Origin of the sequence: Belnapia rosea (assembly GCF_900101615.1) — a bacterium.
Lineage (GTDB): Bacteria > Pseudomonadota > Alphaproteobacteria > Acetobacterales > Acetobacteraceae > Belnapia > Belnapia rosea.
This window is the reverse complement of sequence record NZ_FMZX01000001.1, coordinates 552,669-999,695: the sequence shown is the minus strand read 5'-3', so window position 1 is coordinate 999,695 and position 447,027 is coordinate 552,669. Positions and strand designations below refer to the sequence as shown.

Annotated in this window: 419 protein-coding genes, 7 tRNA genes, 1 pseudogene and 1 riboswitch (2 of these 428 running past the window's edge); of the genes and pseudogenes, 212 read left to right on the top strand and 215 right to left on the bottom strand. The window is 69.7% G+C overall.

Annotated features, from left to right (window positions below):
- A protein-coding gene (locus BLR02_RS04825) for a phasin family protein (protein WP_090660953.1) crosses the window boundary here: on the bottom strand, positions 1-295 show its 5' portion. The gene continues 95 nt to the left of window position 1, outside the view; 295 of the gene's 390 nt are visible here — the first part of the coding sequence; its start codon is at positions 293-295; the stop codon falls past the left edge of the window.
- Positions 296-458: 163 nt separating this feature from the next.
- Between BLR02_RS04825 and BLR02_RS04820 the strand changes: the two genes are divergently transcribed.
- The 3 genes from BLR02_RS04820 (at position 459) to BLR02_RS04810 (ending at position 1,718) form a co-directional block, all read left to right on the top strand.
- On the top strand, positions 459-860 hold the full coding sequence (locus tag BLR02_RS04820) for a four-helix bundle copper-binding protein (protein WP_218127376.1): 402 nt from the start codon (positions 459-461) through the stop codon (positions 858-860).
- Between the two features lie 11 nt (positions 861-871).
- Positions 872-1,189, top strand: coding sequence for a DUF6496 domain-containing protein (locus tag BLR02_RS04815; RefSeq protein ID WP_090562308.1), 318 nt, complete (start codon positions 872-874; stop codon positions 1,187-1,189).
- 67 nt (positions 1,190-1,256) lie between these two features.
- A complete protein-coding gene (locus BLR02_RS04810) occupies positions 1,257-1,718 on the top strand; it encodes a nitroreductase family deazaflavin-dependent oxidoreductase (protein ID WP_090660950.1) in 462 nt (153 codons plus the stop codon).
- Between the two features lie 120 nt (positions 1,719-1,838).
- On the opposite strand, the gene BLR02_RS04805 is transcribed toward BLR02_RS04810, so the two are convergent.
- Entirely contained in the window at positions 1,839-2,867 is a 1,029-nt protein-coding gene (locus BLR02_RS04805) for an aspartate-semialdehyde dehydrogenase (RefSeq protein WP_090562314.1), read from the bottom strand.
- A gap of 82 nt (positions 2,868-2,949) precedes the next feature.
- On the opposite strand from BLR02_RS04805, the gene pqqA reads away from it, so the two are divergent.
- The 8 genes from pqqA to BLR02_RS04765 all read left to right on the top strand — a co-directional run bounded on the left by pqqA (position 2,950) and on the right by BLR02_RS04765 (position 8,237).
- The gene (pqqA, locus tag BLR02_RS29985; RefSeq protein ID WP_090562316.1) at positions 2,950-3,087 is read left to right on the top strand and encodes a pyrroloquinoline quinone precursor peptide PqqA; all 138 of its coding nucleotides are present in this window, start codon (positions 2,950-2,952) and stop codon (positions 3,085-3,087) included.
- 153 nt (positions 3,088-3,240) lie between these two features.
- On the top strand, positions 3,241-4,608 hold the full coding sequence (locus tag BLR02_RS04795; protein WP_245704609.1) for a PQQ-dependent sugar dehydrogenase: 1,368 nt from the start codon (positions 3,241-3,243) through the stop codon (positions 4,606-4,608).
- Positions 4,608-4,934: a c-type cytochrome gene (locus BLR02_RS04790; protein WP_090660947.1), complete on the top strand. Its 327-nt coding sequence runs from the start codon at positions 4,608-4,610 to the stop codon at positions 4,932-4,934. Before BLR02_RS04795 ends, BLR02_RS04790 begins: the two co-directional genes overlap by 1 nt.
- 9 nt (positions 4,935-4,943) lie before the next feature.
- Positions 4,944-5,873, top strand: a complete 930-nt coding sequence (gene pqqB / locus BLR02_RS04785; RefSeq protein ID WP_090660944.1) for a pyrroloquinoline quinone biosynthesis protein PqqB — start codon at positions 4,944-4,946, stop codon at positions 5,871-5,873.
- Positions 5,870-6,601: a pyrroloquinoline-quinone synthase PqqC gene (gene pqqC / locus BLR02_RS04780; RefSeq protein WP_090660941.1), complete on the top strand. Its 732-nt coding sequence runs from the start codon at positions 5,870-5,872 to the stop codon at positions 6,599-6,601. The genes pqqB and pqqC overlap by 4 nt, the downstream gene beginning before the upstream one ends.
- Positions 6,598-6,867, top strand: coding sequence for a pyrroloquinoline quinone biosynthesis peptide chaperone PqqD (pqqD, locus tag BLR02_RS04775; protein ID WP_245704608.1), 270 nt, complete (start codon positions 6,598-6,600; stop codon positions 6,865-6,867). The genes pqqC and pqqD overlap by 4 nt, the downstream gene beginning before the upstream one ends.
- The gene (gene pqqE, locus BLR02_RS04770; RefSeq protein ID WP_090660935.1) at positions 6,864-7,976 is read left to right on the top strand and encodes a pyrroloquinoline quinone biosynthesis protein PqqE; all 1,113 of its coding nucleotides are present in this window, start codon (positions 6,864-6,866) and stop codon (positions 7,974-7,976) included. Before pqqD ends, pqqE begins: the two co-directional genes overlap by 4 nt.
- A gap of 24 nt (positions 7,977-8,000) precedes the next feature.
- Entirely contained in the window at positions 8,001-8,237 is a 237-nt protein-coding gene (locus BLR02_RS04765) for a hypothetical protein (protein WP_090660932.1), read from the top strand.
- 12 nt (positions 8,238-8,249) lie between these two features.
- Here BLR02_RS04765 and BLR02_RS04760 read toward each other — a convergent pair whose 3' ends face one another.
- Positions 8,250-8,897, bottom strand: a complete 648-nt coding sequence (locus BLR02_RS04760) for a cation transporter (RefSeq protein ID WP_090660928.1) — start codon at positions 8,895-8,897, stop codon at positions 8,250-8,252.
- 67 nt (positions 8,898-8,964) lie between these two features.
- Between BLR02_RS04760 and BLR02_RS04755 the strand changes: the two genes are divergently transcribed.
- Complete coding sequence (locus BLR02_RS04755) at positions 8,965-9,393, top strand: MerR family transcriptional regulator (RefSeq protein ID WP_090660924.1); 429 nt, start codon at positions 8,965-8,967, stop codon at positions 9,391-9,393.
- On the opposite strand, the gene BLR02_RS04750 is transcribed toward BLR02_RS04755, so the two are convergent.
- Genes BLR02_RS04750 through BLR02_RS04730 form a run of 5 tightly spaced genes read right to left on the bottom strand, consistent with a single transcriptional unit; the run spans position 9,380 to position 13,485 of the window.
- Positions 9,380-9,775, bottom strand: a complete 396-nt coding sequence (locus BLR02_RS04750; RefSeq protein ID WP_245704607.1) for a RidA family protein — start codon at positions 9,773-9,775, stop codon at positions 9,380-9,382. The genes BLR02_RS04755 and BLR02_RS04750 overlap by 14 nt on opposite strands.
- Positions 9,772-11,391, bottom strand: a complete 1,620-nt coding sequence (locus tag BLR02_RS04745) for an AMP-binding protein (RefSeq protein ID WP_218127860.1) — start codon at positions 11,389-11,391, stop codon at positions 9,772-9,774. The genes BLR02_RS04750 and BLR02_RS04745 overlap by 4 nt, the downstream gene beginning before the upstream one ends.
- Positions 11,392-11,438: 47 nt before the next feature.
- Entirely contained in the window at positions 11,439-12,251 is an 813-nt protein-coding gene (locus BLR02_RS04740) for an enoyl-CoA hydratase family protein (RefSeq protein ID WP_090660921.1), read from the bottom strand.
- Complete coding sequence (locus BLR02_RS04735) at positions 12,248-12,742, bottom strand: MarR family winged helix-turn-helix transcriptional regulator (RefSeq protein WP_090562346.1); 495 nt, start codon at positions 12,740-12,742, stop codon at positions 12,248-12,250. Before BLR02_RS04735 ends, BLR02_RS04740 begins: the two co-directional genes overlap by 4 nt.
- Complete coding sequence (locus tag BLR02_RS04730; protein WP_090660918.1) at positions 12,742-13,485, bottom strand: SDR family NAD(P)-dependent oxidoreductase; 744 nt, start codon at positions 13,483-13,485, stop codon at positions 12,742-12,744. The genes BLR02_RS04735 and BLR02_RS04730 overlap by 1 nt, the downstream gene beginning before the upstream one ends.
- 107 nt (positions 13,486-13,592) lie before the next feature.
- Between BLR02_RS04730 and BLR02_RS04725 the strand changes: the two genes are divergently transcribed.
- From BLR02_RS04725 to BLR02_RS04710, 4 genes are all read left to right on the top strand, one after another.
- On the top strand, positions 13,593-15,911 hold the full coding sequence (locus BLR02_RS04725; protein WP_090660915.1) for a bifunctional salicylyl-CoA 5-hydroxylase/oxidoreductase: 2,319 nt from the start codon (positions 13,593-13,595) through the stop codon (positions 15,909-15,911).
- A 35-nt stretch (positions 15,912-15,946) separates the two neighbouring features.
- Positions 15,947-17,167 carry a flavin-dependent oxidoreductase gene (locus BLR02_RS04720; protein ID WP_090660913.1) on the top strand — a complete coding sequence of 407 codons (1,221 nt, stop codon included), beginning with the start codon at positions 15,947-15,949 and terminating at the stop codon, positions 17,165-17,167.
- On the top strand, positions 17,167-17,943 hold the full coding sequence (locus BLR02_RS04715) for an enoyl-CoA hydratase (RefSeq protein WP_090660910.1): 777 nt from the start codon (positions 17,167-17,169) through the stop codon (positions 17,941-17,943). The genes BLR02_RS04720 and BLR02_RS04715 overlap by 1 nt, the downstream gene beginning before the upstream one ends.
- A 93-nt stretch (positions 17,944-18,036) precedes the next feature.
- Positions 18,037-18,537 (top strand): hypothetical protein, encoded by a 501-nt coding sequence (locus BLR02_RS04710; RefSeq protein WP_090562360.1) that lies wholly within the window; start codon positions 18,037-18,039, stop codon positions 18,535-18,537.
- A 24-nt stretch (positions 18,538-18,561) separates the two neighbouring features.
- Here BLR02_RS04710 and BLR02_RS04705 read toward each other — a convergent pair whose 3' ends face one another.
- Genes BLR02_RS04705 through BLR02_RS04680 form a run of 6 tightly spaced genes read right to left on the bottom strand, consistent with a single transcriptional unit; the run spans position 18,562 to position 23,524 of the window.
- Entirely contained in the window at positions 18,562-19,011 is a 450-nt protein-coding gene (locus tag BLR02_RS04705) for a cupin domain-containing protein (protein ID WP_245704606.1), read from the bottom strand.
- A gap of 16 nt (positions 19,012-19,027) precedes the next feature.
- Positions 19,028-19,741, bottom strand: coding sequence for an ABC transporter ATP-binding protein (locus tag BLR02_RS04700; protein WP_090660907.1), 714 nt, complete (start codon positions 19,739-19,741; stop codon positions 19,028-19,030).
- On the bottom strand, positions 19,741-20,496 hold the full coding sequence (locus BLR02_RS04695) for an ABC transporter ATP-binding protein (RefSeq protein ID WP_090660905.1): 756 nt from the start codon (positions 20,494-20,496) through the stop codon (positions 19,741-19,743). The genes BLR02_RS04700 and BLR02_RS04695 overlap by 1 nt, the downstream gene beginning before the upstream one ends.
- Positions 20,489-21,397 carry a branched-chain amino acid ABC transporter permease gene (locus BLR02_RS04690; protein WP_090660902.1) on the bottom strand — a complete coding sequence of 303 codons (909 nt, stop codon included), beginning with the start codon at positions 21,395-21,397 and terminating at the stop codon, positions 20,489-20,491. Before BLR02_RS04690 ends, BLR02_RS04695 begins: the two co-directional genes overlap by 8 nt.
- Positions 21,397-22,317 carry a branched-chain amino acid ABC transporter permease gene (locus tag BLR02_RS04685; RefSeq protein WP_090562369.1) on the bottom strand — a complete coding sequence of 307 codons (921 nt, stop codon included), beginning with the start codon at positions 22,315-22,317 and terminating at the stop codon, positions 21,397-21,399. Before BLR02_RS04685 ends, BLR02_RS04690 begins: the two co-directional genes overlap by 1 nt.
- 4 nt (positions 22,318-22,321) lie before the next feature.
- A complete protein-coding gene (locus BLR02_RS04680; RefSeq protein ID WP_245704605.1) occupies positions 22,322-23,524 on the bottom strand; it encodes an ABC transporter substrate-binding protein in 1,203 nt (400 codons plus the stop codon).
- Between the two features lie 246 nt (positions 23,525-23,770).
- On the opposite strand from BLR02_RS04680, the gene BLR02_RS04675 reads away from it, so the two are divergent.
- Positions 23,771-24,160, top strand: a complete 390-nt coding sequence (locus BLR02_RS04675; protein ID WP_218127380.1) for a YsnF/AvaK domain-containing protein — start codon at positions 23,771-23,773, stop codon at positions 24,158-24,160.
- Between the two features lie 32 nt (positions 24,161-24,192).
- The gene (locus BLR02_RS04670) at positions 24,193-25,110 is read left to right on the top strand and encodes a YsnF/AvaK domain-containing protein (RefSeq protein WP_090660899.1); all 918 of its coding nucleotides are present in this window, start codon (positions 24,193-24,195) and stop codon (positions 25,108-25,110) included.
- Here BLR02_RS04670 and BLR02_RS04665 read toward each other — a convergent pair.
- Together BLR02_RS04665 and BLR02_RS04660 are read right to left on the bottom strand one after the other, a co-directional pair.
- Entirely contained in the window at positions 25,070-25,909 is an 840-nt protein-coding gene (locus BLR02_RS04665; protein ID WP_090660896.1) for an alpha/beta hydrolase, read from the bottom strand. The two genes, BLR02_RS04670 and BLR02_RS04665, sit on opposite strands and share 41 nt — an antisense overlap.
- Before the next feature lie 180 nt (positions 25,910-26,089).
- Positions 26,090-26,830, bottom strand: a complete 741-nt coding sequence (locus BLR02_RS04660; protein WP_090660893.1) for an aspartate/glutamate racemase family protein — start codon at positions 26,828-26,830, stop codon at positions 26,090-26,092.
- 52 nt (positions 26,831-26,882) lie between these two features.
- Here BLR02_RS04660 and BLR02_RS04655 point away from each other — a divergent pair, with 52 nt between their 5' ends.
- The 3 genes from BLR02_RS04655 (at position 26,883) to BLR02_RS04645 (ending at position 30,750) form a co-directional block, all read left to right on the top strand.
- Entirely contained in the window at positions 26,883-27,869 is a 987-nt protein-coding gene (locus BLR02_RS04655; protein WP_090660890.1) for a Bug family tripartite tricarboxylate transporter substrate binding protein, read from the top strand.
- A gap of 96 nt (positions 27,870-27,965) precedes the next feature.
- The gene (locus tag BLR02_RS04650) at positions 27,966-28,661 is read left to right on the top strand and encodes a GntR family transcriptional regulator (protein ID WP_090660887.1); all 696 of its coding nucleotides are present in this window, start codon (positions 27,966-27,968) and stop codon (positions 28,659-28,661) included.
- 160 nt (positions 28,662-28,821) lie between these two features.
- Positions 28,822-30,750: an AsmA family protein gene (locus BLR02_RS04645; RefSeq protein WP_090562391.1), complete on the top strand. Its 1,929-nt coding sequence runs from the start codon at positions 28,822-28,824 to the stop codon at positions 30,748-30,750.
- Here the strand turns inward: BLR02_RS04645 and BLR02_RS04640 are convergent, their stop codons facing one another.
- A complete protein-coding gene (locus BLR02_RS04640) occupies positions 30,751-30,954 on the bottom strand; it encodes a PsiF family protein (protein WP_090562394.1) in 204 nt (67 codons plus the stop codon).
- A gap of 240 nt (positions 30,955-31,194) precedes the next feature.
- Here BLR02_RS04640 and BLR02_RS04635 point away from each other — a divergent pair, with 240 nt between their 5' ends.
- Together BLR02_RS04635 and BLR02_RS04630 are read left to right on the top strand one after the other, a co-directional pair.
- On the top strand, positions 31,195-31,392 hold the full coding sequence (locus BLR02_RS04635) for a hypothetical protein (protein ID WP_090660884.1): 198 nt from the start codon (positions 31,195-31,197) through the stop codon (positions 31,390-31,392).
- Positions 31,389-32,816, top strand: a complete 1,428-nt coding sequence (locus BLR02_RS04630; RefSeq protein ID WP_090660881.1) for an amidase — start codon at positions 31,389-31,391, stop codon at positions 32,814-32,816. Before BLR02_RS04635 ends, BLR02_RS04630 begins: the two co-directional genes overlap by 4 nt.
- Positions 32,817-32,860: 44 nt before the next feature.
- Here the strand turns inward: BLR02_RS04630 and BLR02_RS29285 are convergent, their stop codons facing one another.
- Positions 32,861-34,594: a carbohydrate-binding domain-containing protein gene (locus tag BLR02_RS29285; protein ID WP_176849372.1), complete on the bottom strand. Its 1,734-nt coding sequence runs from the start codon at positions 34,592-34,594 to the stop codon at positions 32,861-32,863.
- A 789-nt stretch (positions 34,595-35,383) separates the two neighbouring features.
- Between BLR02_RS29285 and BLR02_RS04620 the strand changes: the two genes are divergently transcribed.
- The 8 genes from BLR02_RS04620 to BLR02_RS04585 all read left to right on the top strand — a co-directional run bounded on the left by BLR02_RS04620 (position 35,384) and on the right by BLR02_RS04585 (position 43,882).
- Positions 35,384-36,850: a circularly permuted type 2 ATP-grasp protein gene (locus BLR02_RS04620; RefSeq protein WP_090562406.1), complete on the top strand. Its 1,467-nt coding sequence runs from the start codon at positions 35,384-35,386 to the stop codon at positions 36,848-36,850.
- The gene (locus BLR02_RS04615) at positions 36,850-37,788 is read left to right on the top strand and encodes an alpha-E domain-containing protein (RefSeq protein WP_090660878.1); all 939 of its coding nucleotides are present in this window, start codon (positions 36,850-36,852) and stop codon (positions 37,786-37,788) included. The genes BLR02_RS04620 and BLR02_RS04615 overlap by 1 nt, the downstream gene beginning before the upstream one ends.
- 5 nt (positions 37,789-37,793) lie before the next feature.
- Positions 37,794-38,531: a proteasome-type protease gene (locus BLR02_RS04610; protein WP_090660876.1), complete on the top strand. Its 738-nt coding sequence runs from the start codon at positions 37,794-37,796 to the stop codon at positions 38,529-38,531.
- 161 nt (positions 38,532-38,692) lie between these two features.
- Positions 38,693-39,331 (top strand): hypothetical protein, encoded by a 639-nt coding sequence (locus BLR02_RS04605; protein WP_090660872.1) that lies wholly within the window; start codon positions 38,693-38,695, stop codon positions 39,329-39,331.
- A gap of 72 nt (positions 39,332-39,403) precedes the next feature.
- Positions 39,404-40,372, top strand: a complete 969-nt coding sequence (locus BLR02_RS04600; RefSeq protein ID WP_090660869.1) for a Bug family tripartite tricarboxylate transporter substrate binding protein — start codon at positions 39,404-39,406, stop codon at positions 40,370-40,372.
- A gap of 5 nt (positions 40,373-40,377) precedes the next feature.
- A complete protein-coding gene (locus tag BLR02_RS04595; RefSeq protein ID WP_090660866.1) occupies positions 40,378-40,836 on the top strand; it encodes a (2Fe-2S)-binding protein in 459 nt (152 codons plus the stop codon).
- Entirely contained in the window at positions 40,836-42,938 is a 2,103-nt protein-coding gene (locus tag BLR02_RS04590; protein WP_090660863.1) for a xanthine dehydrogenase family protein molybdopterin-binding subunit, read from the top strand. The genes BLR02_RS04595 and BLR02_RS04590 overlap by 1 nt, the downstream gene beginning before the upstream one ends.
- Positions 42,935-43,882, top strand: a complete 948-nt coding sequence (locus tag BLR02_RS04585; protein WP_090660860.1) for a substrate-binding domain-containing protein — start codon at positions 42,935-42,937, stop codon at positions 43,880-43,882. Before BLR02_RS04590 ends, BLR02_RS04585 begins: the two co-directional genes overlap by 4 nt.
- Positions 43,883-43,889: 7 nt before the next feature.
- Here the strand turns inward: BLR02_RS04585 and BLR02_RS04580 are convergent, their stop codons facing one another.
- Positions 43,890-44,876, bottom strand: coding sequence for a Bug family tripartite tricarboxylate transporter substrate binding protein (locus BLR02_RS04580; RefSeq protein ID WP_090660857.1), 987 nt, complete (start codon positions 44,874-44,876; stop codon positions 43,890-43,892).
- Between the two features lie 101 nt (positions 44,877-44,977).
- On the opposite strand from BLR02_RS04580, the gene BLR02_RS04575 reads away from it, so the two are divergent.
- Positions 44,978-45,802: a GntR family transcriptional regulator gene (locus tag BLR02_RS04575; RefSeq protein ID WP_090562431.1), complete on the top strand. Its 825-nt coding sequence runs from the start codon at positions 44,978-44,980 to the stop codon at positions 45,800-45,802.
- 9 nt (positions 45,803-45,811) lie between these two features.
- On the opposite strand, the gene BLR02_RS04570 is transcribed toward BLR02_RS04575, so the two are convergent.
- On the bottom strand, positions 45,812-47,257 hold the full coding sequence (locus BLR02_RS04570) for an MmgE/PrpD family protein (RefSeq protein ID WP_090660854.1): 1,446 nt from the start codon (positions 47,255-47,257) through the stop codon (positions 45,812-45,814).
- Positions 47,258-47,357: 100 nt separating this feature from the next.
- Between BLR02_RS04570 and BLR02_RS04565 the strand changes: the two genes are divergently transcribed.
- The 3 genes from BLR02_RS04565 to BLR02_RS04555 are packed head-to-tail and all read left to right on the top strand — an operon-like array spanning position 47,358 to position 51,448.
- On the top strand, positions 47,358-48,149 hold the full coding sequence (locus tag BLR02_RS04565; RefSeq protein WP_090660852.1) for an enoyl-CoA hydratase/isomerase family protein: 792 nt from the start codon (positions 47,358-47,360) through the stop codon (positions 48,147-48,149).
- An 8-nt stretch (positions 48,150-48,157) separates the two neighbouring features.
- Complete coding sequence (locus tag BLR02_RS04560; RefSeq protein WP_090660849.1) at positions 48,158-50,236, top strand: acetate--CoA ligase family protein; 2,079 nt, start codon at positions 48,158-48,160, stop codon at positions 50,234-50,236.
- 18 nt (positions 50,237-50,254) lie between these two features.
- The gene (locus tag BLR02_RS04555; RefSeq protein ID WP_090660846.1) at positions 50,255-51,448 is read left to right on the top strand and encodes an acyl-CoA dehydrogenase family protein; all 1,194 of its coding nucleotides are present in this window, start codon (positions 50,255-50,257) and stop codon (positions 51,446-51,448) included.
- An 8-nt stretch (positions 51,449-51,456) separates the two neighbouring features.
- On the opposite strand, the gene BLR02_RS04550 is transcribed toward BLR02_RS04555, so the two are convergent.
- From BLR02_RS04550 to BLR02_RS04530, 5 genes are read right to left on the bottom strand one after another with little or no spacing between them, the layout of a single operon-like run.
- A complete protein-coding gene (locus tag BLR02_RS04550; RefSeq protein ID WP_090660843.1) occupies positions 51,457-52,425 on the bottom strand; it encodes an oligopeptide/dipeptide ABC transporter ATP-binding protein in 969 nt (322 codons plus the stop codon).
- Positions 52,422-53,396 (bottom strand): ABC transporter ATP-binding protein, encoded by a 975-nt coding sequence (locus BLR02_RS04545; protein WP_090660841.1) that lies wholly within the window; start codon positions 53,394-53,396, stop codon positions 52,422-52,424. Before BLR02_RS04545 ends, BLR02_RS04550 begins: the two co-directional genes overlap by 4 nt.
- On the bottom strand, positions 53,397-54,236 hold the full coding sequence (locus BLR02_RS04540; protein ID WP_090660838.1) for an ABC transporter permease: 840 nt from the start codon (positions 54,234-54,236) through the stop codon (positions 53,397-53,399).
- Positions 54,236-55,246: an ABC transporter permease gene (locus BLR02_RS04535; protein WP_090660836.1), complete on the bottom strand. Its 1,011-nt coding sequence runs from the start codon at positions 55,244-55,246 to the stop codon at positions 54,236-54,238. The genes BLR02_RS04540 and BLR02_RS04535 overlap by 1 nt, the downstream gene beginning before the upstream one ends.
- A gap of 1 nt (position 55,247) precedes the next feature.
- Positions 55,248-56,828, bottom strand: a complete 1,581-nt coding sequence (locus BLR02_RS04530; RefSeq protein WP_090660833.1) for an ABC transporter substrate-binding protein — start codon at positions 56,826-56,828, stop codon at positions 55,248-55,250.
- Between the two features lie 165 nt (positions 56,829-56,993).
- Here BLR02_RS04530 and BLR02_RS04525 point away from each other — a divergent pair, with 165 nt between their 5' ends.
- Genes BLR02_RS04525 through BLR02_RS04515 form a run of 3 tightly spaced genes read left to right on the top strand, consistent with a single transcriptional unit; the run spans position 56,994 to position 60,114 of the window.
- On the top strand, positions 56,994-57,452 hold the full coding sequence (locus BLR02_RS04525; protein ID WP_090562458.1) for a (2Fe-2S)-binding protein: 459 nt from the start codon (positions 56,994-56,996) through the stop codon (positions 57,450-57,452).
- Entirely contained in the window at positions 57,449-59,716 is a 2,268-nt protein-coding gene (locus BLR02_RS04520; protein ID WP_090660830.1) for a xanthine dehydrogenase family protein molybdopterin-binding subunit, read from the top strand. Before BLR02_RS04525 ends, BLR02_RS04520 begins: the two co-directional genes overlap by 4 nt.
- Positions 59,713-60,114 carry a hypothetical protein gene (locus BLR02_RS04515; RefSeq protein ID WP_090562462.1) on the top strand — a complete coding sequence of 134 codons (402 nt, stop codon included), beginning with the start codon at positions 59,713-59,715 and terminating at the stop codon, positions 60,112-60,114. The genes BLR02_RS04520 and BLR02_RS04515 overlap by 4 nt, the downstream gene beginning before the upstream one ends.
- Positions 60,115-60,126: 12 nt before the next feature.
- Here the strand turns inward: BLR02_RS04515 and BLR02_RS04510 are convergent, their stop codons facing one another.
- The gene (locus tag BLR02_RS04510) at positions 60,127-62,196 is read right to left on the bottom strand and encodes a sensor histidine kinase (RefSeq protein WP_090660827.1); all 2,070 of its coding nucleotides are present in this window, start codon (positions 62,194-62,196) and stop codon (positions 60,127-60,129) included.
- A 138-nt stretch (positions 62,197-62,334) separates the two neighbouring features.
- On the opposite strand from BLR02_RS04510, the gene BLR02_RS04505 reads away from it, so the two are divergent.
- The 3 genes from BLR02_RS04505 (at position 62,335) to BLR02_RS04495 (ending at position 64,650) form a co-directional block, all read left to right on the top strand.
- A complete protein-coding gene (locus BLR02_RS04505; protein ID WP_090562468.1) occupies positions 62,335-62,592 on the top strand; it encodes a hypothetical protein in 258 nt (85 codons plus the stop codon).
- A gap of 108 nt (positions 62,593-62,700) precedes the next feature.
- Positions 62,701-63,861 carry a serine hydrolase domain-containing protein gene (locus BLR02_RS04500; RefSeq protein WP_090660824.1) on the top strand — a complete coding sequence of 387 codons (1,161 nt, stop codon included), beginning with the start codon at positions 62,701-62,703 and terminating at the stop codon, positions 63,859-63,861.
- A gap of 57 nt (positions 63,862-63,918) precedes the next feature.
- Entirely contained in the window at positions 63,919-64,650 is a 732-nt protein-coding gene (locus tag BLR02_RS04495; protein WP_090562474.1) for a YoaK family protein, read from the top strand.
- A 7-nt stretch (positions 64,651-64,657) separates the two neighbouring features.
- Here BLR02_RS04495 and BLR02_RS04490 read toward each other — a convergent pair whose 3' ends face one another.
- From BLR02_RS04490 to BLR02_RS04435, 12 genes are all read right to left on the bottom strand, one after another.
- Positions 64,658-65,515 carry an ABC transporter permease gene (locus BLR02_RS04490; RefSeq protein WP_090660821.1) on the bottom strand — a complete coding sequence of 286 codons (858 nt, stop codon included), beginning with the start codon at positions 65,513-65,515 and terminating at the stop codon, positions 64,658-64,660.
- A complete protein-coding gene (locus BLR02_RS04485) occupies positions 65,512-66,459 on the bottom strand; it encodes an ABC transporter permease (protein WP_090660818.1) in 948 nt (315 codons plus the stop codon). Before BLR02_RS04485 ends, BLR02_RS04490 begins: the two co-directional genes overlap by 4 nt.
- A gap of 1 nt (position 66,460) precedes the next feature.
- A complete protein-coding gene (locus BLR02_RS04480; protein ID WP_176849371.1) occupies positions 66,461-67,966 on the bottom strand; it encodes an ABC transporter substrate-binding protein in 1,506 nt (501 codons plus the stop codon).
- Positions 67,963-69,006 (bottom strand): ABC transporter ATP-binding protein, encoded by a 1,044-nt coding sequence (locus BLR02_RS04475; RefSeq protein ID WP_090660815.1) that lies wholly within the window; start codon positions 69,004-69,006, stop codon positions 67,963-67,965. Before BLR02_RS04475 ends, BLR02_RS04480 begins: the two co-directional genes overlap by 4 nt.
- Positions 69,003-69,986 (bottom strand): ABC transporter ATP-binding protein, encoded by a 984-nt coding sequence (locus tag BLR02_RS04470; RefSeq protein WP_090660812.1) that lies wholly within the window; start codon positions 69,984-69,986, stop codon positions 69,003-69,005. The genes BLR02_RS04475 and BLR02_RS04470 overlap by 4 nt, the downstream gene beginning before the upstream one ends.
- A 131-nt stretch (positions 69,987-70,117) precedes the next feature.
- Positions 70,118-70,729 carry a CHAP domain-containing protein gene (locus tag BLR02_RS04465; protein ID WP_256336840.1) on the bottom strand — a complete coding sequence of 204 codons (612 nt, stop codon included), beginning with the start codon at positions 70,727-70,729 and terminating at the stop codon, positions 70,118-70,120.
- 476 nt (positions 70,730-71,205) lie between these two features.
- A complete protein-coding gene (locus BLR02_RS04460) occupies positions 71,206-71,556 on the bottom strand; it encodes a RidA family protein (protein WP_090562494.1) in 351 nt (116 codons plus the stop codon).
- Between the two features lie 69 nt (positions 71,557-71,625).
- Complete coding sequence (locus tag BLR02_RS04455) at positions 71,626-72,600, bottom strand: Gfo/Idh/MocA family protein (protein WP_176849370.1); 975 nt, start codon at positions 72,598-72,600, stop codon at positions 71,626-71,628.
- A gap of 50 nt (positions 72,601-72,650) precedes the next feature.
- Complete coding sequence (locus tag BLR02_RS04450) at positions 72,651-73,766, bottom strand: alpha/beta hydrolase (RefSeq protein WP_090660806.1); 1,116 nt, start codon at positions 73,764-73,766, stop codon at positions 72,651-72,653.
- A gap of 31 nt (positions 73,767-73,797) precedes the next feature.
- A complete protein-coding gene (locus BLR02_RS04445) occupies positions 73,798-75,048 on the bottom strand; it encodes an MFS transporter (RefSeq protein WP_090660803.1) in 1,251 nt (416 codons plus the stop codon).
- A gap of 9 nt (positions 75,049-75,057) precedes the next feature.
- The gene (locus BLR02_RS04440) at positions 75,058-75,456 is read right to left on the bottom strand and encodes a hypothetical protein (RefSeq protein ID WP_090562502.1); all 399 of its coding nucleotides are present in this window, start codon (positions 75,454-75,456) and stop codon (positions 75,058-75,060) included.
- An 11-nt stretch (positions 75,457-75,467) separates the two neighbouring features.
- The gene (locus BLR02_RS04435; protein WP_245704603.1) at positions 75,468-75,980 is read right to left on the bottom strand and encodes a hypothetical protein; all 513 of its coding nucleotides are present in this window, start codon (positions 75,978-75,980) and stop codon (positions 75,468-75,470) included.
- 123 nt (positions 75,981-76,103) lie between these two features.
- Between BLR02_RS04435 and BLR02_RS04430 the strand changes: the two genes are divergently transcribed.
- The gene (locus BLR02_RS04430) at positions 76,104-77,396 is read left to right on the top strand and encodes an amidase (RefSeq protein ID WP_090660801.1); all 1,293 of its coding nucleotides are present in this window, start codon (positions 76,104-76,106) and stop codon (positions 77,394-77,396) included.
- On the opposite strand, the gene BLR02_RS04425 is transcribed toward BLR02_RS04430, so the two are convergent.
- Genes BLR02_RS04425 through BLR02_RS04400 form a run of 6 tightly spaced genes read right to left on the bottom strand, consistent with a single transcriptional unit; the run spans position 77,397 to position 82,997 of the window.
- Positions 77,397-79,043, bottom strand: coding sequence for an NTP transferase domain-containing protein (locus tag BLR02_RS04425; RefSeq protein ID WP_090660798.1), 1,647 nt, complete (start codon positions 79,041-79,043; stop codon positions 77,397-77,399). It lies immediately after the preceding gene.
- Entirely contained in the window at positions 79,040-79,744 is a 705-nt protein-coding gene (locus tag BLR02_RS04420; protein ID WP_090660795.1) for an XdhC family protein, read from the bottom strand. Before BLR02_RS04420 ends, BLR02_RS04425 begins: the two co-directional genes overlap by 4 nt.
- Positions 79,741-80,061, bottom strand: coding sequence for an XdhC family protein (locus BLR02_RS04415; RefSeq protein ID WP_090562516.1), 321 nt, complete (start codon positions 80,059-80,061; stop codon positions 79,741-79,743). Before BLR02_RS04415 ends, BLR02_RS04420 begins: the two co-directional genes overlap by 4 nt.
- Positions 80,058-81,299: a vWA domain-containing protein gene (locus BLR02_RS04410; protein WP_342670555.1), complete on the bottom strand. Its 1,242-nt coding sequence runs from the start codon at positions 81,297-81,299 to the stop codon at positions 80,058-80,060. The genes BLR02_RS04415 and BLR02_RS04410 overlap by 4 nt, the downstream gene beginning before the upstream one ends.
- Before the next feature lie 7 nt (positions 81,300-81,306).
- Entirely contained in the window at positions 81,307-82,206 is a 900-nt protein-coding gene (locus tag BLR02_RS04405) for an AAA family ATPase (protein ID WP_176849369.1), read from the bottom strand.
- Positions 82,203-82,997, bottom strand: a complete 795-nt coding sequence (locus BLR02_RS04400; protein ID WP_090562519.1) for a CoxG family protein — start codon at positions 82,995-82,997, stop codon at positions 82,203-82,205. The genes BLR02_RS04405 and BLR02_RS04400 overlap by 4 nt, the downstream gene beginning before the upstream one ends.
- A gap of 191 nt (positions 82,998-83,188) precedes the next feature.
- On the opposite strand from BLR02_RS04400, the gene BLR02_RS04395 reads away from it, so the two are divergent.
- From BLR02_RS04395 to BLR02_RS04355, 9 genes are all read left to right on the top strand, one after another.
- Positions 83,189-84,538: a sodium:proton antiporter gene (locus BLR02_RS04395; protein WP_090660790.1), complete on the top strand. Its 1,350-nt coding sequence runs from the start codon at positions 83,189-83,191 to the stop codon at positions 84,536-84,538.
- A gap of 11 nt (positions 84,539-84,549) precedes the next feature.
- On the top strand, positions 84,550-85,485 hold the full coding sequence (gene prpB / locus BLR02_RS04390; protein ID WP_090660788.1) for a methylisocitrate lyase: 936 nt from the start codon (positions 84,550-84,552) through the stop codon (positions 85,483-85,485).
- A 71-nt stretch (positions 85,486-85,556) separates the two neighbouring features.
- Positions 85,557-86,393 carry an LLM class F420-dependent oxidoreductase gene (locus tag BLR02_RS04385; protein ID WP_090660785.1) on the top strand — a complete coding sequence of 279 codons (837 nt, stop codon included), beginning with the start codon at positions 85,557-85,559 and terminating at the stop codon, positions 86,391-86,393.
- Positions 86,394-86,432: 39 nt separating this feature from the next.
- Positions 86,433-86,678 carry a hypothetical protein gene (locus tag BLR02_RS04380; protein ID WP_090562529.1) on the top strand — a complete coding sequence of 82 codons (246 nt, stop codon included), beginning with the start codon at positions 86,433-86,435 and terminating at the stop codon, positions 86,676-86,678.
- Positions 86,679-86,740: 62 nt separating this feature from the next.
- Complete coding sequence (locus tag BLR02_RS04375; protein WP_090562532.1) at positions 86,741-87,421, top strand: NIPSNAP family protein; 681 nt, start codon at positions 86,741-86,743, stop codon at positions 87,419-87,421.
- Between the two features lie 8 nt (positions 87,422-87,429).
- A complete protein-coding gene (locus tag BLR02_RS04370) occupies positions 87,430-88,446 on the top strand; it encodes an amino acid ABC transporter substrate-binding protein (RefSeq protein WP_090660783.1) in 1,017 nt (338 codons plus the stop codon).
- 306 nt (positions 88,447-88,752) lie between these two features.
- A tRNA-Pro gene (locus BLR02_RS04365) sits at positions 88,753-88,826 on the top strand.
- A 21-nt stretch (positions 88,827-88,847) separates the two neighbouring features.
- The gene (locus BLR02_RS04360; RefSeq protein ID WP_090562538.1) at positions 88,848-89,168 is read left to right on the top strand and encodes an ETC complex I subunit; all 321 of its coding nucleotides are present in this window, start codon (positions 88,848-88,850) and stop codon (positions 89,166-89,168) included.
- A gap of 117 nt (positions 89,169-89,285) precedes the next feature.
- Positions 89,286-89,362: transfer RNA gene (locus tag BLR02_RS04355), tRNA-Arg, on the top strand.
- Positions 89,363-89,365: 3 nt separating this feature from the next.
- Here BLR02_RS04355 and BLR02_RS04350 read toward each other — a convergent pair.
- Entirely contained in the window at positions 89,366-90,232 is an 867-nt protein-coding gene (locus BLR02_RS04350) for an aldose 1-epimerase family protein (RefSeq protein WP_090660780.1), read from the bottom strand.
- Positions 90,229-90,681, bottom strand: coding sequence for an Lrp/AsnC family transcriptional regulator (locus BLR02_RS04345; protein ID WP_090661566.1), 453 nt, complete (start codon positions 90,679-90,681; stop codon positions 90,229-90,231). The genes BLR02_RS04350 and BLR02_RS04345 overlap by 4 nt, the downstream gene beginning before the upstream one ends.
- A 130-nt stretch (positions 90,682-90,811) precedes the next feature.
- Here BLR02_RS04345 and BLR02_RS04340 point away from each other — a divergent pair, with 130 nt between their 5' ends.
- Together BLR02_RS04340 and BLR02_RS04335 are read left to right on the top strand one after the other, a co-directional pair.
- Positions 90,812-92,071, top strand: coding sequence for a D-amino acid dehydrogenase (locus BLR02_RS04340; protein ID WP_090660776.1), 1,260 nt, complete (start codon positions 90,812-90,814; stop codon positions 92,069-92,071).
- Positions 92,072-92,118: 47 nt separating this feature from the next.
- Positions 92,119-93,129, top strand: a complete 1,011-nt coding sequence (locus tag BLR02_RS04335) for an aldo/keto reductase (RefSeq protein WP_090660773.1) — start codon at positions 92,119-92,121, stop codon at positions 93,127-93,129.
- Here BLR02_RS04335 and BLR02_RS04330 read toward each other — a convergent pair.
- Positions 93,126-93,857: a DsbA family oxidoreductase gene (locus tag BLR02_RS04330; protein WP_456303758.1), complete on the bottom strand. Its 732-nt coding sequence runs from the start codon at positions 93,855-93,857 to the stop codon at positions 93,126-93,128. The genes BLR02_RS04335 and BLR02_RS04330 overlap by 4 nt on opposite strands.
- A gap of 92 nt (positions 93,858-93,949) precedes the next feature.
- On the opposite strand from BLR02_RS04330, the gene BLR02_RS04325 reads away from it, so the two are divergent.
- Positions 93,950-95,401, top strand: coding sequence for an MATE family efflux transporter (locus tag BLR02_RS04325; protein ID WP_218127859.1), 1,452 nt, complete (start codon positions 93,950-93,952; stop codon positions 95,399-95,401).
- Here the strand turns inward: BLR02_RS04325 and BLR02_RS04320 are convergent, their stop codons facing one another.
- A complete protein-coding gene (locus BLR02_RS04320; RefSeq protein ID WP_176849367.1) occupies positions 95,402-95,941 on the bottom strand; it encodes a GGDEF domain-containing protein in 540 nt (179 codons plus the stop codon).
- A 162-nt stretch (positions 95,942-96,103) separates the two neighbouring features.
- Here BLR02_RS04320 and BLR02_RS04315 point away from each other — a divergent pair, with 162 nt between their 5' ends.
- Both BLR02_RS04315 and BLR02_RS04310 read left to right on the top strand, forming a co-directional pair.
- Complete coding sequence (locus tag BLR02_RS04315) at positions 96,104-97,273, top strand: M20 aminoacylase family protein (protein ID WP_090562932.1); 1,170 nt, start codon at positions 96,104-96,106, stop codon at positions 97,271-97,273.
- A gap of 5 nt (positions 97,274-97,278) precedes the next feature.
- Complete coding sequence (locus BLR02_RS04310) at positions 97,279-98,190, top strand: alpha/beta hydrolase (RefSeq protein WP_090562551.1); 912 nt, start codon at positions 97,279-97,281, stop codon at positions 98,188-98,190.
- A 154-nt stretch (positions 98,191-98,344) separates the two neighbouring features.
- Here BLR02_RS04310 and BLR02_RS04305 read toward each other — a convergent pair whose 3' ends face one another.
- Positions 98,345-100,435, bottom strand: a complete 2,091-nt coding sequence (locus BLR02_RS04305; RefSeq protein ID WP_090660770.1) for a molybdopterin-containing oxidoreductase family protein — start codon at positions 100,433-100,435, stop codon at positions 98,345-98,347.
- Between the two features lie 123 nt (positions 100,436-100,558).
- Between BLR02_RS04305 and BLR02_RS04300 the strand changes: the two genes are divergently transcribed.
- Entirely contained in the window at positions 100,559-101,941 is a 1,383-nt protein-coding gene (locus BLR02_RS04300; protein WP_090661559.1) for an L-serine ammonia-lyase, read from the top strand.
- Between the two features lie 20 nt (positions 101,942-101,961).
- On the opposite strand, the gene BLR02_RS04295 is transcribed toward BLR02_RS04300, so the two are convergent.
- Positions 101,962-102,048, bottom strand: a tRNA-Ser gene (locus BLR02_RS04295).
- Positions 102,049-102,102: 54 nt separating this feature from the next.
- On the opposite strand from BLR02_RS04295, the gene BLR02_RS04290 reads away from it, so the two are divergent.
- Positions 102,103-103,098 (top strand): lipid A deacylase LpxR family protein, encoded by a 996-nt coding sequence (locus BLR02_RS04290; RefSeq protein WP_090660767.1) that lies wholly within the window; start codon positions 102,103-102,105, stop codon positions 103,096-103,098.
- Positions 103,099-103,156: 58 nt separating this feature from the next.
- On the opposite strand, the gene BLR02_RS04285 is transcribed toward BLR02_RS04290, so the two are convergent.
- Genes BLR02_RS04285 through BLR02_RS28425 form a run of 3 tightly spaced genes read right to left on the bottom strand, consistent with a single transcriptional unit; the run spans position 103,157 to position 106,166 of the window.
- Positions 103,157-104,203, bottom strand: a complete 1,047-nt coding sequence (locus BLR02_RS04285) for a sensor histidine kinase (protein ID WP_090660764.1) — start codon at positions 104,201-104,203, stop codon at positions 103,157-103,159.
- A 23-nt stretch (positions 104,204-104,226) separates the two neighbouring features.
- The gene (locus BLR02_RS04280) at positions 104,227-104,661 is read right to left on the bottom strand and encodes a response regulator (RefSeq protein WP_090562640.1); all 435 of its coding nucleotides are present in this window, start codon (positions 104,659-104,661) and stop codon (positions 104,227-104,229) included.
- Positions 104,658-106,166 (bottom strand): sensor histidine kinase, encoded by a 1,509-nt coding sequence (locus BLR02_RS28425; RefSeq protein ID WP_176849366.1) that lies wholly within the window; start codon positions 106,164-106,166, stop codon positions 104,658-104,660. The genes BLR02_RS04280 and BLR02_RS28425 overlap by 4 nt, the downstream gene beginning before the upstream one ends.
- A gap of 153 nt (positions 106,167-106,319) precedes the next feature.
- Here BLR02_RS28425 and BLR02_RS04265 point away from each other — a divergent pair, with 153 nt between their 5' ends.
- A complete protein-coding gene (locus BLR02_RS04265) occupies positions 106,320-108,716 on the top strand; it encodes a 1-deoxy-D-xylulose-5-phosphate synthase N-terminal domain-containing protein (RefSeq protein WP_456303759.1) in 2,397 nt (798 codons plus the stop codon).
- Here the strand turns inward: BLR02_RS04265 and BLR02_RS04260 are convergent.
- The gene (locus BLR02_RS04260; RefSeq protein WP_090562646.1) at positions 108,713-109,672 is read right to left on the bottom strand and encodes a TIGR03557 family F420-dependent LLM class oxidoreductase; all 960 of its coding nucleotides are present in this window, start codon (positions 109,670-109,672) and stop codon (positions 108,713-108,715) included. The genes BLR02_RS04265 and BLR02_RS04260 overlap by 4 nt on opposite strands.
- Before the next feature lie 376 nt (positions 109,673-110,048).
- On the opposite strand from BLR02_RS04260, the gene BLR02_RS04255 reads away from it, so the two are divergent.
- Positions 110,049-111,404, top strand: a complete 1,356-nt coding sequence (locus tag BLR02_RS04255; protein WP_090660761.1) for a glycerophosphodiester phosphodiesterase family protein — start codon at positions 110,049-110,051, stop codon at positions 111,402-111,404.
- Positions 111,405-111,445: 41 nt separating this feature from the next.
- Here BLR02_RS04255 and BLR02_RS04250 read toward each other — a convergent pair whose 3' ends face one another.
- Entirely contained in the window at positions 111,446-112,957 is a 1,512-nt protein-coding gene (locus BLR02_RS04250) for an aldehyde dehydrogenase family protein (RefSeq protein WP_090660758.1), read from the bottom strand.
- A 142-nt stretch (positions 112,958-113,099) separates the two neighbouring features.
- Between BLR02_RS04250 and BLR02_RS04245 the strand changes: the two genes are divergently transcribed.
- Together BLR02_RS04245 and BLR02_RS04240 are read left to right on the top strand one after the other, a co-directional pair.
- Complete coding sequence (locus BLR02_RS04245; RefSeq protein WP_090660755.1) at positions 113,100-114,305, top strand: CaiB/BaiF CoA transferase family protein; 1,206 nt, start codon at positions 113,100-113,102, stop codon at positions 114,303-114,305.
- A gap of 55 nt (positions 114,306-114,360) precedes the next feature.
- A complete protein-coding gene (locus tag BLR02_RS04240) occupies positions 114,361-115,323 on the top strand; it encodes an alpha/beta fold hydrolase (protein WP_218127858.1) in 963 nt (320 codons plus the stop codon).
- Here the strand turns inward: BLR02_RS04240 and BLR02_RS04235 are convergent.
- The 3 genes from BLR02_RS04235 to BLR02_RS04225 are packed head-to-tail and all read right to left on the bottom strand — an operon-like array spanning position 115,301 to position 118,429.
- Complete coding sequence (locus BLR02_RS04235) at positions 115,301-116,092, bottom strand: SDR family NAD(P)-dependent oxidoreductase (protein ID WP_090660748.1); 792 nt, start codon at positions 116,090-116,092, stop codon at positions 115,301-115,303. The two genes, BLR02_RS04240 and BLR02_RS04235, sit on opposite strands and share 23 nt — an antisense overlap.
- A 28-nt stretch (positions 116,093-116,120) precedes the next feature.
- On the bottom strand, positions 116,121-117,140 hold the full coding sequence (gene hemB, locus BLR02_RS04230) for a porphobilinogen synthase (protein WP_090660745.1): 1,020 nt from the start codon (positions 117,138-117,140) through the stop codon (positions 116,121-116,123).
- Positions 117,137-118,429, bottom strand: coding sequence for an O-acetylhomoserine aminocarboxypropyltransferase/cysteine synthase family protein (locus tag BLR02_RS04225; RefSeq protein WP_090660742.1), 1,293 nt, complete (start codon positions 118,427-118,429; stop codon positions 117,137-117,139). The genes hemB and BLR02_RS04225 overlap by 4 nt, the downstream gene beginning before the upstream one ends.
- 181 nt (positions 118,430-118,610) lie before the next feature.
- Here BLR02_RS04225 and rpiB point away from each other — a divergent pair, with 181 nt between their 5' ends.
- From rpiB to nrdR, 3 genes are read left to right on the top strand one after another with little or no spacing between them, the layout of a single operon-like run.
- Complete coding sequence (gene rpiB, locus BLR02_RS04220; protein ID WP_090660739.1) at positions 118,611-119,054, top strand: ribose 5-phosphate isomerase B; 444 nt, start codon at positions 118,611-118,613, stop codon at positions 119,052-119,054.
- 4 nt (positions 119,055-119,058) lie between these two features.
- Positions 119,059-120,363, top strand: coding sequence for a serine hydroxymethyltransferase (glyA, locus tag BLR02_RS04215; protein ID WP_090660736.1), 1,305 nt, complete (start codon positions 119,059-119,061; stop codon positions 120,361-120,363).
- A 9-nt stretch (positions 120,364-120,372) separates the two neighbouring features.
- A complete protein-coding gene (gene nrdR, locus BLR02_RS04210; RefSeq protein ID WP_090562676.1) occupies positions 120,373-120,825 on the top strand; it encodes a transcriptional regulator NrdR in 453 nt (150 codons plus the stop codon).
- Between the two features lie 35 nt (positions 120,826-120,860).
- Here nrdR and BLR02_RS04205 read toward each other — a convergent pair whose 3' ends face one another.
- Positions 120,861-122,261, bottom strand: a complete 1,401-nt coding sequence (locus tag BLR02_RS04205; RefSeq protein WP_090562678.1) for an MmgE/PrpD family protein — start codon at positions 122,259-122,261, stop codon at positions 120,861-120,863.
- Positions 122,262-122,362: 101 nt separating this feature from the next.
- Here BLR02_RS04205 and BLR02_RS04200 point away from each other — a divergent pair, with 101 nt between their 5' ends.
- The 9 genes from BLR02_RS04200 (at position 122,363) to mazG (ending at position 131,399) form a co-directional block, all read left to right on the top strand.
- The gene (locus tag BLR02_RS04200; protein ID WP_090562681.1) at positions 122,363-123,328 is read left to right on the top strand and encodes a lytic murein transglycosylase; all 966 of its coding nucleotides are present in this window, start codon (positions 122,363-122,365) and stop codon (positions 123,326-123,328) included.
- An 83-nt stretch (positions 123,329-123,411) separates the two neighbouring features.
- Positions 123,412-124,221, top strand: a complete 810-nt coding sequence (locus BLR02_RS04195) for a septal ring lytic transglycosylase RlpA family protein (protein WP_245704602.1) — start codon at positions 123,412-123,414, stop codon at positions 124,219-124,221.
- A 145-nt stretch (positions 124,222-124,366) separates the two neighbouring features.
- Positions 124,367-125,626 carry a D-alanyl-D-alanine carboxypeptidase family protein gene (locus tag BLR02_RS04190; RefSeq protein ID WP_090660728.1) on the top strand — a complete coding sequence of 420 codons (1,260 nt, stop codon included), beginning with the start codon at positions 124,367-124,369 and terminating at the stop codon, positions 125,624-125,626.
- On the top strand, positions 125,626-126,249 hold the full coding sequence (tmk, locus tag BLR02_RS04185) for a dTMP kinase (protein ID WP_090660724.1): 624 nt from the start codon (positions 125,626-125,628) through the stop codon (positions 126,247-126,249). The genes BLR02_RS04190 and tmk overlap by 1 nt, the downstream gene beginning before the upstream one ends.
- On the top strand, positions 126,246-127,262 hold the full coding sequence (locus BLR02_RS04180; protein ID WP_090660721.1) for a DNA polymerase III subunit delta': 1,017 nt from the start codon (positions 126,246-126,248) through the stop codon (positions 127,260-127,262). The genes tmk and BLR02_RS04180 overlap by 4 nt, the downstream gene beginning before the upstream one ends.
- Before the next feature lie 11 nt (positions 127,263-127,273).
- Entirely contained in the window at positions 127,274-128,794 is a 1,521-nt protein-coding gene (gene metG / locus BLR02_RS04175) for a methionine--tRNA ligase (RefSeq protein WP_090660716.1), read from the top strand.
- A 3-nt stretch (positions 128,795-128,797) separates the two neighbouring features.
- Positions 128,798-129,574 (top strand): TatD family hydrolase, encoded by a 777-nt coding sequence (locus BLR02_RS04170; protein ID WP_090562696.1) that lies wholly within the window; start codon positions 128,798-128,800, stop codon positions 129,572-129,574.
- Between the two features lie 7 nt (positions 129,575-129,581).
- Positions 129,582-130,376, top strand: coding sequence for an MBL fold metallo-hydrolase (locus BLR02_RS04165; protein WP_090661553.1), 795 nt, complete (start codon positions 129,582-129,584; stop codon positions 130,374-130,376).
- Between the two features lie 219 nt (positions 130,377-130,595).
- A complete protein-coding gene (gene mazG, locus BLR02_RS04160) occupies positions 130,596-131,399 on the top strand; it encodes a nucleoside triphosphate pyrophosphohydrolase (RefSeq protein ID WP_090660713.1) in 804 nt (267 codons plus the stop codon).
- Between the two features lie 434 nt (positions 131,400-131,833).
- Here the strand turns inward: mazG and BLR02_RS04155 are convergent, their stop codons facing one another.
- The 10 genes from BLR02_RS04155 to dusB all read right to left on the bottom strand — a co-directional run bounded on the left by BLR02_RS04155 (position 131,834) and on the right by dusB (position 143,464).
- Positions 131,834-132,667, bottom strand: coding sequence for an inositol monophosphatase family protein (locus BLR02_RS04155; protein ID WP_090660711.1), 834 nt, complete (start codon positions 132,665-132,667; stop codon positions 131,834-131,836).
- Entirely contained in the window at positions 132,664-134,016 is a 1,353-nt protein-coding gene (hflX, locus tag BLR02_RS04150) for a GTPase HflX (RefSeq protein WP_090562952.1), read from the bottom strand. Before hflX ends, BLR02_RS04155 begins: the two co-directional genes overlap by 4 nt.
- A complete protein-coding gene (gene hfq, locus BLR02_RS04145) occupies positions 134,012-134,329 on the bottom strand; it encodes an RNA chaperone Hfq (RefSeq protein ID WP_090562955.1) in 318 nt (105 codons plus the stop codon). Before hfq ends, hflX begins: the two co-directional genes overlap by 5 nt.
- Before the next feature lie 160 nt (positions 134,330-134,489).
- The gene (locus tag BLR02_RS04140; RefSeq protein ID WP_090562706.1) at positions 134,490-135,155 is read right to left on the bottom strand and encodes an HAD family hydrolase; all 666 of its coding nucleotides are present in this window, start codon (positions 135,153-135,155) and stop codon (positions 134,490-134,492) included.
- Positions 135,152-136,024 (bottom strand): D-amino-acid transaminase, encoded by an 873-nt coding sequence (locus BLR02_RS04135; protein ID WP_090562709.1) that lies wholly within the window; start codon positions 136,022-136,024, stop codon positions 135,152-135,154. The genes BLR02_RS04140 and BLR02_RS04135 overlap by 4 nt, the downstream gene beginning before the upstream one ends.
- Positions 136,025-136,056: 32 nt before the next feature.
- Positions 136,057-137,466: a nitrogen assimilation response regulator NtrX gene (gene ntrX, locus BLR02_RS04130; RefSeq protein WP_090660708.1), complete on the bottom strand. Its 1,410-nt coding sequence runs from the start codon at positions 137,464-137,466 to the stop codon at positions 136,057-136,059.
- Positions 137,456-139,837 carry a sensor histidine kinase NtrY-like gene (locus tag BLR02_RS04125; protein WP_090660704.1) on the bottom strand — a complete coding sequence of 794 codons (2,382 nt, stop codon included), beginning with the start codon at positions 139,835-139,837 and terminating at the stop codon, positions 137,456-137,458. The genes ntrX and BLR02_RS04125 overlap by 11 nt, the downstream gene beginning before the upstream one ends.
- Positions 139,837-141,276, bottom strand: coding sequence for a nitrogen regulation protein NR(I) (gene ntrC / locus BLR02_RS04120; RefSeq protein WP_090562719.1), 1,440 nt, complete (start codon positions 141,274-141,276; stop codon positions 139,837-139,839). The genes BLR02_RS04125 and ntrC overlap by 1 nt, the downstream gene beginning before the upstream one ends.
- Complete coding sequence (locus BLR02_RS04115; RefSeq protein ID WP_090660701.1) at positions 141,273-142,439, bottom strand: two-component system sensor histidine kinase NtrB; 1,167 nt, start codon at positions 142,437-142,439, stop codon at positions 141,273-141,275. Before BLR02_RS04115 ends, ntrC begins: the two co-directional genes overlap by 4 nt.
- Positions 142,436-143,464, bottom strand: a complete 1,029-nt coding sequence (gene dusB / locus BLR02_RS04110) for a tRNA dihydrouridine synthase DusB (RefSeq protein WP_245704601.1) — start codon at positions 143,462-143,464, stop codon at positions 142,436-142,438. Before dusB ends, BLR02_RS04115 begins: the two co-directional genes overlap by 4 nt.
- A 216-nt stretch (positions 143,465-143,680) precedes the next feature.
- Here dusB and BLR02_RS04105 point away from each other — a divergent pair, with 216 nt between their 5' ends.
- Positions 143,681-144,832, top strand: a complete 1,152-nt coding sequence (locus BLR02_RS04105; protein WP_090562726.1) for a bifunctional 2-C-methyl-D-erythritol 4-phosphate cytidylyltransferase/2-C-methyl-D-erythritol 2,4-cyclodiphosphate synthase — start codon at positions 143,681-143,683, stop codon at positions 144,830-144,832.
- A gap of 825 nt (positions 144,833-145,657) precedes the next feature.
- Here the strand turns inward: BLR02_RS04105 and BLR02_RS04100 are convergent.
- Complete coding sequence (locus BLR02_RS04100) at positions 145,658-146,089, bottom strand: hypothetical protein (RefSeq protein ID WP_090660697.1); 432 nt, start codon at positions 146,087-146,089, stop codon at positions 145,658-145,660.
- A 117-nt stretch (positions 146,090-146,206) separates the two neighbouring features.
- Here BLR02_RS04100 and BLR02_RS30820 point away from each other — a divergent pair, with 117 nt between their 5' ends.
- Positions 146,207-146,965 (top strand): SHOCT domain-containing protein, encoded by a 759-nt coding sequence (locus BLR02_RS30820; protein WP_090660694.1) that lies wholly within the window; start codon positions 146,207-146,209, stop codon positions 146,963-146,965.
- Between the two features lie 91 nt (positions 146,966-147,056).
- Positions 147,057-148,265, top strand: a complete 1,209-nt coding sequence (locus BLR02_RS04090; protein ID WP_176849364.1) for a hypothetical protein — start codon at positions 147,057-147,059, stop codon at positions 148,263-148,265.
- A 35-nt stretch (positions 148,266-148,300) separates the two neighbouring features.
- Here the strand turns inward: BLR02_RS04090 and cutA are convergent, their stop codons facing one another.
- The 3 genes from cutA to metE all read right to left on the bottom strand — a co-directional run bounded on the left by cutA (position 148,301) and on the right by metE (position 152,096).
- Complete coding sequence (gene cutA, locus BLR02_RS04085) at positions 148,301-148,630, bottom strand: divalent-cation tolerance protein CutA (RefSeq protein WP_090660691.1); 330 nt, start codon at positions 148,628-148,630, stop codon at positions 148,301-148,303.
- Positions 148,630-149,808, bottom strand: coding sequence for an acetyl-CoA acetyltransferase (locus BLR02_RS04080; protein WP_090562737.1), 1,179 nt, complete (start codon positions 149,806-149,808; stop codon positions 148,630-148,632). The genes cutA and BLR02_RS04080 overlap by 1 nt, the downstream gene beginning before the upstream one ends.
- A 65-nt stretch (positions 149,809-149,873) precedes the next feature.
- On the bottom strand, positions 149,874-152,096 hold the full coding sequence (metE, locus tag BLR02_RS04075; protein ID WP_090660688.1) for a 5-methyltetrahydropteroyltriglutamate--homocysteine S-methyltransferase: 2,223 nt from the start codon (positions 152,094-152,096) through the stop codon (positions 149,874-149,876).
- 63 nt (positions 152,097-152,159) lie between these two features.
- A riboswitch (cobalamin riboswitch) is annotated at positions 152,160-152,366 on the bottom strand.
- 115 nt (positions 152,367-152,481) lie between these two features.
- On the opposite strand from metE, the gene BLR02_RS04070 reads away from it, so the two are divergent.
- The 3 genes from BLR02_RS04070 to BLR02_RS04060 all read left to right on the top strand — a co-directional run bounded on the left by BLR02_RS04070 (position 152,482) and on the right by BLR02_RS04060 (position 155,030).
- Positions 152,482-152,886 (top strand): DUF3597 domain-containing protein, encoded by a 405-nt coding sequence (locus tag BLR02_RS04070; protein ID WP_090562743.1) that lies wholly within the window; start codon positions 152,482-152,484, stop codon positions 152,884-152,886.
- Positions 152,887-152,952: 66 nt separating this feature from the next.
- Positions 152,953-154,065, top strand: a complete 1,113-nt coding sequence (locus BLR02_RS04065; RefSeq protein ID WP_090660685.1) for an S-(hydroxymethyl)glutathione dehydrogenase/class III alcohol dehydrogenase — start codon at positions 152,953-152,955, stop codon at positions 154,063-154,065.
- Positions 154,065-155,030: a Bug family tripartite tricarboxylate transporter substrate binding protein gene (locus tag BLR02_RS04060; RefSeq protein ID WP_090660684.1), complete on the top strand. Its 966-nt coding sequence runs from the start codon at positions 154,065-154,067 to the stop codon at positions 155,028-155,030. The genes BLR02_RS04065 and BLR02_RS04060 overlap by 1 nt, the downstream gene beginning before the upstream one ends.
- A gap of 79 nt (positions 155,031-155,109) precedes the next feature.
- On the opposite strand, the gene BLR02_RS04055 is transcribed toward BLR02_RS04060, so the two are convergent.
- Positions 155,110-156,024, bottom strand: coding sequence for a LysR family transcriptional regulator (locus tag BLR02_RS04055; RefSeq protein ID WP_090660682.1), 915 nt, complete (start codon positions 156,022-156,024; stop codon positions 155,110-155,112).
- Positions 156,025-156,168: 144 nt separating this feature from the next.
- On the opposite strand from BLR02_RS04055, the gene BLR02_RS04050 reads away from it, so the two are divergent.
- The 4 genes from BLR02_RS04050 (at position 156,169) to pepN (ending at position 163,294) form a co-directional block, all read left to right on the top strand.
- Positions 156,169-157,134, top strand: a complete 966-nt coding sequence (locus BLR02_RS04050) for an MBL fold metallo-hydrolase (RefSeq protein ID WP_090660679.1) — start codon at positions 156,169-156,171, stop codon at positions 157,132-157,134.
- Between the two features lie 258 nt (positions 157,135-157,392).
- Positions 157,393-158,370, top strand: coding sequence for a Bug family tripartite tricarboxylate transporter substrate binding protein (locus BLR02_RS04045; protein WP_176849363.1), 978 nt, complete (start codon positions 157,393-157,395; stop codon positions 158,368-158,370).
- 112 nt (positions 158,371-158,482) lie between these two features.
- Positions 158,483-160,585: a N,N-dimethylformamidase beta subunit family domain-containing protein gene (locus BLR02_RS04040; protein WP_090661549.1), complete on the top strand. Its 2,103-nt coding sequence runs from the start codon at positions 158,483-158,485 to the stop codon at positions 160,583-160,585.
- Positions 160,586-160,672: 87 nt separating this feature from the next.
- On the top strand, positions 160,673-163,294 hold the full coding sequence (pepN, locus tag BLR02_RS04035; protein WP_090660673.1) for an aminopeptidase N: 2,622 nt from the start codon (positions 160,673-160,675) through the stop codon (positions 163,292-163,294).
- On the opposite strand, the gene BLR02_RS04030 is transcribed toward pepN, so the two are convergent.
- Both BLR02_RS04030 and BLR02_RS04025 read right to left on the bottom strand, forming a co-directional pair.
- Entirely contained in the window at positions 163,291-163,884 is a 594-nt protein-coding gene (locus BLR02_RS04030; RefSeq protein ID WP_090660670.1) for a LysE family translocator, read from the bottom strand. The genes pepN and BLR02_RS04030 overlap by 4 nt on opposite strands.
- Positions 163,881-164,162: a hypothetical protein gene (locus tag BLR02_RS04025; RefSeq protein WP_090660667.1), complete on the bottom strand. Its 282-nt coding sequence runs from the start codon at positions 164,160-164,162 to the stop codon at positions 163,881-163,883. Before BLR02_RS04025 ends, BLR02_RS04030 begins: the two co-directional genes overlap by 4 nt.
- Positions 164,163-164,446: 284 nt before the next feature.
- Between BLR02_RS04025 and BLR02_RS04020 the strand changes: the two genes are divergently transcribed.
- On the top strand, positions 164,447-165,928 hold the full coding sequence (locus BLR02_RS04020; RefSeq protein ID WP_090660664.1) for a hypothetical protein: 1,482 nt from the start codon (positions 164,447-164,449) through the stop codon (positions 165,926-165,928).
- Between the two features lie 94 nt (positions 165,929-166,022).
- Entirely contained in the window at positions 166,023-167,663 is a 1,641-nt protein-coding gene (locus BLR02_RS04015) for a gamma-glutamyltransferase family protein (protein ID WP_245704600.1), read from the top strand.
- A gap of 99 nt (positions 167,664-167,762) precedes the next feature.
- Here the strand turns inward: BLR02_RS04015 and BLR02_RS04010 are convergent, their stop codons facing one another.
- The 5 genes from BLR02_RS04010 to BLR02_RS03990 all read right to left on the bottom strand — a co-directional run bounded on the left by BLR02_RS04010 (position 167,763) and on the right by BLR02_RS03990 (position 173,197).
- Positions 167,763-168,860: an alpha-hydroxy acid oxidase gene (locus BLR02_RS04010; protein WP_090562770.1), complete on the bottom strand. Its 1,098-nt coding sequence runs from the start codon at positions 168,858-168,860 to the stop codon at positions 167,763-167,765.
- 2 nt (positions 168,861-168,862) lie between these two features.
- The gene (locus BLR02_RS04005; RefSeq protein ID WP_218127857.1) at positions 168,863-169,735 is read right to left on the bottom strand and encodes an isocitrate lyase/PEP mutase family protein; all 873 of its coding nucleotides are present in this window, start codon (positions 169,733-169,735) and stop codon (positions 168,863-168,865) included.
- Positions 169,736-169,875: 140 nt separating this feature from the next.
- Positions 169,876-171,105 carry an amidohydrolase family protein gene (locus BLR02_RS04000; protein WP_090660656.1) on the bottom strand — a complete coding sequence of 410 codons (1,230 nt, stop codon included), beginning with the start codon at positions 171,103-171,105 and terminating at the stop codon, positions 169,876-169,878.
- Entirely contained in the window at positions 171,105-172,418 is a 1,314-nt protein-coding gene (hisD, locus tag BLR02_RS03995; protein WP_090660653.1) for a histidinol dehydrogenase, read from the bottom strand. Before hisD ends, BLR02_RS04000 begins: the two co-directional genes overlap by 1 nt.
- Before the next feature lie 11 nt (positions 172,419-172,429).
- Positions 172,430-173,197: an SDR family NAD(P)-dependent oxidoreductase gene (locus tag BLR02_RS03990; RefSeq protein ID WP_090562785.1), complete on the bottom strand. Its 768-nt coding sequence runs from the start codon at positions 173,195-173,197 to the stop codon at positions 172,430-172,432.
- Positions 173,198-173,310: 113 nt separating this feature from the next.
- Between BLR02_RS03990 and BLR02_RS03985 the strand changes: the two genes are divergently transcribed.
- A complete protein-coding gene (locus tag BLR02_RS03985) occupies positions 173,311-174,300 on the top strand; it encodes a TRAP transporter substrate-binding protein (protein ID WP_090660649.1) in 990 nt (329 codons plus the stop codon).
- A 44-nt stretch (positions 174,301-174,344) separates the two neighbouring features.
- The gene (locus BLR02_RS03980) at positions 174,345-175,082 is read left to right on the top strand and encodes an SDR family NAD(P)-dependent oxidoreductase (RefSeq protein WP_090661546.1); all 738 of its coding nucleotides are present in this window, start codon (positions 174,345-174,347) and stop codon (positions 175,080-175,082) included.
- On the opposite strand, the gene BLR02_RS03975 is transcribed toward BLR02_RS03980, so the two are convergent.
- On the bottom strand, positions 175,083-175,832 hold the full coding sequence (locus BLR02_RS03975) for a tyrosine-protein phosphatase (protein WP_090562791.1): 750 nt from the start codon (positions 175,830-175,832) through the stop codon (positions 175,083-175,085).
- A 153-nt stretch (positions 175,833-175,985) separates the two neighbouring features.
- Between BLR02_RS03975 and BLR02_RS03970 the strand changes: the two genes are divergently transcribed.
- The 5 genes from BLR02_RS03970 to BLR02_RS03950 all read left to right on the top strand — a co-directional run bounded on the left by BLR02_RS03970 (position 175,986) and on the right by BLR02_RS03950 (position 182,502).
- On the top strand, positions 175,986-176,777 hold the full coding sequence (locus BLR02_RS03970) for an SDR family NAD(P)-dependent oxidoreductase (protein ID WP_090562794.1): 792 nt from the start codon (positions 175,986-175,988) through the stop codon (positions 176,775-176,777).
- A 414-nt stretch (positions 176,778-177,191) separates the two neighbouring features.
- Entirely contained in the window at positions 177,192-179,138 is a 1,947-nt protein-coding gene (locus BLR02_RS03965; protein ID WP_090562796.1) for a PrkA family serine protein kinase, read from the top strand.
- A 31-nt stretch (positions 179,139-179,169) separates the two neighbouring features.
- On the top strand, positions 179,170-180,474 hold the full coding sequence (locus tag BLR02_RS03960) for a YeaH/YhbH family protein (protein ID WP_090562798.1): 1,305 nt from the start codon (positions 179,170-179,172) through the stop codon (positions 180,472-180,474).
- On the top strand, positions 180,471-182,006 hold the full coding sequence (locus BLR02_RS03955; RefSeq protein WP_090562801.1) for a SpoVR family protein: 1,536 nt from the start codon (positions 180,471-180,473) through the stop codon (positions 182,004-182,006). The genes BLR02_RS03960 and BLR02_RS03955 overlap by 4 nt, the downstream gene beginning before the upstream one ends.
- Before the next feature lie 64 nt (positions 182,007-182,070).
- Complete coding sequence (locus tag BLR02_RS03950) at positions 182,071-182,502, top strand: DoxX family protein (protein ID WP_090562804.1); 432 nt, start codon at positions 182,071-182,073, stop codon at positions 182,500-182,502.
- An 82-nt stretch (positions 182,503-182,584) separates the two neighbouring features.
- Here the strand turns inward: BLR02_RS03950 and BLR02_RS03945 are convergent, their stop codons facing one another.
- Positions 182,585-183,652 (bottom strand): serine hydrolase domain-containing protein, encoded by a 1,068-nt coding sequence (locus tag BLR02_RS03945; RefSeq protein ID WP_090660646.1) that lies wholly within the window; start codon positions 183,650-183,652, stop codon positions 182,585-182,587.
- A gap of 135 nt (positions 183,653-183,787) precedes the next feature.
- On the opposite strand from BLR02_RS03945, the gene BLR02_RS03940 reads away from it, so the two are divergent.
- The gene (locus BLR02_RS03940; RefSeq protein WP_143018034.1) at positions 183,788-184,717 is read left to right on the top strand and encodes an FkbM family methyltransferase; all 930 of its coding nucleotides are present in this window, start codon (positions 183,788-183,790) and stop codon (positions 184,715-184,717) included.
- Positions 184,718-184,808: 91 nt separating this feature from the next.
- Here BLR02_RS03940 and minE read toward each other — a convergent pair whose 3' ends face one another.
- From minE to minC, 3 genes are read right to left on the bottom strand one after another with little or no spacing between them, the layout of a single operon-like run.
- Positions 184,809-185,099, bottom strand: coding sequence for a cell division topological specificity factor MinE (gene minE, locus BLR02_RS03935; protein WP_090566633.1), 291 nt, complete (start codon positions 185,097-185,099; stop codon positions 184,809-184,811).
- Positions 185,099-185,920: a septum site-determining protein MinD gene (gene minD, locus BLR02_RS03930; protein WP_043364100.1), complete on the bottom strand. Its 822-nt coding sequence runs from the start codon at positions 185,918-185,920 to the stop codon at positions 185,099-185,101. Before minD ends, minE begins: the two co-directional genes overlap by 1 nt.
- 24 nt (positions 185,921-185,944) lie before the next feature.
- Positions 185,945-186,706, bottom strand: a complete 762-nt coding sequence (gene minC / locus BLR02_RS03925; protein WP_245704599.1) for a septum site-determining protein MinC — start codon at positions 186,704-186,706, stop codon at positions 185,945-185,947.
- Positions 186,707-186,888: 182 nt separating this feature from the next.
- On the opposite strand from minC, the gene BLR02_RS03920 reads away from it, so the two are divergent.
- The 9 genes from BLR02_RS03920 to hpxZ all read left to right on the top strand — a co-directional run bounded on the left by BLR02_RS03920 (position 186,889) and on the right by hpxZ (position 194,901).
- On the top strand, positions 186,889-187,791 hold the full coding sequence (locus BLR02_RS03920; RefSeq protein ID WP_176849362.1) for an ABC transporter substrate-binding protein: 903 nt from the start codon (positions 186,889-186,891) through the stop codon (positions 187,789-187,791).
- Positions 187,788-188,234: an acyl-CoA thioesterase gene (locus tag BLR02_RS03915; protein WP_090660637.1), complete on the top strand. Its 447-nt coding sequence runs from the start codon at positions 187,788-187,790 to the stop codon at positions 188,232-188,234. Before BLR02_RS03920 ends, BLR02_RS03915 begins: the two co-directional genes overlap by 4 nt.
- Before the next feature lie 35 nt (positions 188,235-188,269).
- Positions 188,270-189,247 (top strand): D-2-hydroxyacid dehydrogenase family protein, encoded by a 978-nt coding sequence (locus BLR02_RS03910; protein WP_090660634.1) that lies wholly within the window; start codon positions 188,270-188,272, stop codon positions 189,245-189,247.
- 117 nt (positions 189,248-189,364) lie between these two features.
- Positions 189,365-190,312, top strand: coding sequence for an ABC transporter substrate-binding protein (locus tag BLR02_RS03905; protein WP_090566645.1), 948 nt, complete (start codon positions 189,365-189,367; stop codon positions 190,310-190,312).
- The gene (locus BLR02_RS03900; protein ID WP_090660631.1) at positions 190,309-191,109 is read left to right on the top strand and encodes an ABC transporter permease; all 801 of its coding nucleotides are present in this window, start codon (positions 190,309-190,311) and stop codon (positions 191,107-191,109) included. Before BLR02_RS03905 ends, BLR02_RS03900 begins: the two co-directional genes overlap by 4 nt.
- Positions 191,102-191,896 carry an ABC transporter ATP-binding protein gene (locus BLR02_RS03895; protein ID WP_090566650.1) on the top strand — a complete coding sequence of 265 codons (795 nt, stop codon included), beginning with the start codon at positions 191,102-191,104 and terminating at the stop codon, positions 191,894-191,896. The genes BLR02_RS03900 and BLR02_RS03895 overlap by 8 nt, the downstream gene beginning before the upstream one ends.
- A gap of 10 nt (positions 191,897-191,906) precedes the next feature.
- Complete coding sequence (locus BLR02_RS03890; protein WP_090660628.1) at positions 191,907-192,749, top strand: alpha/beta hydrolase; 843 nt, start codon at positions 191,907-191,909, stop codon at positions 192,747-192,749.
- Positions 192,749-194,530, top strand: coding sequence for an allophanate hydrolase (gene atzF / locus BLR02_RS03885; protein ID WP_218127855.1), 1,782 nt, complete (start codon positions 192,749-192,751; stop codon positions 194,528-194,530). Before BLR02_RS03890 ends, atzF begins: the two co-directional genes overlap by 1 nt.
- The gene (hpxZ, locus tag BLR02_RS03880) at positions 194,530-194,901 is read left to right on the top strand and encodes an oxalurate catabolism protein HpxZ (RefSeq protein WP_090660621.1); all 372 of its coding nucleotides are present in this window, start codon (positions 194,530-194,532) and stop codon (positions 194,899-194,901) included. Before atzF ends, hpxZ begins: the two co-directional genes overlap by 1 nt.
- Here the strand turns inward: hpxZ and BLR02_RS03875 are convergent.
- Entirely contained in the window at positions 194,898-196,100 is a 1,203-nt protein-coding gene (locus BLR02_RS03875; RefSeq protein WP_090660618.1) for a Zn-dependent hydrolase, read from the bottom strand. The two genes, hpxZ and BLR02_RS03875, sit on opposite strands and share 4 nt — an antisense overlap.
- 237 nt (positions 196,101-196,337) lie before the next feature.
- Between BLR02_RS03875 and BLR02_RS03870 the strand changes: the two genes are divergently transcribed.
- Both BLR02_RS03870 and BLR02_RS03865 read left to right on the top strand, forming a co-directional pair.
- Complete coding sequence (locus tag BLR02_RS03870; protein ID WP_176849361.1) at positions 196,338-197,321, top strand: Bug family tripartite tricarboxylate transporter substrate binding protein; 984 nt, start codon at positions 196,338-196,340, stop codon at positions 197,319-197,321.
- A 5-nt stretch (positions 197,322-197,326) separates the two neighbouring features.
- Positions 197,327-197,713 carry a RidA family protein gene (locus tag BLR02_RS03865; RefSeq protein ID WP_090566670.1) on the top strand — a complete coding sequence of 129 codons (387 nt, stop codon included), beginning with the start codon at positions 197,327-197,329 and terminating at the stop codon, positions 197,711-197,713.
- On the opposite strand, the gene BLR02_RS03860 is transcribed toward BLR02_RS03865, so the two are convergent.
- Both BLR02_RS03860 and BLR02_RS03855 read right to left on the bottom strand, forming a co-directional pair.
- A complete protein-coding gene (locus BLR02_RS03860; RefSeq protein WP_090566673.1) occupies positions 197,714-198,502 on the bottom strand; it encodes a cyclase family protein in 789 nt (262 codons plus the stop codon). It lies immediately after the preceding gene.
- Positions 198,503-198,516: 14 nt separating this feature from the next.
- Positions 198,517-199,302 carry an SDR family NAD(P)-dependent oxidoreductase gene (locus tag BLR02_RS03855; RefSeq protein ID WP_090566676.1) on the bottom strand — a complete coding sequence of 262 codons (786 nt, stop codon included), beginning with the start codon at positions 199,300-199,302 and terminating at the stop codon, positions 198,517-198,519.
- Positions 199,303-199,382: 80 nt separating this feature from the next.
- Between BLR02_RS03855 and BLR02_RS03850 the strand changes: the two genes are divergently transcribed.
- Both BLR02_RS03850 and BLR02_RS03845 read left to right on the top strand, forming a co-directional pair.
- A complete protein-coding gene (locus BLR02_RS03850) occupies positions 199,383-199,706 on the top strand; it encodes a 2Fe-2S iron-sulfur cluster-binding protein (protein WP_090566679.1) in 324 nt (107 codons plus the stop codon).
- Between the two features lie 4 nt (positions 199,707-199,710).
- Positions 199,711-200,265, top strand: coding sequence for an NUDIX domain-containing protein (locus BLR02_RS03845; RefSeq protein ID WP_090660611.1), 555 nt, complete (start codon positions 199,711-199,713; stop codon positions 200,263-200,265).
- A 51-nt stretch (positions 200,266-200,316) separates the two neighbouring features.
- Here the strand turns inward: BLR02_RS03845 and BLR02_RS30815 are convergent, their stop codons facing one another.
- Together BLR02_RS30815 and BLR02_RS03835 are read right to left on the bottom strand one after the other, a co-directional pair.
- Complete coding sequence (locus BLR02_RS30815; protein WP_090660608.1) at positions 200,317-201,642, bottom strand: GDSL-type esterase/lipase family protein; 1,326 nt, start codon at positions 201,640-201,642, stop codon at positions 200,317-200,319.
- 55 nt (positions 201,643-201,697) lie between these two features.
- Positions 201,698-202,189 (bottom strand): cupin domain-containing protein, encoded by a 492-nt coding sequence (locus BLR02_RS03835; protein WP_090566688.1) that lies wholly within the window; start codon positions 202,187-202,189, stop codon positions 201,698-201,700.
- Positions 202,190-202,303: 114 nt separating this feature from the next.
- Here BLR02_RS03835 and BLR02_RS03830 point away from each other — a divergent pair, with 114 nt between their 5' ends.
- On the top strand, positions 202,304-203,275 hold the full coding sequence (locus BLR02_RS03830) for a TRAP transporter substrate-binding protein (protein WP_090566691.1): 972 nt from the start codon (positions 202,304-202,306) through the stop codon (positions 203,273-203,275).
- A gap of 21 nt (positions 203,276-203,296) precedes the next feature.
- Here BLR02_RS03830 and BLR02_RS03825 read toward each other — a convergent pair whose 3' ends face one another.
- The gene (locus BLR02_RS03825; RefSeq protein ID WP_090566693.1) at positions 203,297-203,527 is read right to left on the bottom strand and encodes a hypothetical protein; all 231 of its coding nucleotides are present in this window, start codon (positions 203,525-203,527) and stop codon (positions 203,297-203,299) included.
- Between the two features lie 196 nt (positions 203,528-203,723).
- On the opposite strand from BLR02_RS03825, the gene BLR02_RS03820 reads away from it, so the two are divergent.
- Positions 203,724-204,542 carry a helix-turn-helix domain-containing protein gene (locus BLR02_RS03820; protein ID WP_218127489.1) on the top strand — a complete coding sequence of 273 codons (819 nt, stop codon included), beginning with the start codon at positions 203,724-203,726 and terminating at the stop codon, positions 204,540-204,542.
- Here the strand turns inward: BLR02_RS03820 and BLR02_RS03815 are convergent.
- Positions 204,526-205,353, bottom strand: a complete 828-nt coding sequence (locus BLR02_RS03815; protein WP_090660605.1) for a squalene/phytoene synthase family protein — start codon at positions 205,351-205,353, stop codon at positions 204,526-204,528. The genes BLR02_RS03820 and BLR02_RS03815 overlap by 17 nt on opposite strands.
- Before the next feature lie 106 nt (positions 205,354-205,459).
- On the opposite strand from BLR02_RS03815, the gene BLR02_RS03810 reads away from it, so the two are divergent.
- Positions 205,460-206,098, top strand: a complete 639-nt coding sequence (locus BLR02_RS03810; RefSeq protein ID WP_090566699.1) for a superoxide dismutase — start codon at positions 205,460-205,462, stop codon at positions 206,096-206,098.
- A 106-nt stretch (positions 206,099-206,204) separates the two neighbouring features.
- Here BLR02_RS03810 and BLR02_RS03805 read toward each other — a convergent pair whose 3' ends face one another.
- The 3 genes from BLR02_RS03805 to yajC are packed head-to-tail and all read right to left on the bottom strand — an operon-like array spanning position 206,205 to position 207,603.
- Positions 206,205-206,801, bottom strand: a complete 597-nt coding sequence (locus BLR02_RS03805; RefSeq protein ID WP_090566702.1) for a cysteine hydrolase family protein — start codon at positions 206,799-206,801, stop codon at positions 206,205-206,207.
- Between the two features lie 35 nt (positions 206,802-206,836).
- A complete protein-coding gene (locus tag BLR02_RS03800; RefSeq protein ID WP_090660602.1) occupies positions 206,837-207,262 on the bottom strand; it encodes a hypothetical protein in 426 nt (141 codons plus the stop codon).
- On the bottom strand, positions 207,259-207,603 hold the full coding sequence (gene yajC / locus BLR02_RS03795; protein ID WP_090660598.1) for a preprotein translocase subunit YajC: 345 nt from the start codon (positions 207,601-207,603) through the stop codon (positions 207,259-207,261). The genes BLR02_RS03800 and yajC overlap by 4 nt, the downstream gene beginning before the upstream one ends.
- A gap of 99 nt (positions 207,604-207,702) precedes the next feature.
- Between yajC and BLR02_RS03790 the strand changes: the two genes are divergently transcribed.
- Positions 207,703-208,548: an ATP-binding protein gene (locus tag BLR02_RS03790; protein WP_090566713.1), complete on the top strand. Its 846-nt coding sequence runs from the start codon at positions 207,703-207,705 to the stop codon at positions 208,546-208,548.
- Between the two features lie 70 nt (positions 208,549-208,618).
- On the opposite strand, the gene serS is transcribed toward BLR02_RS03790, so the two are convergent.
- The 11 genes from serS to BLR02_RS03735 form a co-directional block, all read right to left on the bottom strand.
- Positions 208,619-209,875 (bottom strand): serine--tRNA ligase, encoded by a 1,257-nt coding sequence (gene serS, locus BLR02_RS03785; RefSeq protein ID WP_090566716.1) that lies wholly within the window; start codon positions 209,873-209,875, stop codon positions 208,619-208,621.
- 3 nt (positions 209,876-209,878) lie between these two features.
- Positions 209,879-210,670: a twin-arginine translocase subunit TatC gene (gene tatC / locus BLR02_RS03780; RefSeq protein ID WP_245704598.1), complete on the bottom strand. Its 792-nt coding sequence runs from the start codon at positions 210,668-210,670 to the stop codon at positions 209,879-209,881.
- Between the two features lie 12 nt (positions 210,671-210,682).
- Entirely contained in the window at positions 210,683-211,219 is a 537-nt protein-coding gene (gene tatB / locus BLR02_RS03775) for a Sec-independent protein translocase protein TatB (RefSeq protein WP_090566719.1), read from the bottom strand.
- A gap of 66 nt (positions 211,220-211,285) precedes the next feature.
- Positions 211,286-212,326: an ABC transporter ATP-binding protein gene (locus BLR02_RS03770; protein ID WP_090660594.1), complete on the bottom strand. Its 1,041-nt coding sequence runs from the start codon at positions 212,324-212,326 to the stop codon at positions 211,286-211,288.
- Positions 212,323-212,910 carry an SMC-Scp complex subunit ScpB gene (gene scpB / locus BLR02_RS03765; RefSeq protein ID WP_090660591.1) on the bottom strand — a complete coding sequence of 196 codons (588 nt, stop codon included), beginning with the start codon at positions 212,908-212,910 and terminating at the stop codon, positions 212,323-212,325. The genes BLR02_RS03770 and scpB overlap by 4 nt, the downstream gene beginning before the upstream one ends.
- Positions 212,894-213,658, bottom strand: a complete 765-nt coding sequence (locus tag BLR02_RS03760; protein ID WP_090566728.1) for a segregation and condensation protein A — start codon at positions 213,656-213,658, stop codon at positions 212,894-212,896. The genes scpB and BLR02_RS03760 overlap by 17 nt, the downstream gene beginning before the upstream one ends.
- Positions 213,658-214,374: a site-2 protease family protein gene (locus tag BLR02_RS03755; RefSeq protein WP_245704597.1), complete on the bottom strand. Its 717-nt coding sequence runs from the start codon at positions 214,372-214,374 to the stop codon at positions 213,658-213,660. The genes BLR02_RS03760 and BLR02_RS03755 overlap by 1 nt, the downstream gene beginning before the upstream one ends.
- Positions 214,371-215,372, bottom strand: coding sequence for a beta-N-acetylhexosaminidase (gene nagZ / locus BLR02_RS03750; protein ID WP_245704596.1), 1,002 nt, complete (start codon positions 215,370-215,372; stop codon positions 214,371-214,373). Before nagZ ends, BLR02_RS03755 begins: the two co-directional genes overlap by 4 nt.
- 4 nt (positions 215,373-215,376) lie before the next feature.
- Positions 215,377-216,207, bottom strand: coding sequence for an SPOR domain-containing protein (locus tag BLR02_RS03745; RefSeq protein WP_090660588.1), 831 nt, complete (start codon positions 216,205-216,207; stop codon positions 215,377-215,379).
- Positions 216,204-217,970, bottom strand: a complete 1,767-nt coding sequence (argS, locus tag BLR02_RS03740; protein ID WP_090660584.1) for an arginine--tRNA ligase — start codon at positions 217,968-217,970, stop codon at positions 216,204-216,206. The genes BLR02_RS03745 and argS overlap by 4 nt, the downstream gene beginning before the upstream one ends.
- A gap of 62 nt (positions 217,971-218,032) precedes the next feature.
- A complete protein-coding gene (locus tag BLR02_RS03735) occupies positions 218,033-219,229 on the bottom strand; it encodes a deoxyguanosinetriphosphate triphosphohydrolase (RefSeq protein ID WP_090566741.1) in 1,197 nt (398 codons plus the stop codon).
- 117 nt (positions 219,230-219,346) lie between these two features.
- On the opposite strand from BLR02_RS03735, the gene erpA reads away from it, so the two are divergent.
- Positions 219,347-219,697, top strand: a complete 351-nt coding sequence (gene erpA / locus BLR02_RS03730) for an iron-sulfur cluster insertion protein ErpA (RefSeq protein WP_090566747.1) — start codon at positions 219,347-219,349, stop codon at positions 219,695-219,697.
- Positions 219,698-219,741: 44 nt separating this feature from the next.
- Positions 219,742-220,512 (top strand): exodeoxyribonuclease III, encoded by a 771-nt coding sequence (gene xth / locus BLR02_RS03725; protein WP_090566750.1) that lies wholly within the window; start codon positions 219,742-219,744, stop codon positions 220,510-220,512.
- Between the two features lie 14 nt (positions 220,513-220,526).
- On the opposite strand, the gene BLR02_RS03720 is transcribed toward xth, so the two are convergent.
- From BLR02_RS03720 to BLR02_RS03685, 9 genes are all read right to left on the bottom strand, one after another.
- Positions 220,527-220,823, bottom strand: a complete 297-nt coding sequence (locus tag BLR02_RS03720) for a YXWGXW repeat-containing protein (protein ID WP_090660581.1) — start codon at positions 220,821-220,823, stop codon at positions 220,527-220,529.
- Between the two features lie 9 nt (positions 220,824-220,832).
- Positions 220,833-221,003 carry a hypothetical protein gene (locus BLR02_RS29280; RefSeq protein WP_176849360.1) on the bottom strand — a complete coding sequence of 57 codons (171 nt, stop codon included), beginning with the start codon at positions 221,001-221,003 and terminating at the stop codon, positions 220,833-220,835.
- Between the two features lie 108 nt (positions 221,004-221,111).
- Entirely contained in the window at positions 221,112-222,830 is a 1,719-nt protein-coding gene (ilvD, locus tag BLR02_RS03715; RefSeq protein ID WP_090660578.1) for a dihydroxy-acid dehydratase, read from the bottom strand.
- 94 nt (positions 222,831-222,924) lie between these two features.
- Positions 222,925-223,692 (bottom strand): DUF2243 domain-containing protein, encoded by a 768-nt coding sequence (locus BLR02_RS30810; protein WP_090660575.1) that lies wholly within the window; start codon positions 223,690-223,692, stop codon positions 222,925-222,927.
- A gap of 73 nt (positions 223,693-223,765) precedes the next feature.
- Positions 223,766-224,290: a hypothetical protein gene (locus BLR02_RS03705; protein ID WP_218127853.1), complete on the bottom strand. Its 525-nt coding sequence runs from the start codon at positions 224,288-224,290 to the stop codon at positions 223,766-223,768.
- A gap of 219 nt (positions 224,291-224,509) precedes the next feature.
- Complete coding sequence (locus BLR02_RS03700; RefSeq protein ID WP_090660569.1) at positions 224,510-227,194, bottom strand: valine--tRNA ligase; 2,685 nt, start codon at positions 227,192-227,194, stop codon at positions 224,510-224,512.
- Positions 227,195-227,253: 59 nt separating this feature from the next.
- Positions 227,254-227,820, bottom strand: a complete 567-nt coding sequence (locus BLR02_RS30805; RefSeq protein ID WP_281201025.1) for a DUF2497 domain-containing protein — start codon at positions 227,818-227,820, stop codon at positions 227,254-227,256.
- A complete protein-coding gene (locus tag BLR02_RS03690) occupies positions 227,820-229,253 on the bottom strand; it encodes a TolC family outer membrane protein (protein ID WP_090660567.1) in 1,434 nt (477 codons plus the stop codon). Before BLR02_RS03690 ends, BLR02_RS30805 begins: the two co-directional genes overlap by 1 nt.
- Before the next feature lie 99 nt (positions 229,254-229,352).
- Entirely contained in the window at positions 229,353-230,009 is a 657-nt protein-coding gene (locus tag BLR02_RS03685) for a protein-L-isoaspartate O-methyltransferase family protein (RefSeq protein WP_090660564.1), read from the bottom strand.
- A 158-nt stretch (positions 230,010-230,167) separates the two neighbouring features.
- Between BLR02_RS03685 and BLR02_RS03680 the strand changes: the two genes are divergently transcribed.
- The 5 genes from BLR02_RS03680 (at position 230,168) to BLR02_RS03660 (ending at position 232,728) form a co-directional block, all read left to right on the top strand.
- Positions 230,168-230,241 (top strand) — tRNA-Cys (locus tag BLR02_RS03680).
- An 82-nt stretch (positions 230,242-230,323) separates the two neighbouring features.
- Positions 230,324-230,398: transfer RNA gene (locus BLR02_RS03675), tRNA-Asn, on the top strand.
- 112 nt (positions 230,399-230,510) lie between these two features.
- On the top strand, positions 230,511-230,720 hold the full coding sequence (locus BLR02_RS03670) for a hypothetical protein (RefSeq protein ID WP_090566769.1): 210 nt from the start codon (positions 230,511-230,513) through the stop codon (positions 230,718-230,720).
- Positions 230,721-230,734: 14 nt separating this feature from the next.
- Complete coding sequence (locus BLR02_RS03665; RefSeq protein ID WP_245704595.1) at positions 230,735-231,097, top strand: DUF4345 domain-containing protein; 363 nt, start codon at positions 230,735-230,737, stop codon at positions 231,095-231,097.
- Positions 231,094-232,728: a hypothetical protein gene (locus tag BLR02_RS03660; RefSeq protein WP_143018033.1), complete on the top strand. Its 1,635-nt coding sequence runs from the start codon at positions 231,094-231,096 to the stop codon at positions 232,726-232,728. The genes BLR02_RS03665 and BLR02_RS03660 overlap by 4 nt, the downstream gene beginning before the upstream one ends.
- 154 nt (positions 232,729-232,882) lie before the next feature.
- Here BLR02_RS03660 and BLR02_RS03655 read toward each other — a convergent pair whose 3' ends face one another.
- Together BLR02_RS03655 and phnF are read right to left on the bottom strand one after the other, a co-directional pair.
- Entirely contained in the window at positions 232,883-234,022 is a 1,140-nt protein-coding gene (locus BLR02_RS03655; RefSeq protein ID WP_176849359.1) for an alpha-D-ribose 1-methylphosphonate 5-triphosphate diphosphatase, read from the bottom strand.
- Between the two features lies 1 nt (position 234,023).
- The gene (gene phnF / locus BLR02_RS03650; RefSeq protein ID WP_090660555.1) at positions 234,024-234,758 is read right to left on the bottom strand and encodes a phosphonate metabolism transcriptional regulator PhnF; all 735 of its coding nucleotides are present in this window, start codon (positions 234,756-234,758) and stop codon (positions 234,024-234,026) included.
- Positions 234,759-234,849: 91 nt separating this feature from the next.
- Between phnF and phnG the strand changes: the two genes are divergently transcribed.
- Genes phnG through BLR02_RS03610 form a run of 8 tightly spaced genes read left to right on the top strand, consistent with a single transcriptional unit; the run spans position 234,850 to position 241,097 of the window.
- Positions 234,850-235,308 (top strand): phosphonate C-P lyase system protein PhnG, encoded by a 459-nt coding sequence (gene phnG / locus BLR02_RS03645; protein WP_090660552.1) that lies wholly within the window; start codon positions 234,850-234,852, stop codon positions 235,306-235,308.
- Entirely contained in the window at positions 235,308-235,883 is a 576-nt protein-coding gene (gene phnH, locus BLR02_RS03640; RefSeq protein ID WP_245704594.1) for a phosphonate C-P lyase system protein PhnH, read from the top strand. Before phnG ends, phnH begins: the two co-directional genes overlap by 1 nt.
- Complete coding sequence (locus BLR02_RS03635) at positions 235,883-236,953, top strand: carbon-phosphorus lyase complex subunit PhnI (protein WP_090660546.1); 1,071 nt, start codon at positions 235,883-235,885, stop codon at positions 236,951-236,953. Before phnH ends, BLR02_RS03635 begins: the two co-directional genes overlap by 1 nt.
- Entirely contained in the window at positions 236,950-237,798 is an 849-nt protein-coding gene (locus BLR02_RS03630; protein ID WP_090660543.1) for an alpha-D-ribose 1-methylphosphonate 5-phosphate C-P-lyase PhnJ, read from the top strand. The genes BLR02_RS03635 and BLR02_RS03630 overlap by 4 nt, the downstream gene beginning before the upstream one ends.
- Positions 237,795-238,571 (top strand): phosphonate C-P lyase system protein PhnK, encoded by a 777-nt coding sequence (gene phnK / locus BLR02_RS03625; protein WP_090660540.1) that lies wholly within the window; start codon positions 237,795-237,797, stop codon positions 238,569-238,571. The genes BLR02_RS03630 and phnK overlap by 4 nt, the downstream gene beginning before the upstream one ends.
- Positions 238,568-239,266, top strand: coding sequence for a phosphonate C-P lyase system protein PhnL (phnL, locus tag BLR02_RS03620; RefSeq protein WP_090660537.1), 699 nt, complete (start codon positions 238,568-238,570; stop codon positions 239,264-239,266). Before phnK ends, phnL begins: the two co-directional genes overlap by 4 nt.
- Positions 239,266-240,405: an alpha-D-ribose 1-methylphosphonate 5-triphosphate diphosphatase gene (locus BLR02_RS03615; RefSeq protein ID WP_090660534.1), complete on the top strand. Its 1,140-nt coding sequence runs from the start codon at positions 239,266-239,268 to the stop codon at positions 240,403-240,405. The genes phnL and BLR02_RS03615 overlap by 1 nt, the downstream gene beginning before the upstream one ends.
- A complete protein-coding gene (locus BLR02_RS03610; RefSeq protein WP_090660532.1) occupies positions 240,402-241,097 on the top strand; it encodes a DUF1045 domain-containing protein in 696 nt (231 codons plus the stop codon). Before BLR02_RS03615 ends, BLR02_RS03610 begins: the two co-directional genes overlap by 4 nt.
- Here the strand turns inward: BLR02_RS03610 and phnN are convergent.
- The gene (gene phnN, locus BLR02_RS03605; RefSeq protein WP_245704593.1) at positions 241,087-241,620 is read right to left on the bottom strand and encodes a phosphonate metabolism protein/1,5-bisphosphokinase (PRPP-forming) PhnN; all 534 of its coding nucleotides are present in this window, start codon (positions 241,618-241,620) and stop codon (positions 241,087-241,089) included. The two genes, BLR02_RS03610 and phnN, sit on opposite strands and share 11 nt — an antisense overlap.
- A 132-nt stretch (positions 241,621-241,752) precedes the next feature.
- Between phnN and BLR02_RS03600 the strand changes: the two genes are divergently transcribed.
- From BLR02_RS03600 to BLR02_RS03585, 4 genes are all read left to right on the top strand, one after another.
- Positions 241,753-243,534 (top strand): gamma-glutamyltransferase family protein, encoded by a 1,782-nt coding sequence (locus BLR02_RS03600; RefSeq protein ID WP_090660526.1) that lies wholly within the window; start codon positions 241,753-241,755, stop codon positions 243,532-243,534.
- Between the two features lie 126 nt (positions 243,535-243,660).
- Entirely contained in the window at positions 243,661-244,014 is a 354-nt protein-coding gene (locus BLR02_RS03595; protein ID WP_090660523.1) for a hypothetical protein, read from the top strand.
- Between the two features lie 19 nt (positions 244,015-244,033).
- A complete protein-coding gene (locus tag BLR02_RS03590) occupies positions 244,034-246,859 on the top strand; it encodes a hybrid sensor histidine kinase/response regulator (RefSeq protein ID WP_090660520.1) in 2,826 nt (941 codons plus the stop codon).
- Positions 246,856-247,827: a diguanylate cyclase gene (locus tag BLR02_RS03585; protein ID WP_090661537.1), complete on the top strand. Its 972-nt coding sequence runs from the start codon at positions 246,856-246,858 to the stop codon at positions 247,825-247,827. Before BLR02_RS03590 ends, BLR02_RS03585 begins: the two co-directional genes overlap by 4 nt.
- 7 nt (positions 247,828-247,834) lie before the next feature.
- Here BLR02_RS03585 and BLR02_RS03580 read toward each other — a convergent pair whose 3' ends face one another.
- From BLR02_RS03580 to BLR02_RS03560, 5 genes are all read right to left on the bottom strand, one after another.
- Positions 247,835-249,589, bottom strand: coding sequence for a thiamine pyrophosphate-dependent enzyme (locus tag BLR02_RS03580; RefSeq protein WP_090660517.1), 1,755 nt, complete (start codon positions 249,587-249,589; stop codon positions 247,835-247,837).
- 64 nt (positions 249,590-249,653) lie between these two features.
- Entirely contained in the window at positions 249,654-251,246 is a 1,593-nt protein-coding gene (locus BLR02_RS03575; RefSeq protein ID WP_090660514.1) for a fatty acyl-CoA synthetase, read from the bottom strand.
- A gap of 42 nt (positions 251,247-251,288) precedes the next feature.
- The gene (locus BLR02_RS03570) at positions 251,289-251,723 is read right to left on the bottom strand and encodes an OsmC family protein (RefSeq protein WP_090660509.1); all 435 of its coding nucleotides are present in this window, start codon (positions 251,721-251,723) and stop codon (positions 251,289-251,291) included.
- Between the two features lie 61 nt (positions 251,724-251,784).
- Entirely contained in the window at positions 251,785-252,465 is a 681-nt protein-coding gene (gene cysE / locus BLR02_RS03565; RefSeq protein WP_090566830.1) for a serine O-acetyltransferase, read from the bottom strand.
- Positions 252,466-252,474: 9 nt separating this feature from the next.
- Complete coding sequence (locus BLR02_RS03560; protein ID WP_090566833.1) at positions 252,475-253,506, bottom strand: cysteine synthase A; 1,032 nt, start codon at positions 253,504-253,506, stop codon at positions 252,475-252,477.
- Positions 253,507-253,648: 142 nt separating this feature from the next.
- Between BLR02_RS03560 and BLR02_RS29275 the strand changes: the two genes are divergently transcribed.
- The gene (locus BLR02_RS29275; protein WP_176849357.1) at positions 253,649-254,383 is read left to right on the top strand and encodes an ImuA family protein; all 735 of its coding nucleotides are present in this window, start codon (positions 253,649-253,651) and stop codon (positions 254,381-254,383) included.
- A gap of 69 nt (positions 254,384-254,452) precedes the next feature.
- Positions 254,453-254,902 (top strand): hypothetical protein, encoded by a 450-nt coding sequence (locus BLR02_RS03550; RefSeq protein WP_090660505.1) that lies wholly within the window; start codon positions 254,453-254,455, stop codon positions 254,900-254,902.
- A 15-nt stretch (positions 254,903-254,917) separates the two neighbouring features.
- On the opposite strand, the gene BLR02_RS03545 is transcribed toward BLR02_RS03550, so the two are convergent.
- From BLR02_RS03545 to BLR02_RS03485, 13 genes are read right to left on the bottom strand one after another with little or no spacing between them, the layout of a single operon-like run.
- The gene (locus BLR02_RS03545; protein WP_090567077.1) at positions 254,918-256,456 is read right to left on the bottom strand and encodes a DHA2 family efflux MFS transporter permease subunit; all 1,539 of its coding nucleotides are present in this window, start codon (positions 256,454-256,456) and stop codon (positions 254,918-254,920) included.
- Positions 256,453-257,622 (bottom strand): HlyD family secretion protein, encoded by a 1,170-nt coding sequence (locus tag BLR02_RS03540; protein ID WP_090566842.1) that lies wholly within the window; start codon positions 257,620-257,622, stop codon positions 256,453-256,455. Before BLR02_RS03540 ends, BLR02_RS03545 begins: the two co-directional genes overlap by 4 nt.
- A gap of 51 nt (positions 257,623-257,673) precedes the next feature.
- Positions 257,674-259,623, bottom strand: coding sequence for an acetyl/propionyl/methylcrotonyl-CoA carboxylase subunit alpha (locus BLR02_RS03535; RefSeq protein WP_090660502.1), 1,950 nt, complete (start codon positions 259,621-259,623; stop codon positions 257,674-257,676).
- A complete protein-coding gene (locus BLR02_RS03530) occupies positions 259,620-261,227 on the bottom strand; it encodes a carboxyl transferase domain-containing protein (protein WP_090660499.1) in 1,608 nt (535 codons plus the stop codon). Before BLR02_RS03530 ends, BLR02_RS03535 begins: the two co-directional genes overlap by 4 nt.
- Entirely contained in the window at positions 261,224-262,399 is a 1,176-nt protein-coding gene (locus BLR02_RS03525) for an isovaleryl-CoA dehydrogenase (protein ID WP_090660496.1), read from the bottom strand. The genes BLR02_RS03530 and BLR02_RS03525 overlap by 4 nt, the downstream gene beginning before the upstream one ends.
- Positions 262,399-264,018 (bottom strand): acyl-CoA synthetase, encoded by a 1,620-nt coding sequence (locus BLR02_RS03520; protein WP_090660492.1) that lies wholly within the window; start codon positions 264,016-264,018, stop codon positions 262,399-262,401. The genes BLR02_RS03525 and BLR02_RS03520 overlap by 1 nt, the downstream gene beginning before the upstream one ends.
- Entirely contained in the window at positions 264,018-265,223 is a 1,206-nt protein-coding gene (locus BLR02_RS03515; protein WP_456303792.1) for a phenylacetate--CoA ligase family protein, read from the bottom strand. The genes BLR02_RS03520 and BLR02_RS03515 overlap by 1 nt, the downstream gene beginning before the upstream one ends.
- A complete protein-coding gene (locus BLR02_RS03510; RefSeq protein ID WP_090566863.1) occupies positions 265,214-266,011 on the bottom strand; it encodes an ABC transporter ATP-binding protein in 798 nt (265 codons plus the stop codon). The genes BLR02_RS03515 and BLR02_RS03510 overlap by 10 nt, the downstream gene beginning before the upstream one ends.
- Before the next feature lie 6 nt (positions 266,012-266,017).
- The gene (locus BLR02_RS03505) at positions 266,018-267,307 is read right to left on the bottom strand and encodes an ABC transporter substrate-binding protein (RefSeq protein WP_090660487.1); all 1,290 of its coding nucleotides are present in this window, start codon (positions 267,305-267,307) and stop codon (positions 266,018-266,020) included.
- A gap of 21 nt (positions 267,308-267,328) precedes the next feature.
- Positions 267,329-268,393, bottom strand: a complete 1,065-nt coding sequence (locus BLR02_RS03500) for a branched-chain amino acid ABC transporter permease (protein WP_090566869.1) — start codon at positions 268,391-268,393, stop codon at positions 267,329-267,331.
- On the bottom strand, positions 268,393-269,286 hold the full coding sequence (locus BLR02_RS03495; protein ID WP_090660484.1) for a branched-chain amino acid ABC transporter permease: 894 nt from the start codon (positions 269,284-269,286) through the stop codon (positions 268,393-268,395). Before BLR02_RS03495 ends, BLR02_RS03500 begins: the two co-directional genes overlap by 1 nt.
- A 5-nt stretch (positions 269,287-269,291) precedes the next feature.
- Positions 269,292-271,187, bottom strand: a complete 1,896-nt coding sequence (locus BLR02_RS03490; RefSeq protein WP_090660481.1) for an AMP-binding protein — start codon at positions 271,185-271,187, stop codon at positions 269,292-269,294.
- Complete coding sequence (locus BLR02_RS03485) at positions 271,184-272,002, bottom strand: ABC transporter ATP-binding protein (protein WP_090566878.1); 819 nt, start codon at positions 272,000-272,002, stop codon at positions 271,184-271,186. Before BLR02_RS03485 ends, BLR02_RS03490 begins: the two co-directional genes overlap by 4 nt.
- A 154-nt stretch (positions 272,003-272,156) precedes the next feature.
- On the opposite strand from BLR02_RS03485, the gene BLR02_RS03480 reads away from it, so the two are divergent.
- Complete coding sequence (locus tag BLR02_RS03480; RefSeq protein WP_090660479.1) at positions 272,157-272,756, top strand: TetR/AcrR family transcriptional regulator; 600 nt, start codon at positions 272,157-272,159, stop codon at positions 272,754-272,756.
- Here BLR02_RS03480 and BLR02_RS03475 read toward each other — a convergent pair.
- The 4 genes from BLR02_RS03475 to BLR02_RS03460 all read right to left on the bottom strand — a co-directional run bounded on the left by BLR02_RS03475 (position 272,753) and on the right by BLR02_RS03460 (position 276,740).
- A complete protein-coding gene (locus BLR02_RS03475) occupies positions 272,753-273,337 on the bottom strand; it encodes an amino acid synthesis family protein (protein WP_090660476.1) in 585 nt (194 codons plus the stop codon). The two genes, BLR02_RS03480 and BLR02_RS03475, sit on opposite strands and share 4 nt — an antisense overlap.
- Positions 273,338-273,341: 4 nt before the next feature.
- Positions 273,342-274,451 carry a radical SAM protein gene (locus BLR02_RS03470; protein ID WP_090660473.1) on the bottom strand — a complete coding sequence of 370 codons (1,110 nt, stop codon included), beginning with the start codon at positions 274,449-274,451 and terminating at the stop codon, positions 273,342-273,344.
- A 94-nt stretch (positions 274,452-274,545) separates the two neighbouring features.
- Positions 274,546-275,550, bottom strand: a complete 1,005-nt coding sequence (locus BLR02_RS03465; RefSeq protein WP_090660471.1) for a lysylphosphatidylglycerol synthase domain-containing protein — start codon at positions 275,548-275,550, stop codon at positions 274,546-274,548.
- Entirely contained in the window at positions 275,547-276,740 is a 1,194-nt protein-coding gene (locus BLR02_RS03460; protein ID WP_245704592.1) for an amidohydrolase family protein, read from the bottom strand. Before BLR02_RS03460 ends, BLR02_RS03465 begins: the two co-directional genes overlap by 4 nt.
- An 88-nt stretch (positions 276,741-276,828) precedes the next feature.
- Between BLR02_RS03460 and BLR02_RS03455 the strand changes: the two genes are divergently transcribed.
- The 5 genes from BLR02_RS03455 (at position 276,829) to BLR02_RS03435 (ending at position 283,235) form a co-directional block, all read left to right on the top strand.
- A complete protein-coding gene (locus BLR02_RS03455; protein WP_090660465.1) occupies positions 276,829-277,254 on the top strand; it encodes a MarR family winged helix-turn-helix transcriptional regulator in 426 nt (141 codons plus the stop codon).
- A 71-nt stretch (positions 277,255-277,325) separates the two neighbouring features.
- Positions 277,326-278,198 (top strand): FAD binding domain-containing protein, encoded by an 873-nt coding sequence (locus BLR02_RS03450; RefSeq protein WP_090660463.1) that lies wholly within the window; start codon positions 277,326-277,328, stop codon positions 278,196-278,198.
- Positions 278,195-280,903 (top strand): molybdopterin-dependent oxidoreductase, encoded by a 2,709-nt coding sequence (locus tag BLR02_RS03445; protein ID WP_090660460.1) that lies wholly within the window; start codon positions 278,195-278,197, stop codon positions 280,901-280,903. The genes BLR02_RS03450 and BLR02_RS03445 overlap by 4 nt, the downstream gene beginning before the upstream one ends.
- On the top strand, positions 280,900-282,384 hold the full coding sequence (locus BLR02_RS03440; RefSeq protein ID WP_090660457.1) for a 6-hydroxynicotinate reductase: 1,485 nt from the start codon (positions 280,900-280,902) through the stop codon (positions 282,382-282,384). The genes BLR02_RS03445 and BLR02_RS03440 overlap by 4 nt, the downstream gene beginning before the upstream one ends.
- Positions 282,369-283,235 carry a UPF0280 family protein gene (locus BLR02_RS03435; RefSeq protein WP_090566907.1) on the top strand — a complete coding sequence of 289 codons (867 nt, stop codon included), beginning with the start codon at positions 282,369-282,371 and terminating at the stop codon, positions 283,233-283,235. The genes BLR02_RS03440 and BLR02_RS03435 overlap by 16 nt, the downstream gene beginning before the upstream one ends.
- Here the strand turns inward: BLR02_RS03435 and BLR02_RS03430 are convergent.
- The 10 genes from BLR02_RS03430 to BLR02_RS03390 form a co-directional block, all read right to left on the bottom strand.
- Positions 283,210-283,911, bottom strand: a complete 702-nt coding sequence (locus tag BLR02_RS03430; protein WP_090661535.1) for an ABC transporter ATP-binding protein — start codon at positions 283,909-283,911, stop codon at positions 283,210-283,212. The genes BLR02_RS03435 and BLR02_RS03430 overlap by 26 nt on opposite strands.
- Positions 283,911-284,669, bottom strand: a complete 759-nt coding sequence (locus BLR02_RS03425) for an ABC transporter ATP-binding protein (RefSeq protein ID WP_090566914.1) — start codon at positions 284,667-284,669, stop codon at positions 283,911-283,913. Before BLR02_RS03425 ends, BLR02_RS03430 begins: the two co-directional genes overlap by 1 nt.
- Positions 284,656-286,443 carry an ABC transporter permease gene (locus BLR02_RS03420; RefSeq protein WP_456303791.1) on the bottom strand — a complete coding sequence of 596 codons (1,788 nt, stop codon included), beginning with the start codon at positions 286,441-286,443 and terminating at the stop codon, positions 284,656-284,658. Before BLR02_RS03420 ends, BLR02_RS03425 begins: the two co-directional genes overlap by 14 nt.
- A gap of 71 nt (positions 286,444-286,514) precedes the next feature.
- Entirely contained in the window at positions 286,515-287,684 is a 1,170-nt protein-coding gene (locus tag BLR02_RS03415) for an ABC transporter substrate-binding protein (protein ID WP_456303790.1), read from the bottom strand.
- A gap of 232 nt (positions 287,685-287,916) precedes the next feature.
- Complete coding sequence (locus BLR02_RS29270) at positions 287,917-288,090, bottom strand: hypothetical protein (protein ID WP_176849356.1); 174 nt, start codon at positions 288,088-288,090, stop codon at positions 287,917-287,919.
- A 102-nt stretch (positions 288,091-288,192) separates the two neighbouring features.
- Positions 288,193-289,338, bottom strand: a complete 1,146-nt coding sequence (locus BLR02_RS03410) for an acyl-CoA dehydrogenase family protein (protein WP_090566922.1) — start codon at positions 289,336-289,338, stop codon at positions 288,193-288,195.
- A gap of 6 nt (positions 289,339-289,344) precedes the next feature.
- Positions 289,345-290,547 carry an acyl-CoA dehydrogenase family protein gene (locus BLR02_RS03405; protein ID WP_090566925.1) on the bottom strand — a complete coding sequence of 401 codons (1,203 nt, stop codon included), beginning with the start codon at positions 290,545-290,547 and terminating at the stop codon, positions 289,345-289,347.
- Positions 290,548-290,571: 24 nt separating this feature from the next.
- Complete coding sequence (locus BLR02_RS03400) at positions 290,572-292,659, bottom strand: 3-hydroxyacyl-CoA dehydrogenase NAD-binding domain-containing protein (RefSeq protein WP_245704591.1); 2,088 nt, start codon at positions 292,657-292,659, stop codon at positions 290,572-290,574.
- 71 nt (positions 292,660-292,730) lie between these two features.
- Positions 292,731-293,243: a chromate transporter gene (locus tag BLR02_RS03395; protein ID WP_090660446.1), complete on the bottom strand. Its 513-nt coding sequence runs from the start codon at positions 293,241-293,243 to the stop codon at positions 292,731-292,733.
- Positions 293,244-293,262: 19 nt separating this feature from the next.
- On the bottom strand, positions 293,263-293,820 hold the full coding sequence (locus BLR02_RS03390; protein ID WP_090660443.1) for a chromate transporter: 558 nt from the start codon (positions 293,818-293,820) through the stop codon (positions 293,263-293,265).
- 170 nt (positions 293,821-293,990) lie between these two features.
- Here BLR02_RS03390 and BLR02_RS03385 point away from each other — a divergent pair, with 170 nt between their 5' ends.
- Positions 293,991-294,386 (top strand): hypothetical protein, encoded by a 396-nt coding sequence (locus tag BLR02_RS03385; protein ID WP_143018031.1) that lies wholly within the window; start codon positions 293,991-293,993, stop codon positions 294,384-294,386.
- A 68-nt stretch (positions 294,387-294,454) separates the two neighbouring features.
- Complete coding sequence (locus tag BLR02_RS03380) at positions 294,455-295,417, top strand: Bug family tripartite tricarboxylate transporter substrate binding protein (RefSeq protein ID WP_090660437.1); 963 nt, start codon at positions 294,455-294,457, stop codon at positions 295,415-295,417.
- A 74-nt stretch (positions 295,418-295,491) separates the two neighbouring features.
- Here the strand turns inward: BLR02_RS03380 and BLR02_RS03375 are convergent, their stop codons facing one another.
- The 7 genes from BLR02_RS03375 to gyrA all read right to left on the bottom strand — a co-directional run bounded on the left by BLR02_RS03375 (position 295,492) and on the right by gyrA (position 301,920).
- Positions 295,492-296,640, bottom strand: a complete 1,149-nt coding sequence (locus BLR02_RS03375; RefSeq protein WP_090660433.1) for a benzoate/H(+) symporter BenE family transporter — start codon at positions 296,638-296,640, stop codon at positions 295,492-295,494.
- A gap of 99 nt (positions 296,641-296,739) precedes the next feature.
- The gene (locus BLR02_RS03370) at positions 296,740-297,186 is read right to left on the bottom strand and encodes a hypothetical protein (RefSeq protein WP_090566942.1); all 447 of its coding nucleotides are present in this window, start codon (positions 297,184-297,186) and stop codon (positions 296,740-296,742) included.
- Positions 297,187-297,312: 126 nt separating this feature from the next.
- Positions 297,313-297,388, bottom strand: a tRNA-Lys gene (locus BLR02_RS03365).
- Positions 297,389-297,449: 61 nt separating this feature from the next.
- Positions 297,450-298,052 (bottom strand): peptidylprolyl isomerase, encoded by a 603-nt coding sequence (locus BLR02_RS03360; RefSeq protein WP_090660430.1) that lies wholly within the window; start codon positions 298,050-298,052, stop codon positions 297,450-297,452.
- A gap of 27 nt (positions 298,053-298,079) precedes the next feature.
- Entirely contained in the window at positions 298,080-298,625 is a 546-nt protein-coding gene (locus tag BLR02_RS03355) for a peptidylprolyl isomerase (protein ID WP_090566948.1), read from the bottom strand.
- A gap of 45 nt (positions 298,626-298,670) precedes the next feature.
- On the bottom strand, positions 298,671-299,183 hold the full coding sequence (gene coaD, locus BLR02_RS03350; RefSeq protein ID WP_090566951.1) for a pantetheine-phosphate adenylyltransferase: 513 nt from the start codon (positions 299,181-299,183) through the stop codon (positions 298,671-298,673).
- Positions 299,176-301,920, bottom strand: a complete 2,745-nt coding sequence (gene gyrA, locus BLR02_RS03345) for a DNA gyrase subunit A (protein ID WP_090567083.1) — start codon at positions 301,918-301,920, stop codon at positions 299,176-299,178. Before gyrA ends, coaD begins: the two co-directional genes overlap by 8 nt.
- Positions 301,921-302,181: 261 nt before the next feature.
- On the opposite strand from gyrA, the gene BLR02_RS03340 reads away from it, so the two are divergent.
- The gene (locus tag BLR02_RS03340; RefSeq protein ID WP_090660427.1) at positions 302,182-304,380 is read left to right on the top strand and encodes a N,N-dimethylformamidase beta subunit family domain-containing protein; all 2,199 of its coding nucleotides are present in this window, start codon (positions 302,182-302,184) and stop codon (positions 304,378-304,380) included.
- Between the two features lie 30 nt (positions 304,381-304,410).
- On the opposite strand, the gene ssb is transcribed toward BLR02_RS03340, so the two are convergent.
- The gene (gene ssb, locus BLR02_RS03335; protein WP_090566957.1) at positions 304,411-304,938 is read right to left on the bottom strand and encodes a single-stranded DNA-binding protein; all 528 of its coding nucleotides are present in this window, start codon (positions 304,936-304,938) and stop codon (positions 304,411-304,413) included.
- Between the two features lie 135 nt (positions 304,939-305,073).
- Between ssb and uvrA the strand changes: the two genes are divergently transcribed.
- Positions 305,074-307,956, top strand: a complete 2,883-nt coding sequence (gene uvrA, locus BLR02_RS03330) for an excinuclease ABC subunit UvrA (RefSeq protein WP_176849355.1) — start codon at positions 305,074-305,076, stop codon at positions 307,954-307,956.
- Here uvrA and BLR02_RS03325 read toward each other — a convergent pair.
- The 5 genes from BLR02_RS03325 to BLR02_RS30280 are packed head-to-tail and all read right to left on the bottom strand — an operon-like array spanning position 307,953 to position 313,603.
- Complete coding sequence (locus BLR02_RS03325) at positions 307,953-308,558, bottom strand: thiamine pyrophosphate-dependent enzyme (protein ID WP_090660424.1); 606 nt, start codon at positions 308,556-308,558, stop codon at positions 307,953-307,955. The two genes, uvrA and BLR02_RS03325, sit on opposite strands and share 4 nt — an antisense overlap.
- A complete protein-coding gene (locus BLR02_RS03320; RefSeq protein ID WP_090566963.1) occupies positions 308,555-309,085 on the bottom strand; it encodes a thiamine pyrophosphate-binding protein in 531 nt (176 codons plus the stop codon). Before BLR02_RS03320 ends, BLR02_RS03325 begins: the two co-directional genes overlap by 4 nt.
- A 4-nt stretch (positions 309,086-309,089) precedes the next feature.
- Complete coding sequence (locus tag BLR02_RS03315) at positions 309,090-309,551, bottom strand: VOC family protein (protein WP_143018030.1); 462 nt, start codon at positions 309,549-309,551, stop codon at positions 309,090-309,092.
- A 15-nt stretch (positions 309,552-309,566) separates the two neighbouring features.
- Entirely contained in the window at positions 309,567-313,067 is a 3,501-nt protein-coding gene (gene mfd / locus BLR02_RS03310; RefSeq protein ID WP_090660421.1) for a transcription-repair coupling factor, read from the bottom strand.
- Positions 313,064-313,603 carry an FAD assembly factor SdhE gene (locus BLR02_RS30280; protein WP_245704590.1) on the bottom strand — a complete coding sequence of 180 codons (540 nt, stop codon included), beginning with the start codon at positions 313,601-313,603 and terminating at the stop codon, positions 313,064-313,066. Before BLR02_RS30280 ends, mfd begins: the two co-directional genes overlap by 4 nt.
- Here BLR02_RS30280 and recG point away from each other — a divergent pair.
- The 7 genes from recG to BLR02_RS03270 all read left to right on the top strand — a co-directional run bounded on the left by recG (position 313,514) and on the right by BLR02_RS03270 (position 321,550).
- Positions 313,514-315,553, top strand: coding sequence for an ATP-dependent DNA helicase RecG (gene recG, locus BLR02_RS03300; protein ID WP_245704589.1), 2,040 nt, complete (start codon positions 313,514-313,516; stop codon positions 315,551-315,553). The genes BLR02_RS30280 and recG overlap by 90 nt on opposite strands.
- 83 nt (positions 315,554-315,636) lie before the next feature.
- Positions 315,637-316,365, top strand: coding sequence for an ABC transporter ATP-binding protein (locus BLR02_RS03295; protein ID WP_090660416.1), 729 nt, complete (start codon positions 315,637-315,639; stop codon positions 316,363-316,365).
- Positions 316,365-317,096 carry an ABC transporter permease subunit gene (locus tag BLR02_RS03290; RefSeq protein ID WP_090566977.1) on the top strand — a complete coding sequence of 244 codons (732 nt, stop codon included), beginning with the start codon at positions 316,365-316,367 and terminating at the stop codon, positions 317,094-317,096. The genes BLR02_RS03295 and BLR02_RS03290 overlap by 1 nt, the downstream gene beginning before the upstream one ends.
- 4 nt (positions 317,097-317,100) lie before the next feature.
- Positions 317,101-319,068, top strand: a complete 1,968-nt coding sequence (locus BLR02_RS03285; RefSeq protein ID WP_090660413.1) for a GldG family protein — start codon at positions 317,101-317,103, stop codon at positions 319,066-319,068.
- A 10-nt stretch (positions 319,069-319,078) separates the two neighbouring features.
- On the top strand, positions 319,079-320,107 hold the full coding sequence (locus tag BLR02_RS03280; protein ID WP_090566983.1) for a DUF4340 domain-containing protein: 1,029 nt from the start codon (positions 319,079-319,081) through the stop codon (positions 320,105-320,107).
- Entirely contained in the window at positions 320,104-320,532 is a 429-nt protein-coding gene (locus BLR02_RS03275) for an NUDIX hydrolase (RefSeq protein WP_090566986.1), read from the top strand. Before BLR02_RS03280 ends, BLR02_RS03275 begins: the two co-directional genes overlap by 4 nt.
- Before the next feature lie 25 nt (positions 320,533-320,557).
- Positions 320,558-321,550 carry a Bug family tripartite tricarboxylate transporter substrate binding protein gene (locus BLR02_RS03270; protein ID WP_090566989.1) on the top strand — a complete coding sequence of 331 codons (993 nt, stop codon included), beginning with the start codon at positions 320,558-320,560 and terminating at the stop codon, positions 321,548-321,550.
- Positions 321,551-321,556: 6 nt separating this feature from the next.
- On the opposite strand, the gene msrP is transcribed toward BLR02_RS03270, so the two are convergent.
- On the bottom strand, positions 321,557-322,498 hold the full coding sequence (gene msrP / locus BLR02_RS03265; RefSeq protein ID WP_090566991.1) for a protein-methionine-sulfoxide reductase catalytic subunit MsrP: 942 nt from the start codon (positions 322,496-322,498) through the stop codon (positions 321,557-321,559).
- Between the two features lie 188 nt (positions 322,499-322,686).
- On the opposite strand from msrP, the gene BLR02_RS03260 reads away from it, so the two are divergent.
- Together BLR02_RS03260 and BLR02_RS29265 are read left to right on the top strand one after the other, a co-directional pair.
- A complete protein-coding gene (locus tag BLR02_RS03260) occupies positions 322,687-323,466 on the top strand; it encodes a response regulator transcription factor (protein ID WP_090660410.1) in 780 nt (259 codons plus the stop codon).
- Between the two features lie 92 nt (positions 323,467-323,558).
- Positions 323,559-323,861, top strand: coding sequence for a hypothetical protein (locus tag BLR02_RS29265; RefSeq protein WP_176849354.1), 303 nt, complete (start codon positions 323,559-323,561; stop codon positions 323,859-323,861).
- A gap of 151 nt (positions 323,862-324,012) precedes the next feature.
- Here BLR02_RS29265 and BLR02_RS03250 read toward each other — a convergent pair whose 3' ends face one another.
- Together BLR02_RS03250 and BLR02_RS03245 are read right to left on the bottom strand one after the other, a co-directional pair.
- Positions 324,013-324,399 (bottom strand): Rid family hydrolase, encoded by a 387-nt coding sequence (locus BLR02_RS03250; protein WP_090660407.1) that lies wholly within the window; start codon positions 324,397-324,399, stop codon positions 324,013-324,015.
- A 140-nt stretch (positions 324,400-324,539) separates the two neighbouring features.
- Positions 324,540-324,836 (bottom strand): ABC transporter substrate-binding protein, encoded by a 297-nt coding sequence (locus BLR02_RS03245; protein WP_218127849.1) that lies wholly within the window; start codon positions 324,834-324,836, stop codon positions 324,540-324,542.
- Positions 324,837-325,051: 215 nt separating this feature from the next.
- Here BLR02_RS03245 and BLR02_RS03240 point away from each other — a divergent pair, with 215 nt between their 5' ends.
- A complete protein-coding gene (locus BLR02_RS03240; RefSeq protein ID WP_245704588.1) occupies positions 325,052-325,810 on the top strand; it encodes a lytic transglycosylase domain-containing protein in 759 nt (252 codons plus the stop codon).
- On the opposite strand, the gene BLR02_RS03235 is transcribed toward BLR02_RS03240, so the two are convergent.
- Complete coding sequence (locus BLR02_RS03235) at positions 325,807-326,274, bottom strand: DUF192 domain-containing protein (RefSeq protein ID WP_090567092.1); 468 nt, start codon at positions 326,272-326,274, stop codon at positions 325,807-325,809. The two genes, BLR02_RS03240 and BLR02_RS03235, sit on opposite strands and share 4 nt — an antisense overlap.
- Before the next feature lie 46 nt (positions 326,275-326,320).
- On the opposite strand from BLR02_RS03235, the gene BLR02_RS03230 reads away from it, so the two are divergent.
- Positions 326,321-327,211 (top strand): alpha/beta fold hydrolase, encoded by an 891-nt coding sequence (locus tag BLR02_RS03230; RefSeq protein WP_090661533.1) that lies wholly within the window; start codon positions 326,321-326,323, stop codon positions 327,209-327,211.
- A 115-nt stretch (positions 327,212-327,326) separates the two neighbouring features.
- Here the strand turns inward: BLR02_RS03230 and BLR02_RS03225 are convergent, their stop codons facing one another.
- Both BLR02_RS03225 and tpiA read right to left on the bottom strand, forming a co-directional pair.
- On the bottom strand, positions 327,327-328,448 hold the full coding sequence (locus tag BLR02_RS03225) for an acetoin utilization protein AcuC (protein ID WP_090567006.1): 1,122 nt from the start codon (positions 328,446-328,448) through the stop codon (positions 327,327-327,329).
- Entirely contained in the window at positions 328,445-329,191 is a 747-nt protein-coding gene (gene tpiA, locus BLR02_RS03220; RefSeq protein ID WP_218127496.1) for a triose-phosphate isomerase, read from the bottom strand. The genes BLR02_RS03225 and tpiA overlap by 4 nt, the downstream gene beginning before the upstream one ends.
- Positions 329,192-329,308: 117 nt before the next feature.
- On the opposite strand from tpiA, the gene BLR02_RS03215 reads away from it, so the two are divergent.
- The 9 genes from BLR02_RS03215 to lexA all read left to right on the top strand — a co-directional run bounded on the left by BLR02_RS03215 (position 329,309) and on the right by lexA (position 338,933).
- Positions 329,309-331,198, top strand: a complete 1,890-nt coding sequence (locus BLR02_RS03215; protein WP_090660401.1) for a SurA N-terminal domain-containing protein — start codon at positions 329,309-329,311, stop codon at positions 331,196-331,198.
- Between the two features lie 15 nt (positions 331,199-331,213).
- Positions 331,214-332,719: an anthranilate synthase component I gene (gene trpE, locus BLR02_RS03210; protein ID WP_090660398.1), complete on the top strand. Its 1,506-nt coding sequence runs from the start codon at positions 331,214-331,216 to the stop codon at positions 332,717-332,719.
- Complete coding sequence (locus BLR02_RS03205; RefSeq protein WP_090660395.1) at positions 332,716-333,582, top strand: amidohydrolase family protein; 867 nt, start codon at positions 332,716-332,718, stop codon at positions 333,580-333,582. The genes trpE and BLR02_RS03205 overlap by 4 nt, the downstream gene beginning before the upstream one ends.
- A 362-nt stretch (positions 333,583-333,944) precedes the next feature.
- Positions 333,945-334,532 carry an anthranilate synthase component II gene (locus BLR02_RS29260; RefSeq protein WP_090567020.1) on the top strand — a complete coding sequence of 196 codons (588 nt, stop codon included), beginning with the start codon at positions 333,945-333,947 and terminating at the stop codon, positions 334,530-334,532.
- Complete coding sequence (gene trpD / locus BLR02_RS29255) at positions 334,529-335,539, top strand: anthranilate phosphoribosyltransferase (protein ID WP_176849352.1); 1,011 nt, start codon at positions 334,529-334,531, stop codon at positions 335,537-335,539. Before BLR02_RS29260 ends, trpD begins: the two co-directional genes overlap by 4 nt.
- Entirely contained in the window at positions 335,536-336,369 is an 834-nt protein-coding gene (gene trpC / locus BLR02_RS03195; protein WP_090660392.1) for an indole-3-glycerol phosphate synthase TrpC, read from the top strand. Before trpD ends, trpC begins: the two co-directional genes overlap by 4 nt.
- Positions 336,370-336,855 (top strand): cyclic pyranopterin monophosphate synthase MoaC, encoded by a 486-nt coding sequence (gene moaC / locus BLR02_RS03190; protein WP_090660389.1) that lies wholly within the window; start codon positions 336,370-336,372, stop codon positions 336,853-336,855.
- The gene (locus BLR02_RS03185; RefSeq protein ID WP_090567033.1) at positions 336,855-338,060 is read left to right on the top strand and encodes a molybdopterin molybdotransferase MoeA; all 1,206 of its coding nucleotides are present in this window, start codon (positions 336,855-336,857) and stop codon (positions 338,058-338,060) included. Before moaC ends, BLR02_RS03185 begins: the two co-directional genes overlap by 1 nt.
- A gap of 141 nt (positions 338,061-338,201) precedes the next feature.
- Positions 338,202-338,933: a transcriptional repressor LexA gene (lexA, locus tag BLR02_RS03180; protein ID WP_090567098.1), complete on the top strand. Its 732-nt coding sequence runs from the start codon at positions 338,202-338,204 to the stop codon at positions 338,931-338,933.
- A gap of 1 nt (position 338,934) precedes the next feature.
- Here lexA and BLR02_RS03175 read toward each other — a convergent pair whose 3' ends face one another.
- Positions 338,935-341,061, bottom strand: a complete 2,127-nt coding sequence (locus BLR02_RS03175; protein WP_090660386.1) for a ComEC/Rec2 family competence protein — start codon at positions 341,059-341,061, stop codon at positions 338,935-338,937.
- Between the two features lie 328 nt (positions 341,062-341,389).
- Between BLR02_RS03175 and gltX the strand changes: the two genes are divergently transcribed.
- On the top strand, positions 341,390-342,784 hold the full coding sequence (gene gltX, locus BLR02_RS03170) for a glutamate--tRNA ligase (RefSeq protein ID WP_090660383.1): 1,395 nt from the start codon (positions 341,390-341,392) through the stop codon (positions 342,782-342,784).
- Positions 342,785-342,807: 23 nt separating this feature from the next.
- On the opposite strand, the gene BLR02_RS03165 is transcribed toward gltX, so the two are convergent.
- The gene (locus tag BLR02_RS03165) at positions 342,808-343,962 is read right to left on the bottom strand and encodes a zinc-binding dehydrogenase (RefSeq protein ID WP_090567042.1); all 1,155 of its coding nucleotides are present in this window, start codon (positions 343,960-343,962) and stop codon (positions 342,808-342,810) included.
- A 27-nt stretch (positions 343,963-343,989) separates the two neighbouring features.
- Positions 343,990-344,886, bottom strand: coding sequence for a diacylglycerol/lipid kinase family protein (locus BLR02_RS03160; RefSeq protein ID WP_090660381.1), 897 nt, complete (start codon positions 344,884-344,886; stop codon positions 343,990-343,992).
- A gap of 244 nt (positions 344,887-345,130) precedes the next feature.
- Between BLR02_RS03160 and BLR02_RS03155 the strand changes: the two genes are divergently transcribed.
- The 4 genes from BLR02_RS03155 (at position 345,131) to BLR02_RS03140 (ending at position 349,054) form a co-directional block, all read left to right on the top strand.
- Positions 345,131-345,946 (top strand): UDP-2,3-diacylglucosamine diphosphatase, encoded by an 816-nt coding sequence (locus BLR02_RS03155; RefSeq protein ID WP_090567048.1) that lies wholly within the window; start codon positions 345,131-345,133, stop codon positions 345,944-345,946.
- Positions 345,947-345,977: 31 nt separating this feature from the next.
- Entirely contained in the window at positions 345,978-346,994 is a 1,017-nt protein-coding gene (locus BLR02_RS03150; protein ID WP_090661531.1) for a glycosyltransferase family 4 protein, read from the top strand.
- Between the two features lie 89 nt (positions 346,995-347,083).
- Positions 347,084-347,632 (top strand): class I SAM-dependent methyltransferase, encoded by a 549-nt coding sequence (locus tag BLR02_RS03145; RefSeq protein WP_245704587.1) that lies wholly within the window; start codon positions 347,084-347,086, stop codon positions 347,630-347,632.
- Between the two features lie 72 nt (positions 347,633-347,704).
- Positions 347,705-349,054, top strand: a complete 1,350-nt coding sequence (locus BLR02_RS03140) for an esterase-like activity of phytase family protein (protein ID WP_090660375.1) — start codon at positions 347,705-347,707, stop codon at positions 349,052-349,054.
- Between the two features lie 41 nt (positions 349,055-349,095).
- Here the strand turns inward: BLR02_RS03140 and kdpC are convergent, their stop codons facing one another.
- The 5 genes from kdpC to BLR02_RS03115 all read right to left on the bottom strand — a co-directional run bounded on the left by kdpC (position 349,096) and on the right by BLR02_RS03115 (position 354,128).
- The gene (gene kdpC / locus BLR02_RS03135; RefSeq protein ID WP_090660372.1) at positions 349,096-349,683 is read right to left on the bottom strand and encodes a potassium-transporting ATPase subunit KdpC; all 588 of its coding nucleotides are present in this window, start codon (positions 349,681-349,683) and stop codon (positions 349,096-349,098) included.
- A gap of 1 nt (position 349,684) precedes the next feature.
- Positions 349,685-351,739 (bottom strand): potassium-transporting ATPase subunit KdpB, encoded by a 2,055-nt coding sequence (kdpB, locus tag BLR02_RS03130; RefSeq protein ID WP_245704634.1) that lies wholly within the window; start codon positions 351,737-351,739, stop codon positions 349,685-349,687.
- Between the two features lie 22 nt (positions 351,740-351,761).
- A complete protein-coding gene (kdpA, locus tag BLR02_RS03125) occupies positions 351,762-353,459 on the bottom strand; it encodes a potassium-transporting ATPase subunit KdpA (RefSeq protein ID WP_090660368.1) in 1,698 nt (565 codons plus the stop codon).
- Between the two features lie 4 nt (positions 353,460-353,463).
- Entirely contained in the window at positions 353,464-353,550 is an 87-nt protein-coding gene (gene kdpF / locus BLR02_RS31045; protein WP_090561006.1) for a K(+)-transporting ATPase subunit F, read from the bottom strand.
- Between the two features lie 218 nt (positions 353,551-353,768).
- On the bottom strand, positions 353,769-354,128 hold the full coding sequence (locus tag BLR02_RS03115; protein ID WP_090561005.1) for a hypothetical protein: 360 nt from the start codon (positions 354,126-354,128) through the stop codon (positions 353,769-353,771).
- 73 nt (positions 354,129-354,201) lie between these two features.
- Between BLR02_RS03115 and BLR02_RS29250 the strand changes: the two genes are divergently transcribed.
- The 6 genes from BLR02_RS29250 to BLR02_RS03090 all read left to right on the top strand — a co-directional run bounded on the left by BLR02_RS29250 (position 354,202) and on the right by BLR02_RS03090 (position 359,472).
- Positions 354,202-354,480, top strand: a complete 279-nt coding sequence (locus BLR02_RS29250; RefSeq protein WP_176849351.1) for a hypothetical protein — start codon at positions 354,202-354,204, stop codon at positions 354,478-354,480.
- A gap of 14 nt (positions 354,481-354,494) precedes the next feature.
- Positions 354,495-355,118, top strand: coding sequence for a TetR/AcrR family transcriptional regulator (locus BLR02_RS03110; protein ID WP_090561004.1), 624 nt, complete (start codon positions 354,495-354,497; stop codon positions 355,116-355,118).
- Positions 355,119-355,170: 52 nt separating this feature from the next.
- Positions 355,171-356,751: an ABC transporter substrate-binding protein gene (locus tag BLR02_RS03105; RefSeq protein WP_090660365.1), complete on the top strand. Its 1,581-nt coding sequence runs from the start codon at positions 355,171-355,173 to the stop codon at positions 356,749-356,751.
- Positions 356,752-356,809: 58 nt separating this feature from the next.
- On the top strand, positions 356,810-357,541 hold the full coding sequence (locus BLR02_RS03100) for an SDR family oxidoreductase (protein WP_090660362.1): 732 nt from the start codon (positions 356,810-356,812) through the stop codon (positions 357,539-357,541).
- Positions 357,538-358,500: a Bug family tripartite tricarboxylate transporter substrate binding protein gene (locus tag BLR02_RS03095; RefSeq protein WP_090660359.1), complete on the top strand. Its 963-nt coding sequence runs from the start codon at positions 357,538-357,540 to the stop codon at positions 358,498-358,500. Before BLR02_RS03100 ends, BLR02_RS03095 begins: the two co-directional genes overlap by 4 nt.
- 66 nt (positions 358,501-358,566) lie before the next feature.
- Positions 358,567-359,472 carry a PfkB family carbohydrate kinase gene (locus BLR02_RS03090; protein WP_090660356.1) on the top strand — a complete coding sequence of 302 codons (906 nt, stop codon included), beginning with the start codon at positions 358,567-358,569 and terminating at the stop codon, positions 359,470-359,472.
- A 76-nt stretch (positions 359,473-359,548) separates the two neighbouring features.
- Here BLR02_RS03090 and BLR02_RS03085 read toward each other — a convergent pair whose 3' ends face one another.
- The 9 genes from BLR02_RS03085 to BLR02_RS03040 all read right to left on the bottom strand — a co-directional run bounded on the left by BLR02_RS03085 (position 359,549) and on the right by BLR02_RS03040 (position 368,338).
- The gene (locus BLR02_RS03085) at positions 359,549-360,112 is read right to left on the bottom strand and encodes a peroxidase-related enzyme (protein WP_090660350.1); all 564 of its coding nucleotides are present in this window, start codon (positions 360,110-360,112) and stop codon (positions 359,549-359,551) included.
- Complete coding sequence (locus BLR02_RS03080) at positions 360,109-360,573, bottom strand: CMD domain-containing protein (protein WP_090660345.1); 465 nt, start codon at positions 360,571-360,573, stop codon at positions 360,109-360,111. Before BLR02_RS03080 ends, BLR02_RS03085 begins: the two co-directional genes overlap by 4 nt.
- A 422-nt stretch (positions 360,574-360,995) precedes the next feature.
- Entirely contained in the window at positions 360,996-361,745 is a 750-nt protein-coding gene (locus BLR02_RS03070) for an ABC transporter ATP-binding protein (protein ID WP_176849350.1), read from the bottom strand.
- Positions 361,726-363,468 carry a branched-chain amino acid ABC transporter ATP-binding protein/permease gene (locus BLR02_RS03065; RefSeq protein WP_090660337.1) on the bottom strand — a complete coding sequence of 581 codons (1,743 nt, stop codon included), beginning with the start codon at positions 363,466-363,468 and terminating at the stop codon, positions 361,726-361,728. The genes BLR02_RS03070 and BLR02_RS03065 overlap by 20 nt, the downstream gene beginning before the upstream one ends.
- Before the next feature lie 2 nt (positions 363,469-363,470).
- Positions 363,471-364,328, bottom strand: coding sequence for a branched-chain amino acid ABC transporter permease (locus BLR02_RS03060; protein WP_090560995.1), 858 nt, complete (start codon positions 364,326-364,328; stop codon positions 363,471-363,473).
- A 5-nt stretch (positions 364,329-364,333) separates the two neighbouring features.
- Complete coding sequence (locus BLR02_RS03055; RefSeq protein ID WP_090560994.1) at positions 364,334-365,509, bottom strand: ABC transporter substrate-binding protein; 1,176 nt, start codon at positions 365,507-365,509, stop codon at positions 364,334-364,336.
- 27 nt (positions 365,510-365,536) lie between these two features.
- On the bottom strand, positions 365,537-366,649 hold the full coding sequence (locus BLR02_RS03050; RefSeq protein ID WP_176849349.1) for a mandelate racemase/muconate lactonizing enzyme family protein: 1,113 nt from the start codon (positions 366,647-366,649) through the stop codon (positions 365,537-365,539).
- 91 nt (positions 366,650-366,740) lie between these two features.
- A complete protein-coding gene (locus BLR02_RS03045) occupies positions 366,741-367,523 on the bottom strand; it encodes an enoyl-CoA hydratase/isomerase family protein (protein WP_090560992.1) in 783 nt (260 codons plus the stop codon).
- Positions 367,520-368,338 (bottom strand): alpha/beta fold hydrolase, encoded by an 819-nt coding sequence (locus BLR02_RS03040; protein ID WP_090660331.1) that lies wholly within the window; start codon positions 368,336-368,338, stop codon positions 367,520-367,522. The genes BLR02_RS03045 and BLR02_RS03040 overlap by 4 nt, the downstream gene beginning before the upstream one ends.
- Before the next feature lie 33 nt (positions 368,339-368,371).
- On the opposite strand from BLR02_RS03040, the gene BLR02_RS03035 reads away from it, so the two are divergent.
- Genes BLR02_RS03035 through BLR02_RS03025 form a run of 3 tightly spaced genes read left to right on the top strand, consistent with a single transcriptional unit; the run spans position 368,372 to position 370,040 of the window.
- Positions 368,372-369,088: a dioxygenase family protein gene (locus tag BLR02_RS03035; protein ID WP_090660328.1), complete on the top strand. Its 717-nt coding sequence runs from the start codon at positions 368,372-368,374 to the stop codon at positions 369,086-369,088.
- 11 nt (positions 369,089-369,099) lie between these two features.
- The gene (gene pcaG, locus BLR02_RS03030) at positions 369,100-369,669 is read left to right on the top strand and encodes a protocatechuate 3,4-dioxygenase subunit alpha (RefSeq protein ID WP_176849348.1); all 570 of its coding nucleotides are present in this window, start codon (positions 369,100-369,102) and stop codon (positions 369,667-369,669) included.
- A gap of 59 nt (positions 369,670-369,728) precedes the next feature.
- Complete coding sequence (locus tag BLR02_RS03025; protein WP_090560988.1) at positions 369,729-370,040, top strand: hypothetical protein; 312 nt, start codon at positions 369,729-369,731, stop codon at positions 370,038-370,040.
- A 56-nt stretch (positions 370,041-370,096) separates the two neighbouring features.
- Here BLR02_RS03025 and BLR02_RS03020 read toward each other — a convergent pair whose 3' ends face one another.
- The gene (locus tag BLR02_RS03020) at positions 370,097-372,196 is read right to left on the bottom strand and encodes a PQQ-dependent dehydrogenase, methanol/ethanol family (protein WP_218127848.1); all 2,100 of its coding nucleotides are present in this window, start codon (positions 372,194-372,196) and stop codon (positions 370,097-370,099) included.
- 626 nt (positions 372,197-372,822) lie between these two features.
- Between BLR02_RS03020 and BLR02_RS03015 the strand changes: the two genes are divergently transcribed.
- A complete protein-coding gene (locus BLR02_RS03015) occupies positions 372,823-374,421 on the top strand; it encodes a Na+/H+ antiporter (RefSeq protein ID WP_342670554.1) in 1,599 nt (532 codons plus the stop codon).
- Between the two features lie 387 nt (positions 374,422-374,808).
- On the opposite strand, the gene paoC is transcribed toward BLR02_RS03015, so the two are convergent.
- The 4 genes and pseudogenes from paoC to BLR02_RS30975 form a co-directional block, all read right to left on the bottom strand.
- Positions 374,809-377,028 (bottom strand): aldehyde oxidoreductase molybdenum-binding subunit PaoC, encoded by a 2,220-nt coding sequence (paoC, locus tag BLR02_RS03010; RefSeq protein ID WP_090660320.1) that lies wholly within the window; start codon positions 377,026-377,028, stop codon positions 374,809-374,811.
- A 3-nt stretch (positions 377,029-377,031) separates the two neighbouring features.
- Entirely contained in the window at positions 377,032-377,982 is a 951-nt protein-coding gene (locus tag BLR02_RS03005; protein ID WP_090660317.1) for an FAD binding domain-containing protein, read from the bottom strand.
- Positions 377,979-378,632, bottom strand: a complete 654-nt coding sequence (paoA, locus tag BLR02_RS03000) for an aldehyde dehydrogenase iron-sulfur subunit PaoA (protein WP_090660314.1) — start codon at positions 378,630-378,632, stop codon at positions 377,979-377,981. Before paoA ends, BLR02_RS03005 begins: the two co-directional genes overlap by 4 nt.
- Positions 378,633-378,852: 220 nt before the next feature.
- A pseudogene (locus BLR02_RS30975) lies at positions 378,853-379,596 on the bottom strand (SDR family oxidoreductase).
- Between the two features lie 233 nt (positions 379,597-379,829).
- On the opposite strand from BLR02_RS30975, the gene BLR02_RS02990 reads away from it, so the two are divergent.
- The 3 genes from BLR02_RS02990 to BLR02_RS02980 are packed head-to-tail and all read left to right on the top strand — an operon-like array spanning position 379,830 to position 382,961.
- A complete protein-coding gene (locus tag BLR02_RS02990) occupies positions 379,830-380,252 on the top strand; it encodes a PadR family transcriptional regulator (RefSeq protein WP_090660311.1) in 423 nt (140 codons plus the stop codon).
- Between the two features lie 52 nt (positions 380,253-380,304).
- A complete protein-coding gene (locus tag BLR02_RS02985) occupies positions 380,305-381,732 on the top strand; it encodes an NAD(P)-binding domain-containing protein (RefSeq protein ID WP_090660308.1) in 1,428 nt (475 codons plus the stop codon).
- Entirely contained in the window at positions 381,729-382,961 is a 1,233-nt protein-coding gene (locus tag BLR02_RS02980; protein ID WP_218127844.1) for an MFS transporter, read from the top strand. Before BLR02_RS02985 ends, BLR02_RS02980 begins: the two co-directional genes overlap by 4 nt.
- Positions 382,962-383,137: 176 nt before the next feature.
- On the opposite strand, the gene BLR02_RS02975 is transcribed toward BLR02_RS02980, so the two are convergent.
- Together BLR02_RS02975 and BLR02_RS02970 are read right to left on the bottom strand one after the other, a co-directional pair.
- On the bottom strand, positions 383,138-383,872 hold the full coding sequence (locus BLR02_RS02975; protein WP_090660304.1) for a CHRD domain-containing protein: 735 nt from the start codon (positions 383,870-383,872) through the stop codon (positions 383,138-383,140).
- Positions 383,873-384,219: 347 nt separating this feature from the next.
- Positions 384,220-385,143 (bottom strand): hypothetical protein, encoded by a 924-nt coding sequence (locus BLR02_RS02970; RefSeq protein WP_218127843.1) that lies wholly within the window; start codon positions 385,141-385,143, stop codon positions 384,220-384,222.
- Between the two features lie 154 nt (positions 385,144-385,297).
- Between BLR02_RS02970 and BLR02_RS02965 the strand changes: the two genes are divergently transcribed.
- On the top strand, positions 385,298-385,486 hold the full coding sequence (locus tag BLR02_RS02965) for a hypothetical protein (protein WP_090660298.1): 189 nt from the start codon (positions 385,298-385,300) through the stop codon (positions 385,484-385,486).
- 95 nt (positions 385,487-385,581) lie between these two features.
- A complete protein-coding gene (locus BLR02_RS02960) occupies positions 385,582-386,052 on the top strand; it encodes a DUF411 domain-containing protein (RefSeq protein WP_090660295.1) in 471 nt (156 codons plus the stop codon).
- A 175-nt stretch (positions 386,053-386,227) separates the two neighbouring features.
- Here the strand turns inward: BLR02_RS02960 and BLR02_RS02955 are convergent.
- A tRNA-Ser gene (locus tag BLR02_RS02955) sits at positions 386,228-386,320 on the bottom strand.
- Positions 386,321-386,421: 101 nt separating this feature from the next.
- A complete protein-coding gene (locus BLR02_RS02950; RefSeq protein ID WP_090660292.1) occupies positions 386,422-387,648 on the bottom strand; it encodes an ABC transporter substrate-binding protein in 1,227 nt (408 codons plus the stop codon).
- A gap of 117 nt (positions 387,649-387,765) precedes the next feature.
- Between BLR02_RS02950 and BLR02_RS02945 the strand changes: the two genes are divergently transcribed.
- The 8 genes from BLR02_RS02945 (at position 387,766) to BLR02_RS02910 (ending at position 395,674) form a co-directional block, all read left to right on the top strand.
- Complete coding sequence (locus tag BLR02_RS02945) at positions 387,766-388,578, top strand: ABC transporter permease (protein ID WP_090560882.1); 813 nt, start codon at positions 387,766-387,768, stop codon at positions 388,576-388,578.
- Positions 388,579-388,580: 2 nt separating this feature from the next.
- Complete coding sequence (locus BLR02_RS02940; RefSeq protein WP_090660289.1) at positions 388,581-389,657, top strand: ABC transporter ATP-binding protein; 1,077 nt, start codon at positions 388,581-388,583, stop codon at positions 389,655-389,657.
- A gap of 20 nt (positions 389,658-389,677) precedes the next feature.
- The gene (locus BLR02_RS02935; protein ID WP_090660286.1) at positions 389,678-390,697 is read left to right on the top strand and encodes an ABC transporter substrate-binding protein; all 1,020 of its coding nucleotides are present in this window, start codon (positions 389,678-389,680) and stop codon (positions 390,695-390,697) included.
- 14 nt (positions 390,698-390,711) lie between these two features.
- Complete coding sequence (locus BLR02_RS02930) at positions 390,712-391,542, top strand: ABC transporter permease (RefSeq protein ID WP_090560879.1); 831 nt, start codon at positions 390,712-390,714, stop codon at positions 391,540-391,542.
- A 242-nt stretch (positions 391,543-391,784) separates the two neighbouring features.
- A complete protein-coding gene (locus tag BLR02_RS02925) occupies positions 391,785-392,225 on the top strand; it encodes a con-10 family general stress protein (protein ID WP_090660284.1) in 441 nt (146 codons plus the stop codon).
- 105 nt (positions 392,226-392,330) lie between these two features.
- A complete protein-coding gene (locus tag BLR02_RS02920; protein ID WP_090560877.1) occupies positions 392,331-393,446 on the top strand; it encodes a CaiB/BaiF CoA transferase family protein in 1,116 nt (371 codons plus the stop codon).
- 18 nt (positions 393,447-393,464) lie between these two features.
- Complete coding sequence (locus BLR02_RS02915) at positions 393,465-394,637, top strand: acyl-CoA dehydrogenase family protein (protein ID WP_090660281.1); 1,173 nt, start codon at positions 393,465-393,467, stop codon at positions 394,635-394,637.
- Positions 394,638-394,708: 71 nt separating this feature from the next.
- Positions 394,709-395,674, top strand: a complete 966-nt coding sequence (locus BLR02_RS02910; RefSeq protein WP_090660278.1) for a tripartite tricarboxylate transporter substrate binding protein — start codon at positions 394,709-394,711, stop codon at positions 395,672-395,674.
- Positions 395,675-395,703: 29 nt separating this feature from the next.
- On the opposite strand, the gene BLR02_RS02905 is transcribed toward BLR02_RS02910, so the two are convergent.
- Positions 395,704-397,230, bottom strand: a complete 1,527-nt coding sequence (locus tag BLR02_RS02905) for an AMP-binding protein (RefSeq protein WP_090560874.1) — start codon at positions 397,228-397,230, stop codon at positions 395,704-395,706.
- Positions 397,231-397,382: 152 nt separating this feature from the next.
- On the opposite strand from BLR02_RS02905, the gene BLR02_RS02900 reads away from it, so the two are divergent.
- The 6 genes from BLR02_RS02900 to BLR02_RS02875 all read left to right on the top strand — a co-directional run bounded on the left by BLR02_RS02900 (position 397,383) and on the right by BLR02_RS02875 (position 402,807).
- Positions 397,383-398,378, top strand: a complete 996-nt coding sequence (locus BLR02_RS02900) for an MBL fold metallo-hydrolase (protein WP_090560873.1) — start codon at positions 397,383-397,385, stop codon at positions 398,376-398,378.
- A gap of 14 nt (positions 398,379-398,392) precedes the next feature.
- Positions 398,393-399,205: a hypothetical protein gene (locus BLR02_RS02895; RefSeq protein ID WP_090660275.1), complete on the top strand. Its 813-nt coding sequence runs from the start codon at positions 398,393-398,395 to the stop codon at positions 399,203-399,205.
- Positions 399,206-399,249: 44 nt separating this feature from the next.
- The gene (locus BLR02_RS02890; RefSeq protein WP_090660272.1) at positions 399,250-400,194 is read left to right on the top strand and encodes a TAXI family TRAP transporter solute-binding subunit; all 945 of its coding nucleotides are present in this window, start codon (positions 399,250-399,252) and stop codon (positions 400,192-400,194) included.
- Between the two features lie 2 nt (positions 400,195-400,196).
- A complete protein-coding gene (greB, locus tag BLR02_RS02885) occupies positions 400,197-400,736 on the top strand; it encodes a transcription elongation factor GreB (RefSeq protein ID WP_090660270.1) in 540 nt (179 codons plus the stop codon).
- Positions 400,737-400,771: 35 nt separating this feature from the next.
- Positions 400,772-401,839 carry an ROK family protein gene (locus BLR02_RS02880; protein ID WP_090560869.1) on the top strand — a complete coding sequence of 356 codons (1,068 nt, stop codon included), beginning with the start codon at positions 400,772-400,774 and terminating at the stop codon, positions 401,837-401,839.
- Between the two features lie 92 nt (positions 401,840-401,931).
- Positions 401,932-402,807, top strand: coding sequence for an alpha/beta fold hydrolase (locus tag BLR02_RS02875; protein WP_090660267.1), 876 nt, complete (start codon positions 401,932-401,934; stop codon positions 402,805-402,807).
- A gap of 87 nt (positions 402,808-402,894) precedes the next feature.
- Here BLR02_RS02875 and BLR02_RS02870 read toward each other — a convergent pair whose 3' ends face one another.
- A complete protein-coding gene (locus tag BLR02_RS02870) occupies positions 402,895-403,380 on the bottom strand; it encodes a DUF421 domain-containing protein (protein WP_090660264.1) in 486 nt (161 codons plus the stop codon).
- A gap of 88 nt (positions 403,381-403,468) precedes the next feature.
- On the opposite strand from BLR02_RS02870, the gene BLR02_RS02865 reads away from it, so the two are divergent.
- The 3 genes from BLR02_RS02865 to BLR02_RS02855 all read left to right on the top strand — a co-directional run bounded on the left by BLR02_RS02865 (position 403,469) and on the right by BLR02_RS02855 (position 406,330).
- Positions 403,469-403,978 (top strand): hypothetical protein, encoded by a 510-nt coding sequence (locus BLR02_RS02865; protein WP_143018028.1) that lies wholly within the window; start codon positions 403,469-403,471, stop codon positions 403,976-403,978.
- Positions 403,975-405,249, top strand: a complete 1,275-nt coding sequence (locus tag BLR02_RS02860) for a DUF2254 domain-containing protein (RefSeq protein ID WP_090660258.1) — start codon at positions 403,975-403,977, stop codon at positions 405,247-405,249. Before BLR02_RS02865 ends, BLR02_RS02860 begins: the two co-directional genes overlap by 4 nt.
- A gap of 115 nt (positions 405,250-405,364) precedes the next feature.
- Positions 405,365-406,330 carry a tripartite tricarboxylate transporter substrate-binding protein gene (locus BLR02_RS02855; protein WP_090660256.1) on the top strand — a complete coding sequence of 322 codons (966 nt, stop codon included), beginning with the start codon at positions 405,365-405,367 and terminating at the stop codon, positions 406,328-406,330.
- Positions 406,331-406,494: 164 nt separating this feature from the next.
- On the opposite strand, the gene BLR02_RS02850 is transcribed toward BLR02_RS02855, so the two are convergent.
- Positions 406,495-407,445, bottom strand: a complete 951-nt coding sequence (locus BLR02_RS02850; protein ID WP_090660252.1) for a Bug family tripartite tricarboxylate transporter substrate binding protein — start codon at positions 407,443-407,445, stop codon at positions 406,495-406,497.
- Between the two features lie 48 nt (positions 407,446-407,493).
- Positions 407,494-408,891 (bottom strand): CoA transferase, encoded by a 1,398-nt coding sequence (locus BLR02_RS02845; protein WP_090560862.1) that lies wholly within the window; start codon positions 408,889-408,891, stop codon positions 407,494-407,496.
- Between the two features lie 127 nt (positions 408,892-409,018).
- Here BLR02_RS02845 and BLR02_RS02840 point away from each other — a divergent pair, with 127 nt between their 5' ends.
- Positions 409,019-409,243 carry a con-10 family general stress protein gene (locus BLR02_RS02840; protein ID WP_090560861.1) on the top strand — a complete coding sequence of 75 codons (225 nt, stop codon included), beginning with the start codon at positions 409,019-409,021 and terminating at the stop codon, positions 409,241-409,243.
- Between the two features lie 27 nt (positions 409,244-409,270).
- Here BLR02_RS02840 and BLR02_RS02835 read toward each other — a convergent pair whose 3' ends face one another.
- Entirely contained in the window at positions 409,271-410,335 is a 1,065-nt protein-coding gene (locus BLR02_RS02835) for an LLM class flavin-dependent oxidoreductase (protein ID WP_090660248.1), read from the bottom strand.
- Positions 410,336-410,486: 151 nt separating this feature from the next.
- Here BLR02_RS02835 and BLR02_RS02830 point away from each other — a divergent pair, with 151 nt between their 5' ends.
- Together BLR02_RS02830 and BLR02_RS29245 are read left to right on the top strand one after the other, a co-directional pair.
- Complete coding sequence (locus BLR02_RS02830; RefSeq protein ID WP_090560859.1) at positions 410,487-410,756, top strand: DUF6489 family protein; 270 nt, start codon at positions 410,487-410,489, stop codon at positions 410,754-410,756.
- Between the two features lie 9 nt (positions 410,757-410,765).
- Positions 410,766-411,788, top strand: coding sequence for a TonB family protein (locus tag BLR02_RS29245; RefSeq protein WP_090560858.1), 1,023 nt, complete (start codon positions 410,766-410,768; stop codon positions 411,786-411,788).
- Positions 411,789-411,796: 8 nt separating this feature from the next.
- Here BLR02_RS29245 and BLR02_RS29240 read toward each other — a convergent pair whose 3' ends face one another.
- Positions 411,797-412,093, bottom strand: coding sequence for a ribbon-helix-helix domain-containing protein (locus BLR02_RS29240; protein ID WP_218127842.1), 297 nt, complete (start codon positions 412,091-412,093; stop codon positions 411,797-411,799).
- A gap of 135 nt (positions 412,094-412,228) precedes the next feature.
- On the opposite strand from BLR02_RS29240, the gene BLR02_RS02815 reads away from it, so the two are divergent.
- The 4 genes from BLR02_RS02815 to BLR02_RS02800 all read left to right on the top strand — a co-directional run bounded on the left by BLR02_RS02815 (position 412,229) and on the right by BLR02_RS02800 (position 417,677).
- Positions 412,229-414,535, top strand: coding sequence for a DUF3141 domain-containing protein (locus BLR02_RS02815; RefSeq protein WP_090660245.1), 2,307 nt, complete (start codon positions 412,229-412,231; stop codon positions 414,533-414,535).
- Positions 414,536-414,599: 64 nt separating this feature from the next.
- Positions 414,600-416,300: an N-acyl-D-amino-acid deacylase family protein gene (locus BLR02_RS02810; RefSeq protein WP_090660242.1), complete on the top strand. Its 1,701-nt coding sequence runs from the start codon at positions 414,600-414,602 to the stop codon at positions 416,298-416,300.
- A gap of 1 nt (position 416,301) precedes the next feature.
- Positions 416,302-416,691: a RidA family protein gene (locus BLR02_RS02805; RefSeq protein ID WP_090560855.1), complete on the top strand. Its 390-nt coding sequence runs from the start codon at positions 416,302-416,304 to the stop codon at positions 416,689-416,691.
- A complete protein-coding gene (locus tag BLR02_RS02800) occupies positions 416,691-417,677 on the top strand; it encodes an NADPH:quinone reductase (RefSeq protein WP_090660239.1) in 987 nt (328 codons plus the stop codon). Before BLR02_RS02805 ends, BLR02_RS02800 begins: the two co-directional genes overlap by 1 nt.
- Here BLR02_RS02800 and BLR02_RS02795 read toward each other — a convergent pair.
- Together BLR02_RS02795 and BLR02_RS02790 are read right to left on the bottom strand one after the other, a co-directional pair.
- Positions 417,667-418,434, bottom strand: coding sequence for an SDR family NAD(P)-dependent oxidoreductase (locus BLR02_RS02795; protein ID WP_090660236.1), 768 nt, complete (start codon positions 418,432-418,434; stop codon positions 417,667-417,669). The genes BLR02_RS02800 and BLR02_RS02795 overlap by 11 nt on opposite strands.
- Entirely contained in the window at positions 418,431-419,390 is a 960-nt protein-coding gene (locus BLR02_RS02790) for a 3-hydroxyacyl-CoA dehydrogenase family protein (RefSeq protein WP_090660233.1), read from the bottom strand. Before BLR02_RS02790 ends, BLR02_RS02795 begins: the two co-directional genes overlap by 4 nt.
- A gap of 64 nt (positions 419,391-419,454) precedes the next feature.
- On the opposite strand from BLR02_RS02790, the gene BLR02_RS02785 reads away from it, so the two are divergent.
- Entirely contained in the window at positions 419,455-419,913 is a 459-nt protein-coding gene (locus BLR02_RS02785; RefSeq protein WP_090660229.1) for a hypothetical protein, read from the top strand.
- Here the strand turns inward: BLR02_RS02785 and BLR02_RS02780 are convergent.
- From BLR02_RS02780 to BLR02_RS02750, 7 genes are read right to left on the bottom strand one after another with little or no spacing between them, the layout of a single operon-like run.
- Positions 419,891-421,546 carry a hydantoinase B/oxoprolinase family protein gene (locus tag BLR02_RS02780; protein ID WP_090660226.1) on the bottom strand — a complete coding sequence of 552 codons (1,656 nt, stop codon included), beginning with the start codon at positions 421,544-421,546 and terminating at the stop codon, positions 419,891-419,893. The two genes, BLR02_RS02785 and BLR02_RS02780, sit on opposite strands and share 23 nt — an antisense overlap.
- Positions 421,546-423,585 carry a hydantoinase/oxoprolinase family protein gene (locus BLR02_RS02775; protein ID WP_090660223.1) on the bottom strand — a complete coding sequence of 680 codons (2,040 nt, stop codon included), beginning with the start codon at positions 423,583-423,585 and terminating at the stop codon, positions 421,546-421,548. Before BLR02_RS02775 ends, BLR02_RS02780 begins: the two co-directional genes overlap by 1 nt.
- Positions 423,582-424,946, bottom strand: a complete 1,365-nt coding sequence (locus BLR02_RS02770) for a TRAP transporter large permease (protein ID WP_090660220.1) — start codon at positions 424,944-424,946, stop codon at positions 423,582-423,584. The genes BLR02_RS02775 and BLR02_RS02770 overlap by 4 nt, the downstream gene beginning before the upstream one ends.
- On the bottom strand, positions 424,943-425,527 hold the full coding sequence (locus tag BLR02_RS02765) for a TRAP transporter small permease subunit (RefSeq protein WP_143018025.1): 585 nt from the start codon (positions 425,525-425,527) through the stop codon (positions 424,943-424,945). The genes BLR02_RS02770 and BLR02_RS02765 overlap by 4 nt, the downstream gene beginning before the upstream one ends.
- The gene (locus tag BLR02_RS02760) at positions 425,524-426,594 is read right to left on the bottom strand and encodes a TRAP transporter substrate-binding protein (RefSeq protein WP_090660214.1); all 1,071 of its coding nucleotides are present in this window, start codon (positions 426,592-426,594) and stop codon (positions 425,524-425,526) included. Before BLR02_RS02760 ends, BLR02_RS02765 begins: the two co-directional genes overlap by 4 nt.
- Entirely contained in the window at positions 426,591-428,672 is a 2,082-nt protein-coding gene (locus tag BLR02_RS02755; protein ID WP_090661522.1) for a hydantoinase/oxoprolinase family protein, read from the bottom strand. Before BLR02_RS02755 ends, BLR02_RS02760 begins: the two co-directional genes overlap by 4 nt.
- Positions 428,669-430,438, bottom strand: coding sequence for a hydantoinase B/oxoprolinase family protein (locus BLR02_RS02750; protein WP_090660211.1), 1,770 nt, complete (start codon positions 430,436-430,438; stop codon positions 428,669-428,671). The genes BLR02_RS02755 and BLR02_RS02750 overlap by 4 nt, the downstream gene beginning before the upstream one ends.
- A gap of 232 nt (positions 430,439-430,670) precedes the next feature.
- On the opposite strand from BLR02_RS02750, the gene BLR02_RS02745 reads away from it, so the two are divergent.
- Genes BLR02_RS02745 through BLR02_RS02735 form a run of 3 tightly spaced genes read left to right on the top strand, consistent with a single transcriptional unit; the run spans position 430,671 to position 435,251 of the window.
- Positions 430,671-431,606 (top strand): Bug family tripartite tricarboxylate transporter substrate binding protein, encoded by a 936-nt coding sequence (locus BLR02_RS02745; protein ID WP_176849346.1) that lies wholly within the window; start codon positions 430,671-430,673, stop codon positions 431,604-431,606.
- Position 431,607: 1 nt separating this feature from the next.
- Complete coding sequence (locus BLR02_RS02740; protein ID WP_245704585.1) at positions 431,608-433,635, top strand: hydantoinase/oxoprolinase family protein; 2,028 nt, start codon at positions 431,608-431,610, stop codon at positions 433,633-433,635.
- Entirely contained in the window at positions 433,632-435,251 is a 1,620-nt protein-coding gene (locus tag BLR02_RS02735) for a hydantoinase B/oxoprolinase family protein (RefSeq protein ID WP_218127841.1), read from the top strand. The genes BLR02_RS02740 and BLR02_RS02735 overlap by 4 nt, the downstream gene beginning before the upstream one ends.
- A 30-nt stretch (positions 435,252-435,281) precedes the next feature.
- On the opposite strand, the gene BLR02_RS02730 is transcribed toward BLR02_RS02735, so the two are convergent.
- The 4 genes from BLR02_RS02730 to BLR02_RS02705 all read right to left on the bottom strand — a co-directional run bounded on the left by BLR02_RS02730 (position 435,282) and on the right by BLR02_RS02705 (position 444,158).
- Positions 435,282-436,280 (bottom strand): nucleotidyltransferase family protein, encoded by a 999-nt coding sequence (locus BLR02_RS02730; protein ID WP_090660201.1) that lies wholly within the window; start codon positions 436,278-436,280, stop codon positions 435,282-435,284.
- A gap of 2 nt (positions 436,281-436,282) precedes the next feature.
- Positions 436,283-437,326: a GmrSD restriction endonuclease domain-containing protein gene (locus tag BLR02_RS02725; RefSeq protein WP_090660198.1), complete on the bottom strand. Its 1,044-nt coding sequence runs from the start codon at positions 437,324-437,326 to the stop codon at positions 436,283-436,285.
- Between the two features lie 262 nt (positions 437,327-437,588).
- The gene (locus BLR02_RS29965) at positions 437,589-442,715 is read right to left on the bottom strand and encodes a class I SAM-dependent methyltransferase (protein ID WP_218127840.1); all 5,127 of its coding nucleotides are present in this window, start codon (positions 442,713-442,715) and stop codon (positions 437,589-437,591) included.
- A 258-nt stretch (positions 442,716-442,973) separates the two neighbouring features.
- Positions 442,974-444,158, bottom strand: a complete 1,185-nt coding sequence (locus BLR02_RS02705; RefSeq protein WP_090661515.1) for an amidohydrolase — start codon at positions 444,156-444,158, stop codon at positions 442,974-442,976.
- Between the two features lie 391 nt (positions 444,159-444,549).
- Between BLR02_RS02705 and BLR02_RS02700 the strand changes: the two genes are divergently transcribed.
- Positions 444,550-446,511, top strand: a complete 1,962-nt coding sequence (locus tag BLR02_RS02700; protein ID WP_176849345.1) for a glycosyltransferase family 2 protein — start codon at positions 444,550-444,552, stop codon at positions 446,509-446,511.
- Positions 446,512-446,725: 214 nt separating this feature from the next.
- Positions 446,726-447,027, top strand: the 5' portion of a protein-coding gene (gmd, locus tag BLR02_RS02695) for a GDP-mannose 4,6-dehydratase (protein WP_090660193.1). 679 nt of this gene lie beyond the right edge of the window; 302 of the gene's 981 nt are visible here — the first part of the coding sequence; its start codon is at positions 446,726-446,728; its stop codon lies beyond the right edge, outside the window.

Genomic DNA, 447,027 nt, shown 5'->3' with positions numbered 1-447,027 from the left:
CGGCGATCTCCTCCGCCGTCTCGAGGCCGAGCCGCCGGGCCTGTTCCAGCATGGCGAGCATCGCCGCCGCCTGCTCCGGGGCCGCCTCCGCTGCCGCCAGCCGGCGCGCCGCCGCCGTCATCTGCTCCAGGGTCCGCTGGGCCGCCGCCGCCTGTTGCGCTGCGGCACTCTGCAGCCAGCCCAGCGCCAGCCGGTTCGCCGCCGTCATCACCTCCAGCGCATGCCGCTGCAGCGCGACCAGATCCGGCGGCTCGGCCGGGACCAGGGGCTGAAGGCCCCGCCGTGATGCATCCATGGACCACCCCCGCTGTCGTTCTACTCCCGTTCAGGTTGAGCTTGCCGGAACTCCCCCTGGCCCTTCCAGCGCGAAATCCTGGGGAGCCGATGCGGCCCTGCGGCGTTGCGCCCGCACGACCCCCATCCACCACCCGAACACAACAACGACGAGGCGAGCGACCATGGACCACCTCCAGGAGATGCTCCGCAACCAGCCCCACCAGCCATCGGCGATGGCGGCGATCCAGCGCTGCATCGAGGCCTGCAACGATTGCGCCCAGGCCTGCACCAGCTGCGCCGATGCCTGCCTGTCCGAGAAGGACCCGGGCAAGCTGATCTACTGCATCCGGCTCGACCTCGACTGCGCCGATCTCTGCGCCGCGACCGGGCGGATCATCTCCCGCCTCACCAAGCCGAACCGCGCGCTGACCGAGGGGGTGCTCGAGGCCTGCATCATCGCCTGCGGCGCCTGCGCCGATGAGTGCCGCGAGCATGCGGAGATGCATGCCCATTGCCGCATCTGCGCCGAGGCCTGCGACGCCTGCGCCGCCGCCTGCCAATCCCTGCTCGAAGCGATGCAGTAAGGAGATCCGGCATGGCCCGCCAGTCCAGGCCGCAGCGCGAGACGGTCGAGCGCGTGATGCGCGAGTTCAAGGAAGGCGAGCTGGAGACCAGCCGCGGCACCCCTGTCCGCTCGCAGCGCCAGGCCGTTGCCATCGCCCTGCACGAGGCCGGCGCCTCCCGTGACGAGAGCCCGGCCGGCAATCGCCGCAACCTTCGCCGCACCAAGGCCCGCGAGCAGGATGCCGGCCAGACCAAGGCCGAGCTCCTCGCCGAGGCCCGCCGCCGTGGCATCCCCGGCCGCTCGGGCATGGACAAGGCGGCGCTGGTGCGGGCCCTGAACGCCCATTAGGCATCGGGGGGAGGCGCATCGGCCCGGCCGGTGCTAGCCTCCCGCCGCCTCAAGCGGAGAGCCGACAATGTCCGACGCCAAGCTCGCCCCGAACCTCCCGCAATGGATGCTCGACCACGCCAACCGCTACATCGCCAGCGGCGGGACGGAGGGCCATCTCTACAAGATCTCGCCCCCCGGCTATGGCGACCTCACCGTGCCCGCGCTGCTGCTGACGACGGTCGGGCGGAAATCCGGAGAGAAGTACATCTTCCCGCTGTTCTACGGAAAGACCGGCGACAGCTACATCATCGTCGCCTCGAAGGGTGGCGCGCCGGAGCATCCGGGCTGGTACCGCAACCTCGTCGCCAATCCCGAGGTCGAGATCCAGGTCGGCACCCTGAAGACCAAGGCCCGCGCCCGCACCGTGACCGGCGAGGAACGTGCCCGGCTCTGGGAGAAGGCCGTGGAGTTCTGGCCGCCCTATGCCGATTACGCGAAGAAGACCGACCGGGAGATCCCGGTAGTCGTCCTCGATCCGGTGAACTAGAGCACACTCCGATCAGGTGGAATCGCCTGATCGGAGAAATCTGTCCGCTGAAACAACAGGCTGGAGCGGGTTCCGTGAGTCAGTGCGAACGGAAACCGCTCCAGCGACGGCGGCGCGGCCTCAGCGCCGCGCCTCCACCAGCCCTTGCTGCTGCACGAGTTCGGCGATCTGTACGGCGTTCAGCGCCGCGCCCTTCCGCAGGTTGTCCGCGACGCACCAGAACGCCAGGCCATGCGGCACCGTCTCGTCGCGGCGGATCCGGCTGACATAGACCGCATCCTCCCCCGCCGCATCGAGCGGCGTGATGTATCCGCCATCCTCGCGCTTGTCGACGAGCTGCAGGCCCGGTGCGTCGCGCAGCGCCTCGATCGCCTGCTCGACGCTGATCGGCGCCTCGAACTCCACATGCACCGCCTCGGCATGGCCGATGAAGACCGGCACCCGCACGCAGGTGGCGATGACGGCGATGTCGGGGTCGAGGATCTTCCGCGTCTCCACCGCCATCTTCCACTCCTCCTTGGTCGCGCCATCCTCCTGGAAGGCGTCGATATGGGGGATGACGTTGAAGGCGATGGGCTTGGTGAACTGCTCCGGCACCGTCGCGTCGTTCACGTAGATCGCGCGGGTCTGGTTGAACAGCTCGTCCATGCCCTCCTTGCCCGCGCCGCTGACCGACTGATAGGTCGAGACCACCACGCGCCTGACCCGCGCGATGTCGTGCAGCGGCTTCAGCGCCACGACCATCTGGATGGTTGAGCAATTCGGGTTGGCGATGATGCCCCGCTTGCCGAGCCGCTTCAGCGCCTGCGGGTTGACCTCCGGCACCACCAGCGGCACGTCGTGGTCCATGCGGAAGCGGCTGGTGTTGTCGATGACAAGGCAGCCCGCCGCCGCCGCCCGCGGCGCATGCACCGCCGAGATCGCCGCCCCCGGCGAGAACAGCGCGATATCCGTGCCCTTGAAGTCGAAGCTCTCGAGGCTCCGCACCTTCAGCACCGATTTCTCGCCGAAGGAGACCTCCGCCCCGACCGAGCGGGAGGAGGCGAGCGCCACGACCTCGCGCACCGGGAAATCCCGCTCCGCCAGGGTCTTCAGCATCTCGCGCCCCACCGCCCCGGTGGCGCCGACGACCGCGACCCTGTAGCTCATATCCCGCTCCTGCTCTGGTGCATGAGGCGGCTTCTCTAAGGATTGCGCCCCGCGCATTCAAGGAAGCGGGGACAAATGCTTGATGATCGCCCCCCACGGCCCCAGTATTCCCCTGCCACCACACCGTATGGAGGGACTGATGGCCTGGAAAAAGCCGCGCGTGACCGAAATCTCTCTCGCTCTCGAAATCAACAGCTACGCCTGCGCCGAGATCGGCTGACACCTCGATCGAAGCCCTTGAAGCGCCGCGCCGGTCCTCCGGCGCGGCGCTGCTGCGAGAGGCTGGTCACGCGTATGTCAACCCGCTCCCGTCTCCTGCCCGCGCATGCTTACCGCCAGCGAACCGCCGGCAAGGGCGGAAGCGGGGAGGGACATGATGAAGCATCTCGGCATCCTGCTTGGCGCCGCCATCGTCATGGCCGCGCCGGCGCTGGCGCAGAACCAGGCCCAGCCCGGCCGCACCACCACCAATAGCGGCGGCGCCACGCCCGGCGAGACCAGCCCGGGGGTGCGCCCGCCACCCCCTGGCCCGGTGCCGAGTGCCGGCCAGTCCAACCTTGACCGCCTGGGTCAATTCCGCACCACCGGCACCTCGATGCAGATCGAGACCGTGCCCCAGGAGGGCCGCCGCGCCGATGCGCTGCGCCGCAACCTGGAATCGATCCGCCTGCCGGAAGGCTTCCGGATCGAGCTCTTCGCCGTCGTGCCCGATGCGCGCCACATCGCGATCGGGCCCTCCTCCGGCGTCGTCTTCGTCGGCACCCGCAAGCAGCGCGTCTGGGCCGTGACCGACCGAGACCGCGACCGTGTGGCGGATGAGGTGAAGGTCTTCGCCCCCTCCCTGCAGTTCAGCGTGCCGAACGGCCTCTGCTTCTCGCCCGATGGCATCCTGCATATCGTGGAGCACAACCGCGTCATCGCCTTCCCCGCGGCCGAGTTCTTCTACGAGACGCCCGACGTCGCCGCCGAGATCGTGGTGCCGCAAGGCGGGCTGATCCCCGCCGCCGAGGAGAGCTTCAACCACGGCGCCCGCGTCTGCCGCATCGGCCCGGACAACAAGCTCTACATCTCGCTCGGCCAGCCCTTCAACGTGCCGAGCCCGGCGAAGATGGAGGTCTTCAACCAAGTCGGCATGGCCGGCATCATCCGCATGGACCGCAACGGCCAGAACCGCGAGGTCTATGCGCGCGGAATCCGCAACAGCGTCGGCATCGCCTTCCGTCCCAATACCGCCGAGCTCTGGTTCACCGACAACCAGGTTGACGGCATGGGCGACGACACCCCGCCCGGCGAGCTGAACCGCATCACCGCCGCCAACCAGAATTTCGGCTTCCCCTGGTATGGCGGCGGCACCGTCCGCACCAACGAGTACCGCAGCGCCCAGGCTCCGGCGGAGACCGTGCCGCCCGTGGTCGAGACCACGCCGCATGCCGCCGATCTCGGCCTGACCTTCTATGAGGGCCGGATGTTCCCGGAAGCCTATCGCGGCGCCATCTTCAGCGCCCAGCACGGCTCCTGGAACCGCACCACGCCGATCGGCGCCCGCGTGATGGTCACCTTCCTCAATGCGGACGGCACGGTGCGCGAGCACAAGCCCTTCGCCGAGGGCTGGCTCGATACCGAGACCAACGAGTATCTCGGCCGTCCCGTCGATGTGGCGATGCTGCGCGACGGCTCGCTCCTTGTCTCGGACGACATGGCCGGCGCCATCTACCGCATCTCCTACGACCGCCACCGCTGATGCGCCTTGCCTGCCTCGGGCTGGCCCTGCTCCTGGCCAGCCCGGCCCTGGCGCAGGAAGGCGACGCCCGCGCCGGCCGCCGCCTTGCAGGCGGCCGCTGCGCCGTCTGCCACGGCAATGACGGCATCGCGGTCCAGCCCGACGCGCCCAACCTCGCCGGCCAGAACCCGGCCTATCTTTCGGCCCAGCTCCGCGCCTTCCGCGACAAGGCGCGCCTCCATGAGCAGATGAACCTCATGGCCGCCGACCTCACCGAGGCCGATATCGCCAACCTCGCCGCCTGGTACGCCGCCATCGAGGTGACGGCGACGCCCCCCGCGCGCTAGGCTCCGCCCATGTTCCGCGCCATCGTCCTGGGCGCCGCCGCCGGCGGCGGCTTCCCGCAATGGAATTCCGCCGGCCCCGGCTGCCTTCGTGCCCGCGCCGGCGACCCGGCCGCACGTCCGCGCACCCAGACCTCGCTCGCCGTCACCGCCGATGGCGAGCGCTGGGTGCTGCTGAACGCTGCCCCGGACCTCCGCGCCCAGATCGAGGCCACGCCCGCCCTCCATCCCCGCCCGGCGGGCGGCGCCATCCGCCATTCCCCCATCGCCGCCGTCGTCCTGACCGGCGCCGAGGTCGATACCGTCGCCGGCCTGCTGACGATGCGCGAGCGCCAGGCCTTTGCCCTCTATGGCGCTCCGCAATCCCTCGATGTCCTGGCCGGGAACCCCATCTTCCTCGCCGTGAACCCGGAGATCGTCCCCCGCCGCCCGCTGCCGCTCGGCACGCCCCTGCCGCTCGCCGACGCGGCGGGCGTGCCGCTGGGCCTTGATCTCGAAGCCTATGCCGTCCCCGGCAAGATCCCGCTCTTCGCCGAGGCGGGTAGGGACCCCGGCCGCGCCGATACGGGCGAGACCATCGGCCTCCGCCTCTCGGCCCATGGCCGCAGCCTCCACTTCATTCCCGGCTGCGCCGCCATGACGCCGGCGCTCGCCGCCCGGCTCGACGGCGCCGACGCGCTGTTCCTCGACGGCACCCTCTGGCGCGACGACGAGATGATCCGGGCCGGCGCCGGCCCCAAGACCGGGGGGCGCATGGGGCATATGAGCATCGACGGGCCCGAGGGCGTCCTCGCCACCTGCCGGGATCTCGGCATCCGCCGCCGCATCCTCATCCACCTGAACAACACCAACCCCGTCCTGCTGGCCGACAGCCCCGAACGCGCAGCGGTGCTCGCCGCCGGCTGGGAGGTCGCGGAGGACGGCATGGAGGTCGCCCCATGACCGACGATGCGCTGCTCCCGCCCGAGGAGCTGCACGCGCGCCTGGAAGCCATCGGCGCCGAGCGCTACCACGTCCACCACCCCTTCCATCACCTGCTGCATGGCGGGAAGCTGAGCAAGGCGCAGGTCCAGGCCTGGGCGCTGAACCGCTACTACTACCAGGCCAGCATCCCGGCGAAGGACGCCTCGCTGCTTGCCCGCCTGCCGACGCCGGAGCTCCGCCGCGAATGGCGCCGCCGCATCGTCGACCATGACGGCGACGGCACCCATCCCGGCGGCATCGAGCGCTGGCTGAAGCTGACCGACGGCCTCGGTCTCGACCGCGACTACGTCGTCTCGCTGGAGGGGCTGCTGCCCGGCACCCGCTTCGCCGTCGATGCCTATGTGAACCTCGTGCGGAGCCGCTCCGTGCTGGAGGCTATCGCCTCCTCGCTGACCGAGATGTTCTCGCCCGCCATCATCTCGCAGCGCGTCTCCGGCATGCTCCGCAACTACGACTTCGTCTCCGAGGAGACGCTGGCCTATTTCACCCCGCGCCTGACCCAGGCGCCGCAGGATGTCGATTTCGCCCTGTCCTACGTCAAGCGCGAGGCCCGCACCCGCGCCGAGCAGGAACAGGTCCTGGCCGCCCTCCGCTTCAAATGCAGCCTGCTCTGGGCGCAGCTCGACGCGCTGCACTTCGCCTATGTGGAGCCCGCCCTGCCGCCCCCGGGCGCCTTCCGCCCGTGACGCCTGACAGCATCCCCCGCCTCGCCCGCGGCATGAAGCTGCGCGAGGACAAGGCCCGCGCCCAATGGGTCGTGCTCGGCCCGGAGCGCATGTTCGTCCCCGACGAGATCGCCCTCGAGATCCTCCGCCTGCTCGACGGCAGCCGCAGCCTCGGCGCCATCGCCGACACCCTCGCCACCCGCTACGCCGCCCCGCACGACGAAATCCTGGCCGATATTGCCGCCCTGCTGGACGATCTCGCCGCCAAGGGCGTTGTCACGGCATGATCCAGCCACCGCTCGCCCTGCTGGCCGAGCTCACCCATCGCTGCCCGCTGCGCTGCCCCTATTGCTCCAACCCGACGGCGCTCACCCGCCCGGGCGAGGAGGTGGACACCGCCACCTGGGCCCGCGCCTTCGCCGAGGCCGCGGATCTCGGCTGCCTGCAGGTCCATCTCTCCGGCGGCGAGCCCACGGCCCGGCGCGACATCGAGGCGCTGGTCCGCGCCGCGAGCGAGGCAGGCCTCTACACCAACCTCATCACCTCCGGCGTGCTGCTGAACGGCACGCGGCTGGAGGCGCTGGTGGCGGCCGGCCTCGACCATGTCCAGCTCTCCATCCAGGATGCCGAGCCCGTCTCGGCCGACCGCATCGGCGGCTATCGTGGCGGCCATGCGCGGAAGCTCGAGTTTGCCCGCCATGTCACGGCGGCGGGTCTGCCGCTGACGCTCAACGCCGTCGTCCACCGCCAGAATCTCGACCGCCTGCCGCAGATGATCGCGCTGGCGCTCGAACTCGGCGCCGGGCGGCTGGAGGTGGCCCATGTGCAGTATTACGGCTGGGCGCTGGCCAACCGCGACGCACTGATGCCGAGCCGCGCGCAGCTCGATGCCGCTACCGCTGCGGTCGAGGCCGCCCGCGCCGCGCATCGCAGCCGCCTCGTCATCGACTACGTGGTGCCGGACTACTACGCGACGCGCCCGAAATCCTGCATGGGCGGCTGGGGCCAGCGCTTCCTCGCCATCTCCCCCGCCGGCCATATCCTGCCCTGCCATGCGGCGGAGAGCCTCCCGGGCTTCGCCTTCCCCGATATCCGCACCACCACGCTGCGCGAGGCCTGGGAGGCGTCGGAAGCCTTCAACCGCTTCCGCGGCACCGGCTGGATGCCCGCCCCTTGCCAGGGCTGCAGCCGCGCCGAGGCCGATTGGGGTGGCTGCCGCTGCCAGGCCTTCGCCCTCACCGGCGACGCGGCGGCGGCCGACCCGGCCTGCGCCCTCTCGCCCCATCATGCTCTGCTCGCGCTGGCGCTTGAGGACGCCGATCGGGCGGGGGAGGCGTTCACCTATCGCGAGCCGGGGCGCTTGCCTGCCGCGCCCGCCTGCCCACCTGTAGACTGAAATCCTGAAGAGGGGAGTCCGCCCATGTTCATGCGCGCCGCCACCACCGCCGCCGCCGCGACCACGACCGGCATGATCTTCGCCAGCCTCGCCTTCCTCACCGGCGTCGGCGTCGGCGCGGCCGCGATCGGCGGCGCCTGCCTCGCCCGCCAGGCGATGAAGCGGCGCGACAGCTGGAAGGACGACACCAGCGTCTCCGCCACCGACACGATGGCGATGCCGGACGAGGGCGAGCCGATGGCGGGCGCCAACCCGATCTGACCGCGCCGGGGTTCAGCGCAGGGCGCCGGCCTCGACCAGCGCCGGCCCCTGCAGCTCGGACCGGGCCTGCCGCACGATCTGCCATCCGCCGCTGAGGCCGAGGGCTGCCATGATCGTGGCGACGATCAGGTCCGGCCAGGCGGTGCCGGTGCCGAAGACGCCGGCCGCTGCCGCCAGCACGGCCAGGTTGCCGATGGCGTCGTTGCGGGAGCAGATCCAGACCGAGCGCATATTCGCGTCGCCCGTGCGGAAGCGGTACAGCATCAGCGCCACCCCGGCATTGGCGATCAGCGCCAGGAGGCCGACGACACCCATCGTGCCGGCCCCCGGCAGCGTCCGCGCATAGGCGTGCCAGGCGGTCGAGGCGAGCACCCCGGCCCCGAGCAGCCCGAGCGACCAGCCCTTCAGCAGCGCCGCCCGGGCGCGCCAGGCCAGCGCCATGCCGGTCACGCCCAGGCTGATCGCGTAGTTGGCGGAGTCGCCGAGGAAGTCGATCGCATCCGCCTGCAACGAGGCGGAGCCGGCCGCGACGCCCGCCACGATCTCCGCCAGGAACATGCCGCCATTCACCGCCAGCGCGATCCAGAGCGCGCGGCGCCATTGCGGCGTGTCGAGGGCGTTGGGGGAAGAGCAGCTATCCTGCCCGCAGCAGCCGGCCATGGCATCACCTCGTTGCATCCGATGCGATGCCCCATATGGGGCCTGTAGCCGCTACAGGGTCAAGGCGATGGCACATCTCTCGATCGGTGATCTGGCGAAGGCCACGGGCACCCAGGTGGAAACCATCCGGTACTACGAGCGCATCGGCCTCATGCCGGAGCCTGAACGCAGCCCGGGCAATTACCGCGTCTATGACCTGGCGCAGCTTCGCCGGCTGAGCTTCATCCGCCGGGCCCGCGACCTCGGCTTCCCGCTCGACCAGGTGCGCGCCCTGCTCGGCCTCTCCGGCGACGGGGCGCGTTCCTGCGCGGGCATCGACACAATCGCCCGCCGGCATCTCGCCGAGGTGGAACGGAAGATCGACGACCTCACCGCCCTGCGCGATGAGCTGGCCGGGATGATCGGCCGTTGCGGCCAGGGCAGCGTCTCCGATTGCCGCATCATCGAGACGCTGGCACCCGTAGCGCCCGGCCCGGCGCCGCTCAGTCCGGGATGATCGCCGTCGCCTCGATCTCGACCCGCGCCTCGGGCTCCACCAGCGCCAGCACCTGCACCAGCGTCATGGCCGGGAAGTGCCGCCCCATCACCGCGCGATAGGCGGGGCCCAGGGCGCGCAGGCTGTCGCGGTATTCCGCCATGTCGGTGACGTACCAGGTCAGCCGGCCGATATGCTCCGGCCCGCCGCCCGCCTCGGCCAGCACGGCGAGGATGTTGCGCAGCGCCTGCTCCACCTGGCCGATGAAGCCCTCGGCGAAACGCCCCTCCGCATCCCAGCCGATCTGCCCACCGATGAGCACGGTCCGCCCGCGTCCGGCCATGCCATTCGCATAGCCCTTGGGTTGCGGCCAGCCGGGCGGCTGAAGGGTTGCGAGACTCACGTGATGGCTCCCTGACGCAAGGCGAAGCGTTGCAGCTTGCCGGTTTCCGTCCGCGGCAGCCGGGCCACGAACTCGATCCGGCGCGGATACTTGTAGGGCGCGATCTCGGCCTTCACATGCTCCTGCAGCGCCTTCACCAGCGCCGCATCGCCGATGGCGCCGGGCTCCAGCACCACATAGGCCGTCACCACCATCCCGCGCTCCGCATCCGGGGTGCCGACCACGCCGCATTCGCGGACCAGGGGATGGCTCAGCATCGCCGCCTCAACCTCGGGGCCGGCGATGTTGTAGCCGGCCGAGACGATCATGTCGTCGCTGCGGGCCTGGTACCAGAAGTACCCATCCTCGTCCTGGATATAGGTGTCGCCGGTGATGTTCCAGCCATTCTCGACATAGTTGGCCTGGCGCGGGTCGTCGAGGTAGCGGCACCCCGTCGGCCCGCGTACCGCGAGCCGCCCCGGCGCACCGCGCGGCAGCTCCGCCCCATCGGGCCCAACGACCTTCGCCTCGTAGCCCGGCACCGGCAGGCCGGTGGCGCCGGGGCGGATCTGCTCCTCCCGTGCGGCGATGAAGATGTGCAGCATCTCCGTCGCGCCGATGCCATCCATCAGCCTGAGGCCGGTCGCCTCCCGCCAGGCCTCGAAGATCGGCCGCGGCAGCGCCTCCCCGGCCGAGACGCATTTGCGCAGCGAGGAGAGGTCATGCTCGCCTGCCTTCGCCGCCATGGCCCGGTAGGCGGTCGGCGCGGTGAAGCAGATCGTCGCCCTGTGGCGGGCGATCGCCGGCAGCAGGTCATCCGGGGAGGCCCGGTCCAGCAGCACGCCCGTCGCCCCGACGCTGAAGGGGAACAGCACCAGCCCACCGAGCCCGAAGGTGAAGGCCAGCGGCGGCGAGCCGATGAAGACGTCGGCGGGCTCCGGCCGCAGCACCTCGCGCGCATAGGCGTCGCAGATGGCCAGCATGTCGCGGTGGAAGTGCAGCGTGCCCTTCGGCTCGCCCGTGGTGCCGGAGGTGAAGCCGATGAGGCAGATATCCTCCGCCGCCGTGTCGCAGGCGGTGAACCCGGCGCTTTCGGCGACGCAAAGCCCCTCCAGCTCGCCATCACCCCAGTGCAGCACATGCCGCAGGTCGGGCGCCTCCGCCTCGGCCAGGGCGCCAGACAGCCTCGCATCGCAGAGGGCGTGGCTGATGCGCGCCTTCCGCAGCATCTGCCCGAGCTCCTTCGCCCGCAGCAGCGGCATGGTGGCGACGACGATGCCGCCCGCCTTCAGCACGGCGAAATAGGCCGCGACCATCCAGGCCGTGTTCGCCCCGCGCAGCAGCACCCGGTTGCCGGGTACCAGCCCCGTGCGATTCACCAGCACATGGGCGATGCGGTTCACCCGCTCGGCGAGCTGCCCGTAGGTCAGCGTCTCCGCCGGCGTCACCAGCGCCGGGTGATCCGCCCGCGTGGCGAGATTCGCGTCCAGCAGCACGCTCGCGCAATTCAGCCGCGCCGGGTAGCGCAGCCGCGGCAGCGTGAACCGGAATTCCGGCCATTGGTCACGCGGCGGCAGGCGCTCCCGCGCGAAGCCGTCGATATGCGCCGAGGCGGTCTCCATCATCATGCCATCCATCGCCACCTCCCTCCGGAGTGCAGTCGGCCGGCACTGCGTCCTGGTCCCTAGTCGCCCTTGAAGACGGGGCGTTGCTTGGCCGCGAAAGCCTCATAGGCACGGCGGAAATCCTGGGTCGTCATGCAGAGCGCCTGGGCAACGGCCTCCGCCTCGATCGCCTGCTCGACGCTCATCGCCCATTCCATCTGCAGCATGCGCTTGGTCATCGCATGGCCGAAGCTCGGCCCGGCGGCGATCTCGCCGGCCAGCGCCGCGGCCTTCGCGTCCAGCTCCTCCGGCGCATGCAGCGCGTTGAAGAAGCCCCAGGCGAGCCCCTCATCCGCGCCCATGGAGCGCCCGAGATACAGCAGCTCGCTCGCCCGCCCCTGGCCGATGATCCGCGGCAGGATGGCGCAGGCGCCCATGTCGCAGCCCGCCAGCCCGACCCGGTTGAACAGGAAGGCCACCTTCGCCCGCGGCGTCGCCAGGCGCAGGTCGGCGCTCATGGCGAGGATCGCGCCCGCGCCCGCCGCCACGCCATCGACGGCCGCGATGATCGGCTGCGGGCAGGCGCGCATCGCCTTCACCAGCTCGCCGGTCATGGCGGTGAACTGCATCAGCCCTTTGGTGTCGCGCTCCAGCAGCGGCCCGATGATCTCGTGCACGTCGCCGCCCGAGCAGAAATTGCCGCCCGAGCCGGCGATGACGAAGACCTTCACCTGCTCCTCCCGCGCCGCGGCGCGGAACAGCGCGCCGAGCTCGGCATAGCTGTCGAAGGTGAGGGGGTTCTTCCGCTCCGGCCGGTTGAGGGTGATGGTCGCCACCGGCCCCTCGACCGCGAGGCGGACATGCTCGGCCCGGTACTCCGCCAGCGGGATCATGGACCGTTCTCCTGCAAGCCCGATTGCACGCTCGCCTTGGCCCGGCCGAGCAGTCGGTGCAGCGCCTCGCGCTCGGCCGCGCCGAGCCCGCCCAGCAGCTCCGCCACCCAGCCCTCATGCGCCGCCGATTGCCGGGCGAATTCCCGCCTGCCGCGCGGCGTCAGCCGGAGGCTCTGCGCCCGTCGGTCCGTCGCGCTCACCCGCCGCTCGACCAGCCCCTCCTCCTCGAGCCGCGCGGCGAGGCCGGTGACATTGCCGTTGCTCACCATCATCCGCCGCGAGATGTCGCCAAGCGTCAGCCCGGCCGCATGCCGCTCCAGCTGCGCCAGCAGGTCGAAGCGCGGCAGCGTCGTGTCGAATTCCACCCGCAGCCGCCGCCGGATCTCCGCCTCGATGAGGTTGGCGCAGGTGAGCAGCCGCAGCCAGAGCCGCAGCTCATCCTTGTGCCCCGGCGGCGTGTCGGCCAGCGCCGTCTCGGCATCGAGCGGCATCACGCCTCGCCTCCCGCCACCGGCAGCGCCACGCCATTCACCGCCGCCGCCTCCGGTCCGCAGAGATAGAGCACTGCCGCCGCCACTTCCTCCGGCTGCACCAGCCGCCCTTGCGGGTTGTGCCGCGTCAGCTCCGCCCGCGCCTCCGCCTCGCCGCGCCCGGTCTTCGCCATGATGCGGGCGATGCTCTCGGCGACGATGTCGGTCTCGGTAAAGCCCGGGCAGACGCAATTGACCGTTACCCCACGCCCGGCCACCTCCAGCGCCAGCGCCCGCGTCAGGCCGAGCAGCCCATGCTTCGCTGCCGCATAGGCCGCGACATAAGGATAGCCCTTCAGCGCCGCCGTCGAGGCGATGTTGACGATCCGCCCCTGCCGCGCCTCCAGCATCCCCGGCAGCACCGCCCGGATGACGGCGGCCGCCCCGGTGAGATTCACCGCCAGCATCCGCTCCCAGAGCGCAGCGTCGGTCTTGAGGAAGGGCGCGCTCTCGGCCGCGCCGGCCGCGTTCACCAGCAGGGCGCAGCGGGGCAGGGGAGGAAGCTCCCCCGCCACGTCGCCGACCAGGAAGGTGCGCGCCGCCCCGGCCTCGACCGCCGCGCGCAGCGGCGCCTCGCGCCGCCCGAGCACCGTCACCCCGGCCCCCGCCGCGCTCAGCGCCCGGGCGCAGGCAAGGCCGATGCCGCTGCCGCCGCCGGTGACGAGCGCGGAAAGACCCTCCAGTGCTGCGCTGCGTGAAGCCATGATGCTTGAAGCCTAAAACATCGCCGAACGCCGTCGCAACCGCCAATTCCGGTTGCCGGCAAAATAGTTGAAGCCTAAACTATCGGGGCTCAGCGGAGGCCCCGGCCATGCGCATCGCGATCATCGGCGGCGGCCCCGCCGGTCTCTACTTCGCCATCCTCATGCAGCGCGACTTCCCCGATGCGCGCATCACCGTGGTGGAACGCAACCGCGCCGACGACACCTTCGGCTTCGGCGTCGTGTTCAGCGATGCCACCCTCGACGCCTTCGCCGCCGCCGATGCGCCGAGCTACCGCGCCATCGCCGAGAGCTTCGCCTACTGGGACGACATCGCAATCCACGCGAAGGGAACCGTGCACCGCATCGGCGGCAACGGCTTCTGCGGCTGCTCCCGTCGCACCCTGCTGCTCCTGCTGCAACGGCGGGCCCGCCAGCTCGGCGTCGAGCTGCGCTTCGGCGAGGAGGCGACGCCGGAGAGCTTCCCGGATGCCGACCTGATCGTCGCCGCCGACGGCATCAACAGCCCCATCCGCACCCGCTTCGCGGACCACTTCCAGCCCGAGATCACCCTGCGCCCCAACCGCTTCGCCTGGATGGGATCGACGCGCCCCTTCGACGCCTTCACCTTCTTCTTCAAGGAGCGGCCGGAGGGCATCTTCATCGCCCATTGCTACCAGTATGAGGCCAATGCCAGCACCTGGGTGCTGGAGACGGACCCCGAGACCTTCGCCCGCGCCGGCCTCGACACCATGGACGAGGCGCAGAGCGCGCGCTTCATGGAAGAGGTCTTCGCCGAGGAATTGGCAGGCCACCGCCTCGTCACCAACCGCTCCGCCTGGCGCCGCTTTCCCGCGCTGAAATGCGCCCGCTGGACGCGCGGCAACCTGGTCCTCATCGGTGATGCCAAGGCCAGCGCGCATTTCTCCATCGGCTCCGGTACCAAGCTCGCCATGGAGGATGCCATCGCCCTCCACCGCGCCTTCCTCCAGGGCGGCAGCGTCGCCGACAGCCTCCTGCGTTTCGAGCATGGCCGCCGCGAGGATGTGGAGAAGACCCAGCACGCCGCCGATGTCTCCCTCGTCTGGTTCGAGCATGTCCGGCGCTTCTGGGACATGCACCCGACGCGCTTCGCCTTCGGCCTGATGACCCGCAGCAAGGCCATCACCTGGGACAACCTCGCCCTCCGCGCCCCGGAATTCACCGCCGAGACCCAGTCCGTCTTCGCCGCGGAGGAAGGCGGCGACCCCGCGAAGCCGCCGATGTTCCAGCCGCTGCGCCTGCGCGGCATGGAGCTGCCGAACCGCACCGTCGTCTCGCCCATGTGCATGTACAGCGCGGAGGATGGGCTCCCGGGCGACTTCCACCTGATGCATTACGGCGCCCGCGCCGTCGGCGGCGCCGGGCTGATCTTCACCGAGATGACCTGCCCCTCGGCCGAGGCCCGCATCACCCCGGGCTGCGCCGGCCTCTGGACCGACGAACAGGAGGCCGCCTGGACCCGCATCGTCCGCTTCGTCCATGCCAACGGCCCGGCCAGGATCGCCCTCCAGCTCGGCCATGCCGGCCGCAAGGGCGCGACCAGGCTGATGTGGGAGGGCATGGACCGCCCGCTCGAGGAGGGCGCCTGGCCCGTCATCTCGGCCAGCCCCATCCCCTACCGCCCCGACAACCAGACCCCGCGCGAGATGACCCGCGCCGACATGGACGCGGTGAAGGCGGATTTCCTCGCCGCCGCCGAGCGCGGCCTCCGCTGCGGCTTCGACATGCTGGAGCTGCACTGCGCCCATGGCTACCTGCTGGCGAGCTTCCTCTCGCCCCTGACCAATCGCCGCACCGATGCCTATGGCGGCCCGGTCGGGAACCGCCTCCGCTATCCCCTGGAGGTCTTCGCCGCGCTCCGCGCCTTCTGGCCCGCTGGCTTGCCCATGTCCGTCCGCCTCTCGGCGACGGACTGGGCCGATGGCGGCATCTCGGACGAGGACACGCTGGCCATCGCCCGCGCCTTCGCCGCCGCGGGCTGCGACCTGATCGATGTCTCCACCGGCCAGACGGTGCATGACGCGGCCCCGGTCTATGGTCGCATGTTCCAGGTCCCCTGGTCGGACATGATCCGCCAGGAGGCCGGCATCGCCACCATGTGCGTCGGCAACATCACCACCGCCGATCAGGTGAACACCATCCTCGCCGCCGGCCGCGCCGATCTCGTGGCGCTCGCCCGGCCGCATCTGACCGATCCGAGCTTCACCCTGCGCGCCGCGGCGAGCTACGGCGTGGCCGACATCGCCTGCCCGCCGCAATACCGCTGGGGCAAGGACGCACTGCTGCGCAACGCGGCCCGCGACCAGGCCGATCTGCGCGAGCTGAAGCTGAAGGCCCGCCCACGCAGCCACGCCCCCGGATTGCCGCCCGCGCGCGCCGCGGAGTAGGCTCCGGGACAGGGCAGGGGAGGAGGAAGGCGGGCATGATCCTCATCGCAGGCGGTGGCGTCGGCGGCCTCACCCTCGCGCTGATGCTCCATCAGCGCGGCATTCCCTGCACCGTCTTCGAGGCCGCGGAGGAGGTGCGCGAGCTCGGCGTCGGCATCAACACGCTGCCGCATGGCATCGCCGAGCTCGATGCGCTTGGCCTTCTTCCCGCCCTCGACGCGGTCGCCATCCGCACGCGGGAGCTGCGCTACCTCAACCATCTCGGCCAGACCCTGTGGTCGGAGCCACGCGGCCTCCATGCCGGCCATCCGATGCCGCAATTCTCCATCCATCGCGGGCGGCTGCACGGCGTGCTCTGGCGCGCGGCGGCCGAACGCCTGCCGCCCGGCGCACTCCGCACCGGCGAGCGGCTGCTCGGCTTCACCCAGGATGCGGAGGGTGTCACGGCGCAATTCACCTCCGGCCCGCAGCGCGGCACCGCCCTCATCGGCGCCGACGGCATCCACTCCGCCCTCCGCGCCATCCTGCACCCGGCGGATGGCGGCATCCGCTGGCAGGGCATCCAGATGTGGCGCGGCGCGGTGGACTGGCCGGTCTTCGAGACCGGCGACGTCATGCTCATCGCCGGCGACCTCAAGGCGAAGCTCGTCTTCTACCCGATCGGGCCCGGCAGCACGCCGGAGCATCGCCTGACCAATTGGGTAATCTATGCCCCTGTCGCCAGCGGCGATACCCCGCCGCCGCGCCGCGAGGACTGGTCCCGTCGCGGCCGGCTGGGGGATGTGCTGCCGCTCGCCCGCCGCCTGAAGCTGCCCTTCCTCAATGTCGAGGCGCTGATCCGCGCCTCGCCCGCCCGGCTCGAATACCCGATGTGCGACCGGGACCCGCTGCCGAGCTGGACGGCAGGCCGCGTCACGCTGCTCGGCGATGCCGCGCATCCGATGTACCCCGTGGGCTCCAACGGCGCCTCCCAGGCCATTCTCGATGCCCGCTGCCTCGCCGACCTGCTGGCCGCGCAGCCCGCCCCCGCCGCGCTCGCCGCCTATGAGGCGGACCGCCTGCCGAAGACCGCCGCCATCGTCGCCAGCAACCGCCGCGGCGGGCCGGAGCGCGTGGTGGACGTGGTCTGCGAACGCGCCCCCCGCGGCTTCACCCGCATCGAGGATGTGATCCCCATGGAAGACCTCGCCGCCATCGCCCGCGGCTATGCCCAGACCGCCGGCTTCGCCCTCGCTGGCGCCGCAGGCGCCCGCTGATGCCCGGCACCATCCGCATCACCCATGCCGAGGCGCCGGGCACCGGCCGCGTCGCCCATGTCACCATCGACCACCAGGCCAAGCTCAACACGCTGAACCCGGAGCTGATGGGCGATTTCGTCGCCGCCATGGCCAGCCTCTCCGGCGATGACAGCCTGCATGCCGTCACCGTCACCGGAGCGGGGCCAAAGGCCTTCATCGGCGGCGCCGATATCGGCACCATGGCCGCCATCTCCGACGAGGCCGGGGCCGAGGCCTTCATCACCCTGGTGCATGACTGCTGCCGCGCCGTCCGCGCCTGCCCCGCCCCGGTCATCGCCCGGATCAATGGCTGGACGCTCGGCGCCGGGCTCGAACTCGCCGCCGCCTGCGACCTCCGCCTGGCCGCCGAGGGCGCCCGCTTCGGCATGCCGGAGGTCCGCGTCGGCATCCCCTCCGTGGTCGAGGCGGCGCTCCTGCCCGGCCTCATCGGCTGGGGCCGCACCCGCCGCCTGCTGCTGCTCGGCGAGACCATCGGCGCGGCCGAGGCGCTGGACTGGGGCCTGGTCGAGCGCGTCGTGCCGGATGACGCCCTCGACACCTCGCTGGAGGAATGGCTGGGCCTGCTGGGCGAGGCCGGGCGCGGGGCGCTCCGCCTGCAGAAGGCGCTCATCCGCCGCTGGGAGGACCTGCCGATGGCCGAGGCCATCGCCGCCGGCATCCCCGCCTTCGCCAGCGCATGGCGGACGGATGAACCGCGCCGCATGCTCGGGGCCTTCGCCCAGCGGCGGCGGTAACCTCTCTCCGAGCTTTGATGGTGCGGTGCAGCGACAAACTCCGCTGCCGGGCCTTTATCCTCATGCGTGCTGAGGCATGACACGCAGGAGCCGATGCTGCCCGAACCCCAACCCGAACCCGATGCCGGCTGGCTCGCCCTGCCGCGTTGCCGGCTTGGCAGCCAGGTGCTGCCCATGGTGCTGCTGCATCCCCGCCACGGCATCGCCATCCAGGGCGGCCCGCCCGAGGCCGCGTCGCTGGTGCGCGAGCGGCTGGAACGCGCCCGCTTCTCGGCCATCTTCCCGGGCGTGTTGCCGATCCTCCGGCTGGCCGAAGGCCAGTCGCCGGAGGCTGCCTTCGCCGGCCAGGAGCCGGTGAACCTGCCGGGTGGCGATGCCTGGTCCCTCTGCGCCCGCCGCGCGCTGGAGCGCGACGCACCACAGGGCCAGCTCGTCCCGCTCGGCAGCAGCCGTCGCCACCGCAACCGGCGTGGCCGGCGGATGGCGGTGGCCGCCGGCCTGCTGGCCCTGCTGCTCGGCGGCATGGCCATGTCGATGATCGGGATGAAGCCCGCCCAGTCCTCGCTGGTGGCCGCGCCGGCCGGCGCCCCGTGAGCGCCGGCCGGTAGCCTGCCTCGCTCAGCCCGGCGGCGGCAGGAACTCCACCTCGTATTCGGCGGCGATCCGCACCACCTCGGCCGGATCGCCGACATTGTGGATGCGGCTGAAAAGTTCGTAGAGCCCAAGGCTCGGCGCCACCCAGAACAGCGCCGTCACCGGGCTGCCCGACTTGTTGAAGATGCCATGCGGCAGCCCCATCGGCAGGCGGATCAGGTCGCCCTTGCCGGCATGCTGCGTCTGCCCGTCCAGCATCAGCTCGAACTTGCCGTCGAGGATGTAGATGAACTCATCCTGCTTCGCATGGATATGCGGCGGCACGAAGGTGCCGTCCGGGAAGTAGGTATGGAAGGCGAAGGAGGAGGCCGAATGCTGCATCGGCTTGTAGGTCTGGCCGAGGATGTTCCAGGCCACGCCGCCCTCGCCCTCGCCCGCCGGGGTGATCCCCGCGCTCATCATCGGCATCGTCATTCGCCCTCCTCCTCTGTCAGACATGCAGGTAAGTCTCGCGCAGGGACGGCGCGGCCGCCAGCGCCTCGCTCGTCCCGGTCCAGACCGTGCGGCCCTTCTCGACCACCACATGGCGGTCGGCCAGCCGCATCACCGCGCCGAGGTTCTTGTCGATGAGCAGGATGGCCTGTCCCTCCGCCTTCAGCGCCGCCAGCACCTGCCAGATCTCGGCGCGGATCAGCGGCGCCAGCCCCTCCGTCGCCTCGTCCAGCAGCAGCAGGCGCGGATTGGTCATCAGCGCCCGGCCGATCGCCAGCATCTGCTGCTCGCCGCCCGAAAGCTGCGAGCCCATGTTCCGCCGCCGCTCCTCCAGCCGGGGGAAGAAGCGGTAGATCGCCGGCAGCGTCCAGCGCGCCGGCCCGTGCCGCGCCGCCGCCGTCGCGGTGAGGTTCTCCTCCACCGTCAGCCGCGGGAAGACCTGCCGCCCCTCCGGCACCAGCCCGAGGCCAAGCCGCCCGATGCGATGCGCCGGCAGCCCCGGCAGCGCCGCCCCGTCGAAGCGGACCTGCCCACCCAGCACCCGCCCGCCGAGCCCCGGCAGCAGCCCCATGATGGCCCGCACCGTCGTCGTCTTGCCCATGCCGTTGCGGCCGAGCAGGGTCACGACCTCGCCCGCGCCGACGGCGAGCGACAAGCCCTGCAGCACCTGGCTCTCGCCATAGCCAGCGGAGAGATCCTCGACCTCGAGCATCACGCCACCTCGTCCTCGCCGAGATAGGCCGCCCGCACCGCCGGGTCCGCGCGGATCGCCGCCGGCGCGTCGGTGGCGATGATGCGGCCATAGACCAGCACGGAGATGCGGTCGGCCAGGGCGAAGACCGCCTGCATGTCGTGCTCGACCAGCAGGATGGTATAGGCCCGCTTCAGCCCGAGCAGGATGCCGATCAGCCGCTCCGTCTCCTCCGGCCCGGCGCCGGCCAGCGGCTCGTCCAGCAGCAGCAGCCGCGGCCGCATGGCCAGCGCGATGGCCAGTTCCAGCTGCCGCTTCTCGCCATGCGACAGCACCCCCGCCATCATGCCCGCCCGCGCGCCGAGCCCGACCTGGTCGAGCGCCGCCATCGCCTGCTCGTTGAGCGCGCGCTCCCCCGCCGCCGGCCGCATGAAGCGGAAGGAGGAGCCGCTGCGCGCCTGCACCGCCAGCGCCGCATTCTCCAGCACGGAGAAGCCGGGCAGGACGGAGGTAATCTGGAAGCTCCGCGCCAGCCCGAGCCGCGCCCGCCGCGGCAGCCCCATCCCCGTGACCTCGCGCCCGGCGAAGCGGATGCTGCCGGCATCCGGCCGCAGCGTGCCGGAGAGCTGGTGGATCAGCGTCGTCTTGCCCGCGCCGTTCGGCCCGATCACCGCATGGATGCCGCCCTCGGCCACGCTGAAGGAGACATCATCCGTCACCGCAAGCCCGCCGAAGCGCTTGCGCAGACCGGCAACGGCGAGGATCGGCTCAGCCACGCCGCAGCACCCCGACCAGCCCGCCGCGCAGGAACAGCACCGAGAGCACCAGCAGCGGCCCGAAGATCAGCCGCCAATGCTCCGTCAGATGGCCGAGCCACTCCTCCAGCAGCACGAAGGCGAGAGCCCCGAGCACCGCCCCCTGCAGCGAGCCGAGCCCGCCGAGGATCACCATGAACAGCAGGTCGCCCGAGCGCTGCCAGGCGAGGTAGGAGGGGGCGACGAACTCCGCCGCATTCGCCATCAGCACGCCCGCCAGCCCGGCGATGGCGCCGGCGATGCCATAGGCGATCAGCCGGTAGGGATAGGGCGAGAAGCCCACGGCCTGCACGCGCAGCGGGTTCTCCCGCGCCGCCCGCAGCACCCGGCCGAAGCGCGAGGCCAGCAGCATCTGCCCGCCGGCCAGCGCCAGGGCCAGCAGCCCGAGGCACAGGAAATGAAAGACCAGCCGGTTCTCCAGCCAGCGCTGCCCGCCGATGGTCGTCCGCCCATAGAGGGTATAGCCGTCATCCCCGCCATAGGCGGCGAGCGAGGCGGTGGTGAAGAAGGCCATCTGCCCGAAGGCGAGGGTGATCATGATGAAATGCACGCCGCTGGTGCGGATGGCGACCGCCCCCGTCACCAGGGCGAAGAGCGCCGCCGCCCCCATTGCCACCGGCACCACCACCAGCGCGTCGGTGATCCGCGCATCGTCCAGCACCACCACCGCATAGGCACCGATGCCGAGCATCGCCGCATGGCCGAGGCTCACCATCCCGGCGCCGCCGACCAGCAGCCAGAGGCTGACCGCCGCCATGGCGAGGATCATCGCCCGCGCCAGCAGCGTCAGCACATAGCCCTCGCCGAAGCCGATGAAGGGCGCCGCGGCCAGCGCCGCCAGCACCACCAGCGCCGCCCGCATCAGCCGCGCACCGGGAACAGCCCGCGCGGCCTGACCGCGAGGATCAGCGCCATGGCGATATAGACCAGCATGGAGCCGATCGCCGCCCCCGCCTGTCGTGCCGGCGAGGCCGCCATCACCAGCCGCAGCAGGTCCGGCATGAGCGACCGCCCGATCGTCTCGATCAGCCCGACCAGCAGCGCGGCGATGAAGGCCCCGCGCACGCTGCCGATGCCGCCGATGACGATGACGACGAAAGCGAGGATGAGCACCGTGTCGCCCATTCCCGGATCGACCGAGAGGATCGGCGCCGCCATCACCCCGGCGAAGCCCGCCAGCATCGCCCCGAAGCCGAAGACGAGCATGAACAGCCGCCGGATATCGACGCCGAGCGCCGCCACCATCGGCGCATGGGTGGCGCCCGCCCGCACCAGCGCGCCCACCCGCGTCCGCTCCACCAGCAGCCAGAGCAGCCCGGCCGTCGCCAGCCCGGCGGCGAGGATGGCGATGCGGTAGACCGGGTATTGCAGCCCGGGCAGCAGGGTGATCCCGCCCTCCAGCAGCGGCGGCACCGGCATCTGCAGGGGCGCCGAGCCCCAGATCGCGCGCACCGCCTGGTTGAGGAAGAGGATCACCCCGAAGGTCGCCAGCACCTGGCTCAGATGGTCGCGGTCATACAGGTGGCGGAAGACCAGCCATTCCAGCAGCAGCCCGCAGAGCAGCGCCGCCGGCAGGGCCAGCACCAGCCCCAGCCAGAAGCTGCCGGTCAGCGCGGCGAGGCTGGCGCCGAGATAGGCGCCCAGCATGTACTGCACCCCATGGGCGAGGTTGATGAAATCCATCACCCCGAAGACGAGGGTCAGCCCCGCCGCGACGAGGAACAGCAGCACGCCGAATTGCAGGCCGTTCAGCCCCTGCACCAGCAACAGGCCGAGGCTCATGGCCTCAGCGCATCCGGCACTCGGCGGCGTAGGGATCGGTGTCGTTCTCCAGCACCTTGCGCACCGTCTCGGTCTGGTACTTGCCATCCGCCCGCTTCGCCACCTGGCAGAGCCAGAAATCCTGCACCGGGTAGTGGTTGGCGCCGAATTTGAAGGGGCCGCGGACGGAGCGGAAATCCGCCGCGCGCAGCGCCGCGCGGAAGGCGTCCTTGTCGGCCAGCCGGCCGCCGACCTTGCGGATGGCGCTGTCGAGCAGCATCGCGCTGTCATAGCTCTGCGCCGCATAGGTGGCCGGCACATAGCCATAGGCCGCCTCGAAATCGCGGACGAATTTCAGGTTGGCCGCATTCTCCATGTTCGGCGCCCAGGAGGCCGCCGAGTAGAAGCCGAGCGCCGCCTCGCCCTGCGCCGGCAGCGTCGCCTCGTCCACGGTGAAGGTCGAGAGGAAGGGGATGTTCGCCAGCCCCGCCTGCCGGTACTGCCGCACCAGGTTCACCCCGAGCCCGCCCGGCATGAAGGTGAACAGCGCATCCGGCTTCGCCGCCGCGATCTTCGCCAGCTCGGCGGAGAAGTCGAGCTGCGTCAGCGGCACATAGACCTCGTCCACCACCTCGCCCTTGAAGCGGGACTTGAAGCCGGCCGCGGCATCCCGCCCGGCCTGGTAGTTCGGCGTCATGACGAAGACGCGCCGGTAGCCGCTGTCCTGCGCCGCCTGGCCCATCACGCTGTGGACCTGGTCGTTGTTGTAGGAGGTGGTGAAGAAATTCGGGTTGCAGCCGCGCCCGGCCAGGGTCGAGGGCCCGGCATTGGTGGAGATCAGGAAGGTGCCGGATTCCGTCACCGGCCGGATGATGGCGGCGAGGATGTTCGAGAACACCACGCCGGCGACCACATCCACCTTGTCGCGCTCGATCGCGGCGCGGACCTTGGTCACCGCCACCTCGGGCCGCAGCTCGTCATCGATGACCACCACCTCGGCCGGCAGCCCGCCGAGCTTGCCGTCGAGATGCTTCAACCCCTGGAGGAAGCCGTCGCGCAACTGGGTGCCGAGCGCCGCCTGCGGCCCGGTCAGCACCGCCACCAGCCCGATCTTCACGCCCGGTGATCCGCCGCCCCCTTGGGCCCCCGCCCGCACCGCCGGCATCGCCAGCGCCGCCCCCGTGCCCAGAGTCGTGCCCAGGAGGGCCCGCCTGCCGATGGTCACCATCCCCCATACTCCCCAGCATGATTGTTTTAAGCTTCAACCATCTCGCTTCGCCACTCAAGCCGCTTTGCGGCCCGTCGCGGTCCGGCCTGCATATTTCGGACCGCGATCATCAGTCCGCGAGACTTCATAGTATCGCAATGAACGATCTGGCCATTCATCTGTTGTGTTGCCAGTCGAGGCTGGAGACATCCGCGGGGACATCCATAGGTGCATAATAAAAACGACAGTCCAGCCGTTGATGATACTGTGACAGTTCCTCTTCTGGAGGAGCGAGCAACCCTCGAACGGCATGAGGTCGAGACCGGGCGCGTGCGCGTCCGTCTTCGCACCGAGGCCGAGGAGCAGCGTCTTCACGCCGATCTCCGATCCGAGGCGGTTGAGATCGAACGTGTCGCCATTGGCCGCGAGTTGGCCGCCGGCGAGGCACCGCCCGTGCCGCGGGAGGAGGAAGAGGGCAGGGTGCTCATCATCCCCGTCCTCGAGGAGGTGCTGGTCGTCGAGAAGCGCCTGGTGGTGCGGGAGGAGCTGCGCCTCCGCCGCACCAGCACCAGCCAATCGGTCGAAGAGCCGGTCACGCTGCGGCGTCAGCATGCCGAGATCGAACGGCTGCCATCCGGCGGCCCAGATACGAACTGACGACACGAACCAACGAACAGAGAGGCGTTTCCATGAGCCATCAGACAATCACCGCCGTCTTCGACTCCGTCGCCGAGGCCAATGCCGCTTCCCGCGATCTCGCCACCAAGGTCGGCGGCGTCCGCGCCGCAGTCTTCACCTCGCCCGCCGAGGCCACCGAGCTGCAGCACCTCGGCGTGAGCGGCGTGGACCGCAGCGTGCTGGAGGAGGCGATGCGCCGCGGCGGCGTCGTGCTGTCCGCTACCGTGCCCGAGGCGCAATTCGCGACAGCGGCCGATGTGATCGAAGGCGCCGGCGCCGTCGACCTCGACAGCCGTGAGGCGCAGTGGCGCCAGGCCGGCTGGAGCGAAGGCGAGGTCGTCGAGCATGGCGGCGCCGATACCGCCAGCATGGCCCCCGCCACGCCGCAGACCGCGGTTGGCAGCACGGGCAGCATGGCGACTGGGACCATGTCCACCGGCACGATGGCCACTGGCACCACGTCCACTGGCACCACGTCCACGGGCACCACGGCCACTGGCAGCACGACCGCTGGCCTCGCCGCCGGCCGGGAGGAGAGCATCCCCATCGTCGAGGAGCGCCTCCGCGTCGGCAAGCGCGAGACCGCCCATGGCCGCGTGCGCATCCGCTCCTATGTCGTCGAGACCCCGGTGCAGGAGCAGGTGACGCTGCATCAGGAGCATGTGCATGTGGAGCGGCGCCCGGTTGACCGCCCGCTCGAGGCCGGTGCCGCCGCCTTCCAGGAGCGCACCATCGAGGCGACCGAGACCGCCGAGGAAGCCGTGATCGCCAAGGAGGCGCGGGTGACCGAGGAGGTCGTGCTCCGTAAGACTGCCGACGACGAGACGCGGACGGTCCAGGACACCGTGCGTCGTACCGAGGTTGAGGTCGAGGATGACCGCCAGGCTGCTACCCGCAGCACGGGCACGACGCCGAGCCGCGATCTCTGATCTGCCTGGCCATCCGGGCGGCGCGCGCCACCAGTGCGCTGCCCGGATCGGCGAGCGGATCGAGCACGGTGAAGTGGTTGAGGCCGGGCAATTCCTCGGCGCTGCCACCCCAATGGGCGGCGAAATCCCGCGTCTGACGCCGGAATTCGCCGCTCTCCGCACCCCCCACCAGCGCATGGAGGTGGGCCCCTGCGGGCGCCGGCAACAGGGCAGGGGAGAGTGCCGCCGCTTCCGCCGCGTCGAGCCCCAGGCCCCGCGCGATGCTTGTCGGGAGCAGCGGTGCCAATTCGAAGACACCCGAGATTGGCAGCCCCGCCGGCACCAGCCCCGGCGGCAGGCCCAGCGCTGCCCAGTCCGTCGCCATCAGCCATGCGGTGAGATGCCCGCCGGCCGAATGCCCCGTGGCGAGCAGCCGCTGCACGCCGCGCCGGTGCAGCAGCCCGACCGCCGCCCGCATCTGTTCGATGATCCGCCGCAGCGGCACGCCGGGGCAGAGATCGTAGGAGGGAATGGCCACTGCCACGCCCTGCGCCAGCAGCCCGCGCGCGCAATGGCTGACGAAGCTTCGGTCGAGCGCCTGCCAGTAGCCGCCATGGATGAAGAGGGCGACCGGCCAGTCCATGCCGGGGCCCGGCCGGAACAGGTCGAGCCGTTCCCGCTCGCCCGCGCCATAGGCAAGGCCGAGATCCTTCTCGCCCCAGGCCTCGCGGAATGCCGCGGCATCCCGTGCCCAGCCGGCGATGATCGTCCCGCTCTCCGGCACCAGCGCCCGGTTGTTGTACTCGGCCTCCGCATCCATCGCGCTTGCCTCCGGCCCTCGCCAGGGCTATAGGAAAATTGTCACCGGCACTCCGTGCCCAGAGCCTGCGCGGAGGGTGGCCTCAAACCCTAAAATCCTCAAATCCGCCTGACGGAATGCAGCAATCTCAGGCAGTTGCGGCGGCCAGGGTCCCCTCCGCCTCAAGCCGTTTGAAGCGCCTCACCAGCCGCTGAATTGCCGCGGCCGCAGCCCCGCCTGGAACCAGCAGGTCATCGAGTAGATGTCATAGACCGGGATGCCGAGCGCCGCCCGCAAGGCCGCCGCATAGGGCGGCATGTTCGTGCATTCGAGCACGATCGCCCCGACCTCCGGATGCGCCGTCACCAGCGCCCGTCCGGCCTCGAGGATATCCTGCTCGGCGAGGCCGGTATCCAGATCCTCCTTCTCGGCCCGGATGAGCACGCGGAAGAACTCCCGGCCCGTCTCGGTCCCGGCGACCGGCGTATCCAGCGGCACCCCTGCCGCCTCGAGATGCGCCGGCGTCAGCGAAGCCTTGCTCACCGTGACCACGCCGACCCGGCGGCCGGGCGGCAGCATCGCCTGCACCCAGGGCACCTGCATCAGCGCGGAGGTGGCGACCGGCACACCGGCCGCCTCCGCCAGCTCGCGCTGGAACAGCGAGAGGAAGCCGCAATTGGTGGTGATGCCCTCTGCGCCGAGCTGCACCAGCTCCTGCGCGGCGGCGATGAAGTCCGGCAGCAGCCCGCGCGCGCCCTGCAGCACCACGCGCTCCGGCGTCGCTCCGCGGACGACGCGGAACAGCACGGGGAAGGGCCAGGTCTCGCCATTGCCCATGTCACCGGGAATGCGCGGAAAACGGGCTTCCAGCATCAGGATGCCGAGTGGCGCGCCATAAATCGATTTTCCGCCGCGCGCGACGCGGCTGATGGGGCTGGTCATGCCACCAGCCTATCGCACAGCATGACGCACCGAAACCGAAAGGAGAGCCGGGATGCTCCGCCTGCTGATCGCCGCCCTGCTGGCCGCCACGCCAGCCTTCGCCCAGCCAGCCTTCGCCCAGGATGTCTGGCCAAGCCGCCCCATCACCATCCTGGGCGGCTTCCCGAACGGCGCCGGCACCGACATCTACGCCCGCAAGCTGGCGGAGCCGCTGAGCCGCGCCCTCGGCCAGCCCGTGGTCGTCGACAACCGCAGCGGCGCGGGCGGCAACATCGCCTCCGATGCCGTCGCCAAGGCGCGCCCTGACGGCTACCTCTTCCTGCTCGGCACGGCGGGGACGCATGCGATCAATCCCGGCCTCTACCGCCAGCTGCCCTTCGATGCGCTGAAGGACGTCACGCATGTCATCCTGCTCGGCGACGTCCCGAATGTGCTGCTGGTCAATCCCGAGAAGCGCCCGCAATACCGCAGCTGCCAGGACGTGCTCGCCGCCGCCCGCGCCCGGCCCGGCGCGCTGAATTTTTCCTCGACCGGCAACGGCGCCTCGACCCATCTCGCCGGCGCCCAATTCGCCACGGTGACGGGGGCCGAGCTCACCCACGTGCCCTATCGCGGCCAGCCCGGTGCGATGGGCGCGCTGCTCGCCGGGGATGTGGACCTTTTCTTCAATCAAACCGGGCCCTCCATCGGTCCGGTGCGGCAGGGCCAGGTGCTGGCCCTCGGCACCACCACGACTCAGCCGGTCCAGGCGCTGCCCGGCGTGCCGACCCTCGCCACGGCCTGCAACCTGCCGGGCTTCGAGGTCAGCACCTGGTACGGCCTCTTTGCCCCGCCGGGCCTGCCCGCTGCCATCCAGACGCGGATGAATGCCGAGATCGGCCGCATCATATCCGCCCCCGAATTCCGTCAATGGCTGGTGGAGAATCAAGGCATCACTCCGCCGGAGGACATGACGCCGGAAGGTTTCCGTCGGATCCACGAGCAGGACATCGCCCGCTGGGGCGAGATCATCCGCAAGTCCGGCGCCAGCGTCGACTGATGCCGCAATCGGAATAGCGATAACAAATAGTGATTAAATTTGCGGCCACATCACCTGGCGTGTAACCTCGGCGCGCCACAACCAGGGGCGCGCCGCATGTCCTTCCTCGCACCGATCGCCGTGCCGGCTCCGCTCACGGCGCGAGCGCTGCAGGCGCTGCGCGAGGATATCCTGGCGGCACGGCTGGCACCGGGCGAGACACTGTCCGAAGCCGCGACGGCCTCCCGGCTCGGCCTCGGCAAGGCGCCAGTCCGCGCCGCCTTGGCGAGGCTGGCGGAGGAGGGGCTGGTGCAGCCCGTGCCACGCCGCGGCTGGGTGGTCTCGCTCGTCACCGTGCGCGACATCCATGAGGTCTTCGACCTGCGCCTCCTGCTGGAGCCCGAGGCGGCGCGCCGCGCGGCGCGGCACCCACATGCGCGGATGGGGGCCGAGGCCCTGGCGCGGCTCGATGCCGTCTGTGCCGCCGGCTACCGGCCGGAGGAGGCGGAAACCGCGCTTGGCTTTCTCGAGGCCAACCGCGCGTTCCATGTCGCGGTCGCCGAACTCTCGGGCAATGCACGGCTCGCACGGCAGGTTGGCCGGCTGCTCGACGAGAGCACGCGCATGCTCGTCCTCGGCCTGCGCCGGCGCGACCGCAGCGGTGAGATGGCGCATGAGCACCGCGCGCTCATCGCCGCGCTGGTGGCCGGGGAAGCAGCGCAGGCGGCTGAGCTGATGCAGGCGCAGGTTGCCGCGAGCCGCGCCATGGTGCTGGAGGCCCTGACCGCCCCGGATGCCGGCCTCGCTGTCTGAGTTGCGCCGCGCGGGCCGTGGCAATCAAAGAGGATCGGTCGCAGCGGAAGGGACAGCTTCGCGCCAAGGTTGCAAGATTCTCAATCATCCCTGCTTTGTCTAAATCGATGAACTCCTGTCGCACTGCCGCGCTCTGAGGCGTGATGGCGGAGGCATGTGCATGGGCTGGCGCCGTTGGGCACTGGGGTTGGGTTTGCCGCTGCTGGCGATCGGCGTGTTCCTCGCGCTGTTCCGCTGGGACTGGCTGATTCCTATTGTCGAGGCCCGGGCCAGCGCCGCGCTGGGTCGCCCGGTGACGATCGAGCATCTGCATGTCTCGCTCGGGCTTATCACCACGATCAGCGCGGAGGGCCTACGTGTCGGCAACCCGCCGGGCTTCGAGGATGCGCCGCCCTTCGCCACGGTGCCGCGCGCCAGCCTCGATCTCGATGTCAGTGCGCTGATCCAGTCGCGGGAGATCGTCATCCCGCAGGTCACGCTTGACCGGCCTTCGGTCGAGGTGATCGGCCGGGCGGACGGGTCCAACAACTACAGCTTCAAGCTCGGCGGTAGCCCCCCCGCAGAGGGCGCAGAGCCGGGCGCGAGCCCGCGCATCGGTGCCCTTCGCCTGATCGATGGGCAGGCCCATGTCGCGATCAACAAGCTCCGCTCCGACTTCCGGATCAATGCCGCGACCGAGGACCCGGCCGGTGCCGAATCCCGCATCGTCGCCCAGGCCCGCGGCACCTATGCCGCGCAACCCATCACGGCTGACCTGCAGGGTGGCGCCATCCTCAACCTGCGGGACAAGGAAAGGCCCTGGCCGGTGCAGCTGGACCTCGCCAATGGGCCGACCAAGGTTGCCCTGCGCGGCACGGTGCAGGACCCGGTGGCCTTTGCCGGCGCCGATCTGCGCCTCGATATCAGCGGGCCAGACATGGCCCTGCTGGCTCCGCTCACCGGTGTCGCCATCCCAGCTACCACGCCCTTCCGCGTCACCGGGAAGCTCGACTACGCCGCCGGCGCCTTCCGCTTCTCCGATGTCGAGGGGCGGCTCGGGCGCAGCGACCTGAACGGCCGCTTCAGCATCACGCCAGGGGATGAGCGGCCGGTGCTGGATGCGGATGTCTTCTCCCGGCGCGTCGACCTGGCGGATCTCGGCGGCTTCGTCGGCACGACCCCCGGCCGGGTGGGGACGCCGGGCCAGACCGCGGCCCAGCGCCAGGCACTCTCACGTGCCGAGGCCAGCCCGCGCATGCTGCCGACGGCGCCCATCAGCATCCCCCGGCTGCGGGCGGCCGATATCCATCTGCGCTACCGCGCCGCCGCCATCGAAGGGAAGGGGATGCCCTTCGATAGCCTCGGCGTTACCGCCGATATCGAGGACGGCACGATCCGGCTGCACCCGGTGCAATTCGGCATCGGCCAGGGCCGCCTCGTTGGCGACTTCACCCTGACGCCGCTGGAGAATGGGGCGCTCCGCGCCAAGGGCGAGCTGGAATTGCGTCGGGTCGACATCTCCCGCCTGATGCAGGCGGCCGGCGCCGGTGGCTCCGGCACGCTCGGCGGCGTCGGACGGATCGAGGGCACGGGTCGCTCCGTGTCGGAGATCCTTGGCAGCGGCAACGGCGCGCTGACGCTGGTGACGGTCGGCGGCAACCTGTCCTCCCTGCTGGTGGACCTGTCCGGGTTGCAATTCGGCAACGCCCTGCTCTCGGCGCTCGGCGTTCCGGCGCGCACCGAGATCGAATGCCTCATCGCCGATTTCGGCCTTACCCGCGGCCGGCTCTCGACCAAGACCCTGCTGCTCGATACCCAGAGCCATGTGGTGAGCGGCGGGGGCACCGCCGATCTCGGCCGCGAAGCGCTGGATCTCTGGCTCAGGACCAACAGCAAGCGCTTCACCGTCGGCTCCTTGCCGACGCCCATCGGCATCGGCGGCACGTTCAAGAACCCCGCCATCCTGCCCGAGCTCGGGGAGTTGGCGGCACGTGGTGGCGCGGCGATCGGTCTTGGGATCCTCTTTCCGCCCCTCGCCTTGCTGCCGACGATCCAGTTCGGCGTCGGCGAGAACAACCAATGCGAGCGGCTGACACGTCGCGCCGGCTGATCAGCCGGTGGCACGGCCAGAGAGGCAGGTCTTCATGAATTCCCGCCGCGGCGCACCGCGCAGCTGCTGGCCGGAAGCCTGGCTGGCGCAGCTCCGCATCTTCGCCTGCTGGGCGCGCTGTGCCTCGCTTGGCGCGCGCCGCTCGGCGGCATCGGCCAGGCTCGGGGCCAGCAGGAGGGAGAGGACAAGGATCACCGGGCGCATCGCATCGTCTCCGTAACGAATAGGGCCTGGGTGCCATGGCGAGCGCTGGGGATCAAGCCGGAAGTCAGGCCAGTGAAGGGCTTCGAACAGGCCTGAGGCCACGGCGCAGGCATTGGGGAGCCAAGAGTCCGGTTCGGCAAGATCGTAACCGTTGCGGAAAGGACGGTGTCGTCGCCCTTCCGCGGAAGGGGGCGGGCACGGCGCTTGCTACCCTTGGCACATCCCAGGAGGAGAAGTGCCATGGACCCGGACCCCACAATCGCGGCGATCGCCCGCTGGAGCGGCATAGCCCCGCCCAATGAGGCGGCCAGGATCGGCCTTGCCGACAATGCGGCGCTGATCACCGAAATCGAGGCCATGCGTGGCACCATGGGCTTCGAGGAGGAGCCGAGCGACTTCAAGGCCGCATTGCGCGACTGCAGGGAGCCCACGCCATGAACGCGCCCGTCGCCGTGACCGACCTCGCCAGCCTCTCCATGACCGAGGCGGCGGATGCCTTCGCTACCGGGGAGGTCGCCGCCACCGCCCTCGTCGAGGCCTGCCTGGCCCGGATCGACGCCCATGATGCCGTGGTGAACAGCGTGATCCGGCTGGACCGAGAGGCCGCGCTGGAGGCTGCCGCCGCCGCCGATGCGGCACGCGCCGCGGGCCGGCCGCTCGGCAAGCTGGCCGGCGTGCCGATGATGCACAAGGATATGTACTATCGTGCCGGCCGCGTGAGCAGCTGTGGCTCGAAGATCCGGCGCGATTTCATCCCCGGTGTGACGGCGACGGTGCTGGAGCGGCTGGACGCCGCCGGCGCCATCGATATGGGCACGCTGAACATGGCCGAGTTCGCCCAGAACCCGACCGGGCATAACGCCCATTTCGGCCATTGCCACAATCCATGGGACCCGGCCTATTGCACCGGCGGCTCCTCCTCCGGCTCCGGCGCGGGCGTGGCGGCGCGCTTCTTCTATGCCGCGCTCGGCTCCGATACCGGCGGCTCGATCCGGCTGCCGGCGACGCTCTGCGGCGTGACGGGGCTGAAGGGCACGCAGACGCGGGTGTCACGCGCCGGCGTCATGCCGCTCTCCTTCTCCTGCGACAATGTCGGGCCCCTGGTGCGGACGGCGCGCGACGCGGCACGCTTCATGGCGGTGACCGCCGGGCACGACCCGCGCGACCCGACCAGCGCGCGGGAGCCGGTACCGGATTACGAGGCGGCGCTGACCGGCGACATCCGCGGTCTGCGGATCGCGGTGTGCGAGACCTTCTTCCTCGACGGCGCCGATGCGCCGGTCGTTGCGGCCTTCGAGGCGGCGCTGGATGCGCTGCGCGCCCGCGGTGCCGTGGTGACGCGGATCAGCGCCTCCTCCATGCGGGCGATCAACGCCTATACGGCGATGGTCAGCCGGGTCGAAGGCGCGGCGATCCATGCCAACTGGATGCGGGAGCATCCGGGCGACTACGCCATCCATCTGAGCGCGCGGCTTTTCGGCGGCTATGCCTTCCCGGCGCATCTCTACGTCGAGGCACTGTCGCGCCGTGGGCCCTTGCTGCGGCAATTCGTCGCCGAGGCGCTGACCGGCCATGACATAGTGGCGACGCCGACGCTGAAGACGCGGGTGCCGACCCTGGCCGAGACCGACATCGATGCCGATCCCGCCAATTGGTCACGCTTCATGGCGGTTTCGGCGAATACGCGGCCGTTCAACTATCTCGGCCTGCCGACCATCAGCATCCCCTGCGGCTTCGACGACCGCGGCCTGCCGATCGGGCTGCAGCTCGCCGGACGCCCTTTCGCCGAGGCGACGGTGCTGAAGGCGGCGGATGCGTTCCAGCGCGAGACGGGCTGGCACTGCAAGGCGCCCGCCCTCTGATCGGAAGAGCCCTGCCCGATCCGGGCAGGGCTGTCTCCGCCAGCTCAGGCGAAGATGATGTCGCTGGCCGCCAGCGCCGTGACATGCGGGAGGAAGACGTTCTCCGCAGTCGCGTCGAAGATGATCAGCGTGCCGGAGACGCCGCCCTCGCTGGCCGCGACCTTGTGCATCGCCGCCTGGTCGAAGCCCTCGAAGCGCAGCTTGTCGGCGCCAGGCGTGAAGTTGCCGATCACCACGTCGCCGTCGCCATGCTGGATGGCGAAGACATCCTTGGCCGTCGTGCCGTTGAAGGTCAGGCCCAGGCCGTCGGCTGATTTGGTGAAGTGGAAATCATCCGGCCCGTTGATTTTGAAGCTGCTCTCGTGCTTGCCGAGGGTGGAGCCGTTGAAGCTCGCATCCTCGACATAGAGGTTGCGGTCGCCGCCGGTGCCCGACGCGTCGTTGACGAAGCGCACGGTCATTTTGTGGGCACCCGTGCCCCAGTCGCCCTTGATGGTGAGCGTGTCCTCGCTGTCCGAGCCATGCAGCGCGCCCGCTGTCAGCGTGCCGCCGACCTGCTTGCCGTCGATGCTGACGGTGTACTGCGCGTTGCCGTTCCAGGCATCCTGGCTGATCTTCAGCACGAGCGTATCGGCACCTGCGCCGATGGTCTTGATGACGGCCGTGTCCCCAGGGGCCGGTGCCGGCGTGGGAGAGGGGCTGGCGACCAGCTTGCTGAAGCCGAAATCCACCGGGCCGCTGCGGGTGAGGTCGGCCGTGTCCTTGCTCAGCGCGGCGCCGTTGAAGGTGATGCCGTCGACATGCAGGTTGCGGTCGGTGGCCGCCGTGCCGCCCCAGGCGTCGTTGATGAAGTTCACGGTCACCTTGTGGCTGCCCGCGCCCCAGTCGCCCTTCACGGTGATGACGTCGTCCTGGCCCGCGGCATGCGAGGCGCTCGCGGTCAGGATCCCGCCGATCTGCTTGCCGTCGACGCTGATGGTGTATTGCGCGCTGCCGTTCCAGGCATCCTGGCTGATCTTCAGCACCAGGGAGTCGGCGCCTGCGCCGATGGTCTTGGCCACGCCGGTGACAGGCGTGATGGGTGTCGGTGCCGGAGGCGTCACAGGCGGTGTCGCGACCGGCGGCGTCGTGGCGTCGCCCTTCGCCAGACCGGAGACGATGCCCTTCATGGAATCGGACAGCCTGTCGGCAACCAGCATCGCGTCAGCCTGGCCCATATGGCTGCTATGCGCGTAGCCATCGCCATTCATGGTGAGGCCGGTCATCGCCGTGGTGTCGAAGCTGGCGTTGAACTTGGGGTCGGCGGAGAGCTGGCGCATGCCCTCCTGGATGTTCTTCGGGCTGGTCCCCTGCGCGTAGTTGTAGGGAACATAGGTGAAGACATAGGGCGTGGTCTCGGCAGACTGGCCGAGCGCGGCGCGGACCAGCGCCGCATCCGTCTTCACTTCCGACATCCAATTCGCGGTGGTGACGCCGTAGGTATTGCCGTCATATTCGTTGTGCATCCACAGCGTGACGGTCGGATTGTCCTTGATGCCTGCCGGCTCGGCCTTCACGTAGTTCAGCAGGCCCTGCTGCTGCCCGTCCGTATCCCATTTCAGGAAGGCGGTGCCGGAGTGGATGGTGGAATTCTTGTCGCCGTAATGCTGGATGATGTTGACGTTCACGCCCGGCAAGCTGGCCTCGAGCTGCTTCTCCAGCTCGCGCGCGCCGCCATTGGCGACGAAGAGCAGGGCGTTGCTCTGGCCACGGATGAGGATGTTCACGTCAGTCGTCATCGTTCCGTCCGGTCTGCCCCGCTCTCGGCGGGGCGGCCCACGGGGGGCCCAGTGGAGGGGCCCGATGGGCCCCGAGGGAATGGCTCGGGCGCCCAACCTCACGGCGCCGTGAGCACCGTATAGCGTATTCACGTATAATTGCACATTAAATCGCTCGTGGGTTGAGTGTGGGTCTTGGTGAGATCCTGGCAGGCGCGGGTTTCAACCCCGTAACGCCCTGCCTGCCCCGGATAACCCACCGGGCCGGCCGGAACGTCCACCAGCATTGGCCCAGGCGCTGGCAGCGCCCGGTCGGAGGGGCACCGTGCTCGGCCATTGTCCGGGCTCGAGGGCTGGTACCGCGGAAGGGCGGCAAAGCTGGTGGCGACATCGCCATGGGGCGGCCGAGTGCTGCATCCGGGATGGCCCGCCCATTCTTCTCGATGCCGCTCAGCGACAGCCTGGCATGCGGCCGGCTCGGTCAGTCAGCGCGGCGGCGCCTTTCGGCCATGCGAGCACGGACGCAATGCCGCGCACCGCCGCCAGCGCCGCGGCTACGGACTCCACCCCCACCATAATTCGCGCCCCAATCCTGGCTCCGTCAGCCTTGAATCTCTTGCGCTGATGCCAAATTCGCCGGCCCCGGCCGGGCGCTGGCCACCGGTTGGGCAAAGCGGTAGCGAAGCAGGCATTTCAGTACGGTACGGCGCTTGCGGCCGGGCTATGGTCCGTGCTGCTTTGCCGAACCGGGAACGCAGAATGGGGGCCGCATCGTCCGTGCCGCAGGCAAGAACCGCCGCTTTCGACGAAATGCGGGCAGAGGATGGCGTCCGCGCCGCCTATGCCGAGATAGATCGCTGGCTCCGCGCCACCCCGCGGGAGCAGCTTGATGCCAAGCGCCGCGAGGCGGAACTGCTGTTCCGCCGGATCGGCATCACCTTCGCCGTCTATGGCGAGGGAGGGGACCCGGAGCGGCTGATCCCCTTCGATATCATCCCCCGCATTATCGCCCGTTCGGAATGGGACCGCCTGGCGCTCGGGCTGCGGCAGCGGGTGCGGGCGCTGAACGCCTTCCTTACCGATGTCTATGGGAAGCAGGAGATCCTGCGCGCCGGCCGCATCCCGGCGGCGCTGGTGCTGGAGAATGAGGGCTATCGCTCGGAGATGGTGGGCATCGCCCCGCCGGGCGGCGTCTATACCCATGTCGCCGGCATCGACATGGTGCGCACCGGGCCGGACGAATTCTACGTGCTCGAGGATAATTGCCGCACGCCCTCCGGCGTCTCCTACATGCTGGAGAACCGCGAGGCGATGCTTCGGCTCTTCCCCAAGCTCTGCGCCCGGCACCGCGTCGCTCCGGTCGGCCGCTACCCCGAGGAATTGCTGGAGACGCTGAAGGCGGTGGCCCCGCCGCGGGCAGGGTCCGACCCCTGCGTCGTCCTGCTCACGCCCGGCCCCTACAACAGCGCCTATTACGAGCATTGCTTCCTCGCCGACGAGATGGGCATCGAGGTCGTGGAGGGCGCCGATCTCTGCGTCGACAACGATGTCGTCTACATGCGCACCACGGCCGGACCGCGGCGCGTCGATGTCATCTACCGGCGCATCGACGACGAGTTCCTCGACCCGAGCGTGTTCCGGCCGGACAGCCTGGTCGGCGTGCCGGGGCTGATGGGGGCCTACCGCGCCGGCAATGTGGCACTGGCCAATGCGCCGGGCGCCGGCATCGCCGACGACAAGGCGATCTACCCTTACGTGCCGGAGATGGTGCGCTTCTATCTCGGCGAGGAGCCGCTTCTCGCCAATGTGCCGACCTATCTCTGCGACCGGGAGGAGGACCGCAAATACGTCCTCTCCAACCTCGACCAGCTGGTGGTGAAGCTGGCCAAGGGCTCGGGCGGCTACGGCATGATGATCGGCCCGCATGCGACCCGCGACGTGCGGGAGGAATTCCGCGCCCGCATCCTGGCCAAGCCAGGCGACTACATCGCCCAGCCCACCTTGGCGCTCTCCACCTGTCCCACGGTGGTGGACCAGGGCATCGCGCCGCGCCATGTCGATCTCCGGCCCTTTATCCTCTCCGGCAAGGAGATCCGCATCGTGCCGGGCGGCCTGACGCGCGTGGCGATCCGCGAGGGCTCCCTCGTCGTGAATTCCTCGCAGGGCGGCGGCACCAAGGATACCTGGATCCTGGAGGATGAAGGGCCGGACGCGCCGGAGGCCGCGCTGCAGTCCCAGTCCCAATCCCAGTCCCAATCCCAGTCTGCGGGGGGCTGATGCTCAGCCGTACGGCCGACAGCCTGTTCTGGCTGGCCCGCTATACCGAACGCGCCGGCAATGTCGCCCGCGGCCTTGGCGTTGCCTCCCGCATGGCGGCGGTCAGCGCACGGCTCGGCGCCGAGGCGGATGAGTGGCGCTCGCTCGTCACCGCCACCGGCGGCGAGGGTGCCTTCTTCCGCAAGTATGAGGCGCCGACCGCGGAGTCGGTCGTCCACTGGCTGGTCTTCGACCCCGATAATTCCTCCGGCATCCTGCCCTGCATCGAGGCGGCGCGGCGCAATGCGCGGGCTGTCCGCACCGCGCTCACCGTCGATATGTGGGAGGCGCTGAACGACACCTGGAACCATCTCCGCGCCCTGCCGCCCGAGGCGATGGAAGGCGAGAAACTGGCCGACTTCCTCCGCTGGGTGCGGGAACGGGTGACGCTCTTCAACGGCGCGGCGCACGACACCATGCTGCGCAACGAGGCCTGGCGCTTCGTCCATCTCGGCACGATGCTGGAGCGGGCGGACAACACGGCGCGCCTGCTCGACGTGAAGCACCACCTGCTGACCGCGGAGGAGGAAGGCGCCGTCGACTACGTGCAGTGGCAGACCGTGCTGCGCTCGGTCTCCGCCCTGCGGTCCTACCAGTGGATCTACCGCGACCGGCTGAACCCGCGGCGCATCGCGGAGCTCATCATCCTGCGCCCGGAACTGCCGCGCAGCCTCATGGCCTGCTTCGCCGAAGTGGCGGAGACGCTGGAGGCGATCGCGCTCGGCCATGGCGGTCGGCGCGGCGAATGCCACCGCCTGGCGGGGACGCTGCAGGCGCAGCTTCGCTACGGCCGGATCGACGCCATCCTGGAGGAGGGGCTGCACGCCTTCCTCACCACGATGATCGAGCGGACAGCAGCGCTCGGAGGCGAGATCGACGCCTTCTACATCCGGCACTGAGCACGATGACCTATTGCGTCGGCCTCTACCTGCGCGAAGGCCTGGTCATGCTGTCCGACACCCGCACCAATGCGGGCGTCGACAACATCTCGACCTTCGGCAAGATGCAGGTGGAGGAGGTGCCGGGCGAGCGGGTGCTCGCCATGCTGTCCGCCGGCAACCTCGCCATTACCCAGACCGTCTGGAACCATCTGCAGGAAGGCGTCTGGGTCGGGGGCGAGAAGCTCACGCTCCGCACCGTGCCCAGCATGTTCCGCGCCGCGCAGCTGGTCGGCCAGGCGGTGCGCGAGGTCTTCGCCGCGGATGGACCCGCCCTCTCGGCCCAAGGCGTAAGCTTCGATATCTCCCTGATGCTCGGTGGGCAGATCGCCGGCGGGCCGTCGCGGCTCTTCCTGATCTATTCAGCGGGCAATTTCATCGAGGCGACGATCGACACGCCATTCCTGCAGATCGGCGAGCATAAATATGGCAAGCCGATCCTCGATCGCGCGCTGGAATACGGCACGCCGATCGCCGATGGCGTGAAGCTGGTGCTGGTCAGCATGGACAGCACCCTCCGCTCCAACCTCACGGTCGGGCTGCCCATCGACCTGCTGATCTACCGCACCGACTCCCTTGAGGTCGGGTTGCGGCGCCGCCTTACCGAGGATGACCCGTATTTCCGCATGGTGCGCGAGCGCTGGTCCGCGGCGCTGCGGGAAGCCTATCTCCGCCTGCCGCCGCCGGACTGGTTGCCCGCCTGACGCGCACGGGCGGCCATCGGTATGGCCCATGGCCAAGGCACGGGTGAAAACGGCTTCATCCGCAATCCAAAGTTGCGAAGGTTCTAGAACCGTCAAAACGTGGACATTAGGCTCCGGTCGTCGCCAGTGCCCACGAAGGTGCTGGCCAATGGAGTTTCGCGATGCCCGTGACCATCGATGAGTTGGTCGATACCCACTCGCCCGGCGTAGCCGTCAGCCTCGACATCTGTGCCCGCATCCTGCGGGATTCGGCCGGGGCCAGCGCCAATGGCAACCCGAATCCGGGCCATGCCGACATGCACCAGCTCGATGACGGCTTCGGCCATTTCGACTGGGAATACCGCGTCCGCGAGCAGCATTCGGTCTTCGCCTCGCCGCAGGACGCTGCCATCGCGCTCTATTCAGTGCTGATCTCCGCTGCCGCACGCTTCGTCCTGCTGAAGATGAAACTTGGCCGGAACGAGCGCATGACCATCTTCTCGGTCGCGGAGCCGGGCGCGACGATGCGTATCACCATGGCGGCCCTGCCGGGCATGCCGGTGGCCTTCGACTACACCATGGCCAATGTCCGGCTCGTCATGGATGTCGACAACGCCACGCGCCGCCTGCATGTGCAGACCTTCTTCCCGGTGAAGAACCTGGACCGGGAGTTGCGCCAGGCCTTCGGCGGGGGCGTGGTGACGCAGGCCGTCGCCTGGGGCGGGCGGGTGCGGTACTACAACGGCGACCGCGTGCTCGGCGAGAAGTCGCCCAACACCGCGAATGTCAACCTCAACCAGTACACCAACCTGCTGCGCTGAGCGGCACCCCGCGCTTGCATGGGGCGCGGCGAAGGCCGATCCTTCATGGCAAGAGCGGGGAAGGTGCCAGGGATGCGGATCGATCGCCGGACCGGGCTGATGGCCCTGGCGGGCCTGGCTGCGCCTGGCCGCCTCCGCGCCCAGCCCGGTTGGCCGAGCCGGCCCGTGCGCATCGTCGTCCCCTTCGGACTCGGCGGCTCCGCCGATATCGCTGCCCGTTTCCTCGCGGATCCGCTGAGCGTGGCGCTCGGCCAGCCGGTGGTGGTGGAGAACCGCCCGGGGGCAGGGGCCGTCATCGGCACCGATACCGTGGCGAAGTCGGCGCCGGACGGCCACACCCTGCTGCTGATGTCGAACACCCATACGGCGAACGAGACCCTGCTGCCGGCCCGGCCCTATGTGCTGATGCGGGACCTGGCGCCGGTGGCGGCCATCAACACCGCCGTGCATGTGCTGGCGGTGCATGGCTCGCTCGGCGTGCGGACCGTGGCGGAGCTGATCGCCAAGGCGCGGGCGGCACCCGGCACGCTCGACTACGCCTCCTCCGGCCCAGGCACGCCCTATCACATCGCCTCCGAGGTCTTCGCCGCCATGGCGGGGATCAGGCTGAACCACATCCCCTTCCGCGGCAGCAACGAGGCACGGACCGCACTCATCGCCGGCCAGGTGCCGATCATGTTCGACGCCATCCCGACCATGCGGGAGCAGATCACCAATGGCCGTGTCCTCGGCCTCGCCACCACGGGCACGGCGCGGAGCCCGCTGCTGGCGGACCTGCCCGCGGTGGCGGAGACCCTGCCGGGCTTCGAGGCCGCCATCTGGCTCGGCCTGATGGCGCCCGCCGGCCTGCCGGCGCCGATCGCCGAGCGGCTGCATGCCGAGATCGGCAAGCTCCTGGCTTCCGGCCCGGCGCGGGAAACCATGGCCCGCAATGGGGCGGAGCCCATGCCGATGAGCATCGCTGAATTCGACGCCTTCCTCCGCGGCGACATCGAGCGCCAGCAGGAATGGATCAGGATGGCGAAGATCCAGATGAGGTAGCAGCCATGGTATCCTTCAGCCTGAACGGCCATCCGGTCACCCTGGAGGTGCCCGAGGAGGCGACGCTGCTGCAGGCGCTGCGTGGCCCGGCCGGCCTCTCCGGCCCGCGTTTCGGCTGCGGCACGGAGCAGTGCGGCGCCTGCATGGTCCTGGTGGACGGCACCCCGCGCTGTGCCTGCACCCTCGCCGCCGGTGCCGTCACGGGCCGTGCGGTGGTCACCGTCGAAGGGCTCGGCACGCCGGAGGCGCCGCATCCGCTGCAATCCGCCTTCCTCGCCGAGCAGGCCGGGCAATGCGGCTATTGCCTGTCCGGCATCCTGGTCAGCGCCGCCGCCCTGCTGGCGCGCGACCCGGCGCCCGAGGAGGCAGCGATCCGCACGGCGCTGGAGCCGCATCTCTGCCGCTGCGGCAGCCACAACCGCATCCTTCGCGCCGTGTCGCGCGCCGCGGCGGAGATGGCCTGATGGGCGCGCACCGGCTGCCCGGCAATCTGCAAACCAATCGCCGCCTCTCGCAATGGCTGGCAATCCACGCCGAGGGGCGGGTGACCATCACCCCGGGCAAGGTGGAGCTGGGGCAGGGGATCCTGACCACCCTCAGCCAGATCGCGGCCGAGGAGCTCGAGGTCGATCTCACCCGCGTCGAGGCGCGGCCGGCATCGACGCCGGGCAGCCCGGATGAGGGCGTCACCTCCGGCAGCCTCTCCACCCAGGACAGCGGCGGGGCACTGCGTCATGCCTGCGCGGCGGCGCGGGCCATCTTCCTTGGCGTGGTCGCGCAGCGCGTCGGCGTGCCGCTGGAGACGATCCGGATCGAGGACGGCATCTTCCACGGCCCCGCTGGCCCGATCGGCAGCTATTGGGCGCTGGCCGACCAGGCGCTGCTGGACTGCGAGGCGCCGGCCGAGGCCAGGCCTCGCGCGCCGGGCGAGCGGCGGATCGCCGGCCATTCCATCCCGCGCCTCGACCTGCCGGACAAGGTCTTCGGCGCCGCCCGCTTCGTTCACGACCTGCGCCTGCCGGAGATGCTGCATGCGCGGGTGGTACGTCCGCCGGCGCGCGGGGCACGACTTGCGACTCTGCGCGACGGGACGCTGCCGGGCGATGCGCGGGTGGTGCGGGACGGCAGCTTCCTCGCCGTCCTCGCTGCGACGGAATGGGAGGCGGAAGCCGCCGCCGCACGCCTCGCCGCCCGTGCCGGCTGGGAGGCGGAGGACACGCTGCCCGAGCAGGCCCTGCTCATCGACTGGCTGCGCGAGGCCGCCGCCCGCGGCGAGCGCAGCCCCGTCGCCAGCCGCGCCGAACCTGCCCCGCCGGCCGCGCAGACTCTGCGGCGCAGCTTCCACCGGCCCTACCTGGCCCATGCCTCCGTCGCCCCCTCCTGCGCGGTCGCGCGCTGGGAGGGCGAGACGGTGGAGGTCTTCACCCACAGCCAGGGTCCCTACAACCTCCGCGCCGACCTGGCGAAGACCCTGCGCTGCGACCCGGAGCGAATCCTCATCCATCACCGCGAGGGCGCCGGCTGCTACGGCCATAACGGGGCCGATGATGTGGCGTTGGATGCGGTGCTCGCGGCACGCGCGGTGCCGGGGAGGCCGGTCAGGCTGCTCTGGTCCCGCGCTGAGGAGCTTGGCTGGTCGCCCTTCTCCCCGGCCATGCTGGTGGATGTGGAGGCCGATCTCGATGCGTCCGGCAATCTCGCCGGCTGGCGCAGCCATATCGTCAGCAACGGCCATTCCAGCCGGCCGGGACGCGCACCGGAGCCGACCCTGCTCTCCGCCGCGATGCTCGCCACGCCCTTCCCGGTGAAGCCGAGCATCAACCCGGCCATGGCAGCGGGTGGCGGGGCGCCGCGCAACGGCGTGCCGCTCTACCGCATCCCCGCCCTGTCCGTGGAGACGACGCGGCTGCTGGACATGCCGATCCGCAGCTCGGCGCTGCGCGGCCTCGGCGCCACGCTGAATGTCTGGTCCATCGAGAGCGTGATGGATGAGGCGGCGGCGCTGGCCGGTGCCGATCCGCTCGACTATCGCCTGCGCCATCTCGACGACCCGCGCGCCATCGCCGTGCTGCGGCGCGTGGCCGATCTCGCCGGCTGGGCCGGGCGCTCGCGACGCGAGGGGTTCGGCCTGGGCATCGGCTTCGCCCGCTACAAGAATACCGGCGGTTGGGCCGCCGTCATCGCCGAGGTCGAGGCGCTGGAGCGCGTCCTCTGCCGCCGCCTCTGGATCGCCGGCGATGTGGGGGAGGCGGTGAACCCCGATGGCGTGCTGAACCAGTATGAGGGCGGCGCCATCCACGGCGCCTCCGTCGCCCTGCTGGAGGAGGTGCGCTTCAGCCGCCGCACCGTCACCAGCGACCATTGGGACGGCTATCCGATCCTGCGCTTCTCCGAGGTGCCCAAGGTGGAACTCGCCCTGATCGACCGGCCGGACCAGCCCTTCCTCGGCGCGGGCGAGGCCAGCATGGCCCCGACCATCGCCGCCATCGCCGGCGCCATCACCGATGCGCTCGGCATCCGGCCACGCCAGCTTCCCTTCACCCCCGAGAACCTGGCCCGCGCATGAGCCGCCTGACCCTCAGCCTCGCCTGCCACGCATCGGACCGCACGCGGCCGCTGCTGGACGGGCGCGTCACCATCCCCGGCGTCGATCTCGTGCCGCTGGTGGGCGAGCCGGAGGATATCTTTCGGAGAGCTTTACGCGACCGGGCCTTCGACATCACCGAGCTGTCGATGGGCTCGCATATCGTCACCACGGCGCGGGGCGACAGTGCCTATATCGGCGTGCCGGTCTTCCCGAGCCGTGCCTTCCGTCATTCGGCGATCTATATCCGCACGGATCGCGGCATCGCCTCGGCCGCCGATCTCGCCGGACGGACCATCGGCCTCCCCGAATACCAGCAGACCGCGGCGCTCTGGGTGCGCGGCATCCTGCGCGAGCATTACGGCGTCGACACGCGCGGCATCGCCTGGCGCACCGGCGCCGAGCGCATCGCCATCACCCTGCCACCCGGCCTCGACGTGCAGCCCCTCGGGCGCGACCCTGCCCTGGCGCTCGCCGAGGGTGCCATCGACGCGCTCATCGCCCCGCGCCCTCCGAGCGTCCCCGGCATCGCCCGGCTCTACCCGGACTACAAGGCGGAGGAGATCGCCTGGCACCGCGCCACCGGCTTCTTCCCCATCATGCATTGCGTGGCGCTGCGGCGGGAGCTGGCGGAGCGCCATCCCTGGCTGCCGGTGGAGATCTTCCGCGCCTTCGCCCGCGTCCGGGACATCGCCCTGGGCGAGCTGCAGCTGGTGAACGTGCTGCGGGCCTCGCTGCCCTGGATCGCCGCCGCCTATGAGGAGCAGGCGGCGATCATGGGCGGCGACCCCTGGCCCTATGGCTTCGCCCGCAACCGCGAGGAGGTGGCGGCGATGATCCGCTTCGCGGTAGCGGATGGCCTCGCCACCGAGGCGATCCCGCCCGAGGCGCTGTTCCATCCAAGCACCCTGGCTGAGGTGGCGTGACGCCGGCTCAGCCGGTGCTGATGCCTGAGGCGGCGGCCACCTTCCGCCAGCGGCCGAGATCGGAGCGGACGGTCGCCGCCAGCGCCTCCGGCCGGCCCGGCCGCGCCACGGCGCCCTCCATATCGAGGAAGCGGCGATAGCCCGGATCGGCCAGGACCTCGTTCACCGCCGCGTTCAGCCGGGCGAGCACCGGGGCCGGCAGCCCGCGCGGCGCGAGCAGGCCCCAGAAGGCTTCCACCGAGTAGTCGAGGCCCGTCGCCTCGCGCACGGTTGGGACCTGGGGCGCGCTGGCCAGCCGCTCATCCCCGGTATAGGCGAGCACCGGCAGGCGCCCGGCCTCCACTTGGCCGCGCACCGAGGCGAGGGTGGTGATCATGAAGTCGAGCCGCCCGGCGACGAGGTCGATCTGCGCCGGGCCGATGCCGGCATAGGGCACCGCCTCGGTTTGCACGCCCGCCACCATGTCGAGATAGGCGCTGGCCATGTGGCCGATATTGCCCGGCCCGGCGGTGCCGTAGCGCAACTCGCCCGGATGGGCGCGGGCATGCGCCAGCAGCGCCCCGATGTCGCGGAACTCGCTGTTCGGCGCCGTCACCACCAGCATCGGCGCGGTGCAGATCGACGCCACCGCGTCGAAGCTGCCCACCGGGTCATAGGGCGTGCGCTGGATGGCCGCGCTGGTGGTGAAGGAGCTGGAGGCGATGAGCAGCGTGTAGCCATCGGCCGGCGCCTTGGCGACGAAGCCCGAGCCGACCGTGCTGCCCGCCCCGGCCCGGTTCTCGACGACCAGGGGCTGGCCCAGCCGCACCTGCAGCCCCTCGGCCAGCGGCCGGGCGATGGCGTCGTTGCTGCCACCCGGGGCGAAGGGGACGATGAGGCGGATCGGGCGGTCCGGCCAGCCGGCAGGCTTCGTCTCGCCCTGCGCGAGGGCCGGAGCGGCGAGGGCGGCGCCGGCTGCCGCCAGGGCCGCGCGCCGCGAGAGGAAATATGGCATGACCTTCCTTCCCCAAGGGACGCAGGCCTGCCCGCCCGCGCCCAACTTGTATTGTTGTACGATCAACAGTATTACTGCCGTCAGGAGGCCCGTCAACGCGCATGGACCGAGCCACGCCGAGGAAACGCCCCGCGACCGGGCCCGCGACCCGGAGCAGCGCCGCCGAGGCCGCCCAGCTGCTGGCCGAGGCCCAGCCGCGCTATGCCAGCCTGGCCGCGGCGCTGGCCGCCGAGATCCTCGACGGCCGCCGCGCCCTGGGCGAGTTGCTGCCGACCGAGCAGGAGCTCGGCCAGAGCTTCGGCGTCAGCCGCTCCACGGTGCGGGAGGCGCTGCGCCGCCTGCGCGACCTTGGGCTGGTGGCGGGCACCCAGGGCGTCGGCACCCGCGTCATCGCCAACCAGCCGCGCAGCAGCTACGAGCTGGCGGTGCGCTCGGCGACGGAGGTGATGGGTTATTCCGACCGCACGCTGCTGGAGATCCACGAATCAGCCATGGTCACCGCCGATGCGGCGCTGGCCGAGCGGATCGGCTGCGCGCCGGGCAGCCGCTGGCTGCACATCCAGGGGCTGCGCCAGCCGGTGCCGAAGGCCAAGGCACCGCCGATCTCCTGCGTCGACCTCTACATCGCCGAGCCCTTCGCCGACCTGGCCCAGGGGCCGGAAATCGTCACCACCCCGGCCTACCGCCTCATCGCCCGCGAGCGCGGGGTGAGGGTGGCGGAGCTCCAGCAGGAGGTCACCGCCATCGCGCTGACCCCGGCGCAGGCCGCGGCGCTGCGGGCCGAGCCGGGCTCACCCGGCCTGCACATCATCCGCCGCTTCCAGTCCGCCGATGGGCAGTTGCTGGAAGCGACGGTGAACATCCATCCGGCGGCCGACCGCTTCGTCTATGCGTTGCGGCTCGGCGCCCCGACGGAAGGCGGCTGACGGCGCCCGTCAGGCGGCCAGCAGCTCCGCCAGCGGGCGGATATCCGCGACTTCCTCGATCCGCCAGAGCTGTGCCAGCGCATCCCGCGCCCGTGCCGCGCCGAGCACCGGCTCCGCCAGGCCGAGGAATTTCTCCTCGAGCGCCGCATCGGTCAGCGGGTTGGAGGCAGCGCCATAGGGCTCGGGCACGTAGCGGTCGAAGCTGCGGCCATCGGCGAGGCGCAGCCGCACCTTCGCCGAGCGGCGGCGGGGATACTCGGCATCGCATTCGGCATCGGTCGTGACATGGATGCGGCGGGTGAGGCCAAGCACCGCCGGATCGGCCCGCTCCGCCGCGCCGAAATCGGCCAGCGTCACGCGGCGGCGCTGCAGGGCCGTGGCGATGACGAAGGGGAAGCTCATCTGCGCCGTCGTCATCTCCGACCAGCCGACCGCCGCATGCGATGCGGCAACGGCGTAGCTGCCGATCTCCACCGCCTCCACCGCCCCGGGCGCCACATCCTCCGCCGCGGCGATGTCGAGCACCGCATCGATCGCGGCATGGATGTGCCGGCAGCAGGCATGCGGCTTCATGTAGCAGTTGGCCACGGCGAAGCGCGATTGCGGATGGTTGTCGCCGGCCGCGAGGATGTCGATGCGGCGGTAATCCACCGCGCCGGTATCGCCGCCGGCATAGGCGTTGAAGTAGCCCTCCTTGAACTCCAGCACACCCCGGGGCCCGGGCAGCCCGGCCTCGGTCAGCAGCGCGGCGAGCAGGCCCTCGCGCGCCGCATGGCCGGGATGGACGCGCTTCACGTCGCCACCGGCGAGGAAGGTGAAGAGGCCGGAGGCGGAGGAGGCGGCGGCGCCGAAGGCATTCTCCACCCCATCGGCATCGAGGCCGATCAGCAGCCCCGCGGCGGCGGCGGCGGCGGCGAAGACGCCGGCCGTGCCGGTATTGTGGAAGCCGCGCCAGCGCGCCCGCGGATGGCTGGCAGCCGAGATCCGGCAGGCCACCTCATAGCCCGCCACCACGGAGCGCAGCAGCGCCTGGCCGCCTGCTCCGCGCGCCGCCGCGACCGACCAGGCCGCCGGCACCACCACCGTGCCGGGATGGACGGAGCCGGCGCGGAAGCCGTCATCCAGCTCCAGCCCATGCCCGGCCGTGCCGCCGATATAGGCCGCCGAGAGCGCGTCGTAGCGGCGGGCGAGGCCGGGCACCGGCACCGTGCCCGGGGCGATGCCCCCCGCGGCCAGGGCCCGCTCCACCATCCGCGTCGCCTCCTGCGGCCCGCCCGCGATCATGGCGCCGAGCGTGTCGATCAGGTGCCGCCGCGCCGCGCGCCGCGCCAGGCTATCGACCGCGCCGAGGTCGAGCCCGGCGCAGAATTCGGCCAGGACCCGGGTCGGGCCAAGGTCTTCGGCTGTGCCGCCTTCGGTGGTGCCGGTATCGGCACCCTGCATCGGCATGTCCATGGCGGCGGTCCCCTGTTGTCATCTTGTACGAACAACTGTAGGAGGGATGGCGGCACGGCGCAACGCCGTCGTGCCCGTGCAGGGGAGGGATGGACAGTCGATGCCGGAGGCAAGCGGAACCGAAGGGCTGCGGCTGGACCGGGAGGGGCCTGTCGCCCGCCTCACCCTCAGCCGCCCGCCCAATAACTTCCTCGACGTCACCCTGGTGGCCGGGGTCGCCGATGCGCTGCTGGCCCTGGACGAGGACCCGGCCTGCCGCGTCGTGCTGCTGGCGGCGGAGGGCAAGCATTTCTGCGCCGGTGCCGACTTCTCCCGCCGCACCGACGGCACGGGCGCGGCCCGCCACCCGGTGAGCGGACGCACCCTGTACCAGGAAGCCTGCCGCCTGCCGCTGTCACGCAAGCCCATCGTCGCGGTGGTGCAGGGGGCCGCGATCGGCGCCGGGCTCGGCCTCGCCGCCATCGCCGATTTCCGGGTGACCTGCCCGGAGGCGCGCTTCAGCGCCAATTTCACCCGGCTCGGCATCCATCCCGGCTTCGGCCTCACCGCCACCCTGCCGCGGCTGGTCGGCGCCCAGCGGGCCGCGCTGCTGTTCTATACCGGCCGCCGGATCGGCGGGGAGGAGGCGGTGGCGATCGGCCTCGCCGACCAGCTCGTCCCGCAGGAGGGGCTGCTGGCGGCCGCGATGGCCCTGGCGGGTGAGATCGCGGCCAGCGCCCCGCTCGCCATCGCCTCGACGCGCGTCACCCTGCGCCAGGGCCTGGCCGAGGCCTTCACCGCCGCCGCGGCGCGCGAGGAGGCGGAGCAGGACCGGCTGCGCCAGACCGCGGATTTCCGCGAGGGCGTCCGCGCGACGGCCGAGCGCCGCGCCCCCGACTTCACCGGCAGCTGAGGCCCGCCATGCCCGCCCCGCTCTCCCAGACGCTGTTCCATCCGCGCTCCATCGCCCTGATCGGCGCGACGCCGGACCAGGCGAAGACGAATTCCCGCGCCCAGCGCATCCTCACCAAGGCGGGCTATGCCGGCCGCATCATCCCGATCAACCCGACCCGCAGCGAGATCGGCGGCCTGCCGGCCTACCCCTCGGTGCGGGAGGCGCCGGGCCCGGTGGACCATGCGCTGATCATGGTGCCGGCCGCCGCCGTGCCGGGCGCGATCGAGGATTGCGTCGCCGCCGGCATCGGGGTCGCCACCATCTACAGTGCCGGCTTCGCCGAGATCGGCGAGGAGGGCCGCCGCCTGCAGGAGCGCATCGTCGCCACCGCGCGGGAGGGCGGGCTGCGCCTGGTCGGGCCCAACTGCCTCGGCCTGCTGAACGTGACCGACGGCATCCCCATCACCCTCAACGCGGCGGTGGAGGCGGAGCCGCTGGTGCCCGGCTGGCTCAGCATGGTGTCGCAGAGCGGCAGCATGATGGGGGCGCTGCTCTCGCGCTGCGCCGCCCGCGGCCTCGGCTTCGCCAAGCTCGCCTCGGTCGGCAATGAATGCGACCTCGGCGTCGGCGAGATCGCCGAGATCCTGGCCGAGGACGAGGCGACGCGGGCGATCCTGCTCTTCCTCGAGACCTTCCGCGATTCCGAGGCGCTGGCCCGCGCCGCCGCGCGTGCCCATGCGCTCGGCAAGCCGGTCATCGCCTACAAGCTCGGCCGGTCGGAGCTGGGCCGCCGCATCGCCGTCTCCCATACCGGCGCGATGGTGGGCGGCGATGAGCTGGCGGCCGCCTTCTTCCGCAGCCACGGCATCCTCCGCGTCGAGACGCTGGAGGGGCTGGTGGAGCTGCCGCGGCTGGTGGTTGGCCACCGCCCCGGCACGGGCGGGCGGCGCCGGGCCGCGGCGCTGACCGGCACCGGTGGCGGGGCGGGGATGATCGTCGACCGCCTCGGCCTGCTGGGCGACGAGGTGCCGCCGCCGCCCGAGGCGCTGCGCGCTGCGCTCGGCGCGCAGGGCATCCCGGTCTCCGACTCGCCGCTGATCGACCTGCCCATGGGCGGCACCAAGGGCCAGTACCCGGCGGTGCTACGGGCGCTGCTCGCCTCGGAGCATTGCGACGCGGTGCTGGCGGTGCTCGGCAGTACCGCACGGCTGAAGCCCGAGAGCCATGTGGATGAGTTCATCCTCGGCGCCGGCCAGGCCACGAAGCCGCTGGCCGTCTTCTGCGCGCCGCAGGCGGACGGGGCGCTGGCGCATCTGGATGCCGCGGGCATCGCCGGCTTCCGCACGCCGGAGACCTGCGCCGATGCGCTGCATGCCTACCTCACTTGGCAGGCGCCGCGCCCACGCCCGGCGGTGCCGGATGCGGCGCTCGCGGCGGCGCATGGCCTGCTCGCCGCCCGCGCGGCTGGCGTGCTGGACGAGGCGGAGTCCTGCGCCCTCTTCGCCGCGCTCGGCATCGAGGTGCCGGCGCTGCAATTGCTGCAATCGCCCGGCGACTTCCGTGGCGAGGGCAGCTTTGCGGTGAAGATCCTCTCCCCCGACATCGCCCACAAGACCGATGCCGGGCTGGTGCGCCTCGGGCTGCAGGGCGAGGCAGCGGTGCGCGCCGCCGCCGGCGAGCTGCTCGACCGCGCCCGCAGCCAGTTCCCGGCGGCGCGCATCCGCGGCGCGCTGGCCGCGCCGATGCAGCGAGGCCTCGCCGAGGTCATCCTCGGCTTCCGCCGCGACCCGGAGGTCGGGCCCGTCGTGGTGCTCGGCATGGGTGGCGTGCTGGCCGAGCTGCGCCGCAGCTTCACCCTCCGCCTCGCCCCCGTCTCGGCGGCCGAGGCCGGGGAGATGGTGGCGGAGCTGGCCGAGCTGAAGCCGCTGGCCGGCTGGCGCAACCTGCCGCGCGGCGACCTCGCCGCCCTGGCCCGGGCGGTGGAGGCACTCTCCCGCCTCGCCGCCCTGCCGGCGGTGCAGGAGGCGGAGATCAACCCGCTCATCATCCGCGCCGAGGCCGAGGGCGGTGCCGTGGCCGTCGATGGCCTGGTGCGCCTCGGCTGACCGAGAAGGAATCCGACCATGGACATCACCCCGCCCCGGACCCACACCCAGACCAGCACCGACGAGCTGCAGATGCTGCAGGAGCTGGTGGCGAAATTCGTCGACCGCGAGCTGATGCCGCTCGAGCCCGCCGTGCTGCGGCGCGAGAGCGAGGGTGGCCGCTACACCCTCACGGCGGAGGAGGAGGCGCCGCTTCTGGCCAGGTGCCGCGAGCTCGGCCTCTGGGGCCTCGACGTGCCAGAGGATCTCGGCGGCGCCAACCTCTCCGCCGTTGCCTTGATGGTGGCGGAGGAGGAGGTGGCGCGGACGGTCGTCCCCTTCGCCTTCCCGCCGGACAGCCCGAACCTGCACATGATGCTCCAGGTGGCGAATGAGGATCAGCGCGAGCGCTACCTCCGCCCCTATGCCGATGGGCGCCTCAAATCCGGCATCGCCATCTCCGAGCCCGGCGCCGGCGGCGACCCGGCAGGGATGACCACGCGGGCGGTGAAGGAGGATGGCGGCTGGGTCATCAACGGCCGCAAGATCTGGGTGAGCCGCATGGGCTCGGCCGACTTCACCATCGTCATGGCGCGCACCGGCGAGGGCAAGCGGCAGGAGGGCGTGACGGCCTTCCTCGTCGACAAGGGCACGCCCGGCTTCATCGTCGAGCGCGAGATCCCGATGATCGGCGGCAGGCGGACCTATGAGCTGGTCTTCGAGGATCTGCGGGTGCCCGACAGCCAGGTGCTCGGCGAGGTCGGCCGTGGCTATGCGCCCATGCAGCTCCGCCTCAATGTCCGCCGGCTGCAGATCGGCGCGCGCTGCGTCGGCATCGCGCGCCGGGCGCTGCGGATGATGGGCGAGCATGCGCTGCAGCGCACCACCTTCGGCCAGCGCCTGGCCGACCGCCAGGCCATCCAGTGGTGGATCGCCGATGCGGCGACGCGCATCCATGCCTGCCGCCTGATGGTGCGGGACGGCGCCGCACGCCTCGATGCCGGGCAGGATGTCCGCACCGAGGCCTCGATGATCAAGGTCTTCGCCACCGAGATGGCGCAGGAGGTGGTGGACCAGGCGATGCAGACGCTCGGCGCCATGGGCATGACCAAGGAGATGCCCCTGCAGCTCCTCGCCCAGCAGGTCCGCGTCTCCCGCGTCTATGAGGGCCCGACCGAGGTGCACCGCATGGCGATCGCCCGCCGCGTGCTCAAGACCATCGAGCAGGTCTGAGCAAGGCGTCAGGCCATCGCCCGCTCCAGCGGGTGGTGGCAGGCGACCTCGGCACCATCCCGCAGGGCGAGGGCGGGGTCCTCCGCCCGGCAGGCCGCGCTGCTCCGGGCGCAGCGCGGGGCGAAGGCGCAGCCGGGCGGCAGCCGGGCGGCGCTCGGCGGCTCCCCGGCTAGCGGGGCCGCCTCGGCGGCGCGGCGGCCGGTGAGGCGCGGGGCTGCCTCCAGCAGGCTGCGCGTATAGGGGTGGCGCGGCGCGGCGAAGACCTCGGCAGTGGGCGCCAGCTCCACCACGCGGCCGAGATACATGATGGCGACGCGGTCGCAGAAGCGGCGCACCACCGAGAGGTCGTGCGAGATGAAGAGATAGGTCAGCCCGTAGCGCACCCGCAGATCCCGCAGGAGCGTCAGCACCATCGCCTGCACCGACATGTCGAGGCCCGAGGTCGGCTCGTCGAGGATGACCACGCGCGGCCGCAATGCCAGGATGCGCGCCAGCGCCACCCGGCGCAGCTGCCCGCCCGAAAGCTCGTGCGGATAGCGCCGCGCGGCTCCGGCATCGAGGCCGACCGCGGCCAGCACCTCCGCCACCCGGGCCGGCCGGTCGCCGATCCCCTGGATAGCCAGCGCCTCCTCCAGCGTACGGCCGATGCTCCACCAGGGGTCGAGCGCCGCCCCGGCATCCTGGTGGACATAGTGGATGGAATTGCGGACGCGCCGTGCAGCCTGCGGGGCGAGGCCGCTGACGCGCTTGCCATCCAGCAGGATCTCCCCGCCGCTCTCACGCTGCAGGCCGAGGATGGTGCGGCCGAGGGTCGTCTTGCCGCAACCCGACTCGCCGACGATGCCGAGCACCTCGCCGGGCGCGACGGCGAGGCTGACGCCGCGCACCGCCTGCACCGGTGGGATGGAGCGCCCAAGCCAGCGCCGCCGGCCGCCGAGCGAGACGGAGAGATCCTGCACCTCGAGGATGGGCGTCATGCGGCGGCCTTGGCCTCGTACAGGATGCAATCGACGCTGCGGCCCGGCTCCGGCCATTGCGGTGCCGGGCTGCGGCCCGTGCAGGCCGGGCGGGCCCCGGCGCAGCGCGGGGCGAAGCGGCAGCCGGGCGGCGCCCGCAGCGGGGAGGGGACGGCGCCGGGGATGCCGGTGAAGCCCTCGCTGCGGTCGGGGTGGCAGGCGAGCAGGGCGCGCGTATAGGGGTGCAGCGGGCGGTCCAGCATCGCCGCGGTCGGCCCTGATTCGACCGTCTGCCCGGCATAGATGACCGACACCTCGTCGCAGAGCTCGGCCACCACGCCGAGGTCGTGGGTGACGAAGAGCATGGCGATGCCGAGCTCGTCCACCAGCTCGCGCAGCAGGCGCAGGATCTGCTGCTGCGTCGTGACGTCGAGCGCCGTGGTCGGCTCATCGGCGATGACGAGGCGCGGCGAGCAGGCGAGCGCCGCCGCGATCAGCAGCCGCTGCCGCTGGCCCCCGGAGAATTGGTGCGGGTAGCGCGCGAGCGCAGCCTCCGGGTCCGGCAGCTGCACCCGGCGCAGCAGCTCGACCAGCCGCGTGCTATGGCTGCGGCGCTCGCCCGGCGCATGCCAGCGCATCACCTCCAGCAGCTGCGCGCCGATGGTGAAGAGCGGATTGAGCGCCAGGTAGGGGTCCTGCGGGACGAAGCCGATGCGGCTGCCGCGCACCGCCCGGTTCAGCTCCGCCTCCGAGAAGGCGCGGAGGTCCTCGCCCTCGAACAGGATGCTGCCGGCGACGATCTCGGCCGCCGGCGGCAGGATGCCGAGGATGGTGCGGATCAGGGTCGACTTGCCGCAGCCGGACTCGCCGACCACGCCGAGGATGCAGCCGGGCGCGATGCTGAAGGCAATATGGTCGAGGATGCGGGCCATGCCCTCATCGCTGCGGATGCCGACGCGAAGGCCGGTGATGGCAAGGGCCGGGACCGTCATTTAGCGCGACCGCCGGAGGCGCGGGTCGACCAGGTCGCGCAAGCCATCGCCCAGCAGGTTGAAGCCGAGCACCGCGATGAGGATGGCGAGGCCGGGAAAGGTCGCGAACCACCAGGCATTCGGCAGGTAGGTCCGGCTCTGCGCCACGGCGAGGCCCCAATCCGGGTCGGGCGGTGTCGCCCCCATGCCGAGGAAGCCGAGCACCGCGGCGACGAGGATGGTGAAGCCGAGGCCGATCGTCGCCCGCACGATGATCGGCGAGAGGATATTCGGCAGGATATGCAGCAGCAGGATGCGCGGCGTGCCGGCGCCGATGCCCTGCAACGCATCGATGAAGAGGGCATTGCGCAGCCGCTGCGTCTCGGCATGGACGATGCGGGTGAAGAAGGGCCAGTAGGTGAGGGTAAGGGCCAGCATCGCGCTCTCGACCGAGGGCCCGAGCAGCTGTGCCAGCGCAAGCGCCAGGATGAGCTGCGGCAGGGCGAGGAAGACATCCGTCACCCGCATGATCGCCTCGGCAAGCACGCCTCGCTCATAGCCGGCGAGGAGGCCGAGCGGCACGCCGATCGCCATCGCCAGCCCGACCACCACCAGCGCCACCTTCAGCGCGCCACGCGCGCCGAGGATGACGCGGGAGAGGATGTCGCGGCCGAGATTATCGGTGCCGAAGGGATAGGCGGCGCTCGGCGGCTTCAGCCGGCGCAGCAGGTGGGAGGCGCTGGCATCCTCCGGATAGGGCGCGATCCAGGGGCCGAACAGGGCGAGGATGACGACGAACAGGATGATCACCGCGCCGATCACGGCCGGGATGTCACGGAGGAATTTGCGCAGCACCAGCATCAGCGGCCCTCCCGGATGCGCGGGTCGATCAGGGCGAGGGCGAGGTCGGTGAGGATGTTGACCGCCGCGTAGATGACGCCGACGAGGAGGGTGACGGCCAGCATCACCTTGGCATCGGCGGTGAGGATGGCCTGCACGGTATAGCTGCCGATGCCGGGCCAGTCATAGATCGCCTCCACCACCACCGCGCCGGCGATCAGGCTGCCGAAGAGCAGGCCGATCTGCGAGACCGTGGCCACCACCGAATTGCGCAGCACGTAGATCCAGACCATGCGCCGGCGCGGGAAGCCCACCGCCCGCTCATAGAGCACGAAATCCTTCTGCAGCGTGTCGAGCACGCCGGCGCGGGTGAAGCGCGCGATGGTTGCCAGCCCGCCGACCGAGAGCGTCACGGCCGGCAGCACGAGGTGGCGCAGCGCATCCCCGAGGATGTCGAGGCGGCCATGCAGCAGGCTGTCGAGCAGCAGGAAGCCTGTCGGCCCGCCGGGCGGCGTCAGCCCGACGCTGAGCTGGCCACGCAGCGGCAGCCAGCCAAGCTGCATGGCGAAGAGCAGTTGCAGCATGATCGCCAGCCAGAAGGCGGCGATGGCGATGCCGCCCACCGAGAGGATGCGCAGCAGGAAATCCGGCCAGCGATTGTGGTTCATCGCCGCCACCACGCCGAGCGGGATGCCGAGCCCGGCGCCGATCAGCAGGGCAGCGAAGGTCAGCTCCAGCGTCGCCGGGAGGCGCTGGGCGATATCCGCCGCGACGGGCCGGCCGGAGAACTGGCTCGCGCCGAAATCGAGGCGGGCAACGCCGGCGAGGTAGCGGCCGAATTGCACCAGCAGGGGCTGGTCCAGCCCATATTGCCGGCGGATCGCCTCGATCTGCTCCGGCGTCGCATTGTCGCCGGCCAGCGCCACGGCCGGGTCGGCCGGCACGGTGCGGATCAGCAGGAAGGTGACGACCAGCAGGCCGAGGAGCGAGGGCAGGACCAGCAGCACCCGCCGTGCGATGAAGCCCGCCATCTCAGCCCTTCATCTGGAGCCAGCGCATCTCGGCCCCGCCGCCCGCCGGGCAGAAGCGGTAGCCGGAGAGGCGGCGCGCGAGGCCGCGCAGCTCGACGGTGTTGTAGACCCAGATATCGGCGCAATCGGCCATGACCTGCCGCGTCGCCTCCTCGTAGAGCGGCGCGCGCTCGGCCTGGGCGACGAGGCCGCGCGCCCGCTGCAGCAGCGCATCCACCTTCTCGTTCCTGTAGAAGGAGGAGGCCTTCCAGGTGCCGTGGAAGCGGCTGTCATACATCTGGCCGACCCAGTTCTCCGGGTCGACGAAATAGGTGCTGACCCAGTGGATCCACATATCCGGCGAGGTCTCGGGCTTCGCCGTGGCGGAGACGATGTTCGCCCAGGTATCGGCGACGATGCGCAGGTTCACGCCGATGGATTGCAGGTCGCTCTGGAAGAGCTGCGCCGCCTGGTTGGTCTGCTCGAGCTGCGACTGGATATGGATGCGGATCTGCTGGCGCGGGTTGAAGCCCTCCGCCTGGGCCAGCTTCAGGAAGTGCCGCGCCTTGTCCAGGTCATAGGCATAGCCCGGCGCATCCTTGGGCGCACCCCAGAGCTGGTTGGGGATCGGGCCGGCATTGCGGTCCGCGTAGCCCTTCAGGATCTCCTGGATGAAGCCGTCATAGTTGAAGGCATGCGCCATGGCCTTGCGCAGGTTGAGGCTGGTGAAGGGCGCGCGGGCATTGTTCATGCGGATGATGAAGGTCCGCATGGAGACGTCCTTCGCCACCTGCGCCACGCGGCTGCCCTGGATCTGCTCCACCTGGTCGGTCGGCAGGTAGCTGTCGGTCCAGTCGATGGAGCCGTTCAGCAGGCCGAGCACGCCGGTCGAGGTCTCCTTCGCCGCGCGCACGGCGATGCGCGGCACCGGGCTCGGATTGTCGGACCAGCCGAGGAAATGCCCCTCGAAGCGGGCCATGTCGAGGCGCTCGAGCGTCGTCAGGGAGCCGGGGACGAAGGCATAGGCGCCCGAGCCCGCCTCGTTGCCCGCGAGCCAGGCGGCGCCGTGGTCGCCATCCTTCTCATTGGCCCGCACGAGCCTGCTGTTGACGATGGCGACGATCGGGATGGCGGCGAGGAAGGGGCCATAGGCCCGCTCCAGCCGGAAGCGCACCGTCCGCGCGTCGGGCGCGGTGACGTTCTCGGGCTTGAGGATGCCGAGGAAGGCGCTGGCCGGCGCCTTGCCGAGGGCGAGCACGCGGCGGAAGCTGTAGACGACATCCTCCGCGGTCAGCGGCGCGCCATCATGGAAGCGGACCTCCGGCCGCAGGCGAAACTCCCACTCCAGCCCGTCCGCCGAGGCGGTGTGCCCCTCGGCCAGCCAGGGCTGCAACTCGGGCGGGTTGTTCTCGTAGCGATAGAGCCCGTCATAGGCGTTCAGCGCATAGCCCATCATCGGCACGTCGAAGAGCTGGTGCGGATCGAGATTGGCCGGCGGGCTGTCGGAGCGGACAAGGACGCCCGGCGTCGCCGCCCGCACCCCACGCGCCGCCAGCAGGCTGGCCATGGCGAGCGCACCGCCCTGCCGTCTGGTGATCTGCATCCCACTCTGCTCCCGATCGAGGCAGGCGCGCGCGCCGGCACGCCGTTGACGGGATCGGCAGCAAGATCCAGGCCAGAGCACCGAATGGCTTCTCGCGAGATCGGCACCGCGACCAATTCAGCCGTCATGGTTTGATCCCTATGCCGGCCGCGAGAGGACCCAGCCATGACCACACTGATCGTGAACGGTACGGAGCGCCGTTTCGAGGGCGACCCCGACATGCCCCTGCTTTGGTTCCTGCGCGACGAGCTCGGGCTGACAGGCACGAAATTCGGCTGCGGCCAGGCGCTCTGCGGTGCCTGCACCGTGCATGTCGACGGCACTGCGGTGCGCGCCTGCCAGACACCGGTCTCCGCCATCGAGGGCGCCAAGGTCACCACCATCGAGGGCCTCTCGCCGGATGGCGAGCACCCGGTGCAGGTCGCCTGGAGGGCGCTGAATGTCGCGCAATGCGGCTATTGCCAGACCGGGCAGATCATGCAGGCCGCCTCGCTGCTGAAGGACATCCCCAACCCGAGCGACGACGACATCGACACCGCCATGAGCGGCAATCTCTGCCGCTGCGGGACCTACCCGCGCATCCGCGCCGCCATCAAGCAGGCCGCCAAGGGAGGCCAGCCATGATCGCCAATCTCAGCCGGCGCGGCCTCCTGGGCGGCATCGCCGCGGGCGGCCTGGTGCTCGGCCTCGGCCTGCCGCGCGCGCAGGCGCAGCCGAAGGCCTTCGGCGCCGACGGCATGCCGAATGGCTGGCGCGACGACCCGAAGCTCTTCGTCGCCATCGCCGAGGACGGCATCGTCACCGTCACCTGCCATCGGCAGGAGATGGGGCAGGGGGTGCGTACCTCGATCCCGATGGTCGTCGCCGAGGAGCTGGAGGCGGACTGGGCCAAGATCCGCGTGACCCAGGCACCCGGCGATGAGGGCCGCTTCGGCAACCAGGACACCGATGGCTCCCGCAGCCTGCGGCATTTCTTCACGCCCATGCGCCATGTCGGTGCCGCCGCCCGCACCATGCTGGAACAGGCGGCGGCGAAGCAGTGGGGCGTGCCGGTCGGCGAGGTGCAGGCGTCGAACCACGCCGTGCAGCACAAGCCAAGCGGCCGCTCGCTCGGCTTCGGCGAGCTGGCCAAGGCGGCGGCCGAGCTGCCGGTGCCGGACCGGGCGACGCTGCGGCTGAAGGATCCCGCCAATTTCCGCCTCATCGGCCGCGACACCGTTGGGCTGCTCGACAACCGCGACATCACCACCGGCCGCGCCATCTACGGCATCGATGCCCGGATCGAGGGCATGCTCCACGCCGTGGTCGCGCGTCCGCCGGTCTTCGGCGGCAAGGTCACCTCCTTCGACGCGGCCGAGGCGATGAAGGTGCCCGGCGTGGTGAAGGTCGTGGCGATCGACCCGCCGGCCATCCCGTCGGAATTCCAGCCGCTCGGCGGCATCGCGGTCATCGCCCGCAACAGCTGGGCGGCGATGCAGGGACGGGACCGGCTGAAGATCACCTGGGATGACGGTCCGCATGCCGCCTATTCCTCCGATACCTACCGTGCCGGGCTGGAGGCGGCGGTGCGGCAGCCGGCCAAGGTCGTGCGCAATGCCGGCGATGTCGACCAGGCGATGGGCAGCGCGGCGAAGCGCGTCGAGGCGGAGTACTACATCCCGCACCTCGCCCAGACACCGCTCGAGCCGCCGGCGGCGCTCGTCCGCATCGCCAATGGGCAGTGCGAGGCATGGGCCTGCACCCAGGCGCCACAGGCGACGCGCACCAGGCTGGCGGAGCGGTTGAAGATCCCCGAGGAGAAGGTCACCGTCCATGTGACCCTGCTCGGCGGGGGCTTCGGCCGGAAGTCGAAGCCGGACTACGTGCTGGAGGCGGGGCTCTGCAGCCAGGCCATGGACGGCGCCCCGGTCAAGCTGACCTGGACCCGCGAGGACGACCTGCATCACGGCTACTACCACACGGTGTCGGTCGAACGGATCGAGGCCGGGCTGGATGCGGGCGGCAAGCCGGTGGCCTGGCTGCATCGCAGCGCGGCGCCGACCATCGGCTCCATCTTCGCCCCCGACCCGAAGCATGAGCTGCCGCTCGAGCTCGGCATGGGCCTCGTCAACACGCCCTTCCCGATCCCGAACATCCGGATCGAGAATCCGGAAGCGGTGGCGCATGCGCGGATCGGCTGGTTCCGCTCCGTCTCCAACATTCCGCACGCCTTCGCCATCCAGTCCTTCGTCGCCGAGCTCGCCCATGCGGCGGGGCGCGATCCGAAGGACTACCTGCTGGAGCTCATCGGCCCGCCCCGCGTCGTCGACCCGACCAGCCTCGGCGATGCCTGGAACCATGGCGAGGACCCGCAGCGCTACCCGATCGATACCGGCCGGTTGCGGCGGGTGGTCGAGACGGCGGCGCAGGGCATCGGCTGGGGCAGGGCGATGCCCGCCGGCAGCGGCCTCGGCATCGCCGGGCATTACAGCTTCGTCTCCTATGTCGCCGTGGCGGTGGAGGTGAAGGTCGATGACCGCGGTGCCCTCAGCTTCCCGCGTGTCGACATCGCCATCGATTGCGGCCCGCAGGTGAATCCGGAGCGCATCCGCTCGCAGATGGAGGGCGCCGTGGTGATGGGCGTCGGCCTCGCCACCTCGGCCGAGGTGACCTTCAAGGACGGCCGGGTCCAGCAGAACAATTTCGACGCCTATGAGCTGACCCGCATCGACACGGCGCCAAGGGAGATCAGGGTGCATCTGCTGCCTTCGGCCGATTACGGCCAGCCGCTCGGCGGTGTCGGCGAGCCGGGCCTGCCGCCCGTCGCGCCCGCCATCGCCAATGCCGTCTTCGCCGCCTCCGGCAAGCGGATCCGGCAGCTGCCGATCCGGGACCAGCTGACCACATGAGGGCGCTCCTCCTCGGCCTGGCCCTGGCGGTCCCCATGGCGGGCCAGGCCCTCGCCTCGCCCTGCACCGATCAGGTGGAGGCGCTGGACCGCCAGGTCACCGGCACGGTCGGTGCTGCCGCCTCCGCCTCCTCCGGCGGCCAGGGCGTCGCCGCGGCGCGGGAAAGCCAGGCGGTGCAGCCACCGCCCGGCAACCAGCCCGCCCCGCCGAGCGGGCCCTTCCAGAGCCCCGGCCGCGAGGCGCGCGACACGCAGCGCGCCGCGGATGCAGGCGCGGGCGGAGACGGGGCGATCCAGGCCAAGGCCAAGCTCAGCCAGGCCCGAGAGCTGGGTGGGCGTGGCGAGGAGCAGGCTTGCCTGGCCGCTCTGGCGGAGGCGCGCGCCCAGATGGGGCGATGAGGCCGCCGGGCCTCAGCCCTGCGTCAGCCGGGACAGCGGGATCGAGATGCGGCAGACAAGTCCGGTCGGGTCCCAATCCTGGTGGACGGTTCCGCCGAGCTGGCTTTGGATCGTGCCCGTGAGCACGCGCGAGCCAAATCCCCGCCGCTGCGGCGGCGCGGTGATCGGTGGTCCGCCCGTTTCGGCCCAGCGCAGCCGGAGGTCGCCCTGCGCGACCTCCCAGGACAGGCGGACGAGGCCACCCGCCGCCGAGAGCGCGCCGTATTTGACGGCATTCGTCGCCAGTTCATGCAGCACCATGCAAACAGCCTGGGCCACCGCCGGTCCGACCTGAACCGCCGGCCCCTGCGCCTCCACCCGAGGTGCCGTCGCCTCGGAGTCGCCGGCCGCGAGGATGAAGGCGGATAACTCGCTTGCGGCCAGTTCGCGCAGGTCAGCCCCCGCCCAGCGCCCCTCCGCGAGCAGGTTATGGACGCGGGCCAGCGACATGACGCGGCCTTCGATGGCCCGCGTGAAGCCTGCCGCATCCTCTTTCGGCGCCAGCCGCACCGCGGCCTGAACCACCGCCAGCGCGTTCTTGGCCCGGTGATCGACCTCTCGCGCGAGAAGCCGCAGGCGCTCCTCCGAGCGGCGGCGTTCCGTCACGTCGAGGCAGACGCCGACGAGGCGCAGTGCCTCGCCGGTGAGGGGCGCGCGGAGGAACTCGCCCTGCTCCAGGATCCACCGCGACGAGCCGTCCGGCTGCGGCAGCCGGAATTCCTCCCGGTAGGTGTAGGCATCCGGGTTGGCGCGCGCTGCCTCGAGATTGGCCTGCACCTGCGCCCGGTCCTGCGGGTCGATCGCGGCGAGGAAGGATTCGTAGGACGGCCTGACATGGTTGGGATCGAGGCCCATCACGCGGAAATACCGGTCCGACCAGAAGACATGTCCGGTACGGATGTCCCAGTCCCAGAGGCCGACGCCGCCCGCCTCCTGTGCCAGGCGCAGCCGGGCCTCGCTCTCGGCCAGGGCCGCTGTGCGTTGCGCCACCCGCGCCTCCAGCTCCGCATGGCTCGTCGCCAGGTCCCGGTTGCGGCGCAGCACGAGAAAGCTGAGACCGAGCAGCGCCAGTGTCGCCGGCAGCCCCACCGCCAGCTGCCCCGCCACTGTCCGGCGCCACTGGGCGATGACCGCTTCCTCGTCACGGGCCGCGGTGGCGAAGACCGGATAGCCATCGACGCGGCGGAAGGCGCCAAGGCGCCTGGTGTCGTCTCCGCCGGAGCGAAGGTGACGCAAGGCGCGGATCTCGCCGCGCTGCATCGCCGCCAGCATCGTGTCGTCGTCACGGAGACGGAGGTCGGTGACAGGCGGGCCGGCCGAGCGGGCCAGGAACAGGCCATCCTCCCGGATCAGGGCGAGCAGATCGGAGGGCTGCGGCCCGGCCAGGCGGCGCAGACCGGCATTGGCCTCATTAACATTGACCGAGGCATTGATGACGCCGTCATAGGCCCCGGTCGGCAAGCCGTTGCCGGTTCGCACGCGGCGGCGGGTCACCGAGAAGAAGGGTTGCCCGTTCACGCTGCCGATATAGACGGGGCTGATGTGAAGGCCCGGCGCATCGTCCCCGCGCAGGGCCTGGTTGAACTCGCGATGGGTGAAGGCCCGGCCACGCGGCACCGGGTAGAGATTGCCCGAGACGAGCGGAAAGGCGTCCCGGTCGAAGACGAAGATATAGGGCGGGCGATGGCCCATACCGAGCGAGGTGGTCGAGGCGCGGCCCAGCGCCTCGTGCAATTCCGGCTCGCGCCGGCGGATCGTGTCGTCGTCGAGCCCGGCGAGGATGTCGTCTGCCCGGTCGATCCGCAGCATCATGCCGTCGAAGACCCGGCGTGCATACTCGGCTGCGGCCTCCGCGGTGCGGGTCATCTCCGCTGCGGCCTCGGCCCAGGTCTGGCGCCAGGAAAGGTAGGCGGCGGCCGCATTCATCGCCAGCGGCAGCAGGACCACCGCGGGCAGCAGCAGCCGAAGCGACCCGCCGGCCAGCTGCCGGCGCCTGGTCGCACGCGCCTGGCTGGGGATCGGCTCGGCTGAAGTGAAATCCACACCACGCAGTGGAGATATCCGTTCCGTGATGGCAACTCACATTGCCTTGATCGCGCTCGCGCATCCGTACGGAGGTGCTGACGGTCACGTGACGGGTGGCCGCTGGCCGCAGCCCCGCATGACCAGTAGGGTGCCCGCATGCAGGATGACCCTTCCGAAACTCCCGAGATCGTCCCTTCGGAGAAGGCGCGCTCGGCCGCCTCGCGCCGCGCCGAGCAGCAGCGGCAGCGTTTCCGTATCGCCGAGCAGCGGGCGCGCAGCGAGTTGGCGGGGGGCCGGCCCTCCGATGACGAGGCGGCCCGGATGGTCGCGGAATACTATGCCCGCGGCGGCCAGACCACGGTCTGCCCGACCTCCGAGGAGATGGAGCAGGCCGACCCGGAGCAGCCTCGCTGACTCCAGCTCGCCAGGCCTGACGGCCCGCCTCGCCAGGCGCCCCACATCTTCGGCCTGATATCATCGGTCCGGGATGTGCTTTAGGCTGCCGGCATCGGGGAGGGACGGATGCAAGGCATCGATGCGCTGCTGCGGGCCGCGGTGGGGAGTGGGGCTGTCGCCGGCGTTGCCGCGGTTGCCGGACAGGCCGGCGGCACCCTCTATGAGGGCGCGGCCGGACTGCGCGCCGCAGGCGGCAGCACGCCGATGACGCCCGATACGGTCGGCTGGATCGCCTCGATGACCAAGGCGCTGACCAGCGTGGCGGCGTTGCAGCTCGTCGAGGAGGGGCGCCTCGCGCTCGATGCCCCGATCGGCACCATCCTGCCGGAACTCGCCGCGCCGCAGGTCCTGGAGGGCTTCACCACCGCGGGCGAGCCGATCCTGCGTCCGGCGCGCGGGGCGATCACCCTGCGCCAGCTGCTGACCCATACGGGCGGCTTTGCCTATGAGACCTGGCATGCCGATCTTGGCCGCTATGCGAAGCTGGCCGGCCTGCCACGGGTCGGGACCTGCCAGCGCAAGGCCCTCGCATTGCCCCTGGTGGCCGATCCGGGCACCGCCTGGAATTACGGCATCGGCATCGACTGGGCGGGGCTGGTGGTCGAGGCCGTCACCGGCCAAAGCCTGGGCAGCGTGATCCGAGATCGCATCACCGGCCCGCTTGGCATGGAGGACACCCATTTCCGTCTCGGCGCGGCGCAGCGCTCCAGGCTCTCCGCCATGCATGTCCGCGGCGCCGATGGCCGCCTCTCGCCAATCACCTTCGAGGTCCCGCAGGAGCCGGAATTCGAGATGGGCGGCGGCGGGCTCTATGGCACGGCTCCCGACTACCTGCGCTTCTGCCGCATGGTCCTGAATGGCGGCACGCTGGACGGCGCGCGCATCCTGGCGCCGGAGACGGTGGAGGCGCTCGGCCGCAACCAGATGGGTGACCTGCTGGTCGGGCCGATGACGAGCGTCGTGCCGGGTGCCTCCCATCATGCCGAGTTCTTCCCTGGCCAGCCGAAGCGCTGGAGCCTCGCCTTCATGCTGAATGAGGAGGCGCATCCCGAAGGTGGCCGCGCGGCCGGGAGCATGGCCTGGGCCGGGCTGGCGAACAGCTATTACTGGATCGATCCGGTGCATGACCGGGCCGGGGTGCTGCTGACCCAGAGCCTGCCCTTCGCCGACCCGCAGGCGCTCGCGCTCTTCGCCGCCTTCGAACGGGCGGTCTATGCGGCAGGGTAGCGCGGGCATCGCATTCTTCTAGGATAGGCGCGACCGCAACATTCCCCTGGGGCGTGCATGCTTGTCCGGCAAGGCGATGCCAGGAACCTCCAGGCCGACCGCAACCTTGCCTGCACCCTCGCCCTGGTGGCGGGGGCGCTGAACACCGTAGGCTTCTACAAGATCGGTATCTATTCCTCCCATATGACCGGCGCGGTCTCGACCCTCGCCGACCGGTTGGCCCTCGGGGACTGGACCGGGGCGATGATCTGCCTCGGCCTCGTCGCCAGCTTCGTCGCCGGGGCAGCCGCCTCCACCCTGCTGGCGAATGAGGGCCAGCGCCGCGGCCTCGCCGGCATCCATGCGCTCAGCATCATGGCCGAGGCGGTCCTGCTCTGCGGCCTGGCCGCGGCCGATGCCTGGGCGCCGCAGCTCTGGGGCGGGCTGGGCTTCGTGCTCGGGATGAGCGCGTTGATGGGGCTGCAGAATGCGGTGGTCACCCGCATCTCGAATGCCCGCATCCGGACGACGCATGTGACCGGCATGGTCACCGATATCGGCATCGAGCTCGGCAACCTGCTCGACATCGCGCTGCGCCGGCGGCGGCGGGCGGAGGCGGCGGTCAACCTGGAGAAGCTTGGGCTGCACCTGCCGACGGTGCTCGCCTTCCTGCTCGGCGGCCTCCTCGGGGTGTTCGCCTACCGGGAGATCGGCGCCGGGATGCTGCTGGCGGTGGCGCTCGGCCTCGCCGGGCTGGCGCTGCCCGGGATCCTGGCGACGCGGCGTCCGGCCCCGCGGCGCGAGGCCTGACAGCCCGTCAGCGCCGCTCGCCCCGCGGGTCGAGCGCATCGCGCAGCCCGTCGCCCATCAGGTTGAAGGCCAGCACCACGAGGAAGATCGCCAGGCCCGGGAAGACCGCCAGCCAGGGCGCCTGGGTCAGGAAGCGCTGGGCGCTGTTCAGCATGCTGCCCCAGGAGGGCGCCGGCGGCTGCTGGCCGAGGCCGAGGAAGCTCAGCGAGGCCTCGGCGATGATGGCCTCGGCGATGGAGAGCGTCGCCTGCACCAGCAGCGGCGGGATGATGTTCGGCAGCACATGCACGAGGCCGAGCCGCCAGGGCGGGTTGCCCAGTGCCCGCGCGGCCTCCACCCAATCCGTGGCCCGCGCCTCCAGCGCCATGCCGCGCGCGAGGCGGACGAAGATGGGCGAGGCGGTGACGGCGATCGCCAGCATCGCATTCTCGAGCGCCGGGCCGAGAAAGGCGGCCAGCGCGATGGCGAGGATCAGGAAGGGCACCGAGAGCATGGCATCGGCGATGCGGGCGATGACCGCATCCACCCAGCCGCCGGCAAGCCCGGCGAGCACGCCGATCGGCACCCCGATCAGCAGCGCGACCGAGACCGAGATCACCCCCGCCGCCATCGAGGCCCGCGCGCCGTAGAGCACGCGGGAGAGCACGTCGCGGCCGTTCTCGTCCGTGCCGAACAGATGCTCCAGCGAGGGCGGCTTGCGGATCGCTGTCCAGGAGGTCTGCAGCGGGTCGGCCGGGGCGATCCAGGGCGCGAGGATCGCCGCCAGCAGGAAGAGCGCCACGACGACGAGGCCGAAGACCGCGAGGCGGTGGCGAAGGAAGCGGCGCAGCGCCCGGCGGCCCGGACTATCCGATGCGCCGCTCATGCGCTGCGCAGCCGCGGGTTGACGGCCATGTAGAGGATGTCGGCGATCAGCGAGAGGGTGACGAAGATCAGCGCCGTCGCCATCACCACGCCCTGCACCACCGGATAGTCGCGGTTGAAGACGGCATCGACGATCAGCTTGCCGAAGCCGGGAATGGTGAAGATCTGCTCGGTCAGCACCGCGCCGGCCAGCAGGCGCCCGAACTCGATGGTGCCGAGCGTCACCACCGGGATCAGCGCGTTGCGCAGCGCATGCCGCCCCACCACGACACGCTCGTCGAGCCCCTTGGCCCGCGCCGTGCGGACGTAATCCTGGGACAGGGCGCCAAGCATGGCGGCGCGGGTATGCCGCATCAGCACACCGGCGATGCCGGAGCCGAGCACGAAGGCCGGCATGATGGTGGTGGCGAGACTCTGCACCGGATCCTCGGTGAGCGGCACATAGCCGGAGGGCGGCAGCCAGCCGAGCTGCACGCTGAACAGCAGGATCATCATGATGCCGAGCCAGAAATTCGGCATCGAGATGCCGAAGAGCGCCAACCCGTTCGCCAGCCAGTCCACCGGCCGGTCGCGCCGCACCGCCGAGATGACCCCGGCCGGGATGCCGATGACCAACGCGATCAGGAAGGCCATGACCGCGAGCTGGAAGGTCACCGGCAGCTTCTCCAGGATGAGCTTCGCCACCGGCTCCCGGATGCGCCAGGAAAAGCCGAAATCGCCCTGCACCGCGCGGGCGACCCAGTGCAGGTACTGCTCCGGCAATGGGCGGTCGAGGCGCAGCTCGGCACGGATCTGCGCCAGCACCTGCGGGTCGCCACGCTCCTCCCCGGCGAGGGTCAGCGCCGGGTCGCCCGGCATCAGCTGCTGCAGGCCGAAGATCATCACCGAGAGGATCAGCAGGGTAGGGACGATCTGCCCCAGCCGGCGGAGGAACCAGGCCAGCATGCTAGTTCAGTCGCAGTCCCTGCGGGCGGATCAACCCGTCGGCGATGGGCAGGAAGCCCGAGAGCCGCGCGGTATGGGCGACGATGTTCTTGCGGTGCCAGAGATAGATGCGGCTGCGGTCCTGCCGCAGCGATATCTCGAAGACCTTGGCATAGAGCGCCCGCCGCGCGGCGGCATCGGTCTCGACCCGCGCCTCGTCGAGCAGCCGGTCCACCTCCGGGTTGGCATACTTGCCGTCATTCTGGCCGCCCTGGCTATGGATGAAGGTCCAGGTATTGCCATCCGGATCGACGCGGCCCGACCAGGCCACCAGATAGGTCTCGAAATCCCCCCGGTTGGCCGCCTGCAGGCTGCTGGCGAACTCCATCGCATTCAGCTTCAGCGCGAAGCCCGCCTCCTGCACCATGGCCTGGATCACCTCGCCCACCTGGCGGAGGTCGGGGTTGTTCGGCACCGTCATTTCGACCGGCACCGGCCCGGTGACGCCCGCCTCGCGCAGCAGGGCGCGGGCGCGCGCCACGTCGCGCCCCTCCGGCGCGAAGCCCGGCACATGGAAGGGGCTGGCGGGCGGGATGGGCTGGGCGGTCGGCGCATAGACGCCCTCATAGACCACCTGGCTGATCGCCTGCCGGTCGATAGCGAGCTCGAAGGCGGCGCGGATGCGCGGGTCGCGGGCGAAGGCCGTATTGGCGCGCGGCCCGTTGCCGATGTTGAGGACGATGCTCTGGTAGCCGAGCTCATCATAGGCGACGACCTTGAGGCGGCTGTTCCGCTGCACGGTCTTGATGTCGTCCGGCTCGATGGTCTGCACCATCTCCAGCGCGCCGGATTGCAGGTTGGCCAGCCGCACCGTGTTGTCGGGGATCGGCAGGAAGGTGATGCGGGGGATGTGGACGCGCCCGGCATCCCAGTAGTCAGGGAAGCGTTCCACGACGATGCGGTCCTGCGCCACCCGCTCGACCAGCCGGTAGGGACCGGCACAGACCGGCGCATTGCCGAAATTGCGCCCGGCCGCCTCGGCGGCCTTCGGGCTGACGATCATGCCGGCGCGGTCGGTGAGCTGCGACAGGAAAGGTGAGGAGGGCGCCTTCAGCCGGATGCGGATGGTCCTCGGATCGACCACCTCCGCCGCCTCCATCGTGCCGATCTCGCTGCGGCGGAAGCTGCCCTGCATCGTCAGGTGGCGGTTGAGCGAATAGCGCACCGCCTCGGCATCCATCGCCTCGCCGTCATGGAAGCGCACGCCCTCGCGCAGGGTGATGCGCAGCGTCTTCGGGTCCTCCCAGGCATAGCCGGTGGCGAGCTGCGGGACGATCTCCAGCCGCTCGTTGATGTCGAACAGCTTGTCGCAGAGCGAGGCGAAGACGATGCGGCCGACGAAGGTGCGGGCCAGCGTAGGGTCGAGGATGTCCGGATCCTCCCGCAGGCCGATGCGGAGCGTCTGCGCCTCCGCCGCGCCAGCGAGTCCGAGGGAGGCCAGGGCGGCGAGGAGGGTTCTGCGGATCATGCTTCGGTCCCGGCGGGTTGGAAGAAAGCCTGCAGCCGCCGCAGCCGGTCACCGCCCGGCTCGGCCTCCTGCAAGGGCGGCGCTGGCGGCAGGCGGTCCTGCAGGTGGCAGGCGGCGCGATGGTCGCCGCCCGCCAGGATCGGCGGCTGCTCGCGGCACAGGGCCTCGGCATGCGGGCAGCGGGTGTGGAAACGGCAGCCGGCCGGCGGTGCGATGGGGCTCGGCACATCGCCCTCGATCGGCGGGGCCTTAATGCCCCGTCCCGGCACGGCGGCGAGCAGCGCCCGGGTATAGGGGTGGCGCGGCGCGGCGAAGACCGTGGCCGCCGCGCCCTCCTCGACGATGCTGCCGAGATACATCACCGCCACGCGGTCGGCGATATGGCGCACCACGCCAAGGTCATGGCTGATGAGGACGAAGGTCAGGCCCAGGTCGCGGATCAGGTCGGCCAGCAGGTTCACCACCTGCGCCTGGACCGAGACGTCGAGCGCGCTGATCGGCTCATCGCCGATGACGAGCCGCGGCCCGCTGGCCAGCGCCCGGGCGATGGCGATGCGCTGCCGCTGCCCGCCGCTGAACTCATGCGGCCAGCGCTGCGCGCTTTCGGGACGCAGGCCGACCCGTTCCAGCAATTCGGCGACGCGGCTGGCCTCGCCACCGCGCGGCACGATGCGGTGCAGCCGCAGCGGCTCGGCGATGGCGGCGCCCACCGTCATGCGGGGGTCGAGGCTGGCGAAGGGGTCCTGGAAGATGAGCTGCATGTCCCGCCGCCGGGCGCGCAGCGCGGCGGGGGAGAGGGCGCGCAGATCCTCGCCGTCGAAGCGCACGCTGCCCGCATCCGGCTCGATCAGCCGCAGCGCCAGGCGACCGAGGGTCGACTTGCCGCAACCGCTCTCGCCGACGATGGCGAGCACCGTGCCGCGCGCGACGGCGAGGGAGACCCCATCCACCGCCCGCACCGCGCCGCGCGCCCGGCCGAGCGCATCGCGCAGCGGGAAATGCTTCCTGAGATCCCGCAGCTCGAGCAGGGGCTCGTTCATGCCGCCAGGACCTGGTCGAGCGGGGCGCGCCAGCAGGCCGTGGCATGGCCGGGCTCGATCTCGGCCAGCGGCGGCTGGCGGGTGCAGTCGGTGCCGTGGAAGGGGCAGCGCGGCGCGAAGCGGCAGCCCTCCGGCGGATGGAGCAGGTCGGGCACCGTGCCCTCGATGCTCGCCAGCCGCGACATCCGCCCCCCTGGCCCGCCCTCGATCCGCGGCGCGGCGCCGAGCAGCCCGACCGTATAGGGGTGCTCCGGCCGGGCGAAGAGCCGCGCGGCCGGGGCGCGCTCGGCTGCCCGCCCGGCATACATCACCACCACGTCGTCGGCATGGTCGGCGACGATGCCGAGGTCATGGGTGATCAGCACCACCGCCGTCCCGGTCTCCCGCTTCAGCTCGTCGAGCAGGGCGAGGATCTGCGCCTGCACGGTGACGTCGAGCGCCGTGGTCGGCTCGTCGGCGATCAGCAGGCGCGGCTTGCAGGCCAGCGCCATGGCGATCATCACCCGCTGCCGCATCCCGCCCGAGAGCTGATGCGGATATTGCCGGGCCCGCCGCGCGGCATCGGGGATGCGCACCCGGTCGAGCAGCGCGACGGCGCGGTCGAAGGCGGCGCGCTCGCCCAGCCGCTCATGCAGGCGGAGCACCTCCGCCACCTGCTCGCCCGCGGTGAAGGCGGGGTTGAGGCTGGTCATCGGCTCCTGGAAAACCATGGCCAGCTCCCGCCCGCGGCGGCGGCGCCATTCGGCCGGGTTCAGGGTCGACATCTCCCGCCCGTGCAGGCGGATGGAGCCGGAAAGCCGGGCATTGGGCGGCAGCAGCCCCATGATGGCCAGGGCCGTGACCGACTTGCCGCAGCCGCTCTCGCCCACCACCGCCAGCGTGCGGCCGGCCTCGACCGAGAAGGAGAGGTCATCGACAGCGCGGAGCGGCCCGCGATCGGTCCGGAAGGTGACTGCCAGGCCGCGGATGTCGAGCACCATCAGCGGCAGCAGGGCCGGCCCGGGGCCGGGCTAGAGCGGGGGGAATCCTGCGCCGGGATCGACGATCTCATGCCGTACTAGTGCCATGGCGGCGCCACGGCGCAAGATGCGATCGTGCGGCCGGACAGGGCTCAGCGCGCGCGGGAGGTCGCCGCCTGGGCGTTCCGCAGCGGGGCGAGGCCCTGCAACTGGTAGCCGCGTGCCGAGCCGGCCTCCGGCCCCTCGGCCAGCTGCTCGTAGCGGGTGCTGCGGCGCAGCTGCAGCCCGGCATAGGCGGTGCCGGTGTTCACGCTGTCATCGGGGCGGTTGTAGATGAAGCCGAAGGTCGGATAGACGCGCCCGAAGGCGCTGTCGTCCCGCCCCGACTGGACCCGGACTGCGGACCAGTCATTCGTGTCCGAGACGTCGATCACGCTGACATCCTGCATGACCGAGCCACGCGGGATGCCGGGCCCGCCCCAATTCGCATGGTCGATCCGCACCTCGCGTGGGCCGACCACGTCGCGCACCACGGCAACATGGCCGCGCGTCATGCCCGAGGTGGCGCGGAAGGCCATCACCGAGCCCGGCTCCGGCCGCTGGCCACGATCATAGATGCCGGCGGCATTCGACCACCAGTCGCCGCCATTGCCGCTGACCTGCATCCCGGTCACGGCACGGGCATAGGGAACGCAGGAGATCCCGGCCGCCGTCGCCACGACAGTACGCCCAGGGCTCCGCCGATGGGCGGCATGACCACGCATCTTGCCCGAAACCCGGTGAACCGCCGCCGGACGAACCGACATCCCGGCCTTGCGCACCGTGTCCCGGCCTGGCGCGCCCTGTTCGTGATCCCGCTGCGTGGCCATGGCGTCCCCCGACGCTGCCAGCGCACCGATCATCACGCACCACGCCATTGCCGTCCGATGCATCCGCATACCAATCCCCCTGTACGCGTGGACCGCTTGTCCTCGCGAGGCTGTAACCTCGTGACACAGAAGGGTTATGACGGGGTCAAAAGCTCGCGCAACCGCCAGCGGCGAAACATCACGAAATCCGCAGTGATTTGCCGGTAGTGCGCAGCGTTAATCGTCTATGAAGGGATGATCGTCCTAGAAGTGGTCTCAGAAATGAGCCATGCCACAGTGTGGTGGCAGATATGCAACAGACGCAGAAAGGGCGGCGCCCCGGCCGGAGCGCCGCCCTTTCCGATTCCCGTTTCCGTGATCCGGGTGGTGGATCAGCGGCAGGCGGTGATCATGATCTCCACCAGATGGCGCGGGTCCGCCATGTTCGCCTCGACGCAGGCGCGGGCCGGGCGGCCGGCATCGCCGAGCCATTCCACCCAGCACTTGTTCATCGCCTCGCGGTCGCGGATGTCCTTCAGCCAGATCTGGGCGCTGAGCAGCCGGGTCGTATCGGTGCCGTTGGACTCGAGCGCGGCGGTGATCTTCGCCAGGACCTGCTTGGTCTGCCCCGTGATGTCGAGGGAGAGGTCATCGGCGGTCATGCCGGCCAGGTAGACGAAATTGTGGTACTCCACCGAACCCGAAAGAATGGCGTTGCTGCCCTGGCGGGTGATCTTCGACATCGGCTGCCCCTCCGTTAAGGAATGGCGGTTCTACGGCGTGGTTACAGCAGCGACAAGCACTGGCGCCGCTCAGGCGACGGCATAGCTGCTGCCCGAGGCGGCGGCGCCGATCATCGTCTCGAAGACCGCGACGCCATGCACCGCCTCCTCGAGCGGCAGGGGATAGGCCGGGCCGCCCGCCACCGCCGCGGCGAAGGCCTCCAGCTCCGCCGCCTCGATATCGACCTTGGGGAAGTCCCGCACCCAGCCCTCGCCCTCGACCGGGGTGAAGGCGAGCCGGTCCTGCCCCTGCATCTCCAGCACGCCCTTGGTGCCGAAGAGCGCCACGCGCCAGTAGCGCGCGGTCAGCGACAACGTGGCGAAATTGCAGGTGGCGCCGGAGGCGAAGCGCGCCAGCATCGCGGTCGTGTCGTCGATATGCGTCGAGACGCGCGGGAAGGACTGCACGGTGACCTCGGCGACGGGGCCCATCAGGTTCACCAGCATGTCGATCATGTGGATGCCCATGGCGCCCATGCCGCCGAGCGGGCTCTCCGCGCGGTCGGCGCGCCACATGCCGGGCTTCCAGGCGAAGGCGCCCGGCCCGCTGATATGCCCCTCCGCATGCAGCACCGTGCCGAGCGCCCCCTCGGCCAGCATCCGCTTCATCTCGAGCGTCGTCGGCAGGAAGCGCCGGTTGTGGCCGAGCGCCAGCACCACCCCGGCCCGGCGGCAGGCGGCGACGCAGGCCTCGGCGGTCGCCTTGCTGAGGGTGAAGGGCTTCTCGACGAAGACATGCTTGCCGGCCGCCGCGGCGGCGATGACCTGCGCCGCATGCTGCTTGTGCGGGGTGGCGAGCACCACCGCCCGCACCTCCGGGTCGCCGAGCACCGCCTCGTAGGTCGGATGCAGGCGGATGCCCTGCTCGGCGGCCCAGTCGGTGGCCTTGGAGAGGGTGCCGGTGGTGCCGGCGACGAAGCGGAGCCCCGCCTCGTTCTTCCGCTGCACGCTCTCCACCAGGGTGCGGCCCCAGCGGCCCATGCCCACGATCGCGGTGTTCAGCATTATCGAATGTCCTGCGGGTTTGCGGCGCACCCTATCCGCGCCGCTGCCGCTCAGGAAGCCGCCAGGAATTCCCGCAGCAAGGCGACGGTCCGCTCCGGCTGCTCCTGCTGCACCCAGTGCCCGGCGCCGGGGACGAGGTGGCAGCCGAGCATCCGCGTGCAGGCCTGGCGCTGCATCCGCTCCAGGCTGCCAGGCACCTGATGGATGCCCCAGTCGCTGGCGCCGGCGATGAAGAGCGAGGGTTGCTCCAGCCGCCGCCCGGCCATCAGCTGCAGCTCCGCCTCGAAGCGCCCCTCCGTCCGGCAGCGGTACCATTGCAGCCCGCCCTGGAAGCCGGTGCGGGCATATTCGCCGGCATAGACGGCGAGCTCCGCCTCCGGCAGCCAGCCATTGGCGGCCACGGACTCGGGCGAAGGCATGTCCGGCGCGACCTGCTCCGCCATGCCCTTGCCGAGATCCATGATGTAGTAGCCGGGCATCGTTGCCAGCGCCTCGGCCGTCCAGCCGGCGAGCGGGGCGGGGCGGTTCTCCGCCCAGTCGGCGCTCTTCACGTGGTAATAAGCGCGGAGGAAGGCGGGCAGGCCCTGCGGCGCGTGCTGCATCTCCGCATTCGCGGGGCGCGTCGAATAGTACCACTGGTAGTGCTTGCGCGGCCGGGGCAGCGCGGCCAGGGCGGCATGGATGTCGGGCCCGGCGGCGCGGCCCGGCGCCGCCTCCGGCAGGCCGGGCGGGCCGCCGAAGGGCGCGCTCATCAGCACGACGCGGCGGAAGATGTCCGGACGCAGCAGCCCGCACCAGGCGGCGACCGGCGAGCCGAAATCATGCCCGATGACGGCCTCGACGCCGTCATGCCCGAGCGCGGCCAGCAGGCCCATCGCGTCGCGCACCAGGTTGAACATGCGGAAGGGGGCGAGGTCGCCATCATACTCGGCGCTCCAGCCCGTGGTGCGGCCATAGCCGCGCTGGTCCGGTGCGACGACATGGTAGCCGGCCTCGGCCAGCGGCCGCATCACCTTGCGCCAGGAATAGGCGAGTTCCGGGAAGCCGTGCAGCAGGAGGAGGCAGGGCCGGCCCGGCTCGCCCGCCTCGAGCAGGTGGACACGGAGGCCGTTCACCCCCTCGATGAAGCGCGCGCGGATGCCGGGCGGCAGGGGCAGGTCGTCCATGGTTTCCTCCGTGTCTTGGGTCCGGTCCTGGTTACCCGCGGCCCTCCAACTCCGCCACCATGACCGGCTTGCGGCTCCATCCCCAGGCGAAGACCAGCAGCGCCACCAGCATGGCGGCGATGGTCGGCCAGCGCAGGCCGAAGATCTCACCCGCCGCGCCGAGGGCCAGCGCCCCGCTCGCCGGGCAGGCGCGGACGATCATGCCCCAGAGGCTCAGCACCCGCCCGCGCATCGAGGGGTCGGCGGCATTCTGCACCAGGGTCTGGGTGGAGATGCCATGCACCGAGCCTGCCGCCCCCATCAGCGCCGCGCAGAGCAGGGCGAAGGGGAAGAAGCCCGTCGAGACGAAGCCGATGGTGAAGATCGCCTGGCAGGCGACCGCGCCGACCGAGAGCCCGACCGCCCCCTCCAGCTTGCCGCGGCTCGCCACCCAGAGGCCGGAGAACAGGGCGCCGATGCCGATGCAGGCGGTCAGCATGGCGAGGCCGTCGGCGCCACGCGCGAACAGCCGCTCGACGAAGGGTGGCAGGATCTCCTGCACGCCGCGCATCAGCACCGAGGCGATGGCGGCGAAGGCGAGCAGCGGCCCGATGCCCGGATGCCGGCCCGCATAGCGGAAGCCGGCGATCGTATCCGCCCAGACGCTGACCCCCGAGGGCGCGCCCCGGCGCTGCGCGGCATCGACCCGGAGGCTCGGCATGGTCAGCGTTGCGGCGAGATAGGCAAGGCTGTTGAGGAAGACCGCCGGGACGACGCCGGCCGTGGCGATCAGCGGCCCGGCGATGGCCGGCCCGACGAAGCGCGCGACATTGTAGCAAAGCGAATTGCAGGCCACCGCCGCCGGCAGGTCGGCCCGCGGCACCAGGCCCGGCATCAGGCTCTGCCGCGCCGGCTGGGAGAAGGAGGCGGCGGTGCCCTTGCACATCTCAAGCGCCAGCAGGAGGCCGATGCTCAGATGGCCGGTCAGCAGCAGCGCGCCGATCGCCGCCGCCTCCAGGGCGATCACCGCCTGGGACGCCATGGTGAGCTTCACCCGGTCCATCCGGTCGGCGACGGCGCCGGCGATCGGGCTGAAGATAACGGCCGGCGCCAGGTCGCAGAAGGCGACCATGCCGACCCAGACGGCGCTCTTGGTCATCTCCCAGGCCAGCCAGGCAACGGCGATCTGGTGGACCCAGAGCCCGGTCCAGGAGGTGAGGGAGGCACCGAAGAAGATGCGCGCATCCCGGTGCGACAGGGCCCGGCCCAGCGCACCGAAGGGGGCCAGGCCACGGAAGGCCATCGGTCCGGGCTAGCGCTGCTGCGGCGCGGTCCGCGTGTTCTCCTGCACGCAATCGGCGGCGATCCGGTCCCGCTCGTAGATGCGGCCCAGCCGGTCGGTCTCGGCACGGCGGGCATAGATGCTGGCATCGGTGCCGATGCGGGCATCCCGCTCATCCTCGCGCATGAGCTGGCCGCGGTCGCGGAAGGTGATGATGCGGTCGGCATCGCTGCGGCAGGCAGCGGCCAGGGCCGCCTGGTCGCGCAGCGCCTGGGGCGGCGGCGGCACGGCGGGGACGGCGCCCGGGCCGGGGGCGATGGCGGCGCGGCTCGGCACCGCATTGCCGGTCAGCGGCACCACGGCCGGGTCCGGCCCACCCGAGCAGGCGGCGAGGGATACGAGCAGGCCGGGGAGGAGCAGGCGTTTCATCAGGTCTTCCGTCATGCGATGCGGCCAGGGCTCGGATCGCCGCCCGCGGGCAGCGGCCGGGATAATAGCCGGCGCAGACCGGTTTCGTCGAACCGCGCCCCGCCGTCCAGCGGCATGGCGGCCGCGGCGGACAGAAGGGCGGGGTGCAGGTCGATCCCCGCAGGTGTTACCGCGAAAAGCGCCGTCATCCACGGCGCCCGGCCCAGCACCTCCACCAGCGCCAGCAGGCGGAGGCAGAGGCTCAACCCCCCGATCGTGTCGAGGCCGATCGCCGAGTCGATGGCCTCGGCCCAGGCGGCGGCATCGCGGTCGGCGATCGCCAGCTCCATGGGCTCTCCCCCGGTGCGGGCGAAGAGCAGGCGGCGGGGCTTGCCCCATTGCTGCCGGTCCGCCGCCTCCCGGGCGAGGTCCCAGGCGGCAAGAAGCTGTCGGGGCGCGACCGCGGGAAGGCGTTCGGGCGGCAGGGGGACGGCATAGGTCAGGGCGCCGTTGGGCGCCTCCGCCACGCGGATCGAAGGGGACATCGCTCCCAATTTGGGGGCGGGCGGGGGCCGGCGCCAGCAGCGTTGCGCTGCAGGCTCTTGTTTGTTCGCGCGATCAGGCTGCTGCCGCTTCGGCCGCCGGCGATCGCGTTCTAAGCTCGGCGCATGACCGATCCCGCCACCCTCTCCGCCGCCGAGGCCGCCCGCCGCATCCGCGACGGCCGCCTCTCCGCCACCGCGCTCACCGAGGCGCTGCTCGACCGGATCGCCACGCGCGAGCCCGGCATCCGGGCCTTCGTCCATCTCGACCCCGCCCTGGCGCTGCGCCAGGCGGAGGCGGTGGACCGGGCCGCGAAGGCCGGGCGGGTGGGGCCGCTGGCGGGCCTCGCCTTCGGGGTGAAGGACGTGCTGGATACCGCCGACCAGCCCTCGCAATACGGCTCGCCGATCTGGGCCGGGCACCGGCCGCGGACGGATGCCGCCTGCGTGGCGCTCGCCCGCCGCGCCGGGGCGGTGATCCTCGGCAAGACGGTCACCACGGAATTCGCCACGCGGCATCCCGGGCCGACCGCCAACCCGCACAACCCTGGCCATACGCCGGGCGGCTCCTCCTCCGGCTCGGCCGCCGGAGCCGCGGCGGGCTTCTTCCATGCCGGTTTCGGGACGCAGACGGCGGGCAGCATCATCCGCCCGGCCGCCTATTGCGGCGCAGTCGGCTTCAAGCCCTCCTTCGGCACGCTGCACCGGGCGGGGATGAAGGTAATGTCGGAATCGCTCGACACGATCGGCATCATCACCCGCAGCGTCGGCGACGCCGCCTTCGCCATGGCAGGACTCACCGGGGGCGATTACGGCGACCCGGAGGCGCGGCCCGGCCGGGCGCCGCGCCTCGGCCTCTGCTGGGGCCCGACGGCGGAGCAGGCGGCGCCCGAGACGCGGGAGGCAATCGAGCGCGTGGCCGCCGCCGCCGCAAGGGCCGGTGCCGAGATCGTCCCGATTGAGATGCCGGAGCCCGTAGCGGCGGGCCTCGCCGCCCATGCCCTGGTCATGAACGGCGAATCCGCCGATGCCCTGGCCTGGGAGCTGGACCATGCCCCGGCGCTGCTCTCGCCCGGACTGCGCGAGCGGATGGAATGGGGCCGCGACCAGCCCCGCGCGGCGAAGGAGGCCGGCCGGGCCGCCTTCGCCACGGCGCGTGCCGCTGTGGCCAGCGTCATGGCGGATGTCGATGCGATCCTGACGCCGAGCGCGCCCGGCGAGGCGCCGGAGGGGCTGGGCTGGACCGGCGACCCTGCCTTCAACTCGCTCTGGACCTTGCTGCACCTGCCCTGCGTCACCGTCCCGGTCGGCACCGGGGCCCGGGGCCTGCCGCTCGGCGCACAGATCGTCACGGCTTTCGGCCGGGACGGCGAGGCCCTGGCCTGGGCCGAATGGGTGCGGCAGGCGGCGGTGGCCTAGCTACCGCACCTTCTCGAAGCCCGGCGCCTTCTTCAGCGCGTCGGTGGTGTCGAAGTCGCGCAGCACCGCGTCATCGGCCATCTCCACCTCGGCGACCCGGTCGGCATGCTTGCCGACCAGGTGACGGGCGCCGACATCACCGCTGATCGTCATCATCTCCGGCAGGAATTCCATCGCCCAGAGCATCGGGTTGCCCTGCTTGCCACGGAAGGTCGGCATGACGATGGCGCGGCCCTCCTCCGGATCGAAGGCGGCCAGCAGCCGGTCGATCATCGGGCCGGCGACCAGCGGCATGTCGCCGAGGCAGACCACCACGCCGTCCAGATCCTTCGGCAGCGCCGCCAGCCCGGCCCTGAGGCTGGCCGAGAGGCCTTCGGCATAATCCTCGGCATGGGCGAAGATGACGGAGCGGCCGGGCAGCGCCGCCTCCACCCGCTCATGCTCGTAGCCCGTCACCACCACCACCGGCCGGGCGCGGGAGGCCAGCGCATTGTCCACCACGCGGGCGACCATCGGCACGCCCTGGTCGTCCTGCACCAGCAGCTTGTTGAGCGGCGCCATGCGGCGGCTGCGGCCGGCCGCCAGCACCAGCGCCGCGATCTTCCGGCCGCGCCGCGGCGCCGGCCCCGGCGCAGCGGTGCCCGGCAAATCGCGTGGCAGGGGCCGGGCCTCCATCTCCTTCAGCAGCCCGCCGACGCCCATGCCCATGACATCGGCCGGCGTCACCCGCAGCCCGGCGAAGAGACGCTGCAGGATCCAGTCGATGCCATTCAGCTTGGGCGACTTGGCGCAGCCGGGCAGCACCAGCGCCGGGATCTCGTCGATATGGCCGAGGCAGATCAGGTTGCCGGGGTCGACCGGCATGCCGAAATGGTCGATGGCGCCGCCGGAGCGGACGATGCCGGCCGGCCCCACATCCCGCCGGTCCACCACGGCCGAGGCCCCAGCGACGAGCAGCAGCTGGGCGCCGGCACGGCGCAGCCGGTTCAGCGCATCGGAGATCGCCTGGGTCTCGTGCCGGACGCGCTCATGCGGCAGCAGCGTGCCGCAGAGCGCCTCCACCCGGTCGCGCGTCACCTCGACCGCGCCCTCCATGACGCTCTCCTTCACGCCGGGCAGCTCGGTCAGCACGAGCCCGACCTTCAGCGGACGGAAGGGATGCAGCGAGAGGGCAGGCGGGCCGGTGCGGGCCAGCAGCTCCGCCACCTCGAGCACGGCGCCCGGCACGGCGAAGGGGATGACCTTGATGGTGGCCAGCATCTCCTTCGCCGATACCGGGATATGCGAGGTGAGGGTTGCGACCGTCAGCGATTCATCGAGCGCGTTCAGCCGGTTGATGGTGACCGGGTTGACCACCAGCAGCCCGGCCGCATCGGCGAAGAGATTGACCCGGCCGGTGGAGGCGCGGGAGCGGGCGAGCAATGGGCCCATCAGGGCATTGGCGAGGCGGTCCGCCGCCTCATCCTCCGGCACCTCGCCGGACTCGAGCCGCGCCGCGATGACGCTGCCCATGCCAGCGCCCTGCAGCGCGGCGATGGCCGCCTGGTCGAGCACCGTGCCCTTCTTCAGCACCCGGCCGGGCAGCCGCACGGTATGGGCGAGAATGGCGCCGCGCGCCTCGTCGAGCGGGGTGGGGCCGAAGATCATGCCGCGAGCGCCGGGCGGCGGGCGAGCGCCGCGCCCCGCCTCGTGGCGACCACCTCCGCCAGGATCGACAGCGCGATCTCGGGTGCCGTCACCGCCTCGATATTGAGCCCGACCGGGGCATGGATGCGGGCGATGGCCTCGGCCGAGTGCCCCATCTCCTGCAGCCGGGCGACGCGCTTGGCATGGGTCCGCCGGCTGCCGAGGGCGCCGATATAGAAGCAGTCGGATTTCAGCGCGGCATCGAGGCCGGGGTCGTCGAGCTTCGGGTCATGGGTGAGGGTGACCACCGCGCTCCGGCTGTCCGGCGCCAGCGCCGCCACGGCATCGTCGGTCCATTCGTGGATCAGCGTGATGCCGGGGAAGCGCTCGGCCGTCGCCCAGGCGCGGCGCGGGTCGACCACGGTGACGGCATAGCCGGCGGCCTGGGCCATCGGGACCAGCGCCTGGGCGATATGCACGGCGCCGATGATGATGATGCGCAGCGGCGGGTTGTGCGGGTGGACGAACCAGGCCTCGCCCTCAAGCGTGACATTTGCCGCCGCATCCTCGCGCAGCGCCCGCTCTGCGGCATCGGCGAGAGGCGCCGGCACCACCTCATCCGGCCAGAGATGCTGGGCGCCATCGGTGAGGCGGGTGAGCAGGGCGACCGGGCGCTTGGCTGCCTTCGCCCCCTCCAGCGCGGCGAGAAGCTCGGGTGTCACGAAAGCTTCTCCACGAAGACCTTCAGCTTGCCGCCGCAGGCAAGGCCGACTTCCCAGGCCCGCTCGTCGGAGATGCCGAAATCGAGCAGCTGCGGCGCGCCGCTCGCCATGGTCTGCTTCGCCGCATCCGCGACCGCGCCCTCGATGCAGCCGCCGGAGACGCTGCCGGCCAGCTTGCCCGAGGCGCTGACCGCGAGCCGCGATCCGGCCGGACGGGGCGAGCTGCCCCAGGTCTCCACCACGGTCGCCAGCGCCACCGTCTCGCCGGCCGCGCGCCAGTTGGCCGCGGTCGCCAGCACGTCTTCCGAATCGCTCATGCCACCAGTCTCCTCACGGGCTGCGGCCCGCTCAGCGTCGCCACCAGCGCACGCAGGCTCTGCAGGTTATGGACCGGGCGGAATTCGTCGACATGCGGCAGCATCGCCCGGATGCCCTGGGATCTGGGTTGGAAGCCCTCCCAGCGCAACAGGGGGTTCAGCCAGATCAATCGGCGACAGGAATGGCGGAGCCGGTCGGTGGCCTCGGCGAGCCCCTTGGCGCCCTCGCGGTCGAGCCCGTCGGTGATCAGCAGCACCACCGCGCCCTGGCCGAGCACCCGGCGGGCCCAGAGGCGGTTGAACAACTCGATGCTCTCGCCGATCCGGGTGCCGCCCGACCAGTCCGGCACCACATGGGAGATCATCTCGAAGGCCACTTCCGCGTCGCGGCTCTTCAGCTGGCGGGTGACATTGGTCAGCCGCGTGCCGAAGAGGAAGGAGCTGACGCGGTCCCGGTCATTCGTCACCGCATGCAGGAAGTGCAGCAGGATCTGCGCATAGCGGGACATGCTGCCCGAGATGTCGCAAAGGGCCACCAGCGGCGGCGGCCGCACCACGCGGCGGCGGCGCTCGAGGCTCAGCACCTCGCCGCCCATCCGGAGGCTCTCGCGCAGCGTGGCGCGCAGGTCCGTCACGGGCCCGCCCCGGTCGGGGCGGAAGCGCCGGGTCGGTCGCTCGTCGAGCGGCAGGACGAGGCGGCGGATCTCCTGCTTGGCGGCGGCGATCTCGGCGGCCGACATGGCCTCGAAATCCATGCCCTGCAGGCGTTCCCGCTCGCTCACCGTCATCGCCACCTCGACCGGCGGGCGCTCCTCGGGCGGCTGGGGCGGCGTCGGCTGCTGCGGCGGCGGCGTCATCGCCTCGGCCATGCGGCGGCTGGCGGGCGGCGGCTTGTCGCGTTCCTTGAAGCCATCGATCATCGCCATGGCCGCGGCGTTGCGGCCCGCCTCCGGGTCGCGCCAGAACAGCAGGAAGGCCTGGTCGAAGACCTCGAACTGGTCACGCCGATGGACCATGACGCCGCGGAGTGCCGCATGCACCTGGCGCCGGTCGCCGATCTCGACGAGCTGCAAGGCCTCAGCCGCCGCCAGCAGCTCGGCCGGGCCAACCGGCAGCCCGGCCCGCCGCAGCAGCCGGCCGAAGGCAAGCAGGTTGCCGGCCAGCGCACCGCGGCCGGCGCCGATGCCGGCGCTGGCCAGCTGCATCGCCTGGCCCAGATGGTCGGGCATGTCGCTCATGGCGCGGTCACGCCGCCTTCGACTCCGCGACCAGGCGCGCCACCTCGGCCCCGCGCAGCTTGGCGATGTCGTCCTGGTACTTCAGCAGCACGCCGAGCGTCTCCTCCACCGCCGCAGGCTCCAGCTCGGTGGCGTCGAGCGCGGCCAGGGCCGAGGCCCAGTCGATGGTCTCGGCCACGCCCGGCAGCTTGAAGTAGTCGCCGCCGCGCAGCCGCTGCACGAAGGCGACGACCTGAGCCGAGAGCGCCGCCGGCACATGCGGTGCGCGGATCTGCAGGATCGCCCGCTCCCGCACCGCATCGGGGTAGTCGACCCAATGATAGAGGCAGCGGCGGCGGATCGCGTCATGGACCTCGCGCGTGCGGTTGCTGGTGATGATGACGACCGGCGGGATCGCCGCCTTCACCGTGCCGAGTTCCGGGATCGAGAGCTGGAAATCCGCCAGGATCTCGAGGAGGAAGGCCTCGAAGGGCTCGTCCGCCCGGTCGAGCTCGTCGATCAGCAGCACGGCCGGGCCGCCCTCGGGGCTCAGCGCCTGGAGCAGCGGGCGCTCCTGGAGGAAGCGGCGGTCGTAGATGCCGCGCTCCAGCGTCTCCCGGTCAGCGGTCTCGCCGCTCGCCTCGGCCAGGCGGATGGCCATGAGCTGGCGCGCATGGTTCCACTCATAGGCCGCCGCCGAGAGGTCGAGCCCGTCATAGCATTGCAGCCGCACCAGGCGGCGCGGCAGGCCGGCCGCCAGGACCTTGGCGATCTCCGTCTTGCCGGTGCCCGGCTCGCCCTCGAGGAAGAGCGGCCGGCCCATGCGCAACGCCAGGTGCACCGTCGTCGCCAGCGCCCGGTCTGCGACATAGCCGCCGGCGGCGAGCAGCGCCTGGGTGGCCTCGACGCTCTCCGGGAGATCGCTCACAGGAAGAGCAGTATCAGGATGACCAGCATCACCGCGCAGCCGCCCCAGAATTGCAGCGGCAGGCCGAAGGGCTGGAAGGAGCCGAGCAGGCGCAGCGGCTGCACCGCGACGGGGTCGACCGGGCGCGGATTCGGGCGGTGCACCGGCTTGCCGGCGGCGCTCGGGCCGTCCGCGCCATGCTGGGTCAGCGGGCCAGGGCCGCCGGCGTCGCGGAGATACTCGGTATCCGTCCCGGCCATGGCCGGCGCCTTGATCTCGGCGCTGGCCTGGGAGGGGCTGGCCGAGGGCGCGCCAGGCTGACCGGTGCTGGCCGTCTCGGCGGCGACAGGCTCCGCCACGGGCTCCGGCGCCGGCGTCAGGTGGGCCGCGAAGCGGTTGAAGAACTGGTCCGCCATCTGCTTCGCGGTGCTGTCGATCAGCCGTCCGCCGAGCTGGGCCATCTTGCCGCCGACCTGCGCCTTCACGTTGTAGGTCAGCAGCGTCTCGGAAGGCCCGACCTCCTGCAGGGCCACGTCGGCGCCGCCCTTGGCGAAGCCCATGGCGCCGCCATTGCCCTCGCCGGTGATGGTGTAGCTCTCGGGCGGGTTGAGGTTCTCGAGCTTCACCTTGCCGCCGAATTTGGCGGACATCGGCCCGAGCTTCATCGTGACCTTGGCCTGGAACTGGTCGTCGCCGACCCGCTCGACCGATTCGCAGCCGGGGATCGAGGCCTGCAGCACCTCGGGGTCGTTCAGGGCTTCCCAGACTTGCTGGCGCGGCGCGGGGATCCGCCGCTCGCCGGTCATTTCCATGCGTGTCTCCTGGGTTTGCCGCGGACCTTAGTGGCCGGGCCGGGTGAGGGGAACCCCACCCCGTATCGGTCCGGGATGGTTGCTCGGGCCATGCGGGGCGCCAACGCGGAGCGATCGGGCCGGGTTCACCCCCCTTGGCGACCCGGCAGCGCTGGCCCAAGGAAGGGGCGGACAGGGCAGGGGGCAAGGGCATGGCAGAAGCGGTGGATGGCGCGGCATTGTCCCCCGCCTGGGGCCTGCCCTTCCTCGGGTTGCTGCTCTCCATCGCGCTGATGCCGCTGCTGGCCGGGCGGCTCTGGCACCGGCATGACGGCAAGATCGCGGCCGGCTGGACGCTGCTGCTCCTGCTGCCCTTCGCCGCCACCTTCGGGCCGGAGGTTGCCGCCGCCGAGGTCTGGCACGTGCTGGCGACGGACTACATCCCCTTCATCACCCTGCTGCTGGCCCTCTACACCACCGGCGGCGGGGTATTGCTGACGGGGCGGCTGGTCGGCACGCCGGCGGTGAACACCACGCTGCTCGGGGTCGGCACGCTGGCGGCCAGCCTGATGGGCACGACCGGCGCCTCCATGGTGCTGATCCGCCCGCTGCTGCGGGCCAATGCCCATCGGGCGCGGCGGACGCACAGCTTCGTCTTCTTCATCTTCCTGGTGAGCAATATCGGCGGGGCCCTGACCCCGCTCGGCGACCCGCCGCTCTATCTCGGCTTCCTCAAGGGGGTGGGGTTCTTCTGGACCACCACCCACCTGCTGGCCGAATTTCTCTTCTGCGCCGGGCTGCTGCTCGCGGTCTACTGGCTGATCGACAGCTGGATGTGGGCGCGGGAGCGGCCAGCGGCGGTCGCGGCGGAGGAGGCGGCCTACCAGCCGCTCCGCATCCAGGGCTGGGCCAATCTCGGCCTGCTGGCCGGCATCGTCGGCCTGGTGCTGCTGCAGGGGCTCTGGCAGCCGGGCAAGGTCACCGTCCTCGGCCTGCCGATCGGGCTGGAGCAGCTGGTTGCCGTCGCCGGCTTCCTCGGCATCACCGCGGCTTCCGTCCGGCTGACGCCGCGGGCGCTGCGCGAGGCCAATGGCTTCACCTGGGGGGCGATGGCGGAGGTGGCCCGGCTCTTCGCGGCCATCTTCCTCTGCATGGCGCCGGTACTGGCCATCCTGAAGGCGGGCGAGGCCGGGGCGGCCGGACCGCTGGTCGCCCTCGCCTCCGACGAGGCCGGCCGACCGATCCCCTGGGTCTATTTCTGGACCGCCGGCGGCCTGTCCAGCTTCCTCGACAACGCGCCCACCTATCTCGTCTTCTTCAACCTGGCAGGCGGCGACCCGCAGGCGCTGATGGGGCCCGGTGCGGCGACCCTCGCGGCGCTGTCCTGCGGCGCGGTCTTCATGGGGGCGAACAGCTATATCGGCAACGCACCGAATTTCATGGTGAAGGCCATCGTCGAGGAGCAGGGCGTGCGGATGCCGAGCTTCTTCGGCTATTGCGCCTGGGCGGTTGCCTTTCTCATCCCGACCTTCATCCTGGCCACCTTCGTCTTCTTCCGCTGAGGAACCGTCCCATGCCCTACGTCATCGGCGCCGACAATCCCGAGGAGCCCGCCGGTCACCGCTTCGCCCGGCTGCTGGAGCGGCCACAGATCCTCCAGCTTCCCGGCGCGCATAACGGCATGGCGGGGCTGCTCGCCAAGAAGGCGGGGTTCGAGGGCCTCTACCTCTCCGGCGCCGCCATGACGCTGTCCATGGGCATCCCCGATCTCGGCATGATCACGGTGGACGAGGTCGCCTTCCACATCCGCCAGATCGCCCGCGCCACGGCGCTGCCGCTGCTGGTCGATGGCGATACCGGCTATGGCGAGGCGCTGAACGTCATGCACATGGTCCGCACCTTCGAGGATGCGGGCGCCGCCGCGGTGCATCTCGAGGACCAGCTGCTGCCGAAGAAATGCGGCCACCTCAACGACAAGAAGATGGCCGACGCCCATGACATGGCGGCCAAGGTCGCCGCTGCCCGCAAGGCGCGCCGGCACCTCTACATCATCGCCCGCACCGACGCCGCCGCCAGCGAGGGCATGGATGGCGCGCTGGCGCGGGCCAAGCTCTACCTCGACAGCGGGGCCGACGCGATCTTCCCCGAGGCGCTGAACAGCCGGGAGATGTTCACCGAATTCTCCCGCCGCATCCGCGCCGAGGGCTACCCCGACGTGAAGCTGCTGGCCAACATGACGGAGTTCGGCCGCACGCCCTTCTTCACCGCCCAGGAATTCCAGGAGATGGGCTACCAGATGGTGATCTGGCCGGTCTCCGCCGCCCGCGTCGCCAACAAGGCGATGGAGGAGCTGTTCCAGTCGATCCGCGAGAATGGCGGCACCCACAAGCTGGTCGACCGCATGCAGACCCGCGCCGAGCTCTACGACGTCATCAACCTGCATGCCTATGAGGCGCTGGACAGCAGCCTGATCCAGACCATCATCCCCACGGCCATGCCGCAGCGGTAGAGCATGATCGCCGAAGGCTGGAACGGCCGGAGGCGTGAATCATGCGACCAGCAACAAGTTGGAGCCATTCCATGCGCACGGGCGTCTTCTATTTCCCGACCGATTACGGCATCGAGACCGGAGAGCTGGCCCGGGCGCTGGAGGAGCGGGGCTTCGACTCGCTCTTCCTCTGCGAGCACACGCATATCCCCGTCAGCCGCCGCTCGCCCTTCCCGGGCGGGGGCGAGCTGCCGCGGCGCTACAAGCACACGCATGATCCCTTCGTCGCCCTGTCCTTCGCGGCGGCGACGACGAAGACCCTGCTGCTCGGCACCGGCGTCTGCCTCATCCCGCAGCGCGACCCGATCATCACCGCGAAATCCGTCGCCAGCCTCGACCGTCTCTCGGGCGGCCGCTTCGTCTTCGGCGTCGGCGGCGGCTGGAATGTCGAGGAGATGGAGAATCACGGCGCCCGCTACCCGACGCGCTTCAAGCTGATGGAGGAGCGCATCCGCGCCATGCAGGCGCTCTGGACCGAGGAGGAGGCGAGCTTCCACGGCGAGTTCGTCGATTTCGACCCGGTCTGGTGCTACCCGAAGCCGGTGCAGCGCCCGCATCCGCCGGTCCTGCTGGGCGGCGAGACGGACTACACGCTGAAGCGCGTCGTCTCCTTCTGCCAAGGCTGGTTCCCCCGCGCCGGCGCCGGCTTCGACCCGGCCGAGGCCAGGGCCCGTCTGCACGCCATGGCGGAGCGCATGGGGCGTGACCCGGCGACTCTCTCCATGACCGTCTTCCGTGCGCCTCCCGAGGCCAGGGCGCTCGAGGCATACCATGCGGCAGGGATCGAGCGGGTGCTGCTCGAGGTGCCCGATCTCGACCGCGACGGCATCCTGCGCCGCCTGGACGAGCTCGCGCCGCTCGCCGCCTGAGGCGACGGAACCCGGGCGTCGCCCGGGCATTCCGCCGCCATGCCCCTGCTTGACCCCGAGGAGCGCGATGCGCTCCGCCAGGCGCTCGGCCTCGACCGCGCCGCGCGTCCCTACCGCAACCACCTCCCGGCGCCGGGCGACGACCCCTTGGCCGGGCGGCTGGTCGAGCGGGGCTTCCTGCAGCGCGGGCCGGCGACACCGGGCGGCCTCGTGATCTTCCAGGTAACCGAGGCCGGGGCGCGCCAGCTCGGCACCCGGCTGCCGGGGAGCGATCCGGGCCGCTGAGCCGCATTGACCGCGGCGCGGGAACATGCGGCACTCCGCCCATCGTGAAGGGGAGGGAACCCATGTTCCTCGAGCAACGCATCTACACCATGCATCCGGGCAAGCTGCCGGCCTGGCTGGCCTGCTACCGGGATATCGGCGGCCCTGCCTCCTCCCGCACGCTGACGCCGCTGATCGGCATGTTCACCGTCGAGTTCGGCCAGATCAACCGCGTGCTCTTCGTCCGCGGCTATGACGACATCGACGAGCGCGAGCGCGGCATGGGCCGCCGCGATGCCGATGCCGACTGGCAGCGCTTCATGAAGGAGAGCCGCGAGACCGGCGCGCTGGCCGCGCAGGAAGCCAAGCTGCTCAAGACCGTGCCCTTCTCGCCCCTGCAGAAGGTCGGCCAGCCCTTCGAGCGCAAGATCGAGGGCGAGCAGATGTGGGTCGACCACCGCACCTACGACTTCCACCCGGGCAAGGCGCAGGCCTGGATCGACGCCTATCGCGACATGGGCAAGCCGGTGCAGGACCGTCTCCTCGGCCAGCTCCTCTGGTTCGCCGTCACCGAATGCGGGCCGATCAACCAGGCCGTCTTCGCCTGGGCCTACAGCTCGCTCGGCGACAGGGACAAGCGCCGCGCGGCGATGGCGGCCGATCCGGGCTGGGCGGAATTCCAGAAGGCGACGGCCCCGCTCGGTGCCCTGAAGCAGCAGACGACGATGGTGCTGAAGCCCGTTCCCTTCTCGCCGATTCGCTGAGGACGCCCATGCTCCTGAAACGCTTGGTGGCCGGCGCGGCCATTGCACTCGGCCTCTCGGCCGCGGCCGAGGCGGGCCAGACCCTCGACGGGGTGAAGTCCCGTGGCATGCTGAATTGCGGCGTCAATGTCGGCGTCGCCGGCTTCTCGCTGCCGGACAGCCAGGGCGTCTGGCGCGGGATGGATGCCGATCTCTGCCGCGGCGTCGCCGCGGCCGTGCTCGGCGATCCGAACAAGGTCCGCTTCGTGCCGCTGACCGCGGTGCAACGCTTCACCGCGCTGCAATCGGGTGAGATCGACGTGCTCATCCGCCAGACCACGCTGACCATGTCGCGGGACACCTCGCTCGGCCTCCGCATGGTGGCGGTCAATCTCTATGACGGCCATGGCTTCATGGTGCGGAAGGATGCCGGCGTCACCGAGCCGAAGGGGATGGATGGGATGACCATCTGCCTCTCGCCCGGCACCACGAACGAGCTGGTGACGACCGACTGGTTCCGCGCCAACAACCTGCGCTTCACGCCCCTGCTGCAGGAGCGGATGCAGGACAACGCCACGGCGCTGCAGGCCGGGCGGTGCGACGCCATCGGCACGGATGCCACACAGCTCGCCGCCCTGCGCAGCCAGTTCACCACCCCGGCCAATTTCGTGATCCTGCCCGAGCGCTTCAGCAAGGAGCCCTATGGCCCGGTGGTGCGCCGCGACGACCAGGAATGGTTCGACGTGGTGCGCTGGACGCTCTCGGCCATCATCCAGGCGGAGGAGCTCGGCGTCAGCAGCGCCAATCTCGAGGCCATGAAGGGGAGCCCGAATCCCGAGATCCGCCGGTTGCTCGGGGTGGATCCGGTGCTCGGCAATGCGCTGAAGCTCGACCCGGCCTGGGCCCACAATACGATCAAGGCCATCGGGAATTACGGCGAACTCTTCGAGCGCCATCTCGGCCCGAAGACGCCGATCGGGCTGGAGCGGGGGCTGAACCGCCTCTGGACCGAAGGCGGGCTGATGTATTCCTGGCCCATGCGGTAACCTGTTGCCGGAGGGCCTGTGGCTTCACGGCCACAGGCCACCTGGCATCGGCCACGCCCGGGCCGGAGGCGAACGAATGCCGAACCCCGTAGCGGGGCGAGGCCTACCAAGGCGCCGTCACGAATGCCCCAAGCCTTATCCCAAGGCTTGCCCACAGGGCTGGGGATGAAGCTCCGCTTGACCGCCGGCGCCGGACCTCCCCACCGTCACGACGGGGAGGCCGCCTGAAAAGGCCCGGCACCGCTCCAAATCCCCGCGCCTCGGCTGTTGCCGCGGCGCGGGGGAGGGCCTAGTTTCCCCAACCGTCGGGGCGTGGCGCAGTCTGGTAGCGCATCTGCTTTGGGAGCAGAGGGTCGGAGGTTCGAATCCTCTCGCCCCGAGACCTTTCTCGAGGAAGCTCCATGTCCGGCCGCACCCAGCTTGCCCGCATCTTCGTCCTTCCGCGTTCCGCCATGCAATCCGGCCGGGGGCGTTCGCAGGGCTGGACGCTCGCCTTCGAGCCGGGTGAACGTCAGCGGCTGGACCCGTTGATGGGCTGGGCCGGCTCGGGCGATACCAATTCCCAGGTCACCCTCAACTTCGAGACCAAGGAGGATGCCATCGCCTATGCCGAAGCGAATGGCATCCCCTATGAGGTGGAGGAGCCGAAGCCGGTCCGCATCAAGGCCAAGGTCTATGCGGATAACTTCCGCTACGGCCGGGCGGAGAACTGGACCCACTAGAGCAAACTCCGGTCAGATGGAATCATCTGACCGGAGTAATTTGCTCGATCAGACAATAGCTTAGAGCGGATTTCGTGAGCCCCGGGCGAACGGAAGCCGCTCTAGTCCGAACGGATTGCGCCCGTAGCTCAGCTGGATAGAGCACGCGCCTTCTAAGCGTGTGGTCGTGGGTTCGAATCCCGCCGGGCGCGCCATCTTCACCCCTCGCCGGGCAGCACCTCCACCGTCCAGCCCGCGCGGAACTCGCCGCCGGGCGGGAGGGAGACGAGGCCGGGCTTGGACGCGAATTCGCCGTCCCAGCCAGCCGGGCTGGCGAAACCCTGCCAGGGCTCGATGCAGAGGAACCCCGCCCCCGGCTTCGACCAGAGGCCGAGATGCGGGAATCCATGGAAGGCGAAGCGAAGGGCAGGGCCGCCCTCGGCGCGGTAGTCGAGGCTCCGGCTCTCGACTTGGTCCAGGATCATCGCGTCCTCGGCGAACAGCGCCTCCGCCAGCGGCAGGCGGCGTCCCTCGATCGGGCTCGGCACCGGCCCGGGCCGCATCAGCCCGTCCACGAGGCGGCGAATCGGTGCCGGCTCCGCTCGGTCGAAGACCAGCTCATGCGGCCGGCCCGCGGCGCCCGGCAAGGGCCAGCGGAAGGCCGGATGGGCGCCGATCGAGGCGGGCAGGGGCGCTGTGCCCGGATTGCCCAGCCGGTACTCCACCACCAGGCGGGCGCCCTCCAGCGCGTAGCGGATCTCGAGCGCGAAGGCGAAGGGGTAGATGGCCTGGCTCGCGGCATCGTCGGCGAGGCGGAAGGCGCAGCGATCCGCCATCTGCTCGACGAGGGTGAAGTCGCGGTCACGGGCGAAGCCATGCTGGCGCATTGGGTAGCGCTGCCCGGCATGGGTCAGGGCATCACCGGCGAGCCGCCCGACGATCGGGAAGAGCACCGGCGCATGGCGCGGCCAGGCCGGCCCGCCATCCCAGAGGAAATCCTGGCCCGCCGCATCCCGCAGCCCATGGAGTTCGGCCCCGGCGGGCGACAGCTCGGCGGCGAGCGCGCTGCTGGCGATGCGGATCATGCGGTCCCCCGGATCACGGTGCGGATGGCGAAGCTCGACTGGATGCGGGCGACGCCCGGCATGCGCGACAGCGCCTCCTTGTGGATACGCTCATAATCCGCCGCATCACGGGCTTCCACCCGCAGCAGGTAATCGGCGATGCCGGTCATCAGGTAGCATTCCCGCACCTCGGCGCAGCGGCGCACCGCCTCCTCGAAACGCTTCAGGTGGTCGTCGGTCTGGCGGTCGAGGGTGATCTGCACGATCACCACCACCAGGTCGCGCGGTGCCGCCTCCTCGATCAGCGCGGTATAGCCGCGGATGATGCCGCGATGTTCCAGCAGCCGCACCCGGCGCAGGCAGGCCGAGGCGGAGAGGCCCACGGCCTCGGCCAGGTCGGCATTGCTCATCCGGCCATCGGCGCGGAGCAGGCGGAGGATGGCGCGGTCGGTGTCGTCCAGGGTCTGCATCGAATTTTCTGCGGATTCGCCGCAGATCATGCACCAAACCGCCCCTGTTTCGCAGCCTCTTCGATGCTCTGGCGTGAAATTCGGCAGGTCCGCGCCCTAGGCTGATGCAGCAGGGTGGCGGGAGGTGGCGATGCGCGTTGTGGTGCTCGGCAGCGGCGTGGTCGGGGTGACCAGCGCCTGGTACCTCTCCCGTGCGGGCCATGAGGTGACGGTCATCGACCGCCAGCCGGCCGCCGGCATGGAAACCAGCTTCGCCAATGCCGGCCAGGTCTCGCCCGGCTATTCCGCCCCCTGGGCTGGCCCCGGCATCCCGGTCAAGGCGCTGAAATGGCTGATGATGCGGCATCGCCCGCTGGTCTTCTGGCCGCAGGCGCGGGGCGGGCTCTATCCCTGGCTCGCGCGGATGCTGGCGAATTGCACGGAGGAGGCCTACGCCACCAACAAGGCGCGCATGGTGCGCCTTGCCGAGTACAGCCGCGACTGCCTGCGCGACCTGCGGGACGAGACCGGCATCGCCTATGACCAGCGCACCCAGGGCACCCTGCAGCTCTTCCGCACCCAGAAGCAGCTCGACGCCGTGGGCGGCGACACCGCGGTGCTCGACGCCTTCCAGGTTCCCTATGAGATGCTCGACCCGGCTGGCTGCGTCGCGGCTGAGCCGGCGCTTGGCCTGGTGCCGGGCAAATTCCTCGGCGGCCTCCGCCTGCCCGGCGACGAGACCGGGGATGCGCATGTCTTCACCCAGCGTCTCGCCGCCATGGCGGCCGAGGCCGGCGTCGCCTTCCGCCACGGCGTCACCATCCAGGCAATCGAAAGCGAGGGCGACCGCGTCACCGGCGTCGTCACCGACCAGGGGCGGGTAGCGGCCGATGCCTATGTGGTGGCACTCGGCAGCTACTCGACGGCACTGCTGCGGCCGCTCGGCGTCAATGTGCCGGTCTATCCGGTGAAGGGCTACTCGCTGACCCTGCCGGTCACCGACGAGGCAGCGGCCCCGGTTTCCACGGTCATGGACGAGACCTACAAGGTGGCGATCACCCGCCTCGGCGACCGCATCCGCGTTGGCGGCACGGCGGAGCTGGCCGGCTTCAACCTCAAGCTACGTGGGCCGCGGCGGGAGACGCTGGCCCATTCGGTGGGCGACCTCTTCCCGCGCGGCGGCGATATCGCGCAGGCCCAGTTCTGGACCGGCCTGCGCCCGATGACGCCGGATGGCACGCCGGTGGTCGGGCCGACGCGCTACCGCAACCTGCACCTCAATACCGGCCATGGCACGCTGGGCTGGACCATGGCCTGCGGCAGCGGCCGGCTGCTCGCCGACCTCGTCACCGGCCGCCAGCCGGAGATCGACTCCGCCGACCTGGCGCTCACCCGCTACGCGGCGGCTTGACGCCCGCCCGGGAGGTGGCCTGACTGGCCGCCTCTCGGGAGGCCTCCATGGAATACCGCACCCTCGGCCGCAGCGGCCTTTCGGTCAGCCGTCTCTGCCTCGGCACCATGATGTTCGGCGGCCCGACCGACGCCGCCACCAGCCACAGGCTGATCGCCCGCGCCGCGGAGGCAGGGATCAATTTCCTCGACACCGCCGATGCCTATAACGGCGGCCGGTCCGAGGAGGTGGTCGGGCAGGCCATCGCCGCCCGGCGGCATGACTGGGTGGTCGCCACCAAGATCGCCAACAGGGTGGGGCCAGGGCCCAATGAGGGCGGCCTCTCGCGCAAATGGGTCATCCAGGGCACCGAGGCCTGCCTCCGCCGCCTCGGCACCGACTTCATCGACATCCTCTACCTCCACAAGGAGGACCATGCGACGCCGCTCGAGACCACGGTGCGGGCGCTGGCCGACCTGGTGCGCGCCGGGAAGATCCGCCATATCGGCGTCTCCAACTACCGCTCCTGGCGCATCGCCGAGATCTGCCGGCTCTGCGACGAGTCGGGGATCGACCGGCCCGTCGTCTCCCAGCCCTACTACAACGCCATGAACCGCCAGCCGGAGGTGGAGCAGCTGCCCGCCGCCGCGCATTACGGCCTCGGCATCTTCCCCTACTCCCCGCTGGCGCGCGGCGTGCTGACGGCGAAATACCGGCCGGGCGCCGAGCCCGAGGCCGGCAGCCGCGCCGCCCGCCAGGACAAGCGCATGCTGGAGACGGAGCTGCGCGCCGAATCGCTCGAGATCGCCCAGACCATCCGCGAGCATGCGGAGCGGGTGGGGACCACGCCGGTGCATCTCGCCATCGGCTGGGTGCTGAACAACCGGCTCGTCACCGGCTCCATCCTCGGCCCGCGCACCGAGGCGCATCTGGACGACTACCTGGCCGCGCTCGACTATCGCTTCACCGCCGAGGACGAGGCGCTGGTGGACCGCCTGGTACCTCCCGGCCACCCCTCCACACCCGGCTACAACGACCCGCAATACCCGATCGAGGGCCGCGTGCCGGTGACCGGCTAGCCCTCAACCAGCGCCACATCGAGGAGGCGCTCCAGCACCTCCGGCTCCTGCGCCCCGGCGATGGCGCTGCGGCCGGCGACGACGAAGCAGGGCACGCCGTTGATGCCGAGGCGATGGGCGCGGAGGTTGTCGGCATGCACCGCTTCCACCTCGGCGACCGTCGCCAGGAAGCGGCGGGCGAGGGGGGCATCCAGCCCCTGCCGGCCGGCGATGGCGGCCAGCACATGGGCATCGCCGATATCGGCGCCCTCGGTGAAATAGGCCTCGAAGATCGCCTCCACCAGCTGGTCCGCCGCGCCGAAGCGGCCGGCCCAGCGCACCAGCCGGTGCGCATCCAGCGAATGCGGCACGCGGCGCACCCGGTCGAAGCGGAATTCGATGCCCTCGACGCGGCCAAGCTCGGTGATGGTGCCATGCAGCCGGCGGGCCCGGTCCTCGCCGCCGAATTTGCGCACGAGATAGTCCTGCCGGGCGACGCCCTGCGGCGCCAGGTCCGGGTTCAGCAGGAAGGGCCGCCAGAGCAGCTCCGCCGCCACATCCGGTCGCGCCCGCAAGGTGCGCCGCAGCCGCCGGATGCCGAGGAAGCACCAGGGACAAACGAGGTCGAAGACGACCTCGATAGGCAACCGGGCACGGGGCGGGGCGAGAAGGTTCACGCAGCCATCATAGGCCGAAGCATTGACCGGGGCGAAGGGCCAGCGCGGCTCCTGCCGATGCTTTGCGCTCACGTTGCCGATCCCAGAGGCTGGTGATTGACAGGTTTGGATAACGGTCCCAATCATAAGGCTATTAGTGGCGATCGTCATCTAAGGAAGCGCCGATGCAGGACCGAGCCCTCACCGCCCTCCTGCCCCCGGCGCCGCCCAGGCAGGCGGAGCCGAGCGAGCCCAACCCCACCCCCGCACACCGGTCCCCGGCCGCCGCGATGAATCCGCGGACGCAGATGCTGCTGCATGGGCGGATCGTGCCAACCCTGCTGCGGCTCGCCTGGCCGAATACGCTGGTGATGCTGGCGCAGGCCTCGGTCGGGCTGATCGAGACCTGGTGGGTCTCCCATCTCGGCACCGATGCGCTGGCCGGCATGGCGCTGGTCTTCCCGGGCTTCATGATGATGCAGATGCTCTCGGGCGGCGCTGTCGGCGGCGGCATCGCCTCCGCCATCGCCCGCGCGCTCGGCGGCGGCAGGCGGGAGGATGCGGATGCGCTGGTGCTGCATGCCCTGGTCATCAACGGGCTGCTGGGGCTCGCCTTCACCGGCCTGCTGCTGGCCTTCGGCCCTGCGCTCTATGGCGCGCTGGGCGGGGAGGGCGGGTCGCTGCGGGCCGCGCTGGAGTATTCCGACATCGTCTTCGGCGGAGCGGTGCTGATCTGGCTGAGCAATGCCTTCGCTAGCGTGCTGCGCGGCACCGGCAACATGCTGCTGCCCTCGGTCGCCATCGTCATCGGCGTGCTGGTGCTGGTGCCGCTCTCGCCGCTGCTGATCCATGGCTGGGGAGCGGTGCCGGCCCTCGGCGTCGCGGGTGCCGGCTGGGCCGTGGTGACCGGCATGGGGCTCTCGACCGCCATCCTGGCCTGGGCCGTGCTCTCGGGCCGCAGTATCGCCCGGCTCCGCTGGGCGCGGCTGCGCTGGCGCCTGTTCGCCGACATCCTCAGCGTCGGCGCCGTCGCCTCGGTCAGCACCCTGCAGACCACGCTGACCATCGCCCTCACCACGGCCGTCGTGGCCCGCGCCGGCGGGCCGGACGCGGTGGCCGGCTACGGCACCGGGACGCGGCTGGAATACCTGCTGATCCCCCTGGTCTTCGGCCTGGGCGCCCCGCTGGTGGCGCTGGTCGGCACCAATATCGGCGCCGGGCAGACGGCGCGGGCGCTGCGCATCGCCCTGACCGGCGGCGCCATGGCCTTCCTGGCGACCGAGGCGGTGGGGCTGGCGGCGGCCATCTGGCCGGAGGCCTGGCTCGGCCTCTTCGGGCATGACCCGCGCATGCTGGAGACGGGCGCGGCCTATCTGCGGGCCGTGGGCCCGGCCTATGGCTTCTTCGGCCTCGGCCTCGCCCTCTATTTCGCCTCCCAGGGTGCCGGCCGGCTCGGCTGGCCACTGCTGAGCGGCCTGCTGCGGCTGGTGATCGCGGTCGGCGGCGGCTGGGTGGCGCTGCACCTGACCGGCTCGCTGGCCTGGGTCTTCCTGGCACTGGCCGCGGCGATGGTGGTCTATGGCGTGGTGCTGACAGCCATCATCGCCTCGGGCAGCTGGTTCCGCCGGCCGGGCTGATCAGGGGCGGCCCGCCTGGAGGGAGGTCACCAGCCCATCGCCGCCAGCCCGCTGCGCGGCGTTGCGCAGGGCGCGGGCGCGGTCGAGCAGGGCGGGTGCCCCTTCCGCCCCACCCCGGCTCAGCACCAGGCCGATGCTGCAGGTCAGCCGCAAGGCACCGATCGGCGTCGGCACCGGGTGGCCGCGGATCGCCCGCAGCAGCCGCTCGGCCGCGCTGACCGCCTGGGCGGGGAAGATGTCGGCGAGGCAGATGCCGAAGCCGCCATCCACCCGTCCCACCAGATCCTGCACGCGGATGCGCTCATGCATGCGGTCGGCGATGCCGAGCAGGGTCGCATCCCGCACCGCCGTGCCATGGCGGGCCGTGATCTGGTCCAGGTCATCGATGCCGAGGCAGAGCATGCCGACCTGCGGCCCGACCGGCTCGGCCATGCCGAGCACCGCATCCAGGAAATGCAGCAACGCCTCCTCGGTGACGGCGCCGGTGACCGGGTCCCGGTGGCGGCCATTCGGGTCGTCGCTGAGCGGGGCGGGCGTCATGGGGTCCTCTGTCCTGCCTCTGCATGGCGGGAACATCATTTCGCTGATTGCCATTGCCGCCTGATTAACCCCTTGAATAACCGTCGCATGCCCCCTTGCCGGGGGCGGCGGGAGACTGTCTCCTCGCCGGCCGAGCCGCCGCCCAAGGACCGAGGAGCCCGTATGTCCGCCTTCGATGCCATCGCCCGCCGCCAGGCCGAACTCGCCGCCATCCGCCAGGACATCCACGCCCATCCCGAACTCGGCATGGAGGAGCACCGCACGGCGGAGCTGGTGGCCCGCAAGCTCGAGGAATGGGGCATCGAGGTGCATCGCGGGGTCGGCGGCACCGGCGTCGTCGGCGTGCTGCGCTCGGGCAATGGCGAGGCTGCCATCGGGCTCCGCGCCGACATGGACGCGCTGCCGATGGAGGAGGCGAACGACCTGCCCTACCGCAGCACCGCGCCCGGTCGGATGCATGCCTGCGGCCATGACGGCCACACCACCATGCTGCTGGGCGCCGCGCAGTACCTGGCCGAGACGCGCGCCTTCAACGGCACGGTCAATTTCATCTTCCAGCCGGGTGAGGAAGGCTGCGGCGGGGCGCTCGCCATGCTGAAGGACGGGCTGTTCGAGCGCTTCCCCTGCGGGCAGGTCTTTGCCATGCACAACCGGCCGGGCATGCCGATCGGCGAATACGCCATCCGCAGCGGCCCGACCGCGGCCGGCGGCGCCTTCTTCGACATCCTTGTCGAGGGCCGCGGCTCGCACGGCGCGCGGCCGGAAGCGGGCATCGACCCGGTGCTGGCCGCCTGCCACATCGCCACCGCGCTGCAATCCATCGTCTCGCGCAACATGCCGCCGATGGAGACGGCGGTGGTCAGCGTCACCAAGATCACCGGCGGCGACGCCTACAATGTCATCCCGCAGACGGCGAAGCTGTCCGGCACGGCACGCTTCTTCAGCGACCGCGCGCGTGGCCTGATCGAGGAGGGGCTGAAGCGCGTGGCCGAGGGCGTGGCCGCCGGGCTCGGCGCCACGGCGAGCCTCGACTTCCGCCTGATCTTCGCCCCCACCGTCAACGCGCCGGAGCAGACCGAGCGCTTCGCCGCCGCGGCCGCCGAGTTGGTGGGCGAGGCGAAGGTTGACCGCACCAAGCCGCCGGGCATGGGCTCGGAGGATTTCAGCTTCATGATGGAGCAGGTGCCGGGCGCCTATCTCCATGTCGGCAATGGCGACAGCGCGACCGTCCACAACCAGCACTACAATTTCAACGACGATGCCATTCCCTACGGCGCCGCGCTGCTGGCCCGGCTGATCGAGCGCGAATTGCCGAAGGGGGCGGTGGGCTAGCCGCCATGCCCGACCTGGCCCTGCCGCGGCGCCTGGCGCTCGGGCTGCTGGGCGCTGCCGGCTTCCACGAACAGGCCGCGGCGCAGAACGGTGCGCCGGTGACGCTGCCCGGCCTCCGCCAGTTCGAGCTGGCGTCGCGGTCCGGCGGCAGGCCGCCCTGGCGCATCTTCCTCCGCCGCCCGGACGGGCCGGCGCCGTCCTCGGGCTGGCCGGTGCTCTACCTGCTCGACGCCAACGCGGTGATCGGGATCGCCGCCGATGCGCTCCGCGTCCAAGCGGCCTTCCCCGGCGAGACCGGGCTGCGCGACGCGGTGCTGGTCGGCATCGGCTACCCGACCGAGGCGCCCTACGACGATTCGCGTCGCCCCTTCGACCTGACGCCGCCGCCCGAGAAGGGCCGGACCGGCGGGGCGGAGCGCTTCCTCCGCTTCATCGAGGAGGAGCTGAAGCCCTTCGTCGCGTCGCAGCTGCCCGTCGATGCCTCGCGCCAGGGCCTCTTCGGCCATTCGCTCGGCGGGCTCTGCGTCGTCTATGCGCTGCTGACCCGGCCACGCGCCTTCACCCATTGGGTGGCGATGAGCCCATCGCTGCAATTCGACGCGGAGCTGATCGCCCAGGCCCAGCAACGCTTCGCCGCCCTGCCGCCGGCCGAGCGGGGCCAGCCGCGCCTGCTGCTCGGCGCCGGCGAGTATGAGGAGCGGCTGGCACCCTTCCAGGCCAATGCCGGCGACGCGGCGATGCGGCGCGAGAGCCTCGGCCGCACGCGCATCCCCTCCCGCGCGCGGGAGATGGCGGACCGGCTGCGCGACCTCGGCGTGGCGGCGCGCTTCGAGCAGATCCAGGGCGAGACGCATTTCTCCGTCCTGCCCTCGGCGGTGGGCCGGGCGCTACGCTTCGCCCTCGGGCCGGACCAGTGAGCCCCGCCTTGCAGCCGAAGCTTGGGGCGTGATATAGGATTATCTGCCCAAGCCCCACTTGCGTGCGGATCGCGGGCCTCCCCCGCCTCAATCGCTCAAACCCTCAAATTCCGGACCAAAACCGAGAATCTTCAAGGGTTTGGCAGGTTTCGGTTTAAGCGAGTTGAAGCGGTTTGAAGTCGTCCGAGGGAATTTCGGGCCGCAGCCAGACGGCGGTGTCGTGGAAGACGGCACCGCCGGCAGGCAGGGCGGGCTCGTCGCTCGTCAGCACGTTGATGCCGCAGGCCGCCCCGGCATAGGCATCGGCGGGCCAGACTCCCTCCGCCACCAGGGTGCCCGGCTGCTGGCCCGGTGCCCGCTGGGCATGCAGCACGACCTCGCCCCGCGCATTGCCGATGCGCACCGCCTCGCCTTCCGTGATCCCGAGCCGCGCGCAATCCTCCGGCGCGATGCGGAGCGTCGGCCGCCCCTCCCGGCGGAGCGCCGTCGGCGTCTCGGTGAAGGTGGAATTGAGGAATTGCCGGGCCGGGGCGGCGACGAGGCGGAAGGGCCGCTCCGCCGTGGCCGCATCCTCCAGCGGCAGGTGGTCGGGCAGGGGCGGCAGCCGCCCCTCCGCATCCCCAAGCGCCGCCCAGTCCGCGCGGAAGCGGAAACGCCCATCCGCATGGCCGAAGCCATCGAGGAAATGCGCCCGCTCGAAGGGCACCTGGATATCGACCCAGCGCCGCTCGGTCAGCGCCTCGGCGCCGGGATAGCCGGAGGCCCGCAGCGTGGCATCGGCCAGCTCCAGGCCGCTCATGCGGAAGCTTGGGTGGTCGAGGCCGAAGCCGCGGGCGAGGGCGCAGACCAGGTCGTGGTTCGACATCGCCTCGCCCGGCGGCTCGATCAGCTTGCGGCCGATCTGGACATGGCTGTGGCCACCCGCCTGGTAGATGTCGTCATGCTCCAGGAACATCGTGGCCGGAAGCAGGATGTCGGCATGGCGTGCCGTCTCGGTCAGGAATTGCTCGTGGACGACGGTGAACAGGTCCTCCCGCAGCAGCCCGGCGCGGACGCGGTTGCTGTCGGGGCAGACGGCGGCCGGGTTGCCGCTCTGCACCAGCAGCGCATGCACCGGCGGGCCGCCCTCGAGCGCCGCCGGGTCACCGGTGAGGATGCTGGCGATGCGGCTCATATCCAGCTCCCGCACCGCGGGGTCGCGCAGCGCCGTGCCCTCGATGAGCGACTTGTCCCACTGGTAGAGGTTGCGGTTGTTCCAGAGCGCGCCGCCGCCCTCATGCCGCCAGGCGCCGGTCACGGCGGGCAGGCAGGTGACCGCATGCATCGCCGCGGCGCCGCCCCGGCCCCGGGTGAAACCGAAGCCAATGCGGAGATAGGCGCGAGCCGTTCTGTTGTAGAGCCCGGCGAAGGTCTCGATCTGTGCCACCGAAAGCCCGGTGATGGTGGCGGCCCAATCCGGACCGCGGCTGGCGAGATGCGCCTCCAGCGTCTCGGCATCCGCGGTGTAGCGCGCCATGTAGGCGCGATCGGCAAGGCCGTCGCGGAAGGCGCAATGCATGACCGCACAGGCCAGCGCCGCATCGGTGCCGGGTCTCGGCGCGAGATGCAGGTCGGCGATGGCGGCGGTGCCGGTGCGGTAGGGGTCGATGACGACGAGCTTCGCCCCGCGCTCCTTCCGCGCACGCGTCACATGCGCCATGACATTGACCTGGGTTGCCACCGGATTGCCGCCCCAGACGACGATGAGGTCGGAGGCCGCCATCTCGCGCGGATCGGTGCCGGAGATGCGGCCGCAGCCCGCCATCCAGCCCGCGGCGGCGATCGACGAGCAGATCGTGCCCTTGCGGCCGGACCAGCGCATCGCGTGGCGCAGCCGGAAGACGCCGTCGCGGTTGACGAGGCCCATGGTGCCGGCGGAGCTGTAGGCCCAGGCCGCCTCGCTGCCATGTTCCGCGGTGACTGCGGTGAAGCCCTCCACCACGCGGTCGAGCGCCTCGTCCCAGCCGATGCGGCGGAATTGTCCGCTGCCCTTCGGCCCCGTGCGCAGCAGGGGGTGCGTCAGCCGGTCCGGATGGTGGATGCGCTCGGCATAGCGCGTGACCTTGTTGCAGATGACGCCGGCCGTATAGGGGTTGTCCGCGCCACGGACCGCGCCGATGCGGGCCGGGCCGAGAACCTCCACCTCGAGCGCGCATGTGCTCGGGCAATCATGCGGGCAGACGGATGGCCGGGTCTGGACGGTCATGCTGGGCACCTCCCTGCGGGCGAGGCTTGCAAGCCTCGCGCCAGCCCGAGCGGAAGTGTCTTGTCTTCGCTTGCCGGGGCAGCCTCTTATGGCCTTTGCATCGCCGGGGCCGCAATGCATCGCATGAGCCAAGCGACACCTGCCTGGATTGGCCTTTTCGACCTGTTCCGCATCGGGATCGGGCCTTCCAGCTCCCACACGGTGGGGCCGATGCTCGCGGCCGGGCACTTTGCGGCAGGACTGGCTAAACGGCCGGTGGAGCGCATCACCGCCGAACTCTTTGGCTCCCTTGCCCTCACCGGGCGCGGCCATGCCACCGATACCGCGGTGCTGCTCGGCCTTGCCGGTGCCCGCCCGGAGGACGTCGATCCGGATGAGGCGGCGGTGCTGGTGGAGTCGGTGCGGCATGCACGGCGCCTGACCCTGCCCGACGGGCGCCGGATCGGCTTCGACCCGACCGTGGATATTCTCTTCCGTCCGCGCGAGACCCTGCCTCTCCATCCGAATGCGCTGCGCCTGCGCGCGACCGCAAGCGGCGAGGCGGAGAGCGAAGGCGCCTATTACTCGGTCGGTGGCGGCTTCGTGCTGGACGCGGCCGGGCAGCCGCTCGGCGGGGCGGCGGGCAATGCGGCGGCGGTGCCGTATCCCTTCGGCGATACCGCCGAGCTGCTGGAGAGGGCAGAGGCCGCCGGCCTCACCATCGCCGGGCTGATGCGGGCGAATGAGACCAGCCTCCGCAGCCCGGCCGAACTATCGGCCGGCATCCTCCGCATCCGCGCCGCGATGCGGGCCTGCATCGACCGCGGCCTGCGTGGCGAGGGGGAGCTGCCAGGCGGCCTGCGCGTGCGCCGCCGTGCCCCGGACCTTCACCGGAGGCTCGAGGCGCGGGCGGCACGCAATGAGGCCGACCCGCTCGGGGCCATGGACTGGGTCAATCTCTGGGCACTCGCCGTCAACGAGGAGAATGCCGCGGGCGGGCGGGTGGTGACGGCGCCAACCAATGGCGCGGCCGGCATCATCCCGGCGGTGCTGCAGTATTATGAGCGCTTCGTGCCCGAAGCCGATGCCGCCGGGGTGGAGACATTCTTCCTCGCCGCCGCTGCGATCGGCGCCATCATCAAGCGCAACGCCTCGATCTCGGGCGCCGAGGTCGGCTGCCAGGGCGAGGTCGGCTCGGCCTGCGCCATGGCCGCCGCCGGCCTTGCCGCGGCGCTCGGCGGCAGCGACGCCCAGGTTGAGAACGCGGCGGAGATCGGGCTCGAGCACAATCTCGGCCTGACCTGCGACCCCGTGGCGGGTCTCGTCCAGGTGCCCTGCATCGAGCGCAACGCCATCGCCGCGGTGAAGGCGATCAATGCTGCCCGCCTCGCCCTGCATGGCGACGGGCGTCATCTGGTGAGCCTCGATCAGGTGGTCGCCACCATGCGGCAGACCGGGCTCGACATGTCCCACAAATACAAGGAGACCTCACTGGGCGGGCTGGCCGTGAACGTCATCGAGTGCTGATCGAACAAGACCGGCGCCGGCGGATGGGGTGGGATTCGAACCCACGGTGGGCTTGCGCCCACGGCGGTTTTCAAGACCGCTGCCATAGACCACTCGGCCACCCATCCTTTGCGCCCGGCGTCCGAGCGTCTACATCTAGCCTGCCTCCTGGGAAGGGACAAATGACCCGATCGGTTGCCGCCTTAATCCCCGCCCTTCTGTTGCTTGCCGGCACCGCCGCGGCACAGGACCTTCCAGCCCCGGACCGGCGTGGCTCTGTCAGCTTCGTGTCCGAGAATGACAGTTATGCCCGAAACACCGACCGTTGGTACTCCAACGGCTTCCGCTTCAACTGGGCCTCCGCCGAGGACAACCTGCCGGGGCCGATGGCGGCGCTCGACGATGCGCTGGGCAAGCTGTTCGGGCCGGCCCGCAGCCGCTGGGGGCTTGGCTTCGGCCAGAACATGTACACGCCGGTGGAAAAGCGGCTGAGCAACCCGGATCCGCGCGACCGCCCCTATGCCGGCTATCTCTATGGCGAGATCTCGCTCGACCGGCGGACCCAGACGACGCTGGACCGCTTCGGGCTGCAGGTCGGCGTGGTCGGGCCCAGCTCGCTCGCCCGGCCGACCCAGGACGTGGTGCATTCCATCCTCGGCGACCGCCAGGCGCGGGGCTGGCACTACCAGCTCCGCGACGAGCCGGTCTTCAACCTGAATTATGACCGCATCTGGCGCCTGCCCGTGGCCTCCTTGCCGGGCGGACTCGACGTCGATGCCCTGCCGAGCGTCACCCTCGCCGCGGGCACGGTGCAGACCTATGCCGGCATCGGCGGCCGCGTCCGCATCGGGCAGGGGCTGGACCGGGATTTCGGCGCACCGCGCATCCGCCCGACCATCGCCGACACGCCGGCGGCGGTGGGTGAAGGCTTCGGCTGGTACCTCTTTGCCGGCGCTGGCGGGCGGGCCGTGGCGCGCGACATCTTCCTCGACGGCAATACCTATCGTGACAGCCGCTCGGTGGACCACCGGACCTTCGTGGGCGACCTCGAACTGGGCGGCGCGATTTTCTGGCGCAATGTCCGGCTCAGCTACACGCAGGATTTCCGCAGCAAGGAATTCGTCGGACAGAGGAAGGATTTCGTCTTCGGCGCGCTGTCGCTCTCCGTCTCCTTCTGACGGTCCGCCCCCGCTGCCGGAGTGGGCCGTATGGCTTCCACCCCGGGGCGAGGCGAGGTCAGGCGAGGGCGAAGCGGATCGAGACCTCGGTGCCACCTGGGCCGGCCGATTGCTCGACGGCCCCGCCCACGCTTTGCGTCAGGCTTTCCACGATGCGCCGGCCAAGCCCGGTTCCGGCCGCCGGGGAATGGGCCGTGGCGCCGACTCCCTCGTCCTGCACCACCAGCAACCCATGGTCCTCGCGCTTCTCGAGGCGCACGGTGATCGGCCCTTCTTGCCCTGCGGGATAGGCGTATTTGAGCGCATTGGTCACGAGCTCGGTGACGATGACGCCGAGCGAGACTGCGCGGTCGGTCGGCACCTCGACCGCCTCGGCCTCGAGGGTGATGACCCGTCCGCCGACCGAGCGCCCGATCTCCTCCACCAATCCGAACAGGTAGTCGTGCAGCGCGACGCTGCGCACATCATCGGAGGTGTAGAGGCGGCGATGCACCTGCGCGACCGCGGCGATGCGGTTGCGCATGGCGGCCAATGCATCCCGTGCCGCCGGATCCTGCACCGATCCTTCCTGCAACCGGGTGAGCGAGGCGATGAGCTGCAGGCTGTTCGAGACCCGGTGGTTCACCTCGCGCAGCAGCATGGCGCGCTGATTGGCGAGTTCCTCGGCGCGGTCGCGCGCCTCGCGCACCGCGGCCTCGGCAGCGTCGTGTGCGCGCCGCAGCGCCTCACGCTCGATCGCGCTCTCGATCGCGGAGCGGAGCAGCAGCAGGAAATCTCCGCCCACCTCCTTGATGACGTAATCCGCCGCGCCGGCCCGCAGCGCGGCCACCGCGATCCGCCCCTCATCCGAGCCGGTGACATAGATGATCGGCGGCTGGTCCGGCAGCCGACGGAGCTCGACAAGGGTGTCGAGCCCATCCTGCCCAGGCATGTAGTGGTCGAGGCAGATGGCGTCGAAGCCACCCTCGGCCGCGAGTGCGACGCCGGTGGGGCCATCCGCCGCGGTCACCACGCGATAGCCATGCCGCTCCAGGTCGCGCTGCACCAGCCGGCGCAGGCCGGGTTCGTCGTCGATATAGAGGATGCGGCGGGAGGACGCGCTCATGGTCCGTCAGCTGGCCTCGGGCATCACGGAGTGGGCGGCACCTGGATCACGGCCAGGAAGAGGCCAAGCTGGCGGACGGCCTGGGCGAAGGTCTCGTAATTCACTGGCTTGGTGATATAGACGCTGCAACCGAGTTCATAGCAACGCCGAATCTCCCGCTCGTCATCGGTCGTGGTCAGCACGATGACCGGCACGGGGCGCAGCTGCGGATCGCCCTTCAGCTTCGCCAGGATGTCGAAGCCGCTCATATCCGGCAAATTGAGGTCGAGCAGCACCAGCAAGGGGCGGTTCTCCGGCCGGCCGTCGCCGACCAGGAAGTCGAGCGCGGCCGTGCCGTTGAGGAAATGCTTTACCTCGTTGAAGACACCAGCGCGCTTGAGATTCTTCTCGATCAGCCGGGCATGACCTTCGTCATCCTCGACCATGACGATGGTGACGGCCTGGGCGGCGGCGTTCATGCGATGGAGTCCTCTGGGCTGGGCGGCTGTGTGTTGGCCGGGGCAACGAGCGCCAGGGTGACGCGGAAGGTGGAGCCGAGACCGGGCGCCGAGCGGCATTCGACATCGCCACCGAGACGACGCGCAAGGGCGCGGACATGGGCCAGGCCAATGCCCTCTCCCGGCCTGTCCTGCCGGCCGGAGCGGCGGAACAGCTCGAAGATACGGCTATGGTCCTTCGGGTCGATGCCACGGCCGTTATCCTCGACCTCGACCACCACATGCCCACGGGCCGTGCGGCTGCGGATTGTGATGCGGCCCGGGCGCGCCGGATTGAGATACTTCACCGCATTGTCCACGAGGTTGCCGAAGATCTGCTCGACCGCCAGGCGGTCCGACCGGATCACCGGCAGGCCGGGGGCCACCTGTATGGTCGCACCCGCCTCGTCGATCTGGTGCTGCAGCGTGGCGACGATGCCCTCGATCAGCGGCTGCAGGGCGACCGCCTCCGGCTGCAAGTTGCGCCTGCCCTCGCGCGAAAGGCGGAGGATGGCGTTGATCAACCGGTCCATGCGCTGGGTGGAGGAGCGGATGAAGCCAACGGCCTCGGGGATATCCTCCTGCAGCGCGGCGCGGGCCTCGGGCGTAACCAGCTCTGGCGCCTCGGCCTCGGCCCTGGTGAGGAGCATGGAGAGCGGCTCGACCGCGGCCTCGAGCTCGGTCGTGAATCCCATGACGTTCACCAGCGGTGCTCGCAAGTCATGTGAAACAATATAGGCGAAGCGCTGGACCTCGTCATTCGCCGCGGCGAGAGCCGCCGTTCGTTCTTCCACCCGCGATTCGAGGGAGGAGTTGGCCGCGGTGACCTCCGCCTGGGCGGCCTCGAGCGCCCTGGTATAACGACGCGCCAGGATGCCGGCGCCGATCGTGACCCCGAGCATCAGCAGGAACGCCGCGCCTGCCCCAGCAAGCAGCAGCCGCCCGGTCCGCACGAGGTCGGCGCTGCGGGCATCGCCACGGGCCAGGCTGCGGGCCTCGATGCGGGCAATGGCGGCGCGGATGGCATTCATGCCCAGCCTGCCCCGATCCGTCAGCACGAGCGCCATGGCGCCGGCCCGGTCGCCGGCCTGGAACAGGGCGATGGTTTGCGCCAGCTCGGCAATCTTGGCTTCCGCCTGCTGCTGGAGCTGACGGGCGGCAACGGCGTCGCCACCATCCTCCTCGATCTGCTTCACGAAGGCGGGCATCCGGCGAGGCAGCGCCTCGATCGCCTGTCGGTAGGGCTCGAGATAGCGGTCCTCGCCAGTCAGCAGGTAGCCGCGCTGGCCCGTTTCGGCATCCTGGATGATGGAAAGGATCTGGCTGGCGGCAACACGGACATCCCGGCTTGCGATCACGCCCGTGGCAAAATTGCGGGTGGCCTCGACCAGCCAGACCATCCCCAGGCCCGAGGCGAGCACGGCCGCGAAGCCCACGGCCATCATCGCCAGGGAGATACGGCCGATGGTCGTCCTGGTGAGCGGCATGATGCCGGGGCAGCCTTTTCGAATGGAGCCTTGCGGATTACCCAGCCGCCCCGCCGGCCGCAAGCCGTGACGCCGAACAGTGAGCCTCGCCCCTTGCCGAGCCCAGGCCATCAGGGCCAGATGGGATTGTCCAAGCATACGGGAGGGCCTGTCGTGAACATCCTGGCCAATGGCGGGCCTAACCTGGTGCGGGCCGACCGCGAATCGGAAAGCGAGCGGCTCCGTCTCCTGCATGCGATCGAGCGCAAGCTCCTCTGGCTCTCGGCCTGGATGATTCACCACGCCAACCATGTGCGGCCAAGCCGGGATGGGCTGAAGGTCGGTGGGCACCAGGCCTCCTGCGCCTCAGTCATCTCGATCATGACGGCACTCTATTTCGAGATACTGAAGCCCGAGGACCGGTTGGCGGTGAAGCCGCATGCCGGCCCGGTCTTTCATGCGGTGAACACCCTCTTTGGCCGGCAGGACCCGGCGAGGCTGGCGACGCTGCGGCAGTTCGGCGGCATCCAACCCTACCCGTCGCGGGTGAAGGACGGCCCGGAGGTCGATTTCTCGACCGGCTCCGTCGGCCTCGGCGTGGCGCTGACGAGCTTCGGCGCGCTGGTGCAGGATTACGTCCAGCTGCACGGACTCGGCCGTCCGGGCGTGCCGCCCGGGCGGCACATCGCCATTGTCGGCGATGCTGAGCTTGATGAGGGGAATATCTACGAGGCGTTGCTGGAAGGCTGGAAGCACGATGTCCGCAATGTCTGGTGGATCATCGACTACAACCGCCAAAGCCTCGATTCCGTGGTGCAGGACCGGCTCTTCGGCCGGATCGAGGGCCTGTTCCGCGACATGGGCTGGAATGTCGTCACGCTGAAATATGGGCGGAAGCTGGAATCAGCCTTCGCGCGCGAGGGTGGCGAGTCCCTGCGCCGCTGGATCGATGATTGCCCGAACAGCCTCTATTCCGCGCTTACCTTCCAGGGCGGTGCGGCGTGGAGAGCTGCCCTGTTGACCGATCTCGGCCGCGAGGAGGGCATCCGCGCCATCATCGACCCGCTCTCCGACGAGGAGCTGGGCGCGCTGATGACCAATCTCGGCGGGCATGACGTAGCGGCTCTGCTCGAGGCTTTTCGCGCTCAGGATGCCGCGGGCGACCAGCCGACCTGCTTCATTGCTTATACCATCAAGGGCATGGGCCTGCCTTTTGCCGGGCACAAGGACAACCATGCCGGGCTGATGAGCAAGGAGCAGATGGCCGGCTTCAAGCGCGAGATGGGCATCGCCGATGGCGAGGAATGGCAGCCATTCGCCGGCCTCGACGTGCCCGAGCCGGAGCTGCGCGCCTTCATCGAGAGCGTGCCCTTCGCCCGGCCGCTGGCCGAGGAGGGACGGCGGCTGGCCTCCCCCACCGTGCCGGTGCCGGAAGCCTTCCCGCTGCCGCGCGTACCTGCGGGGCGGAAGCTCTCGACCCAGGCCGCCTTTGGCGAGGTGCTGGCCGAACTTGGCCGCGGGCAGGGGGCCGCCGCGCCCATCGCCAGCCGCATTGTCACCACCAGCCCGGACGTCACCGTCTCGACCAATCTCGGCGCGTGGGTGAACCGGCGCGGCGTCTTCGACCGTCACTTGAAGAACGACGTCTTCCGCGACGCCAAGCTGGCCTCCGCCCAACGCTGGGGCATGTCGCCGGAAGGGCAGCATATCGAGCTCGGGATCGCCGAGCAGAACCTGTTTCTGGTAATGGCGGCACTCGGCCTGTCGCACTCGCTTTACGGCGCGCGGCTCCTTCCGGTCGGGACGGTCTACGACCCGTTCGTCAACCGGGGCCTCGATGCCCTGATCTATGCCTGCTACCAGGATGCGCGCTTCATGCTGGTGAGCACGCCCTCGGGCCTGACCCTCGCGCCCGAAGGCGGGCAGCACCAGTCGGTCAATACGCCGCTCATCGGGATCGCCCAGGACCGGCTGGCGAGCTATGAGCCGGCCTATGCGGATGAGCTGAGCATCCTCATGCGCTGGGGCTTCGAGCACATGCAGAAGCCGGACGGCAGCGCCGTCTGGCTGCGCCTCTCGACCCGTGGGTTGGAGCAGCCGCAGCGCAAGCTCGATCCAGCGGCGGTTATTGCCGGCGGCCATTGGATGGTGCCGCCTGCGCCGGGCGCGCGCATCGCCATCGCCTATCAGGGACCGGTCGCGCCGGAGGCCCTGGCAGCCTTCGAGGAATTGCGCGGCGAGGAGCCTGGGGCCGGGTTCCTGGCCATCACCAGTCCGGATCGGCTGCATGCGGAGTGGCTGGAGGCGCGGCGCAAGGCGCGGAGCGGCTTCGGCCAGCCGAGCTGGATCGAGCAACTGCTCGCGCCTTTGGCGCCGGATGCCGCCCTGGTCACCGTGCTGGACGGACACCCGGCCGCCCATGCCTGGCTTGGCAGCGTGCGGGGCCAGCGCGTGGTCCCGCTCGGCGTCGACCATTTCGGCCAAGCCGGGGACATCCCCGACCTGTACCGCGAATATGGGCTGGATACCGACAGTATCCTCGATGCCTGCGCCCAGGCCTTGCTGGGCTAGGCCCGGCGCAGCGCCGGGGCCAAGGCGCGCTGGAAGAAGTCGAGAAAACCTGCCTGATCCGGCCCGATCTGGCTGAGGATCAGGTGGTCGAAGCCGGCCTTGCGGAACTTCTCCAGCACCTCCAGGTGCCGTGAGGGGTCGGGGCCGGCCGCGACGTTCTGCGCCATCATCTCGGGGGCGACATGCTCGGTCGCTGCGGCGAAGGCCTCCGTGCTGGGCAGCTCCGCCATCACCTTCCAGCCCGTGAGCGCCCAGCGGGAGTAGTGGCGGGCAGTCTTCAGCCCTTCCTCCTCGCTGGCGGCAAAGCAGACGGATACCTCGGCATAGCAGGGGCCCTTGCCGCCTGCTCCCCGATAGGCTTCGACCAACTCCGGCTTTGGCTCGGTGGCGATCAGCCCATCGGCCTTGTGAGCGGCGAGGCGGGCCGCCTCGGGGCCACCAGCGGCAAGGATCACCGGAGGCTTGCGCTGCGGCCGGTCGAATAGCCTGGCATGGTCCAGCTTGAGGTAGCGGCCGCGGAAATTGCTCAGCTCACCGCTGAGCAGGCCCTGAATGATCTCAAGTGCCTCGCCCAGCCGCTCATGCCGCTCGCCGACACCGGGCCAGCCCTCACCGGTGACATGCTCATTCAGCCGCTCGCCGGCGCCGAGACCAAGGACGAAGCGGTCCCCGCTAAGGATGGCGAGGGTCGCGGCGGCCTGGGCGATGATGGCCGGGTGATAGCGCATGATCGGGCAGGTGACAGCAGTCATCAGCCCGATCCGGCTGGTGGCCTGGGCCATGGCACCGAGCACCGACCAGGCAAAGGAGGCATGGCCCTGCTCCTCCACCCAGGGGGAAAAGTGGTCCGAGATGGCCGAAAAATCGAAGCCGGCCTGCTCGGCGGCGATCAGGTTCTGCACGAGGGCGCGTGGGTCATGCTCCTCCGCCATCAACTTGTAGCCCAGGTTGACCATGTGCTGTCTGCCTTGTCGGGGGGGTGATTCGGATGGCCTGCCAACGTGGCGGGTGCCGCATGGTTCGGTCTGCGCCAAGGGGACTTCCTGAGAGAGGCTCAGGAATGGAGGGCCACCGTGACGCTCTGGGAGCCGGGTAGGGTTCAGCCCTCAGCGGTCGGCAGCTAGCTCAGCCCATGCGTCCTGAAGCTGCCGAGTTCCCGGTATCTTGGCGCGACGAGGGAGCTTCGGACCATCGGTAGGACGCTCGACCTCAGCCTGATAGAATTTGGATACAATATAATATCGCTGTCACCCGGCCTTCACGGAGGTGTTGCGTCAGCCGCCTAGCCTCGGAGCAAGCGCTGCCTGCCTGCAGCCGGGGAAGGGGAACAGCATGAGTTCGTTCAACACATTGGATGGTGGGGTGCCGGAGGTAGTGGGCCACCGCGGGGCAAGCGGCTACCGGCCGGAGCACACCCTCGAAGCCTACAAACTGGCCATCGAGCTTGGGGCGGATGTGGTCGAGCCCGACATCGTGGTGACCAAGGATGGTGCGCTGATCGCGCGTCACGAGAACGAGTTGGGCGGCACGACGGATGTCTCGGACCGTCCGGAATTTGCCGACCGCGAGACGACCAAGATCATCGATGGCCAGGAGATCACCGGCTGGTTTGCCGAGGATTTCACCCTCGCCGAGATCAAGACGCTCTATGCGCGGGAGCGCATCCCGGAGGTACGGCCTGACAACACCGCCTATGATGATCTCTATTGCATCCCGACCCTCGACGACGTCATCAACCTGGTGAAGCAGGTGGAGGCGGAGACCGGGCGGGAGATCGGCATCATACCGGAGACGAAGCACCCGACCTTCTTCGCCCAGGAAGGCCGCTTTCTCGACGGCACGCCAATCCACCAGGACACCAGCCAGATGGTGATCGACGCGCTGGTCCGCGCGGAATTCACCGACCCGGAGCGCGTCACCATCCAGTCCTTCGAGCTGGCCAACCTGATCGACCTGCAGAAGGAGATCATGCCGGAGGCGGGCATCGACCTGCCGCTGGTGCAGTTGCTCGGCGGCTCCTACGACCTGGCCTTCAACTTCGACCCGGCCAAGGCCGCTCTCGGCGCAGATCCCACCATATACGACGAACTCGGCCTCGACCTCACCATGGAGAGCGCCATCAATGAGGATCTGCTGAGTGCCGAGGCGTTGCAGGCCATGGCGCGCGTCTATGCCGAGGCGATCGGGCCCTATAAGGATTACATCCGCCCGGTGGTGGAGCTTGAGACGCCCGTCGATGGCGATGGTGACGGCGTTGCCGAGATTACCCGCCAGCTCACCGGCGAAACCTCCTCGCTGGTCGAGGATGCTCATGCTGCGGGGCTTGAGGTCGTGCCCTATACGCTTCGCGCCGAGGAATCCTTCCTCTCCCTCAGGCCGGACGGCACCGTGGAGACGCTGACCGAGGAGGCGCGAGCCCTCATCAAGGCGGGCGTGGACGGCCTCTTCACCGACAACCCGGATATCGGCCGCGGCGCAGTGAACCAGGAATTCGAGGCGCATGGCTGGGAGGGCGCCGACTGGAACGCCATCGCCGCCGAGGCCACCCGGAATTTCGAGCGGACCGGCACCTGGTACGTCTCCGGCATCGGCTTCGGCGACCCGGATCGTGAGGCGGTGACGGATTGGGATGCGGTGGCCACTGAGGTCGAGGCGAATTTCGCCGCGACCGGGCAGTGGTTCGTCTGATCCGGTATCGGCGCGCCCCTGATCGGGGCGCGCCAGCCGGCTCAGCCCATATTCACCATGATGGTCTTCTTGTGGGTGAAGTGCTCGAGCATCGCCTCGAGCGAGGCCTCCTTGCCGAGGCCGCTGCTCTTCACACCGCCATAGGACAGGTTCGCCTGGACGACGAGGTTCTGGTTGATCTGGACGAGGCCGGCCTCCAGCCGGTGGGCCAGGTCGAGCCCGACCTTCAGGTTGTTGGTCCAGAGCGAGGCGGCCAGACCGAACTCGCTGTCATTCGCCTCGGCCAGCACCGCCTCCGGATCGTCGAAGGGGGCGATGACGGTCACCGGGCCGAAGATCTCCTCGCGTACCAGGCGGCTGTCGCGGCCGAGCCCGGTGAAGATGACGGGCTGGATGAAGAGGCCCTTCTTCAGCGCCTGGTCCTGCGGCATGGCGGAGCAGACATGGGCGGTGGCGCCGGGCGTTGCCTTGCCCTCCTCGATGAAGCCACGGACCTTCTCCAGCTGGCCCTCGCTCACGATGGTGCCGATATCGGTCTTCTCGTCGAGTGGGTCGCCCATCACCATGGCGTCGACGGCGGTCTTCATCGCCTGGACGAAGCGATCGAAGATCGGGCGCTCGACATAGATGCGGCTCGCCGCCGTGCAGCTCTGGCCCTGGCGGGTGAAGCGCATGGAGGTCAGTGCGCCATTCACCGTCTTGTCGAAGTCGCAATCGGCGAAGACGATCATCGGCGACTTGCCGCCGAGCTCCAGCGTCACCGGGATCAGCTTCTCAGCGGCGGCGCGGGCGACGATCTTGCCGGTCTCGACGCTGCCGGTGAAGGTGAGCTTCCGCACCAGCGGGTGCTCGACCAGTGGCGCGCCGCAATCCGGGCCAAAGCCTGACAGCATGTTGAAGACGCCGGGCGGCAGGATGCGGTTCATCAGCTCGCAGATGCGCAGCACGGCGAGCGGCGCCTCCTCGGCGCTCTTCACCACCACCGCATTGCCCGCAACGAGCGCCGGCGCCACCTTCAGCGCCATCAGCAGCATCGGCACGTTCCAGGGGATGATCGCACCGACGACGCCGAGCGGCTCCCGCACGGTGACGCTCAGCACATTGGGTGCGAAGGGCACGCTCTCGCCCTTCAGCTCGGAGCCCAGGCCGCCGAAGAATTCGAAGATGTCGGCGACGACGCCGGCCTCGACGCGGCTCTCGGTACGGAGCGCCTTGCCGGTCTCGAGGGCGATGAGGCGAGCCAGCTCCTCCTGATGTTTCTTCAGCAGGGCGGCGCACTGATAGACCAGGGCGCCACGCTTCCGCGCCGGCATCTTCGCCCAGTCCTTTTGCGCCTTGGCGGCGTTCTGCACGGCGGCATCGACATCGGCCGCATCGCCCTCGGCGGCGCGTGCCACCTCGGTGCCGGTCGCCGGGTTCACCACGGCGAAGCTCTTGCCGTTCCGGCCCGGCACATAGCCTCCGCCGATGAAGTGATGGCCGGAGAGCGCCTTCGCCAGCGCGAAGGGGTCGAGGCTGGGGGCCGAGGGGGTGGGCATGGGCCGGTCGAGCATTGGTTCCTCCCGGGTCGGGTGAGATGGGCCAGACCATGGGCCGCCGCCCCCGCAAGGGCAAGACGGGGACGCAAAACCCGGCTTCCTGCCCGGCCCGGTCTGGTGCATGAGGGGCTGGTCGGTGATGGGACGGGAGTGGAGAATGCAGGAACCGAGTGGCCCGCTGAAGGGTCTCCGCGTGCTGGACCTGACCAGGGTCCTGGCCGGCCCTACCTGCACCCAGATGCTGGGCGATCTCGGCGCCGAGGTCTTCAAGATCGAGCGGCCCGAGGCGGGCGACGACACCCGCGGCTTCGCCCCGCCCTTCGTGCCGAAGACGAAGGAGTCCGCCTATTTCGTGGGCGTGAACCGCAACAAGAAGTCGGTCACCCTCGACATCGCCAAGCCCGAGGGGCAGGCGATCATCCACCGGATGCTTGAGCACTGCGACATCCTGGTCGAGAACTTCAAGGTCGGCGCTCTGGCGAAATACGGCCTGGGCTGGGAGCAACTGAAGGCGAAGCATCCCCGGCTGATCTATTGCTCGATTACCGGCTTCGGTCAGACCGGGCCCTATGCGCCGCGGCCGGGCTATGACGCGTTGATCCAGGCCATGGGCGGCGTCATGTCCCTTACGGGCGAGCCGAACGGGACGCCGCAGAAGGTGGGGGTGCCGGTCGCCGACCTCTTCGCCGGCCTTTATGGATGCATCGGCATCCTGGCCGCGGTGAACCACCGGAACGCGACGGGTGAGGGGCAGCAGATCGATATCGGCATGCTGGACACCCATGTCGCCTGGCTGGCGAATCAGGGCATGAACTACCTGGCCACCGGCGAGAACCCGCCGCGCCTCGGCAACCAGCACCCGAACATCGCCCCCTACCAGGAATACCCGACCAAGGACGGCTATATCATCCTGGCGGTCGGTAACGACCCGACCTTCGAGCGCTTCTGCAAGGCGAACGGGCTGGAGCACCTGCTGGCCGACGAGCGCTTCGCCACCAACCCGAAGCGGGTGCAGAACCGCCAGCTCGTGACCGACACGCTGACTCCGGTGATGAAATCGAAGACCACTGCCGAATGGATCGAGGCTCTGGAGGCGTTGAAAATCGGCTGCGGTCCGATCAACACGCTGGAACAGGTCTTCGCCGACCCGCATGTGCAGGCGCGGAACATGGTGCTCGAGCTGCCGCATGCCACGGGCGAGACGGTGACAGTGATCGCCAACCCGGTGAAGCTCTCGGCGACGCCACCCGATTATCGCAGCCCACCGCCAGTGCTCGGCCAGCATACCGAGGAGGTACTGGGCGGGTTGCTCGGCCTGCCGGCCACGGAGATCGCGGTGCTGCGGGAGAGGGGTATCCTTTAGGCAGCGGGAGCGCTGCCGCCTTGCGCGCGTTGCTGATGGCATGATGCCATCCTCCGTGCCCTTCCGACCGCGTCCTCCCTGGCTCGGCGGCACCCTGCAGACGATCCGGGCCCTGCGTTGGCCCTGGCCGGCGCGGCTGTCGCCTGGCCATCGGCTCTGGCTGCCGCTGGCGGATGGGGATGCGCTGGCTGCCATGCTGCATTTGCCGGAGCGGGCGTCAGCGCGGCCGTTGGCGGTACTGGTCCATGGGCTGAACGGCACGGAGGACGATCCCTATCTGCGGGAGGCCGCGGCTGGGCTGCTCCGCCGGGGATTTCCGGTGCTCCGGCTGAACCTCCGTGGCAGCGCCCGCAGCCTCGCCCGCAGTACCAGCCACTACCATTTAGGCCGAAGCGAAGACCTGGCCGAGGCCCTCACCCTCCTGCCCGAAGCGCTGACAGGGCAGGGGGTGTTGCTGGCTGGTTGGTCGCTCGGCGGATCGCTGGTCTTGAACCTGCTTGGCCGGGAAGCTGCCAGCTTGCCCCGCATCCTCGGCGCCGCCGCCATTGGACCGCCATTGGAGCCGGAGCAGGCCTATGCGGCGATCGATGCCAACCCCGTGCTCGGCCGGGCCCTGTTGGCGCTTTACAGGCGGGAGGTACTCGCCGTGCCAGCGACCGACCTGCCGGAGCCCTTGCGCCAGGCCGCCCGCCAGGCAGGCTCGCTGACCGAATTCGAGGCGACGGTGACGGCACCGCGCTTCGGCTACCCGTCCTTCGCTGTTTTCTGCGAGGTCAACCGTCCGGCGGCAGCTCTGCCGCGGCTCCGGGTGCCGACGCTGGTGATCATGGCGGAGGATGACCCGCTGGTGCCCATCGCTGCGATGCGGGCCATCGACTGGTCGGCTTGCCCAGCCGCGCTGCCGCTGGCGATCGCCGGCGGTGGACATTGCGGCTTCTACGACCGCGATGCGGAGAGCCTCGCGGTACGGGCCATCGGGGCGCTGTTCGAGGGCGTCAGTAGCCCGGCCGGGGCGTGAGCTCCATCACCGCCTGGTCGAGCCCACCATCCACCAGGATCTCACCGCCGGTAATATAGGCGGCCCGGGCGCTCGCGAGGTAGATCACCGCATCGGCGATGTCCTGCGGAGCGCCGATCCGGCGCAGCGGCAGGATGGCCTCGCGCCGCTCCTTGACGCCGGGAGCCTGGTAGAAGCTCTCCGACATCGGCGTGCGGATCAGACCGGGGCTTACCACATTGCTGCGGATGCCATCCGGTCCCCATTCCAGTGCCAATTGCCGGGAGAGCATGGCCACCGCTGCCTTGCTCGGGCTGTAGCCGCCGCTGCGCGGTTGCGGGTTGCTGGCTGCAATGGAGGCGATATGCACCAGCGCGCCACCTCGCCCCAGCATCTGTGGCCGGAAGGCCTGGGCGCAGAGCAGGTAGCCGGTGAGGTTCACCGCGAGCAGCGTGTTCCATTCCTCGAGGGGAAGCGAAGCGAGGGGGCCGGCACGCAGGATGCCGGCATTGTTCACCAGGATATCGGCCGGCCCGAGCTTGTCGGCCGAGGCGCGGGCAGCATCGGCGATGCTGGCCTCGGAGCCTGTGTCGCAGGCAATGGCGGCGACCCGGCCGCCGGCAAGGGTAAGTTGCTGCTCCAGGGCCAGCAACCCGTCCCGGTCCCGGTCCAGCAGCGCAACAGCGGCACCCGCCTCGACGAAGGAGGTGGCGATCGCCCGTCCCATGCCGCCTGCGGCGCCGGTGACGACCGCGATCCTGTCGGCGAGGCCAAGCCAATCGGTGTTCATCGCTCGATCCTCCTGACCAAGAAGTCGGTCAGCGGCCCTTCAGCAGCCGCGCCGCCTCCACTGCGAAATAGGTCAGCACGCCATTGGCACCCGCGCGCTTGAACCCAAGCAGGCTCTCCATCATCGCCCGCTCATGCTCCAGCCAGCCATTGCGAACGGCGGCCATGATCATCGCGTATTCGCCGCTCACCTGATAAGCGAAGGTGGGGACGCCGAAGCGATCCTTCACCCGGCGCACGATATCGAGATAAGGCATGCCTGGCTTGACCATGACCATGTCCGCGCCCTCGGCAAGGTCGAGCGCAACCTCGCGCAGGGCTTCATCGGAATTGGCCGGGTCCATCTGATAGGTCTTCTTGTCGCCTCGCAACGCCTTTCCGCTGCCGACCGCATCGCGGAAGGGGCCGTAGAAGGCGGAGGCGTATTTGGCGGCGTAGGACATGATCCGGGTGTCGATCAGCCCCGCCTCGTCCAGTGCGCCGCGGATGGCACCGATGCGGCCATCCATCATGTCGGAGGGAGCGATGACGTCGATGCCGGCCTCGGCCTGATTCACCGCCTGGGTGACGAGCACGGCGACGCTGTCATCGTTATGGACATAATCGCCGGTCCGCGTCTCGCGGATCAACCCGTCATGCCCGTGGTCCGTATAAGGGTCGAGCGCCACGTCGCCGACCAAGCCGATCTCGGGGAATTCCCGCTTGAGCAGGCGGGCGGCGCGGCAGATCAGGTTCTCCGGGTTGAGTGCCTCGGTCCCCTCGGCATTCTTCAGCTCCGGCGGAGTCATGGGGAAAAGGGCGATGGCCGGGATGCCGAGCGCGGCCGCCTGTTCCACATGGCCCGCCAGACGGTCGAGGGTGACGCGCACTACGCCCGGCATGGAGGCAACCTCGGTGGTCTGCCCGGCACCCTCGCGGATGAAGATGGGCCAGATGAGGTCATCGACGCTGAGCATGGTCTCGGCGTTCAGCCGGCGGGTCCAGGCATCCCGCCGGTTGCGCCGCATGCGGGTGGCGGGGAAGGCCCCGACCGGGTTGCCGATGGTCATGCTGCCTCCAGCGCCTGGGCGATATCCGCGATGATGTCCTCGACATGCTCGATGCCGATCGAGAGGCGGACATAGCCGGGGGTGACGCCGGTCGCCAATTGCTCCTCGACGGAAAGCTGGCTGTGGGTCGTGGTCGCCGGGTGGATCGCGAGCGACCGGGCATCGCCGATATTGGCGACATGGTAGAGCATCTTCAGGCTGTCGATGAAGCGCGCGCCTGCCTCGGCGCCGCCGGCCATCTCGAAGCCCATCAGGCTGCCATATCCGCCATGCAGCGCAGCATCGGCACGGCGTTTTGCCTCGCCGGCCTGCACGCTGGGGTGGATCACCTTCGTCACCTTCGGATGGGAGGCAAGGAAGGCGGCAACCTTCAAGGCGTTCGCGCAGTGCCGCTCCATGCGCAGCGGCAGCGTCTCCAGCCCCTGGAGGAACATGAAGGCGTTAAAGGGGGACATGGCGGCGCCCATGTCGCGCAACAGGCAGGTCCTCATGCGCAGGATGTAGGCGATGGGGCCGAGCGGCTTCGCCGCCTGGGTCCAGACGGCGCCATGGTAGCTGGGGTCTGGCTGGTTCAGGGTCGGGAAGCGGTTGCCGCCGGCCTCCCAGTCGAAATTGCCGCCATCCACCACGATACCGCCGATGCTGGTGCCATGGCCGCCGATGAACTTGGTCGTCGAATGCATGACGATGGCTGCGCCGAGTGCGAGCGGCTTGCAGATGATGGGAGCCGCGGTGTTGTCCATGATGAGCGGCACGCCGAGGCGGCGGCCGATCGCGGCGACCTCGGCGATCGGGAAGACCTGCAGCTTCGGGTTCGGCAGCGTCTCCGCGTAGTAGCAGCGGGTGCGGGAGTCGGTGGCGCGGGCAAAGCCCTCAGGGTCGGCCGGGTCGACGAAGCGGACCTCGACGCCGAACTGCTTGAGCGTGTTGGCGAAGAGGTTCCAGGTGCCGCCATAGAGGTCGGTCGAGGAGACGATGTTGTCTCCGGCCGAGCACAGGTTGAGCACACAGAAGCTGGTTGCCGCCTGCCCGGAGCCGACCGCGAGCGCCGCCACGCCGCCCTCGATCGCCGCGATGCGTGTCTCCAGCGCGTCGCAGGTCGGGTTCATGATGCGGGTATAGATATTGCCCAGTTCCGACAGGCCGAACAGCCGTGCGGCGTGGCCGGTATCCTGGAACTGGAAGCTGGTGGTCTGGTGGATCGGCACGGCGACCGAGCCGGTGCTCGGGTCCGCCCGGTGGCTGCCGCCATGCAGCGCCAGGGTCTCAGGATTGGTGCTGTTCACCATGGGGTGCTCCTCCGCGGGGCCTATCCGTGCCATGTCCGGCGCCGGGACGGAAGCGGCATGAGGGGCGGGCACCCGGGCACCACCGGAGGCCCCGGCCCTGGCCGGGCGCAGGCCAGGGTTGCACCCAAGTCCTTGTGGGCACCATATCGCGCCTACCCCATGACATGGTAGGGACCAGCCCATGACCCCGCTCACCATCGCTATCGGCGGCGACCATGCCGGGCTGCCGCTCAAGACCGTGCTGCAACAGGCGCTGGTGGATGCCGGCTACAGCCTGATCGATGTCGGTACCAATTCCGCCGACAGCGTCGATTACCCGGACTTCGCCCATCGGGTTGCCGAGACCGTGGAGGCCGGCCAGGCCCGCTTCGGCGTGCTGGTTTGCGGCACCGGGATCGGCGTGCAGATCGCTGCCAACCGCCATGCCGCCATCCGCGCGGCGGTGCTGCATTCGACCACCGAGGCGCGGCTGACACGGGCCCATAACGACGCCAATATTGCCTGCTTCGGGGCCCGCACGACCGGGCCGGAAGTGGCGCTCGATGCGCTACGGGCCTTCCTCGATACCGAATTCGAGGGCGGGCGGCATGCCCGGCGCCTCGCCAAGCTTGCACCGAACGGGTGACGCCATGAACGAGACCACCGCCTATCGCAGCCCTGACCGCTTCTTCAGCGCCTCGGTTGCCGAAGCTGATCCGGAACTTGCCGAGGCCATCGGCCTGGAGCTTGGCCGCCAGCAGGACGGCATCGAGCTGATCGCCTCAGAGAACATCGTCTCCCAGGCGGTCATGGAAGCCCAGGGCTCGGTCCTGACCAATAAATATGCCGAGGGCTACCCCGGCCGGCGCTATTACGGCGGCTGCGAGTTCGTTGACGTGGCGGAGACGCTGGCAATTGAGCGTGCAAAGCAGCTCTTCGGCTGCGGCTTCGCCAATGTGCAGCCGCATAGCGGCGCCCAGGCCAATCAGGCGGTGTTCCTCGCCCTGCTCCAGCCGGGCGATGCCTTCATGGGGCTTGACCTCGCCGCCGGCGGGCACCTGACCCATGGCTCGGCCGCCAACCTCTCGGGCAAGTGGTTCAAGCCTGTCCCCTATACGGTGCGCCGCGAGGATCAGCGGATCGACATGGCGGAGGTCCGCCGGATAGCGCTTGAGAATCGGCCGAAGCTCATCATCGCCGGCGGCAGCGCCTATGCCCGGATCTGGGATTTCAGGGCGTTCCGGGAGATCGCCGACGAAGTGGGCGCCATCTTCATGGTGGACATGGCGCATTTCGCTGGCCTCGTCGCCGGCGGGGCGCATCCCTCGCCATTCCCGCATGCGCATTTGGCAACCACCACCACTCATAAGACGCTGCGTGGGCCACGTGGCGGCATGATCCTCACCAATGACGAGGCGCTGGCGAAGAAGTTCAACTCCGCCGTGTTCCCGGGCCTGCAGGGCGGGCCCCTGATGCATGTCATCGCTGCCAAGGCGGTTGCCTTCGGCGAGGCGCTGAAGCCCGAGTTCCGAGCCTACTCCCGCGCCGTAGTCGCCAATGCGGCGGCGCTGGCGGAGGAGCTGAAGTCCCAGGGCCTAGACCTCGTGACCGGCGGGACGGACAATCACCTGCTGCTGGTTGACCTGCGGCCGAAGAAACTCACCGGCAAGGCGGCCGAGGGTGCGCTGAACCGGGCCCACCTGACCTGCAACAAGAACGCCATCCCCTTCGACCCGGAAAAGCCGATGGTCACCTCCGGCGTCCGCCTCGGCACGCCGGCCGGCACCACCCGTGGCTTCGGCGAGGCGGAGTTCCGCACGATCGGGAAGCTGATCGGTGAGGTTCTGGACGGGCTCGCGCGCGCCAACGACGCGGCGGCGAATTCAGCGGTGGAGGATGGCGTGAAGGCCCGCGTCCTGGAACTCTGCCAGCGCTTCCCGATCTACCGGGGGTGATGGCCTCCGATGCGGTGCCCCTATTGCGGCAGTGACGACACCCAGGTGAAGGATAGCCGCCCGGCAGAGGACGCGGCGGCCATCCGACGCCGCCGCTCCTGCCCGGCCTGCGGCAGCCGCTTCACTACCTTCGAGCGCGTCCAGCTCCGCGAGCTGACCGTCCTGAAGACGGATGGGCGTCGCGCCCCCTTCGACCGGGAGAAGCTCGCCCGCTCCATCCGTGTCGCCCTCCGCAAGCGCCCGGTCGATGAGGACCGGGTGGAACGTATCGTCAATGGGATCCAGCGCCGCCTGGAAACGGAGGCGGATTCCGAGGTCACATCCCGCCAGATCGGCGAGATCGTCATGGAGACGCTGAGGGAAGTGGACCAGGTGGCCTATGTCCGCTTTGCCAGCGTTTACCGCAATTTCGGCGAGGCGAAGGACTTCCGCGCCTTCCTCGGGCAACTCGAGGACAAGTAAGGGGGAGGGGGCATCCCGCTCCCCCCCGTCGCCGGTTACTCGCCTGCCAGCCGCGCCGCCATCATCGGCGCGCCGAGTCGCAGCATGCCGTTCACATCGGCCGCCCGGTCGAGGGTGATCACCGCATCGGCCAGTTGCATCGCCCGCTCGCGCCCGAGCACGGCATCGACCAGCCCGTGGAACTTCGCCCGCAGCTCGGCCTCGGTGAGGAAATTCTCCGGCTCGCCCTTGGCGATCTTCACCAGCCGCACATGCTCCTGCCCGCGGGCCCGAAGGGTCAGCTTGCCGGACATGTATTCCGGGAAGAGGGCCTGGACCTCCGGATCCTCGACGCAGGTCACCTTCGGCAGCACGCTCCGCACCGCCGGGTCCTGCAGCAGCGCATAGCTGTCCCAGCCCATATGGCCGTGCACCAGGCCGCAGGCGACAACGAAGGGCCCGCTGAACTGGCCATCGACAACGTTCTGCGGGTTCTGCTTGTAGGCAAGCGGCGCGCCGACCAGCAGCATGCCCTTGTTCGGCAGCCCCATGGTGACCGCCTCGATCTCCTCCGCCTTGAGGCCGAGCTCCTTGTGGAATTCGATGGCGGCGTCGATGCCGGCATGGCCGTAGCGGCAGGAGGGGTAGGGCTTCACCGCCGTGTTCATCAGCTCGAACTGCTGGCCAAGGCCCTGCAGCGCCCGCTCCGGCACGGGGTTCGGCGCATAGGCACGCAGGAAGCCAGCCTTGCCCTCGAAGGCCTCGGCGGCGCCGCGGAACCCTTCGCGCGCCAGCGTCGCGGCAGCGAGGCCGTTCATCGCGCTCCAGCCGACCTGGAACCGCTTGGTCCAGGCGCCATTGGCAAGGAACTGGAGGCTGCCCGCTGCCTGGGACAACGCGATACCGAAGGCGTCCTGCATCCCCTTGGCATCCAGGCCGAAGACCCGGGCGGCGGCAGCGGCGGCACCAAAGGCACCGCAGGTCGCAGTCGGATGATAGCCGCGGTCGTAATGGTCGCCGCCCGGCAAGGCGAGGGCGAGCCGGCAGGTCACCTCATAGCCGGCGACGATCGCCGAGAGCACGGTACGGCCATTGGCGCCCACCATCTCCGCTGCCGCCAGCGCCGCCGGGATCACCGGAGCGCCGGGGTGGAGCGTGCCGGCCGCATGGGTGTCATCGAAATCGAGGCTATGGGCGAGGGCGCCATTCAACAGAGCGGCGCCGGCCGGGGTGTAGCGCGCGGAGTCACCAAGCACGGCCGAGCCACCTGCGGCGAGACCGAGGGCACGGGCCATCGACAGCAGGGCGGGGGTGCTCTCCGCATCATGCCGTCCACGGACGATATTGCCGACGAGGTCGAGGACCAGGAAGCGGGTGCGCTCCTGCACCTCGGGCGGCAACGTGGCGAAATCGAGCGAGGCACAATAATCGGCAATAATTTCTGTGACGGCGACCATGGCGTTTCCCCTGATTTCCGGGTGATCCTAACACCCTGGTTCTGGCTTCCAAGAGCACGTCATGGTTGCGGTGGCCCGTGCCTCATGGCACCTGTCCGGCCATGCTCCAGCGCCGACTGTTCCTGTCGATTCTCCCGGGCCTCGCCCTGACCCGCCCGGCCGCTGCCGCCACGAGCGGCTTCGATGCCTTTCTGGATGGCGTCCGCACCGATGCCCGGAAGGCGGGCGTCTCGCCGGCTACCTTGCAGCGAGCGCTGACCGGCCTGCGGCCAAATGACCGCGTGCTCGAACTTGACCGCAAGCAGCCCGAAGGGGCTCTGAGCTGGGAGGACTACCGGGACCGCATCGTCTCCCAGACCCGGGTCGAGAATGGGCGCCGTCACTATGGTGAAAGCCGCACCCTCCTGGCGGCCATTGGCACCCGGTACCGGGTCGACCCGCGCGTGATCGTGGCGATCTGGGGCATGGAGACGAATTTCGGTGCGAATACAGGCGGCTTCGGGGTGATCGAAGCGTTGGCGACGCTCGCCTGGGACGGTCGGCGCTCCAGCTATTTCCGTACCGAGCTGATCGCGGCGCTGAAGGTGCTGGATGGCGGCCATATCGCCCCGGCGCGAATGAAGGGCAGCTGGGCCGGCGCGATGGGCCAGCCGCAATTCATGCCGACCAATTTCGAACGGCTGGCAGTGGATTTCGACGGCGATGGCCGGCGTGACATCTGGGACAGCCGCGCCGATGCACTTGCCTCCATTGGCAACTATCTGGCCCGCAATGGCTGGCGCGGAGACGAGCCCTGGGGCCAGGCGGTGCTGGCGCCGCCGGGCTTTGATGGCGAGCGGGCGGAAACCGACGCCAAACGCCCGCTTCGCGACTGGAGCCGAATGGGCTTCCGCCGCATCGATGGCGGGGCGCTGCCGGGCTCGGAGATCGAGACGAGCCTGATCCTGCCCCGCAACGGAACGACCCAGGTCTTCCTCTGCCACCATAATTTTCGGGTCATCCGCAGGTACAATCCGCCGGTGAACTACGCGCTGGCTGTGGGGCTGCTCTCGGATCGCTTCGGTTGAGGGTATGCGTCGCCCTGACGTTCGCCATGCTGGCAGCGGGCTGCAATCGCCAAGCCCCGCCCGCGGCGTCGATTGGCCGCTACATGCTGGGCGAGCCCTATGCGATGGGCGGCGTCTGGTCCTATCCGCAGGAGGATTTCGGCCTTGAGGAAAGCGGCATCGCCGCCGTCCTGCCGCGTGGCCGCTCGGGCCAGCGAACCGTCAATGGCGAGGTCTATGACCCGGACCGCCTTATCGGCGCCCACCGTACCCTGCAGTTGCCGGCGATCCTCACGGTCTGGAATTTGGAGAATGGGCGGGAGGTCCGCATCCGGGTGAATGACCGGGGGCCGTCCCAGCCTGGGCGGATCGTCGGCCTCTCGCTTCGGACCGCGCAACTGCTCGGCATTCCGGCCAATGCCGCGGCTCAAGTGCGCATCCGGGTCGAGACCGGGCCGAGTCGTGCACTCGCTGCCGGCCTGCCCAGCCCGGAGCGGCCCGCGATCGCCCTCGCTGCCGCGCCGCGGCCCACGGTCGAGACCGAGGCGCTGCCTCCATTGCCCGGCACGCGGGAAGCAGCCCGGCGCGCGGTCCCAGGGCGGATGGCGGCGCAATCCCTGGCTGAGGCGGCGCCAAAACTGCCACCGGACCCGCTGCCGGAGACCGTCACGACCCGTCAGGCCATGCCAGGGCGCTTGATGATCGAGGCCGGAGTATTCTTCCGGCGTGACTTGGCGCAGCGCCAGGCGGCCCGGCTGGCCGGCCTCTCACCGCGCGTGGAGCCCGTCGGCGGGGGGCGCCAGCCGCAATTCCGGGTGGTCGCCGGACCTTATCCAAACCTCGCCGCCGCCGATCGGGCGGTCAGCGCCATATTGCAGGCGGGCTTGCCAGAGATCCGGCTGAGGGTTGAGTGAGGCGGCCAGCGGATCGGATATTCACTGGCAAAAGCGCCCGCCAAGCCACGCCAGACATTCGAATTCAGCAGGGATCACACAAGGCCTTGAGCCTCCGGGGGGCAACGGCGTATGCGAGACGGCCTGCACCGGAGTCTGCCTCGCCATGCCATCCCGCCCTGATGCCCCGCAGCCCGGCGTCCTGGGTTCCACGCGCCGCCGCAGCCTGATCCTGCCGGTCGCCGCGGCGCTGACCTCCGGCAGCCTGCCGGCCCTGGCCCAGCCGCGCTCCGGTGCCAGCCGCCCCGGCGCGGGACAGCGTGCCCCGACCGGCCCGGCGCCGACCCCGGCCAATACGCCGCTCGGTCCCTTCGACACCATCGCCCGCCAAGCCTTCATTATTGATGCCGACACCGACGCGGTGCTGCTCGAGAAGAATGCCGATGAGCGGATGCCGCCATCCTCCATGTCGAAGCTGATGACCATGTACGTGGTCTTCAGCATGCTGAAGGAGGGCCGCCTCAAGCTCGAGCAGGAGCTTCCGGTCAGCGAGCGCGCCTGGCGGATGCAGGGCAGCAAGATGTTCGTCCAGATCGGCAGCACCGTACCGGTCGAGGCGCTGATCCGCGGTGTCATCGTACAGTCGGGCAACGATGCCTGCATCGTGCTGGCCGAGGGCATCTCCGGCTCTGAGCAGCAGTTTGCCGAATTGCTGAACGAACAGGGCAAGCAGATCGGCCTGACCGACAGCACCTTCCGCAACGCCACCGGCTGGCCGGACCCGGAGCACCGGATGACCTGCCGCGACCTCGCCCGGGTGGCGCGGCGGATCATCAACGACTTTCCCGAATACTATAAGTACTACAACGAGCGCAGCTTCACCTGGAACGGCATCAGCCAGGAGAACCGTAACCCGGCCCTCGCCAAGGTGCCCGGTGCCGATGGGCTCAAGACCGGCCATACCGAGGAAGCGGGCTACGGCCTGACCGCCAGCGCCAAGCGCGGCGACCGCCGCCTCATCATGGTCTTCAACGGGATGCCGACCATGCGGGCACGGGGCGAGGAAAGCGAGCGCCTGCTCGAATGGGGCTTCCGCGAATTCGAGAATGTCGTCCTTTTCCGCGCGGCCGATGTGATCGAGGAGGTGCCGGTGCATCTCGGCGACCGGCGGACGGTCCCGCTGGTCGGCGGCAAGGATGTGGTGGTGACCCTGCCGCGGCAGTGGCGGCAGCGCCTGCAGGCACGGGTGAAGTATGAGGCGCCGATCGCAGCGCCGGTGCTGAAAGGCCAGGAGCTGGGCCGCCTCGAGGTGTCCGGTCAGGGCGTGCCGAATCTGTCCCTGCCGCTGCTGGCTGGGGCCGATGTGGATCGGCTGGGGCTGGTTGCGCGCATCCCGGCAGTGATCGGCCGGTGGTTCGGTAGCTGATGGCTGGTCGTGGCCGCTTCATCACCTTGGAGGGCGGCGAGGGGGCCGGGAAATCCACCCAGGCGGCCCGGCTGGTCGCTGCTCTGGCGGCCGACGGCATCCCCGTCATTCGGACCCGGGAGCCGGGTGGAGCGCCCGGAGCCGAGGCGATCCGCGGGATCCTGTTGGGGCAGGGGAGTTGGGACAGCATTGCCGAGTGCATGTTGCATTTCGCAGCCCGGCGGGAGCATGTCGCCCGCACCATCCGGCCGACACTCGAGGCCGGGACCTGGGTGGTGTCCGACCGATTCACCGACTCGACGCTCGCCTATCAATGCTTCGGGCAGGGCGTGTCGCGCAGTGTCTTCGATGCGCTGGCCGCTGTTGCGCTGGAGGGGTTGAAGCCGGATCTGACCCTGGTGCTCGAGATCGCACCTGAGGAAGGGCTGGCTCGCGCCGCGGCCCGTGGTGACAGCAATCGCTACGAGGCGATGGATACCGCCTTCCACGCCCGGGTCCGCGCAGGCTTCCGTGCGATCGCGGCCGAAGACCCTGGGCGCTGCCTGCTGGTTGACGCCAGCGACAGCCCTGAGGGCGTGGCCGCCGTCATCCTGAAGACCGTCCGCACCCGCCTGCTGCCGTGACGCCGCCCGAGCCCCGCGCCAATCCCGAACTGGTCGGACATGACGACGCGGCCCGTACCCTGGAGGAAGCCACCCACTCCGGGCGCCTGCCACATGCCTGGCTGATCGCCGGCCCCTCCGGAGTCGGGAAGGCGACGCTCGCCTACCGCTTCGCCCGCTGGCTGCTGGCGGGGCAACCCCCGACTCCGCCGGGTGCGGTGCCGCTCTTCCTGCCGGCGGAGCATCCCATCTTTCGGCGCATCGCCGCTGGCGCCCATGCTGACCTGTTCAGCATGGCGCCCAATGCCGGCGAGCGGGGGAAGAAGGAAGTTCTGCGAGCGGAGGATGCCCGGGCTGCCCTTCGCTTTATGGCCATGACCGCCGCCGAAGGCGGCTGGCGCGCCGTGGTGGTGGAGGAGCTGGAGCGGGCCGAGCGCGAGGTGGTGCCCAATATCCTGCTGAAGACGCTGGAGGAACCGCCACCCCGTACCGTCCAGCTCCTCGTCACCAGCGCACCGGACCGGCTGTTGCCGACCATCCGCAGCCGCTGCCGCCGCCTCGACTTGGCACCGCTGCCGGATGCCACGATGGAAGGCCTGCTCGGCCGCTGGCTGCCCGAACTCGGCGGGGCGGAGCGTGCCGGGCTTGCCCGCATCGCCGATGGCTGCCCCGGCCGCGCGCTGTTGCTGGCCGAGGGGGAGGGGCTGGCGCTGCAGTCCCTGGTCGAGGAGGTGCTGGCAGGGCTGCCGCGCCTCGACCCGCGCCGCGCCCAGGACATCGCCGACCGCGTGACCGGCCGGCGCGATGCCTCGGCGCTGACAACCTTCATGCTCCTGCTCCGCCGTGCCATGGCCGCCGGGCTGCGTCAGGCGGCGCGGGAGGGCAGGGCACTGCCCTGGGCGGAGGGGCGCTCGCTTGCCGAGTGGTCCACCCTGTGGGAGAAGCTGGGCCGCCTCGCGGATGAGACGGAGCGGTTGAACCTCGACCGCAAGCAGGCCGTCCTGAGCAGCCTCGGGATGCTCACGGTCCGCTGAAAGACGCAACCATGGCAACGAAATACTTCACCACCCCAATCTACTACGTGAACGACAGGCCCCATATCGGCCATGCCTACACGTCGCTCGCCACCGACGTCACGGCGCGCTGGGCGCGCCTCTCGGGCCATCAGGTCTTCTTCCTGACCGGCACGGACGAGCACGGCCAGAAAGTGGAAAAGGCGGCCCAGGATGCGGGGATGGACCCGCAAGGCTTCACCGACCGGGTCAGCCAGCATTTCCGCGACCTGGCGGCGACCATGGGCTTCTCCAATGACGACTTCATCCGTACCACCGAGCCTCGCCACAAGGCCGCCTGCCAGGCGCTATGGGAGGAGCTGGTGCGGCGCGAGGAGATCTATCTCGGCCATTACGAGGGCTGGTACGCGGTGCGGGACGAGGCCTTCTACGGCCCGGACGAGATCGAGGAGCGGGACGGCAAGCGTTTCGCCCCGACCGGCGCGCCGGTCGAATGGGTGAGGGAGCCGAGCTACTTCTTCCGCCTCTCGAAATGGGGCCCCTGGCTGCTCGACTTCTACCGCGACAATCCGGATTTCATCGCCCCGGCCTCTCGCCGGAACGAGGTCATGCGCTTCGTCGAAGGCGGGCTGCAGGATCTCTCCATCAGCCGCACCAGTTTCACCTGGGGCATTCCCGTGCCGGGCGACCCGGCGCATGTGATGTATGTCTGGTTGGATGCGCTGACCAATTACATCACCGCGGCAGGCTATCCGGACGTCTCCGCCGAGCGCTGGCGCTTCTGGCCGGCTGATGTGCACTTCGTCGGCAAGGACATTGTCCGCTTCCATGCCATCTACTGGCCGGCCTTCCTGGCAGCCGCCGGGCTCGCCCCGCCGCGCCGGGTCTTCGCCCATGGCTGGTGGACCAATGAGGGGCAGAAGATCTCGAAAAGCCTCGGCAACGTCATCGACCCGCTGAGGCTCGTCGAGGAATACGGGCTCGACCCGGTGCGCTACTTCCTGCTGCGCGAGGTGCCCTTCGGCAATGACGGCGACTTCTCCCGCGCCGCGCTGATCGGCCGGCTGAACGGGGAGCTGGCGGATACGCTCGGCAACCTGGCCAACCGTACCCTCTCCCTCATCCAGCGGAATTGCGGCGGCACCTTGCCCGCCGCAGCCGAGGCAGCGCCCGAGGATGCCGAACTGCTCGGCGGCCTCGCAAGCCTGCCTGGTCGGGTCGGCGCCCTGGTGGAGCGGCAGGAATTCCATCTGGCCCTGGAAGCCATCCTCTCCGAGGCACGGGCTGCGAATGGCTACATCACCCTCCAGGCCCCCTGGGCGCTGAAGAAGACGGACCTGGTCCGCATGGCCGTGGTCCTGCGGCATCTGCACACCGCGCTGCGGGTCTTCGCCACCGTGCTGCAGCCATTCATGCCGGGCACCATGGCAGCGATGCTCGACCAACTCGGCGTGTCGGCGGAGGGCCGGGGGCTCGCTGCCCTGGCACAGCCCTTGCCTGAGGGGACGGCGCTGCCGCCGCCCACCCCGTTGTTCCGTAAGGTCGAGAGCTGAAGGATGCTGGTCGATAGCCATTGCCACCTCGATTACTTCACCGAGGCCGAGATCGAGGAGTTGGTCGGCCGGGCCCGTTCGGCGGGGGTCGGGCTGATGGTCACCATCGGCGTCCGCGTCGGCCAGGCAGCCGCAGTGAAGGCGTTGACCGAACGCTTCCCGGATGTCTGGGGCACGGTCGGCGTCCATCCGCACAATGCCGGAGAGCCTGAAGGGCTGCCGACGGTCGAGGAGATCGCGGCGCTGGCCGACCATACACGCATCATCGGCATCGGTGAGAGTGGACTCGACTATTTCTATGACAAGTCACCACGCGACCTGCAGGCGGAGGGCTTTCGTCGGCATATCCGCGCGGCGCGGATGACCGGCCTGCCGATCGCCATTCACGCACGCCAGGCGGATGACGATATCGTCCGTATCCTGCGCGAAGAGCGCGAGTCGGGCGGCCCCTTCGACTTCCTGTTGCACTGCTTCTCTTCTGGAGCCGAGCTGGCGCGGCAGGCGGTGGCAATGGGTGGCTATATCTCCTTTTCCGGCATCCTGACCTTCCCGAAATCCCAGGAAATCCGCGCGATCGCCGCCGAGTTGCCGTCCGAACGGCTACTGGTGGAGACGGACAGCCCCTATCTCGCCCCCGCTCCGCTCCGCGGGAAGCGCTGCGAGCCGGCCTATGTGGCGCACACCGCCCGCGTCTTGGCTGAAACCCGCGGTATCACCCAGGCCGAGGTGGAGGCGCTGACTACCGCGAATTTCCGCCGCCTGTTCCGTCGGGTGGCCTGAGCTCGTGCTGCGCGTCACGATCCTCGGCTGCGGCGGCTCCGGAGGCGTGCCGCTGATCGGTGGGGTGGGCGAGGGGGGTGAATGGGGTGAATGCGACCCCACCGAGCCACGCAACCGGCGAACTCGCACATCCGCTCTTGTCGAGAGCTCGGATGGGCAGCGGCTGCTGATCGATGCCGGGCCCGATCTCCGTCAGCAACTGCTTGCAGCTGGAGCCGGCCGGCTCGATGCGATCATCTTCACCCATGCTCATGCCGATCACTGCCTCGGCATCGACGACTTGCGTCAGATCAACCGCAACATTGGGCGGGCGCTCGACGCCTATGGGACCAAGACGACCCTCCAGAAACTGGATGACCGTTTCGACTATGCCTTCATCGGGCCGACGCCGCCGTTTTTCTACCGGCCGGCGCTCGAGGGAAAGCGCGTGGCCTATGGCGACCGCTTCGAGGCAGCCGGGCTGCCGGTGGAGGTCTTTCGTCAGGACCATGGTGTGATGGACACGCTTGGCATCCGCATCGGCCGCTTCGCTTATTCGACCGATGTCGTGATGTTGCCGGAGGAGAGCATGCCGGCGCTGGAGGGACTGGATACCTGGGTGGTCGGTTGCTTTCAGCCCGGGCCGCACAAGGTGCACGCTAACTTGGAACAGGTGTTCCAGTGGGTCGAGCGGCTGAAGCCACGGCGAACCGTGCTGACGCATATGGGCACCGCCATGGACTATGCGCGGCTGTGGCGCGAACTGCCGCCAGGGATTGAGCCTGCGCATGATGGGCTGGTGCTCGAAGTGCCGCTGGACTGAGGCGTCCCGGTTACAGAGGCTGACCAGAAAGACACGGTCAACACCCCGAACACGCTGCCCACAGGCTTACCCACCAGCTTATCCCCAGGCTATTTCTTTCCATAATATATCTTATGCGACTAAATTTCATGGGGATAACCCATGGGGATAATTTGCCTGAATTGCTCCTGCGACCGGTTTCTGCGACGGGAAACCCACCCTTCTAGCGGAAGCCCCACCATGGCCGAGACCCCGACCCCTGAAGCCGCCTTGTCCCGGCTGCTTGCCATCATGGCTCGATTGCGGGCGCCGGATGGCTGCCCCTGGGACCAGCTGCAGGATTTCCAAACGATCGCGCCCTATACGATCGAAGAAGCCTTCGAAGTGGCTGACGCGATCCGTCGCGGACCGGATTTCCCGGCGCTGCTGGACGAACTCGGGGATCTGTTGTTCCAGGTTGTCTATCACGCCCGCATGGCGGAGGAGTTGGGCCATTTCGCCTTCACCCAAGTCGCCGAGGCGATCAGCGACAAGATGGTCCGCCGCCATCCGCATGTCTTCGGCGAGGCCGCGGCCCGGGATGCCGGTGCGCAGGTCGCCGCCTGGGAAGTGCAGAAGGCTGCCGAGCGAGCCGCCCGGGCGGAGACCGGGGCGCTGGCTGGAATTCCGACCAACCTCCCTGCCCTGACCCGTGCTGCCAAGCTGACACGCCGCGCCGCAAGAGTCGGCTTCGATTGGCCGGATGCGGCCGGTGTCCTCGACAAGCTCGAGGAGGAAGCGGCGGAGCTACGGGCAGAGTTACCCAAGGCCGACCCCAGTCGGCTCGCTGACGAGGTCGGCGACTTGCTGTTCGTCCTCGCCAACCTGGCCCGGAAGCTTGATCTCGACCCGGAGGAATGCCTGCGTGGTGCCAATGCTAAATTCGAGCGGCGCTTTCAGGGCGTGGAGACGCGTTTGGCGACCCGCGGGCTGACTCCGGGCGACACCTCGCTTGAGGAGATGGAAAGCGAGTGGCAGGCCGTGAAAAAGGCTGAAAAACAGTAATGTAAAGCGCTTAACATGCGCTGAACTCGCAGCCTACGCCGTTGGAAATATTTTTCATGCGATTGTAAATAATTCACAAATTGCTGAAAATTTCTCGCCGCTTGGTGTCACGTTCGGCCAGCGCAGAAGAGTTCGTGAACATAAAGCGAACTCTTTTGTCTGGGTCAGGTATGGCGCTGCCTGTTCGGCAGAGATCATCCCCATCGGCTTGCGAGCACACGACACCCAGGGTGGTCGCAGGTTGGAACACGCAAGGCCCCTGCCCCGTCGCTCATTCCACCAGGCTCAAGGCACAAGGTTGCCAAGCCGGTGGCTGGGACGACGAACAGCTTCCCAGGAAGCGGTCAGAGCTCGGGGCTGGATCGGGAGCAGGGTGGAAACGATACTTGGAAGGAAGATGCTTCCCTGGCGGAGGCGTCTTTAGCCTTTGCCGCTTACTCAGCCAGTAAAGCTTCCCGCAGGGACTCCCAGCTGGACCGGTCCGGGGCGACGATCAGCCCGCCCGTGGTGCGGTCCGGCCCATAGGGGCTGCCATCGAAGCGAGCGGCATAGCCGCCGGCCTCGCGATGCAGCAGCCAGCCCGGCGCGTGATCCCAAGGCATCAGCTTGTTGTAGATCAAGGCATGGACATGGCCGCCGGCGGCAAGCCGGTACTCATGCGCGGCGCAGCGAAAATTCACACTGGCTGCCAGCCGAGGGAGACGGCTGGTAATGCGGCTGCGCATCGGCTCCTGCATCCAGCTCCAAGAGACGGAGGCAACCATCCGACTGACCGGTACTGGCGCAGCCACCTGCAGATCCCGCCGATGTCCATCCGGTGCCTCGATCCAGGCGCCCTCCCCCCGCAAGGCCAGGGCTGTATCATCGCCAAGTGGGTCGTGAATCCAGCAAGCCGCGATCTCGCCCCCGATGATCGCCGCGGCCATGCAGCCGAAGAGCGGCAGGCCGGCGGCGAAATTGGCCGTGCCGTCCACCGGATCAACGACGAAAGCCAGACCCGCCCCGGCAAGCGTATCGAGCACCGTCGGGTCAGCCGACGTCGCCTCTTCGCCGACGACAACGCAGCCAGGGAAGCGCTTCAGCAGGCCCGCGGTAATGACCCGCTCCGCCGCCTCATCCGCATCCGTGACAAGGTCAAGAGGGCCGCTCTTGGTTCGTACGGCCCCAGTGGAAAGGCGGCGGAAGCGCGGTAGGATCTCGGTGCGCGTTGCCTCCCGCAGCAGTTGGGCCACCTCGCCCATTACCCGGGCGTCAAGCCGAGGGGTCATGGCGAGGGCTGCTCAAAGCGGGCGCGGTCGCTTGGTGAGAGACGCACGGTCACCTGCACATCCTTTTCGGTATCGGCACGTTCGATCACTTCGCCATGTCGATAGAGCCATGCGAGCCTCGCCCCGTCTGCCGATGGGATGGCGTAGCGGACCGTCTCCATATTGGCGGAGAGACGGGCATCGAGCGTCTCGAGCAGCTGCGGCAGCCCCTCACCCGTCAAAGCCGAGACGGCAACGGCCGAGTCGGCAGCGCCGCCAGGCACCGCGCCGACGCCACCAAGCAGATCGGCCTTGTTCAGCACCTCCAGCACCCGGCGCTGCCAGCCCTCGTCCAGAGGCGCATTGGCGCCCTCGGCCATCTCCTCCAGCACGCGGAGCACATCGGCCCGCTGCGCCGCCGTGTCGGGATGGGCCACATCCCGCACATGCAGGATGATATCGGCGGCCGCGACCTCCTCGAGCGTCGCCCGGAAGGCCTCGACCAACTGGGTTGGCAACTCCGAAATGAAGCCGACGGTATCCGACAGGATGGCTCGCCGGCCGGATGGCAGGCGGATGCCGCGCATCGTCGGGTCGAGGGTGGCGAAGAGCTGATCCTGAGCATAGACGCCGGCGCCGGTTAGGGCGTTGAACAGCGTCGACTTGCCGGCATTGGTGTAGCCGACGAGCGCGATGACCGGATAGGGCACCTTCTCCCGCTGCCGCCGGTGCAGGCCGCGGGTGCGCCGCACCTGGTCCAGTTCCTTCTTCAGCTTCACCATGCGGTCGGTGATCAGGCGGCGGTCGATTTCGATCTGCGATTCGCCTGGGCCGCCGAGGAAGCCGAAGCCGCCGCGCTGCCGCTCCAGATGGGTCCAGGACCGCACCAGGCGAGTGCGCTGGTAGTCAAGATGGGCGAGTTCGACCTGCAGCGCGCCCTCCTTGGTGCGGGCGCGCTCGCCGAAGATCTCGAGGATCAGGCCGGTGCGATCGATGACCTTGCAGCGCCACTCCCGCTCGAGGTTGCGCTGCTGCACCGGGGAGAGCGCAGCATCCACCACAACCAACGCCACCCGTTGGTCGTCGATCGCCTGCCGCGCCGCGGCGACCTGGCCCTCGCCCAGATAGGTGCTGGGGCGCCGTTCGCGCAGCGGGTAGATCGCCTGATGGACGATGGTCACGCCGATGCTGGCGGCAAGGCCAACGGCCTCCGCCAGGCGGGCCTCCGCTGCCCGGGGCGCCGCCTCATGCTGTTGCGACCCTATGCTCCGGGGCTGCCGCTCATATGGCAGGATGACGGCGGCCCGGGTTGGACCGGTATCGGATCCATCGCCCCGGTCATTCGCCGGAGCGGGAAGCCCTTGTTCAATCTCCGCCGACAGGGTTGGCCTCACGGTTCATGGTCAAAGTGGTGCCCTCGCGGGACACGCTCGCGCCTTCACGCGCGGCCGCGGTGGCATCGAAGAGCTGGATCGGTGCACCCGGCATCACGGTGCTGATCGCATGCTTGTAGACCAATTGGGTATGACCGTCCCTGCGGAGAAGGACGGAGAAATTGTCGAACCAGGTAATAATTCCCTGAAGTTTGACGCCATTCACGAGGAAGATCGTGACCGGCGTCTTGCTCTTGCGAACGTGGTTCAGGAACACGTCCTGCACGTTCTGGGACTTCTCGGCTGCCATGGCTCGGTCCTTCTTGTTCTTGGCGGCCACTCGAATGGCGGCGCGCCCGAGACGGGTTACCCCGCCGGAGGGCGCACCATCCATCCTCGGGCTGCTCTTTGCAAGGCATGCGAGGTCCCGGCCGCACGCATGGCAGCCCAAGCTGCCACCGGCACTGGCATCAGCCCGGAGAAGCGCCTCGGAGATAGGCAGTGAGCGCCATGGCGTCGGGAAAGGCAAGGTCCGGCGCAGCAATTTCTGGCCCGCCATCATGTGCCGCATCGCCGAGCAGCACCGCCGTGCAGCCGGCTCGCCGAGCCGCCTCCATGTCGAGCGCCGTGTCACCGACATACCACACGGAGTCGGCCGGCAGGCCAAGCGCCGGCAGCGCCATGCGGAAGGGCGCCGGGTCGGGCTTATCGATGGCCGCATCCCCTGCCCCGACCAGGATACGGAACCGCGGTGCCCAGCCGAGATGCGCTGCCTCGGCCCGTAGCAACGGCCCTTGCTTGTTGCTGATGACGCCTTGCGGCAGACCAAGCGCGGCAACGGCCTCGACAACAGCCGCCGCCCCCGGCATCGGCTCCAGGACAGCGAGGTGCCGGGCGCGCACCTCGGCATAGAAGACGTCGCGCGCCACTTCCCATTCCGCCCCGAACATCTCGGGGAAGGTTTCGCGCAGCGAGCGGCGGACGCGGCCCCTCACCTCCTCAACCGTCCAGCGCGGCAGGCCGAAGCGGTCAAAGGCTGCGTTCAGCCCGGCGGCGATGGCGAGCCAGCCATCGACCAGGGTGTTGTCCCAGTCCCACAGGATACCCCGTGGCAGGCCGTGCGAGGCGGCGCTCATGCGGCGTTCCTGAGATCGCCCTTCACATGGCGGGCGAAGAGTTCGAAGAGATGACGCACCACGGGCCCGACCTTCCCGTCCCCGACCGGCTGCCCATCGAGGGCGACGATTGGCTTCACGAAGGACGTCGCCGAGGTGAGGAAGGCTTCGCGGGCCTGCCGGGCCTCCTCGAGGCTGAATTCCCGCTCCTCGAAACGGATGCCGCCTGCCTGCATCTCGGCCATCAGCGCAGCCCGGGTGCAGCCGGGCAGGATGACTTGGTCCAGATGGCGCGTCCGCACCACACCCTCGGCATCGACGATCCAGAAGGTGGTCGCGGCGCCCTCGGTCACGATCCCAGTCGCCTCGTCATAAAGGATGGCCTCGATCGCACCCTGCTCCCGTGCTGCCTGGCGGGCCAGGCAGTTCGGCAGCAGGTTGATCGATTTGATGTCCCGCCGAGCCCAGCGCAGATCCGGCAGGGTGATGGCTTTGGCGCCCCAGCGGTCGACACTCGCTGGATAGGGTGGGATGCGCTTCACCGTCACCACCAGCGCCGGCGGCAGGGGGCTGGTCGGGAAGGCATGGTCGCGTCGCGCCACGCCGCGCGTCACCTGCATGTAGAGCAGCCCCTCGGTCACCCGGTTGCGGCGGGCGACCTCGGCCAGAATATGGCGCAGCGCGAGGCGGGACATCGGCATCGGCAGGCGGATCTCGCGCAAGGATCGCTCCAGCCGCGACAGGTGCAGATCTTCGTCGATGAAGCGGCCGCCATAGAGATGGACGACCTCATAGATGCCATCGCCGAACTGGTAGCCGCGATCCTCGATATTCACCTCGGCCAGCCGCTGATCCACATAGCGGCCGTTGACGTAAGCGATGCGCGACATGGGGTATCCCGACTAATCGTTCCGCCAGGAGATCACAGGGCCGGCCCGGCTGGCACCCGGTCCTCGGCCTGGACGCCGAGGAATTTCAGTTTCCGGTGCAGGGCGCTTCGCTCCATCCCGACGAAGTTGGCGGTGCGGCTGATATTGCCGCCGAAGCGGAGCAGCTGGGCCTCCAGATACTGCTTCTCGAACAGCTCCCGCGCCTCGCGCAACGGAAGGGTCATGATCTCCGAGCTGCGGTCGAGCTTCAGCATGGCCGGCGCGGCCGAGCCCACCTCCGGCGGCAGCATCTCGGCGCGGATCGGCTCCCGGGCTTCGCCGGGCGCCATGATGAGCAGCCAGTCGATCAGATTCCGCAGCTGACGGACATTGCCAGGCCAGTCATAGGCCTGGAGCGCCGCCATGGCATCCTCGGCCAGCTCCCGCGGCGGCATGCCGGAGGTCTCACCGGAGCGGGCCATGAAGTGCCGGGCCAGGGCCGGCACATCCTCCCGCCGCTCGCGCAGGGCCGGAATCCGCAACGGCACCACGGCAAGCCGATAGTAGAGATCCTCGCGGAAGCGGCCGGCGGCGATCTCGTTCTGGAGGTCCCGGTTGGTGGTGGCGATGACGCGGACATCCACCTTCACCCGGGTAGCCCCGCCGATCCGCTCGAAACCCTGCTCCTGCAGAGCGCGGACGATCTTGCCCTGGGTCTCGAGTGGCATGTCGGCCACCTCGTCCAGCAGCAGCGTGCCGCCATGGGCGCGCTCCAGCACACCGGCGCGGCGCGGGGCCGCCTGGGCATCCGTCCCAGCCTCGAGACCAAACAACTCCTCCTCGAAGCGGGCCGGATTGAGGGTTGCGCAGTTCAGCGCAACGAAGGGTCCGTCGGCACGGCGGGAACGGGCATGGATCATCCGTGCAGCCACCTCCTTCCCCGCTCCGGCCGGTCCGCTGACCAGCACCCGGCTGCCGGTCGGCGCCACGCGCTCGATCGCGGCGCGCAGCTGCGCCAGGCTAGCCGAAGTGCCGACCAACTCGGTCTCCGGCCCGGCCCGCAGCCGGAGCTCGGAATTCTCCCGTCGCAGCCGCGCTGCCTCCAGCGCCCGCGCAACGACCAGCAGAAGGCGATCCGAGTTGAACGGCTTCTCGATGAAGTCGTAGGCGCCCTGCTGGATGGCCCGCACCGCCGTCTCGATGGTGCCATGGCCGGAGATCATCACCACCGGCACCTGCGGCTCTTCCCGATGCAGCGCGGCCAGGATGCCGAGGCCGTCCAGCTTCGAATTCTGCAGCCAGATGTCGAGCACGACCATGGACGGCCGGCGCTGCTTGAAGGCAGCCACCGCCTGGTCGGAATTCGCCGCCTGCCGCGTTTCGTAGCCTTCGTCCGAGAGAATGCCCTCGATCAGCGCCCGGATATCAGGCTCATCGTCCACGATCAGGATTTCATGCGCCATGCGCGCGCCTCATGCTGCCATCCGGCCAAGGGTCAAGCGAGTCTGTCTCCATGCCGGCCAGGGGTTCCCCGCTGCGCTCTGCCATGCGCTCCCCCCCAGGCCGCCAGGGCAGGGTGAGCACCGCCCGGGCACCACCGCGCCCCGACGCCACCTCCTGGGGTCTGTCCTCCAGTCCCAGCCTGCCCCCATGGTCCTCCATGATCTTCTTCACGATGGCAAGGCCGAGGCCGGTTCCTTTCGGTTTATGCGTCACATAGGGCTCCGCCAGCCGGTCACGCTCATCCCCTTGGGGCAAGCCGATCCCATCATCCTCGATGGCGATCGCGACCGTCTCCTCGCCCGGCTCGATGCGCACGGTGATGTGTCCAAGCAGCGATCCCGGCTCGGCGCCCGCCTCCCGCTCCGCCTGTGCCCGCATGGTGACCGCATCGGCGGCGTTCATCAGCAGATTCGTCAGCGCCTGGCCGAGCAGCCGGCGGTCGCAGGGGATGACGGGGCCCCTCGCCGGCCGGTCGCCCTCCACCTCGCCGGGCAACTCGATCCTGTAGGCGATGCCGGGATGGGCATCGCGCTGCAGCACCAGCGCCTCCCGCAGGACCTGGGACAGGTCCTCCGGCCGGATGACCGGCTGGGGCATGCGGGCGAAGGCGGAGAATTCATCGACCATTCGGCCGATATCGCCGACCTGCCGGACGATGGTGTCGGTGCAGGCGACGAAGGTCTCGGGATCATTGCTGATCTGCTTCAGGTAGCGCCGCTTGAGCCGCTCGGCCGAGAGCTGGATCGGGGTCAGCGGGTTCTTGATTTCATGGGCGATCCGCCGTGCCACATCGGCCCAGGCCGCCTTGCGCTGGGCAGAAAGCAACTCGGTGATGTCATCGAAGGTCACGACGAAACCCGAGATCTCGCCGCCGCCGCCGGCCTGGCGCTCCTCGCCGATCTGGGCGAGCAGGGTGCGGCGGTGGCTCGGCGGGCCGATGCGGATCTCGGCGGTCCGGCTGCGGTCCATGCCGCCATCGGCGGAGGACAGCGCGCCGGGGGCAAGGAGCGGTGCGAATTCCGGCGCGACCTCGGACATCGGCCGGCCGATGGCGGCATCGAGGTCGATACCGAGCAGCTCGCTCGCCCGGCGGTTCGGCAGGTTGATCCGCCCATCGGTCTCCAGCCCCACCACGCCCGCGGAGACGCCGGCGAGCACCGTCTCGATAAAGCGCCGCCGCTCGTCGATCTGCCGATAGGCCTGCAGCAACTCCGACCGTTGGGCGGCGAGCTGGTTGGTCATGCGGTTGAAGGCGCGGGCGAGGCTGGCGATCTCCTCATCCGCCGCCACTTCCTCCACCCGCGTCGAGAGGTCGCCGCCCCGCACCCGCTCGGCGGCGACGATGAGCCGCCCGATCGGCCGGGCGAGCTGGTTCGCCAGGACGAGGCCGATCAACACCGCGGCCAGCAGCACCAACAGCGCCGCGATGGCGAAGATCATGACGAAGGTGATCTGCAGGCCGGAGCGATTGTTGTCGAGCTCGACATATTCCGCCACCGACTTCTCGACCGACTGCTGGTGCGACAGCACCATGGCGTCGAGCGGCCGGCCGATCAGCAGCATCCAGCCCTCGCCGAAATCAAGCGCGACCACGGCCCGCACCCGGTCATCCGCCGGCAGCACCGCCACGTCGCCGAGCCGGGCCTGGGCGATGGCATCCTCCGGGGGCGGGTCCAGCGTGAAGCTGGTGGTGTAGCCGGCATGGGCGATCACCTGCTGGGTCGCCGGGTCGAAGACCACCGCCTCGGTCAGGTTCCGGAGCGCCGTGTGGGTCGCCAGGACGCGGGCGAAGGCAAGGCCGTTATCCGGCAGCAGGACCCGGGCGCGGGAGAGGTCGGCGGCCATGGCAATGGCATCGCCGCGGATGGTGTTGCGATGCTCCTCCAGATAGCCACGGCTGGCCTGCAGGCTCGCCTCCAGCGCCGTCCGCACCCGGTCGCTGAACCAGGTCTCGATGCCGAGGTTGAAGAAGAGCGCGGCGAAGGCCGCGACCAGCATGGCCGGCACCACGGCGACGACGCCGAAGAGCAGGACGAGGCGCACATGCAGCCGGGAGCCGGCCGAGCCCCGCCGCCGCTCCGCCCAGACCCGCACCAGCCGCCCGGCCAGCGAGGCCATGAGCAGCAGCAGCACCGCCAGGTTGACGAGAACGAGACCCACCACGACGCCCGGCTTGGTCGGCCCCAGCGGGCTGCCATCCGAGAGCACCGAGAATGTGGCGATGCCGAGCAGCAGGGCGCCGACCGCGAGGCCGAGCGTCATCCCCCGGCCCAGCAGCACATCGGCGATGCGGCGGGGCAGGCCGCGCTGGCGCGGCTCGCCAGCGGCCATCAGCCGAGCCCGCGCACCACGGGCAGGTCGAGTTCCCGGATCTTCTTCCGCAAGGTGTTGCGGTTCAGCCCGAGCATGGCCGCGGCCTTGATCTGGTTGCCACGCGTGGCGCCGAGGACGAGGCGCAGCAGCGGCCGCTCCACCTCCGCCAGGACGCGGTCATAGAGGTCGCGCACCGGCAACCCGTCCTTGTGGGCGGCGACGAAGGCCTTCAGGTGCCGCTCGACCGCCTGTTCCAGGGTCTCCGGGCCCCGCATCCCGGCCTCGGCCGGCGGCTCGGCCTCGGAGAGTTCGGCGCCGACGGCCTCTGCATCGATCGTCTCCTGAGGGTAGAGGGCGGCGAGGCGCCGCATCAGGTTCTCGAGCTCGCGCGCATTGCCTGGCCAGGCATGACCCTTCAGGCGCTCCACCGCCTCGAGGCTGAGTTGCTTCAGCGGCAGGCCGGAGGCGCGGGCACGTTCAAGGAAGTGGCGCGCCAGCAGCGGGATGTCCTCCATCCGCTCGCGCAAGGGAGGCAGGCGGATAGGGACGACGTTGAGGCGGTAGAAGAGATCCTCCCGGAACAATCCCTGGCGGATCGACTGGCGGAGATCCCGATGGGTGGCCGCCACGATGCGGACATTCGCCTTGATCGGGTTGCGGCCGCCGACGGTGGTGAACTCCCCCTCCTGCAGCACCCGCAGGAGGCGGGTCTGCGCCTCGGGCGGCATGTCGCCGATCTCGTCGAGGAAGAGCGTGCCGCCCGCCGCCTGCTCGAAGCGGCCGATGCCCCGGTTGAGCGCGCCGGTGAAGGCGCCGCGCTCATGGCCGAAGAGCTCGCTCTCGATCAGCTCGCGCGGGATCGCCGCCATGTTGATGGCGACGAAGGGTCCGCCCCGGCGCCGGCCGTAATCGTGCAGGGCGCGCGCCACCAGCTCCTTGCCGGTGCCCGACTCGCCGGTGATCATCACCGTGAGGTCGGTGGTCGTGAGCCGGGCGACGGTGCGGTAGATCTCCTGCATGGCCGGGCTGCGGCCGACCAGGGGCAGGCGCTCCTCCGGCTCCTCCTCCTCGGCGGGGGCCGGGGCCTGGGGGGCGGCGAGCGCGCGCTCGACCACCGCCAGCAGCTCCTTCAGGTCGAAGGGCTTCGGCAGGTATTCGAAGGCGCCGCGCTGAGCTGCCTTCAGCGCCGTCATGAAGGTGGACTGCGCCGACATCACCACGACCCGCATGTCGGGGCGGATGCGCTTGATGCGGGGCACGAGGTCGAGCCCGTTCTCGTCCGGCATGACCACATCGGTGATGACGAGATCGCCCTCACCGTCCTCGACCCAGCGCCAGAGGGTGGAGGCGGAGGAGGTGGCCCGCACCTGGTAACCCGAGCGGCCGAGCGCCTGGCTCAGCACGGTGCGGATCGCCCGGTCATCATCGGCGATGAGGATGGTGCGGCTATCGCTCATGAACGGTCCATCTGCTTTCCATCGAGACGCAGCCCCGTAGGCGGCATGGCCAGGGAGAGGCGGAAAATGGTGCGGCCGGGGCGGCTGTCGCATTCGATCAGCCCGCCCTGGTCGGCGACCAGCTTGGCGACAAGGGCGAGGCCAAGCCCCTGCCCGCCCCGCTTGGTGGTGACGAAAGGCTCGAAGAGCGTTGCGCGCACCGGCTCGGGAATGCCGGGGCCATTGTCCCGGACGATCACCTGCAGCGGCACATGCACCCGCTCCTTGCTGCCGGGCACGGCGATGCGGACCCCGTGGTGATAGGCAGTGGCGAGGACGATCTCGCCGGAGAGCGGGTCGACCGCCTCGGCGGCATTCTTCACGAGGTTCAGCAGGATCTGCACGAGCTGGTCCCGGTTGCCCCAGACCGGCGGCAGGGACGGGTCGTATTCCTCGGTGATGCGGAGATGCGCGGCGAAGCCGGTCTGCGCCACCCGCCGCACATGGTCGAGCACCTGGTGGATGTTCACCGGCGCCAGCTCCACCGGGCGGTCGGAGAACATGTCCATGCGGTCGACCAGGTTGCGGATGCGGTCGGCCTCGTCCTGGATGAGCTGGCAGAGTTCCCGGTCGCCGTCATCGGTGCTGGACTGCTCGAGCAGCTGCGCCGCGCCGCGGATGCCGGAGAGCGGGTTCTTCACCTCATGCGCCAGCATCTCCGCCATGGCGGAGGCGCCGCGGGCGGCGCCCAGGAAGTTGAGCTGGCGGTTCATCATCTGCGCCGTGGAGCCGTCCTGCAGCGTCAGCACGACGGCGCCCGGCATCTCCGGCAGCGGGGCCCCATGGGCGGCGACGCCGCGGCGGTTGAGGCGCGGGCTGTCGAGCGTCAGGTCATGGTCGGAGACCGGCGCCTCATGCTGGCGGACCTGGGCCAGCAGGGCGAGGAGCCGGCTGTCTGGTGGCAGCAGGTCGCCGAGGCGGAGCACGGCGAGCGAGCCGAAGGAGAGCTGGAAGAACAGCTCGGCGGCCGGGTTCACGTAGCGGAAGCGGTCCTCCTCGTCGAACACCACGGCAGGCATCGGCAGGGCGGCGAGGATCGCGCCGAAATCCGGCAGGGGCACCGGCCGGCCGGGCTTCGGCGGCAGCGCGGCGACGCGTGCGCGGGTGGCGAAGGCGCCGCTCATGCCGCCAGCTGCTCCAGGCCCTGGGCGTGGAAGCGGGCGCGAGCGGCCTCGAGCCCCAGCTCCAGCAGCGGCTGGTAGAAGCCCTGGATCAGCCGCACCACCTCGGCCGCCGTCTCCACCTGGTTGACCTGCGAGCGGAATTCCGCCGAGCCCGGCAGGCCCTTGGAATACCAGGCGACATGCTTCCGTGCGAGGCGGAGCCCGGTCTGGGTGCCGTGATGGGCCAGCATGTCCTCGTAATGCTCGAGCAGCACGGCAAGCTGCTCGGCGAGGCTCGGCTCGGCCGGGGTCTCGCCGGTGCGGAGGTAATGGGCGACCTGGCGGGGCAGCCAGGGGCGGCCATAGCAGCCGCGGCCGATCATCACGCCATCGGCGCCCGACTGCCGCAGGGCCTCGGCGGCGTGCTCCGGCGTCAGGATATCGCCGTTGACCAGCACCGGGATCGCCACGACCTCCTTCACCCGGCGGACGAAGGCCCAGTCGGCGGTGCCGGTATAGAGCATCTGCCTCGTGCGGCCGTGGATGGTGACGAGGCGGATGCCGCAGGACTCGGCGATGCGGGCGAGGTTCGGGGCGTTCAGCGAGTTGTGGTCCCAGCCCATGCGCATCTTGAGGGTGACGGGGACGGCGACCGCCTTCACCACCGCCTCGAGGATGGCGGCGGCGCGGACCTCGTCGCGCATCAGCGCGCTGCCGGCCTGCTGCCCCACCGCCACCTTCTTCACCGGGCAGCCGAAGTTGATGTCGATGATGGCGGCGCCCCGATCGGCGGCCAGCCTCGCCGCCTCCGCCATCACCACCGGCTCGCAGCCGGCGAGCTGGACGGCGGAGGGGGCGCCGAAGCCGTCCACCTCGGCCATCTTCAAGGTCTGCCGGTTCTCCCGGACCATGGCCTGGGAGGCGATCATCTCGCTCACCACCATGCCCGTGCCGAGGCGGCGGGCGAGGCGGCGGAAGGGCAGGTCCGTGACGCCGGACATGGGGGCGAGATAGACGGGGACGTCGATCCGGACATCGCCGACCATGATGGACGGCAAACCGCCTGCTTCCAGGGCAGTTGCGCGGAAGCCGGCCTGAGACTCGGGCATGCTGGTGCTCATGATTTGGGCAAACTAGGCCAAGAGGCGTGGTTCGGCAACGCCCGCCGGGCCGCCTGTCGAGAATCATTCCAATTTTCTGTGCCGGCCCGGAGGCGACTGGCCCGATTTCGCCGGCCGTCATTCTGCGATAGGGTCCGCGCGATGAGCATCGCCGCCCTCCTGATGGCCGCCGGCAGCGGCACGCGCTTCGGCGCCGACCAACCCAAGCAATACCTGCCCCTGCTGGGCCGCCCCGTCATCCGCCACGCGGCGGAGGCGCTGCTGGCGGAACCAGGGGTCGAGCTGCTTTTGCCGGTCTGTGCCGCAGGCGAGGAGGCACGGATCGCCGCCCTGCTCGAGGGGCTTCCGGTGCTGCCGGCGGTGGCCGGTGGGGCGACGCGGCAGGCGAGCGTCCGGGCCGGCCTTGAGGCCCTGGCCAATCGACAGCCGCCGCCGGAGGCGGTGCTGGTGCATGACGCGGCGAGGCCTGTGGTGCCGCGGGGGACCATCCCTGCCCTGCTTGCGGCGCTGCGTGGGGCGCCGGGTGCCATCCCGGCCCAGCCGGTGGCCGATACGCTGAAGCGGGCCGAGGGCGGCGTGATCGGCGAGACGGTGCCGCGGGCCGGGCTCCACCGGGCGCAGACGCCGCAGGCCTTCCGCTTCGATGCCCTGCTGGCCGCGCATCGCGCGGCCGGTGCCGAGGCGACGGATGACGCCCAGCTGCTCGAGCTGGCCGGGGAACGGGTGGTGCTGGTGGCGGGATCGGAGACCAATGTGAAGATCACCTTCCCCGAGGATCTGGAGCGCGTGGCTGGGTCGATGCTCGGGCGGCTGGTGCCGCGGGTCGGCACCGGCTTCGACGTGCATCGCACCGAGACGGGGCGGCGGATGGTGCTGTGCGGCGTCGTCGTTCCCTGCGAGTTCGGCCTAGAGGGACATTCGGATGCCGATGTCGGCATCCATGCGCTGTGCGATGCGATCTATGGCGCCCTCGCCGAGGGCGATATCGGCCGGTGGTTCCCGCCTTCCGAGATAACGTGGAAGGATGCCGACAGCGCGCAGTTCCTGATCCATGCCGCCGGGCGGGTCGCGGCCCGGGGCGGCATCATCGCCAATGTGGATGTGACGCTGCTGTGCGAGCGGCCGAAGATCGGGCCGCACCGCGAGGCAATGCAGGCAAGGCTGGCGGAGCTGCTCGGCGTCGATCCCGGCATCGTCGGGGTGAAGGCGACCACGACGGAGCGGCTGGGCTTCACGGGCCGTGGCGAGGGCATCGCGGCGCAGGCGGCGGCGATGGTGCTGGTGCCGGTTTAAGCACTTCAAACTGGCTCAATTCCTGCTGAGTTGTAGACTGAGAAAGTAGCCACAAGTCACTGCTTACAAAGCATTGTGGCGGAAACCTCGGCGGGCGATTTGAGGGTTTGAGCCTTTGAGGTGGTGGGTATGATCCAGGCGCGGCTTGGGCTTGGGTGGCCCCGAACATAGCAAAATCGGAACGATCATGTCCAGTTCGGCATGCGGATCGCTCCGTCCCTGCCATGCGATGCCGCACCCTCCTTGCCGCCAATCTCCTTCCCGCCGTTGCCCGGGCGCAGGCGCCCGCTTGGCCCGACCGGCCGCTCCCTTCACCGCGGGCGGGCCGACCGATGTGGCGGTTCGGCTGCTGGTGGAGGCGCTGAGGCGGCGGTTGCCGCAGCGGGTGGTGGTAAACCGGCCAAGGGGCAAAGGGGCCGTGGAACGGGGCGGTCTTCCTGACCGCCACCGTCGCGCATACGGTGCCGCTGCTGGTGGCACCAAGAGCAAGCCCCACCAAGGGCTTGCCCGGCCTTCTTGACATGCTGCGAGAGAAGCCGCGAGCCTATGACTATGGCAGCGCCGGCAATGGCTCCGTCCAGCATATGGCGGGCTCGCGGTGGACCACATCCCTTATCGGGGCAACCCAACGGCCCTGACCGATCGGGTGGCGGGGCGGCTCGACGCCGGCCGCCGTGGATGCCTTCGTCGCGGCGGGATCGGACAAGTGGCGGGGCGTGATGCGGGCGGGTGGTATCAAAGCCGGTTAAGCCGCCCATATCATTAGCTTGAACAGCGGTCTTCCACCTTCAGGTTATCAGTGAAGGCGGTGGCGTATGGTCCTGATCAGGCGACGCTCTGGCGTTCGGTGGCATCCTCCGCGGCCTGGCGCAGCTCGACGACGGTGGCGGACATCGCCTCCTCCTCCTGCGGGCGGCCCACCGTCTGGCTGCGCTGGAACTCGACGGCGCAGACCACCTGGGCGAGGTTGACGGTTGCCTGCACCGCGCCGGGGACCGGGGCGCCGAGATAGTGCTTCGACTGCCAGGCCGTATCGGCCATGGCGGGGACGCCGGCATGGTCGAGCGTCAGGTCGAGCAGGATCGTCCCATCGGAGGAGAGATGGACCGCGCGCAGGCCGGCGACGCGCAGCACGTCACCGGTGGTCAGCAGCAGGCCGAAACTGCCCTGGTCGGAGCCGAGCATGCGCTCGACGAACCAGGCGGGGAGCAGGGCCGCATCGGTCGCGGGGTCGGCGAGGCGGGTCCAGCTCGGCATCGGGATGGGCATCCTTCGGTTGCGGTCGGGTCGTAACGCGGCTGCGACGCATCTGTTCGCCGCCCGGGTCTTCTGGCAGGGCTCCGGCCCTGAGGGATCATGCGAGGAGGGCCTGCGATGCGGGAGCTGACCGAGGCCGGGATGCGGCAGGTGGAGGAAATCGCCCGGCAGCAGGGCGTCAGCCGGGAGGCCGCGCTGGTGCTGCTGCATGCGCTGGCCGATGGCGGCGGGGCCATGGCGCAGTTCAGCCATCCGGAGCTGGGCGGCATGGGCCAGTGGTCGCGGGGCGGCATGATCATGATCGGCGACATGTTCAACAACGGGCTCAAGGCGCGGGTGGATGCGCTCTGCGTCGCCCTGGCCGGGCTGCTGCATGGGCCGGGGCCGGTCTTCGCCCCGGCCATGCCGGGGCGGGCCCTGGATGGGCAGGCCGGTGGTGGCGCCTGGTGGCCGGCGGAGCTGGGCTCGCCCGCGGCCAGCGGGGCGCAGAACAGCATGGCCTATGCCTATTTCCCGGCGGCGCGGCGCCTCGCGGTGCGGCAGGATGGGCAGGTGCGGATCTTCGACACTGACGATCACCGGATCAGCGGGGTGTCGCAGCAGCAGGGTGGCGGCCAGGTGCTGGCCTTCACCGGCGACCGGGGCGAGGTGCGGCTCGAGGCGTTGCGGGAGGTCGGCGGGGAGGCACCCTCCCCGGTCGCGGCGGCCGTCCCGGAAAGTGGCGGCGAGGCACCCGAGTCAGGGGTCGCATCCTTATCGACTCCGGGCGGGAGCCCGATCGAGCTGATCCGCCAGCTGGCGGAGCTGCACCGGCAGGGCGTGCTGACCGAGGCGGAATTCCAGGCGAAGAAGACGGAGCTGCTGGGGCGCTTATAAGAACAGGTCACACCGCTCTCGTAATCGCTGGATTATTGCAGAATAGGTATTATTGTAGGGCTTTGGTTTCAAACCTCATTCCGAGATTGCTATGGCTCGACAGCATTGCCCGCCCGTCCTTCTGCCCAATGGCGGCGGCAATGCCGTTGCTCTGCTGCCGTATCGCCAAGGCATTAAAGACGAAGCTGAGATTCAGATGCTGGTGCACGAGCATCCCAGTTGCCTACCGATCGGTGAAATTGACCCAATGTTCCTTGGACCAGTGGCGATCTGCCGAGAGTTACAGACGCCAGCCGGTCCCATCGACAATTTCATGGTAACGCCATCAGGTTTACCGGTCCTCGTAGAGTGCAAGCTATGGCGCAATCCTGAGGGCAGGCGGGAAGTTGTTGGCCAGATTTTGGATTACGCTAAGGAACTGAGCCGCTGGTCGTCTTCCGATCTGCAACGAGAGGTTCGACGGCGACTGAAGCTTGCCGGAAACCCTCTTCTGGATCTAGTGCGGGCAGCGAGGCCTGATCTCGATGAGATCGAATTCAACGATGCGCTCACCGCGAATCTGAGGCGTGGGCGTTTCCTACTGTTAATTGTGGGAGACGGGATCAGAGAAGGTGTCGAGGCAATTGCAGAGTATTTGCAAGAGCATGCTGGCCTTCATTTTTCCCTCGGTCTAGTTGAGATGCCAATCTTCGTTTTGCCTGACGGCAGCCGACTTTTGACACCGCGGCTACTGTTACGCACGGCTGTCGTAACCAGGACAGTAATTTCTGTTCCGGATGGATATGGATTTCAAGAGGAGGAGCAAGGGGCGCAGCTGGATGCCGATCGGAATCAGCGGAAATCACATGATGAACGATTCGCCTTTTGGGCAGAATTTCTGAACGGCCTGGAGTTAGACGACCCGGAGCAGCCACGGCCCCGGCCGGCAAAAATGGGGTATCTCGCTTTCCCGTTACCGGCACCCCAGGGAAGCAGTTGGTTGACCGTGTTCCGTGACCTGAAAGCAGGAGAGGTCGGCGTCTTTTTGTCCGCTAACCGCGACTCACCCGGCGAACTTGCCATGCGAGCCATCGCCGAAGACTGGCCACAGGTACGGAATGAGTTAGGTGGCGTTGCTCAACTCGTCGATAAAAACGGTCGACCACGCATCATCGCTACGCTCTCAGGCATTTCGTTCGACCAAGCCGATGAACGCAAATCAGCGCTCCTATGGCTCCAGGAGCGCGTGAATAGCTTCGTCAATGTGTTGAGGCCACGCGTCCGCTCTGCCGTCGTCGGTTATCGAAGGGATGCCGCCTGAGCCAGCCCGGCATCGAACAAGCCAAACATGTTGTTCTACTCGGCCACCTGCGCCCGGACCCAGGCCATGAACTCCGCATCGCCGTCGGCCGCCGGCAGGGCGAGGATGGAAGGCAGTGCGTAGCTGTGCAGCGCGCGGATGCGGGCGCGCAGGGCCTCGAAGCGGCTGGCGGGGGTCTTGAGGATGAGGGCGGCCTCCGCATCCTCCTGGATCGCGCCTTCCCAGCGGTAGATGGCGGTATGGCCGGGGAGGAGGTTGGCGCAGGCAGCCAGGCGCTCCTCCACCAGCGCCCGGCCGATGCGGTGGGCTTCCGCCGCATCGGCCGCCGTGACGTAGACCCAGAGGATGGGGTCCGCAGCCTCCATCAGGTGCGTTCGAGGATGGAGACGTAGTTGGCGACCGCGGCGCCGCCCATGTTGAAGACGCCGCCCAGCTCCGCCTTCGGCAATTGCAGGGCACCGGCGGTGCCGGTGAGCTGCATCGCGGTCAGGACATGCATGGAGACGCCGGTGGCGCCGATCGGGTGGCCCTTGGCCTTGAGCCCGCCGGAGCGGTTGACCGGCAGCTTGCCATCGGCCGCTGTCCAGCCCTCGAGCACGGCGCGGGCGCCCTGCCCTTCCGGCGTCAGGCCCATCGCCTCGTATTCGATCAGCTCGGCGATGGTGAAGCAGTCATGCGTCTCGACGAAGGAGAGGTCGGTCGCGGCGCCGAGCCCGGCCTGGTCCAGCGCGCGGGACCAGGCCTCGCGCGGGCCCTCGAAGCGGATGATGTCGCGCGAGGCGATGGGCAGGTAGTCATTCACCTGCACGGCGGCGCGGAAGCGCACGGCCTTCTGCATCGCCCTGGCCGTCTCGGCATCGGTGATGACCATGGCGGCGGCGCCATCGGAGACGAGGCTGCAATCGGTGCGCTTCAGCGGGGGCGCGACGAAGGGGTTCTTGTCGCTCTCGGCGCGGCAGAAGGCGTAGCCGAGGTCCTTGCGCATCTGCGCCCAGGGGTTGTCGACGCCGTTCTTGTGATTCTTGGCGGCGATGGCGGCGAGCGCGTCGGACTGGTCGCCATGGCGCTGGAAATAGGCCTCGGCGATGCGGCCGAAGACGCCGGCGAAGCCGCCGCGGATGTCTTGCTCCGTCTTGCGGTAGCTGGCGTTCAGCAGGATCTCGCCGACCTGGGGACCGGGCGTCGCGGTCATCTTCTCGGCGCCGAGCACCAGGGCGAAGCGGCCGCGCTTGGCGGCCAGGAAGTCGAGCGCGCCATGGATGGCGGCCGAACCGGTGGCGCAGGCGTTCTCGTAGCGGGTGATCGGCTTGAAGCGCAGCTCGGGGATGGATTGCAGCACCAGGGAGGCGGGGAAGCCCTGATTGGTGAAGCCCTCGCCGAAGACGCCGAGGAAGCCGGCATCGATCTCGGCGGGCGAGAGGCCGGCATCCTCGATGGCGGCGCGGCCGACGCGGGCCAGCAGGCTCTCGATATCCGGCTCTTCCAGCTTGCCGAAGGGGGTATGGGCCCAGCCCACGATGCAGGCGTCGTTTGTCTCGGCCATGGATTTGCTCCGTTCCTCTGGCCCGAAGATAGGCGCGGCCCATGGCCGCGCCTAGTTCCCCGGCGTCAGAGCTCGGCGCGGACGGCCTCCGCGGCCCGGACTAGGTTCTCAAGCGCCGGCCGCACCTCGCCCCAGCCACGGGTCTTGAGGCCGCAATCGGGGTTGGCCCAGACCCGGTCGGCGGGCAGGTGGCGCAGCGCCAGGCGGAGAAGGTCGGCCATCTCCGCCGCCGAGGGGATGCGGGGGCTGTGGATGTCCCAGACGCCCGGACCGATGCCGCTCGGCCAGGCGAAGCCGGTGAAGGCCTCCAGTAGCTCCATCCGGCTGCGCGCCGTCTCGATGGAGATGACATCGGCATCCATCGCCGCGATCGCCTCGATGATGTCGGCGAACTCGCTGTAGCACATATGGGTGTGGATCTGCGTCTCGTCGCGCACGCCGGACGAGCAGAGGCGGAAGCAGGCGACGGCCCAGCGGAGATAGCCGGCGCGGTCCGTGGCGCGGAGCGGCAGGCCCTCGCGGAAGGCCGGCTCGTCGATCTGGACGATGGGGATGCCGGCCGCCTCCAGGTCCAGCACCTCGGCGCGGATGGCCTCGGCGATCTGCCGGCAGACGGTCTCGCGCGGCAGGTCGTCGCGGACGAAGGACCATTGCAGCAGCGTCACCGGCCCGGTGAGCATGCCTTTCATCGGACGGCCGGTGAGCGACTGGGCATAGGCGCTCCATCGCACCGTCATCGGCTCCGGCCGGGCGACGTCGCGCCAGATGATGGGCGGGGCGACGCAGCGGCTGCCGTAGCTCTGCACCCAGCCGTTCCGGGTGAAGGCGAAGCCGGCGAGGCGCTCGCCGAAATACTTCGCCATGTCGTTGCGCTCGAACTCGCCATGGACGGGGACGTCGATGCCGAGCTCCTCCTGCCAGCGCACGGCCTCGGCGATGTGGCCGCGCATCGCCGCCTCGTAGCCGGCCTCGTCCAGCGTGCCGCGGGCGAGGGCAGCGCGGGTGGCGCGGATCTCGGCGGTCTGCGGGAAGGAGCCGATGGTGGTAGTCGGCAGCGGCGGCAGGTTCAGCCGGACCTGCTGGAGCGCGGCACGGGTGGCATAGGCGGTGCGGGGCGGCGGCTCCGGCGCGAGGGCGGGCGGCGGTGCCTCGGCGCGGCGCTCGGCGGCGACGGCGTCGCTCTCGCGCAGCAGGGCGGCTATGGCGGCCTCGCCCTCATCGAGCGCGCGGGCCAGGGCCACGACCTCGCCAAGCTTCTCCTCGGCGAAGGCGAGGCGGCGGCGCAGCGCCGGGTCGAGCGCCGTCTCGCCGCGCAGGCCGTGGGGGACGTGCAGCAGTGAGCAGGAGGGGGCGACCATGAGCCGGTGCCCGGCGGCGCGGCCGGCGAGGTTCAGCGCAGCGCGCAGGTCGGTCCGCCAGACATTGCGGCCATCGACCAGGCCGAGGGAGAGGGTCTGGTCGCGGCGCGCCAGGGCGAGGGCCAGGGCGAGCTGGCCCGGGTCCCGCACCAGGTCGAGATGCACGCCCTGCACGGGCAGGCCGAAGGCGAGCGGCAGGTTCTCCCGCAGCCCGCCGAAATAGGTGCAGAGCAGCAGGCAGAGGCCGGGCGCGGCCTCGGCGAGGCTGCGATAGGCGGTCTCGAAGGCCTCGGCGGCGCCGGCGGGAAGGTCGGTGGCGAGGCAGGGCTCGTCGATCTGGACCCAGGCGGCGCCGGCCTCGGCGATGCCGCGGAGCGCGGCGGCATAGGCGGGCAGCAGGGCGGGCAGGAGGGCGAGCGGGTTGGTGCCGTCGGCGCTCTTCGCCAGCATCAGGAAGGAGACCGGGCCGAGCAGCACGGGTCGGGTGCGGCAGTGCTGGGCAAGGCCCTCGCGCACCGCATCGGCCCAGGGGTTCGCGGCGAGGTGGAAGCGCTGCCCAGCGGAGAGGCGGGGCACCAGGTAGTGGTAGTTGGTGTCGAACCACTTCGTCATCTCGAGCGCGGGCGTGTCCCCGGCGCCGCGGGCGAGGCGAAAGAGGCTGGCGAGCGGCAGCGGCCCCTCGCCTTCCGCCGAGAAGGTGCCGAGGGCGGCGGCGGTCTCCAGCACATGGTCGTAGAGGGCGAAGTCGCCGGAGGGGATGTGGTTGATCCCGGCGCCCTGCTGCAGCGCGCGGCTGGCGGTGCGGAGGCGGACGGCGGTGGCCTGCAGCTCGGCCTCGGAGGCGGTGCCTGCCCAGAAGGCCTCGAGGGCGAATTTCAGCTCGCGGTGCGGGCCGATGCGCGGATAGCCGAGATTGGCGGCGATGGTCATGGCAAGCCTGTCTCCTGCCCGCCGGTGCACCCAGCCCGGTGGAAAAGGTGGCGGTGCCGCGACAGGCGGTCACCGGCGATGGCAGGTCTCCTGGCTCGCGGGTCGCCGCCGCCGGCCGCGCCTTCCCGCACCCGGATGGGTGCAGTGGCGGCCCCGATGGATCGGGGCATGGGCCGGCGGCTCTCCGCCTACAGTTGCTGGGGCAGCGGCCGACCCTGCCGGCCTTCCCTCTTCGCCCGCTCGCGCGGGACCATCGCCGCATAAGGATATCCTTATGAGTTTATGAGTGACAAGCCCTGCTGGACGGGGATGGGGCGCTGCTCCCCTGATGAACCGGATGGGCTGCGGATCGTTGTCTCTGCCGAGTAACAGGAGAGCATTCCGCATGAGTATCTTCAGCCGCATCCTCGACAAGCTGCGTGGCCATGCCCAGGCCGCCCCCGCCTCCGATGCCGGTACGGCCGTCGCGCCGCCGCAATCCCCCGGCCCGACCGATGACCTGCCGGCCGCAGGTTCGGCCAGCGCGGCGGCGCCGGTCGATGTCACCGGCATCCTCGACGGCCTCCTGGCGCAGCAGCGGCAGAAGCTCGACTGGCGGCACTCGATCGTCGACCTGATGAAGCTGCTCGAGCTCGACAGCAGCCTCGAGAACCGGAAGGAGCTGGCGAAGGAGCTGAACTACACCGGCGACACCAACGACTCGGCCAAGATGAACGTCTGGCTGCATCAGCAGGTGATGCGGAAGCTCGCCGAGAATGGCGGCAAGGTTCCGGCCGAGCTGAAGGACTGACCGCACTGCTGGACCCCTGCCCCGACTGGCGGCAGATTACCGCCGGAAGCGGCAGGGGTTGCAGCAATGAAGACACGGGCAGCGGTGGCCTGGGCGGCAGGAAAGCCGCTCAGCATCGAGACCATCGAGATCGGCGGCCCGAAGGCGGGCGAGGTGCTGGTGGAGGTGATGGCCACCGGCCTCTGCCACACCGACCAGTACACGCTGAGCGGGCGCGACCCCGAGGGGCTATTCCCCGCCATCCTCGGCCATGAGGGCGCGGGGATCGTCCGCGAGGTCGGCGCTGGCGTCACCAGCCTGAAGCCGGGCGACCATGTGATCCCGCTCTACACGCCGGAATGCCGGCAGTGCAAAACCTGCCTCAGCCAGCGCAGCAACCTCTGCACGGCGATCCGCGCGACGCAGGGCCGCGGCGTCATGCCGGATGGCACCAGCCGCTTCTCCTGCGAGGGGACGCAGGTGATGCATTATATGGGGTGCTCGACCTTCGCCAATTTCACCGTGCTGCCGGAGATCGCGCTGGCGAAGATCCGGGAGGACGCGCCTTTCGACAAGATCTGCTATATCGGCTGCGGCGTGACCACGGGCGTCGGCGCCGTCATCAACACGGCGAAGGTCTGGCCGGGCGCCAATGTCGCGGTCTTCGGCCTCGGCGGCATCGGGCTGAACGTGCTGCAGGGCGCGCGGATGGTGGGCGCCGACAAGATCATCGGCATCGACCTCAACCCAGGCCGCGAGGCGATGGCGCGCCAGTTCGGCATGACGCATTTCATCAACCCGAACGATGTCGGGCACGACCGCGTGGTGCAGGCCATCATCGACCTGACCGGCGGCGGGGCCGACTTCTCCTTCGAATGCATCGGCAATACCAAGGTGATGCGCCAGGCGCTGGAATGCACGCATCGCGGCTGGGGCGAGAGCATCATCATCGGCGTTGCCGGCGCGGGCGAGGAGATCAGCACGCGGCCCTTCCAGCTCGTCACCGGGCGGAACTGGCGCGGCACCGCCTTCGGCGGCGCACGGGGCCGGACCGACGTGCCGAAGATCGTCGACTGGTACATGGAGGGGAAGATCGACATCGACAGCCTGATCACCCACACCATGCCGCTCGACCAGATCAACCACGGCTTCGAGCTGATGGAGCGCGGCGAGAGCATCCGCAGCGTGGTCGTCTACTGATGCGGCGGCGCGCGCTGGTCGCGGGGCTGCTGGCGGCACCCGCGATCGCGCGCGCCGATGCGGCCTTCCCGGACCGGCCCATCCGCCTCGTCATCCCCTGGCCGCCGGGCGGCACGAACGACATCGTCGGCCGGCTGGTGACCGAGGGGATGGCGGCACGGCTCGGCCAGCCCGTCGTCATCGAGAACCGCGGCGGCGCGGGCGGGATGCTCGGCGCCGATGTCGTCGCCAAGGCGCCACCGGATGGCTATACGCTGGTGCTCGGCGGCAGCGGCAGCCTCACCATCACCAGCCTGGTGCAGGCGCGGGTGCCCTATGACGTCGCCACGGCCTTCGCGCCGATCGGGCTGATCGGGCTCGGGCCCAATGTCATCACCGTTCATCCCGCCGTCCCGGCGCGGACCCTTGCGGAGCTGCAGGCGGTGGCGCGGGCGGCCTCCCCGCCCCTCGTCTATGCCTCGCCCGGCGTCGGCAGCACGGGGCATGCGGCGGGGGCGATGATCGCCCAGGCGCTCGACGTGCCGATGGAGCATATCCCCTATCGCGGCACCGGGCCGGCGCTGAACGACCTGCTGGCCGGGCGCGTGCAGGTCTTCACCAATGCGCTGGCGCCGATGCTGCCGGCCATCCAGTCCGGCACGCTGCGGGCGATCGCCATCGCCGGGAGGGCGCGCAGCGCCGCCATGCCGGGGCTGCCGACCACCGGGGAGCAGGGTTTCCCGCAGATCGAGGCGGCGACCTGGTTCGGCCTGCTGGCGACGGGCGGCACGCCGCCCGGGCGGGTGCTGCGCCTGCATGCGGCGCTGGGCGACACGCTGGCGGAGCCGGAGGTGCGGCGGCGGCTGCTGGAGGGCGGCCTCGAGGTGGAGCCAAGCGCGAGCCCGGAGGAATTCGCCCGCTATTTCGCCGAGGATCGTGCGCGCTGGGCGCCGGTGGTGCGGCATGCGGGGATGCGGGTGGATTGAAGTGGCGCCTTCGCAGCGGGTGATCGCCTGCGCCCGGAGTGCTGCGCTTCGAGGCCTGGTGCTTGCGTTGCCATGGGTGTCAGGGGATCGTCGAATCCAGATTGGCCATGCCGGTCCGTAGCCGCGGCACGGTCCAGTTCAGGAAGCTCCGGACTTTTAACGGTAGAAGCTCGGCCATCCCGTAGACCAGGCTCACCGGCATCGGCTCCGGCACGAAATCCGCGAGAAGCGTCCGGAGTTGGCCGGACCGCAACTCGTCCGCGACCTGGTAGGACAGCACGCGGATCACGCCGAAACCGGCCAGTGCGGCCTGTATGGCGGCCTCCGTCGTGTTGACGGCAAGTCTGCGGCGTGGCTCGACCGTGAAGGCGGCGCTGTCCCGCCGATAGCGCCACTCGGGGGATTGGGCGAAGCCCTGGAAGCTGATGCCGTCATGCTGCGCCAGATCCTCGGGCAGGCGTGGCACGCCCCGTCGGGCGAGATACCCTGGCGACGCGCAGATGACGCGGCGCACCGCCCCGACGCGCGTGGCAACCAGCCCGCTGTCCTCAAGGTGCCCGATGCGCAGGGCAACATCGATGTGCTCGTCGGCCAGGCTGACCTGGCGATCGATCAGCATAAGTCTCAGGCTGATCTCGGGCTGCTCGTCCAGGAACGCGAGGGCGACCGGCAGCAGGTGCCGTTGGCCGAACATGACCGGAGCAGTGACGTGCAATTCGCCACGCGGGGCGCTGTACTCGCCTGCGGCCTGCCGTTCGGCCTCCTCCACCTGCTCGATGATCCGCTTCGATGCGGCGACATAGGCGCGCCCGGTATCGGTGAGCTCGACATGGCGACTGGTTCGCACCAGGAGCCGGGTGCCGAGGTGCCGTTCGAGGTCAGCCACCTTGCGGCTGACCGTGGCGAGTGGCGCCCGCAGGCGGCGCGATGCGGCCGAGAGACTCCCCTCCTCGACAACGGCCAGCAGCACCGACATCGCGTCGAACCGGTCCATGCTGCCTCCCATGAAACGGGAGGCGTGCTCCCATTCGGGCAGGATATCGCGTCACGGTGGGAAGGCCATAGCCTTCCGGCCAGGCAAACACCGCCCATCAGGCAGGCCCACCGAGGCCGCGGACCTGATCAGAAGGAGCAAGCCATGACCGGTCTGTCCCGCCGTGCCCTCACGCTCGGCCTTCCCCTCGGTGCCCTGGCCACCGGAACCCTGCCCCTTACTGGCCCGGCGAGCCACGCCGCCGCGGCCAGCCCGGCCGTCATCCCGCCCCGGGCGCAGATCCGGGTCGGTCGCTTCACCGTGACCGCACTGGCGGACGGCTATGCGGACATGCCGTACAGCTACTTCCCGGGCCGCACGCCTGAGCAGGTCGAGCAGGCGGCGCGGGCACAGTTCGTGGCCCGGCCCGGCGGCGTCCGCTTCCTGTTCAACCAGTACCTGGTCGAGGATGGCGAGCGCCGGATCCTGATCGATGCCGGGCCGGCCGGTTCGCTCGGCCAGACAGGCATGCTGCCGCAGGCGCTCGCCAGCCTCGGCCTGCGCCCCGACCAGATCGACGCGGTCATCGTGACCCACATGCACCAGGACCACATCGGTGGGCTGGTTGCCGGCGGGCGGAACAGCTTTCCCAACGCCGAGATCTACATCGACCGGCGTGACGTGGCGCACTGGACGGATCCGGCCAAGCGGAGCGGCGCCCCGGACTACCTGCAGGCCAGCTTCCGGCTGTCGGCCGAGGTGGTGCGACTCTACCCGCGGCTGCAGGCCATCGACGGCGAGCGCCAGATCACACGCGGCATCTCCATCGTCGACCTGACCGGCCATACGCCCGGCCATATCGGCGTGCGGATCGAGGATGCCGGGCAGAGCCTGGTCATGGTTTCCGACATGGTCTTCCCGGTGGTGCATCCCCTGGCAACCGACGTGAACTTCCTCATGGAACAGGATCACGCAGCGGCGCAGGCCATGCGGGCGCGGTTCTTCCCACGCGCCGTGGAGCAGGGTGCGCTGATCGCCGCCACGCACATGGCCTTCCCGGGGCTCGGGCGCATCGTTTCCGACCGGGGAAGCCTCCGCTGGCAGCCGGCCGACTGGGCGTTCCAGGCATGAAGGGACCGCGCCCGTCGACCGGGCGGTGAAGACCACGGTCGGGGCGGCCGGTCGGAATGGCGCGCAACACGAGTGGACGCTCGGCCTGCGCGCGATGCGATGGCTGTCTGGCATGCGGAGAACGAGCGGCTGCGGCGCCAAACGCGGGCAGAGTGTCAGGCTGGGACGGCCAGTCTCCGCGCCGGATTTTGGGAGGTGGCCCAGCCGCGCGGACGGACTTATGCTCGCCGGGCAAAACAAAATCAGGGAAACGTCGCCGTGGAACGTCGCACTCTCCTACTCGCCGGTGCGGGCCTTGCCGCGCCGCGCCTGGGCCTCGCCCAGGCACAGGGCCCCTACCCCTCCCGCCCGGTGCGGCTGGTGGTGCCCTGGCCGCCCGGCCAGGCCACCGACCTGATGGCACGGATCGCCGCGCAGCAGGTCTCCGCCCAATGGGGCCAACCGGTGGTGCCCGACAACAAGGCGGGCGCGGCGGGCATGATCGGGACGGATAACGTCGCCAAGGCCTCGCCGGATGGCTACACCATCCTCGCCGCCTCGACCGGGCCGATCACCACGGCGCCGCTGGTGCAGCGGACGCCCTATGATCCCGAGAAGGATTTCGCGCCGGTCGCCATGATCGGCGTCTCGCCCTACCTGCTGACGGTGAACAACAACTTCCCGGCGAAGGACGGGGCGGAATTCATCCGCGTGGTGAAGGCCAATCCGGGGAAGTTCACCTATGCCTCCTCCGGCACCGGCGCGGCGGCGCATCTCATCACCCTGATGTTCCTCAGCCAGACGGGGCTGCTGGATACGGTGCATGTCCCCTTCCAGGGCAGCGGGCCGGCGCTGACCTCGGTGGTGGCCGGGCAGGTGGATTTCGCCATCGACACCCTGGCGGCGACGGGGCCGCTGGTGAAGCAGGGGGCGCTGCGGGCGCTCGGCATCACCCTCGGCGCGGGCAGCGTGCTGGCGCCGGGCATCCCGCCGCTCGGCAGCCTGCCGGAGGCGGCGGGCTTCGATGTCGGCGCCTTCGGCGGCTACATGATGCCGGCCGGGACGCCGCCCGAGATCGTCGCCCGGCTGGCGGAGGAAACCGAGCGGGCGATGGCGACGGATGAGGTGCGGACGCGCCTCGCCACCATCGGCTTCCAGCCGGAGCCGCGGGGGACGCGGGACTTCACCGCCTTCCTCAAGACGCACCGCGAGCAGTTCCGCAAGGTGATCGAGGCGAACCGAATCAAGGTGGAATGACGCCTCCCGCCGCGGCGCCGCACGGCTTCCGTGTCGATCGCTCGCGGCTGGATATCGCGCCGGGCTGAGAGTGGAGGCATCCTCCCCGCCGGTTACCGGGGGGATGGGCCGCATGCTGGATTTGGTCGGGTATCTGGATCGCTTCTCGGCGCGGCCGGGCGAGGCGCTGGCGGTGAAGGTCTCGGCGGCGACGCCCTATCGCGCCGATCTGGTCCGCATCCGTCATGCCGACCCGAACCCGGCGGGGCCGGGGATGAAGCTGATCCCCGTGCAGGCCGATTGGGCGGGCGCCTATCCGGCGCGGGTGCAGGCGGTGACGCTCGGCTCCCATGGCGCGGCGGAGGGGGTGCTCGAATTCGGCACGGGCTTCACCCTGCTGCTGCGGATGCAGCCCTGGCTGCCAGGGGGCGAGGTGCTGGGGCTGGAGATTGGTGGGCATCGCCTGCGGCTCTCGCTCGAGGCCGAGGGGCTGCGGGCCGAGGCGGATGGGGCGTCCTGCCGGGGACCGGCTCCCCTGCCCCGGCGCTGGTACGAGGTGGCGGTCACGCTGGGCGATGGCGCGCTGCGGCTGAGCCAGCGGGCGCTGGCGCCGGTCGCCGGCCGGGCGGATGAGGGCGAGGCGGAGGCGGCACTCGATACGGGCGCCGGCTGGTCGGGGCCGGCGCGGCTGCGCTTCGGCCGGGGCTTCAACGGACGGCTGGAAGACCCGGTGCTGCTGGCCGGCACCGCGCCGGCGGGGCTGGATGCACCGGAGGCGCTGCTGGCCGGCGGGCGGGTGCGGGCCTGGTGGGACTTCTCCCTCGGCATCGGCTCCGAGGCGATCACCGACCGGGGGCCCGGGCGGCTGCATGGCTGGCTGGTGAACCAGCCGGCGCGGGCGATGCGGGGCAGCCGCTGGACCGGGGCCGAGCATGCCTGGCGCCATGCGCCGCGGCATTACGCGGCCATCCATTTCCACAGCGACGACCTGGCGGATTGCGGCTGGGACACCGCCTTCGAGATCAGCATCCCGCCGGACCTGCCGAGCGGGGTCTATGGGGTGCGGCTGCGGGCCGAGGGCGCGGAGGATGTCATCCCCTTCTACGTCCTCCCGCCCAAGGGCGCGGCGCGGGCGCCGATCGCCTTCCTCGCCAGCACCTTCACCTACCAGGCCTATGCCAACCATGCGCGGGGCAATCTGGACGACGCCTTCCGGGCGCGCATCGCCGGGTGGGGGGCATACCCGCACAATCCGGACGAGCACCACGACTTCGCCCACAGCACCTATAACCGGCACCCGGATGGCAGCGGGATCGGCTTCTCGACGCGGCTGCGGCCGATCCTCACGATGCGGCCGGGCTTCCTCACCTTCGACGATCCGCGCGGCTCCGGCCTCCGGCATTTCCCGGCGGACAGCCACATCACCGACTGGCTGGAGGAGCTAGGCTTCGGCTTCGACGTCATCACCGACGAGGACCTGGACAATGAGGGCCTCGGCCTGCTTGCGCCCTACAAAGCGGTGGTGACGGGGAGCCACCCGGAATACCACACGCAGGGCACGCTCGATGCGCTGCAGGCCTATGTCGATGGCGGCGGGCGACTCGCCTATCTCGGCGGCAATGGCTTCTACTGGAAGGTGGCGCGGCGCGGGCCGGTGATCGAGCTGCGCCGCGCCGAGGGCGGCATCCGCGCCTGGGCCGCCGAGCCGGGCGAGTACTGGCACCAGTTCGACGGGACGTTGGGCGGGCTGTGGCGGCGCAACGGGCGGCCGCCGCAGCTGCTCTGCGGGGTCGGCTTCTCCGGCCAGGGCGCCTTCGAGGGCTCGCATTACCGGCGGCTGCCGGTGCCGCCGCATCTCGCCTGGATCATGGCGGGGATCGAGGAGGAGGTGATGGGCGATTTCGGCCTCTCCGGCGGCGGCGCGGCGGGGTTCGAGCTGGACCGGGCGGATGCGCAGCTCGGGACGCCGCCGGGGGCCGTGGTCCTCGCGCGGTCGGAGGCGCATCAGCCGCATTTCGTCACCGTGCCGGAGGAGCTGCTCGGCCGGCTCACCACCGTCACCGGCGAGCCGGCACCGGCGCTGGTGCGGGCCGAGATCGTCTATGGTGAGACGGCCGGGGGCGGCGCCTTCTTCTCGACCGGCTCCATCACCTTCGGCGGGAGCCTCTCGCACAATGGCTATGCCAACCCGATCTCCCGCCTGCTGGCGAATGTACTTCGCCGTTTCACGGCATGACCGCCCCGATGGCCGGTTGCTCAGGCCGTGACCTTCTGTTTTGCCCCTTGTCTCACGCCCCAGGCTCAGACCGATCGGATCGACGCCATGCAGGATAGTGCCCCGCAAACCACCTACCGGGCCGATTACCGTCCGCCCGCCTTCCTGATCGACACGGTGGAGCTCGATTTCCGGCTGGACCCGGCGGCGACGCTGGTGCGGGCGCGGCTGGCTTTCCGGCGCAACGGGCCGGGGCCGATGCGGCTCGATGGCCAGGGGCTGGCGCTGCTGGAGGCGCGGATCGACGGGGCGGTGCTGCCGGAAGCGCGGCTCGGCCTCGGCGCCGACGGGTCGCTGACCGTGGCGGACGCGCCTGACTCGGGGATGCTGGAGACGCTGGTGCGGATCGCGCCGGAGAAGAACACCGAGCTGTCCGGCCTCTACACCTCGGGCGGCAATTTCTACACGCAATGCGAGGCGGAGGGCTTCCGCCGCATCACCTTCTTCCCCGACCGGCCGGATGTGATGTCGCGCTACACCGTCACCATCACCGCCGACCGGGCGCGCTGCCCGGTGATGCTGTCGAACGGCAACCCGGACGGATCGGGCGGCAACGAGGACGGAACGCATTGGGTGCGCTGGATCGACCCGCACCCGAAGCCGAGCTACCTCTTCGCCCTCGTCGCGGGCGACCTGGTCGATGTGCATGAGAGTTTCGTCACGAAGTCCGGGCGGCAGGTGGCGCTGAACATCTGGGTGCGCCGTGGCGACGAGGACCGCTGCGGCCATGCGATGGACAGCCTGATCCGCTCGATGAGGTGGGACGAGGAGGTCTTCGGCCTCGAATACGATCTCGACGTCTTCAACATCGCCGCCGTCTCCGACTTCAACATGGGGGCGATGGAGAACAAGGGGCTCAACGTCTTCAACACGAAATACGTGCTGGCGAAGCCGGAGACGGCGACGGATGGCGACTACCAGGGCATCGAGACCGTCATCGCCCATGAGTATTTCCACAACTGGACGGGCAATCGCGTCACCTGCCGCGACTGGTTCCAGCTCTCGCTGAAGGAGGGGCTGACGGTCTTCCGCGACCAGGAATTCTCGGCCGACCAGGGCAGCCGCGCGGTGAAGCGCATCCGCGACGTGCGCGGGCTGCGCGCGGCGCAATTCCCCGAGGACGCCGGGCCGATGGCGCATCCCGTGCGGCCCGACAGCTATATCGAGATCGACAACTTCTACACACCGACCGTCTATCAGAAAGGCGCCGAGGTGGTGCGGCTGATCCATACGCGGATCGGCGCGGCCGCCTTCCGGCGGGGCATGGATCTCTACATCGCCCGCTGCGACAACCGGGCGGTGACGATCGAGGATTTCGTCGCGGCGATGCAGGAGGCCTCGGGCGTCGATCTCAGTGGCTTCATGGGCTGGTACGATCAGGCGGGGACGCCCGAGCTCACCATGGAGGACCGCTACGAGCCGGAGGCGCGGCGCTGGGTGCTGACGCTGCGGCAGGCGGTGCCGCCGACGCCGGGACAGCCGGACAAGCACCCGGTGGCCATCCCCGTTGCCATGGGGCTGCTCGATGCCGGAGGTGCGGAGCTGCCGACGCGGCTCGCGGGCGAGAACGAGGCGAAGCCGGGCACGCGGCTGCTGATGCTGGAGGCCGCCGAGCAGAGCTTCACCTTCGAGGATGTCGCGGCGCCGCCCGTGCCCTCCCTGCTGCGCGGCTTCTCGGCGCCGGTGAAGCTGAAGGGCGTGTCGCAGGACCGGCTGCGCTTCCTCGCCGTGCATGACACCGACCCCTTCGTCCGCTGGGAGAGCGGGCTGCAATACGCGACGGCGCTGATGCTGCAGATGGTGGCGGCGCGGCAGCGTGGCGAGGCGCCCGGCTTCGACCCCGCGCTGGAGGAGGCGGTGCGCAACACGCTGCGCGGGGCGGAGGCGGACCCGGCCTTCGCCGCCGAGGCGCTCTCGCTGCCCGGCGAGGGCTTCGTCGCCGACCAGATGGAGGTGGCCGACCCGGCCGCCGTGCATGCGGTGCGCGAGGGCCTGCGCCGCGAGATCGGGCGGCGCTGCGGCGATGTGCTGCGGGCGACCTATGACGCCCTGGCCGAGGCGGGCGAGTACCGCGTCGATGGCCGGAGCATCGGGCGCCGCGCGCTGCGCAATGCCTGCCTCGCCTATCTGGTGGCGGCGGGCGAGACCGGGCTGGCCGAGGCGCAATACGCGGCGGCGGGGAACATGACGGACCGGCTGGCGGCACTCTCGCTGCTGGCGGATGCGGAGGGGCCGGCGCGGGAGGGGCCGCTCGCCGATTTCCACGCGCGCTGGCGCGGCGACGACCTGGTGCTGGACAAGTGGTTCTCCATCCAGGCCATGTCGTCGCGGGCGGATACGCCGGCCGCGATCCGCACGCTCTATGCCCATCCGGATTTCGACCTGCGCAACCCGAACCGGGCCCGCTCGCTCATCGGCGCCTTCGCCAGCGGCAACCCGCTGCATTTCCATGCGGAGGATGGCGAGGGCTACCGCTTCCTCGCCGATGCCGTCATCGCGCTCGACCCGATCAACGGCTCGATCGCGGCGCGGCTGGTGGGGCCGCTCGGCCAGTGGCGGCGCCAGGCACCGGGGCGGGCGGCACTGATGCGGCGGGAGCTGGAGCGGGTGCTGGCGGTGCCGAAGCTCAGCAAGGGCACCTTCGAGAAGGCGTCGAAGGCGCTGGCTTAGGCGAAGGAGGAGACGAGGATCGAGGTCGCCATCAGCACCAGGGTGATGGCGGCAATCAGGCGGATGGGGCGGTGCCAGGCAAGCGCCGCCCGCTGGCAGGCCGGCTGCGCCAGCAGGGCGGCACAGCCGAGTGACACCGCGAGCGCCGTCGCTGCCACCGCCAATGGCGCCAGCAGGCGAAGGTCGCCGCCCTGGCTCAGCGGGCCGAGGAATTGCGCGGCGAAGAAGGCGGCGGTGATGGGGTTCGTCACCGCGGTACAGAAGCCGGCACCGAATTCGGCACCCTGCGCCCGGTGCGCAGCCCGCACCGCGTCGGGTGGTTGCGCACGGGCGATCGAGAAGGCGACCCAGAGCAGCATGGCCGCGCTGAGCAATCGGCCGGCCAGGCTCCAGTCCGGCGTCAGGGGCGCGGCGCCGAGCGTGGCGCCCATCGCCGCATTCAGCGTGCCGGCGCCAAGGGCGATGCCGAGGCAGAGCGGCAGCGCCCCCCGCAGGCCTCGCAGCGCGGCGACACCGGCGACGACCAGCAGGTTGGGCCCCGGCGTCACCAGGATCGCCAGATAGGCCAGCAGGAAGTCGCGCACCGTCATGCCGTGTCGGCGCAATCCATCCCGATGAGGAGGAGGCCGTAGCTGGCCTGTTCCGGATCGGAGCTGGCCGGGCCGACCGGGACGGGCTGCGGGGCGTAGCGTGGGCGGCACTCCACCAGGCGTGGATGCGGCAGGCCGATATCGGGCGCCTCGCCGGATAGCGGGGCGGCGACGGGCCGGGGCGGAGGCAGGGGGCGGGCCTCGTCCGCCGCCATCAGGTCGCCGGGCAGGAGGCCCAGCAGGAGGATGGCGAGGCGAGCGGAGATGTTGCTGCACATGATATTGGCACCTTTCTCCAAGGGCGCCGTGAGGATGACAATAAGACCCAGGAATCCGAGGGAATATTTGGAATTTCCGGCAGTCGTGAATTTCATGTACTTGCCGCTTATTTCGGTATTTCGCAGCGAATACTAATGTCTTTTTCCTGGGGCCGAGACTCGAGTTGTATACGAAGTTGGGACAATCCTCGGCGCTAGGTGAGGCAGGGTGGGCTTTCTGGTAGAGAGGCGGGCGGGTGACGGCAGCGGGCCGCCCCGGCAGGCGGAACGGGCAGGCACCGAGGATGGACACGCAACCGGCCGGACGGGTCGTCTTCTCTCAGCTCTACAATGAGTCGGATGCCTTCCTGCGGCCCTGCATCGAGGGATTCCTGGCGCAGACCGGGCCGGAGGCGGTGCTGGTGCTGAACCTGCCGATGGGCCGCGTGGTCGATCCCGCGATGCACGGGATCAGCAGCCGCGTCTTCCTCATCAACGGCAAGGTGCAACGCCATCCCTTCGGGCACACGCTGCTGGGCGGGCATCTCGAGTGCTTCGCCTTCGCCCGGGAGAGGCTGGGCGTGTTCGGCCATTTCTGCACCCTGGCCTCGAACAGCCTGCTGGTGCGCCGCTTCGACCTGGCTGCGACCCTCGCCTCGCTGGCGGAGAGCCGGCATGAGGCGCCCTTCGATATCGAGGCCCTGCCGGAATTCTGGCATTGGGCCAAGATGCGGCAGACGCCGGAGCTGCTGGCGGCGCTACGGCGCGACTGGGGCATCACCCGCTGCATCGGCCAGCAGATCGAAGGCCTCTTCGCTACGCGGGAGGACTGGGAGGAACTCGCGGCGCGGACCGATGACGTCGCCCGCTTCGGCGCGGCGATGCGGCCGGAGTTGCCCCTTCCCCTCGAGGAAATCCTGCCTGGCATCTGCTTCACGCATTTCGGCTCCGGTCATTTCACCTGGATCTGCCATGTCTTCTGGGACCGGCTGGGGCCTGCGCAGTCGATGAACGGCAATGTCGGTCCGGCGGATGTGCTCGGCATGGCGGAGCGCTTCCCCCCGCATATCTGCGCGCTGAAATGGTTCGAGCGGAGCCCGGCGGCGGTCGAGACCGCAGCGGTGCTTCAGCCCTGGAGCCGGCTGGCGCTCGGCGAGCTGGCCGAGGCGGTGGCGGCAGGCGATGCGGACCGGCTCTTCATCCAGCGCGGCGTGCTGGAGCGCCTAGCCGACGCGGTGCGGCAACGGCAGGGCTTCGCCCCCTACTGCGCCGTGCCTGGCTGGGCGGCGGAGGGGGTGCTGGCGCGGTTCTCGGCCGAGGGGCTGCGGGCGGAAGGCCAGCGGATCGCCCTCGAGGGGGTGCCGGACGGGGCCGCCTTCCTCAAGATGGAGCACGGCGCGCAGGCGCTCGACCTCACCCTGGAGCTGGCGCAGGAGGGGGCGGCGACGCGGCTCAGCCTGCGCGGCCGCAGCCTTGGCGGCGAGGCGTCGGGGCCGGCGGGCTTCCTCTATCTCGCCCCGCTGCGGCCGGGCCGGGCCTGGAGCCTCAGGCTGCGGCTGCCGCAGGCCGCCATCGCCGAGGCGGAGCGGGTGCCGCAGGCTCTGCGCTTCAGCGGCGATGCCGGCGCCTTCGGTGCCTGGTCGCGCATCCGCTACCAGTTCGACACGGCGGCGGAGCGCGAATACTATTTTCGCCAGGAGGCCTGGTCCGCAGCGGAAGCAGGCTGGTTCGGCATCCCCGTCTTCGGCGACATGGCGCTGGACCTGCTGCTCGACGCGCCCGCCTGAGGCGGGCGGCCGGCCCGGAATGGGGGAGGCGCAGCATGGCCATCCAGGCATTCGATGATGCCGGTGTTGCGGCGACGCGGCAGGAGGACCGGCCATGACCGGGATGAGCCGCCCTCCCCGCCGCCTCCCCTCTCCGCGCGCCATGGTCGTCGCGCCGCAGCCCGAAGCGGTGGAGGCCGGCGCCGCCATGCTCGCCGCAGGCGGCAATGCGCTGGATGCGGCGCTGGCCTGCGCGCTGACCCAGGGCGTGGTCGACCCGATGATGTGCGGCATCGGCGGCATCGCCACGCTGCAGATCCTCGACCCCGCAAGCGGGACGCATCGGGTGCTGAACGGGCTCGGCACCTGCCCCGGTGCCGCGCGCGAGGATATGTGGGCGGCGGATTTCCTCGGCGAGTGCCCGGACGGCTTCGGCTACCGGGTGAAGGGCTATGCCAATGAGTGCGGGCCACTGGCGGTGACCGTGCCCGGCGCGCTCCGCGTCTTCGCCGATGCGCATGCCCGGCTGGGGCGGCGGCCCTGGGCGAGCCTGTTCGAGGCGGCCATCGGCTTCGCCGAGGAGGGCTGGATCATCCGCCCGCATGTGCATGCCATGTTCACCCTCGACGAACGGCCCTATGGGCGGCTGAGCTATGTCGAGAAGCTCGGCCATACCGGGGAAGGCCGGGCGCTCTACCTGCGCCCCGATGGCACGCCGAAGCGGCTGGGCGAGACGGTGCGGAACCCGGCCCTGGCCGATACGCTGCGCGGGCTGGCGCGGGAGGGCGCGGAGGACTTCTACCACGGCGCGCTGGCGCGGCGGATCGCGGCGGCGATGGAAGCCTCGGGCGGGCTGCTGAGCCTCGCGGATCTCGCTGCCTTTCGGGCGGCGGAGAGCGCGCCGCTGATGGTGCCCTATCGCGGCTTCCAGCTTGCCCTGCCGGAGCCGCCGGCCGGGGGCGTCGTGGTGGGCGAGATGCTGCGCATCCTCGAGCGCTTCGACCTCACGGCACTCGGGCACAACACGCCAGATTACATCGCGCTGGTCGCCGAGGCGATGCGCATCGCCGGCATCGACAAGGAGGCGCATGTAGGCGACCCGGCCTTCCGCCCGGTGCCGGTGGAGTGGCTGCTCTCGGACGCCTATGCCGATGAGTGCGCAGCGCGCATCCGGCGGGGGGAGCGGGCGAGCTTGGTGCGCGCCGTCAGCGACGCGCCGAACACCACCCATGTCTCCTGCACCGATGCGGAGGGCATGGTCGTCTCCATGACGCATACGCTGGCGGTGCCCTCCGGTGTCATCGTGCCGGGGACTGGCTTCATGCTGAACGGGGCGATGAACTGGATGGACCCGCGGCCGGGCCGCGCAGGCTCCATCGCGCCGGGCAAGCGGCGCTACTCCTCGATGACGCCGACCATCGTGCTGCAGGATGGGCAGGCGGTCGCGACGCTCGGGGCGCCGGGCGGGGCCTGGATCACCGTCGCCGTCGCGCAGGTGCTGCTGAACCTGCTCGATTGGGGGATGGGGATGCAGGAGGCGGTGATGGCGCCGCGCTTCTCGGCCACGGGCGAGACGATCGACCTTTCCAACCGCATCCCCCGCGCGACGGAGCGGGCGCTGCAGGCCATGGGCCATGCGACGAAGCGCAGTTACCAGAGCTACGCCTTCGCCGGGGTGCATGGCATCACGCTGTGGGACGGCGTGCCCGAGGGCGGCGCCGACCCGCAGCGGGATGGCTACGCGGCTGGCGTCTAGCGCGGCTTCCGTTCGCACTGGCTCACGGAAGCCGCTCTATCTTTTTGTTTGGCGAGCAAATTACTCCGCTCAGGTGTTCCCACCTGATCGGAGTTTGCTCTAGCGGTAGCCGGGATCGCTGAGGTTGGTGAGCGGGAAGGCGCTGTGGACATGCGGCTGCACCACCGGCGCGACCGGGTGGAGATAGCTGCCATCGAGCTCGCCGAAGCGGGTGACGCCGAGCAGGCCAAGTACCTCATGCACCTCCTCCTGCAGGAGCTGGAACATGCGGGTGACGCCGGCCTCGCCGGCCGCGGCAAGGGCGTAGCAGTACATCCGCCCCATGCCGACCAGCTCGGCGCCGAGGATGACGGCCTTCACGATGTCCGATCCGCGGACGAAGCCGCCATCGACCCAGACCTTCGCCTTGCCGTCCACGGCCTTCACCACCTCGGGCAGCACGGCGAGCGACCCGCGGCCGTGGTCGAGCTGGCGGCCGCCATGGTTCGAGACATAGACCACCTCGACGCCATGCTCCACGGCCAGCACCGCATCCTCGGCGGTGGCGATGCCCTTCAGCGCGAGCGGGGTGTTGGGGAAGCGGCTTTTCCAGCGCTTCACATCGTCCCAGTTCAGCGCGGCCTGGAAATGCTGGCCGGTGGCGCGCGCCCGCCAGGGCTTGATGAAGCGCTTGGCGATGTCGCGCTCTCGGCGGCTGTAGATGGCGGTGTCGACGGTGAGGCAGAAGGCGTCGTAGCCGGCATCGATGGCGCGCTGCGTCACCTCCTCGATCCAGGCCCAGTCGCCACGGACATAGAGCTGGAAGACCTTGGGCCCCTGCCCGGCCTTCGCCATCGGCTCCAGCCCCGGCATGGAGACGGAGGAGACCATGATGGGCACGCCGAACTCGGCCGCGGCACGGCCGGCGGGGGCGCCGCCCTCGGGGTCGAAATTCTCGAGCCCGCCGACCGGGGCGAGCATCACCGGCAGGGTAATGGGCTTGCCGAGGAAGCGGCCGGAGCAGTCGATGTTGGAGACGTCCCGCAGCACGCGCGGGCGGAAGGCGAGGCTGTCGATGGCGGCGCGGTTGCGCATCATCGTCGTCTCGGTCTCGGTGGCGCCGACCAGGTAGTCCCAATTGCCGGGGCTGAGGCGGCCCTTCGCCTCCTTGACGAATTCATGCAGCGTCTGGAAAGGGCTTTCCGCCGTGTTGGACATGGTTACTTTCCTCCGAGGTAGTCTTTGGTCCAGCGCTTGTAGTCCGCGTCGCGGGTGATGCGGCCCATCAGCTCGGTGCCCGGCAGGCCGGGCAGGTCTGCGGGCTGCACGCCGTCGCGGAGCGCCTTCAGCGTGGCATAGACGGCCTGTTGCGCGGCCATGATCGGCTGGTGGCCCTGCAGGGCGATGCGGACGCCACGGGAGGCGAGGTAGTCGCGGTCCTTCAGCTCCGTCCCCTCGATGCCGCCGAGGATGATGGGGCGGGTGGCCACCGCAGCGACGGCGTCGAGCTCGGCGCGGGTCCTGATGCCGGTATAGAACAGGGCGTCGGCGCCGCTGTCGGTATAGGCCCGGGTGCGGGCGACGGCATCCTCGATGCCATTCACCGAGACGACGCCGCTGCGGGCGACGATGACGAAGGAGGGGTCGTCGCGGGCGGCGAGTGCCGCCTTCACCTTGCCGAGGCCCTCCTCCAGGGAGATGAGCGTGACGCGGCCATCGCCATGGGGGCGCGGGAGGACGGTATCCTCCAGCGTCATGGCGGCGACGCCGGCATTCTCCAGCTCCTCCACCGTGCGCATGGCGTTCAGCGCGTTGCCGTAGCCATGGTCGGCATCGACCAGCAGCGGCAGGGTGCGGACGGCGCGACAGACGCGGCGGGCCTGCTCGGCAAATTCCGAGAGGGTCAGGACGATGAGGTCCGGTGCGCCGAGCACGGTGAGCGAGGCGGTGGAGCCGGCATACATGCCGACCTCGAAGCCGATCTCCTCGGCGATGCGGGCTGACATCGGGTCGAAGACCGAGCCGGGATGCACGCAGACGGGGCCGGCCAGGACATTGCGGAAGCGTTGGCGGCGGTCGGTGACGGAGTTCAAGGCGCTGTTCCTCCAGGGCGGGCAGGTTGACCCGGCGCCGCGCATTGTGGCTGTCGTGACGGGCTTCGATGAGTGGCAGGCCCCGCGCCGCCTGGGATGCCGATGCGGCGCGTGGCCATGCGCTTCTCCGACCTCCTTCGCTACGGCTTGTGGAGGACCACCGGCTGCCGGGTGAAGCTGCGGCGGCCGGCCTTGAAGGCGGCGAGGGTCGGCGCGACCTCGCGGATCGCCGAGACCGGGTCGGGCGCGTCGATCAGGGTGAGGTCGGCGGGGTTGCCGACCGCGATGCCGTAATCAGGGCGGCGCATCAGCCTGGCCGACTCCGTGGTGAACATCGCCCAGGTCTCGCGCAGATCCTCCGGCATCGCGTGCTGGGTGACGTTGGCGTAGAGATTCGCCATGCGGATGAGCTGGCCGTCGCCCAGCGGGGTGAAGGCGTTCAGGATGTTGTTCGAGGAGATGGAGCAGGTGACGCCCTGCCGGTGCAGGCGGTTGGCATCCGCCACGCTGCGCTCGATCCGGTGGTCCTTGTCGCGACCGCCGAGATAGAGGTCGGTGGCGGGAAGGACGGTCAGCGCCACGCCGGCATCGGCCATGCGCCTTGCCATCTCGTCCAGCTCCGGCAGGGGCATGACGGAGAGCTTCGTCAGATGGCCGCAGGCGACGCGGCCGCCCCAGCGGTACTGCTCGGTCAGCTCGCAGACCAGGCGCGTGTCGAGATGGGGGGCGGAGGAGCCGCTATCGACATGCATGTCGATATCCGCGTCGTATTCGCGGGCGAGCTCGAAGACGCGGCGGATCTGGCCGGCCGGGTCGCTGTCGTAGGAGGGCGCGGCGCCGACGACGCGGGCGCCGTTGCGGAGGGCGGCCACCATCAGCTCGTCGGTGCCGGGGTTGTTGAGCAACCCCTCCTGCGGCATCACGCAGATCTCGATGTCGATGGCCCATCCATACTCGTCGACCAGGGCCTTGACGCCCTCGAAGCCGCGGAGGCCGACCTTCGGGTCCACCTCGGCATGGGTGCGCATCAGCGTGGTGCCGTGGCTGATGCACTTCTCCAGCGTGCGGCGGGCGCGGGAGGTGACGTCCTCCACCGTGAATGTGTGCTTGATGGCGCTGGTGCGTTCCATCGCGTGATGCGGGAAGCGGGCGGTCTCGCAGGCGCAGCGGTCGATGGTGCAGGTCTTGTCGAGATGGATATGCGTCTCGACGAAGCCGGGGGAGACGAGGCGTCCGTCGCAGTCGATCACCTCCGTCGCATCGCCGTCGAGGCCGGGGGCGAGGGCCGCGATGCGGCCGGCGGCGATGCCGATATCCGTCGCGGTGCCGTCCGGCAGGCGGGCGTTGCGGAGGAGGAGGTCGAAGCCCATCACAGCTTCTCCGCGGCGGTGGCGTAGGGGATGTTGCGGCCGCCATAGCGGCGCACGCGGATATTCGCCTGCTCGGCATGGCCGGCGAAGCCTTCCAGCATGCAGAGGCGGGAGCAGGCCTCGCCGATCATGGCGCTGGCCTCGTCGGTGAGGACGCGCTGATAGGTGACGGTCTTGAGGAACTTGCCGACCCAGAGGCCGCCGGTGTAGCGCGCGGCCCGCTGCGTCGGCAGGGTGTGGTTGGTGCCGATGACCTTGTCGCCATAGGAGACATTGGTGCGGGGGCCGAGGAAGAGGGCGCCGTAATTGGTCATGTTGGCGAGGAAGTAATCGTCGTCGCGGGTCATCACCTGGACATGCTCGGAAGCGATGCGGTCGGCCTCGCGCACCATCTCCTCAAGGCTGTCGCAGACGATGACCTCGCCGTAGTCGCGCCAGGACTGGCGGGCGATCTCGGCGGTGGGGAGGATGGTCAGCAGGCGATCGACCTCGGCCATGGTCTCGCGGGCCAGCTTCTCGGAATCGGTCAGCAGGATGGCGGGGCTGGTGGGGCCGTGCTCGGCCTGGCCGAGCAGGTCGGTGGCGCACATCTCCGCATCCACCGTCTCGTCGGCGATGACGAGGGTCTCGGTCGGGCCGGCGAAGAGGTCGATGCCGACGCGGCCGAAGAGCTGGCGCTTGGCCTCGGCGACGAAGGCATTGCCGGGGCCGACCAGCATGTCGACCGCGGCGATGCTCTCCGTCCCGAGCGCCATGGCGCCGACCGCCTGCACGCCGCCGAGGCAGTAGATGACATCGGCCCCGGCCAGGTGCTGGGCCGCGACGATGGCGGGCGCCGGCCGGCCCTTGTAGGGCGGGGCGCAGGTGACGATGCGGGCGACGCCGGCGACTTTCGCCGTCACCACCGACATATGGGCGGAGGCGAGCAGCGGGTACTTCCCGCCCGGGACGTAGCAGCCGACCGAGTTCACCGGGATGTTCTTGTGGCCGAGCACGACGCCGGGCAGCGTCTCCACCTCGATGTCCTTGAGGGCGGCCTTCTGGTGCTCGGCGAAGTTGCGGACCTGGGCCTGGGCGAAGCGGATATCCTCGAGGTCCTGGCCGGTGAGCTGGGCGAGGCACTCCTTGATCTCGGCGTCGGTCAGCCGGTAGTCGGCACGGTCCCAGCCGTCGAACTTGACCGAGTATTCGCGCACGGCGGCGTCGCCGCGCTGCGCGATGTCGGCCAGCAGGCCCTCGACGATGCCGCGGACCTTGGTGTCCGCATCGGCCTTGTCGGCAGCGGAGATGCTTTGCTTGAGCCAGCGTGCCATTGAATCCGTTCCTATTCGGCGGTCCAGCCGCCATCGACGAGCATGGCCGAGCCGGTCATCAGGGCGGAGGCGTCGGAGGCGAGGAAGACCACCGCCCCCATCAGGTCCTGCACCTGGCCGACGCGGCCGAGCTTGATCCTGGAGAGCACCCAGTCGGCGAATTCGGGGCGCTCGAAGAAGGGCCTGGTCATCGGCGTCTCGATGAAGGTGGGGCCGATGGTGTTGGCGCGGATCCCGAGGGGGCCGAGCTCGATCGCCATCGCCTTGGTCCAGCCCTCCATCGCCCATTTGCTGGCGCAGTAGACGCTGCGGTTGGGCCCGCCGACATGGCCCATCTGCGACGAGACGTTGATGATGGAGCCGCGTACCCCCTCGGCGGCCATGCGGCGGGCGACGGCCTGGGCGGCGAAGAAGCAGCCGCGGAGGTTGAGGGCGAGGACGCTGTCGAAATCCGCCTCCGTCACCTCGAGGAAGGGCGCGTGGCGCGCGGTGCCGGCATTGTTGACGAAGGCGTGGAAGGCCGGGAGGCCAGCGATGGCGGCCCCCACCGCCGCGGTATCGGCGATGTCGAGCACCAGCGCCCTGGCCTGGCCGCCGGCGCTGCGGATGGCCTCGGCGGCGGCCTCGATCTCCGCGGCGCTGCGGGCGGCGAGGGTGACGGAGGCCCCTGCCCCGGCCAGCGCCGCGGCGGCGGCCAGGCCGATGCCGCGCCCCGCGCCGGTGACGAGGGCACGGCGGCCATCAAGGCGGAAGCTCGGAGTCTCGGGCAGCGCGATCATCCCGGCAGGCTACACGCCGTGGCGGCGCGGTCCAGGCCCCTTGCCAGCCCGGACGGCCCCGGCGAAGCTTCGTTGCACGACCGCGAAGCACGCGGCGACCGGAGGAGACATCCATGAATCGTCTGTTCACCGCGCTGGTCGGCGCGGCGCTGGGCGTCGTCGCCCTGCAGGCGCAGGCCCAGGCGCAGACCCGCTGGGTGATGGCGACGCCCTATGCGGAGGCGAATTTCCACACCCGCAACATCCGCGCCTTCCTGGCCGATATCGAGCAGGCGACGGGCGGGAAGCTCACGGTCCAGGCGCATCCGAACGGCACGCTGCTGCCCATGCCGCAGATCAAGCGCGGCGTGCAGACCGGCCAGGTGCAGCTCGGCGAGATCCTGCTCTCGGCCTATGGCAACGAGGACCCGTTCTTCGAGGTCGACAGCGTGCCCTTCCTCGCCGACACGGTGGAGGCGGCAGGGGCGCTGCACCGGGCGACGGAGCCCTATATCCGCACCCGGCTGGAGCGGCAGGGGCTGACGCTGCTCTACACGGTGAACTGGAACGGCCAGGGCTTCTATACGCGGGAGCCCCTGCAATCGGTCGAGGCGCTGAAGGGGACGCGGCTCAGGGCCTTCAACAACCTCACCTTCCGCTTCGCCGAGTTGCTCGGCGCCCAGCCGGTGACGGTGCAGGTGCCGGAGATCCCCCAGGCCTTTGCCACCAATGTGGTCAATGTGCTCTTCACCTCGGCACAGACGGGCGTGGACGCCAGCGCCTGGGACTTCGCGCGGAATTTCACCGATGTCGGCGGGATGCGGCCGCGCAACGCGATCTTCGCCAATAGCCGGGCGCTGGCGGCGCTCGACCCGGCGCTGCGGGCGGCGGTGCTGGAGGCGGCGAAGCGGGCCGAGATGCGCGGGGCCGAGTTCTCCCGCGCGGCGGAGGTGGAGATGGTGGAGAAGCTCCGCAGCCATGGCGTGCAGGTTTCGGCGGCCTCGCCGGCGATGCAGGCGCAGCTCCGCGGGATCGGCGAGAAGCAGACGCAGGAGTGGCTGACGCGCGCCGGGAATGATGGCGGGCAGATGCTGGAACGCTACCGCGCCCTTACCAGCCGCTGAGGCCGCCCGCATACTGCGCCGCAGCATGGTGGATGGAGGCGGCGATGGTGGCCTTGGTGACGGGCGCGCAGCAGGGAATCGGCCGGGCCTGCGCCCTGGCCCTGGCGGCGGCGGGGCATGATGTCGCCGTCAACTGGCTCGACGACCGGGCTGCGGCCGAATCCGTCGCAGAGGGCGTGCAGGCAGCCGGGTGCAAGGCCGCGCTGGTGCAGGGCGATGTCGGCCAGGGCGCCAGGGCCTGCGCCGCACTCGTCGAGGCCGCCGCCGCGGCGCTCGGGCCGGTCGAGGTGCTGGTGAACAATGCCGGCATCTTCCCGCGCGCCGAATTCCTCGCCATGGAGGAGGCCGAATGGGATCAGGTGCTGGCCGTCAACCTGAAGGGCAGCGCCTTCTGCGCCCAGGCGGCGGCGCGGGGCATGGTGGCGGCGGGAATCGGGGGCTGCATCATCAACCTCGCCTCCTCTGCCGTGCGGGGGACGCCGGTCGGCGTCCATTACAGCGCGACCAAGAACGGTGTCGTCGGCATCACGCGCTCCATGGCGCTGGCGCTGGCGCCGCATGGCATCCGGGTGAATGCCATCGCGCCGGGACTGACCGATACGGCGCAACCGCGCTACGGCAACACGGATGACGAGGTTCGGGCGATGGGGGCGGCGCTGCCGCTCGGCCGGCTCGGGACGCCGGAGGATATCGCCGCCATGGCGGTCTTCCTCGCCTCGCCCGGCGCGAGCTGGATCACCGGGCAGGTCTATCACGTGAATGGCGGCGGCTACATGCCCTGATCATTCCAGGAGCAGGTCGCGCAGGCGGTCGAGGCGCCGGGCGTCGAGGCCGAGGCCGCGTTCCAGCAGCAGCGGCATCTCGCCGCCATGGGCCTCGATGGCGGCGTCCAGCGCCGCCTCGAGCAGCACCGGATGGGTGTCGTAGAGCGCGTCGGCCAGCGGCTTCGGCGTGCCGGGCGGCAGGGCGAGGTCGCGGCGCCAGAGCCGGTCGGTGGCCCGGTAGTCCTCCAGCACCGTCTCGCGGGTCGCGCCAAGGGCGGTGAGGATCAGCGCCGCCCCGAGGCCAGTGCGGTCCTTCCCCGCCGAGCAATGGAACAACAGGGCATGGCGCCCTGGCTGCAGCAGCAGCTCGAACAGGTTGCGATAGGCGCCGATGAAGCGGGTGCCGTAGTCGAGATAGGCGCGGCGCAGCAGGTCCACCACATCCTCGCCGGTCGAAAGCTCCCGCCGCATCAGGTCGGCGAGCGAGGCGCCGACCGTGGGCTCGATCGGCAGCGGAATGCGCTCCGCCCCATCGGGCAGGCGGGAGGGGCGATGGGCCGCCTCATCGACGCCGCGCAGGTCGCAGACCGTCCTGAGGCCGAGTGCGGCGATGGTGGAGACGTCACGCTCGGTCAGATGGGCGAGGGTGGCGGAACGATAGATCAGCCCGTGACGGACCCGGCGGCCATCGGCCACCTGCCAGCCGCCGAGGTCCCGCAGGTTGGAGGCGCCGTCGAGCGGGACGGCAATGGGCAGGTCCTGGGTCATGGCGGCGGCTCCTCGGCGGTTGCTGCACTTCTAAAGCCGGGGCGGCGGGCTTGCACCAGCGGAAGCCGCCCCTGCCCGCCCCGACCCTGGGCGGGTTGACGCCGGGCGGAAGCGGCAGGGACACTCCCGTCCAACAACCGGAGGAGCGCAGCCATGCCGTCATCATCCCTGTTCGACCTGAGCGGGAAGGTCGCCATCGTCACCGGCGGGTCCCGCGGCATCGGCCGGGCCATCGCCGAGCGTATGGCGGAGCACGGGGCGAAGGTCGTCGTCTCCTCCCGCAAGCTCGATGCCTGCCAGGAGGTGGTGGATGGCATCACGGCGAAGGGCGGCGAGGCGGTCGCCATGGCCTGCAATATCGGCCGGAAGCCGGAGCTCCAGGCGCTGGCGGATGAGACCATCGCCCGCTGGGGCGGCGTCGACATCCTCGTCTGCAACGCGGCCATCAACCCGCATTTCGGGCCGGCCATGGGCATCCCGGACGAGGTCTTCGACAAGATGATGGCGACCAACATCAAGTCGAACATGTGGCTGTCCCACATGTGCATCCCGAGCATGGAGGCGCGGGGCGGCGGGGCCATCGTCATCATCTCGTCGATCGGGGGGTATCGCGGCTCGGTCAATCTCGGCGCCTATGCGATCACCAAGGCGGCGGACCTGCAGCTGGCGCGGAACCTGGCCTGCGAATGGGGCCCGAAGAACATCCGGGTGAATTGCATCGCCCCCGGCCTGGTGCGGACGGATTTCGCCCGGGCGCTCTGGGAGGATCCGGTGAACTACAAGAAGCGGACCCGGGACACCCCGCTGAAGCGCATCGGCGAGCCCGACGAGATCGCCGGTGCCGCCGTCTTCCTTGCCTCGCCGGCCGGCAGCTTCATGACCGGGCAGAGCATGATCATCGATGGCGGCGTGACCTGCGGCGTGCCGGCGAACGCCGAGGAATAGCGCAGCCTTGCCGTCTTGGCGCGGCAATTGCTTGGCCTGGGCGGCGCCAGCCGCCCAGGCCAGGGCAGGACCAGGGATGGTTACTGACCCGTGATGCCCCTGTGGCAAAGTGTTGCAGGGGTTGGGCAAGGCTTGACGAACCATGACCTGATGGCCACCAGCCTCCGGCATGAAGCGTCACAGACGCGGCAACCCGCGGGGATTTGCCTGGGCACCTGATGCGCCCGGGTTTGACTTACCCATGGCATGGCGGAAGGGCCTCGGACGCGACTGCGCCAGCCACCTCCCTTTGCCGTGATTTGCAGTCTACAGGCCGCAGTGCGCCGCAGCAATAAAAGTTTACCGCAGTCGGTCCGGGCATTCCGCACACTGTCTGCGTTGCCATCTAACTGGCAGCGCTTGCAGGGGCGGCCGATGAACAGCATGCAGGACATCTTCGCCGATTATGCCCGGGCCTATGAATCCCGGCGCGAAACAGACATGTCCATCTCGGAATATCTGGAAGGCTGCCGGAAGGATCCGGGCTTCTATGCGAGTGCCCCAGAACGGATCCTCAAGGCGATCGGCGAGCCGATGGTGGTGGATACCGCGAAGGACACCCGCCTCGGGCGGATATTCCTGAACCGGACCATCCGCGTCTATCCCGCCTTCTCCGAATTCTATGGGATGGAAGAGACGATCGAGCGGATCGTCGGCTTCTTCCGCCACGCGGCCCAGGGCCTGGAGGAGCGGAAGCAGATCCTCTACCTCCTCGGCCCGGTGGGTGGCGGCAAATCCTCCCTCGCCGAGCGGCTCAAGGCGCTGATGGAGGCGGAGCCGATCTATGTCCTGAAGGCGGGCGACGAGGTGAGCCCGGTCTTCGAGAGCCCGCTCGGGCTGTTCGACCCGGAGCGGATGGGCCCGATGCTGGAGGACCGCTACGGCATCCCGCGCCGCCGGCTCACCGGCCTGATGAGCCCCTGGGCGCTGAAGCGGCTGGATGCCTTCGGCGGCGACATCTCGCAGTTCCGGGTGGTGAAGGTGAGGCCCTCGCGCCTCCGGCAGATCGCCATCGCCAAGACCGAGCCGGGCGACGAGAACAACCAGGATATCTCCTCGCTGGTCGGCAAGGTGGATATCCGGAAGCTCGAGATGTTCGGGCAGAACGATCCGGACGCCTACAGCTTCTCGGGCGGGTTGAACCGGGCGAACCAGGGCGTCCTGGAATTCGTCGAGATGTTCAAGGCGCCGATCAAGATGCTGCACCCGCTGCTGACGGCGACGCAGGAGGGGAATTACATCGGCACCGAGAATATCGGCGCCCTGCCCTTCCAGGGCATCATCCTGGCCCATAGCAACGAGTCGGAGTGGCAGAGCTTCAAGAACAACAAGAACAACGAAGCCTTCATCGACCGCATCTACGTCATCAAGGTGCCTTACTGCCTCCGCGTCACCGAGGAGCAGAAGATCTACGAGAAGCTGGTCTCCTCCTCGGAGCTCTCGGCCTCGCCCTGCGCCCCGGCCACCTTGGAGATGCTGGCGCGGTTCACCGTGCTCTCGCGGCTGAAGAAGCACGAGAACTCCAACATCTACGCCAAGATGCGGGTCTATGACGGCGAGTCGCTGAAGGAGACCGACCCGCGGGCGAAGAACCTGCAGGAATACCGGGATGCGGCCGGGCCGGATGAGGGGATGGAGGGGGCCTCGACCCGCTTCGCCTTCAAGGTGCTGGCGGCGGCCTTCAACTACGACACGACCGAGATCGCGGCCGACCCCGTCCACCTGATGTACGTGCTGGAGCAGACGATCCGGCGCGAGCAGCTGCCGGACGAGACGGAGAAGCGCTACCTGGAGTTCATCAAGGGCGAGCTGGCGCCGCGTTATGCGGAGTTCATCGGCAACGAGATCCAGAAGGCCTATCTCGAGTCGTACAACGACTACGGGCAGAACCTCTTCGACCGCTACGTGGCCTATGCCGATGCCTGGGTCGAGGACATGGACTTCAAGGACCCGGATACCGGCCAGATGATGAACCGGGAGCTGCTGAACCAGGAGCTCACCAAGATCGAGAAGCCGGCCGGCATCGCCAATCCGAAGGATTTCCGCAACGAAGTGGTGAAATTCGCCCTTCGCGCGCGGGCCAATCGTGGTGGGCGGAACCCCTCCTGGACCTCCTACGAGAAGATCCGCGAGGTGATCGAGCGGCGCATGTTCAGCCAGGTGGAGGATCTGCTGCCGGTGATCTCCTTCGGTTCGAAGAAGGATGGCGAAAGCGAGAAGAAGCACGGGGAGTTCGTGCAACGGATGGTCTCGCGGGGCTATACCGAGAGACAGGTTCGCCGGCTTGTCGAATGGTATATGCGCGTGAAGCAGGCCGGCTGAGCCCAGACACGGATCGCGAGGCGCCTGCTCGATGCAGATCCTGGACCGCCGCCTGAACCCCAGCGGCCGTAGCCTACCCAACCGGCAGCGCTTCCTGCGCCGGGCGAAAGCCCTGGTGCAGGAGGCGGTGCGGGATGCCTCTGCCAAGCGTGATATCCGCAGCGCCGACGAGGGGGGCGAGGTCAGCATCCCCCTCCACGGCATCCGCGAGCCGAGCTTCCATCACGGCTCGGGCGGCACGCGTGACCATGTGCTGCCCGGCAACAAGGAGTACCGCGAGGGGGACGAGATCCAGCGCCCCCCGAGCGGCGGCGGCGGCAGCGGCAATGAGGGCTCGCCCGACGGCGGCGGGGAGGACGCCTTCCGCTTCGTCCTCACACGGGAGGAATTCCTCTCGCTCTTCCTCGATGACCTGGAGCTGCCCGACTTGGCCAAGCGGCGCCTCGTCGAGGGCTCGGACCCGGCCTGGCACCGGGCGGGGTATTCGGTGGCGGGGACGCCGTCGAACCTGTCGCTGGCCCGGACCATGCGGAACAGCCTGTCGCGCCGGATCGCGCTGAAGCGGCCGAGGCCGGAAGCGGTGGCGGCGCTGGAGGCGGAGATCGCAGCGCTGGAGGGACAGCCCGGGAGCGACGACCGGATCGCCAAGCTGAAGGCGGAGCTGGAGATCCAGCTCCGGCGCAGCCAGCGTATCCCCTGGATCGACCCGATCGATGTGCGCTACCGGCGCTTCGAGCCGGTGCCGCGCCCCGTCGCGCGGGCCGTCATGTTCTGCCTGATGGATGTCTCGGGCAGCATGACCGAGGAGATGAAGGACCTCGCCAAGCGCTTCTACACGCTGCTCTATATTTTCCTGCAGCGGCGCTACAAGCAGGTGGAGATCGTCTTCATCCGCCACACCCACGAGGCGGCGGAGGTGGACGAGGAGACCTTCTTCCACAGCCGCGAGACGGGCGGGACGCTGGTCTCGACCGCGCTCGAGGAGATGCGGAAGGTGGTGGCGGACCGCTACCCGCCATCCGACTGGAACATCTATGCCGCCCAGGCCTCCGATGGCGACAATGCCGCCGGCGACAGCCAGCGGACGGCGCGGCTGCTGATCGACACCATCCTGCCCGCCTGCCAGTACTACGCCTATATCGAGGTCGGCCGGGACGGGGACCATGGCATGCCGGGCTTCCCCCGGGGGCCGACGGATCTCTGGCGGACCTATGAGCAGCTCGTCAGCGCCGGCGCGCCGATGGCGATGAAGAAGGTGCGCGGCCGGCGGGACATCTTCCCCGTCTTCCGCGAGCTTTTCGCCAAGCGCGGCCTGCTGGAGGAGGCCAAGGCATGAACGCGCCCGTATCGACCAGCCCGCTGCTCTATGAGGGCGCGGACTGGGACTTCGCCACGCTGATGCGCATCCACGATGCCTGCGAGGTCGTGGCGGTCCGCGACCTGGGTCTCGATTTCTACACCAACCGGATCGAGATCATCAGCGCCGAGCAGATGCTGGACGCCTATGCCAGCACCGGCCTGCCGCTTTTCTACCGGCACTGGTCCTTCGGCAAGCAGTTCGCCCAGCATGAGGCGCTGTACCGCAAGGGTCTGCGCGGGCTGGCCTATGAGATCGTCATCAACTCCGATCCCTGCCTCTCCTATGTCATGGAGGAGAACACGGCGACGCTGCAGGCGCTGGTGATCGCGCATGCCGCTTTCGGCCATAACCACTTCTTCAAAAACAACCGGCTGTTCAAGGAGTGGACGGATGCCAAGGGCATCCTCGACTACCTCGAATTCGCCAAGGGCTACATCGCCGAGTGCGAGGACCGCTACGGCGAGATCGCGGTGGAGCGGGTGCTTGATTCCGCCCATGCGCTGATGAATTACGGGGTGCACCGTCATCACCGCCGCACCATCGACCTGCGCTCCGAGGAGCAGCGGGAGCGCGAGCGGCGGGCGCATGACGAGCGGATGTACAACGTGCTCTGGAGCACGCTGCCGGAGCGGAGCAGCAGCAGCGCCGTCGCCGACGACGTCGAGAAGCGGCGGGCGCTGCTGCAACTGCCGCAGGAGAACGTCCTCTACTTCCTGGAGAAATCGGCGCCTCGGCTGGCGCCCTGGCAGCGCGAGGTGATCCGCATCGTCCGCAACGTGGCGCAGTATTTCCATCCGCAGCGCCAGACCAAGATGATGAACGAGGGCTGCGCGACCTATGTGCACCACCGCATCCTCAACACCCTTCACCGCGAAGGGCAGCTGACGGATGGGGCGCTGCTGGAGGCGCTGCATTCCCATACCAGCGTCATCATGCAGCCGGATTTCGACGACCCGCGCTATTCGGGCATCAACCCCTATGCGCTCGGCTTCGCCATGATGGAGGATATCGAGCGTATCTGCCGCGAGCCGACCGAGGAGGACCGCGCCTGGTTCCCGGATTTCGCCGGCTGCGGGGACCCGATGCCGGTGCTGCGGCATGGCTGGGCGGAATTCCGGGATGAGAGCTTCATCCTGCAATTCCTCAGCCCGCATCTGATGCGGAAGATGAAGCTCTTCCATCTGAAGGATGACGCCGCCCAGCCGGCGCTCCGCGTCGATGCGATGCATGACGAGCGCGGCTACCGGCGGCTGCGCCGCGCGCTGGCGAAGCAGTACGATCCGGCCTGGACCGATCCGGATATCCAGGTGGTGGATGTCGATCTCTCGGGCGACCGGCGCCTGATCCTTGAGCATCGGGTTCAGGATGGGCGTCTCCTGGAGGAGCAGGAGGCCCGGCAGGTGCTGCGGCATCTGGCCCATCTCTGGAGCTATGACGTGCTGCTGCGCGAGGTGGACCCGACCACGGGGGCCAGCCTCAGGGAGCATGCGGTCTCTCCACCACGGTAGTGGTTAAGCTTGTGGTCGCGGCATGGAGGCCGGTAGCTTCGCCGGCATCCATCCGGAGTGATCCATGTCCACGACGACCAGCCACGTCACCGCACGCGGCGGCGATTTCGACCTTGTCCTGCTGATCGGGCGCATTGCGCTTGTCCTGCTGTTCCCGATCAGCGCCTATTTCAAGATCATCGGCTGGCCCGGCATCGTCACCACGCTGACGCAGCAGGGCGCCCCCCTGCCCTTCCTTGGCGGCGTGATCGCGGTGGCAGCGGAGATCATCCTGCCGCTCCTCATCATCATCGGGTTCCAGACACGCTGGGCGGCCTTCGGCCTGATCCTCTATACCCTCGGCACCAGCGCCATCGCGCATCGCTTCTGGGAATTCACCGGCGGCGCGCAGATCGGGCAGATCTTCAGCTTCTTCAAGAATCTCTCGATGTGCGGCGGCTTCCTCATCCTGGCCTGGACCGGGCCCGGCCGTTACGCGGTGCAGCCCCGGCCCTGACGAGGCGGACTGGCCTCGGATCGTGGCGATGGCGGCGGGAACCCCGCGCCGCCATCGCCACGCCTTGGGCAGGCGATGGGTGTCAGCGCTGCTGAAGCGCCGCCAGGGTCGCCGCCATGAAGCCGTCCAGCCTGGTCTGGTCCACCCAGCGGAGCACGGCAACGATGTCCGCCTCGGGCTCGACCCAGGTGACGTTGCCGCCGGCGCCGGAGAAGCACCAGCTCCGCGCGCTGGCCGAGGGCCAGCGGGTACGGCCGGTGTTCAGCCACCAGAGCAGGCCGTAATGCGGGTTCAACGCGCAGGCCGTGGCGCATTGCGCGACCCAGCCCGCGGGCAATAGCCGCCTGCCCTCCCAGACCCCGTCCTGCAGCGTGAGCTGGCCGATGCGGGCCTGATCCTCGGCATGGATGAAGACGCCGCCACCCCAATGGCCGCCGCCGGAGACGCTCTGCATGCGCCGGCCGCCGATCTCGACCCAGGAGGTCTCGTAGCCATGCCAGCGCCAGTCCCCGGAGGCGCCGATCGGCTGCATGATGCGTTCGGCGAAGACCTCGGGCAGCGGGCGGCCGAAGACGCGCAGCAGCGCGAGCGACAGGCGGTTCACCCGGACGTCGTTGTATTCCCAATATTCGCCCGGCCGGTGCAGCGGCCGCGGCACGCCTTTCCGGCCCTGGCCCTCGACGGTGAGGTTGCGGCCCCGGTCGATGATGTCGGACTTGCCGAAGAGGGTGCCCTCCCATTCGGAGGTGTTGGTCAGCAGGTGCCGCCAGGTGATCCCGGCATTCTGCGGCCCCTCGAAGCCGCCATCATCGACCAGGGCACGGACCGGGGCATCGAGGTCGGGGATCAGCCCGTCACCCAGCGCAAGGCCGGCCAGCAGGGCGAGGTAGGACTTCGCCACCGAGAAGGTCATGTCCACCTGCCGGGTATCGCCCCAGCGGGCGACCAGACGGCCGCCACGCAGGATGAGGCCGTTCGGTGCGCCACGCGAGGCGACCGGGCCGATGATGGCATTGTCGGGCGGCGGTTCGAAGAAGCCGGCCTCGATATGGGCGCGGATGTCGCGCGGCCAGGGAGACTCATGCGCCAGGGCGAATTGCATCGCGGGCGCGAAGGCGGGATCGGGCTCGGAGTCGAAGAGGGTGGGCATGGCGGCAAGCCTAGGAGCCCCGTCATGGCGGCGCCAGGGGCGGCCGATGGAGTGACGACAGGCATTCCCACGAAAGCGTGAGATGCCTTACATGGCCGGCGCGCGATGCCTTGTCCCGCGCTCCGGAGAATACCCATGCCGCAGGGCAACCCAGCCGCACTCTCGACGACCATCCGCAGGACGACGCTCGGCCGCCTGGGCGAGGTGCTGCGGCCTCGCCGCCGCTTGGTGCCGGTCGGCAAGCTCGGCGGGCCGACGGGGCCGGCCGAGGCCGCGGTCCGGGCCATGGCGCAGGCGGTGCCGATGGGCGGCGGCACCCTGCTCTGCCGCACCCTGGGGCGGCACAAGATGCTGGTGGATGCTGGGGACTTCACCCTGGCGCCGCACCTGGCCATGGACGGGTTCTGGGAGTGGTGGACGACGCGCTTCCTCATCGAGCAGCTGAAGCCCGGCCAGGTCTTCGTCGATGGCGGCGCCTGCTACGGCTATTTCAGCCTGCTGGCGGGCGAGCTGGTGGGACCGAACGGCAAGGTGCTGGCCTTCGAGCCCAACCCGCGCTCTGCCAGCCTGTTGAGGCGGAACCTGGCGCTGAACGGCATGGGGGACCGTGCCGAGGTGGAGGAGGTGGCGCTCGCCGGGCCCGGCTCGGGGCGGGTGATGCGGCTGGCGATGCCGGAGGGCAGCCCGATGAACTCGCACCTGCTGCCGGAAGACCTCTCCGGCACCGGCGGGAGCCAGGGTGCGAACCAGGGTCCGGATCTGGCGATGGTGGCGACCCGCCCGCTCGACCGCCATGCGGTGGCACGGCCCGACTTCGTGAAGCTCGATCTTTGTGGAGCGGAGGAGGCGGCCTTCGAGGGCATGCAGGAGCTGCTGGCGGCGAATCCGAAGGTCCAGCTGCTGGTCTGCTTCAACCCGGTGCGCTGCATGGCGCCGGCGGCCTTCCTCGAGCGCCTGGCCCGTCAGTTCCCGCTGCGCCGCCTCACCTCGGATGGCACCATGGCCGATTGCGCACCCTCCGACGCGTTGCGCGGCGGCGACGTGATGCTCTACCTGGCACGCTAGTCCGTCCAGCCCCGGCGGTCATGCCCGAGGGACCGGCACCTCGCTCGGGCCGTCCCGGGTGTCATGGCCCGGGACGGCTTGAGCCTCGGGATCAGCCGGCAGCGGCCTGACGGCCCGGCGTGGGCGCCGGCAGCTCGATCTCGATGGCGAGGGTGGACATGTCCCCGCCCCGGTCGAGATCCAGCTTCACCTTGCCCGGGTCGATCGCCACATAGCGGGCGACGACCGCGACCAGCTCCTGCTGCAGCCTGGGGAGGAAATCCTCCCGCGTGCGGCCGATGCGCTCATGGGCGAGCACGATCTGCAGGCGCTCCTTGGCGGCGGACGCGCTTGGCGGTGGCTCGTCCTTCCGCGCGGCACGAAAATAATCGAGCCAACTCATCACGCGGCCCTCCCCCCGAACAGGCGCCTGAACAGGCCGGGCTTCTTGTCCGGCTCCAGGAAGCGATGCGGCAGGTCCTCACCGAGGAAGCGGCCGACCGCATCCTTATAGGCCTGACCGGCGACGCTTTCCGTATCCATGATCACCGGCGTGCCGGTATTCGAGGCCTTGAGCACGCTCTCGTTCTCGGGGACGACGCCGAGCAGCGGGATGGCGAGGATCTCGCGCACATCCTCGAGTTTCAGCATCTCGCCGCGTTCGACCCGGTTCGGGTCGTAGCGGGTGACAAGGAGGTGCTCCTTGACCTTGTCCTTCTTCTCCTCGGCGCGCTTCGACTTGGATTGCAGCACGCCGAGGATGCGGTCGCTGTCCCGCACCGAGGAGACCTCGGGGTTGGTGACGACGATCGCCTGGTCGGCAAAGTACAGGGCGAGCAGCGCGCCCTTCTCGATACCGGCCGGGCTGTCGCAGAGGATGTAGTCGAAGTCGGCCGAGAGCTCCTCGATGATAGTCGAGACGCCCTCGCGGGTCAGCGCATCCTTGTCGCGGGTCTGGCTGGCCGGCAGGATCGCCAGCGTATCGACGCGCTTGTCCCGGATCAGCGCCTGGTTCAGCCGCGCCTCGCCCTGGATGACGTTGACGATGTCGAAGACGACGCGCCGCTCGACACCCATGATGAGGTCGAGGTTGCGCAGACCCACGTCGAAGTCGATCACCACCGTCTTCTTGCCCCGTTGCGCGAGGCCGGTGGCGAAGGCGGCGCTGGTCGTGGTCTTGCCGACGCCCCCCTTGCCGGAGGTGACAACGATCACTTGCGCCATGGACGCTCCCCCTTACTCATCCCATCACCCCAGCGGCGCGAACCGCATCTCCTCGCCCTCGAGCCGCACCTGGGTGGGCTTGCCGATGGGCGCATCCCCGAGGCCCTCGCGCACCGCGTAGTAACCGGCGATGGCGACCAGCTCGGGGTCGAAATTCAGCGCGAAGATCCGCGCGGTGGCGTCGTCGGCGGCGCCGGCGACGGCCCGGCCGCGCAGCGCGCCGTATACATGAATATTGCCGTCGGCAATGATTTCCGCGCCGGCATTCACCGTCGCCGTCACGATGAGGTCGGCGCCCTGGGCATAGATGCGCTGGCCGGAGCGTACCGGCTCGGTCACTAGCATGGCGGCGCGGCCGGAGCCGAGGAAGTCGGGGCGCGGCACGGCCTCGGCCGGCGGTGGCGGCGGGGCGGCGGCGGCCACGGCCTCTGGCGGCGGCGCGGCCGGCTCGGTCTCGGCACCGCCGACGGCGCGGAGCGGCGGCAGGCCCGCGGTCTGCGCCGCCTGCTTCATCGCCTGGGTGCCGCCCGAGGTGCCGATCGGCACGATCTCAAGCTTGTGGAGCCCTTCGACCAGGCCGCGGAAATCGACCTCCTCGGGCGCCGCCTCGAGATCGGCGAGGCCGATGACGATGGGGGCGAAGCGCAGGAAGCCGGGCGCGCGGCGGAACTGGTCGCCGAGCGCAGGCAGCACCGCATCCGGCCGCGGGTCCAGCAGGCGCAGGACGAGCAGGTTGAAATTGCCGGCGCGGAGGCGGAATGCTTCAGGAAGCGTCTGGCTGCTCAAGGCGCTCTCGGACCTGCCGTGGCGGGCAAAGGGGTTGCGGGGCCGGGCGGCGTCGGAAGCCGCCCGTTCCATGGTCTATAGCGGCCACATCGCGGGCGGCGAAGCCCGAATACGCCGGTCCATCACGGATTGGCGCGGCGCGTGGCCGGGCCATAATGGCTGGCGAACCCAAGGAGCGTACCTTGCAGCCGCTGACCCTGATCGAACCGTTCCGCGCCTTGTTCTATGCGCCCTTCTATCTCGCCGAGGCGGAGGGGCTGTTCGCCCGGGAGGGGATCGACCTGCGGATGGTCACGGCCGGCAGCACGGATGCCGCAGCGGCGATGCTGCTGGCCGGCAAGGCGGACCTCGCCTGGTCGGGCCCGATGCGGCCCCTGCTGCTGCGCAGCCGCGACCCCGGCTGCACCCTGCGCAGCTTCTGCGCGGTGGTGATGCGGGACCCCTTCCTGCTGGTCGGGGCTGCGCCGCGGCCGGGCTTCGTGCTGGAGGAGCTGCCGGGGCTGCGGCTCGGGCTGGTCTCCGAGGTGCCGACGCCAGTCTGGTGCCTGCGCGGCGATCTGGCGCAGGCGGGCATCGACCCCATGGCGATCGGCGAGCCTGCGGGGCCCGGCATGGCGGAGAATGCCGGGGCGGTGGTCGCCGGCGCACTGGATGTCGCTCAGCTTTTCGAGCCTTTCGCCTGCCGGGTCGAAGATGCGGGCGGTGCGGTCTGGCATGCCCAGGCGAATCGGGGGCTGACCGCCTATACGGCCTTCTATGCGACCGAGGCCGGAATCGCGGCGCGGCGGCCGGCGCTGATCGGCATGGTTCGCGCCATGCGCGCGGCGCTGGCGCGGATCCGGCAGGCGCCGGCCGAGGCGGTGGCGGCCGCCATTGCCTCGCGCTTCCCGGAGGTGCCGGAGGCGCATCGGGTGCGGGCCATCGCGCGCTACCAAGCGCTTGGCCTGTGGGAGGCGGGGCCGGCCTTCCCGCGCAAGGCCTTCGACCGGCTGGGCGCGGCGATGCTGGCGGCCGGGGCCATCGCCCATGTGCCGCCCTTCGAGGACTGCGTCGATACGGCGCTCGAGGCGGAGGCCCTGGCATGAGCCGCCCCCCGATCGGGACCCGCGCGGACTACCGCTGGTTCACCGCCATCCCGACGCGCTGGATGGACAATGACGTCTATGGCCATGTGAACAACGTCACCTATTACAGCTGGATCGACACCGCGGTGGCGCAATTCCTGATCGAGCAGGGCGTGCTCGACCTGGCGACGAGCGCCGAGGTCGGCCTCGTCGTCGAGACCCAGTGCCGCTACTTCGCGCCGATCGCCTTCCCCGACCTGGTGACCTGCGGCGTCCGCTGCGGGCGGCTCGGCACCGCCTCCATCCGCTATGAGGTCGGCATCTTCCGCAACGATGAGCAGGAGGCGAGCGCCGAGGGCCATTTCATCCACGTCTATGTCGCCCGTGCGGAGCAGGGCCGGAGCGTCCCCCTCCCCGGCCGGCTGCGCGAGGCGGCGACGCGGCTGCTGCTGCCCGGCGGCTGATGCCGGGCCAAAAACCCAATCCAGAGGAAACGACCATGCCCGAACTGACCCGCCTCGCCATCCTCGACGACTACCAGGGCGTCGCGCTGACCCGCGGCCCCTGGGACCGGCTGCCGGAGGGCCTCACCATCGAGGTGTTCCGCGAAACCGTCACCGATCCGGAGGCGCTGGTGGCGCGGCTGGCACCCTTCGATGCCATCCTGATGATGCGCGAGCGCACCCCCTTCCCGCGCGCCCTGCTGGAGCGGCTGCCCAACCTCCGCCTGCTGGTGACGACCGGGGCGCGGAACCGCAGCATCGACCTGGAGGCGGCGGCGGAGCGTGGCGTCACCGTCTGCGGCACGCCGGGCTTCGGCAACCCGACGGTGGACCTGACCTGGGGGCTGATCCTTTCGCTGATGCGGCGCATCCCGGAGCAGCAGGCCTCGCTGCGGGCCGGGGGATGGCAGATCGCGCCGGGCGGCAGCGTCGGCGTGACGCTCGAGGGCAAGGTGCTGGGGCTGGTCGGCCTCGGCAACCTTGGCGCGCGGGTGGCGAAGGTCGGCGCCGCCTTCGGCATGGAGATCCTCGCCTGGAGCCAGAACCTGACGGCCGAGCGCGCCGAGGCGGCGGGCGCGCGGCTGGTGGACAAGGCCAGGCTGATGGCGGAAGCGGATGTGATCAGCCTCCATCTCGTGCTGTCGGACCGGTCGCGCGGCATCGTCGGCGCGGCGGATATCGCGCGGATGAAGCGTTCGGCAATGATCGTGAACACCAGCCGCGGGCCGCTGATCGAGCAGGAGGCGCTGATCGCGGCCCTGGCGGAGGGGCGGATCGCCGGCGCCGGGATCGATGTCTTCGACCAGGAGCCGCTGCCACCCGGTCACCCCCTCCTGGCCGCGCCGAACACCGTGCTCACCCCGCATCTGGGCTATGTGACGGAGGAGAATTACGCGCAGTACTTCCTTGGCGCGGTCGAGGCGGTGCAAGCATTCATCGCCGGCCAGCCGATCCGCGAATTGCGCGCGGGATAGGCACCCTGCCGCCTGCTTGGGCGGAAGGCGGGCCATGGAACGCCATGCTGGGCCGGCGGGATCGGCATGGACGTTGCATGCGACGGGGCAACGTCCGTTTGCTGGAGGATCGCCCCCATGGCCCTTGCCCGCCGCACCCTGCTCGGTGCCGCCTCCGCCGTCCTGGCGGCGCCGGCGCTGCATGCCCAGGGGGTGACCGTGAAGATGGGCGCGCTGCGCCTCATCCATTCCATCGCGCCCTATCTGTATGAGCGCTTCCAGCCGGCGGGGATGCGGATCGAGGTCATCCCCTTCGAGAGCCCGACCGAGGGCAAGAATGCGGTGGTGACGAAATCAGTCGATTTTGGCGCCTTCGGCATCGCCGCCGGCATCCTCGGCGCCGCGGCGCGGGAGCCGGTGACGGTCATCGGCTCCTGCTGCGACCGCGGCATGGCGGTGGTGGCGAAGAAGGATGCGGGCATCGACAAGCTGGCCGACCTGCGCGGCAAGCGCGTCGGCATCTGGCCGGGCTCGACGCAGGAGGTCTTCATCCTCGAGCGGCTGCGGATGGAGGGGATGACGATCCGCGACGTGCAATCGGTGCGCGTCTCCTTCTCCGAGATGCCGATCGCCCTCGCCCGCGGCGATGTCGATGCCTATGTCGGGGCGGAGCCGGGGCCGGGCGTCTCGCTCGCGGCCGGGATCGGCAAGATCGTCGAATACCCGTATTCGACGCCGATGGGCTCGCTGAACATGATCTTCGCCACCCATCCGGACACCATCGCCCAGCGGCCGGAGGTGGTGCGGGCGATGCTGAAGGTGCACCGGCAGGCCAGCGAGTTCGGCATGGCGAATCGCGACGTCACCATCGAGACGGCGGTGGCGAAGCTCGGCATGCGGCGTGACGCGCTGGAGATGAGCCTGCCGAATGTCGAGCTGAATTGGCAGATGACGCCCGGGATGGTGACGCGGGCGAAGACCTATGCCGAGCAGATGCTGAGCCTGAAGCAGATCCGCGCGCTGCCGGATTTCGCCACCTTCTTCAACGCCACCTTCTCGGACGAGCTGGCGAAGTCGGCGGCATGACGGCGCTGGCGGCGCGCGCCGCGGCCTCGCGCCAGGCCCTGCTGGCGGTGGCGGCGCCGGTGATCGGGGTGCTGGCCTGGCACATGGCGACCAGCGGGCCGGGCTATCACCTCATCCCGCCGCCCTCCGAGGTGGCGGTGCAGTGGTGGGACCTCGCCTTCGGCGGGATCTGGGACGATCTCTATTCGGGGACGCTCTGGAGCCACATGATCGCCAGCCTCAGCCGCGTCTATGGCGGCTTCGCCCTGGCCGCGCTGGTGGCGCTGCCGCTCGGCATGCTGATCGGGCGGGTGCCCTTCGTGCGGGACCTGCTCGATCCGTCCTTGCAGATCCTGCGGCCGATCCCGGTGACGGCCTGGCTGCCGCTTGCCATGATCGTCTTCGGCATCGGGCCGCGCAGCGCCTTCTTCCTCGTCTTCCTCGGCGCCTTCTACCCGATCCTGCTCAACACGATCTTCGGGGTGCGCAGCGTCGAGGGGCGGCTGTTCGAGGCGGCGGCGATGCTCGGCGTCGGGCCGCAGGCGGTGTTCTGGAAGGTGGTGCTGCCGGCCTCCCTTCCCTCCATCTTCACCGGGCTGCGGCTGGGGCTGGGCTTCGCCTGGGTGGTGATCGTCGTCGGCGAGATGACCGGCGTGCAGACCGGGCTCGGCGCCATCATCATGGAGGCGCGGCAGCTCTCGCGCACGGAGATCGTCATCTCCGGCATGGTGACGATCGGCGTGCTCGGCTTCCTCTCCGACCGGGCGGTGCAGCTGCTCGGCCGTCGCCTGCTGCGCTGGAGTCCGCAACATGGGTGAGACCTTGGCGAGGCCGGCAGCCGCAGCGGGGACGGTGCTTCCCATCCTCGACATCGCGCATGTCGACAAGCGCTTCGCCTTCGGGGCGGAGACGATCACCGCGCTCTCGGATGCGACGCTGCGGGTCGAGCGGGGCGAGTTCATCTGCCTGATCGGCCCCTCGGGCTGCGGCAAGTCGACGCTGCTGCGGATGATCGCGGGCTTCGAGGCGGTGAGCGCCGGGTCGCTGCTGATGTGGGGCAAGCCGGTGGCGGGGCCGGGGCCGGACCGGGGGATGGTCTTCCAGGATTACGGTCTCTTCCCCTGGCTGACGGTCAGCCAGAACATCGCCTTCGGCCCGGTGGCGCGCGGGCGACCGAAGGCCGAGGCGGCGGCGACCGCCCGGCGCTTCGTCGAGATGGTCGGGCTCACGCGCTTCGCCGATGCCTATCCGCACCAGCTCTCGGGGGGCATGAAGCAGCGGGTGGCGATCGCCCGCGTGCTCGCCAACGATGCCGAGGTGGTGCTGATGGACGAGCCCTTCGGCGCGCTCGACGCCATGACGCGGGAGCGGCTGCAGGAGGAGCTGCTGGACATCTGGGCCAAGGCGCGGCTCAGCATCATCTTCGTCACCCATGCGATCGAGGAGGCCATCCTGCTCGCCGACCGGGTGGTGGTGATGTCGCCTGGGCCGGGGCGGATCATCGCCGATGAGCGCATCGCCCTGCCGCGGCCGCGCGACCCGACGGGGGTGGAGTTCAACGCGCTGCGGCGGCATCTTTCGGGGCTGCTCGGCAGCCTGCATTAGGGAACCCACCATGGCCTATGACCCGCTGCCGCCCTTCTGGGCCGGCGCCAGCCTCGCCGAGCGCAGCGCCGCCTACGACAACAGCACGGCGGTCGCCGACAGCCCGGCGCTGATCGCGGCGCGCAATGCCGAGGCGGCCCCCTTCCGCGCGGCGCGGGCCGGGCATCTCGACCTTGCCTATGGGCCGACGCAGCGGACGGCCTGGGACCTGTTTCCGGCGGCCGAGGCCTCCGCGCCCTGCCTCGTCTTCATCCATGGCGGCTACTGGCAGCGCAACCGGCGGGAGGATTTCTGCGCCTTCATGGCGGGTGCGCTGGAGCGGGGCTGGTCGGCGGCGCTGCCGGGCTATTCGCTCGGGCCGGAGGCGACGCTGACGCAGATCGTCGGCGAGATCCGCGCCGCGCTCGACTGGCTGCAGGCACATGGGGCGGAGCACGGGATCGGCGGCAAGGTGGTGCTGTCGGGCTGGTCGGCGGGCGGGCATCTCACCGCCATGGCGCTCGACCATCCGGTGGTCACGGCGGGGCTCGCCATCTCCGGCATCTTCGAGCTGGCGCCGATCCGCGATACCGACCTCAACGAGAAGCTGGCGCTGACCGAGGCGGAGCTGGCCGCGCTCTCGCCCATGCGGCTGCCGGTGGTGCAGAAGCCGCTCGCCATCGCCTATGGCACCGGCGAGCTGCCGGAGTTGCGGCGGCAGTCGCGCGACTTCCACGCGCTGCGGGCCGAGGCGCATGCGCCGGGGCCGCTGATCCCGGTGAGCGGGGCGGATCATTTCCGCATCCTCGAGGCGCTGAAGGCGAAGGATGGCGAGATGCTTCGGGCGGCGGAAGACCTGCTGAGGTTCGGGTGATGCTGCCCGCCGCCTTCACCCTCCCGGCGCTGGCCAGGTATATCGCCTCGGGCGGCAGCCCGGTGGCCATAGCGGCCGAGGCATTGCGCCGGATCAAGGCCTGGGGCGACCCGGCCCTCTTCCTCGCCCGCGTCCCGGCCGAGGCGGTGCTGGCGCGGGCCGAGGCGCTGGCGGCGGAGGGGAAGCGGGGGCGGCCGCTCTTCGGTCTGCCTTTCGTGGTGAAGGACAATATCGACTGCGCCGGCCTGCCGACGACGGCGGCCTGCCCGGACTACGCCTACCAGCCGGCCTCGGACAGCCCGGCGGTGGCGCGGCTGCTGGCAGCGGGGGCGGTGCTGCTCGGCAAGGTCAATCTCGACCAATTCGCGACGGGGCTGAACGGGACGCGCAGCCCCCATGGCACGCCGCGCAACCCGGTCGTGCCCGATTGCATCCCCGGCGGCTCCTCCTCCGGTTCGGCGACGGCGGTGGCGGCGGGCATCGCCGCCTTCTCCCTGGGGACGGATACCGCCGGCTCCGGCCGGGTGCCGGCGATGGTGAACAACATCGTCGGGCTGAAGCCGAGCCTCGGGTTGGTGCCGACGCTGGGGGTGGTGCCGGCCTGCCGCTCGCTCGACTGCATCTCGATCTTCGCGCTGGCGGTCGAGGATGCCGCGACGGTGCTGGAGGTGATGGCGGGGCCGGAGCGGGAGGACCGCTATTCCCGCCCTGCCCCGGCGGGCTGGCGCGCGGTGCCGGCGCCGCAGCCGCATTGGCGGCTGGCGGCGCCGCTCGTGGAGCAGCTGGTCTTCGACACCCCGGCGGATGCGGCGCTCTATGAGGCGGCGCTGGCGCGGGCGGGCGGGCCGGTGGCGCGGGTCGATATCGCGCCCTTCCTGGCCATCGCCCGGCGTCTCTATGACGGCGCCTGGGTGGCGGAGCGGACGGCGGCGCTGCGGGGGATGGTGACGGAGCGGCCGGGCAGCCTGCACCCGGTGACGCGCGGCATCCTCGAGGCTGGGCTCGACAAGCGGACGATCGACGCCTGGGACGATCTCGATGCGGCCGCCGAGGCGCGGCGGCTGGCGCGGCGCCTCTTCGAGGGCATCGACGCGCTGATCCTGCCGACGGCGCCGGGGACGCCGGCCCTGGCCGACCTGGCGGCGGAGCCGGTGGCGGCGAACAGCCGACTCGGGACCTACACGAATTTCGTCAATATCTGCGACCTGGCGGCGCTGGCCGTGCCGGCGGGCTTCCGCCCGGATGGACGGCCCTTCGGTATCACCTTGGTAGGCCCGGCTTTCGCCGAGGCGCGGCTGGCCGGGCTCGGGGCGCGGCTGCATGCCTCGGCCGGGGTCGGGCTCGGGGCACTGGGCGGGGCGGTGCCGGCGCCCTCCGCACCACCGGCCCTCGCGCCCGGGGAGCTGCCGCTGCTGGCGATCGGCGCGCATATGGCCGGGCTGCCGCTCAATCCGCAGATCCTGCGGCATGGCGGGCGGTTCCTGGCTGAGGCGCGGACGGCGCCGCTCTACCGGCTGCATGACCTCGGCAAGCGGCCGGGGCTGGTGCGGGTGGCGGAGGGCGGCGTCGCGGTGGCGGGCGAGGTCTGGGCCTTGCCGGCGGCCTCGGTCGGGCCCTTCCTGGCGGAGATCCCGCCGCCGCTCGGCTTCGGCCGGGTGACGCTGCAGGATGGGTCCAGCCCGCTCGGCTTCCTCTGCGAGGCGGTGGGCGTGGCCGGCATGCCGGATATCTCGGCTACGGGCGGGTGGCGCGCCTATCTCGCCACGAGGGAGAACGCTTGATGGATGTCGATCTGCCCGAGGTGGTGGCGGAGGTGCGGGCCGCCTTCGCGGAGTATGAGCGGGCGCTGGTGACGAATGACGTGCCGGTGCTGCAGGCGCTGTTCCGGCGCGATGCGCGGACGCTGCGCTACGGCCCGGCGGAATGCCTCTATGGCTGGGAGGCGATCGCCGCCTTCCGCAGCGGGCGCTCACCGGTGGGGCTGGAGCGCGAGCTGGAGAACACCGTCGTCACCACCTATGGCCGCGACTTCGCCGTGGCGAACACGGAATTCCTGCGGGCAGGGAAGCGCGGGCGGCAGAGCCAGACATGGGTGCGCTTCCCCGATGAGGGCTGGCGCATCGTCGCCGCCCATGTGTCGCTGATGGGCTAGCCCTTCAGGAACTGCTCCGCCGCGTCGGCGAGGATCTGGCAGCAGAGCGCCAGGTCCTCCTCCTTGGTGTCCTCCGCCCAGTGATGGCTGATGCCGCCGATGGAGGGGGTGAACAGCATCGAGACCGGCATGACGCGGGCGATGTACTGCGCGTCATGCCCCGCGCCGCTCGGCATGCGCTGCCAGAGGCCGGGAGCGTTCCGCTCCGCCGCGGCGTCGAGGGCGGCCATCATCGCCGTGTCGCAGGGCGCGGGGAGCGACTTGCTGACATTCGCCAGCGTCGCGGTGCAGCGCTCGCGCCGGTTGCTCTCCTGCACGCAGGCGCGGAGGCAGGCCTCCATCCGATCGAGCGTCGCCACCTCGATGTCGCGGAACTGGAAGAGGATGTCGGCGCGGCCGGGGATGATGCTCGGCGCGCCGGGCTCGACGGCGATGCGGCCGGTGGTCCAGGTGCTGCGCTCGCCGCAGGCTTTCGGCATCTCCTGGTCGATCATCGCCAGCAGGCGGACGGCGGTGAGGCCGGCGTCGCGGCGCTCGGCCATGGTGGTGCCGCCGGCATGGTCCTGCATGCCCTCGATGGTGATGCGCCACTGCCAGATGGCGACGATGCCGGTGACGACGCCGGCGCGGAGGCCGGCGCGCTCGAGCTGCGTGCCCTGCTCGATATGCATCTCGAAGAAGCCCTTGTGACGGCCTGGCTCCAGCTGCATGCGGGGCTTGCCCGCGAGGCCGGCGGCGGCCAGCGCCTCGCGCAGCGGCGTGCCGTCATTGCGGCTGCGGCTGCGGTCGATCTCCTCCTCGGGCAGCGCGCCGATGATCGACTTGCTGCCGAGGAAGCCGCCCTCGAAATGCCCCTCCTCATCGGCGAAGGCGGCCACGTCGACGGGCAGCCCGGCACGGGCCAGGGCGAGCGCCGCCATGACGCCGAGCGCGCCGTCGAGCCAGCCGGCCTGGTTCTGGCTCTCGATATGGCTGCCGGCGAGGAGATGCGGGCCCGGGCCGCGGTGGCGGCCATAGACATTGCCGATGCCGTCGATGCTCGGCTCCAGCCCGATCTCCGCCATGCGCTCCATCAGCCAGCGGCGGCTCTCCATATCCTCGGGGGAATAGGTCGGACGGTGCACGCCAGTCTTGTAGCGGCCGATCTGCCGGAGCTCGTTGAGGTCCTTGAGGAAGCGTTCGGCATCGATCTGCGGCATGGATGGTCCTCGGTTGCGCCGCGGCATGCTCGCGCCGAAGCCGTGGGCACGCAACCGGGTGGCGGGCGGGCAATGAGGGTCCTGGGGATGGCTTGGGCCATGCCATCGGCGTTGCGCAGCGCCTCCTGCCTGCGGCTTGGGCAGGCACGGTCTGGCGGCCGCGCTTTGCCGCGCAGGCGGGTCTTGCCGGCGGCTGAGGCTGCCGCAACGATCAGGCCCCTGCCGCAGGAGTACCCCATGACCGCCCTCGCCCCGACGCGCCGTGCCGCGCTGGCCGCGCTGCTTGCCGCCCCTGCCCTGTCTCCCGGTCGTGCCCGGGCGCAGGGCTGGGCGCCGAGCCAGCCGGTTCGGGTCATCATCCCCTTCACGCCGGGCGGGACGATGGATCCGGTGGTGCGGATCGTGCAGAACCTGCTGACCCAATCGCTCGGCCAGCCGGTGGTGATCGAGCACCGGCCGGGCGGCGCCACGGTGATCGGCACGCAGGAGGTGGCGCGCTCCGCCCCCGATGGCCACAGCATGATCATGATCGCCAACAGCTTCGCGGCGAATGTCACGCTGCGGCCGAGCATGCCCTACAAGCCGCTGACGGATTTCGCACCGCTGGTGATGGCGACGGTGGTGCCGCATGTGCTGGTGGTGCATCCCTCGGTCGCCAGGGATTTCGCCGGTTTCCTCGAGGCCGGGCGGAAGCCGGGGCCAGGCTTCGCCTTCGGCTCCTACGGCATCGGCACCTCCAACCATCTCGGCGGCGAGCAATTCCGCGAGGCGGCGAAGCTCAATGCGACGCATGTGCCCTATAACGGCGCGCCGCAGGCGATGACCGACCTGATCGGCAACCGGCTGCAATTCATGTTCGCCAACCTGCCCGACGTCATCCAGCCGGCGCAGCTCGGCCAGATGCGCGCGGTCGCCATCTCGGCCGAGGCACGCGTCAAGGAACTGCCGGAGGTGCCGACCATGGCGGAGCTCGGCTTCCCGCTGGTGCTCTCCGACAGCTGGTTCGGCCTGATCCTGCGCGCCAACGTGCCGGCGCCGGCACGGGCGCGGCTGGAGGCGGCCTGGATCGAGGCGCTCAACCGGCCGGAGGTGAAGGGCAGGCTGGAGGAGCTGGGATTCGCCGTGCTCGCCCGGCCCGGCGCGCAATTCGGCGAGGAGATCCTGCGCTATACCAAAACCTATGCGGAGGTGATCCGCGCCAACAACATCAAGGTGGAGTAGCAGGGATGGAACCGCTCGAGCACATCTTCCCCGAGGGGCAGCACAAGGTCCCGGCGCCGCTCTCGCCGGGGGTGAAGGTCGGCAACCTGCTCTTCATCTCCGGCATCCCGGCCTATGCGGCGGACGGCACGCTGGCGGTCGGCGACTTCACCGCGCAGATGACACAGACCATGGCGAACATCACCGGCATCCTGGCGGCGGCGGGCGCGGGCTGGGACCGGGTGGCGAAGGTGAACGTGCTGCTGACGCGGCGCGAGGATTTCGCCGAGATGAACCGGATCTATGCCGGGCATTTCCCGGACGGGAAATACCCGGCGCGGACCACGGCCATCGTCTACTCGCTGCCGCGCCCGAATTTCCTGCTGGAGATCGAGTGCGTCGCGGTTCTGTAGCTAATCCTCGATGATTGCCACCGCCCGCGTCCAGCCGGCGGAGCCGCGATGCACCTTCACCGGGAAGCAGACGACCTGGAAGCCGTCCGATGGCAGGGCTTCCAGGTTGTGCAGCTTCTCGAGATGCGAGTAGCCGATCTCGCGCCCGGCACGGTGACCCTCCCAAATAAGGGAGGGGTCGCCGCCTTCGGCGATCTTGCGCCGCGTGTGGCTGAACGGGGCGTCCCAGGACCAGGCATCGGTGCCGACGAGGCGGATGCCGCGTTCCAGCAGCCAGAGCGTCGCGGCCTTCCCCATGCCGCAGCCGCGGTCGATGTAGTCCTCCTCGCCGTAGCGGGTGCCGGCGGCGGTGTTGACGACGACGATCTCGAGCGGCTTGAGATCGTGGCCGATGCGCTTCAGCTCCGCTTCGACATCGCCGGGCTGCACGACATAGCCGTCCTCCATGTGGCGGAAGTCGAGCTTCACCGCCGGGTTGAAGCACCATTCGAGCGGCACCTCGTCGATCCGCCAGGAGGGCTCGCCGCCCGGCACCAGCCGCTCGTTCATGCGCGAGAAGTAGTGGTAGGGCGCATCGAGATGGGTGCCGTTATGGGTGCTGATCTCGACCCGCTCCACCGCCGCGTACTCCCCGTTCGGCAGGGCGGAGACGGGCACGCCCATATAGGCGGCCATGCGGGGTGCCGACATGTGATGGTCGACATAGTCGATCTTCGGCAGCATCTCCGGCGGGTCCGACCGGATGCCGGCCTGGAGGGGGACGGAGATGTCGATGAAGCGGCGCGCCATGGGACCTCTCCTGCTCAGAACAGCGAATAGCCGCCGTCGATGACGACCGTGTCGCCGGTGTGGAAGGCGCTGGCGCGGCTCATCAGGTAGATGGCGATGCCGCCGAAATCCTCGCCCGTTCCCCAGCGGCGCATCGGCACGCGGGGCAGGACGTTGCCGGCGAATTTCGGGTCGGCGACGGAGCGGGCCGTCATGTCCGTCTCGATCCAACCGGGCAGGATGGAGTGCGCCCGGATGCCGTGACGGGCATGCTCCACGGCAAGCGCCCGGATCATCGAGACCATGCCGCCCTTGCTGGCGCCGTAATGCTCGTTGCGCGCCGCGCCCTCGATGGCGGCGAGCGAGGCGGTGCCGACCAGCACGCCGCCCTTGTCGCCCGCCTCGGCGCGGGCCTTCATGTGGCGCGCGGCGGCGCGGAAGGTGAGGAAGGCGCCGGTGAGGTTGACGCGGATGACCCGGTCCCACTGCTCCTTCGTCCGCTCGACGAAGGGGCTGGAGCGGCCGCCGGAGATGCCGGCATTGGCGAAGCAGCCATCGACCCGGCCGAGCTGCGCGAGCGTCTCGGCAAAGGCGGCCTCGACCTCGGCCTCCTCGCCGACATCGCAGCGCAGCGCCAGGATGCGTCGGCCGGTCGCTTCGAGCCGGGCGCGGGCGGCCTCGTTCTTCTCCGCATTGGTGCCCCAGATGGCGATGTCGGCACCGGCCTGGGCCAGCGCCTCGGCCATGCCGAGGCCGATTCCGCCATTGCCACCGGTGACGAGGGCCACCTTGCCCGTGAGGTCGAAGGGCGCGTAGGCCATGGATGTCCTCCCGTAATTCGGCCGGCAGGTTGCACCCTCGGCCCGGGGACGCCAAGGAGGGGGGTAAAGGAGTGCCCGCCATGCCACAGATCACCTTCCTCCTGCCCGATGGGCGCGCATTGCCCTGCGAGGCGGGGGATGCGCCGACCGTCATGCATCTGGCGATCCGCCATGACCTGCCGGGCCTGCCGGCGGAGTGCGGCGGGCAACTCGCCTGCGCGACCTGCATGGTGGATGTGGCGGAGGAGTGGCGTGGGCGCGTGCCGGCAGCCGGGCCTGACGAGCACGACATGATCGAGGACACGATCGGCAGCGTCCCCGAGGGCCGGCGCCTCTGCTGCCAGATCGCGGTGACACCGGAGCTCGACGGGCTGGTGGTGCGCGTTCCGGAGCGGCAGGGCTAGAGCGATGACGGACGAACCGGAGATCACCACCCTCGGGACGACACTCGTCTACCAGAACCGCTGGATGCGGGTTCGGGAGGACGCGATCCGCTGGCGGGATGGCTCCACCGGCATCTATGGCGTGGTCGAGAAGCCCGATTTCGTCGCCATCCTGCCGCGCGAGGCGGATGGCTCCGTCCATCTGGTCGAGCAGTACCGGTACCCGATCGGGCGCCGGGTCTGGGAATTTCCGCAAGGAGCCTGGGAAGGGAAGCCGGAGGCCGACCCGCTGGAGGTGGCCCGGGGCGAGCTGCGCGAGGAAACGGGGCTGGTCGCCGGGCGGATGACCTATGCTGGCCGCTTCTTCCAGGGCTACGGGTACTCGACCCAGGCCTGCCATGTCTTCCTCGCCGAGGCGCTGAGCCAGGGCGAGGCGTCGCTGGAGCAGGAGGAGCAGGGCCTGGTGACGCGCCGCGTCCCGGCGGCCGAGTTCGAGCGGATGCTCCGCGACGGCGAGATCGAGGACTCGACCACGCTCGCCGTGCTGGCGCTGCTGCGCGCGAAGGGCCTGCTGCCCTAGCCACGCCCGAAGCTCGGCTGCCGGGCGATGTTGCCCGGCCCCGCTCTCTGGCTAGCGCAGGCCGGGCAGGATGGCGCTCAGGTCGATCGCATGTCCCATCGCCAGGTATCCCGCGCGGTTGGGATGCAGGCGGTCGCCCGGTCCGCCGATGGTGCTGTCGGGCACCATCTCGGCGCGCAGGCCGCCGGTGGATGGGTCAAGCGTCGCCGCATCGAAGTCGATGACGCCGTCGAACAGCCCGCCCTCGCGGATGAAGGCGTTCAGCGCCCGGCGCTTCTCGTCCTGCTCGCGGAAGCCATGGGCCTGGCCCTCATTGCCGAGGGCCGAGGTCAGGGTGGCGCCGATCACCCGCAGCCCGGGCAGGCCGGCGCGCATCCGGCCGACCGCCTCGCGCATCGCCGCCTGCACCGTCTCGACCGAGGCATTGCCGTTGCGGCTGAAGTCGTTGATGCCCTCGAGCCAGATGACCGTGGTGATGCCGGAGAGGGAGAGCACGTCCCGCTCCAGCCGCTGGCTGGCCGAGGGGCCGCCGGGCGCGGGTTTCTGCGGCGCGTACTCGGCCGGGCCGGCCACCTGGTTGCCGCCGATGCCGGCATTCACCACGGCGACGCGGTTGCCATGGCGGGCGAAGAGGCGGCGCGCCAGCACATCGGGCCAGCGGTCGTCGCCGTTCAGCGTGCTGGCGGTGCCGTCGGTGATGCTGTCGCCGAAGCAGAGCACCACGGGCGTGCCGGCGGTGGCGCGCATGTCGATCGCGTCGAGGAAGAACCAGCTCGTCGTGCTGAAGGGGAAACCCGCCTCGCCCTCGTCATGGCCGAGCGAGCCGGCGCCGGGCGGGGTGGCGTAGGAGGTCTGCAGGGCCTTGGCGTGCCAGGTCATCGGCCCGCTCTCGCCGGCGACATGCAGGCTGACGGCGAGCTTCCGGCCCTGCATCTGCCCGGCCTCCGCCTCCGGGACGAAGGGGAGCGCGACGGCATCGCTCCAGGCGCTCTCGCCCGGCGGGATGGTGATGGCAGCCCGCCCGCCGAAGCGGACGGGCTGGTTGCTGCCGGGCACCAGGGCGGCCCCGCCGAGCTGCAACCCGACATGGACGCCGTCGAGGACGAGGGGTTGGGTACCGAGGGCGTTGGAGAAGCGCAGGCGCATCTCCCGGCTCCAGAGGCTCGGACGCAGCACGAGGCGAAGGGTCTGGTCGCGGGCGCCGCGGGCGGGCTCGGGGAAGGCGAAGCGCTGATCCGGCTGGGCGGAGGGGTTGCCGGCGGGATAGGGCCCCTGGACCGAGGCAGCCCAGCTGGTGGCCCAGGCGGTGGCAGCATTCTGGGCGGCGGCGGGCAGGGCCGCGCTCATGGCGAGCAGCAGCGCAAGGGCGAGGCGCATCCGGTATTCTCCTGGCATGGTGGCCAGTCTGCGGCCCGGATGCGGGGGCGTCCACTCACGCCGGGAGGCGACCGAAGACGGTCTCGGCCTCGATCTGCAGCACATTCTCCGGGCGCGGGAAGGGTGCCGGCGGCGCGTCACCCTCGGCGCGGCTGCGGCCGATGCGGGCGAAGAAGCTTTCGAGCCCATGCGGCAGGATCAGCCACAGGAAGGTGAGCGGCCCCTCCCCGGTATTGTGGAAGCTGTGCGGGCGGTTGCGGGGAAAGAAGAAGCAGGTGCCGGGCCGCATCGGATGCACCTCGCCCTCGACATGCGCCTCGCCGCTGCCCTCCTGCACCAGGATCACCTCCTCATTCGCATCGTGCAGATGCTCGCGGACATGGCAGCCGGGATCGACCGTCTGGGTGCCCATGGCGAAGGGTGTCTCGGCGCCGGTGACGGTCGGGTCGAGCAGGCAGCGGACGAAGCCATTGGCCGGCACCGGCTGCCAGTAGCTGGGCCCCTCCCCGGGCTGGCGGATGACGAGGCGGGCGGGGGTGTCGGTCATGGCGGGGCTCCTTACCCATGATCATCGGCATCGCGGCATCGCACGGCAAGCTTGCGGAGGCAGTGCCGGGCATGGAACGGTTGCGCCGCAACAAAAAAGCTGGGGGCTGCTGGGATGATGCGATGGATCCTGGGCTGGGCGCTGCTGCTGGCGCTCGGCGGTGCCGCGCAGGCACAGACGCGATGGGTGATGGCGACGCCCTATGCGGAGAATTTCCACACGCTCAACATCCGCGAGTTCATCGCCGATCTGGAGCGGAGCACGAATGGCGGGCTCGCGGTGCAGCTGCATGCCAATGCCTCGCTGCTGCCGATGGGCCAGATCAAGCGCGGCGTGCAGACGGGCCAGGTGCAGCTGGGCGAGGTGCTGCTCTCGGCCTATGCCAATGAGGACCCATTCTTCGAGGTGGATGGCGTGCCCTTCCTCGCCTGGACCTGGCCGCAGGCCGAGGCGCTGAACGTGGCGACCGAGCCCTATATCCGCGCCAGGCTGGAGCGGCAGGGCCTGACCCTGCTCTACATGGTGCATTGGGATGCGCAGGGCTTCTACTCGAAGGCGGAGTTGAAGAGCCTCGCCGACCTGCGCGGCACGCGCTTCCGTGCCTATAACAACGTCACCGCCCGCATGGCGGAGCTGATGGGGGCGACGCCGGTGACGGTGCAGGCGGCCGAGGTCTCGCAGGCCTTCGCCACCAACGTGATCCAGTCGATGTTCACCTCGGCCCAGACGGGGGTGAACGTCACCGCCTGGGACTTCACGCGCTACTGGTACAATGTCGGCGGGATGCGGACGCGGAATGCCGTCTTCGCCAATAGCCGCGCGGTGGCGGCGCTCGATGCCCCGTCGCGGGCGGCGCTGATGGCGGCCGCGGCGCGTGCGGCGGATCGGGGCAAGCAGATGGCCAAGTCGGCGGAGGTGGCGATGGCCGAACGTCTCCGCACCCAGGGCATGCTGCTGCCGAGCCCGAGCGAGGAGATGATGACCGCGCTCAAGGCGATCGGCGAGACGCAGACGGCTGAATGGGTGCAGCGCGCCGGACCCGAGGGGGCCGAGATGCTGGCGCGCTACAGGGCCGCCTCGCCCTAGCCTGGGTTGGGCCGGCTGGCCTCAGCGCCAGCCGCGCCCATAGCCACCGCCGTAATAGCCGCGGTTGTAATGGCCGCGGCCATAGCCGCCGCCATAATAGCCGCCGCCATAGGCGTAGCGGGACGGCCCGCCATAGCCGTGGCCATAGGCATTCCCCTGGCGGTAGCCATAGCCCGCGGGATAGACCGCGCAGCCCGAGAGGGTGGCGGTGACGGCGAGGAGGGCAAGGCCCTTCAGGATCCGGCTGGTCATGGTGACCTCCTTGGAGGCCAGGGCGGGATGCCTCGGTGGCCTCATTGCCCGAGTGGAGCCCCGGGTCATGGCTTCAGCGCGGCCTTCCGGTGCTGGTTTCGGGGCAGCACGGCCTTGTTTCCGCCATGCGATCGTCGGCCTCGCCTTACCTGCGAGGTCATGGCGGCGCGGCGGGCGTCTCGCTAGCCTTCCCCGCATGGAGACGCAGGACAGGCGGGATGGCCCGCGCTTCGGCATGATGTTGCGGGAATGGCGGCGGGTGCGGCGGCGCAGCCAGCTCGACCTCGCCCTGGATGCCGAGATATCGGCGCGGCATCTGAGCTTCATCGAGACCGGCCGGGCCAGGCCGAGCCGGGAGATGGTGCTGCGCCTGGCCGAGCAGCTCGACATGCCGCTGCGGGAGCGGAACCTGCTGCTGCTGGCCGCCGGCTTCGCCCCCGTCTTCCCCGAACGCGACTACCAGGACCCGGCGCTCGGCCCGGTGCGGGCGATGGTGGAGCGGGTGCTGGCGGGGCATGAGCCTTTTCCCGCCGTCGCCATCGACCGGCACTGGCGGCTGCTGGCGGCCAATGCGGCGGTGGCGCCGCTGCTGGCGGGCTGCGATCCGGCGCTGCTGGCGCCGCCGGTGAACGTGCTGCGGCTCAGCCTGCATGAGCGGGGCCTCGCCCCACGCATCGCCAACCTGCCGGAATGGCGCGACCATCTGCTGGCGAGGCTGCGGCGGCAGGTGGCACAGGCCGCCGACCCCGTGCTCACTGCGCTGCTGGAGGAGCTGCTCTCCTACCCCTCCCCCAGCTCCGACCGGCGGGTGGCGGGGGAGGATGCGCTGGCGGGCATCGCGGTGCCTTTCCAGCTTGCCACCGAGGCCGGGGTGCTGAGCTTCCTCAGCACCACCATGGTCTTCGGGACGCCGCGCGACATCCAGCTGTCCGAGCTGGCGATCGAGGCCTTCCTGCCGGCGGATGCCTTCACCCTGGCGGCGCTCGGGGGCGGGCGGGCTACACCCGGCGGGTGAGGCCGGCGAGGGTGACGGCAAGGCGATCGGCGAGGCCACGCGTCGGCGGGACCGCCTCGCCGCGCGCCAGGCGGCGCAGGTCGCGCCGGGCGAGCACCAACGGCAGGGCAGCGGCGATGGCGGTGCGGGGCAGCCGGGGATGCAGGGCGCGCACCTGGTCGAGGCCACGCCCGGCCAGGGTGGCGACGACAGGCACGGCCGAGCCGGGATCGGCGATGACGGCCTCGGCGGTGAGGCCGGCGGCGGCGAGGGACTCGGCCGGGAGCAGGCAGCGGTTCTGCGCCGCCAGCGCCGCGGTGCTGCGCAGCACGCCGGCCAGCCCATAGGTGGCCCCGGCCTCCTGCAGCGCAGCGAGTGCCGGGCCCTCGGCGCCCAGCAGCCGGCCGGCGGCGACCGCGAAGCCGCCGGCGCTGGCGCGGAGATAGGCGCCGAAGGCGCCATCGGTCGGGATGCCCTCCTCCTCCGCCTCGGCCTCGCGGGCATCGGCCATGGCCTGGAGCGAGTCCGGATCGAGCAGGCCGGCGGTGATCGCGTCATGCAGCGGGCCGGCGATCTCGTGGCGGCGCGGTGGCTTGCCGGTCGCCGCCTCCTCCACCGCATCGCGCCACCATTGCAGGCGGATGAGCGCGATCATCGGCGTGCGCGCCGCCTCGCGGGCCCGGGCCAGCTCGTGGTTGAAGGCGATCAGGGTGAAGAGGGCCTCCCGCCGCTCGGCCGGGGCGAAGAGCGCGCAGAGGAAGCGGTCCGGGTCATGGGCGCGGGCGAAGGCGCCGATCGGGGAAAGGGCCTCGGGGGAGAGCGTGCTGGGCATCGGAGGCTTCATGCCCGCTTGCTTGACGCGCGGGAAGCCGCCGCCTAGCTCTGGCCCCAGCCCCCGGGCTTGCCGGGTGCCACACCCACATAACGGGAGAGACCCAATGGCCTTCAGCCTGCCGCCGCTGCCTTACGATACCAGCGCGCTCGCCGCCCAGGGCATGTGCCAGGAGACGCTCGAGCTCCATCACGGCAAGCATCACAACGCCTATGTCACCGCGCTGAACGGTCTGGTCGAGAGCAAGGGCCTCGCCGGCAAGTCGCTGGAGCAGATCGTCGCCGAGGCCGGCAAGGCCGGGGCCGATGGTCTGCCGGTGCTCAACCAGGCGGGCCAGCACTGGAACCACATCCTGTTCTGGCAGGTGATGTCGCCGAAGGGCGGCGGGGACAAGCTGCCGGCGGCGCTCGCGGCCAAGATCGACCAGGATCTCGGCGGCCTCGCCCAGTTCAAGGAAGCCTTCAAGCAGGCCGGCGTGACGCAGTTCGGCTCCGGCTGGGCCTGGCTGATCGTCGGTGCCGACGGCAAGCTGAAGGTGACGAAGACCCCGAACGGCTCCAACCCCGTCGCCACCGGCGAGGGCACACCGATCCTCGGCGTCGATGTGTGGGAGCACGCCTATTATCTCGACTTCCGCAATGTGCGCCCGAACTACCTCGACAACTTCCTGAACAAGCTGGTCGACTGGGAAGTGGTCGAGACCCTGCTGAAGGATGGCGGCCTGAAGTCGGGCCAGAGCGCCTAACTCTCCAGGACAACGCTGCGCGTTGCCGCGGGAGCCCCGGTCGAAGGGGGCTCCTGCCTAGAAGGGCACCCTTCCGCGGCTGGGCCGCGGAAGGGTCTCCCCCGGTTCAGCTCAGGGCCGAGACCGGCACCACCACGGCGAAGCGGTCGGCCAGTTCGGCGAGCGCGATGCGGTGGATTTCGGCGCCGCTGAGGGCGGGGCCGCCCATCGGATCCGGCAAGGGCCGGGTCGCCGCGGCATCGGCCGCGATCGTCACCCGGTAGCCGAGATCAAGCGCCGCGCGGGCGGTGCTGCTGATGCACATATGCGTCTGGAAGCCGGCGAGGATCAGCTCCTTCCGGCCGATGCTGGCGATCGCCTCACCCAGGCTGGTGCCGGCGAAGGCATTGGGCAGCGGCTTCTCGATCACCGGCTCGCCCGCGCGCGGGGCGGCTGCGGCAAGGATGGCGCCGCCTTCCGAATTGCGGTCGAAGAGGCTGCCGGGGCGGCCCTTATGGGCGATATGGATGATGGCGGTGCCCGCAGCGCGGGCTGCCTCCAGCAGCGCCGTCAGGCGCTCCAGGGCGGGCTCGATGCCCTCCAGCGGCAGCTTGCCGGTGCGGTACTCGCCCTGGGCGTCGACGACGACAAGGGTCGCATCGGCGAGTCGTGGCGGGGCAAGCGGGGCGCCCGCCATCTGCAGCAGGGTCTTCGGTTCGGTCATGGGCATCTCTCCTCCGGCGATTGAGGGGAGCCTGCCTAATCGACGAAGCCTGGTCCACCGGCGATGCCCGGCGCGAAGCGGGCGAAAGGCTCGGCCAGCGGCTCGGGCCAGCGGGCGAAGCGGCCGGGGGCGAGGTAGACGGCCTCGCCCTCGTCCAGCAGCAGCAGGAAGAGCTGCTCGGCCTGCCAGTCGAAGGCGAGGAAGAGGCCATGCTCGCCCTGGCGCCCCCAGCCGACCAGCCAGCGTTCGGCGACCAGGGCCACCGCCGGGCCGGGCATGCGCAGCCCCTCATAGACCGCGCGCTGGCGACCGCGGGCGGCGCTGCGGAGCGGCAGGGACACGGCAGGCTCGGCAGCCAGTGCCACGAGGCTGCCGCCGATGGCGCGCCGGGCCTCGGGCTCGGCGGCCCATGCGGCGGCCGGGGCAAGCAGCAGCGCCGCAAGCCCCCGGCGGGCGATCAACCCTTGGCGGCCGGGGTGTCGGCGGCGCCGATCGGCTTCAGCACGTCGCCGATCGTCTGGCGCAACACGCTGACGCGGACATTCGGGGCGATCTCCACCTCGACCTCGTCCACGCCTTCCTTCACGGTCACGACCTTGGCGATGATGCCGCCGGCCGTCAGTACACGGTCGCCGCGCTTGAGCGAGGCGAGCAGGGCACGGTGCTCGCGCTGCTTCTTCTGCTGCGGGCGGATCAGCAGGAAGTAGAAGACGCCGAAGATGAGCAGCAGCGGCGCAAGCTGCGTGATGAGCCCGACGGCGCCGCCGGCGGCGTCCTGGGCATAGGCGGGGGAGATGAGCATCCCGGGCGATTTCCTTGGTTGGGCCGGCTTGCCGTGAGCGGCGGCCGCAAACTAGCTTTCGCCCCCCGCCCGTCAAGTCCGCCCGAATTGGAAAGCATTATGGACACCGCCCTGCTGACCCGCATCGCCGAGGCGCTGGAGCGCCTCGCGCCGCCGCCACCGCCGCCACCGAGCCTGGAGGGCGCCGATGCCTTCGTCTGGCACCCGGAGCCCACCGCGCGGCTTTCCCCGGTGCCGAAGGTGGCCCGCGTCGAGATCATGCTGCTGCAGGGGATCGAGCGGCAGAAGGGCATCCTGCTCGAGAACACGTTGCGCTTCGCCCGCGGCTTCCCGGCCAACAACGTCATGCTCTGGGGCGCGCGGGGCATGGGCAAGTCCTCCCTGGTGAAGGCGGCGCATGCCGCGGCGCTGGCGGAGCGGCCGGGCAGCCTGGCGCTGATCGAGATCCAGCGCGAGGACATCCGCACCCTGCCCGCACTGCTGAACATCCTGCGCGCGCAGCCGCGGCGCTGCCTCGTCTTCTGCGACGACCTCTCCTTCGAGCGCGAGGATGCCGACTACAAGGCGCTGAAGAGCGTGCTGGATGGCGGCATCGAGGGGCGGCCGGCCAATGTGCTGTTCTACGCCACCAGCAACCGCCGCCACCTGATGTCGCGCGACATGATCGAGAACGAGCGCAGCACCGCCATCAACCCGGGCGAGGCGGTGGAGGAAAAGGTCTCGCTGAGCGACCGCTTCGGCCTCTGGCTCGGCTTCCATAATTGCGACCAGCCGACCTATTTCGCCATGGTCGAGGGCTATGCGCGGGCACTGGGCCTTGAGGTCGGCGAGGAGGAGCTGCGGCGCCAGGCGAATGAGTGGTCGGTGACGCGCGGCGGGCGGTCCGGGCGTGTCGCCTGGCAGTTCATCCAGGATCTGGCGGGGCGGATGGGCGTCGCCGCCTGAAGGTTGAGGAGGGCTCTGCCCTCCTCAAGCTCCTCCCGCCAAGGGCCGAAGGGCCCTTGGAACCCTCGAGTCAGGCGATGCGGTCCGTTCCACCCATCCAGGGGCGGAGGACTTCGGGCACAATGATGCTACCGTCGGACTGCTGGTGGGTTTCCATAACCGCGATGAGGGCACGGCCGACGGCGACGCCGCTGCCGTTCAGCGTGTGCAGGAAGACGTTGCCCTTGCCTTCCGTGGGCTTCATCCGGGCATTCATCCGCCGGGCCTGGAAGTCGCGGCAGTTGGAGCAGGAGGAGATCTCCCGCCATGCCCCCTGCCCTGGCAGCCAAACCTCGAGATCATAGGTCTTCGCCGCGCCGAAGCCAGTATCGCCGGCGCAGAGCACGATGCGGCGCCAGGTGAGGCCGAGCTCGGTCAGCACCCGCTCGGCGCAACGCGTCATCCGCTCATGCTCCGCCGCGCTGTCCTCGGGGCGGGTGACGGAGACCATCTCGACCTTGTGGAACTGGTGCTGGCGGAGCATGCCGCGCGTATCCCGACCCGCACTGCCGGCCTCGGAGCGGAAGCTCGGTGAGAGGGCGGTGAAGCGGAAGGGCAGCGAGGCTTCGGGCACGATCTCCTCGCGGACCAGGTTGGTCAGCGGCACCTCGGCGGTCGGGATGAGGTAGCGGCCATCGGTCGTCTTGAAGAGGTCTTCCTCGAATTTCGGCAGCTGGCCGGTGCCGTACATGCTGGCGGCGTTAACGAGATAGGGCACCGCCGTCTCGGTGTAGCCGTGCTCCGTCGCGTGGAGGGTCAGCATCCACTGGCCGAGGGCGCGCTCCAGCCGGGCGAGGGCACCGCGGAGGACGGTGAAGCGGGCCCCGGCGAGCTTGGTGGCGGCGGCGAAATCCATCAGGCCGAGCGCCTCGCCCAGCTCGAAATGCTGCTTCGGCGTGAAATTTGGCCGTGGCGGCTCGCCCTGCTGGTGCAGGACAACGTTGTCCGACTCGTCACGGCCGTCGGGGACGTCCGCGTCGAGGATGTTGGGGAGAGTGGCGAGCCGGTCGTCGATCTCGAAGCGCCGGGTCTCGAAGGCTTCGAGGAATTGGCGGAGCTCACGGGCCTCGTCCTCGAGCGCCGCCGTGTCCTCGCCCTTGCGCTTCCGCATGCCGATCTGCTTCGCCAGCTCGTTGCGGCGGGTCAGCGCCTCCTGCTGGCGCGTCACCTCCTCGCGCCGGGCGGCGTCGAGGGCCAGCAATTCGGCGCTCAGCGGGGCGAGGCCGCGGCGGGCCATGGCGGCGTCGAACCCGGCCGGGTCGGCGCGAAGGGCGCGGATGTCATGCATGGTTCAGGTCTTCGTCCCGCCGTCCTTCTTCCGCCCCATCCAGGTCGCGGCGATGATCGAGATCTCGTAAAGGGCAATCATCGGCACGGCGAGGCCGATCTGGCTGATGACGTCGGGCGGCGTGATCACGGCGGCGAACACGAACATGCCGACGATGGCGTAGCGCCGGCCCTTCTTCAGCGACTCCACGCTCAGGATGCCGACGCGGCAGAGCAGCGTCAGCAGCACCGGCAGCTGGAAGGCGATGCCGAAGGCGAGAATCATCTGCATGACCAGCGAGAGATATTCGCTGACCTTGGCCTCGAGCTGGATCGGCAGCGCGCCCTCGCCCGGTGGCGTCTCGAAGGTGATGAAGAAGTGCCAGGCGAGCGGGAAGATGAAGTAATAGGCCAGTGCCGCGCCCAGGACGAAGAGGAAGGGCGAGGCGACCAGGAAGGGCGTTATCGCCCGCTTCTCGCTGCGGTAGAGGCCGGGCGCGACGAAGAGCCAGAGCTGCGTCGCCCACATCGGGAAGCTGAAGAAGACCGCGCCGAAGAAGGCGACCTTCAGATAGGTGAAGAAGGCCTCGTAGAGGGCGGTGAAGATCATCCGCCGCTCGCCATGGCCCTGCGATTGCAGGATGTCGGCCAGCGGCCGCGCCAGGAAGCCGTAGATCTGCGCGGAGAAGTAATAGCAGACGGCGAAGGCGATGCCGAAGGCGCCGACCGACCAGAGGAGCCGCGTGCGCAGCTCCATCAGGTGGTCAAGCAGCGGCATCGGCTTGTCGTCGATGGGGTCGTCCTGGTCGCGCGGCACGGGTCTGGGTGCTCAGCTCTGCTGGGTCGGTTGGGGCGGGGTCGCGGGCGGCTCGGCCGGCGGCACGAAGGCGGGCGGCGGTGCGGCGGCGGCTGCCGGAGACGCCACCGGGGCGGGCGGCACGGCGCTCGGCGGGATGAAAGCCGGGGCGGCAGGCGGGCGCGGGGCCTCGGCGGCGGCTTCGCCCGCCGGGGCCGGTGGGCCGAAGCTCTCGGCGGCCGGGGTGGTGGAAGCCGAGGGTGACGTGTAGCCCGGCTTCAGCGGGTCGTCGGTGAAGGTCTTCCGGATCGACCCGTCCTTGTCCACCGCCTTGGTGAACTCGTCACGGACGTTGAAATTGCGGATCTCGTTGATCGACTGCCGCACCTCGTCGAGATTCGCCTCGCGCACCAGCTCGTCGGCCTGGCCCTGGAACTCGCTGGCCATGCGGCGCAGCTTGGCGATGCCGCGGGCGACGCCGCGGATGGCTTCGGGCAGGTCCTTCGGGCCGATGACGACGAGCGCCACCACGCCGATCAGGGCAATCTCGGACCAGGCTAGATCGAACATCGTGTCTCCGGCCGCACCTCGTCGCGCGCGCCGCCTCCGTTAGCAGGATAGCCCGCCCACGCCAATCTAGGGAGGAGGCGCGGGAAATACGAAGGCGCGTTCGGGATCCAACGAGACCTTCACCTGCTCTCCACGCCGGAGCCGGAGCCCGGGGGGCAGCCGCGCATGGAGATGGACCACCCCGCCCGCCCCGTCCGGCAGCGCCAGATGGACGAGGCTGGTGGCGCCGAGCAGCCGGCAGGCTTGGACCTCGGCGCCCAGCCCCTCGGCCGTGCCGAGGCGGAGGCCCTCGGGGCGGAGCAGCACCTCGGCCGGCCCATCGGGCAAGGAACAGGGCAAGGGCCCGAGCGGCGTCTCGACCCGGCCGCCTGCAACCCGCGCCGGCAGCCGGTTCACCTCGCCGAGGAAGGTGGCGACGAAGGGGCTGGAGGGGCGGAGATAGAGCTCCTCCGGGGTGCCGAGCTGGACCACCCTGCCCTCCCGCATCAGCGCGATTCGGTCGGCGAGGAACATGGCCTCCTCGGCATCATGGGTGACGATGAGGGCGGGGATGCCGGCGGTCTGCAGGACATGCAGCGTGTCATCCCGCACCTGCTCGCGCAGCCGGGCATCGAGGCTGGCGAAGGCCTCATCCAGCAGCAGCACCTGTGGCCGCGGTGCCAGCGCCCGGGCGAGCGCCACGCGCTGCTGCTGGCCGCCCGAGAGCATATGGGGATAGGCATTGGCCAGCGCCTCCAGCCCGACCCGGGCCAGCGCCTCGGCCACCAGCCAGGTCCGTTCGCCGCGCGGGACGCGGCGCAGGCCGAAGGCGACATTCTCGGCGACCGTCAGATGCGGGAAGAGCGCGTAGTCCTGGAAGACGAAGCCGACATGCCGGGCCTCGGGCGGCAGTTCCCGCCCCGGCTCGCCGACGAGGGCGTCGCCGAGCTCGATCCGGCCGGCCTGCAGGGGCTCCAGCCCCGCGACGAGGCGGAGCAGCGTGGTCTTGCCATCGCCCGATGGGCCGAGCAGGCACAGGATCTCGCCCGCCGCCACCTCCAGGTCGACGCCGCGCAGCACTGGCTTCGCCCCATAGGCGTGGTGGATGCCCGAAAGGCGAAGGCTCATGCCGAGAGCTGGGGCGCCGGCTCGCTGACCAATTCCTCGCGCCGCGGCAGGTCGGTCAGCGCCTTGAGGCCGAATTGCTCGAGGAAGCGGGGGGTGGTGCCCCAGAGGCTCGGGCGGCCGGGGACCTCCTTGCGGCCTCTCGGGGCGATCAGGCCGCTCTCCAGCAACGCCTCCAGCGTGGTCTGGGACAGCGAGGCGCCGCGGATCTCCTCGATCTCGGCGCGGGTGACGGGCTGGTGGTAGGCGATGATGGCCAGCGTCTCCATTGCCACGCGCGGCAGGCGGCGGGGCACCTCAACCACCTTGGTGATCGCCGGCGCCAGGTCGGCGGCGGTGCGGAAAGCGAAGCCGCCGGCGACCTCCACCAGCTCCACCGGCCGGCCGGCGGTGGTGGCGAGGAGCGAGGTGATGACGGCCCGCGCATCGACGTCGGGCGGCAGCGCCTGCTGCAGCCGGGCAGGCTGGATCGGCCGGTCGCTGGCGAAGATCAGCGCCTCGGCGATGCGGAGGGCATGGGCGAAGAGGGCCGGGTCGGCCTCCGGAAGCGCATCCGGGGCGGGTTGGGGATCAGGCGGCTCGGACATCGGGGATCGCTTCGCTGGGTGCGGCGCGGCGGAGCAGGATGGGGCCGAAGGCCCTCTCCTGCTGAAGCTCGATGGCGCCGCCGCGGGCGGTCTCGAGGGCGGCGATGAGGGTGCTGGCGAGCGCGGCGCGGCGCTCGACCGGGTCGGTCAGGCCATCGGGGAGGAAGCGGTGCAGCACGGCCCAGTCCGGCAGGGCGCCGATCAGCCGGCCGAGCCGGGCCAGCGCATCCTGCACCGTCCAGAGCTTGCGGTGCTTCGGCGTATAGGGGCGGCGGGCGAGCGCGCGGCGGCGGGCGGCGGCATAGGCCTGCAGCAGGGCCGGGAGATCGGCATGGATGCCGCTGCGGTCCTCGACACGCAGCTGCTCGGCGGCGCCGCGGGCAAAGACCTCGCGGCCCAGCTGGTCGCGGCCGGCGAGCCAGGCGGCGGCGAGGCGCATGCGCTCCAGCTCGGCCAGCCGGTCGGTGAGCGCCGCGGCCAGGGCCTCGGCGTCCACCTCCTCCTCCGGGTCGGGCGGCACCAGCAGGCGGGATTTCAGCCAGGCGAGCCAGGCGGCCATCACCAGCCAGTCGGCGGCGAGTTCGAGGCGGACGCGGCGGGCCTGTTCCAGCACCGCCAGGAATTGGTCGACGAGGGCGATGATGGAGATCTTCTCGAGATCGACTTTCTGCGCCCGGGCAAGGTCGAGCAGCAGGTCGAGCGGGCCTTCGAAGCCATCGAGGCGGAGATGCAGGACCGGCTGGGTCATCACCCTCCCCCTCCGTTGCCGGTGAGCAGGAGCACCAGGTCGAAGGCGCCGGCCACCACATGGCGCAGCGCCCAGCCCACCGGGTCGTAGCCCTCGGCGAGCCGCGGCAGCAGGAAGACACCGAACAGGACGATGAGGATGCCCCAGCGCTCCAGCCGCATATAGGGCACCGCCAGCGCCTGCGGCAGCAGGCCGGTGACGATGCGCCCGCCATCCAGCGGGGGGATCGGCAGCAGGTTGAACAGGCCGAGGACGAGGTTGGCGAGGATCGAGAGCTGGACGAAGCGGAGCCCGGCGAGGATCGCCTCCCGCGGCAGGCTGCCTTCGAGGGCGACCAGCGGATGGACCAGCAGGCCGGCGATCAGGGCGAGGCCGAAATTCATCAGCGGGCCGGCGGCGGCGACCAGCATCATCCCCTGGCGCGGGTGGCGCAGCGCCCAGATGTTCACCGGCACCGGCTTCGCCCAGCCGAACATGAACTCCACCCGTCCGAGCGTCGCCAGCTGGCCGAGCAGGAGGATGCCGGGCAGCAGCACCGTGCCGACCGGGTCCACATGGCGGATGGGGTTCAGGCTGAGCCTGCCCGCGAGCTTGGCCGTGGGGTCGCCGAGGGCCAGGGCGGCATAGCCATGCGCCGCCTCATGCAGGGTGATCGCCAGCACGGAGGCGAGCACCGCCGCCGCGAGCTCGGGCCACCAGCCGAGCAGATCGGTCACGCGGCGGCCGTGAGCTGGGCATCCCGGAGGGCGAGCAGGCTGGCGGCGTCGAGCGGGGCGCGGGCGGCCAGCACCCGGGCACGGGTCTCGGCCAGCCGCGCCTCGGCCGAATCGGTGATCAGCGGGCAGGCCTCGAGCAGCGCCGCCCCCTCCGCCAGCACGCCGTTGCAATGCAGGACGAGGTCGCAACCGGCCTCGATCGCCTGCTGCGCCAATGCGCCGGGTTCGCCGTGCAGGGCCTTCATGCAGAGGTCGTCGCTGACCAGGATCCCGGGGAAGCCGATGGCGCGGCGGATGACCTCCCCGATGACGAGGGGCGAGAGGGTCGCCGGGCGCTCCGGGTCCAGCGCGTCATAGACGATATGCGCGGTCATGGCCCAGCCGGCGAGATCGGCGAGCGCGGCGAAGGGGCCGCAATCCTCGACCAGCATCTCGCGCGGGGCGGTGACGCGGGGCAGCTCATAATGGCTGTCGACCAGGGCGCGGCCATGGCCGGGGACGTGCTTCACCACCGGGATGCAGCCGGCCTGCTGCAGGCCCTCGGCCCAAGCGAGGCCGAGGCGCGCCACCTCCTCCGGGTCGTCGCTGAAGGCGCGGTCGCCGATGATGCCATGGGCGCCGGGCATCCGCAGGTCGAGCACCGGGGCGCAGACCACGTCGAAGCCGGCCTCGCGGCAGATCAGCCCGTGCAGGGCGGCATTGGCGCGGGCGGCCTCCTCCGGCGCGCCCTCGAAGCGGGCGGCGGGCGGGAAGTCCGGCCAGTGCGGGGCACGGAGGCGGGCGACGCGGCCGCCTTCCTGGTCGACCAGGACAGGCGCGGCCTCGCCCAGCTCCTCGCGGATGCTGGCGGTCAGCGCGCGCAGCTGGCCGGGGTCGGCAATGTTGCGGGCGAAGAGGATGATGCCGAGGGGCGGCGTGGCGCGCAGCAGCGCGGCCTCCTCCCCGGTCAGGCTGTGGCCAGAGAGGCCGATGATGGCGGCGCGGGCACGCAACGTCACTCTGTCAGCCCCCGATCGGTGTGCAGGGGGCGGCCTTGGCCTGGACCGCGGCGCAGAGCGTCCGGGCGGCGGCGGCACTGGACAGCCCGCCGGCGCGGAGCCGGTAGAGCGGCGGCTTCCCCTCCCGCTCGAAGCGGGTGATGACGGGCTGTAAGGCGGCGAGCTCTGGGATGCGCTGCTGCAGGCGCTCCCATTCGCCACGCGCCGATTCCTCGGAGCTGAGAGCCGCGAGCTGGACCATGGCGCGGCCATTGGCGACGGGGCTGACGGCGTTATGGGCCGGGGCCGCGACGGGCGTCGGGGTGACCGGGCGAGGCGCGGCCGGTACCGGCACCGGGGCAGCCGCCTGCACGGCCGGGGCAGGTGCGGCGGAGCGCGGCGGGGCTGCAGGCGGCGCAGCAACCGGGGGCGCGAGGGCGACCGGCGCGGGAGACGGCACGGCCACCGGCGGTGGGGCTGGCTCGGGCGCCACAGGGGCCGGCGGGGCGGCCTGCTGGCGCAGCAGGTCGAGCGCGGGGCTCTCCGGGCCACGGTCGAGCCGGGCCATGGCGGTGCTGCTGCGCTCGGCGGCGCGGCGGACGGAGGGCGGCTCCAGCACCAGCTGGTCCTGGTTCGGCACGACGAGGCCGCCGGGCGCCTCGGGCCGGATCTTCACCGGCCGCGCATCGGGCTCGATGGTCGGAACCGCGCGGGGCCCCATGCGGGAAACCCCCCAGGTGATGGCGCCGCCAATGGCGACAGTACCGAGCAAGCCGCCGGCGACCGCCAGCATGCGCCAATTCGGGCCCGGCTGAACCGGCCGGGCGCGCCAGGATGGAACCGTGATATCGCTCACCGCATCTCCTCGACGGGCGTGACCCCCATCACATGGAGGCCAGAGCGGATGACCGTCGCCGTGGCGGCAACCAGCGCGAGCCTCGCCCGCGTCGCCTCCGGCTCATCCCCCCGGATGAAGCGGAGGGTCGTGTCCTCTCGTCCCCTGTTCCACAATACATGAAAATCGCCGGCCAAGTCATGGAGAAAGAAGGCGATACGGTGCGGCTCGCGGGCCAGCGCCGCGGCTTCTACCGTGCGCGGCCAGGCGCAGAGGCGGCGGATGAGGGCAAGCTCCGCTGGGTCGGTCAGCGAATCGAGCGGGGCATCGGCGAGGTCCGCCGGGTCCTCGGCGCTGCGCAGCACGCTGCGGCAGCGGGCATGGGCATACTGCACATAGAAGACCGGATTCTCGCGTGACTGCTCGACAACCTTGTCGAGGTCGAACTCCATCTGCGCATCCGCCTTACGCGTCAGCATGGTGAAGCGAACGGCGTCACGGCCGACTTCCTCGATGAGGTCGGCGAGAGTCACATAGGTGCCGGCGCGCTTGCTCATCCGCACCGGTTCGCCGCCCTTCATCACCTTGACGATCTGGGCGAGCACCACGTCGAGCGGCACCGGCTGCCCGGCCGAGAGTGCGGCGACGGCGGCCTGCATGCGCTTGACGTAGCCGCCATGATCAGCGCCCCAGACATGGACCAGCTCGTCGAAGCCGCGGGCAAGCTTGTCGGCATGGTTGCCGATGTCGTTCGCGAAATAGGTGTTGCTGCCGTCCGACTTGCGCAGCGGCCGGTCCACGTCGTCGCCGAATCGCGTCGAGGCGAAGAGGGTCTGAGGGCGCGGCTCCCAGTCGTCGGGGACCTTGCCCTTGGGTGGCTCGAGCACGCCCTCATAGACCAACCCGCGCTCCGCAAGGGTGGCGATGGCACGGTCGGCGACGCCGGCGCGGACCAGCTCCGCCTCGCTAACGAAGACGTCGTGGCGGACGCCGAGGGCGGCGAGGTCCTGGCGGATCTCGGCCATCATCGCATCGACGGCGAAGGGGCGGACGGTGTCGAGCCAGAGGGCCGGGTCGGCGGGAAGCGCGCCGGGGGCGAGCGCGTCGCCGTAACGGGCCTTCAGCGCCTCGCCGACGGGGATGAGGTACTCGCCGCGGTATTGCAGGCCGCCTGGGGTATTGGCGGCGTATTCCTCCTCGGTCAGCACGGTGCCGAGGGCCTGGAGGTAGCGCCAGTAGGTGGCCCAGGCGAGGGCCTGCACCTGCGCCCCGGCATCGTTGATGTAGTACTCCTTGGTGACCTCCCAGCCGGCCTTGGCGAGGAGGTTGGCCAGCGCATCGCCCACCACCGCGCCGCGGCAATGGCCGACATGCATCGGGCCGGTGGGGTTGGCGGAGACATATTCGACATCGACGCGCCGGCGGGCGCCGATGGCGCTGTCGCCATAACCCTCCCCCGCCTCGAGGATCATGGGCAGCTGGGCGCGGAGGAAGCCCTCGCGCAGGCGGAGGTTGACGAAGCCCGGCCCTGCCGGGGCGGCGGATTCGACCTCGGGCAGGGCGGCCAGGCGCTCGGCCAGGGCAGCGGCGAGCTTCGGCGGCGGCTGGCGGGCGGGTTTCGCCACGACGAGGGCGGCATTCGTCGCCATGTCGCCATGGGCGGGGTCGCGTGGCGGCTCCATCTGCACCTTGGCGAAGGCCTCGGCGGGCAACTCCGGCAGGAGGTCCTGCAGGGCGGCGACGGTGCGGGCGCGGAGTTCCGCGAAGATGTCGGTGCTGGTCATGCTGCGCTGCGTTTAGCCCGCGATGGCCCGGAGTGGAAACACTCAGGGCGTGAATCGCAGGCTCAACCCGGTATGTTGGGGTCCGTCAGCCGCCGATGTTCCTCCAGCGCGTAACGGTCGGTCATGCCGGCGATATAGTCGCAGACCACGCGGGCGCAGGTCGGGCTGCCCGCCTCCCCCGCCCGCTCCCGCCAGTCATCCGGCAGCATCTGCGGGCCGCCATGCAGAAGCTGGAAGAGCAGCTGGCTGACCCGCTTGGATTTCTGCATCACCCGGTTCACCCGCCAGTGGCGGTACATGCGGGTGAAGAGGAATTCGCGGATCACCTGGTTGGCCTCCGCCATGGGGCGGGAGAAGGCGATGACCGGCTCGCTGGCGGCGCGGATATCGTCGGCGTTGCGCGGGTCGAGGGCGGCGATGCGGCGCCCGGCCTCGTCCACCACGTCCTGGATCATGGCGTTGATGACGCGGCGGACCGTCTCCGTCACCAGCCGGTCCCGGGCGATGCCGGGATGGGTGGCGAGCACCTCGCGGTAGGCATCGCCCACCAGGGGCAGGTCGGCGACGTCCTCCAGCGTGAGGATGCGGGCGCGGACGCCATCGTCGAGGTCGTGGTTGTTGTAGGCGATGTCGTCGGCCAGCGCCGCCACCTGGGCCTCGGCCGAGGCATGGGTGGCGAGGTCGAGCGGGTGCTGGCGGTCATATTCCGCAATGAAGGCCGAGGGGCGGCGGAGCGGCCCATTATGCTTGGCGAGGCCCTCCAGCGTCTCCCAGGAGAGGTTCAGCCCGTTGAAGGCGGCGTAGCGGCCCTCGAGCTGGGTGACGACCTTGAGCGACTGGGCATTGTGGTCGAAGCCGCCATAGGGGCGCATCTGGCTGTCCAGTGCCTCCTCCCCGGCATGGCCGAAGGGCGGGTGGCCGAGGTCATGCGCGAGGGCCAGCGCCTCGGCCAGGTCCTCGTCGAGGCGGAGGCGGCGCGCCAGGCTGCGGGCGATCTGGGCGACCTCGATGCTATGGGTCAGCCGGGTGCGGAAATAGTCGCCTTCATGGAAAATAAAGACCTGCGTCTTGTATTGCAGGCGGCGGAAGGCGCCGGTGTGGATGATGCGGTCCCGGTCGCGCTGCCAGGGGGAACGGGCATCGGCCGGTTCGGGATGCAGCCGTCCGCGGGACTGGCGGGGATCGACGGCCCAGGGGGCACGGGCTTCAAGGGCGCGGGCATCGGGGGCGCGGGCATCGGCGCGCGGTTCGAGCGACATGCGCCTGCCTAGCATGTCCCGGGTGAAGGTTGGAAATGCACCCTGCCCGCCCCTATCTTCCCGGTAACCGTTTTGGGTGGCAGGCCGGGCCCGGCCTGCCGCCAGGAGAGTTCGACAATGCCCGATGGTGCAGACCTGCCCCGTTTCCGCGTGACCCCGAGTGCCGCCGCCCAGGTGGCCGAGATCGTCCGGCGAGAGGGGCGGCCCGAGTCCGGCCTCCGCGTCTCGGTGAGTGCCGGGGGGTGCAGCGGTTTCCAGTACGGCTTCGCGCTCGATGACAAGGCGGGCGAGGATGACCTCGTGGTGGAGGCCGGCGGCGTCCGCGTCTTCGTCGATGCCGTGTCGCTCGACCTGCTGGCGGGCTCGGAGCTTGATTGGAATGATTCGCTGATCGGCGCCCATTTCGTGGTGCGCAACCCGCAGGCAGTCTCGGGCTGCGGCTGCGGCGTGAGTTTCGCGCTGGGCTGAGCCGGCCCCCTTACCAAGCGGCGCGCGGCGGGCGATGGTGGGGCATGCTCCGCCTCGCCAGCTTCAACGTGAACTCGATCCGCCGCCGGGCGCCGCACGTGCGGCGCTTCCTCGATCGGCATCAGCCCGACCTGCTCTTCTTGCAGGAGCTGAAATGCCGGACCGAGGAATTCCCCATGGGCGAGTTCGAGGGCAGCGGCTACCGCATCCAGGCGATCGGCCAACCAGGGGGGCGCAATGGCGTCGCCGTGCTGGGCCGGATCGATTTCGAGGTGACGGGCGATGCCCTGCCGGGCGAGGCGGAGGATGACCATGCCCGCTTCGTCTCCATCCGGGCAGCGGAACTGGAGGCGGCCGGGATCTACCTGCCGAACGGCAATTCCGGCGGCGAGGCCGGCTTTCTCTACAAATTGCGCTGGATGGAGCGGCTGCGCGACTGGGTTGCGGCGCGGCTCGATGCCTTCGTGCCGGTGGCGGTGCTGGGCGACTTCAATGTCTGTCCGACACCGGCCGACCTGGCGCCGGGCGGCCTGCCGCCGACCGATGCGTTGGTGCGGCCGGAAAGCCGGGCGCGATTCCGGGCGCTGACCCATCTCGGCATGACGGATGCGTTGCGGGCGCTGCACCCCCAGGACGCGCCCTTCACCTACTGGGATTACGGCCCGGCCTTCAACATGAACCGCGGGCTGCGGATCGACCACGCGCTGCTGAGCCCGGAGCTCGCGGAGCGGCTGACTGGCTGCGGCGTGGATACGCTGGCCCGGTCCGAGGACCAGCCGAGCGACCATGCCCCGGTCTGGTGCGACCTGCGATAGGGGCTGCCGCCCCTTTAGCGCCAGCCGCCCGGCACCCAGACCCGGCCGCGCGGCCGGTCATCCCAATGACCATGGCGCCACCCGCCGCGACGGGCGCGGACCCATTGGCCGGGCACCCAGACATAATCGCGGCGCGTCCAGACCCAGTGACCCGGCTGCCAGACCAGGCGTGGCCCGGGCGGGCGGCCGGGAGGAGGCTCCAGCCGCAGGGGCGGCGGCGGGCGGAAAGGCTGGGCGGAGGCGGTGCCGGCATGCGCGACCGGTGCGGCGAGGCCGGCCAGCAGCCCCGCGATGCGGCGTCGGTTGAGCAAGGGGAGACCCTACCAGCGGCGCCAGCCATAGCCGCCATAATAGGGGCGGGAATAAACAACCGGCGGTGGCGGCGGCGGCGCGTAATAGGCCCGGCCGTAATAGGGCCGGGCCGGCGCGATGACGCAGCCGGAGAGCAGGGTGAGCGCCGGCAGCAGGAGCAGCGGCAGAAGGCGTTTCATGGCGATCACTCCTCATGGCGGACGCGGATTCAAACGCTGCGTCTGTGACGAAAGCGGGGCATGGCGGATGAAACGCCCGCCATGCCTGCGCCAACACCCTCTCGTGCCTTATTGGTCCGCGTAGCAATGGGTTTCGGCGGCACCGCCCGGATGGGTGACGGCGCCGAGATGGGCCGGGCCGACGAGCTGGGCGTATTTCCACAGGGCGCCGGCATTGTAGTCCGTGCGGCGGGGCTGCCATTCGCTGCGGCGGCGGGCGAGTTCCGCCTCCTCCACCAGCATGTCGATGCTGCCGCGCTCCGCATCTATGACGATGCGGTCGCCGTTGCGCAGCAGGGCGATGGGACCGCCGACCGCCGCCTCCGGCCCGACATGGCCGATGCAGAAGCCGCGGGTCGCGCCGCTGAAGCGGCCATCGGTGATCAGCGCCACGCTTTCGCCCATGCCCTGGCCGTAGATCGCGGCGGTGGTGGAGAGCATCTCGCGCATGCCGGGGCCGCCCTTCGGGCCCTCGTAGCGGATGACGATGACGTCGCCCGGCTTGTAGGCGCGCTGCTCGACGGCCTGGAACGCCTCCTCCTCGCTGTCGAAGCAGAGGGCGGTGCCCTCGAAGCGCAGCGTCTTCATGCCCGCGACCTTCACGATCGCGCCGTCCGGGGCGAGATTGCCCTTCAGCCCGACGACGCCGCCGGTCGGTGAGAGGGCCTTGCTCACGGGGTAGATGACGTCCTGGTTCTCGGGAAAGATGACGTCCTTGTGGTTCTCGGCGAGGGTCTTGCCGGTGACGGTCATGCAGTCGCCATGCAGCAGGCCGGCCTCGAGCAGCGCCTTGATGATGACGGGGATGCCGCCGACCTTGTGGACGTCGTAGGCGACATATTTCCCGCCCGGCTTCAGGTCGGCGATGTAGGGCGTGCGGCGCATGATGGCGACGACATCGTCCATGGTGAAGGCGATGCCCGCCTCATGCGCGATGGCGGGCAGATGCAGACCGGCATTGGTGCTGCCGCCCGTGGCGCCGACGATGACGGCTGCGTTCTCCAGCGACTTCAGCGTGACGATGTCGCGCGGGCGGAGGTTGCGGCGCACCAGCTCCATCACGGCGCGGCCCGACTCGGCCGCCCAGCGGTCACGCTCCTCGAAGGGCGCGGGGGTGCCGGCGGAGCCGGGCAGCGCGAGGCCGATCGCCTCGGAGACCGTCGCCATGGTGTTGGCGGTGAACTGCCCGCCGCAGGCGCCGGCGCTCGGGCAGGCGACGCATTCGAGCTCGTGCAGTTCCTCCTCCGAGAGGTTGCCGGCGGCGTGCTGGCCGACTGCCTCGAAGACATCGACCACGGTGACGTCGCGGCCCTTGTAGGTGCCCGGCAGGATCGAGCCGCCATACATGAAGACGGAGGGGATGTTCAGGCGGAGCATCGCCATCATCATCCCGGGCAGCGACTTGTCGCAGCCGGCGAGGCCCACCAGCGCGTCGTAGCAATGGCCGCGCACCGTCAGCTCCACCGTGTCGGCGATGGCGTCGCGCGAGGCGAGCGAGGACTTCATCCCCTGGTGGCCCATGGCGATGCCGTCGGTGACGGTGATGGTGGTGAACTCGCGGGGCGTGCCGCCGCCAGCCTTCACCCCCTGCTTGACGCTCTGCGCCTGGCGGTGGAGGTCGATGTTGCAGGGCGCCGCCTCGTTCCAGCAGGTGGCGACGCCGACGAAGGGCTGGGCGATCTCGGCCTCGGTGAGGCCCATGGCGTAGTAGTAGCTGCGATGCGGGGCGCGCTCGGGGCCGACGGTGGTATGGCGGCTCGGGAGCTTCGACTTGTCCCATTCGGTCATGGCGTATCCTCCGGTTTCGCCCGAGAGGGTCGCAAAGTCTCGGGATAAGGCAAGCGGAGATGGCAGGAGCCGCGGCGCGGCCCCTGCCGCCCCGTCAGATCCGCGACCAGCCCAGGCAATTCGCCACCGGCAGGCCGGTGCCGACCAGCATCGCGCCGCGGCGGTAGAGCGCCCAGGCGCTGCCGGCCTCGCCGAGGTCGACCGCGACCAGTTCCCCCGAGGCATCGGCCCAGACGATGCGGCCATCGGCGGCGGCGACGGCGTCGACCGCACCTGCGAGGCCGATCCCCGGCCGGAACAGGACCAGGGCCGTGGTGGCATCCGTGGGCGGCAGCGCCGCCACCGGCGCCGCGCCGATCACGGCCAGCGCCAGCATCGCCGCCACCCGGAGGCCACCCCGGCCGGGCGGCCCCGCATCGCCCCGCCGCAGCAGCCATGCCCCCGCCAGCAGCGGCGGCAGGCCGGTGACGGCGAGCCAGCCGATATCCCAGGCGAGCGGGTTCGGCACATCCACCCGGATGCGGTGGATGCCGACGATCCAGTGGAAGCCGACCACATCGACCAGCTGCCAGATGCCGAAGCCGAGCAGCGCCCAGCCGAGCAGCCGCATCCCCGGCGTCTCGCCGAGCCCCGACCGGGCCCGCCAGAGCAGGAAAAGGCCGAGTAGCGCGATGGCGTAGACGGCGACGTGGAACAGCCCGTCCCAGAGTATCTGCACACGGATGTCGCGCAGCGCCTCCCCGCCGACGAGGCTGAGGAAGTGATGCCATTGCAGCACCTGGTGCAGCAGGATGCCGTCGAAGAATCCGCCGAGGGCGAAGCCAAGGACGCCGAGAGCGAGTGGCAGGCGTTGAGCCGGCATGCGGTGTCTCCCCTGATGGGGGGCGAACGCCGCAGCACGGCCTGCGATCACGGCGTCCCGGCGGAACGACTGCTCAGCCGGCCCGCCGCAGGGCGGCCGACCGTGCCGCATGGTCGGCGCGCCGCCAGCCCGCAGGCTCGTCCCGGCCCGTCCCCGGCGAGGCCCGCCCCGTCACCAGCCGGTCGGCGACCGCGCCGGCGACGAAGGCGTAGACACCCTTGTGCAGCAGATCGACCACCTGTTCGTCGCGCGGCCAGGTCCAGGGCGGCGCACCGATGCCGGTGGCGTTCTCCAGGCTCTGGTCGTTCAACAGGCGCAGGTTGAGGAAGAGGAAAGAGCCGAAGGGCCCGCCGACGCCGCCCCGCGCCATCACCGCGCGGACCACGCCGAGCAGGATACCCTGCCCCCAATGCATCGCCCAGTTGAGGCCCTGCCGCTCGCGGTCCGGGCGCGCGGGACGGCCGAGCAGCCGTTCCAGCGTATGCGCGGGCACGAAGGAGTTCGGGCGCCCGGTCACCGCCTGCTCCAGCTTCTCCCCGAGTGTCATGGCGGCGACGCCGGCCGCCCCCGCCAGCAGCCCGGCGGCGAGCAGCGGCATCGCACCTCCGCGATCGTGGTCCATCCTTGCCATGCGACTGGTCCCCTTCCCGGACGGGCGAACTGCCCCTCCCTGCCGCCTAACGCCTGCGGAGCGGCCTCGGCTCACCGCCGCGGTGGCCGATATGCCGCGACCCGGCTGCTGGCAGCTCGGGTATCGTGAGGGGACATCGCCAGCGGCGACCGCCTCCGCAATCCGGAGGACTTCGAGATCAGGCCGCTAGTCGGTGATGCGGGCCATCGCCGCATCCAGGCGCGCCATCTCGGCCCGGAAATTGGCCAGGCGCTCGCGGTTCTCCTCGACCACCTCCTCCTTGGCGCGGGCGACGAAATCGGCATTGGCGAGCTTCGCCTCCACCTTCCTCGCCTCGGCCTCGGCCTTGGCGCGGTCCTTGGCGAGGCGGGCGCGTTCGGCGGCGAGATCGATGACGCCGGCCAGCGGCAGGATCAGCGTTGCCTCGCCGAGCACGGCCTGGGCGACGCCCTTCGGCACATCGCCCTCGAGCGGCGCGATCTCCGTCACGCGGCCGAGGCGGCGCACCGCCTCGATCCAGCGGCCGGCGCGGGCGAGGCTGTCCGGCGCCGCGTCCTTCACCAGCAGCGGCGTGGTGACGGAGGGGGCGATGTTGACCTCGGCGCGGAGGGCGCGGAGCTCGGAGATAAGGCGGACGATCCAGTCCAGCTCCTCCCGCGCCGCGGCGGCCTCCGCCACCGGCACCGCCTCGGGCCAGGGGGCACGGATCAGGCTGCAATCGGCCCCGTAGCCGAAGCGGTCCCACAATTCCTCGGTGACGAAGGGCATCACCGGATGCAGCAGGCGGAGGATGAGGCCGAGCACATATTGCGCGGTGCCCTTCACCTCCTCCTTCTCGGGCCCGTCCGGGCCGTTGAAGACGGGCTTGGCGAATTCCAGGAACCAGTCGCAGAACCCGCCCCAGACGAAGCGGTAGCTGGCAGCGGCATAGTCGTCGAAGCGGTAGGCCTCGAGCGCGGCGGTGGCCTCGGCGACGGCGGTGTTGGCGGCGTCGAGGATCCAGCGGGCGAGCGGCGTGCGCGCCGTGGCGGGATCCCAGCCCGGTTGCGGGGCGATGCCGTTCATCTCGCAGAAGCGGGCCGCGTTCCACAGCTTGGTGGCGAAGCTGCGGTAGTCCTCGACGCGCTTGCGGCCGAGCTTCACGTCGCGGCCGGGGCCGGTCAGCGCGCAGATGGTGAAGCGCAGCGCGTCGGCGCCATAGGCGTCGATCAGCTCCAGGGGATCCATGACGTTCCCCTTGGACTTCGACATCTTCTGGCCCTTCTCGTCGCGGACGAGGCCATGGATGTAGACATGGCGGAAGGGCACGTCGCCCATGAAGTGGATGCCCATCATCATCATCCGGGCGACCCAGAAGAAGATGATATCGAAGCCCGTCACCAGCACGTCGCCCGGATAGTAGCGGGCGAGCTCCGGCGTCCGCTCCGGCCAGCCAAGGGTGCTGAAAGGCCAGAGGGCGCTGCTGAACCAGGTGTCGAGCACGTCCGGGTCGCGCTCCAGCGGCACGTCCTCGCCGTATTTGGCGCGGGCGGCAGCGCGGGCCTCCGCCTCGGTCTTCTCGACGAAGACCGCGCCGTCCGGCGCGTACCAGGCGGGGATCTGATGGCCCCACCAGAGCTGGCGGGAGACGCACCAGGGCTGGATGTCGCGCATCCAGGCGAAGAATGTGTTCTCCCACTGCTTCGGCACGAACTGGGTGCGGCCGGACTCCACGGCCTCGATGGCGGGCTTGGCCAGGGTCGCGGCATCGGCGTACCACTGGATGGTCAGGCGCGGCTCGAGCGGCACGCCGCCGCGGTCGCCATGCGGGACCTGATGGGTATGGGGCTCGACCTGGACGAGGTCGCCGATCTCCTCCAGCCGGGCGACGATGGCCTTGCGGGCAGCGGTGCGGTCCATGCCCTGGAGGGTGTCGAGGAAGACCTGGTCGGCGCCGGTGCCGAACTCGGCGCGGATCTCGCCGAGATCGATGCGGGCCTCGGCATCCAGCACCGAAGGCATGGGCAGGCCGTGGCGGCGGCCGACCTCGAAATCGTTGAAGTCATGCGCCGGGGTGATCTTCACCGCGCCGGTGCCCTTCTCCGGGTCGGAATACTCGTCGGCGACGATCGGGATGCGGCGGCCGGTCAGCGGCAGCACCGCCATCCGGCCGACCAGCGCGGCGAAGCGGGCATCGCCTGGATGGACGGCAACGGCGGTGTCGCCGAGCATGGTCTCAGGCCGGGTGGTCGCCACCACGATCTCGCCGCCGCCCTCGACGGGGTAGCGGATATGCCAGAGGCTGCCCCTGACCTCGCGGCTCTCCACCTCGAGGTCGGAGATGGCGGTCTGCAGCTTCGGGTCCCAGTTCACCAGCCGGCGGTCGCGGTAGATCAGGCCCTGGCGGTGCAGGGTGACGAAGACCTCGCGCACCGCCTCGGACAGGCCCTCATCCATGGTGAAGCGCTCGCGCGGCCAGTCGAGGCTGGCCCCGAGCCGGCGGAGCTGGCGGGTGATGGTGCCGCCCGACTCCGCCTTCCATTGCCAGACGCGGTCGAGGAAGGCGGCGCGGCCCATGCCGCGGCGGTCCTGCTGCCCCTCGCTCGCCAGCAGGCGCTCGACCACCATCTGGGTGGCGATGCCGGCATGGTCGGTGCCGGGCTGCCAGAGTGCGTCCCTGCCCTGCATCCGGCGCCAGCGGACCAGCGTGTCCTGGATGGTGAAGGTGAGCGCATGGCCCATATGGAGGCTGCCGGTGACGTTCGGCGGCGGAATCATGATGGTGAAGGGCTCGGCGCTCGAGGCCGGGTCGCAGGCGAAGGCGCCCGATCGCTCCCAGCCTTCATAGAGGCGCGTTTCGAAGCCGCCCGGGCTCAGGGTCTTGTCCAGCATGGGCGCATCCGTCCCCTGCCGGACCGGCGCCGTCAAGTGGGATGGGCGCGGGGCTGGGCCTAGCCCAGCGCGCGGCCCACCAGGCGCTCGATCTCGGCGCGCACTAGGCGCTCGACGAGGCCGGGGAGGTGCTGGTCCAGCCAGTCCTTCAGCAGCGGGCGAAGTTCCTCCCGCACCACATCCTCGATGCTCGGGCCACCGCGCGTGACGGCGGCGCCCCGGTCCTGGGAGACCGCGCGGAGCAGGTTGCCGATCGCGGCGCTGGCGGCAGCGGCCACGGCGGGGGCGACCAGGGCCTCGGCGGAAAGTGGCTGAGGCTCGGCCGCGGCGGGGAGCGGGTCGGGCGCCGACGCCGGCGAGGGCCTGGCCTCCGCCATGGGGGCGGGCGGCGGTGGCTCGGGCGGGGCGGCGGCTATGGGGAGGGCGACCGGCGGCGTGGCCTCGGGCTCCTTCACCAGCATCTCCTCGGTGAGGGTCAGGGGTTCGGTGACCGGTGGCGGCGGGACGGAGGCCGCCGGCATGGCGGCCTCGTCCTCGTTCAGGATGCGGCGGATGGAGGCCAGGATGTCCTCCATGCTCGGATCGGCGGGGTGCGCCCCCGGCTGGACCGGCCGCTCCTCAGGCATCAGCGGCGTTCCGCCACGCCGGAATAGTCGCCGAGCCCGGCCCAGCGGTTGCGCACCTCGTTGTAGTAGGCGCGCATGTCGTAGGGATCGACCGCAAGGCCGAGATCGCCCGCCGTCAGGCGGCCGATCGTCGCCGCCAGCGCATAGGATTGCGAGACGACGGTGGAGAGCGCCTGCACCAGGCTGGTGCGGGCGTTGAGCAATTCCTGCTCGGCGTTCAGCACGTCGAGGGTCGTGCGGCTGCCGACGATCGCCTCGCGCTGCACGCCGTCGAGGGCGATCTCGGCGGCGCGGATTTGGGCGCGGACACTATCGACCTGGGCTTTCGAACTCTGCAACTGCTCCCAGGCCTGGGTCGCCTGCTGGACAACGGCGCGGCGCTGGTCATCGACGGTCTGCCGGGCCTGCTGCGCGCTCTGCCGGGCCTGGCGGACGGCGGAGTATTCCGCGCCGCCCTGGTAGAGCGGCACCGTCAGGTTCGCCGTGACCTGGGCGAAGGTCTGGCGGCTGTGGTTGAGCACCTGGTTGTCGTTCCGCCCCGCCTGGGTGCTGACGCTGAGCTGCGGCAGCAGGGCCGAGCTCTGGATGTTGACGTTGTCCCGTGCGCCGGCCTCATCGAACAGGGCTGCGACGACGTTCGGGTTGTTCGCGGCGGCGGCGAGGGCGGCTTCCTGGGCGTTGCGGAAGGGCACGCGCAGCGGCTGCGGCGCCAGCAACTGGCCGGGCGGCAGCCCGACCAAGCGCAGGAAGGTGGCGCGGGAGATCTGCAGGTCGCCCTCGGCCCGGGCACGCTGCGAGCGGGCGCCGGCGAGGCGGGATTCCGCCTGGGCGACGTCCGTCCGCGTGATCTCGCCGACGCGGAACCGCTCATTCGTGGCGCGCAGCTGCTCGGTCAGCACCTGCTCGTTGTTGATGTTGAGGCGCAGCAGCTCCTGGTCGCGGATGACGGCGACATAGGCGGTGACGGTGTCCTGCATCACCTGCTGCTCGGTCGCCAGCAGCCGGGCGCGCTGGGCGAGCACCTGGTTCTCCGCCCGGCGGGTGGAGGCCACGGTGCGGCCGCCCCGGAAGATCGGCTGGGTGACGACGACGGTGTTGGTGGCAATCGTCCGGTCGTTGCGGTTGGTGACACCGACTTGCCGCTGAGGATCGGTTGGATCGACACCTTGAGAAAGTGTGCGGATGCGGCCGTCGAGGTAGCCGAAGCTGTTGGTGATCGAGACGGTCGGCCGCCAGCCGGCCAGGGCCTGCGGCACGTTCTCGTCCACCGCGCGAAGCTGGGCGCGGGCGGCGAGCAGGGTCGGGTTGTTGGCATAGGCCTGGGCCAGCGCATCCGCCAGCGTCTGCGCCCGGGCCTGAGGCGCCTGCGCCACCAGCGCGATCGGCGCCAGCAGGGCGGCGGTCAGCACCGAAAAGGGGCGGGTCGAGTTCATCGTGGCCTGATCCTTGCGGAGCGATATTAAAATGGTCCTACAGCACTCGCGCGCCCGTTGCGAGGCGAAGCTGGCGCAGCGGGAGGCTCCGGACCCGCTTCAGAAGACGAAGCCGGGCCTCCGGGCGAAGGCCGGGAGCGGGGCGGTGGCACAGTCGAAGGCGACGACGGTCGAGAAACCGCCGCCGATGCGCTGCCCGAGCACCGCCTTGCCCTGCCGCCTGCCGAAGCCGAGGACGCCGACGAGGCGGCCGCCCTCGGCGAGCTGGTCAGAGAGGTTCGTGGGGATCTCCGGGACCTCGCCCTCGATCAGCACGACGTCGTAAGGCGCGCCGGCGGCGAAGCCGGCGGCCGGATCGGTGGCCTCGAGCCGCACGGCACCGGCCGGCAGGTAGTCCGGCAGGACGGCGCGGGCGATCTCGAGCAGCGGGGCATCGGCCTCGAGCGCAGTGACGCGGGCCCCCATGCGCGCCAGGACGGCGGCGCCGTAGCCAGTACCCGCCCCCACCACCAGGGCGCGGTCGCCCGGACGCACGGCCGCGAGCTGCACCAGCCGGGCCAGCACCATCGGCTCGATCATCGCGCGGCCGCCCGGCAGCGGGACGTCCTCATCCGTATAGGCGCGGGCCATGACGGTCCGGGGGAGGAAACGCTCGCGCGGCAGCTCGCGCATCGCGTCCAGCAGGCGGGGGTCGGTCACCTTGTTGGGGCGAAGCTGTCCGTCCACCATGCGCTTGCGCGCATCTGCGTAGTCCATGAGGCGCAATCTCCAGCCGCCTCCAAGGGGCGGTCCTTCGGGTCGGGTGGTTTATAGGGGGCGCTCCGGTCCGCCGCCAAGCGGCCGTGTTGCGGCGCACGCTTGACCTGCCGCGCCTGTGGCCCGATAGAGGCGCGGCGCACGAGGCTTGCCTCGGCGGTCCGGTGGCCGAGTGGTCAGGCACAGGTCTGCAAAACCTGCTACGGCGGTTCAATTCCGCCCCGGACCTCCAGGCGCGCTTTTCTGCGGTGCCCCCGGCCTGGGGGGCTTTCATCACCGGCGGGGCCCTGCTATAGGCGCCGCCTCTTGGCTGATCCGGCGTGGCGCAGCGGTAGCGCAGCGGACTGTTAATCCGTTGGTCGTTGGTTCGAATCCAACCGCCGGAGCCAATATCCTCCTTCATGCTGCAATCATCGGCTGCCTGGCGGCTGCGTGTTCCAGTGACGCGCAGGGGAGGACCGGTGCTTGCCGACCTCCCCTGCCCCGCCCTATCGGTGGTGCATGGACACCCCCCGCATCGGCCATAATGGCGGCCCGCCGCTCGACCCCGAGGAATCCTGGCGCGGCTATGTCTGGCGCCGCGCCCACAAGAAGGCCTGGAAGACGCCGCCGCGGGAGATCGCGCTGCGCCGGCTGGCGCGCGCGGAGGAGCTGGGGATGAGCTACAAGGACTACACGCTCGAGATCCTGGAACGCGGGCGCTATCTGTGAGGGCAGCCTGGGGGTTGCGCCTCGCCGTTGCGCTGGGCGGCCTGGTGCCGGTCTCGGCGGGACTCGCTGGCGTGCTGGCGGGGCCTGGGATGCTTGGCGCCCCCTCCGGGCCCGATGAGGACAGCCATTGGCGCTATCTCTCGGGCCTGCTGCTCGGTATCGGCCTCGGCTTCTGGAGCACGCTGCCTGACCCGGCGCGGCACACGGGGCGCTTCCGGCTGCTGACGGCGATCGTCCTGCTGGGCGGAGTCGGGCGGCTTTGGGGACTTGTCATGCGGGGCTCGCCGGGCCTGCCGATGCTGCTGGCACTCGGCATGGAGCTCGTGGTGACTCCCCTGCTCTGCCTGTGGCAGGCGCGCCTGGCCGCGGCGCGATGAGGCGGGCGCTGGTCGTTGGCCTCGCCGCCGTGCTGGCGCTGGGCCTGTTCTTCCGCCACCAGATCGGCAATGGCTTCACCCTGCTGTTGGGTGACCGGCACGACGCCGTCATCGAGCTGGCGATTCTCGAGCATTGGGTGAACGTCCTCGCCGGGCGGTCCGCCTGGGACCGGACCGACTACTTTTTCCCGGTGCCCGGTACGCTCGGCTACAATGATGGCTACCTGCTCTTCGGCCTGTTGCAGGCCGGCTTCCGGGCAGCCGGTGCGGACCCCTTCCTCGGGGGCGAGCTGGTGAACGCGACGATGCGCCTCATCGGCTTCCTCGGCACCTATGCGCTGGGGCGGCGCGCCTTCGGCCTGGACTGGGGCTGGGCGCTGCTCGGCGCGGTCCTGTTCACCATCAGCAACAACCTGTTCATCCGCGGCAACCACGCCCAGCTCTTCAGCGTGGGCCTGGTCTCGGTGGTGGGGCTGCTGCTGCACGGCATGCTGGCCGCGCTGCTCCAGCGCCGGTGGGGGGCGATGCTGCTCTGGGGGGCCGGCTTCGCGCTCGGCTTTGCAGCCGTGCTGATGACCGGCTTCTACATGGCCTGGTACTGTGCCTGGTTCGGCGGGACCCTGTTCCTGGCCTGGCTGCTGGTCGCCGGACCGCCGGCGCGGCGGCGGCTGTGGGAGGCGATCCGCGCCGGGGCCTGGCCGCTGGCCGGACTCGCCCTGCTGGCAGTGGCAGCCGAAATCCCCTTCCTGCTGCTCTACCTGCCGAAAGCGGCGGAGACGGGGATGCACCCCTGGGCCGATGTGCTGAAGCACGTCCCCTCCCTGCTCGACATCATCCATGTCGGCGAGGCGAATTGGCTCTGGGGCTGGCTGGTGCGCGCCCTGAACGGGGCGTTCCGGCCAAGCTTTCCTTTCTGGTCGGAGTTGATGACCGGGATGCCGCCGCTGCTGCTGCTGGTCTTCGCCGCGGCGCTGGTCTGGCTCTGGCGCGGCGGTGGCGAGGCACCCCCGGCCCGTGTGGCGCTGCTGCGGGCCCTGGCCATCGCCGTGCTGGTGACCTGGGCGCTGACCCTGCAGGTCGGCGGGGTGACGGGCTGGTCGCTCGTCTATCGCTTCGTGCCGGGGGCCAAGGCGGCGCGCGTGGTCGCGCGCTACCAGATCTTCCTCACCCTGCCCGTGGTGGTGCTGGCCATGGCGGTGCTCTCCGCCGAGGCGCGGCGGCTGCCGCGGCTGGCCGTCGCGGCACTGTGTACCCTGCTGCTGGCGGAGCAGCTGAACGGCCATGCGCCGCTCTTCCTCGACCGGCCGCTGGAGGCGGGCCGGCTGGCCGCGGTGCCGCCGCCGCCGCCCGCCTGCCAGGCGTTCTATGTCTCCGCGGCGCGGCGGGAGAGCCGCTTCGGGGAGGAGGTGGACAATCCCTACAACCACAATACCGAGGCGATGCTGGTGGCGGCGGTGCGGCACCTGCCGACGATCAACGGCATCTCCACCTTCAACCCGCCCCTATGGCCCGAAGCCAATCCCGGGGATGCCGATTACCTGCCGCAGGTGCGGGCCTATGCCGCGCATTGGGGTGTCACGGGCCTCTGCGCGCTCGACCTGCAGCGCTTCACCTGGAGCGAGGCCGATTAGGCGCCGTCGCCGCGCCGGCTTGCGCGGCGGCCGGTAGCCGCCTGAGTGGATGGGTGCGGTCCAGAGCCAGGGCCGCATCTCGCCAACCGCCACGCCGCTGCCCGGCACGGTGCCGACCCCTGCCAGCACTGCGTCCAGGGCCGGCCTGTGGCGGCTAGCCCAGACGCGATGCGGCCGGGCCGGTCAGCAGGGCCGGCTCGCCGGCGACGAAGCAGGCGACAAGGCGGGGGCCAGCGGGATCGACCACCACCAGGTCGCCGCGCATGCCCGGATGCAACGCGCCACGATCGGTGAGGCCGGCGGCGGCAGCCGGGTTGGCGGAGACCAGGGCCCAGGCTTCGGCAAGGCTCATCCGGCCGCGCTGCGACATGGCGAAGGGCGCCTCGAACAGGGCGGGCCAGTGGTAGTCGCTCGCGAGTACGGTCACCAGCCCGCGCTCCGCCAGGGGCGCCGCGCTGGCCCAGCCGAGATGGCTGCCGCCCCGCACGACATTGGGCGCGCCCATCACCACCGCCTCGCCCTGGGCGCGGGCATCGGCGGCCACCTCCTCCGACATCGGGAATTCGCAGAGCCAGGCGCCGAGGGCGCGGTAGAGGGCGCGATCGGCCAGCGTCGCGTCGTCATGGCTCAGCATGGGGATGCCGGCGGCCGCCGCTGCGGCGGCAAGGCGTGCGCGGGCGGCGGGCACGTCCGGGCGGCGCGCGGCAACGATCTCGATCAGGGCGCGGAATTCCTCGGGCGACAGGCCCGCGCGCCCGGCATATTTGGCCAGCTCCTTGGCATGGCCAAGCTTCTTCAGGATGGAGGGGGTGTGGTCGTTGAATCCGAGGAGATGCACCCGCCCGGCGGCGATATCGGCCAGCGCATCCTCCATCGCCTCGAGATTGTCGGCCTCGAAGCGCAGATGGATGCGGAGGTCGAGCGGCAAGGGCCTCGCCGCCTCCAACGCCGCCATGAGCTGCCGCCACATGGCGAGCGAGCGCAGGCCTGGCTCCCAGGACAGGGTGACGCCGAGGAAGGCCGTGGTGATGCCGGCCGCCAGAAGCTGGGCGGCACTGTCACGCAGCGCCAGCGCCGGCGGGAAGCCGATGCCGGGGCGCGGCTGCAGCGCACGCTCATGCGCATCGCCATGGATGTCGACGAGGCCGGGCAGCACGAACCAGCCGGTGGCGTCGAGCCGGCGGGCCGTGGGCGGCGGTGCGGCGGCCACGTCGGACCCGGCCAGGGCGAGATCACCCGGGGTGATGGCACCGCCCCGCAGCACCGCGCCGCCGGTGATGTGCCAGCCGGCCATCTCAGCTTTCCACCACGATCTGCATGCGGCCGGCGGCATAGCAGGCGAAGCTCACCTCGACGGGCTCGCCCGCCGGATCGACATTGAGCGCCTCGGTGACCAGGACGGGACGGGTGCGGGACTGTTCGAGCAGCGCCGCCTCCTCCGGGGTCGGCATGCGGGCGCTGATGCGGGTCGCCTGGCGGCGGTAATCGGGCAGGCCGAGCCGCGCCAGGGCCGCCGTGATGGAGGGATCCTCCGCCAGGATGGCGGCGATGCCGGGGAAGCGTGCCAGGGAGAACCAGTGGCTGCCGATGACGACGGGGCGGCCATCGGCGAGGCCGAGCCGCTCGGCCAGCACCACGGGGCGGCCGCGGCGGATCTTCAGCTGCTCGGCGATATGGGACTCGGCCGGCAGCTCCTCGATCCGCAGCATCCGGCCCTGCGGTTCCCGGTTCTGGCGGCGGATGGTCTCGGAGAAGCGGGTGCGCGGGCCGACGGGGTAATCGAGCACATCCTCGGCGACGAAGCTGCCACGGCCCTGCTCGATGCGCACCAGCCCGCGCGCCTCCAGCTCCTCCATGGCGCGGCGGACCGTGTGGCGGTTGACCGAGAAGCGCGTGGAAAGTTCCGCCTCGGTCGGCAGGCGGGCGCCGGGAGGGAGGCTCCCGGTGGCGATCTCACGCTCCAACGTGCCGGCGATCTGCCGCCAGAGGGCGACACCCTGGCCACGGGCGAGAGCGGCACCAGTATTCATCAAAGGTTCAACCATCGTTTCCGCCCGCTATGCCAGCTTCAGTCATCCTAAATAACTGGACGTCTGATTGTCTAGACTTTATGGTGTATTCATGGTCGATGAACCGCAGGGTGGTGTGGCAGCGCGCCGCCGATGGATGGGCGTACTCGCCCGGGCCGATGCCGCCAGCATTGCGGCCAGGCTGGACGACGCCCCCGCCCTGCCGGCGCATAGCCGGCTGCGCGGGCCGGAGACGGGGCTGGTGATGGCCCGCGGCCGGCAGGGTGGCGATGGCGCACCCTTCAATCTCGGCGAAGTCACCGTCACCCGGTGCAGCGTGAGGCTGGCGGACGGCACGGTGGGCCATGCCTATGTCGCCGGACGGGATGCGCGTCAGGCGGAGCTCGCGGCGGTGCTGGATGCCGCGCTGCAGGATCCCGCAGCCCGCCCGGCCCTGCTGGCAGCGGTGATCGAGCCGCTGGCCGCCGAGCAGGCGGCGCGGGCCGCGCGCGACGCGGCCAGGGCGGCCGCCACCCGGGTGGAGTTCTTCACCATGGCGACGATGCGATGATGACCCTCACGCCCGGCTTCGCCGACCCGGTGCCCGATGCGCAATCCTGCTTCCGCGCCCTGCTGGAGGCCATGGCACGGCCGGGCCGGGTCCAGCGGATCAAGGCGCTGCCGGAGGCTCCGGTGCCGCTCGCCCCGGCCGCGGCCGCCGCCCTGCTGACCCTGGCCGATGCCGAGACGCCGGTCTGGACCGATGGCGGCCCGGCAGCGGAGGCCTGGCTGCGCTTCCATGCCGGCTGCCCGCTGGTGGCCGGGCCGGGCGACGCTGCCTTCCTGCTCGCGGTGGGCGGCATGCCGGCGCTCGCCTCGCTGGAGGCCGGCACGGAAGAGGAGCCGCATCGCTCGGCAACGCTGATCCTGCAGGTGGCGGCGCTGGAGCAGGGCGAGGGCTGGCATCTCTCCGGCCCCGGGATCGAGCATGTTCACCGGCTGCGCGTCGAGGGGCTGCCGCCCGGCTTCCTGGCCGAATGGTCCGCCAATGCGGCACGCTTCCCACGCGGGGCCGATCTGCTGCTCTGCGCCGGCACGCGGCTGGCGGCCCTTCCGCGCACCACCCGTATCGAGGAGGCCGGTTGATGGCCTATGTGGCAGTCAAGGGCGGCGAGCGGGCGATCGAGGCCGCCCATGCCTGGCTGGCGGAGGAGCGACGGGGCGACCCGGCCCTGCCGGAACTCACCCTGGCGCAGATCGAGGCGCAGCTGGGCCTGGCCGTCGATCGGGTGATGGCGGAAGGGGCCTGCCATGATCGCGGCCTCGCTGCGCTCGCCATCAAGCAGGCACGGGGCGACCTGATCGAGGCGGCCTTCCTGCTGCGGGCCTATCGCACCACCCTGCCCCGCTTCGGCGCCAGCAACCCCATCGAGACCGATGCCATGCGCATCCGGCGCCGGATCAGCGCGACCTACAAGGAATTGCCGGGCGGGCAGGTGCTGGGCCCAACCTTCGACTACACGCACCGGTTGCTGGACTTCGCCCTGGCCGCCGAGGGCGGCACGGTGCCGCCCGCACCCGAGCGCAGGACCGATGCCGTGCCGATGCCGCGCGTCACCGGGCTGTTGGCGCAGGAAGGATTGATGGCGCCCGAGCCGCCCTCCGAGGCGGAGCCGCCGGACCTGACGCGGGAGCCGCTCGGCTTCCCGGCTGACAGGCCGCTGCGGCTACAGGCGCTGGCCCGTGGGGATGAGGGCTTCCTGCTGTCGCTCGGCTATTCGACGCAGCGCGGCTACGGCAATGCGCACCCCTTCGTCGGCGAGATCCGCATGGGGGCGGTGACGGTGGAGTTCGAGCCGCCGGAACTCGGCTTCCCGATCGAGCTCGGCGAGATCACGGTCACCGAATGCCAGATGGTGAACCAGTTCGCCGGCTCCCGCACCGAGCCACCGCAATTCACCCGCGGCTATGGCCTCGTCTTCGGCCATGGCGAGCGGAAGGCGATGGCGATGGCGCTGGTGGATCGGGCGCTGCGGGCGGAGGAGCTTGGCGAGCCGGTCGAGGCGCCGGCGCAAAACCAAGAATTCGTGTTGTACCATTGCGACAATGTCGAGGCGACGGGCTTCGTCGAGCACCTCAAGCTGCCGCATTACGTCGATTTCCAGAGCGAGCTGGAGAAGATCCGGCTGTTGCGGCGGGAGGCGGAGGGCGAATGACGGCGCTCGGCTATAATTTCGGCTATCTCGACGAGAACACCAAGCGGATGATCCGCCGCGCCCTGCTGAAGGCGGTGGCGATCCCCGGGCATCAGGTGCCCTTCGGCGCGCGGGAGATGCCGCTGCCCTATGGCTGGGGGACGGGCGGCATCGCCGTCACCGCCAGCGTGATCGGCGCCAGCGACCGGCTGAAGGTGATCGACCAGGGGGCGGATGACACCACCAATGCCGTCTCCATCCGCCGCTTCTTCGCCAGGGTCGCCGGGGTCGAGACGACGGAGCGCACCACCGACGCGACCATCATCCAGACGCGGCACCGCATCCCGGAGACGCCGCTGCGCGAGGGACAGATCCTGGTCTACCAGGTGCCGATGCCGGAGCCGCTGTTCCGGCTGGAGCCGCGTGTCGCCGAGACGAAGCGGATGCATGCCCTGGCCGATTACGGGCTGATGCATGTGAAGCTCTACGAGGACATCGCCCGGCATGGGCATGTGGCGATCAGCTACAACTACCCGGTGCTGGTCGGCGGGCGCTACCTGATGTCGCCCTCCCCCATCCCGGCCTTCGACAACCCCAAGATGGACCGCATGCCGGCCCTGCAGCTCTTCGGCGCCGGCCGGGAGAAGCGGATCTATGCGGTACCGCCCTATACGGCGGTACGGAGCCTCGACTTCGAGGACCATCCCTTCCAACCGGTGCGGGCGGATGCGCCCTGCGCGCTCTGCGGCAGCCGGGAGAGCTATCTCGACGAGGTGGTCGTCGACGACCGGGGCGGGCGGATGTTCGTCTGCTCGGACACGGATTACTGCAGCACGCGGCAATCCCATCAGGAGGCGGCGGAATGAGCGGGCTGCCCCTGCTGGAGGCAGCCGGCCTCAGCCTCCGCTTCGGCCCGGTGCCGGCGCTCGAGGACGTCTCCATCGAGGTCTATCCCGGCGAGGTCGTCGCCATCGTCGGCGAGAGCGGCTCTGGCAAGACGACCCTGCTGCGCGTCCTCTCCGGCATGATGCGGCCGGAGGCGGGGGTGGTGCGCTACCGCGACCCCGAGGGCACGGTGCATGGGGTGCAGGAGATGGGCGAGGCGGCGCTGCGGCGGCTGCACCGCACGGATTGGGGCTTCGTCCATCAGAACCCGCGCGACGGGCTGCGCATGCGCGTCTCGGCCGGAGGCAATATCGGCGAGCGGCTGATGGCGGTGGGCGCACGGCATTACGGCAATATTCGCGCCGAGGCGGCGGAGTGGCTGCGGCGCGTCGAGATCGAGCCGGGGCGCATCGATGGCATGCCGGCGCTGTTCTCGGGCGGCATGCAGCAGCGGCTGCAGATCGCCCGGACGCTTGTGACGCGGCCGCGGCTGGTCTTCATGGATGAGCCGACCGGCGGGCTCGATGTCTCGGTGCAGGCGCGGCTGCTCGACATGATCCGGGCCCTGGTCGCCGATCTCGGCCTCGCGGTGCTGATCGTGACGCATGACATCGCCGCGGCACGGCTGCTGGCGCACCGGCTGCTGGTGATGCGGCGCGGGCGGGTGGTCGAGCAGGGGCTGACGGACCGGGTGCTGGACGACCCGCAGCACGAATACACGCAACTGCTCGTTGCCTCGGTGCTGGCCGCATGAGCTGGGCGATCCACACGGAGGGGCTGGCCAAGTCCTTCACCCTCCATCTCCAGGGCGGCACCTGCATCCCGGTGCTGGAGGGCGTGGAGCTCGGCGTGGCGCCGGGCGAATGCGTGGCGCTGGCCGGGCCTTCGGGCGCCGGGAAGTCGACGCTGATGCGCCTGCTCTACGGCAATTACGGCGTGGGCGCCGGGCGCATCCTCATCCGGCACCAGGACATGGAGGTCGATCTCGCCACGGCGGATGCGCGGCTGGTGCGGGCGGTGCGGCGGGAGACGCTTGGCTATGTCAGCCAGTTCCTCCGCGTCATCCCGCGCGTGCCGACCCTCGATATCGTCGCCGAGCCGATGATGGTGCGGGGCCTGCCCCGCGAGGAGGCAAAGGCGCGGGCGGCGGCGCTGCTGGCGCGGCTCAACCTGCCCGCCCGGCTGCATGGCCTGCCGCCGGCGACCTTCTCGGGCGGCGAGCAGCAGCGGGTGAACCTGGCACGCGGCTTCGCGCCGGGCTATCCCGTGCTGCTGCTGGACGAGCCGACGGCCAGCCTCGATGCCGCGAACCGGGAGGTGGTGGTCGGGCTGATCGATGCGGCCAAGTCGGCCGGCACCGCCATCATCGGCATCTTCCATGACACCGAGGTGCGCGACCGCGTCGCGGACCGCCTGTTCGAGGTCCACCCCATGCCGGTCGCCGCCTGATGCCCGAGACCATCCTCACCAATGCCCTGCTCGTCCTGCCGGAGGATGTCGTCCCCGGCACGCTGGTGATCCGCGACGGGCTGATCGCCGAGTTGCAGCCCGGCCGCAGCACCCTGCCCGGCGCGGTGGATTGCGGCGGCGATCACATCATCCCCGGCGTGGTCGATGTGCATACCGACAATCTGGAGCGGCAGGTGCAGCCGCGGGCCAATGCCCGCTGGCCGAGCCGCTCGGCGCTGCTGGCGCATGACGCGCAATGCGCGGCGGCCGGCGTCACCACCGTCTTCGATGCGCTCTGCCTCGGCGATCTCGGCTTCGACCCGGGGCGGATCCGTACCTTCTACGAGGGGGTCGAGGATTTGGCGGCGCTGGTGCCGACCGGGCTGCTGAAGGCCGAGCACGTGCTGCATCTGCGCTGCGAGCTGCCGGCGCTCGACATGAAGCCGGCGGTGGAAAGCGTGGTGGACCATCCGCTGGTCGGCATGGTCAGCCTGATGGACCACTCGCCGGGCGTCGGCCAGTACCGCGATATCGACCGCTACAGGGTACTGCGCCAGCGGCAGAAGCAGATGAGCGATGCCGAGGTCGACCAACGCATTGCCGAATTGCTGGAACGCCGTGCGCGGCTGCGCGAGCCGCAGCGGCGCTGGCTGCTGGACCGGGTGGCGCATCGCAACCTGCCGCTCGCCAGCCATGACGACGACGATGCGGCGGAGGTGGCGCGCAATGCCGAGGACGGCATCCGCATCAGCGAATTCCCGGTGACGATGGCGGCGGCGCAGGCAGCACGGGAGATCGGCGTCGAGGTGATCGCAGGCGCGCCGAACATCGTCCGCGGCGGCAGCCATTCGGGCAACGTGGCCGCCGCCGACCTGATCCGCGCCGGGGCGGTGGATGCGCTGGCCAGTGACTATGTCCCGGCCGCGCTGGTGGAGGCGGCCTGGATCGCCGCGGCGACGACCGGCATCTCCCTGCCCGCCGCCGTTGCCATGGTGACGGAGCGGCCGGCGCGGATGGCGCGGCTCGAGGATCGTGGCCGTCTGGCACCGGGCCTCCGGGCCGATCTGGTCCGGCTGCGGCCGCTCGAGATGCTGCCGATGGTGCGCGCGGTCTGGCGCGGCGGGGAGCGGGTGGCATGATCGGCGCCCCGGCCCCCGAGGCACGCCTCGCCCTCTACTGGGCACCGGAGACGGAGGACCCGCTGCACCGGCTCGGTTCCACCTGGATCGGGCGGGATGCCGAGACGGGGGCGCCGATGCCGCAGCCCACCCTTCCCGGCTTGGATATGGCCGAGCTCACGGCCGACCCGCGCGGCTACGGGCTGCATGCGACGCTGAAGGCGCCGTTCCGCCTGACGGTCAGCTGGGCCGAGGCGGTCGCGGCCGCGGAGGCACTGGCGGCGCGAATCGCGCCCTTCGACCTGCCGCCGCTCGCCGTCGAGAATCTGGATGGCTTCCTGGCCTTGCGGGAGACGGAACCGTGCCCGGCCCTGCGCCCCCTGGCCGATGCCTGCGTCGAGGCACTCGAGCCCTGCCGCGCGCCGCCGGACGAGGCCGAATTGGCACGCCGCCGCCGGGCCCGGCTCAGCCCGCGGCAGGAGGCGCTGCTCGGGCGCTATGGCTATCCGTATGTGATGGAGGAGTGGCGCTTCCACGTCACCCTCAGCCGGCGGCTGTCGCCGGAGGAGATGGCGGTCGTGCGGCCGGTGGCGACCGAATTCCTCGGCGAGGCGCCTGCGCGGCCACGGCGGGTCGGGGCCATCGCGCTCTTCACCCAGGCCCGGGCCGGGGCGCCCTTCCTCATCGCTGAGCGCCTGCCGCTCAGGGGATAGCGCGAAGCGCGGCGACCACCCGGGCGATGCCCTGCTCGACCGGGCCGTCATTCATCACCTGCACCACCGTGAGGCCGGGCGGCAGCGGGGCCTGGCGGGTGAGGCGGGCGGCGATATCCTCCGCCGTCTCGCGGCCCCGCGCCGCGAGGCGTTCCGCCAGCACGGCCGGCGGGGCGGTGATCTCCAGCACCAGCAGCGGGAGGCGGCGCGCGGCCTCGGCGAGGATGGTGCGGGAGAGATTGGCGATGGCAATCCGGCCCGGCAGCCCGGCCGGGATGCCGTAGAACAGGCCATGCGCCTCCCACCAGAAGGCGAAGCGGCCGGCCTCGCGCTCGGCTTCGAATTCATGGCGCGTGAGCGGGCGATGGGCCTCGCCGCCGGCCTCGGCCGGGCGGGTGATGGCGCGCTGGACGAAATGGAAGCGTGGCTCGCCGGCCAGGGCCCTGCGGGCGCCGTCCATCAGCGTATCCTTCCCCGCCCCGGAGGGCCCGACCACCCCGACCAGCATGCTTGCCTTCCGCATCGCCCGGGCGTTCTCTGCCCCTCTGAACGCCGGCAGGCAATGCCTGTCGCGCGGGCTTATTGTTGTATCGCATGAGTCACGCCTCCGGTTGTTCCAACCTCGGGCGATCATGCTCGAGGAGACCGCAACACGATGTTCACGACGCGGCCTGAGATCGCCGGCACCTTCGGCGCTGTCGCCACCACCCACTGGATCGCCTCCCAGGTCGGCATGTCCGTGCTGGAGCGGGGTGGCAATGCCTTCGACGCGGCCTGCGCCGCCGGCTTCACCCTGCAGATCGTCGAGCCGCATCTGAACGGGCCCGGGGGCGACTGCCCGATCATCCTGCACAGCGCCAGGCTCGGCGCCCAGCAGGTGATCTGCGGCCAGGGCCCGGCGCCGGCGGCGATGACGGTCGGCAAGCTGAAGGACGAACTCGGCCTCGACATCGTCCCCGGCACCGGCTTCCTCTGCGCACCCATCCCTGGCGCCTTCGATGCCTGGGCGCTGATGTTGCGCGACCATGGCACCTGGCGGCTGCGCGACGTGCTGGACTACGCCATCGGCTATGCGGCACGCGGGGCGCATGTGGTCGGGCGCATCTGCGCGACCATCGAGACGGTACGGCCGCTCTTCGAGACGGAATGGAAGAGCTCCGCCGCGCTCTGGCTGCGTGGGCTGACGCCGGGCGGGCTCTACACCAACCCGGAACTGGCCGAGACCTATGCGCGGGTGGTGCGCGAGGCGGAGGCCGCCAGCAGCGACCGCGAGGGGCAGATCGAGGCGGCGCGCAACATCTGGTATGGCGGCTTCGTCGCCGAGGCGATCGATCGCTTCGGCCGCAGCTTCGCCGCCCTCGACACCTCCGGCCGGCGCCATCATGCGCTGCTGACGGGGCAGGACATGGCGGGCTGGAGGGCTGGGGTGGAGCAGCCGCTGGCCAGCCTGTACCGGGGGCATACGGTGCTGAAATGCGGGCCCTGGAGCCAGGGGCCGGCCATGCTGCAGACCCTCGCCCTGCTCGAAGGCATCGATGTCGCCGGCATGGACCCGGTCGGGGCCGAATTCGTCCATGCCGTGACCGAGGCGATGAAGCTCGCCTTCGCCGACCGCGAGGCCTTCTACGGCGATCCGGACTTCACGGATGTGCCGATGACGACGCTGCTTTCGGCCGAATACAACGCGGCGCGCCGCGGGCTGATCGGGCGGGAGGCGAATAACGACTTCCGCCCGGGCTCGCCGGATGGCCGGGTGCCGCGGACGGATTATGCCGGTGCGGTGCAGCGGGCCGGGGCGCTGGCCATGGCGGCGGGCACAGGAGAGCCGACGGTCTCGCGCCTCGGCGCCTCGGGCGGCGATACCTGCCATGTCGATGTGATCGACCAATGGGGCAATTTCGTCAGCGCGACACCCTCGGCGGGCTGGCTGCAGAGCTCGCCGGCCATCCCGGGCCTCGGCTTCTGCCTCGGCTCGCGCTGCCAGATGTTCTGGCTGGACGAGTCCCTGCCGAATGGCCTGAAGCCCGGCAAGCGGCCCCGCACCACCCTCTCCCCCAGCCTGGTGCTGCGCGACGGCAAGCCCTGGATGAGCTTCGGCACGCCGGGTGGCGAGCAGCAGGATCAGTGGCAGCCGATCATGCTGGCGCGCATGCTGGACCATGGCTTTGGCATCCAGCAGGCGATCGACCTGCCGAGCTTCCACAGCGAGCACTGGATCAGCAGCTTCTGGCCGCGCGGCGCCCGGCCCGGCAAGCTGGTTCTGGAGGGCCGCTATGCACCCGCCGTGCTGGAGGAGCTCACAGCCCGCGGCCATGCGGCGGAGATGGGCGGCGACTGGTCGGAGGGCCGGCTGACCGGCGCTCGGCTCGAGGCGGATGGGCAAATCCTCGCCGGGGCCAATCCGCGCGGCATGCAGGGCTATGCGGTGGGCCGCTGAGCCCTGCGGCATCGGGAACTCGCGCCCCCGGTGAAATCCATCGCGGTTCCTCCCCGTTTTTTGTATGATGAGTGGCAGGGGACGTAGCGCCCGTTCAGCTTCCGGCAGGGTGTCTCCAGCAAGATCATGAACGCGATGGATTCCGTCCGCCGGTCCGGCTGGCATTCACCTTGGGCACCCCTTCTGCCGGCTGCCCTTCTGCTGCTGGTCAGCCTGGCCGGCCTCCTCGTTGTCGGCCTGTTGCCTGCTGAGGGTGCCAGCCAGTACGCCGTGCTCGGCCCGCCCTGGAGCAGGACCGGGGAGATGTTCGCCCTGGTGGATACGGCCGGTGGCGCCGTGCTCGATACCGGGGGCTGGCGCAACGTCGTCATTGCCCATTCTGGCGATCCGGGCTTCGCCTCGGCGCTCTACCGCGCCGGGGCCTGGCTGGTGCTGGATGCAGTGACGCTGCGCGGCTGCCTGGGCGGGCTCGCATCATGATGGTCAAGGGACCGGTCTGATGGATGAAATCGATCGGCTGCGGCGGCGGTTCGGGGCGATCCTCCTGCCGCTGCTGTGGCTGCACGCGCCGTTCATGGCGCTGGCTGCCCTCGCCGTCGGGCGCCCGGCCTGGCCTGCCGCCCTGTGCAGCGCGGCGATGGCCGGGCTGGTGCATCTCTGCTGGGCCCGCTGGGGCAGCGAGCCGGTCACGCGCTACCTCTCGGCCGTTGCGCTGATGGGACAGCCGGCGCTGCTCGTCTATCTGCTCTCCGGCCATGGCTGGCAGATGGACATGCACATGTACTTCTTCGCCGCCCTTGCCCTGCTGATCGGATGGTGCGACTGGCGCGTGGTCGTCGTCGCGGCGGTGACGGTGGCGCTGCACCACCTGATGCTGAATCTCCTGCTGCCCGCTGCGGTCTTCCCGAGCAATGGCGACCTCAACCGGGTCTGGCTGCATGCCGCGATCGTCGCCTTCCAGACGGCGGTGCTGGTCTGGCTGGCCAATCGCCTGGTCGGCAGCTTCTCGCGCATCGGCGCGATGAGCGCGGAGATCATGCGCACCAACGAGACGCTGGAGCAGCGCGTCGCGACGCGCACGCGGGAGGCCGAGGCGGCGAACATGGCGAAGAGCATGTTCCTCGCCAATATGAGCCACGAGATCCGCACGCCGATGAATGCCATCCTCGGCTTCAGCCATCTCGTGCTGCGCAGCGAGCTGACAGCGAAGCAGCGCGACCACCTGCAGAAAATCAAGACGGCGAGCGGCGCGCTGCTCGGGCTGATCAACGACATCCTCGACTTCTCGAAGATCGAGGCCGGCAAGCTCACGCTCGACCTGGCGCCCTTCGACCTTCGCCAGTCGCTCGACAGCATCATCGGCATCACCGCCGACCGGGCGCAGGAGCGCGGTGTCGCCCTGCAGGTGCGGATCGACCCGGCAGTGCCGCGGCGGCTGGTGGGCGACTCGCTGCGGCTGAACCAGGTCATCCTCAACCTGCTGACCAATGCGATCAAATTCACCGATCGCGGCGAGGTCGTGCTCTCCATCGGCTGCCGGTCGGCCTCGGAGGCCAGCGTTGTGCTGAAGGTCGCGGTGACCGATACCGGCATCGGCATGACCGAGGAGCAGCGCGCCAGGTTGTTCCGCCCCTTCACCCAGGCCGACAGCACCACCACGCGCAAATTCGGCGGCACGGGACTCGGCCTCGCCATCAGCCAGCAGCTGGTGGAGCTGATGGGTGGGCATATCGAGGTGGAGAGCAGCCCGGGACTGGGCAGCCGCTTCCATTTCGCCACGCCGCTCGGCACCGAGCCGGCCATGGCCGCGGAGGAGCGGCTGACACCGGATGAGTTGCAGCGGCTGCGCATCCTCATCGTTGACGACAACGCCGCCTCACGCGAGGTGCTGCAGGAGATCTTCGCCAGCTGGTCCGTCCCCGTGGACCTGGCCGCCTCCGCGACCGAGGGGCTGAGCGCGATCGAGGCGCAGGCTGCGCGGGGCGAGCCTTATGACCTGGTGCTGCTGGATTGGAAGATGCCCGGCATGGACGGGATCGAGGCCGCGCGGCGCATCCGCAAGGAAAGCCGGCCGGGCGCCTCCCCGGCTGTCGTCATGGTGTCCGCCCATGGTCGGCAGGAAGCCCTGGCCGAGGCGCAGACGGCCGGGATCTCCGCCTTCCTGGTGAAACCGATCGATGCGGCCATGATGCAGGACGTCATCCATGGCCTGATCGCAGGCCGTGGAACCAGCGCCGTGGCGCCGCCGCAGCACCGGGCCGAGGCGGTGCCGATGGTGGCGCCGCATCTGCGTGGCGGCCATGTGCTTCTGGCCGAGGACAACGAGATCAACCGCGAGCTGGCCGTGGAGCTGCTGGGCGATGCCGGGCTGCATGTGGACATCGCGGAGAATGGCCGGGTGGCGCTCGAGAAGGTGCTGGCTGCCGAAGGCCGCTTCGCCGCGGTGCTGATGGATGTGCAGATGCCGGAGATGGATGGCATCGAGGCTACCCTCGCGATCCGCCAGCGCTTCGGCTCCGATTCCCTTCCGGTTATCGCCATGACGGCCCATGCCTATGAGCAGGAGCGGCAGCGCTGCTTCGATGCCGGGATGAACGACCATGTCGCCAAGCCGGTCGACCCTGCCCAGCTGGTGGCGGTGCTGGATCGCTGGCTCAAGCCCGGGCAGGCGGCGCCGGTGGCCGCAGCGCGGCCCATGGCGGCCGAGGGCGAGTTGCCCGCCTCCCTGCCGCCATTCGACCTCGACGCCGCCCTGCTGCGGCTGAACGGCAAGCGCGGCCTGCTGCGCAAGCTCATCGCCGATTTCGGGGTGAAATTCGGGGATACCGTGCCGGCGTTGCGAGGCGCCATCGGCCGTGGCGACTGGGCGGAGGCACGGCGGCTGGCGCATACGCTGAAGGGTGTCGCCGGCTCGCTCGAGATCCGCGCCGTGGCAGAGGCGGCGCGGCTGATCGAGGATGCCGCCCATGCAGGGCGGCCGGAGGGGATCGAGGCGCTGCTCATCCGCCTCGACCAGGCGATGACGCCGGCGCTGGCCGCGGCCGGCAGCCTGCGGGCCCCGGCCGCCGTGGCCCTGGCCGATGATGGCCAGCCCCTCGATCCGGTATCGCTGGCGCCGCTGGTGGCGGAGCTGAGGGGCCTGCTGCAGCGGCGCAGCCTGCGGGCCCGTTGCTTGCTGGAGACGATGGAGGCCTCGCTTGGGGCCAGCGGCGCCCAGCTTGGGCCGCTGAAGGCGGCGGTGGGTGCCCTCGATTATGTCGGGGCCGAGGCCCTGCTGGAGGGGCTGGTGCGCCAGCCCATGCTGTCCGGGAAATGGCCGTCATGAACCAGCGTTCCGTCGTCCTCATCGTTGATGACGAGGTCTCGAATATCGAGATCCTCAGCGCGATCCTCGAGGATGACTACGAGATCTGCTTCGCCACCTCCGGCGAGGAGGCCCTGGCGGTGGCGCGATCGGCCTCGCCCGACCTCGTGCTGCTCGACGTGCTGATGCCGGGCATGGATGGCTATGAGGTATGCAGCCGCCTGAAGGCCGACCCGGTCCTCGCCGATCTGCCGGTTATCTTCACCACGGCGCTCGGCGAGCAGGCGGCGGAGCTGCGCGGCCTCGAACTCGGCGCCATCGACTACCTGCACAAGCCGGTCTCGCCCGTGATCGTCCAGGCACGGGTGCGCAACCACCTCGAGATGAAGCGGATGCGCGACGAGCTCGCCCAGCTCGCGGTGACCGATGCGCTGACCGGACTCGGCAACCGGCGGCGGCTGGAGACGACGCTGGTGCGCGAGGCGGCACGGCTGGCGCTCGACGCGGCCGAGCTTTCCGTCATCATCCTCGATATCGATTTCTTCAAGCGGTTCAACGACAGCTACGGCCACAGCGCCGGGGACCGCTGCATCGCCATGGTCGCGGCGACGCTGAACCGCGCCGTGCATCGCGCCTCGGATCTCGCGGCGCGGTTCGGCGGCGAGGAATTCGCCTGCATTCTGCCGGGCACCTCGCATCATGAGGCGATGGAGGTCGCCCGGACGATCCGCGACCGGGTCCGGGGGCTCGGCATTCCGCATAGTGGGTCGGAGACCGCGCCCTTCGTCACGGTGAGCCTGGGGGTCGCCACGGCCACCTGCTTCCCCGGCCTCGATCCGGCGAACTGGATCAAGGCCGCGGATGCACAGCTCTACCTGGCGAAGGCCGCTGGGCGGAACGCCGTCTTTGGCCGCGTCTTCGACGAGCGGAGCCTGCGCGGCGCGGACGGGATGCTGGACGCCGCCGACGCGTTGCGCGTCGGCGACTGAGAGCGTCCTACCGCGTCCGCGGCCCGACGCGGCGGGGCGCCGGGACGCGGGCCGGCTGGGCCACCGGCACCTTCGCGGCGGCCTTGCGGGCCTGTTCGCGCAGCTGGGCGATGGTCGAGCGGTTCGTCACCTGTTCCGGGTTGGTCCGCACCTCCACCACCGCGGGCTTGCCGGAGGCGATGGCGCGCTGCACGGCGGGTACCAGCTCCTCAGTCGTCTCCACGATTTCCCCATGTCCGCCGAAGCTGTCGATGAATTTGGCGAAGTCCGGGTTGGTCAGCGTGGTGGCGGAGACGCGGCCGGGATAGTGCCGTTCCTGATGCATGCGGATGGTGCCGTACATCTGGTTGTTGAAGACCAGGATGATCGGGTTGACCGCGTGATGGAAGGCGGTTGCGATCTCCTGCCCCGTCATCAGGAAGCCACCATCGCCGACGAAGGAGATGACGGTCCGCTCCGGATGCACGATCTTGGCGCCGATCGCCGCCGGAACGCTGTAGCCCATCGCGCCGTTGGTCGGGCCGAGGAAGTCCTGGCCCTCCGTCAGATGCATGAAGCGGGTCGGCCAGGTGGCGAAATTGCCGGCATCGGTGGTGAAGATGGTATCGGGCGGCAGCGCCTTCTCGAGCTCCTGCAGCGCAATGGCGAGGTTCAGGGGGCCGTCATAGCTTCCCGGCCTGGCCTGTGCCTCGCGGGCCGCGCGCAGCTCGGCGCGCCAGCCGGCCCAGGCGGGGTTGGCGATCGGCCTGGTCGCCTTGGCGGCGGCAGCGAAGGCGTTCATGTCGGCGGTGATGCCGAGCGCCGGCCGATAGACCCGGCCGATCTCGGACTGGTCGGGATAGGCATGGATGATGGGCGTGCCGCCCGCCATGTCGAACAGGGTGTAGCCCTGGGACACCGTCTCGCCGATACGGGTGCCGATGGCGAGGAAAAGGTCGCATTCGCGCACCTTGGCGACCAGCGTGGCATCCGCGCCGACGCCGAGGTCGCCGACATAATGGGGCGAGGTGTTGTCGAATAGCCCCTGGCGGCGGAAGCTCACGGCGACGGGGATGTCGTTGGCCTGGAGGAAGTCGCGGATATCGGCGCGGCCTTCGGCGCTCCAGCAGGCACCGCCGCCGAGCACGGCGAGCGGGCGCTTGGCTTCGGCCAGCATCGCCATCATGCGCTCCATTGCGGCCGGAGCGGGATGCGGCGGCGCGACCATGGCGGGGCCGATATCCGGCACCGCCACCATCTCCTTCTGCATCTCTTCCGAGATGGCGACGACGACGGGGCCCGGGCGGCCGCTGGTGGCGACGTCGAAGGCATGCGCCATCAGCTCGGGGATGCGGGCCGCGTCGTCGATCTGCGTCACCCATTTGGCGAGCGGGGCGAACATCTTGCGGTAGTCGACCTCCTGGAAGCTCTCCCGGTCGGTCTCCTCGAAGGGAATCTGGCCGATCAGCAGCACCAGCGGCGTGCTGTCCTGGAAGGCGACATGCACGCCGATGGCGGCATGGCAGGCGCCGGGGCCGCGCGTGACGATGGCGACTCCCGGCTTGCCGGTGAGCTTGCCATAGGCCTCCGCCATATGGACCGCGCCCGCCTCGAAGCGGCAGGTGACGAGCTGGATGCGGTTGCGCTGCGCGTAAAGTCCGTCGAGCAGGTCGAGATAACTCTCGCCCGGAACGCAGAAGGCGTGGCTGACGCCCTGCGCCACCAACGCATCGGCCAGGATGTGCCCGCCGAGCCGCGCCTCGGTCCGCCTTGCCTGCGTCATGCCTGTTGTCTCCATCCCCTTGGGTCCTTGCGTGGCGGGACCATAGCGAGGCCCCGCGCCGCCGTCACCCTGCGCCGAGCGCGCCACTCGCCGTACCGGCATAGAGCTGCCGCAGTTCCCGCTTCAGCAGCTTGCCGGCGGTGTTCTTCGGCAGCGAGTCGGCGATGATGATGCGCTTCGGCAGCTTGTAGGGCGCCAGCAGGCTGCGGGCATGGGCGAGCAGCACGGCCTCCACATCGGGCGGCGGATCGGCGCGGAGGACGACGACGGCGGCAACCGCTTCGATCCATTTCGGATCCGGCACTGCGATGACGGCAACCTCGGCGACGGCGGGATGGGTGAAGAGCGCTTCCTCCACCTCGCGGCTGGCGACCAGCACGCCGCCAGTGTTGATCAGGTCCTTGGTGCGATCGACGATGGCGAGGTAGCCCTCCTCATCGATCGTCGCCACGTCGCCACTGTGGAACCAGCCGCCCTCGAAGGCGCGGGCCGTTTCTTCCGGCATGTTCCAGTACCCGAGCAGCAATTGGGGCGAGCGGTGGACGACCTCCCCGCGCTCGCCGGGGGCTACGTCGCGCATGTCGGGGTCGACCACCCGGGTCTCGACATTCAGGACAGGGCGGCCGATCGAGCCGGGCCGGGCCTCATGCTCCTCCGGCCGCAGGACGGTAGCGAGGGGTGCGATCTCGGTCTGGCCATAGCAATTGTAGGGCCGGGCGCCGGGCAGCCGGGCACGCAGCTCCTGCAGCACGGGCACGGGCATGATGCTCGCGCCGTAATAGACCTTCTGCAGGCAGGCAAGGTCGCGCCGGCCGAAATCGGGATGCTGCAGCAGGGTGATCCAGACGGTCGGCGGCGCGAAGAAGGCGGTGATGCGCTCGCGCTCGATGAGTTCGAGGCAGGTGGCGGCGACGGGCGCGTCGATCAGCAGGGTCGGGATGCCGGCCAGCATCTGCGGCATGGTGAAGGCGTGCATCTGCGCCGTGTGATAGAGCGGCAGGGCGGCAAGCGCGCGGTCCTCCCGCGCCATCTCCAGCTCGATGATGCAGGTCGCGTATTCGGCGAGAAGGCCGCGATGCGACATCATGGCGCCCTTCGGCGCGCCGGTGGTGCCGGAGGTGTACATGATCTGGACGAGGTCCTCGTCGCGCACCGCCTCGCCCAGCGGCTCCGCCGAATCCCAGGCCGGGTCGAGCGCGGCGGCGAGTATGTCGATCTCCCCTGCCCCGGCCCCTGTCCCGGCATCGATGGTGCCGCCCTGCACGCCGGGTACGGCGGCGCGGGCAGCCTCCGCCACCTCGGCGAGCGCCGGCTGATGCAGCAGCAGCGCGGCACCCGACTGGCGGAGGACGTATTCCACCTCTTTCGGAGTCAGCGCGAAATTGATCGGCACATGGACGAGGCCGGCGCGCGCGCAGCCGAGCCAGAGCAGGAGGTAGGCATCGGAGTTGCGCCCATAGGCGACGACGCGGTCGCCAGGCGCAAGGCCCGCGGCAAGCAGGCGGCGCCCAACGCGGCCCGCCGCCTGGTATAGACCCGCATAGCTCCAACTCCGCCCGGCATAGCGGAGTGCGGGCCGATTGCGGAAACGGCCCGCAGCGCGCGCGAGCGCATCGCCGATGGTGTTGCGCCTGGCGCGCGCGCCTGTCTCGCTCATGACGTTCTCCCCGTCTTTGCCGGGGAGTGTAGCCGCTGGCGGCTAGGACTCCAGCGTCGCATCCAGCGTGATGGTGGCGTTCAGCACCTTCGAGACCGGGCAGCCGGCCTTGGCTGCGTCGGCAAGCTTGCTGAACTCCTCCTGTGACAGGCCAGGCACCTTGGCCTTCAGGGTGAGCGCGACGGCGGCGATCTTCCAGCCCGCGCCCTCCTGCTCCAGGGAGACCTTGGCGGCGGTGTCGAGCGCCTCCGGGACATGGCCCGCGCCGGAGAGCTGGAAGGCGAGCGCCATGGTGAAGCAGCCCGCATGCGCGGCGGCGATCAGCTCCTCCGGGTTGGTGCCGGGGCCATTCTCGAAGCGGGTCTTGAAGCCGTACTGGCTGTCCTTCAGCACGCCGGACTGGGTCGTGAGGCTACCGGTACCGTCCTTCCCGCCGCCCTGCCAATGCGCGTTGGCGCTGCGATGGATGCTGGCCATGGCTCTCTCCTGTGCTTGTTGCGACGACTGAGATGGGACGCGGCCGTGCCGCTTCCAGTCGTTACTCCGCAGCAGGCAGCGGCTCGGCCTGCTGCCGGCCGCGCAGCATGGCCATCTCATTGCGCAGCATTGCAACCTCGGCGCGCAGTTCGGCCAGTTCCTCGCCCACCGGGTCACAGGGTGCTTCCGCCAGGCCGTAGCCAGGGCTCGGCGCACGGCGGGGGGTCAGCACCCGGAATTCCTGCGGCGGGCGAGCGGGGATGCCGACCACCGTCTCACCAGCCGGCACTTCGGCGACCACCACGGCATTGGCGCCGATACGCGCATTGTCGCCGATGCGGATGGGGCCGAGCACCTGGGCACCGGCGCCGATCGCAACGCCATTGCCGATCGTCGGGTGGCGCTTGCCGGGCTGGCCGGACAGGCCGCCGAGCGTCACGCCGTGATAGACCAGCACATCATCGCCGATCTCCGCCGTCTCGCCGATGACGACGCCCATGCCATGGTCGATGAAGAGCCGCCGGCCGATGGTGGCGCCGGGATGGATCTCGATGCCGGTGATGAAGCGGCTGGTGTGCGAGATGGCACGCGCCAGGGCGCGCAGGCCCATCCGGTAGAAGCCATGCGCGAGGCGGTGCATCAGCACCGCATGCAGGCCGGCATAGCAGGTGACGGCCTCGATCCAGGTCGGCCGCGCCGGATCGCGGGCGCGGATGGTGCGAGCAAGTTCGAGGATTTCCATGGACCGTCCCTATTCGAGCCAGGTTGGCACCGGCAGTCCGCGCTCGCGGAGAAACGCCGGGTTGAAGATCTTGCTTTGATACCGCGCTCCCCCGTCACAAAGGATAGTGACGATGGTGTGACCCGGCCCCATCTGCCGCGCCACGGCGATCGCCGCCGCGACATTGACGCCGGCAGACCCGCCAACGGAAAGACCCTCATGCAGTTGCAGGTCATAGACCTGCTCCAGCGCGACCGGATCGGCGACCTGCACGGCATCGTCGATGAGGGCGCGGCCCTGCTCGAGATTGCCCGGCACGGTGGAGGCCTGGCCGATGCCTTCGGTCACGGAATTGCCCTCGGCCTTCACCTCGCCGGTCTTGATCCAGCTGTAGAGGCCGCTGCCCATCGGGTCGGCGAGGATGATGCGCAGATCGGGCTTACTGGCCTTCAGTGCGCGGGCGACGCCGGCCAGCGTGCCCCCGGTGCCGCAGGCGCAGGTGAAGGCGTCGATGCGGCCCCCGGTCTGCGCCCAGATCTCGGGGCCAGTGGTTTCCTCATGCGCCGCGGCATTGGCGAGGTTGCCGAACTGGTTCGCCCAGACCACGCGCTCACCCTGTGCTGCCAGCTCCTCGGCGATGCGGCGGGAGGTGTGCACGTAGTGGCCGGGGTCGCGATAGGGCTTCGGCGGGATCAGGCGAAGATCGGCGCCGATCATGCGGAGGAAGTCGAGCTTCTCCTTCGACTGCGTCTCCGGCACGACGATGATCGAGCGGTAGCCGCGGGCATTGGCGACGAGCGTAAGGCCGATGCCGGTATTGCCCGCCGTCCCTTCCACGACGATGCCCGGCTGTCCGGGGATCAGCTGCCCGCGCCTCTCCGCATCCTCGATGATGCCGAGGCCGGCGCGGTCCTTCACGCTGCCGCCGGGCTGCATGAATTCGGCCTTGCCGAGGATCTCGCAGCCGGTTGCCGCGCTGGCACGGCGGAGGCGGATGAGGGGCGTGTTGCCGATGGCACCGGCGAGGCCTTCTACGATTCGAGCGGGCGGCGGAACGCTCATGATAAATCCGTCTCCTGGCATTTGGCTGATCTGCGCCCGGCGGCGGGACGGATTCAAGGGGGCTGGCGATATTGCGATCTCGCACCGTCTGCTGGGCCTTGACCGCGAGGCGCCGGGAGTCAGAACATAAGACGAACCCAGCATGACCCATCCTCCCGACGACGCCCAGGCCCCCATGGACCGGCTTGCCCTGCGGGCAGCCCTGCAGGCCCGGCATGCGCGGCAGGGCGGAGCACCCCAGGGCGATCTGTCCCTGTGCCCGGAGATCGATGCGGCACTGCCCGGTGGGGGCCTGCCGCGCGCGGCGCTGCATGACGTTCTGGGGGCCGAGTCCGCGCCGTCGGCCGAGTTTGCGGCCCTGCTGCTGGCCCGCGCTGCCGGGCCCGTGGGAGGCAGCGTGCTCTGGGTCACCGATGGGGCGGCACCCATGGGCCTCGCGCGCTTCGGGCTGATGCCGCGCGAGCTTGTCCTGGTGCGTGCGGAACGGCTGGCGGATGCGCTCTGGGCCATGGAGGAGGGCCTCGGCGGCGGAGTCGCGGGCGCCGTGCTGCAGATCGCGGATGATCCTGGCCCGGCGGCCCTGCGGCGCCTGCAACAGGCGGCGGGTGCGGGCAGCGCCCTGGGGTTGCTGCTGCGCGCCGATGACGCTGGCAGCGAGTCGGGCGCCGTCACCCGCTGGCGGGTCGGCGGCGGCACCGCAGGACTCGGCGATCCGCGCTGGCGGCTGGAACTGCTGCGCTGCCGCGGTGGGCGCCCTGGCCAATGGGACGTGGTGTGGCGCGCTGCAGCCGAGCAGCTGGAAGTCGAGGAGTCCGAGTTGGAGGTCCTGCCCGTCCGGCATCGTGGCCGGGTGCGCCAGGGCTGCACGATGAGGTGATCGCCAATCGCCTATTTGCGAATGGTTCTCAGTTGCGATAGCCTCCGCGCATCCGCCGGAGAGACCGACATGGCGACACATGGCCTTCCCGCCTGGCCCTGGGCCGATACCGAGACCGAGGCACTGCCGCCCGCCGAGGCGCTGTTGCTGGAGGGGATGCGACGCTGGGCACTGGCCGCCCGCACCGGGGCACCAACCCTCGCCGCCATGCGGCTGCCCTTCATTGTCGAGGATGCCCAGGCGGCGCTGCGCCCGCTGGACGCGCTGATGCGAGCGGTGAGCGCCAATGGCATGCCGGGCATCGCCTGCCCGCTCTGCCCCCGAGCCACGCCGAGCGAGGCCGAACTGCTGCTCGCCCTCGCCCTGGCGCAGCGCGGCTGCCGCAGCCAGGCCCTTGGCCTGCTGCTCCGCTACCTGCCGCCGGCCGCCGCCTATACGGCGATGCCGGAGGCGCTGCATGTCGGCGTTGCCCTGCGGGCCGCCGGGCTGCTGCTGCGGAATCCGCTGCGCATGCGCTGAGGATGGCGGGGCCGCTCAGTGGCCTCCGCCGGGCCCCGATCGGGGTCGCGAAACGATGGCGACGCAGGGGATGGCGATGAGGAAGAGCATCGCCATCAGCACCAGCACGTCGTTATAGGCGAGGATCAATGCCTCCCGCTGCACCAACCCCTGCAGGCGCCGCAGTGCGACCAGGTCAGCGGGCAGGTCCGGCTGGACCAGGGCGATGCGGCTGGCCAGGTTGTCGAGCCAGGGCTGCACGTTCGGCCGCGCCCAGCCGACCCCTTCCGCCAGATGCTGGCGATGCGCCGCGCCGCGCCAGGTGACGATGCTGTTGATCGCCGCGAGCCCGACCGCGCCGCCGAGGTTGCGCATCAGGTTGTAGAGCGCCGCGGCATTCTTGATCTCGGCGGGTGGCAGGGTGCCGAAGGCGATCTGGTTGATCGGCATGAACATGAAGATCAGCGCCGTGCCGCGCAGGCCAAGCGGCACGGCCATCTCCCAGAAGCCACTGAGCGCGGTGAGCTGCGCGATCCAGAGGCATGACACCATGAACAGGAGCATGCCGAGCACCAGCAGCAGCCGCATGTCCATCAGCCGGGCCAGCCGCCCGGCGATCGGTGCCGACAGGAACATGCAGAGGCCGGTGATGAAGAGCGTCTCGCCGATCTGCATCGAATCGTAGCCCCGGACGCGGGCGAAGAAGAGCGGCAGCACATAGACCAGGCCGAAGAGCCCGACGCCGACGATGCAGCTGAGCACGCAGCCCATCAGGAAATTCCGGTTGCGGAAGGCACGCAGCTCGATGATCGGCTCGGGCCGCGTGAAGGCGCGCCAGAGGAACAAGGCACCGCAGAGCGCGCAGAGCATGGCGAGCTCGGTGATCTCCCGGTCGTCGAACCAGCCCCAGCGCGGCCCCTCCTCCATGACGTATTCGGCCGAGCCGAGGAAGCCGGCCATGAAGAGAAGCCCCCACCAGTCGAAGCGGGCGAGCAGGCCGGGCTCCGGCCGGTCGATGTCGAGGGTGAGCCAGACGGTGATGCCGACCACGGCGCCGATCGGCAGGTTGATCAGGAACAGCCAGTGCCAGGACAGCGCCTGGGTCAGCCAGCCGCCGAGGCTCGGCCCGATGGTCGGGGCGAGCGTCGCCGTGAGGCTGATGAGCACGCTGATCTTCACCCGGTTGGCACCGGGGTAGAGCAGGAAGCTCGTCGAGAAGCAGACCGGGATCATCGCCCCGCCGGTGAAGCCCTGCAGCGCGCGGGCGATGACCATGGCGGGCAGGCTGTCGGCCAGGGCGCAGGCGGCGGAGAAGATGGTGAAGCCGGCGCAGGACAGGGTGAAGAGCAGCCGGCTGGAGATGGCCCGCGAGAGAAAGCCCGAAAGCGGGATCATGACGATCTCCGCGATCAGGTAGCTCGTCTGGATCCAGCTTGCCTCGTCCGGCGCGGCCGAGAGCCCGGCCTGCACCTCGGCCAGCGAGGCGGAGACGATCTGGATGTCGAGGATCGCCATGAAGAGCCCGACCACGGTGGCCGCGAAGCCGATGCGGTGGCGGAGGCTCGGGCCGGTCATGGCGTGCCGCGCCACGCCCCCCAGCGCGCCGCAGCCGCGGACCATAGGCCGCGCGGGGCGGTCGGGTCCTCCCGCGTATCCACCTCCGCGGCCACCGACAGGCCGGGGCGGAGCAGGTCGAGCTTCGCCGCCTCCTCGCCATCGAGCACCAGCCGCACGGGGACGCGCTGGACGATCTTGGTGAAGTTGCCGGTGGCATTCTCCGGCGGCAGCAGGCTGAACAGGGCGCCCGTGGCGGGGGCGAGGCTGTCGACCCGGCCATGCAGCTCGAGGCCCGGCATGGCATCCACCCGCAGCCGGACCGGCTGGCCCGGGCGGAAGCGCGGCAGTTGGGTTTCCTTGAAATTGGCCGTTACCCATTGCCGCTCCGGCGGCGGGGCCACGGCGATGAGCTGCTGCCCGGTGCGGACGAAATGCCCGAGCTGCGCCGCACGATTGCCGACGATGCCGTCGAAGGGCGCACGGATGATGGTGTTGGCCAGATCGATGCGGGCCCGCTCGGCGGCGGCTGCCATGCCGTCCCGCCGGGCCTCCTGCTGGGCCTGCATCGCCTCGAGCACGTCGAGCTGTTGCCGGGCGACGCTCAGCTGGGCCAGGGCGGCCGCCACGGCGGAGTCGGCCTTGCGCTGATCGGCCACGGCACGCTCATTGGCCTGCCGGCTGGTCCAGCCCGCGCCGACCAGCTCGCCGGTGCGGCGGGCATCGGCCAGGGCGCGAACCTGCTCGGCGCGGGCCTGTTCCAGCTGGGCCTCGGCGCTTTCGATCTGGGCGCGCTGCTGGGCCAGTTGCTGGCGGTTGGTCGCCATGGCGGCCGTGGCCTCGGCAAGCGAGGCCTCCGCCTCCGCCAGCCGGGCGCGCCAGAGCGCCCCATCGAGCTCGATGAGCGGGTCACCGGCGGCGACGCGCTGATGGTCCACTACGCGGATGGCGGCGACATGCCCCTCGATCCGCGCCGCCAGGACCGCGATGTCACCCTGGAGATAGGCGTTGTCGGTCGATTCCAGCCAGCGGCCTACCATCAGCCACCAATTGGCCGCGAGCCCAAGGCCGAGCAGTATCAGGAGGAGCAGCGGCCAGCGCAGCCAGCGGAACAGCCTGCGCCGCCGGGTGGGTCGCGGCGTCGTGCCGGCCGGTGTTCCGAGCCTGGTCTCGCTGAGGACGTTCATCCCAATCCGGATAGGGTTCCCGTGTCACGAGAACCCCAATCCGGCGCGAGGTCAATCGGCGGCGGCCAGGGTGACCAGCTCGGCTCCTTCCTCCACGCTGTCGCCGGGCGCGCAGCCGATATGGGCCACGATCCCGTCCGCCGGGGCGCTGATGCGGAGCTCGGTCTTCATCGCCTCGATGACAGCGAGGACCTGGCCGCGCGTGACGGCATCCCCCTCGCTGACCAGCACCTGGACGACACGGCCGGGGATCGGGGAGGACAGGCGCCCCTGCCCCGCCGTCTCGCCGCCGGCCGGGGCATAGGGGTCGAGGTGCCGCAGGGTCCATTCGCCCTCCGGCAACAGGACCTGCACGGCATCACCGTCGCGGAGGACGGTGATGCGATGGGCAATACCATCCACCACCACCTGCAGGGCGCCATCCGGAAGGCGGTGGCCGGCCAGGTTGAACTCACCCTGCCAGCCGGCACCCGTCCGGGTGAGGCGGAGGCGATGGCTCGTCTCCCCCTCCGCCAGGAGCAGCAGGCGCGAGCCGGCGCCTTGCAGCCGCCAGCCATCCTGCCTGTCCCAGGGGCTCCGCTGGGTGGCCCCGGAGGGGAGCAGCGCATCCAGCGCGGCCGCGGCCAGGGCGAGCCGCGGCGCCGGGCCTGCGGGTGGCTGCAGCGCGGCGGCATGGCGCAGGATGAAGCCGGTATCGAGTTCCGCCGCCTGCATGGCCGGGTGAGTGGAGAGGCGCGTCAGGAAGCCCAGATTGCTGGTGATTCCGGCCACCCGGCACTCCGCCAGCGCCGCCGAGAGCCGGGCGAGCGCCGCCTGCCGGTTCGGCCCCCAGGCGACCAGCTTGGCGATCATCGGGTCGTAATGCGGGGTGATGGCGTCCCCCTCGACGACACCACTCTCGATCCGCAGATCGGCGGCCGGCGCGGGAAGGTGGAACTGCCGCAGCGGCCCGATCGAGGGGCGGAAGTCCTGGGCGGGATCCTCGGCGTAGAGGCGCACCTCCACGCTATGGCCATGCGGTGCGGGCGCCTCCGCGAGCGGCAGCGACTCGCCGGCGGCGATGCGGAGCTGCCATTCGACGAGGTCGAGGCCAGTCACCATCTCCGTCACCGGATGCTCGACCTGGAGCCGGGTATTCATCTCCATGAAGAAGGCATCGTCGCCCTCGACGATGAACTCCACCGTGCCGGCCGAGACATAGCCAACGGCGCGAGCCGCCGCGATGGCGGCCTCGTGGAGCCGGGCGCGGAGCGCGGGCGGCAGGTCGGGGGCCGGTGCCTCCTCCAGCACCTTCTGGTGACGGCGCTGGACCGAGCAGTCGCGGGTATGGAGATGGATGGTGTTGCCGTGGCTGTCGGCGAAGACCTGCACCTCGACATGCCGGGGCCGTTGCAGGTAGCGCTCGAGCAGCACGCGATCATCGCCGAAGGCGGCCTTGGCCTCGCGCCGGGCACCGGCGAGTTCCGCGGCGAAATCCCCGGCCCGCAGCACCGGCCGCATGCCCTTGCCGCCGCCGCCGGCGCTGGCCTTGATCAGCACGGGGAAGCCGATGCGCGCGGCCTCGGCGGCCAGGCGTTCCTCCTCCTGCGCTTCGCCATGGTAGCCGGGGACGATGGGGACGCCGGCCGCCTCCATCAGCCGCTTCGACTCGGCCTTGCTGCCCATGGCACGGATGGCCGAGGGCGGCGGGCCGACGAAGCGGATGCCCGCCGCGGCGCAGGCCTCGGCGAATTCGGCATTCTCGGAGAGGAAGCCATAGCCGGGATGGATGGCCTCCGCCCCGCCCGCCCTGGCGGCGGCGAGGATGCGATCGGTGCGGAGGTAGCTGTCCGCTGCCCGTGCGCCGCCGATCGGGTGGGCCTCATCGGCCTGGAGGACATGCTGGGCCCCGGCATCGGCCTCGGAGAAGACGGCGATGCTGCGGATGCCCATGCGGCGGGCGGTGCGGATGATGCGGCAGGCGATCTCGCCGCGATTGGCGATGAGGAGGGTACGGATCACATGCGGAACACGCCGAAGCGTGTCTCCCCGATCGGCGCGTTGCAGGCGGCGGCGAGGCCGAGGCCGAGCACGTCCCGCGTCAGGGCCGGGTCGATGATGCCATCGTCCCAGAGGCGGGCCGTGGCGTAATAGGGCGAGCCCTGCGCCTCGTACTGGGCGCGGATGGGCGACTTGAAGGCGTCCTCCTCCTCGGCGGACCAGTTTCCGCCCTTCGCCTCGATATTGTCGCGGCGGAGGGTGGCGAGGACGCTCGCGGCCTGCTCCCCGCCCATGACGCTGATGCGGCTGTTCGGCCAGGTGAAGAGCAGGCGCGGCGAATAGGCGCGGCCACACATGCCGTAATTGCCGGCGCCGAAGCTGCCGCCGATGAGGACGGTGAATTTCGGCACGGCGGCGGTGGCGACGGCGGTGACGAGCTTGGCGCCATCCTTGGCGATGCCGCCGGTCTCGTATTTCCGTCCGACCATGAAGCCGGCGATGTTCTGCAGGAAGAGCAGCGGGATGCCGCGCTGGCAGCACAGCTCGATGAAATGCGCGCCCTTCTGCGCCGACTCCGAGAAGAGGATGCCGTTGTTGGCGAGGATGCCGACGGGGTGCCCCCAGATGCGGGCGAAGCCGCAGACGAGCGTCGTGCCGTAGCGGGCCTTGAATTCGTCGAGTTCCGAGCCGTCGACGATGCGGGCGATGACTTCCCGCACGTCATAGGGCTGGCGCACATCCTGCGGGATGATGCCGTGCAACTCGGCCGGATCGTAGCGCGGCGCCACCGGCGCGGCGAGATCCAGCCTCGCCTCCCTCCGCCGGTTCAGCCGGCCGAGGATGCGGCGCGCCAGGCCCAGCGCATGCATGTCGTCCAGCGCGAAATGGTCGGCGACGCCGGAGAGGCGGGTATGCACATCGGCACCGCCGAGATCCTCCGCGGTCACCACCTCGCCGGTCGCCGCCTTCACCAGCGGTGGGCCGCCGAGGAAGATCGTGCCCTGTTCCTTGACGATGACCGCCTCGTCGCACATCGCCGGCACATAGGCGCCGCCGGCGGTGCAACTGCCCATCACCACCGCGATCTGCGGGATGCCGAGGGCCGACATATTGGCCTGGTTGTAGAAGATACGGCCGAAATGCTCGCGGTCGGGGAAGATCTCGTCCTGGTTCGGCAGGTTGGCGCCGCCGCTATCGACCAGATACACGCAGGGCAGATGGTTCTGCAGCGCGATCTCCTGCGCGCGCAGATGCTTCTTCACCGTGACCGGGTAGTAGCTGCCGCCTTTCACCGTGGCGTCGTTGGCGACGATGACGCATTCCTGCCCGGAGACGCGGCCGATGCCGGTGAGGATGCCGCCGGCCGGCACATCCCCGCCATACATGCCATGGGCGGCAAGCGGCGAAAGCTCGAGGAAGGGCGCGCCGGGATCGAGCAGCCGCTCCACGCGCTCGCGCGGCAGAAGCTTGCCGCGGGAGGCATGGCGCTGCCGGGCAGCCTCGGGCCCGCCCTGCGCCGCCTGCGCGGTGCGGTCGGCGAGATCCGCCAGAAGGCCGCGCATGGCTTCCGCATTGGCGCGGAATTCGGCGCCGCGGGTGTCGATGGAGGAGGCGAGGATGCTCATGCGGTCTCGCGGAACAGCTCGCGGCCAATCAGCATGCGGCGGATCTCGCTGGTGCCGGCGCCGATTTCATAGAGCTTGGCATCGCGCAGCAGCCTCCCCGTCGGCGTCTCGTTGATATAGCCCATGCCGCCCAGGATCTGGATGGCATCGAGGGCGATGCGCGTTGCCGCCTCCGCGGCGTAGAGGATGGCGCCGGCGGCGTCCTTCCGCGTGGTCTGGCCGCGGTCGCAGGACCGCGCCACGGCATAGACATAGGCGCGGCAGGCATTCAGGGCGGTGTACATGTCGGCGACCTTGCCCTGGATGAGCTGGAACTCGCCGATCGGCTGGCCGAACTGCTTCCGCTCATGGATATAGGGCACGACCACGTCGAGCGCCGCCTGCATGATGCCGAGCGGGCCGGCGGCGAGCACGGCGCGTTCGTAGTCGAGGCCGGACATCAGGACCCGCACGCCCTCGTTCAGCCGGCCGAGGATGTTCTCCTCCGGCACCTCGCAATCCTCGAAGACCAGTTCCGATGTGGGCGAGCCGCGCATGCCGAGCTTGTCGAGCTTCTGCGCCGGACGGAAGCCCTTGAAGCCCTTCTCGATCAGGAAGGCAGTGATGCCGCGCGGCCCGGCCTCCGGATCGGTCTTGGCATAGACCACCAGCGTCTCGGCGTAATGCGCATTGGTGATCCAGAGCTTGGTGCCGTTCAAGACGTAGCGGTCGCCGCGCCTGTCGGCACGGAGGCGCATGGAGACCACGTCGCTGCCCGCACCTGGCTCGCTCATCGCCAGTGCGCCCAGATGCTCGCCGCTGATGAGCTTCGGCAGATAGCGGCGCTTCTGGTCTTCGTTGCCGTTACGGCTGATCTGGTTGACGCAGAGATTGGAATGCGCGCCGTAGGACAGGCCGACCGAGGCGCTGGCCCGGCTCACCTCCTCCATCGCCACGCAATGGGCGAGGTAGCCCATATTGGCGCCGCCATGCTCCTCGCTGGCGGTGATGCCGTGCAGGCCGAGCGCGCCCATCTCGGGCCAGAGGTAGCGAGGGAATTCATCGGTGCGGTCGATCTCGGCGGCGATGGGCGCGATGCGGCTCTCGGCGAAGCCACGCACGCTGTCGCGCAGCGCGTCGATCTCCTCGCCGAGCCCATGGTCCAGGCTCGGGATGGTGACATTGGCGGGCATCAGCCCCCTCCCTCGGTCAAGCGGCCCCGCAGGACGCCCCGCATCACCTTGCCGGTGGCGGTCAGCGGCAGCGCATCGGTGAAATGGACCCGGCGTGGATAGACATGAGCCGCGAGCCGTTGCTTCACATGATCCTGCAGGCGGCGCGCGAGATCCTCATCGGCGATGACGCCAGGCGCCGGGACGATGACGGCGGTGACAGCCTCCGTCCGCAGCGGGTCCGGAAGGCCGATGACGGCGGCCATGGCGACAGCGGGATGCGCCGCCAGGCAATCCTCGATCTCGCCCGGGCCGATGCGGTAGCCGGCCGAGGTGATGACATCGTCGTCGCGGCCGACGAAGCGGAACCAACCATCATCGTCCTGCTCGCCCTGGTCGCCGGTCAGCAGCCAGTCGCCGGCGAATTTGGCGGCCGTTGCCTCCGGCTTGTTCCAGTAGCCGAGGAACATCACCGGGTCTGGCCGACGGATCGCGATGGTGCCCTGCTGCCCGGGCTGCAGCGCCTGGCCCGCCGCATCGACCACGGCAACCTCATGGCCCGGCACGGCGCGCCCCATCCAGCCCGGACGCGGCGGCATGAGGGTGGCGCAGGAGGAGATGACGAGGTTGCATTCGGTCTGGCCATAGAATTCATTGATGGTGCAGCCGAATGCGGCGCGGCCCCAGTCGAGCAGTTCAGTGCCCAGGGTTTCACCGCCGCTGCCGATGCTGCGCGGCCGCGCACCGAACCGCGCCGCATCCGGCACCATGCGGAGCATCTTCAGCGCCGTGGGCGGCAGGAAGGCGTTGCGCACGCCATGCTCCGCCATGAGGCGAAGGGCGAATTCCGGGTCGAATTTTGCCATGCGATGCGCCAGCACCGGCACGCCATGAAAGAGGCTCGGCAGCAGCACATCGAAGAGGCCGCCGATCCAGGCCCAATCCGCAGGTGTCCAGAACAGGTCGCCCGGCTGCGGGAAGAGATCCTGCGGCATCTCGACGCCTGGCAGATGACCCAGCAGCACGCGGTGCGCGTGCAGCGCCCCTTTCGGCGCACCGGTTGTGCCGGAGGTATAGATGATGACGGCGGGATCGTCGGCCGCCGTGTCGCAGGGGGTGAAGGCATCGCTGGCGCGCGCCATCTCGGCCCGCAGGTCGAGCGCCCCCTGCCCTGCCCCGTCCGCACTCAGCACCAGGCGGAGAGCGGGCAGATCGAGGCCGGCGAGCTTCGCCAGCCCGACCGCATCCGTCACCAGCGCCGCCGCGCCGCAATCTCGCAGGCGGTACTCCAGCGCCTGTTCCTGGAAGAGCTGGAACAAGGGCACTGCGATGGCGCCGAGCTTGTAGATCGCCAGATGCGCCAGCGCCGCTTCAGGAACTTGCGGCAGCAGCACCCCGACCCGATCGCCGGGGCCGATGCCACGCGCAGCCAGGAGATTGGCGAGGCGGTTGCTCTCGGCGCGGAGCGTATCGAAAGTGATGCGCTGCAGCCCGCCATCGGTGCGGAGATGGATCAGCGCCGTGCGGCCCGAGCCATCGGCCCAGCGGTCACAACAGGCGACGCCGATGTTGAAACGCTCCGGCACCTGCCAGCGGAAACCCTGGCGGATGGCTTCGTAGCTCTCGCCGTGGGGCAGCATCAGCCGGGCACCGGACGGGTGTCGTCGATGACCTTGCCGTCATTCGGCAAGGTCCCCGGCGGCACGCATTCGACCACCCCACGCAGCTTGGTCGCGGATTGCAGCGCCTCGGCCAGCGCCTGCGCCGCCCCGGTCGGTGCTTCCGCGCGCAGCAGCATGACATCACGCTCGCCATCAAGGGAGATCACCAGCCTCGCCTTGGCGGCGGAGGGCACGGCGCGCAGGGCCGCCGCCACCTGTTCCGGCCGCACGAACATGCCACGCACCTTGGCGGCCTGGTCGGCCCGCCCCATCCAGCCGCGGATGCGCCGGTTGGTCCGGCCGCAGGGCGAGGTTCCGGGAAGGATGGCCGAGAGATCGCCGGTGGCGAAGCGGATCAGCGGGTGGTGCGGGTTGAGGGTGGTGACGACGACCTCCCCGACCTCGCCATCGGCCACCGGGTCCCCGGTGCCGGGCCGGACGATCTCGACGACCACGCCCTCGTCGATGATGAGGCCTTCGCGTGCCTCGCTCTCATAGGCAACGAGGCCGAGATCGGCCGTGCCGTAGCTCTGCAGCACGGTCAGGCCGCGTTCGGCATACCAGGCACGCAGGCTCGGCAGGTAGGCGCCGCCGGTGACATGCCCGAGCGTCAGGGAGGAAAGGTCGAGGCCCATGGCCTCGCCGCGCTCCAGGATCGTCTTCAGGAAATCCGGCGTGCCGCTGTAGCAGCGCGGGCGGAGCTGCGCCGCCGCCTGGGCCTGCAACTCCGTATTGCCGGTGCCGGCCGGAAAGACGGGGCATCCGAGTGCACGGGCGCCGCCTTCGAGCATGCTGCCCGCCGGCGTGAAGTGGTAGGCGAAGCAGTTGTGCAGCAGATCCCCGGCCCGGAGGCCGGTCGCATGCAGGGCCCGGGCATAGCGCCAGTAATCCGGCACCGCGGCCTCCGGCTCGTAGATCGGCCCCGGCGAGGCGAAGACGCGCGCCAGCTGCCCGAAGGGCGTGGCGACGACGCCGCCGAATGGCGGGCTGGCCACCTGCTGGGCCAGCAGCTCCGACTTCCGGGTCACCGGAAGCCTGGCCAGGGGGCCGTCCGGCAGCGTCGCGTAATGCGGCGCCGTGGCGCGGGCATGGGCCAGCTGCCGCGCCAGGGCCGCTGCCTGCGCCGCTTCCCGCTCATCCGCGCTGCGGGTCTCGAGCGTGTCGAAATGCTCCGTCACAGCCACCGTTTCCGCCGCTTGTAGGATTTCAGGTTCTTGAAGCTCTTCCGCTCGGCACCGTGGCCGCCGAGGTAGAATTCCTTCACATCCTCATTGTTGGCCAGCGCCTCGGCCGTGCCATCGAGCACGACCTTGCCCTGTTCCATCACATAGGCATAGCTCGCGACGGACAGGGCCATGCGCGCATTCTGCTCGACCAGCAGGATGGTGATGCCGAGTTCCTCATTCAGGCGCCGGATGATGCCGAAGACCTCCTTCACCAGCAGCGGCGAAAGGCCCATCGAGGGCTCATCCATCAGGATGAGCTTCGGCCGCGCCATCAGCGCGCGACCGATCGCCAGCATCTGCTGCTCGCCGCCGGACAGGTAGCCGGCGAGGCCGGTACGCTCCCGCAGCCGCGGGAAATAACCATAGACCCGTTCGATATCGGATTTGACCTCGCCATCGGAACGGGTGAAGGCGCCGAGGCGGAGATTCTCGAGGCAGGTCATGTCGGCGATGATGCGGCGGCCCTCCATGACCTGGAAGATGCCGCGGCGGACGATCAGATGCGGGTCGATGCCGTCGATCCGCTCGCCGCCGAAGCGGATCTCACCCCGCGTGACCTCGCCCTCCTCCGTGCGGAGAAGGCCGGAGATCGCCTTCAGTGTTGTCGACTTGCCGGCCCCGTTGGCACCGAGCAGCGCGACGATCTTGCCCTGCGGCACCGTCAGCGACAGGCCACGCAGCACGAGGATGACGTCGTTGTAGACGACCTCGATATTGTTGACCTGGAGCAGCGGTGCCGCCTCCATGGCCGCCTACCAGCCGAGGGTTTCGCGGGTGCGCGGCAGCTCCACCACCGTCACCGGCTGCAGCTTCATCGTTCCGCTCTGCATCAGCTCGGCGACGCTCCCCTGGCTGGTGTCGCCGGTGACGACGGCGCGGTAGAGGCCGACCCGCAACGTGCCGCGGTGGTCCTCGGCGGTGAAGGTCGACGGGTTGCAGACGCCTTCGAAGCCCTTCGGCACCCAGCCCTGCCGGGCGTAGAAGCCGTTGCGGATCCGCTCGCCCGTCAGCTCGCCGCCACTGGCCGAGGCGGTGTCCATCGCTTCCACCATCAGCATGGCGGCGCAGGCACCGGCCATGTAGTGGACGGGGCGGTAGGCATTGCCGGAAGCATCCGAGATGCGGCTGATCTGGCGGAGCGTCGCCATGCCGGGCGCGTCCTGCCCCCAGACGACGGCGGTGCGCACCGGGAAGACGACGCCATTGGCCGCGGCGCCGGCCGCCTTCATCGCATTCTCGTCCATGCCCCAGACATTGCCGAGGAACTGGACATTGACGCCCGCCGTCTGGCAGGCCCGCAGGACGGAGATGTTGGAGCCCGCGGTGTTGCCGAGATAGGCGTAGTTGGCGCCCTGGCTCTTCAGCGTCAGGCATTGCGCGGTGTAGTCGCCCGGCGTGAGCGCGAAGACGATGGCGGGCAGCACCTCGAAGCCGAGCTCGGCGGCAAGCGCCTCGCCGGCGGCCTTCGGCGAGTTCGGATAGGGGTGGTTGCCGCCCATATGGACGTATTTGGGCTTGCCCTGCCCGCCGCGTGTCTTCCAGTCCTCCGCCGCCCAGCGCAGCATGGCGCGCAACCCGTCGGAATAGGAGGGGCCGTAAAAGAAATTATAGGGCGCCGGCTCGACTCCCTGCCGGCCGGACTTGCCGCCCGCATCGGTCAGCGCCGCGGAGTAGGAGCCGGAGACGAAGGGGATGCGGTCGCGCGTGACGAAGCGCACCAGCGCTTCGGTATCAGCCGTGCCCCAGCCCTGGATGGCCACCACGCGATCGCGGTTCCAGGCCTGGTACTGGCTGACCGCGCGTGGCGCCTGGTAGCCGTAGTCGAAGCCGAGCACGTTGAGCGGCCGCCCGCCGATGCCGTTGCGGCTTGCATTCACCCAGGCGAGCGTATCAGCGACGCCCTGGCCATAGGGCACGCCGACATCGCTGGTGGCGCCGGAGTTGTCCATCAGATGCCCGACCGGGATGCGCTGCTGCGCCGCCGCCGGAGCGATGATGGCCGCGGTGGCAGCCAGCCCGAGCAGGGTCTTCCTTGGCGTCATTGCTTCCCCCTTTGTGTTTGTTCAGTGCGAATACGGGTAGAGCTTCCAGTAGGACTTGATGAGGCGCCAGCGCCTGGCCAGCCCATCAGGCTCGAAGATCAGGAAGAGGATGATGGCGGCACCGACCGCCATCTCCCGCAGGAAGGAGATGGAGGCGCCGAGCTTCAGCGCGCGATCGATGGCGCTGCCGGAGAGCAGGTCGGCGCCGGCCTGCACCACCTCCGGCAGGATCACCATGAAGGCCGAACCCATCAGGCTGCCCATGACGCTGCCAAGGCCGCCGATGATGACCATGCCGAGGAATTGGATGGAGAAGAGGATGTTGAAGGCCTCGACGCTCACGAAGAGCAGGTAGTGCGCGTAGAGCGCCCCGCCGATGCCGGCATAGAGCGAGGCGATGCCGAAAGAGAGCGTGCGGTAATAGGCGAGGTTGATGCCCATCACCTCGGCGCTGAGATAATGGTCCCTGACCGCGATCAGCGCCCGGCCATCGCGCGTCCGCATCAGGTTGGCCGCCGCGAGATACATCACGACGACATAGGCAATGACGACGTAGAGGTAGCTTTCCTCCCGGTCCGCCACCCAGCCGCCGAGCGAGAACGGCTCCGTGATGCGGCCGGCGACGCCGCCGGTGAACCACTGGGCGCGGGCGAAGAAGTCCTCGAGGATGAACTGGGCGGCGAGCGTCGCAATGGCGAGGTAGAGCCCCTTGAGCCGCCCGGCGGGCGCGCCGAAGACCAGGCCGACCAGCGCCGTCATGACCCCGGCGAGCGGGATGCAGAGCGCGACCGGGATGTGCCAGCGCTCATGCAGCCAGGCGGAGGCGAAGGCGCCGAAGCCGAAGAAGGCGGCATGGCCGATGCTGATCTGGCCGGTGAAGCCGACCAGGATGTTCAGCCCGAGCGCAGCGATGCCGAGGGTGCCGATATTGATCAGCAGCCCGAGTTCGTAGCGCCCGAGGAAAAGCGGTGCGGTGCAGAGCAGGGCCAGGCCGAGCAGCATGGCGAGGCGGCTGTTCCGCGTCGGGAAGATCGTCATGTCCTCCCGGTAGCTGCTGCGGTAGTCGCCGGCCGGTGCGAGGTCCATCAGACGCGCTCGATATTCTTGGTGCCGAACAACCCATAGGGCTTGATCAGCAGGATGATGATCAGGGCGTAGAAGGGCGCGATGGTCACCATGTTGCCCCAGTTGAGCCACTCGGCATCGAGATACTGCGCCCAGTTCTCCAGCACGCCGACGATCAGCCCACCGAGAACCGCGCCGATGACGCTGTCGAGCCCGCCAAGGATCACGGCCGGGAAGACCTTGATGCCGTAGAAGGAAAGCGCCGAGGACACCCCGTTGACCACACCGACCACGACGCCGGCGACGGCAGAGACCACGGCCGAGATCGCCCAGGACATGGCGAAGACCTTCGGCACCGAGATGCCGAGCGATTGCGCCACCTGCTGGTCGAAGGCCGTCGCCCGCATGGCGAGGCCGTGCTTCGAGGCGGTGAAGAACCAGGCGAAGCCCGCCATGATCAGCACCGAGATGCCGAGCGACATGAGGTAGACCGTCTGCACCTCGAGCCCGAGCAGGTTGACGCGCTCGGTGCTGAAGATCGGCGGGAAGGGCTTGGCGAAGACGCCGAAGATCCACTTCATCAGTGCCTGGAAGAAGATGCCGAGGCCGATCGTCGCCATGATGACGCTGATGACCGGCTCGCCAATCAGTGGCCTGAGAACGACCACCTGCAGGATCATGCCGAACAGTGTCATGAAGGCCAGGGTGAGGAGGAAGCCCGCCCAGAAGGGCAGCTGCCATTCGGTCAGCATCCACCAGCAGACCCAGGCGCCGACCAGCAGGAATTCGCCCTGGGCGAAGTTCACGACCTGGCTGGCCTTGTAGATGAGCACGAAGCTCATCGCGACGACGCCGTAGAGGGCGCCGACGATCAGGCCGTTCAGGGTGAGTTGCAGCAGCAGCGTCCAGTCCATGGGCCCTACTCCGCGGCCTGGGCCAGGGCCGGCTCGCGCATCGAGACCACATGAAGCGTGGTGCGGATGCGCTGAGTGGTCCCGTCCTGGAAGGCGATGGTGGTATCCACCGGAATGGCCGGCTCGCCCGCATAGATGGCGTCGATGATGGTGCCGTATTTGCGGTTGATGACGCCTCGGCGGACCTTGCGTGTCCGCGTCAGCTCCTCGTCATCGGCATCCAGCTCCTTGTAGAGCAGGATGAAGTCGCGGATGCGCTGCGGCTCCGGCAAGGTCATGTTCACCCGGGCGACCTCGGCGCGCAGCAGGCCGAGCACCTGCTCCCGTGCGGCGAGGTCGGTATAGGTGGTGAAGGCGATGCGGTTGCGCTCCGCCCATTTGGAGACGATGGGGAAGCGGATGCAGATCATCGCCGCGAGATGCGGCTTGCCGTCGCCGAGCACGACGGCCTCTGCGACATAGGGGCTGAATTTCAGCTTGTTCTCGATGTATTGCGGGCTGAAGCGGTCGCCATGGCTGGTGGTGGCGATGTCCTTGATCCGGTCGATCACGACCAGATGGCCGGATTTGTCGAAGTAGCCGGCATCGCCTGTATGCATCCAGCCGTCACGGATATCGCCGGTCTCGGCGAGGCCGAAATAGCCGCTGAACATGTTGGGGTGGCGGGTGACGATCTCGCCGACGCCGTTATGGTCCGGCTGGTCGATCCGCATCTCGATGGTCTCGTCGAAGCGGACGCCGACCGTGTCGAAATTCACATCCTCCGGCCGGTGCAGCGTATAGGCACCCAGCAATTCGGTCTGGCCATAGAGCTGGCGGAGTGGCACGCCCATGGCGAGGAAGAAGCGGAAGGTGTCCGGCCCCAGCGCCGCGCCGCCGGTCGCGGCGGAGCGCAGGTTGGTGAAGCCAAGCCGGTCCCGCAGCGCACGAAAAAGCAGCTGGTTCGCGGCGGCGGAGCGCTTGCCCCGCTCCAGAGCCGCCAGGCCACGCTGCATGCCGAGCTCGAACATGCGCCGCTTGAGCGGCGAGGCGTCCATCACCTTGGCCCGTACCTCGGCGGCGATCTGCTCCCACAGGCGGGGCGCGAAGAGGACGAAGCTCGGGCCGATCTCACGGAAATCGGCCATCATCGTCTCGGGCTCCTCGACGAAGTTGACCTTCATCCGGGCGATGAGGCCCCAGCCGAGAACATAGATCTGCTCCATGATCCAGGGCAGCGGCAGGACGGAGACGTATTCGTCCTGGGGCCCCTTCGGATCGGCCTTGAGGTAGCTCTCGCAATGCCGCACCAGCGCACCGCCACGGAGCATGGCGAGCTTCGGCCGGGCGGTGGTGCCTGAGGTGGTGCAGAGGATGGCGATGTCCTCGCCGCGCGTCGCCTCCACCAGCCGCTCATAGGCGGCCGCATCCTCGGCATGGGCGGCCTCGCCGAGGCGGACCAGCTCGGCCGCCGGCAACAGACGCGGGTCGGCGTGCTTCCGCATGCCGCGAGGGTCGGAGTAGATGATGTGGCGCAGCGCCGGCGCACGGTCGCCCATGCCGAGAAGCTTGTCCACCTGCTCCTCATCCTCGGCGATCACCGCCCTGGCGCCGCTATGCTCGAGGAGATAGGCCACCTCGTCGTCCAGCGCGTCGCGGTAGATGCCGAGCGAGCGGGCGCCGATCGCATGGGTTGCGATCTCGCCCATGACCCAGTCGGGCCGGTTGTCGCCGATGAGGCCCACGACATCGCCGGCGCCGAGGCCAAGGCTCTTCAAACCAAGGGCGAAGGCGCGGGTGCGGCCATGGTACTCGGCCCAGGTGAAGGCGCGCCAGATGCCGAACTGCTTCTCCCGCAGCGCCACCTCGCCGCCATGCTCGCGGGCGTTGCGGGAGAGGAGCTTGGGGAGGGTATCGGTCATGGCGCCAGCGCTTCCTCCGGCTCGCTCACCACCTCGTCCGCCTCGCCGAGGTAGGCGCGTCTCACATGCGGGTCGGCGAGCACGGCCTCGGGCGTCCCCTCGGCGATCTTCTTGCCGAAATCGAGCACCATGACCCGGTGGGAGATATCCATTACCACGCCCATGTCGTGCTCGATCATCAGCACGGTCATGCCCCATTCCTCGTTGAGGTCGAGGATGTAGCGGGCCATGTCCTCCTTCTCCTCGAGATTCATCCCGGCCATGGGCTCGTCGAGCAGGATGAGTTTCGGGCGGAGCGCGATGGCGCGTGCCAGTTCCACCCGCTTGCGCAGGCCGTAGGAGAGCGTGCCGGCCGGCGCCTTCCGCACATGCTGGATCTCGAGGAAGTCGATGATCTCCTCGACCTCGCGCCGGTGCGCGATCTCCTCCCGCTGCGCGCCGCCGAACCAATAAGCCATGCCGGAGAGGAAGCCGTGCCGCATCAGGTGGTGCCGCCCGACCATGATGTTGTCGAGCACCGTCATGTGGCCGAACAGCGCCAGATTCTGGAAGGTACGGCCGATGCCGATGGCGGCGCGCCGGCGCGTCGGCATGCGGGTGATGTCGGCGCCATCGAAGCGGATGCGGCCGGATGTCGGGCGGTAGCGGCCAGAGATGCAGTTGACCATGGAGGTCTTGCCGGCGCCGTTCGGCCCGATGATCGAGAAGACCTCGCCGGCCTTGACCTCGAAGGAGACATCGGTCAGGGCGCGCACGCCGCCGAACCGCAATGTCACCCCATCGGCGGCGAGGATCGTCGCGCCGGGCTCAGCCATGATACAGGCGATGAGGCGCAGATGCGGCCACGATCGATCCCTCCCCGGCGGGGTTATGGTCCCCGCTGCTAAACGAACATATGTTCGTTTATCGATTGACCGCAAGAGGTTTCGCATCCCAGCCTGATGCGAAGGGAGAGAGACGTCCACACGCATGGCACGCATCACGAGGTCGAACGGCGAGCGCACCGCGGCCGCCATCCGGCAGGCGGCGCTGCGGCTGATTCACCAGCAGGGCTTCGCCGCCATGAATCTGCGCGAGCTTGCGGCGGCGGTCGGCATCAGCCCGGCCTCGCTCTACAACCACATGACGACGAAGCAGAGCCTGCTCTTCGACCTGATGCTGGAGCATATGACGGCGCTGCTGGAGCAGACCGATGCGGCGCTGGCGGCGGCCGGGCCGGAGCCCCTTGCCCGGCTCGAAGCCTTCATCGCGCACCACGTGCTCTACCACCTGGAGCGGAAGCGCGAGGTCTACATCGCCAATTTCGAATTGCGCGCCCTCGATCCGCCCAATGCCGCGCGGATCATCACCATGCGCCATGACTACGAGGCGCGGCTGATTGGCCTGCTGGAAGAGGGCGCGGCAGCAGGGTTGCTGAACCTCGGGGATGCGCGGATCAGCGCCTATGCCATGTTGGCGATGCTGACCGGCGTCTGCACCTGGTACCGCGCCGATGGCCGGCTACAGCCCGCCGAGCTGGTGGCGCTGCATACGCGCCTGGCGCTGGAGGGCGTCAGGCGGAAGGGTTAGCGCAGGCCGTCCGTGCCAACGACCTCGGCCGTCGTCAGGCCGCCGATGCGTGGCAGTGGCCGGCCGCCATCCGTCAGGGCGAGGCAGAGCAGGATCTCGCGGGCCCGCGGCGCATCCGGCACCCGCGCCTCGATGGCGTCGAAATGGCTGCGGACGAAGGCGGCATCCTTGTGGCCGAGCGGCACGTCGATCGGCGTGCCGGGCCCACCCGCCTTCTTGGCCGAGGGGATCAGCGCCGGGCCCCGGCCCAGCGCCGCCCGCACCGGCGCGCCCATCTTCGGGTGGAGCAGGGCGGCGGCATGTTCCAACTCGCCCGCCTCGCCCACGATCGCGGCCTTGCCGAAGCTCTCCACCTGCTCGCCGGGGATGCCGAGGGCGGCAATGGCGCGCTCGGCCAGGAGCGCGCCCAGCGCCTCACCCTGGGCGATGAGGTCCGAAAGGTCCTCCTGGTACCGGCCAGCGAAGGGGTTCTCGATGACGGCGCAGGCGACGGCGCGGCGGATCGGCCGCGGCAGATCCCGCCCCATCTCGCGCCGCGTCTCGTCCAGCAGCACCACGAGCTTCCGGATCACCGTCGCCATCGCCTCAGGCCCTTCCCGCCAGTTTCGTCAGACGCGCGCCATGGCCGATGACGGCGCCGAGCGAGCCGAGATTGCGCCGGTCCGCCAGAGCCGCCACGGCCGCGAAGGGCCGCCCCTCCTTCAGCCGCGCGAAGGAGTCGCCGATCGAGACCGAGAAGTGCAGCATGATGCTGGCGTCGCGGTAGCAATCGGTGGTGCAGGCCTGGCAGCCGTCGCGCATGACCTTGTCCGGCGTGAAGTCCCAGACGGAGGACAGCGGCTCCTTCCAGTCCTCGCAGCGCCAGAGGTCGTAATTCCAGTCCAGGTAGAAATACTTGTAGCCGGCATGGCAGATGAAGCGCTCGCCCTGGCCGGTCAGGCGGCGGCGCATATCGGCGATGGCCGCGCGCGGATTGTGGACGGGGATCACCGCCCGGGCCTTCTCCACCCCATCGAAGGCCGCCAGCAGCTCGGCCGAGGACATGTCGACCAGTTCGCTATTCTCGGAATAGACGAGGGAGGAGGAGCCGAGCGCCGCCTTCCGCGGATAGGAGAAGGTGACGGCGGCGAAGCCGAGCTCCTTCAGGAAGCGGCCGAGCGCCTCGTAATCCTTCACCAGCCGGGTCATGGCGACGCTGGCGATCGGCGTCACCCCCTTGGCGGCGAGGCGGGTATTGGCCTCCCTGATCCGGGTGCAGACGCCCTTCAGCCCGCGATTCTCCTCGTGGAGATGCGCATGCTCGCTGTCGATAGAGACGAAGAGGGTGGTGATGCCGGTTGAGGCCAGGTCATCCACCTTGGGCGGCAGCAGCCAGCCATTGGTGACGAGGGTGGGCTGCGTGCCCTGGGCCGTTGCCTCCCGCGCCATCTCGATGATCTTCGGGTGCAGCAGCGGCTCGCCGCCCATGAAGGTCACGAAACGGACATTGGCCTGCTCGCGCAGCCGCGTCAGGGCGGCCGGGAATTTCTCGGCGTCCAGCCAGCTCCGGTGTTTCACAAAACCCTTGTTATGCGCGAAATTGCAGAAATCGCAGGTCGCGTTGCACATGTTGGTCACGGAGACATTGCAGATCGCCGGTCCGCCCTGCGGCACCAGCCGCAGCAGGTCGATCACGCCAGATGTCTTGCTTGCCATCAGCTGTCCCCCGGCCTGAAGCGGCCCGCGCAGTGTCCAGAACACGCGAGCCGGTCCGGCCTGTTGTCAGTCGCGGAATCCCGCTCCGAGGCCATCAGGCCCCTCCGCGATCCGGTCCAGCGGAGCGCATAGACCCGCTTTCGGCCCGCTGCCAAGCGATAAGGCCGGGCAGGCTGAGGCAGACCTCCCGCGTCCGTCGCACCAGGGCCACGGCCAGCGCCGCCGCTGGCGGCACGCCGACCAGCGCCGCGGCGCCGATGATGGCCCCCTCCTGCACCGCCAGCGCCCCCGGCAGCATGAAGCCGACATTCCGGAGCGCCTGGGCCAGGCTCTCGATCACCAGCGCATCGGCGAGCGAGATGGGATGGCCGAGCAGCCAGAGCACGCCCGCGATCTCGATCGCCCCGAGCAGCCAGGAGATGGTGTGCCAGAGCGTCGCCACCGCCAGCCGGGGCCAGTCGGCATGGAGCTGGAGGATGGCCTCCTGAAGCTCCCGGATCCAGGCCGGGTCGATGGCCGGCCAGCGCCTCGCCAGCCGGGCCAGCAGCCGCTCGAGCAGGGTCAGCGGCAGGCGGCGCTGGAACAGCACCATGGCCGCAGCCCCGGCGAGGGCGATGCCGAAGCCCGCCAGGGCGAAGCCGAGCAGGCCCGGCCCATCGCCGACGCCAAGCAGCAGCGCCACCCCGGCCAGGGTGAAGAAAAGCTGCGACACGGCCTCGAGCGTCAGGTCCACGGTCGCGGTCGCGCCCGCCATCCGCCCGGGCACCCCTCGCCTCGCCAGCAGCCGGGCCGCAGCCGCCTGGCCGACCAGGGCCCCGGCCGGCACCAGCGCATTGGCCGATTCGCGGTACCAGCGCAGCAGCGCCATGGCGGCGAAGGGCGGCCGGAGCCCGGGCGGCAGCAGGGCCCGCCAGGCGGCCGCGGTCAGCAGGATCTGCGGGATATGGACGGCGGCCGAGATGCCGACTGCGGCCGGCAGCTCCGCCAATATGGCCCCGAGCCCCGGCAGCTCCCCGGCATTGAGGGCCATGACCGCCCCCAAGGCCAGGATGCCGAAGACCAGCCCGTTGCGGACACCCTGCCGCCAGCCGGGGATCAATGCCCGAGCATCTCGGGGACGCGCTCGGCCGGTGGCGTGTTGCGGCTGCGGCCGCAGCGCATGGCGCCGTCGATCATCACGCCACCGATCCCCGGAATATCGCCCAGTTCGATGCTGTGCAGCAGGTCCCGTCCGGCGGTGTGCTGGGCGCGGTCGAGGAAGACGAGATCCGCGGCGCGGCCCGTCTCGATCATCCCGGCATCGAGGTTGCGGATGCGGGCCGTGTTGCCGGTCGCCATGGCGAAAGCCTGCTCCGCCTTGATCCCGCCGAGCGAGGAAAGCAACGAGATCATCCGCAGGATGCCGAGCGGCTGCACGCCGGAGCCGGCCGGGCTGTCCGTGCCGAGGATAACGCGATGGAGCTGCCCGAGGTCCCGCGCAGCCTGCACGGCGGCAATGGCGACACGCTCGTTGCCATTATGCACAAGTTCGATCGCCCGGCTGCTGCGCTCGCAGAGCTCGCAGACATGCGCCTCGGGCAGGCTGGTATGGCCGCCATTGATATGGCCAATGATATCCGCATCCGCCTCCAGCACCGTGTCCTTGTCGATCAGCCCGCTGCCGGGGATGGAGGGGCCGCCGGTATGGATGGTGCTCTGGATGCCGTGCTTGCGGGCCCAGGCGACCATTTCCCGCGCCTCGTAGCCGGCCTTCACCGAGCCGAGCCCGACCTCGCCCAGCAGCGTGACGCCGGCGGCGGCGAGCTCGGCGAAGTCGCTCTCGACCATGCCCTTCTCCAGCACCGGCGCACCGGCCAGCACCTTCACCCCGGCGGGGCGGGCGTTGAAGAAGGCGCGCTGCGCGGTGATGGCCAGCGCCTTCAACCCGACGATGTCCTTCGGCCGGCCGGGCAGATGCACCTCGCCGGCCGAGATCATGGTGGTGACGCCACCATGGAGGTTGCTCTCGACCCAACCCATCTGGTTCTGCCGCGGAGTCCAGTCACCGATCACCGGGTGGACATGGCTGTCGACCAGGCCCGGTGCGACGGCGCAGCCATGCGCGTCGATGACGAAATCAGCGGGACCGCGCGCGGCCAGTTCGGCGGCGCGGCCGACGGCCAGGATCCTGCCGTCCTCGATCAGGATGGCATCGGCCTCGAGGATCGGGTTGGCGAGGTCGCCCGAGAGCAGCAGGCCGATATTGCGCACCAGGGTGCGGCCCCGCGCCGGACCCGAAGCCTGTTCCACGGCCATCGCCTGATCCCCCACCAACTGCGCCCAGTCTAGCCCTCGGCGTTTCGTAAGCCTAGAAACGAAATGCCAGGCGGAGGAGCGGATGGAGGAGCCGGAGGACTACGTGCTGGAGGATCAGGTCGGCCACCTGCTGCGCCGGGCCTATCAGCGGCACCTCGCGTTGTTCCAGGGGATCATGGGGGAGGATGGGCCGACCTCCATGCAATTCGCCGCCCTGCACATGCTGTGGCGGCGTGGGCCGCTGTCGCAGAACCTCCTGGGCCGGCTGCTGGCCATGGACCCGCCAACGGTGAAGGGCGTCGTCGCCCGCCTCATGGCGCGCGGCCTGGTGGTGCGCGAGCGGGACCCGTCGGATGCCCGGATGCTGCTGGTCGCGCTGACGCCTGTGGCGCTCGCGGCCCTGCCGGGCTGGGTGGAGAAGGCCAAGGCGGTCAGCGCGGCCACCCTCGCGCCGCTGCCGCGCGATGAGGCGGCGCGGCTCTCCGCCATCCTCCGCCGCATGGGTTAGCCGCATATTTCCGTTGTGAGGCCGAGGAGAGGCTGGCAAAGTCGTTAGCCGAACAACAATCCGGCAGGCAGATGGCGGCCTATCGCAGACCCGAATCCCTGGCAGAGGCCCTGGCCCTGCTGGCCGAGGCCCCTGCCCCGCCCCTGCTGCTCGCCGGAGGGACGGATCTCTACCCGGCCCGCGCCGCGGCTGAGGCCTGGGGACGGATGGAGTCCCGGCCCGTGCTCGACCTGTCCGCCATCCGCGAGACGGCCGGGATGAGCGACGCAGGGGACCATACCCGCATTGGCGCCCGGGTGACCTGGGCCGCGCTGCGCGAGGCGCCCTTGCCGCCCTGGTTTGATGCCCTCCGCTCCGCCGCCACCCGGGTGGGCGGGGCCCAGGTGCAGAACCGGGCCACCCTGGTCGGCAATCTCTGCAATGCCTCGCCGGCGGCGGATGGGGTGCCGCCGCTGCTGGCGCTCGACGCAGCAATCGAACTGGCGAGCAGGCGTGGCACGCGGCGCCTGCCACTCGGCGAATTCCTGGCCGGCAACAGGAGGACGGCGCTGGCGCCGGACGAGATCGCCACCGCCGTGCTGGTGCCCCATGCGGCGCCTGGAGCGCGGGCGGGCTTCGAGAAGCTGGGTGCGCGGAGCTATCTCGTCATCTCCATCGTCATGGCGGCGGCAGTGATCGAACTCGCCGAGGGCCGCATCGCGCGGGCAAGGATTTCGGTCGGTGCCTGCTCACCGGTGGCGCTGCGGCTCGCCGGGTTGGAGACGGAACTGCGCGGCATGACGGTGGCGGAGGCGCCGGCGGTGCTCCGCGCCGATCACCTCGCTGCGCTGAGCCCGATCGACGATGTCCGCGCCACGGCCTCCTATCGCCGCCAGGCGGCGCAGGTGCTGCTGCGCCGCCTGCTGACCCGCCTCGCCGCCCCTGCCATCCGGGAAGCCGCATGAACGCCCCGCCGCCGCGCCTCCCCAAGCTCACGGTCAATGGTTGCGACCATGCCGTCGCCGCGCCGCCCGATGCGCGGCTGAGCACCGTGCTGCGCGACCGGCTCGGCCTCACCGGCACCAAGCTGGGCTGCGATGCCGGGGATTGCGGCGCCTGCACCGTGCTTGTCGATGGTGCCCAGGCCTGCGCCTGCCTCGTCCCCCTCGCCCAGGCCGAGGGCGTGGCGGTGCTGACGGTCGAGGGGCTTGCTGCCCTGCCCATGGGGATGGCGCTGCAATCCGCTTTCCAGGCGCTGGGCGCGGCGCAGTGTGGCTATTGCACCCCGGGCATGCTGATGGCGGCGATGGCGCTGCTGCAGGCGGTGCCGCGGCCGGATGAGGCGCAGGTCATGGCTGCGCTCGGGGGCGTGCTCTGCCGCTGCACCGGCTACCGCAAGATCATCGAGGCGGTGATGGCGGCGCATCGCTTCCTGGAGGCGCCGGCCGCGGTGCCGCCGGCAGCCGGAGCGGCGGTCGGCAGCCGCATGGCGCGGGCCGATGGCTGGCCCAAGCTGGACGGGACGGAGCGCTATGGCGCCGATAGCGCGCCGGCCGATGCGCTCTGGCTCCGCCCGATCCGCAGCCCGCATGCGCGGGCGCGCTTCACCCTGGGCGACATGGCGCCGCTGGTGGCGCGGCATCCGGGCCTCCACCGCGTGCTCACCGCCGCCGATGTCCCAGGCCGCAACGGCTATGGCATCTATCCCGACATCAAGGACCAGCCGGTCTTCGCCGAGGGGCTGGTGCGGTATCGCGGCGACATGGTCTGCGCCCTGGTCGGGGAGCGGGAGGCGCTGGACGCCATCCGCACGGACGAACTCCCGCTGACCTGGGAGGTGCTGCCGCCGCTTGCCGATCCGCTCGCCGCCCTGGCCGAGGGTGCCCCACCCTTGCATCAACGCTGGCTGGACAATGTGCTGACCACCGGCCGTGTGGTGCAGGGCGACGCCGCCGCGGCGCTCGCCGCCAGCGCGCATGTCGCCGAGGGCGCATGGCAGACCAGCTTCGTCGAACATGCCTATATCGAGCCGGAGGCCGGCTGGGCGCAGCGCATCGGTGACCGCATCGAGGTGCATGCCTCCACCCAGGCGCCCTACATGGACCTCGAGGAGGTCGCGGGCGTGCTCGGCCTGCCGCATGAGTCGGTGCGGATCGTCCCGACTGCCTGCGGCGGCGGCTTCGGCGGCAAGCTGGATGTGGCGGTGCAGCCGATGCTCGCCATCGCCGCCTGGCTGCTGCGCCGCCCGGTCCGTGCCACCTGGTCGCGCGCCGAGAGCATGGCGAGCAGCACCAAGCGGCACCCGGCCCGCATCACCGCCCGCGCCGGCTGCGATGCCGAGGGGCGGCTGACGGCACTGGAATTCGAGGGCATCTACGATACCGGCGCCTATGCCAGCTGGGGGCCGACCGTGGCCGGACGGGTGCCGGCGCATTCGACCGGCCCCTATCGCGTGCCGCATGTCCGCAGCCGGGCGCGGGCGGTGCTGACCAACCACCCGCCCTCCGGCGCCTTCCGTGGCTTCGGCGTGCCCCAGGCCGCCATCGCGCAGGAGGCGTTGTGGGACAGGCTGGCGGATGCGGCCGGGATCGACCGGCTGGAATTCCGCCACATCAACGCACTCCGCGCCGGCGACAGCACCGCCACCGGTCAGGTCATCACCCATTCCGCCGGCCTCGCCGCCTGCCTCGAGGCGCTTCGGCCCCGCTGGACGGCGCTGCGGGCGGAGGCGGCCACGGCGAATGCCGGGGGCGGCCCGCTGCGCCACGGCGTCGGCATCGCCTGCATGTGGTACGGCATCGGCAATACCGGCATGTCCAACCCCTCCACCATGCGGGTCACGCTGGAGCCGGGTGGGCGCCCTACCTTCCACAATGGCGCGGTCGATATCGGCCAGGGCAGCACGACGGTGTTGCTGCAGATCGCCGCCGATGCGCTCGGCCTTCCGGCCAATGCCTTCGCCCTGGTGCTGGGCGATACCGACCTGACGGCCGATGCCGGCAAGACCAGCGCCTCGCGCCAGACCTTCGTCAGCGGAAGGGCGGCGATGGAGGCGGGGCTGGCGCTGCGCGACGCCATCCTGCTCAGGGCCAATGCGGGGCCGGAGGCGCGGCTGGCGCTGGCGGATGGCGTGCTGATGGTCGATGGCCGGCCGCTCCATCTCGACACGCCGCTCGAGGGCACCGGCCGCTTCGACCCGCCGACCACGCCGCTCGATGCCAATGGCCAGGGCGTGCCCTATGCCACCTACGGCTTCGCCGCCCAGATCGCGGCGCTCGCGGTGGATACCGAACTCGGCATCGTCCACCTCCAGCGGATCGTCGCCGCGCATGATGTCGGCCGTGCCATCAACCCGCTGCTGGTCGAGGGGCAGATCGAGGGCGGGATCGCCCAGGGCATCGGCCTGGCGCTGATGGAGGAATACCTTCCCGGCCGCACCGAGAACCTGCATGACTACCTGATCCCGACCATCGGCGATGTGCCGGTGATCGAGACGATCCTGATCGAGGACCCGGAGCCCCTGGGCCCCTATGGCGCCAAAGGGATCGGCGAGCCGGCGCTGGTGCCGACGGCGCCCGCCATCTTCTCCGCCATCCGGGATGCGACGGGGGCCGAGATCACCCGCGTGCCTGCCCTGCCCCATCGCATCCTGGAGGCCCTGCCGCGATGAGCACCGACCGCACCGCCCTCTTCGGCGCGCGCGAGGGGAATGAGGGGATCGTCCGCTGCGATGCCTGCCCCGTGCTCTGCCGTATCCGCCCGGGCCGCTCCGGCGCCTGCAGCCGCTATGCCAACCAAGACGGTGCCCTGATCCGCACCGACCCGCTGGTGCTGATGCAACGGACGGTGGAGACGGGCGGCGAGACGGTGCCCTTCCTCGAAGGCTCCGAGGATTGGGCTGGCGGGCTGGCGCCGCGCGAGGAGATCTTCGTCTCGGCGATCGGCGCCGGCACCACCTATCCGGACTACAAGCCGGCACCTTTCATCGTTGGCTCGCGCCATGCCGGCGTCGATACCGTCACCGTCGTCACCGAGGGCATCTTCAGCTATTGCGGCCTCAAGGTGAAGATCGACACCGACCGCCATCTCGGCCCGGAGACGGCTGCGGTGCGCGTCGATGGCGAGCAGATCGGCCATGTCACCACCGCCGAGTATGGCAGCCAGATGCTCAGCCTCGGCGGCGTGCGGCATCTGACGGGCGGCTCCAAGCGCGAGGGCAACGTCACCTGCGCCGCCATGCTCACGCTCTGCAACAAGGGTGCGGTCGAGGTCTCGATCGATGGCGGGGCGAAGCTCGTGCTGCAGGCGGGCCAGGCGCCGATCGTCGACGGCGTGCCGGAGCGGCGCATGCGCGTCGGCTGCGGCAGCGCCGCCATCGGCATCTTCGCCCAGCAATGGCATGGGCATGTGGATGAGGTGATCGTCGTCGATGACCACATCACCGGCGTGCTGTCGGAACACCAGGCCGGCAAATGCCTCGACGTGCCGCCGAGTGGCATCCGCGTGCGCGGCCGGCGCTCCACGCCCGGGCGTTATTTCCAGGTGGCGCATCCCGGCAACGGCTGGGGCGGGACGGATATCAAGGACCCGCTCGCCGTCATCGAGAGCATCGACCCGAAGACCGCCTGGCCCGGCCTCCGCCTGCTGTTAACGAGCACCACGGGCGAGGACCACCTCTATGTCGAGCTGGACGAGGCGCTGCGGCCCGTGCCGGTGCCGATCCCGTCCGCGGTGCTGAAGACCGTCGAGCGGATCGGTGAGAATTGCGAACCGGCGATGACCTCGGTGCTGTTCATGGCAGGCGCCGGCGGCTCGCTCCGGGCGGGCGTCACCGAGAACCCGGTGCTGCTGACGCGGGAGGTGCAGAGATCCCTCGTCCGCGTCACCATCGGGGGCGCGCCCTGCACGCTCTGGCCAGGGGGCGGCATCACGGTCATGGCCGATGTGCTGCGGGTGCCGGATGGCGCCTTCGGCTATGTCCCGACACCGGCCCTGGTGGCGCCCATCGAATTCACCCTCCGTGCCGATCTCTATGCGCGTCTCGGTGGGCATGTGGACCACGCGGTGCCGCTCGAGCAGCTCCTCGCCGACCATGGCGATGCCGCGCGGCAGGAAGCCTGGATGGAGGTCAATCCTTGGCCGGCGCCCTAGCCGCTATCCTGCCCGATGGCAGGCTGCATCTGCAGGACGGCCCGATCGATCTGGTGATCGGGCTGGAGGGCACGCGCGCCGCCATCGGCGAGGCTGCCTCCCGCGCCAATGCCGCCTTTCAGGGCCTGCTGGCCGGGCTGGTGGCGGAGCTGCCGCTGCTGCGGGCGCCGCTCGGCCCCGACCGCCTGGTCATGCACGGGCCGGTGGCACGCCGCATGGCGGCGGCGGTCTGGCCATTCCGCGCCGACTTCATCACCCCAATGGCCGCCGTGGCAGGTGCCGTGGCGGAGGAGGTGCTGGCGGCCCTCGCGAAGACAACCGGCCTGACCACCGCCTATGTCAACAATGGCGGCGACATCGCCCTGTTCCTGGCCCCTGGCGCCATGCTGCGCGTCGGCGTGGTGCCGCATCTGGCGCAGGCGGCGCCGGAGGCGCTGATCCGCATCGGCGCGATGGATCCGGTGCGCGGCATCGCCACCAGCGGCTGGCCGGGCCGCAGCTTCTCCCTCGGCATCGCCGATGCGGTGACGGTGCTGGCGCGCAGCGCGGCCGAGGCGGATGCCGCGGCGACCGTCATCGCCAATGCTGTCGATGCCGAGCACCCTGCGATCCGCCGTGCCCCGGCCTCCTCCCTCGACCCCGACAGCGATCTCGGCGACCGCCTCGTCACCACGGGCGTCGACCCCCTGCCCGCGGAGGTGGCGGAGGCCGCGCTCGATGCCGGTGAGGCACGGGCGGAGGCGCTGCTCTCGGCGGGGCTGATCGAGGCCGCGGCCCTGGTCCTCGGGGATGCCGTCCGCGTGGTCGGCTCCGCCGGGCTGCTGGCTATACCGACAGATACTGTTCCCTGACCTCATCGGCCGCGAGCAGTTCCGGGATGCTGCCGCTCCAGCGGATGCGGCCCTTCTCGATGATGGTCGCGCGGTCGCTGACCACCTGGGCGAAATGCAGGTTCTGCTCCGAGAGGAGGATGGACAGCCCTTCCGCCTTCAGCGCCCGGATGGCCTCCGCCATGCGCTCGATGATGACCGGTGCCAGCCCCTCGCTCGGCTCGTCGAGCAGGATGAGCCGCGGATTGCCCATCAGGGTGCGGGCGATGGTCAGCATCTGCTGCTCGCCGCCGCTCATCCGCCCACCCGGCCGGTCCTGCATGGCACCGAGGCTCGGGAAGAGGCCGAAGAGGCGCTCCGGTGTCCAGGGGCGCAGGCCCGCGGCGGCCGGGCGGCGGCCGACCTCGAGATTCTCGATAACGGATAACTCGCTGAAGATACGGCGTTCCTCCGGCACATAGCCGAGGCCGCGGCGGGCGATCTCGAAAGGCTCCTGCCCGGCGATCTCGGCGCCCTGGAACCGCACGCTGCCAGCGGCCGGGGGGACGAGGCCCATGATCGCCTTCATTGTGGTCGACTTGCCAGCGCCATTGCGCCCGAGCAGCACCACCACCTCGCCTGCCCCGACATCGAGGGTAACGCCGTCGAGGATATGCGCACGGCCGTAATAGGCTGAGACGCCGGAGACCTGCAGCATCAATGCGCCCCCGTCACCGCGCCGGAGCCAAGATAGACCTCCCGCACCTTGGGGTCGGCGCGGACGACCGCCGGCTCACCTTCGGCGATCAGCCGGCCACGATCCAGCACCAGGATGCGGTCGGCATGGCTGAAGACGACGTCCATGTCATGTTCGGTGAAGAGGACGGCGATGCCGCTCTCCCGCGCGATATCGGCGGTCAGCGCCATGAGCGAGACACGCTCCTGCGGTGCCATGCCGGCGGTCGGCTCATCCATCAGCAGCAGCTTGGGCTCATTGGCGAGGGCGATGGCGAGTTCGACCCGCTTCAGGTCGCCATAGGCAAGGATGCCGCAGGGGCGTGCCGCCTGGTCGGCCATGCCGAGCCGGTCGAGCAGGGCGCGGGCGGGTGCCGCATCCATCCGCGCCACGGGCCGCCAGAGCTGGCCCAGCCGACGGTGATGCGAGAGCAGCGCCATCTGCACATTCTCCAGCACCGTCATGGAGCCGAAGGTCGCGGTGATCTGGAAGGTGCGCCCGACGCCAAGCCGCCAGACCTGGCGCGGCGCGATGCCGGTGATGTCCCGGCCCATGAGCCGCACCCGCCCGGCATCCGGTCGGAGCTGCCCGTTCAGCATGTTGAAGCAGGTGGACTTGCCGGCGCCGTTGGGGCCGATCAGGGCCAGCATCTCGCCCGGCTCGACTGCGAAGGTGACGCCCTGCACGGCGCGGACGCCGCCGAAGCTCTTCGTCAGCCCCTCGACCTCAAGCGTCGCCATGGCGGGCCTCCCACCGTGCCCGGGCTGCTCCGGCGAGGCCTTGCGGGAAGAACAGCACCAGCAGCACGATGATGCAGCCGAGGATGAGCCGCCAGAGATCCGTCAGTCGGACGAGCTGCTCCTGCAGCCCGGTGAAGGCCAGCGCCCCGATGATCGGGCCGGAGAGCGTCTGCACCCCGCCCAGCAACACCATCAGCAGCGCATCGACGCTGCGCGGGATACCCATATAGGTCGGGAAGACGCTGCCCTTGCCATAGGCGAAGAGGCCGCCCGCGATGCCCGCCGCCGCCGCAGCCAGGGCGAAGCCGAGCCAGCGGATGCGGAAGGCATCGATACCGATCGCCTCGGCGCGCAGCGTGCTGTCGCGCTGGGCCCGCAGCGCATAGCCGAAGGGGGCATGCACCACGCGGCGCAGGAACAGCGTCGCACCGAGGCAGAGGGCCAAGGCGAGGTAGTAGTAGACCAGCTTCGGCGCCGCCCAGGCATCAGGCCAGACGCCCAGGATGCCGTTGTCGCCGCCCGTCACCTCGACCCATTGGAAGGCGACCGACCAGGCGATCTGGGCGAAGGCCAGGGTCAGCATCGCTGCATAGACGCCGGAGAGCCGCACGCAGAAATAGCCGAAGACAAGGCCGAAGATGCCTGCCATCAGGGGCGCCAGCGCCAGCCCGGCAAGCATCGGCGCGCCGAGCCACTGCGCTGCCAGGGCGGCCCCATAGGCGCCGAGGCCGAAATAGGCGGCATGCCCGAAGCTCGCCATGCCGCCAGGCCCCATGATGAGATGGAGGCTTGCGGCGAAGAGCACGAAGATGGCGAGTTCCGTCAGCACCGAGACCGCGTAGTCGCCGAGGAAGGGGGGCAGCACGACCGCCACGGCGAGGGCCGCCAGCGCCAGCCAGCGCAGCGCCGGCGGCGCGGGGCCGATGACCGGCTCCGCACTTCCCTGCCCGCCCCGGGCTGCCGCCTCGGGCTTGCCGAGCAGACCGTGCGGCCGCACCACCAGCACCAGCGCCATCACCAGGAAGACCAGCACCAGGGTGATCTTCGGCACGATGAGGATGCCGAAGGCATGCAGCTCGCCGATCAGCAGGGCCGCCAGCGCCGCCCCGGAGAGGCTGCCGAGCCCGCCTACCACCACGACCACGAAGGCTTCGGTGATGATGGAAAGGTCCATATGGAGGTTGACGCTTTCCCGCGGCAGCTGCAGCGCGCCGCCGAGCCCGGCGAGCAGGCTGCCGAGGAAGAAGACCGAGGTGAAGAGCATGCGCTGGTTCACGCCGAGCGCGCCCACCATCTCCCGGTCCTGCGTCGCCGCACGCACCAGCGTGCCCCAGCGCGTGCGGTGGAAGAGCAGCCAGAGCAGGGCCAGTACCACCGGCCCGACGCCGATCAGGAACAACTCATAGAGCGGGAAGCGGAGGCCGACGATCTCGACGCTGCCGCGCAGGCCGGGCGCGCGCGGGCCGAGCAGGTCCTGCGCGCCCCAGGTCATCAGGGCGAGATCCTGCACGATCAGCACCACGCCGAAGGTGGCGAGCAGCTGGAAAAGCTCCGGCGCGCGGTAGATGCGCCGCAGCAGCAGCACCTCCACCAGCAGCCCGATCAGCCCGACCAGCAGCGCCGCGCCGATCACCCCGCCCCAGAAGCCGAGATGGCCGCGCGGCAGGGTGGTCACCAGCGTCCAGGCCAGGTAGGCGCCCAGCATGTAGAGCGAGCCATGGGCGAAATTGACAACCCGGCTGACGCCGAAGATGACAGTGAGACCGGACGCCACCAGGAACAACGAGGAAGCGCTCGCCAGGCCGCTCAGGGCCTGGAGGACCAGATTCTCCAAGGCTGCCTACGTCAGGCCTGGGGCCGCAGCGTCCGGACCACGTCATCCGATGGCAGGTAGTCCTTCCCATCGGCGTAGCGCCAATCCGCCATGCTGCCCTTGCCGTTCTTCAGCACGGTGCGCCCGACGAAGGCCCCCATGGTGGACTGGTGGTCGATGGCGCGGAATTCCACCGGCCCGAGCACGGACTGGAATTTGAGCCCGGACATGGCCTCGACCAGCGCCTCGGTCTCGAGGGTGGGGGTCTTCCGCAGCAAGGCCGCGATTGCCATCACCGTATCGTAGCCGACAACGCTGCCGAGCCGCGGATAATCGTTCCACCGCCGGCGATACGCCTCCCGGAAAGGCGTGTGGGAGGGCGTGTCGATCTGCTCCCAGGGATAGCCGGTAACGATCCAGTCCTCGGGTGCCTCGTCGCCGAGCGGGTCGAGATATTCCGGCTCGCCGGTCAGCAGGGAAACGACGCGGCGGCGCTCGAACAGGCCGCGTGTGCTGCCCTGGCGGACGAAATTGGTGAGATCAGCACCGAAGGTGACGTTGAAGATCGCCTCCGGGTTGGCCGCGGCGAGGGCCTGCACGGTGGCGCCGGCATCGATGCGGCCAAGGGCCGGGAATTGCTCAGCGACGAATTCAACATCGGGCTTGGCGCGGCTCAGCAACTCCTTGAACCAGCGGACGGCGGATTGGCCGTACTCGTAGTTCGGCGCGACCGTGGCCCAGCGCTTGGCCGGCAGCTTCGCTGCCTCCTCCACCAGCATGGCGGATTGCATGTAGGTGCTGGCACGGAGGCGGAAGGTGTACTTGTTGCCGCGGCTCCAGACGAGCGCATCGGTCAGCGGCTCGCTGGCGACGAAAAGCCTTTTGTTCTGGTTGGCGAAATCAGCGAGCGCGAGGCCGACATTGGAGAGGAAGCCGCCGGCCAGGAGCGAGACCTTTTCGGCATTCACCAATTCCCCGGCGAGCCGGACCGCATCCTCGGGACGGCCCGCATCGTCGCGGAAGACCGTCTCGAGCCGGCGGCCATTGATGCCGCCTGCGGCGTTCACCTGCTCCTGCGCAAGGAGCCAGGCATTGCGGTAGGGCTGCAGGAAGGCGGGCTGGGCGGTGTAGCTGTTGATCTCGCCAATGCGGATGGCCTCGCCCTGCGCTCGGGCCAGGCCCGGCGCCGCCAATGCCGCCACGCCGGCTCCCGCCAGAATCTGGCGGCGCCCCATTGCCCGTCCCACCATGCTGCCCCCGGTCTCGCTGCAACTGCGAAGGCGATATGGAACCGCAATATCCATTATCGTGCAAACGAATTGCGAGGCCCAATCGCCCTACTCGACCTCCACATAGCGCAGATAGGGCTTCTTCGCCTCCCATCCTTGAGGGGAAGAGCGCCTTCGCCGGCACGTCGAAGTCGGTTGGTGAGATTCAGGCTGTCGATGAGGCGCGGCACTCGCCGAGATTCCGTTCCCTGCGCGGCAGGCGGACAAGGAAGAGGCGGACCTTCTGCAGGTCGATGACGAAGACGGTGATGGAGGGATCCGCCCGGAGGTGCACCATGCTATTGAGGCCAGCCATGGTCCGCTCGGGGTCGGCGATCATCGGGAACCCACCCCTTTATGACGGGCGGGTGCGCGGCATGGCGCACCCGCACCGGGCAAGCTTGCCCGTCCCGTGAGCTTTCACCGAACGGGCACTGACTTGTCAGGCGGCGGCGACGAGGCCGCCGGTCTCGGCCAGGTAGCGGACATAATGGTCGGCATCGCCGAACATGCTGTCATTCACCGTCAGCCGCTTGAAGTAGTGGCCGCAGGCATACTCGATGGTCATGGCAATGCCGCCATGCAGCTGGATGCTTTGCTGGCCGACGAAGCGGGCCGAGCGACCGATCTGTACCTTCACCGAGGCCATGGCCTTGCGGCGCTCCAACGGATTCCGCTCGGCGGCCGACATGGCGGCGAAGTAGGACATGGAGCGGGATTGCTCGAGCGCGACCAGCATATCCGCGGCGCGATGCTGCAGCGCCTGGAAGCTGCCGATCGGGCGGCCGAATTGCTGCCGCGTCTTCATGTAGTCGATCGTCATGTCATGCGCGGCCTGCATGGCGCCGACCGCCTCGCCGGCCAGCGCGGCAATGCTTTCGTCCACCACCTGGTCGACCAGCGGCAGGCCGTCCTCCGGATTGCCCAGCACGGCGAGCGCCCGGACATTGGAGAGCTCGATCTCCGCCGCCCGCTGCCCGTCCACCGTGCGATAGCCGCGACGCTGCACGCCCGGATCCTTGGCATCGACGAGGAAGACGCCGATGCCTTTCAGGTCGCGCTGACCGCCGGCCACGCGTGCGGTGACGATCAGGCGGTCGGCGCTGTCGCCATGCACCACATAGCCTTTACGGCCATTGATGACCCAGCTGCTGCCATCCTTCTTCGCCGTCGTGGTCACGTCGAACAGATCGTAGCGCGACTGGCGCTCCACCTGGGCGAAGGCCAGCAGCATCTCGCCCGCGGCAACCTGCGGCACGAGTTCGTTCCGCAGCTCCTGCGAGGCACCGTGGCGGAGGAAGCCGCCGCCGATGACGACGGTGCTCAGCCAGGGTTCGAGCGTGATGAAGCGGCCGATCTGCTCGGCGACCAGCAGCGTCTCCACCGGGCCGCCGCCGAAGCCGCCCTCATCCTCACCGAAGGGCAAGCCGAGCAGGCCGAGCTCGGCGAACTGCGCCCAGATCTCGCGGCTCCAGCCGTCGGGCGACTTCATGTAGCCCTTGCGCTGCTCGAAGCCGTATTTGTCACCGAGCAGCCGCGCCACGCTGTCCTGCAGCAGGCGCTGTTCTTCCGTCAGGTCGAAATCCATGTTCCCTCAGAGCCCCAGAAAGGCTTTGGCCATGATGTTGCGCTGGATCTCGTTCGACCCGCCATAGATGCTCTGCTTGCGCCAGTTGAAGTAGACGCCGGCGAGGCCGAAGGCCCAGTCGGGCGCGACATCCACGTCGTTGCTCCCGTCCTCCTCGTCCGGGTCGCCATCGGCCCAGGCATAGGGGCCGGCTGCCTTCATCAGCAGCTCGGAGCACATCTGCTGGATCTCGGTGCCCTTGATCTTGAGGACCGAGGTCGCCGGGTCCGGCTTCTTGTCCTTGCGCTTGGACTCGGTGGCGATGACGCGCATGACGGTCATCTCGAGCGCCTTCAGCTCGACCTCGATCTCCGTCACCTTGCGGCGGAAGTCGGGGTCCTCCATCAGCGGCCGGCCGCCATCCATGCTTTCCTGGGCGATGACCTTCAGCCGGCGGATGCGCTCGCGCGAGGCGCCGACGCGGGCCTGGCCGAAACGCTCATTGCCGAGCAGGAATTTCGCGCAATCCCAGCCGCGGTTCTCCTCGCCGACCAGGTTCTCGGCCGGCACCTTCACGTCGTCGAAGAAGACCTCGTTCACCTCATGCCCGCCCTCGATGGTGATGATCGGGCGGACGGTGATCCCCGGCGTCTTCATGTCGCAGAGCAGGAAGGAGATGCCTTCCTGCTTCTTCGCGTTCGGGTCGGTACGGACGAGGAGGAAGATCCAGTCGGCATGCTGGGCAAGGGTCGTCCAGGTCTTCTGGCCGTTGACGACGTAGTGGTCGCCCTCGCGCACCGCACGGGTCTTGAGGCCGGCGAGGTCGGAGCCGGCGCCGGGCTCGGAGAAGCCCTGGCACCACCAATCATCGAGGTTCAGCATGCGGGGCAGATACTTCTGCTTCTGCTCCTCGGTGCCAAACTCGATGATGACCGGCCCGCACATGTTGATGTTGAAGCCGAGCGGGGACGGTGCCGGGGCCTGCTGCAACTCCTCGCGGAAGATGTAGCGCTGCGCCAGCGTCCAGCCGGGGCCACCAGCCTCCTTCGGCCATTCCGGCGCGGCCCAGCCGCGGGCGTTCAGCTTACGCTGCCAGTCCACCACCTGCTGCTTGGTGGGAGACCTGCCGGCGACCATCCGCTCACGCGTCTCGGCCGGCAATTCCTTGGCGATGAAATCGCGGACCTCCTGGCGGAAGGCGATCTCCTCGTCGGTGAAGCGGAGGTCCATGGCCTCTCTCTCCTTTTTGCTGGTTCAGGCGGCGCGCTTGAGGCTGGCAAAGCTGCCGCCCTCGGCCGCGAGTTTCTCGATCAGGGCGCAGGGCTGCAGGTTCCGGTCGCCGGTCACCTCGGCGTAATGCGCCAGCTTGTCGCGCACCGCCTTCAGGCCCATCCGGTCCGCCCAGAACATCGGCCCGCCGCGGAAGGCGGGCCAGCCGAAGCCGTTCGTGAAGATCACGTCGATATCGATGGGACGGTAGGCGACACCCTCCTCGAGGATGCGCGCGCCCTCGTTCACCATCGGCAGCAGCAGGCGCTCGAGGATCTCCTGATCCTCGATCTTGCGGCGGCGCACCTGCATCTTCTCGGCGGTATCGAGGATGATCTGCTCGACCTCCTTCGAGGGCATGCGCTTGCGGTTCTCGTCGTAGTCGTAATAGCCCTTGGAGGTCTTCTGCCCCAGCCGCCCGGCGGTCACCACGGCATCGGCGATCGGCGCCACAGTGCCGCGCGCCTTGCGTACCGCCGCGCCGATATCGAGGCCGGCGAGGTCGCCCGTCGCCAACGGCCCCATCGCCATGCCGTAGCCTTCCATGACACGGTCGATATCCTGCGGCAGGCAGCCCTCCAGCAGCAGCTTCTCCACCTGTGGGCCACGCTTGCCGGTCATGCGGTTGCCAACGAAGCCGTCGCAATTGCCGACCAGCACGGGCAGCTTGCCGATGCGCTTGCCCACCTCGGTTGCCGTGGCGATGGCCGTGGCGTTGGTGGCGGAGCCGCGCACGTTCTCCAGCAGCCGCATCACATTGGCCGGGCTGAAGAAATGCATCCCGATGACGAGCTCGGGCCGCTTGGTGGCGGAGGCGATCCCGTCGATATCGAGGGTCGAGGTGTTGGAGGCGAGCACCACGCCCGGCCGCGCCGCCTTGTCGAGCCGCGCGAAAACCTCCTTCTTGACCTCCATGTTCTCGAAGACGGCTTCGATGACGAGATCCGCCTCGCCCACGGCCTTTTCGAAGTCGGTGCTGCCGGAGAGCAGGGCGCGGCGCTTCTCGTACTCCGCCTGCGACAGCCGCCCGCTCTTGACGGTCCGCTCCCAATTCGCCTCGCAGCGCTTCAGCCCGCGTTCCAGGGCCTCCTCCGACGTCTCGACGATGGTCACCGGCAGGCCGAAATTCGCCGCCGACATGGCGATGCCGCCGCCCATCGTGCCGCCACCAATGACGACCAGCTTGTTGACGGTCAACGGCTTGGCATCCGCCGGGAGGTCGGGCACGCGCTGCGCCTCGCGCTCACCGAAAAAGATGTGGCGCAACGCCTGGCTCTGCTCGCCGGAAACCAGGCGTTGGAACTGGTCGCGCTCGACCTTCAGCCCCTCCTCGAAGGGCATGGTGAAGGCGGCACGCACCGCCTCGACGCAGCCGAGGGGGCTTTCCTGGCCCCGCGTCCGCGCTGTCAGCGGCTTCACCGCCGCGTCGAAGGCGGCCGCGTCATAGCCGGCGATCTTGTCGTTGCGGTTGCGGGCCAGGGTGAAGCTGCGCCCGGCATTGGCCCGGGCCCATTCGACCGCCCCCTTCTCCAGCGGCCCTTCGACCACGGCGTCGATGAAGCCAAGCTTCACCGCCTGCTCGGCGCTGACCGGCTCGCCGCCCACGATGATCTTCAGCGCGTCGAGGCCGATCAGCCGCGGCAGGCGCTGGGTGCCGCCGGCGCCCGGCACGAAGCCGCGCTTCACCTCGGGCAGGCCGACCTGGGCGCCCGGCGCGGCCACGCGCGCATGGCAGGCCAGCGCCAGCTCCAGGCCACCGCCCAGGGCGTTGCCATGGATGGCCGCGACCACCGGCACCGGTGAGGCCTCGATCGCATCGAACACGTCGGTCAGCGAGGGCGGCACGCGCGGCTTGCCGAATTCGGTCATCTCCGCGCCGGCACTGAAATTACGGCCCGAGCCGATGATGACGACGGCCTTGGCACCCCCCGCCGCTTTCAGCCCGTCGAGGAGGCCGGCCCGTACCTCGGTCCGCAGCGTGTTGACCGGGGCATTGGCGATGCGCAGCACATGCACATCCCCATCGCGGGCGTGCTCGACGTATTGCGACGCTTCGGCCATGACGTTCCTCATTCTTCGGCGTGTGATTGGCCGCGCATCCTGTTGCCCGGCCCCTTCCCCTGTCAACGGGGACAGTTAGCCGGCTAACCGCCTATCGCACCGGCTTGCTGCAACCCGGCATAGAGCAGCGCCACCACCCCCATGACGGCATAGGGGCTTGCCCCGCGGAGCAAGGCGAGGGTGCAGGCGCCGAGCGTCGCCACCTCGAGCCACCCGGCGCCATCGGCCTGCAGCAACGTATAGACGCCGGCGAAGATCAACCCGACCGCGATGGGCGCCAGCCCCCGCTCGATCACCCGCCGCACCGGGCTGTCCCCGCGCCGCCGCCACCAGTGGCCGACCGCCAGAAGCAGGCAGGAGGACGGGCCGTAGAGGCCGACCGCACCGACCAGCGCACCTGCAAACCCTGCTGCCTGCCATCCGACCAGGGCGCAGATCAGGGAGCCTGGACCCGGCGCGGCGCGGGAGATGGCGAAGAGGTCGATGAACTGGCGGTCCGTCATCCAGCCATGCACCTCGACCGCCTGGCGTTGCATCTCGGCGAAGATCGACGGGCCGCCGCCGAGCGAGACCAGCGAGAGCGGGGCAAAAACCATCAACAGGGCAAGAAGCCGCTCACCCACGGGCACGGGACCCGGCCCAGGCCAGCGCGATGCTGGCCGGGATCAGCACGGCCACCACCGGGATCATCGGCCAGCGCAGCAATCCGACTGCAACGAAGGTCGCCCCCGCCATGACCCAGGGCCAGGCGCCCCGCATATGGCGGGCGGTGCGCAGCCCCGTGGTCAGGGAGTTGGCCAGTCCGGCGGCCGCCACTCCGCCCAGCACGACACCGAAGCCCGCCATGCCAAGCCCCCAGCCGTAAAGCAGCGCAAGGCCGAGGATGAAAAGGAACGGTGGCCCCAATATGCCAAGGAAGGCCATCGCGGCCCCGGACAGCCCACGCAGCTGCTGGCCGATATAGAGCGCGAGGTTCACGCTGTTCGGCCCCGGCAGCACCTGGCCCAGCGCGACGCCGGTGAGAAAACCCTCCTCGCTCAGCCAGCGGCGCCGCACCACCACCTCGCGGTGTATCCAGCCGGCGAGGCCGCCGCCGAAACTTGCCATGCCGAGGGCGGCGAAGACCCGAAGTATGTCGAGCAGCCTGGCCTGCGGTGGGTCTGTCTCCGGCACCGCATCCCCCGATGATTGCGCCGGGCCAGTGTTCCGCCGATCCAGGCGCCTGTCGAGGCCGCCTGCCCCAGGATTGCCACGGCAGGGCCACCGGATGGCCGCTTCCGTAACGGTTGATGCAGCCTTTCCGGTCGTCGCGCGTTGCGAGGGCGCATCGGAGGTGGATGGTGATGAAGTTCAGGCCTGGGCTCTTGGTCCTCACGACGCTCCCGCTCGTCGCCTGCGTGCAGGTGGAGCAGACGCCCTATTACGCCACACCGCATTCGAGTACCGCCGCGGGCGCCGTCACCGGCGCGGCCGCGGGTGGCTTGCTCGGGGCGGTGCTCGGACAGGGCGGCGGCGCCATCGTCGGCGGGGCAGCGGCGGGCGCCCTGGTCGGCGGGTTGGTCGGCAATTCGGCGGACCGGCGGGAATCGGCCGCCACCCAGGGCTACTACGCCGAGCCGCAATACCAGCCCCAATACCAGCCGCAGTATCAGCCCCAGTACCAACCCCAATATCAGCCGCAGCCCCAGGCCGACCCCTATGGCCGACCCTATGCGGTACCGCCGGTGGCAGGCTGGTAGCAGCGGCGCTTCCTGCCCGCGGCTTCCATCGGCATGATCATGGGAGAACAAGACGCGGAGGATCGCCCATGCACCGACGCCAGTTGCTGGCGGCCGCCGCGGCCCTGCCAGTCACCGCATGGGCACAACCCGGCTGGCCGAGCCGGCCGATTCGCCTGATCGTCCCGTTTCCGCCCGGCGGCCCCAACGACCTCGTTGCCCGACTCTATGCCCAGCCGCTCTCGGCCATGCTCGGGCAGCCTGTGGTGATCGAGAACCGGCCCGGCGCCGGCGGCGTGCTCGGCGTCGATGCCGTGGCCAAGGCGCCGCCCGATGGGCATACGCTGGTGCTGACCAGCAGCGGCGCCCTCGTCATCATCCCCCATGTGACGGCGACCATGCCCTACCGGGTGCCGCAGGACCTCACCCCGGTCAGCATCGTCACCCTGGTGCCGGAAGCGCTGGTCGCCGCTCCGGGCCTTGGCGTGACCGACCTAGCCGGGTTGCTGGCGCTCGCGCGGCGGCCAGGGACGCGGCTTGCCATCGGCACCGCGGGCGCTGCGGGCATTTCCCATCTCGCCGCGGAGATGCTGCGGCTGCAGACCGGCATGGAACTCACCGTTGTACCCTATCGCGGCGGCGCGCCGGCGGTGACGGACCTCCTGGGCGGGCAGATTCAACTGCTCTTCGCCGACCTGCCTGTCGTGCTGGCGCATCTGCGGAGCGGCGCGCTCCACGCCCTCGCCCTCGCCAGCACCGCCCGCAGCCCTCTCCTCCCCGACCTGCCGACCACCTCGGAAGCCGGACTGCCGGAGATACTGGCAGATAATTGGTACAGCCTGCTCGGCCCCGCCGGCCTGCCAGGCGCGATCGTCGAGCGCCTGTCGGCCGCGCTGAAGGCCGCAAGCGAGATGCCGGCGGTGCGCGACGGGCTGCGCGAGCAGGGCGCCGCCGCCCATTGGACGAGCCCGGACGCATTCGCCGCAACCATCGTCACGGAATCAGCCCGCTGGCGGCGCACCGCCGAGGCGGCGGGAATCCGAATCGATTAGCTTCGATCTGTCGAGCGGCTTCCGGCCCGATGGTCACGCCGGACGGAGGTCGCTCTGGCGAACGGCCCGGCGGATCAGCGAAGCCTGTGCAGCAGCAGCATGGCGCCGCCCGCCAACAAGCCCCAGAAGGCGCCACTGATCCCGAAGATCGAGAGCCCCGATGCCGTGACCACGAAGGTGATGATCGCCGCCTCCCGGTGCGCCGGGGCCGCGACCGCTGCATGCATCGCGTTGCCGAAGGCACCGAGCAGCGCCAGCCCGGCCACCGCCTGGATCAGGACCGGCGGCGCCGCCGCCATGAAGGCGACCGCCGCACCGGCCAGGAGCCCGAAGCCGACATAGACGAGCCCCGCCACCACCGCCGCCCACCACCGGCGCGACGGATCCGGCTCCGCCTCCGGGCTGGCGCAGAGCGCCGCGGTGATGGCGGCGAGATTGACCGCATGTCCACCGAGCGGTGCTCCGGCGAGGGTGAAAAGCCCCGTTACCGCGAAAAGCGGCCCAGCCTCGGGCCGGTAGCCATTGGCCGTCAGTACCGCCATGCCGGGGATGTTCTGCGACGCCATGGTGACGATGAAGAGCGGGAGGGCGATGCCGATCGCCGAGGCCCAGGTGAAGCGTGGAGCGATCCAGACCGGTACCGGCCCGGCCGCGGCAAGGATGCCCGGCGGCAAATCGACGGTCGCTGCGATGACCGCGCCCGCCACCGCCAGCGCCGCGGGCACCGCCAGCAACCGGTTGAACCGGCCGACCAAGGCCCAGGCCAGGATGATGGCGAGGCCCGCCCAGGGCGCCTCGGCGATGACCCGCACGGGTGCCAGGCAGAGGCCCAGCAGCACCCCGGCCAGCATCGCGCTGGCGAGCGGCGCCGGGATCGACGCCACCGCCCGGCCGAAGGGCCGCCACAGCCCCGCCAGTACCAGCAGCGCGCCGCTGATCAGGAAGGCACCGACCGCGACGGGGAAGCCGCCTTCCGGCGTGGCGGAGGCCGCCAGCAATGCCGCTCCCGGCGTCGACCAGGCCACGCTGATGGGCATGCGCCGCCACAGGCTCAGGACGATGCCACAAAGCCCCATGGCCATGGAAAGGGCCATCAGGCCGGAGGCGGCCTCGGCCGGGCCGGCACCCATGGTGCTCAGCCCTTGCAGGACCACGGCGAAGGAGGAGGCGAAACCGACGAAGCCGGCGAGCAACCCGGCCGCAAGGGCCGGCAGCGAGGGCATGCAGGATTTCCAGGCAGTGCAGTGAGATCAGCGATAAAGCACGCTGTCCTGCCCGAAGCCAGAGCACCCCCCAGCATCAGGCGGGGGCGGCGGCGCGCATCAGGCGCCGCGCTTCGCCCTTTGGTCGGTCATTTGCTGCGGGGCACCGCCTGCGCCCTGGGGCTTCACGGTGCGGCTGAGGTCGCCGAGCGCCTTCGCCAGCATGGCAGCCCCCACGGGCGGCACGAAGATCGAGGTCGTCGCCGCTGCGGCATGCCGGAACTGCAGAAGGATTCGGCCATCCTCGGTGGCGCTCGCCATGCAGCCGGTGGTGTCGAGCGGTGGGCGGTCGGTCGAGATGATGGCCTTGCGCAGCGCATTGCCCTGCACGATGCGCTGCCGATGTGCATCATCCGCAGCGCTTCGCAGGTTCAACAGCAATGCCTCGGCAGTCTCCAGCGGGATGGATAACGAAAGCGGGCCTTCCGCCGTATCGAGAATGATCCGGACCCCGTTGGGATCAACACCCACCTCGTCCGAGACGTTGATGACTTGGTGGTGATTCATTGTTGTGTCCCGGACTATTGGCCGCCGCGTCGAGCCGTACAGAATGCACGTCCGCCCGCGCTCCGATCCAGCATTAAAGTAGGATCAGCCGTCCAGGTTTTGCATGGCACGTTTGGGGGGCCGCCCTGGTGAGCCGGGTGGGATTCGAACCCACGGCCACGAGATTAAAAGTCCCGTGCTCTACCAGCTGAGCTACCGGCTCACAGGCACCGCATGGACAGGCGGGCGCCCCCAAAAGCCCGGGGGCGTCCATCTGTCAAGTCTCAGGTCGCCGGAGCGTCCGCAGCGATGGTCGCCTTGACCAGCTTGTCGGGGCCCTGGACCATCCCATTGCCACCACCGCCGCGCTTGATCTTGTCGACCACCTCCATGCCGGAGACGACGCGGCCCCAGATGGTGTACTGGCCATCGAGGCTCGGCGCCGGTCCGAACATGATGAAGAACTGGCTGTTCGCGCTGTCGGGGTTCTGCGTGCGCGCCATGCCGCAGGTGCCGCGGACGAAGCGGGCCTTGGCCGGCGGCGAGAACTCGGCGGGAAGATCGGCATGGCCAGCATCGCGGGCGCCGCCCGTGCCGGTGCCGGTCGGGTCGCCGCCCTGGGCCATGAAGCCCTCAATCACGCGATGGAAGGGCGTACCATCGTAGAAGCCGGCGCGCACCAGGGTCTTGATCCGCTCGACATGCTGCGGCGCCAGGTCCGGCCGCAGCTCGATGGTGACCTTGCCGTCCTTCAGCTCCAGGATCAGGGTATTGTCCAGCGCCGGGTCAGGCGTGGCGGCGGCGGGGGCGGCGGCGGGGGCAGCGGCGGGCTCGCCGATCGGGGGCTCGCCGGGAATTTCGGCCGGGCTGCCAGCTTCGTCACTCATGGCGGTACTCCTCTGTTATTTCGGGTGTCAGGCGGTGACGATGCGTGCGCGGATGATCTTGTCCGGCCCGCTGACGGTGCCGCTGCCGGGGGCGCCGCGCTTGACCTTGTCCACGGCGTCCATGCCGGCGATGACCTTGCCCCAGATGGTGTACTGGCCATCCAGGCTCGGCGCCGGTGCGAACATGATGAAGAACTGGCTGTTCGCGCTGTTCGGGTTCTGGCTGCGCGCCATGCCGCAGGTGCCGCGCAGGAAGCGGTACTTGTTGGTGAACTCGGCCGGAAGATCGGGCAGGTCCCGTGCGCCGCCCGTGCCGGTGCCGGTCGGGTCGCCGCCCTGGGCCATGAAGCCTTCGATCACCCGATGGAAAGGGGTGCCGTCATAGAAGCCGCGCCGGACCAGCAGCTTGATCCGCTCGACATGCTTCGGCGCCACATCGGGCAGGAATTGGATGGTGACCGTGCCGTCCTTCAGCTCGAGCTGCAGGCGCTCCTCCGCCTGGGCCGAAGCCGTGGTGGCGAGGCTGCTGGTCGTGGCCAGGGCGGCAAGCCCGGCCAGGTCGCGTCGGCGCATTCGTCTCTCCTATGAAGGCCGGACCGGTATGGAGACCGGGCCGGCTCAGCCCGCCCGGGGCTCGCGCACCCGGGCCAGGGTCCGCTCCAGTGTCAGTTTCGGCACGAAGCTGCTGATGTCACCCCCGAGCCGCGCAATCTCCTTCACCAAACGCGAGGCGATGAATTGGTTCGTCTCGCTGGCCAGAAGGAAGACCGTCTCGATGCTGTCATCCAGCCGGCGATTCATACCCGCCATCTGGTATTCGTAATCGAAATCCGTGACCGAGCGGAGGCCGCGCAGGATCACCCCGGCGCCGACCTGGCGGGCGAAGTCGACGACCAGCCCCTCGAAGGGCAGCACCTCGACCCGGGTGCCGCTGCGCCCGGCGATCGGGGCAGCCTCGGCCCGCACCAGCTCCACCCGCTCCTCGAGTGGGAAGAGCGGGCCCTTGCCGGTGTTGATGGCGACACCGATCACCAGCCGGTCGAGCAGCCCTGCCGCCCGGCCGATGACATCGAGATGCCCGTTCGTCACGGGATCGAAGGTACCGGCGTAGAGCCCGACGCGCTCAGGCATCGGAGGGCGTGCCCGAATCGACCACCGGCTCGGTCGCCGCCAGCGCGCCGGTCTGGGCAGCGCCGGAATCGGGCCCGGCCTCGCCCTGATCGTCCACCACCGGGAAGCAACTCGTCACGCGTTCCCCCTCATTCAGCCGCAGCATCATCACGCCGAGGCCGCGGCGCCGCGTCAAGCGCACCTGATCGGCGGGAAGACGGATGAGCCGGCCGGTATCGGTCACCAGCATGACGTCATCGCCGGGCCGCACCGGGAAGGTGGCTACCACCTCCCGCCCCGTGCGCCGGCTGAAGACCATGTTCTCGAGCCCCTGCCCGCCCCGGCCAGTGATCCGGTAGTCATAGGCGAGGCTGCGCTTGCCGAAACCGCCATCGGTGATGGTGAGGATGATCTCCTCCTGGTCCTCCAGTTCGCGTGCCCGCTCCGGCGTGAGGGTGATCTCGGCCACGGCCTCCTCCTCGCCCTCCTCGGCGGCCGGCGCTGCCTCCACCTCCTCACCGACATTGCCGATGGCGCGGCGGCGCTGGGCGGCATTGCGGATGGCTGCCTCGCGCTCGGCAGGCGTCGCCTCGACATGGCGCAGCACCGAGAGCGCGATCACCTCATCCCCCTTGGCGAGGCGGATGCCGCGCACGCCGCTGCTGTCGCGGCTGGCGAAGACGCGGAGCACATCGTCGGTGGCCTGGAAGCGGATGGCGCGGCCCTTGCGCGTGGCGAGCAGCACGTCGTCGCCCTCGCGGCAGGTCTGCACGCCGATCAGGTTGTCGCCATCCTCGAGCTTCATGGCGATGAGGCCGGCGGCGCGGACATTGCGGAAGTCGGACAAGCGGTTGCGCCGCACGCCACCCGAAGCGGTGGCGAAGACGAGGTGCAGCCCGTCCCACAGGCTCTCATCCTGCGGCAGCGGCAGCACGGCGGTGATCTGCTCATTCTCCTGCAGCTGCAGCACCTGGCGGAGGCTGCGGCCCTTGCCGGTGGCGCCACCCTCGGGGAGCTGCCAGATCTTCTCGCGGAATGCGATGCCGCGGCTGGTGAAGAACATCACCCATTGGTGGGTGTGCGCAATGAAGCTGCGCACCACGACGTCGTCCTGCCGCGTGCCGGCCGCGCTGCGCCCGCGCCCGCCGCGATTCTGCGCGCGGAAGACATCGAGCGGCGTGCGCTTCACATAGCCGTCCCGCGTCAGGGTGACGACCATGTTGCCCGGCTCGATCAGGCTCTCATCGTCCAGATCGGCGACGAAATCGACGATCTGGGTCATGCGCGGCGAGGCGATCTGGGCGCGCACCGCGCGCAGCTCCTCCGCCATGACCTCCATCCGGCGCGGATGGCTGCCGAGGATCTCGAGCAACTCACGGATGCGGCCACCGACCTCCTCCAGCTCGGCTGCGATCTTCTCGCGCTCAAGGCCGGTGAGGCGGTTCAGGGTCAGGGCCAGGATGCCACGGGCCTGCGCCTCGGTCAGGCGCACCGTGCCCTCGGGCGTCACGATATTGCCGGCATCCTCGATCAGCGCCAGCAGCACGCCGACATCGCCCGCCGGCCAGTCCCGTGCCATCAGGGCGAGGCGAGCCTCGGTCCCGTCACGGCTGGCACGGATCAGGCGGATGACCTCGTCGATATTGGCGACCGCGATGGCGAGGCCGATCAGCAGATGCCCTCTCTCGCGTGCCTTCGCCAGGCGGAAGCGGGAGCGGCGAAGGATCACCTCCTCGCGGAAGGCGATGAAAGCCTTCAGCGCCGTGATCAGCCCCATCTGCTCCGGCCGGCCATTGTTCAGGGCCAGGAAATTGACGGGAAAGGAAGTCTGCAGCTGCGTCATGCGGTAGAGCTGGTTCAGCACCACCTCCGCCGTCGCATCCCGCTTCAGCTCGATGACGATGCGCATCCCGTCGCGGTCGCTCTCGTCCCGCATGTCGGAGATGCCCTCGATCTGCTTGCCGCGCACCAGCTCGGCGATGCGCTCCTGCAGGGTCGATTTGTTGACCTGATAGGGGATCTCGCTGACGACGATCGCCTGGCGGCTGCCGCGCATCTCCTCGATCTCGCAGCGTGCGCGCAACGGGATGGAGCCCCGCCCGGTCTCGAAGGCGGCGCGGATGCCGGAGCGGCCAAGGATCAGCGCGCCGGTCGGGAAGTCCGGACCGGGCATGATCTCCATCAGTCGGGAGAGCGGCGTCTCGGGATCCTGGATCAGCTCGAGCGTCGCGTCGATCACCTCGCCTGGGTTGTGAGGCGGGATGTTGGTCGCCATGCCGACCGCGATGCCATTGGCACCGTTGACGAGGAGATTCGGGAAGGCCGCCGGCAGGGCCCGCGGCTCACTCTCCGATTCGTCGTAATTCGGCTGGAAGTCGACGGTGTCTTCGTCGATCCCCTCCAGCAGGGCGGTCGCGGCCTTGGCGAGGCGCACCTCGGTGTAGCGCATCTGCGCCGGCGGATCGCCGTCAACCGAGCCGAAATTGCCCTGGCCGTCGATCAGCGGCACCCGCATGGAGAAGGACTGCGCCATGCGCACCATGGCATCGTAGATGCTGGCATCGCCATGGGGGTGGTACTTACCCATGACGTCGCCGACCACGCGGGCCGATTTGCGGTGCGGCTTGTCGGAGGTATAGCCGCTTTCCTGCATCGCATAGAGAATGCGGCGATGCACCGGCTTCAGCCCATCCCGGGCATCGGGCAGCGCACGGGCCACGATCACGCTCATGGCGTAATCGAGGTAGGAGCGGCGCATCTCCTCCTCGAGCGCTACCGGGGCAGTGTCGCCCGGCCCTCCAGCTGCGCCGTTCTCGGTTTCGCTCACGCGTCTCGGTTTCCTTGGGGCTCGGCCGGCCCTGCCGGAATGGCAATGACCGGGCGCCCGGCGGGCCTCGGCCCGCGGGTTCCATGACCCTTATATAGGCATTCAAGGCCACTTCGCCAAATCGCCCGGTGTGATTGACACCCCCGGAGGGGAGCGAAACACTTCCGTCTTCATTGCGCTGGAGGCTGCCTCATGCTCCCCATCACCGGCTATGCCGACCGCTGGAGCGTGAAGCCGGGCGAAACCATCCATTTCATGGTCAGTGTTCAGGGTGGGGCGGATTACACCGCCCGTATCGCCCGCATCCACTGTGGGGATCCGAATCCTGCTGGCCCCGGGTATCGCGAGATGCTGATGCCCTCCACCATCGAGGGCACCCATGCGGGGATGGACCAACCCATCCGCCGCGGCAGCTATGTCGACATCCCCGCGGTCGATCTCGGCCACGGCGGGCGGAAGGTCGGCCTTGCGGCGACGGTCTGGCCGACCCTGCCGGAGAAGCCGGGGGTGGTGCTGGCCTGGCAGGGTGGCGGTGTCCGGTTGGCACTCGGCCTCGGACCGGAGGGTGCCTTCTGCGAGGTCGATGGGACAAGGGTTTCAACCGGCCTGCCACTGACCGGCCGGGCCTGGCACGACATCGCCATGGTGCTCGACCCGGAGAGCCGCACCGTCACCCTCTGCCAGCAGCCTCGCAAGCCTCGGCTGGACCGGAGCGAGGCAGCCACGGCGACTGGCACCTTCCCTGCCCTGCCCATGGGCCTCGGCAGCGCCGCCATCGGGACGGACCTGCCGGCAGGACGGCATTTCAACGGCAAGATCGAGCGCCCGCGCCTCTCTGCCGGGCTGGATGCCGCCGCCCTGCTCGCGGCACAGGCGGCGGGTGCGGCCTTGCCCGAAAGTGGCTTGCTGGCCGAATGGGATTTTGCCATCGGCATCACCGGCGACCATGTCGCCGATATCGGCCCCGGCCGCTGGCATGGGCGTTGCATCAATCTGCCGACCCGCGCCATGACCGGCAGCCGCTGGACGGCCGCCGTACAGCGCTGGACCGAGGCGCCGGAACAATGGGCCGCCATCCATTTCCACGAGGACGATATGGGGGATGCCGGCTGGCAACCCTCGCTCAGCCTCACCATCCCGGCGGACTGGCAGAGCGGCGTCTATGCCCTGCATCTGGAAGGCGCCGGCTGGCGGGACAACATCCCGTTCTACATCCGTGCCGCGCAGCCCGGGCTTCGTGCCAAGGTCGCCTTCCTGGCTCCGACCTTCACCTACACGATCTATGGCAATTTCGCCCGCCCCGGCCGCCAGGCCCAGTTGCGGGACCGCGCCATCACCTGGGGCGCCCTGCAGCAATCGCCGGACGGGCACCCGGAATACGGCCTCTCGACCTATAACTGGCATACGGATGGCAGCGGCGTCGCCTATGCCTCCATGCGGCGGCCAATGATCGACAAACGGGTCAACCACATCCAGACCATGGACCCCTCGCCCGGCGGGTCCGGCACCTACTGGATCACGGCCGACAGCTACATCATCGATATGCTGGACCGCGAAGGGATCGACTACGAGGTCGTCACCGACCACGATCTGCATGCGGAGGGTGCCGCGGCGCTTGCCCCCTACAGCGTGGTGCTGACCGGACAGCACCCGGAATACCATTCAGAGCAAACACTCGACGGCGTCGCGCACTACATCGCCGGCGGCGGCCGCTTCCTCTATCTCGGCGGCAACGGCTTCTACTGGAAGGTGATGCCGCATGCTGACGGGCCATGGGCGCTCGAGATCCGGCGCGCCGAGGGCGGCATCCGCCTCTGGGCAGCCGAGCCGGGCGAATCCTACCATGCCTTCGACGGCAGCTATGGCGGGCTCTGGCGCCGCCTCGGCCGGCCGCCGCAAAGCATCGTCGGCATCGGCTTCAGCACCCAGGGCGACTATACCGGCCACCCCTACCATTTCGCCCCTGGCATCCTTGATCCGCGCGTTGCCTTCCTGCGCGAGGGCATCGACGCCAGGCCCGGCCAGGAATTCGGCGAGCGCGGCCTCATGGGCGGCGGTGCCGCGGGGCATGAGCTGGATCGGGCGGATGTACGGCTCGGCACCCCGCACCATGCCCTGATCGTGGCGACGGCGATCGTAACCGAGCCGAGCTACGCCCTGGTGAACGAGGAGCGTTACGACCATACGATCTGGCCACGCCAGCATGACGAGGTGATGCGCTCCGACATCACCTTCTTCGAGGCACCAAAAGGCGGTGCGGTACTGTCCTTCGGCTCGATGAATTACATCGGCGCCCTGCCGATAAACGACTACACCACACCCGCGGCGCGGCTGGTGCTCAATGCCGTCCGCCGCTTCATGGACCCCGCGCCCTTCCCGGGCTTCGGCTAGGCTGGAACGCCCCGGTTCAGAGAAGCCGGCTCAGAACGGGATGTCGTCATCCAGATCGCTGGCGCCGCCCTTCGGCTTGTCCCAGCCACCACCACCGCCGCCGCCCCGGCTTGCCGGAGCCCGGTCGCCACCCGAGCGCTCATAGCCACCGGAGGACCGGCCGCCAGCAGAGCCGCCACCGCCCTCGCCCATCTCGCCACCGCCGCCGCGGCCATCGAGCAGGGTGAGCTCACCCCGGAAACGGCTCAGCACCACCTCTGTGACCTCACGCTCGTTGCCGTCCTTGTCGGTGTATTTCCGGCTTTCGAGCTGGCCCTCGAGATAGACCTTGCTGCCCTTCTTCAGGAATTTCTCGGCGATCTCGCCGAGCTTCTGGTTGAAGATGGCGATCCGGTGCCACTGGGTCCGCTCCTTCCGCTCGCCCGAGGCGCGGTCGGCCCAGGACTCGCTGGTGGCGATGGAAAAACTCACCACCCGGTCGCCGGACTGCATGTTGCGGACCTCGGGGTCACGCCCCAGATTGCCCACCAGAATTACCTTGTTGACGCTGCCGGCCATGCCGTCCGAACCCTTGGAAACTGGAAGGGGAGGACCATGCCTGCCGAAGGCCCTTCCCGCCAGTCCCATATAATGGCATCACTACCAGAACACAAGGCGAACGTGGGCGCCGCGCCCCGTGGAGCAGGACCCCGCATGCCCACCCCTTCCCCGATCACCGGCGCCGGCTTCCTTCGCATCCGCGGCGCGCGCACGCACAATCTCAAAAATCTGGACCTCGACATCCCGCGGGGCACGCTGACGGTGATCACCGGGCTCTCCGGTTCCGGCAAATCATCGCTTGCCTTCGATACGATCTATGCCGAGGGGCAGCGCCGGTATGTGGAGTCGCTCTCGGCTTATGCCCGGCAGTTCCTCCAGCTCATGCAGAAGCCGGATGTGGACAGCATCGAGGGGCTGAGTCCGGCGATCTCGATCGAGCAGAAGACGACGAGCCATAATCCGCGCTCGACCGTCGGCACCGTCACCGAAATCCACGACTACATGCGCCTGCTCTGGGCCCGCGTCGGCGTGCCCTACTCGCCCGCCACCGGCCTGCCGATCGAGGCGCAGACCGTCTCCCAGATGGTCGACCGCGTCATGGCGATGCCGGAGGGCACGCGGCTGCTGCTGCTCGCCCCCGCCGTGCGCGGCAAGAAGGGCGAGTACAAGAAGGAGTTGGCCGAGTTCCAGCGCCGCGGCTTCGAGCGGGTGAAGGTCAATGGCACGCTGTACCAGATCGCCGAAGTGCCCGCGCTCAGCAAGAAGCTGAAGCACGACATCGAGGTGGTGGTCGACCGCATCGTGGTCCGCGAGGGCATCGCGCCGCGCCTGGCCGACAGCTTCGAGACCGCCCTCGCCCTCGCCGACGGCATCGCCTATGCCGAGAATGCCGACAGCGCCGAGCGCACCGTCTTCAGCGCCAAATTCGCCTGCCCCGAAAGCGGCTTCACCATCGAGGAGATCGAGCCCCGCCTCTTCTCCTTCAACAGCCCGCAGGGTGCCTGCCCGACCTGTGACGGGCTCGGTACCCAGACTTTCTTCGACCCGATGCTGGTGGTGCCGGACGACCTCCGCACGCTTGCGGAAGGCGCCGTCGCTCCTTGGTCCGGCGCGCAGTCGCCCTATTACGACCAGACGCTGGAAAGCCTCGCCCGGCACTACAAGGTCTCGACCGCGGCGCCCTGGTGCGACCTTCCGGTCAAGGTACGCAACGCCATCCTCCATGGCAGCGGCGAGGAGGTTGTCACGCTCCGCTACAAGGATGGTCTCCGCAGCTACGACGTGAAGAAGCCTTTTGAGGGCGTGCTGCCCAATCTCGAGCGCCGCTACCGCGAGACGGACAACCCTTGGGTGCGCGAGGATCTTTCCCGCTACCAAGCCGCCAAGCCCTGCCCTGCCTGCGACGGCTACCGGCTGAAGCCGGAGGCGCTCTCGGTGAAGGTCGCGGGCCGCCATATCGGCGAGGCGGCACGCCTGTCCATTCGCGACTGCGAGCAGTGGTTCGGCACGGTCTTCGACACGCTGACGCCACAGCGCCAGGAGATCGCCCGCCGCATCCTGAAGGAGATCGCCGAGCGCCTGAAATTCCTCGTCGATGTCGGGCTCGACTATCTCTCCCTTGGCCGGTCTTCAGCGACGCTCTCGGGTGGCGAGAGCCAGCGCATCCGCCTGGCCTCGCAGATCGGCAGCGGGCTGACAGGCGTACTCTATGTGCTGGATGAGCCAAGCATCGGCCTCCACCAGCGTGACAACGAGCGCCTGCTCACCACCCTTCGCCGCCTGCGCGATATCGGCAATACCGTCCTCGTCGTCGAGCATGACGAGGATGCCATCCGCGCCGCCGACCATCTGGTCGATATCGGCCCCGCCGCCGGCGCCGGCGGCGGCCGGGTCATCGCCCAGGGCACGCCCGCCGAGGTTACTGCCAACCCCGCCAGCCTCACCGGCGACTACCTGGCCGGCCGGCGCCGCATTGCGGTGCCGGAGACGCGGCGGAAGATCGACCGCAAGCGGGCGGTGAAGGTCATCGGTGCCAGTGGCAACAACCTGAAGAATGTCACCGCGGAATTCCCACTCGGTACCTTCACCTGCATCACCGGCGTCTCGGGCGGCGGCAAGTCCACCCTGGTGATCGAGACGCTCTACAAGGCCGCCGCCCGTCGGCTGATGGGCGCGGGCACCGTGCCCGGCCCGCATGAGAAGATCGAGGGCCTCGACCAGCTCGACAAGATCATCGACATCGACCAGTCGCCGATTGGCCGCACGCCGCGCTCCAACCCGGCGACCTATACCGGCCTCTTCGCCCCGATCCGCGACTGGTTCTCGGAGCTGCCGGAGAGCCGCGCCCGCGGCTACAAGCCCGGCCGCTTCAGCTTCAACGTCAAGGGCGGCCGCTGCGAGGCCTGCCAGGGCGACGGTCTCGTCAAGATCGAGATGCACTTCCTGCCGGATGTCTACGTCACCTGCGATGCCTGCAAGGGCAAGCGCTACAACCGCGAGACGCTGGAGGTGAAGTTCCGCGGCAAGTCGATCGCCGATGTGCTGGAGATGACGGTGGAGGAAGGCTGCGAGTTCTTCTCCGCCGTCCCTGCCATTCACGAGAAGCTGAAGGTGCTGCGCGAGGTCGGGCTCGGCTACATCCATCTCGGCCAGCAGGCGACAACGCTTTCGGGCGGCGAGGCGCAGCGCATCAAGCTGTCGAAGGAGCTATCGCGCCGCGCCACCGGCCGCACCCTCTATATCCTCGACGAGCCCACCACGGGCCTGCATTTCGAGGATGTGCGGAAGCTGCTCGAGCTGCTGCATCAGCTGGTCGATGCCGGGAATACGGTGGTGGTGATCGAGCATAATCTGGAGGTCATCAAGACCGCGGATTGGCTCCTCGATCTCGGCCCGGAAGGGGGCGATGGCGGCGGCCGCATCGTCGCCGCCGGCACGCCGGAAGACGTCGCGGCAACCGAGGAGAGCCATACGGGGCGGTTCCTGGCGCCCTTGCTCGCCCAGGCGGCTCCGGTGAAGAAACGGAAGCGGGCCTAACCGGGCAGCTTGCTCCGCTTCGCTCCCATCCCCCGCATGAAGCGGTCGCGGATCTGCGGCGGGTCACGCTCCGTCTGCGAGACCGGTGGCTGGTCATCCAGCTTCACCGCGATGAAATGCGGGCCGTCGGCGGTCAGGCAATGGCCGATCTGCCGCTCGAAATCCGCTTCATCCGCCGCCCAGCCTGCCCCGGCCAGGCCGCAGCCGCGGGCGATGGCGGCATAGTCTGCCCGTGTCGCCGGCGTGCCTTGCCCGCCGGTGATCTGGTACATGCCGTTATCCATGAGCAGTATCGCCAGGTTCTTGGGCGCCAGCATGGCAACGGTGGCGAGGCAGCCGAGCTGCATGAGCAGCGAGCCATCACCTTCCACCGCGAAGACCTTCCGCCCAGGCTGCGCCAGCGCCACGCCGAGGGCGATGGGAACTGCCAGCCCCATGCTCCCGAGCATGTAGAAATTCTGCGGCCGATGGCCTGCGGACCAGAGATCGAAATTCGTGTTCCCGATCCCGCCGATGACGGCTTCCTCATGCTCCAGCCGCGCGACCAGCCGCTGCATCAGGTCGAAGCGGTACATCCGCTTCAGGTTATGGGCCGCGATCATGCCACCACCTGCCGTGTCACCGCCTTGCCACCGGTCAGCAAGGGCGAGAGGATCAGCGCCGCCGGCAGTTGCGTCAGATGCGCCTGGCGGATGGTGCGATCCATGATGAACTCGCACTCGTCCTGCCGGGTGATGACGTGATGCTCCATCGCCAGCGCCTCCAGCGTTGGCCGCATGGTGCGCCAGACGGCCGCCTGGCCCTGGTTGAATTCTCCCATCGTGCCCCGCTCGCTGACCATCAGCAGCACCGGGATCTGGAAGGCGCAGGGCAGGCTGGCCAGGACGTTGGCGAGGGTGGCGAAGCCGCTGGTCTGCATCAGCACCATGCCCTTGGTGCCCGCCATCCAGGCCCCGGCGACGATGCCGACGGCCTCCTCCTCCCGTGCCACGGTGAAGGCGTGGAAATAGGGGTCGGCATGCAGGGCCGCGATCAGCGGCTTCAGCACATTGTCCGGCACATAGGGGATCAGGCGCACCTCGTTCGCCTTCAGCACATCGAGGGCGATCTGGTGCCAGGCTCGCTCCATGGCGTCAGACCGTCTCGCCCGGCGGATAGTTCAGCTCCACCGCCACACCGTCCGGGTCGTGCAGGAAAAGCTGGGTTTGCCGGTCGCGCGGGATGATGCGCTCCTCATGGACGATGCCGTGGGACCGAAGCCGCGCCTTCATCTCGGCCAGGCCGGTGCAGGAGAAGGCGATGTGATCGAACAGCCCTGTCGGCCCCGGCTCCCGTGCCTGATGGGCGTCCTGGGCACGAGGACCGATCAGGTGGACGGTGGGCTGCCCGCCGCAATAAAGCCAATAGCCGTCGAAGCCGAGCGGCGGGCGGTCGCCGATCTCAAGGCCGAGGATATCCACGTAGAAATCCTTGGTCCGCTCCAGATCGGCGGGGCGGATGGTGTAGTGGTTCAGCCCGTTCAGCGGCATCGCACCCTCCTTGCCAGACGGTCGGTCGAGCAGCCCAATCTCGATGCCCGGCGCGACGACTGTCAAGGCAACGGTGTGGCCTCAGGCCGCCTTGGCCTGGGTCGCCACCTTGACCAGCGCGCCCAGCAGCTCCTTCGCCACGCGGATGCGCTGCGGCAGTTCCATCTCGCGCAGCAGGGCCAGCTTGTGGTCGGGCCGCAGCTTCACCAGCCCTTTCTGCGCCGTTACCCAGGCAATGAGGCCGCCCGGGTTGCGGAACTGGTTGCGGTGGAAGCTGAGCACCACGCCTTTCGGCCCGGCATCCAGCTTCTCCACCCCCGCCGCCCGGCAGAGCGACTTGATGGCGACGACCTGCAGCAGGTTCTCCACCTCCGCCGGCAGCGGGCCGAAGCGGTCCGCGAGTTCGGCCGCCATGGCCTCCACCTCCGCCTCGCCGGCAAGCGAGCCGATGCGGCGGTACAGCCCAAGGCGCACCGGCAGGTCCCGCACATAGTCCTCGGGGATCAGCACCGGCAGGCCGAGATTGATGTTCGGCGTGAATTCGCGGGCGTAGTCACCTTCGGACTTCTTTTTCCGCCCCTGTCCCGCCTTCAGGTCGGCGACCGCCTCCTCCAGCATCTGCTGGTACAGCTCGATCCCCACCTCGCGGATATGTCCGCTCTGCTCGTCGCCCAGCAGGTTGCCGGCACCCCGCAGGTCGAGGTCATGCGAGGCGAGGGTGAAGCCGGCGCCGAGATTGTCGAGCGTCTGCATCACCTCCAGCCGCTTCTGTGCCGCGGCCGAGAGCCGGTGCGAGGGCGGCCAGGTGAGATAGGCATAGCCGCGCTGCTTGCCGCGCCCGACCCGCCCGCGCAGCTGGTAGAGTTGGCCGAGGCCGAACATGTCGGCACGGTGGATGATGAGGGTGTTCACCGCCGGCATGTCGAGCCCGCTCTCGACGATATTGGTCGAGAGCAGGATGTCGTGCTTGCCGTCGCCGAACTCGGTCATCACCTGCTCGAGCCGCGTCGGCGCCATCTGGCCATGCGCCTCGGCGATGCGTGCCTCGGGCACGATCTCCCGCATCCGGTCGGCGACCTTCGCCATATCCTCGAGGCGGGGGACCACGCAGAAGATCTGCCCACCGCGGAAGCGCTCGCGCTGGATCGCCTCGCGCAGGACGACGCCGTCCCAGGGCATGATGAAGGTCCGCACCGCCAGCCGGTCGACCGGCGGCGTGGCGATCAGGCTCATCTCCCTGACGCCGGTCAGCGCCAGCTGCAGCGTACGCGGGATGGGCGTTGCCGTCAGCGTCAGCACATGGACATCGGTCTTGAGGTTCTTCAGGCGCTCCTTGTGGGCGACGCCGAAATGCTGTTCCTCATCGACGATGACGAGGCCAAGCTCGGCGAATTCGACACCCTTTGCCAGCAGCGCATGGGTGCCGACAACGATGTTGATGGTGCCATCCTTCAGCCCTTCCTTGACCCTGGCTGCCTCCTTCGGCGTCACCATGCGGGAGAGCTGCGCGACATTGACCGGCAGGCCGGCGAAGCGGGCGGAGAAGCTGCGGTAGTGTTGCCGCGCCAGCAGCGTGGTCGGCACGACGACCGCCACCTGCACGCCGGACATGGCGACGACGAAGGCCGCCCGCAGCGCGACCTCCGTCTTGCCGAAGCCGACATCGCCGCAGATGAGCCGGTCCATGGGCCTGCCGCTTGCCAGGTCCTCCAGCACGTCGCCGATGGCGCGTTGCTGGTCCTCGGTCTCGGCAAAGGGGAAGCGGGCGCAGAATTCGTCGAAGGAGCCCTCGGGCGGCGTCGCCAACACGCCCTCCCGCATCTGCCGTTCGGCGGCGATGCGGATGAGTTGCCCGGCCATGTCCTGGATGCGCTGCTTGGCGCGGGCCTTGCGCGACTGCCAGGAGGAACCGCCGAGCTTGTCGAGCGCGACTCCTGCCGTCTCCGTGCCGAAGCGCGACAGCACCTCGATATTCTCGACCGGCACGAAGAGCTTGTCGCCGCCATCATAGATCAGGCGGAGGCAGTCATGCGGCGCGCCGTTCACCTCGATGGTCGAGAGCCCGTCATAGCGCCCGATACCGTGCTCCTGATGGACCACGAGGTCACCCTGCTCGATTCCTGTCGCGTCGGCAATGAACTGATCAGCCCGCTTCCGCCGCCGCGGCGGCCGGGCGATGCGCTCACCGAGCAGATCCTGCTCGCCGACCACCGAAAGGCCGAAGCCAAGCCCGGTCGCCCCGGCGGGGGCGAGGAAGCCTCGTTCCAGGCCAAGGACCGCGAGCCCCACGATGCCCTTCGGCAACTTGCCGAGCTCGGCCAGGCTTTCCACCGGCTCTGCGGCGACGTGGTTCTCCCGCAGGAGGTTGCCCAGGCGTTCGCGCGAGCCCCGGGTCCAGGCCGCAACCACTGGCCGCCGACCCTGCTTGACCATGGCCTCGGCATGCTCGGCATAGGCCGCGAAGACGTTCTGCCCGGCCGCCCGCGCCTCCGTGAACAGCCGTCCGGGCCGGCCACCGGCCTCGATCCCCTCCGCGCCATCCGCTTGGGCGAAGGGCGAGAAGCGGAAGAGAGAGCCCTCGGCCAGCATCTGCTCCCAGCCGCGCCGGTTCAGGTACAGCGTGCCGGGCGGCGCCGGGCGGTAGGGAACCTCTCCCTCATTGATCCTGACCGGAGCCCGTCTCGCCTCGTAATGGTCAGCGATCATCTCGAGGCGTGCGGTCAGCACATCCTCCGCCTGGTGGTCGAGGCTGACCGAGGCGTCCGGCAGATAGTGGAGCAGCGTCTCCATCTGCTCATGGAACAACCCAGCCCAATGCTCCATGCCGGGGTGCTTGCGGCCGGCGCTCACCGAGACATAAAGCGGGTCCTCGGCCGCCGCATTGCCAAAAAGGTCGCGCCAGGCGGCGCGGAAGCGGCTGATCGACTCCGCATCGAGGAACACCTCGCCGACCGGCCTGAGCCAAAGCTCCGTCAGCGCCTTGCCACTGCGCTGGGTGCCGGTATCGAAGCGGCGCAGGCTCTCGATCTCGTCACCGAACAGGTCAAGCCGGATGGGGTCCGGCTCGCCGGCGGGGAAGAGGTCGATGATGCCGCCGCGCACGGCGTACTCACCCGGCTCCATGACAGTGCCGGTGCGGCCATAGCCATTGGCCTCAAGGAAGGCGGTCAGCGCCTCCGGCTTCACCCGCCCACCCTTCCTCAACTGCAAGGTCGAGCCGGCGAAGGCCGCCCGCGGCGGCACCTTCTGGACCAGCGCATTGACCGTGGTGACGACGATGCGCGGCCGGTCGCCCGGCTCCAGCAGCCGCGTCAGGGTCGAGACCCGCTCGGCGACGATCTCCGGATTCGGCGAGACGCGGTCATAGGGCAGGCAGTCCCAGGCGGGAAAGCGCAGCACCTCGACCTCCGGCGCGAAGAAGGCCAGCGCCTCCACGAGCCGGGCAGTGCGGGCATCGTCGCGGCAGACATGAAGGATCGGGCTGGCGGACTCCACCCGGCGTCGCGCCAGCAGCAGCGCATCGAAGCCCTCGGGCGCGCCATGAACCGTCAGGCCGCGGGTCACCGTCTCCGCCTCGCTCATGGCCGGCGCAAGGCCTCGGGAAGCCCGGCGCCCTTGCCCGCACATTCGATGGCCATGCGGTCGAGCATCGGCGTGCGGCATTCGGCGGGGATGGGTCGGCGGCCGCTCAGCCAATCCGCCAGATCGACATCCGGGTATTCCAGCACCGCTTCCAGCTCATCCAGCTCGGCCTCCGTGAAGCCGGCGACGAGGCGTTCCACGAAGGCGCCGATCATCAGGTCGGCCTCCTTGGTTCCACGATGGCGGGCGCGGAAGAGCAGGCGCCTGCGGCGAGGGTCAAGTTCGGTTGGTTCGGTGGCGGAGGGATCGCTGGGCATGTCGCTGTCTGGCCTGGGGGCTGGCATATAGAGGCGCATGGGAATCCTGTCAGCCCGACGCGGCAGCCGCATCGGCGGTTCCACGCGATGAATCCGGAACAGACCGATCTTACCCCCCTGTTCTCGCCCTTGGGCAGCCTGCCGGGGGTAGGGCCGCAAATCGCCAAACGCATGGCGGAGGCGGTCGGTGGCACGCGTGTCCTCGACCTTCTTTTTCATTTGCCGGAGCGCTACGCCACCCGCGTCCGGGTGGTCAGCCCCGCCGAGGCCCCGCCGGAGGCTGAGGTGATCCTCCCTGCCCTCGTCGTCTCCCACCGGGCTGCCCGGTCCCGCACCGGACGGTCCTATGTGGAAATCCGGGCGGAAGCGGGCGGGCGGCCCCTCCTGGTCCGCTTCATCAATGGCCGTCTCGAATGGCTGCGCCAGTTGCTGCCGCCGGGGATGGAACGTCTGTTCGCCGGCAAGGTGAAGGCGGAGGCCGGCGCCTATTCGATGATCAACCCCCTCACCGCCACCGGGCCGGAGGGGTTGCCCGAGCTGGAGCCGGTCTGGCCCCTGGTCCAGGGCCTTCGAACCGCCCAGCTGGCCAAGGCCATGGCGCCGGCACTCGGCCGGATTCCGGCGCTGCCCGAATGGCATGACCCGGCCCTGCTCCGCCGCGAGGGCTGGCTTGGCTTCGAGCCGGCGCTGCGGGCCGTCCAGGCGCCTGCCACCGCGCCACCGCCGATCCACCGTACCCGCCTTGCCTATGACGAGGCATTGGCTGGTCAGGTCGCCCTCGCCCTGGTCCGACGTCGGGTCCGCCAGCGGCCCGGCCGGGCGCTGGAAGGTGACGGCCATCTGCGGGCCCAGGCCCTGGCCGCCTTCGGCCACCCCCTCACCCCCTCCCAGGCCCATGCGCTGCGGGAGATCGATGCCGACCTTGCCGCGCCGCACCGGATGCTGCGGCTGCTCCAGGGGGATGTCGGGGCCGGCAAGACGCTGGTCGCCGCACTCGCCATGCTCCGGGCGGTCGAGGCCGGCACCCAGGCTGCGCTGATGGCCCCGACCGAGCTCCTCGCCCGCCAGCATGCCCGCACCCTCGGCCGCCTCTGCACCCCGGCCGGCGTCCGGGTCGAATTGCTGGCCGGCAGCGTGAAAGGCGCTCAGCGCAAACGGGTGCTGGGGGGCCTCGCCAGCGGCGCCGTGCAGATCGCCATCGGCACCCATGCCCTGTTCCAGGAAGGCGTCACCTTCCGCGACCTCGGCCTCGCCGTGGTCGACGAGCAGCACCGCTTCGGCGTCGCCCAGCGCCTGTTGCTGGCCGAGAAAGGCGGCGAGGCGGATATGCTGGTGATGACGGCGACGCCCATCCCTCGCACCCTGCTGCTCACCCAATGGGGCGAGATGGCCGTCTCCCGCCTGTCCGGCAAACCGGCCGGGCGGCAAGCCATCACCACCACCCTGCACGGGCTGAAAAGCCTGCCCGACATCGTCGCCGGCATCGGCCGGGCGATGGAGCGCGGCGCCCGGGTCTACTGGGTCGTCCCCCATGTTGCCGAATCCGAGCTGGTGGACATGGCTGCGGCCGAGACACGCTTCGCCGAATTGTCCGAACGCTTTCCCGGGCAGGTCGGGCTCGCCCATGGCCGCCTCGACCCGGATATCCGGGAACAGGCGATCCGCGATTTCGCCGCCGGCCGGACGAGGCTGCTGGTGGCGACCACCGTCATCGAGGTCGGGGTCGACGTGCCCGAGGCGACCGTGATGGTCGTGGAGCATGCCGACCACTTCGGCCTCGCCCAGCTCCATCAGCTCCGCGGCCGGGTCGGTCGGGGCTCGGAGGCCAGCTACTGCATGTTGCTCTATGACGAGGCCCTTGGTCTCGCCTCCCGCGAGCGCCTCCTGATCCTGCGTGACACGGAGGATGGCTTCGCCATCGCCGATGCCGATTTCCGCCTGCGCGGCGGTGGCGAGGCGCTCGGCACCAGGCAATCCGGTGCGCCGGTCTTCCGCCTCGGCCTGCCGGAGGCGGATGCCCAGGACGGCCTCGTCACCATGGCCAACCGCGACGCCGCGCTGCTGCTGGAGCGGGACCCAGGCCTCACCGGCCCCCGGGGCCAGGCGGTGCAGGTGCTGCTTCGGCTCTTCGGCAAGGAGTCCGCGATGGAGACCTTGCGGGCGGGTTAGGCCGCCCCGCGCCTCGAGGGTCTTGCAATACCGGCACATCCCGGTAAGTCCCGCGGCCGGGTTGCATTCTGGGGGGTTATGCCTTGGCCGCGCTGATCGAGATCGAGCGCCTGACCAAACGCTTCGCCGGCTTCACCGCGGTGGACGACGTCTCCTTCAGCGTGGAACGAGGCGAGGTGCTGGGCTTCCTCGGCCCGAACGGCGCCGGGAAGTCAACCACCATGCGCATGCTGGCCGGTTTCATGCCACCGACCTTCGGCACCGCCCGCATCTGCGGCGCCGATGTGGTGGACCAGCCGGTGGCCGCCAAGCGCCATCTCGGCTTCCTGCCCGAAGGCGCGCCGACCTATCCCGAGATGACCGTCACCGGCTTCCTCGCCTTCACCGGCCGCATCCGCGGCTTCCGCGGCAGCGAGCTGGCCGACCGCACGGCCCATGCCATGGCCCTCACCCAGCTCGAAGGTGTCCGCCTGCAACCGATCGAGACGCTTTCGAAGGGCTTCAAGCGCCGGGTCGGGCTGGCCCAGGCCCTGCTGCACGACCCGCCCGTCCTGGTGCTGGACGAGCCGACCGACGGCCTCGACCCCAACCAGAAGCACGAGGTACGCGACCTGATCCGCCGCATGGCGCCCGAAAAGGCCATCGTCATCAGTACCCATATCCTGGAGGAGGTCGGCGCCGTCTGCACCCGCGCCATCATCATCGCCCGCGGCAAGGTCGTGGTCGATGCGCCCCCCTCGGTACTGGAGGAACAGGGCAGCACCCTTGACGAGGTATTCCGCCGCCTCACCCTCGGGCAGGAGGCGGCCTGATGCGCCCCGCCCTGATCGTCGCCCGCCGGGAGCTGGCCGCCTACTTCGCCACGCCCGTCGCCACCGTCTTCATCGTTATCTTCCTCGTGCTCGCAGGCGCCCTGACCTTCACGCTCGGCAATTTCTTCGGCCGCGGCCAGGCGGATCTCATCCCCTTCTTCTCCTTCGTCCCCTGGCTATTCCTCTTCCTCGTCCCGGCGCTGACCATGCGGCTCTGGGCGGAGGAGCGTCGGCTCGGCACCATCGAGCTGCTGCTGACGCTGCCCTTGCCGCAATGGCAGGCCGTGCTTGGGAAGTTCCTGGCCGCCTGGGCCTTCTGCGGCATCGCACTGGCGCTGACCTTCCCGCTCTGGATCACCGTCAACATTCTCGGCTCCCCCGATAATGGCGTGATCCTCTCGGGCTATGTGGGCTGCCTGCTGGTCGCCGGTGCCTATCTCGCGCTCGGTGCCGCGGTCTCGGCGCTGACGCGCAACCAGGTCATCGCCTTCGTCCTGGCCGTTGCCCTCTGCTTCATCTTCGCTGCGGCCGGCAGCCCCGTGGTGACCGAATTCCTCGACACCCGCCTGCCCGTCCTGGCCGAGATCGCCCGCAGCCTCTCCGTCGCCGAACGCTTCGGCGGCTTCACTCGCGGCATCATCGCCGTGCGGGACCTGATCTACTTCGCCAGCTTCATCGGCTTCTTCCTTTTCGTGAATGCCGTCGTGCTCGACCATCGGAAGGCGGACTAGGCGCATGAGCGACACCACCGCAGCCGCAACGCCATCGGCACCGCGCCGTGGCAGCCGCCGTCTCGGCACCTCCGCCCTCGGCCTGCTGGCCGCCGGCATGCTCGCCATCGGGGTGAACATGCTGGCCGACCGGCTGCTGCCGCGCGCCCGCATCGACCTGACCAGCCAGGGCCTCTACACCCTTTCTGACGGCACGAAGCAGATCCTGGGGGGACTGCAGGACCCGATCACGCTGCGCCTCTTCTACTCCCGTCGCCTCGGCGCCGAGATCCCGATGTACGGCGCCTATGCCGACCGGGTGCGGGAGATGCTGGCGGAGTACGTGTCCCTCTCGAAGGGCAAGGTACGGCTCGAGATCCTCGATCCCGAGCCCTTCTCGGAGACCGAGGACCGCGCGATGGCCTATGGCCTCCAGGGCGTGCCGGTCGACCAGGCCGGCGAGCAGGTCTATTTCGGCCTCGCCGGCACCAACCTCGTTGATGACGAGCGAGTCCTCGCCTTCTTCCAGCCAGACCGCGAGCGCTTCCTCGAGGCCGACCTGACCCGGCTGGTCTATGAGCTTTCCAATCCACGCCGCCCGACCATCGGCGTGATGTCGCCACTGCCACTGAATGGCGACCCGCGGGCGATGATGCTGCGCCAGCCGCAGCTCGGGCAGCCTGCCGCGGTGATGACCCAGCTGCGCCAGTATTTCACGGTGAAGGACATCCCACTCGACACGCAGGTGATCGAGCCGGATGTGCAGGTGCTGGTGCTCGCCCACCCGCAGGGGCTGGGCGAGGCGGCGCAGTATGCCGTGGACCAGTTCGTCATGCGCGGCGGCAAGCTCTTCCTGCTGGTTGACCCCCATTCCGAAAGCCAGGCCGCGCGCCCCGGCCCGACCGGCCAGCCGCCCGCCAACACCGCATCCTCCCTCGACCGGCTGCTGAATGCCTGGGGCGTGGACGCACCGTCCGACAAGGTGGTGCTCGACCTCCGCGGCGCCTGGCGGGTCCGCGCCGGGCCCGGTGACCGCGTCCAGGCGGTCGACTATCTTGCCTGGTACAATCTCCAGGGCGACAGCCTGAATCGCTCCGAGGTCTCGCTGGCCCAGCTTGACCAGATCACCGTCGCCTCCGCCGGTGAACTGCGGAAGCGGGACGGCAGCACGGTGGAGTTCACCCCGCTGCTGACGACCTCGGCCCAGAGCATGGTGGTGGATGCCACAAGGGTCAGCCAGGAGCCGAACCCGACCCGGCTGCTTGCGGATTTCCGTGCCGATGCCAGCCGCCACGTGATCGCCGCCCGCCTCCGTGGCGAGCTGCCCTCCGCCTTCCCGGACGGGCCGCCGGCCTTGCCGGAGGGGCAGCAGCGCGCGGAAGGCTTCCCGGCGCATCTCGCCCGCAGCCAGGGCCCGGCCAACCTCGTCGTGATCAATGACAGCGACATCCTGGAAGACCGCTTCTGGGTGCGGATCCAGGACTTCTTCGGCCAGCAGATGGCGACGCCGATCAGCGGCAACGGTGCCTTCGTCAGCAACATCGTCGATACGCTGGGCGGGTCGGATGCGCTGATCTCCCTCCGCTCCCGCGGCGAGAGCCTGCGCCCCTTCGATCTGGTCGAGGATATCCGCCGCAACGCCGATGCGCAGTACCGCCAGACCGAGCGCCAGCTGACCCAGAAGCTGGAGGAAACCGAGCGGCGCCTGCGGGAGCTGCGCCAGGGCACGCCGGCCGCGCCAGGCGCCGAGCGCAACCAGAACCAAGCGGTGATCACGCCGGAGCAGCGCGCCGAGATCGACCGGGCACGGGAGGAGATCATCGGCACCCGCCGCCAGCTGCGCGCCGTGCAGCTTGAACTGCGCCGGGACATCGAGGGGCTGGAGACCACGCTCCGTGTCGTCAACATCGCCCTTGTCCCGGCCCTGCTGACGATATTCGCCATCGGCCTCGCGGTGGTGCGCCGCCGGCGCCGCGCCGCGGCCCGGGCCTGAGGAGGCACGCATGCAACGCCGGACCCTGTTCCTCCTGGGCGGCGGCGCCGTCCTCACCGTCGGCGGCGCCCTGCTGCTGACGCCCAGTGCGCTGCACGACGAGGTGGCGCCATCCGCTGCGAATCTCGCCTTCCCCGGCCTCGCCGCCCGGCTGACCGAGGCTGCCCGCATCGAGATCCGCAAGCATGACGGCAGCCTCACTCTCCTGCGCCAGGACGAGGCCTGGGTGCTGCCGGAACGGGGCAACTATCCCGTTCGTCCCGAGCGGGTGCGGGAGCTGCTGGTGGGCCTGACGGAGCTCCGCCTCGTCGAAGCCCGCACTGCTGATCCGGGCCAGCATGACCGTCTGGGCGTGGACGACCCCAATCGCCCGGGTAGCACCGCCTTGCTGCTGCGGGTGCTCGCGGCCGGTGGCCAGCCCATCGCCGAGCTCGTCATCGGCCGCCGGCGCGTCCGCACTCAGGGCAATGTGCCGGAGAGCGCCTACATACGCCGGCCGTCCGAAAGCCAGGCCTGGCTGGCCGAAGGCCGCCTGCCCGCCGACGCCGACCCGCAGCTCTGGGTCGATCGGGACATCGCTAATATCGCCCAGGACCGCATCCGCCGCGTCACCATCCGCCGCGAGGGGGAGCCGGAGCTGGTTCTCGCCCGCGGTGAGGGGCCGGAGGCAAAGCTCCGCCTCGAACAACCGGTGGATCCCCGTCCGCTCGACGACGTCTCGCTGGACGAGGTGGCGCGCGGCTTCGAATACCTGACCTTCCTTGAGGTGAAGCCAGCCGCCGAGGCCCCCGGCAGGCCGCTCGGCGCCTCCCGCTTCGAACTGGCGGATGGGATGATGGTCACCGTCCTCCCCGCCCATGATGGCGAGACGCTCTGGATCCGGCTTGAGGCTGAAGGCCCGGAGAGTGCCTCGCTTCAGGCCCGCTGGCAGGCCTGGGCCTATCAGGTCGGCGTCTGGAAGGAGAAAGCCTTCATCCCCCGGCTCGAGGATCTGCTGCCGCAGGCCGCCCCATCTCCGCCACCGACGCCTGGCCGATGAGCCCCCGCGAATACCCAGACCGCCCCTGGGTCGGCATCGGGATCATCGTGTTCGATGGGGAGCGCGTGCTGCTCGCCCGCCGCGGCAAGCCGCCCCGCATCGGCAGCTGGTCCCTCCCCGGTGGTGCCCAGCATCTCGGGGAACGGGCCGAGGCAGCAGCGCGGCGCGAATTGATGGAGGAGACGGGCATCGAGGTCGGCCCGCTGCAACTGGCTGCGGTCGTCGATGCCATCACCACCGATGAGGGCGGCGCCACCCGCTACCACTACACCATCATTGATTTCTGCGGCTGGCGCGTGGGCGGCGAGGGCCGGCCCGGCGACGATGCCTCCGCCATCGCCTGGGCGCTGCCCGAGGAGCTTGCCCAGTACGATCTGACGCCCGACGTATTGCGAGTGATCGCAGAGGCACGCCAACGGTTGTAGCCTCCAGCAAAATGGAGGCCGATCCATGCCGGGACGTCGTAGTATCCTCACCGCAGGCGCCGTGCTGCTCGCCGTGCCTGCCATGGCACAACCCATTGCCGGGGGACGCCCGCTCCGACTGATCGTCCCCTTCCCGCCGGGCGGCGCCGTCGACATCCTCGGCCGCCTCATCGCCGAGCGGCTTGGCCCCACGCTCGGCCAGACCATCGTCGTCGAGAATCGTGGCGGGGCCGGCGGCAATATCGGCGCCGATGCGCTCGCGAAATCCGCACCGGACGGCTCAACCATCGGCCTCATCAGCGCCACGACGCTCTGCGCCGCACCCTTCCTGTACAGGTCGATGGCCTTCGACCCGCAGAAGGACCTCGCACCCATCTCCAATGTCACGACCGGCCCGGTGCTCTGCGTGGTGAATGCGGAGACGGCGGCGAAGCGCGGCTGGGGCGATTTCGCTGCGCTCGTAGCCTGGTCCAAGGCGCATCCGGATCAGGTGACCATGGGCTCCTCCGGCACCGGGACGACCAGCCATCTCACCATCGCCGCGGTGAACCAGGCGACCGGTGCCCGCATCACCCATGTGCCCTATCGGGGCGGCGGCCCGGCCATCTCCGACCTGCTCGCCGGCACGATCGACATGATGTTCGACGTGATGCCCGCGCTCATGCCGCATGTGGAAGCCGGCCGCTTCAAGCCACTTGCGGTCAGCAGCGCGGAGCGCCTGCCTTTCCTGCCAGATGTGCCTGGCATGCGGGACCTGGCGGGCCTCGGCCTCGGCGATATCGACATCCAGAGCTGGAACGCGGTGATGACCAGCGCCGGCACGCCCGCTCATGTTGTCGCCCAGCTGAACGACGCGATCCGGAAGGTCGCCGCCGACCCGGCTTTCGTCGAGCGGCTGCGGCCTCTCGGCTACCGGGTCCTCGTCAGCGACTCGCCCGAGGTGCTCGCCGCCCGTATCCGTGCCGAGACGCCGCGCTGGAAGCGCCTGGTCGAGATTTCCGGCGCCCGTTTGGACTGAGGGAGGTCAGCCCCAGAGCCGTTCCCGTTGGAGGTTGGCATAGAGGCCGCCGACGAACTCACCATACCCGTTGAAAAGCTGCGTCGGCACCCGCTCACCGGTCCCGAGGACCCGTTCGCTGGCCTGGCTCCAACGTGGATGCGGCACCTCAGGGTTGATATTGGCCCAAAAGCCATATTCCTGCGGCTGGATCGCTTCCCAGAAGCTCTTTGGCCGTTCCGCGACCAGGCTGATCCGCGCCAGGGACTTGCCGGCCTTGAAACCGTATTTCCAGGGCTGATGGAAGCGGATCGGTGCGCCATTCTGCGGCAGCAGCGGCTTGCCATAGGCTCCGACCACGAGGAAGGAGAGTTCGTTACCCGCCTCTTCGAGGGTGCAACCCTCGACATAGGGCCAGGGGTACCAGGATTGCCGCAGCCCCGGCATCACCGCGGGCAAGGCCGCCGTCTCGAACCGCACATATTTGGCCCCTGACTGGACGCCGACCGCCGACAGCATTGCGGAGAGCGGGAACCCCGTCCAGGGCACCACCATCGACCAGGCTTCGACGCAGCGGAGCCGGTAGACCCTCTCCTCGATCGGCATCGACCGCAGCAGATCATCGACCGAGAATTCACGCGGTCGATCCACCAGCCCATCCACCTTCACCGTCCAGGGCTGCAATGGCAGCTTCTGCGCTGGCCGGTAGATGCCCTTGTCGGTGCCGAACTCGTAGAAGTTGTTGTAGGTGGTCGCCTCTCGCTCGCCCGTGACGGCCCGTCCGGGCTCGTAGCGAGTGTTGCGCGCCGGTGTCGGAAAGCCGTCGGCCCGGGCGAGGCTTGGCAGGCCGATTGCGGCTGTCCCGGCCAGGGCCGCGCCTTTCAGCGCCGCGCGGCGGCCAAAGACGAGGGATTCGGGCGTGACCTCCCGCTCGGGGATTTCCCAGCCACGGCGCTTGAAGAAGACCATGTCGTCACTCCGGGTCTTGGGGAAGGGCAGCCTCGCCCATCCGATGTGGCATCGCACAGGTGTTTCGCCAGAGCCACAGGGAGGGTTACCAACACACGCATCACGCGAATTGGATTGTATTCCATATCCTGCACACTATCCTGTGATCACTAACGGCCCTCCATGATCACGTAACGGCGGAGCAGCGCATGCACATCCTCCTCGCCTCTCCTTCGGCTAGCCCGGCGACGCTCGCCGCAGGCCTCGCCGATCTCGGCCTCCGCTGTGACGACATAGATGCGCTGGACGATCTGCCCTCGGTGCTTGCCCTGAGCGGCCCCTATGATGCGCTCGTGCTCCGGATCGACGGTTCCGTGCGGGACCTCCAGGCAACGATCGCCGATCTTCGCCGTCGCGGCCTGAACCTGCCGATCGCGGTGCTCTGCGGCCGCACCCCGCAGCCGGCCGAGGAGGAAGCGCTGCTGCATGCCGGTGCCGATGACGTGCTTGCCAATCCGATCCATCTTCGCGTGCTGACCGCCCGGCTGCAGGCGCTGGCTCGCCGTGCCCGTGGCCATGCCAGCGCGCGTCTCGTCTGCGGCAATGTCACGCTCGACCAGGCGCAACACGCGGCCGTCGTCGATGGCCGCCGGGTGAACCTCACCGCGCGCGAGTTCGACTTCCTCGAGACGTTGATGCTCCATAAGGGCGTGCTCCTTACCAAGGAGCGCTTCATGACCAGCCTGTATGCCGATGGCATGGCGCCGGATTCGAAGATCGTCGACGTTTTCGTCTGCAAGCTGCGCCGGAAACTGGCCGATTGCGGCGCGGCGGAAATGATCCGCACGGTCTGGGGCCGTGGCTATGTTGCCTTCGAGCCGAGCCCGACCGCCGTCGAAGCGGCGCGCAGTGCCCGCCGCCCGGAAGCGGCGGTCGACCCGGTGCCGCGCGGCTGGACGCGTCGTAGCCAGGTGCTCGCCACCGCCTGACGGCTGCCTCAAGCCGCCAGATCGATCCCGAGCTCCGTCCAGATCGTCTCGAAGAGCTCGGCATAGCGAGGCAGGGTGCGGATCCGCAGGGGATGCCGCATCTCGCCCGGGATCTCGGCCGCATGGGTGGCCTTGACCCGCCCAGGCCAATGCCGAACCAGACGACGATCGGCGGCGCGAGGGCGATCTTCGGCAGGCCGTTCAACGCGACCATGATCGGCCGCAACACCGCCGCCGTGGTAGGCGAAAGCCGGAGCAAGAGTCCAGCCGCCGAGCCCGCAATGCTGCCGATGAGGAAACCGAGCACCGTCTCCTCCGCGGTGACCCAGGCATCGCGGAGCAGCTTGCCCTCCGCAAGCCCCTTCCACAGTTCCCGGCCGATGCCGCTCGGCTGACCATAGAGATACACCGGCAACCACTCGGCCCGGATCGCCAATTCCCAAAGCGCGCAGAACCCGACAATGAGAAGCACCTGCCAGAGCAGGATGCGCAGCCGAGCGCGCTCCACGAGACGGCTTGCGCACCGGCACCGCCACTCCGGCGAGTTCAGTCGCCGACATAGGCGGTTGTGGCGATCTCCACGAGGAAGTCGGGCCGCACCAGCGGTGCCTGGATGCAGTAACGAGCCGGCGGAGCCTCTGGGAAGTATTCCTTGTAGACCGCGTTCATCGACGCGTAGTCGGCCAGGTCCTTCAGGAATATCTGGTTGAAGACCACGCTCTTCAGGCTGCCACCGCCAGCCTCGAGCACGGCCTTGATCGAGTCGAGCACATACCGCGTCTGCGCCGCGGCATCACCGATGCCCATCGTCTCGCCATTCGGGCCGATGGCCAGCGTGCCGGAGACATAGAGGAAGCCGCCCGCCTTCGTCCCCGGGCTGTAGGGCGCGAGCGGAGGCGGAGAGCCGGGCGGGATGATTGGTTCGATTGGCATGCTGTGTCTCCTACTCAGGGTTCAACCGCCTGGCCGCAACTTGGCCACAGCGCGTTCGGCCTCCCATTCGGCCTTGGAGATGGTCGGATCCTTCGGGATGGCGCTCCCGGCCTTGAGCAGGTTGTCGGCGGCTGAGCGGATCACCGCCTCCGCACCTGCGGGAGCTCTGCAAACGGGCGGGCCCCCTCGCCCACCGCATTCGCCGACATGCCGGCACCCGTCACCACGATGGCTGCATTGCCGGAGAGCACGGCCGGGATGGCGAGCGCAATGCCGCCGGCCGAGGCCATCGTGACATCAAGCCCGTGCTTGTGGAAGAAGCCACCATGCTTCGCCGCATAGCCCGAGACATACATGCCGAGATGGATCGCTTCGGAGACCCGTAGCGGCTGGAGTGATTGGGCACCGACAAAAACCAGCGGAGAAGGCAGTCGCACTGCCACCGAGCAGGATGGTTCGCCGTCGCGCACCAAGGATCGCCGGGCTGCCTTGGACTGTGCTGATGCCTGCTGGCATTCGCCACCTCCATCTGTTGCAGTGCAACAATGCGTGGCGACGCGGGGAGGTGGAAGACCTTCAATCCACCCTGCCTGGCATGGTGCTTGCGCTACCCACCCGCCGCTCGCATGGCGTGAGCACGGGACGCCGAGATATGCCGCAACGCATCGTAAACCTGATTCTCCTGGGACTTTTCCTTCTCTTTCCAATGGAAACCGTGGCCGTTCCCGCCGGGTCCGAAAGCGCCAGCCGGGCTTGCGACACTGCAATCGCTGCTGCCGAGCGGGAGGCAGGGCTGCCTGCGCGCCTACTCGCCGCCATCGCCCGCGTCGAGTCCGGCCGGCGCGACCAGGTGACCGGTGCCGTCACGGCCTGGCCCTGGACCATCAATGCCGAGGGGCGCGGCAGCTTCTTCCCAGACAAGGCGGCAGCGATTGCCGCTGTGCGGGCACTTCAGGCCCAGGGCGTACGCTCGATCGATATCGGCTGCATGCAGGTGAACCTCCGGCACCATCCGCAAGCCTTCGCCAGCCTGGAGGATGCCTTCGATCCGCTTGCCAATGCGCGCTACGCCGCTCGCTTCCTTACCGAGCTCAAATCCTCACGCCCGGACTGGATGGCCGCCGCCGCAGCCTATCACTCCCAGACGCCGGAATATGCCGAGCCGTACCGGGCCCGCGTCGCCGCAGCCTGGGCCCAGGAGCAGGCGCGGCCCCAGCCCGCACCGGTTACCCCGGCAGTGCCGGTGTTTCGCCCGAGCCAGCCCGGCGGGGGGTTCATGCTGTCAAACGGCGCCGAGCGTATGCCGGCGATCACCAACCCCAATCCTGGCGGTGGCCGCAGCCTTACCGCCTATCGGGCCGCCCCGATCCCGATCGCGGGGCGTGCCGTGCTGATGCCGCCGCGCCTCTAATCAGCATTGCCAAAGATGCGCTGGATCACCCGGTCGCCGACGCGAAGCCCAAGCCGCTCGGCCGTTCCCGCCGCCAGTTCCAGCGTCGCCCGCACCGGCCCGCGGCTGTCGATCGCCGCCAGGGAATAGGGCACCGTCCGCTCGGCAATCCGGTGGATATGCCCATTCGCTGCAATGAAGACCATGTCGAGCGAGGTGATGGTGTTGCGCATCCACATGCTGGATTCTCGCGGCTGTCCCCAGTCGAACAGCATCCCTTCATTCGGGCCGACACTCGGGCGGAACATCAGCCCGACCATCTGCTGGTCCATGCTCAGGGCCATCTCGACGCGGAATTCATGACGCTTGCCATCGCGCGTCACGATGATGAGCGGTTCCTCGGGCAACCGGGGCTGCGGCTGGTTCTGGGCCAGGGCAGGCGTGGCGAGGAGGCCGGCAAGGCCAAGGAGCGAACGGCGGAGCATGGCGCACACCATGGCACCGCTGCGGCCGACCGGCCATACTCCCGGCATGGAAGACCTTCGCCGGATCCGCACCCCGAGGCTCGAGATCGCCTATACGGAGCACGGCCCGCCCGATGGGCCGCCTGTCGTCCTCCTGCATGGCTTCCCTTACGCGCCAGCGGCCTATGCCGAGGTGGTGCCACCCTTGGTCGCGGCCGGCCGGCGCTGCATCGTCCCCTATCTGCGCGGCTATGGCCCCACGCGCTTCCTCGCGGCAGAGACGCCACGCTCCGGCCAGCAAGCAGCGCTGGGGCAGGATCTGCTCGAGTTGCTCGACGCCTTGGCGATCCCACGCGCCACAGTTGCCGGCTATGATTGGGGCGGCCGCGCCGCCTGCATCCTGGCGGCGCTTTGGCCCGAGCGCGTCTCGGGCCTCGTCTCCTGCACCGGCTACAACATCCAGGACATCGCCGCCTCTGCGCGCCCCGCGGCGCCAGAGCAGGAACGCCGGCTCTGGTACCAGTATTATTTCCATAGCGAGCGTGGCCGCGCTGGGCTCGAGGCCGATCGCCGCGGCATCGCCCGCCTGCTCTGGCGCCTCTGGTCACCGGAATGGCACTTCGATGAAACGACCTTCGCCGCCAGTGCCGCCGCCTTCGACAACCCTGATTTCGTCCGGGTCGTCATCCAGTCCTACCGCCACCGCTTCGGCTATGCCGCTGGCGACCCCGCCCTGGAGGAAGTCGAAGTCGCCCTCTCCCGTCAGCCTCGCATCACCGTCCCGACCATCGCGCCGCATGGCGGCGCGGATGGCGTTGGGCCGGCCGAAGCCTCAGCCGGTCACCACCGCTACTTCACCGGTCCCTATGAGCGCCGCGTGCTGCCTGGGATCGGTCATAATGTTCCGCAGGAGGCGCCGGAGGCCTTCGCCCGGGCGGTGCTCGATCTGCCAATCTAGCACCGCCTCCGTCACCCAGCGCAGCCGCGGCTTCAGCACCCTGCCAGTAACTCACGCAGCATGGCCGGGTACTGCATGACATCTCACGCTAGGACATCACCAATATCTTCTGGGTTCATGATGTATACGGCGCCGGCAGGTCGCGCGTCGCTGCCGCGGCCACCCGCTGCACCGCTGCCCGCACCACACCGGGCCGTGGCACATCCCGCAGCGTGGTGAACCAGTGCTCCGGCGGGTTCCGCCCCGCTGCCCGGCCGAAGCGCAGTCCTCGCAGTACCTGCTCAGCCGCCAGCGGCAAGCGTTCGGGAATGGGAAAGTCGTTGAGCATGGCCCAGACCCCTGCCCAGCAACGCCCGACCGTCCAGGGATTGTAGCCGCCACCGCCCAGCACCAGCAGCCTCGGTGCCGCCCCCATCAGCGCCCGCACCACGCCCCAATGGGCATTGTTGGAGAGGGAAAGGCGTGACAGCGGATCCTCGTCCAGGGCATCCGCCCCGCATTGCAGCATGATGGCCTGCGGCCTGAGGTGGCGGGCGATGGGCAGGATCGCCTGATGCAGCAGCCACAGCATTTCGGAATCGTTGAAGCCGGCCGGCACCGGCAGGTTCCGCGCATGCCCGCCTGCGCGATCCTCGGCAAGCCCGGTAAAGGGCCAGCGACCCGCCTCATGGACCGAGAGGGTGAAGACGCGTGGATCGTCCCGGAAGGCATCCTCCACCCCATCACCGTGATGCGCATCGATATCGATATAAAGAATGTTGGTGAGCCCGGCATCGATCCAGGTGAGCAGCCCCAAGACCGGGTCGTTCAGGTAGCAGAAGCCGCTTGCCTGGTCCGGCCGCCCATGATGCGTCCCACCGCCCGGGCAATAAACCACCCCACCCCCAGCCGTGAGGCGGGCCGCCAGCATGCAGCCCCCCGCGCTCGTCGCTGGCCTGGAGAAGACCTCCCGATAAACCGGGTTGCCATGCGCGCCGATATGGTAGCGCGCCTGATCATCCGGGTCGGCTTGCTGCGCCGCCTCCGCCCGCTGCAACGCTGCGATGTAGTCCGGCGCATGGAAGCGGGCGAGCTCCGCCGGGCTCGCCTTCGGCGCCTCGATCCATCCCCCTCCCGGCAACCATCCCATGGCTTCGATCAGGTCGAGCGCCGTTGAAACCCGTGGGATCGCCAATGGGTGCTTCGGCCCATAGGAAGAATGCCGGTAGATCTCCGAACCGATGAGAAGCGGCGTCACGTGGCGGCGGGTACCCCTGCGGCAATGGCCAGGAAGTCAGCCGCGACCAGGCTGGCACCGCCCACCAGCGCCCCATCGACATGGGCGAGCGCCAGGATGCTCGCGGCATTCCCCGGCTTGACCGAACCACCATAGAGGATGCGCAAAGCACTGCCGGCCTCGCTGAACCGGGACTCCAGATTGCCGCGGATGGCAGCATGGATGGCCGCGATATCCGGCTCGGTCGGGGTCCGCCCGGTGCCGATGGCCCAAACCGGCTCATAGGCGACGACGCCACCCGCCGCGGCGAAACCGTCAGGCAGGCTGCCGGCCAGTTGCCCGGTGACCACAGGCTCCGCCTCGCCCGCCAGCCGCTGCGCCTCGCTCTCGCCGACACAGACAATGGGGATCAGGCCCGCAGCCAGTGCAGCCTCCGCCTTGGCCCGCACCACGGCATCCGTCTCGCCATGATCAGCCCGGCGCTCGGAATGGCCGAGGATCACATAGGTTGCCCCGACGTCCCGCAGCATGGGCGCGGCCACATCGCCGGTATGGGCCCCCTTGGTCGCCGCATGACAGTCCTGCCCGCCCAGCGCCACCCCGCCCTTGGCCAGGGCTCCGCCCACGGGCACCAAGTAGGGAAAGGGTGGGCAGACCAGCAGCTCGGCTCCCGGCTTCGCGCCGGTCTGCACGGCTTCCGCAAGGGCGGTTGCCTCCCGCAGCGTCCCGTGCATCTTCCAATTGCCGGCGATCAGCGGACGCACTCCGGGGGTCATGGCGGGATCCTCTCTGTTGAGAGAAATGCGGTATCCGTCACCGCTTCGTTTGGCAACGGCCGAGGGCTCGGCTATGGACCCAGCCCGGATCACAGACGGACCATCATGCTCACTGCCCTTCGCCGCCTCGCCTCCACCTGGGTCGCCAAGCTGCTGTTCGTTCTGCTGATCAGCTCCTTCGCGGTCTGGGGCATCGGCGACACGATCCGCAATTTCGGCCAGGACACCGCCGTGGCCCGGGTCGGCGGCACGCCCATCGAAATGGACGAGGCCCAGGCGGCGGTGCGCCGGGAGATGCAGCGCCTCTCCCGCCAGGTCGGCGGCCAGTTCGAGAACGATCCGCGCATTCGCCGTGCCGTGGCCCAGCAGGCGATCGAGCAACTCGTCCTCGACCGGGTGCTGCGCGGAGAGGCGCGGGACCTCGGCATCACCGTGCCGGATGAGGCGGTGCGGGATTTCATCTTCTCGATCCAGGGCTTTCGCGGCATGAGCGGGCAGTTCGAGCGCGCGGTCTTCGAGAATTTCCTCCGCACCAATGACATGACCGAAGGCACCTTCCTGGCCCTCGTCCGCGCCGACCTTGCCCGCCAGCAGCTCGCACTCGCGGTCCGCTCGGGTGCCACCGCGCCGGAGGTGCTGACAAAGCCGCTGTTGCAGTGGCAGCTGGAACAGCGGAGTGCCGCCCTCGTGACCCTCCCCCTCGCCGCCGCGCCAGAGCCGCCGGCACCGGAGGAAGCGCAGCTCCGCCGTTTTCATGAGAATAATCCGGACCGCTTCTCCACGCCCGAATACCGGGAGGCGAGCGTCGCCGTGCTGACCGCCGAGCGCATCAGCCGTGAGGTGGAGATCTCCGACGCCGACATCGCCGCGGCCTACGAGTCCCGCCGCAACCAGTTCGAGACGCCGGAGCGCCGGGCGCTCGCCCAGGTCCTGGTGCAGGACGAGGAGAAGGCAAAGGCCATCGCCGCCGCATGGTCCGGCGGCGCCGATTTCGCCGCCGTCACGCGGGAGGCAGAGGCTGCCGGCGGCCAGGCGCTGGAGCTCGGTTCGCTCGACCGCGCCGGCCTGCCCTTTCCGCAGCTCGCTGAAGCAGCCTTCGGCACTGCGGTGGGCAGTGTCACCGCGCCGATCAGGACCGATTTCGGCTGGCATATCCTCAAGGTGGAGAGCGCCGAACCCGGCGCGACCCGTCCTCTCACCGAGGTTCGTGACCAGATCCGCACCGACCTGACCGCCGAAAAGGCCGCCGACCTCGCCTTCGAGCGCGCCAACCAGGTCGAGGACGCGCTGGCCGGCGGTGCGACGCTGGCCGAGGTGGCGCAACGCTTCAATCTCGGCTTCGCCGCCATCCGCACCGATGCCAATGGCATGGACCCGGAAGACAAGCCGGTCGAGTTGCCAGTGATCGAGGCGGCCCGTGCCCCCCTGCTGCGCGCCATCTTCACAGCCGAAAAAGGCGCCGCTCCCCGCCTGGCCGAAACCGAGGCCGGTTTCGTTGCCGTGGATATCAAGGAGATCAGCCCGCCTGCGCTCCGCCCCTTCGAGAGCGTCGAGCCGCTGGTGCGCGAGGCCTTCATCGCCGAGGCGCGGCGCCGCTCCCAGGAGGAGCGTGCGGCCGGTCTGCTCGCTGCGGTGAAGGGGGGCAAGTCGCTGGCCGATGCGGCGCGCGAGTCTGGGTTCGGCGTCCGCGAGGTTGGCGCCATCACCCGGGACCAGCGCGACGGCGCCATCCCGCCCGAGTTGCTGGCGCCGCTCTTCGAGCTGAAGGCGAATGAGCCGACCATGGCCCAGACTCAGGATGGCTACGCTGTCGCCCAGTTGCTGGAGGTCACCCGGCCTGATCCCGGCACAGATGCAGCTGCCCTTGCCCGGCTGAAGGCCGAAGTGACCCAGGCCATGGCCGGCGACCTCGAAACCGAATATGTCGCCGCGCTGCGCAACCGGGCGGACGTACGGATCAACCCGCGCCTCGTCGACAACCTCGCCCAACCCTGAGAGAGGACCCAACCCATGCCCTCCCCCGATTTCGCCGCCTTCAGTGCTGGTCTTGCCGTCGGGCAGGCCCAGGTGCTGTGGCGGGAGCGGGTGGCGGATCTGGACACGCCCGTCGGGGTCTTCCTGAAGCTCGCCGCCGGTAAGCCCAACAGCTTCCTGTTGGAGAGCATCGAGGGCGGCGCCGCCCGCGGCCGCTATTCCGCGGTCGGGCTGGAGCCGGACCTCATCTGGCGTTGCCGCAACGGCCAGGCCGAGCTCAACCGCCACGCCCTCGCGGCGCCGCATGCCTTCGAGCCGGCCGGCGCAGATGCGCTGGAGAGCCTCCGTGCCGCCGTCGCTGCCACGCAGATGGCCTTGCCTGCCGGCCTGCCGCCCATCGCGGTCGGGCTCTTCGGCTATCTGGGCTACGATATGGTCCGGCTGATGGAGCGGCTGCCCGAGACGGCGCCGGACGTGCTTGGCGTGCCCGATGCGGTGCTGGTCCGCCCAACCCTCGTCGCCGTCTTCGACCATGTGCGGGATGCACTGAGCCTCTTCACCACGGCCTGGCCCACCCCGGGCCAGGACCTCCAGGCCGTCTGGGATGCCGCCCAGGCCCGGCTGGATGAGGCCGAAGCCGCCCTCGATCGCCCATTGCCGCGCCCTGCCGCCCCGGTCAGCCTGCCGAAGCTGCCGGAGCCTGCCAGCAACTTCACCCGCGAGGGTTTCGTTGCCGCTGTCGAGCGAGCCAAGGACTATATCCGCGCCGGCGATTGCTTCCAGATTGTCCCCAGCCAGCGTTTCTCGGTACCGTTCGCCCTGCCACCCTTCGCGCTGTACCGGGCGCTGCGCCGCATCAACCCGGCTCCCTTCCTTTTCTTCTTCGACTTCGCCGGTTTCGCCGCCGTCGGCGCCTCGCCAGAGATCCTGGTGCGTCTCCGCGATGGCGAGGTGACGATCCGTCCGCTCGCCGGTACCCGCCGCCGCGGCGCCACACCGGAGGAGGACAAGGCGCTGGAGGCCGAGCTGCTCGCCGACCCGAAGGAGCGGGCCGAACACCTGATGCTGCTCGATCTTGGCCGCAATGATGTCGGCCGGGTCTCGGCCATCGGCACCGTCCGCGTGCCAAGCCAGTTCCAGATCGAGCGTTACTCCCAGGTGATGCATATCGGCTCCGAGGTGCGCGGCCGGCTCCGCCCCGGCCTCTCGGCCCTCGATGCCCTGGCCGGCGGCTTCCCGGCCGGCACGCTGACCGGCGCCCCCAAGGTCCGTGCCATGCAGATCATTGAGGAGCTGGAGCCCTCCCGCCGTGGCATTTACGCCGGTGGCTTCGGGTATTTCGGCGCCGATGGCGGCATGGATACCTGCATCGCCCTCCGGACCGCCCTGGTGAAGGATGGTGTCATGCATGTCCAGGCCGGCGCCGGCGTGGTCGCCGACAGCGACCCGGTGGCGGAGTACGAGGAGACCCAGCAGAAGGCCCGTGCCCTGTTCCGGGCCGCCGAGGAGGCGGTGCGCTTCGCAGCCGGCCGGCGCGCATGACGCGCCCCTGCCCCGGCGCCCGCGCCACGACGAGCCGCCCCCGCTGGCAGCCGCCACCCGGCGCGACCGACTGCCACATGCATGTCTTCGGCCCTTACGACCGCTACCCGCTCTCGCCAGGCCGCTCCTATACGCCACCCGAGGCTTCGCTCGCCGCATACCGCGCGATGTGCGCCACGATCGGCATCGAGCGCACCGTGGTCGTCCAGCCCAGCATCTACGGCACCGAGAATGACGTCAGCCTCGACGCTGTCGCCGCGCTCGGCCCTGATCGGGCACGGGCCGTCGTGGTGGTGGATGACAGCTTCGATCTATCGAAGCTCCGCGCCATGGCCGATCGCGGTGCTTGCGGCGTGCGCTTCAACGCGGTCAGCGGCAATGGCACCTCACTGGCGCAACTCGCAGCCCTGGGCGATCGCCTCGCCGAGCTTGGATGGCATCTGCAACTCTACGCGCATCCTGCTGAAATGCTTACCCTGGAACCGGTGCTGGCTGCCCTGCCCTGCCCCCTCGTCATCGATCATATGGGGGGTGTGAAGGCCGGGAAGGGCGGCATCGACGATCCGGCATTCCGGGCACTGATCCGACTCTTGGAAGGCGGCGCCTGGGCTAAGCTCTGCGGCTACCGGTCCTCCTCGGCCGGCGCTCCCTATGCCGATGTGGCCGCCATGGCCCGGGCCATGATCGCCGCCGCCCCTGATCGCTGTGTCTGGGGCACGGACTGGCCGCATCCCTCCCTCGCCGCGCCGGAGGATGTGCCTGATGACGGCGTCCTCATGGATGCCCTCGGCGACTGGGCGCCGAGTGCCGCACAGCGGCAGGCAATCCTGGTCGATAACCCAGCCCGCCTCTACGGCTTCTGATCTCGCTTGCGCGCTGCTCGCCGGCGTGGCACGACATGGGTCATGGTCCAACACGCGATCCCCGTTACGCGATTTTGGTACCGCTGGTACACACCGGCGGCCTAAGGATCAGCGCACCCTCGCAGACCCGACAAGCCGCCACCCGCTGGCGGCTTTCGTGTCTCTGGACCCTCACGATGCCCCGCCAGCCTGTGACGGCGCCACCACCAGGAGGCCCAGATGCAGCGCAGCGATTTCGATTTCGATGTGATCAGCGGACCCGCCTTGCCGCCGCCCCAGCGACCCTTGGGTCCATTGGCGCCAGCGGCCCCGCCACCGCCCTCGCTTGACCCGGCAGCGGCACGGCCCGAAAGTCCGAAGTCATGATCCTGCTGATCGACAACTACGACAGCTTTACCTTCAATCTCTATCACTTCCTGGGCGACCTTGGGGTGGAGATTGAGGTACGTCGCAATGATGCCCTGACGAGTCAGGAGGCGCTTGCCCTCCGGCCTGAGGCGATCCTGTTGTCGCCTGGCCCTTGCACTCCGAACGAGGCCGGGATCTGCCTGCCCCTGATCGGTGCCGCCGCCTCGGCGGGCATCCCTCTGATGGGTGTCTGCCTCGGCCATCAGGCCATCGGCCAAGCCTTTGGTGGGACGGTCATCCGTGCGCCCGATCCGGTGCATGGCAAGGTCTGGGACGTCCACCATCGCGGCACGGACATCTTCGCCGGCCTTCCCGACCCCTTCCGGGCCACCCGCTACCACTCGCTGGTGGTTCGCCGCGAGGATCTGCCACCGGAACTCGAGGCAACAGCCTGGACGGAGGATGGGCTGATCATGGGCCTCGCCCATAGGAGCCTGCCGATCTGGGGCGTGCAGTTCCACCCGGAAAGCATCGCCTCCCAGCATGGGCATGACCTGCTGCGGAACTTCCTCTCCCTCGCCAAGGCTCGGGTGCCGGCGTGAACACGCTGAAGCCGGTCCTCGCCCGCCTCGCCGCCGGCGAGCGCCTGGTGGAGAGCGAGGCCGAAGCTGCCTTTGGCATCATCATGGCTGGCGAAGCGACACCGGCCCAGATCGCCGGCTTGCTTATGGCCATGCGTGTCCGTGGTGAGACGGTTGCTGAACTCACCGGCGCGGTTCGCGCCATGCGGGCACGGATGACCGCGATCGAGGCGCCGCCCGGCACCATCGACATCGTCGGCACCGGCGGCGATAGCTCCGGCAGCCTCAACATCTCGACTGCGACGGCGCTTGTCGTCGCGGGCTGCGGCGTACCGGTCGCCAAGCATGGCAACCGGGCCCTCTCCTCCCGCTCCGGCGCGGCGGATGCGCTGGCGGCCCTTGGCATCAATCTCGATGTTCCGCTTGCTCGCCTGGAATCGGTTTTGAAGACTGCCGGGATGGTGTTCCTGATGGCGCCGCGCCATCACGCCGCCCTGCGGCATGCAGCAGGCCCCCGGGTTGAGCTCGGCACGCGGACGATCTTCAACCTCCTGGGGCCCTTGGCCAACCCAGCCAGGGTCCGGCGCCAGCTGACCGGCGCTTTCCAGGCGTCCTGGCTGAGGCCGATGGCCGAAACGCTCGCCCGGCTGGGGACGGAAGCGGCCTGGGTGGTTCATGGCCAGGGCCTGGACGAGATCGCCCTATCCGGAGAAACCCAGGTGGTGGCGCTGGAAGGCGGCGCTATCCGGGAATTCAGGATCGCCCCCGAGGATGCCGGCCTGCGCCGTGCTCCGCCCGAGGCAATCCGCGGCGGCGAGCCGGCCGAGAACGCCCTCGCCCTGACTGCGTTGCTGGAGGGCGCCCCCGGGCCCTACCGCGACATCGTGTTGTTGAATGCCGCCGCGGCCCTGGTCGTCGCGGGTCGGGATACCGATTTAGCATCCGGCGCGGCGCGGGCTGCGGAGGCCATCGACAGCGGGGCCGCTTCTGCCGTACTGGCCCGCTTGAAGGACGCCACGACAGAATGAACGCCCCCCATATCATCCTCTCTGAACCCCAGACTGTGCCGGATACGCTATCCCGCATCCTCGCCGACAAATACGAGGAGGTCCGGGCGCGCGCCGTTGCCACGCCGCTTGCCGAGATGGAGCGGCAGGCCCGGGCAGCTCAGGCCCCGCGGGATTTTGTCACCGCCCTCTGTCAGGCTGTCGCCGATGGCCGTGTCGGTCTGATCGCCGAAATCAAGCGCGCATCCCCCTCGGGCGGCCTGATCCGCGACCCCTTCGAGCCGGCGATCCTGGCGGATGACTACGCCCGGGCTGGCGCCACCTGCCTCTCGGTCCTCACTGACGCTCCATGGTTCCAGGGCCATGCGGATCACTTAAAGGCCGCCCGCGCCGCCTGCGCCCTGCCGGTACTGCGCAAGGATTTCATGGTTCATCCCTGGCAGGTTTTCGAAGCCCGAGCGATGGGCGCCGACTGCATCCTGCTCATCATGGCCGCCCTCTCGGATCAGCAGGCTGAGGAGCTGGAGGACATCGCGCGAAGCCTCGACATGGGCGTGCTGGCCGAGGTGCATGATCGCGCCGAAATGGACCGCGCCCTCGGTCTGCAAACACGGCTGATCGGCATCAACAACCGTAATCTCAAGACCTTGCAGACCAGTCTTGAGACTTCAGAGGAGTTGGCACCTCACGTGCCGGCAGACCGTATCCCGGTTGCCGAAAGCGGCATCAGGACACCGGATGACGTCCGCCGCATGGCCGCGGCTGGCGCCCGCTGCATCCTCGTCGGCGAGAGCCTGATGCGGCAGGCGGATGTCACTGCGGCCGCCAGCGAACTGGTCCAGGCTCTGTAGATGGAGGAGTTGCCTCCCGCCCTGACCCATTTCGACGCGGAGGGGCGCGCCGTCATGGTCGATGTCGGCGCCAAGCCGGAGACGGCGCGCCAGGCGATTGCCCGAGGCCGCATTGTCATGGCGCCATCGACCCTCGACCGCATCCGCGAAGGCCAAATGGCGAAAGGCGATGTACTCGCGGTGGCGCGCATCGCAGGCATCATGGCTGCCAAGCGGACTGCAGACCTCATCCCTCTCTGTCACCCCCTGATGCTGTCGAAGGTCACCGTCGACCTGACGCCAGCAGCGCCTGATGCAGTTGAAATCGAAGCCGTGGTTGCCCTGAATGGGCGGACCGGTGTCGAGATGGAGGCGTTGACAGCGGTGACCGTCGCCGCCCTTACCGTCTATGACATGTGCAAGGCGGTCGATCGCAGCATGCGGATCGAGGCAGTCCGGCTGAGCCATAAATCAGGCGGTAAATCGGGCACTTACGAGGCAGGTTGATGATTTCGGTCGAGGAAGCCAGGGCCCGTATCATTGGCGCCCTCGCCGCCACGCCGGCCGAAACGGTGCCATTGCCAGCCGCCTGGGGTCGTGTGCTTGCCCGCCCGGTTCTGGCCCGGCTGACGCAGCCGCCCGCCGATGTTTCAGCCATGGACGGCTATGCGGTTCGGGCCGAGGATGCTGCGGCCGGCACCTGGCTCGCCGTTATTGGCGCTGCACCCGCTGGCCATCCCTTCGCCGGACAGATCGGCCCGGGACAGGCGGTTCGTATCTTCACCGGCGGCGTGGTTCCGCCGGGAGCCGATGCCATCCTCCTGCAGGAGGATGCAAAGGCCGAAGGCGCCCGGGTGCTGGTCCAGGAGACCGTTCGCCCCAACCGCTGGATCCGCCGCCGTGGCCTCGACTTCGCCGAGGGCGAGGAGGTTCTGTCTACCGGCCGGCGCCTGACCGCTCGTGACATCGGTCTCGCTGCCGCTGGGAATGCGCCCTGGCTGGCGGTGCATCGCGCCCCGCGGATCGGCATCCTGGCGACCGGCGACGAGATCGCCCTGCCTGGAGATCCGATCCCGGCTGGTGGGATCGTCAGCAGCAACGCCCATGCCCTCGCCGCCCTTATCCGGGCCGGCGGTGGCGACCCATTGGTCCTGCCGATCGTCCCCGATGACAGCCAGGCCATCGCCGAGGCTGCCCGCGCTGCACGCGCCTGCGATCTGCTCGTGACCACCGGCGGAGCCAGCGTCGGTGACCATGATCTCGTGCAGAGCGCCCTTGGCCCGCAGGGCTTCAGCCTCGACTTCTGGAAGATTGCCATGCGGCCTGGCAAGCCACTGATCTGGGGGCAGCTGGGCCCGACTCCGGTCCTGGGCTTGCCGGGCAACCCGGTCTCTGCCCTCGTCTGCAGCGTGCTGTTCCTGATTCCGGCGTTGGATCGCCTTTCCGGACTGCCAGGTAATCCCCCGAGAACGATCCACGCGCTCGCCGGAGCTGACCTGCCCGAGAACGACCGCCGCTTCGATCACCTTCGGGCACGGCTCGAGCCAGGACCGGAGGGTATGCCCATTGCGGTGCCCTTCCCCGTGCAGGACAGTTCGATGATGAAGACGCTAGCCCGGGCCGAGGCCTTGATCCTCCGTGCACCCGGTGCCCCCGCCCTCGCGACCGGTGCTCCGGTCGAGGTGATCCCTCTCGGCGATCTGGGCTTCTGATCCTATCAGGCTGAGCCTCATTGTTATGTCGTGATGCCGCCAGCTCGGATACAGTTGACCGGATAATGGAACTTCCGTAGAACATCCAGGCGATTCGTGGTTTGTTCGCCACCACGCAGGGTTCAGCCCACGGAGGGGATGATGCTTACCCGCAAGCAGCATGAGCTGCTGATCTTCATCGACAAGCATTTGCGCGCAACCGGCTTCTCTCCCTCCTTCGAGGAGATGAAAGACGCGCTGAAGCTGAAGTCGAAATCCGGCATCCACCGTCTGATCACCGCCTTGGAGGAACGGGGCTTCCTGCGCCGGCGCGCTCACCGGGCCCGGGCACTTGAAGTGATCCGCCTCCCGGAGAATATCGCACCCCGCCGCTCGGCGGAGCCACAGGCCCCGACGCCTCCCGCCGCTGCACCCGTCTTCTCACCCAATGTCATCCATGGCCGGTTCGCTCCGAACCTCGCCGGGGTGCAACGGGCGGCAAATGAGGCAGCCGCGGTCCAGCTTCCGCTCTACGGACGCATCGCTGCCGGGTTGCCGATCGAGGCGCTGCGGGACAGCGGCACGAGCGTGGAGGTTCCGGCGGCCCTGCTCGCCAATGGCGAGCACTACGCGCTTGAGGTTTCGGGCGATTCGATGGTTGAGGCGGGTATCCTCGACGGCGACACGGTGATCATTCGCCGTGGCGACATCGCCGATAACGGCTCCATCGTGGTAGCGCTGGTGGATGAGAACGAGGTGACGTTGAAGCGGCTGCGCCGGAAAGGCAATTCGATTGCCCTCGAGCCGGCCAACCCTCGCTACGAGACCCGCATTTTTGGTCCGGACCGGGTGAAGGTGCAGGGCCGTCTCGTCGGCTTGCTGCGGCGTTACTGACCTAATCCGCTACAGCCAAAGGCGCCGCCGAGGTCAAGCCGCGTGGTATAGGCACAGGCGGCACCCAGGGCCGCTCGCCGCGATGGGCACGGTCACTGACCACCTGGACTCCCTGCGGCTCGAGCCAGATCGCATGCGGGCCGTTGCGCCACACGGCAAAACGGTCAACCACATGAGCGAGGCAGGGCCCGCGGACAGGCTCGGCGGAAATGACCACGGCAGCGCTGCCGCAGGCCTCCGCAGGCGAGTCGCCACGCAGCAGTATGGCAGTGGGATGGGCGAGGCCAGGCTGCAGCAAGCAGGCGCCGACATGGCAGCGAAGCACCCCGCCGGCCAACTCCCCCTCTCGCGGCAGGGTTTCGGCAGTGCCAGCGCCGTGCAGCCGCTGCCAGCTCTCGCGGACCAGCGACGCGGCGCCAGATGCCTTCTGCAAGAACAGGCCATCACCCGCCCGCATGGCGATAAGCCGGCCATCGCCTGAGATCAGCAGGTCTGGCGGCCGGTCCATCGCGCCACTTGCCAATCCCAGGGCCAGCAGCGGCACGCCTGCCAGGCGCCAACCTGTCCGCCACAGACAGAGCCAGACGAGGCCTAGGGAGCAGAGGCCAAGGCCCCAGGCCGGGATCGGCGGCATCGTCAGCGTGGCCCCCGGCCAAGCTGCCACCGCATGGGCCACAGCGAGCGTCGCCTCCACGCCAAGGCCCATCGGCACCAAGGCCAGCGCCTCCAGCCCGAAGGGCATCAGCAGCGCCGCGAGCATTGCCGCGGGCATCACCAGCAGCGTGGTAAGCGGCACCGCGACGGCATTGGCCAGGACGCCGTAAAGTTGCAGGCGGCCGAAGTGGTGGAGGCTGAAGGGCATCGTCGCCAACCCGGCGAGCAGCGAGGTTGCCACGACACCAAAGGCCGCCAGCACCAAGCGGCGGCGCCAGGCGGCTCGCGGTCCGGCCATCGGTAGGCGCGGGCGCATCCAATCCCAACCGGCAATCAGCGCCAGTACTGCGGCGAAACTCATCTGGAAGCTGGCGCCGAGGATGGCGGCCGGCTGGATGACAACCACACCCGCGGCCGCCAATGCCAGCCCGCGCAGGGTCAGGGCACGGCGACCCGCCAGCAGCGCCAGGGTGGTCACCGCTGCCATGGCGAAGCTCCGCTGCATCGGCACCTGTGCCCCGGTGAGCAGCATGTAGGCTGCCCCAAGAACCAGCGCCGCCGTCGCGGCAATTGCTTTGCCCGGCATCCGCATCGAAAGGGCGAAGCCGAGGCGGACCAGGGCAAAGGCCAAGCCCATCACAGCCACGATATGCAGCCCGGAAACCGAGAGGAGATGCGCCAAGCCGGAATCCCGCATGGCGGCCAGGTCAGGGGCTGGGATGGCGCTCTGTCCACCTGTCATCAGTGCAGCGGCGATTGCGCCGACCGCGCCGGGCAATGCTGTCGTCACCCGCACCTCGATCGTGCTGCGCAACCCGGCGAAAAACGGTGTCTCTTCGCCTGCGGTGACTTCCGCCATGCCCAGGGCATAACCATTCCCGCCGAGCCCGGAGAAGAAGGCTGCACGCTGAAAATCCCAGCCCCCCGGATGGGTCGGCGCACCCGGTGGGCGGATCATGGCCCGCAGCCGCAACTGGTCGCCAGGGGCCGGCTGTGCCGGATCCTGGGCCTTCAGCCGAACGCGCACTCGTCGCGGCTGGGCGGGCCCATCGTCGAAATGTGGTGCGTCCAGCGTCACTCGCCGTCCCTCGGGAAGCAACTCCACCTCGGCGACACGCCCGGAAAGGATAGTGGCCGTCCGCGGCGGCTCGAGCATCGGCGGCTGCCGTCCGGCCTGCCAAGCCGCCAAAGCGAAGCCCAAGGCGCCGGCGGCAACCCAGCCAGCCATCAGCCCGGCAATGGGTCGGCGCGCCCCTAGCCAGAGCGCTAGCAGCAGCAAGGGAGGCGCGAGCCACCTGGCCGCCGGTGGAGGTTCCGTCGGCAAAGCGAAATAGACCAGCACACCCGCACCGAGGGCCACAGCCAGCCATAAGGCAAGCCGAGGCCGTTCGTCCGCGAGGAGATTTTTCCACGCGACCGTCGATCCGAGCCTACCGGGCCATCGGGGGGCTGGCCGGGCAAAGGCTAAGGACATTTTCGTTGTCCATACTAAGCTTCAGGATCGATATTGCAACTATTACGTGAGGCTCAAAAATGATCCGCACTTAAGGTTGTAGGTTAAGAAATGAACCGGTGGTTAAATCCGGCCATGATTTGAGTCTGGAGCCTTTCGTTCCGCCTTAGGCGTCCTGGCTCCGCCTTGTCGATCGGGAGGGGACCATTTCCTGGCTGACCTTGCCGGTCTAAGCTGCGCTCCAAGGAAGGATGGATCGCTGCCATCCCCGTCACCCGGAGGAGGCCTGCGATTACCGCGCCGCACAATGCGGCCGGGCAGGCCGTCACCGCCATCGCCAGGCCCGATCATGACCGTCCGTACCCGCTTTGCGCCCTCGCCCACCGGCTTCCTCCATATCGGTGGGGCACGCACCGCCCTCTTCAACATGCTCTTCGCCCGGCATCATGGTGGCCAGTACCTGTTGCGCATCGAGGATACTGATAAGGCGCGCAGCACCGAGGCAGCCGTGCAGCAGATCCTCAACAGCCTGGCTTGGCTTGGCCTCAGCCCGGACGAGGAACCTGTCTTCCAAAGCCACCGCGAGGCACGCCACGCCGAGGTAGCGCGAGAGCTCCTTGCGGCCGGCAAGGCCTATCTTGCCTTTGACACGGCTGAGGAGCTGGCGGCGATGCGCGAGCAGGCGATGAAGGAGGGCCGCCCGCCGCGTTACGACGGCAGTTGGCGTGACCGCGACCCTTCCGACGCCCCGCCGGACCGCAAGCCAGCCATCCGGCTGAAGGCTCCCCGCCAAGGTTCGACGATTGTCGAGGATCTCGTCCAGGGCCGCGTCGAAGTCCAAAATTCCGAGTTGGACGACATGATCATCCTCCGCTCCGACGGGACGCCGACCTATCTGCATGCCGTCGTCGTGGACGACCACGACATGGGCATCACCCATGTCATCCGCGGTGACGATCACCTGACCAATACATTCCGTCAGTGCATGGTCTATGACGCCATGGGCTGGCACCGCCCCTATTTCGCCCATATCCCCCTCATCCATGGGGCGGACGGTGCCAAGCTGTCGAAGCGCCATGGCGCGGTCGGCGTGATGGAGTTCGAGGCGCAGGGTTTCCTGCCCGAGGCTGTCTGCAACTATCTCCTCCGGCTCGGCTGGGGCCATGGCGATGAGGAGATCGTCCCCCGTGACCGCGCCATTGAGCTTTTCGACCTGAAGGACGTCGGTCGGGCCGCCTCCCGCATGGACTATGCGAAGCTTACCCATCTGAATGGTGTCTATCTGCGCGGCGCCGAGGATGCCCGCCTGACCGAGGAGGTGCTGAAGCGCCTCGCCCACCGCGGGATCGATTACGGCACTCTCGGCGGGGACCGCGTCCGCGCCCTGATGCCAGCGTTGAAGGAGCGCGCAAAGACCCTGGAGGAACTGACCTCCGCGGCGGCTTTCGCCGCCCAGGAAGGCCCGCCCCCGCTGGAGCCGAAAGCCGCCACCCAACTGACACCCGAGGCCAAGGCCCTGCTTGCCGACCTCGCGCAATTCCTCACCGACGCGCCTTGGGAGCAAGCCGAGCTGATGAACTGGCTGCGTGACTATGCCGAGGTGAAGGGCATGAAGCTCGGCCAGGTCGCACAGCCCCTGCGCATCGCCCTGAGCGGCAGTACACAAAGCCCACCCATCGATGCCGTCCTGACGGCCCTGGGGCGGACGGAGGCGATGGACCGGATCCTCGCCGCCGCCGAGTAGCAGCGCTTCGGGCGCCTGCTAACCTAGGACTCCGCAAGCTCCGGGAAAGGCACGATCGTGCTCTTCACCGTGCGCATCGCCATCGCATCCGCGATCGCGCGGGACACCCCATCGGTGTCGAAGGGGTAAAGCGTCTGCATCTCCGTCCAGGGATAGCGGTCCCTCGCCCGGTCCAGCATGCGGATGCCGAGCGCCAGGTCATTCTCGGTAAAGGCCCAGGAGCCGATGATGACCACGTCCTTGGCAACGAAGCGGTGCCAGTTGGTGGCGATGCTTCCTGCATCGGTGAACTGGCCCATCTCGATCAGCGCCGCGCCATCCCGAAGCATCTCGATGCCCTCGGGGCCGGCGCTTGGGTGGCCGGTGCAATCCATCACCAGATCGGCTCCATGACCGCCAACGATGTCCCGTACCCGCGCCACTCGCGCCTCAGGGGACGGGTAGGCCTCGATATCGACCGTCGCCTCGGCCCCGAAGCGCCGCGCCAGGGCCAGGCGTGGCGCCTCGGGCGCGCCAACGCAGATCACCCGCCCTGCCCCCATCTCCCGGGCAGCGGCGATGGCGAGGATGCCGATCGGCCCGCTGCCCTGGATGACGACCGTATCGCCCCAGCGGAACAGTCCCATCCGCTGCGCCCGGGCGAAGCCGCGGATGCAGGAGGTCAGTGGCTCCGACAAGGCGCCGAGCCGCAGCGGCATGCTGTCCGGCAGCTTATAGATCTTGGTCCCAGGCAGCGCCTCGAGATCCACATAGACATATTCCGCCCAACCTCCCCAGAGATGCGGGGGCCGGTCGAAGCCCAGGTAGCGCCCGTAATAGACCGGCGTCTGGCAGCGGTTCGAATTCTCCGGGTAGTGCCGGCAGTAGTAGCAATCGCCACAGGGCATAAATGGCGGCACCATGATCTTGGACCCGACCTCGATCGGCAGGTCCATCCAGTCGGTCTTCAACTCGGGCCCAATCTCCCGGACAATCCCGGTCATTTCGTGGCCCAGGGTGAAGGGCCATGGCAGCGGCTTCGGCCAATGCCCCTTCAGGATGTGGAGATCGGTTCCACAGACCCCGCAGGCGCCGATCTGGATGAGCGCCGATTTCCGTCCCACCTTGGGCCAGGGCACCTCGCGGATCACCGGTGGTGCACCGGGCCCATCGAAGGTCGCAACGCGGATGGGTTTCATGGTTTGTCCTCCCCTGTTCCTGGGAGGCTAAGCCGCCTGGGCCATCCCCGCCAACCGCGGCAACATCACGCGGAGCGGCGCCTCGGCTACCCGCACCTCGACTGGTAGGCGGCCGGCAGGGTCCCCATCCGCCTGGACCGCCACAGCTTCGCCCTCGATCCGCAGCCGGGTCGCGTGCCGCAGGGTCAACCCCGGCATCCGTGGCAGCAGATTGAGCGGCAAGGCCGCCCCATAAGCCGCCGCCGCCATCGGACCCGATCCGTGGAACAGCGCCACCTGGAAGCCGGGCCGCGCGATCTCCGCGGCCGGCGCCAGCAGATGCCGCCCGGCATATAGCCGCCCTTTGCTGACAATGACGGAACTCGCACGTGCCTCGCCATCCTCGAACACCACGCGGAGCGGAGGGAATTGGTATCGGCCGAGTTCCCGCATCGCCTGCCAGACATAGGCACCGCGCCCGATCCGGTGCTTGAGACCAAGGTCGAGATTGGCGACCACCGCCGCATCGAAGCCTGCGCCCAGCATCTGCACGAAAAGCCGCGTGGTCCTGTCGGTGAAGAGTGCCTCGCCAGGATGCACCAGACGGGGCTCGCCTTCGGTGAGCAGCCGTGCCGCGGCGTCGGGCCGCACAGGGATGCCGAGTTCCCAGGCAAAGACATTCGCCGTCCCAAGCGGGAGCACGCCAAGCACGGCGCCATGCCCTGCCAGGCCGGCAGCCACCTCGGCGATAGTACCATCGCCGCCAGCAGCCACCACCAGTCCGCAGCCCTCCGCCGCCCCGGCACGGGCCAGGGCCTTGGCATGGCCGGTATGGGTGGTTTCCATCACGACGAATTCCTGACCCACATGCCGCAGGACCGCCAGCGCACGCTCCAGCCGCTGCCGGCGCCGCTGCCCGGCTGTGGGGTTGAAGATGATGATCATGCCCGGCTTATCGCAGCCAGGGATGACGATCCGGTGTCATGACGCGGTCATCGGTCTGACAACAGCGCCCTTTCCAGATGCGACATGTCATGGCCGTGCCATATCGCGGCTTCGTGCCCGCCGTTACTGAATGGTTTCATGAAGGGTTCACGACAGGATTGGCAATGGCGCGTTACGGGCGTGTTCGTGATTGTGTCCGGGGACTCGTCAGCCATCGCACCCCGGCCAGAGCGAGGGCATAGCCATGCAAGCCGCTGAGGCCAGGACCCGTTACCGCAGTGTCTTCCTCTCCGATACGCATCTCGGCATGCGCGGCTGTCGCGCCGACTACCTGGCGGACTTCCTCCGCCATACGGACTGCAACCGGCTCTACCTCGTTGGCGACATCGTCGATGGATGGCGGCTCCGCAAGTCTTGGTACTGGGACAGTGACCATGACGAGGTTCTGCGGATCCTCCTGAAGCTCGCGCGTTCGGGCACCGAGGTGCTCTACATTCCAGGCAACCACGATGAGATGTTCCGCAATTGGCTTGGCCAGGGCCTTGAGGTCGCCGGCGTGCGGCTGCTGCGCGAAGCCGTCCATGAAGCCGCGGATGGCCGACGCTTCCTCGTGATCCATGGCGACGAGTTCGACGGCGTGATCCGCTACGCCAAGCTCATCGCCCATCTGGGCGACTGGGCCTACGATATGGCCCTGACGCTGAACCGCTGGTTCAATGCCGCACGGCGCAAGCTTGGCTACCCCTACTGGTCGCTCTCCCAATGGCTGAAGCGTCAGGTGAAGGAGGCCGTGAAGGCGATCGACCGATTCGAATTGGCACTGGCCAATGAGGCCGGCCGGCGCGGCCTCGATGGCGTCATCTGCGGCCATATCCATCATGCCGAGATGCGAGAAGTCCACGGCATCACCTATATGAATGACGGCGACTGGGTGGAGAGTTGTACCGCCCTTGTCGAGCATGCCGATGGCCGCTTCGAGCTGATCGACTGGGTGCGCGAGATGCGCCTCCGTGCCGAGCGGCAGGCTGGCGGCGAGCGCCTGGCCATCGCCCGTGCTTGATCAGCCCGTCGCCCTGCCGGAGGCGGCAGCCATGAGCGCCCCGCTCCGCCTGCTGATCGTCACCGACGCCTGGGCACCGCAGGTGAATGGCGTCGTCCGCACCCTCAGCACCATGACCGAGATGCTGCGCGCCCATGGTGACACGGTCGAGGTGATTGGGCCCGACCGCTTCAACAGCCTGCCCATGCCCGGCTACAAGGAGATCCGCCTGGCAGTGGCACCGCGCCGCAAGCTGGCGCGGCTGGTCGATGCCTATATGCCCTGCGCCGTACATATCGCCACGGAAGGGCCGCTGGGCTGGGCGATGCGTGGCATCTGCCTGCGCCGAAACTGGCCCTTTACGACCGCCTTCCACACCAAATTCGCTGAGTACCTGAAGGCGCGGGCCGGCGTGCCGGCCGCTTGGTCCTGGCGGGTGCTGCGCCATTTCCATGCCCCTGCACAGGCGGTCATGGCGGCCACCCCCAGCCTCCGCCGCGACCTCGCCATGCGGGGCTTCACCCGGGTCCGCCCCTGGACCCGTGGCGTGGATCTCTCCCGCTTCCGGCCGGAGCCGCGCGAGCCTTTCGACGGCTTGCCACGCCCGATCTTTCTCTATGCCGGCAGGGTTGCCGTCGAGAAGAACCTTGCCGCCTTCCTCGCCCTCGACCTCCCCGGCACCAAGGTGGTGATCGGCGACGGCCCGCAACGCGCCGAGCTGCAGAGGCGCTACCCGGCTGCACAATTCCTCGGCTACCGCGAGAACGGCCAGCTAGCCCGCTCCTATGCCGGCGCGGATGTCTTCGTATTCCCCTCCCGCACCGATACGTTCGGCCTCGTGCTGCTGGAGGCGCTGGCAAGCGGCACGCCGGTTGCGGCCTTCCCCGTCACCGGCCCGCTCGATGTCGTCACTGATCCCCGCATCGGGGTGCTGGACGAGGATCTCCGTGCCGCCTGCCTGCGCGCGCTGTCGTGCAGCCGCGATGCGGCCCGCAGCCATGCCGAAGCCTTTTCCTGGAAGGCTTCGATGGCGCAATTCCGTGAAACCCTGGTCCGGTTCGGTGGCTAGGTCACCGCTCCGTCGGACAAAGAGGAACGAGAATGTCCAGCAGCAGCCTTCAACGCCACGAAACCGCACATGCCATTTCCAACTTGCCGTTGTTCTTCCGTCGCTGGCTGGCCGACCCATTGCAGATGGGCTCCATCGTACCGTCCTCCCGCACACTCTCGAGCCGCATCGCCAGCCTCGCCGCGGCCGATGGTGACGGCATGGTGCTTGAGATCGGCGCCGGTACCGGCGTCATCTCGCGCGCGCTGCTCGATGCCGGCGTCGCCCCCGAGCGCCTTGCCCTGGTGGAAATCGTCCCCGACATGGCGGAGCACCTGCGTCAGAGCCTGCCCGGCACCACGGTGCTCTGTGCCGATGCCTTTGCCCTGCCACAGCACCTGCCGGAGCGCTTCGCCGGCCGCGTCAGCAGCGTGATCTGCGGCATCCCGCTGGTGCTGCTGCCGATCGAGCGTCAGCGCCTTTTTATCGAGGGCGTGGAGTGCATCGCTCCTGGCCTCGGCTTCCTACTTTACACCTACTGCATCACCTCGCCTCTCCCCTACAGGAAGCTCGGCCTGAGCGCGAAGCGCGAGACTTGGACCCCGAAGAACTTCCCCCCCGCCAGCGTGTGGCGCTACCGCCCTCTGCCACGCGGCTGACATGCAACTGCCAAGCCGGTGCAATATGCAACGGCTAGGAGCCCTCCCTGAACCGATCAGGAGACAGGCTCCATGCGCCAGTTGCTTCTCGTTACCACGGCCTTGCTGCTGGGCAGCCAGGCCTTGGCGGATACTCGCTTCGAGGCGAGCCTCGCAGGGCACGCCGTGCTTCCCGCCTTCACCATGGCCGTACCGCCTGCCGATGCGCCACGCGATGCCATGGTCTCGGGTAAGTTCACCGGCCCGGGCAATCTCCGTACCGACCGCCCGGGCGCCATCCCCGGTACCACCGGTCCGGCGCCCGCTGGACGCCCGACCGGTACGGCCCTCCCCTTTATCGGCCAGCCTATCCAGGGCTTCTCAGGTATCAAGCCAGTGGCGGGCCAACCAGGCGCCTTCTGGGTGCTGAGCGACAACGGCTTCGGCAACAAGCGGAACAGCCCGGATGCGATGCTGATGCTGCACCGCATTCGCCCGGACTGGCGGGGCGGCCAGGTCGCGGTCGAGCAAACCATTTTCCTCTCCGATCCGGAACGCCGCGTCCCCTTTCGCATCGCCTATGAGGGCACTGAGCGTCGCTACCTCACCGGCGGGGATTTCGATATCGAGAGCATTCAGCCGGTTGCCGACGGCTTCTGGCTCGGCGATGAATTCGGCCCCTTCCTGATCAAGGTCGATTTCGAAGGGCGGGTGCGCCAGGTGGTCGAGACGGTAATCGATGGCCGCCCCATCCGCAGCCCGGACCACCCATCGCTGCAAGTGCCCGCCACGACCTTTGAATCCCAGCGCAGCGGCGGGTACGAGGGCCTCGCCCAAAGCCCCGACGGCAGCCGCCTTTACGCCTTGCTGGAAAAGCCGCTGCTGACGAATGGCCAGCCTGAAGGCCGCTTCCTCCGCATCGCTGAATTCGACACTGTCCGTGGCGCCTGGACCGGTCGGCAACTGCGCTACGGCATCGAGCCCGGCACCACCTCGATCGGCGACTTCAACATGATCGACGACCGCCGTGCCCTCATCATCGAGCGCGACGATGGCGAGGGAGATCCCTCCCTCGCTTGCGCCGCCGGCGCCAGCCCGCCCGGCTGCTTCGCCGCCCCGGCGCGGCTCAAGCGAATCTATCTGCTCGATCTCGGTGCCACCGATGGCGATGGCTTCGTGCGGAAGATCGGCCATATCGATCTGATGGCTATCCGCGATCCGGAAGGCCTGGCCCGCACCCAGGGCGACCGCGGTGCCAACGAGGCACGTGACCGCTTCACCTTCCCCTTCTTCACCATCGAGAATGTTGCGGTGGTGGATGACGAGCATATCGTGGTCGGCAATGACAACAATCTGCCCTTCAGCGCCGGCCGTCACCTGACTCGCGCCGATGATAACGAGCTCATCCTGCTCCGCGTCCCGGAACTGCTCCGGGCACGCTAGCAGTGCGTTTGGATGGCGCGGTCCAGGGCCGCGCCATCCACTCAGCGCAGATCGTCGAGTGCCAGGTTCAACACCAGTACATTGGCCCGCGACTCACCGAAGAGCCCAAGTTCCCGCCCTTCGGCATGTTGTGCCAGCAAGGACCGCACCCGCACCTCGGGAAGCCCTCGCGCAGCCGCGATGCGCGCTACCTGGCGGGCAGCGTTCTCCAGGCTGATATGCGGGTCCAGGCCGGAGCCAGAAGCCGTCACTGCATCCGCTGGCACCGGCGCTGCCCCCTCCGCGGCCACCCGCTCCTTCAGTACCTTCGCCAAGGTCGCACTTGTCGGCGCCATCTGGGAGGCTGCCGAGGCTGCGGCATTATAGGGCGCTGGCCGAGTACTGCCCGGCTTTGCCGGATCCGCTTCCGTCGTGGCTGAAGGGCGCGGGTGGAAATACCGATCTCCGGTGAACTGCTGACCGAGCAGCATCGAGCCGATCAGCTTTCCGTCCCGCTCCAGCAGGCTGCCATGTGCCTGTACAGGGAAGGCCAGCTGAGCCACCCCGGTGAAGCCCAGCGGCAGGGCCAAGCCACAGAGCAGGGTCGCCATCCCCACCACCGCGAAAGCTGGACGCAGATATGCATTCATCTCAGGCCATCCCGAACAGGTTAAGGAGCAGATCGATGAACTTGATGCCAATGAAGGGTGCTACGACTCCGCCCAGACCGTAGATCAGCAGGTTACGCCGCAGCAGCGCCGCCGCACCGGCCGGTGCATAGCGCACACCGCGGAGCGCCAGCGGCACGAGCGCCACGATGATCAGCGCGTTGAAGATCACTGCGGACAGGATCGCGCTCTCCGGCGAGGTGAGGCGCATCACATTCAGCGTGCCAAGCTCCGGGTAGCTCGCTACGAAGATCGCCGGGAGGATCGCAAAATACTTCGCCACGTCGTTGGCTACGGAGAAAGTCGTCAACGCTCCTCGGGTGATCAGCAGTTGTTTGCCGATCTCCACGACCTCGATCAGCTTCGTAGGGTCGCTGTCCAGGTCGACCATGTTGCCCGCCTCGCGAGCGGCCTGAGTCCCAGTCTGCATGGCGAGTCCAACATCGGCCTGGGCCAGGGCCGGGGCGTCATTGGTGCCGTCGCCTGCCATGGCCACCAACCGCCCCTCGGTTTGAGCCGTGCGGATATAGCCGAGCTTCTGCTCCGGTGTGGCTTCCACGAGGAAGTCGTCCACCCCCGCCTCGGCCGCGATTGCCGCCGCCGTCAGCCGGTTGTCTCCCGTCACCATCACGCTGCGGATGCCCATCCTCCGCAACTCGGCGAAGCGATCGCGAATACCAGGCTTGACGATGTCCTTCAGCTCGATCGCCCCCAACACTCGGCCATCCTTGCTGACGGCAAGCGGCGTCGCCCCCTGCCGCGCGATCCGGTCCACTGCTTCCGCCAGGGCAGGCGGCACAGTCGCATCCAGGCTCCGCGCCAGGCTGTCGACCGCTCCCTTGCGGTACTGGCCACCCGGCAAATCAAGCCCCGAAAGGCGCGTCTGCGCTGTGAATGGGACCACCCTTGCGCCCGCCGGCACGGCAGGTGCTGCCATGCGGTAGCGCTCCCGCGCGAGGACGAGGACCGACCGGCCTTCCGGAGTCTCGTCGCCAAGGCTTGCTAGGACGGCCGCCTCCACAAGCTCCCGCTCGGTGACACCGGGCGCCGGCACAAAGGCCGCAGCCTGGCGGTTGCCGAAGGTGATTGTGCCCGTCTTGTCGAGCAGCAGTACATCGACATCGCCGGCGGCTTCGACGGCGCGCCCGCTGGTCGCCAGCACGTTGAAGCGCACCAGCCGGTCCATGCCGGCGATGCCGATGGCCGACAGCAACCCGCCGATCGTTGTTGGAATGAGCGTCACGAGCAGCGCAGCCAGCACCGGCACAGAGGGCGGCGTCCCGTTCCAACTCGCCAACCCGACCAGTGAAGCCACGGTGATCAGGAAGATGATCGTCATCCCTGCCAGCAGGATGTCGAGCGCGATCTCATTCGGCGTCTTCTGCCGCGCGGCGCCTTCGACCAGCGTGATCATCCGGTCGAGGAAGGTGCTGCCCGGCGCCGCCGTGATGCGTACAACCAGCCAGTCGGAGACGACGAGCGTTCCGCCCGTGACGGCACTGCGGTCGCCCCCCGCCTCGCGGATGACCGGGGCGCTCTCCCCCGTCACGGCCGCCTCGTTCACCGAGGCGATACCCTCGACGATCTCGCCATCGGACGGGATGATGTCGCCCGCCTCCACCAGCACGAGGTCGCCGGGCTTGAGCTCGGTCGCCCCGCGCGGCTGCCAGAGCGCTCGGTCATCCGGGCGCGCCAACAGCTTGGCCCGCGCGTCGCCACGAGCTTGGCGAAGGCTCTCCGCCTGTGCCCGTCCACGCCCTTCGGCAAGGGCCTCGGCGAAGGTAGCGAAAAGGACGGTCAGCCAAAGCCAGGCAGCGATCCCCGCCTGGAAAGACCAAGCCTCACCACGCCCAGCCGCCAGGGCCGCCAGCAGCGTGGCGAGGATGGCAACCACCTCGGTGACGAAGATGACCGGGTTGCGCACCAATCGAGCGGGGTTGAGCTTGCGCACCGCGTCGAGGCTCGCACGGGCGAGCAGGGTCCGGTCGGTGAAGGCGGCAGCGCGCAGTCGGCGCGTGGCGGCGCCCGGAGGCATCATGATGTCCATGGAATCCGCGCCTTCAGAAGGTCTTGCCAGCAAGCAGGGAGAAGTGTTCGGCAAGCGGGCCGAGCGCGAGTGCGGGCATGAATTGCAGCCCGCCGAGGATCAGGATCACCCCGGCCAGCAGCCCGGCGAAGAGCAGTCCATGAGTCGGGAAAGTGCCCGGGCTTGCCAGCGCCCGTGGCTTGGCAGCGAGCGATCCGGCAATGGCCATCACCGGCACCACATAGGCAAAGCGGCCAAGCATCATGGCGATGCCGAGCGTTGTATTGAGCCAGGGCGTATCCGCCGTCAGTCCGCCGAAGGCCGAGCCGTTATTACCCGCTGCGGAACTGAAGGCATAAAGCATCTCGCTCAGCCCATGCGGTCCCGCTGCCTGGATGGAGGCGATAGCCGCGGGCAGCACCAGCGCGACGGCGGTGAAGCCAAGAATCGCCACGGGCAGCACCAGCACGGCGAGCATCGCCAGCTTGATCTCGCGCGCCTGCACTTTCTTGCCGAGATATTCCGGTGTCCGGCCTACCATCAGCCCAGCGATGAACACCGTCAGCAGCACGAAGACCAGCATTCCATAGAGGCCTGAACCCACCCCACCCGGCAGTACCTCGCCAAGCTGGATCAGGAAGAGCGGCACCATCCCGCCAAGCGGCGTGAAGCTCTCAAGCATCGCATTCACCGCACCGCAGGAAGCTCCAGTGGTCGTAGCGCTGAAAAGTGCGACCAGCGCCTGGCCGAACCGCACCTCCTTCCCTTCCATATTCCCCTGCGCTGCATCGATGCCGAGCGCCAGATGCAGTGGATTCCCGCCGGCCTCGCTCGCATAGATCGCCAGCGTTGCCATCAGCACATAGCCAAGCATGACCAGCAGCAGCGCCCGTCCCTGCCGGATATCGCCGATGATGGCGCCGAAGGTCAGTGCCAGGGCGAAGGGGATCACCTGGTGTGCCCATATCTGCAGCCCTGTCGCCAGCGCCGTCGGCCCTTCGAACGGGTGCGCTGAGTTGGCGCCGAAGAAGCCGCCACCATTGGTCCCCAGGTGCTTGATCGCAACCTGGAGAGCAGCAGGACCGAGCGGGAGCATCTGTGTCGCGCCCTCGATCGTCGTCGCTTCCGCAAAGGCCGAAAGCGTCTGTGGCATCCCCATGGCAACGAAAGCGAGGCCAACCAGGATACTGAGCGGCACCAGCAGGTAGAGCGTGACGCGCACCAGATCGGCCCAGAAATTGCCGAGGTCTTGCACCCCGCCCTTGGCGAAGGCGCGTGACACGGCCAGTGCCAACGCGATGCCGGACGCAGCGGAGAGGAAATTCTGCACCGTCAGCCCGGCCATCTGGCTGAAGTTGCTCATGGCCACCTCGCCGCCATAAGCCTGCCAGTTCGTATTCGTCACGAAAGAAGCTGCGGTATTGAAGGCGAGCCAGGGTGACAAGTCACCAAAGCCCTGAGGGTTGAACGGCAGCCCTCCCTGCAGCCGCAGCAACGCATAGAGCAGCACGAAGCCTGCCGCGTTCGCCGCCAACATCGCCAGGGTATAGGCTCGCCAGCCCTGGCCTTTCGCCGGGTCGATACCGGCCGCGGTATAGAAAAGCCGTTCCAGCGGCGCGAGGACGGTGATGCGTCCTGCGGCGAGGACAGCAATATAGCGCCCGAGCGGGATCGCGGCCGCGACCACGCAGGCAAGGACGAGCGCGATCTGCGCCCAGCCAATCCATGTCATGGGATCAGAGGTCCTCCGGCCGCAGCAGCGCCCAGAGGAGGTAGAGAAGCAGGCCCGCCGAAACCGTGCCGCCCAGGATCAGGTCCAGCATGGCGGCTAAACACGGTCGCAGGCGTCGGCATAGGCAGCCATCAGGCCGAACAGGCCCAGGCCGAGTGCCAACAGGAAAAGGTCCAGCATCAGTCGCTCCGCGCCGGCGCTCATGGGCCGGCTGAGGCGGGAGACTGATCGTGGTACCCGGAAAGCCGCTATGTGGAAGCGGCGCCAGGGGTATAAAGCCGGCGTAAAGGCGGGGGAGCCCCGCCGAGGTCAGGCCCCGCGCTTTGCCCCACGCCAGGGCGCCCGAGGCCTGCTAGCCCGCCGCACCACCTGCGCCCCACCTCGGGCAGCGGCGCTTTCGCCCGCCATTTCGAGCGTCACCTCAGCCTCGGCCGCCGCCGCCTGCTGGGTTGTCTCCTCGAATTGCGGGGTATCGCCTTCGATCAGCATGGCGATGGCGCCATGCGTCTCCTTCACCGCCTCATCCTGGCGGATGGCGACATGCGGCTGCCCATCGATGGTGAAGATGCGGCGTTGCATGGTCAGCCGGGCAACCTGCTCCTCCGTCGCGGGCAGGAAGGTGCAGCCACGGGCCTTCGCCGCGGCGATCTGCTGAGGGTTCAGTTCCATGGAGTTTGCTTAGAGCAAACACGCCGCGGACGGAATCGCCCGAATGCATGTTTCTGCCCGTGCCTTGTCCGGGATGCCCCGTCTCATCACGAAACTGCCCGCCACAAGCCTCCAGTTCGACCGGCGCCAGAAAACCAACCTGTTTCACATCAAGGAAACTACAGGGTTTCCATTCAGTCTGGACATTGTCCATTCCTCCCCATCTGCGGATCGGCAGCCAGCATCAGCTTTCGCCGCCCAACAGGCGCTGATCGCTCCAAGACTGGCCCGGCCGCAAAATATTGTTACCTTTTGCAAGGTGCTGGGCGGAGGCTGGACGGATCGGACAATGCTTGCCACGGCGCCCGGATAAAAAAGCGAGGCAACATGAGCTCAGGCGCAACCCTGCCGCGTCGGTCGAGCGAGGCTGAGCGGCGGGTCGCATCGATCCAGGCGGCTGAGGCGATTTTCCTGGCCCAGGGCTATGCTGCGACGAGCATGGACGACATCGCCCAGGCCGTTGGCATGTCGAAGAAGACCCTTTACCAGCTCTTCGCCTCGAAGGAGGCGCTGTTCGACGCGGTGGTGGAACGCTTCTGCGCGCCCATGCAGGCTGCCGCCGAACCTGCCAAGCCGGGTGACCGGCAGGCGCTGGTGCTCATGCTGGAGGACGCAGCCCACCATATCCTATCCTCCCGCAGCGTGTCCCTGTGCCGGGTGATCGCCCCCGAATTGAAGCGCGCGCCGGAGCTCGCCAAGGCCATCGAGCGCAACCGGAGCGGGAAGGTCACGGCCGTGCAGCGCTGGCTGGCCGAACAGGCCGAGGCCGGCTGGATTCACGTTGCCGATGCGGAGGAGGCCGCAGGCATGCTCATCGGCATGATCATCGGGGAGCCGCATATCCTCATGCTGCTCGATCAGCGCCCACCACCGGATAGCGAGGAGATCGCCGCACGTGTGCGCCGTGCCGTCACCCTCTTTCTCGACGGCGCCATCGCAGGAGATCGTTGACGCCATTGCGGTTGCAGCGCAGCATCATACCCCCTCTGCCGGAGGCACCCCGATGCACCGCCGCAGCCTGCTCGTTGCCACCGCCGCCCTGGCCGCGCCGCGGCTGGCCGCCGCCCAGAATGCCCCAGGGCGCCGCATCCTCCGCTTCGTGCCCCAGGCCGATCTTGCCCTGCTGGACCCCATCCACAGCGTCGCCTTCGTCACCCGCAACCACGCGCTGATGGTCTTCGACACGCTCTATGGATGGGATGCCGAGTTGCGCCCCAGGCCGCAAATGGCCGAGGGACATACCGTCGAGAATGACGGGCGCATGGTCACCATCCGCCTCCGCGATGGCCTGCGCTTCCATGACGGGGAGCCGGTGCGCGGCCGCGATGCCGTGGCCTCCATCAAGCGCTGGGCGACACGGGATGCCTTCGGCCAGGCCCTCTGGGCCGTCACCGATGAACTCGATGCCCCCGACGATCGCAGCCTTCGGTTTCGCCTGAAGAAGCCTTTCCCACTGCTGCCGGACGCACTCGCCAAGGTCGGCACCCATGTCTGCGCGATCATGCCGGAGCGCTTTGCCTCCCTGCCCTCCTCCCAGGCGATACCGGAGCTGATCGGCAGCGGCCCATTCCGCTATCTGGCCGAGGAACGCCTCGCCGGTTCCCGCAATGTTTATGCGAAGTTCGAGGGCTACCAGCCACGCCAGGAGCCGCCCTCCTACCTTTCCGGCGGCAAGGTGGTGAATTTCGACCGGGTCGAATGGCAGACCATCCCGGATGGGGCGACTGCCGGCGCTGCCCTGCAACGCGGCGAGGTCGACTGGATCGAGATGCCGACCATCGACCTGGTCCCGCAGCTCAGGCGCGTCCGCGGAATCAAAATTGACATCCTCGACCCGCATGGCTCGATCGGCTTCTTCCGGCCGAATTCCTTGCATCCCCCCTTCGACAACCCCGCCATCCGCCGGGCCGTCCTGCGCGCCACGAACCAGGCCGATTTCATGCTCGCTGCCGCCGGCGAGGACCGGCAATTCTGGCGTGTCCCTTACGGCTTCTTTGCACCCGGCAGCATCATGGCGAGCGATGAGGGCATGGAGGCCCTGTCCAAGCCGCTCGACGCCCCTGCCGCGAAGAGGGAATTGGAAGCCGCCGGCCACAAGGGCGAGAAGGTTACCTTCCTGGCCGCCACGGACTTCCCCGTCATCAACGCCATGTCCGAGGTGCAGGGGGATCTGCTCCGCCGGATCGGCATCAACCTCGACTATGTCGCCACCGATTGGGGTACCGTCGTCCGCCGCGTGCTGAACCAGGACCCACCGGACAAAGGCGGCTGGAACGGGACGGTCAGCTTCACCGCCGGCAGCGCCCAGGTGAACCCGGCCGCCAACAACCTGATCCGCGGCCATGGCCGCGCCGCGCTCTTCGGCTGGCCCAGCTCGGCACCGCTCGAGGAGATGCGCAATGCCTGGTTCGACGCGCCCGACGATGCGACCCGTGCCGAGATCGGCCGCCGCATGCAGCGCCAGGCCTTCCAGGACGTGCCCTACGTCCCGCTCGGCCAGTTCTTTTCGCCGACCGCGCTGCGCGCCGACCTCGACGGCATGCTGAAGGGCATCGCCCTGTTCTACGGGATCAAGCGAAGCTGACCCCTGGCCCTCCCGGCCGTCCCGGTTCACCATCGGGGACAAAAGCGGGGAGGACATCATGGGACGCTTCCAGGGCAGCACCGTACTCATCTCGGGCGGTGCCCGCGGCCAGGGCGCCGTCGAAGCCCGGCTGATCGTGGCCGAGGGCGGTTGCGTCCTGCTCACCGATATCCTCGACGCCGAGGGCGAGGCGCTTGCCGCCGAACTCGGCCCCGCCGCCCGCTTCCTCCATCACGACGTGACCGAGGAGGCAGGCTGGGCGCGTGCCGTATCCGCGGCTGAGGCGCTCGGCCCGCTGCGTGGGCTGGTCAACAATGCCGGGATCTACATCCCGAAAACCCTTATGGAGACCGATGCGGCGCTTTTCGAGCGCCATACCCGCATCAACCAGCTTGGCTGCTTCCTCGGCATGCAGGCAGTGGTGCCGGCCATGGAACGCGCTGGCCACGGCTCTATCGTCAACATCTCCTCGACCGCAGGCCTGCGCGGATCGCCCGGCGCGATCGCCTACAGCGCAACCAAATGGGCGCTGCGCGGCATGACCAAGGCGGCCGCCATCGACCTGGCGCCCCGCGGTATCCGGGTCAACTCTGTCCATCCCGGCCCGATCGACACCGAAATGCTGAAGATCCGCACGCCGGAGGAGAATGCGGTCCGCACACGGCTCGTGCCGATGCAGCGCAACGGTACAGCCGAGGAAGTGGCAAAGCTCGTCCTTTTCCTCCTGTCCGAGGACAGCAGCTACATGACTGGCGCCGAACTGGCGATTGATGGCGGTGCCTCGCTGTGACTGCCGTCCCGCGCCGCGGCCTGATCCTCACCGCCGGCACCCTGCTGGCGCCTGCCCTCGCCCGCGCCCAGCCACGCAGCATCCGCGTCATCAATGCCTATAGCGCCGGCGGCACGGCGGATGTGGTCTGCCGGATCATCTGCGCCGCGCTCGGGGCCCGGCTTGGCCAGAACTTCGTGGTCGAGAACCACCCCGGCGCCGCAGGCACCGTTGCCGCCCAGGCCGTCGCCCGGGCACCCGCCGACGGCGCCACGTTGCTCTATGACGCGACCGCGCATTCGGTGAACCCGTCGCTCTTCGGCAACCGGCTGCCATATGACACGCGACGGGACCTGCTGCCGGTCTTCCTGACCATGGTCACGCCGAATACGCTGATGTCCAGCAACGGCTTCGGGCCGCAGACCCTGCCTGCCCTGATCGAATTCGCCAGGTCGCAGCCTGGTGGGCTCGATTGCGCCACGACCGGCATCGGCACCGCCCAGCATGTCTCGCTGGAATTGCTGAACCACATGGCCGGCATCCGGATCGCCCATATCGCCTATCGTGAGATGGCATCTGCGCGAAACGACCTCATCGCCGGCCGCGTGCCCCTGCAATTCAGCAATGTGCCGACCACCCTGCCGCTGCTTCAAGCGGGGCAGGTGCGCTGCCTTGCCCATACCGGCCCCGCGCCGGTCGGCGTTCTGGCCGGCGTACCGGGCCTTGCCGAGACCCTGCCCGGCTACGAAACCTGGGAGTGGAACGGCCTCTTCGCTCCGGCCGGCACCTCAGCCACGCTGATCGGCGAACTCAACGCCGCGCTGAACGCGGTCATCCGCGAGCCTGCCACGCTCGACCGTCTGACTGGCCTCGGCGCCCTGACCCGCCCCAACTCGGTCGAGGATTTCGCCGCCTTCCGCGAACAGCAATTCGCCTTCTTTGCCAGAATGGTGCAGATGACCAACATACGCATCGACTAATGCCGATGCCGCGCGGGCCGCGAAGGGCACTCGCCCTGCACGCTGCCGCTGGTACACTCGGTTCGCATGATCGGATCCGCACCCCTCGTCATCTGCCTTGGCCATGTGGTCGCCGACCATAGCTTCTGGGTCGAGGATATCCCGCAGCCCCCGGCCAAGCAGACGGCCAGGCGCTACAGCCTCGGCGTCGGTGGACTCGCCGCCAATGCGGCCATCGCCGTCGCCAGGATGGGCGGCCGCGTGCGTTTTTGGGGCCGTGTCGGCGACGATCGTAATGGCGGCCCACTGGCCGAGGAACTCGCAGGCTATGGTGTCGATACCAGCGCCATCCGTATCGCGCCCGGTGCCCGCACCCCGGTATCCGCCGTGCTGCTCGACCCGGTGGGCGAGCGCGTCGTCATCGCCTTCCGCGGCGAGGGGCTCGACCTCGATCCCGGCGTGCTGCCGATGGAGACACTGGGACAGGCGCAATCCCTGCTTTGCGACCCGCGCTGGCCCCGCGCCGCCGAGGCCGCCCTGCGCGCCGCTCGCGAGCGCGGCATCCCAAGCGTCCTCGATGCGGAGAAGAGCGAGGCACGCCTGCTCGCGACATTGGTCCCGCTGGTGGACCACGCCATCTTTTCCGTGCCGGGGCTGCAGATCTTCGCCCCCGGCACCAGCCCGACCGAGGGGCTGCGCCGGGCGCTTGCCAGCGGTGCCAAGCTGGCGGCCGTCACCCGCGGCGAGCGCGGCACGCTCTGGATGGCCGAAGGCATGGAGACACCCAAGGAAACCCCGGCCTTTCCCGTCGAGGCCACCAACACCTCCGGTGCCGGCGATGTCTTCCACGGCGCCTATGCTCTGGCGATCGCCGAGGGCATGACGCTGCCCGAAGCCATGCGCTTCGCCTCCGCAGCCGGCGCGCTGCGGGCCCGGGACGGGGTGACGGCCGACCGCGCCGCCGTCGAGGCGTTGCTGCTCAGTCGAGCGTGATGCCGCGCGGTGCTGCGACGCGCGTCCAACGCTGTCGGCGCCAGACCAGCTAAGGCCAGCAACGAACGCTGCCCCATCAGGGCGCGATGGATCGGCCGAGCGACTGCATCAGGCGGTTGGCATTCGCAAACATCGCAATCGAATGGATCAGGTCGAGCACTTCCAGATCATCAAGCCCGGCCTCCCGCAATGGCTTGAGATCCGCCGCACCAATCGCTCCCGGCTCGGCCGTCAGCTTCGCCGCAAAATCAACAATGGCCCGCCGCCGCGGCGAAAGATCCGTTCCGATCCCCTCCTCCAGGAGCCGCTGCATCTCCGCCGGCTCCCTGGTCAGCTCGGCGAAGCGCCGCGCATGCACCGAAGTGCAGTAGATGCAGCCATTGACGATGGAGACGACGGTCGTCGCCAGCTCCCGTTCCGCCCGGGGCAGCCCTCGCGCCGCATACATCACGTTGTTGAACAGCGCGCCCCGTTCGCCGAGCGAGGCAGGATCCTGAGCCAGCGTGAGGAAATAGGTCGAGCGTCGCTGCGCGGGTGGGCAGGCCTCGAGCGCCGCCAACTGCTCGGGCGTCGCGCTCTCCGCCTCGACTGGCGGGATGCGCGGCTCCCAGCTGACCTCCTCCATGGTGAAGCGCGTCATGCCGCCTGCTCCTCCTGCATCGCCCGCAAGCCGGCGAGCAGCCGGATCTGGAAGGGGACGAAGGCGATGAGTTGGGTCACCGCCACGATGTCCTGCGGCGACATCCCCTGCGCCGCGAGTGCGTCGATATCCGCTTGGCCGCAGCACTCCGGCGCCTCGGCCACCATCTCGGCGTAGCGCACCAGCAACTCGGTCCGCGGCCCGGCCGGCGGCGTCCCGGTTGTGGCGAGGATCGTCCGGCATTCCGCGATCAGCGCCGCATCGCCACCGCGCTGCGCCACGAACAGGGCGAGCGCCGCCCGCTCGGCATGGCTGACCCCACCCGGCGTCTCGGGCAGCACCAGCTCCCGCCAGGCGCCCTGGGCATGCCGCCGGATCGCCTCCCGCTGCAGCCGCAATGCGGCGAGTGGTGAGCCGGGCTCGATGCCCAGCAGCCGCTCGATCAGGTCATCCTCGGCCATGCCCTACTCCTCTCCGACCATCCATCGTCCAGCAGCTGCGTCGCATAAGCCTCCAGCGCGCGGAGTCCCGCTCAGCGCCCTCGCCGCCGCCGCATCATATCGACGGCCAATCCCAACCACCTCTGCCATCGCCTTGATGCCGCTCTGCAAGGCCGGCGTCACCCGGACGGAGGTGATCGACACCAACATTTCGCTGAGCGCCATATGCGCCGGCTGCGGCGTAACCCCTATCCAGCGAGGCCCCCGTTCAGGCCTCACTGTCAGGCCCATCGACGCGGATATTCCCTTCGACTGGGGCGTGGCAACGCCGGAGGAGCTACCGGCCCCGGCGCTCATCGCCGCACTGGGAGTGGCAAGGAGGGAGGCACTGCCTCCCTCAGGCTCTATTCACCCAGGACCGGAAGGTCCTTGGAAATCCTGAATCATCCATGCAGGGCGGTCGGGACATCCTGGCCGAAATAGGCCCGTTCGAGGCGATGCGGCAGGTCGTCCTCATCGGCGCGTGCCTCCAGCACCAGCTGGCCTTGCGCCATGGCACAGACCCGGTCCGAGACCGCCAGGGCCTTCTCGATCAACTGCTCCACCAGCAGCACGGCGGTGCCCCGCGCCTTCAGCGCCCGCACCACGCCCAGCACCCGGTCCACCAGCACGGGCGACAGGCCCGCCGAGGGCTCGTCCAGCATCAGCAGCCGCGGACGCTGCACCAGCCCCTGGGCCACCGCCAGCATCTGCTGCTGCCCACCGCTCAGCGCTCCGCCCTTGTCCTGGCGCTTCGCCGCGATCTCGGGGAAATACTCAAGCGCCTCCTCCACCCGCTGCATCCGCTCCCGCCGTGGCAAATCGTAGCCGGCCAGCAGCAGATTGTCGGTGACGGAGATCTGGGTGAAGACCCGATGCCCTTCGATCACATGGACAAGGCCCTGCCGCACCGCAACGCGAGGGTCGGTGCCAGCCAGCTCCACCTCACCGAACCGCACCCGGCCCGAACTCAGCGGCAGCAGGCCGGAGATGGCGCGCAGCAGCGTCGTCTTCCCCGCCCCGTTCGGTCCCAGCAGCGATACCACCTCGCCCACACCGATGCGCAGGTCGATCCCATGCAGCACCGCGATCTTGCCGTAGCCGGAGCAGAGCCCCGCCACCTCCAGCAGCGGTTCAGGCGCCGAGATAGGCACTGACGACCTCCTTATGGACGCGGATCTCGGCTGGCGTCCCCGCCGCCAGAACCCGCCCGAGATTGAGCACCGTCACCTGATCGCAGATGTCGAAGATCAGGTCGGCATGATGTTCAACGAGCAGCACACCGACACCCCGCCGGCTCACCGCCCGGATCAGCGCCCCGAGCCGCTTGATCTCCTCGACCGACAGCCCCGCGGCCGGCTCGTCAAGCATGAGGAATTCCGGCCGCAACATGAGCGCCCGGGCAATCTCCATGAAGCGCAGCTCGCTGTGCTGCAGCCGGTCGGCCCGCACCCCGGCGAGGCCCGCAAGCCCCACCGCCTCCAGCGCCAGCCGCGCCCGCTCCGCCATGACGCGCTCCTCAGCGCGTTGCCGCGGCAGCGACAGCATCGCCTCGAGGAAGCCAGCCCGGCCCTCGATGGTAGCGCCGATCATGACATTCTCGAGCACCGTCGCCTCGCCGATCATCCGCGGCGTCTGGAAGGTGCGGGCGATGCCGCGCCCCGCCCGTCCCTCCGGCTGCCCGACCGGCAGCTCCGCCGTGCCGATGGCCATGCTTCCTGCCTGCGGCCGGTAATAGCCGGAGATGACGTTGAGCGTAGTTGTCTTGCCACTGCCATTCGGCCCGATCAGCCCATGCACCTCACCCTGACGCAGATCGAGATCGAGACCGTCGATGGCCCGCACGCCGCCGAAGGCCAGCACGATGCCGCGGAGCGAGAGTACGGCCCGTTCGCCCCGCTCCCCGATCAGCGTCGCCAGTGCCTCGGCCCGCGGGCGGATCGTCCGGTCCTCGGGCAGCGGCCGCCGGCTGCTGCGGTCGATCAGCGCCGCGATCCCGCCCGGCATCGCCAGCACGATCACCAGCAGCAGCGCCGCATAGAGGAAGGTGGACCAGGCCGCGAGCGGCGCCGCCACTTCCGGCAGCAGCGTCAGCAGGATGGTCCCCAGCAGCGGCCCGAGGATGGAGCCGCGCCCACCAATCAGGATGGCGATGAAGAAGAGCAGCGACAGGTCGAAGGTGAAGGCATCCGGCGTGATATAGGTTTGCAGCGTGGCGAAGAGGCCGCCCGCGAAGGCCGCCAGCGCCCCGGCGAACAGAAAGATCATCACCAGCAGCCGCGGCTTGGCGATACCGCTCGCTTCCGCCGCCACCTCGGAATCCCGGATCGCCACCAGCGCCCGGCCGAACCGGCTGCGGGCCAGGTTCGCCGTCGCCCAGGTGCAGACCACGGCGAGGGCGAGGCAGAAATAGTAGAAGCCCCAGGCCGTATCCATCGGCGCCGGCAGGGCCGGGCCGGGAATGCCGATACCGCCGCCCGTCACGTCCTGCCAGGCCAGCGTGATCTGGGTGACGATGGTGGCGAAGCCCAGGGTCGTCATGGCGAAATAGAAGGTCCGCAGCCGCAGCGCCGGCAGCCCGACCACCACGCCGGCCACCGCCCCCGCCGCCGCGGCAATGCCCAGCGCGACAAAGGCCGGCAACGGCTCCATCACCGTTCCGGCAGTGAAGACGCTCGCTGTATAGGCCCCGATCGCCAACAGGGCGACATAGCCGATGGCGAGCTGCCCGGCGAAGCCGACGATAAGGTTGAGCCCCGCGACCAGCACCCAGTAGATGCAGGCGCGCGTCGCAATCAGCGCCCAGTACTCGTTGCCGGTCAGCGGCAGCAGCAGGGCGAGCGCCAGGAGCGCCAGGAAAGGCCAGAGTCGCGCCATCCTCAGACCCTCCGCGCCTGCGGCGCGCCGAACATGCCCTGCGGCCGCGCCAGCAGCACGACGATGAACAGGGTGAAGACCGCGACCGAGGAGAAGATGCCCCCCACCATGAAATTCGCCGCCTGCTGAAACAACCCCAGCAGCAGCCCGCCGATCACGGCGCCCCGGTTATTCCCCAGGCCGCCCAGCGCGACCGGGATGAAGCCATAGAAATTCAGCAGCGGCCCGTTGGCGAAGAAGGCCAGCAGCAGCTGTCCGCCCGAGAAGCCGGCCAGCGCGCCCACCGCCCCGGCCAGCGCATAGCTGGCCATGCGCAGATTCCGCTCCGGCAGGCCAAGGGCCCGGGCCGCGAAATTATCCTCGGCAATGGCGACGAAGGCCCGCCCCACCAGCGTGTAGCGGTACAGGTATTCGAGGCCGAGGATGGTGACGATGCAGGCCACCACGGGCAGCCAGTATTTCTCGTCCCAGATCCCGGCCCCGAGCCCGAGCAGCCGAGGGAAGGGCTGCGGCTCGGTGCTCCACTCCAGCGCCGTGGCATGCTGGATCAGCAAGGCCAACGCCAGGGTCGAGAGCACATAGAGGTGCTGGTCGAGGCTTTTCAGCACCGGCCGGACCGCCACGATCTCCGTCACGACCCCGATCAGCGCACAGACCGCCAGCGTCGCCAGCAGCCCCGGGATCACCGGCAGGCCGAGCCGCAGGATGAAGAGCGAGCCGAACACGCCGCCCAGCATCCCAAGCTGGCCCGCGGTGAAGCTCATCACCCGCGAGGTCGAGAACATGGTGTTGTAGGTGATGCCGATCAGCGCATAGACCGCGCCGACCGCCAGTCCCGAAGCAAGGATCGAGGCGAGCATGCGGCTCAGCCGTAGCCCGGCGCGAGCGCGAAGGTGCCGTTCTTGCCCGAGGAGGCCGCCGACATCACCACATCCTTCACCGGATAGCCGTTATGGTCCGTCGCGGTGAAGCTGTACTCGCCGAAATAGCCGGGATAGTCCTTCAGCCCGTTCCAATGGCCGGTGATCGCCTCCTTGGTGACGGAGCCGGTCGCCTCCACCGCCTTCGCCACCAGATCGACGGCGTCGATCCCGCAGGCTACCCACCAGAGAAGGGTATCGTGCAGGTTCACCTTGCCCTGCAGGCGCTGCAACAGCTCCTCGTTCCGCGGGGGCAGCTTGCCGGAAGCGTCGTAGCTGCAGCTCTTGTAGCCGATGGCGTAGACCTTTTCCCAATTGGCTGGCTTGTCGATCAGCGCGCCGATCTCGCCCGAGGCCAGCGCCGGGTGGCCGATGAAGGGCACGTCCCAGCCCATATTGGCACGGGTATTGAGCAGCCGTGCGATCATCCCGGTCGAGACGCTCCAGATGATGATCGCCTGCGCCCCGGCATTCCTGGCCCGCAGCATGTCCGGCGTCATGTCCGGCTGCGTCGCGTCGATATTCGCCTTGTACACGACCTCCGCCCCATCCTTCTGAAAGGCAGTGGCCGAGGCATTGGCGGCGCTCACGCCGTAACCCGTGGTGTCCCCGATGACGGCGACCTTCTTCACCTTGGCGATGTTCAGCGTGTAGCCGCGCACGGCATCGTCCCATTGCGTGTTGGACGGCGCAATGCGGAAGGCGTTCGGGTATTTTGCCGGGTCGATCAGGCTGTCCACCACGCAGGGATGAATGTTCGGCATCTTGGCGCGGGCCATGATCGCCGTCACCGCAAGCGACTCGCCCGAGTTGGTCGGTCCCCAGATCGCATGCACGCGAAGCTGGCTGATCATCTCCTGAGTCGCGTTCACCGCCTTGGTCGGGTCGCCCTGGGTGTCGCGGGTGATGATCTCAACCTTGCGGCCCTTCACGCCGCCGGCGCCGTTGATGGCCTCGGCGGCGTACATCACGCCACGATTGAAGCCGACGGCCGGCGCCGAGCTTGGCCCGGTAAGGGCGGCCAGCCAGCCGATCCGGATAGGCTCGCTCTGCGCGAGGGCAGGCACGGCAAGGCCGGTGGCGGCGGCGGCGAGGCCTAGGCCGCGGCGAGTGATGGGCATGGTTCTCTCCCTTGATGTTCTTGTGGTTCAGAGTGCGATTCGGGTGGGCGGCAGCCGTGTCGTCCGCGCCAGGATATCGGGGTCCGGGTCCGCGCCGAGCCCGGGCCCCTGCGGCACCCTCACCTGGCCATCCGGGCAGCGGACCCAAGGGTCGAAGGGGTTCGGCTCCATCTCGAGCCAGAGCACCTCGATCATCGGCCGCTCGACCAGCGCCGCCGCCACATGCAGCGTGGCCACGAAGCCCGGACCGAAATAGGGGCTGTGCGGCATGACGGTGACCCCATGCGCCTCGCAGAGCCCGATCACCCGCCGCATCTCGCCGATGCCGCCGACCTTGGTGACGCTCGGCTGCGCGATCTCGATCGCGCCCGCCTCGATCAGCGTCTGGAAGCCAAAAAGGCCCGCCGTGTTCTCGCCTGCCGAAAGCGGGATGCCATACTGCCCCAGGCTGGCGAGGCCGCCTGCATCCTCCGGCGGCCAGACCGGCTCCTCCAGCCAGAACAGCCCGTCGCCGGCAAGCGACCGTGCCATCTCCCGCGCCACGGGCGGCGTCCAGGCACAGTTCACGTCGAGCATGATCTCGGCACCCGGCGCGGCCCGCTTCGCCGCCAGCACCGCCTCCCGCGTCACCTCATGCAGCTTGATGTGCCGGTAACCGCGTGCTGCCGCCTCCGCCGTGTTGCGCGCGACGAGGTCGAGATCCCCGCCATAGGAGAGCAGGCTGGCATAGGCCGGCATCCGTTCCGGCGCCGCACCGCCGAGCAGCCGCCAGACCGGCTGGCCGCAGCGCTTGCCCATGATGTCCCAGAGGGCGATCTCGACGCCGGAGAAGGCATAGACGAAAGACCCGTTGCGCCCGAGCAGATGCACCCCGTGCAGCACCCGCCGCGTCAGCCCGTTGATGTCGGCCGAGTCCTGCCCGAGCACCAGCGGTGCGACGATGGTGTCGAGCGCCGCCTTGGTGGTGGCGATGGCGGCATGGCCGAAGGCCTCGCCCCAGCCGACCAGCCCGTCCTCCGTCTCCACCCGGACAAGCAGGATCTCCATCCGCTCCCAGAGCTGCCCGGCGAAACGCCCATGCGGCCCGCCCATGGTGAAGGGCATGGAAATAACCGAGGATTCGACCGCGGTGATTCGCATAGGCTCGGATGATCCCCCATGGCCCTCTGTCCGGGGCCGCTGGGACGCATCCTGCGGCGGCCGGGCGCGGAGTTCAACCGGGGGGCCGGGATTACCGTCCCTTGAACACGGGCTTGCGCTTCTCGGCGAAGGCGCGCTGCGCCTCCCGCGTATCCTCGCTTGAGGCCAGCGCCACGGTCTGCGACTGCTCGAACCGGTAGCCATCCTGCAGCGGCAGTTCCTCCGTGACCTGGAAGGAGCGCTTGGCCGCCCGTACCGCCAGGGGCACCTTGCCGGCGATCTCCCGCGCGATGCCGAGCGCGGTCGGCATCAGCTCCGCATCCGGCACGCAGGCCGAGACCACGTTCATGCGCAGCAGCTCCGGCCCGGTGATGCGGCGCGCCGTCATGATCATCAGGCGCGCATCCGACTCGCCGAAATGCCGGCGCACATGCCGCACCCCGCCCGCCAGACCGACATCCACCTCGGTCATCGAGAGGAAGGCACCTTCCGCCGCGACCAGGATATCGGCTGAGAGCGCCAGCACGCAGCCCGCCCCGATCGCCGCGCCGTTGATGGCGGCGATCACCGGCACGCCGCACTCCATCACGCAGTCGAAGGCCGCCCGCACCAGCCGGTTGTGCCGCGGATAGGCACCCCGCTCGCCCGCCAGGCCTGGCCGCTCCTTGAGGTCGGCTCCGGCCGAGAAGGCCCGCCCCTCCCCGGTCAGGACGATGGCGCGCACCTCCGGGCTGTCATGCAGCATGTCGAAGATGCGGATGATCTCCTCGCGGAAGCGCGCATTCTGCGCATTCACCGGCGGCCGGCGCATGGTGACCGTGGCGACATGCTCCGTCACCGCCACGCCGAAGCACTCCAACCCTTCGAAATTCATACCTGCATCCTTCGCGTGAAATCCACCAGCGCGGCGGCTACCGCCGCCGGCTGCTCGGGCAGCAGCGCATGCCCCGCCCGTTGCACCACCACCATCGCGACCCGCGGGCCAAGCGCCTCGCGCAGCCGCGCCTCGGTCGGCACCGGCGCGATGCTGTCTTCGGCGGCGGCGAGGTAGAGCACCGGCACCCGCTCGGCGACGCGCTTCCAGCCCGCATCGGCCGCCGCCGTCGCCGCCCGTTGCATCCGCGCCACCGGCGCATGCCAGCCGGCGAGCCAGACGCGCGCATCATGCCCCGGCGCGAAATAGCCGCGCTGCAGATGCCCCAGCCGCTCCGCCTCCGGCAGCAACGGGTCGAAGCTTCCATCGATCGAGGCGCGGATCGCCGGGTCGAGCGCGGTGTCGATCGAGGCGGCCAGCAGGGCGACGCCCCGCACCAGATCCGGCCGTGCCGCCGCCATGGCTCGCGCTACCCAATTGCCGAAGGCATGCCCGGCGACGACCGCTGGGCCCGTTGCGGCCGCTGCGAGCGCCGCCGCCGCATCTCCGGCCAGGTCGTAGAGCGTCAGCCCCTCCATCGGCCCGGCCGAGCCGCCGATCCCGCGTGGCTCCGGCTGCACCACCCGGAACCCCGCCGCGGCCAGCAGCGGCGCCACCACGTCGAAATCCTCCGCCCCGCGCCCGAGCGAGGGCAGCAGCAGCACCGCCGGCCCCTGCCCTTCGGCCCGCCAGGCGATCCGCGCCGCGCCATGGCTGGCGACGCCCCGGTCCATATCCCCCTCCCGCGGCTTTCGCCGCAGCATCGGCTCGGGCATGCTCGACGGCAACACGTCCAGGGAAGAAATACCATGCAGCGGCATGCGCTGCCGGCTCGCTTCGACCCGCTGCCGGCCGGGACCGTCCCGATCGTCCCGACGCCCGGCTATCCCGGCACCTTCACCCATACGCCGAGCCAGCCACCGATCCGCCGCCCGCCCGGCCGCGGCGAGATCGCCGGCCCCATCGCCCTGCACCGCAAGCTGCCCTGCGGCGAGGCAAATCTCGCCGAACCCAGCCCGGGCCGCCCCGCGCTCGGCCAGCTCATCCACCTCGCCGGCCAGGTGCTCGACGAGGATGGCCGCCCGGTTGCCGATGCCGTGGTCGAGCTGTGGCAGGCCAATGCCGCGGGCCGCTACGCCCATGCCAATGACGTGCGGGACGCGCCGCTCGATCCGAATTTCCGCGGCCATGGCCGGGTGCGGACGGATGCCGAGGGCCGCTACGGCTTCTTCACGATCCGCCCCGGGGCCTACCCGGTGCCCGGCGCCGCGGTCTGGTGGCGGCCGCCGCATATCCATTTCTCCGTGCTCGGCCCGTCGAGCCTCGCCCGCCTCGTCACCCAGATGTTCTTCCCCGGCGACCCGCTGAACCCGCTGGACCACATCTTCATGGCCGTGCCCGATACCGCGGCGCGCGACCGCCTCCTCGCCCGCCCCCTGCCCCCGGCGGAAGTCGGTGCCGGGTGGCTCGGCTACCGCCATGACATCGTGCTGCGTGGCCGCCAGGCGACGCCCCCACTGGCCTGATGGGGGGCGCCGTGATCCCGCTTTCCTGCCACACCATCGGCCCCTTCTTCCCCCACCCCTTCGTCCAGGAGGGCGACAACGACCTCACCCGCATCGCGCCCGACGCCCCGCCCAGCCGCCGCGGCAGCCGCATCCGCCTGCAGGGCCGCGTGCTGAGGGAAGGCGGCCTGCCCTGCGTCAATGCCGTCGTCGAGGCTTGGCAGGCCGATGCCGCCGGCCGCTTCCGCCATCCCGCCGATCCGGGCTGGCAGGAGGCCGACCCGGAATTCCTTGGCTGGGGCCGCGCCGTCACGGATGCCGAGGGCCGCTACGAGTTCCACACCCTGCTGCCCGGTGGCTTCCTCGACCGCGCCCCGCATGTGAACCTGCTGGTGATGGCCTCCGGCCTCATGCGCCCGGTCTCGACCACCCTGTTCTTCCCCGGCTTCTCCGAGGCCAATGCCGCCGATCCGGTCCTCGGCCTCCTGCCCGCCGCCCGCCGCCCGCTCCTGGTAGCGACGGAGGACGGCTCCGGCGGCTTCCGCTTCGACATCCTGCTCCGCGGCCCGGCCAGCGAGGAAACGCCCTTCTTCGAGGATTGACCCGGCGAACGTTGGCCGCCTCGCCGTGTTAAAGCCCGAATTCCTCCCGGAGACCCACCATGAGCCTGTTCACCATCGAAGTCGCCGGCCGTGCCCTGCTCGTCTTTCCTGAGAAGGACAGCGCGGCCGCCGAGGAACTCGCCACCCATTCCATCGGCCCGGACCTGCAGGATTTCGAGGAGGATGGCGAACCCCTCTGGGACGGGGAGGAGCCGCTCTCGGTCCGCCCCGCCACAGCCTCCGAATCCGCGCTCTGGGACCAGGGCCTCGCCGAGGCCAAGGCAACCGACAGCGCCGACCAGTTCGATGCCGACAGCTACGCCGTTCTGCTGGTCGAGGTGGATGCCGAAGGGGAGGAAGACGAGGCCTGACCGGGCCGCGGCCCTGGCCGGCAGGCGCCGGCCAGGGCAGGTTCCAGCCAGGGGGCTCAGCGCCGCCCCACGGCCTCCGCCGCGCTCAGGATGAAGGCGCGGATCTGCAGCACCTGCGCCTCGTCCAGCCGCCCGGCGAAGCGCGGCATGCCGCTGCCGAGGAAGGCGCCTTCCAGCACCACATGCGGCAGTTCCTCCAGCAGCTCGCGGCGCGCATAGCCGAGATTGGGCACGTTGCCGCCATTGTTGACGCCCGGCGCGCCATGGCAGCCGGCGCAATTGGCGATGTAGAGCCCCGTCCCCGCCTGCGCATCCGCCGCCGTGTAGCTGATGCCGCCGACCAGCGGCCGCCGCTCCGCCTCCACCACCGCCGGCATCGGAGCCGTGCCGCCGAGCCTGAAGGTATAGACGCGGCCGGGCGTCACCCGGTCCGTCGCCCGCTGCACGATGCCATAGACCCCGCCCCAGCCGACCGCGATGGAGACGTATTGCTCGCCATCGATTTCATAGGTCGAGGGCGCGGCCACGACGCCGGAGCTCACCGGCACCTCCCACAGCTTCTTCCCGTCCCGCGCGTCATAGGCGATGAAACGCCCATCCGCCGTGCCCTGGAAGACGAGGTTGCCCGCCGTCGTCAGCGTGCCGCCATTCCAGGGCCCGCCATACTCCACGCCCCAGGCTTCCTGCTGCCGCACCGGGTCCCAGGCGACGAGGCGGCCGAAGGGCTTCGCCTTCGGCTCCACCGCATTCAGGTAGAAGCCGAGATTCCAGCCCGAGGCGCTCTGGAAACGGTTGGGCGCTGCCGCATTCATCCGCCAGCCCTGATCCGGCGAGAGGGTCAGCGGCACGCCATGCACCGGCATGTAGACGAGGCCGGTCTGCGGGTTGAAGGACATCGGGTGCCAGTTGCGCGCGCCATAGGCGGTCGGGATCGCCTCGAAGGGCTCGGTCGCGCTGCGCGCGGCCGGGTTCTCCACCGGCCGCCCCTCGCTATCGAAGCCCGTCGCCCAGTTCACCGCGGTGAAGTTGCGTGCCGAGATGAACTCGCCGGTCTCACGGTCGATGACGAAGAAGAAGCCGTTCTTCGGCGCATGCATCACCACCTTGCGCCGCCGCCCGTTGATGTCGAGCTCGGCCAGGATCATGGGCTGGGTCGAGGTGAAGTCCCAGTTGTCGCCCGGCGTCTCCTGGTAGTGCCAGACATAGGCGCCCGTCTCCGGGTTCAGCGCGACGATCGAGCTGAGATAGAGGTTGTCGCCACCCGCCGGGCTGCGCAGGTTGCGGTTCCAGGGTGAGCCGTTGCCGGTGCCGACATACATCAGGTTGAGCTGCGGGTCGTAGGCCATGGTGTCCCACATCGTCCCGCCGCCGCCGGCCTCCCACCAGCGCCCGGCCGGGTCCCATGTGCGCATGGCGCGCGCCATGCTCTCATCCTCCGGCGGCTTCGACGGGTCGCCGGGGACGGAGAACCAGCGCCATTTCTGCTCTCCCGTCTCCGCATCGAAGGCGGTGAGGTAGCCGCGCACGCCATATTCGGCGCCCCCATTGCCGATGACGACCTTGCCGGCGAAGACGCGCGGCGCCCCGGTGATGGTATAGGCCCGGCTGCGGTCGATGATCGTGTCCCGCTCCCAGAGCTTCTGCCCCGTCGCCGCATCGAGGGCGAAGAGCCGGCCGTCATAGGAGGCGACATAGACCTTGCCGCGATGCACCGCGACGCCACGATTGACCACGTCGCAGCAGCCCCGTTCGCCATGCTCCCTGGGCACCTGCGGGTCGAAGGTCCAGAGCGGCTGCCCGGTCCTGGCATCGACGGCGTGGACGACGCTCCAGGAGGCGGTGACATACATCACCCCGCCGACCACCACCGGCGTCGCCTGCACGCCGCGACGCGAGCCGAGGTCGTAGGACCAGGCGAGGCCGAGCTGCCCGACCGTCTCGCTCGTAACCGCCCGCAACGGGCTGAACCGGTTCTCCGAAAAGTTGAGGCCATAGCTCGGCCAGTCCCGCCCCGTCGCCGCATTGGCGATGATGCTCTGCTGGTCGACGCCCGAGGTCGCCGCGCGGATGCGCTCCGGCGTCAGCCCCTGGGCGGCCGCCACACCAGCGACGGCGCTGGCCAGCAGCGCCGCAAGGGCGGCACGATGCATGGGCATGGACATTCTCCCTCCGTATCCGGGTCCCGAGCCCGGTTGGGAGAAAGCCTAAGCGGTAGTATACAAACCGTGCAACCGCTGCGTGTGGAGGCTGACGGAGGGGATGAAACCCGAGACCTGCGCCCCGCCCCGCACCGGGCTTCGCTGCCGCCAAGCCAGCCGAAGCGAGAGCGAGTAAGCGGGTGGTCCGGATGGTGCTGGACCACGGAGACAACCACGCCACAGCCGAAACCCTGCGCAAGTCGGTGCGGCAAGTGGAACACGACCAGGGTCTGCGGACCGGCTCGACGACGGCGAACAGGCGGGGATCAGGGCGCTGGAGCGTGAGGCCCACGGGGTCGAGCCGATCTGCAGGGTGCCGCCCGCCCAGACAGCGGAGCACTACTATGCTCAGCTCGAGGCACCCGCCATGGCGGCGTGACCCAAGCTTACCGGCCACCTGCAAAGCCGGACCGGTTCAGCGCAAGCCAGCACAAAGGTTGCCGAGGTAGTAGCAGCCGACAATCACTGTGTGACTCCGGAATGACCTCGTCCGACGCCATCCGTGCCCGCGCATGGCCACCAGGGGCGGATGCCACGGTTGACGTGGCGCTGGTCCCCGGGGTGAGTTTGCCGTTATCACTCGAATGGTTCGGCAAGACATGCACTCCGTAGAGATCTTCGAGCTCATCGTCGGCATGTTCATGGCGGTGCTGGTGCTGCAATACGCGGCCCATCGCCTGGGGCTTCCGCCGGCGGTTGCGCTGCTGGTGGGCGGCGGTGCACTGGCCTTCATGCCGGGCCTGCCGACCGTCGAGCTCGATCCGGAGTTGATGCTGGTCATATTCCTGCCGCCACTCCTGATGGATGGCGCCTGGTTCACCGCCCTGGCGCACTTCCGACGCCATCTTGCCGGCATCGCCTCGCTCGCGGTCGGCGCGGTGCTGTTCACGACGGCGGTCGTTGCGGTCGTTGCCAAGATGATCCTGCCGGACCTGCCCTGGGCGGCCTGCGTCGCGCTGGGCGCCATTGTCTCGCCGCCCGATGCCGTTTCGGCCAGGGCGATCCTGCAGCGCGTGAAGCTGCCGCGCCGGCTTGGCACCCTCCTGGAAGGCGAAAGCCTCATCAATGACGCGACTGGGCTCGTGCTGTTCCGCTTCGCGGTGGCGGCGGTCGTCACCGGGACCTTCAGCCTCGGCGACGCCATCGGCAGCTTCGCGATCCTTGTCGGCGGTGGGATCGCGGTCGGCGGCGCAATCGGCGCCGCCTGGGTCCTGCTGCTACGCCGGCTCGGTGACGAAACCCTGATGATCGCCGCCTCGATGCTGGTGTGCTGGGCGAGCTATGTCGCCGGCGAGATGCTGAACGCCTCCGGCGTCATTGCAACCGTCACGGCTGGTCTCGTCTGTGGCTGGTACCAGCATACCATTCTGACAGCGAGCGTCCGCATCCGTGCCCTCTCGTTCTGGCAGGTGATGATCTCCCTGCTTGAGGCCGCGGTATTCATCCTGATCGGCTTGTCGCTGCGCGGGGTCATCGACCGCGTCGGCGGGATCGGTGTCGTGCTGGAAGACATGGCCTGGTCGGTCGCGGCGATCATCGCGGCCGTCACCTTCGCTCGCTTTGCCTGGATCTTCGGCTCGGATGCCGTTCTTGGAATTCTGAACCGGCTGGGTTGGCGTGGGGTGGAGCCCCTTGGCCCGCAGGCCGCGAGCGTCATGAGCTGGGCGGGCATGCGCGGCGTCGTGACCCTCGCCGTGGCCTTGACCCTGCCCGAGACGATGCCGGGACGCGACCTGATGCTGGTGACGGCCTTCGCGGTGATCCTGGTGACGGTACTTGTCCAGGGGACGACGCTTGGTCCTGTCATTCGCCTCGCCGGATTGCGGGAGGACGAGCGCAGCAAGCCACCGCTCGACCTTTCTGGTGCGGAGGTAGCCATGCTCAAGGCGCAGTTCGCAGAGGTCGAGCGGGCGGCCTACGCATCCGACGGTTCGCTTCTCCACCCACGCCTGCTCGACAGCTACCGGCGGCGGGCGACTCTCTCGGCGGAGTTCCTCGGAAGCCCGAAGGAACGCGACCAGGCGATTGCCGACCATTACGACGTCATCCTCGCCGCCGTGGCAGCCGGACGTGCCGAACTCGTCCGCCTGCATCGAGCACGGCAGATCGACGACGAGACACTCCACAATCTGGAGCGTGATCTCGACCTTGAGGAACTCGTGGCGATCGCTGCCAAGGGCTGACCGGTGTTCTTCGAAGCTGCTCACGCATTGCTGCTGGCAATAACTGCTTCGGAGCAACCAGGATGAAGGCCGAGCGAATGGCAAGGTTCAGCCAAGAGCGGGGCGCTGTTGCACAGGCCAGCGATGTGGGCGCGGTTCCCCATCTCGTTTGAGGTCCCGGACGCGGAGGTGGTGCATGGCGGGAAACAGCCACGCTGTTCCCGCTTCTCTACCACCCGGATGGTTGGGCGACAGGCTGGGCATTGCTGTGCTTCGATGGTCGGCCGTGGGCCGCACGCCCCTCGCTGTCCGAGGGCGCCCAGGACGTCGCAGCCTTCAACGGCGAGGGGCGTAGGCCTCCATCGGGAGAGGCGCCAATAATGGAACCCCTCCCGACGCTTCACGCGGTCAGGCCAGCTCTGGAAGCCGCGCGATCATCTTGTCCAGCGTGATGGGGTAGTCCCGCACACGGATTCCCGTCGCGTTGTAGGCCGCGTTGGCAATGGCCGCACCGACGCCGCAGAGCCCGAGCTCGCCCACCCCCTTGGCCTTCATCGGCGAGGAGATCGGGTCAACCTCATCGAGGAAGATGACCTCCTGGTGCGGGATGTCGGCATGCACCGGCACCTCGTAGCCCGCGAGGTCGTGGTTGACGAAGAAGCCGTGACGCTTGTCCACCGCCAGCTCCTCCATCAGCGCCGCGCCCACGCCCATGGTCATCGCGCCGATCACCTGGCTGCGGGCGGATTTCGGGTTCAGGATCCGTCCCGCCGCGCAGACGGCCAGCATCCGCCGCACCCGCGTCTCGCCGGTGGCCGCATCCACGCCGACCTCGACGAAATGCCCGGCAAATGTGGATTGCTGGTACCGCTTGGCCAGGTCGCCGTATTCGATCTGGTCTTCCGCCGCCATGCCGTCCGCACCCGCCGCCTCGCCAAGCGGCACGCTGCGGTTGCCGGAGCGCACCTGGCCATCGACGAACTCCGCCTCCGCCGAGTTGAAGCCAAGCTTCCGGGCCACGGCCTCGCGCAGCGTCATGCAGGCGGCATAGACGCCCGCAGTGGAGTTGTTGGCGCCCCACTGCCCCCCCGAACCCGCGGAGGCCGGGAAGCTGGAATCCCCGAGGCGCACACGCACCTGGCCCAGCTCCACACCCATCATCTCCGCCGCCGTCTGGGCGATGATGGTGTAGCTGCCCGTGCCGATATCGGTCATGTCGGTCTCGACCGTGACCACGCCCTGGCCGTCCAGACGCACGCGGGCGGCGGATTTCATCAGCAGGTTGTTGCGGAACCCGGCCGCCACGCCCATCCCCACCATCCAGCGCCCCTCCCGCCGCTGTCCGGGCGTCGCGCTCCGGCGGCTCCAGCCGAAGCGCTCGGCACCGAGGCGCAGGCATTCCACCAGCTGGCGCTGGGAGAACCGGCGCTCCGAATCCTCCGGATCGACCTGCGTGTCGTTGAGGATGCGGAACTCGACCGGGTCCATCCCCAGGCTCTCCGCCATCTCGTCCATCGCAACCTCGAGCGCCATCAGGCCCGGCGCCTCGCCCGGCGCGCGCATGGCATTGCCTTCCGGCAGGTCGAGCACGGCGAGACGCAACGAGGTCAGCCGGTTCGCCCCGGCATAGAGCAGCTTGGTCTGCGAGACGGCCGTCTCCGGCTGCCCCCCCTCGAGGTCGCCCGAGATGCTCTCATGCGCGATGGCGGTGAGCTTGCCGTCCCGCCCCGCGCCCAGCCGGATGCGCTGGATCGTCGCAGGCCGGTGGGTGGTGTTGTTCGCGACCAGGGGGCGGGTGAGCGTGAGCTTCACCGGGCGTCGCGCGGCCTTCGCGCCCAGCGCCGCGAGAACGGCATCGGCGCGCAGGAAGAGCTTGCCGCCGAAGCCGCCGCCCACATAAGGCGAGTCGAGCCGCACATTCTCCGCCGGGATGCCCAGCGTCTTGGCCAGGTCCCGCTTGCCCCAGGCGATCATCTGGTTCGAGGTCCAGATGGTGAGCTTGTCGCCCTCCCAGGCGGCGATGGTCGCGTGCGGCTCCATCATCGCGTGGCTCTCGTCGGGCGTGGTGTAGGTCGCATCCAACTTCACTGCCGCCGTGGCGAAGGCGCCCTCGAAATCGCCGACCCGTTCCTCAGGTGGTGCCCCGCTGCCCTCGCCGCTGTCGCCCGGCACGAGCTTCGCCTTCGGTGCCTCGGCGGCCAGGTCGAAGCGGCCGGGCTGGCGGACATACTCCACCCGGATCGCCGCGGCGGCGTCGCGCGCCTGCTCGAAGCTCTCGGCCACCACCACAGCAATTGCCTGGTGGTAGTGCTGGATCTCCGGCCCGCCGAACAGCGAGGCGGTGTTCATCGGACCCTTCTCGAGCCGCGGCATGTCCAGGGTGGTGACGATGGCCAGCACCCCCGGCGCCTTGCGGGCGGCGGCGGTGTCCATGGCGTCGATCCGCCCCTTGGCGATGGCCGAGCCGAGGATGAAGCCATAGGCCTGGTTGCGCACGGCGTCGTGCCGCTCATAGGCATAGGGGGCCTGGCCGGTGGTCTTGAGCGGCCCGTCGATGCGGTCCAGCGGGCGGCCGACAACCTTGAGCTGGTCGATGGGGTTGTTGGTCGCTGGGGTGTCGAACTTCATGGCTCAGCCCTTTGCATCGGCCAGCACGGAGGCGAGCGCTCGCTCCGCAAGGGTCAGCTTGAACGCGTTCTCATGGGTGGGCCGCGCGCCGCCCAGGATCGCGGCCATCGCGGGCTTGGCGCCGCGCGTCAGCTCGCCCTCGGCAGCCTCGACGCGCCAGGGCTTGTGCGCCACGCCGCCGAGCGCCACGCGCCCCGTGCCGTCCCGCTGCACCACGGCGGCCACCGAGACCAGGGCGAAGGCATAGGACGCGCGATCCCGCACCTTGCGGTAGAACTGCTGTCCACCCAGGGGTGGCGGCAGGGTCACGGCGGCGATGAATTCGCCCCGCTCCAGCGCCGTCTCGATATGCGGCGTCTCACCGGGCAGGCGGTGGAACTCGGCCATCGGGATCTGGCGGGCCGTGCCATCCGGCCGCACCGTCTCCACCACCGCGTCCAATGCCCGCATGGCCACGGCCATGTCGCTGGGATGGGTGGCGATGCAGGCCTCGCTCGCCCCGATCACGGCGTGGTGCCGGGTGATGCCGCCGATGGCGGAGCACCCGCTGCCGGGCTGGCGTTTGTTGCAAGCCATGTTGGTGTCGTAGAAATACGGGCAGCGCGTGCGCTGCAACAGGTTGCCCGCCGTCGTCGCCTTGTTGCGGAGCTGGCCCGTGGCACCTGCCAGCAGGGCGCGGGACAGCACGCCGTAGTCGCGCCGCACGCGCTCATCCGTGGCCAGATCCGTGTTGCGGACCAGCGCCCCGATGCGCAGCCCACCCTCCGGCGTCGCCTCGATCCGGTCCAGGCCGAGGCCGTTGACGTCGATCAGATGGCTCGGCACCTCGATCTGCAGCTTCATCAGGTCGAGCAGGTTGGTCCCGCCCGCGATGAACTTGGCGCCCGGGTTGCGCGCGGCAGCCGCGGCGGCCTCGGCCGGGGTCCGGGCGCGCTCATAGGTGAAGGGCCTCATGCCTGCCTCCCCGCGACCTCGGTGATCGCCTCGACGATGTTGGAATAGGCGCCGCAGCGGCAGATATTGCCGCTCATCCGCTCGCGGATCTCCTCGGCCGTAAGCTGGGGGGAGGCCATGAGGTCGGCGGTCACGTGGCTCGGCACGCCCGCCTTGATCTCCTCCAGCATGGCCACCGAGGCGCAGATCTGGCCCGGGGTGCAATAGCCGCACTGGTAGCCATCATGCTTGACGAAGGCAGCCTGCATCGGATGCAGCGTCTCGGGCTGGCCCAGCCCCTCGATGGTCGTGACCTCGTCACCCTCGTGCATGACGGCCAGGGTCAGGCAGGAATACACCCGCCGCCCGTCCACCATCACCGTGCAGGCGCCGCACTGGCCGTGGTCGCAGCCCTTCTTGCTGCCGGTCAGTTGCAGGTGCTCGCGCAGCGCGTCCAGCAGCGTCGTCCGGGTGTCCAACTCCAGGGAGCGCAACTCGCCATTCACGCGGAGCGATACGCTTGTCATCGCAGGAGTTCCCGCATCGGTGGAGGAGTTGCCGGCCGAGGCCGGCTGGGCATCGGCCCCTTCGGGCGTCGTGGCTCCCGCCGTGGCGGCAGCAGCGGCCACCAAGGCTCGCCGGGTGAGTGAGAGGTGGCTAGAGCTCTCCATGCTTCCTGGTCCTTCGATTGCTGTTCAGGTGCTGTTGCAGGGTGCGCTGACCCCGGTCATGCGAAGTAACCCGCTCATGCGGGAAAAGACGCAGGGCATGTGCGAAGGTCCTGGCGTGGAAGATCGCCGCACCTCCTCCGCCTCCACGTCGCCACGATGGCGAGGCCGTCCTTGCATCCGCCAGCCCGCCCCGGCCTGGGAACGCAGCACCACGGCGCGATTACGGCACCGTCATTCCACCATCCACGGTGAAAGCCTGTCCAACGACGTAGCTTGCCCCCGGGCTGCACAACCACAATGCGGCCGCGGCGATCTCCTCGGGCTTGCCTATCCGCCCGACCGGCTCCTGCGCGATCACGTGCGCGCGTCCCTCCGGAGTGCCGCCGCTGAAGCGGTCCATCATCGGTGTCTCGATGATGCCGGGGCACACGGCGTTGATGCGGATGTCCGATGCCGCATGATCCAGCGCCGCCGCCTTCGTGAGGCCGACGATGCCGAACTTCGCGGCGCAATACGCAGCCTGGCCTGCGAAGCCCTTCACCCCGGCGCCCGAGCTTCAGCATCAAGGGGATCTCGTGCTTCATGCAGAGGAACACGCCGCGAAGGTCGATGCCGACGATCCGGTCCCACTGCTCCTCCGTGAGATCGGCCGCTGCCAATATCGGCTGCTCGACCCCGGCATTGTTGAAGGCGATGTCGAGGCGGCCGAATGTCTCGGCTACCTTGCCGAGCGCGGCCTTCACCTCCTCGGCCTGCATCACGTCGCAGCGGATGGCGAGCGCCTGTCCCCGGCCGCCTCGATCAGGCGGGCTGTCTCCTGGTTGCCTTGTTCCGATATATTGGCAACCACCACCCTGGCGCCCTCACGCGCGAAGGCCAGTGCCGCGGCGCGGCCGATGCCATTCGCCGCCCCGGTCACGAAGGCGACCTTGCCTGCGTAGCGCCCATTCTGGTTGGTCGTCATGCCCTGCTCCTTCCTGGCTGCTCCAAGGATGCGAAGCCTTGGAGCAGCCCCCGTCTCGGCCAGAGAGGTAAGGACTGCGACCGTGGCGGATTAGGCGCTGAAACCTGCATGGACCTTGAAGCAGGACTTCTTAATGCTCCGGCCAGACCTCACCAGGGTCGCTTGGCAGCAGGGCTGGCCTCCCGCCGGACATCTCCCTTGATGCATCGCCCTCCAAGGCATAGGGTTGCGATATGTCCAGGCAGCCCGCCCTTCCTGCCCTTCCCCGCCCCTCGCCGGACCTCACGGACCGCGCCTACTGGGCGGGGACCATCAAGATGGCGCTCAGCCGGTTCTTCGTCCTGCAGGTGCTGCATGATGGCCCCGCGCATGGCTACGACATCGCCCGGGCGGTCGAGCGGACCACGAATGGTTGCTGCTCCCCCTCCGAGGGCGCCCTCTACCCGACGCTGCGCGAGTTCGAGCAGGGCGGCTATGTCACCTCCGAAACCGAGGTCGTCTCCGGCCGCGAGCGCCGCGTCTACACCCTGACCAGCAAGGGCCGGGAGGCCTTCCGGGTTGGCTTGGACGCCTGGATGGACGCCACCACCGCCCTGACCGAGACCGGTCGGGCCGCCCAGGCCCGCAGGGAGACAGGGCCCGGCTGCAAATGCTGAGCCTTTCATCGGCTCAATACATCGCCCACCGAGGCATGAAGGAGGATGGGACATGAGTTCGTGCTGTGGCGGCGCCAGCCGCGCTGAGCCCCGTGCCGAAGCTTCCGCCGGCACCTCGCGGCTGCCTGTCGCCGTCATCGGCGGCGGTCCGGTCGGCCTCGCCGCGGCGGCGCACCTGCTCGCGCGCGGGCTCGAGCCTGTCATCCTCGAGGCCGGACCGTCGGTCGGCACGGCCCCGCTGGACTGGGGCCACGTCCCTATGTTCTCGCCCTGGCGCTACAATCTCGACCGGGCCGCGGGTGCCCTGCTGGAGCGGCACGGCTGGACGGCGCCGGAGGCGGAGGAGTTCCCGACCGGCCGCGACCTCGTCGAGCGCTACCTGAAGCCACTGGCCGCGCTTCCTGACATCGCCACCCGCCTGCGATTGAACACGCGCGTCACCGGCATCGCCCGCCTCGGCGCGGGCAAGGTCCGCAATGCCGGGCGCGAGCAGCAGCCTTTCGAGCTGCGGTTCATCGGCGCGGATGGACGGGACAGGCGGCTCCTCGCCAGCGCGGTCATCGTCGCTTCGGGAACATGGGGCAGTCCGAGCCCCGCAGGCGCCTCCGGCCTTCCCGCCATCGGCGAGCGCGAAGCGGCCGACCGGATCCGCTACGGCATGCCCGACATCCTCGGCACCGACCATGGCCGCTACGGTGGACGGCGGACCCTGGTGGTCGGTTCCGGGCACTCGGCCATCGGCACCCTGCTCGATCTGGGCCAGCTCGCGCGTCAGGCGCCAGGCACGGCGGTGCTCTGGGCCACACGCAGCGCCGACCTGACGCGAGCCTATGGGGGCGGCTCGGCCGACCAGCTGCCGGAGCGCGGCGCCCTGGGCCAGCGGCTGCGCCACCTCGTCGAGAGCGGCGCCATTGAGCTGCTCGCGCCATTCCCCGTGGACGAGATCCGCCGCACGGAGGGTGGAGCCTTGACGGTCCAGAGCGCCGAAGGGCGTGCGGTGGAGATGGACGAGTTGGTCGTGGCGACCGGGCTGCGCCCGGATCTCGGCATCCTCCGCGAGGTTCGGACGGACCTCGATCCGGCGCTCGAGTGCCCGCGCATGCTGGCACCGCTGATCGACCCGAACCTGCACTCCTGCGGCACGGTCCGCCCCCATGGCGCCGAGGAGCTGGCGCAGCCCGATACGGGGCTTTTCCTGGCGGGGATGGCCTCCTACGGCCGGGCCCCGACCTTCCTGCTGGCCACTGGCTACGAGCAGGTCCGCTCCATCGCCGCCTTCCTCGCGGGCGACGTCGCCGCCGCGCGCCGGGTCGAGCTCGACCTTCCCCAGACGGGCGTCTGCAGCTCGGACCGCCTGCTGCCCGCCGCACCGGAGGCCGGGTCCTCCTGCTGCACGCCGAAGCCCGCGCCGGCCGCGGACGCGCCCTGCTGCGGGAGCCAGGCCCGGCTCGGGGTCGCCCAGGTCGAACCGGCCAGATGAGCCAGGTCGCCATGGCCGGGGGCGCGGCCCCGGTAGACCCGGCCGCCAGCCGCCCGAGGCTGGTGGTGGTGTCGGCGGTCGGCGTGGCGCAGATCCTGGCCTGGGGCAGCAGCTACTACCTGCCCGCCGTCCTTGCGGGACCCATCGCCGCCGAGACCGGCTGGCCGCTCGGCTGGGTGGTGGGCGCGCTCTCCGTCGGCCTGCTGGTCTCGGGCCTTGTCTCGCCGCGGGTCGGGCACCTCATCGAGCGCCACGGTGGCCGCCCGGTGCTGGCGACGAGCGCCGTCCTGCTGGCGCTCGGCCTGCTCGCCATCGGGCTCGCCCCGACGCTGCCGCTCTTCATCGCGGCTTGGCTGGTGATCGGGGCCGGGATGGGTTGCGGCCTGTACGACCCGGCCTTCTCCGCGCTCGGCAGGCTCTATGGCGAAAGCGCGCGCCCGGCGATCACCCAGGTCACGCTGTTCGGCGGCTTCGCAAGCACCGTGTGCTGGCCGCTGACCGCCTTCCTGGCAGCCCATCTCGGCTGGCGCGGCGCCTGCCTGACCTATGCCGCGCTCCTGGCCGTGGTGGTGCTGCCGCTCTACCTGCTTGCCCTGCCGCGGGAAGAGGACCGTGCGCCCAAGCCCGCCGCCGCGGATGCGCCGCTACCCGGGCACCTGCGGCCGGAGCAGCGGACCGCCTTCCTTCTCCTCGCCGCGGGCTTCACCCTCGCCTACGGCACCATGACGGTGATCGGCGTGCACCTGCTGATGCTGCTCCAGGCCCAGGGAGTGGCGCTTGCGGCGGCGGTCGGTCTCGGCGCGCTGATCGGTCCGGCGCAGGTCGGCGGGCGCGTGCTCGAGATGACCTTCGGCAAGAAGGCGCACCCGATCTGGAGCCTGGTCGCCTCCTCGGTGCTGGTCGCGGTTGGTCTCGGCCTGCTCGTCGCCACGCCGGGCATCGCCCCGGCCTGCATCGTGCTGTACGGCATGGGTAGCGGCATCCGCTCCATCGTGCGCGGGACCGTGCCCCTGGCGATGTTCGGCCGCGAGGGTTACGCCATCCTCATGGGCCGCCTCGGATTGCCGACGCTGCTCGCCACGGCCGCAGCGCCCCTGGTCGGGATATGGCTGCTCGAATGGGTTGGGCCGAGTGGGACGCTCGCATTCCTGTTCGGGGCAGCGCTGCTGCACCTCGCCCTCGTGGTGCCCCTCGTGCCGCTGGCTCTCAGGGGTGCAAGGCGGCCGTAGATGGGGGCACTCCGGGCTCGCGTCGAGCGTAAGTGGCGGCTTTGGAGAATGCAGCGACGCCGTCGATCACCTCCTCTATGCCCCATACCCGCAGTTCGCAAAGCCTGGGGCCCGGCTCCCGCTGACGGGCCGCTTGCGCGGCCCGCCAGGACTATGAAGCTAAGGTGCCGCCAGGGTCACAGGTACCACTGCCCGGTTGCCTCGAAGTTTTCCGTGACATGGGCGGCGATGGCGTTCCAGTCGACCACGTCGTTCGGGTTGAGCCCAAGGTCGTCCACCGCCGCAAGCACGTCGGCGGCTGGGGCCACGCCGCTGAGCTCACCCGACGCAACGGGCAGGACCAGCTTGTACCCGTCCGTGCCATCCACCTCGCCGGTCGTACCGGCGCCTTGGTTGGCGTTGGTGGTCAGGCCATGGATGACGATCTCCTTGGCCTCGAGCGGCGTGATGCCGTCGAGGATCGCACTCGCGTTCGGATCGTCGGCCGCGAAGGTGAAAACCTCGCGGTAGCTGAGCTTGCCGTCGGCGCCAACGGTCGGGAACATCGCCTCGTCCGTGTGATCATGGCCGTCCGTGCCATGGTCATGGGCGGAGTTCTCGGGGTTCAGCGTGAGGTTGAGTTGGATCGGGCCGTAGGTGGCGAGCCCTTCCGCCAGTTCCACGAAGCCGTCCCCGTCGCTGTCCTGGGCGATGGTGGGCGACTTGGCGTCGGTGTCGTCATTGAAGCCGTGGATGTGCTGGATGTGCATCGGGCCCGGCTCCAGGCCGCTGGCCTGGATGTCCACTGTCAGGGTGCGGGTGTCCTGGTCGATCAGCAGCACGGCCCGGCCGTCAACGCCCGAATTGTTCAACGCCGTCAGGTCGGTCGAGTAAAGCAGCTTGCCATCCTGGACGTAGGTATCGTGTGCCATGTCTTCCTCCTGGGTCGTATGGACCCAGCTGCCTTACGGCACAGGAAACAGGCCGGATGCGGAACATCAGGGAATATAATGGCGTCGGTGAATTGTATTGCTGGGGCTGAAAACCCTGAACGTGATTTTGTACTGAAGACGGTCCATTACGGAAAGCCCGAGACAGGCCTCGTTATTACATTTATCCAAAGGATGAAAACGACTGGTTCGTGGGGAAGGACGACCCATCCTCCTCTCCTACACCGCCGGTTCGCCGCGCCGATCAGAGGGAACGCGCATGCCGCGCCCTGCCTGCAAGAATTGCGCGGCGACTGGCTTCGGGCGCTTCAGCGTGGCAGGCCGGCAGTTCATCCTCCTGCGCCGGGCCCCTCCGCGAAGGGACGCTCGCCCAGCTCAATCACCAGGATCCGCAGCGTCTCGCTCATCAGCGCGATGCTCGCCTCCAGCAGGTCCAGCATCGCGTCCCGCATCTCCAGCTCCTGGACCGTGTAGGTGCCGCCCGCTCCGAACAGCAGCAGGGTGCGGTCGCGCTCGGCCTGCGAGCCGGCTGGGCCGAACCTCTCCCCGGCCCGCCACTCGGCCGCCACCGTCTCGGCGGGGGCCGAACGGTCCGGCGCATCCACCGGGCGCCGCGTCAGGTATCGCCAGACCGTGCGCGGGAACAGTTCGGAGCGCGGCGGCCGCTCCCAGACCTCGCGCAGGAGGTTGCGCTCGGTCCGCAGCCTGCCGGAGGCTTCCCCGAACAGCAGGGCGGTCGCCACCGAGGCCTCCGTCGTACCACCGACGATTCCGGCGATGTCCCCGCCCGCCGAGGCGCCACCCAGCGAAAGCCCGCCCGACAGGGCCGCCGTCGCCGCGCCGACCAGGATGCTGGCCAGACCCAGTCGCCGGGCACGGCGGTCCTCCGTCGCCTGCAGCCGCACACGCAGCGCGTCTCCCCGCTCCCCCTCGCAGTCGATCACGGCGAGCGTGCTCGAGACGTCGAGCATGGCCAGTTGGATCCGCTCCGAGATGGCCATGCGCAGGCGCAGCAGCCGGAGCTCGGCATCGGGGCCGCGGGCCCGTGCCGCCTCCGTCTCGGCCGAGAGCAGCCGCTCCAGCAGGGGCAGGGCACCGATGACCTCGGCGATATCGATGGCGTCACGCGAGAAGCCCCAGGCCTCAAGCCGGGCGGAGGCCGACCGGAGCGCCTCGGGCGACGGCACGACCTCGATTCCGGTGGCGTGCCGCGTCCGCGTCACCGGCGCGCAGACCCGGTCGAACCCGCTCACCACCTCCTCGCCTTTCGGCCCAGACAGCGATCCGCAGCCGCCGAGAAGCGCGAGGGCAAGCGCGGCGACAGCGCCGGGGGCCAGGCGACGGTGCCGAAGGACCCGGGCGTTCCGGTCGGCCTTGGCCCTGATGGCCGCGCGGCCGCAGGCGTGCATGCAGTCATCCCTCTCGGCGGCACTGGAGCAGGCCCACCCTTGCAAGGCCCGGGCCTGCCACGCCGAGTTGGACACCCGGAGCGGCTTCCTCGGTTTGACAGAGGTCGGCATCATCGACCAGATGGAGGAGATCGCGCCTATGCTGTCGGTCACCGCCGCCTGCTCCCCGGCGGCCTGGACGCGCTGATGTTCGGCTGCCTTCCCCTTTGCGGCCGGTGCTATGGTCTCCCCGCTCCACGCCGGACCGGCCGACCGCCCGGCTGCACGAAGAAGGATACACGGATGAGACGGCGGCATGTCCTGGCGGCGCTCGCCGCGACCGGGACGACCCACGGTGCTTCTGGCCAGCCCGCCGGCAGGCCGCTGCTTCGGGTCTGGCGCGATCCGAATTGCGGCTGCTGCACCGGCTGGGTCGAGCATATGAGGGCAGCCGGGTTCCAGGTCGAGGACAACCTCGTGGCCTCGGCGGCGCCTGTCCGCCGCATGCTCGGCATTCCGTCGGACCTGCTCTCCTGCCATGCGGGCCTGATAGAGGGCTATGCGCTGGAGGGGCATGTGCCCGCCCAGGCCGTGCTCCGGCTATTGGGGGAGCGCCCGGCGGGCCTGCGCGGCCTGGCCGTACCCGCCATGCCAACCGGCTCTCCGGGGATGGAGGTGCCCGGCGAGCCGGACGACACCTACGATGTCGTAGCCTTCGACGGCACAGGAGGGCGCCGAGCCTATATGCGCTTCCGGGGCAGCCGGCCGGTCTGAGTGGCACCACCCGGCGGGGTGGTATCCGGTACGCCCGCTACTAGCTCGGTGGCCACAGCATCAAGCAATCCCTCGGGACGGCTGAAGTCCGCAGATGGACACATCCGGGAGGACATCCCGAACGCTCGCAAACCATCATGCACAAAGGGAACAGGCCGCAGCTAAGCCATCGGAATGGCGGAGGGGATGGGATTCGAACCCACGATAGAGGTTGACCCCCTATAACGGTTTAGCAAACCGTCGCCTTCAGCCACTCGGCCACCCCTCCGCAGGTGCAGCACGGCTCACGACGCATGCAAGCGGGTACATACAGAAGGGGTGCCTCAAGGTCAAACCCCACGGAGGAGCCTTGAGGCATCCGCGAGGAGGCTACCGCACCAGTGGGCAGCCGCCCTCCTCCAGGGGCCGGAAAGCCTTCTCGGCCGGCACCGTCCCAACCAGCTTGTAGTAGTCCCAGGGGCCCCGGCTCTCGGCCGGTGACTTCACCTCGAACAGATAGGCGGGGTGGATCTTCCGCCCATCCGCCCGGATCGTACCGGGACCGAAGCAGTCGTCATCGGTCGGCATCGCCTTCATCCGCTGCACGACCTCAAGTCCGCTTGCCTTGGCACGCGCCGCCCCCAGCTCCGCCACGGCCTTCAGGTAGTGCAGGCAGGCTGAGTAGGTCCCGGCATGTTCCTGGTTCGGCCAATTCTGCGGCGCCTTGGGCTTCACCCGGTTGAGGAAGGCACGGGTGCGGTCATTGAGGTCCCAGTAGAAGACCTCGGAGAGCAACAGCCCCTGCGCCGCGTCGAGCCCGATCGCATGAATGTCGGTGGTGAACATGACGAGGCCCGCCAGCTTCTGCCCACGCCGGCCGAGGCCGAATTCCCTCGCCTGCTTGATGCAGTTCACCGTATCCGCCGCGGCGGTGGCGAGGCCCACGATCTTGGCGCGCGAGGCCTGGGCCTGCAGCAGGAAGGCCGAGAAATCCGTGGTGCCCGGAAAGGGGAACCGCGCGCTGCCCAGCACCTTGCCGCCCGCCGCCTGGACGAAGCGGCCGGTGTCGCGCTCCATCTGGTGGCCGAAGCCGTAATCGGCGGTGAGGAAGTACCAGCTGTCGCCGCCCGCCTGCACCGTCGCCGTGCCGACGGCATTGGCGAACATCCAGGTGTCATAGGTCCATTGGATGGTGTTCGGGCTGCAGCTCTCGCCGGTCAGGACGCTCGAGGCCGCGCCGGAGGCCAGCTGCACCTTGTCCTTCTCCCGCGCCAGGTTGGCGACGGCGAGCGCAATGGCGCTGTTGTTGACCTCGCAAACCATGTCGACGCTGTCCTGGTCGAACCAGCGCCGGCAGAGGGCGAGTGCGGCGTCGGGACGGTTCTGATGGTCAGCCTGCACCACCTCGACCTTGAAGCCGCGCGCCAGCAGCCCGCTATCCTCCACCGCCTGCTGCGCGCAGGCGACCGAGGTGGGGCCGGAGGTATCCCGGTAGGGACCTGAGAAATCCGCCAGCACGCCGATGCGGATGGTGTTGGGGTCGCGCGGCTGGGCGAAGGCACGCAGCGGCAGCGCCGCGGCTGCGCCGCCCAGGGCCCGGCGGCGGGTGAACGTCATCGGCTGTAACCTCCCGGGTTTTCCGCATGATGGCCGAGGCCGAAGCATTCCGCCAGCCGCTTGACCCCCGCCGATTCCCTCAGCAGGTTGTGCCGCGGGAGGCGAAAGGGGGCGTTGATGGCAGGGTCGCACCTGCAGAGGGGGCTGTTCGGGCTGGCGGTGACGGGGGCCTATGGGCTTGTCCTGGCGCCGGTGCTCGCCGTCATCGTCATCAGCGTCTTCGCGCAGGAGATCGTCTCCTTCCCGCCCGAGGGCGTCACCCTTGCCTGGTATGCCAATGCCTGGGAGAGGCGGGAATTCGCCCGCGGCTTCGTCACCTCGCTGCAGGTGGCGCTGGCCGCCACGGCCATCGGCGTCCCGCTCGGCACCGCCGCCGCGCTCGCCCTGGCCCGCGCCCGGCTCGGCGGGCTGCGCGGCGCGTTGAACACCCTGCTGCTCGGCCCGCTCGCCGTCCCCGGTGTCGTCGCCGGCACCGCGCTCTACCTCTTCTACGTCCGTGCCGAATTCTGGGTGGATGACGACATCAAGGGCACCATGGCCGGCCTCGTCGCCGCGCATGCGCTGCTCACCATCCCCTGGACCGTCCGCCTCGTCTCCGCCTCGCTGCAGGGGCTGGATGCGGCGGTGGAGGAGGCAGCCGCCAATCTCGGCGCCCGTCCCCTTACCGTCTTCCGTCGCGTCACGCTGCCGATGCTGCGGCCCGGCGTCGTTGCCGCCTGTCTCTTCAGCTTCATCCAGAGCTTCGAGAATCTTGAGCTCACTCTGCTGCTGGTCGGCCCGGGCCGCACCACCCTGCCCGTCGCCATGCTGAACTACCTGGAATTCCGCGTGGACCCAACGCTGGCCGCCGTCGCCACGGTGCAGATCCTTCTGGTCGGCGCGCTGATGCTGATCACGGACCGCTTCGTCTCGCTGAGCCGCGTAGTCTGAGCATGGGCACCCTCACCCTCGACGCGCTGAGCCGCCGCTACGGCGCCACCACCGCCGTGGAGCGCGTCGACCTCGACGTCGCCGAGGGCGAGCTGGTGGCGCTGCTCGGCCCCTCCGGCTGCGGCAAGACGACGACCCTGCGGATGGTCGCCGGCTTCATCCCGCCGAGCGGCGGCCGCGTGCTCATCGCCGGGCAGGACGTGACACGCACCCCGCCGCATGGCCGCAACACGGGCATGGTCTTCCAGTCCTACGCCCTCTTCCCGCATATGACGGTCGGGCAGAATGTCGCCTTCGGCCTCGAGATGCGGAAGATAGGCCGCGCCGAGCGCGAGACCCGCGTGCGCGAGGCGCTGCGCCTCGTCCGCCTGGACGGCATGGCGGACCGCCTGCCCCGCCAGCTCTCCGGCGGCCAGCAGCAGCGCGTGGCGCTGGCCCGCGCACTCGTCGTCAACCCTGCCGTCTTCCTGCTGGACGAGCCGCTCTCCAACCTCGACGCCAAGCTGCGCGCCGAGGTCCGCTTCGAGATCCGCGCCCTGCAACAGCGCCTCGGCCTCACCACCCTCTTCGTCACCCATGACCAGGAGGAGGCGCTGACCATGGCTGATCGGTTGGTGGTGATGGAGCGCGGCCGGGTGCGCCAGACCGGCACGGCCGAGGATCTCTACGAACGCCCGGCCGATGCCTTCGTCGCCGGCTTCATCGGCCGCTGCAACCTGCTGCGCGGTGCGCCCGAAGGGCCGGGCCATTTCCGCGCGCATGGCGGCGCCCTGCTGCCCTGCCTCGCCGCGCCGGCGCCTGGGGCCAGCGTGCTCGCCCTCCGGCCGGAGCGCATCGCCGTTGCCACCGAAGGCGAAGGGTTGCCGGCGCGCCTCGCCACCGTCACCTATCTCGGCGCGCAGACCGAATACCATCTCGACCTCGGCGGCACGCCGCTGGTCGCCATCGCCCCGACACCGCCCGAATCCAGCCGGCACCGCGCCCTGGCCCCCGGCGATGCCGTCCTCGCCCATTGGGATCCCGCCGAGGCGCGGCTGCTGCCCGCCGAGCCGGGCGACCTGCCCGACGACACCCCCTGACCCCCGCCGGAGACCCCCGCATGTTCACGCGCCGCAGCGCCCTCGCCGCCGCCCTCACCGCCGGCCTGCCCGGCCTCGCCACCGCGCAATCCGGCCAGGTCGTGGTCGGCACCTGGGGGGGCGACTATGGCGACCTGCTCGCCGCCAATATCGACAAGCCGATCCTCGGGCCCCGCGGGCTCGAGGTGGTGCAGGATGTCGGCCCGCAGGACCCGCGCAAGACCAAGCTGATCGCCGAGCGCCAGGCCCGCCGCGGCAGCATGGATGTCTGCTGCCTCTCGGATGTGGACATGTTCACCATGGCGCAGCAGGGCGTCTTCGAGCCGGTGGAGGAGGGCCGGGTGCCCAACCTCGCCCGTGCCATCCCCTCGCTGAAGCGGCCCTACTCCGCGCCACACATCTATTCGGCGAAGGTCATCCTCTACAACCCGGCCAAGGTCCCGACGCCACCCCAGGCCTATGCCGATCTGTGGGACCCGAAATACCGCGGCCGCGTCGGGCTGGTCGACATCCTCCACCTGCAGAACATGGAGGCCGCCTCCCTGGTCGCCGGCGGGACCGAGCACGACTACGAGCCGGGCAAGAAGAAGCTGATGGAGCTCCGCAGCCTCGACGTGAAGGTCTATCCCTCGAACGAGGCGCTGGCGGCGGCGCTGAAGTCGGAGGAGGTCTGGCTGACCATCATGTGGCTCGCCCGCGGCTTCATGTGGAAGAAGGCCGGCATCCCGGTCGAGCATGCGGTGCCGGCCGAGGGCGCCACCAGCATCTGCTTCGAGATGGCCGTGCCGAAGAACGCCCGCAACCGTGACGGCGCCATGGCCTATCTCAACGCCGCCCTCGACGCCCGCGCCCAGACCGCCTTCGCCGACCGCATGGGCTATGCGCCGACGGTGACCGATGCCCAGCTCCCGCCGGAGCTTGCCAGGCAGATCAGCCTCACGCCGGAACAGCAGGCCAAGCTCCGCACGCCGGACTACGAGTACATCGCCAGGAACCAGGTCGCGCTGATCGATTTCTGGAACAAGGAGTTCAAGCGCTAGGCCGGGTCGCAGGCATGGCCGCCCTCCTCCTGCCGGCGACGCTGCTGGTGCTCGGGCTGCTGGTCGCGCCCATGGCGATGCTGTTCCGCATCAGCCTCAACGAGTACAGCGCCGCGCAGATGATGCAGGAGGCGCTGACCGCCGAGAACTACCTCCGCGCCATCGCCGACCCCTATTACCGCGATGTGCTGGGGACGACGCTCGGCGTGGCGCTGGCCTGCACCCTGCTGGCCCTGCTGCTCGGCTTCCCTGCCGCCTATTGGCTCGCGCGGATGCAGAGCCGCTGGAAGAGCCTCGCCGTCATCCTGACGCTCTTCCCGCTGCTGGTCGGCAATGTGGTGCGCGCCGCCGGCTGGATGGCGCTGCTCGGCCGCGACGGCGCCATCAACGCCGCGCTGCGCAGCCTCGGCCTCATCACGGAGCCGCTGGCCCTGCTCTACACCACGGGCGCCGTCATCGCCGGCATCCTGGCCGTCGTCGCGCCCTATATGATCCTGACCCTCGCCGCGGTGATCGAGGGCATCCCCCGCCAGGTGGAGGAGGCGGCGGCCAATCTCGGCGCCGGGCCGCTCACCGGCTTCCGCCGCGTGGTGCTGCCCCTCGCCCTGCCCGGCGTCGCCGCCGGCTGCGTCCTCGTCTTCATCCTCTGCATGAATGCCTATGCGACGCCCGTCCTGCTCGGCGGGCCGCAGTTCAAGATGATGGCGCCCGCCGTCTACGACCAGTTCGTGCGGGGCACCAACTGGCCCTTCGGCGCCGCCCTCGCCTTCATCCTCCTCGTCGTCACCCTGACCCTGACCATCATCGGCAGCACGGTCCTTGGCCGTCATTCGCGCTCCCGTTGAACGAGAGGATCCATACCGGTTGCCAACCCGGGGATATTGCAGGTCCGGCTCCGCAACGGCCCTGCAAAGACCCCGCACAGACGGTATTCGTCCTGCATGCGGCCAGTTTATAATATTGAATTTGCAGCATATTTTCTTGCCCCTATGCGGATGGTGCCGCATCCATCCACACCGTTTCACGTTCCTCCGATGCGGGTCGCGGCCAGGGCGCGGCCACCCAGTCAACCGAAGGGAACGAGATCATGGCCAATAGCGGCAACAGCAACCCGGGCAACTTCGCGAATGACCGTGAGAAGGCCTCCCGTGCTGGCCACACCGGGGGCACCCATCAGGGTGCCCAGAACAATCCCGGCAACTTCGCCAACGACCGCGAGAAAGCAGCCGAGGCCGGCCATATCGGTGGCCAGCACCAGGGCAAGGAAAACAACCCGGCCAACTTCGCCAATGACCGCGAGAAGGCCGCCGCGGCCGGCCGCATCGGTGGCCAGCACCAGGGCAAGTCCAACAACCCGGCCAACTTCGCCAACAACCGCGAGAAGGCCGCCGAGGCCGGCCGCATCGGTGGCCAGCACAGCCATGGCGGCGGCGCCCAGGGCAACGCCGGCAACTTCGCCCAGGACCGCGAGAAGGCCAGCGAGGCCGGCAAGAAGGGTGGCCAGAACAGCCAAGGCGGCCGCAGCTAGGCGGCGGGCCTGGGCCTGGGCCGGCAGCGATGCCGGCCCTTTTCGCTTTCCGCTTCCGCCGATCGCTTAGCCTGCTAAGCTTCCCTCCAAGAATGGAGGAAGCCCATGGGACCATTGAAGGGCCTGCGCGTCCTGGAATTCGCCGGCATCGGCCCCGGCCCCTTCTGCGGCATGGTGCTGGCTGATCTCGGCGCCGATGTCATCCGCCTCGAACGACCGGGCGCACCTCCGGCCCCACCCGAGGATTTCATCACCCGCGGCCGGCGCACGGTCGGCCTCGACCTCAAATCCCCCGCTGCCATCGCGGCCGCCCTGCGCCTCGTCGAATCTGCCGATGCCCTGATCGAGGGCTTCCGCCCCGGCGTGATGGAACGCCTCGGCCTTGGCCCCGAGCCCTGCCTCGCCCGCAACCCGCGCCTCGTCTATGGCCGGATGACCGGCTGGGGCCAGGAGGGCCCGCTGGCCCAGGCCGCCGGGCATGACATGAACTACATCGCCCTCACCGGCGCGCTGCACGCCATCGGTCGCCCCGGCGAGCGCCCCGTCCCCCCGCTGAACCTCGTAGGCGATTACGGCGGCGGCGGCATGCTCCTGGCACTTGGCCTGCTCGCCGCCCTGCTGGAGGCGAAGACCAGCGGCCGTGGCCAGGTGGTGGATGCGGCCATGGTCGATGGCGCGGCGATGCTGATGGCGCCGATCTACGCCATGAAGGCTCGTGGCCGCTGGACCAACGAGCGCGGCACCAACATGCTCGATGGCGGCGCCCCCTGGTACGACACCTATGAGTGCGCCGATGGCCGCTACCTCGCCGTCGGCCCGATCGAGCCGCAATTCTTCGCCCTGATGTGCGAGAAGCTCGGCCTCGACGCCAGCCGCTTCCCCGACCGCATGTCCCCCGCCGCCTGGCCCGCGCTGAAGGGCGAGCTCATCGCCATCTTCCGTGGCCGCACCCGCGACGATTGGACCGCCCTGTTCGAAGGCACGGATGCCTGCGTCGCCCCCATTCTCGACATGGACGAGGCGCCGGCCCATCCGCACAACCGCGCCCGCGGCACCTTCCTCGACCGGGGCGGCGTGGTGCAGCCCGCCCCCGCCCCGCGCTTCAGCCGCACCGTGGCGGAACCCGGCGTCCCGGCCCGGCCCGATACCGAGGCGGTGCTGGCCGAAGCAGGCTTCAGCGCCACCGAGATCGCCGCCCTGCGCGACGCCAAAGCCATCTGAACGGGAGAGACGCACGCCATGGACACCAACCCCGCCCTGCCCGGCCGCAGCCTCGCCGGCCCGCGTACCGTCTACAACACCGACCACGAGATGTTCCGCGACCAGGTGCGCCGCTTCTTCGAGCGCCACATCGTCCCGCACCACCGCCAGTGGGAGCGCGACGGCATCGTCCCGCGCTCGGTCTGGCTGGAGGCAGGCGCCGCCGGCCTGCTCTGCCCCATGCTGTCGGAGGAGTATGGCGGTGCCGGCGCCGATTTCGGCTACAGCGCCATCATCATCGAGGAGATCGCCCGCACCAACTGCACCGGCCCCGGCTTCCCGCTGCATTCCGACATCGTCGTCCCCTATATCGCCGACCTGGCGACGGAGCAGCGCAAGCGCGACTGGCTGCCGGGGATGGCGCGCGGCGAGATCATCGGCGCCATCGCCATGACCGAGCCCGGCATGGGCAGCGACCTCAAGGCCATGCGCACCACGGCGCGCCGCGAGGGCGACGAGTATGTCATCAACGGCTCCAAGACCTTCATCAGCAACGGCCAGCTCGCCGACCTCGTCATCGTCTGCGCCAAGACCGACCCCGCCGCCGGCCGCAAGGGCATCAGCCTGATCTGCGTCCCCGCCGGCACGCCGGGCTTCACCAAGGGCCGCAACCTCGAGAAGATCGGCCTGCACGCGCAGGACACCTCGGAGCTGTTCTTCGAGGATGTCCGCGTCCCCGTCGGCAACCTGCTGGGCGAGGAGAACCGGGGCTTCAGCTACCTCATCCGCAACCTCCCCCAGGAACGCCTCGTCATCGCCGTTCGCGCGGCGATGGGCATGGAGGTGATGCTGGAGAAGACGGTCGACTACGCCAAGGAGCGCCAGGCCTTCGGCCAGCCGGTGATCGACTTCCAGCACAACCGCTTCAAGCTGGCCGATGCCAAGGCCCAGGCGACGATGTTCCGCGTCTTCGCCGACCACTGCCTTGCGCTCCACCTGCGCGGCGAGCTGACGGTCGAGCTGGCGGCGACGGCGAAGCTCCTCGGTGCCGAGCTGCAGAACCGCCTCTTCGACGACTTCCTGCAGATCCATGGCGGCTACGGCTACATGGCCGAATACGAGATCGGCCGCGCCTGGGCCGATGCCCGCGTCGGGCGCATCTATGGCGGCAGCAGCGAGATCATGCGGGAGATCATCGGCCGCACCCTCTGACCGAGGCGCCCATCCCCGCCGCCACCCGGCGGCGGGGCAAGATCCAGAAGACCACCCGGGACGAACGATCCATGCCCTCCGCCACCCGCCGCGCCCTGCTCGGCGCGGGCCTCGCCCTGCCCGCCCTCGCCGCCCGCGCCCAGACCCGCTTCCCCGAACGCCCGATCACGCTCCTGGTCCCCTTCCCCGCCGGCGGGGCAACGGATGTGCAGATGCGCGCCCTGGCCGAGGCCGCGACCCGCGCCTTCGGCCAGACCGTCATCACCGACAACCGTCCGGGCGCCGGCAGCACCCTCGGCCCCGCCACCGTGGCCCGCGCGAAGCCGGATGGCTACCTGATCTCGCAGATGACCCTGCCCGCGCTGCGCCTGCCCTTCATGCAGCGCATGGCCTATGACCCGCGGCGGGACTTCACGCCCATCATCCACCTCACCGGCTACACCTTCGGCATCGTGGTGCGCGGCGACAGCCCGTGGAAGACCTGGCAGGAGGTGGTGGCCGATGCCCGGCGCAACCCCGGCCGCCATCGCTGGGGCAATACCGGCGCCAATGGCACGCCGCATCTGGCGATGGTCGACCTCGCCGAGCGGGAGAAGCTCGACGTCGTCCATGTCCCCTTCCGCGGCGAGGCGGATGCCGTCCCGGCCCTGCTCGGCGGCCATATCGAGGCGACGGCCGCCGGCACCGGCCTCTACGAGCTGATCAAGGAGGGCAAGCTCCGCCTGCTCAATGTCTGGACGCCCGAGCGCCGTCCCGGCTTCCCCGAGGTGCCGACCCTGCTCGAGCTCGGCTACCAGGGCATGGTCATCACCTCGCCCTACGGCCTCGTCGCCCCGGCCGGCCTCGACCCGGAGGTCACCGCCGCCCTTCATGAGGGCTTCCGCCGCGCGCTGCACGACCCGTCGCATCTCGCCGTGCTCGCCAAGCTCGACCAGCCGCTGCAATACCTGAACAGCGCCGACTACGCCCGCAACATGGCGGAGACGATCGACATGGAGGAAGCCCGCGTGAAGCGCCTCGGCCTCGGCGCGGGCTGACCTCCCCTGCGCGGCGTCGCGGGCTCCCGTCAGCCCGCCGCCGGCAGGTAGCGCTCCTTCAGGATCCGGCGCAGCAGCTTTCCCGCCTCGCTGCGCGGCAGCTCCTCGACGAACTCATAGCTCTTCGGCCGCTTCACGCCGGAGAGCCGCTCCCGGCACCAGGCATCGAGCTCCGCCGGCGCGACATCGGCGCGCGGCACGATCACCGCATGCACCTGCTCGCCCATCTCCGCATGCGGCACGCCGACCACGGCGACCTCGCCCACGGCCGGATGCTGCGCCAGCACCGCCTCGATCTCGGCCGGGTAGATGTTGACCCCGCCCGAGAGGATGAGATCCGCCCGCCGGTCGGAGAGGAACAGGTAGCCATCCTCGTCCAGCCAGCCAAGATCGCCGAGTGTTGCCCAGCCGCGCTCGTCATAGCAGGCCGCCGTCTTCTCCGGGGCATTGTGGTAGGCGAAGCGCGGTCCGCCCTCGAAGCGGATGGTGCCGGTCTCGCCCGGCGGCAGCTCCCGCCCGTCCTCGCCGGTGATGTGGATCGTCACGCCATTCACCGGCTTGCCGACCGAGCGCGGCTTCCTGAGCCAGGTCTCGCTGTCGATCACCGTCGTGCCGATACCCTCGGAGCCGGCATAGTATTCCTTCAGGATCGGCCCCCACCACTCGATCATCGCCCGCTTCACCGGCACCGGGCAGGGCGCCGCCGCATGGATGGCGCAGCGGTGCGACGAGAGGTCGTGGCGATGCCTCACCTCCTCCGGCAAGGCCAGCAGCCGCACGAACATCGTCGGCACCCACTGGCTATGGGTGATGCGATACCGCTCGATCATGGCGAGGCATTGCGCCGCGTCGAATTTGCGGAGGATGACGACGGTGCCGCCCTCCTGGATCGTCCGGCTGACATAGCCGAAGGGCGCGGCATGGTAGAGCGGCGCCGGCGAGAGATAGACCACGTTCTCATCGAAGCCGTAGAGCGACTTCCAGGTCATGTCCCACATCGGCGCGTCGCGCTGCTCATAGGGCAGCATCGGCCGGCGGATGCCCTTCGGCAGCCCCGTCGTCCCGGAGGAGTAGAGGAATTCCCGCCCCAGCGGCCGCTCCGGCAACGGTCTCGCCGCATCCTCCGCCGACACGGCCGCCTCATAGCTCGCATAGCCCGCGATGCCGGCGCCGACCGCATAGCGCGGCCGGTCACCGAGCGCGCCTTCCGCCACCAGCGCCGCTGCCAGGCCCTCCAGCTCCGGGCTCGCCACCAGGAGCTTCGCGCCGCTGTCATTCAGCACATAGGCGACCTCATGCGGCCGCAGATGGATGGAGAGTGGGGTGAAGTACAGTCCCGCCAGCCGCGCCGCCTCGGCGAGCTCGAGGAATTCCGGCCGGTTGTCGAGCAGCACCGCGATGCCGTCGCCCGGCTGCAGCCCGAGGCCGAGCAGCCAATGCGCCGCCTGCCGTGCCCGTGCCTGCAGGGCGCCATAGCTCACCACCACGCCGGTATCAGGGAAAATGGCAGCCGGCTTGCTCGCCTGGCGCTCCGCCCAACTGGCCAATTGCGGCATCCGTTCCTCCTCTTGCGGGGAAGGGTGCGGGTAGCCTCGCGCCCCGTCAATCCACCGGCCACATGGACGCGAATTTGCTCGACGCGGCTGCTGCCGCTTGTGCGATCCTGCGGTACCGTCGAAGCTGCGGTACCCGATTGGGGAGGAAAAGAATGATCCAGCTCCGCCGCCGCGTCCTGCTGGGCACGGCCGCCGCAGCATTGGCTGCACCCGCGCTCGTCACCGCCACCGCCCGCGCCGCCGCGCCGATGCGCAACGAGCTGCCGCCCGCCTGGCATCGCTTCAAGGTCGGCAGCTACGAGCTCACCGTCATCTCCGACGGCTCGCTGCCGCTCGGCAAGCCTGAGCCCGCCTTCCCCGCCTCGCCGCCGGAGGAGATCCGCAACCTGCTGACCAGCAACTTCCTCGACCCCGCCTCGGCGACGCTCGAGCAGAATGTGCTGGTGCTCAACACCGGCCGCCAGCTCATCCTCTTCGACACCGGCATGGGCGAGAGCATGGGCGCGGCGAGCAAGATGTTCGGCCCGACCACCGGCCGGCTCCTGGCCAACATGAAGGCGGCCGGCATCGATCCGGCGCAGATCGACATGGTGATCCTGACCCATGCGCATTGCGACCATTGCTGGGCGCTGGTCGATGCCAACGGCAACCGCAACTTCCCCAACGCCCAGGTGGCGCTGAGCGAGACCGACCTGCGCTTCTGGACCGACGATGCCAACAAGAAGGGCCCCGACTTCATGGTGCCCTTCATCGACGGCGCCAAGAAGAACCTCTCGGCCTATCGCGACCGCATGGTGATGGTGCAGGACGGCAAGGAGGTCACCCCCGGCGTCACCGCCTATGCCACGCCGGGCCACACCCTCGGCCACATGGTCTATTTCATCTCGGACGGCAACAACACCGTCGTCAACACCGGCGACCTGGCGCACCACCAGATCCTGCTGCTGAAGAAGCCGCTCTGGGAATTCTCCTTCGACACGGACCCGAAGCTTTCCGCCCAGTCGCGCCTCAAGATGCTGACGCGCCTCGCCACCGACAAGCACCCCGTGCTGTCCTACCACTTCCCCTGGCCGGGCCTCGGCCATGTCGGCAAGGCGGGCGAGGGCTTCGACTGGTACCCCGCCCCCGTCAACGTCACCAACCTGTAGGGAGGCCGACAGGCATGACGCTGGCCGAACTGCGCGAGGCCGAGGCGCCGCCCGAGATCGGCGCGCTCTACGCCCGTCTGCGGGAGGCCAGCGGCGTGCCGCTCGTCAACCTCATCCATCGCCACCTGGCGACGATGGAGGGCGTGCTCCCCTGGCTCTGGGCCGCCATCCGCCCGCCGCTGGAGGATGGCAGCCTCGCCGGCGTGCGGGAGCGGTTGGCGGCTGCCATCGACCTGCCGCCCCTCGCGCCCCTCCCGGCGGAGGCCTGGGCCGCCGCCGGCCTCACCGCCGAGGCGCGCCCGGCCGTCGCCAACCTCGTTGATGTCTATAACCGCGGCAACCTGACGAACCTCATCCTGCTGACTGCCATCCGGCGCAGCCTCGAAGGCACACCGGCGGAACCCGCACCGCCCCCGCCGCGCCTCGCCCCGCCCGCCATGCTGCCGGCCCCGCCGCCCCTGCCCCGCCTCGGTACGCTGCCGCCCGGCCTCGCCGCGCAGGTCGAGGCCCTGGCCGCGCGCCATGCCGGCACGGTCGTGCCGAGCCTCTACCTCCACCTCGCCCATTGGCCGGCCCTCCCCGCCGCCCTGCCCGGCTGGGCCGGCCCGCTGCTGGAGCCCGGCCGCATCGCCGCCGCCCGCGCCGCCACCCTCCGCCTCGCGGAGGCGGAGGCCGATGCGCTCCGCCCCGCCCTGGCCCCGCCCGGCCCCATCCCGCCGGCGCATGGCGCGGCGGCACTCGCCGTCATCACCCGCTTCACCCGCGCGGTGATCCCCGACATGGTGCCGATCGGCCTCGGCCTCCGCCGCCTGCTGGCGCCCGGCTGAAGACGCCCCTGGCCTCCCGTCGCACCCCGCGATAAGCCAGGGCGATGAGCCCCGCCCGCCGCCCCTTGCTGCTCGCCGCCCTCGCCGCCGCCGCCGCGCGGCCGGCCCTGGCGCAATCGCCGGTGCAGGCGCTGAACGCGCTGGCGGCGCGCGCCAATGCCGGCACCATCGGCGTCGTCGCCGGCGGTATCGACGGCACCTATGCCCGTATCGCCGCCGACCTCGCGGCGGTGCTGGACGATGGCGATGCGCTGCGCATCCTGCCCATCCTCGGCCGCGGCTCGCTGCAGAACATCAGCGACATCCTGGCGCTTCGCGGCATCGATATCGGCATCGTGCAGTCCGACGTGCTGGCCTATGCGCGGCGCGAGCGCCTGCTGCCCGGCCTCGACGCGCTCATCCAGTACGTGGCCAAGCTCTATGACGAGGAGGTCCACATCCTCGCCGGCCCCGGCATCGCCACGCTGCAGGATCTCGCCGGCCGGCCGGTCAATATCGATCTCCGTGGCAGCGGCACGGCGATGACCGCCAGCATCCTCTTCGAGGGCATCGCCATCGAGCCACGCCACGCCCCGCAGGACGTGGCGCTGGAGCAGCTCCGCCGCGGCGAGATCGCGGCCCTCGCCTATGTCGCCGGCAAGCCCGCCCGCCTCTTCGCCAGCCTGCCGGCCGGCCAGCCCCTGCACTTCCTGCCCGTGCCGATGACGCCGCGCCTGCTGGAGACCTATCTCCCCGCCACGCTCAGCCCCACCGACTATCCCGGCCTCATCGAGGGCAGCCCGGTCGAGACCATCGCCGTCGGCGCCGTCATGGCCTGCTATGCCTGGACGCCGGGCACCGAGCGCCACCGCAAGCTCGCCCGCTTCACCGAGGCCTTCTTCGCCAAATTCCCGGCCTTCCTGCGCCCGCCCCGCCATCCGAAATGGCGCGAGGTGGATCTCGCCGCGCGGCTGCCCGGCTGGACCCGCTTCGGCGCGGCACGCCCCTGAGCATGCCCGTGAACCCGCAGGACGAGGATGACGATGAGGCCGGCCCGCCCGGCCTGCCCCCCGGCACCCCCTTCTACATGACACCCGCCGGCCATGCGGCGCTGGCCGCCGAGCTGCACCGCCTCTGGGTGGAGGAGCGGCCCAAGGTGGTCGAGGTCGTCTCCTGGGCCGCCGGCCTCGGCGACCGCTCGGAGAATGCCGACTACCAGTACGGCAAGCGCCGCCTGCGCGAGATCGACCGCCGCGTCCGCTTCCTCCGCAAGCGGATGGAGCGCGTGCAGGTGGTGGATCCGGCGGCACAGACCCGGCGCGACCGCGTCTATTTCGGCGCGACCGTCACCTATGCCCGCGAGGACGACCGCGAGGTCACCATCACCATCGTCGGCGTGGACGAGGCGGACAGCTCGGCCGGCCGCATCTCCTGGGTCTCGCCGGTTGCCCGCGCCCTGCTCGGCGCCGGCATCGGCGACCTGGTCCGCGTCCGCACGCCGCAGGGCATGGAGACGCTCGAGATCGTCACGATCCGCTATCCGCCCGCCTGACCGAAACGTTCGCGCGCCGCCGGCGTTGGCGCTGCATGACCGAACAGGCCAAGCGGCCCACCCCACCCGGCTTCCCCTCGCACGGCGCCGACGAGCTGCCCGCCGTGACCGTGGACACGGCCAATGCCACCCTCCGCACCCCGGACGGCTTCCTCGGCGACCGCGCCAGCAGCACCGCCTTCCGCGCCATCCTCGCCGAGTGGCGCGAGCGGCTGAAGGAGGTCGACAAGGAGGACCCCTTCGGCGACGCCCCGCCCGAGGCCATCGGCCGCCGCCAGCTCGACCACCTCCTCGCCGAGGGCGACCCGGAGCATGCCGGGCTGGTCCATGGCATCGTCGAGGAATTCGCCCAGTCCTTCGCCACCGTCATCAAGCGCCTGCTCAAGCTGAAGGAGTGGCAGGGCACCGAGCGCATCGTCATCGGTGGCGGCATGCGCGGCAGCCGCGTCGGCGAGCTGGCGATCGGCCGCGCCGCCATGCTGCTGAAGGGCGAGGAGATCGCCATCGACCTCGTCCCCATCCGCCACGACCCGGATGAGGCGGGGATGATCGGCGCGACGCAGCTCGCCCCGCCCTGGATCTTCCTCGGCCATGACGCGCTGCTCGCCGTCGATATCGGCGGCTCGAACATCCGCACCGGCCTCGTCCGCCCGCATCTGAAGAAGGCCTCCGACCTCTCCGCCGCCTGCCTCTGGGACAGCGCGATCTGGCGCCACCGCGACGACAAGCCCAATCGCGAGGCAGCGATCGACCGTCTGATCGAGATGCTGCAGGAGATGCTGCGCAAGGCCGAGAAGCGCGACCTCGCCGTCGCTCCCTTCATCGGCATCGGCTGCCCCGGCCATATCGAGGCGGATGGCAGCATCGCCCATGGCGCGCAGAACCTGCCCGGCAATTGGGAGAGCGACCGTTTCAACCTGCCCGCCCGGCTGCATGCCGCCCTGCCCAAGATCGGCGGCCACGATACCGTCGTCGTCATGCACAACGACGCCGTGGTGCAGGGGCTCAGCCAGGTGCCCTGGATGGGCGACGTGAAGCACTGGGGCGTGCTGACCATCGGCACCGGCCTCGGCAATGCCCGCTTCACCAACCGCAAGGGCTGAACAGCTCCTTCCGGCCATCCCCTTCCCCCTGCCTGGACAGCGCCAGCCACCCGCCCGATGCTGCCCCGCAGCATCAAGGAACCACGACCGGCATGGCGGATATCCTCGCCCGGCTCGACGCCCTCTCCCGCCACATCGAGACGCCCTGCGGCGAGGGCCGCATGGTCTGGCGCCTCTGGGGCGAAGCCGGGAGGGAGGCCGGCCCCGCCACGCCCCTCGTCCTGCTGCATGGCGGCTCCGGCTCCTGGCGTCACTGGACGCGCAACATCGAGGCCCTCTCGCGCGATCGCCTGCTGATCTGCCCCGACCTCCCCGGCCTCGGCGACAGCGACATGCCGCCACCGGCCGACAGCCCCGCCCCCGTCGCCGCCATCCTCCGCGCTGGCCTCGAGCAAATCCTCGGCGGCCGAGGCTATGGCCCCTGGCGCTACGACCTCTGCGGCTTCTCCTTCGGCGCGCTGCTCGCCGGCCATCTCGCCGCCCAGGCGGGGGAGGAGTTGCGCAGCGTCACCCTGGTCGGCGCGGGCGCCCTCGGCCTGGCACGCCAGATCACACCCCTGGTCAAGGTCCGCAGCGAGACCGGCGAGGCCCGCATCGCCGCGCACCGGCACAACCTCGCCTCGCTGATGTTCGCCGACCCGGCCAATATCGACCCGCTGGCCCTGGCCATCCAGGAGGCCAATACCGTCGCCGCCCGCTTCCGCAGCCGCGGCTTCGCCAGCACCACCAGCCTGAAGGACGCCATCGCCCGCGCCCGCGCCCCCGTCGCCCTGCTCTATGGCGAGCGCGACGCCATCGCCTGGCCGGAGGTCGAGAGCCGCTTCGCCGCCCTGCGCGCGGTGCAGCCCGAGGCCTGGACCGGCATCATCCCCGGCGCCGGCCATTGGGCCGCCTATGAGGCGGCGGAGAGCTTCAACGCGATGCTGGGAGACATGCTGGCGCGGCGCCTGGGGACACTGCACCGATGACCCGGGCCGGACGCGGGGATGCCCCGAACCGTGGTCCCTGAGCCATCCAGGCAGCACGGCGACCGCCCTGCCATGGCCGAAAGCTGATCAGGGCAGGACCGGTGAGGAGGCCCGCCGGATCACCGAAAGGCTCCCGTCGGTCTCCAGGACCGCCGCAGCGGCGTCATCGAGCGATGCGATGCCCTGCGCACGGGCGGCGGCCTGGACCTCGTCCTCGGTCACCCGTTCCCGCCGCATGGCCTCACGGAGGAACTGGCCGTCGCGGAGCAGCAGGCAGGGCTCCGCCTTGACGAGGCTCCGCACGCGGTCCGAGCGGACCGAGAGCCAGGTGATGGCGTATTGCAGCAGGACGAGGAGCGTGAAGGCGACGACGCCTTCGGCGAGGGCAACGTCCTTGCTCAGCAGCACGGTCGCCAGGGTCGAACCGAGCGCCACCGTCACGACCAGGTCGAAGGCATTCATCTTGGAGAGCGTGCGCTTGCCCGTCACCCGCAGCAGCAGCACCAGCGCCGTATAGGCGAGGGTGCCGATGATCACCACCCGAAGCAGCCCCATCCAGTTGTCGAAGAACATGCCGCCTCGCTTTTTGCCTCGGACTCAACTTCCGGGGCGCCTCACCGTTGCGGCCGGGTAGCGGGCTTCCGCCGGGAGCCGGGGAGAGATGATGAGCAGGACCGGCGAGGGGCGCCTGATCGCCTGGGGACTGGCCGCCACCCTCCTGGCGGCGAATGTGGCGGGCTACGTCTTCGACCTCTATGCCGCCTTCTGGTGGTTCGACCGGCTGCTCCACGCAGCCACCATCCTCGCCCTGACCTTCTGGCTCGCAGTCTTCTTCCTCGGCGAAGGCATCCGGGAAGGGCGGACCGTCCTCTTCGTCCTCCTGGTCGCCGCCACGGGCGTCGCCCTCGGGGCGCTCTGGGAGGTCGCGGAATGGATGTTCGACCACTTCGCCTCCGGCGACGTCATCAAGGGGAAAGACGACACGGTGATCGACATCGTCATGGACACCATCGGCGCGGCGGCGGCCGCGGCCCTGGCGCACCGCTTCCGGCCGGATGCCGCACGGCTCGCCACGGCGCCGGGGGAGCCCCACCGTCGCTCCCGTCCCGCCCCGCAGGAGGCGGCGCGGGCCGCGGATGACAGGCGCCTGCCCCACCAGGGGACGCCGTGAGCACGTCCCTCCGCGAGCGAATCGAGGCGCTCGGGGATGCCTTCTGGCTCCGCCCGGCGATCCTCGTCCTCCTTGGGGTCATCCTCGGAGAGGGGGCAGTCTGGGCTGAGCAACTCGATGGCCTCCGGTCCCTGCTCCCCGAGAGCTGGCTCTACGCGGGCGGCGAGGCGGGCGCCCGGGCCCTTCTGGGCGCCATCGCCACCTCCACCATCGGCGTCGCAGGCACCACCTTCTCCATCACGGTCGCAGCGCTGTCCCTTGCCTCGGGCCAGATGGGGCCGCGGCTGCTCCGGAACTTCGTCCGCGACGCGGGCAATCAGGTGGCCCTCGGGGTGTTCCTCGGCACCTTCGCCTATGCCCTGGTCGTGCTGCGGACGGTGCGGTCGGTGGAGGAGGGGACCTTCGTGCCCCATCTCGGTGTCACCGGTGCCCTCCTCCTCGCCCTCGTGTGCGTCGGCACGCTCACCTGGTTCGTCCACCACATCGCCTCCGGCATCAATGTCGAGACCGTCATCAACACCGTGCATGCCGAGCTGCGCGAGGCGGTGGCCCGGCTGACCCTCGACCGGCCCGACGCCGGACCGGCCGGCGCTCCCCTGCCCGCCTGTCCCGTGACCGCGGAGCAGAGCGGCTACCTCCGCGCTCTCGACGAGGAGGAGCTCGCGGCCTGGGCGGCGGAGCGGGGAGCGACCCTCGATCTCCTCGTGCGGCCGGGTGACTACATCTTCCCTGGAACACCCGTGGCCAGGGTGTCGCCACCGGCGCTGGCGGCGGAGGCAGCCGGACCGGTGCGCGACGCCCTCAGCCTCGGCGACCGGCGGGCTGCGGCACAGGACCTGGAATTCGCCGTGCGGCAGCTCGTGGAGATCGCGGTCCGTGCCCTTTCCCCCGGCATCAACGACCCGTTCACGGCGATCGCCGTGCTCGACCGCTTCGGCGAGCTGCTCTGCCGCATGACGGACCGGCACCTGCCGGGGCCGGCCGTGCTCCGCGACGGGCGCGCCGTCCTGCTCCGGCGCGTGGTGGACTATGACGGGCTGCTCGACGCCATGTTCCACATGATCCGGCAGAACGGCGCGGGCTCGGCCGCCGTCCTCCTTCGCCTCATGGAGGTGCTCGGTGCCGTGCTGGCGGCGGAGCAGGCCCCCGAACGCCGCGCCACCTTGCGCCGTCACGCCGGCCTCGCCCTCACCGCAGGCCGGCAGGAGCTGACGGAGCGCGCTGCGCTGGCCGCCCTGGAGGAGCGCTACTCCGCCCTGCCGGCCCCCTGACATACCCTGGGGTATGCGGACCGGACGGGGTTACCCCTTTGGCGATCTCCCCCAGCCCGTTGCCTCCCACCCACCCGCTCGCCATCATCCCCGCATCAGGGGAGACCGAGCCGCCATGCCCACCACCCGCCGCATCCTCCCCGCCCTCGCCGCCACCCTCCTCGCCACCCCGGCCCTCGCCCAATGGGCGCCCACGCGCCAGGTCCGGCTGATCGTCCCCTTCTCCCCGGGCGGCGGGGCCGACACCACCGCGCGCCTCTTCGCCCCGGCCTTCACCGCCTTCCTCGGCCAGCCCGCGGTGGTCGAGAACCGCGCCGGCGCCGGCGGCACGATCGGCGCCGCCGAGGTCGCCCGCGCCGCGCCGGACGGCACGACATTGCTCGTCGATGCCGCCAACCAGGCCGTGGCTCCCTTCATCTTCCGCAACCTGCCCTTCGACTACGCCACCGGCTTCACCCCGGTCAGCCGCGTCACCGTCTATCCGCTGATCGCCGTGGTACGCCCGGAGAGCCCCTTCCGCAGCCTCGAGGCGCTGCTGGCCAGGGCCCGCGCCCAGCCCGGCCGCATCACCTACAGCTCCTCCGGCAATGCGGTCTCCAACCACATCGCCACCGCGGTACTCGCCCGGCGCGCCGGGGTCGAGCTGAGCCATATCCCCTATCGCGGCGGCGGCCCGGCGCTGGCCGCCATCCTCGCCGGCGATGTCGATTTCGGCTTTGCCACCGTGGCGAGCGCAGCAGCCCTTGCCCAGGAGGGAAGGCTGCGCCCGCTCGCCGCCTCCTCCGCCAGCCGCATCCCCGCCCTGCCCGAGGTGCCGACCGTCGCCGAGCTTGGATTTGCAGGCTATGACCAGACCGAGTGGAACGGCCTCTACGGTCCCGCCGGCCTGCCGCCCGCCATCGCCGAGCGCCTGCACGAGGCCTGCCAGGCCGCCCTGCGGGACCCATCCGTGGTCCAGCGCCTCGCCGCGCTCGGCGCCATCGGCCTTGGCAACGGCCCGGCGGAATTCGCCGAATTCCTCCGGCGCGAGCGTGCCGCCATGGCCCTCCTGGTCCGCGAGGCCGGCATCACCGCGGACTGATTTCTTGCGGTTTCGCACCGAAACCGCTATGACCATCACCGGCCGGGGCGGCACTGCGCCCCGGGCGTCCCTCAAGCCCTCAATTCCTAAAAATCGCCGGCCGGGGCCAATCATTTCAATGGTTTGGCACCATCCGCCTCAAACCGTTTGAGGCGGTTTGAGCCCTATCGGCCCGCCATCAGCCCTTCCCAGCGCTCCACATCGCGCAGCACGTAGCGGTCGGACTCCTCCGGCGGCACCGCCAGGACCCGGTCGACGCCGAGTTCCATCCATTTCCGCCGCAGCGCCTCGCCCTGCTGCACCCGCTGGACGGCGGCATGCAGCGCCGCCTTGATCGGCGCCGGCGTCGCTACGGGCACGAAGATCGCCTGCCAGACCACCATCTCGGCCTCGACGCCGATCTCGCGCCAGGTCGGTACCTCGGGCGCCGCCGGGCTGCGCTCCGGCCCGCTCACCGCGAAGGCCCGCGCCTGGCCGCCCTTGTAGGTCTGCAGCCCGGTCAGCGCGATGTCGAAGACCAGCGCGATGCGCCCCGCCGCCACATCCAGCGTCGCCGGCGCCCCGCCGCGATAGGGGATCTCGTTCATGGCGAGGCCGGTGGTGCGGAGGAAGAGCAGCGCCGCCATGCCAAGCGTCCCGCCGCCGCCGGTCGAGCCGTAGTCGAAGCGCCCGGGCGCCGCCCGCACGGCGTTGATGAAGCCCCGGCCGTCCTGCGCCGGGAAATCCTTCGAGACCAGCATCACCATCGGCATCTCGGAGATGATGGAGACGGCCGAGAGCTGGCGGATCGGGTCGATCGGCGCATTCGGCACCACGGCCCGCAGCACCGCATGGCTGGTGTTGTTGAAAAGGATCGTATGCCCGTCGGGCGTGGCGCGGGCGACATACTCCGCCGCCACCATCCCCGCCCCGCCGACACGGTTCTCGACCAGCACCGGCTGCGGCAGCACCTGGCCCAAGGCCTCCGCCAGCACCCGCGCACCGACATCGGTCGCGCCGCCCGCCGTATAGGGCACCACCAGCCGCACCGGCCGTTCGGGAAAGGTCTGCGCCAGGGCGGGTTGCGCGACGAGGCAGAGCGCGGCCAGGCCGAGCCAGCGGGGCAAGCGAATCATGCGGTATCCTCCCGGTTGTTGTCCCCGGTTAGAGCATGGAACGATGGCTCAAGCCCACTCCGCCCGATGCGTCCCGAGCGGCACGGAGGGCAGCGCCCAGAAGGACGGCGTCACCTCCAGCCCTCCGGCATGCCGCAACGCCGTCAGCCGGCCGAAGCCGCTCTCGCTCTCCTCCAGCAGCGGCCCGAGTTCGGCCATCGCCGGCACCGCTGCGCCGAAGCCGTCGAAGCGGCCCAGCCCGCGCAGCCAGGTCGCGGTGCCGGCGAGCGAGACGCGCACCAGCCAGGAGCCACCCTCCTCCGCCCGCCGCAGCAGCGCCGCCAGCGTGCCGAAGGCGAGCAGGTAGCCCGAGGCATGGTCGAGGGCCTGGCAGGGCAGCACCCGCGGCTCCGGCAGGCTGCCCGCCGCCTCCGCCTCGGCATGGTTGAAGCCGCTCGCCGTCTGCACGAGCGAGTCGAAGCCGCGCCGCCCTCCCCAGGGCCCGACCTCGCCATAGGCCGAGAGCGAGGTGCAGACGATGCCCGGCCGCAGCGCCGCCAGCGCCTCGGGCGAGAAGCCATGCCCGGCGATGGCGCCCGGCCGGTAGCCCTGCAGGAAGACATCGGCGCCCGCCGCAAGCGCCCGCAGCCGCTCCCTTCCCTCGGGCGCGCGCAGGTCGAGCGAGGCGCTCCGCTTGCCACGGCCGGTATCGACGATCAGCTCATCGAAGCTCGGCAGATGGGCGGCGCTGACATGGAGGACATCGGCGCCATGCGCGGCGAGCGTCCGCCCGCAGACCGGCCCGGCGATCACCCGTGTCAGGTCGAGCACGCGGATCCCGGCCAGCGGCCGGGCCATGGCAGGCGGCAGCGGCACCGGCGGCGCCTCCCCGATCCGCTCGATCCGCAGCGGCGGCAGCGCGCCGACCGCCCGACCCTGCGGGTGCGCGTCCCATTCGGCGAAGCTGCGCATCGCGGCGACGCAGAGCCCGGCCCCGGCCGCGGCCTCCTCGAAGGCGAAGGCGTCCCAGCGGCCGAGCGCCGCGGCCACCGCCGCCCGGTTGCCCTCGCAGCCGAGCAGCCGCAGCGTCCCCGCCCGGTGATGCGGGAAATTCGTGTGCAGCCGCACCACGCGCCCGTCGCCGCAGCGATAGGTGCCGGCGATGTCGTCCCAGCGCGCCCCGGCATCGGCGCCGGTCAGCGCGAGGTAGCGCTCGGAGAGGAACTCCAGGGCCGCATGACGCATCTCGACCGAGACCGCTTGCTCCGGCCCACCCCGCGCCCGGTGCAGCGCGGCCACCGCCGCCGTCGTGGCGGCGATGCTCGCCTGGGCCAGCGCGCCGACATGGAAGGAGGAGGGCAGCGACGGCTCCTCACCGGTGAGGCGAAGCTCCGGCAGGTGCGCCGGATCCAGTCCGGCGCGGCGCCAGAGATCCTGCAGGGTGGCAAGCGGCAGCGCCTCGGCCATGGGAACCTCGCTGACAGGGCTTCAAGAGTTGCTCAACGCCTACGGGAAACGCCCGCGCGATCCCGCGTTATCGCGATGGGCAGGGAGTCTATTCCTGCCCCCACGACAAGGAAGAGGGAAACGACCGATGGCGAACCAACAGGGCAGTGGCGGCGGCAAGGGCAACCCGGGCAATTTTGCCAATGACCGCGAGAAGGCCCGCGAGGCGGGCCATATGGGCGGCATGGCCCAGGGGAAGGAAAACAACCCCGGTAACTTCGCCAACAACCGCGAGAAAGCGGCCGAAGCGGGCCGCAAGGGCGGTCAGAACAGCCATGGCGGGCGTTCGTCGGGCTCCACCAGCCAGGGCTGAGCGAGGCGCCGGGGCGGTCCCCCGGCGCTACTCCGCCGCTGCCGCCCTGCGCGGCTGGAACTCGGGCGCAACCCGCGTCATGAACAGCCGGATCGATTCGTTCGCCACCTCGGCCGGCATGGGGCCGAGCCGGAATGAGCAGATCACCCCGCCGACGCCGGTGCGGTCGATCTCCGCCATCTTCGCCGCGACCGTCGCCGGCGAGCCATGGATCAGCGCCGTCTCCACCTGCACCCGTGCCGGCGGCACCGTCTCCTTCACCATGCGGATGCCCTGCTCGGCATAGACGCGCTCGCGCATCACCCGCCGCTGCTCCTGCATCGCCTCGAAGGCCGGGACGCCGATGCGCTCGGCCTCGGCATCCGTCTCGGCGACGACGACATTCCGCCAGACCCAGCTTTCCGCCATGCAGCGGGCGACCTGCGCCTCGTCATGCCCGGCCTCGGCGAGCGCGGTGCGATAGGCGGCGAGGCGCTGGCGCGTCACCTCGATGGACTGGACGTTCATCATGAAGGGCAGGCCGCGCTGCGCCAGGTGCAGCGCACCCTCCTCGGAGGAGGCGGCGCGGATCACCGCCGGGTGCGGCTTGGTGAAGCAGTCCGGGCGCAGGCGCGGGGCATGGATATCCCAGAACTGGCCTTTGTGGGTCACGCCCTCCGGGCTGGTCCATGCCTTCAGCATGATGGCCTCCGCCTCGGCATAGCGCGCATGCGCCTCCTGCCAGTCGATGCCATAGCCTTGGTACTCGTAGACGTTGTAGGCCGTGCCACGGCCGAGGCCGACGATCAGCCGCCCCTCGCCGAGATTGTCGAGCAGCGCGATCTGCTCGGCGAGCCGCATCGGGTGGTGCAGCGAGACCTGCGCCACCGCGAAGCCGACCTTCACCCGCTTCGTCGCGGCGAGCACCGCCGCGGCGAAGGTGGTCGGGTCCACATAGGCGCAATTGCCGTCGAAATGGTGTTCGGCCAGCCAGATCACCTCGACGCCGAGCTCGTCGCAGAGCTTCGCCTCCTCCAGGCACTCGCGGATGACGCGGGCATCGCTCGCCGGCTCGCGGCTCTCGGTGAAGAGGAAATTGCTGAATTTCAGCATCGAGCGCTCCGTCCGGCTGTCCGCGCCAGCCTAGCGGCATTATGCCGCATCGCAACAGCCGGGCGGCCGAGGCCCAACAAAGCGTAACCGCGCTGGCGCGGACGGCCCGGCCGGTCCATATGGGCGATGCCGCCCGGAGTTCCTTGCACCCATGAAGATCAATGTCGAGGTCGACTGCACGCCCGAGGAAGCCCGGCATTTCCTCGGCCTGCCCGATCTGCGGCCGATGCAGGACGCGGTGCTGGCCAAGATGCAGCAGCAGATGGTGGACGCCGTCGATGCCCTCTCGCCTGAGGCGCTGCTGAAGACCTGGATGCCGCTCGCGCCGCAAACGCCGGAGCAGATGCGCGATGCGATGGCCGGGCTCTTCCGTCTTTTCACCCCGATGGGCGGTGGCTCCAAAGGGTCGAATCAGGGCTGATCCTCCCGCGTGGGCGCACCGACCCTCCGAGCCGAGCCCGCGCTGAGGCCGGGCCGACGCCGCATCCCGCGGCGGCAGCGGCCCTGGCGCCGCCTGCGCCCGGGGCTGATCGGCTCGCTGCTGCTGCATCTCGGCTTCCTTGGCCTCGTCATCCTGGCGATGCTGTCGCGGGAACGCCCATCCGAGCCGCTGCCGCCCCCCTCCTTCGAGGTCCAGTACCAATCCGGCGCCCCCGGCCGCCCGGGCGAGGAGGACGGCGAGGCCCGGCCGGAGCAGGAGGCGCCGCCGCCCGCCCCCTCGGCCCCGCCTTCGGTGCCGCAGGCCGCCACGCCACCGCCGACGCCCGAGGCCACGGCACCGCCTGCGCCACCCTTGCCGCTGCCGCCGGCCCCGCCGCCGCCAGCGGTGCCCCGCACCCAACTCGTCGAGCCGGCCCCGGCACCGCCGCCCCCGCCACCGGCCATGGCCGAAGCCCTGCCGACACCGCCCCCGCCACCACCCGCCCCGCCGCGCGAGCGGCCGAGCACGCCCCAGCCAGCCCCGCCGCAGGCCGCCACACGCCCGCCGGCGGCGCCACAGCCACGTCTCCCCGGGGTCTGGATGCCGGAGGCGCGGAACCTGGCGCCGCCCAGCCCCCCCGCGAGCCAGGGCGGGCCGCGCTCGCGGCTCGACCTCTCGCCTGGCCCGCTCGCCTCACGGGGGCGGAATTCGGTGGAGCCAGAGGCGGATGTGCGTGGCGCCGAGGTCGGTCCCGACTGGCGCAACGCCTTCCGCCGCTGGGTGGACGAGAACAAGCGCTACCCGGAGAACGCGGTCGTCGCCGGCCACCAGGGCCGCAGCCGGGTGCAGATCATCGCCGATCCGAACGGCAAGGTCCGCTCGGTCCGGCTCATCGGGCCCTCCGGCTCGGTTTGGCTGGATGCCGGGCTGGTCTCGATGTTCCGCGGCGCGACCATCCCCGCCTTCCCCCCCGGGGCGGACCCGAATGGCGTGACGATCGACTTCACGATGAACTACATCCTGGTCCGGTGAGGGGCGGCTCAGCCTTCCTTCCCCTCCGGCGCTGCCTCCAGCCAGACCGCCTGCTGACGGCGGACCGCCGTGCGCAGATGGTCGTCCGGCGTGGCCCGGCCACGGTCCGGCTGCAGGGCGTCGAGTACCGGCACGACCTGCACGCGCACCCAGCGTTCCATGGCCTCGTCCCGGGCCTGCAGCGCCCGGAGGGCCGCACGGATCACGGCCCCCTTCGACCGATAGGCCCCGGAGGCGACCAGCGTATCGATGTAGCGCGCCTGATCGGGCGGCAGGGCGACGTTGCGTTTCACGGCTTGCGGCACGGCATCGGTTCTCCCCGATGCCGAGGCTAGGCCCAAAGATTTCACGGTGTCATTGCATTTCGGCGGCTGACGAGCATTCGTCTGGACTTTGCCGATGCTGCGTTGCAGCATCCCGAACAAACTAAGGACACGCCAATGACCGTGGTAACTCCCCCTCCGGGCCGCGAGCTCCTGGCGCGCGGCGCCGAAACCATGTCCCGCGTCATCGATCAGGCCCGCACCCTCGCCGATGTGGCGAGCCGCCAGGCGGCTACCCTTGCGCCGGCCGCCCTGCCGCCGAGCCTGCCCCCGCTGCCGGCCAACCCGGCCACGCTGCTGCAGGATGCGGCCGAGTATGCCGTCGATGCGGCGCAACGCGGCATCCTCTATCTCGATGCGCTGCGCCAGGCCGGCAACACCTTCTACGAACATGAGGCGGAAGGCTGCCCGCCCGTGCTGTTTTTTCCCTGGGACATGGTGGTGGATGGGCGCACCCTGCCGCGCCCCTGCAACTATGCGCTCGTCCGCATCCGCCAGCCGGAGGGCGCAGCGCCGCTCGATCCGAAGCTGCGGCCCTTCGTCATCATCGACCCGCGCGCCGGCCATGGCGCCGGCATTGGCGGCTTCAAGTCGGACAGCCAGGTGGGCGTCGCCCTGCGGCGCGGCCATCCCGTCTATTTCGTCATCTTCTTCCGCGACCCGGAGCCGGGCCAAACCATCCTCGACATCACCCATGCCGAGGGCATCTTCCTGCGCGAGGTGGCGAAGCTGCACCCCGAGGCGCCGAAGCCCGTCGTCATCGGCAATTGCCAGGGCGGCTGGGCGGTGATGATGCTCGGCGCGTCGCAGCCCGACCTCACCGGCGCCATCGTGCTGAACGGCGCGCCGCTCTCCTACTGGGCGGGCGAGCGCGGGCGGAACCCGATGCGCTATCTCGGCGGCCTCGCCGGCGGCTCCTGGCCCGCGACGCTGCTCGCCGATCTCGGCAACGGGAAATTCGACGGCGCCAACCTCGTGCTGAATTTCGAGAGCCTGTCGCCGGCCAATACCTGGTTCAAGAAGTACTACAACCTCTACGCCAATGTGGACCGGGAGACGCCGCGCTTCCTGGAGTTCGAGCGCTGGTGGGGCGGCTACTTCCTGATGAACCGCGACGAGATCCGCTGGATCGTCGAGAACCTGTTCATTGGCGACAAATTCGCCCGCGGCGCCATCAGCGCGGGCGGCGGGGCGACCTTCAACATGCGCGCGGTCCGCAGCCCGGTGGTGGTCTTCGCCTCGGCCGGCGACAACATCACCCCGCCCGGCCAGGCGCTGCGCTGGATCGCCGATGTCTACCGGGACGAGCAGGAGATCAAGACGCTCGGCCAGACCATCGTCTACCTGATGCACGAGGATATCGGCCATCTCGGCATCTTCGTCTCCGGCGCCATCGCGCTGAAGGAGCATACCGAGATCGCCGAGACGCTGCAGTTGATCGACAGCGTGGCACCCGGCCTCTACGAGATGCTGATCACCACCGAGGGTGGCAACGGGGGCTGGCAGGTCGAGCTCAAGGAGCGGACCATGGCCGATATCCGCGCCCGCAGCGGCGAGGCGAAGAACGAGGCCTTCCCCGCCGTCGCCCGCATCTCGGCCCTGAACCAGTCGATCTATGATCTCTTCGTCTCGCCGGTGGTACGGCAATTCGCCACCGAGCGCACGGCGGAGATGCGCCGCCAGCTCCACCCGATGCGGCTGCGCCGCACCGTGTTCAGCGACCGCAACCCGCTGATGGCCGCGGTGCCGGCGCTGGCCGAGCAGGCACGGGCGAAACGCGCCCCGGCGCCCGTGACCAACCCCTTCCGCCTTTGGGAGAACCTCTGGGCCGAAAGTGTGGAGCGCAGCTTCGACCTGTACCGCGATGTCCGCGACGGCTGGACGGAATATGCCTTCCACGCCGTCTACGGTGCGCTTGGCACCATGGGCGTGGCCGAGGCGGAGATGCCGGAAGCCCCGCCGCCCGCCACCGAGGCGGCGGCACCGGAGGTCCGCGAGGCGCTGGCCCGCATGGCCGAGGGCGGCTATGCGGCGGCGGTCATCCGCATGATGGTGCTGCTGGCGCGTGCGCGGGGCGGTGTCCGCCGCTCCCGCCTCGTGCGCTCCAATGCCCTGCTGACGACGGAATCTCCTTTCGCCGAGATGACGGCGACGGAGCGCCAGGCGATGATCCGCCAGCAGACCGTGATCGCCAGCATGGCGCCGGCCGAGGCCATATCCAGCCTGCCCTTGCTGCTGCCGACGCCGGAGGAGCGCGCCCGCGCGCTCGCCTCGGTCGAGGCCGTGGCCGGACCGGAGGCTGAGCTCGGCGAGGCGGCCCAGGCCATGCTGGCCCAGCTGCGCACGGAACTCGCCATTCCGGCCGGCGCCAGGGTTGAGGCCGGGGTGCCGATCGGTTTCGAGGCCGCAGCCATCCCCGATTAGGGTTTCCAGCCTCTCCGGCCGGGCCTAGGCTTCCTTCCAAGAGAAACCGGGAAGGAAGCGCGCCATGGCAGAGGATTTGGTCATCCGAGGTGGCACCATCGTCGATGGCACGGGCAAGCCGGGCTTTGCCGCGGATCTGGCCGTGAGCGGCGGCCGGATCACCGCCATCGGCCCGGACCTGCCGCCGGGCCGCAAGGAGATCGATGCCACCGGTCGGCTGGTGACGCCGGGCTTCGTCGATATCCATACCCATTACGATGGCCAGGCGGTGTGGGACAGCCATCTGGCACCCTCCGCCATCCACGGCGTGACCACGGCCGTGATGGGCAATTGCGGCGTCGGCTTCGCCCCGGTCCATCCCGGCCAGGAGATGAAGCTGATCGAGCTGATGGAGGGGGTGGAGGACATCCCCGCCCCCGTCCTTTCCCAAGGGCTGAACTTCACCTGGGAGAGCTTCTCCCAATATCTCGCCGTGCTGGAGGGCAAGCCGCGCGACATCGATATCTGCGCCCTGGTCCCGCATGCCGCCGTCCGCGTCTATGTCATGGGCGAGCGGGCGCTGGCGCTGGAGCCGGCGAACCAGGCCGACATCGCCGCCATGCGGCAGATCGTGGCGGAGGCGGTGCGGGCCGGCGCCTTCGGCTTCTCCACCAGCCGCACCATCAGCCACAAGACCCTGGCCGGTGACCCGACCCCGACCCTCCGCGCCCAGGAGGATGAGCTGACCGGCATCGCCATGGCGCTGAAGGAGGTCGGGGCCGGATTTCTCGAGGTTGTCTCCGACTTCAACCTGCCGGATGCGGCGACCGAATTCGCCATGCTCCGACGCGTTGTTGAGGCCTGCGGGCGGCCGATGGTCTTCTCGCTCACCCAGCGGCACGACCGGACCGAGGTGTGGAAGGAGCTGCTGGCGCTGTCGAACAAGGCGGCGGCCGAAGGGGTAAGCATGCGGCCGGTCTTCCCACCCCGGCCGATCGGCATCCTGATGGGGCTGCTGGGCAGCCAGAACCCCTTCAGCGGCGCGCCAAGCTACAAGGCGGTCGCCCATCTGCCGGTGCCGGAACGCGTGGCGGCCATGCGGGACCCGGCGACACGCGCCCGCATCCTCGGCGAGGACCGTATTGCGGGCAGTAATTTCCCGCTGATCACCCGCCTCTCCTTCGAGCGGATGTTCCCCTTCGGCGACCCGCCGGACTACGCCCCGCCACGCGAGACCAGCGTGGCCGCCGAGGCCGCGCGGCAGGGAAGCAGCCCGGAGGAGGTCGCCTATGACATGCTGCTGGCCAATGAAGGCCGGAATTTCCTCTTCTGCCCGCTGACCAACTACGCCGATTACACGCTGGGGGCCTCGGCTGAGCTGCTGCGGCACCCGAACACCATCGTCGGCCTCTCCGATGGCGGCGCCCATGTCGGCTTCATCTCCGACGGCAGCTTCCCCACCTTCCTGCTGAGCTACTGGGGCAAGCAGCGCGGCGTGCCGATCGAGGAGCTGATCCGGCGGCAGACAAGCGACACGGCCCATGCGGCATGCCTCTCCGATCGCGGCGTGCTGAAGCCCGGGATGCGCGCCGATATCAATGTCATCGACCTCGACGAATTGGCGCTCGACCGGCCGGGCATGCTCTACGACCTGCCGGCCGGCGGGCGGCGGCTGATGCAGCGGGCGCGCGGCTATGACGCCACGATCGTCGCCGGCGAGGTCACCTATCGCCGGGGCGAAGCGACCGGTGCCCTGCCCGGCAAGCTCGTGCGCTGCGCTGCCTAGGATGGCCGATATCGCGCGCTTCGCCCCGCCGCGGGATGGCCGCCCCTTCCCGCCTCTCTCGGTCGCGGTGCGGCATGAGCGGACGCTCTACGTCTCCGGCATCGGGCCCTTCGCGCCCGACGGCACGCTGGCGGCGGGCGACTTCGCTGCGCAATTTGCCGAGGTGATGAAGTCCCTCCACGCCATTCTCGCGGAGGCGGGGACGGACATCACCCGGGTCATCAAGACCAACGTGCTGCTGACCCGGGCCGAAGATGTGCGGGAGATGAACCGGCTCTACGCCGCCGCCTTCCCGGCCGGGCATCTGCCGGCGCGGACGACCTGCGTGGTCGCTGCCCTGCCGGTGCCGGAATTTCTGCTCGAGATCGAATGCGTGGTGGCGCTCGGCTGATGCAGGCCGTCTGGTACACGCGGACGGGCCCGGCGCGGGAGGTGCTGCAGTTCGGGCAGCGGCCGCTGCCCGAGCCGGCGCCGGGTGAGGTGCGGGTGCGGCTGGAGGCCTCGGGCGTCAACCCTGCCGATACCTACCGGCGCGCCGGCACCTCCTACGCCAATGAGTGGCCGCTCATCATCCCGAACAGCGATGGCGCCGGCCTGGTGGAGGCGCTGGGCGAGGGCGCACCGGCCGCGCTGCTGGGGCAGCGGGTCTGGCTCTACAACGCGCAGCGCGGGCGGCCTTTCGGCACGGCGGCGGAGTTCACCTGCGTGCCGGTCGAGAACGTCATCGAGCTGCCGGAGGGGATCGGCACCGAGACCGGCGCCTGCCTCGGCATCCCGGCGATGACAGCGCATCGCTGCCTCTTCGCCGACGGGCCGGTGACGGGGTTGCGGGTTCTGGTCTCAGGCGGCGGCGGGGCGGTCGGCAATTATGCGGTGCAATTGGCGCGCTGGGGCGGCGCGGCCTGGGTTGGCGCCACGGCGAGCGGTGGCTGGAAAGCCGAGGATTCCCAGGCGGCCGGCGCCGAGGCCGTCTACGATTACCGTGCCCCGGATTGCGCGGCGCGCATCCTGACCGCGACGGGCGGCGTCGATCGCATCGTCGAGGTCGATGTCGCCGGCAACCTCGCCCTCTGGTCCGAGGTGGTGGCGCTGAATGGCAGCGTGATCGGCTATGCCAGCCGCGGCGGTCCCTCGCCTGCCATCCCCGTCTCCGCCGTGCTGATGCGGAAGAACGTGAACCTGCGTGGGGTGGTGCTGAACAGCGCGCCCGCCGCCGCGCGGCGCCAAGCAATGGAAGACATCAATGCCTGGCTGCGGGCGGGATTGCGGCTGCATCGCATCGCCGCCACCTTCCCGCTGGCCGAAACCGCAGCCGCGCATGAGGCCGTGGAGTCCGGCACCAAGCGCGGCACGGTGGTGGTGCTCCCTAACCGCTGAGGGTCAGGCCGCCATCCACCACCACCGTCTGGCCCGTCACCATGGCGGCGCCGGCCAGGAGGAAGAGCATCACCTCGGCCAGGTCGTCCGGCGTGCAGCGGCGCTTGAGCAGGGCCTTGTCGATGCTGCCGCTGCGTTGCTCATTGGTCCACTCGATCATCCAGGCACTGTCCACCGCGCCGGGTGCGACGGCGTTGACGCGGACCTCGGGCGCGAGGGCGCGGGCCAGGTTCTTCGTCAGGCTGATGACGCCGGCCTTGGTCGCGCCATAGGCCATGGAGGAGCCGGGGGAGTTCAGGCCGGCGATGGATGCGGTGTTCACCACCGCGCCGCGCGCCGCCTTCAGCGCGGGCGCGGCCGCCTTGGTACAACGGAACACGCCGACGAGGTTCACCTGCAGCAGCGTCTGCCACAGATCATCGGTGATGCGGTCGAGCTCATGGCTGGCGATGCTGGTGCGGCTGCCTGGCGTGCCCGCATTGTTGGCGAGGAAGTCGAGCCGCCCGAGATCGGCCACGGCCTGCTCCACCATCCGCACGCCATCGACCGGATCCCCGACATTGCCGGGGGCGGCGATGACGTCGAGGCCGGCCTCGCGCAGCCTCGCCACCTGCTCCGGCCCACGCGGGTCATCGGCCAGGTGGTTCAGCGCGACCCTGGCGCCGTTGCGGGCGAGCTGCGTCGCCAGCGCCAGGCCAATGCCGGAGGCAGCGCCGGTGACCAGCGCCGCCCTGCCCGCAAGCTCGTAACGGATCATTCGCTCCGCTCCAGCCCCGCCATGGTGCCGATCTCCCGCATCGCCTGCTTGAGCGCGATCAGGCGGCGGTCGCGCGCCTCAAAGAGCGCGGCGGGATCGCTTGGCCAGTCGTAGTAGCCGGCGCCGGCCAGCACGCCGGTGCGGCCCTCGGCGACCAGCCGGTCAAGCGTGTCGCTGCGGCCGCGCACCGGCGGGGGCGAATAGCTCTTGTTGGCGAGGATCGCCTGGGTCAGTGGCAGGCCGGTGAAATCCGCCTTGGCAAAGACGCCGAGGATGGGCAGGCGAAGCGCCAGGCCGTGGATGATGGCGGCGTCGATCTCCGGGGCCGTCGCCACGCCCTCGTCGAGCAGATGCTGCACCTCGAGGCCGATCGCCGCCTGGATGCGGTTGGCGACATAGCCGGGGACGAACTTCTTGAGCCCCAGCGGCTGCTTGCCCATGTCGCGCAGCATAGTCATCACCCCCTCGAAGGCGGCGGGCTCGCAATGCGGCCCGGGGATGACATCCACCAGATCGACCAGATAGGGCGGCGTGTACCAGTGGGCGATCAGCGCTCGCGCCTGCCGCGCTTCGGGGATCAGCGGGAAGACGTCGAGATGGCTGGTGTTGCTGGCGATGACGGCCTCGGCCGGCGCCAAGGCGTCGATCCGCTCGAACAGGGCGCGCTTCGCCTCCGGCGTCTCGATGATCGCCTCGACGACCAGCTCCGCCCCGTCCAGCGCCGCGGCGAGATCCGCATGGCGGGTGACGTGCTGGGCGAGATGCGCCGAGGTCCAGTCGGCCGGCGCCTCGCCGCCCTCGACAAGGGTTGCCAGCGCCTTCTCCATCAGCCCCTGCGCGCGGGCGAGCGTCGCCTCGTTGCTGTCGGTGAGGCGCACCTGATGCCCGCCCAGCGCGAAGACCAGCGCCAGCGCATGCCCCATCGTCCCCGCGCCGATGACCGCGACCCGTGCCATGCCGTCTTCTCCCTTGTCGTCCCGATTCTGCGGCCGATACTGCCGCCATACGGGAGGAAACAGAATGGCAGATCTGCTGATCCGGCAGGGGCAAGGCCCCGGGCTGCGCTACCAGGATCTCGAGAATAGTGCGGATATCTGGCACTGGCTGGAGGCCCCGCCGCAGGAGGCACCGGATGGCATCCCCTATGCGTTCATCGCCTCACTCGGTGACGTATCCCGCCCTGCCCCCTTCCTCTACACGGTCGAGCTCGACATCGCCGAGGCGGACCTGCCGGCGATCTTCGACTGGTATGAGCAGGAGCACCTGCCGATGCTGACGGGCTGCCCCGGCTGCATCGGCGGCACGCGCTACCGCCGGCTGGATGGCGGGGCGCCGAACCTGCTCGCCGCCTATCGCTTCGAGCGGCCAGAGGTGAACCAGACGCCGGAATGGCTGGCGGCACGCTCCACGCCCTGGACCGAACGGGTGCGGCCGATGTTCCGCGCCTCCCGCCGCTTCACGCGCCGGCTGCTCGGCTGACATAGCCAAGCGCCTGGTCGCGGGCCACGGCCCCGGGCAGGCGCCGGGCCGGGTCGCCGAAGCCGCCGCCACCCGAGGTTTCCAGACGGATTCGATCGCCCTGGCGAAGGGGGAGGTTGTCGGATTTCGGCGGCACCGGGCTCTCGGCGCCGTCGCGAGTCAGCACCAGCTTGCCGACCCGCGCCGGCGCGCCACCGGCGAGCCCATAGGGGGCATGGACGAAGCGGTCCATGTTCGCGGTGAAGAAACAGCGCGGGCTGTCCACCCGCCATTCCCGCAGGAGGCCGAGCCCGCCGCGATGCTCGCCGGCGCCGCCGGAGCCGGGCAGCAACGCATAGCGGGTGATGGTCAGCGGTGCCTGGGCCTCGATCATCTCGATCGGGATGTTGCTGTTGTTGTGCATCCCGGCCGAGAGGGCGTTGACGCCATCCTTCCTTGGATGCGCGCCGGTGCCGCCGATCTCGATCTCAACCAGCACTTCGCGCCGCTCATCGGCCGCCACGGTCTGGAAGGTGCAGACGTAGGAATTGCCGTAATAGGCCGCCGGAATCCGGTCCGGCACCGCCTGATGCAGCGCGCCGAACATGGCGTTGAGCAGCCGGTGGGTGACGGCGATGCGGTGGACGACCGGCGCCGGCGCGCGGGCATTCACCACCGAGCCCTCCGGGGCGATGGTGCCGATCGGCCGGTAGCAGCCGGCATTGGCGGCGAAGGGCTCGTCGCAGGCGCACATCACGGCGAACATGACAGCGGCGTTGCTGCTGGCGAGCGTCGCATTGGTCGGCCCCTGGACCTGGGGCGAGCAGCCGGAGAGATCGACCGAGATGCTGTCGCCCCGAATGGTCAGCGCGACATGCAGCCTGATGGGTTTGTCGAGATCGATGCCGTCATCGTCGAGCCAGTCGGTGAATTCATAGGTACCGTCCGGCATGCGGGAGATGGCGGCACGCATTGCCTGCTCGCTCATGTCGAGGATGCGGCGCCCGGCCTCGATCATGCCCTCGGCGCCATAGCGGGCGGCGAGACGGCGAAGCGCGGCGGCGCCGACCTCGAGCGAGGCGATCTGGCTCTGCAGGTCCCCGAGCAGCAGGTCGGGCTTGCGGATATTCTGCCGGATCATCGCCCAAACACCCTCGTTCCGTCGCCCGTTCTCGATCAGCTTCAGCGGCGGGATGCGGAGGCCTTCCTGGAAAATCTCGATCGCCTTCGCCGCATAGCTGCCGGCAACCAGCCCGCCCACATCGATATGGTGGCAGAGCGTGCCGACGAAGGCGATGCGGCGGCCCTCGTGGAATACGGGCTTGAAGGCGCAGATATCCGGCAGGTGCTGGCCGCCGCAATAGGGGTCGTTGGAGATGACGACGTCATCCGGCCCCCAGCTCGCAGGATCGACGTAGCGGTCGAGGATCTCCCGCAGGAAATGCGACATGCTGTTGAGGTGGCTCGGGATGCGGGCGGATTGGGCGAGGTTGTTGCCCTCCGCATCGAAGACGGCGGTGGAGTAGTCGAGCAGCTCCCGCACGATGGTGCTGCGGCTGGTGCGCCAGACGGTCACGTCCATCTCGGCGGCGGCAGCGGTCAGCGCGTTGCGGATGACCTCGATCTCGATCGGTCCCAGGGGCGTTTGGGGCATCACGCATCACTCCGGGCGATGAGAGCGCCGGCGGCGCCGAGCCTGGCGGTCCAGCCGCTGCCGATCCAATGGGTGGCGAAGGGTTCCTCGACGATGGCGGGGCCGGTGATCCGGTCCTCGGGCGTCAGCGCCTCGCGGTCCCAGACCGGCAGGTCCTGCCAGTCGCCATCGGCGAAGGCGCGGCGATGCCCCTTCAGCGCCGGGCGCCCGGCCGGGCCCGGCTCCGCCGCATCCGGCTTCGGCAGGCGGCCGGTGGCAATGGCGCGGAGGGTGACGATTTCCACTGCCTCCTGCTCATCGGCATAGCTGAAGCGCTGACGGTGCATCACATGGAAGCGGGCGAGCAGCGCGGCGAGGTCCGGCATGTCCGGCCAGGGCACCAGCAACTCGAAGGCCTGACCGTGATACCGCATGTCGGCGGCGATCGCGACCTCGCGCCGTTCGGGCGGCACGCCGTCGCGAGCGAGGCCGGCTTCCGCCTCGGCGCGCAGCGCGGCGATGCTCTCCTCGATGGCGGGCAGGCTCGCGGCCACCGCCGGCATCACGCGAGAGCGTGCGGTATCCTGCACCAGGTCGCTGTAGAGGATGCCATAGGCGGAGAGTGTGCCAGGCTCGCGCGGGAAGATCACCTCGCGGATGCCCATCTCGGCCGCCACATCGGTCGCATGCAGCCCGCCTGCGCCGCCGAAGGAGAGCAGGGCAAAGTCGCGCGGGTCGAGCCCCTTCTCGAAAAGGGAGAGCCGCACCGCCGCGCCGAGATTGGCATTGGTGACGGTGAGCATCCCCTGCGCCGCCTGCTCTACCGACAGGTCGAGCGGGGTGCCGACCTTCCCGGCGATGGCCTCCCGCGTGCCCGGCATGTCGAGCTTCATCATGCCGCCGAGGAAGTAGTCGGGGTCGAGCCGGCCGAGGGCGAGGTTGGCATCCGTGACCGTCGGCTCCGTCCCGCCGCGGCCATAGGCGACGGGGCCGGGGCGGGAGCCGGCGCTGCGCGGGCCCACCGTCAGCCGGCCGCCGCTATCGACGCTGGCGATGGAGCCGCCACCGGCGCCGATGGTCCGCATCTCGACCATGGGCAGGCGCACCGGCAGCCGGTCGATCTCGCCCTGGGTGACGACGGAGACCCGGCCACCCTGCACGACGGAGACATCGTAGCTGGTGCCGCCCATATCGACGGCGACTAGGTTCGGCCGCGCCAGCAGCTCGGCGATACGGCCCGCCGCCAGCGCGCCGCCGGAGGGGCCGGAGAGCAGCAGCCGAGCCGGCTGCTCGGCTGCCTGGCGCAGGCTGCAGACCCCGCCATTGGACTGGACGAGGAAGACCAGCGGCTGGAAGCCGCCCTCGCCCAGCCGTGCCTCCAGCCGGTCCAGATAGGCCTTTACCACCGGCATCAGCAGGGCATTCAGCACCGTGGTGCTGCTGCGTTCATACTCGCGGATCTCGGGGCTGATCTCGGAAGATAACGAGATGGGCAGCGCGGGCCTCGCAGCGGCGATCAGCGCCTTCAATCGCTGCTCATGGGCCGGGTTGACGTAGCTGTGCAACAGGCAGACCGCCACCGCCTCAGCGCCAAGCGCATCCAGCCGCGCGACGAGGCCGGGGATCGCCGCCTCGTCCAGCGGCCGCTCGGCGCTGCCATCGGCACGCATCCGCTCCGGCACGCCGAGGCGGCGGTCACGGTCGATCAGGCAAGGGAAAGGGTCAGGATCGACCTTGTAGAGCTCCCGCCGGACATGGCGGGTTATCTCGAGCACATCCTCGAACCCCGCCGTGGCCAGCAGCACGCCCCGGGCGAGCTTCCGCTCCAGCACCGCATTGGTGGCGATAGTGGTGCCGTGCAGCAGCAGCCCGACCTCGGGCAGGGAGAAGCCGAAGCGATCCGCCGCCTCGGTCACGCCGCGCAGCAGGCCGATGGACGGGTCCTCCGGCGTGGTCGGCGTCTTCCAGGCGCGCACGGTGCCGTCGCGGGCATCGAGTATCTGGAGGTCGGTGAAGGTGCCGCCGATGTCGACGGCGATCCGGATGGGCTGATCGCTCATCCCATCACCCGCGGCAACCACAGCGCGATATCGGGCCAGATCATCATCAGTACCACCGCCAGAAGATAGGCTGCGAGAAAGGGCATCACGCCCGCGAAGACATCGGTGATCGGCCCGGGCCGCGGCCGCATCCCCTGCAACACATACATCACCGTGCCGTCCGGCGGGCTGATCTGGGCGATCTCGACCAGCATCGTCACCATGACCCCGAACCAGATGGGATCGTAGCCCAGCGCCTGCACCACCGGGAAGATCACCGGAACGGTGGTGATGATCATGGAGAAACCCTCCATGAAGGTGCCGAGCGCGAGGTAGAGCGCCAGGATGGCTGCCATGATCGCCCAGGGCGGCAGGGGCAGGCCGCCGATGAAGCTGGCGAGCGTCTGCGGCACGTTGATCGTGGTCAGCAGGTAGTTCAACAGATAGGCGCCGAAGATGATGAGGCCGAGCAGCGCCGTGTTGCGCGCGGTCGCCTCCGCGCTGGCGTTCAGCAGTCGGAGCGAAAGCTTGCCCTCGGTCCCGGCGAAGACCGCGGCACCGACCACGCCGAGCGCGGCCGCCTCGGTCGGCGTCGCATAGCCCGCATAGATGGAGCCGAGCACCAGCAGCATCAGCAACAGCGTCGGCACGAGATCGACCAGGGCCCGCAGCTTGAGGGCGAGCGGCAGGCGCTCCGGCTTCGGCAGCGGGTGCCGCAGCCCGTGGATTGTGATGACGAGGATGAAGAGGCCCGTGACGAGGATGCTCGGCAGCAGCGCCGCGATATAGAGGGCACCGACCGAGGTTTCGGTAATGAGGCCGTAGATGATGAAGGTGATCCCCGGCGGAATGAGGTTGCCGAGCGCCCCGCCGGCGGCCAGCGAGCCGAGCACCATCCGCTGGCTATAGGCCGAGTTGTTGAAATAGGGCAGCGCGACCGAACCCATGGTCGCCGCCGTCGCCACGGAACTGCCGGAGATCGCGGAGAAGACGGCGCAGGAGACGATGTTGGTGTGGAGCAGACCCCCCGGCAGCCGGTTCAGCCAGACATTCAGCGCCCGGTAGAGCCGGTCCGACAGGCCGGCGCGCAGCAATATCTCCCCCATCAGCAGGAAGAGCGGCACCGCCACCAACACGAAATTGGAGGACGGCCCCCAGAGCGTCTGCCCGGCGAAGGCCCACCAGGGCCGGTCGGAGAAGGTGAGGCCGATCAGCACGCCGAGCAGGCCGAGCACCGCCGCGACATAGACGCCGGCGCCGAAGAAGACGAGGAAGGCGCCGGTCAGCGCCAGGATCTCGACGACCGGCACCGCCTGCCCGCCCGTCGCCGCGGCGAAGACCGCGACGCCGAGCAGGACGAGCATCAGGATGACGGCGATCATGAGTGGCGCGCCATCTCGACGGCCTCGAGCGCCTCGGCCGCCTCATCGTCGATGCTGCGGGAGCCGAGCAGCCGGTCGAGTTCCTCCGGCCGCCCGGCCAGCAGGGCAAAGGCCCCGTCCAGCGCCAGCACCAGGATCATCACGCAGAAGACCAGGATGCCGAAGGCCCACAGGCCCTGCGGCAGCACCAGGGGTATGCGCAGCGCGCTGTTGTCATGCGCATCGAAGAGGATGCTCTCATCCACCAGCGACCAGGCCGCCCAGGCGCAGAACACGGCGAAGACGCCGAGCAGCAGCAGCGACAGCAGGTGCAGCACCGCCCGCAGCCGCAGCGGCAGGCGGTTCACCCAGACATCGACGCGGATATGCGCCCGCCGCGCCAGCGTATGCGCCAGCGCCCAGGCGATGCCGCCTGCCAGCATGTAGCCCGTCACCTCCACCGTCGCGGCGGAGGAGATGCCGAGGAAGCTGCGGCCCAATATGTCGAAGGTGATGAAGACCGCGCAGGCCAGGTAATTCCATCCTGCGACATAGGCCATGCCCGCCGCCAGGGCGGCGACGCCGCGCCGCAGCCCCCTCACCCGCCGGCCCGGACGCCGGAGATGGGGGCGATTATTTGGTTGTAGACCTCGCCGCAGCGCGCGCCGCAGCGGCGGACGAAGCCGGGCAGCACGGTCTTCTCCAGGATCTCGCGCAGGGCGGCGCTGTCGGCGGCAGTCGCCGTCACCTCGGTCATCGGCCGGCCGGCGAGGCTGTGGATCCGGCAAGCATCCGCCTTGCCGATGGCGCAGTCGAGTCCGTCCCGCGTCGCCGCGGCGCCGAGCTCCCACTGCTTCTCGCTCACCTCGCGCAGCGCCCCCTCCATGAAGGCGCGCACCTGCGGGTCCAGCCGGTTCCACCAGGCGATGTTCACCATGTAGCCGGCCAGCGCCCAGGAAACCGGAAGGTTCGAGACATGCGTCGTCACCTCCGGCCAGCGCGCGGCAACGCCACTGCCGGTGCCGGTGATGGCGCAATCGACGACGCCGCGCTCCAGCGCCGAATAGACCTCGGGGAAGCCGATCGAGACCGGCTGCGCGCCGAGGGCGGTGAAGAAATCCACCAGCGAGTTGCCGAAGGTCCGCACCTTCCGCCCGCGCAGGTCGGCGAGGCTGGTGAAGGGCGCACGGCAGAAGACGACCTGCGCCGGGAAGGGATAGATCACCATCAGCCGGGCGCCGAAACGCTCCAGGTCGCGGTTCACCACCGGCAGCATGGCCTCGGCGATGCGCTTCGCCGTGCCGATATCCGGGGCGAGGCCGGCGAGATCCACCATGTCGAGGATGGGCACGTCACCCGACAGCGTCGTCAGCGTGCTGGCGCCGATATCGGTCTGGCCGGACCGCACCAGCCGCACCAGTTCCGTGCCGGAGAGGTTTCGCTCGGCATGGGTCGAGAGCTGCACCTCGATCCGCCCGCCGCTGCGCTGGCCCACCGCCTCGCGCAGCACGGGGATGTCGACGCGGGTATATTGCGGCTGGGTCGGCAGCGGCTGGGTCACGGCGACCACCGTCACCTTCGGGCCGGCCGGCAGGCTCTCCGGCACCTGGGCGCGGGCGGCACCGGCCAGGGCGAGGGCCGCCGCGGCGGCAAGCAGGATCGATCTCATGCGGAAGCCACTCCCAGCTCAATGGTGATGTTGCCGAACCCGTCCAGCGCCGCGACGGCGCCGGGCGGGACCAGGCAGGTGCAGTCGTATTCCTCGATGATGAGCGGGCCGGCCTGCGGCGCGGCCAGCACGGCGCGGGCCAGCACCGGCGTCTCCAGCCAGCCATGGGCGCGGCCGAAATAGGCCGGGCGCGCCGGCTCCGGCGGCGGCGCGGCCCCGGGCGAGAGCCTGTCCGGCATGCGCGGCCGCTCCGGCAGGCCGCGGCCGAGCACCTGCAGCGCCATGACCTCCACCGGCTCGCCGGCACCGGCCCGGTGGCCGTAGGTGCGCTCATGCTCGGCGCCGAAGCGCTCCGCCAGCACATCCGGCCCCTCGCCCGCCGCGAAGCCCACCTGCAATTCGAAGGATTGGCCCTGGTAGCGCAGCGTCGCGGCGCGCTGGGCGGTGATGCGCGCGGCGGGGAAGCCCTGGGCGGCCAGGCGTGCCCTCGCCTCCTCGGCCAGCGCCGCGCTCGCCATCTCCAGCGCGTCGGGATCAAGGCCCTGCGCCAGGCGCCGCCAGGAGCGGGAGAGATGCACCTCGACATCCGAGGCCAGCAGCCCGACCGCCGAGAAGACGCCGGCCGAAGGCGGGATCACCACCCGCCGCATCCCGAGCGCCTCGGCCATGCCGGCGGCGAAAAGCGGCCCGTTGCCGCCGAAGGCGACCAGGGCGAAGCCACGCGGGTCCCGCCCTCGCTCGGAGGAGACGGCCTTGATGGCGCGGATCATGTTGGAGGCGGCGATCAGATGCGCGCCATGCGCCGCCTCCTCCGGCGCGAGGCCGAGTGGCCCCGCCACCTTCCCGGCGATGGCGGCGCGGGAGGCGGCGGCGTCGATCGGCAGCGCGCCGCCCACCAGATGGTGGGGATTCAGATAGCCAAGCACGACATTGGCATCCGTCACCGTCGGCTGGGTATTGCCGCGGCCATAGCAGACCGGGCCGGGCAGCGCACCTGCGCTCTCCGGCCCCACCTGCGGCGCGCCGGCCGCATCCAGCCAGATCAGCGAGCCGCCACCGGCACCGACCTCGGCGAGGTCGATGGCAGGAACCTTGAGCTGATAACCCGCACCGGAGAGCAGGCGGGAGCCGACCATGATGCCGGCGCCAACGCTGTATTCGCCAGCCCGCGCCACCTCGTAGTCCTCGATGACGCCGGCCTTGGCCGTGGTGCCGCCCATGTCGAAGGAGATCACGCGCGCCAGGCCGGCTCGCCTTGCCAGGGCCTGGGCCCCGATGACGCCGGCGGCCGGGCCGCTCTCCACCACATGCACCGGCAGCCGCGCCGCCTCCGCCGCCGGCATCAGCCCGCCGGAGGATTGCATCAGCAGCAGCGGCGCCCGCAGCCCCGCGCCTTGTAGGTCGCCGATCAGGGCATTGAGATAGCGGCCGAGCACCGGGCCGATATAGCTGTTGATGACGGTGGTGGAGCTGCGCTCGTACTCCTTCATCTCCGGCAGCACGTCGACGCTGAGCGAGACCGGCAGGCCCGGGGCCAGCTCGCGGATGATGGCGCCGATCCGCCGCTCATGCGCCGGGTTGGCGTAGGAATGCAGCAGGCAGACGGCGATGGCCTCAACGCCCTCGCGCAGCAGCGCCTCCACCGCCACCCGTGCCCCGTCCTCGTCGAGCGGGGTTTCCACCTCACCGCGGTGATTGACGCGCTCCGCCACGCCGAGGCGGAGGTGGCGCGGCACCAGCGGCGCCGGCTTCTCCCAGCGCAGGTCATAGAGGCGCGGCATGCGGAGGGTGCGGATCTCCAGCACGTCGCGGAAACCCTCCGTGGTGATGAGGCCGGTGCGCGCGCCCTTGTGCTCGAGGATGGCGTTGGAGGCGACCGTCGTCGCATGCAGCACCTCCTCCACCTCTCCGGCGGCGAAGCCGGCCTCGGCGAAGAGCATCGCCAGGCCCTCGACGATGGCGCGGCCATAGTCGCCGGTGCTGGAGGAGACCTTCTTCGTCCGCAGCGCGCCCCCGTCGCTGATGGCGACGAGGTCGGTGAAGGTCCCGCCGATATCGGCGCCGACACGCCAGCTCATGCCGCGCGCTCCCGCGTGATGGCAGGCAGCGGGCCACGGGCGGCCCGGCATTCGGCCCGCAGAGCCTCGGTCGCTGCCGTATCCACGACCCAGCCGGGCGTCATGACCACGCCGTAGTCATGTCGCGCCGCATGCAGTGAAACCAAGCCATTGCGGGCATCGCGCAGCACCAGTTGCGGGTCGCGGGCCAGCGGGTCGCCCCAGCCGCCACCGCCCGGCACCTCCAGGCGGAAGAGGTCGCCATGGCGGAGGGTGATGCAGAATTTCGAGGGCAGTGCCTCGGTCTTCCCCTCCCGCGTCAGCCAGTTCATCGAGGGTGCCCCGGCCCCGCCGCCTTGCAGCCCGAAAGGCAGGAAGGCACGGCGGTCGGCGCGGACCTGCAGCACGCCCTCGGCCTCGAGGAACCGGTACTCGCGGCAGAAGGGCGCGCCGCCGCGATACTGGCCGGCGCCCATGGTGTCGGGGATGAATTCGTAGCGGGTGATCTGGATCGGCTGCTCCGCCTCCGTCACCTCGATGGACGGCGAGGCCATGTTGGCGAACATGTGGCTGTTGCCGTCGCAGCCATCGGCGAAGGGCCGGCCGCCCCAGGCGGAGCAGGTGAAGTCGACATAGATGAAAGGTGCCCGCTCCGGCGTGTAGCCGCCGATGGAGACGCCGATATTGCCGCCATCCCCGGCGGCGCCGACGCGCTCCGGCAGCATCTGCGCCAGCGCGCCGAAGAGGCAGTCGACCATGCGGAAGCCGGTGAGGCCACGCGCCGCGCAGGCGGCGGGCAGCACGCCATGCGCCACCGTGCCGGGCGGCGCGATCACCTCGATCGCCCGGAAATACCCCTCATTGTTCGGGATGTTCGCTGGCAGGATGCTGCGGATGCCGCAGTAGGCCGCCGAGCGGGTGAAGCTGAAGGTGTTGTTGATGGCGCCCTTCACCTGCGGGCTGGTGCCTGTCCAGTCCACCACCATGCGGTCGCCGCGCTTCTCGACGCGCACGCGCAGCGGGATGGGCTTGCCGACCTCGACGCCGTCATCGTCGATATGGTCCTCGAAGCGCCACTCGCCGTCGGGCAGGTCGAGCAGCGCGGCCCGGGTCAGCCGTTCCGCATAGTCGAGCAGCTCGTCCATGTAGAGCCGCGTCGTCTCGCGGCCATAGCGCGCGACCAGCTCCTTGAAGGCCCGCTCGGCGATGGTGCAGGCGGCGAGCTGGGCACGGAGATCGCCGAAGACCTTGACCGGCACGCGGACATTGCGCTCTATCATCATATGGAGGGTGGGGTTAGGCCGGCCGCGCTCATAGAGTTTGAGCGGTGGGATGCGCAACCCCTCCTGGTAGATCTCCGTGCTGTCGGAGGCGTTGGAGCCCGGCACGCGGCCGCCGACATCGGTGTGGTGGCAGATGGTGGCCGCGATCGCCACCCGCTCGCCCGCGACGAAGATCGGCTGGAACAGGAAGATGTCGGGCAGGTGCATGCCGCCCTCGAAGGGGTCGTTGAGGACGAAGATGTCGCCCTCCTGCATGTCCTCGCCATAGCGGCGGATCACCGCCGCCAGCGCCTCGGGGATGGAGCCGAGATGGCTCGGCAGCGTCAGCCCCTGCGCCACCAGCCGTCCTTCCGCATCGCAGAAGGCGGTGCTGTAGTCCATGTTGTCCTTCAGCACCGCGGAGTAGGTGGTGCGATGGACGGTGAGCGCCATCTCATCCGCGATGGAGAAGATGGCGTTCTTGAACAGCTCGAACTCGATCGGGTCGTAGTCCCGCCCTGTCATGCGCCACCTCCGCGCCGGATCGCGCGGAGCATGGCATGGCTGCGCCGCCTGTCCATGGCCGCGATGGCGCCAATCCGGCGCCTCGCGCATCGTCTGCATCTGGCCTGGGCAGCCAAGCTCAGCCGATGGGCAGTGGCGGGGGAGTTTGCAGCGCGGCATGCTGTGCTAGCCTCATCGGTGATGGATGGGGCTGATGGCCATGCAGCGGCGGATCGGGCGCAGGAGTGTGGTCGTGGCTGGCTTGGCCTTGCCGGCCCTGGCATGTCCCGCCAGGGCGGAGACCTATCCGGCGCGGCCGATCCGCATGATCGTGCCCTTCCCACCCGGCGGCGGCGTCGACCTCACGGCGCGGCTGCTGGCCGAGCCGCTGCAGCGGGAGCTGGGCCAGACCATCGTCATCGAGAATCGCGGCGGCGCCGGCGGCGTGATCGGCGTCGAGGCGATGGCGCGCGCCCCGGCCGATGGCTATACCCTGTCTCTCACCGGCGCGGGCACGACGACGGCGGGGCCGCATCTCCGCCCCCTGCCCTATGAGGCCGTGGGCCTCACCCATGTCACGCGGCTGGTGCGGATGCCCTTCATCCTGGCGGTGCGCAACGGGCTGCCGGCGCGGAGCCTGACGGAGTTCATGGCACTCGGCCGCAGCGGGGATATCCGCTGGGCCTCGGGCGGCATCGGCACGAGCCAGCATCTCGCCGGTGAGTTGTTCAAGCAGATGTCCGGCCTCGCCATGGTGCATGTGCCCTATCGCGGCACCGGACCGGCGCTGAACGACCTCGCCGCCGGCATCGTCGATGCCTATTTCGGCGACCCGGCAACGCTGACGCTCATCCGAGGCGGGCAGGCGCGCGCTATGGCCGTCACCTCGCCAGAGCGCTGGCCGCTGCTGCCCGAGACGTCGGCAGCGGCCGAGGCCGTACCGGGCTATGAGGCGGAGAATTGGTACGGGCTGGCGGCACCGCCCGGCACGCCGCAGGGGGTGCTCGACACCCTTTCCGCCGCGGTGCGGAAGGTGCTGGCGGATCCGGCGACCGCTGCCAGATTCGATGCAGCGGGACTGCACCCGGCCCCGCTCTCCATCGCCGAGTACCGCACCTTCCTGGCGCGCGACACCGAGACCTGGGGCCGTGTCGTCAAGGCCGGCAATATCCGCGTGGATGGCGACTAGCATGCTGAGACTGGCGGTGGATATCGGCGGCACCTTCACCGATCTGGTGCTGGAGGAGGACGGGCGGAGTTGGTCCGCCAAGCTCCTCACCACCCCGGCGGCGCCGGAACGCGCGGTGCTGGAGGGAACGCGGCGCATCCTGGCGCAGGCCGGGCGCGAGGCGGCGGCGCTCGGCCTCGTCGTGCACGGCACGACGCTCGCCACCAATGCGCTGATCGAGCGCAAGGGTGCCCGCACGGCACTGGTGACGACCGAGGGCTTCCGCGACTCCGTCGAGATCGCCTGGGAGCACCGGTTCGAGCAATACGACATCCATATGGAGCGGCCGGAACCGCTGGTGGCGCGCCCCTGGCGCCGCGGCGTGCCGGAACGCGTCGCCGCCGATGGCGCGGTGCTGAAGCCGCTGGACGAGGCGGTGCTGCGCGCCATCGCCGCCGATTTCCGCCGCGACGGCATCGAGGCCGTCGCCATCTGCTTCCTGCACAGCTTCACCCATGAGGCGCATGAGCGCCGCGCCGCCGAAGTGCTGGCGGAGGAACTGCCAGGCGTCGCCCTCTCGCTCTCCTGCGAGGTGGCGCCGGAGATCCGCGAATACGAGCGCGCCTCCACCACCATCGCCAATGCCTATGTGCAGCCGCTCATGGCCGGCTATCTCGGGCGGCTGGAGAGCGGGCTGCGCGAGGCCGGCATCGCGGCGCCGCTGCTGCTGATGATGTCCTCGGGCGGCGTCACCACCGTCGAGACGGCACGGCGCTACCCGGTCCGGCTGGTGGAGAGCGGGCCGGCGGGCGGCGCCATCCTCGCCCAGGCCGTCGCCGCGGAATGCGGGCTGGATCGCGCCGTCGCCTTCGACATGGGCGGGACAACGGCGAAGCTGACGCTGCTGGATGGTCTGGAGCTGCAACGCTCCCGCCAGTTCGAGGTGGCGCGGGCCTATCGCTTCGTCCAGGGCAGCGGCATCCCCGTGCGCATCCCGGTGATCGAGCTGGTGGAGATCGGCGCCGGCGGCGGCTCCATCGCAAGGCGGGATGCGCTGGGACGCATCCAGGTCGGGCCGGACAGCGCCGGCAGCGTGCCGGGCCCGGCCTGCTACGGCAATGGCGGCACGGAGCCGACGGTGACGGATGCCGATGCGGCACTCGGCCGGCTCGACCCGGCGCGCTTCGCAGGCGGCAGCATCCCGCTGCATATCGACCGCGCCGAGGCGGCACTGACCGCGCTCGGGGCGGATGCGGCGCCCGGCGTCGCCGAGATCGTCGACGAGACCATGGCGAGCGCCGCCCGCGTGCATGCCGTCGAGAACGGCAAGGACACGGCGGAGCGCACGCTGATCGCCTTCGGCGGCGCGGCGCCGCTGCATGCGGCGCGGCTGGCGCGCAAGCTCGGCATGGCGCGCGTGGTCGTGCCGGTCGGCGCCGGCGTCGGCTCGGCGCATGGCTTCCTGCGGGCGCCGATCGCCTATGAGGTGGTCCGCACCCGGCATCTGCGCCTCGATGCCCTCGACGTCGCGGCGCTGGAGGCGCTGTTCGCGGCCATGCGGGCGGAGGCGGAGGCGGTAGTGCGCCTCGGCGCGCCGGAGGAGGCGCTGGTCGAGACCCGCACCGGCTTCATGCGCTATCGCGGCCAGGGGCATGAGATCGCGGTGCCGATCAGCAGGCTCGAGGCCGGGGCGCTGCGGGCCGGGTTCGATGCCGCCTATGCCGCGCTGTTCGGTCGCACCATCCCGCGGCTGGAGGTGGAGGCGCTAACCTGGACGTTGGCGCTCGCCACCAGCCGTCCCCTGCCCGCCCCCGCTGCCGATCCGCCGCCCTGCCCGGCACCCGCCCCCGCCGCCTGGCGCATGGTCCTCGACCCGGCGACCGGCCTCCGCGAGGAGGCGGCGCTGCATGAGCGGGCGGCGCTCGCGCCCGGCATGACGCTCGCCGGCCCGGCGCTGATCGTCGAGGACGCCACCACCACCGTCGTGCCGCGCGGGGCCACCGCGCGCGTCAATGCCCTCGGGCAGCTCGTGCTGGAGATCGCGGCATGAAGGATATCCGCCTGCAGGTGATGTGGAACCGGCTGCTCTCCGTCGTCGAGGAGCAGGCCCGGGCCCTGGTGCGCACCGCCTTCTCCACCAGCGCACGGGAGGCGGGCGACATCTCCGCCGGCGTCTTCGACCTCGAGGGGCGGATGCTCGCCCAGGCGGTGACCGGCACGCCGGGCCATGTGAACTCCATGGCGCGCAGCGTCGTCCATTTCCTCCGCGAATTCCCCGTCGAGACGATGAAGCCGGGCGACCACTTCATCACCAACGACCCGTGGAAGGGCACCGGGCATCTCTACGACATCGTCATCACCTCGCCCGCCTTCCATCAGGGGCGGCTGGTGGCGCTGTTCTCCTGCACCACGCATGTGGTCGATATCGGCGGGCTCGGGCAGTCGCCGGATGGGCGGCAGGTCTATCATGAGGGGCTGTTCATCCCGCTGCTGCCGCTGGTACGTGGCGGCGTCTGGGATGAGAGCCTGATGCGGGTGGTGCGGGCCAATGTGCGCGAGGCCGTGCAGGTGGAGGGCGACATCCATGCCCTCGTCGCCTGCAACCTGATCGGCGAGCGGCGGCTCTCCGCCATGATGGCGGAGCATGGCATCGCCGATCTCGACGAGCTCGGCGCGCATATCATCGAGCGGTCCCGCGCGGGGATGGAGCGGGCCATCGCCGCGCTGCCCCAGGGCGCCTGGGACGGGCATATGCGGATCGATGGCTATGACACGCCGATCGACCTGCGGGCGCGCGTCACCATCGCGGGCGACCATGTGGCAGTGGATTTCGCCGGCAGCTCCCCCGCCTCCGCCTACGGGATCAACTGCCCGCTCTGCTATACGGAGGCCTATACGGCCTTCGGGGTGAAATGCATCGTCGGCGCCGGCATCCCCAACAATGCGGGGACGCTGGATGCCATCCGCGTCACGGCGCCGGAGGGGAGCATCGTCAACGCGCTGCACCCGGCGGCGGTGAATGCGCGCTCCACCATCGGGCATATGCTGCCGGACGTGGTCTATGGCGCGCTGCACCAGTGCATCCCCGGCCGGGTGCCGGCGGAGGGGACGAGCAACCTCTGGAACCTCAAGCTCGGCGCCGGGCACGGGATGACGGGGACGGCGGAGGCGGGCCGGGCCAGCACGCCCTTCATGGTGACGACCTTCCATTCCGGCGGGGCCGGGGCGCGGCCGCGGCAGGACGGGCTGTCGGCCACCCCCTTCCCGTCGGGCGTCCGCAACGTGCCGGTGGAGATCACCGAGACGGTGGCGCCGGTGGTGATCTGGACCAAGGAGTACCGGCCGGATAGCGGCGGCGCGGGGCGGCAGCGCGGCGGCCTCGGCCAGGTGATGGAGGTGGAGCACCGGCATGGCGCGCCCTTCGGCATCTTCGCCACCTTCGAGCGGGTGCACTACCCGGCGCGCGGGCGGGAGGGCGGGCTGCCCGGAGCGGCGGGGCGGCTGACGCTGGCCGATGGGACCGTGCTGAAGGGCAAGGGGTTCCAGGTGATCCCGGCGGGCGGGCGGCTGGTGGTGGAGATGCCAGGGGGCGGCGGGTATGGGCCGCCGGAGGAGCGGGATGCGGCGGCGGTGGAGCGGGATGTGAAAGCAGAATTTGTAACTTAGCTAGCTTGTTACAAACTGGATAAATATCACTTACAGCACTTCTTTCGAAGTTTCGCCATATAAAAAGATTGGCTTAACCTCTCTTACAGCAGGAAATAGTGCAAACATTTCCTCCGTTATATGACAGGGGATGCTGAACGTGTAGGGGATAGTCCGACTTTGTATAAGGTAGCCCACAAAAAGCTGAAACAATGACAAACTCGAAGGAATAGGATGAAGTTCACGCTTTTCCAACGCTCCTTTAAATTTGTCTAGGCACACCGACAACTGGACTTTCGGTCTTATTTTTGCAACAAAATCAGCGATATTGTTGCAAAATCTAGACATGTCTTTTGGAAACAGCGCAGATGGAAGTTCACCATTCTCAAAGAAGCCTTCGAATGCTTCTTGAATTTTTATTTGTTCTTCGAGCTTTGACCATGGACTTGAATCAGTGGCAGCTGCAACTGCGTCGAACGCCGTTACCACAGAATCTAAATTCTCAATAACAGCTTTTAGTTGTGCCGCAACTCGCAAGCGCTTCCAATCGATTCTATTTGTCTTATATGCTTGATCGTGAGTTGCTACGGACCAAGCATGTTCAAACGCAGTCCGTAACTGGACTTCAAAAATTATCTTAAATACGCTGGAATCCGGGTTAGCTATTACTGCATCGGGGCTGGGCTTTAAACGGCAATACAACCTGGGTGAGTCGAACCGGAAAACGTCGGGAGATTTCTCAGATTCGTTTCTCAGCTTTTCTCGTACTAAATCAAATTTTCCTTTCAAAAAATCCCTAACTTCATCCTCATGCTTGCTGCTTGGAACGATAATCGTGAATGCTACTAAGTCGTCCAGGTCGGCAAATTTCGAGTATCTCCCGGTCTCAATTTTTTCAGCTGTTGACTCGATTGTTTTTACCCTACCCGTAAAGGGGAAATTTTTTGCGTCGGAAAATGTCGAGAGTGTCGCCCGAGCACGGTCATGAACAAACTTGAGAGATCTCTCGATGTCGGAGAAGTGCGTTATGAGCGCGCTGGGAACAATCATTTTTAAGGTACCGCGAACTGCCCTAGAATTACCTTTTGCAGTGCTCCAATGCGAGACAGACGTGCGCCTGGATCATTGGATGCGGATCGAGCGGCGGCGTAGTAAGCCTCCGCCTCGATTGATCGCGAGCGGCGCGAGTCATCGTCTACCAACTCGGCAAATGCCAGCAAACGCTCACGCGCCGATGCAGGATCAGGCCATGACTCTTTTTCAAGCTGATGCAAGGCCCCGAACAGAGCATAGAAATCCGCTTGATTTCTAATGCGGCTCCTGACTAATGATCCGCTCGTATCTACACGTGTTAGAGTTGCCAAGTAAGATATGATTTCCTTAAACCGTTCAGTTGTTTCCGTCTCTGAAGGCCATTCGAGATCACGAAGGCTATATGCTTCATCAAGTTGGTCTTGTGAAAACGAACGCGGACCGTCCTCGATATACAAAAGCAGCGTTCCAACGAATTCGCTATCACGCATTTGTTTGCGTGACTGCTGGGCAATATTCGGAAAATTAGGCGGCAACTCTTTTACGGTCCACTCGCTAAGCGCCTCAACCGAGTTCATAAAAGATCCGCCAAAGCGAGCATGCCTCAGTTCCTGTCGGGACAAACGCGCGACGTTACGGTTAATTCGATTAAAAATCTCCGTAATCAATCTCTCATCTTCGGCTGGAATAAACTCCACGGCAAATTGATAGCGCCATGTTCTAAGTTTTAGTTCGTCATCAAGTTCAGAGAAGTTTTTCTCGCGAGCGGAACTGAGGCTTGCATCTTGATAAACAGGGAACTCGTTGTTACAAAATTCAAATAGAGTTAAGAGTCTCTGCTTACCATCTACAACCTTATAACTAGCGATACCTTCCAAAGATATTTGTTCGTAGAGAAATATCGCTGGGCATGGATAATTATTAAGAACTGTGTCCACAAAAAAATCTTTATATTGCTGATTCCAGACGCTGCGTCTTTGATATGGTGGATCTAAATCAAGCAGCCCTCTTTTATAAAGATCATTTAGCCAAGATAATGTCTGATAGTTGGTTTTGCGTAGCATGTCCGGCACCTCTTTTACAGATTAACCGTCGCCATCTTTCTCGAAGATATAGGTTGCCGCTGATTGAACCAAAAATTTATCCGAGTTTACATCTTGCCTCCGAACACCACCATCCCCCGCGGCGCATGCTGCCCGATCGCCTCCCCCCCGTCTCAGCCGGGATGGCAAAGAGATGCGCCAGCGCCGTGGCTCACCAGCGCCGCCCCCGCCCCGGCCATCATCGCCGCGGCCGCGGCCCCGTCCCCGGCCGCTTCGCCGATGATCAGCGCGCCCGGCCCTGGCCTCCTCCCGGCCGGCCCCGCATGGCCGCCTTGATCTCGGCAAGCCGGGCGTGGAAGCGTTGCCCGGCCGAGGCCAGGGAGAGGCGGTTCTCCGCATCGGCCTTGGCCCGGGCCCCGAGGGAAGCGGCATAGGCCGGGTCGTCATAGAGCCGCCGCATCAGCCGGGCGGCATGGTCCACCGAAGGCTCCGCCCAGCGCGAGGATGCATCATAGGGCGGGATCTCGCGGCCGAGGGTGACGATGTCGCAATCCACCAGGAGGCTGTTCCCGTCATCCATGAAGTCCAGGTTCCCGGAATAGCGGGTGGCGATGACGGGCTTCCCGAGCAACATGGCCTCGGCCATCGTCAGGCCCAGCCCCTCGCTTCGGTGGAGGGACACATAGGCATCGCTCGCCTCCATCAGGGACAGGATCTCGTCGGGGGTCATGACCCGGTCCAGGACGGTGACGTTCGCCCCCGCCGCCGCGGCGTGAAGCTCCTGCACCTGGTCGTCGAACCGGCCGAAGGAGGTGGTCTTCAGGATGAGGTCCACGGGCTCCGCCGGGTCGAAGGCCTGCCGGAAGGCGCGGATCAGCCCCAGGGGGTTCTTGCGCTCCATGACGCTGCCCATGTGGAAGGAGAAGAGGAAGGTGAAACGCCCCTCCTCTCGCCCGCGCAGGCCGAAGGCGCTGAGCGGCCTCGGCGTGAAGGTCCCGACGCGCACACCCGGGAACAGGGTGCGGACGGGTATCTCGAGCTTCTCGCGCAGGCCCTTGGCCACGAATTCGGTGGCAGCCCAGACTTCATCCACCATGCGCGCCGTCTCGGCCCAGTACTCGGGCACGCTGTCGAACTCCCAGTACCAGTAGCCGATGCGGTAGGTCCTCGGCATACGCTCGGCCAGGTCGGCCCGCGCATAGGCAACAGAGAAGAAGGGCTCCGGCTGGGTGTGGATGATCGTGACGTCATGCACCTCCAACCCACCGAACTCGGCATGGTGTGGATCGTCGCCGGGGTCGGTGCGGACATCACGGCGGGACACCAGGCCGCCCTGCTCCTCGATGGCGTCCGACATGGCCTCGGCCGAGACGCGCAGGCCGGACGGGTAGCAGAAATGAGCGAGGACATTCGCGCCCGGCCGAGCCAAGGCCGCCGGCGTGCCATCGTCCAGCCTCGCCGCACACCAACGGGCGAGATCGTCCGACAGGCCCGCCGATGAGGCGAGCCAGTGCAGCAGGCCATGGGCGCCCTGCTCGGTGTCGAAGGCATTCGGATGGGCTTCCCGCCAGGATGGGCTTGCCGCATAGGCCAGCCGGATCTCCTCGGCGGGCGTCAGGCCCGTGCGCCAGTTCTCCGGCCGCAGCCAGACCGTGTCCGGCGGGATGCCGTGACGCTCCGAGAGCCAGGCTGCGAAGCGCTCGCGGCCAAATACGGTCAGCCCGGCTGGATGCGCCTGCTGCCAGCCTGGGGTGAAGCGATAGGTACGGATGAGCGCCCCGCTCGGGTCCTCGGCGGTCCGAAGGAGGAACCACCAGATCTCCTCATGGCGCAGCTTCGCTTCGGTGCCATGAGACAGTAGCCAGGAGGCCAGGCCCCGCCGTCCGGAGGGCAACAGGCCGAGCGGAAAGATCGTGCGGATATCGTCCCGCCACATATAGGCCTGCATGACCCGCGCCGATGGCTCCTGCGCGAAGGCAGCATGAAGGTGCCCACGACGCTCTGGTGAGAGGCCCAGCGCATCCCCGCCTTCGGTGCGGAGCCAGCGGGCGAAGGCTCCGTCCGCTCCCTCGGAGAGCGCGCGCGGGAAGCGCATCCGCAGATCCCGGCGGCCGCGCAGCAGATCCAGGATGAGGCGTGCCGCCGACCAGCAATCATGCACCGAATGCGCCGGCTGCGGCGGCCAGAGGATGGCGTCGCGGGGCAGACCCGCGGCTGCGCAGACCTGTGCGTCATCGTCGAGGTCGAGCGGCGGCTCCGGCAGGGGTTGCGAAGCCAGATGCGCTGCGGCGTCACGCTGCAGGTTCTCACGCAGGCTCGGCTCCCCGGGCGCCCGCAGATGAGGGACTGGGTTGTAGGGGCTGAGCCCCGGATGGAGGTAGGGGTCCTCGATCAGGCCGAGGCGCAGCACCTCATGGGCCGCGCGCGCCATGTCCTCGGCCGGGTTGGTGCGGCCGCGCGACATGCCTTCATGGTGGACCAGCGTGGCGAAGGGCGTATAGGCGGTCCGCCAGCCGGCCCTGTGGGCCCGTAGCGCAAGGGCGACATCGCTATTGGCGATGCGGTAGGCTTCATCGAAGCCGCCGACAAGGTCGTACACCTCCCGGCGCACCATCTGGCAGGCGCCCATGACCGCAAGCCAGTTGCGCGTATGCCCTGGCGAGCCGAGGACGCCCCACTCCTCCTCCGCGGCACGGTGGTACATCAGGCCGTAGAGGTGGATGCCGATGGCGACACCGGCATGCTGGAGCTCTCCGGTGGGATAGCGGAGGCGCGTGCCGGCAATGCCGACGCCGGGCAGCATGACGACGCGCACCAACTCACCCAGCCAGTCGGGGTCAACGACCTCGATGTCGTTGTTCAGGAAGAGCAGCACGCTGCCACGGGCAACAGCAGCGCCACGGTTGCAAGCGGCGGAATAGTTGAACGGCCCGTTCGCGTGCAGCACGCGGATATTGCCGCGGTGCTCCAGCTCTTCGTAAAGCGCCCAGGTCCGAGCATCATCCGAGTTGTTCTCGACGATGACGATCTCGACCTGCCGGTAGTTCGTGCTGTCCAGCACGCCCTCAATGCAGCGCCGCAGGAGGTCCGGGCTGTTCCGGTTCGGGATGATCACGGATACCAGCGGCGGGTTCTCGACCTCCCAGCGGGACCGCTGCGTCCCGTCGGGTTGCGTCTCGACGCGCACGCCGGCGATGCCACGCCCCTCCCAGAAGGCACGCAGGGCCGCACGGTGCTGGGATGCAGCCTCGCTGCCGGGGGCGGGGCGTTCCCGGTCACCGCCCTGCGGGCGGTGGCAGAGCACGCGCGTGAGGCGCTCAACCCGCATCCCCATTTGTTCGGCCAGGTCGGCAGCACGGAGGTTGAGGCCCCACTCGGCACCAGCAGCTTGTCCCTCGAGGAAGCCACCGGCCTGGACCGCCAGCTCCCGGGACAGCAGCGTCAGCCGGCCGAAGTAGTTATAGGCCTGCAGAAGCTCCGGCGACCATGACGGCTTGAACTGCGGTGAGGCCCGTCTCCCGTTGGGCAGGAGCTCATCCTCGTCGGCGTAGAGCAGCGCCAACTCCGGGCAGCGTGCCACAAGGCTCGTGACCTCGCTCAGCGCGCCATCCGCGAGAACATCCCCAGCATCCAGGACCGCGATCCAGTCTCCACGGACGGTGGCGAGCAGTGAGGCGAGGATGCCTCCGCGGTCAGCCTGCGGTCGGCACGAAACCGCCCTGACGCGTCCATCGCTGCTCATTCCAGCAGGTAGTCGGGCCATACCATCGTCCGGCACGGCAACCAGCACCTCCCAATCCGTCTCGACCTGACGCCTCACGGATTCCAAAGTCGCCTCAAGGCGAGCGGGGTCACCGCCATGAGGCAGGAGGAAGCTGAAGCGCGGCTCGCCGGAGTTCCGGACTGCGGTAGGAGTCCCGGATGGAACAAGGGCTGCGCCTTCGAATGCCTCGATCCAGCGTCCATAGGCATCGCCCTCCTGTACCGAGAGGTTCGCGGCAGCCCTGGGCGCAGCCGGAAGCGGCACCACGATCGTCGGCGACACGGCAAGCTGGTTGCGGGCGCGGATATACTTGAGGCGGCGACCCAGCTTCCAGGGGGTTGCAAGCCACCAGGCCGCCTTGAGGGCGCGGCGCCCATGCCATCGCGCGGAGTGCGGCAGGGCCTCCGCCAAGCGTCGTATGGGCTGTGTCGCCTTCCAGGAGGTGGAACTCAGCAGTGCCTCCCGCTGCAGCACCGCCTCGTCCGCTCGCGCCCGGGCCTCGCTGACGGCTGCGGCCATCTCGGATGTGCTCCGGGCACCGGCTTCGGCCTGCTGCCGCAAGCGGTCCAGCTCGGCACCGAGTTGCTGCCGGAGCCTCGCTTTCTCGGCTTCGTGGCCCTGCTGCGCGGCCGTCAACTCAGCCCGCAGCTGGGCAAGCTGCCGTTCTGTCTCGGTCGCCCGCTTGGCCTCCGCCGAGTGTGCTTCCGCAGCCTGACGAGCGGTCTGCTCAGCCGCGGCGAGTTGGTGAACCGCCGAATCAAGCTGCTGCGCGACCGCATCCCGCTGCTGCGCCACCGAATCCCGCTCCGTGTGAGCGGTACGCAGGGCGCCGTCGAGATCGGCGATCAATTTATCACGGAAGGTAAGGCCACGGGCCAGCGTGATGGACCGTGATTCGGCGTCCCAACGCTCACCTAGCCTGGCGAAGCGCGAGCGGATTGTCGCGATTTCAGCGGCGGAAAGCCCACAAAGGGCACGCAGGCTCGTCGGCACGTTCGGCCCGACGCACAACACCCCCAGCCCATGCCCATGAAGGAATTCGAAAGCGGGCCAGCGCGCGGACAGTTCGGCCCAAAGGCGCCAGACGCCGAAATCCGCCTTACGCTCATTGGTGTCATGGAACAGCACCACGGCGCGATCCGACAGCTTCGGGAACCAGCTCTCGAAATCATGCCGCACGGCCTCGTACGTGTGCAGGCCATCGATATGCAGGAGGTCCACCGAACCGTCGGCGAATTTGCCGACCGCTTCGTCGAAGGTGCAGCGCAGCATCTGCGAGAATGCCGCGAAGCGGCTGTCATGATAGCGGACGAGATCCTCATACACGCTCTCGTCGTACTGACCCGCGTGCTCGTCGCCGCGCCAGGTGTCGACGGCGTAGCACCGCGTGCCCAACCTCTCCGCCTCGACAGCCTGGCAGAAAGCTGCGTAGGAGATGCCGGCATGGGTGCCTAATTCTACGAGGATGCGCGGACGCGCTACATGCACCAGCCAATGGGCGAAGGGCAGATGCCCGAACCAGGCACTCTCCCTGTCCAAACGCTCGCAGAAGCGGAAGGGGACCTCGAGTTCCGGGCGGGCCAGTATGTCCAGGATTCCATCGCGCTGAATCGTATTCTTGGCGGCGTCCGTATCGGGATAAGTCACGCAATGCTCCTGCTGCGAGCAAAGCGCCTCTCTTTAGCAATCCGGTTCATGAATAAACCTCGGCAATTCGGAGTAATTCTAAAGGGATGGGACCTCAGGTCAACCTTGGCCGGCAGTCCCGGACGGGCCTTCTCCGCCGATATCATTGGGGATGCGGCTGGGATCGAGGTGATGGTCGCGCAGGCCAGCAGTAGGGGGTGTTCCTGCTAATTGCCAGCATTGGCGGGGCCTGCCGCCCATGGGCCATGGGGGTGGCCTTCATGCCCGATGGACCACCCTCCCTCCGAATACCACCAACCCCCGCGGCGCATGCTGCCCGATCGCCTCCCCCACCGTCTCAGCCGGGATGGCAAACAGATGCGCCGGCGCCCCCACCGCCAGGGCCGGCGCCTCCTCCCCCATCGCCGCCGCCCCGGCCGCGCTCACCATGTCGAACAGCTCGGCCAGCGCCGCATCCGTCCGCGCATCCAGTCGCCAGCCGATGATGGCGGCGCGCTCCAGCATGTCCCCGGTGCCGTAGGGGCTCCAGAGGTCGCGCAGGTTGTCGTTGCCGCAGAAGACGCGGACGCCCTCGGCCCGCAGCCGCAGCAGCGGCGGCAGGGGGGCGCCGCCGGCGCCGTGGCTCACCAGCGCCATTCCAGCCTCGGCCATCATCGCCGCGGCCGAGGCCTGCCGGCTCTCGGCCAGGGCGCCGAGGCAGAAGCCGTGGCTGATCGTCACCCTCCCCTGCATGCCATGCGCCCGCGTCCGCGCCGCGATCTCGGTGAGGGAGAAGAGGCCCAGCTCTCCCGCCTCGTGCAGGTGGATGTCGAGGCCGACGCCATGCCGCTCCGCCAGGCGGAAGAGGATGTCGAGCTGCCCCTTGGGGTCGCGGTCCACCTCGCAGGGGTCGAGGCCACCGAGCAGGTCCGCCCCGGCGCGCAGCGCCGCCTCCAGCAGCGCCTCCGTCCCCGGTGCGGTCACCACCCCCGCCTGGGGGAAGGCGACGGTCTGGATGCGCACCTGCCCCGCATGCCGCGCCTTCGCCTCCAGGATGCCCTCCAGCATGGAAAGGCCGAAGGTCGGCGTGATATCGGCATGGGTGCGGATCAGCGCCGTGCCCTGCGCGATGCAACGGCGGATGAGATTGCTTGCGCGCTCCGCAGGCGGCAGGGGCAAATGCGGCATCAACCGCTGGTCGGTTTCGATGCGGCTGGCACGCGTTGGCCCGGCCGCATGCGGCATCCAGGGCAGGCCCATCAGCGTCTTGTCGAGGTGGAGGTGCCCATCCGTCAGCCCCGGCAGCAGCAACTGCCCGCCAAGCGCATGCGTCTCCCTCGCCGGGGGCAGCGGCGATCCGGGCGACAGGATGGCGGCGATGCGGCCGCCGGCGCAGGCGATGGCCATGCCGGTGCGGCCATCCGGCAGACGGGCCTCGGTGAGGAGCGTGTCGCAGGGTTCCATGCAGCCATGGGAGGCGAAAGCAGGGCGCCCGGCAAGACGGCTGCGGGCGCGCATGGCCGCGGCCCCACCCAAGGCTGACGGCGTTGTCCGACACAGCATGACATGATAGGGCTCCAGCCCTCTCGGTTGGCCCCGGTGGTGTCGCACACCGTCCTGGCCCGGGCCCAAGCCGGCGGCCATCCTCGGCAGCCCGCGCCCGGTCATTATGCAGGCCGTCTGCAGCTCATTCTGGCTGAGGGGGGGCGGGCATGGCCCTTTCCTCGCCGGACCCGGTCCAAGGATCCTTCTGTTGCGTCAGGCTTCCACACGAGCGGCCCCTGAGACCACCCCCAAGCGACCAGGGGGCACGACCAGCACGCCCGAGTGTGACATCGAGAGCCTGCGGGCCGCATTGGCCAGATCGCGCGTCGAGCAGCGCCGGCTTGCTCTCCTGGCCGAAGCAGCCCTGCGCGAGCGGGACCTCATCGCCCGTTCGACCATCTGGCGTGCCACCTACCCATTGCGTGTCGCCCTCGATGGCATCGCAAGGTTACTGCGGCGCTGGAGGCCCGGCATCAGAGATGCTGCCCAGGAGGGTCATCACGCCCCGGCGACGGACATGGCGCAATATGCACGTTGGATCGCCGCCTGCGATACCCTGTCGGATGAGGACAAGGCACTGATTGCGGCGCATCTGCAGCAGCTGCGCCACCGGCCACTGCTGTCAGTCGTCATGCCGGTCCAGGATGCCGCCGAGGCGCAATTGAGCGAAGCGATCGGCTCGGTCCGCAACCAGCTCTATCCGCACTGGGAGCTGTGCCTGGTCGAGGAGGACACCACGCCGCCCGCGCTTCGGTCCTTCCTGCTGTCCATCACGGCTACGGATCCGCGCATCCGCTGCGTGGGGGCCACGGGGGCTCGCTCATTCGCCGCCCGCGTCAATTCCGGGGTACAGGCCGCGCATGGCGAGTTCGTCACCCTGCTGCAGCCCCATGACCTGCTGTCGGAGCGTGCTCTTTACGAGGCGGCGGTGGCGCTTGATGCACATCCGGGGGTCAATCTCATCTTCTCAGACGAGGACTGGTTCGAAGACATCGCAGGAAGCAGACAGCGACGGGACCCCGCCTTCCGCCCCGATTGGGACCCTGACCTGATCCTTGGGCAGGATGCCGCCTTTGCCTTCGTGTTCTGGCGCCGCAGCTTGCTTGGCTGCCTCGGCGGCATGCGCGAGGGGTTCGAGGGCAGCGAAGTCCAGGATCTGGTCCTGCGGTCGGCAGCGGAAATCGGCGGGGAAGGAATTCACCACCTACCGGCCGTTCTCTATCATCGGCGACTTGGGCAGCCAGCGCCCGCGGTCGCAGCCGCGTCGCGGCACCGCGCGATCGCCGAGCATGTTCACCACCTGCCTCGGGGCTCGGGCGCTGCGGTGCTTCCGCATCCGCGTGGCATCGAAGGGCAGCGTATCCGATGGCCCCTGCCCGACCCGCTCCCCAAGGTCAGCATCATCATCCCGACGCGGGACCGCGCCGAGCTTCTCGAACGGGCGACGGCGGGTGTGCTCGCGCGTACCGACTACGATGCGCTGGAGGTGCTGATCGTCGACAACGGCTCGACCCGGCCGGAGGCGCTGCAACTGCTGACACGGCTGGACGCCGATCCGCGCGTGCGCGTCCTGCGATCCGATGCGCCATTCAACTACTCGGCCCTGAACAACATGGCAGCCCGCCAGGCGCAAGGTGAGATCCTGCTGCTCCTGAACAACGACATCGACGTGCTCGATGGTGGCTGGCTGCGCGAGATGGTCTCGCACGCGCTGCGGCCGGATGTCGGCACCGTCGGCGCAAGGCTGCTGTATGGCAACGGGACGGTGCAGCATGCGGGCGTCGTGCTGGGCATGGGGAGCTTCGAGGGCGGTGGAGGCGTGGCCGGCCATTTCGCCCTGCACGAGCCGGCAGAGGCACTCGGCTACTGCGCCCTGTCGGTGCTCACCCGGACGGTCTCTGCCAATACCGGCGCCTGCCTTGCTGTACGGCGCGAGCTGTACGACGTGGTGGGCGGGCTCGACGAGGCGAACCTGCCAGTCGCCTTCAACGACGTGGATTTCTGCCTGCGCTTGCGCGAGCGGGGCTACCGGAACGTCTGGACGCCCTTCGCCGAGCTGCTTCATCTCGAATCCGCCTCACGCGGCAACGAGGATACGCCGGAGAAGCGGGCCCGCGCCACCGCGGAGGCACGCTACATGCGGGCGCGCTGGGGTGAGATCCTCGATGAGGATCCCTACTACAACACGAACTTCTCCCGCCTCAGCCACACCGTAAGCTTGGCCATTCCGGCTCGCCGCCTGGCACCCTGGCGCCTTGCCTCCGCAGAGTGACGAATGGCGACCCCGAAGGGCTGGAGGTCGTGGGTGGTGCTATCCCGTCCTGGCCATTTAGCGGAGGCTTTTTGCTACTCGTGGCGTCTCATATCACAAGACGAGAGTCGGACAGAGATCAGTGGTGTATTTTCTGGGACAGTGGCCGCCTGTATTGGAATTTCTGCCTGATACGGGTAAGGACGCGCCATAGGCCGTCATGGGATTGAATGGAATGCCGCGCGCACTTATCACCGGTGTCACCGGCCAGGACGGGGCGTACCTGTCGAAGTTGCTGCTCGATAAAGGTTATGAAGTCTTCGGTCTGCTGCGTCGCTCTTCTTCGAGCGACGTCCTCGATGAGCGGCTTCGTTGGCTGGGCATTCTTGGCCGTGTCCGCATGATGGACGGCAACCTCATCGACCTCTCGTCCTTGATTCGCATCCTTAACGAGGTGAGGCCGGATGAGGTATACAATCTCGGCGCCCAATCCTTCGTCAAGACGTCCTGGAACCAGCCGCTGCTCACCGGGCAGGT

Coding starts and splice junctions, on each gene's coding strand:
- BLR02_RS04570 (WP_090660854.1), bottom strand. CDS start 47,257: ATGGACATGCCGATGCAGGGTGCCGATACCGGCACCACCGAAGGCGGC.
- BLR02_RS04650 (WP_090660887.1), top strand. CDS start 27,966: ATGTCCTTCCTCGCACCGATCGCCGTGCCGGCTCCGCTCACGGCGCGA.
- BLR02_RS02830 (WP_090560859.1), top strand. CDS start 410,487: ATGAAGATCAATGTCGAGGTCGACTGCACGCCCGAGGAAGCCCGGCAT.
- BLR02_RS29265 (WP_176849354.1), top strand. CDS start 323,559: ATGCCGCATCTCGCCCGGGATCTCGGCCGCATGGGTGGCCTTGACCCG.
- BLR02_RS03655 (WP_176849359.1), bottom strand. CDS start 234,022: ATGGCCGGCTGGCACATCACCGGCGGCGCGGTGCTGCGGGGCGGTGCC.
- BLR02_RS03980 (WP_090661546.1), top strand. CDS start 174,345: ATGGTGGCCTTGGTGACGGGCGCGCAGCAGGGAATCGGCCGGGCCTGC.
- BLR02_RS04820 (WP_218127376.1), top strand. CDS start 459: ATGGACCACCTCCAGGAGATGCTCCGCAACCAGCCCCACCAGCCATCG.
- trpE (WP_090660398.1), top strand. CDS start 331,214: ATGCCCTCCCCCGATTTCGCCGCCTTCAGTGCTGGTCTTGCCGTCGGG.
- BLR02_RS04370 (WP_090660783.1), top strand. CDS start 87,430: ATGCTCCTGAAACGCTTGGTGGCCGGCGCGGCCATTGCACTCGGCCTC.
- BLR02_RS03900 (WP_090660631.1), top strand. CDS start 190,309: ATGACGGCGCTGGCGGCGCGCGCCGCGGCCTCGCGCCAGGCCCTGCTG.
- BLR02_RS02920 (WP_090560877.1), top strand. CDS start 392,331: ATGGGACCATTGAAGGGCCTGCGCGTCCTGGAATTCGCCGGCATCGGC.
- metE (WP_090660688.1), bottom strand. CDS start 152,096: ATGACCATCGCCGCCAATCTCGGCTATCCGCGCATCGGCCCGCACCGC.
- BLR02_RS04665 (WP_090660896.1), bottom strand. CDS start 25,909: ATGGATGCGGAGGCCGAGTACAACAACCGGGCGCTGGTGCCGGAGAGC.
- BLR02_RS04200 (WP_090562681.1), top strand. CDS start 122,363: ATGCTCCAGCGCCGACTGTTCCTGTCGATTCTCCCGGGCCTCGCCCTG.
- BLR02_RS03810 (WP_090566699.1), top strand. CDS start 205,460: ATGGCCTTCAGCCTGCCGCCGCTGCCTTACGATACCAGCGCGCTCGCC.
- hpxZ (WP_090660621.1), top strand. CDS start 194,530: ATGGATGTCGATCTGCCCGAGGTGGTGGCGGAGGTGCGGGCCGCCTTC.
- BLR02_RS04500 (WP_090660824.1), top strand. CDS start 62,701: ATGCAAGGCATCGATGCGCTGCTGCGGGCCGCGGTGGGGAGTGGGGCT.
- BLR02_RS04235 (WP_090660748.1), bottom strand. CDS start 116,092: ATGAACACCGATTGGCTTGGCCTCGCCGACAGGATCGCGGTCGTCACC.
- BLR02_RS28425 (WP_176849366.1), bottom strand. CDS start 106,166: ATGCCGCTCACCAGGACGACCATCGGCCGTATCTCCCTGGCGATGATG.
- trpC (WP_090660392.1), top strand. CDS start 335,536: ATGAACGCCCCCCATATCATCCTCTCTGAACCCCAGACTGTGCCGGAT.
- BLR02_RS02960 (WP_090660295.1), top strand. CDS start 385,582: ATGAGACGGCGGCATGTCCTGGCGGCGCTCGCCGCGACCGGGACGACC.
- BLR02_RS04690 (WP_090660902.1), bottom strand. CDS start 21,397: ATGCGGGCGGCGCTGGTGGTGCTGGCGGCGCTGGCCGCGGCGCCCTTC.
- BLR02_RS04525 (WP_090562458.1), top strand. CDS start 56,994: ATGACCACACTGATCGTGAACGGTACGGAGCGCCGTTTCGAGGGCGAC.
- BLR02_RS03500 (WP_090566869.1), bottom strand. CDS start 268,393: ATGGACCTCGCACCGGCCGGCGACTACCGCAGCAGCTACCGGGAGGAC.
- BLR02_RS03035 (WP_090660328.1), top strand. CDS start 368,372: ATGCAGCGGCATGCGCTGCCGGCTCGCTTCGACCCGCTGCCGGCCGGG.
- BLR02_RS03940 (WP_143018034.1), top strand. CDS start 183,788: ATGCCGCAGGGCAACCCAGCCGCACTCTCGACGACCATCCGCAGGACG.
- BLR02_RS04105 (WP_090562726.1), top strand. CDS start 143,681: ATGAGCATCGCCGCCCTCCTGATGGCCGCCGGCAGCGGCACGCGCTTC.
- BLR02_RS04350 (WP_090660780.1), bottom strand. CDS start 90,232: ATGATCCGCATCGCCAGCAGCGCGCTCGCCGCCGAGCTGTCGCCCGCC.
- BLR02_RS04380 (WP_090562529.1), top strand. CDS start 86,433: ATGCCCCTGCTTGACCCCGAGGAGCGCGATGCGCTCCGCCAGGCGCTC.
- prpB (WP_090660788.1), top strand. CDS start 84,550: ATGCCCTACGTCATCGGCGCCGACAATCCCGAGGAGCCCGCCGGTCAC.
- BLR02_RS04765 (WP_090660932.1), top strand. CDS start 8,001: ATGTTCATGCGCGCCGCCACCACCGCCGCCGCCGCGACCACGACCGGC.
- BLR02_RS04630 (WP_090660881.1), top strand. CDS start 31,389: ATGAACGCGCCCGTCGCCGTGACCGACCTCGCCAGCCTCTCCATGACC.
- BLR02_RS04575 (WP_090562431.1), top strand. CDS start 44,978: ATGGACCGAGCCACGCCGAGGAAACGCCCCGCGACCGGGCCCGCGACC.
- BLR02_RS03250 (WP_090660407.1), bottom strand. CDS start 324,399: ATGCCAATCGAACCAATCATCCCGCCCGGCTCTCCGCCTCCGCTCGCG.
- BLR02_RS02945 (WP_090560882.1), top strand. CDS start 387,766: ATGGCAGGGTCGCACCTGCAGAGGGGGCTGTTCGGGCTGGCGGTGACG.
- BLR02_RS04000 (WP_090660656.1), bottom strand. CDS start 171,105: ATGGGCTTCGACCTCCTCCTCCGCAACGCCCGCCTGCCGGACGGCACC.
- BLR02_RS03685 (WP_090660564.1), bottom strand. CDS start 230,009: ATGGACTACGCAGATGCGCGCAAGCGCATGGTGGACGGACAGCTTCGC.
- BLR02_RS02785 (WP_090660229.1), top strand. CDS start 419,455: ATGGCAGATCTGCTGATCCGGCAGGGGCAAGGCCCCGGGCTGCGCTAC.
- gltX (WP_090660383.1), top strand. CDS start 341,390: ATGACCGTCCGTACCCGCTTTGCGCCCTCGCCCACCGGCTTCCTCCAT.
- BLR02_RS30810 (WP_090660575.1), bottom strand. CDS start 223,692: ATGCCGGCTCAACGCCTGCCACTCGCTCTCGGCGTCCTTGGCTTCGCC.
- BLR02_RS04810 (WP_090660950.1), top strand. CDS start 1,257: ATGTCCGACGCCAAGCTCGCCCCGAACCTCCCGCAATGGATGCTCGAC.
- BLR02_RS29275 (WP_176849357.1), top strand. CDS start 253,649: ATGACCCATCCTCCCGACGACGCCCAGGCCCCCATGGACCGGCTTGCC.
- BLR02_RS04555 (WP_090660846.1), top strand. CDS start 50,255: ATGGACATCACCCCGCCCCGGACCCACACCCAGACCAGCACCGACGAG.
- BLR02_RS29285 (WP_176849372.1), bottom strand. CDS start 34,594: ATGACGACTGACGTGAACATCCTCATCCGTGGCCAGAGCAACGCCCTG.
- BLR02_RS04030 (WP_090660670.1), bottom strand. CDS start 163,884: ATGACGGTGCGCGACTTCCTGCTGGCCTATCTGGCGATCCTGGTGACG.
- BLR02_RS04280 (WP_090562640.1), bottom strand. CDS start 104,661: ATGAACGCCGCCGCCCAGGCCGTCACCATCGTCATGGTCGAGGATGAC.
- BLR02_RS04100 (WP_090660697.1), bottom strand. CDS start 146,089: ATGCCGAGCTGGACCCGCCTCGCCGACCCCGCGACCGATGCGGCCCTG.
- BLR02_RS02850 (WP_090660252.1), bottom strand. CDS start 407,445: ATGATTCGCTTGCCCCGCTGGCTCGGCCTGGCCGCGCTCTGCCTCGTC.
- BLR02_RS03830 (WP_090566691.1), top strand. CDS start 202,304: ATGATGCGATGGATCCTGGGCTGGGCGCTGCTGCTGGCGCTCGGCGGT.
- ntrC (WP_090562719.1), bottom strand. CDS start 141,276: ATGAGCGATAGCCGCACCATCCTCATCGCCGATGATGACCGGGCGATC.
- BLR02_RS03280 (WP_090566983.1), top strand. CDS start 319,079: ATGCAACGCCGGACCCTGTTCCTCCTGGGCGGCGGCGCCGTCCTCACC.
- BLR02_RS02925 (WP_090660284.1), top strand. CDS start 391,785: ATGGCCAATAGCGGCAACAGCAACCCGGGCAACTTCGCGAATGACCGT.
- rpiB (WP_090660739.1), top strand. CDS start 118,611: ATGACCCCGCTCACCATCGCTATCGGCGGCGACCATGCCGGGCTGCCG.
- BLR02_RS02910 (WP_090660278.1), top strand. CDS start 394,709: ATGCCCTCCGCCACCCGCCGCGCCCTGCTCGGCGCGGGCCTCGCCCTG.
- BLR02_RS04050 (WP_090660679.1), top strand. CDS start 156,169: ATGACCGGTCTGTCCCGCCGTGCCCTCACGCTCGGCCTTCCCCTCGGT.
- BLR02_RS04225 (WP_090660742.1), bottom strand. CDS start 118,429: ATGGTGAACAGCACCAATCCTGAGACCCTGGCGCTGCATGGCGGCAGC.
- BLR02_RS04325 (WP_218127859.1), top strand. CDS start 93,950: ATGCAGGACCGAGCCCTCACCGCCCTCCTGCCCCCGGCGCCGCCCAGG.
- BLR02_RS03505 (WP_090660487.1), bottom strand. CDS start 267,307: ATGACGCCAAGGAAGACCCTGCTCGGGCTGGCTGCCACCGCGGCCATC.
- BLR02_RS03545 (WP_090567077.1), bottom strand. CDS start 256,456: ATGACCGGCCCGAGCCTCCGCCACCGCATCGGCTTCGCGGCCACCGTG.
- BLR02_RS04455 (WP_176849370.1), bottom strand. CDS start 72,600: ATGCTGAACACCGCGATCGTGGGCATGGGCCGCTGGGGCCGCACCCTG.
- BLR02_RS04375 (WP_090562532.1), top strand. CDS start 86,741: ATGTTCCTCGAGCAACGCATCTACACCATGCATCCGGGCAAGCTGCCG.
- BLR02_RS02760 (WP_090660214.1), bottom strand. CDS start 426,594: ATGAGATCGATCCTGCTTGCCGCCGCGGCGGCCCTCGCCCTGGCCGGT.
- BLR02_RS04080 (WP_090562737.1), bottom strand. CDS start 149,808: ATGGCCGAGACAAACGACGCCTGCATCGTGGGCTGGGCCCATACCCCC.
- minE (WP_090566633.1), bottom strand. CDS start 185,099: ATGAGTTGGCTCGATTATTTTCGTGCCGCGCGGAAGGACGAGCCACCG.
- BLR02_RS02835 (WP_090660248.1), bottom strand. CDS start 410,335: ATGCTGAAATTCAGCAATTTCCTCTTCACCGAGAGCCGCGAGCCGGCG.
- paoA (WP_090660314.1), bottom strand. CDS start 378,632: ATGGAGAGCTCTAGCCACCTCTCACTCACCCGGCGAGCCTTGGTGGCC.
- BLR02_RS04720 (WP_090660913.1), top strand. CDS start 15,947: ATGATCCTCATCGCAGGCGGTGGCGTCGGCGGCCTCACCCTCGCGCTG.
- BLR02_RS03895 (WP_090566650.1), top strand. CDS start 191,102: ATGGGTGAGACCTTGGCGAGGCCGGCAGCCGCAGCGGGGACGGTGCTT.
- BLR02_RS03595 (WP_090660523.1), top strand. CDS start 243,661: ATGAACGCGATGGATTCCGTCCGCCGGTCCGGCTGGCATTCACCTTGG.
- BLR02_RS03570 (WP_090660509.1), bottom strand. CDS start 251,723: ATGGCCAGCATCCATCGCAGCGCCAACGCGCATTGGCAGGGCGGCGGG.
- BLR02_RS03470 (WP_090660473.1), bottom strand. CDS start 274,451: ATGGCAAGCAAGACATCTGGCGTGATCGACCTGCTGCGGCTGGTGCCG.
- BLR02_RS04190 (WP_090660728.1), top strand. CDS start 124,367: ATGCCATCCCGCCCTGATGCCCCGCAGCCCGGCGTCCTGGGTTCCACG.
- BLR02_RS03855 (WP_090566676.1), bottom strand. CDS start 199,302: ATGGCCTACGCGCCCTTCGACCTCACGGGCAAGGTGGCCCTCGTCACC.
- phnN (WP_245704593.1), bottom strand. CDS start 241,620: ATGCGGAAGGCAAGCATGCTGGTCGGGGTGGTCGGGCCCTCCGGGGCG.
- BLR02_RS03045 (WP_090560992.1), bottom strand. CDS start 367,523: ATGAATTTCGAAGGGTTGGAGTGCTTCGGCGTGGCGGTGACGGAGCAT.
- BLR02_RS03105 (WP_090660365.1), top strand. CDS start 355,171: ATGCACCGCCGCAGCCTGCTCGTTGCCACCGCCGCCCTGGCCGCGCCG.
- BLR02_RS02735 (WP_218127841.1), top strand. CDS start 433,632: ATGAAGGATATCCGCCTGCAGGTGATGTGGAACCGGCTGCTCTCCGTC.
- BLR02_RS03055 (WP_090560994.1), bottom strand. CDS start 365,509: ATGCCCATCACTCGCCGCGGCCTAGGCCTCGCCGCCGCCGCCACCGGC.
- argS (WP_090660584.1), bottom strand. CDS start 217,970: ATGACCAGCACCGACATCTTCGCGGAACTCCGCGCCCGCACCGTCGCC.
- BLR02_RS04345 (WP_090661566.1), bottom strand. CDS start 90,681: ATGCAGACCCTGGACGACACCGACCGCGCCATCCTCCGCCTGCTCCGC.
- BLR02_RS04530 (WP_090660833.1), bottom strand. CDS start 56,828: ATGCAGATCACCAGACGGCAGGGCGGTGCGCTCGCCATGGCCAGCCTG.
- BLR02_RS03985 (WP_090660649.1), top strand. CDS start 173,311: ATGAATCGTCTGTTCACCGCGCTGGTCGGCGCGGCGCTGGGCGTCGTC.
- BLR02_RS03575 (WP_090660514.1), bottom strand. CDS start 251,246: ATGAGCGAGACAGGCGCGCGCGCCAGGCGCAACACCATCGGCGATGCG.
- BLR02_RS02980 (WP_218127844.1), top strand. CDS start 381,729: ATGAGCCAGGTCGCCATGGCCGGGGGCGCGGCCCCGGTAGACCCGGCC.
- BLR02_RS03950 (WP_090562804.1), top strand. CDS start 182,071: ATGTCCACGACGACCAGCCACGTCACCGCACGCGGCGGCGATTTCGAC.
- BLR02_RS03260 (WP_090660410.1), top strand. CDS start 322,687: ATGCACATCCTCCTCGCCTCTCCTTCGGCTAGCCCGGCGACGCTCGCC.
- BLR02_RS02705 (WP_090661515.1), bottom strand. CDS start 444,158: ATGGAACCCTGCGACACGCTCCTCACCGAGGCCCGTCTGCCGGATGGC.
- BLR02_RS02770 (WP_090660220.1), bottom strand. CDS start 424,946: ATGATCGCCGTCATCCTGATGCTCGTCCTGCTCGGCGTCGCGGTCTTC.
- nrdR (WP_090562676.1), top strand. CDS start 120,373: ATGCGGTGCCCCTATTGCGGCAGTGACGACACCCAGGTGAAGGATAGC.
- BLR02_RS04560 (WP_090660849.1), top strand. CDS start 48,158: ATGCCCGCCCCGCTCTCCCAGACGCTGTTCCATCCGCGCTCCATCGCC.
- ssb (WP_090566957.1), bottom strand. CDS start 304,938: ATGGCCGGCAGCGTCAACAAGGTAATTCTGGTGGGCAATCTGGGGCGT.
- cutA (WP_090660691.1), bottom strand. CDS start 148,630: ATGGAGGCTGCGGACCCCATCCTCTGGGTCTACGTCACGGCGGCCGAT.
- BLR02_RS04745 (WP_218127860.1), bottom strand. CDS start 11,391: ATGGATGGCATGATGATGGAGACCGCCTCGGCGCATATCGACGGCTTC.
- BLR02_RS03760 (WP_090566728.1), bottom strand. CDS start 213,658: ATGACCCAGCCGGTCCTGCATCTCCGCCTCGATGGCTTCGAAGGCCCG.
- kdpA (WP_090660368.1), bottom strand. CDS start 353,459: ATGACATGGATTGGCTGGGCGCAGATCGCGCTCGTCCTTGCCTGCGTG.
- ntrX (WP_090660708.1), bottom strand. CDS start 137,466: ATGGCGCATGAAATCCTGATCGTGGACGATGAGCCTGATATCCGGGCG.
- BLR02_RS03860 (WP_090566673.1), bottom strand. CDS start 198,502: ATGGCGCGCCGCTTCATCGACATCTCCGTCCCCCTCCAGGCCGGCATC.
- BLR02_RS03580 (WP_090660517.1), bottom strand. CDS start 249,589: ATGACGCAGGCAAGGCGGACCGAGGCGCGGCTCGGCGGGCACATCCTG.
- BLR02_RS03020 (WP_218127848.1), bottom strand. CDS start 372,196: ATGCCCATGCATCGTGCCGCCCTTGCGGCGCTGCTGGCCAGCGCCGTC.
- BLR02_RS04485 (WP_090660818.1), bottom strand. CDS start 66,459: ATGCTGGCCTGGTTCCTCCGCCGGCTGGGGCAGATCGTCCCTACCCTG.
- BLR02_RS03490 (WP_090660481.1), bottom strand. CDS start 271,187: ATGACCGATACCCTCCCCAAGCTCCTCTCCCGCAACGCCCGCGAGCAT.
- BLR02_RS04155 (WP_090660711.1), bottom strand. CDS start 132,667: ATGACCCCTCGGCTTGACGCCCGGGTAATGGGCGAGGTGGCCCAACTG.
- BLR02_RS04020 (WP_090660664.1), top strand. CDS start 164,447: ATGGACACGCAACCGGCCGGACGGGTCGTCTTCTCTCAGCTCTACAAT.
- BLR02_RS03670 (WP_090566769.1), top strand. CDS start 230,511: ATGGACACCCCCCGCATCGGCCATAATGGCGGCCCGCCGCTCGACCCC.
- BLR02_RS04755 (WP_090660924.1), top strand. CDS start 8,965: ATGGCACATCTCTCGATCGGTGATCTGGCGAAGGCCACGGGCACCCAG.
- BLR02_RS03820 (WP_218127489.1), top strand. CDS start 203,724: ATGGAGACGCAGGACAGGCGGGATGGCCCGCGCTTCGGCATGATGTTG.
- BLR02_RS02950 (WP_090660292.1), bottom strand. CDS start 387,648: ATGACGTTCACCCGCCGCCGGGCCCTGGGCGGCGCAGCCGCGGCGCTG.
- BLR02_RS02905 (WP_090560874.1), bottom strand. CDS start 397,230: ATGCCGCAATTGGCCAGTTGGGCGGAGCGCCAGGCGAGCAAGCCGGCT.
- BLR02_RS03100 (WP_090660362.1), top strand. CDS start 356,810: ATGGGACGCTTCCAGGGCAGCACCGTACTCATCTCGGGCGGTGCCCGC.
- BLR02_RS04170 (WP_090562696.1), top strand. CDS start 128,798: ATGCTGGTCGATAGCCATTGCCACCTCGATTACTTCACCGAGGCCGAG.
- BLR02_RS03215 (WP_090660401.1), top strand. CDS start 329,309: ATGCTCACTGCCCTTCGCCGCCTCGCCTCCACCTGGGTCGCCAAGCTG.
- BLR02_RS04070 (WP_090562743.1), top strand. CDS start 152,482: ATGAGTATCTTCAGCCGCATCCTCGACAAGCTGCGTGGCCATGCCCAG.
- BLR02_RS04590 (WP_090660863.1), top strand. CDS start 40,836: ATGGGCGCGCACCGGCTGCCCGGCAATCTGCAAACCAATCGCCGCCTC.
- BLR02_RS04025 (WP_090660667.1), bottom strand. CDS start 164,162: ATGTGCAGCAACATCTCCGCTCGCCTCGCCATCCTCCTGCTGGGCCTC.
- BLR02_RS04250 (WP_090660758.1), bottom strand. CDS start 112,957: ATGCTCGACCGGCCCATGCCCACCCCCTCGGCCCCCAGCCTCGACCCC.
- BLR02_RS04550 (WP_090660843.1), bottom strand. CDS start 52,425: ATGACGCCCATCCTCGAGGTGCAGGATCTCTCCGTCTCGCTCGGCGGC.
- BLR02_RS04285 (WP_090660764.1), bottom strand. CDS start 104,203: ATGAGCGCGTCCTCCCGCCGCATCCTCTATATCGACGACGAACCCGGC.
- cysE (WP_090566830.1), bottom strand. CDS start 252,465: ATGGAAATCCTCGAACTTGCTCGCACCATCCGCGCCCGCGATCCGGCG.
- BLR02_RS04585 (WP_090660860.1), top strand. CDS start 42,935: ATGAGCCGCCTGACCCTCAGCCTCGCCTGCCACGCATCGGACCGCACG.
- BLR02_RS03870 (WP_176849361.1), top strand. CDS start 196,338: ATGACCGCCCTCGCCCCGACGCGCCGTGCCGCGCTGGCCGCGCTGCTT.
- BLR02_RS02870 (WP_090660264.1), bottom strand. CDS start 403,380: ATGTTCTTCGACAACTGGATGGGGCTGCTTCGGGTGGTGATCATCGGC.
- hemB (WP_090660745.1), bottom strand. CDS start 117,140: ATGACCATCGGCAACCCGGTCGGGGCCTTCCCCGCCACCCGCATGCGG.
- moaC (WP_090660389.1), top strand. CDS start 336,370: ATGGAGGAGTTGCCTCCCGCCCTGACCCATTTCGACGCGGAGGGGCGC.
- BLR02_RS04600 (WP_090660869.1), top strand. CDS start 39,404: ATGCGGATCGATCGCCGGACCGGGCTGATGGCCCTGGCGGGCCTGGCT.
- BLR02_RS03385 (WP_143018031.1), top strand. CDS start 293,991: ATGAAGTTCAGGCCTGGGCTCTTGGTCCTCACGACGCTCCCGCTCGTC.
- BLR02_RS02940 (WP_090660289.1), top strand. CDS start 388,581: ATGGGCACCCTCACCCTCGACGCGCTGAGCCGCCGCTACGGCGCCACC.
- BLR02_RS03915 (WP_090660637.1), top strand. CDS start 187,788: ATGAGCCGCCCCCCGATCGGGACCCGCGCGGACTACCGCTGGTTCACC.
- BLR02_RS02900 (WP_090560873.1), top strand. CDS start 397,383: ATGATCCAGCTCCGCCGCCGCGTCCTGCTGGGCACGGCCGCCGCAGCA.
- BLR02_RS03590 (WP_090660520.1), top strand. CDS start 244,034: ATGGATGAAATCGATCGGCTGCGGCGGCGGTTCGGGGCGATCCTCCTG.
- BLR02_RS04490 (WP_090660821.1), bottom strand. CDS start 65,515: ATGAGCGGCGCATCGGATAGTCCGGGCCGCCGGGCGCTGCGCCGCTTC.
- BLR02_RS02855 (WP_090660256.1), top strand. CDS start 405,365: ATGCCCACCACCCGCCGCATCCTCCCCGCCCTCGCCGCCACCCTCCTC.
- BLR02_RS02795 (WP_090660236.1), bottom strand. CDS start 418,434: ATGATCCGTTACGAGCTTGCGGGCAGGGCGGCGCTGGTCACCGGCGCT.
- BLR02_RS03005 (WP_090660317.1), bottom strand. CDS start 377,982: ATGAGGCCCTTCACCTATGAGCGCGCCCGGACCCCGGCCGAGGCCGCC.
- BLR02_RS03850 (WP_090566679.1), top strand. CDS start 199,383: ATGCCACAGATCACCTTCCTCCTGCCCGATGGGCGCGCATTGCCCTGC.
- BLR02_RS04415 (WP_090562516.1), bottom strand. CDS start 80,061: ATGAGCGATTCGGAAGACGTGCTGGCGACCGCGGCCAACTGGCGCGCG.
- BLR02_RS04595 (WP_090660866.1), top strand. CDS start 40,378: ATGGTATCCTTCAGCCTGAACGGCCATCCGGTCACCCTGGAGGTGCCC.
- BLR02_RS02815 (WP_090660245.1), top strand. CDS start 412,229: ATGACCGTGGTAACTCCCCCTCCGGGCCGCGAGCTCCTGGCGCGCGGC.
- BLR02_RS03990 (WP_090562785.1), bottom strand. CDS start 173,197: ATGATCGCGCTGCCCGAGACTCCGAGCTTCCGCCTTGATGGCCGCCGT.
- BLR02_RS03065 (WP_090660337.1), bottom strand. CDS start 363,468: ATGGCGCGACTCTGGCCTTTCCTGGCGCTCCTGGCGCTCGCCCTGCTG.
- hisD (WP_090660653.1), bottom strand. CDS start 172,418: ATGGCACGCTGGCTCAAGCAAAGCATCTCCGCTGCCGACAAGGCCGAT.
- BLR02_RS03080 (WP_090660345.1), bottom strand. CDS start 360,573: ATGGCCGAGGATGACCTGATCGAGCGGCTGCTGGGCATCGAGCCCGGC.
- BLR02_RS04735 (WP_090562346.1), bottom strand. CDS start 12,742: ATGCCGCTCGATGCCGAGACGGCGCTGGCCGACACGCCGCCGGGGCAC.
- BLR02_RS04360 (WP_090562538.1), top strand. CDS start 88,848: ATGTCCGGCCGCACCCAGCTTGCCCGCATCTTCGTCCTTCCGCGTTCC.
- BLR02_RS03410 (WP_090566922.1), bottom strand. CDS start 289,338: ATGGATTTCGACCTGACGGAAGAACAGCGCCTGCTGCAGGACAGCGTG.
- BLR02_RS04645 (WP_090562391.1), top strand. CDS start 28,822: ATGGGCTGGCGCCGTTGGGCACTGGGGTTGGGTTTGCCGCTGCTGGCG.
- BLR02_RS03110 (WP_090561004.1), top strand. CDS start 354,495: ATGAGCTCAGGCGCAACCCTGCCGCGTCGGTCGAGCGAGGCTGAGCGG.
- BLR02_RS04655 (WP_090660890.1), top strand. CDS start 26,883: ATGCTCCGCCTGCTGATCGCCGCCCTGCTGGCCGCCACGCCAGCCTTC.
- BLR02_RS03015 (WP_342670554.1), top strand. CDS start 372,823: ATGGTTCGGCAAGACATGCACTCCGTAGAGATCTTCGAGCTCATCGTC.
- BLR02_RS03615 (WP_090660534.1), top strand. CDS start 239,266: ATGCCCGAGACCATCCTCACCAATGCCCTGCTCGTCCTGCCGGAGGAT.
- BLR02_RS04795 (WP_245704609.1), top strand. CDS start 3,241: ATGATGAAGCATCTCGGCATCCTGCTTGGCGCCGCCATCGTCATGGCC.
- greB (WP_090660270.1), top strand. CDS start 400,197: ATGCCCGTGAACCCGCAGGACGAGGATGACGATGAGGCCGGCCCGCCC.
- BLR02_RS02915 (WP_090660281.1), top strand. CDS start 393,465: ATGGACACCAACCCCGCCCTGCCCGGCCGCAGCCTCGCCGGCCCGCGT.
- BLR02_RS03325 (WP_090660424.1), bottom strand. CDS start 308,558: ATGATCGCGGCCCATAACCTGAAGCGGATGTACCGCTTCGACCTGATG.
- BLR02_RS04615 (WP_090660878.1), top strand. CDS start 36,850: ATGCTCAGCCGTACGGCCGACAGCCTGTTCTGGCTGGCCCGCTATACC.
- BLR02_RS04465 (WP_256336840.1), bottom strand. CDS start 70,729: ATGCGTGGTCATGCCGCCCATCGGCGGAGCCCTGGGCGTACTGTCGTG.
- BLR02_RS03380 (WP_090660437.1), top strand. CDS start 294,455: ATGCACCGACGCCAGTTGCTGGCGGCCGCCGCGGCCCTGCCAGTCACC.
- BLR02_RS02880 (WP_090560869.1), top strand. CDS start 400,772: ATGACCGAACAGGCCAAGCGGCCCACCCCACCCGGCTTCCCCTCGCAC.
- BLR02_RS04610 (WP_090660876.1), top strand. CDS start 37,794: ATGACCTATTGCGTCGGCCTCTACCTGCGCGAAGGCCTGGTCATGCTG.
- BLR02_RS03825 (WP_090566693.1), bottom strand. CDS start 203,527: ATGACCAGCCGGATCCTGAAGGGCCTTGCCCTCCTCGCCGTCACCGCC.
- BLR02_RS04125 (WP_090660704.1), bottom strand. CDS start 139,837: ATGGCCGCTGGCGAGCCGCGCCAGCGCGGCCTGCCCCGCCGCATCGCC.
- BLR02_RS04790 (WP_090660947.1), top strand. CDS start 4,608: ATGCGCCTTGCCTGCCTCGGGCTGGCCCTGCTCCTGGCCAGCCCGGCC.
- BLR02_RS04495 (WP_090562474.1), top strand. CDS start 63,919: ATGCTTGTCCGGCAAGGCGATGCCAGGAACCTCCAGGCCGACCGCAAC.
- BLR02_RS04290 (WP_090660767.1), top strand. CDS start 102,103: ATGACCCGATCGGTTGCCGCCTTAATCCCCGCCCTTCTGTTGCTTGCC.
- tatB (WP_090566719.1), bottom strand. CDS start 211,219: ATGTTCGATCTAGCCTGGTCCGAGATTGCCCTGATCGGCGTGGTGGCG.
- BLR02_RS04620 (WP_090562406.1), top strand. CDS start 35,384: ATGCGGGCAGAGGATGGCGTCCGCGCCGCCTATGCCGAGATAGATCGC.
- BLR02_RS04305 (WP_090660770.1), bottom strand. CDS start 100,435: ATGACCGTCCAGACCCGGCCATCCGTCTGCCCGCATGATTGCCCGAGC.
- BLR02_RS03690 (WP_090660567.1), bottom strand. CDS start 229,253: ATGAACTCGACCCGCCCCTTTTCGGTGCTGACCGCCGCCCTGCTGGCG.
- BLR02_RS02840 (WP_090560861.1), top strand. CDS start 409,019: ATGGCGAACCAACAGGGCAGTGGCGGCGGCAAGGGCAACCCGGGCAAT.
- BLR02_RS03905 (WP_090566645.1), top strand. CDS start 189,365: ATGGCCCTTGCCCGCCGCACCCTGCTCGGTGCCGCCTCCGCCGTCCTG.
- serS (WP_090566716.1), bottom strand. CDS start 209,875: ATGCATGACATCCGCGCCCTTCGCGCCGACCCGGCCGGGTTCGACGCC.
- mazG (WP_090660713.1), top strand. CDS start 130,596: ATGGCCGAGACCCCGACCCCTGAAGCCGCCTTGTCCCGGCTGCTTGCC.
- BLR02_RS03240 (WP_245704588.1), top strand. CDS start 325,052: ATGCCGCAACGCATCGTAAACCTGATTCTCCTGGGACTTTTCCTTCTC.
- BLR02_RS03430 (WP_090661535.1), bottom strand. CDS start 283,911: ATGCTGCAGGTCTCCGGCGTCTCAGCCTATTACGGCCGTGCGCATATC.
- BLR02_RS04730 (WP_090660918.1), bottom strand. CDS start 13,485: ATGGCTTCACGCAGCGCAGCACTGGAGGGTCTTTCCGCGCTCGTCACC.
- BLR02_RS03475 (WP_090660476.1), bottom strand. CDS start 273,337: ATGGCGACGGTGATCCGGAAGCTCGTGGTGCTGCTGGACGAGACGCGG.
- BLR02_RS03205 (WP_090660395.1), top strand. CDS start 332,716: ATGACGCGCCCCTGCCCCGGCGCCCGCGCCACGACGAGCCGCCCCCGC.
- BLR02_RS03285 (WP_090660413.1), top strand. CDS start 317,101: ATGAGCGACACCACCGCAGCCGCAACGCCATCGGCACCGCGCCGTGGC.
- phnL (WP_090660537.1), top strand. CDS start 238,568: ATGAGCTGGGCGATCCACACGGAGGGGCTGGCCAAGTCCTTCACCCTC.
- BLR02_RS04445 (WP_090660803.1), bottom strand. CDS start 75,048: ATGGCCTTCCGTGGCCTGGCCCCCTTCGGTGCGCTGGGCCGGGCCCTG.
- BLR02_RS03525 (WP_090660496.1), bottom strand. CDS start 262,399: ATGCCCGCCAATGTCACCATCCCGAGCCTGGACCATGGGCTCGGCGAG.
- BLR02_RS03440 (WP_090660457.1), top strand. CDS start 280,900: ATGAGCACCGACCGCACCGCCCTCTTCGGCGCGCGCGAGGGGAATGAG.
- minD (WP_043364100.1), bottom strand. CDS start 185,920: ATGGCGCAAGTGATCGTTGTCACCTCCGGCAAGGGGGGCGTCGGCAAG.
- BLR02_RS04660 (WP_090660893.1), bottom strand. CDS start 26,830: ATGACCAGCCCCATCAGCCGCGTCGCGCGCGGCGGAAAATCGATTTAT.
- BLR02_RS03445 (WP_090660460.1), top strand. CDS start 278,195: ATGAACGCCCCGCCGCCGCGCCTCCCCAAGCTCACGGTCAATGGTTGC.
- BLR02_RS04400 (WP_090562519.1), bottom strand. CDS start 82,997: ATGGAAATGACCGGCGAGCGGCGGATCCCCGCGCCGCGCCAGCAAGTC.
- pqqC (WP_090660941.1), top strand. CDS start 5,870: ATGACCGACGATGCGCTGCTCCCGCCCGAGGAGCTGCACGCGCGCCTG.
- BLR02_RS03835 (WP_090566688.1), bottom strand. CDS start 202,189: ATGACCGACACCCCCGCCCGCCTCGTCATCCGCCAGCCCGGGGAGGGG.
- BLR02_RS04760 (WP_090660928.1), bottom strand. CDS start 8,897: ATGGCCGGCTGCTGCGGGCAGGATAGCTGCTCTTCCCCCAACGCCCTC.
- dusB (WP_245704601.1), bottom strand. CDS start 143,464: ATGGTCGGCGATGTCCGGATCGACGTCCCCGTCTATCTCGCCCCCATG.
- BLR02_RS03480 (WP_090660479.1), top strand. CDS start 272,157: ATGGCACGCATCACGAGGTCGAACGGCGAGCGCACCGCGGCCGCCATC.
- BLR02_RS04535 (WP_090660836.1), bottom strand. CDS start 55,246: ATGGCGGGCTTCATCGCACGGCGGGTGCTGCTGGTCCTGCCCTCGCTC.
- BLR02_RS03270 (WP_090566989.1), top strand. CDS start 320,558: ATGCCGGGACGTCGTAGTATCCTCACCGCAGGCGCCGTGCTGCTCGCC.
- BLR02_RS04815 (WP_090562308.1), top strand. CDS start 872: ATGGCCCGCCAGTCCAGGCCGCAGCGCGAGACGGTCGAGCGCGTGATG.
- BLR02_RS04140 (WP_090562706.1), bottom strand. CDS start 135,155: ATGAGCGCCGCCTCGCACGGCCTGCCACGGGGTATCCTGTGGGACTGG.
- BLR02_RS04740 (WP_090660921.1), bottom strand. CDS start 12,251: ATGATCCCGCTGGCGGAGTACCGGGCCGAGCATGTCCGCCTCGCGGTC.
- BLR02_RS03735 (WP_090566741.1), bottom strand. CDS start 219,229: ATGTCGCTCGAACCGCGCGCCGATGCCCGCGCCCCCGATGCCCGCGCC.
- BLR02_RS03235 (WP_090567092.1), bottom strand. CDS start 326,274: ATGCTCCGCCGTTCGCTCCTTGGCCTTGCCGGCCTCCTCGCCACGCCT.
- BLR02_RS03540 (WP_090566842.1), bottom strand. CDS start 257,622: ATGAACGTCCTCAGCGAGACCAGGCTCGGAACACCGGCCGGCACGACG.
- BLR02_RS04425 (WP_090660798.1), bottom strand. CDS start 79,043: ATGATCTTCGGCCCCACCCCGCTCGACGAGGCGCGCGGCGCCATTCTC.
- BLR02_RS04475 (WP_090660815.1), bottom strand. CDS start 69,006: ATGAACGAGCCCCTGCTCGAGCTGCGGGATCTCAGGAAGCATTTCCCG.
- BLR02_RS03610 (WP_090660532.1), top strand. CDS start 240,402: ATGATCGGCGCCCCGGCCCCCGAGGCACGCCTCGCCCTCTACTGGGCA.
- BLR02_RS04430 (WP_090660801.1), top strand. CDS start 76,104: ATGACCGATCCCGCCACCCTCTCCGCCGCCGAGGCCGCCCGCCGCATC.
- BLR02_RS03875 (WP_090660618.1), bottom strand. CDS start 196,100: ATGCCGCAGATCGATGCCGAACGCTTCCTCAAGGACCTCAACGAGCTC.
- metG (WP_090660716.1), top strand. CDS start 127,274: ATGGCAACGAAATACTTCACCACCCCAATCTACTACGTGAACGACAGG.
- pqqE (WP_090660935.1), top strand. CDS start 6,864: ATGATCCAGCCACCGCTCGCCCTGCTGGCCGAGCTCACCCATCGCTGC.
- BLR02_RS03585 (WP_090661537.1), top strand. CDS start 246,856: ATGAACCAGCGTTCCGTCGTCCTCATCGTTGATGACGAGGTCTCGAAT.
- BLR02_RS03085 (WP_090660350.1), bottom strand. CDS start 360,112: ATGACGCGCTTCACCATGGAGGAGGTCAGCTGGGAGCCGCGCATCCCG.
- msrP (WP_090566991.1), bottom strand. CDS start 322,498: ATGGTCTTCTTCAAGCGCCGTGGCTGGGAAATCCCCGAGCGGGAGGTC.
- yajC (WP_090660598.1), bottom strand. CDS start 207,603: ATGCTCATCTCCCCCGCCTATGCCCAGGACGCCGCCGGCGGCGCCGTC.
- BLR02_RS04565 (WP_090660852.1), top strand. CDS start 47,358: ATGCCGGAGGCAAGCGGAACCGAAGGGCTGCGGCTGGACCGGGAGGGG.
- BLR02_RS02865 (WP_143018028.1), top strand. CDS start 403,469: ATGATGAGCAGGACCGGCGAGGGGCGCCTGATCGCCTGGGGACTGGCC.
- BLR02_RS03165 (WP_090567042.1), bottom strand. CDS start 343,962: ATGAAACCCATCCGCGTTGCGACCTTCGATGGGCCCGGTGCACCACCG.
- BLR02_RS03495 (WP_090660484.1), bottom strand. CDS start 269,286: ATGGACTGGACGCTGCTGCTGCAACTCACCCTGAACGGCCTGATCGTC.
- BLR02_RS02740 (WP_245704585.1), top strand. CDS start 431,608: ATGCTGAGACTGGCGGTGGATATCGGCGGCACCTTCACCGATCTGGTG.
- mfd (WP_090660421.1), bottom strand. CDS start 313,067: ATGAGCGAGGCGGAGACGGTGACCCGCGGCCTGACGGTTCATGGCGCG.
- BLR02_RS30805 (WP_281201025.1), bottom strand. CDS start 227,820: ATGCCTGAGGAGCGGCCGGTCCAGCCGGGGGCGCACCCCGCCGATCCG.
- BLR02_RS03485 (WP_090566878.1), bottom strand. CDS start 272,002: ATGGCTGAGCCCGGCGCGACGATCCTCGCCGCCGATGGGGTGACATTG.
- BLR02_RS04090 (WP_176849364.1), top strand. CDS start 147,057: ATGGCTCGACAGCATTGCCCGCCCGTCCTTCTGCCCAATGGCGGCGGC.
- BLR02_RS04700 (WP_090660907.1), bottom strand. CDS start 19,741: ATGCTCGAGGTCGAGGATCTCTCCGCTGGCTATGGCGAGAGCCAGGTG.
- BLR02_RS29260 (WP_090567020.1), top strand. CDS start 333,945: ATGATCCTGCTGATCGACAACTACGACAGCTTTACCTTCAATCTCTAT.
- BLR02_RS04480 (WP_176849371.1), bottom strand. CDS start 67,966: ATGATCCGCAGAACCCTCCTCGCCGCCCTGGCCTCCCTCGGACTCGCT.
- BLR02_RS04255 (WP_090660761.1), top strand. CDS start 110,049: ATGAGTTCGTTCAACACATTGGATGGTGGGGTGCCGGAGGTAGTGGGC.
- BLR02_RS03450 (WP_090660463.1), top strand. CDS start 277,326: ATGGCGGCCTATCGCAGACCCGAATCCCTGGCAGAGGCCCTGGCCCTG.
- BLR02_RS04460 (WP_090562494.1), bottom strand. CDS start 71,556: ATGTCGAAGATCACCCGCCAGGGCAGCAACGCCATTCTTTCGGGTTCG.
- BLR02_RS03865 (WP_090566670.1), top strand. CDS start 197,327: ATGGAACCGCTCGAGCACATCTTCCCCGAGGGGCAGCACAAGGTCCCG.
- BLR02_RS02805 (WP_090560855.1), top strand. CDS start 416,302: ATGGCCGATATCGCGCGCTTCGCCCCGCCGCGGGATGGCCGCCCCTTC.
- BLR02_RS04260 (WP_090562646.1), bottom strand. CDS start 109,672: ATGGTCAACCTGGGCTACAAGTTGATGGCGGAGGAGCATGACCCACGC.
- pepN (WP_090660673.1), top strand. CDS start 160,673: ATGCAGGATAGTGCCCCGCAAACCACCTACCGGGCCGATTACCGTCCG.
- BLR02_RS03160 (WP_090660381.1), bottom strand. CDS start 344,886: ATGATCATCATCTTCAACCCCACAGCCGGGCAGCGGCGCCGGCAGCGG.
- BLR02_RS03890 (WP_090660628.1), top strand. CDS start 191,907: ATGGCCTATGACCCGCTGCCGCCCTTCTGGGCCGGCGCCAGCCTCGCC.
- kdpB (WP_245704634.1), bottom strand. CDS start 351,739: ATGATGCCTCCGGGCGCCGCCACGCGCCGACTGCGCGCTGCCGCCTTC.
- BLR02_RS03400 (WP_245704591.1), bottom strand. CDS start 292,659: ATGAGGAACGTCATGGCCGAAGCGTCGCAATACGTCGAGCACGCCCGC.
- tmk (WP_090660724.1), top strand. CDS start 125,626: ATGGCTGGTCGTGGCCGCTTCATCACCTTGGAGGGCGGCGAGGGGGCC.
- BLR02_RS04470 (WP_090660812.1), bottom strand. CDS start 69,986: ATGGTGCTCGACATCCGCGGCCTGGCAGTCACCTTCCGGACCGATCGC.
- BLR02_RS29280 (WP_176849360.1), bottom strand. CDS start 221,003: ATGAAACGCCTTCTGCCGCTGCTCCTGCTGCCGGCGCTCACCCTGCTC.
- BLR02_RS04395 (WP_090660790.1), top strand. CDS start 83,189: ATGGCAGAAGCGGTGGATGGCGCGGCATTGTCCCCCGCCTGGGGCCTG.
- BLR02_RS04725 (WP_090660915.1), top strand. CDS start 13,593: ATGCGCATCGCGATCATCGGCGGCGGCCCCGCCGGTCTCTACTTCGCC.
- BLR02_RS02790 (WP_090660233.1), bottom strand. CDS start 419,390: ATGGCACGGGTCGCGGTCATCGGCGCGGGGACGATGGGGCATGCGCTG.
- BLR02_RS04410 (WP_342670555.1), bottom strand. CDS start 81,299: ATGAGCGACATGCCCGACCATCTGGGCCAGGCGATGCAGCTGGCCAGC.
- BLR02_RS02755 (WP_090661522.1), bottom strand. CDS start 428,672: ATGAGCTGGCGTGTCGGCGCCGATATCGGCGGGACCTTCACCGACCTC.
- BLR02_RS04320 (WP_176849367.1), bottom strand. CDS start 95,941: ATGACGCCCGCCCCGCTCAGCGACGACCCGAATGGCCGCCACCGGGAC.
- BLR02_RS04340 (WP_090660776.1), top strand. CDS start 90,812: ATGCGCGTTGTGGTGCTCGGCAGCGGCGTGGTCGGGGTGACCAGCGCC.
- BLR02_RS04605 (WP_090660872.1), top strand. CDS start 38,693: ATGCCCGTGACCATCGATGAGTTGGTCGATACCCACTCGCCCGGCGTA.
- phnH (WP_245704594.1), top strand. CDS start 235,308: ATGACCCTCACGCCCGGCTTCGCCGACCCGGTGCCCGATGCGCAATCC.
- BLR02_RS03945 (WP_090660646.1), bottom strand. CDS start 183,652: ATGCCCACCCTCTTCGACTCCGAGCCCGATCCCGCCTTCGCGCCCGCG.
- BLR02_RS03375 (WP_090660433.1), bottom strand. CDS start 296,640: ATGCCCTCGCTGCCGGCCCTTGCGGCCGGGTTGCTCGCCGGCTTCGTC.
- BLR02_RS04135 (WP_090562709.1), bottom strand. CDS start 136,024: ATGTCGCGCATCGCTTACGTCAACGGCCGCTATGTGGATCAGCGGCTG.
- pqqB (WP_090660944.1), top strand. CDS start 4,944: ATGTTCCGCGCCATCGTCCTGGGCGCCGCCGCCGGCGGCGGCTTCCCG.
- BLR02_RS03955 (WP_090562801.1), top strand. CDS start 180,471: ATGAACGCGCCCGTATCGACCAGCCCGCTGCTCTATGAGGGCGCGGAC.
- BLR02_RS03960 (WP_090562798.1), top strand. CDS start 179,170: ATGCAGATCCTGGACCGCCGCCTGAACCCCAGCGGCCGTAGCCTACCC.
- BLR02_RS03155 (WP_090567048.1), top strand. CDS start 345,131: ATGCAAGCCGCTGAGGCCAGGACCCGTTACCGCAGTGTCTTCCTCTCC.
- BLR02_RS03230 (WP_090661533.1), top strand. CDS start 326,321: ATGGAAGACCTTCGCCGGATCCGCACCCCGAGGCTCGAGATCGCCTAT.
- BLR02_RS03705 (WP_218127853.1), bottom strand. CDS start 224,290: ATGCCGCTGCTCGCCGCCGGGCTGCTGGCGGGGGCGGCCGGCGTCGCC.
- BLR02_RS02775 (WP_090660223.1), bottom strand. CDS start 423,585: ATGAGCGATCAGCCCATCCGGATCGCCGTCGACATCGGCGGCACCTTC.
- BLR02_RS03320 (WP_090566963.1), bottom strand. CDS start 309,085: ATGGAGCGAGCCTGGCACCAGATCGCCCTCGATGTGCTGAAGGCGAAC.
- BLR02_RS03455 (WP_090660465.1), top strand. CDS start 276,829: ATGGAGGAGCCGGAGGACTACGTGCTGGAGGATCAGGTCGGCCACCTG.
- BLR02_RS03425 (WP_090566914.1), bottom strand. CDS start 284,669: ATGGCGACGCTTGAGGTCGAGGGGCTGACGAAGAGCTTCGGCGGCGTC.
- kdpF (WP_090561006.1), bottom strand. CDS start 353,550: ATGCTGGACCTGATCCTGGGCGGCACGGTTTCGGCGGGCCTGCTTCTC.
- BLR02_RS03355 (WP_090566948.1), bottom strand. CDS start 298,625: ATGCGCCGACGCGACCTGGCCGGGCTTGCCGCCCTGGCCACGACCAGC.
- BLR02_RS02935 (WP_090660286.1), top strand. CDS start 389,678: ATGTTCACGCGCCGCAGCGCCCTCGCCGCCGCCCTCACCGCCGGCCTG.
- BLR02_RS02990 (WP_090660311.1), top strand. CDS start 379,830: ATGTCCAGGCAGCCCGCCCTTCCTGCCCTTCCCCGCCCCTCGCCGGAC.
- ilvD (WP_090660578.1), bottom strand. CDS start 222,830: ATGACCGAATGGGACAAGTCGAAGCTCCCGAGCCGCCATACCACCGTC.
- BLR02_RS04450 (WP_090660806.1), bottom strand. CDS start 73,766: ATGGACGACCTGCCCCTGCCGCCCGGCATCCGCGCGCGCTTCATCGAG.
- BLR02_RS03340 (WP_090660427.1), top strand. CDS start 302,182: ATGCTCCCCATCACCGGCTATGCCGACCGCTGGAGCGTGAAGCCGGGC.
- BLR02_RS03975 (WP_090562791.1), bottom strand. CDS start 175,832: ATGACCCAGGACCTGCCCATTGCCGTCCCGCTCGACGGCGCCTCCAAC.
- BLR02_RS03560 (WP_090566833.1), bottom strand. CDS start 253,506: ATGAGCGTTCCGCCGCCCGCTCGAATCGTAGAAGGCCTCGCCGGTGCC.
- BLR02_RS30280 (WP_245704590.1), bottom strand. CDS start 313,603: ATGAAAAAGAAGGTCGAGGACACGCGTGCCACCGACCGCCTCCGCCAT.
- BLR02_RS04010 (WP_090562770.1), bottom strand. CDS start 168,860: ATGTCCAACACGGCGGAAAGCCCTTTCCAGACGCTGCATGAATTCGTC.
- BLR02_RS03395 (WP_090660446.1), bottom strand. CDS start 293,243: ATGGTTTTTGCCCCGCTCTCGCTGGTCTCGCTCGGCGGCGGCCCGTCG.
- BLR02_RS02730 (WP_090660201.1), bottom strand. CDS start 436,280: ATGATTGTTCCCAGCGCGCTCATAACGCACTTCTCCGACATCGAGAGA.
- BLR02_RS03805 (WP_090566702.1), bottom strand. CDS start 206,801: ATGACCGAACCGAAGACCCTGCTGCAGATGGCGGGCGCCCCGCTTGCC.
- BLR02_RS02725 (WP_090660198.1), bottom strand. CDS start 437,326: ATGCTACGCAAAACCAACTATCAGACATTATCTTGGCTAAATGATCTT.
- BLR02_RS30820 (WP_090660694.1), top strand. CDS start 146,207: ATGCGGGAGCTGACCGAGGCCGGGATGCGGCAGGTGGAGGAAATCGCC.
- BLR02_RS04440 (WP_090562502.1), bottom strand. CDS start 75,456: ATGAAACGCCTGCTCCTCCCCGGCCTGCTCGTATCCCTCGCCGCCTGC.
- BLR02_RS03370 (WP_090566942.1), bottom strand. CDS start 297,186: ATGAATCACCACCAAGTCATCAACGTCTCGGACGAGGTGGGTGTTGAT.
- BLR02_RS03910 (WP_090660634.1), top strand. CDS start 188,270: ATGCCCGAACTGACCCGCCTCGCCATCCTCGACGACTACCAGGGCGTC.
- BLR02_RS03970 (WP_090562794.1), top strand. CDS start 175,986: ATGCCGTCATCATCCCTGTTCGACCTGAGCGGGAAGGTCGCCATCGTC.
- BLR02_RS03175 (WP_090660386.1), bottom strand. CDS start 341,061: ATGTCCTTAGCCTTTGCCCGGCCAGCCCCCCGATGGCCCGGTAGGCTC.
- uvrA (WP_176849355.1), top strand. CDS start 305,074: ATGCCCACCCCTTCCCCGATCACCGGCGCCGGCTTCCTTCGCATCCGC.
- BLR02_RS04385 (WP_090660785.1), top strand. CDS start 85,557: ATGCGCACGGGCGTCTTCTATTTCCCGACCGATTACGGCATCGAGACC.
- BLR02_RS04715 (WP_090660910.1), top strand. CDS start 17,167: ATGCCCGGCACCATCCGCATCACCCATGCCGAGGCGCCGGGCACCGGC.
- BLR02_RS04685 (WP_090562369.1), bottom strand. CDS start 22,317: ATGAGCCTCGGCCTGTTGCTGGTGCAGGGGCTGAACGGCCTGCAATTC.
- BLR02_RS03140 (WP_090660375.1), top strand. CDS start 347,705: ATGCGCCAGTTGCTTCTCGTTACCACGGCCTTGCTGCTGGGCAGCCAG.
- BLR02_RS04115 (WP_090660701.1), bottom strand. CDS start 142,439: ATGAGCGGCGCCTTCGCCACCCGCGCACGCGTCGCCGCGCTGCCGCCG.
- BLR02_RS04310 (WP_090562551.1), top strand. CDS start 97,279: ATGCCCGACCTGGCCCTGCCGCGGCGCCTGGCGCTCGGGCTGCTGGGC.
- BLR02_RS04195 (WP_245704602.1), top strand. CDS start 123,412: ATGCTGGGCGAGCCCTATGCGATGGGCGGCGTCTGGTCCTATCCGCAG.
- erpA (WP_090566747.1), top strand. CDS start 219,347: ATGCCCGATGGTGCAGACCTGCCCCGTTTCCGCGTGACCCCGAGTGCC.
- BLR02_RS02750 (WP_090660211.1), bottom strand. CDS start 430,438: ATGACAGGGCGGGACTACGACCCGATCGAGTTCGAGCTGTTCAAGAAC.
- BLR02_RS04705 (WP_245704606.1), bottom strand. CDS start 19,011: ATGACGATGCCGATGATGAGCGCGGGGATCACCCCGGCGGGCGAGGGC.
- atzF (WP_218127855.1), top strand. CDS start 192,749: ATGCTGCCCGCCGCCTTCACCCTCCCGGCGCTGGCCAGGTATATCGCC.
- BLR02_RS03060 (WP_090560995.1), bottom strand. CDS start 364,328: ATGCTCGCCTCGATCCTTGCTTCGGGACTGGCGGTCGGCGCGGTCTAT.
- scpB (WP_090660591.1), bottom strand. CDS start 212,910: ATGTCCGAGCCGCCTGATCCCCAACCCGCCCCGGATGCGCTTCCGGAG.
- BLR02_RS03965 (WP_090562796.1), top strand. CDS start 177,192: ATGAACAGCATGCAGGACATCTTCGCCGATTATGCCCGGGCCTATGAA.
- BLR02_RS03150 (WP_090661531.1), top strand. CDS start 345,978: ATGAGCGCCCCGCTCCGCCTGCTGATCGTCACCGACGCCTGGGCACCG.
- BLR02_RS04680 (WP_245704605.1), bottom strand. CDS start 23,524: ATGGTGACCATCGGCAGGCGGGCCCTCCTGGGCACGACTCTGGGCACG.
- gyrA (WP_090567083.1), bottom strand. CDS start 301,920: ATGCGCCGCTCCTACCTCGATTACGCCATGAGCGTGATCGTGGCCCGT.
- BLR02_RS03600 (WP_090660526.1), top strand. CDS start 241,753: ATGTTCACGACGCGGCCTGAGATCGCCGGCACCTTCGGCGCTGTCGCC.
- BLR02_RS03510 (WP_090566863.1), bottom strand. CDS start 266,011: ATGGAGGCGGCACCGCTGCTCCAGGTCAACAATATCGAGGTCGTCTAC.
- BLR02_RS04520 (WP_090660830.1), top strand. CDS start 57,449: ATGATCGCCAATCTCAGCCGGCGCGGCCTCCTGGGCGGCATCGCCGCG.
- pqqA (WP_090562316.1), top strand. CDS start 2,950: ATGATCGCCCCCCACGGCCCCAGTATTCCCCTGCCACCACACCGTATG.
- BLR02_RS04515 (WP_090562462.1), top strand. CDS start 59,713: ATGAGGGCGCTCCTCCTCGGCCTGGCCCTGGCGGTCCCCATGGCGGGC.
- BLR02_RS02780 (WP_090660226.1), bottom strand. CDS start 421,546: ATGCCCCAAACGCCCCTGGGACCGATCGAGATCGAGGTCATCCGCAAC.
- BLR02_RS04315 (WP_090562932.1), top strand. CDS start 96,104: ATGTCCGCCTTCGATGCCATCGCCCGCCGCCAGGCCGAACTCGCCGCC.
- BLR02_RS04710 (WP_090562360.1), top strand. CDS start 18,037: ATGCTGCCCGAACCCCAACCCGAACCCGATGCCGGCTGGCTCGCCCTG.
- BLR02_RS03550 (WP_090660505.1), top strand. CDS start 254,453: ATGGCGACACATGGCCTTCCCGCCTGGCCCTGGGCCGATACCGAGACC.
- BLR02_RS04545 (WP_090660841.1), bottom strand. CDS start 53,396: ATGACGGTCCCGGCCCTTGCCATCACCGGCCTTCGCGTCGGCATCCGC.
- BLR02_RS03635 (WP_090660546.1), top strand. CDS start 235,883: ATGGCCTATGTGGCAGTCAAGGGCGGCGAGCGGGCGATCGAGGCCGCC.
- BLR02_RS03845 (WP_090660611.1), top strand. CDS start 199,711: ATGACGGACGAACCGGAGATCACCACCCTCGGGACGACACTCGTCTAC.
- BLR02_RS03040 (WP_090660331.1), bottom strand. CDS start 368,338: ATGCCCGAGCCGATGCTGCGGCGAAAGCCGCGGGAGGGGGATATGGAC.
- phnK (WP_090660540.1), top strand. CDS start 237,795: ATGAGCGGGCTGCCCCTGCTGGAGGCAGCCGGCCTCAGCCTCCGCTTC.
- BLR02_RS03770 (WP_090660594.1), bottom strand. CDS start 212,326: ATGAGCCTTCGCCTTTCGGGCATCCACCACGCCTATGGGGCGAAGCCA.
- hfq (WP_090562955.1), bottom strand. CDS start 134,329: ATGGCAGCCGAGAAGTCCCAGAACGTGCAGGACGTGTTCCTGAACCAC.
- BLR02_RS04435 (WP_245704603.1), bottom strand. CDS start 75,980: ATGTCCCCTTCGATCCGCGTGGCGGAGGCGCCCAACGGCGCCCTGACC.
- BLR02_RS04245 (WP_090660755.1), top strand. CDS start 113,100: ATGCAGGAACCGAGTGGCCCGCTGAAGGGTCTCCGCGTGCTGGACCTG.
- BLR02_RS03185 (WP_090567033.1), top strand. CDS start 336,855: ATGATTTCGGTCGAGGAAGCCAGGGCCCGTATCATTGGCGCCCTCGCC.
- xth (WP_090566750.1), top strand. CDS start 219,742: ATGCTCCGCCTCGCCAGCTTCAACGTGAACTCGATCCGCCGCCGGGCG.
- BLR02_RS04670 (WP_090660899.1), top strand. CDS start 24,193: ATGAGCCATCAGACAATCACCGCCGTCTTCGACTCCGTCGCCGAGGCC.
- BLR02_RS03275 (WP_090566986.1), top strand. CDS start 320,104: ATGAGCCCCCGCGAATACCCAGACCGCCCCTGGGTCGGCATCGGGATC.
- BLR02_RS03050 (WP_176849349.1), bottom strand. CDS start 366,649: ATGCGAATCACCGCGGTCGAATCCTCGGTTATTTCCATGCCCTTCACC.
- BLR02_RS02895 (WP_090660275.1), top strand. CDS start 398,393: ATGACGCTGGCCGAACTGCGCGAGGCCGAGGCGCCGCCCGAGATCGGC.
- BLR02_RS02810 (WP_090660242.1), top strand. CDS start 414,600: ATGGCAGAGGATTTGGTCATCCGAGGTGGCACCATCGTCGATGGCACG.
- BLR02_RS03025 (WP_090560988.1), top strand. CDS start 369,729: ATGAGCCTGTTCACCATCGAAGTCGCCGGCCGTGCCCTGCTCGTCTTT.
- BLR02_RS02890 (WP_090660272.1), top strand. CDS start 399,250: ATGAGCCCCGCCCGCCGCCCCTTGCTGCTCGCCGCCCTCGCCGCCGCC.
- BLR02_RS29270 (WP_176849356.1), bottom strand. CDS start 288,090: ATGATCGCCGACCCCGAGCGGACCATGGCTGGCCTCAATAGCATGGTG.
- BLR02_RS03520 (WP_090660492.1), bottom strand. CDS start 264,018: ATGCTGCCCCACGGCGAGAGCTACGAAGCCATCCGCCAGGGTTTCCGC.
- BLR02_RS03530 (WP_090660499.1), bottom strand. CDS start 261,227: ATGAGCATCCTCGCCTCCTCCATCGACACCCGCGGCGCCGAATTCCGC.
- BLR02_RS02930 (WP_090560879.1), top strand. CDS start 390,712: ATGGCCGCCCTCCTCCTGCCGGCGACGCTGCTGGTGCTCGGGCTGCTG.
- BLR02_RS02800 (WP_090660239.1), top strand. CDS start 416,691: ATGCAGGCCGTCTGGTACACGCGGACGGGCCCGGCGCGGGAGGTGCTG.
- BLR02_RS03630 (WP_090660543.1), top strand. CDS start 236,950: ATGACGGCGCTCGGCTATAATTTCGGCTATCTCGACGAGAACACCAAG.
- BLR02_RS30815 (WP_090660608.1), bottom strand. CDS start 201,642: ATGCGCCTCGCCCTTGCGCTGCTGCTCGCCATGAGCGCGGCCCTGCCC.
- BLR02_RS04635 (WP_090660884.1), top strand. CDS start 31,195: ATGGACCCGGACCCCACAATCGCGGCGATCGCCCGCTGGAGCGGCATA.
- BLR02_RS03290 (WP_090566977.1), top strand. CDS start 316,365: ATGCGCCCCGCCCTGATCGTCGCCCGCCGGGAGCTGGCCGCCTACTTC.
- BLR02_RS03115 (WP_090561005.1), bottom strand. CDS start 354,128: ATGGAACTGAACCCTCAGCAGATCGCCGCGGCGAAGGCCCGTGGCTGC.
- paoC (WP_090660320.1), bottom strand. CDS start 377,028: ATGAAGTTCGACACCCCAGCGACCAACAACCCCATCGACCAGCTCAAG.
- BLR02_RS04205 (WP_090562678.1), bottom strand. CDS start 122,261: ATGGTCGCCGTCACAGAAATTATTGCCGATTATTGTGCCTCGCTCGAT.
- BLR02_RS04805 (WP_090562314.1), bottom strand. CDS start 2,867: ATGAGCTACAGGGTCGCGGTCGTCGGCGCCACCGGGGCGGTGGGGCGC.
- BLR02_RS04335 (WP_090660773.1), top strand. CDS start 92,119: ATGGAATACCGCACCCTCGGCCGCAGCGGCCTTTCGGTCAGCCGTCTC.
- BLR02_RS04580 (WP_090660857.1), bottom strand. CDS start 44,876: ATGCCATATTTCCTCTCGCGGCGCGCGGCCCTGGCGGCAGCCGGCGCC.
- BLR02_RS04300 (WP_090661559.1), top strand. CDS start 100,559: ATGAGCCAAGCGACACCTGCCTGGATTGGCCTTTTCGACCTGTTCCGC.
- coaD (WP_090566951.1), bottom strand. CDS start 299,183: ATGCCTGAGCGCGTCGGGCTCTACGCCGGTACCTTCGATCCCGTGACG.
- kdpC (WP_090660372.1), bottom strand. CDS start 349,683: ATGAATGCATATCTGCGTCCAGCTTTCGCGGTGGTGGGGATGGCGACC.
- BLR02_RS04540 (WP_090660838.1), bottom strand. CDS start 54,236: ATGCTGGTGCTGCGCAAATTCCTCCGTGACATCCCGGCCGTGATCGGC.
- BLR02_RS29250 (WP_176849351.1), top strand. CDS start 354,202: ATGCCCCGTCTCATCACGAAACTGCCCGCCACAAGCCTCCAGTTCGAC.
- BLR02_RS02875 (WP_090660267.1), top strand. CDS start 401,932: ATGGCGGATATCCTCGCCCGGCTCGACGCCCTCTCCCGCCACATCGAG.
- BLR02_RS02985 (WP_090660308.1), top strand. CDS start 380,305: ATGAGTTCGTGCTGTGGCGGCGCCAGCCGCGCTGAGCCCCGTGCCGAA.
- phnG (WP_090660552.1), top strand. CDS start 234,850: ATGGTCGATGAACCGCAGGGTGGTGTGGCAGCGCGCCGCCGATGGATG.
- glyA (WP_090660736.1), top strand. CDS start 119,059: ATGAACGAGACCACCGCCTATCGCAGCCCTGACCGCTTCTTCAGCGCC.
- phnF (WP_090660555.1), bottom strand. CDS start 234,758: ATGAATACTGGTGCCGCTCTCGCCCGTGGCCAGGGTGTCGCCCTCTGG.
- BLR02_RS04640 (WP_090562394.1), bottom strand. CDS start 30,954: ATGCGCCCGGTGATCCTTGTCCTCTCCCTCCTGCTGGCCCCGAGCCTG.
- BLR02_RS04060 (WP_090660684.1), top strand. CDS start 154,065: ATGCGGCGGCGCGCGCTGGTCGCGGGGCTGCTGGCGGCACCCGCGATC.
- BLR02_RS04065 (WP_090660685.1), top strand. CDS start 152,953: ATGAAGACACGGGCAGCGGTGGCCTGGGCGGCAGGAAAGCCGCTCAGC.
- BLR02_RS03660 (WP_143018033.1), top strand. CDS start 231,094: ATGAGGCGGGCGCTGGTCGTTGGCCTCGCCGCCGTGCTGGCGCTGGGC.
- BLR02_RS04015 (WP_245704600.1), top strand. CDS start 166,023: ATGACCGGGATGAGCCGCCCTCCCCGCCGCCTCCCCTCTCCGCGCGCC.
- BLR02_RS03790 (WP_090566713.1), top strand. CDS start 207,703: ATGGACACCGCCCTGCTGACCCGCATCGCCGAGGCGCTGGAGCGCCTC.
- BLR02_RS02975 (WP_090660304.1), bottom strand. CDS start 383,872: ATGGCACACGATACCTACGTCCAGGATGGCAAGCTGCTTTACTCGACC.
- BLR02_RS03090 (WP_090660356.1), top strand. CDS start 358,567: ATGATCGGATCCGCACCCCTCGTCATCTGCCTTGGCCATGTGGTCGCC.
- BLR02_RS04505 (WP_090562468.1), top strand. CDS start 62,335: ATGCAGGATGACCCTTCCGAAACTCCCGAGATCGTCCCTTCGGAGAAG.
- lexA (WP_090567098.1), top strand. CDS start 338,202: ATGCTTACCCGCAAGCAGCATGAGCTGCTGATCTTCATCGACAAGCAT.
- BLR02_RS02965 (WP_090660298.1), top strand. CDS start 385,298: ATGCAGTCATCCCTCTCGGCGGCACTGGAGCAGGCCCACCCTTGCAAG.
- BLR02_RS03815 (WP_090660605.1), bottom strand. CDS start 205,353: ATGCCCAGCACGCTCTCCCCCGAGGCCCTTTCCCCGATCGGCGCCTTC.
- BLR02_RS03700 (WP_090660569.1), bottom strand. CDS start 227,194: ATGCTGGACAAGACCCTGAGCCCGGGCGGCTTCGAAACGCGCCTCTAT.
- BLR02_RS03360 (WP_090660430.1), bottom strand. CDS start 298,052: ATGAGTGACGAAGCTGGCAGCCCGGCCGAAATTCCCGGCGAGCCCCCG.
- BLR02_RS03405 (WP_090566925.1), bottom strand. CDS start 290,547: ATGGACCTCCGCTTCACCGACGAGGAGATCGCCTTCCGCCAGGAGGTC.
- BLR02_RS04040 (WP_090661549.1), top strand. CDS start 158,483: ATGCTGGATTTGGTCGGGTATCTGGATCGCTTCTCGGCGCGGCCGGGC.
- BLR02_RS02845 (WP_090560862.1), bottom strand. CDS start 408,891: ATGGCCGAGGCGCTGCCGCTTGCCACCCTGCAGGATCTCTGGCGCCGC.
- BLR02_RS04055 (WP_090660682.1), bottom strand. CDS start 156,024: ATGGACCGGTTCGACGCGATGTCGGTGCTGCTGGCCGTTGTCGAGGAG.